Here is a 461,373-nt window from a genome sequence, read left to right as displayed (position 1 = left end):
CGGTCGCGGTCGGTGCGGGCGCGACGCCGATCTCGCGTTCGATCTCCCGCAGACGCGTGAGCATGGCCTTCGCGTCGAGCGGACGGTCGTCGGGTGACTTCTCGGTGGCCCAGAGCACCAGTTCGTCGAGCGGCTCGGGAACTGAGGGGTTGCGCGCGCTCGGCCGCGGCACCTGCTCGGTGGCGTGCTGGAAGGCGATCTGCATCGGCTGCTCGCCCTTGTACGGCTGCTCGCCGACGAGCATCTCGTACAGCATGATGCCGAGGGCGTAGATGTCGCTGCGGGCGTCGGCCGTGCCGCGGGTGACCAGCTCGGGGGCGAGGTAGGCGATGGTGCCGAGCAGCTGGGCGCCGGTGGCGGTGTTCGCCGTCGTCGCCCTCGCCAGTCCGAAGTCGCCGATCTTGATCCGGCCGTCCTCGGCGAGCAGCACGTTCTCGGGCTTCACATCGCGGTGCACGATGCCGGCCGCGTGGGCGGCGGCGAGACCCGACAGGATCGCATCCATGATCGTGATCGTCTGCGTGATCGTGAGCCGCTTCTGCTCTCGCATCAACTCGCGCAGGGTGATTCCGGGGAGGTACTCCATCACCAGGTAGGCGAGCTCGCCGTCCTGGCCCTGGTCGAAGACGTTCACAACGTGCGGATCCGCAAGCCGCGCAGCGGCTCTCGCCTCCTGGATGAAGCGGCTCTGAAACGCCGAGTCGTCGCTGAGATGCGCGTGCATCACCTTGAGCGCGATGCGGCGTTCCAGGCGCATGTCCGTCGCGACGTAGACGGTGGCCATGCCGCCGCGTGCGATCCGTGCGCGAACGCGGTACCTGCCGTCGACAAGCCGCCCGATGAGCGGGTCGGCCTGCGGAGTGTTCACAGGTCGAGTCTATGAAGAACAGGCTGGGTGAACGGGCAACGGCGCACCGCAGACGGGTTTCGATCCGGTGACGATGGGCGCGTCATCGCAGTGCGGCGAGCCACTGGTTCGCCTGCTGCTCCCACATGCCGTAGCGGTCGGGGTACGCCGAGACCTGCACCGCCTGCGCAGCGACCGTGAACGGCATGTCCTGCCAGCCGGGGATGTCGAGCAGTCCTCGGGTCGTGCCGCCGTTGGGGTTCGCTGCCCCGCCGTAGAACGCGCGGATGCTGCGGTCGGCGTCCATGGCCTGCTCAGGTGTGCCCCAGCCCTGGCTCGGGCGCTGCTGGAACAGACCCAGCGAGTCCCGGTCGCCGTGGTCGAGGTTGCGCATCGAGGACTCGACCATCGCGGTGGCCAGCGCGATCGCGATCCCGCGATCGGGAACGCCGAGTTCGCGTCCGATTCGGACGATGTGCGCGGCATGAGCGGTCTGGGTGGCATCCAGCGCTGCCGAGCGCTGCCCGGTCGCCGCCGCCGGTGCAGGCATCGGGGCGGTCAGCCGGAGAGTCTGACCCGGATAGATGATGCTGCCCTCGCCCATGCCGTTCGCCTGCAGCAGGGCGGAGACACTCGTGCCGTGCTTCTCTGCGATCCCGAAGAGGGTGTCACCGGCTGCCACGGTGTGCGAGGCGGGTGCCGCGGCCGGTGGGGCGGTGGGCGCGACGGCGGAGACGGGCGCAGCCACCGGGGCCGCGGTGACGCGCAGCGTCTGCCCGGGGGTGATCATGGCCGAGCCGCCGAGGCCGTTGGTGGTCATGATCGCCGAGACCGTCGTGCCGTACCTCTTCGCGATGGCGAACACGGTGTCGCCGGGGACGACCGTGTGGACGGCGGCCGGGGTGGGAGCCGCCGGAGCCGCCGGGCTCGCCGGTGCGGCCGAGGGTGCGGATGCGGGGGAGAGTCGAAGGGTCTGACCTGGGAAGATCACCGATCGCCAGCCAAGGCCGTTCCACGACAGCAGGTCGGTCGTGGTGACACCGTGACGCGCGGCTATGGACGAGACGGTGTCGCCGGGTCGGATCGTGTACTCGGCGGGCGCAGCGACGGTCGACCCCACGGCGGCGTGCGGGCTGGCGTGCAGGGCGGGACCGCCGCCGGGGAGCGAACGCATGCTCGGCGCGTGAGTCGCGGCGGTCGTCGCGCGGGTCTCCTCCGCGCCGGCCGCGGTCGCAGTCAGCGCTGCCGCCAGAGTGCCGACGACGGCGGCCGGGGCGGTCAGGCGCATCGCCGCACTGCGCTTAGTGGTGGTGTGCATGTCGTCTCTCCCGTTGTCCCCAGGGCGCTCGGTTCCCAGGAGCGCGTCGGTTCACACAAGAAGCTGACACGCGAGTAAACGAATGTCAACAGACGGGAATGATGTGACTGCTGTGATCGATGTGATCGCACCGGCGGTGCCGCGACGCCGACAGGTGCGCGGATGAGATAGTGGAAGGGTGTCTGAGAACGCTGCTGATCCCACTGCCTGGCTGACGATCCCGGAGCTCGCCGAGGCGCTCCACGAGACGCCGGGCCGCGTACGGCGACTGCTCGACGAGCACTACCTGATCGGCTCGCGTCGAAACGGCGCCTTCGCGGTGCCCGCGGTGTTCATCGTCGACGCCCGCCCGCTGCCGTCGCTGCGGGGCACGATCATGGCTCTGCAGGATGCGTCGTTCTCTGACGACGAGATCATCGACTGGCTGCTCGCGGAGGAGGAGACGCTGGGCCGCACGCCGATCGCGGCGCTTCTCGCCGGGCACAAGAGCGAGGTCCGTCGCGTCGCGAGGACACTCGCCTGACGGTCTGACGCGACCGGGCCCGCCGCGGTGCGGATTCAGGCCGAGCGTGCGATCGCGGCCTCGGCCAGCGCCTGCAGCGCCTGAGCCGCCATCTGGTTCAGCTCGGCGTCACGAAGGGCTCGGGCCGCAGTGCCGCTGTAGTCGGCGATCATCTGCTCGACACGCGTCGCGGCCCCGCTCTCGCGGATCAGTCCCTGAAGCTCTGCAACCTCTGCTGCGCTGAGATCGGGGTCGCCGATGCGCTCGTCGAGCAGGGCGCGGGCGTCCGGTGCGAGCGACTCCCGTGCGATCGCGATGAGGGCCGTGCGCTTGCCCTCGCGCAGGTCGTCGCCTGCCGGCTTGCCCGTGACCACGGGGTCGCCGAAGACGCCGAGCATGTCATCGCGCAGCTGGAAGGCCATGCCCACCGGATGCCCGAAGGCCCGCAGCCGTCCGAGCAGCCGTTCGTCAGCACCGCCGAGAGTCGCCCCGAGGAGGATCGGCTGCTCGACGCTGTATCTGGCGGACTTCAGAGCGGCCACGCGCAGCGCGCGTTCGAGAAGGGAGGAGGGCTCGTTGACGCTCCACGCCGACTCCTCGGTCACATCCAGCATCTGACCGACGGTGACATCGCGCCGCATCCGGGCGTACTCGGCGCGCGCGGCGCCGGCGTGCGCGTGCCCGACGAGGCTCTCCTCGAGCAGGTCATCGCTCCAGGCGACGAGAAGGTCGCCGAGAAGCACAGCGGTCGAACGGCCGAAGGCGGCGGCATCGCCGTGCCAGCCGGCATGGCGATGGGCGGCTTCGAGGGCGCGGTGCGATGCCGGGCGGCCACGACGCGTATCGGAGTTGTCGATCAGATCGTCGTGCACGAGCGCCGCCGACTGGAAGATCTCCAGTGCGGCGCCGAGGCCCCAGAGCGCCGGTTCCACCGGCATGCGGTCGCCGGCGGCTGCGAGCCAGCCCGCGTGGGCGAACCGAGCGCGCAGGCGCTTCCCGCCCTGCAGGGTGGCGGCCGCAGCGTTCAGAAACAGCTCGGCATCCGGACCGTACTCCGCGCTTCGCAGGCGCATGCTCTGCACGAAGAGGTCGAGTCTCTCTGCGACGGCGTCGATGACGAGGGAGGATGACACGATTCCCAGCCTAGATGCAGACAATCGGGCGACGCTCGGCTAGCCGACCGCGCCGCGCGCGGGTAGACTTGAGTAACCGAACCGAGGGGGTTGGACATGCCTCTTTCCGAACAAGAGCAGCGCATGCTCGATGAGATGGAACGCCATCTTCTCCAGCACGACGCGGATGTCGTCACGGCGCCGTCCGGCGACCGGGCTCTCAGCTACCGCAATCTGGTCTACGGCGCTCTTCTGCTGCTCGCCGGCATCGGCGGTCTCATCGCCGCCGTCGCAGCGGGGGACAGGCTCGGGGCCGTCGGCAGCATCATCCTCGGTGTCGTCGCCTTCCTGGCGATGCTGGGCGGTGCGATCCTCGCGTTCACACCGGTGCGTCGCACAGCCGCTCCCCACGCACCGTCGAGCCCTCGCAGCGCGAAGACGCGGGACTCCTCCTTCATGGACCGGATGAACGACCGCTGGGATCGGCGCCAGGACGAGCGCTGATCGCCCTCCTCTGAACCACTGAGAGACCCGGATGCCGAGCATCCGGGTTTTTTCATGCCCGCTGGGGCCTCGGGAAGCCGCGGCCCCTCCACCCGTCCTCCACTTCTCCTCCACCCCGCTCCACCCGCGACGTTTCGCGCCATTTCAATGGCTGAGGCCTGAGAACCGTGACGCCTGTTCGGGATCGACCCCGATCTGGCATAGGAAAGTGGAGTGAAGTGGAGTAAAGTGGTGCGCACCTCGAGTTGGCCGGACGCAGAGGGGGTGATGGCCAGTGCTGCTGGGTACCCACACGCCGAAGCTCGACGACAAGGGCCGCGTGATCCTTCCTGCGAAGTTCCGCGAGGACCTCGCCGGCGGCATCGTGGTCACCCGCGGGCAGGAGCGCTGCCTGTACGTCTTCAGCACGGCCGAGTTCGAGGCGAAGCACGAGCGGATCCGCGAAGCGCCCCTCACCGACAAGCAGGCCCGCAGCTTTCTGCGCATGTTCCTCTCCGGCGCCAGCGCCGAGATGCCCGACAGCCAGAACCGCATCACCATCCCCGCCCACCTCAGGCAGTACGCGGGGCTGGAGAAGGAGCTGGTCGTCACCGGCGTCGGCGCCCACGCCGAGATCTGGGACGCCGCAGCCTGGAACGACTACCTCGAGAGCAATGAAGAGTCCTACGCCGATCTGGAACAGGAGGTGATTCCCGGCTTGTTCTGACCACGGCTGTGATGCCTCGCCGCTCCGCCCCGACACACTTCCCCGGTGCCGGGTCGAGCGGAGAGGAATCAGAGCCGGAGGTCACGGGAGAAGATCATGAGCATCCGCGACATCCACACACCCGTGCTGCTGGAGCGCTGCATCGAGCTGCTCGCGCCCGCTCTGCAGCAGGATGGCGCGGTGCTCGTCGACGCCACGCTCGGCATGGGCGGGCACTCCGAGGCGTTCCTCGAGCGCTTCCCCGGCATACGTCTGATCGGACTAGACCGCGACACCGACGCCCTTCGGATCGCGGGCGAGCGGCTGGCGCGCTTCGAAGATCGGGTCACGCTCGTGCACACCGTCTACGACGAGATCGGCCTGCACGCACAGGGCGCCTCGGCGATCCTGTTCGACCTCGGCGTCTCGTCGCTTCAGCTCGATGAGGCCGACCGCGGCTTCGCGTACTCGAAGGATGCGCCGCTCGACATGCGCATGGACCAGACGAGGGGACGCACCGCCGCGACCATCCTCGCCGAGTACAGCGAGGGTCAGCTTCGACGGATCTTCGAGCGGTTCGGCGAGGAGAAGCTCGCCGGACGTTACGCCCGCTTCATCGTCGAGGCGCGCAACGAGCATCCCCTCACCCGATCGGGCGAGCTGGTCGACCTGCTCGTCGCCGCCACGCCGGCCGCGGCGCAGCGCGCCGGCCACCCCGCCAAGCGCGTCTTCCAGGCGCTGCGCATCGAGGTCAACTCCGAGCTGAGCGTGCTCGCCGACGCCATCCCGGCGGCGATGGACGCGCTCACCGTCGGAGGGCGCATCGCGGTCATGGCATACCAGTCGCTCGAGGACCGCCTCGTCAAGCAGGCGTTCTCGGCAGCATCCTCCTCGACCGCGCCCGCCGGTCTTCCCGTCGAGCTTCCCGAGCACGCCCCTCGCTTCCGCACACTCACCAAGGGTGCGGAACTCGCGAGCGACGAAGAGAAGGCGCGCAACCCGCGCGCGATACCCGTGCGGCTGCGCGCCGCTGAGAAGCTGAGGGAGTCGGCATGAGCCTCCAGACCGCGCGCGCCCTGCCGCGCCCCGCACCGGCCCCCCAGGCCGAGCCTCCGCGCCGGCTCGCACCCGTCATCGCACCCGCCCGCAGACGCCGGCCGCGACTCGCGTACGCCGCCCTCGCCGTCGGCGGCGCCCTGGCGATCGGCGCCGCGCAGATGGGCATCTCGCTCGCCACCACGCAGGACGCCTTCGTGCTCGCAGGCCTGAACACCCAGCAGCACGAGCTCGGTCTGCAGAAGCAGGCGCTGCACGAGCAGCTCGTCGGCATCAGCTCGCCTCAGTCGCTGGCGAAGAAGGCGGATGCCTTGGGCCTCGTCGTCGCCGGATCGGCTTCGTACCTGCGCCTGAGCGACGGGCAGGTGCTCGGTGCCGGAGACAGCGCGAGCTGGGCATCCACCGTCAACCCCAACGGGGGGACCGCGGTCGGCAACGCCCTGCTCGCACCCCCGCCGGCACCGCCCGGCTCCGACACCGTGCCGGTGCTGGATGACGGCGCCGACGCCGCAGCCGCCGTTCCGCCCGAGCCCGCCGCCCCTCCGGTCGTCACAGACGGCCTTCCCACCCCCGTCACCCGATAACACACCGCACGGAGACGCGCATGACGACTCGAGCCACTCGTTCACAGCGGCGACGCACAGTCGTCGCCCTCGCGGTGATCCTCACGGTGCTCGGCGCCTTCGTGTTCCGTCTCGTCGACATCCAGGTGGTGCACGCCGACGACCACGTCGCCGACGGCGTGAACACGGGGAACCTCGGCTCGACCCAGGTGATCGCCGGCGCGCGAGGCGACATCACCGACGCCGACGGCACCGTGCTCGCCTCGAGCGTGACGGTGTACGACGCCGAGCTCTCTCCTCAGCTGATCCGGCAGTTCGAAGAGCAGACCGACAAGCGCAAGAAGCCGAAGCTCGCGTGGGACGAGGCCAGTGAGCGCATCGCCCGCATCGCCGGTGTCAGCGCCGATGGTCTGCGCACCAGCCTCGCCGACAAGCTCGCCGAGGATCCGGATTCGCAGTATCTCCCGCTCGCCAGCGGGCTGAGCACCGAGCAGTATCTCGAGCTGCGCTCGCTCAAGGCCGATCAGGGGCTCGCGTACATCGCGATGAAGCCGCGTTCGGTGCGGGTGTACCCGAACGGCGCGGTGGCGGGCAGCGCGCTCGGCTTCCTCGACGGATCGGGTACCGCGCAGTACGGCGTGGAGCGCATCGCAGACCAGTGCCTCACGCCCGAGAACGGCGAGATGACTTACCTCAGCGGTCAGGGCGGCGTGAAGATCCCGGGCAGCGAGCAGATCACCCCCGCCGTCGACGGCGGGACGGTGGAGCTGACCATCGACAGCGACCTGAACTGGTATCTGCAGCAGATGCTCGCCGAAGAGGTGCAGAAGCAGGGCGCGCAGAGCGGCACCGTCACCGTCGTGGAGGTGAAGACCGGCAAGATCCGCGCGATGGCCGAGGCGCCCACCGTGGACCCCAACGACGTCGACGGCGTGCCGTCGAACCTGTGGAAGTCGCAGATCTTCACCCACACCTACGAGCCGGGTTCGACGTTCAAGCCGATCACCGCAGCGACGCTGCTGGAGGAGAAGGCGGTCACGCCCGAGACCACCGTCTCGGCGGAGAGCCGGGAGCGCTTCCCCAACGGCGCCAACGTCGGCGACGCGTTCTCGCACCCGCGATACGACTACACGCTCGCCGGCGCCCTCATCGACTCATCGAACGTGGCGCTGTCGAAGTTCGGCACGATGGTCTCGCCCGAGACGCGCTACGAGTACCTGAAGAAGTTCGGCGTAGGCGAGAAGACCGACATGCGCTGGCCCGCGGAGGAGCCGGGCGGGGTCGCGCCGCCCGAGAACTGGGACAACCAGACCCTGTACACGACGACGTTCGGTCAGGCGTTCACCGTGACGCCGGCCCAGGTGGTGAGCGCATACCAGACCCTCGCGAACAACGGGGAGCGGATCGGCCTGAGCCTGATCGAGTCCTGCACCGACAGCGACGGCACGGTGCACAAGACCCGCACCGAGCGCGAACAGGTCGTCTCGGCCGACACCTCCTCGCAGGTGCGACGCATGCTCGAGAACGTGGCCGTGCAGGGCGGTCTGGCCGATGCGATCGCCGTTCCCGGCTACCGGATCGGCTCCAAGACGGGCACCGCGCAGACTCCGGATGGACACGGCGGGTACAAGGCCGGCGTATACGAGACGAGCATCATCGGAGTGGCTCCGATCGAGGATCCGCAGTACGTCGTGATGGTCACCCTCGACGAGCCGACTAGGATTACATCATCCGCGGCCACCGCGCCTGCTCTGCAGAAGGCGCTCACCCAGGTGCTCAAGACCTACCGCGTCGCTCCCTCTTCGCAGCCCATGGACGAGCTGCTCCCGAAATTCGACTAGCCGGCGTTCCGCCGCGCAAGGAGATGCCACATGATCGCCCTTCCGCTCGGCGAGATCGCCGAGATCCTCCGAGGCGAGCTGCGCCTGCACGCCGACGACACGGCTGACACCGTCGTCGACGGAATCGTCGACACCGACTCCAGGGAGATGGTCCCCGGGGCCGTCTTCGTCGCCAAGCCCGGCGAGACCACCGACGGCCATCGCTTCGTGCCGGCCGCCGCGGATGCCGGCGCCGTGCTCGCCATCGTGGAGCGGCCCGTCGATGCCCCGATCTCGCAGATCGTCGTCGCCGACGCGGTCACCGCCCTCGCCGACCTCGCGCGGGAGGTGGTCGCGCGCGTGCGCGCCGCGGGACGCCTGCGCATCGTGGGCATCACCGGGTCGAACGGCAAGACGACGACGAAGAACTTCCTCGCGCGCATCCTCTCCGACGAGGGCGAGACGGTCGCTCCCGTGCGCTCGTACAACAACGAGGTCGGCGCGCCGCTGACGATGCTGCGAGTGACGCCGGCGACCCGGTACCTGGTCAGCGAGTTCGGCGCCGCAGGCCGCGGCAGCATCGCCCGCCTCGCCGGTCTCGTCGAGCCGGACGTGTCCGTCGTGCTGATGGTCGGCCTCGCCCACGCCGGAGGCTTCGGCGGCATCGAGCAGACCGCGCTCGCGAAGTCGGAGCTGGTGTCCGCGGCGCGCGCCGACGGCACCGCCGTGCTCAACGTCGACGACCCGCGGGTCTGGGCGATGCGCCGCATCGCCGAGGAGCGGGGCATGTCGGTGGTCGGGTTCGGTCAGCATCCGGATGCCGAGGTGCGCGCCGACCGCATCGAGGTGACGCCCGACGGCACGACGGCAGTCATCATCGCCCACGGCGAGGAGACCCCGCTGCGGCTGCAGGTGCTCGGGGCCCACCATGTGCACAACGCGCTGGCCGCGATCTCCGCGGCCAGGGTGCTCGGCGTGCCGGTCAGCGCATCGATCAGCCGTCTGGAGACCGTGCAGATCGCCGAGCGCTGGCGCATGCAGCCGATGGGCTCGGACCGCGTGCGCATCATCAACGACGCCTACAACGCGAGCCCCGATTCGATGGCCGCGGCTCTGCGAACCCTCGCCCAGATCTCCGGCCCCGGCGAGCGGACCGTCGCCGTGCTCGGCGCGATGAGCGAACTCGGCGAGACGGCGGGGGAGGAGCACGATCGCATCGGGCTGCTCGCCGTGCGGCTGAACATCCAGCGCATCGTCGTCGTCGGGCCTGATGCGAGGCGTCTGTATCTCGCCGCAGTCGGCGAGGGCTCGTGGGACGGCGAGGCCGTGCACCTGCCCGATCAGGACGCTGCTTTCGAGTATCTCAAGGGCGAGCTGCGCGACGGGGACCGGGTGCTCGTCAAGTCGTCCAACTCCGCAGGGCTCCGGCACCTCGGCGATCGTCTGGGAGAATCGTTCTCGTGAGGTCTTTGCTGATGGCGACCGCGATATCGCTCGCCTTCTCTCTCTTCCTGACCCCGGTCTTCCTCAAGGTGTTCCGCCGGATCGGCTGGGGCCAGGTCATCCGCACCCCTGAGGACATCGCCAACCCCAGCCACGAGGCCAAGCGGGGCACGCCCACGATGGGCGGCGTGATCTTCATCGTCGGCACGATCGTCGGATACTTCGCCGGCAGCTACTTCGGCGGCACGACGCCCGCTCTGTCGGCCATCCTCGTGCTGTGGCTCATGGTCGGCTTCGGCATCGTCGGCTTCATCGACGACTACATGAAGGTCCGCAGCCAGCGCAGCCTCGGGCTCTCCGGCTGGCGCAAGGTCGTCGGACAGCTGCTCGTGCTCGTGCCGTTCGGCATCGTGGCCCTGAACTTCCCGAACCGCCTGGGCCAGTACCCGGCGAGCGGGTACGTGTCGCTGTTCCGCGACATCCCGTGGCTCAATCTCTTCGCCTTCGGCGCGGTGCTCGGCTGGATCCTCTATCTGATCTGGGTCGCGGTGATCGGAGTCGCCACCTCGAACAGCGTCAACCTCACCGACGGGCTCGACGGCCTGGCGGCCGGTGCCGGCGTCTTCGTCGTGGGCGCGTACAGTCTCATCGCCTTCTGGCAGTTCAAGCAGTCGTGCGTGGGATCCCTGTTGGCCCAGGCCGGATGCTATGAGGTGCGCGAGCCGCTCAACCTGGCGACGGTCGCCGCCGCGTTCGCGGGCGGTCTGGTCGGTTTCCTGTGGTGGAACGCTCCCAAGGCGAAGGTGTTCATGGGCGATGTCGGATCGATGGCCATCGGCGGCGTCGTCACCGCGATGGCGATCCTCACCCGCACCGAACTGCTGCTGTTCATCATCGCCGGCATCTTCGTGCTCTCGTCGGGCTCGGTCATCCTGCAGCGGCTGTACTTCAAGCTCACCCGGGGCAAGCGGCTGTTCCTGATGAGTCCGTTCCACCACCATCTCGAGATGCGCGGCTGGGCGGAGGTGACGATCGTCGTGCGCCTGTGGATCATCGCGGGGCTCCTGGCGGTGTCGGCGGTCGGGCTCTTCTACGTCGACTGGCTGATCCAGGCATGAGCGCCAGACTCGACTCCCTCACCAGCTGGCGCGCCGATTGGTCAGGGCTCCGCGTCGCGGTGCTCGGTCTGTCGATGACCGGTTTCTCGGCCGCCGACACCCTCACGGAGCTCGGCGCCGACGTCCTCGTGCTCTCCGAGAGCGCATCGGAGGAGTACGCCCGGCTCGTGCCCGTGATCGGCGCGCGCCTCGAGCTCGACCCGCTCTCCGAGGTGCCCACGGCGCTCAGCGATTTCGCTCCCGACGTCGTCGTCGCGTCCCCCGGCTTCCCGCCTTCGCATCCGGTCATCCGCTGGGCGCAGCAGAACGACATCGCGCTCTGGGGCGATGTCGAGCTCGCCTGGAGGGTGCGCGACAAGGTGTTGCGAGCAGACGGGACGCCCGCCGAGTGGGTGCTGATCACCGGCACGAACGGCAAGACCACGACCACGCAGCTCACCGCGACGCTGCTGCAGGCCGGCGGGCTGCGTGCTGCGCCCTGCGGCAACATCGGGATTCCCGTGCTCGACGCCGTGCGCGATCCCGGCGGCTTCGACGTGCTGGTCGTCGAGCTGTCCAGCCACCAGCTGTGGTACATCGGTCAGTCCGCAGCAGCCGGACAGCTCGTGCCGCACGCCGCCGTCTGCCTGAACCTCGCCGACGATCACCTCGTCTGGCACGGCAGCGCCGACGCTTATCGCGAGGCGAAGTCGTTCGTCTACCGGCACACGAAAGTGGCCTGCGTCTACAACAAGGCGGATGCCGCGACCATGCGCATGGTCGAGGAGGCGGACGTCACCGAAGGGGCCAGGGCGATCGGCTTCGATCTGGGGACTCCAGGACCGAGCGACCTCGGCATCGTCGACGGGATCCTCGTCGATCGGGCGTTCCATGACGACCGTCGCCACAGCGCCCTCGAGCTGACGACCGTGGCCGAGCTGCGAGCGGTCGGCCTCGACGCGCCGCACATCGTGCAGAACATCCTCGCGGCGGCCGCTCTGGCCCGATCGCTCGGAGTCGCCCCCGCCGACATCCACGACGCCCTGCAGGGCTTCGCGCTCGACGCGCACCGCATTCAGATGGTCGCCGAGCACCGTGGCATCCGCTGGATAGACGACTCGAAGGCGACCAATCCACACGCCGCGGCGTCTTCGCTGCGCGCCTATCCGGGGGCGGTCTGGATCGTCGGCGGCGATCTGAAGGGCGTCGACCTGGCTGACCTCGTCGCCGGCGCAGGCCGCACGGCCGCCGCGGCGATCGTCATCGGCGTCGAGCGCACACCCGTTCTCGCGGCATTCGAGCGACACGCATCCGAGGTGCCCGTCTTCGAGGTCCTCCCCGGCGAGACTGGTGAGGTCATGGATCGCGTCGTGGAACTGGCGACCGGGATCATCGATGGCGAGGGGACGGTGCTGCTGGCCCCCGCCGCGGCGTCCTTCGATCAGTTCTCCAGCTATGCGGACCGAGGAGAGCGCTTCGCACAGGCGGTGCGCGCATGGATCGAGCGATCCGGATCGTAGACGGAGAGGGCGGATGACGCAGACCACCAGCCCTCCGCGCGCAGGCGATCGCGGTCTCGCCGCCCGAGTCTCTCTCGGCAGGCTCTTCACCCCGCCGACGACCGAGTTCGTCCTCATAGCCTCGACGGCGCTCGTGCTGACCGTCTTCGGGTGGGTCATGGTCCTCTCGGCCACCAGCGCGAGGGCCGACCCCTGGGAGGGCGCGTTCAAGCAGGGTGTCTTCGCAGCCCTCGGCATCCCGCTGATGCTGCTCGTCAGCCGGATCCCGGTCGCCTTCCTCGGCCGGATCGCCTGGCCCGCGCTGATCGGCGCCACCGCCCTTCAGCTGCTCGTGTTCGTTCCGGGGCTGCGCGTGTCTTCCTACGGCAACACGAACTGGGTGAACATCGCGGGGTTCCAGCTGCAGCCCTCCGAGTTCCTCAAGCTCGCCCTCGCCCTGTGGATCGCGTTCGTGCTGCTGCGCAAGCGCGCGCGTCTGGGCATCTGGCACCACGTGTTCATCCCGGTGGTGCCCGTGTCGATCATGGCCATCGGCACGGTGATCGGAGGTGAGGACCTCGGCACCGCCATGGTGCTTGTGCTGATCGTGCTCGGCGCCCTGTTCTTCGCCGGGGTCAAGCTGCGGCTGTTCATCCTCCCGCTCGTCGGCGGCATCGTGGCCGTGCTCGGCTACGCCCTCACGAGCGACAACCGGATGAAGCGCATCCTCTCGGCATTCAACCCCGAGTCCTGCGACCCCACCAGGGAGTGCTATCAGGCGGTGCACGGCATGTGGGGGATGGCCAACGGCGGCATCTTCGGCGTGGGCCTCGGCAACTCGCAGGAGAAGTACGGCTGGCTTCCCGCCGCCGAGAACGACTACATCTTCGCGATCGTCGGCGAAGAGCTCGGGCTGATCGGCTGCGTCCTCGTGCTCGCCCTGCTCGCCGTCTTCGCGGTCGGCGTCTTCCGCATCGTGCGCCGCACCACCGATCCCTTCGCGCGAGTCGCCGCAGGCGGGATCGGCGTGTGGATCCTGGGGCAGGCCCTCATCAACATCGGCGTCGTGCTGCGCGTGTTCCCGGTGATGGGCGTGCCGCTGCCGTTCATGTCACAGGGCGGCAGTGCGCTCATCTCGGTGCTCGCGGCGTGCGGTGTGCTGCTGGCCTTCGCCCGAACGCTGCCGCCCACCGTCGCCGGCGACGCCGCTCAGCCTGCTCGCGGAGGTATCGCGACCACTCGGGGTAGGGTCGCGAGGTGACTTCGTACCTCCTCGCCGGCGGCGGCACCGCCGGCCATGTCAATCCGCTGCTCGCCGTCGCCGACATGCTGCGCGATCGCAGAGACGGCGACGTGCTGGTGCTCGGCACGAAGGAGGGACTCGAGGCGCGTCTCGTCCCGGAGCGCGGCTACGAGCTGCTCATCGTCGACAAGGTTCCGTTCCCACGCCGACCCGACGGCGCGGCTGTCGTGTTCCCCGCCCGCTTCCAGCGAGCGGTGTCGCAGGTGCGCCGGCACATCCGCAGCCGCGGCGTGGACGTCGTCGTCGGCTTCGGCGGCTATGCGTCGGCGCCGGCCTACGTCGCCGCCCGGCGCGAGCGGGTCCCCTTCGTGGTGCACGAGGCGAACGCCAGGCCCGGACTGGCGAACGTGCTCGGCGCCCGCACCGCGGCAGCGGTCGGCGTCGCCTTCGAGGGCACGCCGCTGAAGCGCGGCGAAGTGGTCGGGATGCCTCTGCGGCGCGAGATCGTCGACCTCGACCGCCAGGCCACGCGTGCCGAGGCCGCGGCCCACTTCGGTCTCGACGCCGATCGGCCGGTTCTGCTCGTCTTCGGCGGCTCGCTCGGAGCGCTGCGACTGAACGAGGCGATCGCCGGATCGTGGGCGGATGTGCTCGCCACCGGCTGGCAGCTGCTGCACGCGACCGGCGAGCGCAGTGATCTGGTCGACCCGCAGGTGCCCGGCTACACGATGCTCCGGTACATCGACCGGATGGACCTCGCCTTCGCGCTGGCCGACCTGATCGTCTCGCGCTCGGGCTCCGCCACCGTCAGCGAGGTCAGCGCCTTGGGCATCCCCGCGCTGTACGTGCCGTATGCAGTCGGCAACGGCGAGCAGCGACTCAACGCCGCATCCGCCGTCGATGCGGGAGCCGCCGTCCTGCTCGACGACGCGACCTTCGACGGCGACGCCGTGCGCGAGAAGATCATCCCGCTGCTCGGCGACCTCTCGCGCATCGACGCGATGGCGGCGGCAGCCGAGCGCATCGGCTCCCGCACCGGCACTGAAGACCTCATCGCGCTGATCGATCGCGCCCTCGCCGAAAAGTAGACTGGGACCGACATGATCAGACCCGACCTCTCCCTCCCGATCCCCGAGACCATCACCTCCGCCCACTTCATCGGCATCGGCGGTTCCGGTATGAGCGGGCTCGCGAAGATGTTCCTCGACGCGGAGATCCGCGTCTCGGGCAGCGACCGAGCCGACAGCGACAACCTGCGCGCTCTCGCGGCAGCGGGAGCGACCGTGCACGTCGGCCACGACGCCGAGCATCTCGGTGACGCCGACACGGTGATCCACACCGGGGCGATCTGGCCCGAGAATCCTGAGTTCGTCACGGCGAAGCATCGCGGCCTGCACGTGATCCACCGATCGCAGGCGCTGCACTGGCTGATCGGCCGTCGGCGTCTCGTCTCCGTCGCCGGAGCGCACGGCAAGACCAGCTCGACCGGCATGCTGGTCACGGCGCTGCAGGCGCTGGGCGCCGACCCGAGCTTCGTCAACGGCGGCGTGATCGAGCAGCTCGGCGTCTCCAGCGGCACCGGCGCGGACGAGATGTTCGTGATCGAGGCCGACGAGTCGGACGGCACATTCCTGCTGTACGACACGGCGATCGCGCTGATCACCAACGTCGATCCCGATCACCTCGACTTCTTCGGCTCGGAGCAGGCGTTCTACGACGCCTTCGTCCGCTTCGGCGACGAAGCCCGCGAGGCCGTGGTCATCTCGAGCGACGATCCGGGAGCCCAGCGCGTGAGGGCCGGCCTCAGCCACGGCACCGTGGTCAGCTTCGGACGCGCAGCGGACGCCGACCTGCGCATCGAGGACATCGACACGACCGGAGGTGCGTCTGCGACCCTCGTGCACGGTGGCGAGACCGTGCGCATGCAGCTGGCCGTTCCCGGTGCGCACAATGCGATCAACGCCGGCGGCATCGTCGCCGTGCTGCTCACGCTCGGCTACGGCCTGGCCGAGGCGGCACGAGCGGTCGAGGGCTTCGCGGGCACCGTGCGCAGGCTCGAGCTGCACGGCGAGGCGCGCGGCGTGCGGGTGTACGACGACTACTCGCACCATCCGACTGAGGTGCGCGCTGCTCTCGAGGCCATGCGCGGTGTCGCAGGATCGGGCCGCCTGATCGCGATCCAGCAGCCGCACACGTACTCGCGCACGCAGCACATGTTCCGGGAGTTCGCAGCCGTGCTCGAGGAGCTCGCCGATCACACGGTCATGCTCGACGTCTACGGCGCGCGCGAGGACCCCGTGCCCGGCGTCACCGGCGAGCTGGTCAGCGGTGCCTTCGCCGATCAGACCAACGTGCACTACGTGCCGGACTGGCAGGAGGCGGCCGACTACACCGCCCGCATCGCCCGCGACGGCGACTGCGTCGTGACCCTCGGCTGCGGAAACGTCTACCAGATCATCCCGCAGGTGCTCGACGCGCTGCGCCGCCCCGTCGAGGACTGAGATGAGGCGCCCGGCACCGCTTCCCGCATCGCCCGAGGAGCCGACCTCGGGCGACGTCGCGGAGGGCTCCCCGTCCGCGCCTCGCCGTCGCCTGCAGCGCTTCGGCGACGCGGGGAAGCGGTATGCCGGAGGCAGGGACGCCGGGGCGCCGGATGCCGAGGTCGCGGATGCCGGGCATCCGGAGGTGGACGCCGGTCTCGGCGCACACGCGGGCGCCGAGCCGGACGGATACTCCGTCACCGCGGTGATCGCGGAGGAGGATCAGGATGCCGTGCGCTCCGCGATGCGCAGCAGCGAGGTGTGGCGCGCCGCGCGCGCCCGCCGGAAGGCGCTGCGCGCCGAGATCCGGCGCTTCACTCAGCGCTCCCGCCGGAGACGTCTCGTCGTGTGGGGGTCGACGGGTGCTCTCGTCGCTCTCGTGCTCGGCAGCGTGATCGCCGCGTACAGTCCGCTCTTCGCGGTGGAGAAGATCACCGTCGCGGGTGCGACGAGCATCGACCCGGCCGTCGTGCAGCAGTCGCTGGCCGACCAGATCGGCGCACCGCTCGCGCTGGTCGACGCCGGTCGCGTCAAGTCGGCGCTGGCCGAGTTCCCGATCATCGAGTCCTACGCTCTGGAGGTGCGACCACCGCGCGAGCTGCTCGTGCGCATCGTCGAGCGCACGCCGGTGGGAGCGATCCGGGACGGCGACGTGTACTCGGTGGTCGACGCCGCCGGTGTGGTGCTCTCATCGAGCCGGGAGCGACCAGCGGGCGCACCCGAGCTCGACATCACGGATGGTCTCGGCTCGACCGCGTTCCACAGCGCGGGGCTCGTGATGCGCTCGCTTCCGGCCGACCTGCGCGCGACGGTGACGCAGGTGCGGGCGACCTCCGGCGATGATGTGACGCTGATCCTCGCCGATGGCAAGACGGTGGTGTGGGGGAGCGAGAAGGACTCCTCCCGCAAGGCCGCAGTGCTGGTGCGGCTGATCGCCGCAGCGCCGCAGTCGAGCACCTTCGACGTGTCGTCTCCGACCGTTCCGGTCGTGGGCTGAGAGCAGATCACGGCGACACGCCGTGTCGGTGCGCGCGCACGCCGGTGTTGCGCATACCGTCGTTGACGAGAACGCAATACCGGGAAATAGTTTAACCCTCTCGTTGAGGTTTAAGGTTTATCCCTCGTCAGGCTCGAATAACGGAGGCCGGCCATGAGCCAGAACCAGAACTACCTCGCCGTGATCAAGGTCGTCGGCGTCGGCGGTGGCGGCGTCAACGCCGTGAACCGCATGATCGAGCTCGGACTCCGCGGAGTCGAGTTCATCGCCGTCAACACCGACGCGCAGGCGCTGCTGATGAGCGACGCCGACGTCAAGCTCGACGTGGGCCGCGAGCTCACCCGAGGACTCGGCGCCGGGGCCGACCCCGAGGTCGGTCGTCGGGCTGCCGAAGACCACGCCGAAGAGATCGAGCAGGCGCTCACCGGCGCAGACATGGTCTTCGTCACCGCCGGTGAGGGCGGCGGCACCGGAACGGGCGGCGCGCCCGTGGTCGCGCGGATCGCGAAGTCGATCGGCGCGCTGACCATCGGTGTGGTGACCAAGCCGTTCTCGTTCGAGGGCCGTCGCCGCCAGAGCCAGGCCGAGGCAGGCGTCGCGAAGCTGAAGGAAGAGGTCGACACCCTCATCGTGGTGCCGAACGACCGACTCCTCGAGATCAGCGATCGCGGCATCTCCATGATCGAGGCCTTCGCGACGGCCGACCAGGTGCTCCTCGCCGGTGTGCAGGGCATCACCGACCTGATCACCACCCCCGGCCTCATCAACCTCGACTTCGCCGACGTGAAGTCGGTCATGCAGGGGGCTGGCTCCGCGCTCATGGGAATCGGATCGGCCCGCGGCGCCGACCGCGCCATCAAGGCCGCCGAGCTGGCCGTCGAGTCACCGCTGCTCGAGGCGTCCATCGAGGGTGCGCACGGCGTGCTGCTCTCGATCCAGGGTGGCTCGAACCTCGGCATCTTCGAGATCCATGACGCCGCCGACCTCGTCAAGGAGGCCGCGCACCCCGAAGCGAACATCATCTTCGGAACGGTCATCGACGACACCCTCGGCGACGAGGTGCGCGTCACCGTGATCGCCGCGGGCTTCGACGGCGGCGAGCCCGCACCGCGACTGGAGCCGATGATCGTCGAGCGCCCTGCGGCGAACCCTCTGCCGGAGGTGCGCCTGGACGAGAAGGCCGCCGAGGAGCGCCCCGAGCCGGCCAAGCCGGCTGCGGCGCCGGCGCCCGTGGCATCCAGCATCGAGCCGGCCTTCTCGGACGACGACATCGACATCCCCGAGTTCCTCAAGTGACGCTCCGCGCGCGGCTGTCGGCGATAGACGAGCGCATCGCCGACGCCGCGCGCCGGGCGGGCCGGGATCCGGGTGAGATCACCCGGATCGTGGTGACGAAGTTCCACCCGGCCTCCCTGGTGCGCGAGCTGCACGAGCTCGGTGTGACGGATGTCGGTGAGAACCGACAGCAGGAGATGACCGCCAAGCGCGACGCCCTCGACGGGCTCGATGTGCGGTGGCACTTCATCGGCCAGGCCCAGACGAACAAGGCCGCCGCCATCCGGCGGGATGCGGACGTGGTGCACTCCGTCGACCGCGTGAAGCTCGCCGATGCGCTGCATCGGTCAGGTGCCGACGGAGACCGCCTGGATGTGCTCGTGCAGGTCAACCTCACCGAGGACGCCGGGCGCGGCGGCAGCGCTCTCGGCGACGCCGAGGCGCTGACCGAGCACGTGCTCGGCCTCCCGTCCCTCCGGCTGCGCGGCGTCATGGCGGTCGCCCCGCTCGATGAGGAGCCTTCTCGAGCCTTCGCTCGGCTGCGCGACGTCGCCGATCGCGTGCGTGCGCTCGCGCCCGGAGCCGACTGGATCTCAGCCGGGATGACCGGAGACTTCGAAGCAGCGATCGACGCAGGCGCGACACACCTGCGGATCGGTTCCGCAATCACAGGACCGCGCCCCGACCGGGGTTAGCCTTTCAACCAGACCAGCCCGAACGTTCGAACCGGAGGACACGATGGGTAACCCGCTGAAGAAGACCATGGTGTATCTCGGCCTCGCCGACGAGGAAGAGGTCTACGAGGAGGAAGCCACGCCGACGCCGGCGCGAGCCTCCCGCGACAAGCATGAGACGCTCGAGCGCGACGAGACCGCGCCCGCGCCCGTCACGCCCCTGCGTCGTCCGACGGCTGTGCGTCAGCCGGCGGCGGGCACGGTCAACGAGATCCTCACCGTGCACCCCAAGCAGTATCGCGACGCGCAGATCATCGCCGAGAACTTCCGCGAGGGCGTGCCGGTGATCATCAACCTTTCGCAGATGAGCGACGCCGACGCGCGCCGTCTCATCGACTTCGCCAGCGGGCTCTCGCTCGGGCTGTATGGTCGCATCGAGCGGGTCACGAGCAAGGTCTTCCTGCTCTCGCCCGAGAACATCGCCGTGTCCGGTCAGGGTGGCCTCGCGCAGGCGGACTCCGCCTCGTTCGACTCCTGATCCGTGGGAGCGATCCTCAGCATCATCGGCGGCATCGCCGAACTGGTGCTGACGCTGTACGTGCTCGTCCTCATCGTGAGGCTCGTGCTCGAGTACATCCCCATGTTCAACAGGTCGTGGCGGCCGAAGGGTGCCGGCCTGGTCGTCGCCGAGCTCGTCTACACCGTCACCGATCCGCCGATCCGCTTCTTCCGCAGGCTGGTCCCGCCGCTGCGCATCGGCTCGATCGCGCTCGATTTCGGGTTCATGCTGACGATGTTCAGCGTGTTCATCCTGATGGCGATCATCCGTGCGCTGACCTGATCGTCTGAGCGACCGCGCATCGCGTCGCCCAGACTGGGGGACTATGCTTGGCTCCCAGACGCGCGCCCCGGGTACGCGTCGAATGAACCACATCGCCGGCTCTCAGCGACTGGCAACCGAACTCATCGAAAGAGGAGCCACCCATGGCACTTACCCCGGATGACGTCGTCCACAAGGAGTTCCAGCACGTCCGATTCAAGGACGGCTTCGACCCCGAAGAGGTCGACGACTACCTCGACGAGATCGTCGTTGAATGGCGCAAGACCATCGAGGAGAACAACGAGCTGAAGGCCAAGCTCGCCGCGTTCGAGTCCGGCGAGAACGCTCCGGCTCCCGCCGCCGCACCGACCCCGGCTCCGGCCGGTGAGGGCTCGCCCGTCGGCACCTCCGCCGGCATCATCGAGCTCGCACAGCGTCTGCACGACGAGCACGTCGCCGAGGGCGAGGCCAAGCGCAAGCAGCTCATCGAAGAGGCCGAGACCGAGGTCGCGCGCATCCGCACCGAAGCCGAGGCGAAGCAGCGCGAGGAGTCGGCACGACTCGAGCGTGAGCGCAACATGCTCGAGGGTCGCATCACCGAACTGCGCGAGTTCGAGCGCGACTACCGCGGCAAGCTCCGCGCGATGATCGAGGGCCAGCTGCGCGACCTCGACCAGAAGTCCTCGACGGATTCGACGCCCGTCTCCGCCATCGGCCTGTAGGTCACTCTTGGCAGGACGTCGTCCCCTTCGTCGGTCGGCGGCCGGCATGATCGTCGCATCTCTCGCGGCGATCGTGCTGGCCGCCGATCAGTTTGTGAAGCACCTCACCATCGAGAACCTGCCCAAGGCGGAGGCGGTTCCGGTGCTGGGGGAGTTCCTTCAGCTGTACTACATCCGCAATTCCGGAGCCGCGTTCTCGATCGGCTCGAGCATGACGTGGATCTTCACCATCGCCATGGCCGTGGTGGTCGGCGTGATCGTCTGGAAGACGTTCGAGGTGCGCTCACGGCTGTGGGCCGTCGTCCTCGGATGTCTGCTCGGCGGCGTTCTCGGCAACCTCGCAGATCGGCTGCTTCGCGAGCCCGGCTTCGCGGTCGGCCACGTCGTCGACATGATCTCGATGCCGTGGATGCTGCCGGCGATCTTCAACGTGGCCGACATCTTCATCGTCTCTGGCATGATCTCCGTCGCGCTGCTCGTCGTCCTCGGCATGCGCCTCGACGGCACGCGAGAGCGGGATCACGCGAAGAGCGCGCAGGACTCGGCTGCGGACGGCCATGAGGACGCGGCGGCGTCCGCGGGGATCTGACCGTGCAGTCCCGCAGCCTTCCCGTCCCCGACGGGCTCGACGGCCAGCGCGTCGACGCGGCGCTGGCCAAGATGCTCGGGTTCTCGCGCACCTTCGCGGCCGAGGTCGCCGAAGCGGGGGGCGTCAGCCTCGACGGCGTCGCCCTGGGCAAGTCCGACCGACTGCGCGCAGGCGGCTGGCTCGACGTGAGCTGGTCGCCCAAGGAGGAGCCGAGGATAGAGCCGATCCCCGTGCCCGAGCTGGGGATCGTCCACGACGACGACGACATCGTCGTGGTCGACAAGCCGACCGGCGTCGCAGCTCACCCGTCGCTCGGCTGGGAGGGACCGACGGTCGTCGGCGCTCTCGCCGCGGCGGGCTTCCGGGTCGCGACCAGCGGAGCGCCCGAGCGGCAGGGCGTCGTGCACAGGCTGGATGTGGGCACCAGTGGCCTGATGGTCGTGGCGAAGACAGAGAGCGCATACACCGCTCTGAAACGGGCCTTCAAGGAGCGCACGGTCGAGAAGATCTACCACGCCGTCGTGCAGGGCCATCCTGATCCCCTCGCCGGCACGATCGATGCGCCGATCGGACGCCACCCGAATCACAGCTGGAAGTTCGCCGTCGTGCCGGACGGCAAGCCCTCGGTCACCCACTACGAGACCCTCGAGGCGTTCCCGGGCGCCTCCCTGCTCGAGATCCATCTCGAGACGGGCCGCACGCATCAGATCCGCGTGCACATGGCGGCGCACCGGCATCCCTGCGTCGGCGATCCGCTCTACGGCGCCGACCCGACCCTCTCGGCGCGTCTCGGACTGACCAGGCAGTGGCTTCACGCGCATCGACTCGCCTTCTCGCACCCGGCGACCGGTGAGTGGGTGCAGTTCGAGTCGCCCTACCCCGCCGACTTCCGTCATGCCCTCGACGTGCTCGACCCGGGACGCGAATCGGACTGATGCGACTCGGGCTCAGCGCCTGACGCGGCCCCCGCGGAAGGTCGCAGGGTCGTCCTCCGCCATGGCCAGAGCGATCTTGCGCACGTGCGCATCGTCCACATCGCCCATCGCCGCCAGATCGTAGAAGCCCACCTCGGTCAGCTCCCCGTCGGCGGGGTGCGGATCGCCGGACACCCAGGTGCAGCGGAAGACGAGGTCGAGGTAGTCGACCTGGTCGCCGTTGTCGTAGGTCACGCGGGGCATCTGCTGCACGAGCGCGAGCCGGTCGACCGACACCACGACACCCGCCTCCTCCAGGCACTCGCGCGCCGCGGCATCCGCCGGTTCCTCGCCCGGCTCGACGATGCCCGAGACCGCCTGCCACGCGCCGTTGTCGGCGCGCTTTCCCAGCAGCACCTTCTCGTCGCGAAAGACGATCGCCGTGGCGCCGACCAGAGACAGCGGTGCGGTGCCGATGTGCTCGCGCAGAGCGAGGACGAACTCGGGAGTGGCCATACCTCAGCGTACCGAGGGGGCGTCGACGCGGGCGTCCGAGGGGCCTCGTAGACTCGATGCATGGCCTCCGATTCCTTCGTGCACCTGCATGTCCACAGCGAGTACTCCATGCTGGACGGTGCGGCGAAGATCACCTCGATGACGCAGGCGGCGGCCGACTACGGGATGCCGGCGATCGCCGTCACCGACCACGGGAACACCTTCGCCGCGTTCGAGTTCTACAACGCAGCGAACGCCGCCGGAGTCAAGCCGATCATCGGTCTCGAGGCGTACGTGACCCCCGGCACGCACCGAAGCGACAAGTCGCGCGTGGCGTGGGGAACCGCGGATCAGAAGAGCGACGACGTCTCCGGTTCGGGTGCCTACACCCACACCACGCTGTGGAGCGAGACCACCGCCGGCATGCACAATCTGTTCCGGTTGAGCTCGCTCTCGAGCATCGAGGGCTACTACTTCAAGCCCCGCATGGATCGTGAGCTGCTGCAGACCTACGGCAAGGGCCTGATCGCCACCACGGGATGCCCGTCGGGCGAGATCCAGACCCGGCTGCGGCTCGGGCAGTACGACGCGGCGCGCGCTGCGGCCGCGGAGTTCCAGGACATCTTCGGCAAGGAGAACTACTTCGCCGAGATCATGGATCACGGTCTCTCCATCGAGCGGCGCGTGATCAGCGATCTGCTGCGGCTGTCGAAAGACCTGAACATCCCGCTCGTGGCGACGAACGACTCGCACTACACCCATCAGCACGAGGCGGACGCCCACGAAGCGCTGCTCTGCGTGCAGTCCGGGTCGACGATGGACGACCCGAACAGGTTCAAGTTCGACGGCGACGGCTATTACATCAAGACGGCGCAGGAGATGCGCCAGATGTTCCGCGACCACCCCGAGGCGTGCGACAACACGCTGCTGATCGCCGAGCGCTGCCAGGTCGAGTTCGACACCAAGGCGAACTACATGCCACGGTTCCCTGTGCCTGACGGCGAGACCGAGGACAGCTGGCTGGTCAAGGAGGTCGAGAAGGGGCTGCACTACCGCTACCCGAACGGCATCCCGGATCGCGTGCGCAAGCAGGCCGAGTACGAGACCGGCATCATCCTGCAGATGGGGTTCCCCGGCTACTTCCTCGTCGTCGCCGACTTCATCAACTGGGCCAAGGACCACGGCATCCGCGTCGGACCCGGTCGCGGCTCGGGAGCGGGGTCGATGGTCGCGTACGCGATGAAGATCACCGACCTCGACCCGCTCGAGCACGGACTCATCTTCGAGCGCTTCCTCAACCCCGACCGCGTCTCGATGCCCGACTTCGACGTCGACTTCGACGACCGTCGCCGCGGCGAGGTCATCGAGTACGTGACGCAGAAGTACGGCTCGGAGCGAGTGGCGCAGATCGTCACCTACGGCACGATCAAGTCCAAGCAGGCGCTGAAGGACGCCGGGCGCGTGCTCGGCTACCCGTTCAGCATGGGCGACCGTCTCACCAAGGCGATGCCGCCGGCGGTGATGGGCAAGGACATGCCGCTCAGCGGCATGTACGACAGCGCCCACCCGCGCTACAAGGAAGCGAGCGAATTCCGCGCGCTGATCGACACCGACACGGATGCCAAGCGCGTCTTCGACCGCGCGCTGGGGCTGGAGGGGCTGAAGCGGCAGTGGGGCGTGCACGCCGCCGGTGTGATCATGTCGTCGCACCCGCTGCTCGACATCATCCCGATCATGAAGCGCGAGCAGGACGGCCAGATCGTCACGCAGTTCGACTACCCGTCGTGCGAGTCGCTGGGCCTGATCAAGATGGACTTCCTGGGGCTGCGCAACCTCACGATCATCTCGGACGCGCTCGACAACATCCGGATGAACAGGGGAGAGGAGCTCGATCTCGAGCACCTCGGACTCGACGATCGCGCGGTCTACGACCTGCTGGCCCGCGGTGACACGCTCGGCGTCTTCCAGCTCGACAGCCCGCCGCTGCGCTCGCTGATGCGGCTCATGAAGCCCGACAACTTCGGCGACATCTCGGCGCTCATCGCGCTGTACCGCCCGGGCCCGATGGGTGCGAACTCGCACACCAACTACGCTCTGCGCAAGAACGGTCTGCAGGAGATCACGCCGATCCACCCCGAGCTGGAAGAGCCCCTGGCCGACATCCTGCAGGAGTCGTACGGTCTGATCATCTATCAGGAGCAGGTCATGGCCATCGCGCAGAAGGTCGCGGGGTTCAGCCTCGGACAGGCCGACATCCTGCGTCGCGCGATGGGAAAGAAGAAGAAGTCCGAGCTCGACAAGCAGTACGAGGGCTTCTCGGGCGGGATGAAGGAGCGCGGCTTCGGCGAGGGCGCGGTGAAGGCGCTGTGGGACATCCTCCTGCCGTTCTCGGACTACGCCTTCAACAAAGCCCACTCCGCCGCGTACGGGCTGGTCTCCTACTGGACCGCGTACCTCAAGGCTCACTACCCGGCCGAGTACATGGCGGCCCTGCTCACCAGCGTCGGCGACTCCAAAGACAAGATGGCGCTGTACCTCAACGAGTGCCGGCGCATGGGCATCCGGGTGCTGCCGCCGGACGTGTCGGAGTCGATCAACTTCTTCGCGGCCGTCGGCGAAGACATCCGCTTCGGCCTCGGCGCCGTGCGCAACGTCGGCGGCAACGTCGTCGACGGGATCGTCGCATCGCGCACGGAGGGGCCGTTCACCTCGTTCCACGACTTCCTCGGCAAGGTGCCGCTGCACGTGTCGAACAAGCGCACCGTCGAGTCGCTGATCAAGGCCGGTGCGTTCGACTCGATGGGCGACACCCGACGCGCGCTCATGGAGATCCATGAAGACGCCGTCGAGGCCGCCGTCGACCGCAAGCGGAACGAGGCGCAGGGCGCGATCGGCTTCGACTTCGACAGCCTCTACGACGACATGGAGGAGGCCGCTCCCGCGAAGGTCCCCGACCGCCCCGAGTGGGTGAAGAAGGACAAGCTGGCCTTCGAGCGTGAGATGCTCGGTCTGTACGTCTCGGATCACCCGCTCGCCGGACTCGAGGTGCCGCTCGCGAAGCACGCGTCGATCTCGATCAACGACCTGCTCACTTCGGAGGACCTTCAGGACGGCGATCAGGTCACCGTGGCCGGGCTCGTGACGAGTGTGCAGCACCGGGTGGCCAAAGCCAGCGGCAACCCGTACGGAATGATCACCGTCGAGGACTTCAACGGCGAGGTGACGGTCATGTTCATGGGCAAGACCTACACCGAGTTCCAGCACACGCTGCAGCAGGACGCCATCCTCGCCGTGCGCGGACGCGTCTCCCGACGCGACGACGGGCTCAACCTGCACGCGCAGTCGGCGTTCGCCCCCGATGTCGGATCCTTCGACGCCGCGGGACCGCTCTCGCTGCTGGTCGCCGAGCAGCGGGCGACCGAACGCGTCATGAACGACCTGGCCGACGTGCTGCGCCGCCACGCCGGCGAGACCGAGGTGCTGCTGCGCGTGCATCGCGGCGGCGCCGCGAAGGTCTTCGAGGTGCCGATGCCGGTGAAGGTGTCCGCCGACCTGTTCGGCGACCTCAAGTCGCTGCTCGGCCCCGCCTGTCTGGGCTGAGCCCGCAGCCGCGAGACGACGCACCGAACTCCCTGGTGCGGTGAGTATCATCATGACTCGCGTGGCCACCCACCACGAACGAAAGGACCCTCGATGAGCTTCGACAGGCCCAGCAGCGCCCACGACGCGTCGGCGGACGAGCCTCGCCTGCGCGCAGATGCGCGCTCGGAGGTGGGCGTCGACCCCGACGACATCGATTCGGACGACGACGGAGTGCTCTACGAAGACCAGGTGCAGCCCGAGTACGGCATCCTCGGCTTCACGCTCCGCGAGCTCATCATCGTCGGCGCCTGGCTGGTCGGCTTCGTCGCCTCGTTCTTCCCGGTCGGCCCGATCGGAGACACGGTGTGGACGTCGGGCATCCACTGGATCCTGATGATGGGCGTGCCGACCGCGGCGGTGTTCCTCGTCGTGCTTCGACGGCTCTCGCCGGACGGGATCCGCCGCGTCGGATCGCTGGGCATCGACCAGTTCGCCTCCGTCGCAGCGACCGTCGCGGCGGTGTCATGGGCTCAGGTGCTGTGGCAGCAGATCGCCGCCACCGTCGAGACCGGTGTCGTGCTGATCGGCTGGGTGGCCGTGGTGGGGCAGCTGGCGATGCTCGTACTCGTGGCGGCGACGGTGTTCGCCCCCGTGCTGCCGCGGCTGCGTGAGGACTTCCACGGTCGACTGGAGACCCTCGCGCACCGCAATGCGAACCCGGTCCGTCCCGTGATCCCGCGTCCGCGGGCTGAGCGCGAGTCCGTCACGCCGCCGGCGGGTGCAGGCGACATCGCGTCGCAGGCCGAGCCGCGTGACGGAGCGCGTGCCGCGACGGCAGAGCCGCGCGTCGACACCGCGCTGACGACGGTCATCCCGGACGCGGGCGCGGCACCGGATGTCCGGAACCGGGCATCCGCACCGGAGCACCGCTCCGCTCCGGATGTCTGGGATGCCGACCTCGCCCCGACCGAGTCGGCTCCGGGAGAGCAGGCTCTCATCGAGCCGGTCGCGGACGAGTCGCAGCCTGATGCGTCGGAGCCGAACGCATCGAGCGCCGACACGACAGCGTCGGTGCAGTCCGAGCTCGTCTCGCCCGAGCGCGGCGCATCCGTGCCGGTGCCCGAGTCCGAGTCGACCGAGCCCGAGGTCACTCCGCCCGCGCCTGAGTTCTCGTTCGAGTCGGAGCCCGAGCCTGCGCCCGAGTTCTCGTTCGAGTCCGAGCCCGAGCCCGAATCCTCGCCCGCGCCGGAGTTCATCTCGCCCGAGCCCGAGCCCGAGCCCGAGCCCGAGCCCGAGCTCGTTCCCGAGCCCGCACCGGAATCGGGATCTGCGGTGTACGAACCAGCGCCGCACTCTCTGCCCGAACAGGCCGCACCCGAGCCGGAGCCCGTCCCTGACGACCGCGACGACCACCGCGATGACGACACCGTCGACGACACCGAGGTGCTCTACAACACCGCGGCGGTCGAGGCGCTGCAGAGCATCTTCGCCGACGACGCCGCCGACTCGAACCGATCGGTCGAGCACAACACGGCGCCCGACGGTCTGCCCGGCGCCGCCGGGGCCGCCGTCGTCGAAGCCGAGGAGCAGCCGCTGCGGCGCACCCGCGCCGAGCAGGCGGCCGAGACCGATTCCTTCAACCAGCCCGAGCCGTTCTGGATCCTCGCTCCCACCGAGCGCGATGTGCTCGACGAGCGCGGCGAGCCGCTGTTCCGGATCGGCCCGACGGCGTGGGCGCTGGCCATCGAGGACCGCGGCGGCGCGTTCGTCGTGCGACATGAGGACGGCCGCATCGGCTACCTCCACGACATCTTCGACATCACGAAAGGCTGAGCGCGTGCGCACGATCGATCTTCGGGGCAAGACCCTCTCACCCTCCGACATGCTCGCGGCCGTGCCGCGAGCGACGCAGGCGCGTGCCGAAGCGCTCGAAGCCGCCGCAGTGATCGTCGACGCGGTGCGCACGTCGGGCGAGGCCGCGCTGCGCGAGCAGGCTGAGCGCTTCGACCGGGTGAGCGGTCACCCCATCCGCGTTCCCGCCGAGCACGTCGCCGAAGCCGCGGCATCCATCGACCCGGACGTCCGCTCCGCTCTCGAGGCCGCCATCGACCGCGTCCGCCGGGGCTCGGCAGCTCAGGTCCCCAGCGCGCAGACCACCCAGATCGGACCGGGCGCGAAGATCACCCAGCGGTGGCAGCCGGTGACGCGCGCGGGGGTGTACATCCCCGGTGGCAAGGCGCCGCTGGCATCCAGCGTGGTGATGAACGTCGTGCCCGCGCAGGTGGGTGGAGTCACCTCGATCGCTCTGGCGTCCCCGCCGCAGGCCGCGCACGGCGGACGGGTGCACCCGACGATCCTCGCCGCCGCCGACCTGCTCGGGATCGACGAGATCTACGCGATCGGCGGCGCCGGCGCCATCGGCGCCCTCGCTCACGGAGTCGCCGAACTCGGACTCGACCCGGTCGACGTCGTCTCGGGCCCGGGCAACAACTACGTCGCCTCCGCGAAGCGCGTCGTCGCGGGCGTCGTCGGCACGGATTCCGAGGCCGGTGCGACCGAGATCCTCATCGTCGCGGATGCCGAGGCCGACGCCGACCTCATCGCCGCCGACCTGATCAGCCAGGCCGAGCACGACGAGCAGGCGTCCGCTGTGCTGGTGACCGACTCCGTCGAGCTCGCCGAACGCGTCGCCTCGGCGGTGGCGCAGCTCGCATCGGCGACCACCCACGCCGCGCGGGTCGCCGAGGCGCTCGGCGGACCGCAGTCCGCCATCGTCCTCGTGGACGACCGCGCGATGGCCGAGGCGTTCAGCAACGCCTACGCCCCTGAGCACCTCGAACTGCACCTCGCCGACGCCTCTGCCGCAGCCGAGCGCTTCACGAGCGCGGGCGCGGTGTTCGTCGGAGATCAGACGCCGGTCAGCCTCGGGGACTACATGGCCGGCAGCAACCACGTGCTGCCCACCGGCGGTCAGGCCCGTTACGCCGCCGGGCTCGGCGCGTACACGTTCCTGCGTCCGCAGCAGGTCATCGAATACGATCACGCGGCACTCGCCGAGGTGAGGGCGGGAGTCGTCGCTCTCGCGAACGCCGAGATCCTGCCCGCCCACGGAGACGCCGTCGAGGCGCGCTTCGCCCCCGCCTCCCGGTGAGCAGGTGAGCGAGCGAGTAGGCTGACCGATCATGCACTGCCCCTTCTGCCGGCATCCGGACTCCCGCGTCATCGACTCCCGCACCAGCGACGACGGCCTGTCGATCCGCCGCCGTCGACAGTGCCCGGAGTGCGGTGGACGGTTCTCGACGACCGAGACGGCGAGCCTGATGGTCATCAAGCGCTCGGGGGTGATGGAGGCGTTCAGCCGCGACAAGGTGATCTCGGGCGTGCGCAAGGCCTGTCAGGGCCGGCCCGTCACCGAGGCGAATCTGGCGCTGCTCGCGCAGAAGGTCGAGGAGGCGGTGCGGCAGACCGGCGTCTCGCAGCTCGACACTAACGAGATCGGGCTCGCCATCCTCGGCCCCCTTCGTGAACTCGACGAGGTGGCCTACCTGCGCTTCGCGAGCGTGTACCAGGCGTTCGACTCGCTCGACGACTTCGAACGCGCGATCGGCGACCTGCGTGCCGACCACGCGACGGCAGAAGCGGAATCCGACGACCGGTAACCTTGGGCAGTGATGTACTCACTGCTCTTCCGCCACGTCCTCGCGCGCTTCGACCCGGAGTCCGCGCACCACGCCGCGATGGCCGTCATCCGCGTGCTCGGCGTGCGGCCCTTCTCGTGGGTCGCGCGGGCGCTGACGGCGCCGCGCCCCGAGCAGGAGGTGCGCGCGCTCGGCCTCGTGTTCCCCTCGCCGTTCGGGGTCGCCGCGGGGTTCGACAAGAACGCCGTGGGTGTGCGGGGTCTGGACGCGCTCGGCTTCGGGCACGTCGAGATCGGCACGATCACCGCCATCCCGCAGGAGGGCAACCCGAAGCCCCGGTTGTTCCGTCTCATCGCGGACCGCGCAGTGATCAACCGGATGGGCTTCAACAACGAGGGGGCGGATGCCGCGGCGCGCCGGCTCGCCGCGTTGCGCAGGCGCGCGCCGCACGCGGTGATCGGCGCGAACATCGGCAAGAGCCGCGTGGTCGCTGTGGAAGACGCCGTCGGCGACTACGTCACCTCCGCCACCCGGCTCGCGCCGCTCGCCGACTACCTCGCCGTGAACGTCTCGTCGCCGAACACGCCCGGCCTGCGCGGCCTGCAGGCCGTGGAGACGCTCGCCCCGCTGCTGCGCGCGGTGAAGCAGGCGGCGGGACGGACGCCGCTGCTGGTGAAGATCGCGCCGGATCTGCCCGATGACGAGATCGAGGCCATCGCCCGGATGGCGGTGGCGGAGGGGCTGGCCGGGATCATCGCCCACAACACGACCATCTCGCGAGACGGTCTGATCACCGATCCGGAGATCGTCGAGGCGGCGGGCGCCGGCGGGCTCTCCGGCGCGCCGCTGAAGGAGCGCTCGCTCGAGGTCCTCGCCGTCGTGCGGCGCGTGGTGCCGGATGACTTCTGCGTGATCGCGGTCGGGGGAGTGGAGACCGCTGACGACGTGCAGCGCCGCCTCGACGCCGGTGCGACTCTCGTGCAGGGCTACACCGCGTTCCTGTACCGGGGTCCGCTGTGGGCCAGGCAGATCAACAGAGGCCTGCGCCGCTGAGCGGCACAGGCCTCGGAACAGAACCTGGGTCCCTGAGCTCGTCGAAGGGTCAATCGGGGTACTGACCGCGGCTGACCTGCGGCTTCGGCAGACGCATGAAGCGCATCTGCAGCGATCGCATCGCCGCATACCAGCCCAGTCCGCGTTCGCGACGTTCGAGGCCGAACTTGGCGGCGACCTTCTTCTTCACCCGCATGCTCAGCAGCACCATGTCGCCGACGGCGAGCAGCATGTAGCCCCACAGTCCGACCATGGCCCACAGCTGGATCGCGGGGATGTCGATGAGGCTGAGCACGATGACCAGCAGCATCGCGGCCATCAGCCATTCGGAGATGTGCCATCCGGCGTCGACGTAGTCGCGCACCCAGCGCCGCTGCGGACCGCGGTCGCGCGCGGGGAGGTACTTGTCCTCGCCGTTCTCCATGCCGATGCGGGCTCGCTGACGGCGCGCCTGCAGATCGGCCTTCGCCGCCGCGCGAGCCTCCTTCGTGTTCGCGACCAGGGGGCGTCGGTTGGCCGCCTCGCGCTCTGCGCGGGTGGGCGTAGCGCGACCCTTGCCCACGGCGGGCGTCTCGGGGGCGTCGTCGGCGGCGGGGGTGGGGTTGGGCACGTTCGACCTCAGTTCGGAATCGGGTTCGTCTTAAGATTACTCGCATGACATCCCCTGCATCGCCTGCCTCGTCCGCCGCGGAGACCGCGCTGCTCGAGGCGGTGGCCCTCGGCATCCCATCCGCTCTGGCCGACCTGGGTGCGCTGGTGCGCATCCCCGGCATCGCCTGGCCCGCGTTCGACCAGACGCAGCTGGAGCGCTCGGCGGAAGCCGTCGCCGAGCTCGCCAGGGGAACCGGCGTGTTCGACGACGTGCGGGTGCTGCGCGCGCACGTCGACGACACCGACGAACTCGGTCAGCCCGCTGTGCTCGCGACCAGGGCCGCGCGCAACGGTCGTCCGACGATCCTCCTCTACGCGCACCACGACGTGCAGCCGCCGGGGGCCGATGAACTGTGGGATACGCCGCCCTTCGAGCCGACTGTTCGCAACGGACGTCTGTACGGCCGCGGCGCCGCGGATGACAAGGCGGGGATCATGGCGCACATCGCCGCGCTGCGGGCTGTCGCAGAGGTGCTCGGCGACGACCTCGACCTCGGCGTCTCGCTCTTCATCGAAGGCGAGGAGGAGTACGGCTCGCGCTCCTTCGCCCGCTTCCTGCGCGACAACGCCGACGCGCTCCGTGCCGACGCGATCGTCGTGGCGGATTCGGGGAATCTCGATTCCCGCACGCCGGGGCTCACCGTCTCGCTGCGCGGCAACGCCCGGTTCACCCTCACCGTCCGCACTCTCGAGCACGCCTCGCACTCGGGCATGTTCGGGGGAGCGGTTCCGGATGCCATGATGGCCGCCGTCACGCTGCTCGCGACGCTCTGGGATGCCGACGGCGCGGTCGCGGTCGAGGGGATGGCCAGCAGGCGGGCGGAGACGCCCGAGTACGCCGAGCAGACCCTGCGCGACGAGGCTGGCCTCCTCGACGGCGTCAGTCCGATCGGACGCGACGACATCTACGGCCGGATCTGGAACAAGCCGTCGATCACGATCACCGGGATGGACGTCACGAGCGTGGCCGCGGCGTCCAACACTCTGTTGCCCGAGGTGAGTCTCGTGATCAGCGCGCGGGTCGCCCCCGGCCAGAGCGCGACCGACGCCTACGCGGCGCTCGAGCGGCACCTGCGCGAGCACGCGCCGTTCGGTGCGGAGCTGACCTTCTCCGACGTCGACCTCGGCGACGGCTTCCTCGTCGACACCTCGGGATGGGCCGTCGAGCTCACCCGCGCCGCGATGGGTGACGGCTACGGCGTCGACGCCGTGGACCTCGGCGTCGGCGGATCGATCCCGTTCGTGGCAGACCTCGTCCGGGAGTTCCCGGGCGCGCAGATCCTCGTCACCGGCGTCGAGGATCCGCACTCGCGTGCGCACAGCCCGAACGAGTCGCTGCACCTCGACACGTTCCGCAACGCGGTGCGCACCGAGGCGCTGCTGCTCGCCAGGATGAACGAGCGCGCCGCCGGCTCCTGAGCCGCCGCATCGGTGCCCGACGAGGATCGGCCCTGCGGGCACCGGCGGCGGTAGAATCATGCACGAGCAGCGAGACCGCGCTGCCCGTTGCAAGGAGTTGAGATGAGCGACACCACCCTGACCTCAGAGCCCACCGCCGCCCCCGCCCACGGCGTCTCGCTGACCGATGCCGCAGCGCTCAAGGTGAAGAGCCTGCTCGAGCAGGAGGGCCGTGACGACCTGCGCCTGCGCGTGGCCGTGCAGCCCGGCGGATGCTCGGGGCTGATCTACCAGCTGTACTTCGACGAGCGCTACCTGGAAGGTGACGAGACCGTCGACTTCGACGGCGTCGAGGTCATCATCGACAACATGAGCGTGCCCTACCTGGACGGCGCGTCGATCGACTTCAAGGACACCATCTCCGAGCAGGGCTTCACGATCGACAACCCCAACGCCGCCGGCAGCTGCGCCTGCGGTGACAGCTTCCACTGAGGCCGCTACCTGCGTGGTTGGCATGAATCGCGTGTGAGGTTGCCCTAGACTTGAGTCTGCTCCTGTCCGAGATCTGAAAGGTGCATCGTGCCCTCGAAACGCCGCCTTCGTTGGGCCGCGCTCCCGCTGGGAGCAGCGGCAGCTGTGGCCCTGGCGGGATGTACTCCCACCGAACTCAATGGATTCCTTCCGGGCTTCGTCGAAGACGGCACCCCCGCGACCAACCAGACCGAGACGGTCTCCGGTCTGTGGGTCACCTCGTGGGTCGTTCTGCTGGCCGTCGGTGTGATCACGTGGGCCCTGATGGGATGGGCTCTCGTCATGTACCGCCGGCGCACCGGTCAGACCGGTCTTCCGGTCCAGCTGCGCTACAACATGCCGATCGAGATCCTCTACACGGTGATCCCGCTGATCCTCGTGCTCGGAATGTTCTTCTTCACCGCGCGCGACCAGGCCGACATCGAGACGCAGTGGGATGAGCCCGACGTCGAGATCACGGCGATCGCCAAGCAGTGGGCATGGGACTTCCAGTACGGCGGCGAAGACGAAGACGACGCTGTGTGGACCATGGGCGTGCAGGCCGATCCCGACGAGAACGGCGACATCGAGCGCGAGAAGCTCCCGACGCTCGTGCTGCCCGTCGACAAGAAGGTCACGATCGACCTGCAGTCGCGTGATGTGATCCACTCCTTCTGGATCATCGACTTCCTGTACAAGAAGGACATGTACATCGGCAAGGACAACTCCTGGTCCTTCGTCCCCACGCGCGTCGGCGAGTACGACGGCAAGTGCGCCGAGCTCTGCGGTGAGTACCACTCGATGATGCTCTTCAACGTGAAGGTCGTCGAGCAGGACGAGTACGACGCATACCTCGAGACCCTGCGCGAGCAGGGCAACACGGGCGACATCACCGACGCCTACGACCGACTCAGCAATCTCCCCGGCAGCGGCGCGAGCACGCAGTCCGAGGAAGAGGAGTAAGCCATGACCACCACAGCTGAACCCACGACAGCGCCGGGCGCCCGCCCGACCACGCTGCCGCCGCGTCAGGCAGCCCTGCTCACCTCCTCCCGCGTGGAGCAGAAGGGCAACATCATCGTCAAGTGGATGACGTCCACCGACCACAAGACGATCGGGTACATGTACCTGATCGCCTCGGTGCTCTTCTTCCTCCTCGGCGGTGTGATGGCGCTGATCATCCGCGCCGAGCTCTTCGCTCCCGGCATGCAGATCGTGCCCACCAAGGAGCAGTACAACCAGCTGTTCACGATGCACGGCACGATCATGCTGCTGATGTTCGCGACGCCGCTGTTCGCCGGCTTCGCCAACGCGATCCTGCCGCTGCAGATCGGCGCGCCCGACGTGGCGTTCCCGCGTCTGAACGCGTTCGCCTTCTGGCTGTTCACCTTCGGCTCGATCATCGCCATCGCCGGCTTCCTCACCCCGCAGGGCGCGGCCTCGTTCGGATGGTTCGCGTACCAGCCGCTCGCCAACTCGTCGTTCTCGCCGGGCGTGGGCGGCAACCTCTGGATGCTCGGCCTCGGCATGTCCGGTTTCGGCACCATCCTCGGCGCGGTGAACTTCATCACCACGGTCATCACCATGCGCGCACCCGGCATGACCATGTGGCGCATGCCGATCTTCTCGTGGAACACGCTGATCACCAGCCTCCTGATCCTGATGGCGTTCCCGGTGCTCGCCGCGGCGATCCTCGCCGCAGCGGCCGACCGCGTGCTCGGTTCGCACATCTACGACGTCGCGAACGGTGGCGTGCTGCTGTGGCAGCACCTGTTCTGGTTCTTCGGTCACCCCGAGGTGTACATCATCGCGCTGCCGTTCTTCGGCATCGTGTCCGAGATCTTCCCCGTGTTCAGCCGCAAGCCGATCTTCGGCTACAAGACGCTGGTGTACGCGACCATCGCGATCGCCGCCCTCTCGGTGGCCGTGTGGGCTCACCACATGTACGTGACCGGCGGCGTGCTGCTTCCGTTCTTCTCGCTGATGACCATGCTCATCGCGGTGCCGACGGGTGTGAAGATCTTCAACTGGATCGGCACGATGTGGCGAGGCTCGATCACCTTCGAGACGCCGATGGTGTTCGCCCTCGGCTTCCTCGTGTCCTTCGTCTTCGGTGGACTCACCGGCGTGATCCTCGCGGCTCCGCCGCTGGACTTCGCCCTGAGCGACTCGTACTTCGTCGTCGCCCACTTCCACTACGTGGTGTTCGGCACCGTCGTGTTCGCGATGTTCGCCGGCTTCTACTTCTGGTGGCCGAAGTGGACCGGCCGCATGCTCAACGAGCGCCTGGGCTACATCCACTTCTGGATGCTGTTCATCGGCTTCCACATGACCTTCCTCGTGCAGCACTGGCTGGGCGTGGACGGCATGCCCCGTCGTTACGCGGACTACTCCACCTATGACAACTGGGAGTGGGGCAACCAGGTCTCCACGATCGGTGCGATCATTCTCGGCGCCTCGATGCTGCCCTTCTTCCTCAACGTGTGGATCACCGCCCGCAAGGCGCCGAAGGTCACCGTCGACGACCCGTGGGGCTACGGTGCATCGCTGGAGTGGGCCACCTCGTGCCCGCCGCCGCGTCACAACTTCACGTCGATCCCGCGCATCCGCAGTGAGCGTCCGGCGTTCGATCTGAACCACCCCGAGGCCGCAGAGCACCCGGTGGGCGTCGCAGCGGGAGAGGTCAAGTAAGTCATGCGCAGCAATGTCATCCTCTGGTGGATCATCGCGGTCTTCTTCACGATCGCGTCCATCGTCTACACGATCTGGAACCTGGTCGACCCCTTCCACGGCTACGTGGAATGGGTGGGCACGGTGGCGCTCCTGTTCGTCGCCTTCATGGGTGCCATGATCGCCGTCTACCTGCAGCGCACGTACAAGGCGCAGGGTGGAGAGCTTCCCGAAGACGTCCTGACGGCGGACATCGACGACGGTGACCCCGAGCTCGGCGAGTTCTCGCCGTGGTCGTGGTGGCCGCTGGTCCTCGCCGCCTCCGCAGGTGTCTTCTTGCTCGGCCTCGCGGTCGGTCAGTTCCTGCTGCCGATCGGTGTGGCGATCTTCCTCGTCGCGATCGTCGGCTGGGTGTACGAGTACTACCGCGGGCACTTCGCGCGCTGACACTCTCGTCAAGGCCCCCTGGATCCGTCCAGGGGGCCTTCGTCGTCGGCGGGGAGGGGCTTCAGCGGTCAGCGGGAGGCGTCGTCAGGGGAGGCGTGCGCGCACCACTGCACCGGGGTGCGCACGAATCACTGCGGCGAGGTGTGCGTCTGCGCCGCGCGGCATCACGGCCGGGTTCGGATGCGGGGGACGCCGGTCAGGGCGTCGATCGGACGGCGGTGGATGCCGTCGTGGTCCTCGACGGGATATCCCTCGCGAACCCAGTACTCGAAACCGCCGATCATCTCGCGCACCGAGTAGCCCAGAGCCGCGAACTCCAGAGCGCCCTTGGCGCCGGCGTTGCACCCGGGGCTCCAGCAGTAGACGACGACGGAGGCGTCGGACGGGATCTCCACCGGCGCTCGCTCGGCGATCTCCCTGTAATGCATGTGCACGGCCCCGGGAACGCGACCCTGTGCCCACGCCTCGTCGGAGCGCACATCGACGACCACGAGGTGTGTCCCCGCCTTCCGCGCCGCGTGCACGTCGCTCGCATCGGTCTCGTACTGCAGCTTGGCGGCGAAGAACTCGTGTCGGTCGATCATGGTCACAGGGTAGCGCGCCGGTATCGTGCCTGCGCGCTCATGACATCCTGCCGAGGAGCGTGCGAACTCGTCTCGTCGCTTGCCGCACCTGCTCGGACCGCACGGACGGACGCCGAGGGCGACGGAAGGACGCCGAGGGCGACGGACGGACGCCGAGGGCGACGGAGAGCCGTGGAGACGACAGAGGGCCCGTCCGGATTCGGACGGGCCCTCTGTCGTGGGGGAGTGCGGCTTACTCGCCGTCCTCCGACTTCTTCTTCCTGCGCGGCTTGGCCGGGTCCTTCGCGATCACCGAGCTGGGGGTGTTCGGCGTCTCGTCGACGTGCAGATCGGTTGCGGCGATCTGGTCTTCGGAGGTGACACCCGCGCGAGCGTGTGCCCCGGCGATCTCGGCCGCCTCGATCTCCGCGTCGTGCGCCAGCGTGTGCTGCTGATGCGCGTCGGCTGCCGCGATCTCGGCCTGGGTGAGCGGCTGCAGGCGGTCTTCGTAGAACCACCGCGAGATCGAGCTGCGAAGGTTCTCGTGCCACGGGATGCGGCCCTTCGCGTTCGGGCGCACGACGAGAGGCTCGTAGGTGGCGTAGTCGATGAGCTTCCAGCGGTCGTACACGTCGACGGGCTGGTGCACCTCGATGAACTCGCCACCGGGCAGGCGCACGATGCGGCCCGACTCGTAGCCGTGCAGAACGATCTCACGATCCTTCTTCTGCAGCGCGATGCAGATGCGCTTCGTCACGAAGTACCCGAGGATCGGGCCGACGAAGAGCAGGGCCTGCAGGGCGTGAATGACACCCTCCATGGTCAGCATGAAGTGCGTGGCCATGAGGTCGGACGAGGCCGCAGCCCAGAGCACCGCGTAGAAGATCATCCCGGCGACACCGATGGCGGTGCGGGTCGGGGCGTTGCGGGGACGGTCGGCGATGTGGTGCTCGCGCTTGTCGCCCGTGATCCACGCCTCGAGGAACGGGTAGATCGCCACGGCGACGATGAACAGTCCGAGCACCAGCACCGGGATGACGATGCCGAGCGACAGCGTGAAGTTGCCGAGCATGACGTCGAGGTGCGGGGGAGCGAGACGCAGGGCGCCGTCGGCGAAGCCGATGTACCAGTCAGGCTGAGTGCCGGCCGAGATCGGGGACGGGTCGTAGGGACCGTAATCCCAGAACGGCAGGATCTGGAAGAACGAGGCGATCAGGACGATCACACCGAAGACGATGAAGAAGAAGCCGCCCATCTTCGACATGTACACCGGCATCATCGGGTAGCCGACGACGTTGTCGTTCGTGCGGCCGGGGCCGGCGAACTGGGTGTGCTTGTTGATCACCATCAGCATCAGGTGCAGCACGATGAACGCGATCACCAGCAGCGGCAGCAGCAGGATGTGCATCGTGTACAGGCGGCCGACGATGTCGTCGCCGGGGAACTCGCCGCCGAAGATGAGGAACGAGGTCCAGGTGCCGATCAGCGGCAGACCCTTGATCATGCCGTCGATGATGCGCAGACCGTTGCCCGAGAGCAGGTCGTCGGGCAGCGAGTAGCCGGTGAATCCCTCGGCCAGGGCGAGGATGAAGAGCACGAAGCCGATCACCCAGTTGAGCTCGCGCGGCTTGCGGAACGCGCCGGTGAAGAACACGCGCAGCATGTGGATGCCTATGCCGGCGATGAACACGAGTGCCGCCCAGTGGTGGATCTGGCGAACCAGAAGGCCACCGCGGATGTCCCACGAGATGCGCAGCGCCGACTCGAAGGCCGCCGTCATCTCCACGCCGCGCAAGGGCGCGTACGCGCCGGTGTAGTGCGTGGGGGCCATCGAGGCCTGGAAGAAGAACGTCAGGAACGTTCCCGACAGGAACACGGCCACGAACGCCCAGAGCGCGATCTCGCCGAGCATGAACGACCAGTGGTCGGGGAAGATCTTGCGACCGAGCTCCTTGACGAGCCCCGACAGGCTGGTGCGCTCGTCGAGGTAGTTCGCCGTCGCGCCGATGAAGCGTCCGCCCAGGGGCTTCTGCTTGGTGTCCTCTTTAAGAGTTGCGGTGCTCAATGACGCTCCCAGAAGCTCGGACCGACGGGTTCGGTGAAGTCGCTCTGCGCGATGAGGTAGCCCTCATCGTCGACGGCGATGGGCAGCTGCGGCAGCGGTCGCGCTGCCGGGCCGAAGATGACCTTGGCGTGGTCCGTGACGTCGAACTGCGACTGATGGCACGGGCACAGCAGGTGGTGGGTCTGCTGCTCGTACAGCGCGACGGGGCAGCCCACGTGCGTGCAGACCTTGGAGTAGGCGACGATGCCGTCGTAGGACCAGTCCTTGCGGTCCTCGGCCTCGATCAGCTGCTCGGGTCGCAGACGCATGAGGAGCACGATGGCCTTGGCCTTCTCCTCCATGTATCCCTCGCTGTGGCCGAGCTCGGCGAGCGGCTCGGGGATGACGTGGAAGGCCGAACCGAGAGTGACGTCCGCGGCGCGGATCGGGGTGCCCTCGGGGTCACGCGCCAGGCGCATGCCCTCTTCCCACATGGTGTGCTTGAGAAGTGCGACCGGGTCACCGGCGATGGGGTTGCCGTGCGAGTTGTTGTGCGGTGCGAGACCCCGGAACAGCGTGAGGCCGGGCAGGATCGAGGCCACGACCGCGGCGATGAGCGAGTTGCGGATGATCGCGCGGCGCCCGAAGCCCGAGTCCTCGTTGGCCGCGGCGAACGCCTCGACGGCGCCGGCGCGAGTGGCGTCCTTGCCGCGGGTCGGGTGGCGGTGCTCGATGTACTCCTTGTCGGACATCAGCGCCTTCGACCAGTGGATCGCGCCGATGCCGAGCGCCAGCAGCGCGAACGCGATGCCGATGCCGATGTACATGTTGTTGTGGCGGATGTCGATCGCCATGCCGCTCTCGATCGGGAACAGCATGTATGCGGCGACCGCCCAGATGCTGCCGGCGAGCGACAGGTAGAACAGGGTGTAGACCGTGCGGACCGCAGCCTTCTCGGCGCGCGGGTCCTTGTCGGTCATCCGCTCACGGTGTGGCGGCAGTCCCGGGTTCTCCGCAGGATCGCTGACTGCGACGCCCAGCCCCCGCGAGGGCTCGTAGGCCCTGTCGAGAGCCTGCGTGTCGTCGTCGTGTGCCATGGTGCTCCTCGTACGTAACTCTTCGATGAAAGTGCGTCAGTTGGACTTCGCCGTGATCCACACGGTGAGGGCGACCAGCGCGCCGATTCCGAAGATCCAGATGAACAGGCCCTCCGACACGGGACCGAGCGATCCGAGCGTGAAGCCGCCGATCTGCACGGCCTCCTGCTGGTAGACGAGGGCGGCGATGATGTCGCGCTTGTCCTCGGTGCTCAGGTTCATGTCGCCGAAGACCGGCATGTTCTGCGGGCCCGTGACCATGGCCGCGTAGATGTGCAGCGGGCTGGTGGAGGTCAGCGCGGGGGCGTACTTGCCCTCCGTCAGAGCGCCACCGGCGGCGGCGACGTTGTGGCACATCGCGCAGTTGATGCGGAACAGCTCCGCGCCGTTTGCGATGTCGACCTCGTCGCTCGCGTTGTCGGGGTTCTCCTCGCCTGCGGTCACCCACTTGTCGGGGTAGCTCGGGCCGGGAGCGACACTCTGCACGTAGGCGGCCATCGCGCGAATCTGCGCGTCGGTGAACTGCACGGGCTTCTGCGGCGCCTGCGGGCCCTGCATCTGCAGCGGCATGCGGCCGGTCGCCACCTGGAACTCGACGGACAGCTCGCCGACGCCGATGAGGCTCGGTCCTTCGCTCGTGCCCTGCATGTCGATGCCGTGGCAGGTCGCGCAGTTCGCGGTGAACAGCTTCTGGCCGTCCTCGACGGTCAGCTCTGCCGCAGCACTGGTCTGCGTGTCAGCGGTGGATGCCATAGCAGCGGACGCACCGGCGTACACGCCGCCGGTGAGCAGCAGGCCGGCGCCGATCAGCGCGGCAGCGGCGAGGGGACTGCGGCGACCGCGGGAGCGGTGCTTCTTCACTCGTGCCATTTCGGGAAATCGCTCCGCTCTTATTTCAGGAAGTAGATGACGGCGAACAGGGCGACCCAGACGACGTCGACGAAGTGCCAGTAGTACGACACGACGATCGAGGAGGTCGCCTCCTTGTGGCCGAAGTTCTTGACCGCGTATGCGCGGCCGATGACCAGCACGAAGGCGATGAGACCGCCGGTGACGTGCAGAGCGTGGAAGCCGGTCGTGATGTAGAACGCCGAGGCGTACGAGTCGGCGGTGATCGGAAGGCCCTCGGCGACGAGCTGCGCGTACTCCCACACCTGGCCGCTGACGAAGATCGCGCCGAGGATGAAGGTGAGCCAGAACCACTCGACCATGCCCCAGCCGAACAGGCGACGACGGCCGAAGGCGTTCACCTTGCCCTTGTCGATGCGATAGGGCTGCAGGTCTTCGGCGGCGAACACGCCCATCTGGCAGGTGAACGACGACGCCACCAGGATGACGGTGTTGACGAAGGCGTACACCACGTTGAGCAGCTCGGTGCGGTCCGCCCAGAGCTCGGGGGAGGTGCTGCGCAGCGTGAAGTAGATCGCGAAGAGTCCCGCGAAGAACATGACTTCGCTGCCGAGCCACACGATGGTGCCGACAGCGACCGGATTGGGGCGCTTGATGGTTCTTGCCGCCGGGGCATACGTCGCTGAGGTGGTCACCAGACCATTATGGCCGATTCCGCGCGGGGATTCTCGCACCGACGTGGCCTGTCTCGCTGTCCTGCGACTAAGGAAGACCTAAGAAGAGCCTGCGAATATGCTGCTTTTCCGCGCTCAGCGCGGTATGGCATCCGTCCGACGGGCTCCGTCATCTCGAAACGGCATCATCCGCTGCGCGATTAGGATCGCAGTCATGGCTGACACCCTCACCTGGCCCGATTTGCTCTCGACGCTGCTGGATCGTCGTGATCTCAGCGTGTGGGAATCGACCTGGGCGATGCGGCAGGTCATGCGCGGCAAGGTGACGGATGCCCAGCTCGCGGGGTTCCTCGTGGCGCTGCGCGCCAAGGGAGAGACGATCGACGAGATCGTCGGCTTCCGCGACGCGATCCTGGAGGCGGCCGTCCCGCTTCCGGTCTCCTCGGACGTGCTCGACATCGTCGGCACGGGCGGCGACCGCATCGGCACCGTGAACATCTCGACCACTGCGGCGATCGTCATCGGCGCGTCCGGCATCCCGGTGGTCAAGCACGGCAACCGTGCGGCGAGCTCGTCATCCGGATCGTCCGACGTGCTGGCCGCGCTCGGCCTGGACATCTCGCTCGATCCCGACCGCGTGGCCGCGGCTCTCGAGCGCACCGGCATCACGTTCGCGTGGGCGGCGGCGTTCCACCCCGGGTTCAAGCACGCCGGTGTCGCGAGGTCCGAGCTCGCGGTGCCGACGGTGTTCAACATGCTCGGCCCGTTGTGCAACCCCGCGCGCGCCGAGGCGAACGCGGTCGGCGTCGCACAGCTCGACCGCGTGCCGCTGATCACAGGCGTGTTCCGCACCCGGGGTGCGACCGCGCTCGTCTTCCGCGGCGACGACGGACTCGACGAGCTCACCACCACGGGGCACAGCCGCATCTGGGAGGTCACCCGCGGAGACATCCACGAGCACGACCTCGACCCGCGCGACCTCGGCATCCCCCTCGCCGACCTCGACGACCTCGTCGGCGGCTCACCCGAGCACAACGCGTCGGTGCTGCGACGCATCCTGGGGGGCGAGAAGGGGGCGGTGCGCGACATCGTGCTGCTGAACGCCGCCGCCGGCATCGTCTCGTACGAGCTCTCGCACGACTCGACTCTGACCCAGGTTCCCATCGTCGAGCGGCTGCGCGACGCGTACCTGCGCGCCGCCGCAGTGATCGACGACGGCCGCGCAGCCGCGAAGCTCGACCAGTGGGTGCAGGTCACCAGGGAGCCGCTGCCCGCCTGAGCGGAGCGGATGGATCGTGGACGCCGCCGACGCCCTCCTCGAGATCGCCTCGCTGCTCGAGCGCGAGCGCGCCTCCCGCTATCGCGCGAAGGCGTTCCGTCAGGCGGCGGCGGTGGTGGCATCCCTCCCGCCGGACGTGCTGAGCGACCCCACCATGCTGAAAGCGCAGAAGGGCATCGGCGATTCGACTTTCGCGGTGATCCGGCAGGCGCAGGAGGGGCGGGTGCCCGACTACCTCGTCGAACTGCGCGGTGAGGTCGATCCCGAGCGCCGCTCCGCGCTGCGCGGGCGTCTGAAGGGCGACCTGCACAGCCACACCGATTGGTCCGACGGCACCACCCCGATCGAGACCATGACTGCGGCCGCACGCGCGCTCGGCCACGAGTACCTCGCCATCACCGACCACTCGCCCAGGCTGAAGGTCGCGCGCGGTCTGTCGGCGGAGCGGCTGCGCGAGCAGATCCCGCTGGTGCGAGCGCAGTCCGGCGACGGGCTCGCAGTGCTCGCCGGCATCGAGGTGGACATCCTCGAGGACGGTGCGCTGGATCAGGCACCCGAGCTGCTGGACGAGCTCGACATCGTCGTCGCTTCGGTCCATTCGAAACTCCGGATGGATTCCGCCCCGATGACCCGTCGGATGCTGGCCGCGGTGGCCGATCCGCGCGTCAACGTGCTCGGACACTGCACGGGGCGCCTCGTCGAAGGGTCGAGGGGCACGCGTCCGCCCTCGCAGTTCGACGCGAGGGCGGTGTTCGCGGCGTGCGCCGAGAACGGGGTGGCGGTGGAGATCAACTCGCGGCCCGAGCGTCAGGATCCGCCGGACGACCTGATAGCGATCGCGCTCGACGAGGGATGCCTGTTCTCGATCGACTCCGATGCGCATGCGCCCGGACAGCTCTCGCTGCTCGACCACGGTGCCGCGCGCGCCGAGGCGGCAGGGGTGCCGGCGGAGCGCATCGTCACGACGTGGGGGCTCGAGCGCCTGCGCGCCTGGGCGCGCGGCTGAATCAGCCGGCTTCTCGGGCGGATGTCAGGGCGCTGAGCGCCCTCGACATCGATGAGCCCAGGTTCCATCTCTCCGCCAGAGCGCCGGCCGCATCGCGAGCCGCCTCGTCGAGGTCGCCCAGTGCGACGCCGGGCGCGGAGACGTCGAGACCGGTCGCGACCTGCACGACGGTGGGCGCCACGTCGAGGTACTCCGCGGCCTCGGCGAACCGCGCCGCCGCGCTCGCGGTGAGCAGGCCGTCGGCGGCTGCGGCACGGATGCCCGCCAGGTCGCCGTGTGCGCGCAGCAGCGTCGCCGCGGTCTTCTCGCCGATGCCCTTCACGCCGGGGAGGCCGTCGGACGCATCGCCTCGCAGCGTGGCGAAGTCGGCGTACTGCGAGGGGAGCACTCCGTACTTGGCGACGACGGTCTCGTCGGTGACGACCTCCAGGTTGCTCATGCCCCGCGCCGTGTAGATCACGCGCACGTCGCGGCTGTCGTCGACGAGCTGGAACAGGTCGCGGTCGCCCGTCACGATGTCGACGGGCAGAGCCGCTCCGGTGGCGAGCGTGCCGATGACGTCGTCGGCCTCGTGCTCCGCCGCGCCGATGACGGGGATGCCGAGGATGCCGAGCGCCTCGCGGATCAGCGGGATCTGCTGCTGCAGGGCATCCGGAACCTCCTCGACGTCGGGAGCCGCGGCAACCTCCTCGACGACTCGATGCGCCTTGTAGCTCGGGATCAGGTCGACCCGCCACTGCGGACGCCAGTCGTCGTCCCAGCAGGCGATGAGCTGCGACGGCTGATAGAGGGTCACGAGCTTGGCGATGATGTCGAGCAGTCCGCGGGTCGCGTTCACCGACGACCCGCCGGGTGCCTTGACCTTGTCCGGCACGCCGAAGAAGGCCCGGAAGTACAGGCTGGCGGTGTCGAGAAGCATCAGTCGTTCGGTCACGGCTTCAGCTTAGAAGGAGGCGAGCGGCGCGGCGGCGGATCTGATAATCTGAAGCGTCACTCGTGGCAGGCCTGTGCCTGCCCTCGTGGCATCGCAATCAACATCCAACCGCTTCGAGGATCCAACCCGGCGTGCGCGCCGGCCGTCGAAGCCCGATCATCCATTCACAAGGACAACCCACTACATGACTAGCGCAACGACCGCCCCGGCCACCAAGCAGGTCGCGATCAACGACATCGGCTCTGCTGAGGACTTCCTGGCCGCGGTCGAGAAGACCCTGAAGTTCTTCAACGACGGCGACATCATCGAAGGCACGATCGTCAAGATCGACCGCGATGAGGTTCTGCTCGACGTCGGCTACAAGACCGAGGGTGTCATCCCCTCGCGCGAGCTCTCCATCAAGCACGACGTCGACCCCAACGAGGTCGTCGCCGTCGGCGACCAGGTCGAGGCCCTCGTTCTCCAGAAGGAGGACAAGGAAGGCCGTCTGATCCTCTCCAAGAAGCGCGCCCAGTACGAGCGCGCCTGGGGCGACGTCGAGAAGATCAAGGAGAACGACGGGGTCGTCACCGGCACCGTCATCGAGGTCGTCAAGGGTGGCCTCATCGTCGACATCGGCCTGCGTGGCTTCCTGCCCGCGTCGCTCATCGAGCTGCGCCGCGTCCGCGACCTCACCCCGTACCTCGGTCAGGAGCTCGAGGCGAAGATCCTCGAACTCGACAAGAACCGCAACAACGTGGTGCTCAGCCGCCGCGCCCTGCTCGAGCAGACCCAGTCGGAGTCGCGCACCACGTTCCTGAACAACCTGCACAAGGGACAGGTCCGCAAGGGTGTCGTGTCGTCGATCGTCAACTTCGGTGCGTTCGTCGACCTGGGCGGCGTGGACGGTCTCGTGCACGTCTCCGAGCTGTCGTGGAAGCACATCGAGCACGCCTCCGAGGTCGTCGAGGTGGGCCAGGAGGTCACCGTCGAGATCCTCGAGGTCGACCTCGACCGCGAGCGCGTCTCGCTGTCGCTGAAGGCGACCCAGGAGGACCCGTGGCAGGTCTTCGCCCGCACCCACGCGATCGGCCAGATCGCACCGGGCAAGGTCACCAAGCTCGTTCCGTTCGGTGCGTTCGTGCGCGTCGCAGACGGCATCGAGGGCCTCGTGCACATCTCGGAGCTCTCCAGCAAGCACGTCGAGCTGGCTGAGCAGGTCGTCTCGGTCGGCGAAGAGGTCTTCGTCAAGGTCATCGACATCGACCTCGAGCGTCGCCGCATCTCGCTGTCGCTGAAGCAGGCCAACGAGTCTGTCGACCCCAACGGCACCGAGTTCGACCCGGCTCTGTACGGCATGCTCGCCGAGTACGACGAGAACGGCGAGTACAAGTACCCGGAGGGCTTCGACGCCGAGACCGGTGCCTGGAAGGAAGGCTTCGACGCTCAGCGCGAGGCCTGGGAGCAGGAGTACGCCGCCGCGCAGGCTCGCTGGGAGGCGCACAAGGCTCAGGTCGTCAAGGCCGCCGAGGCCGAGGCCGCCGCGGGCGACGACTTCGGCGCTCAGACGTTCTCGACCGACTCGACCGGTGCCGGCACGCTGGCCGACGACGAGGCTCTCGCCGCGCTGCGCGAGAAGCTCTCGGGTGGCAACAGCTGATCACCGATCACCTCTGATGCGGGCCGTCACCTTCGGGTGGCGGCCCGCTTCGCGTCCGCAGCGGGGCGCGAGACGCGTGCCAGGATGGGGGGATGCCGCTCATCGCACTCACCGGGGGCATCGCCTCGGGCAAGTCGACCATCGCCGCGCGTCTCGCCGAGCACGGCGCGACAGTGATCGACGCGGACGCCATCGTGCGGGAGGTCCAGCAGCCGGGCAGCCCGGTGCTCGAGGCGATCGCCGAGGCGTTCGGCGAGAACATGATCGCCGCGGACGGATCCCTCGACCGCGCGTCGCTCGGCGCCCGGGTCTTCGGCGACGACGAGGCGCTGCAGCGGCTGAACGCCATCGTGCATCCGGCGGTGCGAGTCGAGTCGCAGCGCCGTTTCGACGCCGCCTTCTCCGCAGACCCCGCCGCGGTGGTCGTCTACGACGTGCCGCTGCTCGTGGAGGCGCGGGTCGAGGACCCGTGGGATCTCGTGGTGGTGGCGGATGCCCCTGCCGACGTGCGCGTGCAGCGCATGATGCGGCTGCGCGGCATGTCGGAGGACGATGCTCGGCGTCGGATCGGCGCGCAGGTCTCGGATGAGGAGCGTCGAGCGATCGCCGACGTCGTCGTCGACACGTCCGAAACCGTCGAGCACACGCTCGAGCAGGTCGATGCGCTGTGGCGTTCGCTCACCGCGTGAGCCTGATCGTCTGCTGAGGCCCTCGTTCGAGCCCGGTGTCGGAGGGGGCTCGTAGGCTGGACGGATGCAACCCACGCGCAGCGTTCGCCCTTTCGAGGTCGTCAGCGAGTACATGCCGGCCGGCGATCAGCCGCAGGCCATCGCCGAACTCGCGGCGAGGATCAACGCCGGCGAGACGGATGTCGTGCTGCTCGGCGCCACGGGAACCGGCAAGTCGGCGACCACCGCGTGGCTCATCGAGCAGGTGCAGCGGCCGACCCTTGTGATGGCGCACAACAAGACGCTGGCAGCGCAGCTCGCGAACGAGTTCCGCGAGCTCATGCCCAACAACGCGATCGAGTACTTCGTCTCGTACTACGACTACTACCAGCCCGAGGCGTACGTGCCCCAGACGGACACCTTCATCGAGAAGGACTCGTCCGTCAACGCCGAGGTCGAGCGGCTGCGTCACTCGACGACCAACTCCCTGCTCAGCAGGCGTGACGTGGTCGTGGTCTCGACGGTGTCGTGCATCTACGGTCTGGGGGCTCCCGAGGAGTACCTGCGCGCCATGGTCGCCCTGCAGGTGGGGGAGCGCTACGATCGCGACGCGCTGATCCGTCAGTTCATCGCGATGCAGTACAACCGCAACGACGTCGACTTCTCGCGCGGCAACTTCCGTGTGCGCGGTGACACGATCGAGATCATCCCGGTATACGAAGAGCACGCGATCCGCATCGAGCTGTTCGGTGATGAGATCGAGGCGCTGTACTCGCTGCATCCGCTCACAGGCGAGGTCATCGCCAGACTCGACTCCGTGCCGATCTTCCCCGCGTCGCACTATGTCGCGGGCACGGATGTCGTGCAGCGCGCGATCGGCACGATCGAGCACGAACTCGAGGAGCGGCTGGCGGAGCTCGAGCGTCAGGGCAAGCTGCTCGAGGCGCAGCGGCTGCGCATGCGCACGACCTTCGACATCGAGATGCTGCAGCAGCTCGGCTTCTGCTCGGGCATCGAGAACTACTCGCGGCACATGGACGGCCGCATGCCGGGCGAACCGCCGCACACCCTGCTCGACTTCTTCCCCGACGACTTCCTGCTCGTCATCGACGAGTCGCACGTGACCGTGCCGCAGATCGGCGCGATGTACGAGGGTGACGCATCGCGCAAGCGCACGCTCGTCGAGCACGGCTTCCGCCTGCCCAGCGCGATGGACAACCGTCCGCTGCGCTGGGACGAGTTCAAGAACCGGATCGGTCAGACGGTGTATCTCTCGGCGACGCCAGGCAAATACGAGATGGGCATCGCCGACGGCGTGGTCGAGCAGATCATCCGTCCGACCGGCCTCGTCGATCCCGAGATCATCGTGAAGCCGTCGAAGGGTCAGATCGACGATCTCCTCGAGGAGATCCGTCTGCGAGTCGAGCGCGACGAGCGCGTGCTGGTCACGACGCTGACGAAGAAGATGGCGGAAGAGCTCACGGACTTCCTCGGCGAGCACGGCGTGCGCGTGCGATACCTGCACTCCGACGTCGACACGCTGCGACGCGTCGAGCTGCTCAGCGAGCTGCGCGCCGGAGTCTACGACGTGCTCGTCGGCATCAACCTGCTGCGAGAGGGGCTCGATCTGCCCGAGGTGTCTCTGGTCGCCATCCTCGACGCCGACAAGGAGGGCTTCCTGCGCTCGGGGACATCGCTCATCCAGACGATCGGCCGCGCCGCGCGCAACGTCTCGGGCGAGGTGCACATGTACGCCGACAACATGACCGACTCGATGGCCAAGGCCATCGAGGAGACCGAGCGCCGCCGTGAGAAGCAGATCGCGTACAACAAGGAGCACGGCATCGACCCGCAGCCGCTGCGCAAGCGGATCGCCGACATCACCGAGGTGCTCGCTCGCGAGGCGGCCGACACGGCCGACATGCGCTCGGCGCGCAACAAGAGCGGCAAGGGCAAATCGCCGACCCCGAACCTGCGCCGAACGGGCATCGCCGCCGAGGGCGCCGCGCAGCTCGAGGCGACGATCGCCGATCTGTCGGATCAGATGCTCGCCGCCGCCAGCGAGCTCAAGTTCGAGCTGGCCGCGCGCCTTCGCGACGAGGTGCAGGACCTCAAGAAGGAACTGCGCGCGATGGAGCGGGCCGGGCACGCCTGAACCCGGGGCAGCGGCGGACGAGCGGCGTCAGGGGCAGTGCATCAGCGGCTTCGGTCCGCTGCGATCGATGCTGTGCTGATTCATCGGCGCTCCGCACAGCGGGCATGCGCGCTCGGCGCGCTCTGCGGCGCTCGGGGGAAGAGTCGGCTCGTACGGTCCCACCGAAGCCGGTCCGGCGATGCGGATCAGGTTCGTGTTGAACCAGGCGTACAGGCCGCCCGCCTCCCGGATCCGGGTGCGCAGCGGAACGTGGGCGGGGTTGTCGGCCATATCTTTAGTGTACTCAACATCTGTGCACATAGAATCGGGGCATGACGACCGACGATGAGCTGCTGCGGCTCGAGAATCAACTCTGCTTCGCCATGGTCACCGCCGCGCGCAACGTCGTGGCCGTCTATCGGCCGATCCTCGAGCCGCTGGGCCTGACGCACCCGCAGTACCTCGTGATGCTCGCGCTGTGGGAGCGCTCGCCGCGTTCGCTGACCGATCTCTCGGCCGAGCTCGCGCTGGAGCCGGCCAGCGCCTCGCCCCTGGTCAGACGGCTGGAGAAGGACGGCCTGGTCGAGCGGGCCCGCAGCGCCGCAGACGAGCGTCGTCTCGACATCACCCTCACCGAGGCCGGTCGCGCTCTCCGAGAGCGGGCCGTCGACGTGCCGCGGGCCGTCATGGCAGCCGTGGGCACCGGCATCGACGAGGTCGCGTCGCTGCGCGATGCGCTGAAGCCGTTCGCGGGCCGGGCCGCCCCGGATCGGTGAGCGTTACCCGCTCGCGCCCGCACCCGCAGACGATGACCACCGCTCCGTCACCGCCACCGACCGAGCATGTGGAGCCGAACCCGGTCATCATCATCCTGGGCATCGCGCTGCTCGTCTTCATGGTGGGCATGCTCGTCCTCATCCTCGTGCGCGTGGCCCGAGCGGTCTACGCTGCGCTGCGCGATCGATCGCGTGCGCTTCCCGAACCGGCGGGCGCGGCAGTGGAGGCGGCCGTCGAACCAGCCCGGGACGATGGGGTGCACGCGCCGACCAGCCGCCTCATCGCGTTCTCCGCGGCGGCCGGCCGTTCGCCCTCGGCTGATGCGGAGCCCGGTGTCGGTGGCCGCTTCTACACTTGAACGGTGCCCATCGTTCCTGTCGCCTCCCCCGCAAAACTCAGTGTCCGCGGTGCCCGCGTCCACAATCTGAAGAACGTCGACATCGACATCCCGCGCGACTCGCTGGTCGTCTTCACCGGGCTCTCCGGCTCGGGCAAGTCCAGCCTCGCGTTCGACACGATCTTCGCCGAGGGGCAGCGACGCTACGTCGAATCGCTCAGCGCGTACGCGCGCCAGTTCCTCGGTCAAGTCGATCGTCCCGACGTCGACTTCATCGAGGGACTCAGCCCCGCCGTCTCCATCGACCAGAAGTCGACCAACCGCAACCCGCGGTCGACGGTGGGCACCATCACCGAGATCCACGACTACATGCGCCTCCTGTGGGCGCGAATCGGCGTCCCGCACTGTCCGGAGTGCGGCGAGCGGATCCAGCGTCAGACGGTGCAGCAGATCGCCGATCAGCTCGTCGAGCTGCCCGAGCGCACCCGCTACCAGATCGTGGCGCCGGTCGTGACGCAGAAGAAGGGCGAGTTCGTCGACCTCTTCAAGGAGCTCGGTGCGAAGGGCTACTCGCGCGCGATCGTCGACGGAGAGCTGGTGCAGCTCGCCGAGCCGCCGACGCTGAAGAAGAGCTACAAGCACGACATCGCCGTCGTGGTCGACCGGCTCGTGGCATCCGACGACATCCTCAGCCGCGTCACCGACTCGGTCGAGACCGCGCTGGGCCTGGCCGGCGGCATCATGCAGGTGAACTTCGTCGACGAGGAGGGCGACGCCGCCTGGCAGTCGTTCTCCGAGAAGCTCGCCTGCCCGAACGGCCACCCGATCGCGCTGACCGAGATCGAGCCGCGCACGTTCTCGTTCAACGCGCCGTTCGGCGCGTGCCCCGCGTGCGCCGGCCTCGGCACGCGGATGTCGGTCGACGTCGACCTCATGCTGGGCGACGAGGACCTCTCGATCCGCGAGGGCGTCATCCTGCCGTGGACCACTCAGGGCAAGGGCCTGTTCCAGTACTACGAGCGCCTGCTCGAGGGTCTGGCGCGCGACCTCGACTTCTCGCTCGACACGCCCTGGAACCAGCTGCACTCCGACGTGCGCGAAGCGGTGCTGCGCGGTGACAACTACAAGGTCAGCGTCAAGTGGAAGAACCGCTACGGGCGCGAGATGCGCTACACCTCGGGTTTCGAGGGAGTGGTGCCGTACATCGAACGGCAGTACCTGCAGGCCGAGTCCGACACGCAGCGCAGCCGCTGGGGGGAGTACCTGCGCGAAGTGCCGTGCCCGGTGTGCGACGGCGCCCGTCTCAAGCCCGAGGTGCTCGCCGTCAAGGTGCACGGTCACTCGATCGCGGAGGTCTCTAACCTCAGTCTCGCCGACGCGAGCACCTTCATGCACGACCTCGAGCTCACCGAGCGTGAGGCGAAGATCGCCGCGCAGGTGCTGCGTGAGATCCGACTGCGCCTCGAGTTCCTGCTGCAAGTGGGCCTGTCGTACCTGAACCTCGGTCGCTCGGCCGGCTCGCTCTCCGGAGGGGAAGCGCAGCGCATCCGGCTCGCGACCCAGATCGGCTCCGGTCTGACGGGCGTTCTCTACGTGCTGGACGAGCCATCGATCGGGCTGCACCAGCGCGACAACCGCCGCCTCATCGAGACTCTGGTGCGTCTGCGCGATCTCGGCAACACCCTGATCGTGGTCGAGCACGACGAGGAGACCATCGAGGCCGCCGACTGGGTGGTCGACATCGGGCCCGGCGCCGGCGTCGGCGGCGGCGAGGTCGTGCACTCCGGGCCCTACTCGGCGCTGCTGGCCGAGACCGGATCGATGACCGGCGACTATCTCGCCGGCCGCCGCGAGATCGCCGTGCCAGACGAGCGCCGCAAGATCGACCGGAAGCGGATGCTGAGCGTCGTGGGCGCCAAGGCGAACAACCTCAAGAACGTCACCGCCGACTTCCCGCTGGGTGTGCTCACCGCCGTCACCGGCGTGAGCGGATCGGGCAAGTCGTCGCTGGTCAACGACATCCTCTACCAGGTGCTCGCGGGCCGCCTCAACGGCGCCCGCACGGTGCCTGGCAAGCACACGAGGGTGACGGGCCTCGACAACCTCGACAAGGTCGTGCACGTGGATCAGGCGCCGATCGGGCGCACGCCCCGGTCGAATCCCGCAACCTACACGGGTGTGTTCGACCGCATCCGCACCCTGTTCAGCGAGACGCCCGAGGCGAAGGTGCGCGGGTATCAGCCCGGCCGCTTCAGCTTCAACGTCAAGGGCGGCCGGTGCGACGCGTGCTCGGGCGACGGCACGATCAAGATCGAGATGAACTTCCTGCCCGACGTGTACGTCGACTGCGAGGTCTGCCACGGCAAGCGGTACAACCGCGACACGCTCGCCGTGCACTACAAGGGCAAGAACATCGCCGAGGTGCTCGAGATGCCCATCGCCGAGGCGGCGGAGTTCTTCGAACCGATCCAGGCGATCCACCGCTACATGAAGACGCTCGTCGACGTCGGGCTGGGCTACGTGCGACTGGGCCAGGCCGCGACGACGCTCTCGGGCGGTGAGGCACAGCGCGTCAAGCTCGCCACCGAGCTCCAGCGCCGCAGCAACGGACGCAGCATCTACGTGCTCGACGAGCCGACCACCGGTCTGCACTTCGAGGATGTGCGAAAGCTGCTCGAGGTGCTCAACGGACTCGTCGACAAGGGCAACACCGTCATCGTCATCGAGCACAACCTCGACGTCATCAAGTCGGCCGACTGGGTGATCGATCTCGGTCCCGAAGGCGGATCGGGCGGCGGGCAGATCCTCGCGACGGGCACTCCGGAGCGGATCGCCGAGGTGGCGGAGAGCCACACGGGCGCGTTCCTCGCCGAGGTCCTCGGGCAGGAGCGCGACTCACGCAAGGCCGGCTGATGGCGGACGTCCTCCCGTACAAGCCGCGCGCGGGGGAGATCCCCACCGATCCCGGTGTCTATCGCTTCCGCGACGCCGACGGCCGGGTGCTGTACGTGGGCAAGGCGAAGAATCTCCGCCAGCGCCTGTCGAACTACTTCGCTCCGCTGCGCACCCTGCACGAGCGCACGCGACGGATGGTCACGACCGCGTCCTCGGTGGAATGGACCGTCGTCGCGACCGACGTGGACTCGCTGCAGCTCGAGTACATGTGGATCAAGGAGTTCGATCCGCCGTTCAACGTGCGCTATCGCGACGACAAGTCCTATCCGTTCATGGCGATCACCCTCGCGGACGAGGCGCCGCGGGTCATGGTGACACGCAACCGGCGCATCCCCGGTGCCCGGTACTTCGGCCCCTACCCGAAGGTCTGGGCGGTGCACGAGACGATCGACCTGATGGTCAGGGCGTTCCCCATCCGCACGTGCAGCGACTCCAGCTACCGACGTGCCATGCAGACGGGAAGACCGTGCTTCCCCGGGCAGATCGGCAAGTGCGGCGGCCCGTGCTCGATGAAGGTCACGATCGAAGAGCACCGCGCGATGGTCGATGACTTCGTCGCCTTCATGGCCGGCGGTGATGAGCGCTTCACCCGCGACCTCACCAAGCGCATGCAGGCGGCATCGGCCGCGATGGACTACGAGGCCGCTGCGCGGTTCCGTGACAAGCTCACGGCGATCGACGCCGTGCTCGGCAAGAGCGCGCTCGTGCTGCCGTCTGACGAGGACGCCGACCTGTTCGGCGTCGCCGAGGACGAGCTGTCGGCGGCGGTGCATCACTTCGTGATCCGCGGCGGCCGCGTGCGCGGCGTGCGATCGCTCACCGTCGACAAAGAGCTCGACATCAGCCGCGGAGAGCTCGTCGACCAGATCCTGCAGCGCGTCTACGGCGACTCGTCCGACATCCCGCGTCGCGTGCTCGTGCCCACGCTGCCCGACGACGCGGCAGAGCTCGAGGAGTGGCTGCGCGACCGCCGCGGGCGCCGGGTCGAGATCTCCGTCGCCCAGCGCGGGCAGCGCGCCGACCTCATGCGCACCGCCACGCTCAACGCCCAGCAGACGCTGCTGCGGCACAAGACGCGCCGAACCAGCGACTACGTCGCGCGCACGCAGGCTCTGACCGACCTGCAGGAGGCTCTGGGCATGGACGAGGCGCCGTTGCGCATCGAGTGCTTCGACATCTCCCACCTCGGCGGCACGAACGTCGTGGCATCCATGGTCGTCTTCGAAGACGGTCTGCCGCGCAAAGACCAGTACCGCTCGTTCAACATCGCCGAGACCACCGACGACACCGACTCGATGTATCAGGTTCTGATGCGTCGTCTCGCCCGGGTGGATGCGAGTCCTGAGCAGGTCGAGGAGGACGAGGGGGAGGGCAGACGGCGTCCGCGCTTCGCCTACCGGCCGCAGCTGCTGGTCGTCGACGGCGGACAGCCCCAGGTGCAGGCGGCCGCGAGAGCGCTGCGCGACAGCGGGCACACCGAGATCGCGCTGTGCGGCATTGCCAAGCGACTCGAGGAGATCTGGGTGCCGGACGACGACTTCCCGGTCATCCTGCCGCGCACCAGCGAGGCGCTGTACCTGGTGCAGCGACTGCGAGACGAGGCGCACCGCTTCGCGATCACTCACCAGCGCAAGCGGCGTCGTCGCGACATCCAGACCGTGCTGCGGGAGATTCCCGGCCTCGGCGACGCCCGCATCAAGGCGCTGCTCACCCACTTCGGCTCGGTCACGGCGCTGCGCGCCTCGAGTCCCGAGCAGATCAGCGAGGTGGCGGGCATCGGACCGGTGCTCGCGTCCACCATCCACGCCCATCTCGCGGGCGGACAGGCGCCCGCGACTCGGTAGGCTTGTCTCAGCGAAGGGAGCAACGGATGGCGGCCGCAGAAGAGGGCGAGTTCCTCATCGTCACCGGGATGTCGGGAGCAGGTCGCACCACGGCGGCGAACGCTCTCGAGGATCTCGGCTGGTACGTCGTCGACAACCTGCCCCCGCAGATCCTCCGGCCGCTTCTCGAGCTCACCGACATGGGCGCCGGCAACCTTCCGAAGATCGCCGCGGTCGTCGATGTCCGCGGGCGCGGTCTGTTCGACGAGCTGCCGGACGTGTACCGGGCGCTGCGCTCCCGCGGCGGGGTGAAGGTGCTCTACCTCGACGCCTCCGACGACGTCCTCGTGCGGCGTTTCGAGTCGGTGCGCCGTCCGCATCCGCTTCAGGGCGACGGCACCCTGCTCGACGGCATCCGCACCGAGCGCTCGCGGCTCGCCACGATCCGCGAATCGGCCGACCTGCTCATCGACACGTCGACGCTGAACATCCACCAGCTCGCCATGCAGGTCTCGGAGATGTTCTCGGAGGAGGGCGCAGCGCGCCATCGCCTGACCATCCTGAGCTTCGGGTTCAAGTACGGACTGCCGACGGACGTCGACCTGGTCGCAGACATGCGGTTCCTCCCGAACCCGTTCTGGAACGAGGAGCTGCGCGACTTCACCGGACGCGATGAGCCGGTGCGCGACTACGTGCTCGGCCTGCCGGGCTCCGAGCAGTTCCTCGACGCCTACGCCGCGGCGCTGCGCCCCGTGCTGGAGGGGTACCAGCGCGAGAACAAGAGCCACTCGACCGTCGCCATCGGCTGCACCGGCGGCAAGCACCGCTCTGTTGCGATGAGCGAGGAGCTGGCTCGGCGCCTGGCGGACGTGCCCGGCGTCGCGATCAACGTGCGTCACCGCGACCTCGGGCGGGAGTGACCGATCGCCCGGCCGGCATCCGACCGCCGGAGACGACCGATCGGGTCGGTGCGCCGGCCCCGGGCCTTGTAGGCTAGTCCCTTGCGTCGCGATCCGACGCCTGGATCGTGAGGAGTCCCGTGGCACTAACCACCGACGTCAAGGCCGAGCTCGTCAGCGTGCGCAACGCACCCCCGACGGTGCGCGTGGCTGAGGTGACGACCATCCTGCGTTTCGCGGGAGGTCTGCACTCCATCGCCGGTCGTGTCGCGGTTGAGGCCGAGGTGGATGCCGAGCTGCTGGCCCGTCGCGTCAGCCGCGATCTCGCCGAGATCTACGGAGTGCGGCCCGAGATCGCTCAGGTCAAGGCCAGCGCGGCGAACTCGAGCGGCACCGCCGGTGGCGCCCGCTGGGCGGTCCGCGTGATCGCGGCGGGGGAGACCCTGGCCCGCCAGACCGGCCTGCTCGACGCGCGGCGACGCCCGGTGCGGGGCCTGCCCAACCGCCTCACCACCGGCTCTCCTGAGGAGCTCGCCGGTATCTGGCGTGGAGCGTTCCTGGCATCCGGCTCCCTCAGCGAGCCCGGTCGATCGGCCATGCTCGAGATCTCCTGCCCGTCCGGCGAGGCCGCCATGGCGCTCGTCGGCGCCGCGCATCGCCTCGGTGTCGCGGCCAAGGCCCGCGAGGTGCGCGGCCTGCCGCGCGTGGTCGTGCGCGAGGGCGAGGCGATCCGCGCCATCCTCACCGCGATGGGCGCCCGCCGCACGGCGGTCGCCTGGGAGGAGATGCGCCAGCGCCGCGAGGTGCGCGCCGGAGTGAACCGACTGGTCAACTTCGACGACGCCAACCTGCGTCGGTCGGCGCAGGCCGCCGTGGCCGCATGCGCCCGCGTCGAGCGCGCGCTCGAGATCCTGGGTGACGATGTGCCCGAGCACCTGCGCACCGCGGGCAGCCTTCGGCTCGCGCACCGCGACGCGAGCCTCGACGAGCTCGGACACCACGCCGACCCGCCGCTCACGAAGGACGCCGTCGCCGGCCGCATCCGACGTCTGCTCGCGATGGCCGACAAGCGCGCTCAGCAGGAGGGCATCCCCGGCACCGAGGCCGCCGTCCCCGCCGGTCTCGACGGCTGAAGTCGCGCAGGCGAGCGGGATTCGAGCCCGCCGCAGCGCGCATTCGGAACATCCGGTCGCGTGGGGCGTTGTCGTCAGTAGGATGAAAAACGTCTGCTCTGCGAGGCACTTCGGCGTCGCAGAGGATCGGCAAGCGCCGTGGCGCGGCGCGGATTGGATGAAATCGACATGGCGACCTACACGCTCCCCGACCTTCCCTACGATTTCGCGGCACTGGAACCGCACATCAGCGGCAAGATCATGGAACTGCACCATGACAAGCACCACGCCGCATACGTTTCCGGCGCCAACGCGGCACTGGACGGCCTGGCCGAGGCCCGCGAGAGCGGCAACCTCGCCAATGTGAACAAGCTCGAGAAGGACCTCGCGTTCAACCTGGGCGGTCACGTCAACCACTCGATCTTCTGGACCAACCTCTCGCCCGAGGGCGGCGGACAGCCGGAAGGCGAGCTCAAGGCCGCGATCGACGAGTTCTTCGGCTCGTTCGAGAAGTTCCAGGCGCACTTCGCCGCAGCCGCCGCCGGCATCCAGGGCTCCGGCTGGGCTGTGCTCAGCTGGGATCCGATCGGCGCCCGACTGATCATCCAGCAGCTGTTCGACCAGCAGGGCAACACCGCCCAGGGCACCATCCCGCTGTTCCAGCTCGACATGTGGGAGCACGCCTTCTACCTCGACTACCTCAACGTGAAGGCCGACTACATCAAGGCCGCGTGGAACATCGCGAACTGGGAGAACGTGGCGTCACGCTTGGAGATCGCGCGTGAGAAGACCTCCGGTCTGCTGGTACTGTCGTAAAAGACCGGCGTCCTGATGGGCGTTCGGTCCATCAGGACGCCGTTGTCCGCGCATTCCGTAAGAATTACGCATTTCCCCGAGTAAGAACCAGGAGACTTTCGTGTCTGTTAAGATCGGTATCAACGGCTTCGGTCGTATCGGACGTAACTTCCTTCGTGCGGCGCTCGCACAGAACGCTGACATCGAGATCGTCGCGGTCAACGACCTCACCGACAACGCCGCGCTGGCTCATCTCCTCAAGTACGACTCGGTGGGCGGCCCGCTCGGCGTCGAGGTCACCCACCAGGGCGACGTCATCACCGTCGGCGGCAAGGACATCAAGGTGTTCGAGGAGCGCGACCCGGCGGCTCTGCCCTGGGGCGAGCTCGGCGTGGACATCGTCATCGAGTCCACCGGCCGCTTCACCAAGGCGGCCGACGCCTCGAAGCACATCGCCGGCGGTGCGAAGAAGGTCATCATCTCGGCGCCCGGCACCGACGTCGACGGCACCTTCGTCATGGGCGTGAACGAGGACACCTACGACTCGGCCACGATGAACGTCATCTCGAACGCCTCGTGCACCACCAACTGCCTGGCGCCGCTCGCCAAGGTCTTCAACGACAAGTTCGGCATCGAGCGCGGCTTCATGATGACCGCGCACGCCTACACCGCAGACCAGAACCTGCAGGACGGCCCGCACAGCGACCTGCGCCGTGCCCGCGCAGCGGCGATCAACATCGTCCCCGCCTCGACCGGTGCCGCCAAGGCCATCGGCCTCGTGCTTCCCGAGCTCAACGGCAAGCTCAGCGGCTCGTCGTACCGCGTGCCCGTCCCCACCGGCTCGATCGTCGACCTCACCATCATCGCCGAGCGCGACGGCCTGACCGTAGACGAGATCAACGCCGCGTACCGTGAGGCGGCAGCCGAGGGTCGTCTGCAGGGCATCCTGGAGTACACCGAGGACCCGATCGTCTCGAGCGACATCCAGCTCAACCCGCACTCGTCGATCTTCGACTCGGAGCTGACCAACGTCAGCGGCAACCTCGTCAAGGTCTCGAGCTGGTACGACAACGAGTGGGGCTACTCCAACCGTCTCGTCGACCTCACCGAGTACGTCGCCGAGCGTCTCTGAGCCATGGCGCTGCGCACTCTCGAGTCACTGGGTTCCCTGTCGGGCAAGCGGGTCATCGTCCGCTGCGATCTGAACGTCCCGCTGAAGGACGGCGTCATCACCGACGACGGTCGCGTCCGGGCGTCGCTGCCCACGCTCAAGGCCCTCACCGATGCCGGCGCACGCGTGATCGTGTGCTCGCATCTGGGGCGCCCTGACGGCGCTCCCGACCCCCGGTACAGTCTCGAGCCGGTCGCGCAGCGACTGTCCGAGCTGCTCGACGCGTCCGTCGCCTTCGCGACGGACACCGTGGGCGATTCGGCGCACCAGGTCGTGGCCGGTCTCGAGGACGGCGGCATCGCCGTCCTCGAGAACCTGCGGTTCAACCCCGGCGAGACCTCGAAGGACGACGCCACCCGCGCGACGTTCGCCGGTCAGCTCGCCGAGCTGGGCGACGCGCTCGTCTCCGACGGGTTCGGCGTCGTGCACCGCAAGCAGGCCAGCGTCTACGACCTGGCCGAGCTGCTGCCCTCCGCCGGGGGACTGCTGATCGCGGCCGAGCTGGACGTGCTCGATCGTCTGACCGAGAATCCCGAGCGTCCGTACACGGTGGTGCTCGGCGGGTCGAAGGTCAGCGACAAGCTCGGCGTGATCTCGCACCTGCTGCCGCGTGTCGATCGGCTGCTCATCGGCGGCGGGATGCTCTTCACCTTCCTCGCGGCCGAAGGCCACGCCGTTGCCTCCAGCCTGCTCGAGAAGGATCAGCTCGAGACCGTCCGCGGCTACATCGCCGAGGCGAAGGAGCGCGGCGTCGAGCTCGTGCTGCCCACCGACGTCGTCGTCGCCTCCGGATTCGCCGCGGACGCGGATCACGAGACCGTCGCGGCGGATGCCATCGAGCAGAGCTCGTTCGGGGCATCCGGAATCGGCCTCGACATCGGTCCTGACACCGCGAAGGCATTCGCCGACGCCGTGCGCTCGTCTTCGACCGTCTTCTGGAACGGGCCAATGGGCGTGTTCGAGTTCCCGGCCTTCGCGGCGGGGACGAAGGCCGTCGCGCAGGCGCTCACCGAGGTCGACGGACTCGGCGTGGTCGGCGGAGGGGACTCGGCTGCGGCGGTGCGTCAGCTCGGATTCTCGGACGACCAGTTCGGACACATCTCGACGGGCGGAGGCGCCAGCCTCGAGTTCCTCGAGGGCAAGAAGCTACCGGGCCTCACGGCCCTCGGATGGGAGTGAACCCTGTGACCAGCGCGCAGAACCGCCGCACACCGCTCATCGCGGGCAACTGGAAGATGAACCTCGATCACCTCCAGGCCGTCGCGACCGTGCAGAAGCTGCACTGGACGCTGAAGGACGCGGGGCACGAAGGAGACTCCGTCGAGGTGGCGGTGTTCCCGCCGTTCACCGACATCCGCAGCGTGCAGACGCTGATCGACGCCGATAAGATCCCGTTCGCCCTGGGCGCCCAGGATCTGTCGGCACACGACTCCGGCGCGTACACCGGCGAGGTGTCGGGCGCGTTCCTGTCGAAGCTGAACGTCGGCTACGTGATCATCGGTCACTCCGAGCGCCGCGAATACCACCGCGAGGACGACTCGCTCGTGAACGCCAAGGTCAAGGCCGCGCTGAGGCACGGCCTCATCCCGGTGATCTGCGTCGGCGAGACCGCCGAGGATCTCGAGAAGTACGGCGCCAGCGCCGTGCCGGCCGGCCAGCTCGAGAAGGCGCTCGAGGGCGTTCCCGCATCGGCGGACATCGTCGTGGCGTACGAGCCGGTCTGGGCGATCGGCTCGGGTCAGGCGGCGACTCCCGCTCAGGCGCAGGACGTCTGCGCCGCGCTGCGCGGCGTGCTCGCTGAGGTGCTCGACGAGGAAGCGGCTGCTCGCACCCGAGTGCTGTACGGGGGATCGGTCAAGTCGGGCAACATCGCCAGCTTCATGCGCGAGCCGGATGTGGACGGCGCGCTGGTGGGCGGCGCGAGCCTCGTCGTCGACGAGTTCGCGGCGATCGTACGGTTCCAGAAGCACGTCGGCGTGTGAGTCGGGACGGGGCGCGAGAGCGCCTCGTCCTATAATTGACCGCTAGACGGGCATTCCGGCCCCGGCGAAAGGCTTTCCTCGTGCAGGTTCTCGAGTTCGTTCTGCAGGTGCTCACTGGCATCACCAGTGTGCTGCTGACGCTCCTCATTCTTCTTCACAAGGGTCGCGGTGGCGGCCTGTCCGACATGTTCGGCGGTGGGATGTCGGCTGCTGTCGGCTCTTCCGGCCTCGCCGAACGCAACCTCAACCGATTCACGATCGTGCTCGCCCTGATCTGGTTCATCTCGATCGTCGCGCTCGGTCTCATCACGAAGTTCCAGGTGATCTGATGGCTACCGGAGGAAACGCGATCCGCGGCACACGTGTCGGCTCGGGTCCCATGGGCGAGCAGGACCACGGCTACCACGCCGACCGCATCCCCGTGTCGTACTGGGACGGCCTCGGCAACGAGACCGTCCGCTACTTCGCGGCAGGGCTGCCCGAGGAGGAGATCCCCGAGACGATCGACCATCCGCAGAGCGGGCTGCCCGCGGGGCGCGACCGGCAGAACCCGCCGACGCTCGCCAAGCCCGAACCGTACAAGACACATCTCGCGTACGTGAAGGAGCGCCGCACCGACGAAGAGGCCAAGCAGCTTCTCGAGGACGCCCTCACGCAGCTGCGCGAGCGTCGCGGCGGCAACTGAGAGACCACGTGCGGAACCCCTGGAGTCATCGGCTTCGGGGGTTCTTCGCATCCCGCGAGCACCTTCGCATCCGGCGGGCAGACCGGCATCCGGCGAGCAGAGTGCCGGATGGATGCGAAGAAGGCCCCCACCTCGCGGTGGGGGCCTTCTTCATCAGAGGGGATGACGGGAATCGAACCCGCGTCATTAGTTTGGAAGACTAAGGCTTTACCATTAAGCTACATCCCCGGAATTCCGGCGGTGTCTCGCCCTCTCAGGCGCCCGCTGAGCGGAGCACCTCGTAAAGCATAGCGGACGGAGCGACGTGTTCCGTCCGTTAGACTCGTCAGGGCCGTTCCCGTGTGCGGGTTCAAGCCGGGGCGTAGCTCAGCTTGGTAGAGCGCCCGCTTTGGGAGCGGGAGGTCGCAGGTTCAAATCCTGTCGCCCCGACCACGGTCGAAGACTTCACGACCGCGTCGTCAACGCGGAAACCACAAGGAGACACACCAGCATGGCCAACAGCACCGTCGAGAAGCTGTCCCCGACCCGGGTCAAGCTCACCATCACGGTCACCCCTGAGGACCTCAAGCCCAGCATCGCCCACGCCTACGAGCACATCGCCCAGGACGTGCAGATCCCCGGCTTCCGCAAGGGCAAGGTCCCGGCTCCGATCATCGACCAGCGCGTCGGCCGCGGCGCCGTCATCGAGCACGCCGTGAACGAGGCCCTCGACGGCTTCTTCCGGGAGGCTGCCGCCGAGCACAACGTCCGCATGGTCGGCCGTCCCGCTGCCGACATCACGCAGTGGCCGAACGAGAAGGACTTCTCGGGTGACCTGCTCGTCGACATCGAGGTCGACGTGCGCCCCGAGATCGAGCTCCCCGAGCTCTCGGACATCACCCTCACGGTCGATGCCGTCGAGGCCGACGAGGCGGCGATCGACGCCGAGCTCGACAACCTGCGCGCGCGCTTCGGCACCCTGATCCCCGTCGACCGTCCGGCTGCGACCGGTGACTTCGTCGAGCTCGACCTCGTCGCCACCATCGACGGCGCCGAGATCGACCGCGCCGAGGGCGTGTCGTACGAGATCGGCTCGGGCGAGCTGCTCGAGGGCATCGACGAGGCGCTGGACTCGCTCACCGCCGGTGAGGAGACGACGTTCCGCTCGGCTCTCGTGGGCGGCGACCACGCCGGCGAGGAGGCCGAGGTCTCGGTGACGCTCAAGGCCGTCAAGGAGCGCGAGCTGCCCGAGGCCGACGACGACTTCGCTCAGATGGCGTCGGAGTTCGACACCGTCGCAGAGCTGCGCGACAGCCTCGCCGAGCGCGTCGCCCAGCAGGGCGTCTTCACCCAGGGCGCCGCCGCCCGCGACCAGCTCATCGAGAAGCTGCTCGAGCAGGTCGAGATCCCCGTTCCCGCTCAGCTCATCGAGGACGAGGTGCACGCGCACCTCGAGAACGAGAACCGCCTCGAGGACGACGAGCACCGTGCAGAGGTGGCCGAGGCCAGCGAGAAGCAGTTCCGCACGCAGGTGCTGCTCGACACGATCGCCGAGAACGCGAACGTCCAGGTGTCGCAGGAGGAGCTCAGCCAGTACCTCATCCAGTCGGCCGCGCAGTACGGCATGGCGCCGCAGGAGTTCGTCGAGGCGCTGCAGGGTGCCGGCCAGCTGCCCGCCCTCGTCGGCGAAGTCGCCCGCAACAAGGCCCTCGCCGCGACCCTCGGCAAGGTGAACATCGTCGACAGCAACGGCAAGAAGGTCGACCTGTCGGAGTTCATCGGCGATGCCGAGGACGAGGACGCCGCTGACGCCGAGGAGGCTCCTGCCGCTGAGGAGAAGCCCGCCCCGAAGAAGAAGGCTCCGGCGAAGAAGAAGGCCGCAGCCGACGACGACGCCGAGAAGCCCGCCAAGAAGCCTGCCGCGAAGAAGGCTCCGGCCAAGAAGGCAGCTGCGAAGAAGGACGAGGCCGAGAAGGCCGAGTGATCATCGCGTGATCGTACGAGGAAGGCGGATGCTGCACGGCATCCGCCTTCCTCCGTCTGCGGCGCCGCCACGCTGATATGCCGACGGCGAACACGGCCGGGCGCGCGTGCCGCCGCCGGTAGATTCGAACCACCGACACACGGAAACAGGAGCTGACATGGCTGAACCCCTGATGGCGACGAGCGTCTTCGACAGACTGCTCAAGGACCGCATCATCTGGCTGGGCTCTGAGGTGCGCGACGAGAACGCGAACGAGATCTGCGCGAAGATCCTCCTTCTCGCCGCCGAGGACTCGGAGAAGGACATCTACCTCTACATCAACTCTCCCGGCGGGTCGATCACCGCGGGCATGGCGATCTACGACACCATGCAGTTCGTGCCCAACGACATCGTCACCGTGGGCATCGGAATGGCCGCCTCGATGGGTCAGCTGCTGCTGACCAGCGGCACCAAGGGCAAGCGCTACATCACCCCGAACGCCCGCGTTCTTCTGCACCAGCCGCACGGCGGCTTCGGCGGAACGGCCAGCGACATCCAGACCCAGGCTCAGCTGATCCTGTCGATGAAGCGTCGCCTCGCCGAGATCACGGCCGGCCAGACCGGCAAGACGGTCGAGCAGATCAACGCCGACGGCGACCGCGACCGCTGGTTCACCGCCGACGAGGCCCTCGAGTACGGCTTCGTCGACCACATCCGCGAGCACGCCAGCGACGTCACCGGCGGCGGCGGCACCGGCGCAGACCAGTAAGGAAGGAACACACACATGCACACCCCCACCTTCCGCGCTGCCGGAAACCTGCCCTCGAGCCGCTACGTGCTGCCCCAGTTCGAAGAGCGCACGGCCTACGGCTTCAAGCGCCAGGACCCGTACAACAAGCTCTTCGAGGATCGCGTGATCTTCCTCGGCGTGCAGGTCGACGACGCATCGGCCGATGACGTCATGGCGCAGCTGCTCGTGCTCGAGAGCCAGGACGCCGAGCGCGACATCACCATGTACATCAACTCGCCTGGTGGATCGTTCACCGCGATGACGGCGATCTACGACACCATGCAGTACGTCGCGCCGCACATCCAGACGGTCGTGCTCGGACAGGCCGCCTCGGCGGCATCCGTCCTGCTCGCCGCCGGAACCCCGGGCAAGCGACTGGCACTGCCCAACGCCCGCGTGCTCATGCACCAGCCGGCGATGGGCGAAGCAGGTCACGGCCAGGCATCCGACATCGAGATCCAGGCCGCTGAGATCCTGCGCATGCGCACCTGGCTCGAGGAGACGATGGCGCGCCACACCGGCAAGCCCGTGGAGCAGGTGAACCGCGATATCGACCGCGACAAGATCCTGTCGGCGGCCGAGGCGCTCGAGTACGGCATCGTCGATCAGGTGCTCACCTCGCGCAAGCGCGGCTGACCCGCCGAACATGAAAGAGCGGCCCGGACACGCGTCCGGGCCGCTCTTTCGTGCGCGGAAGGCTCATCGAGCCCCGCACGCTGCTCGCGGCGCAATCGGCCCCGAGTACGCTGGAGTTCCCACCCTTTCCGACCTGGAGGCCCACGTGTCCGCATCCCTCGCCCGGCACATCGATCACACGCTGCTCAAGCCCGAGGCGACGCGCGCAGACGTCGCCGCGGCGATCGCGGAGGCCGCCGACCTCGGAACCTACAGCGTGTGCCTGTCGCCGTCCGCTTTGCCCCTCGACCTGCCGGAAGGGCTGAAGCTCGCCGTCGTGATCGGCTTCCCCAGTGGCAAGCACCATTCGTCGATCAAGGCTGCCGAGGCCTCTCTCGCCGTGGCCGAGGGCGCAGACGAACTCGACATGGTCATCGACATCGGCGCGGCCGTCGAAGGGCGCTACGCCGACGTCGAAGCCGACATCCGCGCAGTGCGCGACGCCGCCCCGCGACCCGTCGTCCTCAAGGTGATCATCGAGTCCGCCGCGCTGACCGACGATGCCATCGTCGCCGTCTGCCGCGCTGCCGAGAGCGCCGGGGCCGACTTCGTGAAGACGTCCACCGGCTTCCACCCGGCCGGCGGCGCCAGCGTGCACGCCGTGTCGCTCATGAAGAAGACGGTGGGCGACCGCCTCGAGGTCAAGGCATCCGGCGGCATCCGCACCGCTGCCGACGCGGAGACGATGATCGAGGCGGGCGCGACTCGCCTCGGATTGTCGTCGTCGCGCGCGATCCTCGAGGGCGCGAAGGCGGCCGAGGGGTACTGAACACCACCTGACCGGCTCCAATGCCGTCCTGTGTCGGTGCGTGCGGTTAGGCTCGATTGACGGCATCAGGACCCTGCCTGACCGAATGCTCGAGGAGGACGCGCATGGCACGCATCGGTGAAAGCGCTGACCTGTTCAAATGCTCTTTCTGCGGAAAGAGCCAGAAGCAGGTCCAGCAGCTGATCGCCGGTCCCGGTGTGTACATCTGCGACGAATGCGTCGAGCTGTGCAACGAGATCATCGAGGAGCGCATGGCCGAGGCCGGCGGCGGTCCCGTCGCCGATTTCGAGCTGCCGAAGCCCCGCGAGATCTTCTCGTTCCTCGAGGAGTACGTGGTCGGTCAGGATTCCGCGAAGCGCTCTCTGGCCGTGGCGGTCTACAACCACTACAAGCGTGTGCGTGCCCGCGGCACGATCCAGTCCGCCGAGCAGAAGGCGGAGGAGGTCGAGGTCGCGAAGAGCAACATCCTGATGCTCGGGCCGACCGGCTGCGGCAAGACCTATCTCGCGCAGACCCTCGCCAAGCGGTTGAACGTGCCGTTCGCGGTCGCCGATGCGACGGCTCTCACCGAGGCGGGCTACGTCGGCGAGGACGTCGAGAACATCCTGCTCAAGCTCCTGCAGGCCGCCGACTACGACACGAAGCGCGCCGAGACGGGCATCATCTACATCGACGAGATCGACAAGATCGCCCGCAAGGCCGAGAACCCGTCGATCACGCGCGACGTGTCCGGTGAGGGCGTGCAGCAGGCGCTGCTGAAGATCCTCGAGGGGACGGTCGCCTCGGTACCGCCGCAGGGCGGACGCAAGCACCCGCACCAGGAGTTCCTGCAGATCGACACGACGAACGTGCTGTTCATCGTCGCTGGGGCCTTCGCGGGCCTGGAGGAGATCATCTCGGCCCGCGTCGGCAAGCACGGCGTCGGGTTCGGCGCTCCGCTGCACGACAAGGGCAAGGACCTCGACCTGTTCAGCGAGGTGCTGCCTGAGGATCTGCACAAGTTCGGGCTCATCCCCGAGTTCATCGGCCGACTCCCCGTCGTCACCTCGGTGTCGCCGCTCGATCAGGATGCCCTGATCGACATCCTCACGGGTCCCCGCAACGCCCTGGTCAAGCAGTATCAGCGCATGTTCGAGATCGACGGGGTGCAGCTGGAGTTCGAGGACGACGCACTGCGTTCCATCGCCGACCTCGCCGTGCTGCGCAAGACAGGCGCGCGCGGCCTTCGTGCGATCCTCGAGGACGTGCTGGGGCCGATCATGTTCGAGATCCCGTCGGCCGAGGATGTGTCGAAGGTCGTGGTCACGAAGGCCGCGGTCGAAGAGGGTGCTGCACCCACCGTGGTTCTCGCGCGCAAGCGCAAGAGCGCCTGAGCGGTGTGACAGACGAGCACCCGCAGGCCTGGCGCGTCGCAGACAGCACGCAGATCGTCAAAGATCGCTGGATCGACCTGCGCGCCGACACGTGCGTCGACGGTCGAGGCCGCACCATCGCGCCCTACTACGTCCTGAAACCGGCCGACTGGATCACCGTTCTCGCCGTCGACGAGTCCGATCAGGCGATCGTCGTCGAGGAGTACCGACACGGTGCCGGCATCGTCGCGATCGGACTGGTCGGAGGCGCGGTCGACGAGGGGGAGAGCCCCGGGGATGCCGCGCTGCGCGAACTGCGGGAAGAGACGGGCTACGTCGCCGGCGAGATCATCGACCTCGGCTCGACCTGGGCGAACTGGGGAAACCACGCCAACCGGTCGCACCATTTCCTCGCGCGGGCTGCGGCCGGTTCGCCGCGCAGTCGCTCGACGACAGCGAGATCATCACCGTGCACCTGGAGTCGGTCGACTCCCTCGGCGATCGACTCGAGCAGAGCTACCACCTGCTCACCTGGATGAAGGCGATGCCGCGGCTGCACGCGGCCGCAGCCGACTGAGCAGGGCATCGCCGGGGTCGTGCATGCTTCCGAAGTGCGCCGGAGCCTGAGCCCCAGCCTGAGCCGGCGCCGGGCCCTCAGCCCTCGAGTCCGCGGCGCTTCAGCAGCGGGGCGATCTCGGCATCCCGACCGCGGAAGTCGCGGTAAGCCTCCAGCGGATCCTTCGAGCCGCCCACGCCGAGCAGGCGCGAGCGGAACCGGTCACCGTTCTCGCGCGTGAGTCCGCCGTTCTCGCGGAACCACTCCACGGTGTCTGCATCGAGCACCTCGCTCCAGATGTAGGAGTAGTACCCGGCGCTGTAACCGCCCGAGAAGACGTGCGCGAAGTACGCCGACGAGTAGCGGGTGGGCACGACGGGGTTGAGTAGCCCCACATCGGCCAGCGCCGCGCGTTCGAACTCCGCGACGTCAGCCACTGCTGAGCCGGCACCGACCCGGTGCCAGGCCTGGTCGAGCCAGGCTGCCGCCAGGTACTCGCTGGTCGCGTGGCCCTGGTCGAACGTCTCCGAGGCACGCAGCCGCTCGACGATGCCGGCGTCGAGCGGCTCGCCGGTCTCGTGGTGACGTGCATAGCTGCTCAGCACCTCGTGCCACAGGATCCACATCTCGTTGACCTGACTGGGGAACTCGACGAAGTCGCGGAACACGTTCGTCCCCGAGAAGTGCGGGTAGGTGACGCGAGCGAACAGCCCGTGCAGCGCATGGCCGAACTCGTGGAACAGCGTGGTGACCTCGTCGAGGGTCAGCAGCGTGGGCATCCCGTCGGCGGGGCGTGAGACGTTGAGGTTGTTCGCGACCACCGGCAGGGTGCCGCGCAGAGCCGACTCGCTGACGATCGGGTTCATCCACGCACCGCCGCGCTTGGTGTCGCGGGTGTACAGGTCGAGCACGTAGAGACCGACCGTCGAACCGTCCTCATCGTGCACCTCGAAGACCCGCGCATCCGGATGGTACGACGACAGATCCGAGCGCTCGGTGAAGGTGATGCCGTACAGCTTCGTCGCGGCGAAGAAGACTCCGTCGCTCAGCACCCGCTCGGCCTCGAAGTACTCGCGCAGCTCGGCCGTGTCGACGTCGAAGCGGGCCTGACGCACCTTCTCGGTGTAGAAGGCCCAATCGTGGGCCGCGAGGGGGTACGGCTCGGCCTCGTTCTCGTCGATGATCTGCTGCAGCGCCGCGCCCTCGCGCTGCGCGTTGCGAGCCGCCGGAACGGCCAGCTCCCGCAGCATCCGCTCCACCGCCTCCGGGGTGCCTGCCGTCTCGTCTGCCGTGATGTACGCGGCGTGCGATGGGTATCCCAGCAGCGCGGCCCGCTCGGCGCGGAGCGCGACAATCTCGGTGAGCACCGCGCGGTTGTCGCTCTCGTTCCCCCGCGCGGCACGGGCGAGCGACGCCTGCATGATGCGGCGGCGGCTCTCGCGCACGGTGAGGGATGCCAGGTACGGATGCCCGCTGAACAGCGGCAGCGAGACGAGGTATCTGCCCTCGGATCCGCGCTCGGCAGCGGCGCGGGCGGTGGCGCTGAGCTCACCAGCAGAGAGGCCGTCGAGCTCTGCGGCGTCGTCGAAGATCACCGCGAGATCGTTCGTGTCGCTCAGCAGGTTCTTCTCGAACGTCGTGCTGAGGGTCGACAGGCGCTGGTTCAGCGCGGTCAGCCGCGCCTTCGACTCGGCGTCGAGCGCCGCACCCGCATGCGTCATCTCGCGGAAGTGCCGCTGCACGAGGTAACGCTGCTCGTCGGTGAGGTCGAGCCGGTCGAGCATCGCATGCAGCTGCGCCACCCGCCCGTACAGCGCGCCGTCGAGGCGGATCGCGTCGTCGTGCGCGGCCATCAGCGGGGCGAGCTGCTCATCGATCTGCTGGATCTCGGGCGTCGCATCCGCTGAGCTGACGGTGTAGAAGGCGTGGGCGACCCGATCCAGCGTCTCGCCGCTGCGCTCCAGCGCCTCGATGGTGTTCTCGAAGGTCGGCATCGAGCGCAACACGGTGATGGCCCGCACCTCGGTGAGGTGCTCGTCGAACGCCGCCGCGAATGCCGGCAGGTAGTGCTCGGGCCGGATGGCCGCGTAGTCCGGCATCCCGTAGGGGAGCGTCGACGGGGACAGCAGCGGATTCGAGGCCTGGGTCATGAGGCGAGTCTATGATCACACCATCAGCGGCTGAGCCGGCCCATCACTCGCTGCAGTCCTTCGACGACCAGCCGGACGCTGCGTCGGCGCAGGGTCTCGGGGCGGGACAGCACGTCGATCAGCCGATGCGTGCTCACACCCAGCAGGGGGATCCGCACGATCTCGCTGTCGTCGACGCTGCGGGAGGTGAACCGGGGCAGCAGCCCGACCACGCCGCCCGCGGCGACGGCGGCGGTGACCGCGCCGTAGTCGTTGATGCGGTGCTGCACTCGGGGGGCGATGTTCGCGACGGCGGCGATCGCGCCCAGCACGTCGTCGGGGGAGTAGCCGATCCGGCTCGTCACCCATCGTTCCGCCGCGATGTCCTTCGGCGTGACCGACGAGCGGGCGGCGAGCGGGTGTGTCGTCGCGACCGCGACGTCGAGCGGCTCGCGAACGAGGGTGAGGCTGCGCACACCCTGCGACGGCCACGGCTCGGAGTGCTCCATGCGGTGCGCGAGCACGAGGTCGTAGCGGGCGGTGAGTGCGGGGAATTCGCTCTGCGCGACATCCTCATCGGTCAGCTGCACTGTCGGCGAGGCTTCGCCACGGGCGAGATCGCGCAGCAGCGCGCCGAACAGCGCCTGGCCCGCGCTGTGGAAGCCGCTCACGGTGACCACGCCGGCGGGATCCTGCTCGAACGCGTCCAGCGCACCGCGGGCAGCGGCCATGGCATCCAGCGCCTCGCCTCCCGCCTCGGCGAGCACCCGACCGGCGGCCGTCAGCGTGAGGGTGCGGCCCTGGCGACGAGTGAGCGGCGTGCGCACTCCGCGCTGCAGGGCGGCGAGCTGCTGCGAGACGGCCGACGGGGTGACGTGCAGCGCATCGGCCACCGCTGTGACGCTGCCCAGCGCCCCGAGCTCGCGCAGGATCTGCAGCTGATGGAGTTCCACCAGGTGATCTTACCTTTCAGCGCTACTTAACAGAGGATGCAGAACGACAGCGTTGCTCTACATCATGAAGTGCAGTGAGATCGAAGTATGAAGGCACTGTTCAAGAGCGAACCGCGCGCCGGGTTCGCGCTCGTGGAGCGCCCCGATCCGGTGGCAGGTACCGGCGAGGTCGTCATTCGGGTGCTGCGCACCGGGATCTGCGGCACGGATCTGCATATCCACCGCTGGGACGACTGGGCCGCCTCCGCCATCCGCACACCACTGATCCCAGGGCACGAGTTCTACGGCGAGGTCGTCGAGGTCGGCGACATGGTGCACGACATCTCGATCGGCGACCGTGTGTCGGGCGAGGGGCACATCGTGTGCGGAACGTGTCGCAACTGCCGCGCGGGGCGCCGGCAGATGTGCATCCGCACCGTTGGCCTCGGCCTGCAGCGCGACGGCGCCTTCGCCGAGTACCTCTCCCTTCCCGCCACGAACGTGTGGGTGCACCACGACGACGTGACGCCTGAGCTCGGCGCGATCTTCGATCCGCTCGGCAACGCCGTGCACACAGCACTGATGTACCGCGTGATCGGCGAAGACGTGCTGATCACCGGCTGCGGCCCCATCGGCCTCATGTCGATCGCCGTCGCCCGTCACGCCGGCGCGAGGTTCATCGTCGCGACCGACCTCAGTGCACCTCGACTGGAGATGGCCACGCGGATGGGCGCCGACGCGGTCGTCGACGTCGCGAAGCAGGACATCCGCGACGCCCAGCGCGCTCTCGGCATGCGCGAGGGCTTCGACATCGGCTTCGAGATGAGCGGTGCGCCCTCGGCGCTGCCGGCGATGATCGACAACATGAACCACGGTGGGCAGATCGCCATGCTCGGGCTGCCCACTGCCGGGTTCGACATCGACTGGGGCAAGCTCGTCACACACATGCTCACGATCAAGGGCGTCTACGGCCGCGAGATGTTCGAGACCTGGAACGCCATGGGGGCCATGCTGCAGACCAGCGCTACCTTGCGCGAATCGATCGCTCGCGTGATCGCCGACGTGATCCCCGCGCGCGACTGGGAGCGGGGCTTTGCCGCCGCAGAGTCGGCAGGCACGGGCAAGATCATCCTCGACTGGACCGAGCTGTGAGAACCGAGCTGTAAGGAGCCGTCATGTACGCGACATTCAAGGATCACCTGCGGGCCGAGCTCGCCGGCATCGAAGAGGCGGGACTCACCAAACGCGAGCGCGGCATCAGCGGGCCGCAGAAGGCGGAGATCAGCACGGGTGGGCACGACGTGCTCAACTTCTGCGCCAACAACTACCTGGGCCTCGCCGACGACCCGCGCATCCTCGACGCCGCTCACCGTGGGCTCGACGAGTGGGGCTACGGGCTGGCCAGTGTGCGCTTCATCTGCGGCACGCAGGAGCAGCATCTGGAACTCGAGCGCCGTCTGGCCACCTTCCTCGGCACCGACGACGCGATCCTCTTCTCCTCGTGCTTCGACGCGAACGGCGGCGTCTTCGAGACGCTGTTCACCGCCGCCGACGCGATCATCTCGGACGAGCTGAACCACGCATCCATCATCGACGGCATCCGCCTGTCCAAGGCGCGCCGCCTGCGCTACCGCAATCGCGACATGTCCGATCTCGAGGAGCAGCTGAAGGCGGCGGTGGATGCCCGCTTCCGCGTCATCGTCACCGACGGCGTCTTCTCGATGGACGGCTACATCGCACCTCTCCAGGAGATCTGCGATCTCGCTGAGCGATACGACGCGCTGGTGTTCGTCGACGATTCTCACGCGGTCGGCTTCGTGGGCGAGAACGGCCGGGGGACCCCCGAGCTGTGCGGTGTCGCCGATCGTGTCGACATCTACACCGGCACGTTCGGCAAGGCGCTCGGCGGCGCCTCCGGCGGCTATGTCGCAGCGCACCGCGACATCGTGGCGCTGCTGCGCCAGCGCTCGCGACCGTATCTGTTCTCGAACACCCTCGCCCCGTCGATCGTGGCGGGCACGCTGACCGCGCTCGACCTCGTCGAGGGATCCGCGGACCTGCGTGCGCGACTGACGCGGAACGCCGAGCTGTTCCGCCGGCGCATGACCGAGGAGGGCTTCGAGCTGCTGCCGGGCGAGCATCCGATCGTCCCGGTGATGTTCCACGACGCCGCGCTCACCGCGCGAGTCGCCGACGAGATGCAGCGACAGGGCGTGTACGTGACCGCGTTCAGCTTCCCCGTCGTGCCGCGTGGCGAGGCGCGCATCCGCGTGCAGCTCTCCGCTGCGCACACGAGCGAGCAGGTCGAGCGCTGCGTGGTGGCGTTCGTCGCGGCGCGGGAGGCCGTCAGCTGACGGGCCCCGGCCAGTGCCGGCGCCCGGATGAGCGCCCAGTCATCGCCAGGCAGGTGCGGATACAGCAGCGACGCGCCATGGCAGTACTTGCTGATCGCGTGCGGCCGCACTCCGCGCCACGCCCCCAGGCTCCCGCACCGCACCGGACGCCGCCGCTCGATGAGAGAGTTCTCACCTGCGCGAGACGATGCGCGAAGGTGCAAAGAAATGCTTGCAAATAGTTCTTTGCAAGAGTATCTTTGCGTTTATGGTCACCAACGATTCACAGGGTCGCACGCTCGACGCCGGGGCGCTGAAGGCACTCGCTCATCCGCTGCGCGTGCGCATCTACGACCTGCTCAGCGAGCGGGGGCCGCAGACGGCGAGCAGTCTCGCGTCGCTGATCGGTGAGACATCGGGGGCGACCAGCTACCACCTTCGGGCCCTCGCCGCGCAGGATCTCATCCGCGAGGTGCCGGATCGCGGCACGGCGCGCGAGCGGTGGTGGGAGCGACCCAAGGGTCGCATCAACATGCCGGGTCCGGCGGAGGCGATGTCGCCGTCGAACCGCGCCGCGGCGCAGATCGTGACCACCGAGTTCCTGCGGCTGCGTCATCAGACGCTGATGGATTACATCAATCGCCCCGAATCCGAGCAGCCGGAGGGCTGGGAGGATGCTGGCCTCATCATGACGACGATGCTCGACGTCACCGCCGAGCAGATGGCCGAGCTCAAGCAGGAGCTGACCGCGGTGGTCGACGCCGCGGTCGAGCGCTACCGCGGGCAGGAATCCCTGCCCGGCACTCGGCGCGTGTCGCTGCGCGCCGAGGTCTTCGACCTTCCCGTGGCGAACAGCCGCGGCACGATGAACCAGGAGTGATCATGGTCACTGCAACTCTTCATCTCGTCTCACCCACCCCGTTCGAGCGCGTTCTGCAGCAGATCGCGGCCGCCCTCACCAGTCACGTCGAGCGACGAATCCTCGCCAGGGCGGAGCGCCGCGAACTCGCACTCGACCTGCTTCGCGAGCAGCAGACCAGGCGGCACGACCCGCGCCAGGTCGATCACCTCCTCGCGACCGTCGGACTCCCGCGTCGCTGATCCCGCCGGCGATGGGCGCGGAGGGGCTCAGTCCTCGAAGGGGCGGGCGACGACCTCGCCGGATGCCGTGAGGAAGACCTCCCACCCGGCATCCAGCTCTGCGATCGGGCGGCCCTCCAACCAGGTGAGCGTCCAGTGACCCTTCGACGGGCTCAGGGGCCCGTTCGACAGGCTCAGGGATCCGTCCGGCAGGGATCCGGACAATCGCGACTCGACCTCGGCGATCGCCGGGCGCAGTGCCGCGGGAACGGAGGCCGGCGGCTCCGCGCCGGCCTCCCACCGCGTGCCGAGCTGCATGATCAGCCCTCCGCCGGCGCCAGCTCGATGGCCGTGACCGCGAGCTGGTCTGCTTCGGCGAACGTCAGCTCGGCGATGCGGCCGACCGCACGCAGGTCGTCGGCGGCGGCGCGCAACGCGTCGATCCTCGCGGCAGGAGCGGCGATGGTCGCCGATGCGACCGGGGTCTTCTGCGATGCCTTCGCCTCGGTCTTCGCCCGGCGGATGCCGATCAGGGCCTCGCTGGCGGCGGAAAGCACCGCCGTGTCCCCGTCGATCCCGAGCGGCTCCGGCCAGGCCGCCGTGTGGATCGATCCCTCCTCGAACCATGACCAGGCCTCCTCGGTCGCGAACGACACGATCGGCGCGAGCAGGCGCAGCAGCGTCGACAGCGCGAGGCGCAGAGCGAGGGCGGCCGAGGCCTGGTTCACGTCGGTCTGGTCGTAGGCGCGCTCCTTGACGAGCTCGAGGTAGTCGTCGCAGAACGTCCAGAAGAACGCCTCGGTGATCTCGAGGGCCTTCGCCTGGTCGTAGTTCTCGTATGCCGTGGTCGCCTCGCGCACCACGTGGTCGAGAGCCGTGAGCATCGACGCGTCGAGCGCATGCGTGACGCGCGCGCCCTCCGGCACGGGGAACGACAGCACGAACTTCGCAGCATTGAGGATCTTGATGGCCAGGCGGCGTCCGATCTTCACCTGCGTCGGGTTCTGCGGGTCGAATGCGGCGTCCATGCCCAAGCGGCTGGACGCCGACCAGTAGCGCACCGCATCAGAGCCGTGCGTGGACAGGATGTCGGCCGGGGTGACGACGTTGCCCTTCGACTTCGACATCTTCTTGCGGTCGGGGTCGACGATGAAGCCCGAGATGGCGGCGTTGCGCCACGGCGAGCGCTGGTCCTCGAGCGTCGAGCGCAGCATGGTCGAGAACAGCCAGGTGCGGATGATGTCCTGACCCTGCGGGCGCAGGTCGAACGGCGCCACGGTGTTCCACAGCTCCTCGTCGCGCTGCCAGCCGCCGGCCAGCTGCGGGGTGAGCGAGGAGGTCGCCCAGGTGTCGAAGATGTCCTGCTCGGCGTCGAATCCGCCGGGCACGCCGCGCTGGTCCTCGGTGTAGCCCTCCGGCACGTCCGTGGTCGGATCGATGGGCAGGCTCGCGAGCGAGGGCGTCAGCACGCGGTCGTAGTCGCGCTCGCCGTTCTCGTCGAGGGCGTACCAGACGGGGATCGGCACGCCGAAGAACCGCTGGCGCGAGATGAGCCAGTCGCCGGTGAGCCCGCCGACCCAGTTCTCGTAGCGCACGCGCATGAAATCGGGATGCCAGCTCAGCTCGCGTCCGTTCTCGAGCAGCTGCTCGCGCAGCTGCGGGTCGCGGGCGCCGTTGCGGATGTACCACTGCCGCGTCGAGACGATCTCGAGCGGGCGGTCGCCCTTCTCGAAGAACTTCACGGCGTGGCTGAAGGGCTTGCCGACCTCGAGCAGATCGCCGGACGCCCGCAGCTGCTCGACGATAGCCTTGCGGGCGCTGAAGACGGTCTTGCCGGCGAGCTCGGCGTACGCGGTGCGGCCCGCCTCCGACGTGATCGCCTCGGGGACATCGGCGAGCACGCGGCCGTCCTTGCCGAGGATGGTGCGGTTGGGCAGGTCGAGCTCGCGCCACCAGATGATGTCGGTCACATCGCCGAAGGTGCAGATCATGGCGATGCCCGAGCCCTTGTCCGGCTGGGCGAGGTGGTGGGCGAGCACGGGCACCTCGACGTCGAAGATCGGGGTGCGCACGGTCTTGCCGAAGTAGGGCTGATATCGCTCGTCGTCGGGGTGCGCGACCAGCGCCACGCACGCGGGCAGCAGCTCGGGGCGGGTCGTCTGGATCTCGATGTCGCCCGAGCCGTCGGTCTTGTGGAAGGCGACGCGATGGTAGGCGGCCTGCTGGTCGCGGTCCTCGAGCTCTGCCTGGGCGATCGCCGAACGGAAGTCGATGTCCCACAGGGTCGGCGCCAGCGACTGGTACGCCTCGCCGCGCTCGAGTCCGCGCAGGAACGCCAGCTGGCTCTGCCGGATCGTGTCGTCGGAGATGGTGCGGTACGTCTGGGTCCAGTCGACGCTGAGCCCGAGTTGGCGGAACAGCGCCTCGAACTGCTTCTCGTCCTCGACGGTCAGCTTCTCGCACAGCTCGATGAAGTTGCGGCGGCTGATGGGCTGCTGGTCGGCAGCGCGGGACGACTTGTTGTCACCGCCTTCGAACGGCGGCGTGAAGTCGGGGTCGTAGGGCAGCGTCGGGTCGCAGCGCACGCCGTAGAAGTTCTGCACGCGGCGTTCGGTTGGCAGACCGTTGTCGTCCCAGCCCATCGGGTAGAACACGTGCTTGCCGCGCATGCGCTCGAAGCGCGCCTTGATGTCGGTGTGGGTGTACGAGAACACATGCCCGATGTGCAGGCTGCCGGACGCCGTCGGCGGGGGAGTGTCGATCGAGTAGACGCTGTCGCGTCCGGATGCCGTGGCCTGGGCGCGATCGAAGAGGAAGGTGCCCTGGTCCGACCAGCGCTCACCCCACTTCGCTTCGAGGCCTTCGAGCGCGGGCTTGTCGGGAATGCGTGACATGGAGGACTCCTCGAGCGATGTGTGCGGCACTGTGTGAGCGTGCCTGAGTGTGGTTGTCCGGCGAGTCTACCGGTCGCCGCATGACCGGCCGTAGATCGACTGCGTCCAACAACCGCCGGTAAGATGGAGTGTTCCCCTTCTCCGCATGCATCGAGGTTCCCGAATGCCTTCCTTCCCTGTGCGTCGTCTTCTGCCGCTGGCCGCCCTGGCCGCAGCATCCGCCCTTCTGCTCAGCGCCTGCGCAGGACCGGCCAGCGACGCCGGCGGTTCCGAGGCCGAGCTCGTCTGGGCGATCGAGGGCGCCAACCTCTCGGCCGGACACATGGATCCACAGACCAGCCAGCTCGACGTGTCGGGGATGGTGCAGCGTCAGGTGCTCGACTCCCTGGTCTTCCAGGAGGCCGACGGGTCGTTCTCGCCGTGGCTCGCGAAGAGCTGGCAGGTCTCCGACGACGGGAGAACCTACACCTTCGAACTGCGCGACGACGTCACCTTCTCGGACGGCACCGCTTTCGACGCGGCCGCGGTGAAGGCGAACTTTGACCGGATCGTCGACCCGGCCACCAAGTCGGCGCAGGCGGCGAGCATGCTCGGCGGCGAGCTGTACGCGGGAACCGAGGTCACCGGCGAGCACACCGTCGAAGTCAGCTTCACGCAGCCGTACGCGCCTTTCCTGCAGGCGGCGAGCACCGCGCAGCTGGGTTTCTGGTCGCCGAAGGTGCTCGAGGAGTCCGCCGACCGCCTCGCCGCGGGCGGGCCGGACGTCACCGTCGGCACCGGACCGTTCGTGCTGAGCGAGTACACCGCTGATCAGGAGATCGTCTACACCCGCAACGACGACTACCGCTGGGGACCCGGCGGGGCGAAGGCACCGGCGATCGAGACCCTCCGGGTGGAGCTGCTGCCCGAGGCGTCCGTGCGCGCCGGTGTGCTCGCATCCGGCGAGGCGGACGTCGCGACCCAGCTGCCGCCGAACGTCGTCGCCGACCTCGGCGACGACGTCACGGTCACCGCCAAGGAGTACCCGGGCCTGCCGTACTCGCTGTTCCTCAACGAGAAGCACGGCGTCTTCGCCGACCAGAAGGTGCGTCGGGCGTTCTCACGGGCGATCGACATCGATGCGGCCGTCGACGAGATCTTCTTCGGCGAGTTCCCCCGCGCGTGGAGCATCCTCGGTCCCACGACTCCCGGCTACGACAAGCGACTCGAGGGCAGCTGGGCGTTCGACGCCGATGAGGCGAACGCGCTGCTGGATGAGGCCGGCTGGACAGAGCGCGGCGCCGACGGCATCCGGACGAAGGACGGCAAGCGCCTCTCGGCCCGCTGGATCGCCTGGACCCCGATCTCGGACGACCGCACCGCGCTCGCCAACGCCATTCAGTCCGACCTGAAGGACGTCGGCTTCGAGATCGTCCGGGAGAAGCTCGAACCCGCCGCCTACAACGAGCAGTACGGCCCGAAGACGTACGACATCACCGACTGGGACTTCTCGGGCGTGGATGCCGACCTGCTGCGCAGCCACCTCGGCACCGACGGGTTCCAGAACGCCTCGCAGGTGAGCGACCCCGCCGTCGACGAACTGCTCGAGCGCGGGCTCTCGACGTCGGACACGTCGGAGCGGGCGGAGATCTACACCGAGCTGCAGCAGTGGAACGCCGAGCACGTCGCGATCGTGCCGCTGTACGTGTCATCGCTGATCACCGGATCCGTGAAGGGCGTCGAGGGCCTGGAGTACGACCTGTACGGCCGGCCGCTGTTCTACAGCGCGAGCGTCAGCCGCTGACGTGCGGCGCGCCCTGGTCCGGATCGCCGGGACCGCCGCCTCCGCCGTGCTCGTCCTCTGGGGCGCGGCGACGCTGGCCTTCCTGGCGCTGCGGATCATCCCCGGCGATGCCGTCTCGGTCATGCTTGGCCCGCAGGCGAAGGTGAGCGAGGCGGTGAAGGCGGCGGTCAGGGCCGATCTCGGCCTCGACCGCCCTCCGCTCGAGCAGTACCTCTCGTACATCGGGGGACTCCTGCGTGGTGATCTGGGGACGTCGTATCAGCTCCGGATGCCCGTGACCGAGGTCATAGGCCGTCAGCTCGGGCCCACCGTGCAGCTCACGGCGCTGGCGCTGCTGACCGCGGTTCTCGTCGCGCTCGCCGTGGCGCTGTTCGCGCGACGCGGGCTCGCGAGAACCGTGGTGGTCGCGGGGGAGCTGATCGTGCTCTCGTCGCCGGTGTTCTGGATCGGCATCGTCCTGCTGGCGGTCTTCGCCTTCGGGCTGGGCTGGTTCCCCGTGGCGGGCACGCGCAGCGCTGCCACGGTGGTGCTGCCCGCGCTCACGCTCGCACTTCCGGTCGCGGCGCTGATCGGTCAGGTGCTGCGCGACGGCATCGAGGAGGCCGAGCGACAGCCGTTCGCCGAGACCGTCCGCTCGCGCGGCGCCGGATCGTCCCGCCTCGTGCTGCGGCACTCGCTGCGCCACGGCGCGGCGAGCGCGCTCACCCTCACCGCCTATCTCATCGGCTCGCTGCTCGGCGGTGCGGTGCTCGTCGAGACCGTGTTCGCGCGACCCGGGCTCGGGCGGGTGACGCTGACCGCCATCGTCGACCGCGATCTGCCCGTCGTCGCGGGCGTGATCATGCTCAGCGCCCTCGTGTTCGTCATCGTGAACGTGATCGTCGAGCTGCTGCATCCGATCATCGACCCGCGACTGCGCGCGCGGTCCGCCGCGTTCGAGGCGCCCGCCATCGAGGAGCGCCGATGATGGCCCGACGGGTGGGGCTGGGGTGCTCCGCGGCCTTCCTCGTCGTCGTCGCGCTCGCCGCGGCATTTCCCGACCTGCTCGCCACCCATGACCCGCTGCGCACCGACGTGCGCTCGGCGCTCGAGGCGCCGGGGCCGGCCCACCTGTTCGGCACCGACCAGTCGGGCCGCGACGTGTTCTCGCGGGTCGTGCACGGAGCCGCACGCTCCGTCGGGATCGGACTGCTGGCGACGACGCTCGCGGTGATCGCCGGTCTCGTGCTCGGCTCGCTCTCGGGCGTCGCACCCCGAGCGGTGGATGCCGCGGCGATGCGCGTCACCGACATCCTGCTCGCTTTCCCCGAATTCCTCATCGCGCTGATCGTCGTGGCGGTGCTCGGCCCCGGCGCGCTCAACGTCGCCATCGCGGTGACGATCGCGGCGGTGCCGGTGTACATCCGGCTCGCCCGCACGCAGACCCGCACGCTGCGCATCGCAGAGCACGTGGAGGCGGCCCGCATCCTGGGCGTCGGCGCCGTGCGCACCTTCACCCGGCACGTCGCGCCCGGGGTCCTCGGGACGCTGAGCGTCCTCGCCACCATCGGCATCGGGTCGAGCATCCTCGCCGCCGCCGGCCTCAGCTTCCTCGGCCTCGGCCCCTCGGAGCCGGCTCCGGAATGGGGACTCATGCTCTCGGGCGGACGCAATGTGCTCGGCCGCGCCTGGTGGATCTCGGTCTTCCCGGGTCTTGCCATCACGCTGACCGTGGTCTGCGCCACGGTGCTCGGCCGAGCCCTGCGCGCGCGAGCCGAGGGGAGGCGCTCATGAGCGCGGTGCACGTGCGGGGACTGCGCATCCGCATCGGCGCGCAGGCGGTCGTCGACGGGGTCGATCTCGACATCGCTCCGGGCGAGTGCGTGGCGATCGTCGGCGAATCCGGGGCCGGCAAGTCGCTCACCGCACGTGCGCTGCTCGGGATGCTGCCGGACGGCGCCCGCATGACAGCGGACGAGCTGCGGATCGACGGCATCGACGCCGCCGGGCTCGGCGAGGCCTCGTGGCGTGCCCTGCGCGGCCGGCGCGTCGCGCTCGTCTCGCAGGACGCGCTGGCCGCGCTCGATCCGCTGCGCCGGATCGGCCGCGAGGTCGCCGAGCCGATGGAGATCCACCGCCTGCACCGCAGTGACCGGCAGGCACAGGTCGTGCGGCTGCTGGCTTCCGTATCGCTGCCCGAACCGGAGAGGCGCGCGCGCAGCCGCCCGCACGAGCTGTCGGGCGGGATGCGTCAGCGAGCGCTGATCGCGTCGGCACTCGCCGCCGATCCCGCGGTGCTGGTCGCCGACGAGGCGACGACGGCGCTGGACGCCACGGTCCAGGCGCGCATTCTTGCCCTGTTGCGCTCGATCGCCGACGACGGACGAGCTGTACTGTTCATCAGCCACGACTTCGCGGCGGTCCGGCGGGTGGCCGATCGGGTGCTGGTGATGCGCGCGGGGCGCATCGTGGAGCACGGTGGCGTGGCGGAGGTCATGGCGTCGCCGCGCGAGGAGTACACCCGCGCCCTCGTCGAGGCGAGCGTCCTGCGCCCACGCACCCCGACGCGACCGGCGGGTGAGCTGCTGCTGCAGGTGCGCGACGTGTCGAAGCGGTTCGAGCGGCCCGCGGTCATCGGCGCCTCATTCGCTCTCGTGTCCGGCCGCACGCTCGGCGTCGTCGGGGAGTCCGGGTCAGGCAAGACGACCCTCGCCCGGATGCTGATCGGCGTGGAGCGGCCCGACAGCGGAGTGATCGAGTGGGCGTCGGCGCAGCGGGTGCAGCTGGTGCACCAGAATCCGCTCGGCGCGTTCGACCCGCGGTGGACGATCGGCCGGTCGATCGCCGAGGCGCTGCAGGCCGCCGGCGCCCGTCGTGGCGATCGCTCCGCTGCCGTGGCGGCTCTGCTCGCGGAGGTGGGACTGGATGCGGAGCTCGGACGTCGGCGCCCTCGTCAGCTGTCCGGCGGGCAGCTGCAGCGCGCCGCCATCGCACGGGCGCTCGCCGCCGACCCGCAGGTGCTCGTGCTCGATGAGCCGGTGTCCGCTCTGGACCCCACCGTGCGCGCTCGGGTGCTCGACCTGCTCGCGCGCCTGCAGATCGAACGCGGGCTGACGATGGTCTTCGTCTCGCACGACCTCGCCGTCGTCGCGGCGGTCTGCGACGACGTGCTGGTGATGCGCGACGGTGTGATCGTCGAGCGCGGCCCTGTGGCCGACGTGTTCGCCGCGCCGACGCATCCGTTCACGAGGGAGCTTCTCGCCGCCGGCAGATGAGCGGCGGAGTGGGCACCAGGGCGCGTCGGCTCCCAGCGAAATCCCAGGTTCGCTATGGTGGGGCGCAGCAGCGACGACGAAGCCCTGCCGAAAGGAAGCGCCGCAATGACTCCCGTTCTTCTCATGCTCATCGGATTGGCGATCTTCGCCGTCGGATACCTGTTCTACTCGCGGTACCTGGCCAATCGGGTCTACCGCCTCGACGCGTCGTTCGCGACCCCCGCTCACGAGCTCAACGACGGCGTGGATTACGTGCCGACGAACAAGTTCATCCTCTGGGGGCACCACTTCACCTCGGTCGCCGGCGCGGCGCCCATCGTGGGGCCCGCCATCGCTGTGATCTGGGGATGGGTTCCGGCCTTCCTCTGGGTCACGCTCGGCACGGTGTTCTTCGCCGGCATGCACGACCTCGGAGCGCTGTGGGCCTCGACCCGCAACAAGGGCCGATCGATCGGCGCCCTGTCGGCGCGCTACATCGGCAAGCGCGGCGCGGGCCTGTTCCTCGTCGTGATCTTCCTGCTGCTGCTCATGGTGATCGCCGCCTTCGCGGTCGTCATCAAGAACCTGCTGATCTCCACACCCAGTGCGGTGATCCCCACCTGGGGAGCGATCGGCGTCGCCCTGCTCGTCGGCATCGCCGTGTATCGCCTGCGCTGGCCGCTGCTGCCCGTGACCGTCGTCGGCGTCGCCACACTGTATGGGCTGATCGTGCTCGGCGACCAGATGCCGGTCGTGCTGCCGGACGACTTCCTCGGCATGGGGCCTGCGACCTTCTGGATCCTCGCGCTGTTCGTCTACGGAGCGATCGCCTCGCTGCTGCCGGTGTGGGTGCTGCTTCAGCCGCGCGACTACATCAACGGCGTGCAGCTGTTCGTGGGTCTGATCCTGCTGTTCGGATCGGTGCTCACCGCGACCCTCTTCTCTGGCGCCGCTCCCGAGATCGTCGCGCCGGCGATCAACACGGCCGTTCCCGAGGGGACGCCGAGCATGGTTCCCCTGCTGTTCGTCACCATCGCGTGCGGTGCGATCTCGGGCTTCCACGGCATGGTCTCGTCCGGCACGAGCTCGAAGCAGCTCGACAAGGAGACCGACGCCCGGTTCGTCGGCTACTTCGGCGCGGTCGGCGAGGGGCTGCTGTCGCTCGGCACGATCCTCGCGGTGATCGCGGGCTTCCGCACGGTCGCGGAGTGGAATGAGGTGTACAGCGCGTTCGGTGCGGGCGGCGTCGGAGCCTTCGTGACCGGTGGCGGTGCGCTGATGCAGGCGGGCATCGGTCTGCCGGCCTCGCTCAGCGCCACGGTTCTCGCCACCATGGCGGTGCTGTTCGCGGCGACGACCATGGATACCGGCATGCGCCTGCTGCGCTTCGTCGTGCAGGAGATCGGTGACTCGATGAAGCTGCGGATCACGAAGGTGCCCGCGACGATCGTCGTCGTCGTGGTCGGTCTCGGGCTCACCTTCTCGCAGGGCCTCGGCGGCGACGGCGGGCTGCGGATCTGGCCCCTGTTCGGAACGACGAACCAGCTGATGGCCTCGCTGACGTTGTCGATCATCGCGGTCATGCTCATCCGCAAGCGCCGCAACCCTCTGCCGGCGCTGATCCCGCTGGTGATCGTCTTCGTGCTGTCGTTCTGGGCGGCGATCGAGCAGCTCGCCTCGTTCGCCGATCCCGCGAAGGCGGACTGGCTGCTGTTCGCGCTGGATGTCATCATCATCGCCTCGAGCGTCTGGGTCGCCGTGGAGGCTGTGCTCGCGATGCGTCGGGCCGCGCGGGAGGAACCCGAGCACGAGGATGAGGACGCCCGGCTCGAGGCGGTTCGCGAGGAGGTCTGATCGATGAGTCGCACCGAGGCGGCCCGGCGCCTGCGCCGGCACTGGGCCGCCTTCCGGCGGGGGCTGGCGGAGTACTACGCCGGCCCCTATCGGCAGATGCTCGCCCGCGAGCAGCGCGATGAGGACGACCTGTTCACCCTGATCGTGCTCGGCGAGGCGCTCGGGGTTCCCGACCCGGCGGCGTACTACAGCGTCGAGCTCATGCCCCTCGTCGCCGATGACTTCCACCGCTGGCACCGACGGATGGGCATGCCGCGATCACCCCTGGATCACGTCTCGTGCTGCTAGAGGTGCTGCGGCGCGAACTGCTGTTCGTGGGCGGCAAGGGCGGCGTCGGCAAGACGTCGCTCTCGAGCGCGCTGGCGCTCGCGCGTGCGCGCACCGGGGCACGGGTGCTCGTGGTCTCCACCGATCCGGCGCACAGCCTGGGGCATCTCTGGCGGCGTGCGATAGGTGATCAGACGGTGGAGCTGGCGCGCTTCGACGGCGGTGGCACGCTCGACGGCGTGGAGCTCGATCCCGCGGCGACGGTGGATCGTCACCTCGCGGCGGTGCAGCAGACCATGCTGCGGATGCTGCCCGAATCGCAACACGGCTCGGCGCGCACGCACCTCGAGCGCGCGCGCATCGCACCGGGCAGTCATGAGGCCGCCGTTCTGGAACGGATCGCCGAACTGGCCGAGCTCGGACGCCGTGAGTACGACCTCGTCGTGTTCGACACCGCGCCCTCAGGGCACACCCTGCGACTGCTCGCCCTGCCCGGGCAGCTGGCGGGGTGGACCGACGCTCTGCTGCGCAACCGCGACCGTTCGGAGCGGTACGCGGCCGCGATGCGCGGGCTGACCGGTCGTGGTGACGCGCAGGCCGAATCCGAGGCGGCGCTGCGGCGCACCCTGGAGCTCCGCCGCGCGCGGTTCGAAGCGCTCCGGACCGCGCTCGCCGATCCGGCGCGCACCGGATTCGTCGTCGCGTTCGTCGCCGAGGCGCTGCCGGTCGCTGAGACTCTCGACGTGGTCGGGGTGCTGCACGCCCTGCAGGTCGACGTCGCCGCGCTGATCGCCAATCGACGCTCCCCGGCGGACGCGGGCTCGCTGCTGGGTGCTCGCCGCGCGGTCGAGGACGAGCAGCTTCGGCGGGTGCGCGAGCAGGTGCCGGACGTGCCGATCGTCGAGGTGCCGCTGATCCCGGGCGAGCTCACCGGCCGAGACGCGCTGGAGAGGCTGGCCGATCTGCTGCTGGCGCCCTCGACCTGATCGCGCGCTTCGAACGCACGGGGCAGCGGGCGGCTGATTGAGGCGAGATGAGCATAGTGCTACATTGCTAGCATGCAAGCAAACGAACCCAAGGTGCAGTTCAACGTGTACCTGCCGCGGGACCTGGTGCGTGCGGTGAAACATCGTGCCGTGGATGACGGCTCGAGCCTGTCGGCCCTCGTCGAGCGCGCCCTGCGGGCACATCTGGACGGAGGAGAGTCGTGATGAGTGCAGAGCAGGCCAGTGCAGAGCAGGCCGGTGCTGAGCAGGCCGGCCCGACGGCGAAAGGCACAGCGGTGAGCAGCACCGTGCAGCAGATCGTGTACACCCGCGATGAGCCTCGCTGGCACGCGCTCGCCGCGGCGCTGGGGCTGGCGGCGCCATTCCCGCCCGAAGCCGGCTGGGCCGAGTTCGACGGTGGGGGAGCGCTCGCTGTGCACGCCGAGACGCCCGACCATGCCGACGGCACGTGCGATCTGCACCTGCTCGTCGACGACCTCGATGCTGCCGAGCGGGCACTCGCGGGGCGCGAGGTCGAGCGAACGCATCTGGACGGAGTCGGCGACCTGCTCGTCATCCGCGCAGCATCCGGTGTCGTCATCAGCGCTTCGGCGGGGACGCGCGCGACGGCCGGGGCGGTCTCGGTGCAGCCGATCTGGTTTCAGGACGACGTCGACGAGGCGTGCGAGATCCTCACCGCGCTAGGACTGCGCGCCGACATCGCCGCAGACCGCGGCGGGTGGGTCGAGATGCGTGCCGCCGGCGGCGGCACCGTCGGCGTGCACTCGGCCTCGGGTCGCAGCGAGGGATCCGGCGCGGGCATCGGGCTGAGCTTCCTCGCCGAGGGTGATCTCGACGCGCTCGCCGCGAGGCTGACGGATGCCGGTTTCCCGGCATCCGTCGTCGATGAGTCATACGCGCGAACGATCCGCATCGCGGAGCCGGACGTGTGGATCAACGGCGCGCAGGACGACCTGTATGGATATCACCGGGTGAGCTGACGGCTCTGGCGTAGACTGTACGTACACGCGTTGATCCGGCCATCACCGGGGAGCTCTCGGAAGAACGCTTCGACAGGCTCAGTGACCCAGGGGGTTGCTGAGCAGGGGAGGCTACTAGAACCGAGCGGGGCAGGCCCGTCATCGCCGCAGTGAGAGTGGTTCTCGGCCGAGCGGTCGGGAGCACGTGAGGTGGTACCGCGGTCCGCGCGTCAGCACGGGTCGTCCTCGCAGCAGCATCCGACACGATCACTGCGAGACGAACATGACCTACCCGCGCCCGTCGACAAGCTCAGGGACCCAGTCCGCCTTCGGTCCTGCCGCCGTCACCCCGAGCCCGCGCTTTCCCGAGATCGAGCGCGAGGTGCTCGACTTCTGGAAGACAGACGACACCTTCCGCGCCTCGATCGCGCAGCGGGACGGCGCCGATGAATGGGTCTTCTACGACGGTCCGCCCTTCGCTAACGGCCTGCCACACTACGGTCACCTGCTCACCGGCTACGCGAAAGACGTCTTCCCGCGCTTCCAGACGATGCTCGGCAAGAAGGTCGATCGCGTCTTCGGCTGGGACACGCACGGTCTTCCCGCCGAGCTCGAGGCGATGAAGCAGCTCGGCATCACTGAGAAGAGCGAGATCGAGCAGATGGGCATCGACGTCTTCAACGCGAAGGCGCGCGACTCGGTGCTCACCTACACCCGCGAGTGGCAGGACTACGTGACCCGCCAGGCCCGCTGGGTCGACTTCGAGCGCGGCTACAAGACGCTCGACCTCGGCTACATGGAGAGCGTGCTCTGGGCGTTCAAGACGCTCTACGACAAGGGGCTGGCCTACGAGGGCTACCGCGTGCTGCCGTACTGCTGGCGCGACGAGACCCCGCTGTCGGCGCATGAGCTGCGCATGGACGACGACGTCTACAAAGACCGCCAGGACCCGTCGGTCACCGTGACCTTCCCCCTGGTGGGCGCCAAGGCCGAGACGCTCGGCCTCACCGCCGTCCGCGCCCTCGCGTGGACCACCACCCCGTGGACCCTGCCCACCAACCTCGCCCTCGTCGTCGGCCCCGACATCGAGTACGTGGTGCTGCCGGGCGGGCCGAACGGCGCCGCCGACATCGTGCCCGGCGACGACCCGGCCGAGAGCGACGCGCACCGCTACCTGCTTGCCCGCGATCTGCTCGGCGGCTACGCCAAGGACCTCGGGTACGAGTCCGCAGACGACGCGCTCGCCGCAGTGCAGCAGACCGTGGTCGGCAAGGAGCTCGAGGATGTCGCGTACGACCGGCTGTTCGACTACTACGCGGATGTCGAGACCTGGGGCACCGAGAACGCCTGGCGCATCCTCGTCGACGACTACGTGACCACCACCGACGGCACCGGCATCGTGCACCAGGCGCCGGCCTACGGTGAGGACGACCAGCGGGTGACGAACGCCGCCGGCATCCCGACGATCATCTCGCTCGACGACGGCGGGCGGTTCCTGCCGTCGGTCACCGACGTCGCCGGACAGCTGTGGATGGACGCGAACACGCCGCTCATCCGCCTGCTGCGCGCGGCGGGACGGATGCTGCGCGAGCAGAGCTACGTGCACTCCTACCCGCACTGCTGGCGCTGCCGGAACCCCCTGATCTACAAGGCCGTCTCGAGCTGGTTCATCCGCGTCACCGAGATCAAGGACGATCTGCTCGCGAACAACGAGCAGATCACCTGGGTGCCCGAGAACGTCAAGCACGGCCAGTTCGGCAAGTGGCTCGAGGGCGCCCGCGACTGGTCGATCAGCCGCAACCGCTACTGGGGCTCACCCATCCCGATCTGGAAGAGCGACGACCCCGAGCACCCGCGCGTCGATGCCTACGGATCTCTCGAAGAGCTCGAGCGCGACTTCGGCACGCTGCCGCGAAACCCCGAGGGCGAGGTAGACCTGCACCGCCCGTACATCGACGACCTCACGCGTCCCAACCCGGACGACCCGACCGGGCGCAGCACGATGCGCCGCATCGAGGACGTCTTCGACGTGTGGTTCGACTCGGGATCGATGCCGTACGCGCAGGTGCACTACCCGTTCGAGAACCAGGAGTGGTTCGACTCGCACTCGCCGGCCGACTTCATCGTCGAGTACATCGGGCAGACCCGCGGCTGGTTCTACGTGATGCACGTGCTCTCGACCGCGCTGTTCAACCGCCCGGCGTTCACCGGCGTGAGCTGCCACGGCATCGTGCTCGGCAGCGACGGCTACAAGATGTCGAAGTCGCTGCGCAACTACCCGGACGTCAGCGAGGTGCTCGATCGCGACGGGTCGGATGCCATGCGCTGGTTCCTCATGTCGAGCTCGGTGCTGCGCGGCGGCAACCTCGCCGTCACCGAGGAGGGCATCCGCGCCGGGGTGCGCGAGTTCATCCTGCCGCTGTGGAACTCGTGGTACTTCTTCGCGACCTACGCCAATGCTTCGGGTGACGGTGGATACGAGGCGTCGTGGCGCACCGACTCGACCGACGTGCTCGACCGGTACATCCTCGCCCGTCTCGGCGACCTCGTACGCGAGGTGCGCGCCGACCTCGAGGGGCTCGACTCCACGACGGCATCGGCACGCCTGCGCGACTTCGCCGAGGTGCTCACCAACTGGTACATCCGGCGCTCCCGCGATCGCTTCTGGGAGGGCGCCGGCGACGACCCGAAGAGCCGTGAGGCCTTCGACACGCTCTACACCGTGCTCGAGACGCTGACGCGCGTCGCGGCTCCCCTCGTGCCGCTGATCTGCGAGCGCGTGTGGCAGGGCCTGACCGGCGGGCGCAGCGTGCACCTGACCGACTGGCCGGATGCGGACGCGTTCCCCGCTGCGGATGAGGTGCGTGACGCCATGGACGCGGTCCGCGAGCTCTCCAGTGTCGGCAACGCGCTGCGCAAGAAGGAGAAGCTGCGCGTGCGACTGCCGCTCGCCCGCCTCACGGTCGTGTCGCCGCTCGCGGCGGACCTCGCCCAGTTCGAGGACATCCTGCGAGAAGAGCTGAACGTGAAGTCGGTGGAGCTGGTGCAGCTCGCCGAGACGACGGCATCCGAGTACGGCATCACGCACCGTCTCAGCGTCAACGCCCGCGCCGCGGGACCGCGCCTGGGCAAGGAGGTGCAGAGGGTCATCCGCGCGGCGAAGGACGGCTTCTGGACCGAGGAGGGCGGGGTGGTGACCGTCGACGGCATCGCTCTCGAGCCGCACGAGTACGACCTGGTGCTCGAGACCGCAGGGCGCCCGGAAGGCGAGGCCCTCGCCCTGGTGCCCGGCGGCGGGTTCATGCTGCTCGACACCGTGACCACGCCGGAGCTCGAGGCCGAGGGGATGGCGCGGGATGCGATCCGCGTCGTGCAGGAGGCTCGCAAGAACGCCGGTCTCGACGTGAGCGACCGCATCGTGCTCGCTCTGAACGTCTCCGCGGCGGACGCGGAGGCTCTCCGTCAGCACGCCGACCTGATCGCCGGCGAGACGCTCGCGGTCGGATTCGCGGTGCAGCCCACCGACGAGATCGAGCAGGTGGCCGAGAGCCTGGGCAGTCCCGGTGACGGCGTGTTCCGCACCAGCGCCAAGGCGCTGGGATCGCAGAAGGCGACGATCATCGTCACGATCGATTCGAACGTCGCTCAGGAGGCAGCGCGATGAGCGACGTGCAGAGAGCCGACGTCGTCTACGAGAAGCTGCTCGAGCGGGCGGGGGAGCGGTGGGTTCAGCCGCGCAAGGAGCGGGTCGCCCGCATCCTGACCCTGCTCGACGATCCGCAGCGCACCTACCGCGTCGTGCACATCACCGGCACGAACGGCAAGACCTCGACTGCGCGCATGATCGAGAGCCTGCTGCGCTCGCACGGGCTGCGAACCGGCCTGTTCACCAGCCCGCACCTCAAGCGCTTCACCGAGCGGATCATGATCGACGGCGAGCCGATCGCCGACGGGGCTGTGGCGGACGCCTGGGATGAGATCGAGCCGTTCGTCGACATCGTCGACGCCGAGCTCGAGGCTGCGGGAGACGCGCCGTTGACGTTCTTCGAGCTGCTCACGGTGCTCGCCTTCGTCGCCGCGTCGGACGCGCCGGTCGATGTGCTCGTGCTGGAAGTGGGAATGGGCGGGTCGTGGGACTCGACCAACACCGCCGACGGCGACGTCGCGGTCTTCGCGCCGATCGACATGGATCACGCAGACCGTCTCGGCGCCACGATCGAGGCCATCGCCGAGGTGAAGGCCGGGATCATCAAAGACGGCGCCGCCGTCGTCTCGGCGGAGCAGAAGCCCGAGGTCGCGGCGGTGCTGCGACGCGTCGCAGACGAGAAGGATGCGACGATCGCGTTCGAGGGCGAGGACTTCGGACTCAGCGATCAGAAGCTCGCCGTCGGTGGTCAGCTGATCGGCATCCGCGGACTGGCCGGCGAGTACGTCGACGAGTACCTCCCGCTGTACGGCGCGCACCAGGGGCACAACGCCGCCCTCGCCGTCGCCGCGGTCGAGTCGCTGATCGGCGGAGCATCGCAGCGCATCGTCGGCGACATCCTCGCCGACGGGCTGCAGAACGCGACATCTCCGGGGCGCCTGCAGCTGGTCGGCATCGCGCCGACCGTGGTCGTGGATGCCGCGCACAACCCGCACGGCGCCGCAGCCCTCGCGCGCTCACTCGATGACAGCTTCGACTTCGACGAATGGGGGCTCGTGCTCGGCGTCTTCGCCGATAAGGACGCCGCCGGCATCGTCGATCAGCTGCTCCCGCAGGTCGCCGAGGTGTTCGCGACAGCCCCCGATTCCGATCGCGCCGCGGATGCGGATGCCATCGCCGACCTCGTCGAGGAGCGCGGCCGCCGTGCGAGCGTGCATCCGACCCTCGTCGACGCCGTCGACGCAGCCCGGGAGTGGGCGGCCTCGGCCGAGCGTCGCGCCGTGGTGATCGCAGGCTCGATCGTGCTGGCGGGCGAGGCCCTGCTGCTCTCGGAGGAGGAGGACTGGAAGTCGGGGTGGCGCGCATGAACGCCCGCGCCGGACGACCCGCCCGCGCCGCACGACCCGTCCGCGCGCCCCGCACCCTAGTGCAGAAGCTCGGGGCGATCGTTCTCGGATTCGAGGCGATCGGCGCCCTGCTCGCGGGACTCGTGATCTTCGGGCTCAAGGCCCTGCCCGCGGGCATCCCGCCTTGGTGGGGGATCGTGGCAGGTGCGGTCGTCGCGATCGCGCTCGTCGCGGTCGCCGGCGCCATCGCGAAGCCGTGGGCCGTTCCCGCCGGGTGGGCGCTGCAGGTCGTCATCGCGCTCGGCGCGCTGCTCGTGCCCGCGATCGCGTTCGTCGTGCTGATTTTCGGCGGCATGTGGGCGTATGCGACGATCGGTGGGGCCCGCATCGACCGACAGCGGCCGGCGGGCCCGCCGGCAGCACCTCACACAGAGAGCGAATGACATGGCCACTGAAGAAACCCTCGTCCTCGTCAAGCCCGATGGCGTCGCCCGCGGCCTGACCGGCAGCATCCTCGCCCGCATCGAGGCGAAGGGCTACGCGCTCGTCGACCTGCGCCTGGTCGAGCCCGACCGAGACCGGCTCGCCGCGCACTACGCCGAGCACGAGGGCAAGCCGTTCTACGAGCCCCTTCTCGAGTTCATGATGTCGGGCCCGTCGGTGGCGATCCGCCTCGCCGGGAACCGCGTCATCGAGGGGTTCCGCTCGCTCGCGGGAACCACCGATCCGACCACCGCAGCCCCGGGCACCATCCGCGGCGACTTCGGCCGCGACTGGGGCCTGAAGGTGCAGCAGAACCTCGTGCACGGCTCCGACAGCCCGGAGTCCGCGGCACGCGAGCTCGGCATCTGGTTCGACTGACGTCGACACGGATGAAGGGAGGGGCGCCGGCCGGTGCCCCTCCCTTCATCCGTCGTCAGCGAATCAGGTGGGGTCAGAAGACCATGTCGATGACCTCGCCCAGCAGGTCGAGCCCGGCGAGCTGCGCCATCGCGATGACGATCGCGTAGGCGAGGATCGTCGCCAGCGGCACCCACACCATGAGTCGCCCGGCGCGCTCACGCGCCGCCGCGGATCGACCGAGGGTGCCGTTGCGCACGAGATGCAGCGCGGTCGCGAAGAAGGTCGGGATGGTCACCGCCCAGGTCGCCATGCACCATGGGCACAGGGTGTGCAGGTTGTAGATGCTCTGACCGATCAGCCAGCACACGAAGATGAAGGCGCCGAGCACGCCGACCCCGAACAGACCCCAGAACCAGCGGGGGAACCGCACTCCGGCGAGCACGGCGACACCCATCACGAGCACCGCCATCCATGCGGTGACTCCGATCAGCGGATTGGGGAAGCCGAAGACCGACCCCTGCCACGATCCGAGGTTCTTGTCGCACTGCAGCATGACGCTCACGTAGCAGCTCGTCGTCTCGCCCGGGTTCTCGAGCACGTAGAACTTCTCGATCGTGAGCTGGAAAGCGGCCCACCAGCCGAGTATCGCGGCGACGACGAGCCAGATTCCGTAGCCGACATGGCGGGTGCGCGCGGTGGTCATAGCGCTGATTATCCCAGCGGCGGCTATGCCGCTCGGGTGAATCGCGGCGCGCGAGCCGAATGCGGTTCCGCCGTCGGGGCGCGGTAGTGCGATAATGACTGAGGAAGACGTCGCGCTCACGTGCGACCGAATCGACAAGACTTCGGGGTCATGTGCCCCAGGCGGTCGCGCCGCAGAGCCGACCTCCAGCCGATCGAGTTCGCGGCCGCTGTTTCGCCGCACGAGTTTTCGCGGCGCACGCAGTGCCCGCGCAGGGAGCTAGCCAGAGATGGCCGATGAAAACGATGACAAGAACACCCCCACCCTCGACGAAACGCCGGCGCAGCCGGTAGTCGAGAGCGTCGCGCCCGCGGAGACGGCTCCGTCCGTCGCGGCTGACCAGCCCGGTGCGGCTGAGCAGGACGCCGCCGAGGAGCAGGACGCCGCCGTGGATCGGGATGCCGTGCAGCAGCCGCCCGCTGACCAGCCGAGCGCTGAGCAGCCGAGCGCCGGTTCAGCGAGTGCCGAGTCCGCGAGTGCCGAGTCCGCGAGTGCCGAGTCCGCGAGTGCCGAGCAGCCCGCAGCACCGGCATCCGCGTCCGCCGAGGCCGACGAGCCCGCCGACGCGGACGAGCCGGCCGACGCGGCCGAGCGCGCCCAGCCGGCCGAGCCGGAGGAGCCGAAGCCGGTCACCGCGGTGAGCCTGGGCCTCCTGCCCGAAGTGTTCGTCTCGAAGGTCTCCACCCAGCTGCACTTCTATGCACCCGCGATCGTGCCGCTGCCCGCACGCAGCAGCCGTGACGACGACGAGGGCGACGATCGCGAGAGCGCGTTCCGTCGGGGACGCGGCCGCCGCCGCGGCGACGGCGACGAGAGCCGTGACGAGCCGCGCCAGCGGCAGCGGCACGTCGAGTACATCACCGAGCCGAAGGCGATCAAGGGCTCTACGCGCCTCGAGGCCAAGAAGCAGCGTCGCCGCGACGGCCGCGATGCAGGCCGTCGCCGCCCGGTGGTGACCGAGGCCGAGTTCCTCGCGCGCCGCGAGTCCGTCGACCGCATGATGGTCGTGCGGTCCAAGAACGGCCGCACGCAGATCGGCGTGCTGGAAGACGACGTGCTCGTCGAGCACTACGTGGCCCGCAACCAGGATGCCTCGCTGATCGGCAACGTCTACCTCGGTCGCGTGCAGAACGTGCTGCCCAGCATGGAGGCCGCGTTCGTCGACATCGGCCGCGGCCGCAACGCCGTGCTGTACTCCGGAGAGGTCGACTGGGACGGCGTCGAGACCGGGAATCAGCCCCGTCGCATCGAACTGGCGCTCAAGGCCGGCGACCGGGTGCTCGTGCAGGTCACCAAAGACCCCGTGGGGCACAAGGGCGCCCGTCTGACCAGCCAGATCTCGCTCCCCGGCCGCTACCTCGTGTACGTGCCCGGCGGGTCGATGAACGGCATATCGCGCAAGCTCCCCGACAACGAGCGCGCCCGCCTCAAGCGCATCCTCAAAGAGGTGCTGCCCGAGTCCTCGGGCGTCATCGTCCGCACCGCGGCCGAGGGGGCCACCGAAGAGCAGCTGACCCGCGACGTGCAGCGTCTCACCTCGCAGTGGGAGCACATTCAGAAGCAGGTGCAGACGCAGCAGGCCCCGGCGCTGCTGCACGCCGAGCCCGACCTCCTGGTCAAGATCGTGCGCGACGTCTTCAACGAGGACTTCACCCGCATGACTATCCAGGGCGACGACGCCCAGCGCACCATCCGCGCGTACCTCGAGAGCGTCGCACCCGACCTGCTCGAGCGGGTCGAGACGTACACCGACGATGTCGATCCGTTCGACGCGTACCGGATCACCGAGCAGATCGAGAAGGCGCTCGACCGCAAGGTGTGGCTGCCCTCCGGCGGCTCGCTGGTGATCGACCGCACCGAGGCGATGACGGTCGTCGACGTCAACACCGGCAAGTTCGTCGGCTCGGGCGGCAACCTCGAAGAGACCGTCACCAAGAACAACCTCGAGGCCGCCGAGGAGATCGTCCGGCAGCTGCGTCTGCGCGACATCGGCGGCATCATCGTGGTCGACTTCATCGACATGGTGCTCGAGTCCAACCGCGACCTCGTGCTGCGCCGCCTGGTGGAGTGCCTGAGCCGCGACCGCACGAAGCACCAGGTCGCCGAGGTGACCTCGCTCGGACTCGTCCAGATGACCCGCAAGAAGCTCGGACTGGGCCTGCTCGAGACCTTCAGCGAGGCGTGCGACGTCTGTGCGGGTCGAGGTGTGATCGTGCACCACGATCCCGTCGTCAAGCACCGCAGCAGCAGCAGTGGGTCGAACGGCGGTGGACAGAACCGCCGGTCGCGCGGCGGACAGCAGCAGCACTCCGCTCCCTCGGGGGAGAAGCAGGCGTCCAGCAACGGCGGCACCCACAGCATCACCGAGGTCGCGAAGTCGGCCCTGGCGGCCATCGCCGCGTCGACGATCGTCGTCAACGGCGAAACCGCGCCGGACCAGCCGACGACCGACGAGCAGTCGGCACCGGAGACGCCCGCGCAGAACGAGCGCCCCAAGAAGCGCAAGAAGCGCGGAGGCGAGCGCAAGGGCGGACCGAAGACGCAGACCGAGCAGCTGCTCGACTCCGTGCTCGACGCTCTCCCCGAGCCGAAGGCGCCCGGTCAGGGCCGCAACCGGCGACGTGTCACCACCGCCATGCTGACGCCGAACTCGTCTTCCGAGGGATCAGCGCCGGTCGCGGGCTCGGACCCGCAGTCCTGATCGGATCAGCCGTCTGGTGAGCTCCTTGCCGCCCACGTGCACCGCACCGGCGGCGAGGAGTCTCGGCAGCGCGTCCTCGGGCACGTCGTAGTGGTCGCGGTCGAAGGCACGGGCCGGGATGCCGTGCTGCGCCGCGAACGCGTGCAGCTCTGCGAGGTCCGAGTCGCTGACGAGATGCGCCCACATCCTGCCGTGAGCAGGCCAGATGGCGTCGTCGACGAGAACGGTCATGACGAGATCCTAGACGTGACACGCGACCGGTCCCGCTTTGCGGCATCGGCGATGATCCGGTAAAGTTGTCCTTTGGTGCGAGACCCCTGACGGCTTTGCCGATCGCAGGAGAAGTCTTGCGTCCGCATCCGTCGCCCCGGGCGATGTACGCAAGCAACAGTCTTCCCGTGAGATTCCCGGAGCGATCCGCTCCCCAACGAAACAGGTATGAAGTGGTTTACGCAGTAGTGCGCGCCGGTGGCCGGCAGGAGAAGGTCGAGGTCGGCACGATCGTTCAGCTCGACCGTGTTCAGGCTGCCCAGGGCGAGAACATCGAGCTTCCCGCCGTGCTTCTCGTCGATGGTGCCTCTGTGACCACCGACGCCGACAAGCTGGCGCAGGTCAAGGTCACGGCTGAGGTTCTCGGCAACCTCCGCGGACCGAAGATCGTCATCCAGAAGTACAAGAACAAGACCGGCTACAAGAAGCGCCAGGGCCACCGTCAGGAGCTCACGCGCGTCAAGATCACCGGCATCAAGTAAGCACGGAAGAGGCTCAGGACATGGCACATAAGAAGGGCGCGAGCTCGACCCGCAACGGTCGTGACTCCAACGCACAGCGACTCGGCGTGAAGCGCTTCGGCGGTCAGACCGTCAACGCCGGCGAGATCCTCGTCCGTCAGCGCGGCACGCACTTCCACCCCGGCGCAGGCGTCGGCCGTGGCGGCGACGACACGCTGTTCGCTCTCGAGGCGGGCGCTGTCGAATTCGGCACCAAGGGCGGCCGCAAGGTCGTCAACATCGTCGCAGCCGCTCAGTAAGAGCAGCAGACTTCCTGGACGGGGCGGGCTTCGGCTCGCCCCGTCTTCGTATCCCAGCCCTTCATGGGCTCAGGGACCCAGTTCAAGGAGTGACATGGTCACCTTCGTCGACACCGTCACGCTGCATCTGCGAGCCGGCAGGGGCGGCAACGGCTGCGTCTCGGTGCATCGCGAGAAGTTCAAGCCGCTCGGCGGCCCGGACGGCGGCAAGGGCGGCGACGGAGGCGACATCATCCTCGTCGCCGACCCGCAGGTGACGACGCTGCTGTCGTACCACCATTCGCCGCACCGCACGGGCGGCAACGGCGGCTTCGGCATGGGCGATCACCGCTCCGGGTATGACGGGGAATCCCTCGAACTTCCGGTGCCCGTCGGCACCGTGGTGAAGAGCGTCGACGGCGATGTGCTGCACGACATGATCATCCCCGGCGAGAAGTACGTGGTCGCCGAGGGCGGCCGCGGCGGGCTCGGCAACGCGGCACTCGCCTCGCCCAAGCGCAAGGCGCCCGGTTTCGCGCTGCTCGGCACGCCCGGCCAGGAGTGCTCGGTCGTGCTCGAGCTGAAGACCGTCGCCGATGTGGCGCTCGTCGGCTACCCTTCCGCGGGGAAGTCGAGCCTGATCGCGGCGCTGTCGGCGGCCCGGCCGAAGATCGCCGACTACCCGTTCACCACCCTGCATCCGAACCTCGGCGTCGTGCAGGCCGGCGACAGCCGGTACACGGTCGCCGACGTGCCAGGCCTGATCGAGGGCGCAAGCGAGGGCAAGGGACTGGGACTCGAGTTCCTCCGCCATGTCGAACGGTGCAGCGCGCTGCTGCACGTGCTCGACTGCGCGACGCTCGAGCCGGGACGCGATCCTCTCTCCGACCTCGACGTGATCCTCGCCGAGCTGGCGGCCTACGAGGTGCCGGAGGGCCAGACGCCGCTGCTCGAGCGCCCGCAGCTGGTGGCGCTGAACAAGGTCGACGTGCCCGAGGCGCGTGAGCTCGCCGAGATGGTCCGACCCGACATCGAGGCGCGCGGGTTCCGCGTCTTCGAGATCTCGACGGTGGCCCGTGAGGGGCTGCGCGCGCTGAGCTTCGCCCTGGCCGAGCTCGTCGACCAGCACCGCGCGGAGGTCGCCGTCGAGGTTCCGCGCGAACGTGTCGTCATCCGTCCGAAGGGCGCCAGGGAGGAGTTCTCGATCCGCGTCGAGGGCGGCACCTACGGCAACGTCTACCGGGTGCTCGGCGAGAAGCCCGTGCGCTGGGTGCAGCAGACCGACTTCCAGAACGAGGAGGCGGTCGGCTATCTCGGCGATCGTCTCGAGCGGCTCGGCGTCGAGGACGCCCTGTTCAAGGCCGGCGCCGTCGCCGGCGCGACCGTCATGATCGGCACCGGCGACAACAGCGTCGTGTTCGACTGGGAGCCGTCGATCGCCTCGACCGCCGAGCTGATGTCGCCGCGCGGCACCGACATCCGCATCGGCGGCTCGAACCGGCGCACCACCGCCGAGCGCCGCGAGCAGTACCACGAGATGATGGATGCCAGGGCGGCCGCCCGCGCCGAGCTCGAGGAGCAGCGCCTCGCCTCCCGCGAGGACGAGGAATGACCGCGCGCAGCCGTGACGAGCTCGCGACCGCGAGCCGCATCGTAGTCAAAGTCGGCTCCTCGTCGATCAGCGGCGAATCGTCGTGGCGCATCCCGATGATCGTCCAGGCGCTGTCGTCGGCGCACCGTCGCGGTGCGGAGATCATCCTCGTCTCGTCCGGGGCGATCGCCACGGGCATCCCGTACCTCGCCCTCGACTCGCGCCCGACCGACCTGGCCACGCAGCAGGCTGCTGCGGCCGTGGGGCAGAACGTGCTCGTCTTCCGCTATCAGGAGGCGCTGCGGCCGTTCGGCATCGTCGCCGGCCAGGTGCTGCTGACGACCGGAGACCTCGAGAACCCGACGTCGCGCAGCAACGCGAGCCGGGCGATGGACCGGCTGCTGTCGCTGCGGATCCTGCCGATCGTCAACGAGAACGACACCGTCGCCACGCAGGAGATCCGCTTCGGCGACAACGACCGGCTCGCGGCGCTGGTCGCGCAGCTCGTCGGCGCCGATGCGCTGGTGCTGCTCAGCGACGTGGAGTCGCTGTACACCAAGCCGCCGACGGATCCCCGTGCGGTGCCGATCGAGGAGATCCCGGCGGATGCCGACCTGAGCGGTCTCGAGTTCGGCGCCTCGGTCGTGAACAGCGTCGGCACCGGGGGAGCGGCCACCAAGGTCTCGGCCGCGCGCATGGCCGCGGCCTCGGGGATCGGCGTGCTGGTGACCAGCGCCGATCTGGTCGGCAAGGCTCTGGAGGGCGAGCGGATCGGCACGTGGTTCGCCCCCTCGATCGCCGACTGACGCACCGGTGTCACGGCGGCGCGGGTCGCACCCGGCCGTCGATACACTGACCGGATGAGCACATCCCTCGTCTCCGATGCCCCGGCGGACACCGCACAGGATCGTCTGGTGCGCGCCAAGGAGGCCTCCCGTTCGATCGCGCGGCTGACCAGTGCCGACAAGGCGCGTCTGCTCGAGGCGATCGCCGAGGCCATCGGGTCGAGCACCGCACGGGTCATCGAGGCCAACGCCCTCGACATCGAGCGAGGTCGGGCGGATGCCATCGGCGATGCGCTCATCGACAGGCTGCGCCTGGATGAGCGGCGCGTGGCGGCACTGGCATCGGCGGTCCGCGATGTCGCGACACTGCCCGACCCGATCGGGCAGGTCATCGGCGGTCACCGGATGCCGAACGGCGTCGCGCTCGAGCAGGTGCGGGTTCCCTTCGGGGTCGTCGGCGCGATCTACGAGGCCAGGCCCAACGTCACGGTCGACATCGCGGCACTCGCGCTGCGCGCGGGCAACGCGGTGGTGCTCCGCGGCGGCAGCGCCGCGCGCGAGTCGAACACGGTTCTGGTCGCGGTGATGCGACAGGCCCTGGCGGATCTGGGGCACGATCCCGAGGCGATCCAGAGCGTCGACGACTTCGGTCGCGAGGGCGCGAAGGCGATGATGCATGCCCGCGGCCTGATCGACGTGCTCGTGCCGCGCGGCAGCGCGTCGCTCATCGAGACCGTCGTCACCGAGTCCACGGTGCCGGTGATCGAGACCGGCGCGGGCGTGGTGCACATCGTGATCGACGAGTCGGCGCCGATGGACTGGGCGCGCGACATCGTGCTGAACGCCAAGGTGCAGCGCCCCAGCGTGTGCAACGCCGTCGAGACGGTGCTGGTGCACCGGCAGGCGGCGCCTCAGCTGATCCCCGTCATCGCGAGCGCGCTGCTCAGCGAGGGCGTGGCGATCCACGGAGACGACATGGTCGCAGGGCTCGTGGCGGGAACCATCCCCGCCACCGAGGAGGACTGGGCCGCCGAGTACCTGGGGCTGGAGATCGCGATCAAGGTCGTCGACGACTTCGATGAGGCGCTGGCGCACATCCGCCGGTACAGCACGGGGCACACCGAGTCGATCATCACCACCGATTCGCGCAACGCCGAGCGGTTCCTCGCCGAAGTCGATTCCGCAGTCGTGATGGTGAACGCCTCGACGCGCTTCACCGACGGGGCGGAGTTCGGGTTCGGCGCCGAGGTCGGCATCTCCACCCAGAAGTTGCATGCCCGCGGGCCGATGGGGCTGGGGGAGCTGACGAGCACGAAGTGGCTCGCGCGCGGGTCCGGCCAGACGCGCGGGTGAGGACTAGAATGGACAGGCGTTTGCTTGCCATGTCAGGAACGGAGTCAGGATGAACCTCGTCGCACAGATCGCGATGGCCGCAGCCGAGACGGAGCACCACGGCAACGTGGCGGCTGAGACCTTCATCTTCGGCGTCATCGCCGCGATCGTCTTCGCCGCGATGGGCCTGGTGACCCTGTCGTTCCGCAACGTCGCGAATCGCCACGCGGCCAAGGCCGAGGCGTACGCCCTGAAGCACGGCAAGGACGGCCACGGCCACTAGGACCGCATGCACGATTCCAGCGCTCGGGCACCGCGCATCGGCGTGATGGGTGGCACGTTCGACCCCATCCATCACGGTCACCTGGTCGCGGCGAGCGAGGTGGCGCACTCGTTCGGTCTCGACGAGGTCGTCTTCGTGCCGACGGGGAAGCCCTGGCAGAAGCAGCATGTCTCGCCCAGCGAGCACCGCTATCTGATGACCGTGATCGCGACGGCTTCGAACCCCGATTTCACCGTGAGCCGCGTCGACATCGATCGAGACGGCCCTACTTACACGATCGACACGCTGCGAGACCTGAAGGCGCAGCGGCCCGACGCCGAGCTGTTCTTCATCACGGGCGCCGATGCCGTGGCGCAGATTCTCAGCTGGAGAGACCATCATGAACTGTGGGATCTCGCGCACTTCGTGGCCGTATCGCGGCCGGGGCACGTGCTGAGCACGGACGGACTGCCCACCGACGACGTGAGTCAGCTCGAAGTGCCGGCGCTGTCCATCTCATCGACGAACTGTCGTGAGCGAGTCGCCGACGGCCAGCCGGTCTGGTACCTCGTGCCGGATGGCGTGGTCCAGTACATCGCGAAGCATCATCTGTATCGGAGCAAGGCATGAGCACTGAAGAGGACGGGCACATCCTCACGCGCAAGCAGCTGCGTGAGCTCCGCCTGACCGGCTCGACACCGGTCGTCGGCGGTGAGGAGGCGAACGCCGCTCAGGCGGCGCAGACCGCGAAGTCGCATGGCGGACGCATCGATGCCGCCTCGGCCGACGACGTCGACCGATCCACCGACTCCGCTGCCGATCGATCCGTCGGCGCCGACTCCGCTGAGTCGAACGAGGCAGCGCCGGTCTCTTCGGATGCGACGCCCTCGGCCGCGCCCCTCACGCGCCGCGCGGCTCGCGCACAGGAGCGCGCTCGCACCGGGCCTGTGCCCGTCACCCCGCCTCAGCAGCAGAGCCCCGAGGACGTGCCGGTCGCAGCACCGCAGGCCGTCGAAGAGCCGGTCGTGGACGCGATCGTCGTCGAGGAGCCGGTCGTGGAAGAGCCTGTCGTGGACGCGATCGTCGTCGAGGAGCCCATCTCAGAAGAGCCTGTCGTGGACGCGATCGTCGTCGAGGAGCCGGTCGTGGAAGAGCCGGTCGTCGAGAAGCTGATCGTCGACGTGCCCGTCGCCGATGTACCTGCCGTGGCGGCGCGCGAGGGCGAGGCCGGCTCGGTGTTCGCGCCGCAGGCGGCCCAGACTGATGCCTCGGGTCTCTCCACCCCGTCGCACGCCGACGAGGACGCCGCCGGAGAAGACGCCGCAGCGGCGGATTCCGAGCCCGAGCGCCCGATGGTGGGCGCCGCTTTCGGCATCGGGGTCAAGAGATCTCCCTCCGGCCCTGGCATCCCCACGGCATTCGACGATCTGCTCGAGACCGGCTCGGCCGGCTCGCACAAGACGGCGAGCACACTGATCTTCACGCCGTCACCGGGTGCCGGTTCGCTCTCCGGTCCCGTCGCCGCGACCGGCGAGCTGCTGATCACCGGCACCTACGCGCTGCCGGACGGCATGGGCTCCCAGGGTCACGCGCTCGGCACCACCGACGGCAAGGACATCGACGCCGTGCTCATCGACGGCGAGCTCGCGCCGGCGTCGTCGCCGACGCCGATCGCCGCCAGCTCGGCGATCAGCACCTCCAAGCCCGCCGGAGAGGTCATCCGGCCCCCCGTGCCAGACAAGGGCGGCAAGCTCACTCTCACCCTCGCGATCGTCGCGGGAGGTCTCGCGCTCGCGCTGGCCGCAGCGCTGATCATCGCCTTCACCACAGGAGTCCTCGGTTGATGCAATCCCCTGACACCGCCGCAGAGATGCTGCAGATCGCCGCTCGCGCGGCGGAAGCCAAGGGCGGCGAGGATCTCATCGCCCTGAACGTCTCCGAGCCGCTGCCGCTCGTCGACATCTTCCTTCTGGTGACCGGAAACAGCGAGCGCAACGTGGCCGCCATCGCCGACGAGATCGAGGATCAGCTTCTCGAAGCGGGGCACCGCCGCGTGCGTCGTGAGGGCCGCGCCGAGTCGCGTTGGGTGCTGCTCGACTTCGGAGACCTCGTCGTGCACGTGTTCCACTCCGAGGAGCGGGTCTACTACGGTCTCGAGCGACTCTGGAAGGACTGCCCGGTCGTTCCGATCGACGCGCCGGCGCCCGCCGCGGGGGAGTGACCCCCGCGCCGGCATTCGGCGACTGATCCTCAGTCGACGCGCTCGTCGCCCGCCCAGGCATCGTCCGCGCCTTCCGCGCCGGATGCCAGGCGGTCGGCGTCGATGCTGTCGATCCGGTCCGGATCGGCGTCCGGGTCCAATTCGACCTCGCCGTCGACCTCTCTGGTCGGTGTGCCCTCTTCGTCCTCGAGGTCGGGGTCTTCCGGAAGCATGTTCGGGGTGGGGTTCGACATGATCGCTCCTCTTCGTGATGATGTGGTGTGCGTCGTGTCCGGCGAATGTAGCGTGACCGGGTCGGACGTCGGATCCGGTTGACGGAGCACTCCGAAGAGGCTAGCCCGCCGACACACCCGAGCCGGCGGCGCGATTTGGTGCTGTCCGGGCGGTGCGTAGTATGCTGATCAGGTTGCCGAGTTCGGCAGCGAAGATGGGCCTGTGGCGCAGCTGGTAGCGCACCTGCATGGCATGCAGGGGGTCAGGGGTTCGAGTCCCCTCAGGTCCACCGAAGACGCCAGCCGTGATCGCCGTCGTCCCAGATGACGGCGATCTCTGTTTCGGCATCCCTGCCGGCGCCATGTCTCCGGGCGGGCCGTCACGAACTGCGAGCACCCGCGAAGCCCGCTTCCGCCCACCGGGTACCCCGTGCGATACCGTTGACGGTCCACGCAGGTGATTGGAGCCCCCGTGACAGACGACATGAGCAACCCGAACTCCGCCCGCAAAGTGCGGTTCTTCACTGAGAGCGGCGCCGAACAGGTCGGCGACCAGCAGGGGCAGGACTCCGCGAACGCCTTCTGGGACTTCGTCGCGGCGCAGGAGAAGCGCGGCGATCAGGTCTTCACCTTCGAAGACGTGGTCGACGGGTCGGGCCTGCGGTTCGATCACGATCGCGGCCTCATCGTGCGCTTCAAGCGCTTCCTCGACGATGACGGTTACACCCAGAGTCACGTCTCCGAACAGTTCACTTTCGTCGAAGACGACGAGCGCTCTCGCGCGCTCGTGCTCGCCCAGCTGCACGACGGCTTCAAAGGGACCTACCCGCTCGCCGCGTGGTCAGACGGAGTACCCACCCGGATTCCGGACTACGCCGATGACGATCCGGAGACCCGCGAGTACGTGCTGAGCTGCGACTGCGGTGCGGCACAGCGTCTGCGCATTCGCCACCCTAACGAGACGACCTACGCGCTTCGGGCATTTCTCGTGAGGCACGACGGACACGACGTCTTCATCGAGGATCCGGAGAGCGGCGAGCGTCTCGCACTCATGCGCGGCGACAGCCTCATCGCACGTACTGCGGGCCGTGCTGCTGGTGACAGCGCCACGGGCTCGAGCGGGCGGACGGAGTTCATGAAGGTCGATCTCCCCAACAGGTACGCTCCCGCCGCCAGTCTCTTCTTCGCAGGAGGCTTCGCGGGGCTCGATCGCTTCGGCCGATGGCTCACAGACATCCGAGAGCTTGATCTTTCGGCGGCCGCGCAGGGGCAGCTCCGTGCAGCGTCGCTCGGTTCGACAGCCGAGGTCCTCTCGCAGATCGGACGCATGTGGGCGGACTCCGGTGCGGTCGATCCGTCGGATCGCTACTGGGTGTTCTTCGATTCGAGTTCGCTTGACGAGGACGAGACTGAACGCGCCGAACTGCTCGCGCTGCTCGACAGGCTCGGCCTGAAACCGGCTGAGCGCCCCGCTGAAGCAACCGACGGCGAGGTGTGGGTGCTGCGGGAGGCCCGCCTCGACGCCGAGCTCGACAGATGGTTCTGAACGGCGGCGATCCTGCGGCGAATACCGATGCCGACGCGAAGAGAAGTCCCGCGAGAGTCTCGCGGGACTTCTTCGTTCGAGGGCTCAGCCCGCCAACGCCGCGCAGTCGCCCGTGGCGTTCCTGCCGATCATGTTGCCGTACCCGAAACGTGCCGGACGGCACCGTTCCCTCCGTGCATGTGTGATCCGCGGCCGCGGGTGTCGCGGCCATCGCCGGTGCTGCGCCCCAGAGCAGTGCGCCGGCGAGCACAACCGCGCCCAGGGGGCGCCATCCAGATCTCATCTCCGAACCTCTCCGTTCTTGCGGCCCAGGTGACCGCGGCGAGAGACCATCCCCTCATGTGGTCGGGCATCGTCGTCGACGCCGTACCACGCACGGTATGCCACGACGCCGGCGGCGCGCATCGGGGGTGGACCCCCTTCTCAGAGGAAGGTCGACAGGGCGTAGAGCGCGAAGAGCAGCAGATGCGCGGCGCCCAGCAGCGGGTAGGTCCGCCGTGCGGCGAACGTCGCGAGCGTCAGCAGCAGCGTCAGACCCAGCAGCACGAGGTTCGGTGCGCTCTCCGCGAGCACGACGGACTGCCCGGTGATCAGACCGATGGTCAGCACCGCCGGGATGGTGAGACCGGCCGTCGACACGAGGGCGCCGTGGCACAGGTTGCTGACCCGCTGCATCTCACCCCCGTGAGCCGCGCGCACGGTGGTGATCGTCTCGGGAAGGAACACGATCATCGCGATGAGCAGACCCGAGAGCGCGACCGGGGCACCCAGACGCTCGAGCCCCTCATCGAGCAGCGTGGCCATATCGTGCGAGAGCAGCACGATGGGAAGGGCGAGCGCGAGCAGCACGAGCGTGCGGCCGATGATCTCCGGCCGATGCTCGGCCACGATCCGGCCGATCGGCAGCCGGCGCGCCGCGTCAGCGGCATCCGCCCTGGTGTCCACTTCCTGGAAGTCCGCCTTGCGCGAGCCCAGCTGCCGCAGCAGGAAGACCACGTACAGCAGCACGACGACGACGATCATCGCGATCGCGGCCGACGGCGGGTACGCGCCTCCGTTGCGCAGTGAGGCGGGGAGCGCGAACGCGACGGCGAGCAGCACGACCAGCATGCCGAGGTAGGCGAGCACGCCGGCGCGGTTCGCGCGCCGATCCGGATGCCGGAGGCCTCCGACGATCAGCGCGACGCCGATCACGAGATTCATGATGATCATCGACACGGCCATCACCGAGTCGCGCGCGATGGTGTGGTGCTCTCCGGGCCCGAGCATGACGGCAGAGATCAGAATCACCTCGATCGCGGCGATCGACAGGGTCAGCACGAGCGTGCCGTACGGGTCGCCGAGCCGAAGCGCGAGATGCTCCGCCTCGGTGACGACGCCGAAGGCGCACACGACGATGATCGCGACGATCGCAGCGAGGACGAGCCACAGCACGGGGGCCGGCAGGTCGCCGCCGAGCAGAGGGGCGAGCGCGATGAGCGCGACGAACGAGCCCCAGCCGAGCACGAGGCGAACGATGACGGTGCGCGTCAGAACCGAGCGCAGGAGGGTCGAGCGGGGCACGGTGCGAGCCGAATCTGCGGGGCCGTCCCCACCTGAGATCTCGCCGTCGGGTCGTCCCGCCGGGCGCGTGAGCACCAGGATAGCAACCGGCCTCGAAGCTAGACGCCCGCCCGCACGGCGAGACCGTTCGCACAGCTGACGGTCGGACGCGGGGCGTAGCCTCGACGTCATGCGTGCTCGAGTGATGCGCGGCGCCCTGACTGCCGCCCTGGCGGCGTGCCTTCTCACCGCCTGCGCTCTCAGCGCTCCCAGCAGCTCGCCGTCGGCGACACGCCAGCCCACCTCCAGCGCGTCGTCGCCGACGCCGACCCCGCCACCGGATCCCGCCGTCGACGCGGTCGCCGCGATGAGCGTGACAGAGCAGGCCGCCAGCGTCGTGATGGGGCATATCCCCGGCACCGATCCCGCGACTCTGCGCGCCTACATGCAGTCGGCGCCGCAGGGGGCCCCGCTGGGTGGATTCATCCTGATGGGCGGGAACATCGGTGCCGATGCGGCTCAGGTCAGGGCGCTCAGCGATGCGCTCACCCTCGACCCCGCGCTGCCGCCGCTCATCGCGATCGACGAAGAAGGCGGAGTCGTCCGACGCCTGCCGTGGGACACCCTGCCCGGCGGACAGGGCCTGCACGCCTTCGACCTGACGCAGACCGAGCAGGTGTTCGCGCAGCGGGCCGCGCTCATCGCCGAGACCGGTGCGAACGTCAACTTCGGGATCGTCGCCGACGTGCCCGCCGACGCATCATCCTTCATCTACTCCCGCGCGCTGGGCGCCGACCCCGACTCCGCCTCGTCGCGCGTGACGGCGGCCGTCGACGGAGAGGAGGGCGTCGTGCTCTCGACCCTGAAGCACTTCCCGGGGCACGGCGCAGCGCCGGGCGACTCCCATCACAGCATCCCGACGACGGCGATGACGCTGCAGCAGTGGCAGGCGGGCGATGCGAGGCCGTTCGTCGCGGGCATCGACGCCGGTGCGGAGCTGCTCATGTTCGGTCACCTGGCGTACACGGCCGTCGATGCGGCTCCTGCGTCGCTGTCGGCCCGCTGGCATGAGATCGCACGGGACGAGCTCGGCTTCGACGGCGTGACGATCACCGATGATCTCGGCATGCTGACCGCGTCCGGCGTCCCCGAGCACCAGGACCCCGTGTCGAACGCGGTGGCGGCGCTGCGGGCGGGCAGCGACATGGTGCCGATGGTCGCCGGCTCCACGGCAGAGACCGCACCGCAGATGGTGGCGGGGATCGTCAGCGCCGTCGACGACGGCCGGCTCGGCGCCGATCGACTGCGGGACGCCGCGGAGCGCGTCATGCGCTTGCGGATGCAGGCGGCAGCCGGCCGCTAGTCACGACCGAGCCACGCTGTCAGCAGAGCCTCACGCAGCGCGTTGCCGCGCTCGGCGAACGCTCGCTGCCGGCGCACGTACTCGGCTTTGCCCTCGGCGGTCTCGATCCGCACCGGCCGGACGCCCCACTCCGACAGGTCGTAGGGCGCCGCCTCCATGTCGAGCAGGCGGATGTCGGACGCGAGCTCGAAGGCATCCAGCAGCAGCTCACCCGGCACGAGCGGGCCGAGCTTGAGCGCCCACTTGTAGACGTCCATGCCGGCGTGCAGGCATCCGGGCTGCTCGAGCTCGGGCTGAGTGTCGCGGGTGAGCGGCAGCCGATTGCGCGGCACGGCATCGTCGGTGAAGAAGCGGAACGCGTCGAAGTGCGTGCAACGCAGCTCGGCGGCCTCGACGACGGCATCCGTCCCTGCCGCGCCCAGGCGCAGCGGCACGGCGTGCCGGTGCTCCGCGGTGCGGTACACCATCGCCCACTCGTGCAGACCGAAGCATCCGAACTGCCCGGGCCGGGCGGCCGTGAGCCGCAGCATCCGCTCCACGAGAGAAGCGAGCTGAGGCTTGTCGGCACGGAACGCCTCGGCGTCGGGCGCGTACTCGCCCGGCCCGGGGCCGGGGGAGTACCAGCGCCACCCGGCGCGCTCCCCGGCGTCGTGGAGCGTCACACTCGCACCCGGATGCCACTTGCGCAGCTGCGCGGGCTTGTACGAGTAGTAGGTGAAGAGGAAGTCCTCGACCGGATGCTTCTCACCGCGCTGCTGCCGGGCGCGGTGCGCGGCGGTCAGGGCATCGGCTCGCTCGGCGTGCGCCTGCGCGCGGGACGTCCACTCGGCGCGCGTCAGGGAAGCGCGCGTCGAGGTCGTCATGACCGATCGGCGAGGATGCCGACCTCGGTGAGTCGTTCGCGCAGCCCCGCGCCGTCTTCGGCACTCACCCACGGCACGCTGCCCTCGGCGTGCTCACCCGACGCGCGACCACCGGCGAGGACCGCCTCGGCGGGCAGCAGGCGACGGATCGCGACGGCCGCGACGGAAGACGGATGCTCTTCGAGAAACTGCGAGTAGATCGCCTCGTCGTGCTGGCCGTCGTCGCCGATCAGCAGCCAGCGCACGTTGGGGAACTCCTCGGCGAGCCGCCGCAGGTTGCCGGTCTTGTGCGCCTGACCGCTGCGGAACCAGCGATCGTGCGTCGGACCCCAGTCGGTGAGCAGCATCGAGCCCGCAGGGAAGAGGTGGCGGCTGAGGAAGCGCGTCAGCGTCGGGGCGACGTTCCACGCCCCCGTGGAGAGGTAGATCATGGGCGAGCCCGGGTTGTCACGGCGCAGCTGCTCGAGCAGCACGGCCATGCCCGGCACCGGCGTGCGCGCGTGCTCGTCGACCACGAACGAGTTCCAGGCCGCGATGAACGGCCGCGGCAGCGCGGTGACCATGACGGTGTCGTCGACATCGGAGACCACACCGAAGTCCACGCTCTCATCGACGACGAACGCGGTGGCCTCGACCGGCTTCTGCCCCTCGACCGACATCGAGAAGGTCTGCCAGCCCGGCGGCAGCTCGGCCTCGATGACCGAGTCGATCACCCCGCCGCGATCGGCGACGACGGTGTGAGTGCGCCCGCCGATCTCGACGACGACCGAGGCGAAGCTGACGGGGATGCTGACGAACGAGCGCCAGCCGCGCACACTGCCCTCTCCGCGGGTCTTCTTCAGCGGCGCGGGGACGATGAGGGCGCGACCGACCACGCGCACCCAGCCGGCCGTGCTGCCGTATCCGGGAAACGGGACGGCGGTCGCCGAACGTCCCCGTCGGCGGGCGCGGCGCTCGCGCCAGACGTGGACGCGGTGTTCGAGGCGGGCGAACCAGTGGATCTTGGCCGGTGAGGCAGGAGACATCCGCTCCAGTCTTTCACGCTTCGCCCGCGGCGGTCACTGCCCCGCCTGCCGGCCGCCCTCATCGGATTCGCCGGACCGGCGCATGTGCCGCTCCTCGCGGCGGGCGAGCAGCTTCTTGCCGACGAACAGCACCACGAGCAGCACGACGATGACCCCGACGAACACGTACCCCGCATAGTGCACCCGCTCGGACAGCTCGGGATAGCTGCCCGCAGCGGTGGCGGCCACGCCCACGTACAGCCCCGCCCACAGCACACAGGCCGGCAGCGTCCAGGCGATGAACCGGCGGTAGGCGTACCCGCTCATGCCCACCGTCAGCGGAACGAGGGAATGCAGCACGGGCAGGAAGCGGGAGAGGAAGATCGCCACACCGCCGCGGCGGCGCAGGTACCGTTCCGAGCGTCTCCACTGCTCTTCGCCGATCCGCCGCCCCAGCCACGACGCGCGGATGTAGGGACCCGCCCATGTTCCCAGCCAGAAGCCGATCGACTCGCCGAGCAGCGCGCCGATCACGACGGTCGCCCCGAGCGCGACGCCCTCCGCCCACCCTTCGACGCCGATGGCTGCGACGAGCACGACCGTGTCGCCCGGCACGACGAGACCGATCAGGATGCTCGTCTCGAGCATGATCGCCACACCGGCCAGTACGGTGCGCAGCACCGGATCGACGGACTGAACAGCCTCGATGACCCAGAGCACGAAGTCGTTCACCCCATGAGCGTAAAGCCTGCGGCGGAGCCATACGCTGTGAAGGTGCCCGCACCCGCCACGTTGACCGCCCGTACGGTGATGCCCCGCGCGGATTCGGCGCGCGCCGAGACGGAGTCGCTCTTCGCGCGGCTGTTCGCCGCAGCGGACCACGCCTTCTGGCTGGATGCCGGGATCGACCCGCACGACGGGTGGAGCGTGATCGGCACGGGCGCCCTCGAGCAGGATGTCGACGCGGTGCGCCGCGTCGACCTGACCGCGCCTGCCGAGGCATCCGGGATCCCGTTCCTCGGCGGCTGGGTGGGGTGGCTGCCGTACGAGCACGGCGCCGCGGCGAACGGCGCTCCTGTCGCAGGGAGCGAGGCGATGCCGTCCTGGATCGCCGTCGATCGGGCCGTCGCGCTCGACCACGCCACGGGCGCCGTGCACGCCCTCGCCCCGCAGGCCGACGTCGACGCATGGGCGGCGGAGGTGAACGACGCGCTCGCCGCACCCCCGCTCGATCCTGTGGCCCCGACCGCGTACGCCCAGACCGCCTCGTCACGGCACGACGTCGGCGAGTACACCGCCCTCGTCGAGGAGTGCCGCGCGGCCATCCGGCGCGGAGACGCCTATCAGCTGTGCCTCACCACGCGCTTCACGGCCACACGGCCCGCCGATCCCTTCGCCGTCTACCGGCGTCTGCGCCGGGCGACGCCCGCACATCACGGCGGCTACCTGAGAGTGGGGGAGCAGCATCTGCTCAGCGCCAGTCCCGAGCAGTTCCTCAGCACGGCCGGGGGGCGCGCCTCGACGAGTCCGATCAAGGGCACCCGGCCGCGGGGAACCACGCCGGAGGAAGATGCGCGGCTCGCTGAAGAGCTGCGGACGGATGCCAAGGAGCGCGCCGAGAACGTCATGATCGTCGACCTCATGCGCAACGACCTCTCGCATGTCGGCGTACCCGGCACGGTGCGGGTCGAACGGCTCTGGAAGGTGGAGACGTATCCTGCGGTGCACCAGCTGGTGAGCACGGTCAGTGTGAGGCTGCGCGACGGAGTCACCTTCGGCGATCTGTGCGACGCCGCATTCCCGGCGGGGAGCATGACCGGTGCGCCGAAGCTGTCGGCGATGACGATCCTGCACGGCCTCGAGCGCGCCCCGCGCGGGGTGTACTCCGGATGCTTCGGACACGTCGGCATCGACGGCAGGGTCGACCTCGCGATGGTCATCCGCACGATCATGATCGACGCGGATTCGGCATCCGTCGGCGCCGGCGGCGGGATCACCTGGCTGTCGCAGCCGGACGCCGAGGCTGCGGAGGTCGCGACGAAGGCGCGTGCCCCGCTCGCCGCGCTCGGCGCGGTGCTGCCCGAGCCCTGGCGCGGCCTGCTGCCGGTTTCCTGAGCGCACACCGCTCGCGATACCCTGGAAGGGCCCGATTTCCGGGCCGTTCCGCATCGTCAGATTGGCCGTTCCTTGACCGAGCACGCGTCCCACGCCGAGTCCCCTGAAGTGATGTCCGCACACGACATCCAGCTCAAGTGGCAGGAGTACTGGGCCGAGAACGACACGTTCGCGGCGGGCGGCGACGACGACGATCGGCCGCGCAAGTACATCCTCGGCATGTTCCCGTACCCGTCGGGCGACCTGCACATGGGGCACGCCATCAACTACCTGTATCCCGACATCGTCGCCCGGTACTGGCGGCACCGCGGTCACAACGTGCTGAACCCGATCGGGTGGGACTCGTTCGGCCTTCCCGCCGAGAACGCCGCCATCAAGCGCGGCGCCGACCCGCGCGAGTGGACTTACAAGAACATCGACCAGCACAAGGCCGGCTTCCGCGGTTACGGCATGTCGTACGACTGGTCGCGTGTGCTGCACACCTCCGACCCGGAGTACTACCGGTGGAACCAGTGGCTGTTCCTGAAGCTGTACGAGCGCGGGCTGGCGTACCGCAAGAAGAGCGCAGTCAACTGGTGCCCCAACGACCAGACCGTGCTGGCGAACGAGCAGGTCGTCGACGGCCGCTGCGAGCGCTGCGGCGCCGAGGTCGTGAAGAAGAAGCTCACGCAGTGGTACTTCAAGATCACCGACTACGCCGACCGGCTGCTCGACGACCTCGACACGCTCGAGGGCCACTGGCCGCACAAGGTGCTGCAGATGCAGCGCAACTGGATCGGCCGCTCCACCGGCGCCGACGTCGACTTCGTCATCGAGGGTCGAGACGAGCCCGTCACCGTGTTCACCACGCGCCCCGACACGCTGCACGGAGCGACGTTCTTCGTGATCGCCCCCGACTCCGATCTGGCCGCGGAGCTGGCATCCGGTTCGTCGTCCGAGGTGCGCATGCGCTTCCAGGACTACCTCGAGACGGTGCAGAAGCAGACCGAGATCGAGCGCCAGTCGACCGACCGTCCGAAGACCGGCGTCTTCCTCGAGCGCTATGCGGTCAACCCGGTGAACGGCGAGCGGATGCCCGTCTGGGCCGCAGACTACGTGCTGGCCGACTACGGCCACGGCGCGGTCATGGCCGTGCCCGCGCACGACCAGCGCGACCTCGACTTCGCTCGCGAATTCGACCTTCCGGTGAAGACCGTCGTCGACACGACGGTCGAGGGTGGCGCGAACGAGGGCGGCGACCTGACCGAACTCGACCCCGCTGTGACCGGCATCGCACTGATCGGCAACGGTCGCCTGGTGAACTCGGGCGACCTGAACGGTGTCGACAAGGCCGACGCGATCGCCCGCACCATCGCCCAGCTGGGTGAGGCGGGCACCGGCCGTGCGGCGAAGAACTATCGTCTGCGCGACTGGCTGATCTCACGTCAGCGCTTCTGGGGCACTCCGATCCCCATGCTGCACCTCGACGACGGCAGCGTCGTGCCCGTGCCCGAAGATCGTCTGCCCGTGCGGCTGCCGAGCGTCGACGGGCTCGACCTGCGTCCGAAGGGCTCGTCGCCGCTGGGTGCGGCCGAGTCGTGGGTGCGCACGGTCGATCCCGCGTCGGGCGAGCCGGCGCTCCGCGACGCCGACACCATGGACACGTTCGTCGACAGCTCGTGGTACTTCCTGCGCTTCCTGTCGCCTAACAGCGACCAGTTCGCGTTCGACCCCGAGCAGGCCAGGCGCTGGGCGCCGGTCGACGGGTACTTCGGCGGTGTCGAGCACGCGATTCTGCACCTGCTGTACGCGCGCTTCATCACCAAGGTGCTGTTCGACCTGGGTCTGATCGACTTCGAGGAGCCGTTCTCGAACCTGGTGAACCAGGGCATGGTCATCATGGACGGCGCGAAGATGTCGAAGAGCAAGGGCAACCTCGTCGAGCTGTCCGACCTGCTCGGCCAGTACGGCGCCGACGCTCTGCGCCTGGGCCTCGCATTCGCCGGACCGGTGGAAGACGACAAGGAGTGGAACGGCGTCTCGCTGTCGGGGGCGCAGAAGTTCCTCTCCCGCGCGCTGCGCGTCGCCGACGAGGTGACGAGCGAGCCGGGAATCGCTCCGGATGCCGGTGACGCGGCCCTGCGCCGCATCACCCACCGCCTGCTGGCCGACGCGCCGGCGCTCGTCGAGCAGACGAAGTTCAACGTCGTCGTCGCGCGTCTCATGGAGCTGGTGAACGGCATCCGCAAGACGATCGACACCGGCGCAGGTGCCGGCGACCCCGCCGTGCGAGAGGCGGCCGAGACCGTCGCGATGATCCTCGAGCTCATCTCGCCGCACACGGGTGAGGAGATGTGGGCCCGGCTCGGGCACGAGCCGTCGGTCAGCGCCGTGCAGTGGCCGGATGCCGATCCCGCACTGCTCGTGCAGGACACGGCGACCGTCGCCGTGCAGGTGAACGGCAAGGTGCGCGCGACCCTCGAGGTCGCCGCCGACATCTCCGACGCCGACCTGGAGGCAGCCGCGCGGGCCGACGAGAAAGTGCAGCGGGCGCTGGAGGGCAAGGAGATCGTTCGCGTGATCGTGCGCGCACCGAAGATCGTCAACTTCGCCGTCAAGGGCTGATCGACCGCTCTCGGCGGATGTGCACAGGCCGCGTTCCCGCGCGAGTTGTGCACAGTCGCCGGGATCTGCGGCCGGCGGCCCGTGGCGACGGCCTAGCGTGACAGGGTGTCAGCCGACGAGCCTGCAGAGCCGGATGCACGCGCACGCCCGCGTCTGAGGCTGGGCATCGGCGCCGCGGTGACGCTGGGACTGGTGGTGCTGTCGGCGGCGGTCGGCTGGGGCATCCTGCGCGGTCAGGCGGGTCCCGTCGAGAGCATCGCGCTCGACGGCGCCTCGACGGCGTCGGCCGACACCGTCGATGGTGCCGGGCACGGGTCTGCCGTCGCGCCGGCCGAGGGGCTGTACGTGCACGTGCTGGGCGAGGTCGTCACGCCCGGCCTGTACATCGTCGATCCGGATGCCCGGCTGGTCGACGCCCTGGCGGCCGCGGGCGGCACGCTCGAGTCCGCCGATCTGCAGGCGGTGAACCTCGCCCGCCCGCTGAGCGACGGCGAGCAGATCGTGGTGCCGAAGATCGGCGCGGAGCCGCCGCCCGGTGCAGCGGAGGGCGGCGGAGGCGGCGGCAGCGGCGGCGGAGGCGCCGGGACCGACGGCGTCGTGAACCTCAACACCGCCGACCAGACCGCGCTCGAGACGCTGCCGCGCATCGGCCCGGCGCTGGCGCAGCGGATCATCGAGTGGCGCGACGAGAACGGGCGCTTCCGCTCGGTCGACGATCTGCTGGCCGTGCCCGGAATCGGGGAGAAGCTGCTCGCCGGTGTGCGCGAGAAGGTGCGAGTGTGAAGGATCTGCGCACGACCGTGGTCGCGGTGGTGCTCTGGGGGACGGGCCTGCTGCTCATCCACATGCCGGGACTCGTCGCCGTGGCGATCCCGGTCGTGCTCACCGTGGCGGCGCTGCTCGTGGTCACCCGTCGCCGCCGAGCGGGGCTCATCGTGCTCGTTCTGCTGTGCGGGGCGGGTCTCGCCGCGACCGTCACGGCCGCGCAGCCGGCGCGCGACACCCTCGCGGCGCAGGACGGGCACGTCATCGAGGCGCTCGTCGAAGTCAGCTCCTCGGCATCCGTCGGCAGCGACGGGCGCCTGTGGTTCGATGCGCAGACCGTCGCGATCGGTCCGCCCGGGCACCCGCAGCGCGTCTCCGGCCCGGTGCGGGTCGGCGTCGCGCCGATCGACGGAGCAGACCTCGGTGCCGTGCTCCAGGTGACCGGGCAGGGCAAGCGCACGGATGCCGGCGAGCGGGCCGCCCTTGTGCTCTTCGGCACTCGCGCAGAGGTGACGACGCCGGCATCCGGGATCTTCGCCGTCGCCGCGACCACGCGCGCCGAGTTCATCGAGCGGGCGAGCGGATTGCCCGAGCCGGGTGCCGGGCTGCTCCCGGGACTCGCGGTGGGCGACACGAGAGCGGTGTCGGAAGACGTCAGCGCCGCGATGCTGGCATCCGGACTCAGCCACCTCACGGCCGTCAGCGGGGCCAACTGCGCGATCGTGGTCGCGGCCGTGTTCTGGCTCGTCTCGCTGCTCGGCGGCGGTCGCGGCCTGCGCATCGCATTCTCGCTGCTCGCCCTGGGAGCTTTCGTCGTGCTGGTCACGCCCGAGCCCAGCGTCATCCGCGCCTCGGTGATGGCCGCGCTCGCGATGCTCACCCTGCTGCTCGGCAGGCCGAGCGCGGGACTGGCGATGCTCTCGCTCGCTGTCTGCGGGCTGCTCATCGCCGATCCCTGGCTGGCGGCGACACCGGGCTTCGCGCTGTCGGCAGCTGCGACCGCGGCGCTGCTGGTGCTGTCCCGTCCGCTGCTGCGCGGGCTGGGGCGCTGGATGCCCGTGCCGCTCGCCCTCGCCCTGTCGGTGCCGCTGGCGGCGCAGCTGGTGTGCGGGCCGATCGTCGCGCTGTTCTCTGATACGCAGTCGGTGATCGGAGTCGTCGCCAACCTCCTCGCCGCACCCGCCGCGCCCATCGCGACCGTGATCGGGCTGCTGGCGTGTCTCACCTCTCCCGTGCCCGCGCTGGCGGACCTGCTCGCGGCGACGGCGTGGCTGCCCGCAGCGTGGATCCAGACGACCGCGACCGTGTCGGCGGCGCTGCCCGGAGCCACCGCCGCGGTGCCGGCGGGGCCCGCTGCGGCGGTCGTCGTCGCCGTGCTCAGCGCTGCGGTCACGCTCGTGCTCGTCCGCCCACGTTCGCGTCGGCTGCGGCTGGCGGCCGCGGCCGTCGTCGTCATCGCGCTGGCCGCCTCGATCGCACGGATGCTGTTGAGCGGGCCGCTCGCTTCGATGACGACTCCCGCGTCCTGGTCGATCGCCGCCTGCGACATCGGGCAGGGCGATGCGGTGCTCGTCCGCTCGGGAGAGCAGACCGCCCTCGTCGACGCCGGGCCGGATCCGGACGCCCTCGCCAGGTGTCTGGCGCAGACCGGCACCGACCGCATCGACCTGCTCGTGCTCACGCACTTCGACGTCGACCACGTCGGTGCGGCGACCTCGCTCGCCGGTCGCGTCGGCACGGTGCTGCACGGACCGGTGGCCGAGCCCGCCGATCAGCGAATCCTCGATGAGCTGACGGCGGGCGGCGCCACCCTGCGGCGCGGAGCGGTGGGCACCGGCGGGACGCTCGGATCGGCCCAGTGGCGGGTCGTCTGGCCGCCGCCGGACTCGGCGGCGTTCCCCAGCGGCAACGATGCCAGCGTCGTCGTCGACATCGCCGGCGGCGGAGTGCCCCGGATGCTCATGCTCGGCGATCTCTCGGCTGCTCCGCAGCGTCAGCTGCTCTCGAGCGGCCGGGTGCGTGGCGAGTACGCGGTGGTCAAGGTCGCACACCACGGCAGCCGCGACCAGGAGCCGGCGCTGTACGCGCAGCTCGCCGCGCCGGCGGCGCTGATCAGCGTGGGCGCGGAGAACGACTACGGGCATCCGCGCGAGGAGGCGCTGGCACTTCTCGAGGCGGCGGGCTCGCGCGCGCTGCGCACCGATCGGCGTGGGCTCGTGCTGCTCGGCGAGGCGGAGGGGCGGCTGGTCGTGTGGACCGAGCGCGAGGAGTAGGCGTCACGGGTGAAGGTCGGCACCCGCCGGTAGGCTGTGAGCATGGCAGCTCCCCGTTCTTCGGCACGCAGCACGGCCGCGAAGGGCGCCAAGATCCCGCAGGTGTCATGGCGTGAACCGCGCCCGGCGCCGATCGTTCTCGTCTCCGGGCCCGAAGAGGTACTCGCCGAGCGCGCGATCGCCGGCGTCCGCGACTACCTGCGCGCCGAGGATCCGGCGCTCGAGGTCAGCGACATCCGCGCCGACGACTACGCGGCCGGCACGCTGCTCGCGCTCACCTCGCCCTCGCTGTTCGGCGAACCACGGCTGGTACGCGTGGCTGGCGTCGAGAAATGCACCGATGCCTTCCTGCAGGAGGCTGTGCGCTACGTCGAGGCGCCGCAGGAAGGCGCGACCGTGATCCTCCGCCACACCGGAGCGACGGTGCGCGGAAAGAAGCTGCTCGATGCCGTCCGTGCCGGCATCGGCGGCGGCATCGAGATCCCGTGTGCCGCGGTGAAGCGGGACTCGGACCGCGTCGACTTCGCGGCGGGCGAGTTCAAGGCGGTGAAGAAGCGCATCCAGCCGACCGCGCTGCGCGCGCTCGTCTCGGCCTTCGCCGACGACCTCACCGAGCTCGCAGCCGCCTGTCAGCAGCTCATCGGCGACGTCGAGGGAGACATCACCGACGACGTCATCACCAAGTACTACGGCGGCCGCGTAGAGGTGTCGGCGTTCGTCGTCGCCGACACCGCGATCGCCGGCCGCTACGGCGAGGCCCTCGTCGCGCTGCGCCACGCCCTGGCATCCGGCGCCGATACCGTGCCCATGGTCGCGGCTTTCGCCATGAAGCTGCGCACGATGGCGCGCGTCGCCGGCCGCCGTGAGCCCAGCCGTCAGCTCGCGCAGCAGCTGGGGATGAAGGACTGGCAGGTCGATCGCGCGCGCAAAGACCTCGCCGGGTGGAACGAGCGCTCCCTCGGCATGGCGATCCAAGCGGCGGCCCGCGCCGACGCCGAGGTGAAGGGCGCCGCACGCGACCCGATCTTCGCGCTCGAGCGCATGGTCACGGTCGTCGCCACGCGCGACGCGTTCGCGTCGACTCGCTGACGCGTGCCACCTCGCTGACGCGTTCCGCCCGCACAGCAGAAAGCCCGCCCCGCGAACGGGACGGGCCTTCGAAGCATCCGGGCCTATTCGGACCCTGAGCCTGTCGAAGAGCTCAGAGAGCGGCGACCTTCTTGGCGATGGCCGACTTGCGGTTCTTCGCCTGGTTCTTGTGCACGACGCCCTTGCTGACGGCCTTGTCGAGCTTCACCGACGCGAGCTTGAGGGCGCCCTCTGCGGCCTCCTTGTCGCCGGAGGCGATGGCCTCGCGGGTCTTGCGGACCAGCGTCTTCAGCTCGCTCTTGACGGCGCGGTTGCGCTCCTGAGCCTTCAGGTTGGTCTTGTTGCGCTTGATCTGCGACTTGATGTTTGCCACGTGTGGACACTTTCTGTCTGGATGGGAATCGGATGCTGCCGACGGTAGAGGGACGCCGCACAGCGGTCGTGAGGGACGAACCCACACGCAAGCCAAGAACCAATACTACCAGCAGTGAAGGGCAGGTGCTGAACGGGTCGGTGCCGCGCCTGATCGACAGCGTCCTCAGCTCCCGGCATCCAGCGTGGCCAACGCGAGTCGCAGCACCGCGTTGAATACCGACGGGCGCATCGCCGTGACCAGGTGCGTGGCGCGGGGCACCACGATCAGCTCCGCGTGCGGGGCGAGACGCTGGAAGAGCGCTTCGTTCACCCGCAGCTGGTCGAACTGCCCGTTCACGAACCACAGCGGCTCTCGGATGCGCGCGAGCGCGGTCTCGAGATCGAGCGTCGCGAGGCTGCTCAACGCGGCATCCTGGGCGTCGAACGCGTATCCGCCGGCCGCGAAGTCGCCGCGCGTGTCGACAGGCAGGGTCGCCGCGAGCACCCGATCGGTGAGCCACTGGCCGCGGCCCGGCAGCGAGTTCATCGCACCGGCCAGCACCCGGTACGCCCGCAGCGCCGCGCCGCGTGGGAGCGCGGTGCACGACACCGCGACGGTGCCCGCGAGCGGCGGCGGGTCCTCTCCGCCGGCATAGGCGAGCGAGAGCAGTCCGCCCATCGAATGCCCGACGAGCAGCACGTGCCCGTGCTCGGCCGCAGCCCGCACCGCGGCGTCGATCGTGTGCAGCGCCTCGTGCAGGGTGAAGTCCTCGTGCATCCGCGTGCCGTGCGCGGGAAGGTCGACCGCCGTCGCCGGGATGCCGTTCTCGGCGAGCCAGGAGAGCTGCGAGCGCCACATCGTGGCCGACGTGCGGATGCCGTGCACGAGGACGACCTGAACGCTCACCCTCTCAGCATACGAAGAAAGCGGGGCCGGTGGATGAACCACCGGCCCCGCTCAGATCGTGCTGTGCCTACTTCTCCCAGCCGACGTTCTCAACCGGCTGCACGCCGAAGAGGTCCAGACCCACGTAGGGCTCCGGGGTCAGGTTGGCGAGGCCCGTCTTGGCCGCCGAGATGGACGGTCCGTTGTACAGCGGGATGAGGCCCCAGTCCTGGAAGATCTCGGCCTCGAGCTTCATGGCCGCGGCCGTCTGCTTCTCGGGGTCGTTGATCGACTCGACCTCTTCGTGGATGCGCTCATCCATTTCAGGCGTCTGCACGCCAGAGAGGTTCAGGCCCATGTCCTGGCAGTACAGCTGGCAGAACCATGCCGCGCCGAACGGGTCGGACGAGGTGAAGCGCAGGCTGAAGATGTCCCAGTTCTTGGTGTTGTAGTCCTCGGCGAACTTGTTCGACGGGCGGACGTCCACCTTGACCTCGATGCCGATGGCCTTCTCCTGGGCCTGGATCGACTGCGCGAGGGCCTTCTGCGTCGGGTCGTCGTTGTGGATCGGGTAGGTGACCGAGAGCTTGACGCCGTCCTTCTCGCGGATGCCGTCCGAGCCCTCCTTCCAGCCCGCCTCGTCGAGGAGCTTCTTGGCGCCTTCGACGTCGAACTTGTAGCCGGCTTCCTCGAGCGCGTTGGTGTAGCCCGGCTGGAACGAGAAGAGGGTCAGCGAACCGGCCGGCTCCTCCTCGTATCCGAGGCCGTTCCAGGCGATCTTCTTCTGCTGGTCGATGTCGATGGCCTTGAAGAACGCCTCGCGCACCTTGACGTCCGCGAACTGCGGCTTCTCGGCGTCGACCTCGAGCAGCGTGTTGGCCGTCTGCTGCGCGCGGTAGATCTCGATGTCCTTCATGTCCTTGACCTGCGCGAGGCGGTCCTTGGTGCCCACGCCGACCATGTCGATCTCGCCGTTTTTGAACGCGTTGATCGAGGCCTGCGAGTCCATGCCCTTGAAGGTGACCTCGTCCAGCAGCGGCTTGTCGCCCCACCACTTCTCGTTCGGCTTGAACGAGATGAAGTCCTTGTTCGCGTCGAACTCGTCGACGGTGTAGGGACCGGCGCCCCACTCGGCGTGCGGGTCGTCGATCATCGCGGTGTTGAAGGTGTCGGGGTCGGCCAGGGCCGGGTGGATGATGCCCGTGAGGAACGGCATCTGCGGCCACGCGAACTCGCCCTTGAAGGTGACGATCGCGGTCTTGGGCGTGTCGCCCTGCTCGACCTTCTCGATCTCCTTGTAGCCGTCGGTGGCGTTCGGGACGAAGCCCTCCTCGGTCGAGCGGCTGGCCTTCCAGGTCGCGTCGATCGCGGTCCAGTCCATCGGCGTGCCGTCGTTCCAGGTCGCCTCGTCGGTGAACGTGAAGGTGATCTGGGTCTTGCCGTCGACCGTGTCGATCTTCCACTCGTCGAGGTACGCGTCGTGCTTGTACGGCGTGCCGTCCGGCTTCTGCAGCAGGATCTGGGGCATGTACCACGCGGCGACGCGAGCGGTGTCAGCGCTGCCGTCGCCGTGGAAGGAGTTCAGCTGCTCGGGGATCTCGTTGATCGGGAAGTTGACCGTGCCGCCCTCCTTGAGGTTCTCGCGGGGCTGCGGGTTGTAGTCCGCGGCCGAGGTCTCGGCTGCGCTGCCGTCGTCGCCGCTGCCACCCTTGTTGCCGGTGTCAGAGGCGCACCCGGTGAGGACGAGTGCGAAAGCGCCGGTGAGTGCCAGCGCTCCCATCAGCTTCTGCTGCTTCATGGTGCTCCTTTCGCCTTGCGGCGTGTCATATGGGGAGAATAGTTCGCGCTCGGGGCATGCGGCGGACGCGACAGTGAATGAGGACTAACTGTTATCGGACGGTGATCAGACCGTGGCCGGACGTGTCGACATGGTCTCCGGATCGAACACGACCCTCTGGCGGGTGCGCTCGATGTCGGGGTCGGGCACGGGGATCGCCGACAGCAGCGCCTGCGTGTAGGGGTGCTGGGGGTTGTCGAAGACCTCGTCGACGTCGCCGTGCTCGACGAACTCGCCGAGGTACATGACCGCGACCCGATCCGCGATGTGGCGGATGACGGAGAGGTCGTGGGCGACGAACAGGTACGACAGTCCCAGCTTGACCTTGAGCTCGTCGAGCAGGTTGATCACGCCGGCCTGGATCGATACGTCGAGCGCCGAGACCGGCTCGTCGAGCACGATGATCTTCGGATTGGTCGACAGCGCCCGAGCGATGCCGATGCGCTGGCGCTGGCCGCCCGAGAACGCGCCGGGGAAGCGGTCGCGGTGCGCGGGGTTCAGCCCCACCAGGTCCATCAGCTCGTGCACCCGGCTGTTGACCTCGTCCTTGGCCATTCCGATGGCGCGCATGGGCTCGGCGATGATGTCGGTGACCGTCATGCGCGGGTCGAGCGCGCCCATCGGGTCCTGGAAGACGATCTGGATGTCGCGGCGCAGCCGGCGCTCGAGCTTGCGATCGTGCAGCTCGTTCACACTTGTGCCGGCGATGATGATGTCGCCGTCGGCCTGCTTCTCGAAGTCCATGATCTGCAGCAGGGTCGTGGTCTTGCCCGAACCGGACTCGCCGACGATGGCCATGGTCTCGCCCTCGCGCACATCGAAGCTCACGCCCTTGACCGCGTGCACCTCGCCCACCTTGCGCTTGAGGAACGCGCCCTTGGTCAGCGGGAACGTCTTGACCATGTTGCGCACCTCGAGCGTCACCGGACGCTGCTCGCGGGGCGTGCGGGTGAGGTCGCTCTCGGGGATCGGGGCGACCGGGTACACCGGCAGCCCGCCGATGCGCGCGTCGTCGTCGATCTCGTCGGCACGGATGCACGCCGCCAGGTGCGACTGGCCGCCGCCGGTGACGACCGGCAGCAGCGCAGGCTCGCCCTGCACGCACGCCGGGAGCGCGATCGGGCAGCGCGCGGCGAACGGGCACGCGTCGGGCAAGTCGATCAGCAGCGGCGGGTTGCCCTTGATGGGTGTCAGCGGCTCCTTCTCGACCTTGTCGACGCGGGGGATCGCGCCGAGCAGGCCGATCGAGTACGGCATCCGGGTGCGGTGGAACAACTCGTGCGCCGGGGCGTGCTCGACGGGCTTGCCCGCGTACATCACCATGACGTCATCGGCGGTGCGCGCCACCACGCCCATGTCGTGAGTGATCATGATCACCGCGGCGCCGGTCTCGTCCTGTGCCTTCTCGATGAGGTCGAGGATCTGCGCCTGGATGGTCACATCGAGGGCCGTCGTCGGCTCGTCGCAGATGATCAGGCGCGGGTTGTTCGCCATCGCGATGGCGATGACCACGCGCTGGCGCATCCCGCCGGAGAACTCGTGCGGGAACGACTTCATCCGCTTCTCGGGCTCGGGGATGCCGACCAGGCGCAGCAGCTCGAGCGAGCGCTCCCATGCCTGGGCGCGCGACAGGCTGCGATGCACCGTGAGCGCCTCGATCAGCTGATCGCCGATCGTGAACACCGGCGTGAGCGAGGTGAGCGGGTCCTGGAAGACCATCGCCATGCCGTTGCCGCGGATCACCGACATCTCCTTGTCGGTCTTGCCGAGCAGCTCCTCGCCCTCGAACTGGATGGAGCCGGTGACTCGCGCGTTCTCGTCGAGCAGCCCCATGATGGCCAGCGAGGTGACCGACTTGCCCGAGCCGGACTCGCCGACGATGCCGAGTGTCTTGCCTGCCTCGAGGTCGAACGAGACCCCGCGCACGGCGTCGACGCGGCCGGCCTCCGAGGCGAAACTGACCTTGAGGTCACGGACGGAGAGTACGTTGCTCATGCACGGCCTCCCGCCGCAGAGGTGGGGTCGAGGGCATCGCGAAGTCCGTCGGCGACGAGCGCCATAGACACGGTCAGCAGGGTGAGGGCGAGGGCCGGGAAGTAGAACAGCCATGGTGCGCTGGTGACGCTGGCCGCCCCCTCGCCGATGAGCGAGCCGAGCGAGACGTCGGGGATCTTCACACCGAAGCCGATGAACGACAGGCCGGTCTCGGTCATGACCGCGGCGACCACGCCCAGGGTGAAGTTGATCACCAGCAGCGAGCCGACGTTCGGCAGCAGGTGCCGCAGCACCACGCGCATGCCGGGCACGCCCATGTAGCGCGCCGCGTGCACGTACTCGCGCTCGCGCAGCGAGAGCGCCATGGTCCAGATCACGCGGGCGGGGAAGAACCAGCCTGTGAAGATCAGAGCGAGCGAGATGACCCGCCAGTCGCCGCCGGCGTCGTTCGAGACGAGGGCGAGGATGAGGAAGGTCGGGACCACCATGAAGAAGTGGATGACCAGCAGGGTGACCCGCTCCACCATGCCACCGAAGTAGGCTGCCGCGGTGCCGACGATCGCCGAGATCACCGTCACACCGATGGAGACGACGAGGGCGATCATCAGCGAGCGCTGCAGACCCACGAAGGTCTGCATGAACGTGTCGTTGCCCGAGGCGTTCGTGCCGAACCAGTGGTCGGACGAGGGGCCGGTGGAAAGGTTCAGGAAGTCCATCTCGTTGACCTCCCAGCGCGCGAACAGCGGCACGATGACGGAGGCCAGGGCCAGCAGGACGAAGATCACGATGCCGAACACGGCCGGCTTGTTGCGCATGAAGCGGCGCGTGTACAGCGTCCATTTCGACAGCTGCTTGCTGGGGATCCGCTCGGCGGTGGTGTCGGGGCCGACCGGCGGCTGGACCCCGGAGTCGATCATCTGGTTCGTCATGTCAGCTCACCCTCACTCGCGGGTCGAGGACCACGACGGCGATGTCGGCGAGCACGGCGCCGATCGCGGTCAGCACGGCACCGAAGGCTGCCACGGCGACCACGCCGTGCACATCGTTGCCGTTGATCGTGGTCAGGAAGTAGCGCCCCATGCCCTGCCAGGCGAAGATCGTCTCGGTCAGGATGGCGCCGGTGAAGATCGCCGGGATCGAGAACGCGACCTGCGTGGCCACGGGGATCAGCGATGTGCGCAGGGCGTGGCGCCGGATGGCCTGGGACTTGGTGAGCCCCTTGGCGCGTGCCGTGCGGACGTAGTCGGCGCTGATGTTGTCGAGCAGCAGCGAGCGCTGCAGGAAGTGCGTGCCCGCGTACCCGGTCACGACGAGCGCGATGGTCGGCAGGATCAGATGCTGCAGTGCGTCGACGAGCACCGGGAAGAATCCGGTGACCCCCTCGCTGGACGACCCGGTGACGTAGAAGACGCGCGTGTCGACCCAGTTGTTGAAGTTGATGGCGAGGATCACCACGGCGAGGGCGGCGACGATGATGTTGATGTTCATCGTGATGATCGACACGGCCTGCCAGATGCGATCGCCGAGCTTGTACTGGTGGGATGCCGTGTACACGCCGATCCAGATGCCCAGGACGGTCATGATGATGGTCGCCCCGAGCACCAGCTCGGCGCTGACCCACATGCGGTAGCCGATCTCGTTGTTCACCGAGCCGCCGGTGGGGCTGAGGCCCCAGTCCCACCGGAGCAGGATGCCCGTGAGCCAGGTCCACCACCGCTCGATCAGCGGAGTGCTCTCACTGAGATTTCGCGGTCCGAGCAGACCTTCGATCTGCTCAGGACTCAGGGGCGGTTTGCGGCCGACGTAGTTACTTCGCGGATCGAGGAATGACCAGGCAAGGAAGTAGGTGACATTCGTCGCGACCACGATCATGAGCAGCCAGCCGAGTGTCCGGCGCACGAGATACTTGATCAAGGTGGAGGGTCTTTCTCTTTTACAGCCGTGCGCGGGATCTCCGACGCGACGCTGAGTCGGGATGACGTTATAGGTCATTCCGCTTCCAGCCTACGCCGACACCCGCGGGGAGGCTGTGACGGAGTCGTATAGCCGATGGGACCCAGTCTCGCCGGATCGCCTCGGGCAACTTCGCGAGACTATCACCGGTGCAGCGGAATGGGGATTGCGCCGGGCTGAACGTAGACTTGTCTGAACCCTCTCGGACGCCCCAAGGACCACATGTCACCCCGCGCTCTCACCCCGCTGTCACCGGCAGCGACGCCCGCCACGCAGATCCGCAACTTCTGCATCATCGCCCACATCGATCACGGCAAATCGACCCTGGCCGATCGGATGCTGCAGGTCACCGGCTCGGTGGCGGATCGCGACATGCGCGCTCAGTACCTCGACCGCATGGACATCGAGCGCGAGCGCGGCATCACCATCAAGAGCCAGGCCGTGCGGATGCCCTGGTCGGCCGGCGGCGAGACCTTCGCCCTGAACATGATCGACACGCCCGGTCACGTGGACTTCACTTACGAGGTCTCCCGTTCGCTGGCGGCGTGCGAGGGCGCCATCCTGCTGGTCGACGCGGCGCAGGGCATCGAGGCGCAGACCCTCGCGAACCTGTACCTGGCGCTCGAGAACGACCTGCACATCATCCCCGTGCTGAACAAGATCGATCTTCCTGCGGCCGATCCCGAGAAGTTCGCCAAGGAGCTCGCCGATCTCATCGGCGGCAGGCCCGAGGACGTGCTGCGCGTGTCGGGCAAGACCGGCGTCGGCGTTGAGGAGCTGCTCGACCGCATCGTGCAGGACATCCCGGCCCCGGTCGGCGACCCGGATGCCCCGGCGCGAGCCATGATCTTCGACTCGGTGTACGACTCGTACCGCGGTGTCGTGACCTACGTGCGCATGGTCGACGGCAAGCTGAACCCGCGCGAGCGGATCCAGATGATGTCGACCAAGGCGATGCACGATCTGCTCGAGATCGGGGTCTCCAGCCCCGAGCCGATCCCGTCGAAGGGGCTCGGCGTCGGCGAGGTCGGCTACCTGATCACCGGTGTGAAGGACGTGCGCCAGTCGAAGGTGGGCGACACGGTCACCACCGCCAGGGGAGCCGCCACCGAGGCGCTCGCCGGCTACACCGACCCGAAGCCCATGGTTTTCTCGGGCATATACCCGATCGACGGCAGTGACTACGCCGAGCTGCGCGAGGCGCTCGACAAGCTCAAGCTGTCGGACGCATCTCTGCAGTACGAGCCCGAGACGTCGGTCGCGCTCGGCTTCGGCTTCCGCTGCGGCTTCCTCGGCCTGCTGCACCTCGAGATCATCACCGAGCGACTCTCGCGCGAATTCGGGCTCGACCTCATCACCACCGCGCCGAGTGTGATCTACGAGGTCATCACCGACACCGGCGAGACGGTGATCGTCACCAACCCGAGCGAGTACCCTGACGGGCGCGTCGCCTCCGTCTCCGAGCCGATGGTGAAGACCGCGATCCTGCTGCCCAAGGACTACGTCGGCACGGTCATGGAGCTCTGCCAGTCGCGGCGGGGTGCGCTGCTGGGCATGGAGTACTTCTCGGAGGAGCGGGTCGAGCTGCGTTACCGGATGCCGCTCGGCGAGATCGTGTTCGACTTCTTCGACCAGCTGAAGTCCAAGACGCAGGGCTACGCCAGCCTCGACTACGAGCCCGACGGGCAGCAGGAGGGAGACCTCGTCAAGGTCGACGTACTGCTGCAGGGCGACAAGGTCGACGCGTTCAGCGCGATCGTGCACCGCGACAAGGCGTACGCCTACGGCACGCTGATGACCGAACGGTTGCGCAAGCTCATCCCTCGGCAGAACTTCGAGGTGCCCATCCAGGCCGCCATCGGCGCCCGCATCATCGCCCGCGAGACCATCCGCGCGCTGCGCAAGGACGTGCTCGCCAAGTGCTACGGCGGTGACATCAGCCGCAAGCGCAAGCTGCTCGAGAAGCAGAAGGAGGGCAAGAAGCGCATGAAGATGGTCGGCCGCGTCGAGGTGCCCCAGGAGGCGTTCATCGCCGCGCTGTCGGGTGACGTCGAGGGCAAGGACAAGAAGTAGGACGCTCGGGACGCGGTGTCGTTCGGAGACTGTTCAGACAGGTCGCTTAGGCTGGAGATCATGCGTCGGGGGACTTTCCGTGAAGGCACGGTCGACTATGCCGCAGTGGGTGCGACCCACGCACCGGACCTGATGCAGTATCCGCCCGAACGCAGTATTCCCGCGGAGGCATCGTGGCGTCTCGGCAGCGGTGAGGACCGCTTCCGCACCGCCGGCGAATCGCTTCTGTCGTGGACCGCGCAGCGCGCGGCCGGCCTCGAGCTGCGCGATGTGCGCCCGGCCGCGGGTTCGGCGTACACGGGCGTGAGCTTCGACGCCGAGGGCGCGCCCATCGCGCCGAACCGCACCCAGGTCGAGCAGCGCTTCGCCACCGACGGCACGCCCTTCGTCGCGCCGGGCACGACCCTCAAGCTGCACGGCCGCGTCAAGGGCATGAGAGCGGATGCCGAGCTGCGGGTGATCTCGGTGACCGAGGAGCGGCGCCGCATCGGCTTCGTGCTCGGCACGGTCGGCGGCTCGGTGGTGAGCGGCGAGGAGTCGTTCGACATCGACTGGCGCGAAGACACCGACGAGGTGTGGTTCACGGTGCGGGCGTTCGACGCTCCCGTCGCCCTGCTGTACCGCCTTCCCGGGATGGTGCGGCGGCGTCGTCGCGAGCTGTTCGCCCTCTACCTGCGCGCGATCTCGCCGCTGTACGCCACCCCGATCTGATGGTGCGCGCTCGCTGATGGCACAGGCATTCTGATGGCGCGGACGCTCTGATGGCCGGGCCGCTTCCGCTGGGCGACCCGGCGCCGGCCGACGGCCGTCTGCCCGACGACCTCGCCGTCGACCGCGCGGTGCCGTTCTCGGCCTACCTGCACGTGCCGTTCTGCCGGGTGCGCTGCGGATACTGCGACTTCAACACCTACACCGCGACCGAGCTGCGCGGAGCGAAGCAGGACGAGTACGCCGACACGCTCATCCGGGAGATCGCGCTGGCGGGCGCGGTGCTCGGCGAAGCCGACGGCATCCGCCCGCTCGACACCGTCTTCTTCGGCGGAGGCACTCCGACGCTGCTGCCCGCCGGCGATCTGGCGCGGATGCTCACCGCGGCGACCTCGGCGTTCGGCATCCGCGACGGCGCCGAGGTGACGGTCGAGGCCAACCCCGACACCGTGACGCCCGAGGTGGTGCGGACGCTGCTGGATGCCGGGGTCACCCGCCTCTCGATCGGGATGCAGTCGGCCGTGCCGCACGTGCTGGCGGCACTCGACCGCACGCATCGGCCCGAGAACGTGCGCACGGCCGTCGACGCGGCACGCGATGGCGGGCTCGACGTGAGCGTTGACCTGATCTACGGCGCCCCTGGCGAGTCGCTGGCGGACTGGGAGAGGTCCCTCGATGCGGCCCTCGACCTCGAGCCCGACCACATCTCGGCGTACGCGCTGATCATCGAGGACGGCACCAAGCTCGCCAGGCAGATCAGGCGGGGCGAGGTGCCGGCGCCCGACGACGACCTGCAGGCCGACATGTACGAGGTCGCCGACGAGCGCCTCGGTGCGGCGGGATACGAATGGTACGAGGTCAGCAACTGGGCGCGTCGTTCGTCGGGCGCGGGAACCCCCGAGGGGAGGGACCACCGGTCGCGGCACAACATGGCGTACTGGCGCGGCGCGGACTGGTGGGGCTTCGGGCCCGGCGCCCACAGCCATGTCGCCGGTCTGCGGTGGTGGAATGTCAAGCATCCGGCGGCGTACGCGCAGCGTCTCGCCCTCGACGAGTCGCCCGCCGCAGGCCGCGAGCGGCCCGACCTCGAGGCGCGCACCCTCGAGCGGGTGCTGCTGCAGAGTCGCCTCGCGGAGGGCCTGCCGATCGACGACATCGCCGAAGGCCGCCGCGATCGGGTCGCCGAGCTGATCTCGGACGGACTGGTCGATGCCGCCACGGCTCTGCGGCAGCGTCGCGTGCGCTTGACCCTGCGGGGCCGGCTGCTGGCGGATGCCGTGGTGCGCGCGCTCACCGATTAGCGCGACCCGCACAGCCGACGCGACCCCCACGGCCAGTGCGACCCGCACAGCCGGCGCGAGCCTGAGGGGGAGCCCGAGCAGGTAGGATTGGCACTCGGAACGTTCGAGTGCCAGCGGGAGGGATGATGGTCACACAGCGAGGCCTTGAGGTCCTCCGTGCGATCGTGCAGGACTACGTCGCCACGCACGAACCGGTCGGCAGCAGATCGATCGTCGAACGCCATGCGTTCGGCGTCTCGGCCGCGACGATCCGAAACGACATGGCCCAGCTGGAAGATGAAGAGCTGATCACCGCTCCGCACACCTCCTCGGGGCGGGTGCCGACCGACAAGGGATACCGGGTCTTCGTCAACCACCTCGCCCAGGTGCGCCCGCTGTCGGCGCCGCAGCGCACCGCGATCGAGTCGTTCCTCGCCGCGCCCAGCGACCTCGACGACCTGATGGCCCGCACGGTGCGGGTGCTCACCCAGCTCACCGGTCAGGTCGCTCTCGCCCAGTACCCGTCGTTCGCGCGCGCGAGCATCACCCACGTCGAACTCGTCGCCCTGGCGCCCAACCGCGTGCTGGTGGTGCTGGTCACCGACGCGGGCGGGGTGTCGCAGCGGATCTCGCCGCTGCCGATCGACATCGACGACGCAGACCTCGCAGTGCTGCGCGCCCAGCTCGCGGCGCTCATCACCGGCCGTGCCGTCGGTGAGGCGTCCGAGCGCATCGCATCGGCGCGCGAACCGCAGACCGGCTCGCGCCTCGCGCCCGCGCTGTCGTCGCTGGCGGCGGTGATCGCCGAGGAGCTGGCCGAATTCCGTCAGGAGCGGCTGGTGATGGCGGGGGCTGCCACGCTTGCGCGGCGCGAGCAGGACTTCCGCGGCAGCATCCATCCTCTGCTCGAGGCGATCGAGGAGCAGGTGACCCTGCTGCGGCTGATGAGCGAGATGGTGACCGACGAGCACGGTCTCGCCACGAGCATCGGCACCGAGAACGCCCCGTTCGGCCTCGGTGAGGCGTCGATCGTGGCGAGCAACTACGCCGCGCCAGGCAGCACGGCGCGCGTCGGCGTGATGGGGCCGACCCGCATGGACTACCCGAGCAACCTCGCCGCAGCACGGGCCGTCGCCCGCTATCTGTCGCGGATGCTCGAAGAAGACGAGGCCGCCCGCTGATCCGGGCGACCGAATACACGAACGCACACGAAGAAAGGTGACCGTGGCGGATCACTACGAGGTCCTCGGGGTGTCGAAGGACGCTTCCCAGGACGAGATCAAGAAGGCCTATCGCAAGCTCGCCAGGCAGCTGCACCCGGACGTGAATCCGGGGGAGGACGCGGCTGAGCGGTTCAAGCTCGTCACGCACGCCTACGACGTGCTCAGCGACGAGGACTCCCGGCGCCGCTATGACATGGGCGGCGACCAGAACGGCGGATTCGGCGGCGGGTTCGGCGGATTCGGCGACATCTTCGAGACGTTCTTCGGTGCCGCGGGCGGCGCCCGTTCCGCGCGTCCGCGGTCGCGTCGCGAACGGGGTCAGGATGCGCTCGTGCGCATCAACCTCGAGCTCGGCGACGTCGTGTTCGGCGTGCACCGGGACATCGAGGTCGACACCGCGGTGCTCTGCGAGACCTGCCACGGCAGCTGCTGCCAGCCCGGCACGTCTCCGGTCACCTGCGACGTCTGCGGCGGCAGCGGCCACGTGCAGCGCCAGGTGCGCAGCCTGCTCGGCAACGTCGTGACCACCCAGCAGTGCGGCACCTGCGAGGGCTACGGCACCGTCATCCCCAACCCCTGCGGGTCGTGCGCCGGTCAGGGCCGCGTGCGCTCGCGGCGCACGGTCGCCCTCGACATCCCGGCCGGCGTCGAGACCGGTCTGCGCCTGCAGCTGCCAGGCTCGGGCGAGGTCGGTCGCGCGGGAGGCCCGAACGGCGACCTGTACGTCGAGGTCGCCGTCGCACCGCATCCGGTCTTCAGCCGGGACGGCGACGATCTGCTCGCCACGCTCGAGGTGTCGATGACGGATGCCATCCTCGGCACCTCCGCGACCATCGAGGGCCTCGACGGCACGGTCGATCTGGAGCTGCGGGCCGGCGTCCAGTCGGGTGACGTGCTCACGATCGACGGCAGGGGCATCACTCCGTTGCGCGGATCTCAGCGCGGCGACCTGCGCGTGGGCGTGCAGGTTCTCACGCCGACGCGGCTCGACGGGGCGCAGCGCAAGCTCATCGAGGACTTCGCCAAGAAGGCGAAGGCTCCGGAGCCCAAGCTCGCCCAGTTCCAGCAGGGGCTGTTCTCGAAGCTGCGCGACCGCTTCCGCAGCCACTGACCGACTTCCGCACCACAGCCGATCGGAGCCCCATGGCCCTGCACTTCGTCGTACCCGACTGCACCGACGCCACCATCGGCGAACTCGTCCGGCTCACCGGATCAGAGGCGAAGCACGCCTCGGTGGTGCGCCGGGTGCGCGTCGGCGAGACCGTGACGATCGGCGACGGCAGGGGTGTCTGGCTCGAGGGCGCGGCGGAAGACGTCACCGCATCTCAGGTGAGTGTGCGAATCACCGGCCGCCGCGTGCAGGACGGACCCGAGACGCGCATCGTGCTCGCGCAGGCGCTCGCGAAGGGCGACCGAGACGAGCTGGCCGTGCAGGCCGCATGCGAGCTCGGCGTCGACGAGATCGTGCCGTGGCAGGCAGCGCGCAGCGTCTCACGCTGGGAGGGCCCGAAGGCGGCGAAGGGTCGCGAGCGCTGGGCGACGATCGTCCGCGAGGCGGCCAAGCAGGCGCACCGGGCCTGGGTCCCCGAGGTGACCGCCGTGCAGTCCACCGCGCAGCTGGCCGAGCGGGCGGCGGATGCCAGGCTTCTCGTGCTCGACCCGTGGACGCAGACGCCGCTCACCAGCGTCCGTCCCGACGGTCGTGACCTCGTGCTCGTGGTCGGGCCGGAGGGTGGCATCGCGCCCGACGAGCTGGAGCGGCTCGAGGCGGCAGGCGCCGAGCGCGTCCGCCTCGGCGACACGGTGCTGCGCACCTCGACTGCAGGCCCCGCGGCGATCGCGGTACTCTCGGCCACCCTGGGCCGCTGGTGACCCTTCACTTCGTCTCGCCGGCGCTCGCTCCGACAGGCGACAGGCGACAGGCTCAGGCGACAGGCGACAAGCTCAGGGACCCAGATGTACTCAGGGATCCAGGGCGACACGCCTAGGGACCCGGATAAGCTGAAAGCATGAGCGAACCCTCGATCTTCACCCGCATCCTGAACGGGGAGATCCCCGGCGAGATCCTCGCCGAAACCGACCGCGTGTTCGCGATCCGCGACATCAATCCGCAGGCGCCGCTGCACGCACTCGTGATCCCCAAGACCGAGCAGTACCGCGACGTCACCGAACTGGCCGCCGGCGACCCAGGCCTGATGGCCGCCATGGTGGCCGTGGCCAAGCAGATCGCCTCCGAGCACGCCAACGGCGAGTACCGCCTGATCTTCAACAACGGCGCCAGCGCTGCGCAGTCGGTCTTCCACGTCCACGCGCACGTGCTCGGAGACATCGAGGAGGGCAAGCTCGTTGGCTTCTGACGACAGCGCACACAACGACAGCGCACCCCCGCGTTTCCCTGCCCAGCCCGAGCGCACCGAGCGCATCTTCGCCGACGGCATCGCCATGGTGCAGCTGCTCGGCCCGCAGGACCGGCTGCTGCGGATGCTCGAGAAGCAGCATCCGAACGTGCAGGTGATGGTGCGCGGCAACGAGATCACCCTGGGCGGATCGTCTGAGGACGTCGCCGCGGCGAAGCGACTCGTCGACGAGCTGATCGAGATGACCCGCTCGGGGCACGATCTCGCGCCGAGCGACGTCGAGCACTCCGCACGGATCCTGCGGCGCGACGACGGACCCCGCCCCAGTGAGGTGCTCGGCGAGGCGATCCTGTCGACCCGGGGACGGGTGATCCGCCCGAAGACACTGGGACAGAAGGAGTACGTCGACGCGATCGAGCAGAACACCATCGTGTTCGGCATCGGTCCCGCGGGTACGGGCAAGACCTATCTCGCGATGGCGAAGGCCGTGCAGGCCCTGCAGCGCAAAGAGGTGCAGCGCATCATCCTCACCCGGCCGGCCGTGGAAGCAGGGGAGAGGCTCGGGTTCCTGCCCGGATCGCTGACCGACAAGATCGACCCCTACCTGCGCCCGCTGTACGATGCGCTCAACGAGATGATGGACCCCGAGGTCGTGCCGCGCCTGATGGCGACCGGCACCATCGAGGTCGCCCCGCTCGCCTACATGCGAGGTCGCACGCTGAATGATTCGTTCGTCGTGCTCGATGAGGCGCAGAACACCACGCCCGAGCAGATGAAGATGTTCCTCACCCGCCTGGGCTTCGGCACGAAGATGGTCGTCACCGGCGACATCACGCAGATCGACCTGCCGCAGGGCGCCTCGGGACTGCGCCTGGTCACCCGGGTGCTCGGCGACATCGACGACATCCACTTCTCGCGGCTGACCAGCGACGACGTGGTGCGGCACTCCCTGGTGGGCCGCATCGTCGACGCGTACAGCGAGTACGACGAGCAGCGCACGGCGGCGCGCGTCGAGCGCGAGCAGGCGCACCAGTTCGCGAACCGTGCGGAGCGTCGCGGCGGAGCACCGCAGAAACCCCGAGACCGCATGCCGAAGCGAGGCCTGAAGTGATCGAGATCAACAACGAGTCGGCCATCGCGGTCGACGAGACCGTGCTGCAGCGACTCACCGACTTCAACCTCGCGCAGCTGCACGTCAGCCCGGACGCCGAGGTCGCGATCGTGCTCGTCGACGAGGGCGCCATGGAGTCGCTGCACGTGCAGTGGATGGACGAGCCCGGGCCCACCGACGTGCTGAGCTTCCCGATGGACGAACTGCGCCCCGGCAGCCCGGAGAACCCGACGGCGCCCGGTCTGCTGGGCGACATCGTGCTCTGCCCGCAGGTCGCCGAGGCGCAGGCGCAGACCGCCGGTCACTCGCTGATGGACGAGCTGATCTTGCTGACCACGCACGGCCTGCTGCACCTGCTCGGCTTCGACCACGCGGAACCCGACGAGGAGCGTGAGATGTTCGGGCTGCAGAAGTCGCTGATCGAGGGCTTCGCGCGCGTCGAACGCGGTCGATGACCCCCGCGATACTCCTCGCAGCCGCGGTGCTGATGGTCGCCTTCGGCGGCCTGATGGCCGCCGTCGACGCGGCCTTCTCGGTCAGCTCGAACACCGACCTCGAGAACATGTCGGCCGACGGTCGCAACGCCGAGGCGCTCGCGCGCATCGCCGCTGATCCTGCGCCGCACGTGAACGCCGTCGCCTTCATGCGCGTGCTCTCGGAGACCACCGCCGCGGTGTTCGTGACCGTGGCTCTCGACGCCCTGCTGCCGAGCATCTGGTGGGCGATGCTGGCGGCCGCCGTGCTGATGACGGGCATCACGTTCGTGCTCGTCGGATCGAGCCCGCGCTCGTTCGGCCGGCTGCATGCGACCTCGATGCTGCGCACCTGGGCGCCGGTCGTGCGCGGCGTGCGCATCCTGCTCGGTCCGCTCGCGCAGGCGCTCGTCTCGGCGGGTCAGCGGGTGACGCCCGGAACGGGACGCAGCAGCTTCGCCTCTGAGGAGCAGCTGCTCAGCATGGTCGACGAAGCGGCGTCGAACCTGCTCATCGAAGAGGACGACCGCGATCTGATCCATTCGGTGTTCGACTTCACCGATCAGTTCGTGCGCGCCGTGATGGTGCCGCGCACCGAGATGATGACGGTGGGGGCTGAGGCGACCACCACCGAGGCGATGGAGCTGTTCCTGCGCACCGGAGTCTCGCGCATGCCGGTGGTCGACGACGACGCGGACGACGTCGTCGGCGTTCTCTACCTGAAGGATCTCGTGCAGTTCGCGTACCGCGACGAGAGCGCGTGGCGCGGGCGGCCCGTGCGGCCGATCGCGCGACCGGCGGTGTACGTGCCCGAGTCGATGCGCGCCGAGACTCTGCTGCAGCAGATGAAGCGCGACGCCGTGCACGTGTGCATCGTCATCGACGAGCACGGCGGCATCTCGGGGCTGGTGACGCTCGAGGATCTCATCGAGGAGCTGGTGGGCGAGATCGCCGACGAGTACGACAGGGGACCCGCCGAGGTCGTGGAGCTGGCCGACGGCCGATACCGCGTCAACTCGCGTCTCGGCCTCGAGGACGTGGGCGATCTGTTCGGGGTCGAGCTCGAAGACGAGGACGTCGACTCGATCGGCGGCCTGCTGGCCAAGGAGCTGGGCCGGATCCCGCAGCCGGGCGCGACCGTGACCGTGCACGGCCTCGTCCTCACCGGCGGGGCATCGCGCGGCCGGGGGCGCGGGATCGCCACGGTGTTCGTCGAGCGGGCGCCGCAGGGCTGGGACGAGGAACGCGAGGGAGGACAGGGCGATGACTGAGCAGAGCGGACAGCCTGGGCAGGCCGGACAGGCCGGGCAGGCAGAGCAGACCGGACAGGCCGGGCAGGCAGGGCACGCCGGACAGGCCGGGCAGGCCGGACAGGCAGGGCAGGCAGAGCAGATCGGACAGGCAGGGCCAGCAGGGCAGTCTGGACGACCAGGGTCGGATGAGACCCGCAGCGGATTCGTGACCTTCGTCGGGCGGCCGAACGTCGGCAAGTCGACGCTGACGAACGCGCTGGTGGGCGAGAAGATCGCGATCACGAGCGAGAAGCCGCAGACCACCCGGCGGGCCATCCGCGGCATCCTGAACCGTCCTGACGGACAGCTCGTGATCGTCGACACCCCCGGCATCCACAAGCCGCGCACGCTGCTCGGCGAGCGGCTCAACGATCTCGTCGAGCAGGTGCTCGGCGACGTCGACGTGATCGGCTTCTGCGTCCCCGCCACCGAGAAGACCGGCCCGGGTGACCGTCGCATCGCCGCATCGCTCGACGGCTATCCGCGTGCGAAGAAGGTCGCGATCGTGACCAAGACCGACGCCGCCGACCGCGACGACATCGTGGAGCGACTCATGGAGGTCGACTCGCTGCGCGAGGACTGGGCCGCCGTCATCCCGCTCTCGGCGCTCACCCGAGAGCAGCTCGACGTGCTGGCCGACGAGATGCTGCAGCTGATGCCCCTCGGCCCGCGCCTGTACGAGGACGGCATCGTCACCGATGAGTCGGATGAGGACCGCATCGCCGAGATCATCCGCGAGGCGTCCCTCGAGGGGGTGCGCGACGAGCTGCCGCACTCGATCGCAGTCGTCGTCGACGATGTCGCGCCCCGGGAAGACAGCGATCTCACCGACGTGTACGCGTCGATCGTCGTGGAGCGCGACAGCCAGAAGGCGATCATCATCGGCCGCAAGGGTGCGCGGCTGCGCGACGTCGGCGCGGTGGCCCGCGAGGGGATCGAGGAGCTGCTCGGAACGCGCGTGTTCCTGAAGCTGCACGTGAAGGTCGCCAAGGAGTGGCAGCGCGATCCGAAGCAGCTCGGACGACTCGGGTTCTGAGATGGCCGAGCACTGGGTCGCCCGCGAATGGGGCTCGCCGGACGGATGGCGTCTCGAGCAGTACGAGGTGGCCGCACCGGATGCCGGTCAGGTGACGATCCGCGTGCACGCCGCCGGCGTGAATCCGGCCGACGCCAAGCACGTGGCATCCGCCAGGAGGTGTGGAGCTGCCAGTGCCGATCGGCTACGAGGTCTCCGGCGTCGTGACGGCTGTCGGCCCCGGCACCGAGATCGTGTCCGGTCCTGTCGCCGTGGGCGACGAGGTGATCGCATTCCGCATTCACGGCGGCTACGCGACCGAGGTGACCGTGCCCGCGCAGAAGGTGCTGCGAAAGCCCGCGACGCTCACCCACTCCGAGGCTGCCAATCTGCTGCTCGCCGGCAGCACGGCGTCCGCCATGCTGCACGCGGTCGACGCGCAGCCCGGCGAGACCCTTCTGCTGCACGCCGCGTCCGGAGCGGTCGGGGTGAGCGTTCTGCAGCAGGCGGCGCAGCGCGGCATCCGGATCATCGGCACCGCCGGCCGAGCGCGACTCGAAGAGGTGCGCCGCTTCGGCGGCATCCCGGTCGAGTACGGTGACGGCCTGCTGTCGCGCATCCGCGCCGCCATGGCGGATGCCGGGGTCAGCGCTCTCGATGCGGCGCTGGACGCCGCCGGCACGACCGAGGCGACGCAGACGTCGCTCGCGCTCGTACCCGATCGCCGGCGGATCGTCACGATCGTCGACCCGCGCGCCGCTGCCGAGCACGGCTTCCTGATGAGCGCCGGCTCGGATCCCGAGACTGCGCGGTACCGCGATGCGGTGCGCATCGGCCTCGTCGAGGCGGCCGAGAGGGGCGATCTCGTCGTGCCCGTCTCGCGGGAGTTTCCGCTCGATCAGGCGCCGCAGGCGCTCGCTTTTCTGGCCGACGGGCATCCGGGCGGAAAGCTGGCGTTGATCCCCTGAATCGCGTCGCGGGTGAGCATCCTGCCAAGCGGGGTGTTAGCATCGATGCATGCCTCTGGGCGGTCTGCTTCTTCTTAGCTGCCGCGGCGAGTCCTGACAATCGGGCCTTCCTCGTCGCGGCGCTTGTGTTGGCCTGAGCACGTTATCTGACGAAGAGAAGCAGCCCCATCATGAAGAACAACCAGAAGCCCACCTCGATGCCGGTGCACAAGTACCGTCCGTTCCACGAGCAGATCCGCATCGATCTCGAAGATCGCACCTGGCCGTCCAAGCGCATCACCGAGGCTCCCCGCTGGTGTGCCGTCGACCTCCGCGACGGCAACCAGGCTCTGATCGATCCGATGTCTCCCGAGCGCAAGCGCGTGATGTTCGAGCTGCTCGTGAGCATGGGATACAAGGAGATCGAGGTCGGCTTCCCGTCGGCCAGCCAGACCGACTTCGACTTCGTGCGTCAGCTGATCGAAGAGGACCTCATTCCCGACGACGTCACCATCCAGGTGCTGACGCAGTGCCGTGAGCACCTGATCGAGCGCACCTATGAGTCGATCGTGGGCGCCAAGCAGGCGATCGTGCACTTCTACAACTCGACCAGTGTGCTGCAGCGCGAGGTCGTGTTCCGCTCCGACCGCGAGGGCGTCAAGCAGATCGCGCTGGAGGGTGCGCGCCTGTGCCGCCAGTTCGAGAAGCGCATCCCCGACACGCAGGTGTACTACGAGTACTCGCCCGAGAGCTACACCGGCACCGAGCTGGAGTACGCCGTCGAGGTGTGCAACGCCGTGCTCGACGTGCTCGAGCCGACGCCCGACCGCAAGGTGATCATCAACCTGCCGGCGACGGTCGAGATGGCGTCGCCCAACGTGTACGCCGATTCGATCGAGTGGATGAACCGCCACCTGGCGCACCGCGAGAACGTGATCCTCTCGCTGCACCCGCACAACGACCGGGGCACGGCGATCGCCGCCGCCGAGCTGGGTTATCTGGCCGGCGCAGACCGCATCGAGGGATGCCTGTTCGGCAACGGCGAGCGCACGGGCAATGTCGATCTGGTGGCGCTGGGCATCAACCTGTTCACGCAGGGCATCGACCCGCAGATCGACTTCAGTGACATCGACCAGGTCAAGCGCACCGTGGAGTACTGCAACCAGCTGCCGGTGCCCGAGCGCAGCCCTTGGGCCGGGGATCTGGTCTTCACGGCGTTCAGCGGATCGCACCAGGACGCGATCAAAAAGGGCTTCGAGGCGATGGCCGCGAAGGCTGCGGAGCAGGGTGTCTCGGTCGACGAGATCGAATGGGGCGTGCCCTATCTGCCGGTCGACCCGAAGGACCTCGGCCGTTCGTACGAGGCCGTGATCCGGGTCAACTCCCAGTCGGGCAAGGGGGGAGTGGCGTACCTGCTGAAGACGGACCACTCCCTCGACCTGCCGCGCAAGCTGCAGATCGAGTTCTCGGGTGTGGTGCAGGCGAAGACGGATGCCGAGGGCGGCGAGGTCACCAGCGAGCAGATCTGGTCGATCTTCCACGACGAGTACCTGCCGGCCGATGACGACACCGCCAAGTGGGGCCGGTTCGAGCTGCTCGGCACGCAGACCCGAAGCGATATGTCGGGCGAGGTCTCCCTCGACGTCGTGCTGCGCGACGGCGAGAGCAGCGAGAAGGCATCCGGACGCGGGAACGGACCCATCGCGGCGTTCATCGAGGTGCTGCGCGAACGCGGCTTCGACATCTCGCTGTACGACTACGTCGAGCACACGCTCTCGACCGGGGGCGACGCGCAGGCGGCCGCGTACGTCGAGCTGCAGGTCGACGATCAGCGCCTGTGGGGCGTCGGCATCGACGGGGACATCTCGACGGCGTCGCTGAAGGCGATCGTGTCGTGCGTGAACCGCTCGATCCGCACGCGCGAGGCCCAGCTCGTCGCTGTTTGAGCGCGGATGATCCCGATCAGGGCTTGATGATCGGGATCATGCCCGTCTCGGTGGCGACCTTGCGGCGGTAGAGGCGGCGCTGCTCGGGCAGTGACACGTCGAACACCACGGCCAGCACCCGGATGACGGCCGTCACGACGATGCCGAGCACTGCGGCGAAGGTGATGGACACGTCGAACGCATGCAGGACGACGATCGCCGTGCATCCCGCCCCGGCGGCGACCGCGTAGAGCGAGCCGACGTGCATGATCGCGACGGGCAGGCCCATCAGCACATCGCGCAGCACGCCGCCGCCGACGGCGGCGCATACGCCGATGAAGACGGCGGGCACGGGCGGGATGCCGAACGCGATCGCCTTGCTCACGCCGAACGCGCCGAACATGCCGATGACAGCGGCGTCGAGCACGACGATGAGGGTGTTTATCCGATTGAAGACGCCGGCGAGCAGCATCCCTGACAGCGCCGCGCCGGCGGCGGTGATGAGATACCAGTCGTTCTGCAGCGTTGCCGGCGGCTGTCCGATGAGCAGGTCGCGGATGAGGCCGCCACCCATGCCGATCATGATCCCGATGATCGCGACGCCGAGCCAATCGAGCCGGCGCTGACCCTGGAAGCCGGAGGCGAACATCGCCCCCTGGATGCCGCCGAGGCCGACGCCGAGCAGATCCGCCCAGAGCGGGATGGTGAAGAGCGGTTCGGTCACCCGTCCATTCTCTCGCGCGCGGGAGATAATCGATGGATGCCCACCTACCGAGACGAAGCGGTGATCCTGCGCACCCACAAGCTGGGTGAAGCCGATCGCATCGTCACGATGCTGTCGCGGCGCAACGGCAAGATCCGGGCCGTCGCCAAGGGCGTGCGGCGCACATCGTCGAAGTTCGGCTCGCGACTCGAGCCGTTCATGGTCGCCGACGTGCAGATGTACAAGGGCCGCTCACTCGACATCGTGCAGCAGGCCGACTCGCTCGGTGCCTACGGCGCCGACATCGCCGTCGACTACGAGCGCTTCACGGCGGCCAGTGCCATGGTCGAGACCGCCGATCGGCTCAACGAGGCCGAGGCGACCGCCGAGCAGTACCTGCTGCTCGTGGGCGGGCTGCGCTCTCTCTCCCGCGGCGAGCATGCCGCCCGAAGCATCCTCGATTCCTACCTGCTTCGTGTCATGGCGCTTTCGGGGTGGGCGCCGGCCCTCGACGACTGCGCCCGGTGCGGAGCACCCGGGCCGCACCGCCATTTCGGTGCACAGCTGGGCGGGGCGGTGTGCGACGCGTGCGCCCCTGCGGGCAGCCCGCGGATCTCGTCGTCTTCCCTGGCGCTGCTGCGGGCGCTGATGGGCGGCGACTGGACGATGGTGGATGCCGCATCACCGCCGGACATGGCGGCGGCCTCCGGCACGATCGCGGCCTACGCCCAATGGCATCTCGAGCGCGGTATCCGCTCGCTCGAGCACGTCACAAATCCGTCGAGCATGGGAGCCCTGTGACACCGAAGCCGTACACGCACAAGGACGCGGTGCCGTTCCGCCCGCTCGACTGGACAGGTGAGCACCCGCCGGCGTTCCCCGCCGTGCCGGAGCACGTCGCGATCGTGATGGACGGCAACGGACGCTGGGCGAACCGTCGCGGCCTGAACCGGGTCGAGGGTCACAAGGCTGGCGAGGAGGTGCTGCTGGATGTCGTCGCGGGCGCGATTCAGGCGGGGGTCAAGCACCTTTCGGTCTACGCGTTCTCCACCGAGAACTGGGCGCGTTCGCCGGAGGAGGTGCGCTTCCTCATGGGCTACAACCGCGACGTGCTGCATCGTCGACGCGATCAGCTCAACGAGTGGGGAGTGCGCGTGCGGTGGGCCGGACGCAAGCCTCGGCTGTGGGGATCGGTCATCAAAGAGCTGCAATTCGCCGAGCAGCTCACCAGGGACAACGACGTGCTCACCCTGACCATGTGCGTGAACTACGGCGGCCGAGTCGAACTCGTCGACGCCATGCGGGCGATGGCGGAGGAGGTCAAAGCGGGCAGAATGCGCCCCAGCGCAATCACCGAGAAACAGATCCGCAAGCACCTGTACGTTCCGGACATGCCCGACGTCGATCTCTTCCTGCGCAGCTCGGGGGAGCAGCGCACGTCGAACTTCCTGCTCTGGCAGGCCGCCTACGCCGAGATGGTCTTCCTCGACACGCTCTGGCCCGACTTCTCCCGTGCCGAGCTCTGGCGAGCCATCGAGATCTACCTGTCGCGCGATCGTCGCTTCGGCGGTGCGGTCGACACGCCCGACGCCTCGATCTGAGGGTCCTGTCTGGCACCTCCCTCTAGCGCTTCCGTCGGCGTTCGCTTGTGGCGTTCCCGTCGGCGCTCGAGGGTGGCGATCCTCTCAGCGCTCGCTTCTGGTGATTCCGTCAGAGTTCGCTTGTGCCGTCAGCGCTCGCTTCTGGTGATTCCGTCAGAGTTCGCTTGTGCCGTCAGCGCTCGCTCCTGGCCATCCCGTCAGCGCTCCGTCTGAAGCGGGTGCCCTCAGGACGGCCGCTTCACGTGTCAGTCGCCTCCCAGGGCGGGGTGTCGTTCTGCACGGGCCACTCGCTGTGCGCGCCCGAACGGCCGGGCGGGCCAGGGGCGCGTTGCGCGTCTTCGCCGGCCTGCTCGTGCTCCGCTTCGGGTGGCCAAGGCCCGCTGGGCACGAACATGACGCGACGCGGCGGGGTATCGCGGTGCGTGCGTCCGGCGGGGCTGGTCCACTCGAGCGACCAGTCGGGCAGCTGCCGGGCGGTCCAGCGGAACTGCGCCGGTATGTCCGGGTGCTTCAGCGCATGGTGAGTGAGGCAGAGATGGGCGAGGTTGTCGGTGCGAGTGGGGCCGCCGAGGGCCCAGTCGATGGTGTGGTCGGATTCGCAGCGATGGACGGGCATGCGACAGCCGGGGAAACGGCAGTGCTGATCGCGGGCGCGCAGGAACCGACGCATCGGCTCGGTCGGGGTGTAGGTGTCGGTCTCGGTGACGAGTCCGGTCGGGTCGAGGAACAACCGCGTCCATCCGGTGGAGCTTCCGGCGAGTCGGCGGGCGATGTCGGGGTGCAGGCTGCCGTGCCCGTCGAGTTGGGCGGGGCGATCGTCTGCGCCGGTGAGGGTGGTCGCAGCGACTGTGACCTGAATGCGGGCGTGGATGTTGTCGAGCCCCGTGCCCATGATCTCGCTCGGGGTGGCACTGAGCAGCAGGTCGCAGAGCAGTTCGGTGCGGATCTCGTCCAACCCTCGGCCGTCGATCGGGATCTGGATCACGACCGGGCCTGCGGCGATGATGCGCTCCATCGCGTCGTCGTACGCCTCCCACGCTCCGGGAACATCGAACGGGTCGAACGGGTCGAACGGGTCGAACGGGTCGAACGGGTCGAACGGGTCGAACGGGTCTGCCGATCCGGCCGTGCAGATGTCGCCGGTGGTGGAGATCGCCCGGGCGGGAACAGAGGCCCTCGCGGCCTCGGCTTCGGCTTCGGCTTCGGCGCGAGCGGCTTCGAACTCGAGGTCGGCGTCGAGGTCGGCGGGGAGGGTGGGGATGCGGTTCTCGGGGTGCTGTCTCTGCGCGCGGGCCATCGTGGTGAGACGGTCGAGGATGGCGACGGCCTTGTAGGTGGGCATGATGGCCTGCAGCAGCGACATCTCGTCATCCAGCTCGCGCACGCTGACGACCTGATCCGCAGTCGTCGCGCGGTGCCGCTCGGTGACCGTCTGCGGCACCAGCGCCGCGACAAGCTCGCGCACGTGAGCCCGGGTTCGGGCGGGTGCCTCGGTCTCGGCGAACTCCAGAGCTGCCGCCTCGTACAGCGGCCACTGCGCCTCAGCCATCGCGCCGGCGCTGCGCGCCTGGATCAGTGGGCCTGCCGCACGAAGGATCTCCCGCACGTGCGCGGCGCCGATCCGCCCTGCGGCGTACGAGGCGCGCAGGTTCGGGAAGTCATCGCACAGGGCGCGGGCATCCGTGAATGCCTGCTCGACGGTGCCCTTCGCCATCCGCCCGGCCGCGGAGTACTCCGCCACCATGGATCGGCGGATCGCCTCTCGATGCATCGGGGCCGCCGCGACATCGGCATCCATCACCTCCACGCGCTGCGCCAGCAGCGTCGCCGCCCGGGCTTCGAGACGATTGATCTCCGCGCGCACGTCGAGCCACTCGTCCAGCAGCTCGCGCTGCCGGACGAACGGATCAACAGGTGCGGTGGCCATACAAGAACATTAGAACGTATCTCCGACATTCCCTCCGGGCGCATCGCATCCATTGAGGAAAGGCGGTGCTGACCGGTCGCATCGGCGATCGATGCGACCGATCTCGCGAACCCGCGCTCAGGAACCGGCTGCGGCGACCCGCGCGAGCCAGCGCTGGGTCTCACGGGGATGCCCGAAACGCACGACGGTCAGATGCGGATGCCGCACCTCGACGTCCGGCATCCGCTCCGCCCACTTGTGCAGGGTTCTCGTCTGCCACAGCAGGATGTTGTCCGTCGCATCGCGGCGGAACATGTTCGTGATTCCGCGCTCGCGGTTGCCGTTCCACAGCTCGGTCCGCAGCAGCTGACGAGCGACCGTGCGACGCACGAGGCGCGCACGGACGACCCGGTAGGGGTAGTCGAGCCAGAGCACGAGTTCTGCACGCGGGGCGAGGATCGCCTCGGTGCCCCTGCTCGTGTACTGCGACTCGGTGACCCAGCGCTGCTCCGCGGCGAAGGCGCGCACGTCGCCTGTGAACTCCGGGCGGGGTGTCCAGCCGGGCCCGTGGAAGAGGGCGTCGATCTCTACGTGACGCAGGTTCCAGATCTCGGCGAGGCGCTTGGCGAGAGTGGTCTTTCCCGCACCCGTCACGCCGGCGATCAGCACCCGCGAGCGGTGCAGAGCAGGGGCATCGTCGGCGGTGAACACCAGTGAAGGCTATCCGATCGGGAATATGCGTACAGGGGCATGCGGTTGTCCACTCATGTGAGCGAACCCATCTCCATCGACATCTGGTCCGACATCGCGTGCCCGTGGTGCTATATCGGCAAGCGCAATCTCGAGAAGGGGCTCGCCGCAACAGCAGGCGATGACGACGCACCGCAGGTGCGAGTCACCTTCCACTCTTTCGAGCTCTCGCCCGACACCCCTGTCGACTTCGACGGCGACGAGATCGACTTCCTCGCCGGACACAAGGGCATGCCCCGCGAGCAGGTCGAGCAGATGCTCGGACATGTGACGACCGTGGCCGCGGGAGCGGGGCTCGAGTACCGCTTCGACCTGCTGCAGCACACGAACACCGTCAAGGCGCACGAGCTGCTGCACTTCGCGAAGGAGAAGGGCCTGCAGCACGAGATGGAGGAGAGGCTCATGTCGGCCTACTTCACCGAAGGCAGGCATGTGGGCCGGATCGACGATCTGGCCGCCCTTGCCGAGGAGGTGGGGCTGGATGCCGGAGAGGCGCGCTCAGCGCTGGAATCGGATGCCTACCTCGACGCCGTCCGCGCCGATCAGGCACAGGCTCGCGCCTACGGCATCAACGGCGTGCCCTTTTTCGTCATCGACGGACAGTACGGCGTGAGCGGCGCTCAGCCGCCCGAGGCGTTCGAGAACGTCATCCGCGACGTGTGGGCGCAGAAGAGCGCCGCGAGCTGATCGCGCGTCGGACTCCCGAGGCGTGATCAGCGCCGCGCCGAGTCGAGAGCGTTCTCGATCGCCGCGACGATCTCCGGCGAATCGGGCGTCTGACGCGGACGGAAACGCTGAACGCTGCCGTCGGCTCCGACGAGGAACTTCTCGAAGTTCCACTCCACCCGGCCGGCCCTGCCGCCGGCATCCGGAGTGTCCTTGAGCACCTTATAGAGGTCGTGCGCGTTGCGTCCGTTGACCTTGACCTTGTCGTTGATCGGGAAGGTGACCCCGTAGCTCGTCGAGCAGAACTCGAGGATCTTCTCGATCGACCCCGGCTCCTGGCCGAAGAACTGGTTGCACGGGAAGCCGACCACGCTGAAGCCACGATCGGCGAAGCGTCGCTGCAGCTCTTCGAGCTGCGTGTACTGCGGCGTCAGCCCGCACTTCGAGGCGACGTTGACCACCAGCAGCACGTCGGCGCCGATGTCGTCGAGGGTCTTCTCGGCACCCCCGGCGTCGGTGAACGGGATCTGTCGAAGGGTCGTATCGGCCATCTCCACAGCCTAAGCGCGCTGTGCCCGCACCAGGCCGTCGTCTGGGAGAATGGAGAGGACATGACTATCGCCGCTGACCTTCGACCCGCTCAGGGACCCACTGTCGCTTCGGCCCCCGCAACCGCTTCGGCTCCGGCGCTGCGCATCGGCCCGATCGCGCTCGACACCCCGGTGGTGCTGGCGCCAATGGCGGGGATCACCAACACCGCCTTTCGCCGCCTCTGCCGCGAGTACGGGGCGGGTCTGTACGTCAGCGAGATGATCACCTCGCGCGCGCTCGTCGAGCGCAACGCCATCACGATGCGGCTCATCCAGCACCACGAGAGCGAGACGCCGCGATCGATCCAGCTGTACGGCGTCGATCCGGCGACGATCGCCGAGGCGGTGCGGATCATCGTCGCCGAAGACCGGGCGGACCACATCGACCTGAACTTCGGCTGCCCGGTGCCGAAGGTCACCCGAAAGGGCGGCGGCGCCGCCCTGCCGTGGAAGATCGGGCTCTTCTCCGACATTGTGCAGCGGGCCGTGAAGGCGGCGGGCGACGTGCCGCTCACCGTCAAGATGCGCAAGGGCATCAACAAGGATCACCTGACCTTCCTCGACGCCGGCCGCGCGGCGGAGGATGCCGGTGCCGCCGCCGTCGCCCTGCACGCGCGCACCGCGTCGGAGTACTACTCGGGCCACGCCGATTGGAGCGCCATCGGAGAGCTCAAGCAGGCGGTGACCAGCATTCCCGTGCTGGGCAACGGCGACATCTGGTCGGCCGCCGACGCGGTGCGGATGATGGACGAGACCGGCTGTGACGGCGTGGTCGTGGGACGAGGATGCCTGGGCCGGCCGTGGCTGTTCGGCGAGCTCGCGGCGGCGCTCGGCCCTTCGGCGGGCTCAGGGGCCCAGGAGGCAGGCTCAGGGACCCAGGCGACGGGCTCACGACGCGAGCAGGCTCCGGTCGTCGATGCGACGCTGGGCTTCGTCAAAGACGCCTTCCGCCGGCACGCCGAACTGCTGGTGGAGTTCTTCGAGGACGAGGATCGCGGCTGCAAGGACATCCGCAAGCACGTCGCTTGGTACTTCAAGGGGTATCCCGTGGGCGGCGAGCTGCGCGCCGCGCTGGCACGGGCATCCACCCTGCAGGAGATCGACGACCTGCTCGGCACGATCGGCGACGCCCCCTACCCCGGCATCGGCGCGGAGGGGCAGCGGGGCCGCGCCGGGTCGCCGAAGCGCACCGCCCTGCCCGAGGGGTGGCTCGACTCGCGCGAGATCGGCGAGGGCGTCGGCGACATGATGCGCGGAGCGGAGACCGAGAACGATGGCGGCTGACGTCGTACGCGGCTACGGCGCGCACGACGCCGAGCGCTTCTACTCGGAGACCCATCGGTCTGAGCGCGACGACTTCTCCCGCGATCGCGCACGCGTGCTGCACTCCGCGGCGCTGCGGCGTCTTGCGGCGAAGACTCAGGTGCTCAGCCCCGCCAGCACCGCCGACTTCGCCCGCAACCGGCTCACGCACTCCCTCGAGGTCGCGCAGGTCGGCCGCGAGCTGGCGAGCGCCCTGGGCGTCTCCGCCGACGTGGTCGACACGGCCTGCCTGAGCCACGACCTCGGGCATCCGCCTTTCGGACACAACGGCGAGCGGGCCCTGAACGAGTGGGCGGAGGACATCGGCGGGTTCGAGGGCAACGCCCAGTCGCTGCGCATCCTGACACGCCTCGAGGCGAAGGTGCTCGACGACGGCGATCACTCCGTCGGACTCAACCTCACCCGAGCCAGCCTCGACGCGACCTGCAAGTACCCGTGGACCGTCGACGAGCCCGTTCCCGACCCGGGTGGCCGGCTCAAGTTCGGCGTGTACCCCGAGGACGAGCCGGTCTTCCGCTGGATGCGCGAGGGCGCCACAGGGCGGGAACGCTGCATCGAAGCCGAGATCATGGACCTCTCCGATGACATCGCCTACTCGGTGCACGACTTCGAAGATGCGATCGTGAACGGCTATGTCGACGTGGCGCAGCTGTCGGATCCGATCGAGCATCACCCGCTCATCGGCCGCATCCAGCAGTGGGTCGGGTACGACTACACCCGCGACGAGCTGGCCGACGCCCTGTACCGGCTCACCCGGGAGACGATGTGGATGCGGTCGTTCGATCGCTCGCGTCGCGATCTCGCTCGGTTGAAGAACCTCACCAGCGACATGATCGGCCGCTTCGCGCGTGGCTCGGTGGCGGCGACGAGGGCCGCCTACTCCGGCGAGACCCTCGCGCGGTACAGCGCGCACGTCGTGATCCCCCGCGAGGTCGAGACCGAGATCGCGGTGCTCAAGGGCATCATGGGCCAGGCGATCGTCACCATCGATGCCCGAAAGGGCGTGTACAAAGAACAGCGTCGCGTGCTGCATCGCCTCGCGGATGCACTGTGGTCGACGGATGCGCTGTGGTCGGCGGGCGCCGATGTGCTGGAGCCTGCGTTCTCGGCCGACTTCCTCGCCGCCGACACCGATGCGCAGCGCGCACGCGTGGTGGTCGACCAGATCGCGAGCCTGACCGACCAGACCGCCGTCGACTGGCACAACCGCCTGGTCGGCGAGATCGATCCCGGCGAGGTGGGGATCTGGTCGCCGCGGCACGCACGCCCCGGCGTGCACCGTCGCGCCGAATCCCGGGTGGTCGTCGAAGGGGCCGTCTGATGCCGCGCATCCTGCAGGCCGACGTCGAGGAGGTGAAGACCCGCACGAACATCGCCGACATCGTCGGCGAGCGGGTCGCCCTCAAATCGGCAGGCGTGGGTTCGCTCAAGGGGCTCTGCCCGTTCCACGACGAGAAGAGTCCGAGCTTCCACGTGCGCCCGCAGGTCGGGTACTACCACTGCTTCGGCTGCGGCGCCTCGGGCGATGTGTACTCGTTCCTGCGCGAGATGGATCACGTCAGCTTCACAGAGGCCGTCGAGCGGCTCGCCGCCCGGGTCGGCTACTCGCTGCACTACGAAGACGGCGGTGCGGCGCCGGAGACCAGCGGGCGCAGCCGGCTGTACGCCGCCAACACGGCCGCGGGGGAGTACTTCCGCTCGCAGCTGCTGAGCCCCGAGGCCGAGAGCGCCCGGCGCTTTCTCGGCGAGCGGGGGTTCGATGCGGGCGCTGCAGCCCATTTCGGGGTCGGCTACGCGCCCCGCGGCTGGGACAACATGCTGAAGGCGCTGAGTGCGAAGGGCTTCACCCGCGACGAGCTCACCTCCGCCGGGCTCGTCTCGGCCGGGCAGCGCGGCGTCTACGACCGCTTCAGGGGTCGGGTCGTCTGGCCGATTCGAGACGTCACCGGACAGACCATCGGGTTCGGCGCACGCAAGCTCTACGACGACGACCAGGGGCCGAAGTACCTGAACACCCCCGAGACGCCGATCTACAAGAAGGCGCAGGTGCTCTACGGGCTCGACCTGGCCAAACGCGACATCAGCAGGGGGGACCCGCGCCGCGTGGTCGTCGTCGAGGGCTACACCGACGTCATGGCCTGCCACCTCGCAGGCGTCACGACCGCGATCGCGACCTGTGGCACCGCGTTCGGCGCGGAGCACATCAAGGTGCTGCGCCGGGTGATGGGCGACGATTCGGCGGCGGGCGAGGTCGTGTTCACATTCGATGGCGATGAGGCGGGCCAGAAGGCGGCGCTGCGCGCCTTCAGCGAGGACTCGCGTTTCACGGCGCAGACCTTCGTCGCCGTCGCGCCCGACGGTCTCGATCCCTGCGACATGCGTCTGCAGCGGGGGGATGCCGCGGTGCGCGGGCTGATGGACGCCAAGGTTCCCATGTTCGAGTTCGCGATCGATCGCAAGCTCGCCGGATACGATCTCGCCACCGTCGAGGGGCAGGTCGGCGCGCTGCGGGCAGCGGCCCCGATCGTCGCCGAGATCCGCGATGAGCTGCTGCGCCCCGGATACGAGCGGGTGCTGGCTCGCCGACTCGGGATGGATCCCACGGCTGTGCACCAGCAGGTGCAGCGGGCCGCGCGCGGGGAACGCGAGCAGCCGGTCCCGCGACAGCAGGCGCCGGGCGGTGACAGTGCCGAGGGCGTTACGCGCGTTCGATTGGTCGATCTGCCGCGCACGCCGGAGGTCGCGCTCGAGCGCGATGCGCTCATGGGCGTGCTGCAGTACGGTCACCGGCTCGACCAGCAGACTCTCGCCCGCGCGCTGAGCGAGCCCTTCCGGCATCCGGCGCTGGAAGCGGTGCGCGACGCCGTGGCATCCGTCGCCGACCGCACCAGGGTCGGCTGGGCGACGGCAGCGGCGGATGCCGTGCGCGAGCCGTACCGCAGCCTCGCAGGCGAGCTGCTGATGATGCCGTTCCCCGCCCGCGACGACGAGGGAGCACTGGCGTCTTCGGCCGACCTGTGCCGGCGGCTGATCCTGCGCGCCATCGAGCGCGAGAAGCAGGAGCTGCTGGGTGCGGTGCAGCGGGTGCCCGCCGACTCGGACGGGGGACGCGCGCTTCGCATGCGACTTCGCGACGTGGATGCCGAGCGACTGAGGTTCGCCGAGTCCTGAGCGCTTTCGGCCGCTGAACCCGGCAGGATGGACGGTATGCCTGCCGACAGCGAGTTCGCGATCGACTGCCACGATCTGGTCATCGACCGAATCGGGCACGGTGGAACGACGCGTGCCGTCGACGGCGTGACCTTCTCGCTCAGACCCGGTGAGCTGATGTGCATCGGCGGTGCGACCGGCGCGGGGAAGTCGAGCCTGGTGACCGCGCTCGCGGGGGTGGGTGATGCATCGCTGAAGGTCGCCGGCGGTCGCGCCACGGTCTGCGGCGTGGACATTCGGGGGCGCGGGCGCAGACGCCGTACCCTCACCGCTCTCAGCGGCCACCTCGCTCAGGCGGCGGGCGCGTCGCTGCCGCCCCGGCTGACCGTCGGCGAGGCGATCTCCGAGCCGATCACCTCGCGCGAGAAGAAGGTCAACGGCAGAGCGCTGGCGATACGGGTGGCATCGCTGCTCGACGAGCTGCACCTGCCGCTCGGCCTCGCCTCGAAGTTCCCCTATGAGCTCAGCGCCGGCATGCGTCAGCGCGTCGCCATCGCCCGCGCGCTGATGCTCGAACCGCATGTGCTCATCGCCGACGAGCCGCTCGCGAATCTCGACCTCGAGGTGCGACCGGTCGTCTTCGATGCGATCACCCGCCGCCGGGCCGAGCGGGCCATGGCTGCTCTGCTGGTGACGAACGACGCAGCATTCATCCGTGAGCTGGGTGCCGAGGCGCTGCTGCTCAGAGCGGGCCATGTCGTCGCGAGGGGCGTCGGGTCGAACCTCATCTGGGCTCCGAACGCCGAGGCCGACGTCGGTCAGTGATCCCGCCACGCCCGGGGTGTCGCCCGTGTTCAGCGGGGCCTGCGGAGTTTGCTAAGCTGGGGGAGTTGCCCGCCCAGCGGGTGACAACCGAATGATCCTCGGTAGCTCAATTGGCAGAGCAGCCGGCTGTTAACCGGCAGGTTCTTGGTTCGAGTCCAAGCCGGGGAGCCATAGAAGCCCCGATCCAGTGTCCCTGGGTCGGGGCTTCTCCCGTCTCGGCAGCACTTCTGCGACGCGTGATCAGAGGCCGAGGGTGGGGAATCACAGAGCGGATGCCGGGCATCCGGCGTGTCGGCGCGGATCTGCGCGCAGACCCGCGCACTGCGCACCAGATCATCTGAGACTGCCGACACCCCGGGTCGGCTCAGAGCCGCCCCGAGGGGCGTCAGAGCAGCTCGGCGCGGAGCCGCTCGGGTGACTTGGGTGAGAGCAGACCGGGTGCGATGTCGAACGGCGTCTTCGCGCCGTGATCCCCGGATACGGAGAGCCGCGCAGCGGCGCGCGCGTAGGCCACCAGCACACTCGCGGTGAACTCGGGGTTCGACTCCAGCGCCAGCTGGAACTCCACGGTCTGCGCGACGCCCTCCGAGGTGGTCGCGCTGCGGATGACGAAACCGCCGTGCGGCACGCCCGCGTGATCACGTGCGAGCTCCTCGGCCGACACGATGTGCACCGTCGTGTCGTACGGCTCGAAGTAGTCGGGCATCGTCACGATCGCCTCACGCACGGCATCCTGATCCGCGCCGTCCTCCAGCACCACGAAGCACTCCCGCGTGTGCTTGTCGCGGGTGCTCAGCGCGGGGCGGTCGCCGGCGCGCACGCGGGCCATGGCGTCGTCGGAGGGGATCGTGTACTGCACCCCGGCGGCGACGCCGGGCACCCGACGGATGGCGTCCGAGTGGCCCTGGCTGAGCCCGCGCCCCCAGAACGTGTAGGTCTCGCCCTGCGGCAGGATCGCCTCGCCGTACAGGCGCTGCAGAGAGAACAGGCCGGGGTCCCACCCGGTCGAGATCACCGCGGTCGTTTCCGCAGCTCGCGCGGCGGCGTCGACGGCGGCGAAGTGCTCGGGGATGCGGGTGTGCGTGTCGAAGCTGTCGACGACCGAGAAGCGCGCTGCCAGCGCGGGAGTCTGCTCGGGCAGATCGCTCTTCGAGCCGCCGCACAGGATGAGCACGTCGATCTCGTCCTGCAGCGTGTCGAGCTCCTCGATGCGTCGAACCGACACTGTCGGGTCGATTGTGCTGACCGATCCGGGGTCGCGGCGGGTGAAGACGCCGACCAGGGTCATGTCGGGGTTCATGGCCAGTGATCGCTCGACGCCTTGGCCGAGATTGCCGTAGCCGACGATTCCGATGCGCAGCTGTGCGTCCATGTTGCTCTTTCCTGTGCGGAGAAGGTGTGGTCCGGCGTTCGTACCGCCTCAGCCTTCGAGGTCGTCGACCCCGGGCATCCAGCTGTGCGAACCTCGGCTCCAGCCGCGCTTGCGCGCGATCTTCTGCACGGTCTTCCGATCGGAGTCGTCGAGGCGGTCGACGTACAGGATGCCGTCGAGGTGATCGAACTCGTGCTGCATGATGCGCGCCCGCCAGCCGTCGACTTCGATGCGCACGTCGCGGCCCTTGAGGTCGGTGCCCGTCACGAGCACGCGGTCCGAGCGGCGCAGTGCGAAGCGCTCGCCCGGGAACGACAAGCATCCCTCGGACTCCTCGTCGGGGTCGGGGGAGCCGGGCTCCGGAGGCGTCATCAAGAGCACCGGGTTGATGATCTCGCCGCGCCACGGGTTCTCGTCGTCGTCGACGTACGAGTAGACGTAGATCCGCAGGCCCACGCCCACCTGGGGAGCCGCCAGTCCCACGCCGGGAGCGGCATCCATGGTCTCGTACATGTCGGCGACGAGCGTGCGGATCTCGTCGGTCACCTGGCCGACCTCGCTCGCGGGTGCGTGCAGAACAGGATCGCCCATGATGCGAATCGGAAGAACAGCCACGCCACAACCCTAACGGGCGGGAAGCGGCAGGTAGGGTGAGACGGTGCATCATGGGGCGGACTTCGCAGGGAACGTGAGCGATCAGCTTGTCGGGGTGTTTCAGAACCCCGCTCTGCTGCTCGGCATTCCTCTGGCCCTGGCCGGAGCCGTCTTCATGTCGCTCGGCGCGCAGTATCAGCATCGCGGAGTCGAGAAGGTCGAGCGGCTCAGCGGCACGCAGGGAGCGACCGGCCTCAGCGGCGCACAGCTCAGGGCGCTGCTGACGCGCCCGTCGTGGATCATCGGCACCCTGATGCTCGGACTCGCGATCGCCTGCCAGCTCAGCGCCATCGCCATCGCGCCGCTCATCGTCGTGCAGCCGCTCGGCGCGATCGCGCTGGTCGTGACCACGCTGCTGAACGCCCGGATCTCAGGACACACGCCCACCAGGCAGTCGCTGATCGCGATCAGCGCGTGTCTGGGCGGCATCTTCCTGTTCGTCGTCTTCGCCGCGCTGTATGCGACCGAGCGCCCGATCAGCAACGACGACCTGTTCATGATCCTCACGATCCTGCTGGTGGTGATCATCGCGCTCGGCGCATGCTGGCTGATCCTGCGGCGCCGCATGCGCGCGCTGTTCTACGTCACCGGCGCTGGGATCCTCTACGGCTTCGTCGCCACCCTCGCCAAGGCGGTCATCAGCCGCATCCAGGCGGGGAACTTCGAGTGGCTCACGGTGGTGTGCGTGATCGCGCTCATCGCCGCCGCAGCGGTCGGCGCGTACTTCGTGCAGACCGCGTACAGCTCGGGGCCGCCCGACCTGGTCATCGCGGGCCTCACGGTGATCGACCCGATCGTCGCAGTGCTCATCGGCGCGCTCGTTCTCGGCGAGGCCGCGGCGGCGCCGCTGTGGGTCGTCGTGCTGTTCGTCGTCGCCGGGGCGATCGCCATCTGGGGTGTGTTCAGCCTCGCCCGGTACCACCCGCAGGTGCTCAGCGACAGCCAGGAGCTGGGCCTTCGCCGCGGCAGCGACCCTTCGGAGGGCTCAGGGCCCCAGCAGGGCTGAGCCGGCTCAGTAGTCGCGATCGATGAGCTCGGGGGATACCTCGGCGGCCGCGGCCTCGTCGACGAAGAACACCGTGCGGCGGCGTCCCTTCGCTCCCGCGGCGGGCACACTGGCATAGCTCGCGCCCGCGAGCGCGAGACCGAGAGCGGACGCCTTGTCGGCACCGGTCAACACCAGCCAGACGCGCTTGGCGGAGTTCAGCACCGGACGGGTCAGCGTGACACGCTCGGGCGGGGGCTTGGGGGAGTCGCGCACGGGCAGTGCCGCGGCATCCGTCACCGTCACCTCGGGGCGATCCGGGAAGAGCGATGCGATGTGCCCGTCGGGCCCGACGCCGAGGAAGCACACGGCGAACGACGGCCACTCACCGTGCGCGCTCGGGAACCTGGCGAGCTCGGCGGCGTACGCCGCCGCCGCCTGATCCAGGGTCAGACCGTCGCTCGGAGCCGCCACCTCGTGCACGTTCTCGACGGGCACGGGGATGCGATCGATCAGCGCCCGCCGCGACTGCAGCGAGTTGCGGTCGGGGTCGTCGCGCTCGACGAAGCGCTCGTCCCCCCACCAGAAATGCACCAGCGACCAGTCGATGTCCGCCGAGCGGGGGTCGTCGGCCGCGGCCGCGAGCACGGCCCCGCCCATCGAACCGCCCGTCAGACACACGTGCGCGATGCGACCGTTACGGGTGCGGGCCTGCAGACGGGTGAGGAAGCGATCAGCCACGCGCGCCGCGAGATCGGCGGGAGTGGGCTCGACGACCACAGACTTCGTCGTTCCCTGGACCTTCATCCGATCATGCCTCCTGCTCGGGCGGGCCGAGGTGCGACCAGCCCTCGGTGATGACCCGACCATAGAGCAGATCCGCATCCAGCCGGCGCAGCTCCTCGGCGAGGCACTCCCGCAGCGTGCGCCGCGGCAGGTGCAGCTCGTGGTCGGGCTGGCCGGGCTGGGTCAGCACGGCGACGCTCGGTGAGGGGCGCTCGAGCAGGATGTCGCCGCTGGCGCGGGTGAGGCGCACCGACTTGATGCCCTCCTCCCACTCGCTCGGATCCTCGTACGACCAGGTCACCGGCACCTCGAGCGCCATCTGCAGCCATGCGGCGAGCAGGGCGGTCGACGGCGACGCCGCAGCGCCGCGCACCTCGGCGCTGGTCACGTCTTCGAACGGCGGCTGGTCGAGCACGGCGGCGAGCTGCTCACGCCAGTGCGTCAGACGGGTCCAGGCGAGGTCCGTGTCTCCGGGGGCGTGCGTGCGGCCCAGCAGGCTGAGGCGATCGCGCACGTCCGAGCTCGTGGCAGCGTCCGTGATGCGCCGCTGCGCGATCCGGCCCAGGGGCGAGTCGGCCGCATCCAGAGGTGCCTCGTCCGGCCACCACGCGACGACCGGGGCATCCGGAAGCAGCAGCCCGGTGACCAGGCTCTCGGCGTTGCTCGCGGCATCGCCGAAGGCGCGCAGCACCACCACCTCGCTCGCGCCGGCGTCGCCGCCCACGCGGATCTGCGCGTCGAGACGGGCGTCGCCGTCGCCGACCGTGAGCACGATGACGCGCATCGGGTGCTCGCGGGATGCGTCGTTGGCCGCCTCGATCGCCTCTTCGGCCACGCCGTTGCGGGCGGCGATGATCAGGGTCAGCACGCGGCCGAGGGCGACCGCGCCGCCCTCCTCGCGCACCTTGACGAGCTGTTTGGCGACCTGGCTGATCGTGGTGTCGGGGATGTCGATGATCACGGGCGTCTCCAGACTCGTCCGTCGCGGGCAAGGAGGTCGTCGGCCGAGGCGGGGCCCCACGATCCGGGAGCGTACTGCTCGGGCTGCTCATCGAGCGAAGCCCAGTACTGCTCGATCGGGTCGAGGATCTTCCACGACAGCTCGACCTCCTCGTGCCGCGGGAAGAGCGGGGGGTCTCCCAGCAGCACGTCGAGGATGAGGCGCTCGTACGCCTCGGGGCTCGCCTCGGTGAAGGCGTGTCCGTAGCCGAAGTCCATCGTCACGTCGCGCACCTGGGTGCCGGCGCCTGGGACCTTCGAGCCGAAGCGGATCGTGACGCCCTCGTTCGGCTGCACGCGGATGACCAGGGCGTTCTGACCGATCTCGGAGGCGCGGCCCATCAGGTGGTGCGGTGCGCGCTTGAAGACGACGGCGATCTCGGTGACCCGGCGACCGAGGCGCTTCCCGGTGCGGAGGTAGAAGGGCACGCCTGCCCAGCGGCGGGTCGCGATCTCGAGCTTGAGGGCTGCGTAGGTCTCGGTGGTCGACTGCGGGTTCATCCCCTCCTCTTCGAGGAAGCCGTTGACCTTCTCGCCGCCCTGCCAGCCGCCGGCGTACTGGCCGCGGGCGGCAGCCAGCGACAGGTCGTCGGGCAGCTGCACCGCCGCGAGGACCTTCTCCTTCTCGGCGCGCAGGTGCTCGGCCGACAGACTGATCGGCTCCTCCATCGCTGTGAGGGCGAGAAGCTGCAGCAGGTGGTTCTGGATGACGTCGCGCGCGGCGCCGATGCCGTCGTAGTATCCCGCACGTCCGCCCACGCCGATGTCCTCGGCCATGGTGATCTGCACGTGGTCGATGTGGTTGCGGTTCCAGATCGGCTCGTACAGCTCGTTCGCGAAGCGCAGCGCGAGGATGTTCTGCACCGTCTCCTTGCCGAGGTAGTGGTCGATGCGGAAGATCGAGTCGGCGGGGAATGCGACCTCGAGCGCGCTGTTCAGCGCGCGAGCGGACTCGAGGTCATCGCCGAACGGCTTCTCGATCACGACGCGGCGCCAGCAGGTGTCGTCGTCGCTGTGCTCGCCGACCAGCCCCGATTCCTTCAGCTGGCGTGCCACCGTGGGGAAGTCCTTCGGCGGGATCGACAGATAGAAGGCGTGGTTGCCCATGGTGCCGCGCTCGACGTCGAGCGTCTCGACGGTCTCGCGCAGGCGTGCGAACGACTGCGGGTCGTCGAACGTGCCCTGCACGAACCGGATGCCCTGCAGCAGCTGCTGCCACGTCTCCTCGCGGAACTCGGTGCGGGAGTGCTCCTTCACGGCGTCGTACACGACCTTCGCGAAGTCCTGGTCCTCCCAATCGCGCCGGGCGAAGCCGACGAGGGCGAAGCCGGGCGGGAGCAGGCCGCGGTTGGCGAGGTCGTAGACCGCGGGCATGAGCTTCTTGCGCGACAGGTCGCCGGTCACGCCGAAGATCACCAGGGCGCTCGGGCCTGCGATGCGGTTCAGGCGCCGATCATCGGGATCGCGGAGGGGATTGTGTCCGCGGGAGACGGTGGCAGTCATCGGTGGGGGATATCTCCAAGTCGTGAGGATGGTCTCACTGGGCGGCTTCGAAGAGCGCCAGCACGTCATCCACGGCGTCTGTGATGGTCAGGGTGACGACGGGGCGACCGAGTCCGTCGAGCACGGCCGCGTCGCCGGCGGCCTGGGCTTCGATCAGCTGTCCGAAGGTGAACGGGCGCCCGGGGATCTCGAGATCGACGTCGGTGCGCTCGGTGATCTGCAGGAACACGCCCTGGGCGGGGCCGCCCTTGTGATACTGGCCGGTCGAGTGCAGGAAGCGCGGCCCCCACCCGAACGTCGTCGGGCGTCCGGAGTCGGCGGCCACCATCTCGCGCAGCCCCTGGAGCTGCGGCATGTCGGTGCGGTCGACGTACGCCTGGATCGCCACGTACCCGTCAGACCCGAGGCGAGCCCACAGGGCATCGAGCACGCCGGCGAGCGTGCCGGAGCCGAGCAGCGCCGGGTCGGAAGCGCGAACCTCGATCCCGCTCTCGATGAATGCGGCCGCGGTCGCTTCCGGCCTGGCCTCCAGGAGTCCGCGCGCGGCGCTCTTGGCGGCTTCGACGTCGGGCTGATCGAACGGATCGATGCCGAGCAGTCGACCGGCGATCGCGGTCGCGTACTCCCAGAGCAGGAACTGGGCTCCGAGCGTTCCGCTGACGAGGATCTCGCCCTGGTGCCGCAGATGCAGCTCGCCTGCGTCGTCGACGAGCCGCACGATCTGCAGATCGTGCGGGAAGGACTCGACCTCGGGGGAGACGGGCAGCAGCACCACCGGGAGGATGCCGGTACCGCCCTTCCCGGTGGACTCGGCGATCAGCTGCTCGATCCAGTCGGGCAGCCCCTCGATGTGGGTGCCGTCGCTGATCAGCCCGAGCTTGTCGCGACGCGGCTCGGTGCCCACGATCGCGGCAGCCAGGCGGAGCGCCGGATTCTCTGGCGAGTCGACGGCGAACTGCAGCAGTGAGGCCTCGGCCTCGTCGAGCAGCTCGGCGATGTCGGCGCCCGCGAGCCCTGAGGGGACCAGGCCGAACGCCGTGAGTGCGGAGTACCTCCCGCCGACGTTCGGATCGGCGGTGAAGACGCGGTATCCGGCATCCCGTGCCGACGCCTCCAGCGGCGATCCCGGGTCGGTGACGACGATGATCCGCTCGGCGGGATCGATTCCGAGGTCGCTGAAGGCGGCCTCGAAGGCGCGCCGCTGCGAGTCGGTCTCGATCGTCGAGCCGGACTTCGACGAGACGACCAGCGCCGTGCGCGCCAGGCCGTCGTCGATCGCCCGCAGCACCTGGGCGGGTGCCGTGCTGTCGAGGATGGTCAGCGGCACGCCGGCGGTGTTCGCGATGACCTCGGGGGCGAGCGACGAGCCGCCCATGCCCGCCAGCACGACGCGGTCGATGCCGCGTGCGCGGAGATCGTCGCGCAGGGCGACGATCTCCGCGACGAGCGGACGGGAATTCGAGACGGCGTCGACCCAGCCCAGGCGCACGGATGCCTCGGCGGAGGCATCCGCACCCCACAGATCGCTGTCGGCCGCGGTGACACGTGACGCGACGAGGTCGTCGACCAGCACGCGCACGAGCTGGTCGACAGCGGCCTCAGCCGCTTGCGACACGTGCACCGAGACGGTCATCGTGCCGCTTCCAGGACCTTCGCGACGCTGTCGAGCAGGCCGTGCCAGGAGTCGATGAACTTCGCCACGCCCTCCTCCTCGAGCACCCGGGTGACGTCGTCGAAGTCGACGCCGACGGCCTCGAGGCTGGCCATCACCTCGTGCGACTCGGCGTAGGTCGAGGTGATGGTGTCACCGGTGACCTCGCCGTGGTCGAAGGTCGCCTCGAGGGTCTTCTCGGGCATGGTGTTCACCACGCCGGGGGCGACGAGCTGGGTAACGTACAGGGTGTCGGGCAGGTTTGGGTCCTTCACGCCGGTGGACGCCCACAGCGGACGCTGCAGGTTGGCTCCGGCCTCGATGAGATCCTGTGCGCGCTTCTCGGCGAACTTCTTCTCGAAGAGCTCGTAGGCCAGGCGCGCGTTGGCGAGCCCCGCCTTGCTCTTCAGCGCCAGCGCCTCGTCGGTGCCGATCTGCTCGAGACGCTTGTCGGTCTCCGTGTCGACGCGCGAGACGAAGAACGACGCGACCGAGTGGATGCTCGACAGGTCGAGGCCCGCAGCCTTCGCGCCTTCCAGACCCGCGAGGTAGGCGTCGATGACATCGTTGTAGCGCTCCAGGCTGAAGATCAGGGTGACGTTCACGCTGATGCCCGCGGCGATGGCCTCGGTGATCGCGGGAAGGCCGGCCTTGGTGGCGGGGATCTTCACCAGCAGGTTGGGGCGGTCGATCTTCTGCCACAGCTCCTTGGCTGAAGCGACCGTGCCCTCGGTGTCGTGGGCGAGATCGGGGGAGACCTCGATCGAGACGCGGCCGTCGACGTGGTTCGTCGCCTCCCACACCGGGCGGAACACGTCGAGCGCATCGGCCACGTCCTGCGTGGTGGCGGCGAAGACCGCCTCGGATGCACTGGCTCCCGCGACGGCGAGCTGGTGGGTCTGCTCGTCGTAGGACGTGTCGTTCTCATCCATCAGCGCCGTCGCGAAGATCGTCGGGTTCGTGGTGACGCCGACGACGTTGCGGGTGTCGATCAGGTGCTTGAGGTTTCCGGAGCTGATGCGCGTGCGCGACAGGTCGTCGAGCCAGATGCTGACGCCGGCCTGGGAGAGATTGTGCGTGGGGGTGCTCATGTCTGTCGTCCTCCTTCTGCGGCGCTCAGCGCGCCGCGTCGGCGATGGTCTCGCGTGCGGCCGCGACGACCGCCTCGGCGGTGACGCCGAACTTCTCGAACAGGGTCTTGTAGTCGGCGGATGCGCCGAAGTGGTCGATGCCGATCGAGCGACCGCGGTCGCCGACGATGCCGCGCCAGCTGGCGACGGAACCGGCCTCGACCGAGACGCGTGCGGTGACGGATGCCGGCAGCACCGACTCGCGGTAGGCCTCGTCCTGCTCGGCGAACCATTCCAGAGACGGCGCGGACACCACGCGGGCGTTCACGCCCTCGGCTGCGAGCGTCTCGCGTGCGGCGACCGCCAGCTGCACCTCGGAGCCGGTGGCGATGAGGATCACATCGGGCGTGCCGCTCGGCGCCTCGGCGAGGACGTAGGCGCCCTTGGCGGTAGCGGCCGCCGAGGCGAACGTGTCGCCCGAGGCGTCGCCGTCGCCGCGCTCGAACACGGCGATGTTCTGCCGCGTCAGCGCGATGCCGGCCGGTCCGCCGTGACGGCGCAGCAGCTCGAGCCACGCGGCGGCGGTCTCGTTGGCGTCGGCGGGGCGCACGACGGTGAAGTTGGGGATCAGGCGCAGCGACGCGAGCTGCTCGATCGGCTGGTGCGTCGGGCCGTCCTCGCCCAGTGCCACCGAGTCGTGGGTCCAGACGAAGATGCTCGGAACGTTCATCAGCGCGGCCAGACGCACCGCGGGGCGCATGTAGTCGCTGAAGATGAGGAAGGTGCCGCCGAACGCGCGCGTCGGGCCGTGCAGCACGATGCCGTTGATGATCGCGCCCATCGCGTGCTCGCGGATGCCGAAGTGCAGCACCCGGCCGTAGGGGTTGCCCTTCCACTCGTGGGTCGACCACTCGGTCGGGATGAACGACGGGGCATCCTTGATGGTCGTGAGGTTCGACTCGGCCAGGTCGGCCGAGCCGCCCCACAGCTCGGGCAGCTGCGCCGCCAGCGCGTTGATGACCTGACCGGATGCTGCGCGGGTCGAGACGTCCTTGCCTGCTTCGAAGACCGGCAGAGCGTCGACGATGCCCTCGGGCAGCTCGGGCGCCTCGAGGCGGTCGAGCAGGGCCTTGCGCTCGGGGTTCGCCTCTGCCCACGCGTCGAACGACTTCTGCCACTCCGCACGCGCGTCAGCGGCCCGCTGCCCGAGGGCGCGGGTGTGTGCGATGACGTCGTCGGCGACGACGAAGTGCTGCTCGGGGTCGAAGCCGAGCACCTTCTTCGTGGCGGCGAGCTCGTCGGCGCCCAGCGCCGATCCGTGGATCTTGCCGGTGTTCTGCTTGCCGGGCGAGGGCCAGCCGATGATGGTCTTCAGGATGATCAGCGAGGGCTTGGACTGCTCGCCCTGTGCGGCGGTGATCGCGGCGTGCAGCTCGGCGACGTCCTCGACGTACTCGCCCGTCTTCTTCCAGTCGACCGTCTGCACGTGCCAGCCGTAGGCTTCGTAGCGTGCGGCGACGTCTTCGGTGAATGCGACGTCGGTGTCGTCCTCGATGGAGATCTGGTTCGAGTCGTAGATCGCGATGAGGTTGCCCAGCTGCTGGTGGCCCGCGAGCGACGACGCCTCGCTGGTCACGCCCTCCTGCAGGTCGCCGTCGCCCGCGACCACGTAGACGAAGTGGTCGAACGGGCTGGTGCCGGCGGCGGCATCCGGGTCGAACAGTCCCCGCTCGTACCGGGCGGCGTATGCGAAGCCGACCGCCGACGCGAGGCCCTGGCCGAGCGGGCCGGTGGTGATCTCGACGCCCTTGGTGTGCCCGTACTCGGGATGGCCGGGTGTCTTGGATCCCCAGGTGCGCAGCGACTCGAGGTCTTCGAGCTCGAGGCCGAAGCCGCCGAGGTACAGCTGCACGTACTGCGTCAGCGAGGAGTGGCCGACCGAGAGGACGAAGCGGTCGCGGCCGAGCCAGTCGGTGTCGGTTGGATCGTGACGCATCACGCGCTGGTAGAGGAGGTACGCCGCGGGAGCGAGGCTCATCGCCGTGCCGGGGTGACCGTTGCCCACCTTCTCGACGGCGTCCGCCGCAAGCACTCGGGCGGTGTCCACCGCACGTCGATCGATCTCATCCCAGTGCAGTTCTGCCACAGCCATACTCCTTAAGACGCTTGGGGACGCTCCCGCATTCCTGCGCCTTCCGCGTCTTCACGGAGTGGATCTGCACAGCAGCGGGTGCGCGAGTGGGTTTCAGCATAGCGGGGGGCACAGGACGGTCCGGAGAGTGTTGCATCCGGCTTCTAGAGGGCGGATAATCGCCCGCTCGCGACTTCGCGCAGCGCCTCGCGCCGTCCGTGCGCCGGCCGGGCACGACACGCCGGGTGGCGTAGGATGGAAGGACGTTCGCCATGTATAAGGAGGGGATCGCGATCTCGACGACATCGCAGGCCGCCGCGACTCATCACTCGGTCGGCCAGAGGATCCGCGGATACATCGCCCTCACCAAGCCTCGTGTGCTCGAGCTTCTGCTCGTCTCCACCGTTCCGGTGATGTTCCTCGCCGAGCGGGGGATGCCCGACATCTGGCTCGTCGTCGCGACGGTCATCGGCGGAGCGATGAGCGCATCGTCGGCGGCATCGTTCAACATGTACCTCGATCGCGACATCGACGTGCACATGAAGCGCACCGAGAACCGACCTCTGGTCACGGGCGAGGTCTCGCCGCGCGGCGCCCTGGTGTTCTCGTGGGTGCTCGCCGTGGCATCCACCGTCTGGCTGCTGCTGACGACCAACTGGCTGACCGCGACGCTCTCCGTCGTCGCCATCTTCTTCTACGTCGTGATCTACACGATGATCCTGAAGCGTCGCACCGAACAGAACATCGTCTGGGGCGGCATCGCAGGATGCTTCCCGGTGCTCATCGGGTGGAGCGCTGTCACCGGCTCGCTGGACTGGCCGCCGTTCGTGCTGTTCACGCTCGTCTTCCTGTGGACGCCGCCGCACTACTGGCCGCTGTCGATGAAGTACAAGGACGACTACGACGACGTCGACGTGCCGATGCTCGGCGTCACGCGCTCAGCGTCGCAGGTCGGCCTGCAGGTCATCCTTTACGCGTGGGCGACGGTGGCCTGCTCCCTGCTGCTCGTGCCCGTCGCGCACATGGGGCTCGTCTACACCGTCTCCGCGCTCGTCTTCGGCGGCTGGTTCATCTACGAGTCGCACCGCCTCTACAACCGCGCCGTGCACGGCGGTGAGGCGCGCCCGATGCGGGTGTTCCACGCGTCGATCACCTACCTCACGCTGATCTTCCTCGCGGTCGCGGTCGACCCGCTGCTGCCGTTCTGACCGCCGGTCGACCGCGCAGCCAGAGGCCCCCACCGGAATAGATCCGGTGGGGGCCTCTGGCGTTGCGCGATCAGTCGACGGGTCTCTTCAGCTTGGTGACCACCACCATGTAGATGGCGGCCGACAGCGCGGCGAGAACCATGTGCGCGCCGACGAGGATCGGCGGCAGCCCCGTGCGGGCCTGCAGCACGCCGACACCCACCTGCACGGCGATCGCCGCGGTCAGCGCGAGCAGCCAGGTGCGCGGACGCAGGCGCATCGTCCAGCTCGCGATGAGCAGCGTGAGCACGAGCGCGGCGAGGATGTAGCCGGGCCACGAATGCACGTGGGCGAGCACGGTCGCGTCGAAGCCCTGCCGCTTGATCGCTTCGTCGCCCGAGTGCGGCCCCGATCCGGTCGTCAGCACGCCGACGACGATCGTGGTGGCCAGAGCGAGGCCGGTGACGTGGGTCAGCACCGAGAACCACGTCGGCACCGCCGCCACGCGCGGAGCGTCGGGGGTGCCGAGTCGGACGAGGAAGAGCGCCGTCACGCAGACGAGGGCGAGCGAGACCGTGTAGTGGAAGCCGACGATGAAGGCGTTCAGACTGCTGATCACCGCGAACCCGCCGACCACGGCCTGGGCCATGACACCGATGAGCACGACCCAGGCGAGCACCGCGAGGTCTTTGCGCGGCATCGGCTGGCGAAGCGAATCGCTGGCGCCGACGAGCACCGCCAGCAGCAGCGCCGCCGACATGAACGCCGCCGCGATCACCGCCGTCGTCCGCTCGTCTGCTCCGGGCAGGCCCACCAGAACGGTGCCGATGTAGACCAGGACGCCGAGCACGATGCCGCCGAGAGCGAACCAGAGCGCGCGCACCACCAGGCGGCGGCCGCTGAGGACGTGCAGGGTGAGCATCAGCACGGCGAGCGCGAGCAGGCCGACGACGCCGGTCATGACGCGGTTGCCGAACTCGATCGCGCCGTGCAGGCCCTGCACCTCGAGGATCGGCACGAGCGACTCAGGGGTGCACAGCGGCCACTCCGAGCACCCGAGCCCGGAGCCGGTCAGACGCACCGCCCCGCCGGTGCCGATGATGATCACCTCGGCGAGGAACGACAGCCAGGCGAACACCCGCAGTCGTCGGCCGATCGTCGTCGGCAGCCACCCGAAGGAATCGCTGCGGGCGCGCCTGCGCGGGAGGGTGTCCGGAGCGGCGTTGTGGTTCATGGTGCCTCCGGTTCGCGGAATCGACAGGCGGGCGCGGCCCGCTCGCGAGGCGGAACCTGTAGAATCGGGATTGTGATGAGGGGCGCTTCCAGCGCGGATTCCCTCACCGACAGTTTAGGCGCGAGTCCTGCGCCGAAGATGAGGGCCTATGAGCGGCATCCTTTCCCCGAAGACTCGACGGGGAACCGGTGTGCCGGGGCGGATGACACCGTCTGGGCCGGATTGAGGAGAGTGTGTCATGTCGGATGTGCTGATCGACCGCCCGGAACTCGATGGGCTGGGGGTGTACGAGTTCGGCTGGCACGACGCTGACGCAGCCGGAGCCAGCGCGCGCCGCGGCCTCTCCGAGGATGTCGTGCGCGACATCTCGGCTCTCAAGAGCGAACCGGAGTGGATGCTCAAGACCCGCCTCAAGGGGCTGTCGCTGTTCGACCGCAAGCCGATGCCCACCTGGGGAGCGGATCTCAGCGAGATCGACTTCGACAACATCAAGTACTTCGTCCGCTCCACCGAGAAGCAGGCGCAGAGCTGGGAAGACCTTCCCGACGACATCAAGAACACCTACGAGCGGCTCGGCATCCCCGAGGCGGAGCGCCAGCGGCTCGTGGCCGGCGTCGCCGCGCAGTACGAGTCCGAGGTCGTGTACCACCAGATCCGCGAGGATCTGGAGGCGCAGGGCGTCATCTTCATGGACACCGACACGGCGCTGCGCGAGCACCCCGAGTTCTTCGAGGAGTACTTCGGCACCGTCATCCCCACCGGCGACAACAAGTTCGCCGCGCTGAACACGGCCGTGTGGTCGGGCGGTTCGTTCGTGTACGTGCCCAAGGGCGTGCACGTCGAGATCCCGCTGCAGGCGTACTTCCGCATCAACACCGAGAACATGGGTCAGTTCGAGCGCACCCTGATCATCGCCGACGAAGACAGCTACGTCCACTACATCGAGGGCTGCACCGCTCCGATCTACAAGTCGGACTCGCTGCACTCGGCGGTCGTCGAGATCATCGTGAAGAAGAACGCCCGCGTGCGTTACACGACGATCCAGAACTGGTCGAGCAACGTGTACAACCTCGTCACCAAGCGCGCGGTCGCCCACGAGGGCGCCACCATGGAATGGGTCGACGGCAACATCGGCTCCAAGGTGACGATGAAGTACCCGTCGATCTACCTGATGGGCGAGCATGCCAAGGGCGAGACCCTCTCGGTCGCCTTCGCCGGTCCCGGCCAGCACCAGGACGCCGGCGCGAAGATGGTGCACATGGCGCCGTACACGCAGTCGTCGATCGTCTCGAAGTCGATCGCTCGCGGCGGCGGACGCGCCGGCTACCGCGGTGAGGTCCGCGTCGACGCCGCCGCACACCACTCCGCCAACTCGGTGGTCTGCGACGCCCTGCTCGTCGACACGCAGTCGCGCTCCGACACCTACCCGGCGATCGACATCCGCGTCGACGACGTGCAGCTCGGGCACGAGGCCACGGTCTCGAAGGTCAGCGAGGAGCAGCTGTTCTACCTGCAGTCGCGCGGCATCGAGGAGACCGAGGCCATGGCGATGATCGTGCGCGGGTTCATCGAGCCCATCGCACGAGAGCTGCCCATGGAGTACGCGATGGAACTGAACAAGCTCATCGAGATGGGCATGGAAGGATCGGTCGGCTGATGACGGCCCCCACCCAGGCGCCCGAGCTGGCGCCGCAGACGAACGCGCACATCGACCCGGCCGCCCAGGTCGCGAACGCAGGCTTCGTGCCGGTGCAGACCCGCTCCGAGCGGCCCCGGTCGTTCGACCCCGCGGACTTCGGCGTGCCCACCGGGCGCGAGGTCAACTGGAAGCACACGCCCGTCGCGCAGCTGAAGACGCTGTTCGATGCGGCAGGCGCGAGCGACGCCGTCACGTACACCTTCAGCCACGAGCAGTACGTGAGCGCCCCGCTCGCGCACGGAGCGTCCCCGCGCGGCGAGTTCTTCGTGCCGGAGGACGTCGTCTCGGCCGTGGCGTGGCAGGGTGCGACTGAGGCCCTGCACCTCAGCATCCCCGCCGACGAAGAGGTGGCCGAGCCGATCATCGTCACGATCGACGGCCGCGGCGGCCGTGCCGACTCGCACATCGTGGTCGAGGCCGGGCGCCACAGCGCCGCGACCGTGGTGCTGCAGCACCGCGGCACAGCCGAGTACGCGCAGAACGTCGAGATCGTCGTGCGCGACGGCGCGAAGCTGAAGCTGGTCACCGTGCAGCGCTGGGAGGACGACGCGGTGCACGCGGCCGCCCACCAGGCGCGCGTCGACCGCGACGCAGAGCTCACGCACATCGTCGTCAGCCTCGGCGGCGGCGTCGTTCGGGTGAACCCCAACGTCGAGCTGGCCGGCACCGGATCGCATGGATACCTGTACGGTCTGTCGTTCGCCGACTCGGGGCAGCATCTCGAGAGCCAGGTGTACCTGCATCACAAGGGTGCGCACACGACCGGCGATGTGCTCTACAAGGGGGCCCTGCACGGCGAGAGCGCGCACAGTGTGTGGATCGGCGATGTGCTGATCGGACCCGACGCGACCGGCACCGACTCCTACGAGGCGAACCGCAACCTGGTGCTCACCGAGGGCGCCCGCGCCGACTCGATCCCGAACCTCGAGATCCAGACCGGCGACATCGCCGGCGCCGGCCACGCCAGCGCCACGGGTCGCTTCGACGACGAGCAGCTGTTCTACCTGCAGGCGCGCGGCATCTCGGAGGAGGAGGCCCGTCGCCTCGTCGTGTTCGGCTTCCTCACCGAGGTCGTGCAGCGCATCGGCATCCCGTCGCTGCAGGACGAGCTGACCGCAGCCCTCGAGGCCGAGCTCGAGGCGGTGAGCAAGTGAGCGCACAGCGCGCCTGCAGCGTCAGCGAGCTCGAGCAGGACACGCCCCTGCGCGTCGAGCTCGACGGCATCGCGATCTCGATCGTGAAGGACGGCGACGACCAGATCCACGCGATCGGCGACCGCTGCACGCACGGCGACATCTCGCTGTCCGAGGGGTTCGTGGAAGGCAAGACGCTGGAGTGCTGGGCCCACGGCTCGGCGTTCTCGCTCGAGACCGGCCGCCCCCTCAACCTCCCCGCTTACGAGCCCGTCCCCGTCTTCGTCGTAGAGATCGACGGCGACGACGTGCTCATCGACCCCTCTGTCACTAAGGAAGTCTGAATGTCTGTTCTCGAGATCCGCGACCTGCACGTAACGGTCGAGACCGACCAGGGCGAGACGCCGATCCTCAACGGGATCGACCTCACCATCAAGACCGGTGAGACGCACGCCATCATGGGCCCCAACGGCTCGGGCAAGTCGACCCTCGCCTACACGATCGCCGGTCACCCCAAGTACACCGTCACCCAGGGCACCATCACGTTCGACGGGGAGGATGTGCTCGAGATGAGCGTCGACGAGCGCGCCCGCGCCGGACTGTTCCTCGCGATGCAGTACCCGGTCGAGATCCCCGGTGTCACCGTGACGAACTTCCTGCGCACCGCCAAGACCGCGATCGATGGCGAGGCGCCTTCGATCCGCCAGTGGACGAAAGACGTCAAGGAGGCCATGGGCAACCTGCGCATGGACCCCAAGTTCGCGCAGCGCAACGTCAACGAGGGCTTCTCGGGCGGCGAGAAGAAGCGTCACGAGATCATGCAGCTCGAGGTGCTCAAGCCGAAGTTCGCCGTGCTGGACGAGACCGACTCCGGTCTGGACGTCGACGCGCTGAAGATCGTCTCGGAGGGCGTCAATCGCGCCAAGGAGGCGACCAACCTCGGTGTGCTGCTGATCACGCACTACACGCGCATCCTGCGCTACATCCGGCCGGACTTCGTGCACGTCATCGTCAAGGGCCGGATCGTCGAAGAGGGCGGCTCCGAGCTCGCCGACCGTCTCGAGGAAGAGGGCTACGACCGCTTCCTCGACCCCGCCGAGCCCATCGAAGCGTAGGCTGAGAGCATGACCGCGACGCTCACTCCCGAGAAGTTCGACGAGGTCACCGAGGCTCTGAAGGACGTCATGGACCCGGAGCTCGGGATCAACGTCGTCGACCTCGGCTTGATCTACGATCTGTCCTGGGACGACGAGAACGACGCGCTGGTCATCCACATGACGCTGACCAGCGCCGGATGCCCGCTGACCGACGTTCTCGAGGAGCAGACCGCCCAGGCGCTGGACTCGGTGGTCGACCAGTTCCGGATCAACTGGGTCTGGATGCCGCCGTGGGGTCCGGAGCGGATCACCGACGACGGCCGCGACATGATGCGTGCCCTCGGGTTCGCGATCTGACATGACGGCGGACGTCGTCGCTCTTCCCCTGGCGGAGCTGCGGCAGCGCACGAGCGAGAAGTGGCGGGAGTACCCGGAAGGGGTGCTCCCGCTCTTCGTCGCCGAGACCGACTTCGCGCTCGCCCCCGAGATCACCAAGGCGCTCGAACGCGCCGTGCGGGTGGGGGACACCGGCTACATCGCCTCCAGGACGCCGCTCGCGACGGCCTACTCGGCGTTCGCCGAGCGACGCTTCGGCTGGGCACCCGATCCGGCAGGCATGCGCAGCACCGCCGACGTGAGCATGGGCATCGTCGAGATCCTCCGTCGGACCATCGCTCCCGGCGAGAGGGTGATCGTCAACCCGCCGGTGTACCCGCCGTTCTTCGAGCTCGTCGAAGAGGCCGGTGGCGTCGTCGAGCGCGTGCCTCTGCGCGACACCGGCGAGGCATGGCAGATCGATCTCGACGCGATCGAAGGGGCGCTGGCAGCCGGGGCGAAGGCGGTGCTGCTGTGCAACCCGCACAACCCGACCGGGACGGTGCACTCCGCCACGACCCTGCGCGCCCTCGCCGAGATCGCGGCCGCGCACGGCGCGACGGTGGTGTCGGACGAGATCCATGCGCCACTCGCACAGCCTGATGCCGGATACATGCCGTTCCTCGCCGCAGGAGACGCGGCGAGGGAAGTAGGGTACGCCGTGGTCAGTGCCAGCAAGGCGTTCAATCTGGCCGGATTGAAGTGCGCGCTGATGGTCGCCGCGAGTGACAGGACCCGACGCGTGCTCCGGGAGATGCCGGTCGAGGTCGAGTGGCGCACCGGTCAGTTCGGTCTGATAGCGGCCGTCGCCGCATTCGCCCCCGAGAGCGACGCCTGGCTTGACGCGCTGCTGCGCACGCTCGACGAGAACCGACGTCTGCTCGGCGCGCTGCTGGCCGAGCAGCTGCCCGGCGCGCGCTACCGGATGCCGGATGCCGGCTACCTCGCCTGGATCGACCTCACCGACCTGGGGTGGGGGCCGAACCCCGCTCGACGCATCCTGCGCGAGGCGGAGGTCGCGCTGCACTTCGGACCGGCGTTCGGTGCGGAGGGGGCAGGGCACGTCCGGCTCAACTTCGGCACGAGCCCGGAGATCATCACCGAGGCCGTCGCGCGGATGGGCGCGCTCCGCGTCGGCTCGCTGACGGGGCATCCCACCTCAGAGGCGGAGGCGTGACCGAGAGAGCTCCGGCCGCGACGATCTGGGATGCCACCCGCCTCGGGATCACGATCGGCTCGGTCGTGCTCATCTTCCTCGCCGCGATCGAGGCACTCGCCGTCACCACGGTGATGCCGGTGGTGAGCGTCGACCTGCACGGCGAGGCGCTCTACGCGGTCGCGTTCTCGGGCACGCTCGCCACGAGCGTCATCGGCATGGTGGCCGCCGGAACCTGGAGTGACCGCGCGGGGCCACGCGGCGCGCTATACACGGCGGTCGCGCTGTTCCTGGCCGGGCTGATCGTCTCCGGCATCGCCCCCGACATGCACACCTTCCTCGTCGGCCGTCTCATCCAGGGGCTCGGCGCGGGCGGTCAGACGGTCGCGCTGTACGTCGTGGTCGCGCGGGTGTATCCACCGCACCTGCATGGGCGGATCTTCGCCGCCTATGCCGCAGCCTGGGTCGTCCCATCGATGATCGGGCCGTTCCTGGCTGGGCTCGTCACCGAGCTGCTGCACTGGCGCTGGACCTTCCTCGGGGTCGCGGTGCTCACCGCAGCGGCATTCGTGCTCGTCGCGCGGCGCCTGCGCGACGTATCGCTGGAGGCCGACGCGGTGGAGACGGGCGACCCTGACGCGGTGCCGGATGCCCGTGTGGCCGAGACCGCGAACGCGGCACCCGCGCCGGGTTCGTTCGCAGCGCGCATGCTGCTGGCCGTCGTCGTGGCGGTGTGCGCGGTGGGGGTCGGGTTCACCGTGGAGCTGCCGTTCCCGATCGGAGGGCCACTGGCCCTGGTCGGCATCATCGTGATCGGCATCGCCCTGCTGCCGCTGCTGCCAGGGCGCACTCTGCGTGCGGCACCGGGCCTGCCGAGCGTCGTGCTGACCCGCGGACTCATCGCTGGGGCGTTCTTCGCGGCCGAGGCGTACATCCCGAAGCTGCTGATGGATGAGCATGACTTCTCGCCGTCCATCGCCGGCCTGGCACTGACACTGGCGGCTCTCGGCTGGTCAGGCGCATCCGCGGTGCAGGGCCGGTGGGGAGACCGGCTCGGCAGCCGGCGCATCATGCTCATCACGTTCACCCTCCTCATCTCGGCACTCGTCGGCATCCTGTCCGTCGTGCTCGTCTGGCCTGCGCCCTGGATCGTCGTGGTCGGGTGGGGCCTCGCGGGGGCGGGGATGGGCCTGCTCTATCCCCGGCTGACGGTGCTCACCCTGGCCCACTCGACGACTCGCGACGAGGGGTTCAATTCGTCGGCGCTGTCGATCTCGGATGCCACCGGATCCGCCCTCGCGGTGGCCGTCGCCGGTCTTGGCTTCGTCGCCCTTCCGCTGTTCGGCAGCGGCTTCGCGAGCGTGTACGCGTTCGCTGCTGCCTGCACCGTGGCCGCTCTGCTGCCCGGTCTGCGAATGGGCGATCCGGTGCGCTGACGGTCGTCTGTCCGACAAGATCCGCGCCCGCACACTGTAGGTGTCGTCCAGGGCCGACAGCGATGTGCTCAATACTGTGGGAATCGACAACACGAATGCTGTTTCGTGCACATAATCCACGACCATCGGAGGATCGATGACTCCTGACCGCCGTCCACTCAGCGCTGATCTCGCGCGTATCGCCGTCTTCGCCGCTCTGGTGATCGTGCTCGGCACGGTCATGGTGCCGCTGCCGAGCGGAGTTCCGATCACAGGCCAGACGCTGGGTGTCATGCTCGCCGGACTCGTGCTGGGCGCGCGACGCGCCCCGCTCTCGATCCTGCTCGTGCTGGCGCTCGCGGCGATCGGACTGCCGGTGCTCGCCGGGGGCCGCGGAGGCCTGGGCGCCTTCGTAGGACCGACCGCCGGGTACATGCTGGGCTGGGTGGCGGGGGCGATGCTGATCGGCCTGATCGCGCACAGCGGGCGCTTCACCTGGTGGCGTGCGGCCGGCGGCGCCCTCATCGGCGGCATCCTCGTCGTCTACCTTTTCGGCGTTCCGGTGCAGGCCGCGGTCACCGGGGTGCCGCTGGATGTGACGGCACTGTCGACCATCGCCTTCCTGCCCGGCGATCTGCTCAAGGCGGCGCTCGCGACTGTGCTCGCCGTCGCCCTGCACCGCGCCTATCCGCGCGCCTTTCCGGTCAGCGCGGGCGCGCACGGCCGCGCGGTCCGGACCGGTGCCGTGCCGGCGCAGTGACCCGCGCCCACGTCGCGTTCGACGACGTGTCCTACGAGGTCGACGGTGTTCCGATCCTGACGGGTGTCACGACGGCACTGGCCGCCCGGCGCACAGCGGTGATCGGCGCGAACGGCTCAGGCAAGTCGACCTTCGCCCGCATGATCAACGGACTGCGTCAGCCCACGTCGGGGGCCGTGCGCGTTCTGGGGCTCGACCCTGCCGCCGAGGCGACGCGCGTGCGCTCGCGCGTCGGCTTCGTGTTCACCAACCCCGAGGCGCAGATCCTCATGCCGACGCCCGCCGAGGATCTGGCGCTCTCCCTCGCGTCCGTGCCGCGTGCGATGCGCGCGGCACGGGTCGAGCGGATCCTCGACGAGTACGGGCTCGCGGGTCGCGGCGATCAGCCGGTGTCCGAGCTCTCCGGCGGCCAGCGACAGCTGTTGGCGCTGGCGGCGGTGCTGTGCACAGAGCCGCAGCTCGTCGTCGCCGATGAGCCGACGACGCTGCTCGATCTGCGCAACGCCCGCCGGATCGCCGATCTGCTTCTGACCCTCGCGGTGCCCGTCGTGATCGTCACGCACGACCTCGAGCTGGCAGCGCGCTGTGACGAAGCAGTGCTCTTCGACGGAGGGCGGCTCGTCGCCGAGGGGGAGCCCAGGGGCGTGATCGAGACCTACCGCCGGGTCAGCTCGTGATCTCGCTGTACCGGCCCGGCGACAGCATCCTGCATCGGGTCTCTGCCGGGTGGAAGCTGCTGGGTCTTGCGACCAGCGCTCTGGCCATCTCGATCGCGCGCCCGGGGACGACCTGCACGCTGGTGCTGCTCGGGGCAGCCTCGCTGGTGCTGCTCGCCGCCGGTGCGAAGGTGCCGGATCTGCTCCTCGTGTGGTGGCGTCTGCGCTGGCTCATCATCGTGCTGGGCGGCGCACTCGTCGTCTTCGTCAGCGTCGCCGCGGCCGTGCAGAACACCGGACGCGTGGTGGCGCTGCTGCTGCTCGCCGAGGCTCTGACGAGAACCACGAAGACGAGCGATCTGCTCGACGTGCTGCGCACGCTGTTCCGGCCGCTGCGTGTGTTCGGCATCGATCCCGACACACCGGCCCTGGCGGTCTCGCTGACGATCGCGATGGTGCCGGTGCTCGCGGGCCTTCTCGAGCAGGTGCGTGACGCGCAGCGCGCCAGGGGAGTGCGGCTCGCAGCGCGAGCAGCCGTGCCGCTGCTCGTGCTCGCGATGAAGCACGCGGATGACGTCGGCGATGCGCTCACGGCTCGGGGGCTCGGCCGCTGACATCGCCGACGCCGCCGTCGACGTCGTGCTCACCCTGAAAGGGCCCCGAGCCGCCCGCGAACTATACTGGGAGGCTGGCCCTTCGGCCGCCTCCCCCCAACGAACGGATACCGCTGTGCTCGCCGTGCATGACCTCGAGATCCGCGTCGGAGCACGCGTGCTCATGTCGGACGTGTCGTTCCGGGTCGCCGCGGGCGACAAGATCGGCCTCGTCGGACGCAACGGCGCCGGCAAGACCACGCTCACCAAGGTGCTCGCCGGTGACGTCCTCGCCTCCGAGGGCAAGGTCACGCGCTCGGGTGAGATCGGCTACCTCCCGCAGGATCCGCGCATCGGCGACCCCGAGATGCTCGCCAGGACGCGCATCCTGGATGCGCGTGGGCTCGGGACCATCCAATTGGGCATCGCCACGGCCTCGCACGACATGGCATCCGACGACCCCAAGATCGCCGAGCGCGCCATGCGGAAGTTCGCCAATCTGACCGAGCGCTTCGAGGCGCTGGGTGGTTACGCGGCCGAGGCCGAGGCGGCATCCATCGCGAACAACCTCTCGCTGCCCGACCGCATCCTCGACCAGCCGCTGAGCACCCTCTCGGGTGGGCAGCGGCGCCGGATCGAGCTCGCGCGCATCCTGTTCTCCGACGCCGACACCATGATCCTCGACGAGCCGACCAACCACCTCGACGCCGACAGCGTCGTCTGGCTGCGCGAGTTCCTGAAGAACTACAAGGGCGGGCTCATCGTGATCAGTCACGACGTGGAGCTCGTCGGCGAGACGGTCAACCGGGTGTTCTACCTCGACGCGAACCGTCAGGTCATCGACATCTACAACATGAACTGGAAGAACTACCTGCGCCAGCGGGTGGCCGATGAGGAGCGCCGGAAGAAGGAGCGCGCGAACGCCGAGAAGAAGGCGACCCAGCTGCAGCTTCAGGCGGCGCGATTCGGCGCCAAGGCGTCGAAGGCGGCCGCCGCGCACCAGATGGTGGCGCGAGCCGAGAAGCTGCTGTCCGGCCTCGACGAGGTGCGCCAGGTCGATCGAGTCGCCAAGCTGCGATTCCCCAAGCCCGCACCGTGCGGGAAGACCCCGCTGATGGCATCCGGCCTGTCTAAGTCGTACGGCTCGCTCGAGATCTTCACCGACGTCGATCTCGCGATCGACCGGGGCTCGAAGGTCGTCGTGCTCGGGCTCAACGGCGCGGGCAAGACGACGCTGCTGCGTCTGCTCGCCGGGGTCGACCAGCCCGACACCGGTCAGCTCGAGCCCGGCCACGGACTGAAGATCGGCTACTACGCCCAGGAGCACGAGAACCTCGACGTGAAGCGGTCGGTGCTCGAGAACATGATCTCCGCCGCTCCTGATCTGAACGAGACCGAGGCGCGCAAGGTGCTTGGTTCGTTCCTCTTCACCGGCGATGACGTGCACAAGCCCGCCGGCGTTCTCTCCGGCGGCGAGAAGACGCGTCTGTCGCTGGCGACGCTCGTCGTCTCGGCGGCCAACATGCTGCTTCTCGACGAGCCGACGAACAACCTCGACCCCGCCTCCCGCGAGGAGATCCTGGGGGCCCTGGCTCACTACGAGGGTGCTGTCGTGCTCGTCTCGCACGACCCGGGAGCGGTCGCATCGCTCAACCCCGAGCGGGTGCTGATCCTGCCCGACGGCGTCGAGGACATCTGGAGCAAGGAGTATCAGGACCTCATCGAGCTCGCCTGAGCCCTGATGATCACCGGTCTCAGCGCGCCGCGGAGTCCAGCAGTGCGTCCTCGTCGGCGGCGTCCCGATCGCGGCGGCGAGGCCGGCGGGACGGCAGTTCGCCGGCATCCTCCTTCGCCTTCACGATCTCGATGCGGATGACGTAGCCGATGAACGCGAACCCCATCACGGCGAACAGGATCCACTGGATCGCGTACGACAGGTGCGGGCCCGGATCGTCGGTGGGGGAGGCGAATCCACCCAAGGCGGAAGCCGCGGCAGGATCCTCCGAGACGAGCTGCCCGTAGGCGCTCGTAACCAGCGACGCATCCACTCGGTCGGCGATCGTCGGCAGGTGGATCGTGGGCACCTGTCCTTCCGGTGCGCTGCGACCCGACGACGGAAGCCGCTCACCGGCGCGCAGGCGCACCACCACAGTGCTCTCTCCCTCGGGGGGCGCGGGCACCGTCTTGGGCACAGTGTCCTCGCCGGGCGAGATCCAGCCGCGATCCACCAGCAGCACCACACCGCTCTCGTCACGGAAGGGCACGAGCACCTCGAACGCGCTCGTGCCGCCGTGCGGTCGGTTCCTCACGAGCAGCTGCTCGTCGGCGAGGTACTCACCGACGAGCAGCACCGGATGCCATTCGTCGGCCGGCGCGAGCGCCCGCCCGTCGCCGAGCAGGTCCGCGACGGGCACGGGCTGCGCGTCGTAGTTCCGCTCGACCAGTGCGATCTGCGCGGCGCGCGACTCGTTGCGGTCGAACTGCCACTGCGACAGGAAAGCGCACGCGATCGCGAAGCCGATCGCGACGAGCAGGTACACGCCCCAGCGCATCAGTCGGCTCACGCCGGAACCCCCTCGTGCACCGTGACGGGGAAGTCCCGTGCCCTGAGGTAGTCGCTCAGGAACCCCACGTGCGCATCGCAGGCAAGCCAGATCTTGCGCCGATCCTCGGCGTGGATGCGGGGATTGCGCCAGACGATGTGATGCGTGGCGGGTTGACGGCACGCGGCGCGCGCGCATTCCAGCTCAGCTCTCATCGGTCGTCCGCCCCGCCGTCGTCGCGGCGCTCGATGATCGTGATCACGTCCGGCTCCGCCCCGGTCGGGGACGGTGCGGAACCGCGGGGCGCTTCGAGCTGCGCGACCGGCGACTCCACGCTGCGTGGAGTGCTGTCGCTGCCCGCGTTGGCATAGACCACGGCGATGTACGGAAGGAAGATCGCGGCGACGGCGAACGCCCATGTCCACCAGCCGAGCGGCTGCACCACCACCATGAGCAGGAAGCACACCGTGCGGATGATCATCGTCAGCGCGTAACGGCGCACGCGGTGATCGGCCTCGACCTGCGGCGACTGCGGCAGGGAGGTGACGGCGGCGGCGGGGCGCTTCTCTTTCACGGTGCTTCAAGCCTACGCCGCGCCCGGCCCACGGGACGCCGTCCCGCGAGGCCGCGCTCGGTAGGATGGCGTGCGATCCGATCCCCAGTCAGGAGCCCCACATGAGCGCTGAGCGCGTCGTCCTCGTCACCGGCGGAAACCGCGGCATCGGCCGCGCCATCGCCGAACGCTTCGTCCGCGACGGATACCGCGTGGCGGTCACGGCACGCAGCGGCGAAGGACCCGAGGGCACGCTGACCGTCCGTGCCGACGTCACCGACGCCGCGGCGATCGACGCGGCGTTCACCGAGGTCGAGCAGCAGCTCGGGCCGGTGGAGATCGTGGTCGCCAACGCCGGGATCACCAAGGACACCCTTCTGATGCGCATGAGCGAGGACGACTTCGACAGCGTCGTCGCGACGAATCTCGGCGGCACCTTCCGCGTCGTCAAGCGCGCGTCGAAGGGCATGCTGCGGGCGCGCTTCGGCCGCGTCATCCTCATCTCCAGCGTCGTCGGCCTGTACGGCTCTGCAGGGCAGGTCAACTACTCCGCGTCGAAGAGCGCCCTGGTCGGCTTCGCCCGCTCGCTCACCCGCGAGCTGGGCGGGCGCGGGATCACCGCCAACGTGGTGGCTCCCGGCTTCATCGAGACCGACATGACCGCTCAGCTGCCCGAGGAGACGCAGAAGCAGTACAAGGCGAGTATTCCCGCCAGCCGCTTCGCCACCCCGGACGAGGTCGCCGGAGCCGTCGTGTGGCTGGCCGGTGATGATGCCGCCTACATCTCGGGTGCCGTCATCCCCGTCGACGGCGGCCTCGGGATGGGGCACTGACACCGATTCCGTCCGGCGACGACGTCAGCGGTCGACGGCGGCCACCAGCAGTTCGGACAGCCGGTCCGGCACGGTGAACTGCGGCCAGTGGCCGGAGCCGATCCTGACGACCTCGGCGTTCGCGATGGCGCGATATTCCTCGCCGTACGCGCCCCATTCGCCGGATTCGGCATCGACCTTCGCCTGGTCGTACGAGCCCATCAGCATCGTCACGGGCACGCCGTGCCGGCTGTCGCGGGTCAGCTGTATGGCATCGCCGGGCACGCGAGCGGGGACGGTGCGCGTGAGGGGGAGCGTTCGCGCGCGTGTCTCGTCGTCGATGTCGTACACATCCTCTTCTGGGAAGAAGTCCCAGCCCGGGAACGGCACGACGCCGTCGACGAGCGGGAAGTCGCTGATCTCCCGGCCCGGCGCTGGTGGGATCGTGTCGACGAACACGACCCGTCGCACGCGTTCGGGCCTGGCATCCGCCGCGCCCCACACGACGTTGCCGCCGCCGGAGTGCCCGACGAGCACGACCGGCTGCTCGGCCTCGTCGATCCGCCGCACGACCGCGTCGATCCAGTCCGCCATGCCGATGTCGGACGAGGCCGCAGCGGGCTCGCCGACACCCGGCATCGTCAGAGCGAGCGGTCGATGGCCGGCCACGCGGAGCGCATGCACCACCGGATCCCACGAAGAGGCGTCGAGCCAGAGACCGGGAACGAGGATGATGTCCATGCGCAGACGCTACGCGCAGGCACCGTCATCGTCCAGCGTCGGTCGACCCGGAGCATCACGAGTCAGGGCAGCAGCGGGATGATCTCGGAGAGATCCTGCGGCCCGACGACCAGCGACGCCGCGGCGCGCACGGCCGGCTTGGCGTTGAAGGCGATGCCCAGTCCGGCGACGGCCATCATCGTCAGGTCGTTCGCGCCGTCGCCGATCGCGATGGTCGCGTGCGGTGCCACACCCAGGTCGGCAGCCCAGGTCTGCAGCGATGCCGCTTTCGCGTCGGCATCGACGATCTCGCCGTCGACCGACCCGGCGAGCGAGTCTCCGTCGAGCAGCAGCCGGTTCGCGCGCCAGCGATCGACGCCCAGCTGCGGCGCGATGTGGTCGAGGATCTCGTGGAATCCGCCCGAGACGACGCCGACGATCCCGCCGCGCTCATGCACCGCGGCGGTGAGCTCGTGCACGCCCGGAGTCGGCTCGATGCGCTCGCGCACGCGCTCGAAGGCGGCCGTCGGCACCCCGCGCAGCGCGGCCACGCGTGAGCGAAGGCTGGTCGCGAAGTCGACCTCGCCTCGCATCGCCGCCTCGGTCGCCGCCTGCACCTCGGCACGGCGACCCGCCTCGTCGGCGAGCAGCTCGATCACCTCATCGCGGATGAGGGTGGAATCGGCATCGAGGACGACGAGGAAACGCGCGGCGGTCACCCGTCGAGCGTAGCGGTCAGCGCGTGATCCGAACGCCCTTGCCCACGACGGTGATGCCCGAGTCGGTCACGGTGAAGCCACGCTCCAGGTCGCGCTCGCGATCCACCCCGACCGTCGCGCCGTCCTCGAGGACGACGTTCTTGTCGAGCACCGCGCGGCGCACCCGAGATCCGAGACCCATCTGCACGTTGTCGAGCAGCACCGAGTCGGTGATCGTGGATCCGCCCAGCGCCACACCGCCGAGCCCGATGACGCTGCGCTCGATGTGCGTGCCCGACAGCACCGACCCGGCCGCGACGACCGAATCGATCGCGTTGCCGATCCGGCCCACCGCATCGCGGACGAACTTCGCCGGCGGCATATTGACGTTCTGCGTGCGGATCGGCCAGTCGGTGTTGTACAGGTTGAAGATCGGCAGCGTCGAGATCAGATCCATGTGCGCGTCGAAATACGAGTCGATGGTGCCGACGTCCCGCCAGTACGACCGGTCGCGCGGCGACGACCCCGGAACGTCGTTCTGCTTCATGTCGTAATACCCCGCCTCGCCGCGCTGGACGAAGTAGGGGATGATGTCGCCGCCCATGTCGTGTCCGGATGAGGCGGATTCGCCGTCCGCCTCGACCGCGGCGACGAGAGCATCGGCGTCGAAGACGTAGTTGCCCATCGAGACGAGCACCTCGTCGGGGGAGTCGGCAAGGCCCACCGGGTCGGCGGGCTTCTCGAGGAAGTCCCGGATGCGTCCCGTGTCGGGATCGGCGTCGATCACCCCGAACTGAGAGGCCAGAGCGATCGGCTGACGGATGCCGGCGACCGTCGCCGGTGCGCCGGAGGCGATGTGCGCGTCGATCATCTGCTGGAAGTCCATCCGGTAGACGTGATCGGCTCCGATCACGACGACGATGTCGGGCTTCTCGTCGTTGATGAGGTTGAGGCTCTGCAGGATGGCGTCGGCCGACCCCGAGAACCAGCGCTTACCGAGCCGCTGCTGGGCCGGGACCGAGGTGACGTAGGAGTCGAGCAGCGCCGACATACGCCAGTTCTGCGAGACGTGCCGGTCGAGGCTGTGCGACTTGTACTGGGTAAGCACGACGACCTGTCTGAGCCCTGAGTTGATCAGGTTCGATATCGCGAAGTCGATCAGCCGGTACTGGCCGCCGAAGGGCACCGCCGGTTTGGCTCTGTCTGCGGTGAGGGGCATGAGGCGCTTGCCCTCACCGCCGGCGAGGATGATCCCGAAAACCTTCTTTGGAGCCGACATGCGTCCACCATAGAGCGCCCGGCGACCGATGTACTACCGTGCAGACATGCGAGTCGACATCATCACGAAGGAATATCCGCCGGAGATCTACGGCGGTGCCGGCGTGCATGTCGCAGAGCTCGTGGCGGCGCTGCGCGGCAGCATCGATGTGCAGGTGCGCGCCTTCGGCGCCGAGCGCGCCGAACCGGGAACCACGGCATACCGCACACCCTCCGAGCTGGCGGGAGCGAACCCGGCCCTGCAGACCCTCGGCACCGATCTGGTCATGGTGGGCGACGTCGCCGGTGCCGACCTCGTGCACAGCCACACCTGGTACGCGAACTTCGCCGGGCATCTGGCATCCCAGCTGCACGGCATCCCGCACGTCCTCACCGCCCACAGCCTCGAGCCGCTGCGGCCGTGGAAGGCCGAGCAGCTCGGCGGCGGCTACGCCGTCTCCAGCGGGATCGAGCGGCTCGCGTACGAGAACGCGGCCGCCATCGTCGCCGTCAGCGACGGGATGCGCCAGGACATCCTGCGCAGCTACCCCCAGGTCGACCCGCAGCGCGTGCGGGTCATCCACAACGGCATCGACGTCGAGCGCTGGCGCCCGGTCGAGAACCCCGCTCTGCTGGCGAGCATCGGCATGGACCCCTCGCGTCCGTCGGTGGTCTTCGTCGGACGCATCACCCGGCAGAAGGGCCTGCCGTACCTGCTGAGGGCCGCGCAGCGGCTGCCGAAGGACGTGCAGCTCGTGCTCTGCGCCGGTGCCCCCGATACGCCGGAGATCATGGCGGAGGTGCAGGAGGGCGTCCGTCTGCTGCAGCAGACGCGGGACGGGGTGATCTGGATCGAGCGGATGCTGCCTCGTGACGAGCTCTCGGCGATTCTCGCCGCCGCGACGACGTTCGTATGCCCCTCGGTGTACGAGCCTCTCGGCATCGTGAACCTCGAGGCCATGGCGTGCGGCGCGGCGGTCGTCGGCACCGCCACCGGCGGCATCCCCGAGGTCGTCGACGACGGCGTGACCGGCCGGCTGGTGCCGATCGAGCAGCTGCAGGACGGTACTGGCACGCCTGTCGATCCCGACCGATACGTGTCAGACCTCGCGGCCGTGCTCACCGAGGTCACCGGCGATCCGGCGCTTTCACGGCAGTACGGCGAAGCGGGACGGGAGCGCGCGCGCAGTCAGTTCAGCTGGGGTGCGATCGCCGACACCACGCGCGCGCTCTACGAGGAGCTGACCGCCTGAGCCGATAGGCTGGCGTCATGTCGAGCGCTCTGGATCTCACCGATGTCGTCGTGCGTCGCGAAGGCCGCAACATCGTCGATCGGGTGACCTGGTCGGTGTCCGAGGATCAGCGCTGGGTGGTGCTCGGGCCGAACGGCGCCGGCAAGACGACGCTGCTGCAGCTCGCGGACACGCTCATGCACCCGACGTCGGGAACGGTGAGCGTGCTCGGCGAGACCCTGGGGCGCACGGATGTGTTCGAGCTGCGCCCGCGGATCGGCTTCGCCTCGTCGGCGATGGCTCGCCGCATCCCGCGCGATGAGACCGTGCTGAACACGGTCATGACCGCGGCGTACTCGGTGACGGGCCGATGGCGCGAGGACTACGAGACCATCGATGAGCGTCGCGCCAGGCGAGTGCTCGCCGACTGGCACCTGGAGCACCTCGCCGAACGCCTGTTCGGCACGCTCAGTGACGGGGAGCAGAAGCGCGTGCAAATCGCGCGAGCGGTCATGACCGACCCCGAGCTGCTGCTGCTCGACGAGCCGACCGCGAGTCTCGATCTCGGCGCACGAGAAGAACTGCTGCAGCTGCTCGGCGGGTACGCCGCGTCGCCGACCACGCCGGCGATGGTCATGGTCACGCATCACGTCGAGGAGATCCCGCTCGGCTTCACCCACGTGCTGCTGCTGCGCGACGGCGGTGTCGTGGCGGCGGGTCCCATCGCCGAGACACTGACCGCGCAGACTCTCACCGAAGCGTTCGGCATGCCGATCACCCTCACGCAGGATGCCGGTCGGTACGCGGCACGCGCCGCCTGAGTGGTGTAAAGTAGACCCTCGGTGCGATCGCACCGCAGACTTCCCTCGTCTCTGGCAGAATCCAGGGCACCACGTAAGGAATCCCATGAAGACTGACATCCACCCCGAGTACCAGGCCGTCGTGTTCCGCGACCTCGGCTCGGGCGAGACCTTCCTCACCCGCTCCACCGTCACGAGCGACAAGACGATCGAGCTGGACGGTGTGGAGTACCCCGTCATCGACGTCGAGATCTCGTCGGCCTCGCACCCGTTCTACACGGGCAAGCAGCGCATCATGGACTCGGCCGGTCGCGTCGAGAAGTTCAACCAGCGCTTCAAGAACTTCGGCGGCTCCAAGTAAGCAGCCCCAGCGAAGGCCCCGCTCCGGCGGGGCCTTCGTCATATCCGGAAGACGTTCGCCGAGCGCCCGATCTCACCGGGAACGCCGTCAGCCGCGGACGACTCGTCCGCGGCCGGCGTCACCCGCGGACGGGCCATGTCCCGTCTAGAGGCTGCTCCGGCGTGATCCGGCCGATTCCGATGAAGTACTCGGTCAGGCTCGCGGCCTGATCCCGCGCCCAGCCGATCTGTCTCGTGTGCAGCTCCGCCGCCGAGCGTGGCAGTGCGAACTCGCGGGCGAGCGCGAGCGCCACTCGACCTGCGGCCACGGCATCCGCCGACGCCTGGTGCGCGTCGTCCAGCGGAACCGCGTAGTGGTCGGCGACGACGGTCAGCGTGCGCTTGCCGGGGCGGTACCTGTCGACCGCCTTGTCGATCACGAGCGGGTCGATCACGGGCGACGGGGTGGCCAGCTCGGCAATCCCGTGCCGGCGCGCCTCGTGCGCGAGGAGCGAGAAGTCGTACGAGGCGTTGTACGCGACGATCGGCAGCCCCTGGGCGAAGAGCACGCGGAGTGCGTGCACGATCTCGGCGACCACCTCGCACGCGGGTCGACCGTGCGCCCTGGCGTGCTCGGTGCTGATCCCGTGCACGGCCGCCGCGCCGTCGGGGATGGGCACTCCGGGGTCGGCCAGCCAGTCGCGCGCGGCGAGCTCTCTGCCGTGCCGATCGAGCACGCCGACGTGCGCGGTGACGATGCGATCCTGCGCCACATCGACGCCGGTCGTCTCGAGGTCGAACACGCCCACACGGGTGAGCCAGGCCGGGGCATCAGGCGGGAAGGTCATGGCCACACCGTAGGTGCGGGTGCCGACATCGCGCGATTGGGTGCCGCACGCGCCCGATCACTACGCTGTGCTGGTGACCTGGACCGTGTGGCTCTCGCTTCTCGCGGCGTGCGTGGTGATCAGCTTCACGCCCGGTGCCGGCGCGATCAACACCATGAGCAACGCGCTCGTGCAGGGCTGGCGTCGCTCACTGTGGGGAGTGCTCGGACAGCAGGCCGCGCTCATCGTGCACGTGGTCATCGTCGCCGCCGGCGTCGGTCTGATCGTCTCCCGTTCGCCGGTGCTGTTCGAGATCATCCGCTACGCGGGCGCCGCGTACCTGGTGTACCTCGGGGTCCGGCTGATCCTCGCCGCCCCCGAGGTGCAGAGCCTCGATCAGTCCGCTCGCGTGCGCGAGGGCGCTTGGTCGATCTTCCGACGCGGATTCTGGGTAAACCTCCTCAACCCCAAGGCGATCGTGTTCTTCCTGGCCTTCGTGCCGCAGTTCGTCCGGCTGGACCGCGATCCGCTGCCCCAGTACCTCGTGCTGGTCGGGACCGTGATCGTCGTCGACATCCTGGTGATGTGGTTCTTCTTCGCCGCGGCGGCGAAGTCGTTCCGGCGCTTCACCAGGAATGCTCGGGGTCAGCGCGTCCTGAACGCCGTGTTCGGCGCGCTGTTCATCGCCGTGGCCGCTCTTCTGCTGTTCCTGCACTGACGACCGCTCCGGACAACCGGTGTTCCTGCACTGATCGCGGCGCCGTCGACTTGTCCACCGTCGTCGGGAAATCGGCTCCGCACGTCCGACGCCGGCGTGCACTCTGGTCGGACCCGGGCTGGTCCCGGCAACGAAGGAGCACGCTATGAGCATCACCAACGACGTCCTGACCATCGCCGGGAACATCGGCAACGACCCCATCTCCAACGAGACCCGCAGCGGCAAGGCGGTGATCAACTTCCGCGTGGCCACGTCGTCGGGCTACTTCGACCAGCGCACGGGTGCGTGGGTCGACGGAGTGACGAACTGGTACGCGGTGTCGGCGTTCGGCAGGCTCGCCGAGCACGCCAGGGCATCGCTTCATCGCGGCGACCCCGTCATCGTCGTCGGGCGCCTCCGTCAGAAGGAATGGGAGGCGAACGGCAAGAAGGGCATCGATGTCGAGCTCACCGCCGACTCGATCGGCCACGACCTGCGTCGGGGCACGAGCGCGTTCGCGCGTCGGCCGCGCACCGAGCAGTCCGGCGCCGCGCCCGCAGAAGACGCCGCACCGGTCTTCGACCGGCCCAGTGCCGCCGATCAGGATGCGTGGAGCGGTGCAGGTCTGCACCTGACGGGGGAGGCGGACGGCGGTGACGTGTCGGGCGAACCTCGGGATGACGCTCTGACCGTCGTGTGAGAGCCGGCGCGTCGGGGACGGGTATCCGAGCGCCTAGACTCGAGGCGTGCGCCACAGGTTCCCCGTCTCCGTCAGGCGGCGCGCGCGCTGCTCTCGGCTGCTGGTGGGAGCGGGCGCGATCATGCTCGCGCTGACGGCCTGCAGCCCGGCGGCGACTCCTGACGCGCCGTCCGCCACGCCATCACCGGGGCCCGCGGCGCCCGAGGCCTCTGACGCAGCGGACGAGTCGGACGCCGCGCTCGCGTCGTTCACCGAGATCACCGCTCGCGTGTGGGCGTCCGACTCGCGCGGGCAGGGTCGCGCCTACGTCGACGCGCTCGTCGAGGCCGGGTTCCAGAAGGACGCGATGCAGGTCACGGCCGACCGGAGCACGGTCGGCAACGCCGCGGAGAGCCTGCAGTTCTCGGTCGCCGTGAACGACACGCAGTGCCTGGTGGGTCAGGTCGGTCCGTCGACCGGCGAGCCGGTCACCGCGCGGCTTCCGCGACTCGCGGACGGGGCGTGCCTCGTGGGCGGCACCCGGCCCATCGACTGGTGAGCCGGCGTCGCAACGGCCTCCACGGCGCCTGAGCGCTGTTGCACGCGCCGACCGGTAGGCTAGGGAGCCGGGCCGACAGAAGGGGGCAGCACCCCGCGATCGGCCGCACACACTTCGCGCATCCGGTCCCCGGCATGCGCTGCGCCGGATCACGGGCGCTGAGACAGGTCTTCCAGAGGAGCGGTGAAGGTATGGCTGAGTACATCTATTCCATGGTGCGAGCCCGCAAGGCGGTCGGCGACAAGCTCATCCTCGACGACGTGACGATGGCGTTCCTGCCGGGCGCCAAGATCGGCATGGTCGGCCCGAACGGCGCCGGAAAGTCGACGATCCTGAAGATCATGGCGGGTCTGGACACCCCGTCGAACGGCGAGGCGAAGCTCACCCCGGGTTTCAGCGTCGGCATCCTGATGCAGGAGCCCGAGCTCGACGAGACCAAGACCGTTCTCGAGAACATCCAGGACGGTGTGGCCATCAAGCCGAAGCTGGACCGGTTCAACGAGATCTCGGCGCTGATGGCCGATCCCGACGCCGACTTCGACTCGCTGCTCGCCGAGATGGGCGTGCTGCAGGAGGAGATCGACGCGGCCGACGGCTGGGATCTCGACTCGCAGCTGGAGCAGGCGATGGATGCCCTTCGCACGCCGCCGGCCGATGCCGAGATCGGCCCTCTCTCGGGCGGTGAGAAGCGCCGCGTCGCTCTCGCCAAGCTGCTGCTGCAGAAGCCCGACCTGCTGCTGCTCGACGAGCCCACCAACCACCTCGACGCCGAGAGCGTGCTCTGGCTCGAGCAGCACCTCAAGGACTACAAGGGCGCCGTCATCGCGATCACGCACGACCGGTACTTCCTCGACAACGTCGCGGAATGGATCGCCGAGGTCGACCGCGGTCGCCTGATCGGCTACGAGGGCAACTACTCGACCTATCTCGAGAAGAAGGCCGAGCGACTCGACATCCAGGGCAAGAAGGATGCCAAGCTCGCCAAGCGACTGAAGGATGAGCTCGACTGGGTGCGATCCAGCGCCAAGGGCCGCCAGACGAAGTCCAAGGCGCGTCTGGCGCGCTACGAGGAGATGGCTGCCGAGGCCGAGCGCACCCGCAAGCTCGACTTCGAGGAGATCCAGATCCCCGCCGGTCCGCGCCTGGGCAATGTCGTCATCGAGGCGAAGAAGCTGCACAAGGCGTTCGGCGACCGGGTGCTGATCGACGGCCTGAGCTTCAGCCTGCCCCCGAACGGCATCGTCGGCGTCATCGGCCCGAACGGCGTGGGCAAGACCACCCTGTTCAAGACCATCGTCGGCCTCGAACCGCTCGACGGCGGCGAGCTGAAGATCGGCGAGACCGTCAAGATCAGCTACGTCGACCAGTCCCGCGCGAACATCGACCCGAACAAGACGCTGTGGGAGGTCGTCTCGGACGGACTCGACTTCATCACGGTCGGCAAGACCGAGATCCCCTCACGCGCATACGTCTCCAAGTTCGGGTTCAAGGGACCCGACCAGCAGAAGAAGGCCGGCGTGCTCTCCGGTGGTGAGCGCAACCGTCTCAACCTCGCGCTGACGCTCAAGGAGGGCGGCAACCTGCTGCTCCTCGACGAGCCGACGAACGACCTCGACGTCGAGACGCTGAGCTCGCTCGAGAACGCGCTGCTCGAGTTCCCCGGCTGCGCGGTGGTCATCACGCACGACCGTTGGTTCCTCGACCGCATCGCGACCCACATCCTCGCCTACGAGGGCACAGACGAGAATCCGGCGCAGTGGCACTGGTTCGAGGGCAACTTCGAGGCGTACGAGAAGAACAAGATCGAGCGCATGGGGCCGGAGGCGGCGCGTCCGCACCGCACCACGCACCGCAAGCTCACCCGCGACTGATCCCCACGCCCCACTCCGAACATCGCTTCGCGCTGTCCGGCGCCTCCGGGGCGGGGCCGCATGTCGATAGGAACCTGACGGAAGTCATGACCAGCAACACTCCCCGCCTGCACATCCCCATCCACCTGCGGTGGGGCGACCTCGACGCGTTCAACCACGTCAACAACACCTCGATGCTCAAACTGCTCGAGGAGGCCCGCGTGCGCGCCTTCTGGAAGCCCGAGGCGGGGGAGCAGGCGCCCGACACGGCGATCCTCGAGTCGGGCATCGATCAGGGAGTACTCACCCTGATCGCCCGGCAGGAGATCGAGTACCTGGCGCCGGTGCCGTACCAGCGTCGTCCCCTCGAGGTGCAGATGTGGTTCGGCAAGCTCGGCGGGTCGAGCCTCGAGGTCTGCTACGAGGTGCACAACGACCCGGCGAGCACCGACCGCATCCTGTACGCGCGCTCGACCGCCGTGATTGTTCTCGTCGATGCGGCCACCGGTCGGCCCGTGCGGATCAGTCCCGAGATGCGCGAGGCGTGGGAGCCGTACGTGGGCGAGCCGATCAGCTACGCGCGCCGCTGACGATCAGGCTTCGGGCTGCGGCACCCGCACCATGACCTCCTGCGCCACGCTGGCGAGCAGCGTGCCCGCACGATCGTAGATGCGGCCCGTCGAGAGTCCGCGGCCGCCGCGCGCATTGGGCGACTCCTGCACGTACACCACCCACTCGTCCGCGCGGCCGAAGCGGTGCCACCACATGGCGTGATCGAGGCTGGCGACCTTGAGCCCCGGCGTGCTCCACGTCACGCCGTGACGGCGCAGAATCGGCTCCTGGATGGTCATGTCGCTGAGGTACGCGAGGGCCGCCCGGTGCAGGCGCGGATCGTCGGGCAGCGCCGCGCGCATCCGCATCCACACCGCCTGGTGGGCGACCTGCTCACCCGCGACGTCGACGAACAGCGGGCCCTCGACGTGACGCACGTCGGCGGGACGCTCGGCGAGCATCTTCCTCGTCAGCGGATGCACGTCGCCCACGAGCTCCTCGTCGGGGCGCAGCCGCTCGGGGTCGGGGATGCCGTCGGGCATCGGCTGTGCGTGATCGGCGCCCGGATCCTCGTCCTGGAACGACGCGATCATCGAGAAGATCGGCACACCGCCCTGGAAGGCCTGGCAGCGGCGCGTCGAGAACGAGCGGCCGTCGTGGATGCGGTCGACCGAGAAGGTGATCCTGCTCGTGGTGTCTCCCGGGCGTAGGAAGTAGCCGTGCATCGAGTGCACCACCCGGTCTTCGGGCAGCGTCCGCTCGGCGGCCACCAGCGACTGCGCCAGCACCTGCCCGCCGTACACCCGGCCGGTGGGCATGAAGTGCGAGCGACCGGTGAAGATGTCCTCGGTGGTCCTCGCCTCCGACTCCGCCAGATCCAGGACGTCGAGAAGGGCGTCGACGGATCGGCGGGCATCGTGCTCAGCGGTCATCCGACCAGTCTAGGTCGACCGACCGGTCGCGCTCGGCCCGGGGTCGTCGGGCTAACGTAGAGGAGTGACCCGACCGCTCGTGCTCGCCGACGCCCAGACCGCACGCGACGTGCTGACCTTCGCCGGACGTGCCGCGCAGGCCGGCGCCGACGGGGTGCGACTGCAGGCGGCCGACGGCGTGCTCGCCCTCACCTCCGCGGCGCTCGCGCCGCAGAGCCTGTTCGATCAGACGCCCACGGTGCTCGCGATGCGCATCGTGCGCGCCGACCGCGAGCTGCGCTGCGACATCGTCGTCGACGAGCTCGCCGAAGGCGAGAACCCTCACGAGCTCACCCTTCCCGACACCGGACGCGCACCGGCGTGGGCCGGTGTCGCGCCCCCGCGCGGGGAATGGATGCACGTGGGCGATCTCACCGCGCAGACCGTCGCGGAGCGCGCGCAGTGGGGCATCTCGGCGGTCGCGCACGGCACCGCACCGGGCTCGGGGGAGGAGGCCGTGCGTGCGCTGCGCGCACGCATCTGGGGTGAGCCGGACGACGCCCTGTCCGGTCTGCCGCGCGGCATGGCGTTCGCCGCGCACGCCTTCGGATTCATCAGCGGCGCCGAGGATGTGCGGGTGACCCGTTCGGGGCGCTGGACACGGCTCGCCTTCGCCCGCGGGCACGTGCTCAGCCGAGGACCCGCCGTGACCGGACTCACTGCGGTGCGGGGGACGGGCCCATCGGCAGGCTCAGGGGCGCAGTAGCAGGACAGGGGATCCGGTCAGCGGGCCGCCGCCTGCCCCGCCTGACGGCCGGAGAACAGGCATCCGCCGAGGAAGGTGCCCTCCAGCGCACGATAGCCGTGCATCCCGCCGCCGCCGAAGCCGCTCGCCTCGCCAGCCGCGAAGAGTCCGGGGATCGCGTTGCCCGCGACGTCGAGTGCGCGGCCGTTCAGGTCGGTGTGGATGCCGCCGAGCGACTTGCGCGTGAGGACGTGCAGCTTGACGGCGACCAGAGGACCGGCAGCCGGATCCTGCAGACGGTGCGGTGCTGCGGTGCGGATCAGTCGGTCGCCTCGATAGTTGCGCATCGAGCGCAGCATCGCGATCTGCGCATCCTTCGTGAACTCGTTGTCGATCTCGCGGTCACGCGCCACCACCTCCTCGCGGACTCGGTCCGTGTCCAGGACGTCGCCGCCGGGCATGGAGCGCATGCCGGCGAGCAGCGATTCCAGGTCGTCCTCCACGACGAAGTCCGCGCCCTCGTCCAGGAACGCGCGCACCGGCCCGGTCGGCCCCTTCGCGAGGCGCGATCGCAGCAGCAGTCCCACGTCGCGCCCCGTCAGGTCGGGGTTCTGCTCGCTGCCAGATAGGGCGAACTCCTTCTCGACGATCTTCAGCGTCGTCACGAACCAGGAGTGGTCGTGTCCGGTGCCGCGCAGATGCGCCAGCGTGCCCAGCGTGTCGAAACCCGGATACAGCGGCACGGGCAGGCGAGTGCCGGTGGCATCCAGCCACAGCGACGAGGGCCCGGGCAGGATCCGGATGCCGTGCCCCGGCCACACCGGGTCCCAGTTCTCGATGCCCTCCACGTAGTGCCACATGCGGTCGGTGTTGATCAGATCGGCTCCCGCCGCGCGGGCCACCGCGTGCATGGAGCCGTCGACGTACGCCGGAACTCCCGTCAGCATGTGCTCGGGTGCCGTGCCCAGGCGCTCCGGCCAGAAGGCGCGGACGAGCTCGTGGTCGCCGCCGATGCCGCCGGAGGCGACGATCACGGCATCCGCTCTGATCTCGAAGTCGGCCACCGACTCGCGCGACGTCGGCACGCCACGGGGCGCGAGCGTGTCAGCGAGGACAGTGCCACGAGCTCCGACGACGGCACCGGACTCGACGACGAGGTTCGCGACGCGGTGGCGCGAGAGGATGACGGCGCGGCCGTCGGCCTCGGCCTGCTCGACGGCGGCGACGAAGGGCGTCAGGATGCCAGGTCCCGTGCCCCAGGTGATATGGAAGCGGGGCACGGAGTTGCCCGGTCCGATCGCGCCCGCGCCGCCGCGCTCCGCCCAGCCGACGACGGGGAAGAAGCCGACACCGCGTTCACGCAGCCACACCCTCTTCTCACCCGCGGCGAACTGCAGATACTCCTCAGCCCACCGCTTCGGCCAGGAGTCCTCCGGTCGGTCGAAACCGGCACCGCCGAACCAGTCCTGCCGAGCGAGCTCGAGCGAGTCGCGGATGCCCATCCTGCGCTGCTCGGGGGAGTCGACGAGGAACAGCCCGCCGAACGACCACCACGCCTGCCCGCCGAGGTTCTGCCGGGGCTCCTGGTCGATGATCGTGACCCGCCGACCGGCGGCGAGCGCTTCAGCGGCGGCCACCAGCCCCGCCAGCCCCCAGCCGATCACGAGGACATCGGTCGCGGGCGTGCGGGGCAGGGCTGTCATGTGGTCTCCGTCGACTCCGGGGCTGCGCGGTGCTCGAGCGTCGGGCGCCCCTGGGGGCCGGCGCCGATGCCCGAGGGCTCGAATGTGTTCACCATGGCATATGCGGCGCGTTCGAGGTAGTCCCACAGGGTCGCCTCGTGCAGGGGCGAGAGCTGCACCTCGTCGAGCGCGGTGCGCATGTGACGCAGCCAGCGGTCGCGCGCGTCGGGGTCGATGTGGAAGGGCACGTGCCGCATCCGCAGTCTCGGGTGACCGCGCTGCTCGCCGTACGTGCTCGGTCCGCCCCAGTACTGGGCGAGGAACCACGTGAGACGCTCGGCGGCGGGTCCCAGATCCTCTTCGGGGTACATCGGCTTGAGCACCGGGTCGAGCGCGACCTCGCGATAGAACACCGCCACCAGGCGCTCGAAGGTGGGCTGTCCGCCGACCTCGTCGTAGAACGTCACTGTGTGCCGCCTTCCTCATCGGTCGTCTTCTTGCGTCGCCAGATGCCGCGATCGACGATGCGCGGCACGCCCGTCACCGGGTTCGGCTTGGTGACGGGCGGGTTGGCGCCGCGCACCCGCCGCGCGCCCTCCAGGCCGGTCAGCGTCACTGCGGCAAGGCGCGGCACGTCGATCTCCTTCTCGGCCAGCGCGGCGCGCAGCCGGCGACGCAGCTCCTGCGAGACGTCGTCCATCGCGTTGGCACGCGTCTTCATGACCACCCGCACCACGAGCGCGTCGCCGTCGATGCTCTCCAGCCCCCAGATCTCGGGCTTCGCGATGATCCGCGTGCGCCACTTCGGGTCCTTCGCCAGGGTCTGCGCGGTCTCCATCATCGACTTCTCGACGAGTTCGAGATCGGCATCCGGCGCGACCCCGAGGTCGACGATGGCGCGCGCCCAGCCCTGCGACATGTTCCCGATGCGGGTGACCTCGCCGTTGCGCACGTACCAGAGCGTGCCGTTCACATCGCGCACCTGCGTGATGCGCACGCTGACGTACTCGACGACACCGGATGCCAGGCCGAGATCGACCACGTCGCCGATCCCGATCTGATCCTCGGCCACGAGGAAGATGCCGTTCAGCACGTCCTTCACGATGTTCTGCGCACCGAAGCCGAGCCCGGCGCCGACCGCGGCGGTGAGCAGGGTCAGCGAGCCGAGCAGGCTGGGGAGGACGGCGTTCACGATGAGGACCAGCGCGATCACCACGAGCATCACGTTGACGATGTTCTGCAGGATCGAGCCGAGCGTGCGGGTGCGCTGGACGAGGCGCATGTCGGCGAGCGGTGATCGCTCGAGGGCCTGGGTGTCGTCGACGCGCGCCTTCGACTTCGCGCTGTTCACGATGCGCTGCACGACGCGGCGGATGACCAGGCGCAGGATGAACCCGATCAGCACGCAGCTCGCGATGATGATGACGACAGCGAGCGCCCGGCCGCCGATCGTCACCAGGATGTCGAGCATGCCGCTCCACCACCCCGGATCGGCGGGATCGGGGGCGGGCGTCTCGGCGGCGAAGCGGATGTCCATCACCTCGATTTTACCGATCAGGCCTCAGCGCATTCTGCGTGCGCTGAGGCCCTCCGGCTCAAGGCGTCGCGTCCCGATCCGCGCCGGGAAACGAGTGGGCCGTGACTGTCAGTCCTCCGCGTCGCGGGACTGCGCCGCGAGAGCCCGTTCCACGTCGGCGAGGTTCTCGTGCACCAGCCGGCGCAGCGCAGGAGCGGCGTCCTGGTTCTCGGCGAGCCAGGTGCGCGTCGCATCGCGCAGCTCGACGCTCGCGAGCGAGCGCGGGTAGAGCCCGACGACCAGGTAATCCGCGATCTGGTAGGTGCGCTCCTCCCAGATCGGCAGCAGCATCTCGAAGTACTTCGGGATGAACGCCCCGAGCACGTCGACACCGGACGGGTGCACGAAGCCGAGGGCGGCCGAGCGCACGATCGTGTTCGGCAGGTCGCTGTTGTCGATCAGCGACGACCAGGCGGCCTGCTTGGCTTCCGCTGTCGGGAGCGCGGCGCGCGCCTGAGCGGCGAACTCCGCACCCTTGGACGTGTTGTCGGCGGCGAGCGCGGCGTCGATGGCGGCGGCGTCGGTCGCACCCGCAGCGGCGAGACCGGCGAGGAGCAGCCACGACAGGTCGGCGTCGATCTCGAGTCCGGGCAGCGTCTCCTCGCCCGCGCGCAGCCGGCCGACGATGCCCGCCTGCTCGGGCGTGGCGATCGAGTTGGCGAACGCGGTCACCAGCTGCAGCTGGCTGTCGCTTCCCGGCTCGGCCTGGTGAGCGAGGGCCCACAGGCCGTCGGCGATCTTCTCGCGCGCGGCAGCGCGGGTCTCGGGTGCGACGTAGATGTTCGCCGCGAGCTGCAGCTGCGCGAGCGTCGTGCGCACCGTGGTCGACTCGGTCTCTTGGCCGATGTTGCCGAGCACGAGGTCGATGTAGTCGGATGCGGCGGTCTCGGCATCCCGGGTCTGGTCCCACGCCGCGCCCCACACGAGCGACCGCGCGAGCGGGTCGGAGATGTCGGACAGGTGCTCGATGGCCGTGGCGAGAGAGCGCTCGTCGAGGCGGATCTTCGCGTAGGCGAGGTCGTTGTCGTTGAGCAGCACCATGTCGGGACGCTCGAGACCCTGCAGCTCCGGGATCTCGGTGCGGTCGCCGTCGACATCGACCTCGACGTAGTGCGTGCGCACGAGCTCGGAACGCCCGGCGCTCGAATCGGCGAGGTTGTAGAAGCCGATGCCGAGCCGATGCGGACGGATGGTCGGGTAATCGGCCGGAGCCGTCTGGGTGACCGCGAAGCGGGTGATGACGCCGGCTGCATCGTCGACGATGACCGGGGCGAGCGTGTTCACCCCGGCGGTTTCGAGCCACTTCTTCGCCCAGGTGGTGAGGTCGCGCCCGCTGGTCGCCTCGAGCTCGGTGAGCAGGTCGCTCAGCTCGGTGTTGCCCCAGGCGTGCTTCTGGAAGTACTGGCCGACGCCGGCGAAGAAGGCGTCGATGCCGACCCAGGCGGTCAGCTGCTTGAGCACAGACCCGCCCTTGGCGTATGTGATGCCGTCGAAGTTGACCATGACGTCTTCGAGGTCGTTGATCTCGGCGACGATCGGGTGCGTCGAGGGCAGCTGGTCCTGGCGGTAGGCCCAGGTCTTCTCCATTGCGTTGAAGGTCGTCCAGGCGGCCTTCCACTCGGTCGCCTCAGCTGTGGCGATGGTGGATGCCCACTCCGCGAACGACTCGTTCAGCCACAGGTCGTTCCACCACTTCATGGTGACGAGGTCGCCGAACCACATGTGCGCGAGCTCGTGCAGGATCGTGACGACCCGGCGCTCCTTGACGGCGTCGGTCACCTTGCTGCGGAACACGTACGTCTCGGTGAAGGTCACCGCTCCTGCGTTCTCCATGGCGCCCGCGTTGAACTCGGGCACGAACAGCTGGTCGTACTTCTCGAACGGGTACGGCACGCCGAACTTCGCCTCGAAGTACTCGAAGCCCTGTCGGGTCTTGTCGAAGATGTAGTCGGCGTCGAGGTGCTGCCACAGGCTCTTGCGACCGTAGACGCCGAGGGGGACGACCTTGCCCGACGCGCTGGTGAGCTCGGAGAAGGTGGCCTCGTACGGACCTGCGACGAGTGCGGTGATGTACGAGGAGATCCGCGGTGTGGGCGCGAAGCCCCAGGTGGCCACGCCCTCGGAGCCCGACGACGAGTCGTGCACGATCGGCTCGGGCGTGGGGGAGTTCGAGACGACCTTCCACGCCGAGGGCGCGGTGACGGTGAACTGGAACGTCGCCTTGAGATCGGGCTGCTCGAACACCGCGAACACGCGGCGGGAATCGGGCACCTCGAACTGCGAATACAGGTAGACCTCGCCGTCGACGGGGTCGACGAATCGGTGCAGGCCCTCGCCGGTGTTGGTGTAGAGGCAGTCGGCGTCGACGATGAGCACGTTCTCGGCCTGCAGGTCCTCGAGGGCGATGCGCGAGTCGCCGAAGGCGGCACTCGGGTCGACCTGCTCGCCGTTGAGGGTGATCTCGCGCACCTCGCGTGCGATGAGGTCTATGAACGTCGACGCCCCTGGCGTCGCGGTGAAGCGGACCACGCTGCGCGAGCCGAACACCTCCGCACCCTTGGTCAGGTCGAGTGAGATCGCGTACGACTGCGTGTCGATGACGGCACGGCGCTCCTGCGCTTCGATACGTGTGAGGTTTTCTCCAGGCACAGCTGATTTCTCCCGTTGGTGAAGGGGATGTCTAGGTGCGTCGACGCTGCTGGCGCCGACGGCAACCATGACAGCCTACGCCAGGCCCGCGCGCAGGTGCAGACGTCATGCCGGCTCGTTCCTGTCAGGGTGGGCTGGCTCATAGAGAGTCGGTGCCAGGATGTATCCCGTGAGCTACTCAGAGAAGATCGTCGTCCCGCACGCCTCGCCGGCCGCATCGACCGGCTCGGCACACGTCGAGGTCCCCGTCGCCTACGACGGCCTGCTGCTCGCCGGATTCGGCGGCCCTGAAGGCCAGGACGACGTGATCCCGTTCCTCCGCAACGTCACGCGCGGTCGCGGCATCCCCGACGAGCGTCTCGAAGACGTCTCGCATCATTACCGTCACTTCGGCGGGGTCAGCCCGATCAACGCCCAGAACCGCGCGCTGAAGGCGGCGCTGGAGGCCGAGCTCGCCGCGCGATCGATCGACCTGCCCGTGTACTGGGGCAACCGTAACTGGGCTCCCTACCTCGAGGACGCCGTGGCCGAGGCGGTCGCCGATGACCACACCACCCTGCTCGCCTTCGCCACCAGCGCGTACAGCTCGTTCTCGAGCTGCCGGCAGTACCGCGAGGACTTCGCGCGCGTCCTCGACGGCACCGAGTACGACGGTCTCGTCACCATCGACAAGATCCGTCCGTTCTTCGATCACCCCGGCTTCGTGCAGGCGTTCGTCGAAGGAGTGCACGACGCCGTGCGCCAGCGTCTCGAGGAGGGGTTCACCGCGGATGAGATCCAGGTGCTCTTCTCGACCCACAGCATTCCGATGGACGACGCCGTGCGCTCGGGCCCGCGCGACATCGACTGGGGCGAGGGCGGGGCGTACGCCGTGCAGCACGAGGCGGTCAGCGCGTGGGTGATGGCCCGCGTCGCCGAACTGACACCGGCCGCCGCAGACGTGCCCTGGGAGCTCGTGTACCAGTCGCGGTCAGGCCCGGCGTCGCAGCCGTGGCTCGAGCCCGACGTCTGCGACGTCATCGGCGAGCTGCCGGAGCGCGGTCGCCGCGCGGTCATCGTCGTCCCGGTCGGGTTCATGAGCGACCACATGGAGGTGCTCTGGGACCTCGACACCGAGGCGAAGGAAGCGGCGGAGGAGGCCGGCCTCGCCTTCACCCGCACACCCACCCCTGGTGTCTCGCCGGCGTTCGTCTCGGGCATCGTCGACCTGGTGCAGGAGCGTCTCGAAGGCCGCCCCGCCGCCGATCGTGCTCACGTGACCGACCTCGGCCCGTGGTACGACGTCTGCCGTCCGGGCTGCTGCGAGAACATCCGCGCCGGCTTCAAGCCGGCCGCGGCGGGCATCGCTCCCTGATCCCCACGCTCCACTCAAGACATCGCTTCGTGCTGTCTTGAGCCTCGGGGCGCGTGGCTCCCTCGCCACGTGCCCTTCACGTCGAAATAGGATGGCGGTATGCGCATCCACATCGCCACCGACCACGCCGGACTCGACTTCTCGACCCGCCTGCAGCAGCATCTGAGCGACGCGGGCCATGAAGTCGTCGATCACGGCCCCGTGGAGTACGACGCGCTCGACGACTATCCCGCGTTCTGCATCCGTGCGGCGCAGGCGGTCGTCGCCGACCAGCGCGCCGGCGTGGAGGCGCTCGGCGTCGTCTTCGGGGGATCGGGCAACGGCGAGCAGATCGCAGCGAACAAGGTCGAGGGGATCCGCGCGGCTCTGGTGTGGAACCTGTCGACGGCAGAGCTCGCCCGCGAGCACAACGACGCGAACGTGATCTCGATCGGCGCGCGCCAGCACGGCTTCGCCGAGGTGATCTCGTTCATCGATCGCTTCATCGCGACCCCGTTCTCGAATGAAGAGCGGCACGTGCGCCGGATCGCGCAGATCGCCGACTTCGAGCGGGACGGCTCACTGCTTCCCGACCCGCGTCAGGAGGGTGTCGGCACCGCCGACGGGCGCGCCTGAGATGCCCGAGGGTCACTCCGTCCACCGCATCGCCCGACAGTTCGCGCGGAACTTCGTCGGCCGGCCGGTCAGCGCGTCGAGTCCGCAGGGGCGCTTCGCCGAGGGGGCGGCAGTGCTCGACGGGCGCGAGATGCTGCAGGCGATGGCGGTCGGCAAGCAGATGTTCCTCGAGTTCGAGGAGGCCGTCTGGCTGCGCGTGCACCTCGGTCTGTACGGTGCGTGGGACTTCGCGGGAGAGATCGTGGCGGACGCGACCATCGCATCCGCCAACGGCCGCATGGGGCAGACCAACCAGCGCGGCACCCATCTCGATGACGCGGACGAGGAGGCGATCTTCGACGACGCCGGGGAGAACTCGCTGACCTCGATCGGCGCACCGCGCAGGTCACGGGTGCACGTGCGGATGTCGGAGCAGACCAGCGGCCTAGCCGACGAGGGCGACGAATGGCCCCCGCCGGTGGTGGGCCAGGTGCGCCTGAGGCTGCTGAACGACACCACCTGCGCCGACCTGCGCGGTCCGACGGCCTGCGCGCTGCAGAGCACCGACGAGATGCTCGCCACGGTCGCCAAGCTGGGCCCCGACCCCCTCGTCGGCGACCTCGCCGAAGGCGAGGAGCGCTTCGTGAGCATCGTGCGCCGCAAGCCCACGCCGATCGCACTGCTGCTGATGGATCAGTCGGTGGTGAGCGGCATCGGCAACGTCTACCGCGCAGAGATGCTGTTCCGGGCGCGGCTCGAGCCGCACACGCCCGGACGCGATGTTCCTGAGGAGGTCGTGCGCGAACTCTGGCGCGACTGGGTGCGCCTGCTGTCGATCGGTGTCGAGACCGGGCAGATGATGACGATGGATGGCCTCACGGGCGATGCGTACCGCGCCGCCATAGCCAGCCGCGACGATCGTCACTGGGTGTACCACCGCGCGGGGCTGCCGTGCCGGGTCTGCGGCACGGAGATCGCCCTGGAGGAGATCGGCGCCCGCAAGCTGTACTGGTGCCCGTTCTGCCAGCGCTGATCCCGACCCGCGGCGGATGAGCGAACCTGAGTGCGCGCTGTGAATAGGATGGCGGAGTCCGTCCGCAACGTCGCACGACAGGAGATTCCATGGACCTTTCCGGCCTGCAGGCCGTGCTCGAGAACATCAGCTCGTGGATCTGGGGGCCGTGGGTCCTGATCCCGCTGCTGCTCGGCACCGGCCTCTACCTCACCATCCGCCTGGGCGGAATCCAGTTCCTCCGACTCGGCGCAGCGCTGCGCCTCGGCCTGTTCACCCGCAAGGATCCCGGCTCCGACGGAGATATCTCGCAGTTCCAGGCGCTGACCACCGCTCTCGCAGCCACGGTGGGAACCGGCAACATCGTCGGCGTCGCCACGGCCATCGGCATCGGCGGCCCCGGTGCGCTGTTCTGGATGTGGGTGACCGGGCTGCTCGGCATGGCGTCGAAGTACTCGGAGGCGTTCCTCGGCGTGCGCTTCCGCACCACCGACGCAGCGGGCGAGAAGTCCGGTGGGCCGCAGTACTACCTCGAGCGGGGCATCCCGGGCGGGTTCGGCAGGTTCCTCGCCATCTTCTTCGCGATCGCCGCCGTCATCGCCTGCTTCGGAATCGGCAACATGACGCAGGGCAACTCGATCTCGGCCAACCTCGAGAACAGCTTCAACGTGCCCACCTGGGTCACCGGCATCGTGCTCACGGTGTTCGCGCTGCTCGTGCTCGTCGGCGGGATCAAGTCGATCGGTCGCGTCACTGCCGGTCTCGTACCCGTGATGATCATCTTTTACGTGCTCGGCGCCATCTACATCCTCATCGCGAACATCGGCGGCGTCCCGGCCGCGTTCGCGCAGATCTTCACCGAGGCCTTCACCGGCACGAGCGCGATCGGCGGCTTCGCCGGCTCCGCCATCATCATCGCCGTGCAGATGGGTGTCGCCCGAGGCATCTTCTCGAACGAGTCGGGAATGGGCTCCGCGGCGATCGCGGCCGCGGCCGCCAAGACCAGCCACCCGGTGCGACAGGGCCTGGTGTCGATGACGCAGACCTTCATCGACACGATCATCGTGGTCACCTGCACGGGACTGGTGATCATCACCACCGGCGTGTGGAACATGACCGATCCCGAGACGGGCGAGCAGATCAGCGCGGCGCTGATGACGGGCGAGGCGTTCTCGCACGGCCTGCCCGGCGAATGGGGCCACTACATCGTGACGATCGGCCTGGTGCTGTTCGCCGGCTCCACCATCCTCGGCTGGTCGTACTACGGCGAGCGCAGCATCGAGCGGCTGATCGGCCGCAAGGCCGTGATGCCGTTCCGCATCCTGTTCTCGCTCGTCGTCTTCATCGGCTGCACGGTGCAGCTGGGCGTGGTGTGGGCGTTCTCGGACGTGATGAACGGCCTCATGGCGCTGCCGAACCTCATCGGTCTGCTCATCCTCTCCGGCCTCGTCGCGCGCGAGACGAAGAAGTACCTCGACAACGACCCGAAGCTGAGGGCGACCCCCGCCGAGGTCCACGCGTTCATGTCGGGTGACCAGGCGTTCGAGGACTGGAAGACCCAGGCGATCCCGGTGGTCAAGACCTCCCGGTGAGGCGTGGTGCGGCCGGGTCGGCCATAGGCTTGCAGGGTGCGTCAGAACCCCAGCTTCGCCATGGCAGACCCGGCCGAACTGCGCCGGATCATCGAGCTCAACCCGTGGGCCACCCTCATCAGCGACGCGGATGACGGGCTCGTCGCCTCGCACTACGTCGTGCTGCTCGACGAGGAGCGCGACGATCTCACGGTGGTGGGTCATGTGGGGCGTCCGGACGATCTCATCCACGGCCTGGGCGAGCGCGAAGTTCTCATCGCCTTCCAGGGTCCGCACGGCTACATCTCGCCCGGATGGTACGGCGATGTGCCGGCGGTGCCTACATGGAACCACGTGTCGGTGCACCTCAGCGGCGTCCCCGAGATCCTCTCCGAGGCCGAGAACCTGCGAGTGCTCGAGCGGATGGTCGACGTCTTCGAGAACCGGATGCCGAGTCCTCGCGGCATGTGGCAGCTGCCCAACGACGAGACGTTCGTGCATCGCCTCGCCGCGGGGACGGTCGGCTTCCGGCTCACGCCGGCGAAGGTCGTCGCGAAGCGCAAGCTGAGCCAGAACAAGCCATCCGAGACCATCGACAAGGTGGTCGCGGCGCTCGAGGGCGACGGCCCTCAGTCCAACCGGGCATTGGCCGCCGAGATGCGCCGCGCCCGCGACGCGCGCCGAGGGGATCGATCGTGACCGCGCGCGGCGATCATGTCGACCTCGTGCGCGCGGTGCGGCTGAGCGGACCGCTGGCGCTCACCTTCGGCGATGAGCCCGTCGACCTCGTGATCCGTGACGGACGCCTCGCCGACGCGGCACCGACGGGTGTGCTGCCGCCGAGCGGGCTGGTGCTCGACGGCGAGGGGCGCCGGGTGGTCGCGGGACTGTGGGACCACCATGTGCACACCGTGCAGTGGGCGCTGAACGCCGACCGCGTGCAGCTGGGCGAGGTGCACAGCGCCGCGGAGGCGGCACGGGTCATGGGCGATGCTGACGCTCTCGCGGATGGTCGACGCGTGGGCGCCGGGATGCGGGACGCTCTCTGGGCGGATGCGCCGTCCCTCACCCTGCTCGATGAGCGCACCGGGGGCCGACCGACGTACCTGATCAACGCCGACGTGCACAGTGTGTGGCTGAACTCGGCTGCGTTCCAGCGCGAGGGGTTCGCTCCGACTGAGGACGGGATGCTCAGGGAGGAGGACGCCTTCGAGATCTCGCGGCGCCTGAACGCGGCGGACGATCTCACGGCCGACGCGGCGGTCCTGCGCGCGGGCGAGCGGGCCGCCGCTCGCGGGATCACCGGCCTCGTCGATTTCGACATGGCGTGGAACGCGCAGGCGTGGCGGCGCCGTGCGGATGCCGGGTTCGCCGCGCACCGGGTCGAGTTCGCCTTCTATGCGGCGGACCTGCCGCGGGCGATCGCGGAGGGGCTCCGCACGGGCGAGGAGCTGCCCGGCACGAACGGGCTCGTGCACGTCGGCCCCCTCAAGCTCATCACCGATGGCTCGCTCGGCACGCGCACAGCCGCGTGCTCGCACGCGTACGACGATGACGTGACCAACTTCGGCGTGCTCACGATCGACCCCGACCGCCTCCGCGATCTGCTCACGCAGGCGACAGCGTCAGGGATCGATGCGGCCGTGCACGCCATCGGCGACCGCGCCGTGGCATCAGCCCTTGACGCGTTCACCTATACCCAGGCGCGGGGCACGATCGAGCACGCACAGCTGGTGCGGCACGCCGACCTCGCCCGCTTCGCCCGCCTGGGCGTCGTGGCCAGCGTGCAGCCCGAGCACGCCGTCGACGATCGCGACATGGTCGGCAGCCTGTGGCAGCACCAGCGGGCACTGAGTCACCCGCTCGCATCGCTGTTCGCGGCCGGCATCCCGGTGCGGTTCGGATCGGACGCCCCGGTGGCGCCCCTCGACCCGTGGACGACGATCGCGGCGGCCGTGCACCGCACCGCAGACGAACGCGAGCCGTGGCAGCCGGCGGAACGGGTGGGAGTCGCATCCGCGCTGCGAGCGAGCAGCCGTCACGGCGACACCGATCTCGAGATCGGCGGCGCCGCGGACCTCGTGCTGTGCGGCGCCGATCCGCTGACCGCCGATCGCGCCGAGCTGAGCCGGATGCCCGTCGCGGCGACGCTTCTGCGCGGCAGCCTCACGCACGTGGAGTGAGCGCACCGGACGCGGAGCGCGAGAAGGGCGCCGCAGCGATGCTGCAGCGCCCCTCCCGGTCACGCGGGGTCAGGTCCCGCGGTCAGGCTCCGCCATGTGTCAGGCCGCGATGTGCGAGATGAGGAACCAGCGGTCCTTCTCCAGCCCTCGCTGGATCTCGATGGCCACGTCCTGACTGGTCAGGTCGACCTCGTCGAGACCGTCGACGGCGGCCTTCACGTCGACGAGGATCGCGTCGATGTCGCCGATCACCGCGCGGATGAGCTCATCCGACTGCTCGAAGCCGGCGGGGACGGCGGTGCGGCCGGCGCGCTCTGCGACGGTCTGCACGCGGGCGTCGATCGGCAGGCCGAGGGCGACGATGCGCTCTGCGGCCGTGTCGGCGAAGTCGCCGGCGTGCTCGACGATCGTGTCGAGCAGCTCGTGGACGCCGACGAAGTTCGCACCGCGCACGTGCCAGTGCGCCTGCTTGCCGTTGACGGTGAGAGCCTGCAGGCCGAGCACCACGGGCGAGAGGAACTGCGCGGCGGCGGCGGCCACGGTCGGGTCGACGGCGATGCTGGGAACGGTCTGGGCCTTGCTCATGTGAACCTCCGAGTGTGTTCTGCCACGTCTTCTGAGTACAACGCTACTCAGCGCCGACCATTCCGCAAGCAAGCGTAGGCAACGCTTACCGGCCCTGATTTCCGCGGAATCACGCGGAAGTGAGGGTAGTCTCACCTTCATGAGCATCGCCGAGAACGCTTCTGTCATCGCCCTCGGATCGCGGGTTCCCCGGATCGGCGCCGAAGCCTTCGTCGCCGACGGCGCACGCATCATCGGAGACGTCGTGCTGGGTGAGTCCGCGAGCGTGTGGTACAACGCGGTGCTGCGCGCGGACTCGGCGGCCATCGCCGTCGGTGCGCGCAGCAACGTACAGGACAACGTCTCGGTGCATGTCGACAGCGCGCATCCGGTCGTCATCGGAGAGGACGTCTCGATCGGGCACAACGCCGTCGTGCACGGGTGCACGATCGGCGACGGCTCGCTCGTCGGCATGGGGGCCGTAGTGCTGAGCGGTGCGGTGCTCGGCGCCGGATGCCTGATCGCCGGTGGCGCCGTGGTGCTGGGCGGCACGCAGGTGCCGGACGGCTCGCTGGTCGCGGGCGTTCCCGCGAAGGTGCGCAGGCCGCTCACCGATGACGAGCGCCGCGGACTCATCGAGAACGCCGCGATCTACCTCGAGCACACCCGCACGCACGCGGCCGCGCAGACACGATAGCCGGCCGAGCGGGCGGTAGGCTGGTGCTCTACGGGGCGGTGGCCAAGCTGGTTAAGGCAGTGGGCTCATAACCCAACGATCGTCGGTTCAAGTCCGACCCGCCCTACTCTCATGGTCTCGCGCGTTCGGTCTTGCGCGCTCAGTCGTCGGTGCGGAAGCCTGATGTCTTGTGCGCGCCGTCGCAGAACGGCTTGATCGACGACAGCCCGCACCGGCACAGCGCGATCGTCCGGCGGTGACGTTCAATCGGCCGCCCCGCCGCGGACTGCAGGTCGACGTCGCCCCGAACGAGCAGCGGCCCGTCCGTACACGCGGTGATCGTCGGCGCCTCGGTTCTCGCTGTCATGTGCCCTCCTCGTCGCGGTGGAATGCGAGTCTTCCGTCCGCGGGGCTCCCTGGGCAGGGTCTTGACTGCAGGCCGTGGGGGTGTCAAGGGCTGTCATCGTGTCGCCGGGCCCGCCTAGGGTGGGCGCACACGGACGGATCCGGTCGGATCCCCGCCTGACAAAGGAGCCCCATGACGCTCAGCCTCTCCTCCGACGCGACGGCCGTCGCCCTCACACCGCGCGGCCCTCTCAGCGCCGAGCTGCTCGAGGTGCTCGCCGATCGCGCGCCCGAGCAGGCGGAACATCTGCCGCAGCTGGCCCGCGACGCCGTCCTGGTCGAAGATCCGATCACCGACGACGACGTGCAGCTCTCGCTCTTCCTGCTGTATTCCGTTGCATACGGGTCGCTGCCGCAGTTCGGCGCCCACTGGGAATGGGATGTCTCACTTCTCACCACTCGTGCCGTTCTCGAGCGTGCTTTCGAGGATGCCGTGCGCGCCGCGGTGCCGCTGCCCGAGCCGCCGGAGCCCACCCGCGAGGCCGTCGCCGCGGCACTCTTCGCCCTGGCCGCTCCGCAGCCCGGGCCGAGCCTGTCGCACTTCGTGAGCCGCAGGGCCGACGTCGAGCAGGCGCGCGAGCTGCTGATGCAGCGCAGCATCTACACGCTCCGCGAGGCCGACGCGCATTCGTGGGCGATCCCTCGACTGACCGGCCGAGCCAAGGCGGCGCTGATCGAGATCCAGGCCGACGAGTACGGCGGGGGTCGGGTGGAGCGCATGCACCAGGTGATGTTCGCCGACGCGATGCGCGGCGCCGGACTCGACGACACCTACGGCGGGTACATCGACGCCGTGCCGGCGATCACATTCGCCTCGTTCAATCTGATGACGATGTTCGCGCTGAACCGCCGACTGCAGGGCGCCGTGGTGGGTCACCTGGCAGCCTTCGAGATGACCTCCTCGCTGCCGAGTCGGGCGATAGCCGAGGGGCTGAGGCGGCTCGGCTTCGGGGACGACGTGGCGGCGTACTACGACGAGCACGTCGAGGCCGATGCGGTGCACGAGCAGATCGCGGCGCGCGACCTGGCCGGCTCGTTGGCCGAGGACTCGCCGGAGCTCCTCGACGACATCCTCTTCGGAGCCGCGGCCTGCCTCACCGTCGACGGATGGGCGGGCGAGCACATCCTGCATGCGTGGGAGGCAGGCCGCAGCTCGCTGCGCGACGAGCGTCAGCCCGCCTGATCTCCGTCCGAGGCAGGTGCGGACCGCTGATCGGCGGTGTCGCTCTGGGGTCCGCCGATGACGCCGATCCCCACCGCGTCGTGGTCGGGTTCGGGGTCTTCGGGATGCTCGACCTTGGGCTCCTCGCCCGGCTCCTTCTCGGTGCTCGGCTCGTCGAGCTCCTCCGTGGAGGGCTCCTCGTCGGGCTGCTCGTGGATGTTCGACATGTCTGCTCCTTTCCGCTTCCACCGTGGCCGGAGTGAGCCGGGCAGGCAACGGGGTTGACCGGCGCGCGCCGCGCGGTAGCATCGCGGTCGGACCGGACGCAAGGCGGATGCCCGGGTCGCCGGAATCCGGCATCCTGAACCCATGGCGTCAGATGCGCGGGATCCCGAAGTGCAGCGTGACGGCGAGCGTCGGCAGGCGATGGCGCTGATCGTCCGGCGCGTGGCGCGAGGATTCTTCCGCACCTACTGCCCGGATGCGGCGGCCGGGCTGACGTTCTACGCGATCCTCGCGATGTTCCCCGCCCTGATCGCCGCGTTCTCGGTCATCGGCGTGTTCGGTGAGAAGCGCGGCGCGGCCGATGCCGTGCTCGACCTGCTGCGCGAGGTCGCCCCGAAGGACATCGTGCAGGCGCTGCGGCAGCCGCTGGAGCAGGTCGCCTCCACCGCGGGGGCGGGGTGGCTGATCGTGCTGGCGCTCGTGTTCGCGCTGTGGTCGGTCGCCAGATACGTCACGGCACTCGGCCGCGCCATGAACCGCATCTACGGCGTGCCGGAGGGGCGGATGTTCTGGCGGGCGAAGCCGGCCCATCTGCTCGTCACGTTCGCCGTGTTCGTGCTCGTCACCATCGCCTGCGCCTTTGCTGCTCTCAGCTGGCCCCTCGCGCAGGCGCTCGGGCGATCGCTGGGCGCCGGCGAGGTCGCCTTGACGCTCTGGCGCATCGCCCGCTGGCCGGCCGTCGCCCTTGTCGTCTGCCTGATCGTGGCGATCCTGTACTATTTCGCGCCGAACGTCGATCACCCGAAGTTCCGGCTGATGAGTGTGGGGGCACTGGTCGCGATCGCCGCGTTCGCATTGGCATCCCTCGGATTCGGGTTCTACGTCAGCCATCTCGCCGATTACGACCGGATCTACGGGTCGTTCGCCGGTGTGGTGATATTCCTGCTCTGGCTGTGGATCGGCAACATCGCGCTGCTCGTCGGCGCGCTTTTCGACGCCGAACTGGAGCGGGTGCGCGAGCTGCGTCGTGGCGAGCCGGCCGAGCGCGAGCTGCAGCTGTCGCTGCGCGATACGACACGGCTCGAGAAGACCGCCGAGAACGACGTGGCCGACGAGCGGCTGGCACGTCGGCTGCGCCGCACGCGACGCTGACCGATCAGCGCCCGGCCGGCTGCTCGCCGACCAGCCGCGCGAGCGCCACCGCGTCATGCGGCGCATGCCCGCGCGCGTCGTTGTCGAAGTAGACGAAGACGTCGCGGCCCTCGCCCTGTGCCGCCCAGCCGGTGCACCGCTCGGCCCACTCGTGCAGCTCCCGATCGGTGTATCCGCTCGCGTACAGCTCGGACGCGCCGTGCAGTCGCACGTAGACCAGACCCGCGTCACCGGGGTCGAACCGCGGCCATCTGCCGGCGGTGTCCGCGACGGTGAGGGCCACGCCGTGGCGATTCAGGATGTCCGCCGCGCGAGGATCGTCGAAGGTGTCGGAGCGCGGCTCGAGTGCGTAGCGCAGCGGACGATCCTCGACATCCTCCAACCAGGTGCGTCCGTTCATGCGCTCGTCGTGCTGCCGCCCGAGCGCCCTCGCTTCGGCCGTGGTGCGCGGCAGCGCGGCGAGGAACGCTTCGAGGACGCCGGATTCGAACTCCTGCCGCTCCGGCAGCTGCCACAGGATCGGGCCGAGGGTCGGACCGAGCGCGAGCACGCCCGACGCGAAGAAGTTGGCCAGTGCCGCGGTGGTGTCGCGCAGTCGCAGCATGTGCGAGATGTACCGCGATCCCTTGACGGCGAATGTGAAGCCCTCGGGCACCGCGTCGCGCCAGCGCAGGTAGCTCTGCGGGCGCTGCAGCGAGTAGAACGATCCGTTCAGCTCCACGGTCGAGAGGTGCTCGCCGATGTACGCCAGCTCGGCCCGCTGCACCAGGCCCGCCGGGTAGAAGTCGCCGCGCCATGAGCGGTAGCGCCAGCCGGACGTCCCGACGCGGATGCGCGGCACGGCGGCGGGGGAGGGAGGGAGCGAGGTCATCCCGAGCACCATAGGCGTTCGCACCGTCGGCCGCCACGGCCTTGACGTGCGACGAGAGCGCGGTCACGCTGGGAGCCACCGAGGAGGAGGAAGACGAGATGAGTGGTCAGCACGACGGTCGGAGCCCTGACGATCGGAGCACGGAGATTCCCGAGGCGGATGCACTGGAGCAGGGGCGCGATGCCGTCGAGCAGCCGGAGGACCCGGAGCGGACGATCACCGAGCCCCTGCCGGAGGGCGTCGAGGCCGATCCGGCAGACGTCATCGATCAGAGCATCGACGTGCCGGTCGACGACGACGATCGGGAAGAAGAGGCCTGACCGGCGCCCGGTCAGCGCACGCGACGGTCGTGCGCGAGATCGATCAGACGGGGAAGCACAGCGCCGGCGCGCAGCCCGTTGTGCTCGTGCTCACTGGTCACCCAGGTGCGCACACCGGGCAGCAGGCGCGCGGTCTCCATCGAGAACTCGAAGGGCACGTACACGTCGTTCACGTAGACGGCGGCAGCGCCGACCGCTCCGGACGCCTGCACGGCGGCCGCATCGTAGATCCTCGGCCACTCGTGCTCGGCAAGGGCGAGCGCGACATCTCGCCAGGGGCGGAAGGCGGGAACGGTGTCCACCCAGTCACGACGGATGTGCTCGCCGGTGAAGAGCGTCGGATCGGCGGCGAAGTCCGCAGGCTCGACACGCTCCGCCGACCAGCGGGTGGCGTGGCCGGAGGCGTAGCTCGACTCGTGGAACACGAAGTACAGCGGGTTGCGCCCGCCGTACGGCATCGCCGCCGCGAGGTCGTGCCGGAACGCGTTCGAGGCGGGATCGAGCTCGAGCAGCGACCAGAGCGTCTGCCAGCCGTCGTCGGTGCCCAGCGCGGAGCCTGCCGAGCGCAGCCGCGACAGCGAGACCACCTCGCCGTCGGGAAGCGTGAGATCGCCGGCGAGCGCGAGGTCGGCGAGCCGGCGCATCCGATCGCGGTGCGCGGGGAAGCGGTGGTAGTACCGCTCGGACGCGTCGCGCATCTTGTCGTAGCAGAGCGCGTACACCTCGTCGGGCGAGCGGTAGAGCGTGCTCAGACCGCCGGTGATGTAGACCCGGTCGAGCGACGACGCATCGGTGGACAGATAGGCCAGGGTCGTGAATCCGCCGAACGACTGCCCGAGCACATTCCAGCGCTCGGCGCCGAGGTGCTCGCGCAGCGCCTCGCAGTCGCGCACGATGGCATCCGCGCGCAGATGCGAGAGGTGCTCGGCGACCGCCTCAGCGCCTCGGCTCAGGTCGCCGTCGCCCACCGGCGTCGAGCGGCCGGTGCCGCGCTGGTCGAGCAGCACGACGCGGTACTCGGTGAGGGCCGCATCCAGCCACGACGGGGCGGAGGGGGAGCGGAACGGGCGAGGCGCCTCGTGGCCGGGGCCGCCCTGCAGGAACACCAGGTAGGGCAGGTTCTCGCCGCCGGAACGGCTGACGACGGCCGCGAACACGTCGATCGTGCGGGTGTCGGCGTCGTCGCCCCAGACGAGCGGGAGGGTGAGCGTGTGCTCTTCGACCGTGATGTCCTGCATGTGGCGAACAGCGGTCCTGGCGGCGCCGATGGTGGCGGTCATCACATCACGTTCCCTATGTAGGAGTACTTCACGAACACCTCGGAGGCGATGCCGGACTGCTCCAGCACACCCTGCAGCGCCGTCATCATGTAGTGCGAGTCCCATCCCATGTAGAGGAAGTGCGACTCGTCGAACTCGTCCCACTGGCCCTTCCAGGCCATCTCGTCGTAGAGCGGACCGCCGTGCTCAGCGCTGTAGGCGAGGGCGGCGGCGCGGTCATCTGTCCATGCACGACGGAAGATGCGGTTGAACAGAGCGCGGACGTCCTTGATCTCCCAGTGCTCGCCGCGGTACTCGCAGTAGTCGAACTCGCGCTCCCACCCGGCGGGCCACCCGCGGCGGCGCACGGCGTCGAGCACGGGCGTGAGCCCGTCGTCATCGATCTCCCCGACGTCCGGTCGGGGCCAGATCCTCAACAGCTGCGCGGTCAGACGCACGGTTCGGGCGGCGATCGCCGCCGTGTTCCACGCCGGGACGTCCGCCAGTTCTCGGGTGGCCGAGATCGAGCTGCGCGCATACGCGCGATCGCGCTTCTCGGGGAACGAGGCACCGAACACGCGCAGGGTGAGCGAGTCCTCGAGCAGGGTGAGGTTGCCGAGAGTCGGCGTCAGCGCCCGGTGCGCATTCTGCTCGTCTTCGGTGTACTCGTTCCACGGTCGTGAGCCATCGCCGCTCCACGACGTGGCGGGAACGGGCGGGACGATGGTCTCGACGTCGTAGTCCGACAGGTCCTCGACGCCCTCGATCCGCCCGAGCACGTACGCGGGGTGGGGGAGTTCGCCGTACTTGAGCACCGCGCTGATCCGCTCATCCGACGGAGTGATGCGGCCGATGGCGCGCATCAGCGCATCATGCCCCTCGGTGCGGGCGCGGCACAGCCGGGCGATGAGACGATCGGTCGGCAGGCCGACGATCGCGCGGCGCAGGAACAGCGCCTGCACCCACTCCAGCACGTCGATCAGCTGCTCTCGCGGAATGCTGCCGCGACGGTGATCGGCGTAGGCGCTCATCACCAGCGGATACGAGGTGCGCCCGAAGGTGTTCAGCAGGTTCAGCTGAAGGCGGAGTCCCGCGTCCGACTCGCGGGACGGGTCGAGGAGGATGCCGTAGATCTCGGCGTACTCACGCCATACCGACGCATCCGATCGCAGGTGCTCGACGTCGAGTCGGGGGAACGACCCGCGGAACGCCGCGTAGACGCCGTGCTCCCCGGCCGCGTCGATCTCGCGCCCGGTCGTCATGACGAGGTAGTGCCGCCAGAACGCGCCGATCGTCTCGCCGGTGTGCTGTTCGATCGGCAGCCAGAAATCCCGCTCGATGCGCTGCTGCTCGGCGTGGGAGAGACCCATCAGGATGTAGTTGTGAATGAGCTCGTGGTCGCGCAGCGGCTGCCCGGTCGAGTTCAGGCTCTCAAAGATCTGCTGAGCGCTGGCCTGTGGTCCCAGAGTGATCGACACATGCTCGAGGCGCTGCAGACCGCGCCAGATGGCGGGCGCCTCGTCGGCGTGCACCTGACTGCGGAAGAAGGCGTAGTTGTCGTCGAAGCGCGATTCGCGATCGCCGTCGTCGCGCCGGTCGAGCACCACCGATTCGTACAGGCCGGCCCACGCATCGTGAGGGCGCAGCTTCGTGCGCGCGGGATCGTCTGCGCGCACCAGCACCCGCTGCAGCTCAGCTGCGAGCGCCGGGTCGCTGTCCCGGACGGTGTGGTGCAGCGCGGCGATGAGCAGCATGATCGTGGTGATCCGCTGCTGCCCGTCGATGAGGATCAGATCGTCGTGCTCCGCACCCCCGCTTGCATGACCCGATGCGGAATCGCGGCCCGACAGGATCGAGCCGATGAAATGGCGGTGACCGTCGTCCTCACCGGCGACCGCACGGATGTCGGAGAGCAGCTTCTCGCACCCCCCGATGTCCCATCGGTACTGGCGCTGATAGACCGGGACGACGATGTTGGTCGCGGGAGCGGAGAGCCACTCGATCGTTCCCGTCGCGTGTGCCTCGACATTGGTCGCCGTTGCCATGACTGCGTGATTCCTCCGGACGGCGGGGTGACGAGCCGCCGGATCGAGTCTAGTCCGGGGCGATTTTCCCCGGCCGAGCCGCCGGGGCGCGTCCAGGAGCCCGAGGTAGGCTTGCCTAAGTAGGGCCTGTTAAAACGTGCTGGCCCATTACGAAAGGACATGACTCAGATCATGGGATACATCAAGTCCGCAGCCCTCGAAGACAAGGGATTCGTCATCCTCGACAGCTACGGCGGGGAGATGGACCCGAAGGAATGGCTCGACATCGAGTATGTCGACTGGAAGTCTTCGGGCGACACCCGCTTCTCACCTCTCGCCAGCGCGAAGGGCGAGATCGAGTGCAACGGCTTCTGGAACCACAAGCCGCCGCGCACCGACAAGGACGGCGTCTGGATCGACTCGCAGACCGCGATCGCTCCGACCCTGACCGCTCGCGCCAAGGAGCCGGGTGCCAACGTCGGTCGCTGCCGTGTCATCGAGCTGCAGCCCACGCCGTACGGCGAGTGCCTCTACAACCTGCACCAGGACGACAACAACCGTCTCAACCCCGACGGCACCGGCTGGGTCGTGCGCGGGTTCTTCAACCTCACCGACGACAAGGACAGCTACTTCGTCCTGCGTGAGAACCGCACCGACCCGAGCATCGAGTACCGCATCGCGCTTCCCGCCGGCGCTCAGCTCATCGTCGACACCCAGCGTCTGTGGCACGCCACCACCCACAACGGCACCGAGCCGCGCTACTGCCTGATCACCTCGTGGGAGTCGGGCCCCGAGCTCGATGCCTACATCGAGAAGTACCACGGCACCGACCAGCACGAGCAGGTCGAGGTGCCGCAGGACGTGCTCGAGGCCGGCTACGCGGAGCAGGCTCGTCGCGATGCCGCTCGCGCCGCCTACTACGCAGCCAAAGGGCAGCAGGCCAAGCTCGCGATGAGCGAGGCGTAACCCTTCTGTCTACTACGATGGCGGCCTCGGTCATCACGACCGGGGCCGCCGTCGCATGCGGAATGACAATCTTGTGATTCGCGCTGTTCTGGGCGATAATCGCCGTACAACCGCATAGTTCGCCGCATCTTCGGATCAGGTCGTAGGGGAAGACGTACCTGATGAAACGGAGAGATCATGGCGACGGGATACGCACGCGGAGTGGTGTTCGTCCACTCCGCTCCACGCGCGCTCTGCCCGCACCTCGAATGGGCGGTAGGACGCGCCATCGGTCGTGCCGTCAACTTTGAGTGGAGCGATCAGCCGGTGCAGCAGGGCACCCGCCGCGCGGAATTCTACTGGGACGCGCCCGCCGGGACGGGCGCTGCCCTCGCGACGGCGATCCGCGGCTGGGAGCACCTGCGCTTCGAGGTCTCGGAGGATCCGACGCCGGGCAGCGAGGGCGGCCGCTGGCTGCACACGCCCGATCTCGGCATCCACTACGCCCAGACCGACTCCGCGGGCAACATCGTGATCGGCGAGGACCGGATCCGCTATGCGATGGAGATCGCGGCGGGCAATGCGTCCGAGCTGCAGCGCGAGCTGGATGTCGCGCTCGGCTCGGCATGGGACGAGGAGCTCGAGCCGTTCCGGCACGCGGGCGACGACACGCACGTCGTCTGGCTGCACAAGGTGGGTTGACTCGGGCGCAGACGTGCGGGAGAGGCGCGAGTAGCGGGATCCGGTGGGGGCACCCGGAGACCGGGGAAGCGAATCTCCCGCATCAGACGAAGCCCCCGCCGGAAAGGCGGGGGCTTCGTGATGTCCGCAGCGAGTCGCCCGGCGTCAGGCGCTGCGGAAGGCGACGACGGCGTTGTGTCCGCCGAAGCCGAACGAGTTGCTGATCGCGAGCAGGTCGCCGTCGCCGAGCGGCTGCGGCTCGGTGGAGAGCTTGAAGGGCACGGCGGGGTCGGGCTCGGTCATGTTGATCGTCGGGGGAGCGATGCGGTCGCGCAGCGCGAGGATGGTGAACACGGCCTCGAGCGCCCCCGTGCCGCCGAGCAGGTGGCCCGTCGACGCCTTGGTCGCCGAGACGGGGATCTCGTCGATGCGGTCTCCGAAGACGCGCTTGAGGGCCTCGTACTCGTTCGGGTCGCCGACCGGGGTGGAGGTGGCGTGAGCGTTGATGTGCGCGACCTCGTCCGGCGACGCGCCCGCCTGCGCGAGAGCCGCCTCGACCGCGCGTGCAGCGCCGGCGCCCTCCGGGTCGTTCCCGGTGATGTGGTACGAGTCGGCGGTTACTCCGCCGCCCACCACGTATGCGTAGATCTTCGCGCCCCGGGCCTTGGCGTGCTCCTCGGTCTCGAGGACGAGTGCGGCTCCGCCTTCACCCATCACGAAGCCGTCGCGGTCGATCGCGCCGGGGCGGGATGCCGTCGCCGGGTCGTCGTTGCGCCGGGAAAGCGCCTGGGCGGAAGCGAACGACGCCATGGTGATCGGGTGGATCGCCGACTCGGCGCCACCGGCGATCACGACATCGGCGAGGCCGTCCTGCAGGTGCTCGTACGCGTTCGCGATCGACTCGGTGCTCGACGCGCAGGCGCTGACGACAGTGCGGGCGAAGGCCTTCGCATTGAAGTGGAGGGAGAGGTTGCCGGCGCCGGCGTTCGGCATGAGCATGGGGACGGTCAGCGGCATGACGCGCCGCGGTCCCTTCTCGCGAAGAGTGTCCCAGGCGTCGAGTAGCGTCCAGACACCGCCGATGCCGGTCGCCCAGTCGACGCCCAGTCGCTCGGGGGCGACGTCGGGTGCACCGGCGTCCTCCCACGCCTCGCGGGCCGCGATCATCGCGAACTGGGTCGACGGGTCGAGGCGCTTCGCCTCATGCCGGGGCAGCACCTCCTCGGGACGGACGATGGCCTCCGCGGCGAAGTGCACGGGGATCTGATACTTCTCGATCCAGTCGTGCGGCAGCGTGCGGGTGCCGGACCGGCCGGCGAGCAGGTTCGCCCAGTTCTCGGGAGCCGTGCCGCCCAGAGCGGACGTGGCGCCGATGCCGGTGACGACGATGCGCTTGGTCATGGGGGTCCTTCGTGAGGAGGAGGGATCGGTGCAGGAGGATGCCACGCCCCGCGGTCCGCGGGGGTGGCATCCGCGGGTGTTACTCCTGGCCGGCGACGATGAAGTTGACGGCGTCGGCGACGGTCTTGAGGTTCTTGACCTCGTCGTCGGGGATCGTGACGCCGAACTTCTCCTCGGCGTTGACGACGATCGTCATCATCGAGATCGAGTCGATGTCGAGGTCGTCGGTGAACGACTTCTCCATCGTGACCTCGGACGCGTCGATGCCCGTCTCGTCGGTGACCAGCTCAGCAAGGCCGGCGAGGACCTCGTCGTTGGTGAGAGCCATGGTGTTTCCTACTTTCTCGGAATGGGTTGAACCGGTGAACAGTCTAGGGAAGGCGCGCACCCGATCAGGGGAGCACGACAACCTGCGCGCCGAAGACCAGGCCGGCGCCGAATCCGATCTGCAGCGCCAGGCCGCCGCTCAGCTCCGGGTGCTCCTCGAGCAGACGGTGCGTCGCAAGCGGGATCGAGGCGGCCGAGGTGTTGCCGGTGGTCTCGATGTCGCGCGCGATGACGGTGCTCTCGGGCAGCTTCAGCTGCTTGGCGAACTCCTCGATGATTCGCATGTTCGCCTGGTGGGGGATGAATGCGGCGAGGTCGGATGCCTCGATGCCGGCTCGCTCGAGCGCTTCGCGAGCGACCTTGGCCATCTCCCACACGGCCCAGCGGAACACGCTCGGTCCCTCCTGGCGGAGAGTCGGCCAGGGTGCCTTCCCGTCGCGGAAGTCGGTGAGGGTGTGGTTCATGCCCACGAGGTCGGACTTCGAGCCGTCCGAGCCCCAGATGGTCGCGGAGATGCCCGGTGTCTCGCTCGGACCGATCACCACGGCTCCGGCTCCGTCACCGAGCAGGAAGGAGATGCTGCGGTCGGTGGGGTCGACGACGTCGGAGAGCTTCTCGGCGCCGATGACGACGGCGTGTCGGGCGGCTCCGGCGCGGATGAGCGCGTCCGCCTGCGCGATGGCGTAGGCGTACCCGGCGCAGGCGGCGTTCATGTCGTACGCCGCCGCGGGGGTCGCACCGATGCGGTCGGCCACGATGGCGGCCACCGAGGGGGTCTGCTTCGGGTTGCTGATCGTCGCGACGATCACGAGGTCGATCTCGGCCGGATCGACGCCCGAGCGCTCGACGGCCTCCTTCGCCGCGGCGGTGGACAGCTCGATCACGCTCGTCTCGGGGACGGCGCGGGTGCGGGTGATGATGCCCGTGCGCTGCCGGATCCATTCGTCGCTGGAGTCGATCGGCCCGACCAGGTCGTCGTTGGGCACGGCGTTCTCGCCGCGCGCTGCGCCGACCGAGTAGATGCGCGTGTGGGCGGGGCCGGTGGCCTGCTTGAGAGTGCTCACGAGACTGCTCCGTTCTGCGATGCCCCGGCGAGCAGCTCAGCCGCCGCGTCGAGGTCGTCGGGGGTCTTCACTGCGACATTCGGCACGCCTCGCAGGCCGCGCTTGGCCAGGCCGGAGAGCGCGCCGGCCGGCGCGACCTCGATGAAGCCGGTGATGCCCGCGTCGGTGAACGACGCCATGCACAGGTCCCAGCGCACCGGGGACGACACCTGGGTCACGATGCGTTCGAGTGCGTCGCGCCCTGAGTCGACGACGGCGCCGTCTCGATTCGACCACAGGGTGAGGGTCGGCTCGCCCGCCGGGACGTCCGACACGGCGGCGCGCAGCGTGTCGACGGCGGAGGACATGTACGAGGTGTGGAATGCGCCCGCGACCTGCAGCGGCATCACACGCACGCCGCGCGGAGCCCGTTCGGCCAGCTGTGCGAGCGCGGGCAGCGCGCCTGCGGCGACGATCTGGCCGGCCACGTTGTAGTTCGCGGGAGTGAGCTCGAGCTCTTCGAGCAGCGCGAGGACGTCGTCGGCGTCTCCGCCGAGCACGGCGCTCATCCCGGTCGGGGTCTGCGCCGCGGCATCCGCCATCGCGCGTCCGCGGATGCCGACCAGCCGCATCGCGTCGTCGGCGGTCAGCACCTCGGCGCCGGCCAGGGCGGCGAGCTCGCCCACCGAGTGACCGGCCACTCCGTCCGGCCGACGGCCGGCGCGCCGGGACAGCTGGTCTGCCGCGACCAGCGAGGCCGCGACGATGAGCGGCTGTGCGATGCGGGTGTCGCGGATGGTCTCGGCGTCTGATTCGGTGCCGTGCGCGATCAGGTCGACCTCGGCGGCCTCCGAGTAAGCGGCCAGCTGGTCGGCGACTCCGTCGAGCTCGAGCCAGGGGGCGAGGAAGCCAGGGGTCTGAGAGCCCTGTCCGGGCGATGCGACGACGATCACCAGTCCAGTCTGCCAACGATCAGGCGCGGGTGGTGGATGAAACATCACAACAATCGGCAGATCGATTGTGCGTGGCGCACATGTCCCGCGCTGCGGGGAACGTTCGGATCAGCGGCGTCGCGCCACGGCGCGCCGTCGTGACGGCTCGGCGCTGCCGATCGACCCGAGGATCAGCGCCGTCTGCAGGATCAGCGCCTCGCGCGGACCGGTTGCGTCCCAGCCGATCACCTCGGTGACGCGCTTGAGTCGATAGCGCACCGTGTTCGGGTGCACGAACAGCTCGCGCGCCGTCGCCTCGAGCGATCGGCCGTTGTCGAGGTAGCTCCACAGCGTCGTGACCAGATCGGTGGAATGCGCCTGCAGGGGCCGGAAGATCCGCTCGATGAGCGTCTGCTTCGCCAGCGTGTCGCCGGCCAGCGCGCGCTCGGGCAGCAGGTCGTCGGCCTCGACCGGGCGGGGTGCTCCGCGCCAGGCGCGTGCGACGGCGAAGCCGGCGAGGGCGGCACGGGCGCTCTGCCCGGCGTCGACGAGGGCGCTCACCGGGGGGCCGAGCACCACATACCCGGGGCCGAACGAAGGCTCCAGGCGCTGCGCGATCTCGCTGAACGGCAGCTCCTCGCCCTCGTCCTCCTTGCCGGCGACACGGGCGCGACCGATGACGAGCACGAGGCGCGAACCCTGCACGCCGATCAGCACATCGACCGACATGCGCCGCGCGGTGCGCCGCACGAGGTCGACGTCGAACTGCGGGGGAGTCGTGCCGACGATGACGCTGACCTCGCCATGGCCGTGCCAGCCGAGGGCGGCGATGCGGCTGGGCAGCTCCTCGTCGGCCTCGCCGGTGAGGATCGAGTCGACTACGAGGGCCTCGAGCCGCGCATCCCACAGCCCCCGGGCCTCGGCGGCGCGGGCGTACACGTCAGCCGAGGCGAACGCGACGTCGCGCGAGTACAGCAGGATCGCCTCGCGCAGATCCTCCCCGCGTCCCGCGACTCGCTCCTCAGTGACCTCGACCGTGACGCGGATCAGCTGCAGGGTCTGCTGCAGGCTGACGCTGCGCAGCAGCTCACGGGGAGCCGCGGCGAAGATGTCGGCGGCAATCCAGGGCGTGGACGTCGGATCCTCGTACCACTGGATGAACGAGGTGATGCCGGCCTGTGCCACCAGCCCGACGGCGGAGCGTCGGGCCGGTGGCATGTCGGCGTACCACGGCAGGGTGTCCTCGAGCCGCTTGATCGTCACCGTGGCGATGTCGCCGGAGATCCGGCGCAGCCAGGCGAGAGTCGCGGCCTTGTCCATGGCCTGCTGGGAGGTACTGCTCACAGGTTCAGCTCTCGCCGCCCGCGTTCCCGCTGGTGCCGGCGTTCACATCGAACAGGCGGTACTTCTCGATCGCCTGACCGATGACCGAGCGGTCGACCTTGCCCTCGTCGGCCAGCGCCTGCAGGGTGCGGACCACCATGGACGGGCCGTCGATCTTGAAGAAGCGACGAGCCGCGGCACGGGTGTCCGAGAAGCCGAAGCCGTCTGCGCCCAGTGTGTAGTACGGGTTGGGCACCCACGGACGGATCTGGTCCTGCACGGCGTGCATGAAGTCGCTGACCGCGACGACCGGGCCCTCTGCGCCCTGCAGCTTCTGGGTGAGGTACGCCGTCTGGGGCTCCTCCTCCGGGTGCAGGAAGTTATGTTCGTCGACGGCGAGACCGTCGTGGCGCAGTTCGCTCCATGAGGTGACCGACCACACATCTGCGCTGACGCCCCAGTCCTGCTGCAGCAGCTCCTGGGCCTCCAGTGCCCACGGCACGCCGACGCCCGAGGCGAACAGCTGGGCCTTGTGGCCCTCGCCCGTACCCGGCTTGACGCGGTGGATGCCGCGGATGATGCCGTCGATGTCCGCATCCTCCGGCTCAGCGGGCTGCACGAGCGGCTCGTTGTACACCGTGATGTAGTACATGACGTCGGGGTCGGGGTGCGAGCCGCCGTACATCCGCTCGAGGCCCGAGCGCACGATGTGCGCGATCTCGTAGCCGTATGCGGGGTCGTACGAGACGGTGGCCGGGTTGGTGGATGCCAGCAGCGGGGAGTGCCCGTCGGCGTGCTGCAGGCCCTCGCCGGTCAGCGTCGTGCGCCCTGCCGTGGCGCCGATGATGAAGCCACGCGCCATCTGGTCGCCGGCCGCCCACATCGCATCTCCGGTGCGCTGGTAGCCGAACATCGAGTAGAAGATGTAGATCGGGATCAGCGGCTCGCCCTGCGTGGAGTACGACGTGCCGGCGGCGGTGAAGGCCGCCATGGCGCCGGCCTCGTTGATGCCGACGTGCACGATCTGACCCTGCGGGCTCTCCTTGTACGCGAGCAGCAGCTGCCGGTCGACGGACGTGTAGTGCTGACCGTTCGGGTTGTAGATCTTCGCGGTCGGGAAGTACGCGTCGATGCCGAAGGTGCGCGCCTCGTCGGGGATGATCGGCACGATGCGGTTGCCGAAGTCCTTCGCCCGCAGCAGATCCTTCAGCAGACGGACGAACGCCATGGTCGTGGCGATCTCCTGCGTGCCGGAACCCTTGCGCGGAAGGGCGTAGGTCGACTCCTCGGGCAGCGTGATCGACGTGTGCGCGGTGCGGCGCTCGGGGATCATGCCGCCGAGGCTGCGGCGACGCTCGAGCATGTACTGGATCGTCTCGTCGTCCTTGCCCGGGTGGTAGTACGGGGGCAGGTACGGGTTCTCTTCCAGCTGCGCGTCCGTGATCGGGACCTGCATGGTGTCGCGGAACGTCTTGAGGTTGTCCAGCGTCATCTTCTTCATCTGGTGGGTCGCGTTGCGGCCCTCGAAGTGCGGTCCGAGGCCGTAGCCCTTGACGGTCTTGGCGAGGATGACGGTGGGCTGGCCCTTGTGCTCCATCGCCGACTTGTAGGCCGCGTACACCTTGCGGTAGTCGTGACCACCGCGGCGGAGGTGCCAGATCTCGTCGTCGGAGAGGTCCTTGACCAGGGCGGCGGCGCGCTCGTCACGACCGAAGAAGTTCTCGCGGATGTACGCGCCCGACTCTGCCTTGTACGTCTGGTAGTCGCCGTCGGGGGTGGCGTTCATGATGTTCAGCAGAGCGCCGTCGGTGTCCCGGGCGAGCAGGTCGTCCCACTCGCGGCCCCAGATGACCTTGATGACGTTCCAGCCGGCGCCCCGGAAGAACGACTCGAGCTCCTGGATGATCTTGCCGTTGCCTCGCACGGGACCGTCGAGACGCTGCAGGTTGCAGTTGATCACGAAGGTGAGGTTGTCGAGGCCCTCGTTCGCCGCCACCTGCAGCTGACCGCGGCTCTCGACCTCGTCCATCTCGCCGTCGCCGAGGAAGGCCCAGACGTGCTGGTCGCCGGTGTCCTTGATGCCGCGGTTGGTGAGGTACTTGTTCGCCTGCGCCTGGTAGATCGCGTTGATCGGACCCAGACCCATCGACACGGTGGGGAACTGCCAGTACTCGGGCATCGACCGCGGGTGCGGGTACGAGGGGAGAGCGTGACCGGCGTGCGACTTCTCCTGACGGAAGCCGTCCATGTCGGCCTCGCTCAGGCGTCCCTCGAGGAACGAGCGGGCGTAGATGCCGGGGGACGCGTGACCCTGGATGAAGATCTGGTCGCCACCGCTGGGGTGGTCCTGGCCGCGGAAGAAGTGGTTGAAGCCGACCTCGTACAGCGAGGCAGCACCGGCGTAGGTGGAGATGTGCCCGCCGACGCCGATGCCGGGGCGCTGCGCGCGGTGCACCGTGATGGCCGCGTTCCAGCGGATCCAGTGGCGGTAGCGGCGCTCGATCTCCTCGTCGCCCGGGAACTCCGGCTCGTTCGACGCGGCGATCGTGTTGATGTAGTCGGTGGTCGGCACCATCGGCACGCCGAGATGACGCTCCTTCGAGCGCTTCAGGAGGCTGAGCATGATCTCCCGGCCGCGGCCGGGACCCTTCGCATCCACCAGCTCGTCGAGCGACTGCTGCCACTCGCCGGTCTCCTCTGGGTCGCTGTCCAGAGGTGCCTGGGAGTACGGATCCTGATCGTGGACGGTCACGTGGAGCCTTTCGTCAAGCTGGCAGGTCGTGCCAAGGAAACGGGATGAGCCGCGGCCGGGCCTTGTCGGCACCGCACAACGCGCGCTGTGCTCAGCCTATATCCGTTCGCAAGGACCGGTTCCGCGAATTCCGCACCGTAGAATGGGGGTACCAGGGCCTTTAGCTCAGCTGGTAGAGCGCCACGTTTACACCGTGGATGTCGTCGGTTCGATCCCGGCAGGGCCCACCGTACTCCAGCCGACCGGCGTCACATCTCCTCGTGCGTGGCCGGATCGGCGTCGAACAGGCGACCGTCCGCACGACCCAGCCCGGTGATCGCCTCGACCTCGGCGGCGTCGAGCACGACGGACGCCGCCTCGAGGTTGGTGCGCTGATGCTCGGGTGAAGAGGCCTTCGGAATCGACACGGTGCCCCGGGCGACATGCCAGGCGATGATCGCCTGCACGGGGGAGATGCCATGCCGCTCGGCGATCTCGACGACGACCGGCTCATCGAGCACCTGCGCCGCGCGGCCGAGCGGAGACCAGGCCTCGGTGAGGATGCCGCGCTCGGCATGGAAGGCGAGTGCCTCCTCCTGCGGGAAGTAGGGGTGCACCTCGATCTGGTTCACGACGGGCCGCACTCCCGTTGCCGCCTCGATGCGCTCGAGGTGCTCGGGAAGGAAGTTGGACACGCCGATCTGGCGGACGGTGCCGCGCTGCTGCGCGTCGACGAGACCCTGCCAGGCCTGCTCGTACCGCCCGGTGGTCGGGTTGGGCCAGTGGATGAGGTGCAGGTCGATGGCATCCAGTCCGAGACGGAATCGGCTCTCCTCGATGCTGGTCCGCGCCTTGGTGGTCTCGTGGTGCCGGCCCGGCAGCTTCGTGGTGACGATGATCTCGGAGCGGTCGACTCCGGATGCGCGCACTCCGGCGCCCACGGCGCCCTCGTTCTCGTAGTTGAAGGCCGAGTCGATCAGACGGTAGCCGAGGCCGATCGCCGAGGCGACCGACTGCGCACCGGCCTCGCCGTTCAACCGGTACGTGCCCAGCCCCACTGAGGGCAGCTGGAATCCGTTGTGGGCGGTGAAGACGGGAACAGTGGTCATAGTGGTGGTCCTCCGGGGCGTCGGTCACGCCCAGCCTAGGCGGGGCCAGGGCGTGCCCGCGTGTCAGCATGGAGGCATGTCGATGCCCGCGAGCGATCAGCGATGCCCCTGCACCAGCGGAGACGTGTTCGGCTCGTGCTGCGGCCCGGTGCTGGCATCCGGGTCCGCGCCGACCGCCGTGCGGCTCATGCGCTCCCGGTTCACGGCGTTCGCGATCGGCGACGCCGGGCATCTGCTGCGCACCTGGCACCCTTCGACGCGTCCTGACCTGCTCGATCTCGACCCCGGCATCCGCTGGCAGCGCCTGGACATCCTCGATCGGGAGGACGGCGGTCCGTTCGACGACCGAGGCGTCGTCGAGTTCGAGGCCTTCTACCGTGACCATCAAGGGCGGGGCACGCTGCACGAACGCAGCCGCTTCGTGCGCGAGAACAAGGTCTGGCTGTACGTCGACGGTGTCACCCGCAGCGGCCGGGATGCCTGAGGACCGGCTCGGGCTCTACGTCGACGGTGTCACCCGCAGCGGATAGATTTGAGGGGTGAAAGCCAGCCCCGAGCATCAGCGCCGCCTCCTCGACATCGCCGACCTGGATCGCAGGATCGCGCAGGCCGAGCGCGCCCGCACCTCACCCGCGCAGGGTGCCCGCATCAACGAGCTGGCCGCTCTGCGCCAGCAGCAGCTGGGCGAGCTGACCGCACTCACCGGTGTGCTCGACGACGCGAAGGCCGAGCTGACGCGGCTGGAGTCGGACGTCGCCCTCGCCGCGCAGCGGCGTGACAAGGATGCCGAGCGGCTGGCCGTCGCCACCGACCCGAAGCAGGCCCAGGCGCTCGAGAACGAGATCGAGAGCCTCGGGCGGCGCATCACCATGCTCGAGGACTCCGAGCTCGACGTGATGGCGCGCGTGGAGGAGGCGCAGGCGGCCGTCGACGCGCAGCAGGCGCTGATCGACCAGACCCAGGCCGAGGGCGCTCAGCTGACCGCAGCGGCGAAGGCCGACATGGCAGCGGCTGCCGCCGAGGGGGAGCACCTCGTCCGCGATCGTGCTGCCCTCGCCGAGAGCGTGCCGGCCGAGCTGCTCGCCGAGTACACCCGACGAGCCGCACGCGGCGGCATCGGCGTGGGCCTGCTGCGCCGGCGGATCTGCGAGGGGTGCCAGATGGTGCTCGCCGGCAGCGAGCTGGGCGCCGTGCGCGCCGCAGCGGACGACGACGTGGTGTCGTGCCCGGAGTGCGGCGGGATCCTCGTGCGCACCGACGAGTCGGGTCTGTGACGACCGACCGTCGCTCCGGCGGCGGTGTCGGACGCGACTGATGGACCGGATGCTGTGACCCCCGCCGCTGAGCCGTCGCATGCCGTGGTGGCGCGGTCGACGAGCGGCGGGTGGGTCATCGCTCTGCACGCCGGTGTCGATGCCGTCCCCGAGATCATCGACGTGCCGCACGACGAGCTCGTCTCGCGGGTGCACGAGCTCGAGCAGCGACGATCACCGCGGTGGACGGTGCGGAGCCTGCGCACGTTCTACCCGCCGCTGCTGGCAGCCGGGGTGCGTCTGCGCCGGGCGCACGATCTGCTGCTCTGCCACGCGATCCTGCGCGACACCGCGTCGCTGGCGCGTCCGCTCGCGCCATCGCGCCGCTGGCTGCGCGTCGACGACGACGTCGACGGTGCACCCGGGCAGCCGGGGCTGTTCGATGTCGGCGATGCGGCGGCCGAACGAGACGATGGCGTCGACGAGGTGCGCGAGCAGTGGCGCGCGCAGCTGGCGGCACTGGCCTCGGCACCCGATTCGCGCCTCGCGCTGCTGTGCGCGGCGGAGTCGGCCGGCGCCCTCATCGCGGAGGAGATGACTGCGGCCGGTCTGCCGTGGAGCACGCGCGTGCATCAGGGCATCCTCGAGCAGCAGCTGGGTGCGCGCCCCCTGCGCGGCGCACGGCCGGCCCGGATGGCGGCTCTCGCCGATCAGATCGGCCGGTGCCTTGACGATCCGGGCCTGAACCCCGACAGTCCACCCCGTCTGCTGCGCGCGCTGCACCGGGCGGGCGTGTTCGTCGACTCGACGTCGCGATGGGAGCTCTCGCGCGTCGAGCATCCGGTGGTCGGTCCGCTGCTGGAGTACAAGAAGCTCGCCAGGCTGTTCGCCGCGAACGGCTGGGCGTGGCTCGACGACTGGGTGCACGAGGAGCGGTTCCGTCCGGTCTATCTCACCGGGGGCGTGGTGACCGGACGCTGGGCGTCGTCCGGCGGCGGGGCGCTGCAGATACCCCGTCAGCTGCGCACCGCCGTGCGGGCCGACCCCGGGTGGACCCTCGTCGACGCGGATGTCGCCCAGCTCGAGCCGCGTGTGCTGGCTGCCATGTCGCGCGACAGCGCGATGGTCGACGCCGCGCGCGGGCGCGATCTGTACGAGGGCGTGGTCCGCTCGGGCGCGGTCACGACGCGCGACGAGGCGAAGTACGCGGTGCTCGGAGCCATGTACGGCGCCACCACGGGCAAGAGCGGGCAGCTCGTGCCGAGGCTGCGCAGCGTGTATCCCCGAGCCATGGCGCTCGTCGACGCCGCCGCGCGCACGGGTGAGCAGGGCGGCGTCGTGAGCACGCTGCTCGGTCGCAGCTCGCCCAGGCCCGACGACGCGTGGCGCCTCGCCCAATCGCAGGCGGGCGGGCCCGACGCCGCGGGCGCCGACGAGAGCCGGGCGCGCAGCAGCGCGCGAGATCGCGGACGCTTCACCCGCAACTTCATCGTGCAGGGCACTGCCGCCGAGTGGGCGCTGCTGTGGCTCGCCGAGATCCGCCACCGCCTGATGGCGCTGCCGCCGACATCGATGCCGGCACCGGCGTCGGGTCCGGTCTTCCGCGACCGAGCGCATCTGGCCTTCTTCCTGCACGACGAGGTGATCGTGCACGCCCCGGCTGAGCAGGCCGATGCCGTCGCGGGCATCCTGCGGGAGGCCGCGGATGCGGCCACCGCACGCCTGTTCCCCGGTTTCGCGATCGACGTCCCACTGGACGTGCACATCGCGGAGGACGCCGCGAAGGGCGCGTAGAATCGACGGGCGAGTGGGTCGGCCGGACGGCCGCGTGGCGCATGAGCGCACCGAGGAACGTCCGGGCTCCACAGGGCAGGGCGGTGGGTAACACCCACCCGGAGTGATCCGCGAGACAGTGCCACAGAGAGAAGACCGCCCGTTCGACCCGGAAGGGCCGGAGGGGTAAGGGTGAAAGGGTGGTGTAAGAGACCACCGGGGAGCGCGGTGACGCGCTCCGCCAGGTAAACCTCGCCCGGAGCAAGACCAGACAGAGGACGTTGACGCGGCTCGCCGAGTCCTCGGGTAGGTCGCTGGAACGACACGGCAACGTGTCGTCGAGAGAGATGGCCGTCAAGGGAGCGAAGAACTCCTGAACAGAACCCGGCGTACAGGCCGGCCCACTCGCCCCGAACATACAGGAAGGCCCGGTCGATGACCGGGCCTTCCTGCTGTACGCCGATCAGTCGGCGGCGAGAGCCGCCGCGCCGATGATGCCGGAGGCGTTGCGGTGCACGGCCGACACGATCGGCGTCCGCAGGTCGAGCAGCGGCAGGAACTTCTCGGGGTGCTTGGAGACGCCGCCGCCGACGACGAACAGATCGGGGCTGAAGAGGAACTCGACGTGCGAGTAGAACTCCTGCAGCCGGGCCGACCACTCCTCCCACGACAGGCTCTCGCGCTCCATCGCCGAGTACGCCGTCCACCGCTCGATCGACTCGCCGTCACGCTTGAGGTGCCCGAGCTCGGTGTTCGGCACGAGCACGCCGTTGTACATGAAGGCCGAGCCGATGCCCGTGCCGAGCGTCGTCATGATGGTCAGGCCCCGTGCGTCGCGTGCCGCACCGTGGCGGGCCTCTGCGACGCCAGCCGCGTCGGCGTCGTTGACGAACGTGATGCTGCGGTTCAGGCCGCTCTCGAAGAATTTCTCGGCCTCGAAGTCGATCCACTCCTTCGAGATGTTCGCCGCGGAGAGCGTGCGCCCGTACTTGACGATCGCGGGGAACGCCACGCCCAGCGGCAGCGTGGACTCGGCGACTCCCAGGGTGTCGAGAACCTCGCGCACGGTGTCGACCACGTCCGCGGGGTGGGCGCCCTCGGGCGTGGGCACGCGCACGCGATCCGAATCCAGAGTGCCAGTGGAGAGGTCGACGATGCCCGCTTTGATGCCCGTTCCGCCGATGTCGACGCCGATTGCTTGTGCCATGGCGAATAGCCTAGCGATGCACGAGCCAGCGATTAGGATCGTGACGAGATCCCGACGAAGGAGCTGACATGTCCGACGGCGACGAGAAGTACTGGTACAACCTCAGCACCGGGGAGGTCGAGTTCGGCATGCAGTCCGCATCGGTCGACCGGGTCGGTCCGTTCGACACCCGCGAGGATGCCGCCCGCGCCCCCGAGACCCTGCGTGAGCGCTCTCGCGCGTGGGCCGAGGAGGACGCGGCCGACGACTCGTGGGGCTCCAGCTCTCTCGAGTCCGGGCAGTGAGGGTGGACAAGCAGCGCGACTTCGTGCTGCGCACCATCGAGGAGCGCGGCGTCAAGTTCGTCCGGCTCTGGTTCACCGACGTCATCGGCACCTTGAAGTCGGTCGCCATCGCCCCCGCTGAGGTCGAGGGCGCGTTCGCGGAGGGGATCGGCTTCGACGGCTCGGCGATCGAGGGTCTGACGCGCACCTACGAGTCCGATCTGCTCGCACAGCCCGACCCCACGACGTTCCAGATCCTGCCCTGGCGCGGCGAGATCGACCCGACCGCGCGCATGTTCTGCGACCTGACCACGCCCGACGGCCGCCCGGCGGTCTCCGACCCGCGCAACGTGCTGCGGCGGGCACTGGCGAAGGCGGCGGATGCCGGATTCACCTTCTACACGCATCCGGAGATCGAGTTCTACCTGCTGAAGTCCTCGCAGCTGGGCCCCGAGGGCCCCGTCCCCGCCGACAGCGCGGGCTACTTCGACAACGTTCCCGGCGGCACCGCGCACGACTTCCGCCGCAGCGCCGTGCGGATGCTCGAGGACCTGGGCATCTCGGTGGAGTACAGCCACCACGAGGGCGGCCCGGGGCAGAACGAGATCGATCTGCGCTACGCCGACGCGCTCACGACGGCCGACAACATCATGACCTTCCGCACGGTGGTCAAGGAGGTCGCGATCGAGCAGGGCGTATACGCGACGTTCATGCCGAAGCCGCTGAACGACCACCCCGGCAGCGGCATGCACACGCACATGTCGCTGTTCGAGGGCGACGTGAACGCGTTCTACGAGGCCGGGGCCGAGTACCAGCTCTCGCTCACCGGACGCCGGTTCATCGCGGGCCTGCTGCGGCACGCCAACGAGATCGCCGCAGTCACGAACCAGTTCGTCAACTCCTACAAGCGCCTCTGGGGCGGCGACGAGGCGCCGAGCTTCGTCACCTGGGGGCATGCGAACCGCTCTGCGCTGATCCGCGTGCCGATGTACAAGCCCAACAAGGGGCAGTCGACCCGGATCGAGTACCGCGCGCTGGATTCGGCGGCGAACCCGTATCTCTCGTACGCGCTGATGCTCGCCGCCGGACTCAAGGGCATCGAGGAGGAGTACGAGCTGCCGCCCGAGGCCGAGGACAACGTGTGGTCGCTCAGCGATTCCGAGCGCCGCGCGCTCGGCTACGCGCCGCTGCCGGCGAGTCTCGACCACGCCCTCGAGTACATGCGCGACTCGGAACTCGTCGCGGAGACGCTCGGTGAGCAGGTCTTCAACTACGTGCTGCTGAACAAGCAGAAGGAGTGGGAGGCATACCGCGGCCAGGTGACGCCGTTCGAGCTCAAGAACAACCTCGGGCTGCTCTGAGGCGGCGATGGCGCGTCCTGATGCGTCCATTTCCCTGTCCGCGCTGGCACGGCTCGGCTTCGTCGAGCTGACCTCGGCGTCAGCCGACCTCACCGAGCTGTCGGAGCTGAGCGGTCTCGACCGCGTGCAGCTCGCCGACGGGATGGTCGCCGCCGACCCGGATGCCGCTGTGCGGGGGCTCGTCGCCGTCGCACGCCGTGATGCCGCCCAGGTCACGGCTGTGCTCACCGACCCCGCGGCGAGGGAAGCCGCATGGCGGCTGTTCGGGGCGTCCCGTGCACTCGGGTCGTTCTTCGAGCGGCATCCCTCGCGCCTGCGCGCCGATGCGCTGCTGCGCGCAGACCTGCCCGACGCCGCCGAGCTGACCGACCGGATGCTCGCAGCGGTCGACGCCGATGAGGGCTTCGCACGTGCCGCGGACGCGATCACGGCCCTGCGAGTCGAGTACCGCAGCTGCCTGAGTGAGATCGCGGCTGCCGACCTGTCGTCGGAATCCGCGACGGTCGCGATCGCCGGCGTCTCTGCCGCCCTCGCCGATGCTGCGGCCGCGGCTCTGGAAGCCGGGCTCGCCATCGCCCGCACAGCGGTCGCGGGATCGGGTCGCGTCGGCACGCGCGACGAGATCGCCGCGACGAGGCTAGCGATCATCGGCATGGGAAAGGCGGGCGCTCGCGAGCTGAACTATCTGAGCGACGTCGACGTGATCTTCGTCGCAGGAACGGCCGACGACGGCGTCGTCAGCGAGGCCAGAGCGATCGACATCGCCACGCGCCTGGCGCGCGAGACCATGACCGCTCTCAGCGGGGTGGAGATCGAGCCGCCGCTGTGGGAGGTCGATGCCGCCCTGCGTCCGGAGGGCAAGCAGGGCGCGCTGGTGCGCTCGCTGGCATCTCATCTCGCCTACTACGACCGCTGGGCGAAGAGCTGGGAATTCCAGGCGCTGCTCAAGGCGCGCCCGCTGGCGGGCGACGCCGACCTCGGCGCCGACTACATCGACGCCGTGCAGCCCAAGGTGTGGACGAGCGCCGAGCGGTCGGACTTCGTCGAGAGCGTGCAGCGGATGCGCGAGCGGGTCACCGACCACATCCCGGCCGACGACGTGCCGTACCAGATCAAGCTCGGTCCGGGTGGTCTGCGCGACATCGAGTTCACCGTGCAGCTGCTGCAGCTCGTGCACGGGCTCAGCGACGAGGGGATCCGCACCCGGGGCACACTGGAGTCGCTCGACGCGCTCGTCGAGGGCGGCTACATCGGGCGGGCCGAGGCGAGCGCCTTCGGCGAGCAGTACCGCATCCTGCGCCTGCTCGAGCATCGGCTGCAGCTGCACGACCTCACCCGCACGCACCTCATGCCGAGAGACGACGAGGGCATGCGGCGCCTTGCGAGAGCGACTGCGCTGGCCGACAGCGCAACGGGCCTGCAGGAGATCTGGGACGACGTGCGCCGTGCGGTGCGCGACCAGCACACGCGCCTGTTCTACCGTCCGCTGCTTTCGGCCGTCGCGGCGCTGCCGGCCGAGGAGCGCACACTTTCCACCGCACAGGCCGGCTCGCGTCTCGCCGCGATCGGGTTCCGCGACCCGGCAGGAGCACTGCGCCACATCGCGGCGCTCACGTCGGGTCTGAGTCGCAAGGCCACCATCCAGAAGCACCTCATGCCGGTGATGCTGCGCTGGTTCGCCGACGGCACAGACCCCGACTACGGGCTCATCGCCTTCCGGCGGATCAGCGAGCGACTCGGCGACACGCACTGGTTCCTGCGGATGCTGCGCGACTCGTCCGGGGCGGCGGAGAGGTTGACGCGTCTGCTCTCGAGCTCCCGCTACGTAGGCGAGCTGATGGAGTGGATCCCCGAGTCGGTCGCCTGGCTCGACACACCTGCCGCACTGCGGCCGCGCGGGGGTGCCGCCCTCGACGAGGAGGCCAGGGCCATCCAGACCCGGCACTCGACCATCAAGGATGCGCTGCGGGCGGTGCGCGCGCTGCGCCGGCGTGAGCTGCTGCGCACGGCGATGGGTGCGGTGCTCGACCAGGTCGGCGTCGACGAGATGGCGAGGGCACTGACCGAGATCACCGAGGTGACGATCCAGGCGGCGCTGCGTGCGGTGCGACGCGAGATCGTGCCGCCCGAAGACGATGCGATGGATTTCTCGATCATCGCCATGGGCCGCTTCGGCGGCGCCGAACTCGGCTTCGGCTCGGACGCCGATGTGCTGTTCATCTACGACCCGAACGGCATCGATCCGCAGCGCGCACAGCAGCACGCCGCGAAGATCGTCGCGGGCCTGCGCGAGCACCTGACCGATCAGCGTGTGCCGCTGGAACTCGACGCCGACCTGCGCCCGGAGGGCAGGAACGGACCGATCGTGCGCACCATCGAGGCGTACACGCAGTACTACCGCCGCTGGTCGCTGTCGTGGGAGGCGCAGGCGCTGCTGCGCGCGCGCGGGATCGCGGGCAGCGTCAAACTGATCGCCCGGTTCACCGAGCTCGCCGACAGCATCCGCTACCCGGAGAGTGTGTCTCTGCAGGGCGTGCGCGAGATCAAGCGGATCAAGGCGAGGGTCGAAGGCGAGCGGCTGCCGCAGGGAGTCGATCCTCGACGGCACCTGAAGCTCGGCCCCGGAACCTTGAGCGACGTCGAGTGGATGGTGCAGGTGCTGCAGCTTCAGCACGGTCACCGCGTGCCCGACCTGCGCACGACGTCCACCCTGCAGGCGCTCGACGCGGCGGTCCTCGCCGATCTCATGCCCGCCGACGACGCCGAGCGCCTGCGAGAGGCGTGGGTGCTCGCCAGCCGGCTGCGCTCGGCGATGACGCTGCTGACCGGCCAGACGAAGGACGTGCTGCCGAGCGAGATCCGCGAGCTCGACGGGGTCGGGCGTCTTCTGGGATATCCTGACCGCGCCGCCACCGTGCTCGAAGAGGATTACCTCCGTGTCACGCGCCGGGCGCGGCGAGTCTTCGAGAAGCAGTTCTACGGCTGAGATCCAGCCGTGATGAAGGGGGAGCAGATGGCGCAGCGCTTCGGGATCATCTGGAATCCGACCAAGATCGACGGCGAGGAGCTTCGGGGTGTCGTGACGACGGCCGTCCCGGCCGACACCGAGCTCATGTGGTGGGAGACCTCTGCCGACGATCCCGGTCGGGCGATGACAGCCGAAGCGGTGCACGCGGACTGTGACGTGGTCATCGCGGTGGGCGGTGACGGCACGGTGCGCACGGTCGCCGAGGTGCTCGCGTCGGCGGGGGAGAAGGCGCCGGCGTTAGGCATCGTCCCGCAGGGCACCGGCAACCTGCTCGCGCGCAACCTCGGAATCCCGATCGGCAGCATCCCCAAGGCGCTGGATGTCATCGTCGCAGGCGAGGAGCGTCGCATCGACATGGGCTGGACCCGCACCGACGATGCGGAGGTCGAGACCGGATTCCTGGTCATGGTCGGATTCGGTCTCGACGCGCACATGCTCGCCGAGACCGACGACGATCTGAAGGGCAAGGCGGGATGGCTCGCCTACGTCGCGGCGATGGGGCGTGCGGTCACCGCTTCCGAGACGGTCGACTTCCACATCACTCTCGACGACGGAGAACAGCAGACCTTCAGCGGCCACACGCTGCTGATCGGCAACTGCGGTGACATCCAGGGCGGGTTCACGCTGCTGCCCGACGCCGTGGTCGATGACGGGCGTCTGGATCTGCTGCTGATCAGCGCCGAGAACGTCACGCAGTGGCTGCAGACCCTGCGCACGGTGGTCTGGGACAACGGCATCCGCCGCCTTCTCGGAGGGGACGACGAGACGGTCAGCAACGATTTCACGCAGCACCTGACAGGCGAGGCTATCGCCGTCGCCCTGCCGGGTCCGGTGCCCTTCGAGATCGACGGCGAAGAGGCGGGCGACATCTCCAAGCTCGCCGTGCGCGTGCAGCCGGGTGCGCTGCGGGTGCGCTGCTGAGTGCGAGGTCATGCCGTCTTCCGTCGTCCCCTAAACTCAGTGGGAAAGGACGGTGCATGACCACCCTCGACTCAACGCTTCCCCCCGCACGGATCGTGATTCCCTGGCGCCCTGCGCCGTCGCGGATCGACGCCTTCGAACGCGTGGTCGCCTGGTACCGCGAGACGCTGCCGCAGATCCCCCTGCAGACCGTCGACACCGGCGATACGCCGTTCGTCCTCGCTGCATGCCGCAACGCCGCGATGCGCAACGCCGCCGCGGACGAGGTCGTCGTCGTGGGCGATGCCGACACCATTCCGGAGCGCGAGCCGCTGATCGCGGCGATCCGCGCCGCCGCCGACAGCCCGTTCGTGCACCTGCCGTACGACGAGTACCGCTGGCTCGGGCGCACCGGCTCCGCCGATCACGCCGCGGGGGTGCCCCTCGCGGACTGCACCGTCGAGCAGTACGTCGACGGTGCCTGCTCGGGCGTGTACGTGGCGACGCCGCGCGCCTGGGACAGTCACGGCGGTCAGGACGAGGGATTCCGTGGGTGGGGCTTCGAAGACGCGGCATGGTTCCTCGCGCACTCGACGATCCTCGGGGCACCGCCTGTGCGCCACCCCGGCCGCGTGTACGCACTGCACCACGTCGGCGAGGTGCGCGCGGGTGCCGCGTACGACGCGAACGCCGCGCGCATGGAGAGCTATCGTGCGGCGGCGGGCGACCCTGCGGCGATGGCGGCGCTGGTGGGGGCCGTGCGCCTGCCCGACGCGGTCGTCTGACCGCCCCGCTCACCCCGCCGGGGAGACGCGCGTCGGCGCAGCAGAGCCCGACACCGTCGCGTAAGCGATCGACGGACCCGGGCGCACCGCCTGCGCGGCAGCCGCCTCATCCAGCAGCGAGCGTCCGGAGAAGGCGGGATCGACGATGTCACGAAGGGCCGCGGCGAGCTCGTCGACCGACGCCGCGTTCGGATCGAGCGCGCGACCCGTCCCCGTGCGCTCGATCGCGGCAGCGCCCGTGAACTGGTCGGTGGAGAAGGGCAGCACGAGCAGCGGAACTGCGTGCCCCACGGCTTCGGTGACGGAGTTGTTGCCCCCGTGCGTCACGGCAGCGGTCGCTGAGGCGAGCAGGCGCACCTGCGGCAGGTACTCCGCGACCAGCCAGTCGTCGGGGATCGGTCCGAGAGCTGCGGCGTCCGTCGTGCCCGTGGCGATCGCCGCGCGCAGCCCGGCCTGGCGCAGCGCCGCCGCGACGCGGGCGAGCACATCGCCGCGCACCGACAGGAAGCTGCCGAAGCTCACGTACACGTAGGGGGTCCCCTCGGCGATCCATCCCTCGACGTCGGATGCGGCGGGCTCGTCGCGCAGCGTCGATCCGAGAAAGCGGTGCGGCGGCAGCTCTCTCCCGTCGCCGGAGGCGAGCTCCGCAGGGTAGTTGTAGAGGACGGTGTCGCCGTGCAACGCGAACGCATCGGCGACGTGTCGGGCATGCGGGTCGAGAACCACGGCCGCGTCGTTCCACTGGGCCGTGAAGCGCCGCGACACCTCCTCGCACAGCGTGCGCAGATCGCTCAGCTCGCCTTCCCCGGGCGTGAAGGCCGTCGGCCACGCGGGCGGGTAGCCGTAGACCTCGCCCGCGATCGGCAGCGCGCTCGGGTGGCCGAGAACGACGTCGCCGTAAGGGATTCCGCGGGTGTGCAGAGCCAGGCGCGCGCTGTAGGCCAGGTGATCGACGAGAATAGCATCGGGTGCGACCTCGTCGATCACCTGCAGGGTCGCTCGCGCCCGGTCGACCGGCTGCCACATGAGGTCGGTGAGGCGCTCGCGCGCCTGATAGGCGAGCGTGGGGACCATGCCCACGCGGGTCGCCGCGAAGAATCCCTCGAGTGACGCCGCCTCCTCGGCCTGCTGCTCCGAACTGCGGATGACGCCGGCATTCGCACCGCGACCGAGGGGCAGATCGACGCGGCGGTACCCGAAGTCGGCGACGATGCCCGCCGTCGCCGGTCCCGTCGCCACCACCACGTCCTCGCCCGCATCCCGCCAGGCTGTGCCGAGCGCGGCGAGCGGCAGCAGGTGCGAGGCGTAGTCGGGACTGATGATCAGCAGAGTCATACCAGCAGCTCCGCGGCTCGCTGCAGTTCGGCTTCGCTGCGGGCGACGGATTCGTACACCGGCGCGAGCTTCGCGGCCATGCCCTGGATCGTGAAGCGCTCCGCCACGAGATCGCGAGCGCGGGAAGCCGCTCGTGCATCTCCGCGCGCCGCGCGCTCGAGCGCGCGCTCGGCGGTCGCGATGAGCTCGGCGGGGTTCGCCGTCTCGGTGAGGAAGCCGGTCACATCGTCTTCGACATAGGTGGCCGGTCCGCCGCTGTCGGGTGCGACCACGAGCAGACCGGTGGCCATCGCCTCGAGGATCGCCAGACCGAACTCCTCCTTGAGGCTCGCGCAGACGTACACCCCACCGGGTGCGGCTCGATCGGGGAGCCCGAAGCGCGCCGCGGCGAGCCAGTCCGCCGCGACGTCGTTGGAGCGGTGGCCGGTCAGCAGCAGGCCGCGGGCCGCGCGCTCGGCCGCAGGGACAGCGGTGTCGATGCGGTCGAGCTGCTCGCGCTCGTCGACAGAGGGATGCTCGAGATCGCCGCCGACCACGAGCAGGTTGGCGGCGTCGGCGAGCGGTCCCTCCGCCCAGGCGCGCACGAGGGTGGCCATGCCCTTGATGCGGTGCATCCGCCCGACGGTGACGAGCAGGGGCAGGCGCCGACGCTGTTCCGGCAGCTCGTCGAGCAGTGCGCCGAGCTCGGCGAGCGCTGCGTCGGGCTCGGCACCCTCCGCGACCCGACGGGCGTGCGCGACGGCGCGATCGACGACCTCGAGGTCGACTCCCTCTGCGACTACCGTGTGGCGTTCGGGGTGCGAGGACATGTCGATGCCGATCAGCGCATGCATGTCGCGCTCGAGCTCGGGCCGTGGGAAGAACACCGAATGCGCGGCCGACGCGGCGAGACTCTGCACCAGGTGCGTGCGGAACCAGAAGTGCTCCGCCAGGTCGGCACGACCGAAGTCCTTCCTGGTGAGTGTGCCGGAGCGCTCGAGCGACGCGATGACGCTGTGCGGGTCGGGTGCGACCGTGAACACGGTGGGAATCCCCAGTTCGCGCGCCACATCGGCGGCCGCCAGGCTGCCGACGTCCGCCATCCGCAGATGCAGCACGTCCACCCGTCCCGCAGCACGCAGCAGGCGCCGGATGCCTCGTCGCACGCTCACCCGCAGCGGCCATGCCGCGGCCGAGCTGACCGGCGGGGGACTGAGCGGGATGTGTCCGTAGACATGACCGGTCTCGCCGCCCGCGACGCGCAGCAGATCGGGCCCGGCCTGGGCGGCCGTGCCCCGCGACAGGGTCAGTACACGATGCACGGCGGCCGGCTCGGCGACGAGAGCGTCGCCAAGGCGCACGAGAAGTGTGGCGATGCCGCCGTTGTCACCGGATCCGGCCGAAGACAGCGAGGGATCGATGTCCGCGTGCAGGAACAGCTGGGCGACGGTGAGTCCTTCGCCATCGGCGCGGTCGCTCGGAACGGGCTCCGCGTCGATCAGGGCGAGGCGGGCGAGGTCTCCGATCACACCGCCCTCGACGACGATGTCCTCCAGCGCGGCGATCGCGGCCGGCTCGCGGCGCTGACCGAGCGCGGCGACGGCGGCCTCCCGAACCGCGGACGCGGCCGCCGCGTCGGTCGCCCAGGCCCGCAGCGGTCGGACGGCGAGCGGATGGCGCACGAGCCCCATCGTCTCGACGAGCCGGGCGCGGGCGTCGTCGGAGAGAGCGCCGGTGCACGCGGTCTCCAGCGCCACAGCCATCAGCTCGGCCGCGCCCGTCGACCACTTCTCGAGCGTGTGCTGAGCGAGCATGCCGGCGAACCCGCCGTCGGCGACGAGCCGCACGAGACGACCGACGGCTTCCGGCCGCGCCGGTCTGCGTCCGAGCGCGTCAGCAGCGTGCTCGACGATGTACGGCCGTGGCGACGACAGCAGACTCGAGAGCAGCCGTGCGGCCTCTTCGTCGTTCATCTCCGCCAGAGCGTGCACGGCCGCGATCGCGGCGAGATCGTCATCGGCCGACAGAGCGGCCGACAGCACGCGCAGTGTGCGCACTCCGGGGTCGCGTCCTGCTTCGAACGCGAGGTCGTCGGCGGCGCGCATAGCCTCGATGATCGATGCGGATTCGGTGATGCGGTCCATCGCCGTCTGAATACCCATGCTGCCCTCCGGACGGGCGCCGACTGAGGCACCGATTCGAATCGTACTGCGGCGAGCGGATCGGGGTTTACGGTTGACAAGGCGCCGATCGTCGGCTCCGGATTCCCAGCGAAGGACAGGCGTGAGCGTTCTCACCATCGGCGACATCGGCGTGCTCTCCGACATGATCCACATCGGCGACGAGGCCATGTTCGAAGCCGCGCGCGACGAGCTCGCCGCCCGCGGTCTCGACGTCGTCGGCATCTCATCGGCGCCGGGGGAGTCCGCTGCCCGCTACGGCGTGCCCAGCGTGCCTCGCCTCGGGTTCGTCGGGCTCGACCGCGCTGCCGCCGCGCGCCGCTCGTCGCTTCTCGTGCACGTCGCGGAGGGACGCGCCGCGCTCGAGGCGGGCGATCCGGCCACGGCGGCTCTCGACGCCCTCGGCGAGGCGTCGGGCGTGCTCATCGCCGGAGGCGGCAACCTCGCCTCACGCTGGCCGGTGCATGTCTACGAGCGCACGACGCTCGCCGCGATGGCGCGGGCGCGCGATCTGCCTGTCGTGGTGTCCGGGCAGACCTTCGGGCCCGATCTCGATGACACCGACGCGGAGCGGGTCGCCGCCATGGCGCGTGCTGCCGCGCTGACCGGCGTGCGCGAGCACGCGTCGGCGCAGCTGGCCCGCCGATGGGGCGCACAGGTGCATGCCGGTGTCGACGACGCGTCGTTCCTCGGCGGTGGACCGACCGAGCTCGACGGGCCGCGTGCATCCGACCGCGTGCTGGTGAGCCTGTCGGGGTGGTTCGCCGGCCGTCCCGTCGACGAGGTCGAGCAGGGGATCGCGGCGCTGCTCGATCACGCCGCCGACACCGTGGGATCCGTCGTCTTCCATGCCCACTTCGGCCCCGAGTCGGCGGGCGCAGCGCCTGCCGGCGATGCTGCGCTGCACGAGCGGGTGCGCGCCCGGATGCGGCGCCCGAGCGAGGTCGTCCCGAGCGGCGACTCGCCGACCGCCGCGCGACTGGCCCGCACGGCGCGACTGCTCGTCACCAGTCGCTACCACCCGGCCGTGTTCGCCGCGCCGGCGGGGGTGCCGATCCTCGCTCTCGCCGCCGACGAGTACACGCGCATCAAGCTCACGGGCGCGCTCGCCCACTGGGGACAGGACGGCGTCCTCGACCTCGATGATCTGACGGATGCTCCCCGGCGACTCTCCGCGATCGCCGCAACCGCGGCGTCCACGACGGGCTCGGCTGCCGAGCGCATTCATCGGCACCGCACTGACGCCGCCCGGTGGTGGGACACGGTCGCAGACGCGCTGCGCTGACCAGCCCACGCGCTGCATCGCCCCGGAACGCGAGAAACCACTTCCGGCGTGAGCCACTCGCTCACGCGTTGTGCCTCAGGCAGGAAGTGGTTTCTCGGTGGGTGGGTACTCAGCAGCCGTAGTAGAGCTCGGCTTGAGGATCTGAGATTCGGAGGGTGTTCCACAGGATCGGACTCCCTTGCAAACTCAAGGAAGTGCGATGTTGAGCAGGGGGTGGGTCGCTGATGCGGCCGTCCGAGAACCTGTCCGTTTTGCCGGAGCTTGGCCGCCCTACGGGGCTTCCTGGGGGTCTACGGGAGGTGCCGCCTACCTCCTTGGTATGAGCGCCGACCGTGCTCGTCTCTGGACTCCCCAGGAGCTCGCCGACTATACGGGCATCCCCATCAGGACACTCGCTGACTGGCGGACGGAGCGCGCGCGCTGCCGAGGTCTCGGATTGCCGTTCGTCGCACTCTCGGCGCACAACGTCCGCTACCGCGATGAGGATATCGAAGCGTTCATCGCAGGGCGGATCGTCGCCCCGATGGACGGGGCGGTCGACTGATGGCGCGGCCGAAGCGCGCGCTCGGCGAACTCGGCAAGGTGACCTACACCCTCGAGCCGAGCGGTCTCGTCATCGCGCGAGGACGGGTCTACGACGGCAACGGGCGCGAGCGTCGTCCGAGCGGCAGGGGCGCGACCGAAGCTGAGGCGCTGGCCGCATTGCAGGAAGCGGCCGATGTTGCCGTCGGTCGAGTCTCGACACGACGCACGCAGTTCATGACCGTCGCGGAGTTGGCGACGGCGTGGCTCAAGACGGCGTATCACGACGACGACCCGCGGGTGCTGCGCCAACGCCGCGAACAGACCGTCGATGGTTACGCATCGGTGGTCCGAGCGCATGTCACCCCTCGCGCCGGAGCCATCCCTATAGCCGACATCACCTCTGATCGCGCTGACGGGCTGATCATGGACATCGCACGGGAGAAGTCGGTGACGACCGCGAACAAGGTTCGTAACGTGATGTCGCTCATGTTCGATTGGGCGATCCAGCAGGGACACTTCTCGGCTGCCGGGTCGATCCAGCAGACACGGTATGGAGCGGTCGTCGTGGCGAACCCCATCCGTGCGACCCGGCGAGCGGATGAGCCGGACACGATGTACTTCGAACTCGACGCGGTGCAGGTCAAGTACATCCTCCACCTCATCCGCAACGTGTGGCCGGAGCGACACCGAGTTCGGTATCCCGTGGGCCGGCGGCCCAACTACAAGCTGCTCGCCGATTACATCCTCATCACGCTCGGCACCTCCCAGAGGACCGCGGAGCCGATTGCGATCCGATTCCAGGACGTGCGGTTCGAGGCGGTGGAGCAGCCGGACGGAAGCCTCACGATGGAGGCGCTCGTCTGGGTCGGGGGACGATGGTTCGTACGAAGTCCCGCGGCCTGTTCCGTCAGGACTCGCCCAAGGCGGAGCGGCAGAAGCGTTGGGTTCCCGTTCCGAAGTTCGCGGCCAAGGTGCTGAGCGAACTCGTGGCCAGCCACGTTCCTGATCCCGAACGGAATCCCGACGACGCGGTGTTCATCACCGAGCGCGGCCGTCCGCGCGACCCCAGCGCAGTCGGCGAGCTGCTACGGATGTTCCGCCGCGAGTTCGACCCGGAGCTCTCGGCTATCGGCGTCGACGCAGAGCACCTCACCTTCCGCAGCCTTCGCAAGGCCGTCGCCGCGGCGGTATTGGACACGGCCGGCGTCGAAGTCGCACGCGATCTGCTCGGACACAGTGACGCGGCGATCACCGAAAGCCACTACGCGAAGCGCCCCGACCTCATTGTCGAAGTCGCGGCCGACGCGCTCGACGAGGTGTTCGCGAGCATTGACGCAGGAAAGGCCGCGAAGAGGGAGACCTGACAACGCACGATTGTGAGCAACTACGAGCCCCTGCTGCGCACGTTCGTCGCCGACAACGCTGCGGCGCTCACCGCCTGGGATGTCGATGTGGACGACTTCACGACACTCGTGTATCGACGCACGACGGCGACATTCGTCGAGCGCCCCGCTGGAATCACACTCGCTTCGCGACTGCTCGGCCACGCGAACGAGCAGATCACGCGCGCGAGCTACGTCGTCTGCGCCGTCGAGGTCGACCTGAGCAGCATCGACATCCTCGACGAAGTTCTCGGATCCTGACAGGCAGGGAAGGTGCAACATGCGAACAGGGCGACCGCCGCTCGTACTCGGCACACACGGCACGATCACCACCCGCTCCGTCGGCAATGGGCGCACACGCGCCATCGCACGATTGCGGCTGTGGGATGGAGAACTCCATCGAGTCACAGCCACCGCAGACACCGCGACAGACGCCCGCGCACGGCTGGAACTCCGAATCGCGGAGCGACTCCGGCTGTCGGAGCTGGATGCCTGGCGTTATCTCACGCCCGACGACCCCTTCGACGAACTCGCCTACGTGTGGCTCGGCGACCTCGCCTGGCTCTCCGATGTGAGCGAGGCTACGTACCCGCGGTGTGAACGCGTGGTTCGAACGCAGCTCACGCCGGCGTTCGGCGACTTGACGATCGGCGAGATCACCGCGGACCGGATCGAACATCACCTGGCTGCTCAACTGGCCGCATCAGAGGACGCCGCCTCCTCACGCGACGCGATCCAGTTGCTCCTCGGCTTTGCGGTCGGCGAGGGCGTGATCCTCTCGAACCCGATGGAGGTTGCGGCGGCATGGAGCGCCTAGACGTCGCGGCGATCTGAGCGTCTACAGGGAGCTTGTTCGTGGACGCATAGGACTGCGCCGCGACGAGCGTCGGCGCGATGTGGGACATGACCGCTGACGGAGCTCGTCGCGGAAGGAGCGGCTTCTTCAATTCGGGCGCGCGCCGACCTCGGCGATGAAGCGCCAGCCGCTCCTTTAGCGCAGCACGAGATTCGAACCGGCATCAAGGGGTCGCAGGTTCAAATCCTGCCCGCCCGACCGGAGACCGTTAGAATCTCACGGGTTCGCGGAGCCTGACTCGCCCCGGCATGTTCGGAGAGCCGTTTGCTGGTGTCAGCCGGCTCTCTCAACCGGTTCGTTGCGAGCGTAGTCGAGTTGCTCGACCTCGAGGGGTGTGAGGTCGTCGATGGAGCCATGGGTGCGTTCGGTGTTGAACCAGAGCACCCGGGATGCGGTCGCCGCCTCGACCTGATCGACGTCTCAGTCGCCGGGCGGCTGATCGTGGTGTTCAGGACGATGCGGGACAGCGTTCTCGCGGGCGGCGACGTCGAGCAACGAAGGTCATGCGGAAGGGGATCAGTTCGCGCAAATAAACGCTCGTCTGCGTTCTACTGATTCCCGGGCACAACCGGACCGCTTCCGTCACGCGATAGAGGTCGTCTGCGTCAACGGCGACCACCCTCATCAGAAGATCCTTCTCGCCCGCCGGTGCATAGCAGTCGAGTACTTCTGGCACCTTTTCGAGCGCAGCGATCGCATCCATCAGACGACGCTGGTCAACTTCTGCCTCAAGGAGTGCGATGACGCTGCGGCCGAGGGCTGCCGGTCGTAGCCGGGCGCTGTTCGGGAGTAACGCGTCCGTGCGCTCCAGCTTGGCGAGCCGGGCGTAGACCGTCCCGCGGGCCAGGCCCAAACGCTGCGCGAGCAGCGCGACCGGCAGTCGCGGATCGGTGTCGAGCTCCCGCAGGATCCGGCGATCGGTCTCGTCGATGTTGTGAGACATGGTCACCGTCCTGTCAGGTCGACGGAGAGACGAGGCAATTTTAGTACCCACAGGTGCGAAGCTGTGTACTATTTGTCCCACCAAGTGTTCTGCCAGGCGCACAGGCATCCGATCGCGAGAGGCCATCAGTGGAAGTCATCATCGTCCCCACGCCGACCGATGTGGGCCGAGTCGCCGCCGCCAAGATCGCGGATGTCGTCGCCAGACGCGCGAGCCCAGTCATCGGGTTCGCGACCGGGTCGAGCCCGCAGCACCTCTACGCGGATCTTCACCGCCGCGTCGAGGCCGGGGTGATCTCGTTCGCGACTGCGCGCGGGTTCGCGCTGGATGAGTACGCCGGCATCCCACCGGCCCACCCGCAGTCGTACGCGAGCGTCATCGCCAGAGACGTCGTGAGCCCCCTCGGCTTCGACCCGGCGCGTGTTCACGTTCCCGACGGGCGCGCAACCGACCTCCGGGGCGCCGCCGCGGACTACGAGGCGGCGATCGACGCCGCAGGCGGCATCGACATCCAGATCCTGGGAATCGGATCGAACGGGCACATCGGCTTCAACGAGCCGACCTCATCGCTCGCGTCACGAACCCGCATCAAGACCCTCGCGCAGCGCACCCGCGAGGACAACGCGCGCTTCTTCGATTCACCGGCCGACGTTCCTCGCCACTGCATCACCCAAGGCTTGGGCACCATCCTCGACGCCCGGGAGCTGCTCCTCGTCGCGCAGGGCGAGGCAAAGGCCGACGCGATCGCCGCGACGGTTGAAGGCCCGTTGGGCGCGATGGTTCCTGGGACGGCGCTACAACTTCACCCGCACGCCACGGTCGTCGTGGACGAGGCGGCAGCGTCGAAGCTCCGACTGTCGGACTACTACCGGTACACCTACTCCCACAAGCCCGCGTGGCAGCGTTTCGAGTGACGCGGACCCCGAGACCAGACTCGACTGTTGGCTGATCGAAGAAGACCATGACCGCAACGCATTCTGCCCACACCATCCCGTCGACGATCGCTGACGCCGTCGCCGAGGCATCCCGCATCCGCACCCGCGCGATCGATCGCGCCGCGTACGCCGGCGACGCCTCGCATTACCTGCTGACCCCCGAAGCAGTCGTGATCGCCGACACCGCCGAGGAGGTGGCGCGCATCCTTGCGGCGGCGTCCCGCAGCGGCTCGGCCCTTACCTTCCGTTCCGGGGGGACGAGCCTGTCCGGTCAGGCGTCGGGGGCGGGCATCCTCGTCGACGTCCGCCAACGCTTCCGCCGCATCGATGTGCTCGACGACGGGAGACGGGTGCGTGTGCAGCCCGGAGCGACCGTCGCACAGGTGAACGCCCGCCTCATGAAGCTGGGATACCGGCTCGGTCCCGACCCGGCGAGCGAGACCGCCTGCACAATCGGCGGCGTGGTGGCGAACAACTCAAGCGGCATGGCGTGCGGCATCGACGAGAACACGTATCGCACCCTCGAGTCGATGGTGTTCGTCCTGCCGTCAGGTACGACGATCGACACCGCGGCGCCCGATGCCGATCATCGCCTCCGTGCGCAGGAACCGGACCTGTTCGACGGGCTGGAACGGCTGCGCCGTCGGGTGACCGAGAATCCGACGTCGGTCGCCGCGATCCGGCGACAGTTCTCCCTCAAGAACACGATGGGCTACGGGGTCAACGCCTTCGTCGACTTCACCTCACCCGTCGACGTGCTGCAGCATCTCATCATCGGGTCGGAAGGAACGCTGGCTTTCGTCGCCGAGGCGACATTCCGCACCGTGCCGGTCCTGCGGATGGTCTCAACCGCACTCGCCGTGTTCCCGACCCTCGACAGTGCGACACGCGCCCTGCCGGCACTCGTCTCGTCCGGCGCGGCCACGCTCGAGCTCATGGATTCCACTTCGATCGCCGTCGGGCAGCGGTTGCCGGGCGCGCCCGACGAGATCCAGGGATTTACCCCGGGCGATCATGCCGCGCTGCTCGTGGAGTACCGCTCGAACGATGCCGACGAACTCGCGGCTGCTGCATCGGCGGGGGAGCGGCTGCTGGCGGGGCTCGAACTCCATGCCCCGGCGGCGTTCGGGACGGATGCCGCGGTCCGTGCTCGGGCGTGGGCGCTGCGCAAGGGGCTCTACGCCACCGTCGCGGGCGCGCGGCCCAGCGGCACCACTGCGCTGCTCGAAGACATCGTCGTGCCCACACCCGCGCTCGCCGACACCTGCGCCGGGCTTCAGCGACTGTTCGAGCAACATAGCTACCGCGACTCCGTGATCTTTGGGCACGCCAAAGACGGCAACATCCACTTCATGCTCACCGACCGGTTCGAGGGCGAGGATGCGCTCGCGCGATACCTCGACTTCACCGAAAACATGGTCGATCTCGTCCTCGACGCCGGCGGAGCCCTCAAGGCGGAACACGGCACCGGGCGCGCCATGGCGCCCTACGTGCGCCGCCAGTACGGCGATGAACTGTACGACGTGATGCGGGAATTAAAGCGGCTGTGCGATCCCGCCGGCATCATGAACCCAGGTGTGCTGCTCGACGAGGATCCCGACGCTCACATCCGCGACATCAAACTGCAGCCGACCGTTGAAGAAGAGGTCGACCGGTGCGTGGAATGCGGCTACTGCGAGCCGGTGTGCCCCAGCCGCGACCTCACCCTCACCCCGCGTCAGCGCATCGTGCTGCGGCGGGCGTCCGAGACCGCGCGGGCCCGGGGCGATGTCGAGCTGGCCGCCGAGCTGGACGACGACTACGAGTACGCCGGCGTGCAGACGTGCGCCGTCGACGGCATGTGCCAGACGGCGTGCCCGGTGTTAATCGACACCGGCAGCCTCGTCAAGCGACTGCGGCGCGAGGACGCGAATCCTGTCGCCGCCACCGGGTGGCGCGCGGCCGCCGGAGCGTGGGGACCGGTCACCCGCATCGGCTCGGTGGCGCTGACCGCCGCGAACGCGATGCCGGTCCCGATCGTGCGGGCCGCGACAGACGTCGGCCGAGCCGTGCTGGGTGCGGAGACCGTGCCGCGCTACTCGGCGGAGCTGCCAAGAGGCGGCCCGTCACGCGGGCGGTGGGGACGGATCGTGGGATCCGGCGACGCGGAACCGATCGGCGTGTACGTGCCCGCCTGCGTGAACAGCATGTTCGGGGCGGCGGGGACGGGAGACGGGGTGACGAGCGCCTTCGTCCGGCTCCTTGAACGGGCCAGGGTGCGGATGATCGTGCCGGACGGCGTCGAGAGCATCTGCTGCGGCACCCCGTGGGCGTCCAAGGGATTCGCCGCGGGCGCGCGTGTCAACGAGGAGCGCACGATCGCACGTATCCGTGCTGCCGTCGCGGACTCCGCCCTCCCCGTGGTGAGCGACGCGTCGAGCTGCACGGAGGGCTTCGCCAAGATGCTCGAAACGGCTGGGGTGGTCGTGGAGGACGCCGTTGCCTTCGCAGCGCGGGAGATCCTTCCCCGGGTCGAGGTGGGCGAGCGCATCGGTGACCTCGTATTGCACCCCACTTGCTCGTCTCGACAGATGGGGCTGGATCCGGACCTGCTGCGGGTCGGTGAGGCCGTGGCAGATCGCGTGCACGTCCCCGACGACTGGGGGTGCTGCGCATTCGCCGGCGACCGCGGGATGCTGCATCCCGAGCTCACGGCATCGGCCACCGCAGCGGAGGCGGCGCAGGTGCGTGCGCTCGGCGCGGACGCGCATGCCTCATGCAACCGGACGTGTGAGCTCGGAATGACCCGCGCGACCGGCGCCGCCTACCGTCATGTGCTGGAGTTGCTGGCGCACGCCGCGGGACCGCGCGACTGACCCGTCAGGCGCGTCGCGCCCGATCCGGAACGCGTAGCGCCACCAGAACCGCGGCCAGCCACCCGGCACAAAGGACGGCTCCGATCACGAAGGTGGACGGGTCGCCAGGCACGGATCCGGTCGCGAGGACCGCCAGTGGGACGAGTGCTCCGCCGGCGGCACCGCATGCCACCAGCGAACCGGTGACCGCGACCGCCCGCGCAGCGCCGGTCCGTTCAAGAGCGAGCCCGAGCACCTGCCCGTAGGTCGGGGCGAGGAGTACGACCGTCGCCGCGACCGCCGAGACCGACAGGACGGGGTACGCGGCGGCCGTCAACGCTGCGATGACCAGCATTGCTGCGGACCCGGCTCCCGCGACGGTGAGAATGTCGCGGGAGGAGGCACCACGGCGCGCGGCCGTCAACGCTCCCGCGCGTCCCAGCGCCATGCACGCCCAGAACGCGCTTGTGCCCAGCGCCGCCCATGCCGGGTCGGCTGACAGCAGCGCGAACGGGATCGCCGACGACCAGCCGGCCAGCAGAGACTCGATACCGACATACAGCGCGAGTGCGATCGCGAAACCGGCCCATGCGGCGCCGAAGCGCGCGTGCGTGGCAGTTCCACGCCTTGCAGGTTGCTCGTCGAAGGCGCGGCCTGCGGTGGCCGCAGCGACGCAGGCTGCGGCGTTCACGGTCGCGAACACCACGAGCACGGCACCCGTCGCCCCGACCTGCGCTCCGCCCAGCACGAGCAGCGGAGCCAGCGCGGCGGCGGCGGCGACCGACGTCGTCAAGCCGGTCAGTGCGTGCGCGGCGTTGCGGCTGACGGTGCGTGCACTCGCGCTCCCGGCCGCCTCGGTGATCCCGAACCCCACGCCGCTGATCGCGGCCGCGGCGACGAAGAGGCCTGCGGTCGCCGCCGCGGTTGCGGCGAGCAGTCCCGCGGCCTGCAGCGCGGCGCCGAGCGCCAGCGTCCGCGCGAGTCGTCCCGACCGTGCCAGCAGCCCGGACAGCAGCACACCGACGAGCAGGCCGGCGAACAGCGTGCCCGGTGCGGCGAGGGCCGCGTCGCCATGGGCGACCACCGCGGTCGGCAGGATCGCCGGGAACGCAGCCGCGGTGACCCCGAGACCAGCGAAGGCGAGGTGGAGGCGCAGCGCCGGCTTCACGAAGACTGCTGGGCGCGCCGTGAGTGCACGGCGGAGTAGGTGTCCCGCAGCGCCGCCATCGACTCGTCGTAGGTCGACTTCGCGACGGCGATGAACAAGCAGTCCACGACCATGAGTTGTGCGATACGGCTTCCCAGCGCGCCGGAGCGGAAGCCGGTCTCTCGCGCGGCCGTGGTGAGGACGATGTCGGACACTTCGGCGATCTGTGATCCGGCGTGATTGGTGATCGCGATGGTTGTGGCACCAGCAGAGCGGGCGATCGACAAGAAATCGACCGTGTCGATGGTGTTGCCGGAATGGGAGATAGCAATCGCGACGTTCCCGGGTCGCAGCGTTGCCGCCGAGGTCCAGGCTGCATGCGGGTCCGACCAGCTGAGCGCGACCCGACCGATGCGGGTCAGCTTCTGCTGCAGATCCAATCCCACGAACGCGCTCGCGCCGACACCGAAGATGTCGACGCGGGGGGCCTCGCCGACAGCGTCTGCCGCGCGGGCAAGCTCCGCGATGGGCAGTGCCTTCGCCGTGTCGGCGATGGACAGCGTCTCGGCGAGCGACACCTTCGCCACGACATGCTCGAGCGAATCGTCGCGTGCGATGTCGCCTGACACATCGGGGAGCGCTGCAGTCTCGTAGCTCTCACGGGCGACATCATGCAGCACCTCGATACGCAGATCCTTCAGGTGCGCGAACCCCATCCGTTTGCAGAACCGGATCACCGTGGTCGTCGACGTGTCGCCGCGCTCGGCTAACTCCGCAACGCCGAGTGCCGCGGTCTCTCCGGGCGCGTCGAGGAAGAGCTGGGCGATGCGCTGCTCGCTTGGCCGCAACTCGGGGTAGATCGAGCGCATGCGGATCAAGGCAGGCAAGTTGACGGTGTCCGTCCCAGGTTCTGAGTCCACGGCGGGATCCTCTCGTGTTAGCACGACAATACGAAATGTAACGGTCTGGGAAACTCTTGTACATAGCTCATCGATGTGCTGTACTTTTCTGACAACCCGATCCGTCGGCATCCACAGCTGTTTCGCCTACGGAGTCGACCATTCGCAAAGGAGCCTCATGAAGGTTGTATCCCGCGGCCGCCGTGCCGCACTCGCCGCCACGGGCCTCGCGGCCGCGGCGGCGCTGCTGATCACCGGCTGCTCGGCCGGTGGCGCGTCTCCCGAGACCACCAGTACCGCAGCCGCCGGCGGAGACCTCGTCGTCGGCATCACCGCGGATCCCGACAACCTGTTTCCCTGGAAGGCGACCCAGTTCCAGTCCGTGAACGTGCTGCAGAACATCTACGGCACGCTCACCGAGTTCGACGCCGACCTCAACGTGGTGCCCGGGCTCGCCGAGTCGTGGGATGTCTCCGAGGATGGACTGACCGTCACCTTCACGCTGCGCGAGGGTGTCACCTTCGCCGACGGCAGCGCGTTCGACTCGGCTGACGTGAAGTACTCGCTCGATGCGATCAAGGACGAGGCCACCGCCGCCGTCTCCCGCACCTCGCTCGCCTCGGTGACCGACGTCGCCGCCCCTGACGCGAGCACCGTCGTGCTCACCCTGAGCGCTCCCGACGCGGCTCTGCCGTCGAACCTCGCCGTCATCAACATGGCGATGCTGTCGTCAGATGACACCGAGCAGGAGCTGACCACCACGCCCAACGGTACCGGCCCGTTCACGTTCGACGAGCGCGTTGCGAACCAGTCGATCACCCTCGTCCGCAACGACGACTACTGGGGTGACGCCGCGCTGCTGGACTCGGTGGAGTTCCGAATCATCCCCGACGAGTCGTCCATCGTGTCCGCGATGCAGTCCGGCAACGTCCAGTTCGCTGTCCTGAACGACCCCATCGTCGCTCAGACCGCCGAGTCCGCCACGATCACGGTCGAATCGACCCCTCAGCTCAGCTACCACGCGCTGCAGCTCAACGCGCAGCGGGGGGATCTCGCCGACGTCAACGTGCGCCTGGCCATCCAGTGCGCGATCGACCGCCAGGAGGTCCTCGACACCGCAGCGTTCAGCGAGGGTGAGGTGACCGGGCCCATCACCTCGCCGGCGTTCAAGTCCGACCCCGACGCACGCCCGTGCCCCGAGCGCGACCTCGACAAGGCTGAGGAGTACCTCAAGAAGTCGGGCAAGAGCGATGTCACGATCAACGCGATCGTGAACCAGGGTGGCTACTCCACATCGGTCGCCGAAGCGCAGAACCTGAAGTCGCAGCTGGCCGACGCCGGCATCACGCTCGAGCTCGAGGTCCTCGAGTCCGGTGCGTACGTCGATCGCTGGGTGGCCGGCGACTTCGACGCCGCGGTAGCCCTCAACGGTGGCCGTCCCGACCCGGACGGCATGTACGGCCGCTACTTCACCAGCACCGGCAACCTCAACAAGGTCGCCGGGTACAGCTCTCCTGAACTGGACGCGCTGTTCGCGGAGGGTCGCGCTACCAGCGACCAGGACGAGCGCAAAACGATCTACGACGAGATCTCGCAGAACCTCGAGGACAACGCCCCGTGGATCTGGCTCTTCACGAGCTACACCTACACCGCGACCGACGGCGTCGAGGGCTTCGTCCCGATGGCGAACGGCTCCCTGCAGTACCTGCGCACCGCTTCGCTGCAGTGACGCTGAGCGACGGTGCGGGCGCGTCCTGCCCGCACCGTCGCCCCCTTCGACCCTGAGAGACCCATGCTTCGACAATTGACCAGAAACCGTCCGTTGCGCCGCGTCCTCGCCGCGCTCGCGACCCTCTTCGGCGTCGCGGTGGTCGTGTTCATCATGCTTCGCGCGATCCCCGGCGACCAGATCACCGCGGGACTCGGCACCGAGGCCGCCGCGCTCACGCCCGCGCAGCGGGCGGCGCTGGAGGCGTACTACGGCCTCGACCAGCCGCTCATCGTCCAATTCTTCACCTGGCTCGGCAACGTGCTGACCGGCAACCTCGGATACTCCTCACGCTCCCAGGAGAGCGTGCTCGCACTCACGGCAGCGTCGCTGCCCGTGACCCTCGAGCTGGCGGTGCTGTCGATCGCGCTCGCACTCGTGATCGGCGTGCCCCTCGGCCTGCTCGCCGCGTCCAAGCCGGATGCGCCGCGGGACGGCTTCGCGCAGACCGTGGGTCTGGCCGGGCTCTCCATCCCCGCGTTCCTGCTGGCGACCTCGCTGCTCACGCTGATGTCGGCGTCGTTCGGCTTCAACCCCAACGGCGAGGCATACGCGTACTTCTTCCAGGACCCGTGGTTGAACCTGCAGCAGATGCTGCTGCCATCGATCGTCCTCGGATTCGGAATCGCGGCACCGATCATGCGCACAACACGCACCGCGGTGCTCGAGGTCCGCTCCAACGACTTCATCCGGACCGCCCGCGCCAAAGGCGTCCCGCCACGTCGCCTGCAGGTCAAGCACGTACTGCGCAACGCGCTGCTTCCCATCGTCACGATGACCGGTCTGCAGTTCGGCTACCTGCTGGGCGGCGCGGTCGTGGTCGAGCAGATATTCTCGCTGCCCGGGATCGGCCGTCAGGTCCTGCTCGGCATCCAGCAGAAGGAGTACGCACTGGTGCAGAGCACGGTGCTGATCATCGCGCTGCTGTTCGTCCTCGTGAATCTCCTCACCGATGCGCTCTACCGCATCATCGATCCCCGGGTGCGTGCCGCATGACCGACATCACACAGACCGCCGAAGTCGCACCCGCCGGAGGACGCACCTTCGAGCGCGTGAGGCTCCTTCTCAGCAGCCGCAGCGGCCTCATCGGCCTGATCATCGTCGTGGCCATGACCCTGCTCAGCCTGGCCTCGGCGTTCGGACTGCTCCCGTACGACCCGATCGCGCAGGATCCGCCCGCGCGTCTGCTGCCGCCGTCGACCGAGCACTGGTTCGGCACCGACCAGTTCGGTCGCGACGTGTTCTCGCGCGTGGCTGCCGGCCTGGCCAACTCGCTGCTGATCTCCGTCGTGGCCGTCGCCTTCGCGACCGTCATCGGCACCTTCGCCGGCAGCGTCGCGGGCTTCTACCGCGGCGTGTCCGACGGTGTGATTTCGGGCGTCACCAACGTGCTGTTCGCGTTCCCGCCGCTGCTGCTCGCGCTCTCACTTGCATCGGTGTTTCAGCGCAACTGGTTCACGATCGCGATCGCGATCGCGATCGTCTACGTCCCGATCTTCATCCGCGTCACCCGCGGACCGGTGCTCTCGCTCCGCGAGATCGAGTTCGTGAAGGCCGCGACCAGCTCCGGTCAGCGCCGCTCGGCGATCCTCACCCGGCACGTATTGCCGAACATCACGTCGATCATCATCGTGCAGATCACACTCTCGCTCTCATGGGCGGTGCTCACCGAGGCATCCCTGAGCTTCCTCGGTCTCGGCACACCGCCGCCGGCGCCGTCGCTCGGCTCGATGATCTACGACGCCCGCACGCTCGTGACCATCGCCCCCTGGACGATGATCGCCCCCGGTGTGGTGATGGTGCTTCTCGTCGTCGGGCTGAACCTGTTCGGCGACGGGCTCCGCGACGCGCTCGACCCCAAGAACAGAGGCAAGAAGAAGTGACCGATCCAGACACGCTCGGAACCCTGGCGACCGAGGGCAGCGACCCTCGATTCGCGCGCAACGACGAGCTGCCCGTCGCGGAGCTCGCGGCCATGATGAACGAGGTCGACCACACCGTCCCGGCCGCCGTCGGCGCGGCGCTGCCACAGATCGTCTCGGCGATCGAGGCCACCGCGGAGCGGATGGCCCAGGGCGGCCGGCTCATCTATATCGGCGCCGGCACACCGGGCCGCATCGGCGTGCTGGACGCGTCAGAGTGCCCTCCCACCTTCGGCACCCCACCGGAGCTGGTGTTCGCGATCATGGCCGGCGGCGCGGACGCGCTCGTCACCCCGACCGAGGGTGCCGAGGACGACGGTCCGGCGGGCGCTGACGCGATCGATGCGGCTCGAATCGGACCGCTCGACAGTGTGATCGGGATCGCCTCCAGCGGTCGCACGCCGTACGTGGTCGCCGCGATCCAGCGGGCACGTGCCCGCGGGGCGCTGACGGTCGGGCTGTCGTGCAACCGTGACACCGCACTCAGCGCCGCGGCCGAACACGCGATCGAAGTCGAGGTCGGCCCGGAGTTCGTCACGGGATCGACGAGACTCAAAGCCGGCACCGCCCAGAAGCTCGTGCTCAACATGTTCTCCACGATCTCGATGATCCGGCTGGGCAAGACGTACGGCAGCCTCATGGTCGACCTCAAGGCGACCAACCACAAGCTGCGCGAGCGTGCGATCCGCATGGTTTCCGAGATCGCCCGCACCGACCGCGACGGAGCGACAGCCGCGCTGGAGGCCGCCGACTTCGACGTGAAGACGGCGTCCGTGATGGTCGAGTGCGGCGTGGATCGAGAGGCGGCGGAGACGCGGCTTACTGCTGCGAACGGCCGCCTGCGGGTCGCGCTGGGGCGGCAGCCGTGAAGGTCGCCGGCCTGATCTCGGGAACCTCCCACGACGGCATCGACGTCGCGGTGGTCGAGTTCGCCCACACCGACGGGGTCCTGCGCGGCACCGTCGTCTACGGCGACAGCGTGCCGTACGCGCCGGAGCTGCGTGCCCGCCTGGTAGCCGCGCTCCCGCCGCAGCAGACCACGATCGACGAGGTGTGCGCCCTTGACACCCTTATCGGCCAGGCGTTCGCGGACGTGGCGGCCGGGGCAGCCGACGCGGCCGGGGGAGTGGACGCGGTCGCCTCGCACGGGCAGACGGTGTTCCACTGGGTCGACGGTGGCCATGCCCTCGGCACACTGCAGATCGGCCAGCCAGCGTGGATCGCCGAACGTGTGGGAGCGCCGGTCGTCTCCGACATCCGCGTCCGGGACATCACCGTAGGCGGACACGGCGCACCGCTGGTGTCCTACCTCGATGACCTCCTCTTGCGCGGACGCGAGGGTGTCGCCGCCGCGCTGAATCTCGGCGGCATCTCCAACATCACTGTTGTTGGCAGCGGTCTCAGCGCCTACGACATCGGCCCGGCGAACGCCCTGATCGATGCGGTGATCGTGGAGCGCCAGCTGAACCCGCTCGGCTACGACGACGACGCGCGCATCGCGCGATCCGGCGTCGTCGACCTAGGGCTGCTCGAAAGCCTGCTGGCCGATCCGTACTATGCGCTGCCGGCGCCCAAGAGCACCGGCAAGGAGCACTTCCACCTTGCCTACGTCGAGCGGCATCTCGCCGCCCTGGGCTGCGATGTCCGTCCCGCTGATCTGGTCGCCACGCTCACCGAGCTGACGGTGCGGACGGTCGCCGACGCGGTCCGCCGCGAGCGGGTTGCCTTCCTCGCCGTGTCGGGCGGAGGATGCCGCAACCCGCTGATCATGTCGGGGCTGCGCGCCGCGCTTCCCGGCGTCGAGATCGTCCTCACCGACGACCTGGGCGCACCCGCGGACACGAAGGAGGCGATCCTCGTCGCCCTCATCGGCTGGTGCACGCTGCATGGCGTCCCGGCGATCGTGCCGGGCGGCACCGGCGCGCGGGAGCCCCGGATCCTCGGGACGATCACACCCGGGCGTGGCCCGCTCCGCCTGCCGGAGCCGGTGGGCGGCGTCGAGTCGCTGCGCCTGATCGACGGGACCGCGAGATGACCTGGCTCGAGGATCCGATGGGCGCGGCTCTGGCCGCGCCGGTCGCCGAACTGCGCGTGCACCGTGTGCCCGCGCGGCTGGTGCGCCCGTTCGTGACCGCGGTCCGACGCGCGGACACCATCGACCTCACCCTCATCGAGGTGATCGATGCCAACGGGCGATCGGGGTGGGGTGAGGCGGCAGTCAGCTGGCGGGTCACCGGCGAGAGCCCGGAGAGCGTGACCGCGGTGGTCGCCGGGCCGATTGCTAACGCCGTGATCGGCCGCCCGCCCCACGAGATCGTGGGCACCGGGACACTCGCGGGCAGCGTCTGGGGCAACGCCGCCGCCCGGTCCGCGGTGGACTGGGCTCTCGCCGACCTCGCCGCCGGCCAGCACGGCGCCCCGCTCGTCGACGCGCTAGCGCGTGAGCTGAGCATCCCCGCGCCGAGGCGCAGGGTCCGCACCGACATGACCCTGTCGGCCGGCGAACCCGTTGCTGTGGCCGACGCCGCCGCCGAACACGCCGCCGCAGGATTCGGCACCCTCAAGATCAAGGCGCAGGCGGGCACCCGGCTGCGCGACGTGCTCGTCGCCGTGCGCGCCGCGGTCGGTGGCGAGGTCGTGCTGCGAATAGACGCGAACCAGGCGTGGACTGTGGCGGACGCGATCCGCGAGATCCGGGCCTGCGAGGACGCCGGCGTGGGGATCGAGCTCGTCGAGCAGCCCGTCCAGGCGGACGACCTCGAAGGGATGGCCGCCGTGCGCGCCGCCGTCACCGCCCCGATCCTCGCCGACGAGTCCGCCCGCACCGCCCGAGACGTGCAGCGCATCGCCGAGCTCGGGGCCGCGGACTTCGTCAATGTGAAGCTCGCCAAGACCGGCGGCGTAGGCGAGACGCTGGCCACCGTCGACGCTGCGCGCACGGCCGGACTCGGTGTGATCGTCGGCTGCATGCTGGAGGGCCCCGTCGGGGTCTCGTCGGCAGCCACGCTGGCGGCAGCGATCGCGCCCGACCTCGTGCACGACCTCGACGGCGGCCTGTGGCTGCGCGACGCGGTCGTCGCTGGCGGCGCCGCCTACGAGCAGGACAACATCGTGCTTCCGGAGTCCGCCGGGCTCGGCATCCGTCATCTCGTGGGGATTGCCGCATGAACGCCGCCCGCGCCGCAGAGGCCCTGATCACCCGCGATGACGCGCCACGCGGCGCCGTCGTCGGCATCTCGCGCGGCGGGGCGAACGACATCGCTGCAGCGGGGGTCGCGAACTCGTCGGGTCGACCGCTGACGAGCGAGACCCTGTTCGACCTGGCTTCGGTGACGAAGGTGGCCGGCACGACGAGCGCGCTGCACCGGCTCGCCGCGCGCGGCGAGCTGTCGTTCGACGATCCCGTGAGCCGCTACCTCGACACGTCGCCGTGCACCCCCGACACCACGGTGCGGACGCTGCTGCAGCACCGCGCCGGGCTGTGGGAGTGGCAGCCGCTGTACTTCACCGCGGAGCCCGCGGGCGCGATCGACGAGCTCCCGCTGCGCTACCCGGCCCACACTGCCCGGCGGTACTCCGATCTGGGCTTCATGCTGCTCGGGCGCATCGTGAGCGTCGCCGCCGGACTTCCGCTCGAGGAAGCCGTCCGCGAACTCGTCCACGTGCCGCTCGGGATGACCCGCACCGGCTACCGTCCGGACCCGGCCGAAGATGTCGCCGCGTCGTCCCACGGCGACGCCGCCGAGCGGCGCATGGTGCGGACCGGCGAGCCGTATCCCATCCTGTTCGCCGACCCCGGCTTCGCATGGCGCGAGCACGAACTGGTCGGCGAAGCCAACGACGGCAACTGCCACCACGCGTTCGGCGGGGTGTCCGGACACGCCGGGCTCTTCTCGACCGCGGCCGATCTCCTCGCCCTCGGCGCCTCGCTCGCCACCGCGGAACACCACGAGTTTTGGGGCACGGAGGTATCCGCCGACGTATTTCGCGACGGCCCCGACACCGGACAGGCGCTCGGCTGGCGGAGCCTGCCGGTGCAGATCGATGGACGCCTCGAACGGATGCTGTGGCACGGCGGCTACGTGGGCACCGGTCTGGGTTTCATCCCCGGCCGCGAGATCGCCGTCGTGATGCTCACCAACCGCCTCTTCGCCGACCCGGTCCCCGCCGTCGAGGACTTGTGGGCCACGACTCTCGCGGCCCTTCCCGAATTCTCCCCATCCACCGTCACAGAGGATCACGCATGATCACCACCGACGTCGCCCCCGTGCTGCGCATCAGCGGGCTGTCCATCTCGTTCCGCAGCGGAGGCAGCCTCGTCTCCGCCGTCAACGACGTCTCCATCGAGGTCGCCGCGGGCGAGACTGTCGCCGTCGTCGGCGAGTCCGGCTCCGGCAAGTCGACCACCGCAGCAGCCATCAACCGGCTGCTGCCCGAGAACGGCGTCATCACCGCCGGGACCGTCTCGTTCGACGGCCGGGAGCTCACCGCCGTCTCCGAGACCGAGATGATCCGGCTCCGCGGCGCGGGCATCGGCCTCGTTCCTCAGGACCCGATGTCGAACCTCAACCCGCTGATGCGGGTCGGCGACCAGATCGGGGAGGCGCTCGAGGTCCACGGCCGCACACAAGGAAAGGAGACCGAGCAGCGCGTCATCGAACTGCTCGAGGTGGTCGGCATCCCCAACGCCCCGCAGCGTGCGCGGCAGTACCCGCACGAGTTCTCCGGTGGCATGCGTCAGCGCGCCCTCATCGCCATGGGTCTCGCGTGCCGGCCTCGGCTGCTGATCGCCGACGAGCCGACCTCGGCGCTGGATGTCACCGTGCAGCGGCGCATCCTCGACCAGCTCGACGAGCTGACCGACGAGCTGGGCACGGCGGTGTTCCTGATCACGCATGACCTCGGCCTCGCTGCCGAGCGCGCAGACCGGATCGTGGTGATGTTCCGTGGCTCGATCGTCGAGCAGGGGCCGGCGATGGAGGTGCTGCGCAACCCGCAGCACGAGTACACCCGACGACTCATCGCTGCGGCGCCGAGCCTGTCGTCACGACGCGAGGACGAACAGCTGCATCGTGCCGCGGACGCGGCACACGCGACCCCGCTGGTCGAGGTAACCGACCTGCGCAAGGTTTTCCCGCTGCGTAACGCGAAGGCGGGGGAGCCCGACTCGTTCACGGCGGTGGACGGCGTGAGCTTCACGATCGGCCGAGGCACAACCGTGTCAATCGTGGGCGAGTCGGGGTCCGGCAAGTCGACGACCGCGAACCTCATCCTCGGGCTCGAGGACATCACCTCCGGGACCATCTCGTTCGACGGCGTGGACATGGCAGGGCTCAAGAGCCGCGACCTGTTCGCGTTCCGGCGTCGCGTGCAGCCGGTGTTCCAGAACCCGTACGCATCGCTGGACCCGCGGTACACCATCGAGGAATCCATCGTCGAGCCGATGCGGGTACACCGCATCGGCTCAAAGGCGAGTCGCCGGCAGCGGGCCGCGCACCTTCTCGACCAGGTCGCCCTGCCGCAGGCGATGGCCCAGCGGCTGCCCCACGAGCTGTCCGGCGGTCAGCGGCAACGTGTCGCGATCGCCCGTGCGCTCGCGCTGGAGCCGGAGCTGGTCGTCCTCGACGAGGCGGTGTCGGCGCTCGACGTGCTCGTGCAGGCACAGATCCTCGAGTTGCTCGCGGGTCTGCAGGACGAACTCGGCCTCAGCTATCTGTTCATCAGCCACGACCTCGCCGTGGTACGGATGATCTCCGATCAGGTGCACGTGATGCAGCGCGGCCGCATCGTCGAGAGCGGCACGCCCGAGCGCATCTTCGATGATCCGCAGGACCCGTACACGCGCGAGCTGCTCGCAGCGATCCCTGGAGGAGAACTGCAACTCTGACCCGCCGTTCCACAGCAGCCGGGGTGCCATCGTGCACCCCGGCTGCTTCGCATTTCCGGCAAGTAAAGGCGCCCCGGCTTCCCGGACGGTCGGGTCGGGTGGTTGTGATGTCGCTGCGTTCTCGTCGAGAGGGTCAGCAGACTCGATCAGGGTCGATTGGGATGAGACGCGAAGGCGGTCAGGTCAGGGCGGCCGAAGCCGGCCGGCGGGGTAGGGTCGGACACGTCGAGGTCTTTCGGATGGATGGCTTAGGAACCTCCATCGTCGGGAGATCTCGACGTCTATCTGCGGACCGACGCGCCCGGCCAACCCACACCCTCATCTGGGAAGAGCCAGGAAAGAGGCCGACGTGTCTACAAGCATCGATGTCTATCCGTCGTCGACGCGAGTGCCGACGTTTGGTGAGCTTGCCGATGCCGTCCAGCAGGTCCTTGTTTCTCGGGGCTCTGATCGGTACTTCGCACGTCACGTGGGCGACTTGTCCGTTGACGATGCACCCCTTCATCGAACGCGTGATTGTAACGCCAGATCGTCTCGGCGTGCGACGGTTCGATGCTGCGCCACCGGCAACGATCGTGACGTTCTGGTGCGTCGGTCGCCCGCGAGCTCTTCGGTCACGTGCTGGCCGTGCCCAGTCGCGGCACGCGCCCCGCTGAACGTCGCGAGGCGCTGTGGCTCAAGCTCGAGGAGACGGGGGAGTAGTCCCTACCTGACGGCTCGGCAGCGTCGCGATTCGTCCCGTCCGAAAACCCGTCCGTTCACTGCCCGAAAACGTCCGTAAACGTCCGTAATCACTGAGCCCCAGACGGCGACTGCCGTCTGGGGCTCAGTGATTCACTGGGCTCGCAGGCTGGGAGAGAGTTTCTCAGAGCCCCACGAAATCAGACTCCGTAGTACAGCTCGAACTCGTACGGGTGCGGGCGCTGGGCCATCGGCAGGATCTCGTTGTCGTACTTGTACGAGATCCAGGTGTCGATGAGCTCCTGTGTGAACACGCCGCCCTCGAGGAGGAAGTCGTGGTCACGGCGCAGCGCCTCGAGCGAGTCGAGCAGCGAGTTCGGCACCTGCGGGATGTTCGCCGCCTCCTCGGGGGGAAGCTCGTACAGGTCCTTGTCGATGGGCTCCATCGGCTCGATGCGGTTCTTGATGCCGTCCAGGCCCGCCATCAGCTGCGCGGCGAAGGCGAGGTAGGGGTTCGACGAGGCATCCGGAACGCGGAACTCGATGCGCTTCGCCTTCGGGTTGGAACCGGTGAGGGGGATGCGGATCGCCGCCGAGCGGTTGCCGGCGGAGTAGGCGAGGTTCACGGGTGCTTCGAAGTGCTTCACCAGGCGGTGGTAGCTGTTCAGCGTCGGGTTGGTGAACGCGAGCACGGCGTGGGCGTGCTTGAGCAGACCGCCGATGTACCAGCGTGCGATGTCGCTGAGCTGGCCGTAGCCGGCTTCGTCGAAGAACAGCGGCTTGCCGTCGAGCCAGAGCGACTGGTGCGTGTGCATGCCGGAGCCGTTGTCGCCGAAGAGCGGCTTGGGCATGAACGTGACCGTCTTGCCCCATTCCTCGGCGGTGTTCTTGACGATGTACTTGAACTTCAGGATGTCGTCGGCCGCGCTGACCATCGTGTCGAAGCGGTAGTTGATCTCCTGCTGGCCGGCCGTGCCGACCTCGTGGTGCGAGCGCTCGAGATGGAAGCCCGAGTCGATCAGGCGCAGGGTTATGTCATCGCGCAGATCGGCGGTCTTGTCGACCGGGGCGACGGGGAAGTAGCCGCCCTTGAACGGCGTCTTGTTGGCGAGATTGCCGCCCTCCTCCTCACGACCCGAATTCCACGCGGCCTCCTCGGAGTCGATCTTGTAGAAGCTGTCGCCGGCGGTCACCGAGTAGCGCACGTCGTCGAAGATGTAGAACTCCGCCTCGGGGGCGAAGAACGCGGTGTCGGCGATGCCGGTCGATGCGAGATACTTCTCAGCCTTCTTGGCGACCTGGCGCGGGTCCTTGCTGTAGATCTCGCCTGTGCGCGGGTTGTAGATGTCGAAGATCATCACCAGGGTCTTCGCCGCACGGAACGGGTCGATGTACGCGGTGGTGACGTCGGGGATCAGCTGCATGTCCGACTCGTGGATGCTCGCGAAGCCGCGGATCGACGAGCCGTCGAAGAGCTGCCCGTCGCGGAAGAAGTCGTCATCGACCGTCGACGCGGGGATGTTGAAGTGCTGCTGGACCCCGGGAAGGTCGGTGAATCGGATGTCGAGGAACTTGACGTCGTTCTCCTCGATGTAGCGGACGACCTCGGCGGGCTCTGTGAACATGTACGACTCCTGATCGGGTATCGGTTGCATCAACCTTACGCAGGTTATGCGCATGGAGTTTCTCAGTCGTGTCCGCTGTGTTTCAGGCATGTTACAGCCGCTCGGTAGGCTGAGAGAGTGAGTGACTACCCCGGCGAACGCCTCGGAATGCCCATCTCCGGACCGGGGAGCATCGCCCGACCCGGCCGCCGGATCGCCGCCCTGGCGATCGACTACTTCGCGGCCACGATCATCGCGATCGGCTTCCTCGGCTACGACCCGCTCGAGCTGCCGGCCGAGGCCGGGTGGCGCCAGTTCGCGCCGATGATGGTCTTCGCCCTGCTGCAGATCGTGTTCCTGCCGACGGCCAACGGCAGCCCCGGTCACCGAATGCTCGGCATGCGCGTGCTGCGTCTGGACGGCGCGTGGGTGGGGCTGTGGCGTCCGATCGTGCGGACGCTGCTGCTGGTGTTCGTCATCCCCGCGGTGATCTGGGATGCCGATCAGCGCGGCCTGCACGACAAGCTCGCCGGCACGTTGCTGACCCGCGGCTGACATGCGGGACCGCGTCCTGCAACTGGGTCGCTGAGCCTGTCGAAGCGTCAGCGGCCGCGGTTGCGGTTGCGCATCTCGCGCGGGGCACGACCGCCGAGGTACGAGCGGGCGGGGTCGACGAGGAACCCCTGACGCAGCGCCTCGCGGCCGATCAGCATCCGGAAGCCCATCTCGTCCCGGTTGGTGAGGGTGACCTCGGCATCCACCTCCCTGCCCACCAGCCGCAGCCGCATGGTGACGACGATGCGGTGCTCGGTGTGCCCCGATGAACTGCGCACGGCCCGTCGGTCATGCACGCGCGTCTCGTGCACCACCGCATCGGCGGTGCTCTCCTGCCAGGGGTGCACGGTGAAGCGCACCCAGTCCTCGCCGTCGCGCTCGAACTCGCTCACGTCGAAGGCGTGCAGTGACGATGTGCGAGCGCCCGTGTCGATCTTGGCCTTGAGCCAGTCGATGCCCAGGTCCGGCAGTCCGACCCACTCCCGCCAACCCGTGGACGTGTTTGAATGAGAGGACCGTGTCACCTCTACATCCTGGCAGGAAACCTCTGTGAAGATCGCTGTTCTCTCGCGCGCCCCGCACTCGTACTCGACGCAGCGTCTTCGGGCCGCCGCGCAGCAGCGCGGGCACAACGTGAAGGTGCTGAACACGCTGCGGTTCGCGATCGATCTCACCGCCGACGCGCCCGATCTCTTCTTCCGCGGCAAGCAACTCAGCGAGTACGACGCGATCCTGCCTCGCATCGGCAATTCGATCACCTACTTCGGCACCGCCGTGGTGCGTCAGTTCGAGCAGATGGACGTCTATACGCCGAACACGGCCAACGGCATCTCGAGCGCGCGCGACAAGCTCCGCGCCAACCAGATCCTGTCCCGGCACAACATCGCGATGCCGCCGACCGCGTTCGTGCGCAACCGTGCGGATGTCCGCCCGGCGATCGAACGGGTGGGCGGTGCTCCCGTCGTGATCAAGCTGCTGGAGGGCACTCAGGGGATCGGCGTGATCCTCGCCCCGCAGGTCAAGGTCGCGGAGGCGATCATCGAGACGCTGCACTCGACGAAGCAGAACGTGCTCATCCAGAAGTTCATCGCCGAGAGCCGCGGGCGCGACATCCGGGCTCTCGTGGTCGGCGATCGCGTCGTCGCCGCGATGCGCCGCGTCGCCGACGGCGACGAGTTCCGCTCGAACGTGCATCGCGGCGGACGCGTGGAGCCGGTGACCCTCGACCCGGTGTACGAGCAGACGGCGGTGCGCTCGGCCCAGATCATGGGTCTGCGCGTCGCGGGGGTCGACATGCTCGAGAGCGACGACGGCCCGCTGGTCATGGAGGTCAACTCGTCTCCGGGGCTGCAGGGCATCGAGACGGCGACGAAGCTCGACGTCGCCGGCGCCATCATCGACTACATCGCGAACCAGGTCGCGTTCCCCGACATCGACGTGCGTCAGCGGCTGAGCGTCTCGACGGGTTACGGGGTGGCGGAGCTGCTCATCCATTCCGGCGCCGAGCAGGTGGGCATGAAGCTCGGCGATCTCGGCCTGTGGGATCGTGACATCACGGTCCTGACGCTGCACCGCGGCGTGAGCGTGATTCCCAACCCGCGTAAGCACGTCGAGCTCGAGGCCGAGGACCGGCTGCTGTGCTTCGGCAAGCTCGAGGAGATGCGCTCGATGATTCCCGAGAAGCGACGCCGCCGTCCGCGCGTGCGGCGACTGCCGAAGGAGCCCCTGGGCGAGTGAGACATGCGGAACGGCCCCTCTCGAGCGAGAGGGGCCGTTCTGCATGTCTCGGGGCCGGCGGGCTCAGCGCGGACGCTGCGAGCGCACGCGCGTCGGGTCGATGCCCTTCGGGATCGGCAGCGACGACAGCGACTGCGAAACCGACTCGATGCGGCGGATCACCGCGGCCATGGTGGCCTTGTCGATCGCCTTCGGCAGCTTCTTGATCGTCTTGGACAGGTCGGCGATGGCGACATCGTCATCGCCGTGTCCGACGTAGAGAACCGTGACCGGCACACCGTGCGCGACGCGCTGCGCCTTCTGACGCTCTTCGTTGATCAGCCGGGTGAGACGACCGCGAGCGCCTTCGCCGACGATCACGATGCCACCGCGGCCGACCACGCGGTACACCGCCTCCTGGGTCTTCGGGTTGATGCCGACGGGGATGTCGGAGGCCGACCAGCTTCGACCCAGGCTGGTGCTGAGCACGTGGCCGCTCGCGCCGGGCATCCCGTCGATCTTGGCGTACATCGCTGTGGTGGACAGGCGTGTCATGAGGAACATCGCGCCCAGGACTCCGAACAGCAGGCCGGTGAAGCCCCACAGGATCAGCCCGAGCACAGAGGTGCCGCTGATGAGGAATCCGATGATCAGACCGATCAGCACACCCGCGATGAGGATGGCGATCTGTGCCCACGGCAGCCAGCCGTACACGTCCCGCGTGAAACGGAACAGGGAACGGATCTGCGAGAAGAAGCCGGGCCGCTTCTCGGTGACGGGAGCACTCTTTGCCATGCGTACAGCCTACCGATTCCGCGATGTCCGTTCCTCCTGCACAGCCGGCGAGATCGGCTCGATCGTCCCCAGGTCGGCTCCTTCCGGCGCGCACGGACGATGACGCGCGCTGAGATGGTCGGATGGATGAGAGGGCAGTGCTGACGTCGGAGGCGCACCGCGCGATCCGGATGCTGGATGCGCACGAATCCGCGTACGCCGGCGAGCTGATCACCGACGGCGAGCGACGTGCTGTGCGGGTGGACGCCGAAGCCGTGGCCGAGCAGCTGTGGGAGCTGGCCGGTGCCGAGCACGTCGCCGGCGTGCGCGATGTGCTGCGCAGGGCGGACGGTCACGACGCGGTGCTGCCGTGGTGTGCGGAACGGGTGGAGGTGTTCGTCGGGCGCCGTGCTGCGGCGCAGAGCGCTCTCTCGGCGGGCGAGACGGTGACGCTGGTCGGCAGCCTGCTGCGCGGGATCGTCGAGGTCGCCGATCGCGGAGTCACAGGGCAGTGGTGGCTGACCGACGAGGCGCGCCCCGTGTTCGCGCCGGGCGAGGGGATGGGGTGCGCCGCGTCCGCGGTCGCGCTCATCGTACGGCTGCGGGAGGGCTGCACGGATCGCGCGCTGACCAGGGTGCTCGACGAGATCGGTGCGGCGGCAGGAGATCAGCGCATCGTCCGCCGGGAGATCGAGCGATTCGAGCGCGAGCTGACGGAGCTGGCGGCACCTCGCGCGCTGGTTCGTGACGTCCTCGCCCCCGAACGCGTGGTGACGATCGGCGTGCACAGGGCGCATCTGCGCGAGGAGTCGGACCTGCTGGCCGCGGAGCCGAGCGCACTGCACCGCGTGCGGGACCGGCTGGCGGCGACAGCACAGCACGTGGGGCATCTGCTGCGGTCCGCAGTCGGACGCCACGGAAGACGCGCCGTGCGAGAAGCCGGGCGCCGCCGGGAGCCGGTCGCGTCGGAGGTCGGGGCGGCCCGGCGGACAGCTCGCGCCCCGCGAGCGCGCGTGCTGGTCGTCGGCGGTGCGGCGGCCGCGCTGGTTCTGGTCGGCGGCTTGATGTGGCCGACGGCGGATGAGGACTCTGCGGCGATCGAAGGGGCTGCTGAGGCGACAGGTGCGCTGGCGCCGACGGGCGCGGCCGATCACGCCGCGGAGCCACCGGCGGGGTCGGCGCCGGCGCCGGATCCCGGTGATGCGGCACGGGCGCCCACCGATGCGGCGGACGAGCGGCAGCCGGCGACCGTGCCCGCGCCGGATGCCGTGCTGGACGGCTCTGCGCAGCAGCATGCTGCTGCGCTGCTGACAGCCGTGCTGGCGTGCGCGGACAGGGGGGACCGGGAGTGCGCCGACGCGATCGTCGATGGCGCAGGCGGCGCGGTGCTGGAGAGGCTGACCGGAACGGACGCGACGCGCACGATCTCGGCTGTGGAGGACTACGGCGATGTGAGCGTGCTGCGCCTCGGCTCGTCAGGTGAGCTCGGTGAGCAGATGCTGGTGCTCGTCATGCAGAAAGACCGATGGCTGGTCCGAGACGTCTACGACGTCGCGGACCAGCCATCAGGTCAGGGCTGAGCGCGCTCAGATCCCGAGGTTCGCGGTGAACTCCGCCGACTCGAGGCGGGTCTTGATCGCGCCGAGGAAGCGGGCAGCGTCGGCGCCGTCGATCGTGCGGTGATCGTAGGAGATCGCCAGGTAGACGTACGAGCGGACGGCGATGGCGTCCACGCCGTCGACCGTGACCACGCCGGGGCGCTTGAACACGACGCCGGTGCCCAGAATCGCCGACTGGGGCAGGAACACCAGGGGCGTGTCGAACAGCGCGCCGCGCGAGCCCGTGTTGGTCACCGTGAAGGTGCCGCCGGCGAGCTCGTCGGGCTTCAGCTTGTTGTCACGCGTGCGGGCCGCCAGGTCGGCGATCTCCTGCGCGAGCTGGGCGATGTTCTTCGTTCCCGCATCACGGACGACCGGGGTGAGCAGGCCGCGCTCGGTGTCGACCGCGATCGAGATGTTCTCGCTCGCCGGGTACACGATCGAGTCGCCGTCGACGGTCGAGTTGATGATCGGGAAGGCCTGCAGCGCTTCCGCGGCGGCGAGCGTGAAGAACGGCAGGAACGAGAGCTTCGCGCCGGTCTTCTGGTTGAACTCGTCCTTCTTCGCGTTGCGGAAAGCCGCGAGCTTGGTGACATCGACCTCGACGAAGGTGGTCAGCTGCGCGGTCTGCTGCATCGACGCCACAGCACGCTCGGCCACGACCTTGCGCAGACGCGACATCTTCTGCGTCGTGCCGCGCAGCGGGGAGACCTCGAGTGCGGGAGCTGCCGGAGCGGCCGCCTCGGCGGCCGGTGCCTGCGTGGCCGTCTCGGCGGCCTTGAGGACGTCCTCCTTGCGGATGCGTCCTCCGACGCCGGTGCCGGTGACCTTCGTCAGGTCGACGCCCTGCTGGCTGGCCAGGCGGCGCACCAGCGGAGTCACGTAGAGCGAGTCGGAGTCGGAGTCGCTGGAAGCGGGTGCCTGCTGAGCCGGTGCCTGCTGCTGGGCCGGTGCCTGCTGCTGGGCCGGTGCCTGCTGCTGGGCCGGTGCCTGCTGCTGAGCCGGTGCCTGCTGCTGGGCCGGTGCCTGCTGCTGGGCCGGTGCCTGCTGCTGGGCCGGTGCCTGCTGCTGGGCCGGTGCCTCCTGCTGAGCGGGCGCCTGCTGGGCCGGTGCCTCCTGGGCCGCGGGTGCGCCGGAGCCGATGCGGGCGAGGACCGCGCCGACCTCGACGGTCTCGTCTTCACCGGCCAGGATCTCCTGGAGGGTTCCGGCGACGGGCGACGGGATCTCGGTGTCGACCTTGTCGGTCGAGATCTCGAGCAGTGCCTCGTCGACCGCGACGTCGTCGCCCACCTGCTTCAGCCAGCGTGTGACGGTGCCCTCGGTGACGCTTTCGCCGAGTTCCGGCAGAACCACGTCCGTGGCGTCGCCCGATGCCACAGGCGCGGACGGTCCGCTCTGGGCGGACTGCTGAGCGGCCTCGACCTCATTCTCTGCCGGGGCTGCCGGCGACTGGGCCTGCTCGGCGGGTGCCTGCTGCTGCTCGGCCGGTGCTTCGGCGGCCGGGGCGTCGCCGCCCGACGATGCACCGCTGCCGTCGCCGATGCGCGCGAGAAGCGCGCCGACCTCGACGGTCTCATCCTCTGCGACGAGGATCTCCTCGATCACACCGCTGACGGGGGACGGGATCTCGGTGTCGACCTTGTCGGTCGAGATCTCCAGCAGGCCTTCATCAGCCTGAACGGTGTCGCCGACCTGCTTCAGCCAGCGAGTGACCGTGCCCTCGGTGACGCTCTCCCCGAGTGCGGGAAGGACCACGGCTGTGCTCATGTCGAGTCTCCTTCGGAAAATTGTGATGCCCCAAGCTTAGTGACCTGGGAGTCTATGGATATTGGTGCGTTCCTACAGCGCGTGCAGCGGTTTTCCGGCGAGTGCGAGGAAAGCCTCGCCGAGCGCTTCGCTCTGCGTGGGGTGCGCGTGGATGAGCGGCGCGATGTCTTCGGGATGCGCCTCCCAGGCCACGGCGAGCTGGCCTTCGGTGATGAGCTCCCCCACGCGGTCACCGAGCAGGTGCACACCGAGAACCGGGCCGTCCTTGCGGCGTACGACCTTGACCGTGCCGCTCGTGCCGATGATCTCGCTCTTGCCGTTGCCGGCGAGGTTGTACTCGTACGACACGATGCCATCGGCACCGTGCGCGGCGACGGCGGCCTCCTCAGTGATGCCGACCGACGCCACTTCGGGACTGCTGTAGGTCACGCGAGGGATCTGCGACTCGGGGGGAGTCGGCACGTCCATTCCCGCGATCCGCTCGGCCACCGCGATTCCCTGCTGGAAGCTCCGGTGTGCGAGCTGCAGACCCGGCACGATGTCGCCGACCGCCCAGACGCCGGGTACGGCGGTGCGCAGCTGCTCGTCGACCGTCACGAAGCCGCGCTCGAGGCTCACGCCCGCCTCCTCGAACCCGAGGCCTTCGGTCACCGGTCCGCGACCGACCGCGACGAGGAGGTAGTCGGCGGTGAAGCTCTTGCCGTCCTCGAGCGTCACGGTCACCTGCGCGTCGTCCTGCTCTGCCTTCGCGAAGCGCGTGCCGAGCGAGTAGCGGATGCCGCGGCGCCGGAAGGCACGCTCGAGCCCCTTGCTCATCGCGATGTCCTCGTTGGGGACGAGATGCGGCAGCGCTTCGACGATCGTGACCTCTGCGCCGAACGACTTCCAGACACTGGCGAACTCGACGCCGATGACGCCGCCACCCAGGATGATCACGCTGCCGGGCACCTCGTCGAGCGCCAGGGCGTGCTCGCTGGTGAGGATGCGCCCGCCGATCTCGAGACCGGGCAGCGACCGGCTGTACGAGCCGGTGGCGAGGACGACGTCCGTGCCCACGTAGCGGTCGTCGCCCACGACGACCGAGCGGTCGGCGTCGAGCCGGCCCTCTCCGGAGACCGTGGTGATGCCGCGCGCCTTGATGAGTCCCTCGAGGCCCTTGAACTTCTTGGCGACGATGCCCTCGCGGTACGAGCGAACTCCGACCACGTCGACCGTCTCGAGGGTCGCCGTCACGCCGACGGATGCCGCCGAGCGGACGTGGTCGGCCACCTCGGCGGCGTGCAGCAGGGCCTTGGTGGGTATGCAGCCCCGGTGCAGGCAGGTTCCGCCGACCTTGTCCTTCTCGATCAGGGCGACCTTCTTGCCCAGCTCGCTGGCGCGCAGCGCGGCCGCATAGCCGCCGCTGCCACCGCCGAGGACGACGAGATCGAACTCGTGCGTTGCCATCAGGACTCCTTCGCCGATGCCAGGGCGAAGGCGATGAGCGAGCGAACCGCGGCGCCGGTGGGGCCCTTCTCCGTGAACCCGTATGGCGCGCCCTTGTGCTCACCCGAGCCGGCGATGTCGAGGTGCACCCACGGGATGCGCGGCGCGTCCTCGGCATCCGATGTGCGGCCGATGAAGCGGCGCAGGAACAGACCGGCGAAGAGCGACCCGCCCGAGCGGTCGGCCATGTTCGCGTTCACCATGTCGGCGATCTGCGAGTCGAGGCTCTCCTCCATGAAATCGGGAAGCGGAAGCGGCCAGGCGTCCTCACCGACGGACTCGGCGGCGGCGAGGTACTCCGCGACCGCGTCGTCGTCTCCCATCACGCCCGTGTGGCGCATCCCGAGCGCCACGATGATCGCGCCGGTGAGCGTCGCGACGTCGATGATCACGTCGGGGTTCTCCCTGCTGGCGGCGACGAGCCCGTCGGCCATGACCAGGCGACCCTCGGCGTCGGTGTTCATCACCTCGACGGTCTGCCCGTCGAGCATCCGCAGCACGTCGCCGGGACGGGTGGCGCGGCCGGACGGCATGTTGTCGGCGATGCACAGGAACGCGGTGACCCGCACCGGCAGTCCGAGGGCGGCCACGGCTCGGACGGCGGCCAGCGAGGTGGCAGCGCCCGCCATGTCGAACTTCATCCCGACCATGCTGGCGGCGGGCTTGAGCGAGAGGCCACCGGTGTCGAAGGTGATGCCCTTGCCGACCAGCGCGATGTGGCGCGTCGCATCGGCAGGAGAGTACGACAGGCGCACCAGACGCGGGGGACGGTCCGATCCGCGCCCCACGCCGAGGATGCCGCCGTAGCCCTGCTCCTCGAGCTGACTCTCGTCGAGCACCTCGACCTCGATCGGCAGATCGGCGACCGCCTTCACAGCCTCGTCGGCGAGCTGAGCAGGGCTCTGCCACTCCGCGGGCACCGAGACGAGGTCCTTGACCAGGGCGACGGCCTCCGCGGCGGCGCGAGCATGCTCGAGCGCGCCCTCGCCGATCGTGGCGGCGTGCAGCACGATGGTATCGGCGCGCGAGGGCTTCTTCTCGGAGCGGTAGTCGTCGAAGCGGTAACCGCCGAGCAGCGCGCCCTCCGCCGCCGCATCGGCGTACTGCTCGAGGTCGCCGGCGAAGCCCAGCGACACCGTCGCGAAGCCCGTCAGCGAGCGCACCGCGGTCGCGACGGCGTCGCGCACGGCCGCGGCATCCGGGGTCTTCCCCGCGCTGACGACGGCAAGCGGCAGCGACGTCACTGTCGGCAGGTGCACGCGGGCGTAAGCGGAGGCCGTTCCCTTGAATCCGATGCCTGCCAGGGTGTCGGCAAGCCCCTCGTATCCGCTCAGCGCGTCGGCGGCGGAGGAGGGATCGGGGATGACGAGCACAGCGGCGTCTGCGGTGCCTCCGGGGAACGGATCGGTCGTGTGGGTGATCACGGGAAGCGTCATGCCCCCATCCTATGGACGGCCTCCCACGGCCGGGCCGAGGCGCCCCGGCCGTGTTCGCTGTGAGCATGCACGGCGCCGCCCGAGCCGGGGACGCGACTCGTAGCATGGAGATATGCCGTCACCTGCTGACCTCTTCGAGTCGGTTCCCGGGGCACCCGATGTGCCGACCGGCCTGCCCCTGGTCATCCTGCTCACCGGCTTCACCGACGCCGGCAGCGCCGTCGCCGGCCTCATCGAGCACCTCGACGCGACGACCGACCCGAAGCCGCTCGCCGTGTTCGACAACGACGACCTGCTCGACTATCGCGCACGCCGCCCGATCGTGGTCTTCGACCAGGACCACCTGACCGAGTACCGCCCGGCGCGGCTCGAGCTCTCGCTGGCGCACGACGCGCTCGGCCAGTCGTTCCTCCTCCTCTCCGGTTACGAGCCCGACTTCGCGTGGAACGCGTTCGCGCGAGCCGTCGTCGACTTCGTGGAGGCGTTCCAGGTCTCGACCGTCACGTGGGTGCACTCGATCGCCATGCCCGTTCCGCACACCCGCCCGCTGGGCGTCACTGTCAGCGGCAACCGACGCGACCTCACCGCCGTGCACTCGGTGTGGCGCCCGCGCACCCAGGTTCCGGCGACCGCCGCGCACCTGCTCGAGTTCCGCCTGGCGGAGAACGACGTGCGCGTGGCCGGCTTCGTCCTGCTCGTGCCGCACTACCTCGCCGACACCGAGTATCCCGACACGGTCGTGGCCGCGGCCGACAAGCTCATGGCGGGCACCGGGCTGGTCCTGAGGATGGATGCCGTCCACGAGCGCAGCGAGGAGTTCCACGCCCGCGTCGCGGAGCAGGTGCAGGGCAGCGAGGAGCTGGTGCAGATGCTGCGCGGGCTCGAGCAGCGCTACGACGCGTACATGGCAGGCAGGGACGACACCGGTGACGAGGGCGGTTTCGACGAGCGCGACCTGCCCAGCGCCGACGAGCTGGCCGCGGAACTCGAGCGGTATCTGGCCACGCGTCGTCCGGGAGACGACGACAAGCAGCGCTGAGACGCGCGCGGATTCGGCGAATCGGAGAAAGCGGACGCGGTCGTGTGTGATAATGGATGCTCGACCCGTTGTCAACAGATTCCTCGCGGATGGACTTGACAAGGGTCTTACTAGTGTCCGAAACGGCTCGGAGCGCGCGCACCGCTCCGTGAAAGGCGAAACGTGACTCCTGCCACGAGCAAGAACCCCCGGACGAAGAAGACCGCTGCCGAGACCGAGGCCGTCGAGGCGGAGGTGACCGACGTCGCCGAGGCGACGCCCAAGAAGGCGACGAAGACCGCTGCGAAGGCTCCGGCCAAGAAGACCCCCGCCCGTCGCACGGCGAAGAAGAAGGACGACGAGACCCCGGTCGATGACGAGGGCGTCGAGACCGAGGACGGCGACGACGAGGAGGGCGACAAGAAGCCCGCCTTCACCGAGCCGCTGCCCACCGGCGCGATCGTCCTGACATCCAAGGACGAGGACGACGTTCCCGTCTACTCGACGCAGATCACCGGTGCGACCGCCGACCCGGTGAAGGACTACCTGAAGCAGATCGGAAAGGTCGCCCTGCTGAACGCGGCCGAAGAGGTCGAGCTCGCGATGCGGATCGAGGCCGGTCTGTTCGCCGAGGAGAAGCTGTCGACGATGTCGGCTGCCGAGAAGTCGAGCCAGCTCGGGCTCGACCTGCAGTGGGTGGCGCGCGACGGTCAGCGGGCCAAGAGCCACCTGCTCGGCGCGAACCTGCGCCTCGTCGTCTCGCTCGCCAAGCGCTACACCGGTCGCGGCATGCAGTTCCTGGATCTGATCCAGGAGGGCAACCTCGGACTCATCCGCGCGGTCGAGAAGTTCGACTACACCAAGGGCTTCAAGTTCTCGACGTACGCGACGTGGTGGATTCGTCAGGCGATCACCCGCGCCATGGCCGACCAGGCCCGCACCATCCGCATTCCGGTGCACATGGTCGAGGTCATCAACAAGCTCGCCCGCGTGCAGCGTCAGATGCTGCAGGACCTGGGCCGCGAGCCCACGCCCGAAGAGCTCTCGCGTGAGCTCGACATGACCCCCGAGAAGGTCGTGGAGGTGCAGAAGTACGGTCGTGAGCCGATCTCGCTGCACACCCCGCTCGGCGAGGACGGCGACAGCGAGTTCGGCGACCTCATCGAGGACACCGAGGCGGTCGTGCCGGCGGATGCCGTCGGGTTCACGATGCTCCAGCGTCAGCTCGAGCAGCTGCTGGACTCGCTGTCCGAGCGCGAGGCCGGTGTGATCCGGATGCGCTTCGGCCTCGGCGACGGACAGCCCAAGACCCTCGACCAGATCGGTGACACCTTCGGCGTGACGCGCGAGCGCATCCGTCAGATCGAGTCGAAGACGATGGCCAAGCTGCGTCACCCGAGCCGGTCGCAGTCGCTGCGGGACTACCTCGAATGATGCAGGCGACACCTCAGGCGCGCTCAGCCGGCCTGCGGTACGTCTTCCCCGTGCTGGCGGGCAAGCTCGCGCGTTTCGCGACCCGTCTGCGCGGGGGAGGGTCCGCATTCCCCGGCTACCTCACCAACCGTCTCGCCCCGACGCTGCTGCCGACGCTGGCCGACCAGTTCCGCTACGGCGTCGTCTTCGTGCTGGGCTCGAACGGCAAGACCACGACGACGCACATGATCAGCGAGGTGCTGCGCGCGCACGGGCTGAGGGTGTTCACCAACCCGACGGGGGCCAACCTGCCGCAGGGGGTCACCAGCGCGCTGCTCGCCGACGCGACCCTCACCGGTCGCATCCGCGCCGACGTCGCTGTGCTCGAGATCGATGAGGGCTTCGCCGCCGACCTCGCCGATCGCCTCTCGCCGTCGGTGATCCTGTCACTGAACGTGCAGGTCGATCAGCTGTACCGGTTCTACGAGACCGAGCGGGTCGCGGACATGATGCTGGAGGCCTCGAAGCGCGCCTCCGCGCACGTCGTCGTCAACCGCGACGACCCCTACCTGTCGAAGATCGACGTCGACGCGATGCGCGCACCCGTGACCTTCTTCGGAGTCGCGTCCGACATCGTCGCGTCCTCCGCGCACGGTCTGGCCAACGCGGTCGACACCCGCAGCGGCACGGCCGGCATCATCGACCGCGAGGCGTTCTCGGAGGTCCGCGAAGTCTCCGGTCGTGAGGTGGTCGTGAATGTCGGGGGAGCGGATGCCCGCATCACCCTGCCCGCACGAGGACTGCACTACGCGGCCGACGCTGCGGCCGCCCTGGCGGTCGCATCCGGCGTGCTCGGCGCCGATTTCGACGCATCGCGCGCCGCCGCCGGTTTCGCGAACATGGCTCCCGCCTACGGCCGCGGCGAGGTCATCCCGCTGCGTCGCGACCGCAACGGCGAGCAGGTCGAGTTCGTCATGTTCAAGAACGCTCCCAGCATTCAGATGAACCTGGACGCGCTCGACGGAACGCCCGAGCGCGCCTTGATCGCGATCGACGAGGGGACCCCCGACGTCTCTTGGCTGTACGACGTCGACTTCGCGGCGCTGCCGCGTGTGGACGTGGTCACCGGAGACAAGGCACATCAGCTGGCTCTGGCACTGGCTTACGCCGGCGTCGAGATCGGCGCCGTCGAGCCCGATATGGAGAAGGCGGTCGAGATCATGCGCTCGTTCCCCGAGACCGCGGCCGGCAAGCAGACATGGTTCGTCAACTACGAGCTGATGATGATCGGTCGCCGCATCCTCGGGTACGGCGATCAGGAGGTGGCGCGCCGATGACGCAGATCAGCATCGTCCAGCTGTATCCCGCCGAGCTGGGCATCACCGGCGACCGCGGCAACGTGCGCACCCTCGAGGAGCGGCTTCGCGCGCGGGGCATCGAGTCGACCACCACCCTCGTCGGCGTCGGCGAGCGGCTGCCGGACGATGTGGACATCGTCGTCATCGGCAACGGACCGCTCTCGGCGCTGCGAGGCGTGCACGCGGACTTCCTCGCGCGCGCGGATGAGCTGCGCGCGCTGATCGCCGATGACCGCGCGCTGTTCGCGGTCGGCGGCTCGGCCGAGATGCTCGGCGAGCGCATCGACCTCACCGACGGCGACAGCGTGACGGGCCTGGGCGTCATGCCGTACCGCGTCGCACGCACCCGCGACCGCCGCGTCGGGTACATCACCGTCCGCACGCAGGATGCCGCGGTCGTCGGCTTCGAGGACCACGCCTCCGAGTGGACGCTGACCGATGAGGCCGCCGCGTACGGCACGGTGGTCGCCGGGCGCGGAAGCTACGCGCGCGGGACTGCCCGCGGAGAGTTCGTGCGCCATCGCAACGCCGTCACCGGCAACGTGCAGGGCCCGGTGCTGCCGCTCAACCCCGCCCTGGCCGATGTGCTCGTCGGCGCAGTGGCCACCCGTCGCGGCCTGGAGCTTCCGGCCGCGGCCGCGAGCTCGTTCGACGAGTACGCGAAGGGCGCACGCGATGCCATCGAGCGCTTCATCCACGACAAGGGCTTCAAGACCATCCAGCTCTGAGAGCGGGAGATCGTCATGACTGTCAGCAGTGCGCTGCCACGGGTGCTCCTCTCCCGAGGGGCGCTCGATCGAGCGGCGCGCGCTCTGGTCGCGCCGGGCGCGCGTGTCGACCTCCGGCACGACGGCTTCGGGCACGGAGCAGCTGACGTGCTCGCGGTGCTCGCCGAGGCGGGGGTCACGGATGTGATCGTCGACCCGGCCGACGTCGCTGCGGCATCCGCCCATGCCGATCTGAACGTGCAGACAGACGGAGAGGCCGATGTCGACCCGGCCGCGCTCTTCGGGATCCCGGATGCCTCAGTCCAGGCGCCTCGCGAACCGGTGATGAGCCTGCAGGGCAGAGTGCTCTCGACCAAGTCGCTTCGCGCCGGCGAGGCGGTCTCGTACGGCTACACCCACCGGGCTGCCGATGACACGCGCGTCGCGCTGGTGACCGGCGGCTACGCCCAGGGCATCCCTCGGATCCTCGGCAATCGGGTGCGCGTCGGGATCGGCGATCGGATGCTCCCCATCGTGGGACGGATCGCCATGGACGTGTGCGTGGTCGACCTGGAGGGCGGCGAGGTCGACGACGGCGCGCCCGTCGTGTACTTCGGCGGTCGCGGGGGCGCTCGAGACGGGCTGGCAGGTTGGTCGACGGTGAGCGGACTCACCCCGCTCGAGATGGCCGTGGTGATAGGGCTGCACGGACAGAAGGAGTGGACCGCATGAGCGGACCTCTGCTCGAGATCTCGCGGAGCGCGTTCCGACACAACGTCACGGCGGTGCGACGACGCCTGGCGCCGTCCGAGCTGCTGCTCGTCATGAAGGACGACGCGTACGGTCTCGGCATAGACTGGGCTGTCGCCGAGGCGTCCGCGGTCGGGGTGCACTGGTTCGGGGGCTATGACATCCCGACGGCGCTGCGCATTCGCGCTCTGACCGACCGGCGGGTGTACGCCTGGGCCACATCACCGCGTACGGAGATCGCGCAGGCGATCGCCGCGGACATCGACCTCGGTGTGGGATCGGCCGCCTATCTCGACGATGTGATCGCGGAGGCCGAAGCCGCGGGCGCACGGGTGCGCGTGCATCTCAAGATCGACACGGGCCTGCATCGCAACGGCTTCCGTCCCGAGCAGTGGCACGACGCGGTCTGCACCGCACGAACCGCCGAGCGACGCGGCAGCATCAGCATCTCGGGTGTGTGGAGCCACCTCTCCGAGGCAAGCGACGCCGACGACGACGCATCCCAGCGGGTGTTCCTCGATGCGGTGGAGCAGCTCGTCGCCGCCGGTGGCGAGCCCGAGGTGCTGCACCTCACCGCGTCCGCTGCTGCGTGGTGGCGCCCCGAGCTGCGAGGCTCGCTGAGTCGCGTCGGCGCGTTCTGCTACGGCATCCGATCGGCGGACGGACCGCCGCTGGACGGTCTCAGGCTGATCGCCCGGCTCAGCGCCCCGGTGGAAGAGATCGCAGCCGATGCCGTCCGCGTCGGGATCGGAGCCTTTCACGGCCTGCCGTCCATCCTGCGCGGAGCGGAGGTCGCGACGCCCGGCGGATCGCGTCGCATCATCGACATCGGCGGCGACGCCCTCACGGTCGAGCCGTGGGAAGGCGCGAGCGCGGGTCAGCGTGTTGTGCTGTTCGGCCCCGGCACGCAGGGCGAGCCGGATGCGACAGCCCTCGCCGAGCGTGTGGACACGGTCGGCGAGGAGATCATCACCAGGCTCACCCCCGCGGTGCGACGACTCGTGGTCGACTGAGCCGCTCAGGCCTCGATGAGGCGGGCGGTCTCGTCGTGCCACGAGGTGGCGACGGCGCGCAGCTTCTCTTCGTACTTGCGTCCGTGGTGCGCGCAGAACAGCATCTCGGTGCCGTTCACCTCGGCGGCGATGTACGCCTGCGCCCCACAGGAGTCGCAGCGGTCCATCGCGGTGAGGCGGTACTCGACGGTCTCGCGCTCAGTCGTGGCGTTCATCTCGGTGCCTCCTCAGCGGTTCAGATCCTTGCGATCGTGCTCAATACAACCACGCGCGTGCTGTGTGCATGCCCGGATCGACGCGTGTTTCGCTCTGCGCGTACGCGCGGCCGACTGCCTTGCCGCGCGGGGAGTGTCGCGGTCCTGCCCGTGCCCGCGCGGAAATAGAATCGATGACTGTGACTGCCGAGTACTCCGCCCACCATCTTCAGGTTCTCGAGGGCCTCGAGGCCGTGCGCAAGCGTCCCGGCATGTACATCGGCTCGAACGGGTCGCCGGGTCTCATGCACTGCCTGTGGGAGATCATCGACAACTCGGTCGACGAGGCCGTCGCCGGTAACGGCACGAAGATCGAGATCACGCTGCACGACGACGGAAGTGTCGAGGTGGCCGATCGTGGCCGCGGCGTCCCTGTCGACGTCGAACCGCGCACCGGACTCACCGGCGTCGAGGTCGTCTACACCAAGCTGCATGCGGGTGGGAAGTTCGGCGGCGGCTCGTACGCCGCGTCGGGCGGCCTGCACGGTGTCGGTGCGTCGGTCGTGAACGCTCTCTCGGAGCGCCTCGACGTCGAGGTCGACCGCGGGGGCAAGACCTATGCGATGTCGTTCCATCGCGGCGAGCCTGGTATCTTCGCCGATGACGGCGAGCCTCGCCCCGACGCGCCGTTCACGCCGTTCGAGCAGCAGAGCGAGCTGCGCGTGATCGGCAAGGTCGCCAAGGGCGTCACCGGCACCAGGGTGAGGTACTGGGCCGACCGGCAGATCTTCACGAAGGACGCCGCCTTCCAGCTTCCCGAGCTCGAGACCCGGGCGCGTCAGACGGCCTTCCTCGTGCCGGGCCTCGAGATCGAGATCCGCGACGCCCGCCCGCTTGCCACCCCGGCGGCGGAAGGGAATGCGTCTGCGGAGCCGCGCGTGACCTCGTACCTGTACGAGGGCGGCATATCCGAGTTCGTCGAATTCCTCGCATCCGACGCGCCTGTGACCGACACGTGGCGCATCCAGGGCAGCGGGCGCTTCACCGAGACCGTGCCGGTGCTGCAGTCCGACGGGCACATGAAGGCCACCGAGGTCGAGCGCGAGTGCGAGGTCGATCTCGCGTTGCGCTGGGGCACCGGGTACGACACCACGATCCGCTCGTTCGTGAACATCATCGCCACGCCCAAGGGCGGCACGCATCAGCAGGGCTTCGAGCAGGAGCTGCTGAAGACCCTGCGCGGGCAGGTGGAGCAGAACGCCCGACGCCTCAAGGTCGGTAACGACAAGCTCGAGAAGGACGACGTGCTGGCCGGCCTCACGGCGGTGCTCACCGTCACCGTCCCCGAGCCGCAGTTCGAGGGGCAGACGAAAGAGGTGCTCGGCACGCCCGCCGTGCGCACGATCGTCGCGCAGGTGGTGCGCAAGCAGCTCGCCGAGCGCTTCGCCTCGACCAAGCGCGACGACAAGAGCCAGGCGTCGATGCTGCTCGACAAGATCGTCTCGGAGATGAAGGCTCGTCTGTCGGCCCGCGCTCACAAGGAGACGCAGCGGCGCAAGACGGCGCTGGAGTCGTCGTCGCTGCCCGCGAAGCTCGTCGACTGCCGCTCGAAGGACTTCGAGCAGAGCGAGCTGTTCATCGTCGAGGGAGACTCCGCGCTCGGCACCGCCCGGCACGCACGCAACAGCGAGTTCCAGGCGCTGCTGCCGATCCGCGGCAAGATCCTCAATGTGCAGAAGGCGTCGATCAGCGACATGCTCGGCAACGCCGAGTGCGCGGCGATCATCACGACGATCGGCGCAGGCTCCGGCCGCTCCTTCGACCTCAGCGCCGCTCGCTACGGCAAGGTGATCCTGATGAGCGACGCCGACGTCGACGGCGCGCACATCCGCACGCTGCTGCTCACCCTCTTCTTCCGCTACATGCGACCGCTCGTCGAGGCGGGTCGCGTGTACTCGGCCGTTCCGCCGCTGCATCGGGTGATCGTCATGAACCCGGGCTCGAAGCCGAACGAGACCATCTACACGTATTCCGAGGCCGAGTTGCACGCGCTGCTCACGAAGCTGCAGAAGGCCGGCAAGCGCTGGCAGGATCCGATCCAGCGCTACAAGGGCCTGGGCGAGATGGATGCCGATCAGCTGGCCAATACGACCATGGAGAAGTCCGGTCGTCTGCTGCGGCGCGTGACGATCGACGACGCCGAGTCGGCTGACGCCGCGGTGCGCACCTTCGAGCTGCTGATGGGCAGCGAGGTCGCCCCGCGCCGGGAGTTCATCATGACCTCGAGCGACCGTCTCAGCCGCGAGGCCATCGACGCCTGAGCCCCCGCAGCTCCCAGCCCCATTGGGTCCCTGAGCCCAGTGGGGTCCCTGACCTGCCGAAGGGGCCTCAGTGAACTGGGTCCCTGAGCCCGCCGAAGGGCCTCAGCCAACTGGGCCCTGACCGCGCCGAAGGGTCAGCCGATCGCGGTGCCGACCGACCCGATCACGGCGTCCAGCGGCTGGCCCGAGCCATCGCGCTTCGCGCCGGAGGCGGGCAGGACGCGAGCTGCGCCGTCGGTCCCCACTGCGCGCGGGTCGACGCCGGCCCAGGCCAGGCGGAGCCCGTCCTCGCCCTTGAGGAGCGCGTGCGCCCGCACCCCTCCGGTGGCCCGGCCCTTGGCGGGGAACTCGGCGAACGACGAGACCTTGGCGCGGCCGGCGTCAGCGCCGGCGAGCGTGCCCTCGGAACCCGAGACCGTCACCACCACGGCCTCATCGGCCGAGTCGATCACCGTGAACGAGATGACCTGACTCTTCGGCCCGAGCTTCATGCCGGCCATTCCGCCGGCGGGTGCCCCCTGCGGGCGCACGTTCGACGCCGAGAAGTGCAGCAGCTGAGCATCCGAGGTGATGAAGACGAGCTCTGCGTGGTCGGGGGCGGGTGCCGCACCCACGACGACGTCCTTCGGCTTCAGCCCGATGACCTCCAGCTCGGGGCGCACCGCCAGGGTCGACGGCACGACGCGCTTCACGACGCCGTCCCTGGTGCCGAGAGCGAGGGGCGTGTCGTCGTCGAACCGGATGAGAGCGATGACCCGCTCACTGCGATCGGTCAGTCCGAGATAGTCGGAGATGCGCACACCGGCGCCCAGACCGACCGACGAGGCGGGGACGGCGGGGATGTCGACAGGGGTGAATCGCACGACGCGCCCGGCCGTCGTGACCGCGCCGATCTCGCTGCGCGTGGTCGTCTCAAGTCGCGCCTGGATGGCATCGTGCTTGCTGCGACGCGGGGGCGTCGTGATGACACCGCCGGGCTCGAGGTCGATGCGCACGGCGCGGCCCGTGGTCGACAGCAGCAACGTGGTCGGCGCGTCGGCGATCTGCAGCTCCGCCGCCGACTTCGTCGTGCGCGCCTTGGGTGGGGCAGCGTTCAGCAGCAGGGTGCGCCGGTGCGTGCCGAACTGCTCGGCCACGGCATCCAGCTCGCGTGCGACCTGCGCCCGCAGCAGCGCGGGATCGGCGAGCAGGGTCTCGAGCTCGGCGATCTCGGCGAGCAGCTTGTCGCGCTCGGCCTCGAGCTCGAGACGCGAGAACTTGGTGAGGCGGCGCAGCCGCAGCTCGAGGATGTACTCGGCCTGCACCTCGTCGAGCTCGAACACCTGCTGCAGGCGCGAGCGAGCAGCCTCCGAGTCGTCGGACGAGCGGATGACCTGGATGACCTCCTCGATGTCGAGGATGGCCACCAGCAGGCCGCGCACGAGATGCAGTCGCTCGTTGCGTCGCGCCAGACGGTAGCGGCTGCGCCGGGTCACGACCTCGATGCGGTGCTGCAGGTAGACCCGCAGCAGCTCTTTCAGGCCCAGCGTGCGCGGCTGGCCGTCGACGAGCGCGACGTTGTTGATCGAGAAGGACTCCTCGAGGGGCGTGAAGCGGAACAGCTGCTCGAGCACCGCCGCCGGGTCGAATCCGGTCTTGACGGTGATCACCAGACGGAGGCCGTTCTTGCGGTCGGTCAGATCCTGCACATCGCTGATGCCCTGCAGCTTCTTGGCGGTGACCGCATCCTTGAGCTTCTCGATGACGCGCTCGGGCCCGACCTGGTACGGCAGCTCGGTGATGACGATGCCGGTCTTGCGCGGCCCGAGCGGTTCGATCGAGGTCTTCGCCCGCAGGCGGAAGGCGCCGCGTCCCGTTTCGTACGCGTCTCTGACCCCGTCGAGACCCATGAGGATGCCGCCGGAGGGGAAGTCGGGACCCGGCACGAACTCCATCAGCTCGGCGGTGGTCGCCTCGGGGTTCTCGAGCAGGTGGGTGGCGGCCGCGACCACCTCGATGAGGTTGTGCGGCGCCATGTTCGTGGCCATGCCGACGGCGATGCCGCTGGCGCCGTTGACGAGCAGGTTGGGGAATGCGGCCGAGAGCACGGCCGGCTGCTGGAACTGCCCGTCGTAGTTGGGCACGAAGTCGACGACGTCCTCGTCGAGGCTCTCGGTCATCGCCAGAGCGGATGCCGCAAGACGCGCCTCGGTGTACCTCGACGCCGCCGGGCCGTCATCCAGCGAGCCGAAGTTGCCGTGCCCGTCGACCAGGGGCACGCGCAGCGCGAAGTCCTGCGCGAGCCGCACGAGGGCGTCGTAGATGGCGGAGTCGCCGTGCGGATGCAGCTTGCCCATCACCTCGCCGACGACGCGCGCGCTCTTGACGTGGCCGCGATCGGGGCGCAGGCCCATCTCGGCCATCTGGTACAGGATGCGCCGCTGCACCGGCTTCAGCCCGTCGCGCGCGTCGGGCAGCGCGCGCGAGTAGATCACCGAGTAGGCGTACTCGAGGAACGAGCCCTGCATCTCCTGCGAGAGGTCGATGTCCTGGATGCGCTCATGAACGGGCTCGGATGACGAGGGCTTTGGCATGGACTTCCTGCTGGTCGCTCGGTGCGGACTCGCAACAACGCTCGGGCGCGGTGCGTCGGGCCACCTGTGCGAGACTGACCCGGATGCCTCTCATCCTACCGACCAGCCTTGATTCGACGCGGAACATCAGCGGGGTGGCGCCGCAGCTGCTCGCCTCGCTGCGCGGCGGATCCGCCGACCTCCCCGCCGTGCGGTCGACCGTGCTGGTGGTCGTGGACGGGCTGGGCGCCCTGTCGCTGCGCGCGCACGCGGGGCACGCACGCACGCTGTCATCGGCGATGGCGAAGAAGGACGTCGCGGGGGCCGTGTTCCCGACGACGACGGCAGCCGCACTGACCAGTCTGCTCACGGGAGCGGCTCCCGGTGCGCACGGTCTGGTCGGCTACCGCGTGCGCGAGCCGGAGTCCGACGCGCTGGTGAACCTGCTCAGCGGGTGGGAGGCGGGAGGCATCGACCCGCTGCAGTGGCAGACCACTCCGACCGTGTTCGAGCAGGCCGCAGCGGCCGGGCATCCGGTCTTCGCTCTCGGGATCCCGGCCTACGCCGGCAGCGGATTCTCGGCCGCGACGCTGCGCGGCGCGGAATTCCGCTCGGCGCGCAGTGCGGCCGAGCGAGTGGAGCTGGCCTGGCAGCTGGCGGATGCCCACGACGGGGCCCTCGTGTACTGCTACCTGCCGGAGGTCGACAAGGCGGGTCATCGGCACGGCGTCGATTCAGCCGAGTGGGTCGCCGCTCTCGAGGACATCGACGCCGCGCTGGCGCGGCCGGTGCCCGACGGGGTGGGCGTGCTGGTCACCGCCGATCACGGGATGATCGATGTGCCGCAGCACCGTCATCTCGTTCTGGATGCCGCAGGCGGCTGGCATGACGGCATCCGGCACATCGGAGGCGAGCCGCGGATGCTGCACGTCTACGCCGAGCCGGATGTCGACCACGCGGCCCTGCTGGCGCGCTGGCGACGCGATCTGGAGGGGACGGCGGACGTGGTGGGGCGCGTCGAGGCGATCGACGCCGGCCTGTTCGGCCCGGTGGTCTCGGATGCCGTGCGCCAGCGCATCGGCGACCTGCTCGTCATCGCCCGTGGCAATGTCGCCCTCTACGACGCCGAGGCCGAGGACCAGCGCGGGCGCGGCATGGTCGGGCAGCACGGTGCGCTGACGCCGGAGGAATGGCGTGTGCCGTTCATCAGGCTCGGCGCCTTCGGGCGCTGACGCGGTTGAGTCCCTGAGCCTGTCGAGGGGTCACTCGTCTGTGCGCGCTCCGAACACGATCTCGTCCCAGGAGGGCATGGCGTTGCGCCGCTTGCGGCGCCCGCTCGGCTGCTCGGCGGCGGGCTCTGCAGCCGGCTTCGCCGCGGTCGATTCCTCTTCGGACTCGTCCAGCGCGTCGAAGAGCGCCAGCGGCGACGCGTCCTCCTCCTCGCTCTCTTCGAACAGCGGGGCGGACTCGCGCTGTCCACGGCGGCGACGCAGCGCCTCGAGCAGGTCCGCGGTCTCGGAGCTCGTGCGGTGCTCGTCCGGGGCGCGGCGGGCCGCGGCATCCTGAACGGCCGCGCTCGAGTGCTCTGCGGCAGGGGAGTCCTCACCCTCCTCAGGCGGCGGAAGCAGGCGCGGTCCGAATGCCCCCGAGTCGAAGCGGCTGTCGTCCTTGTAGGGCGAAACGCGCTCCGCCTCGACGGCCCGGAGGCGGGGGATGAGCCCTTCGGGAAGGGAGCCCTGCCGGGAGAGCTGCGCGGCATCGGCGTTGATCGGCGACAGCGTGCTGCGGCGGGGGTCGAACGTCCATCGCGCGTCGTGTGCGACCTCGTTCGCCGTGAACTCGAGCTTGACCGTCCAGCCGGCCTCGTCCTTCCAGCTCGCCCAGCGCTCGTCCGATGCCGCCAGGTCAGCCAGCTTCTCGCGCACGGCCGAGCCGAAGGTCGGCTGCGCATCGGGCTCGACCTCGCTGCCGATCAGCACCGGCACAGCGAGCGCCTGGTTGACGATGTGCTCTCGCTCGGCGAGGACGGGGCCCTCGAAGCGCGCCACATCCGCCTCGCTCACGCCGAGCAGCGCCGCGACCTCGGCGGCGGTCAGACCTGCGCGGATCTGCGCCTGGATGTCGCGCGGGCTCGCGGCCAGACGAGCCGGAGCGGGCTCCGACTCGCGGGTCGCTCGACGCACCTCGCGATGCAGGACGTCGTCGATGGGCAGCGCGAAGCGCTGACCGGACTCGGTGGCGAGGACGAGGACTCCCGCTTCCGTTCCGACGATGGTGACGTTTTCCATGCTGATGCCCCTCTGGTGGGTGTGCGTTCATGGTGTCACGCGCACCGTGATCGGGCGGGGAATACCGTGGGCGTGCCGCGAGTTTCCCCGACCGGGCCTGAAGGCATTTGCTAATTGGTGCTCAGTCGTGCAAACTATGGCCCGCCGATCACCCGAAATCGGATCCCCCCACCCCCACGATCACCGCACCACGGAAGTGGAGAATCACCGCATGGCAACCGATTACGACGCCCCTCGCAAGAGCGAAGACGACTCAGAGTCGATCGAAGCCCTCAAGGAGCGCGTGCCGAGCACCCAGTCCGGTGCCGGCGATGTCGAGGACTCCGACAACCCCACCGGGTTCGAGCTCCCCGGCGCCGACCTCTCCGACATGGAGCTCGATGTCGTCGTGCTGCCCGCGCAGCAGGACGAGTTCACCTGCATGAGCTGCTTCCTCGTGAAGCACCGCTCGCAGCTCGACCACGACGGCGCCGACGGCCCGATCTGCAAGGAATGCGCCGCCTGATCACCGACACGCACGCGCCCCGGCCTGTTGGCTCGGGGCGCGTTCTGTGTCTCGGGTCCGGCCGTGGTCAGCGGCATCAGCCGCGCTGAGCTCGTGCCGCCCTGATCGCGGCGGCCAGGCGGTCGGGTGTCCGCGAGGAGATCGTCCAGCTGTTCACGGGGTCGTCGGGATCGGTGACGGGCACGACGACCACGCCGTCGATCCCGCCGCGGAGGAGGTTCCACCCGTCCCTGGCGATCTGATGCGTGCGCCGCGCCCTGGCATCCTCACCGGAGAAGTCGGCGGGCTCGCCCAGCCAGACGGCATCGATGTGCGCGCGGCCCGCGTGCAGCACGCCGTCGATCACTCGGACAGTGGGAGAGAGCACGATGCTCAGCGTCACCAGCACGAGCGAGACGCCCCCGCCGACCAGCAGCGCCAGGCTCGCATCCAGCGGCGTCAGCACGAGCGAGACCATCGGTCCCGCGAGGGCGATGGTGACCAGCAGCCACAGGCCGGGGGACAGTCGTTCGCGGTAGGTCTCACGCGTGTCGGGGTGGGTGTTCTGCATTAGCCTCATGGGGTGACTCATTCCGTTGCCGTCCCCATTATCTCGGCGAACGCGCCGTTCTACGCGCACCCCGGAGACGCCGGGGCGGATCTGGTGTCGGCCGAGGCCGTCCGGCTCGAGCCGGGCGAGCGCGCGCTGATCGGCACCGGCGTGCGCATCGCGCTACCCGAGGGCTACGCGGCATTCGTCGTGCCGCGCAGCGGCCTCGCCGCCAAGCACGGCATCACCGTGGTGAACTCGCCCGGCACCGTCGATGCGGGCTACCGGGGCGAGATCAGAGTCAGCCTGCTCAACACCGACAGCAGGGAAGCGTACGATGTGGCGGTCGGCGACCGCATCGCGCAGCTCATCGTGATGCCCGTCGTGCAGGCGCATTTCGAGCCCGTCGACGAGCTGCCCGAGAGTGCGCGCGGTGACGGCGGATTCGGGTCGACCGGCTATACCCAGGGAAAGAGCGAATGACTGAAGAGATCGAACCCACGCTGAAGTCCACACCGGCCGATCGCGCGACCGCCGGCCCGTTCGACGACAGCGAGGCGAACCCCGTTCGTCCGTACATCGACCTCGGCGGCATCAAGGTGCTGCCCCGCGAGGGCCTGAACCTGCGCCTCGAGGTCGAGGAGCAGAGCAAGAGGATCGTGGCAGTGGGGCTCGACTATGCCGGCTCGTCGCTGCAGGTGCAGCCTTTCGCCGCGCCGCGCTCGCGCGGCCTGTGGGATGAGACGCGGGTGCAGCTGCGCGAACAGATCCGCACGCAGGGCGGGCGGGTCGAGGAGCGCGAGGGCACCCTGGGCAGGGAGCTTCTCGCCGAGGTGCCCGCGACGGCCGCGGAGGGGTCAGGCATGCGGCTGGCGCGCTTCGTCGGCGTAGACGGTCCGCGGTGGTTCCTGCGCGGAGTCATCGGCGGCGATGCGGCCTCCGATCCGTCCGCCGCCGAGCAGGTCGAGGACCTGTTCCGCTCGATCGTCGTCGTGCGAGGCGCGACGCCGATGCCGCCGCGCGATCTGATCCCCCTGAAGATGCCCTCCACGCCGGGATCGGCGTGACGCAGGCGGACGACCGGGGCGAGTCGCGCGCTCCCGCGCGTCCCTCGCCCGTGCCCGCGGGATCGCCCGAGCCCGCCGGATCACCCGAGCCCGCCGGATCACCCGAGCCGTCGGCGGCCGACGTCATCGGCGCCGCTCTCGGCGGCGCCGCCCGCCGTGCCGGGTTGAGCTCGGAGACCGACGAGAGCGCCCACCGGGTCGTGTGGAGTGCGATGGGCGGATGGCGCGGGATCGTGGAGTCGGTGCTGCCCAGTCTCGCGTTCGTGATCCTGTTCACCCTCCGGCCCGACCCGCTGCTGCTGTCGCTCGGCGTGTCGGTCGGGATCGCCGCCGTGTTCACGATCGTCCGGCTCGTGCAGAAGTCACCACCGGCTGCGGCGTTCGGCGGTCTGGTCGCCGCAGCTGCGGCTGCCGGGCTGGCGCTGTGGACGGGACGCGGCGCCGACAACTTCATCCCCGGTCTGATCACGAACGCGCTCTACGGCACGGTGATGGTCGTCGCCGCCCTGATCGGCTGGTCGATCATCGGCCTCGCCGTCGGATTCCTGATGGGGGAGGGCACCGCGTGGCGCGACGACCGGCGCAAGCGCCGCGCCTTCTTCTGGCTCGGACTCGCCTGGGGCGCGCTGTTCCTGTTGCGCCTGGCGGTGCAGCTGCCGCTGTACCTCACGGATCAGGTCACCCTGCTCGGCACCCTCAAGCTGGTCATGGGTCTGCCGCTGTTCGCACCCATGGTCGCCGTGACGTGGCTGGTCGTCCGAGCGCTCTACCGGCGCGTCGAGTAGCCGCCGAGCGGCGTCTCTTCTGCTAGATTTATCTCGACGTCAAGATAAATTGCTCATTCCGCCGAGCGGTCGTCCGGCGCAGACTGGTAAGGCAGGCCTTGCTAGCCCTGGTGCTCACTCGGCGAGCAAGATGGAAGCGCCTGTCGCTCCCATCCGATCAGAAGGAGACGGATTCGTGTCCACGGTGAACAGCTTCGGTGCCAAGAGCACCCTGACAGTCGGCAGCACCGACTACGAGATCTTCCGCATCGATTCGGTCCCCGGCAGCGAGAAGCTCCCCTTCGCTCTGAAGGTGCTCCTCGAGAACCAGCTGCGCACCGAGGACGGCGCGAACGTGACGAAGGCGCAGATCGAGGCGCTCGGATCGTGGGACCCCACTGCGGAGCCTGACACCGAGATCCAGTTCACGCCGGCGCGCGTGGTCATGCAGGACTTCACCGGCGTGCCCTGCATCGTCGACCTCGCCACCATGCGCGAGGCCGTCACGGCGCTCGGCGGCGACCCGAACCGCATCAACCCGCTCTCTCCCGCCGAGATGGTGATCGACCATTCCGTCATCGCCGACCTGTTCGGTCGACCTGACGCGATCGAGCGCAACGTCGAGATCGAGTACCAGCGCAACGGCGAGCGCTACCAGTTCCTGCGCTGGGGCCAGACCGCGTTCGACGACTTCAAGGTCGTGCCCCCCGGCACCGGCATCGTGCACCAGGTGAACATCGAGCACCTCGCCAAGGTCATCTACGACCGCACCGTCGACGGCGTGCTGCGCGCATACCCCGACACGTGCGTCGGCACCGACTCGCACACCACGATGGTCAACGGACTCGGCGTGCTCGGCTGGGGCGTCGGCGGCATCGAGGCCGAGGCGGCGATGCTCGGTCAGCCGGTGTCGATGCTCATCCCGCGCGTGGTCGGCTTCAAGCTCACCGGCGAGATCCCCGCAGGCGTCACCGCCACCGACGTCGTGCTCACAATCACCGACATGCTGCGTCAGCACGGCGTGGTCGGAAAGTTCGTCGAGTTCTACGGCGCCGGTGTGGCATCCGTCCCCCTCGCGAACCGCGCGACCATCGGCAACATGTCGCCGGAGTTCGGGTCGACTGCGGCGATGTTCCCCATCGACGACGTGACCATCGACTACCTGCGCCTCACCGGCCGTGACGAGCACGCTGTCGAGCTCGTCGAGCAGTACGCCAAGGCGCAGGGCCTCTGGCACGACGCCGACAAGGAGCCCTCGTACTCCGAGTACATGGAGCTCGACCTGTCGACGGTCGTCCCCTCGATCGCCGGACCCAAGCGCCCGCAGGACCGCATCCTGCTCGCCGAGGCGAAGAGTCAGTTCGAGAAGGACATCCTGAACTACACCTCCGCGAACGAGGCCTCGGTCGAGGTCGAGGGCACGTTCCCGGCATCCGACCCCGGCAACGCGCCGGGTGTCGAGCGCGAGCACGTGTCGGAGGAGGGCGTCTCGTACCAGCACGAGAGCGCGCACCAGCACTCCATGCTCGCCTCGAGCGGCGACCACGGCGCATCCAACCCGGTCAAGGTGACGACCCCCGAGGGTCAGGACTACATCCTCGACAACGGCGCGGTGACCCTGGCCGCCATCACCTCGTGCACCAACACGTCGAACCCGTCTGTGATGATCGCAGCCGGCCTTCTCGCCCGCAAGGCGCGTGAGAAGGGCCTCAAGCAGAAGCCGTGGGTGAAGACCACGCTCGGCCCCGGCTCGAAGGTCGTAACCGACTACTACGAGAAGTCCGGCCTCGACAAGGATCTCGAGGGTCTCGGCTTCTACACGGTCGGCTACGGCTGCACGATCTGCATCGGCAACTCCGGCCCGCTGATCGAAGAGGTCTCGGCGGCGATCAACGAGCACGACCTCGCGGTCACGGCGGTGCTCTCGGGCAACCGCAACTTCGAGGGACGCATCAGCCCCGATGTGAAGATGAACTACCTGGCCAGCCCGCCGCTCGTGGTCGCGTACGCCCTCGCCGGCTCGATGCACTTCGACTTCGAGACCGACCCGCTCGGTCAGGACGAGGCCGGCAACGATGTCTTCCTGAAGGACATCTGGCCCGCCGCCGACGAGGTGCAGGAGATCATCGACTCGTCGATCTCGCGCGACCAGTTCATCAAGCAGTACGCCACCGTCTTCGACGGCGACGAGCGCTGGAAGAACCTGCCCACGCCGACCGGTCCGATCTTCGAGTGGGACGAAGCCTCGACGTACGTGCGCAAGGCGCCCTACTTCGACGGCATGGAGCTCACCCCCGCGCCCGTCACCGACATCACCGGTGCTCGCGTGCTGGCCACGCTGGGCGACTCGGTCACCACCGACCACATCTCGCCCGCCGGCAACATCAAGGCCGGCACGCCGGCCGCGCAGTACCTCACCGAGCACGGCGTCGAGCAGCGCGACTTCAACTCCTACGGATCGCGTCGAGGCAACCACGAGGTGATGATCCGCGGCACGTTCGCGAACATCCGCCTGAAGAACGCCCTGGTCAAGGCCGTCAACGACGGTCAGCAGATCGAGGGCGGCTTCACCCGCGACTTCACCCAGGAGGGCGGTCCGCAGGCGTACATCTACGACGCGTCGCAGAACTACCAGGATCAGGGCATCCCGCTGGTGATCTTCGGCGGCAAGGAGTACGGCTCTGGCTCGTCGCGCGACTGGGCGGCCAAGGGCACCAACCTGCTCGGCGTCAAGGCGGTCATCACCGAGAGCTTCGAGCGCATCCACCGCTCCAACCTCATCGGCATGGGCGTCGTCCCGCTGCAGTTCCCCGCGGGAGAGACCTGGGAGTCGCTCGGCCTCGACGGTACCGAGGTCATCTCGATCGAGGGTCTGACCGCCCTCAACGAGGGCACCACGCCGAAGACGGTCAAGGTCACGGCCACCCCGAGCGAGTTCTCGGCAGAGGGTCGCGAGCCCATCACCTTCGATGCGGTCGTCCGCATCGACACCCCCGGTGAGGCGGACTACTACCGCAACGGCGGCATCCTGCAGTACGTGCTGCGTTCGCTGGTCTGACGCGAGCAGACGAGGGCCCGGATGCCTCGGCATCCGGGCCCTCGTCGTATCGCGCGGTAGAATATCCGGATGCGCGCGCCGTCTCCGGCGTGCGGTCAACGTCGCGGAAGGACGTCCATGCCGATCCTGCCGAGCATCACCGGCCCCCGAGATCTCGATCGACTCTCCAACGGGGAAATGGTCGAGCTGGCGGCTGAGATCCGAGCATTCCTGGTCGAGAACGTCGCTCGCACCGGCGGGCACCTCGGGCCGAACCTCGGCGTCGTCGAGCTCACGATCGCCCTGCATCGGGTGTTCTCCTCACCCGACGATCCGATCATCTTCGACACCGGGCACCAGTCGTACGTGCACAAGCTGCTCACCGGTCGCCAGGACTTCTCGAACCTCCGCTCGCGGGGCGGGCTCGCCGGCTACCCGCAGCGCTCCGAGAGCGTGCACGACGTCGTCGAGTCGTCGCACGCGTCGAGCTCGCTGAGCTGGGCCGACGGCATCTCACGGGCGCTGACCGCGACCGGTCGCGCTGATCGGCACGTCGTCGCGGTCGTCGGCGACGGCGCGCTGACCGGAGGGATGACCTGGGAGGCGCTGAACAACATCAGCGACGACAACGAGCGCAATCTGGTCATCGTCGTCAACGACAACGGCCGCTCCTACGCTCCGACGATCGGCGGCATGTCGCGCTATCTCAATCGCGTGCGCACCGCGGGCATGTACCGCGAGATGCACCGGAAGTCCGATCGTCTGTTCCGCGCGTTCGGCCCGCTCGGCCGCGCGGTGTTCCGCGGCGTGCGCGGTGGCACGCACGGATTCCTCTCGCGCTTCGCGAACAACGTCGCGCTGTACTCCAACCTCGACATCAAGTACCTCGGCCCGGTCGACGGCCACGACGTCGAGGCGCTCATCGAGACGCTGCGATACGCGAAGGACTACGGCGCCCCTGTCATCGTGCACGCCATCACCGAGAAGGGGCGCGGCTACCAGCCGGCGCTCGACGATGTGGCCGACCAGTTCCACGCCGTGGGTCGCATCGATCCGAAGACGGGCGGCGCTCTGTCGTCGTCGTCCGGCACGTCGTGGACCTCGGTCTTCTCCGACGCGCTCGTCGAGATAGGCAGCCGTGATGACAAGGTCATCGCGATGACCGCCGCGATGCTGCGCCCGACCGGCCTCGCCGCCTTCGCCGAGCGCTTCCCCGACCGGGTGTACGACGTCGGGATCGCCGAGCAGCACGCCGTCGCGTCCGCCGCCGGGCTCGCCTTCGGCGGTCTGCATCCCGTCGTGGCGATCTACGCCACTTTCATGAACCGTGCGTTCGATCAGGTGCTGATGGATGTCGCGCTGCACCGCGCCGGCGTGACGTTCGTGCTCGATCGGGCCGGCGTGACCGGTCCGGACGGGCCGAGCCACAACGGGGTGTGGGATCTCGCGATGCTGCAGATGGTGCCCGGCGTCCGCATCGCCGCCCCACGAGACGCCGTGCGGCTGAGCGAGTGCCTCTCCGAAGCCGTCGCGGTCGACGACGCGCCGACCGTGGTCCGCTACCCGAAGGGCGACGTGCCCGACCCGATCACCGCCGTCGAGCGCCTCGCCGACGGCACCGACGTGCTGGCACGCGGAGACGAGGAGGACGTGCTGATCGTCGCGATCGGCTCGTTCGCCGAGGTGGCCGTCGACATCGCCGCGCGACTGGATGCGCGTGGCATCGGCGCGACGGTGATCGATCCGAGGTGGGCGGTTCCCGTGCAGCCGTCGGTCGTATCCCTGGCGGCGCGGCATCGTCTCGTGATCACGCTGGAGGACGGCATCCGCGCGGGCGGCATCGGCACGCGCGTGCGTCAGGTGCTCCGCGAGGCGGGGATCGACACCGGCGTCGATGAGCTGGGCGTGCAGGACGAGTTCCTGCAGCACGCCTCGCGCGAGCAGATCCTCGAGGACGCCGGGCTCACGGCCGAGAAGATCACGGCCGACATCGTCGCACAGGTGGGAGGCACCAGGATCCCGGTGGCGAAGGCGGCCGGACAGACCGGCGCCATCGACCTCTCACTCACTCAGAAGCACTGAGCTCGTCGAGCGTCCGGTCGACGAGCCGGGTGACCGGCGCGAGCAGAGCTGCGCGCCGCGCGGGCACCACGTCCGCTCGCAGCCGACGATCCAGCACGTCATCGACATCGAGAGCGCCCTCCTGGCGCACGGCGTTCACGACGTCCTGCTCGGTCGCCGCAGCACCGTCGACGAGCGGCGCCTGCGGGATCCGCTCGGGCAGCGCCACCAGCCGCAGGGAGGCCGTGGTGCACGCAGCCGCCTCGAGTCGGCCGAGTTCGACGGCGACGTCGACGGCGTCCTGCGCCATGCGACGGTACGTCGTGAGCTTTCCCCCCAGCACGCCCACGACACCGGCGTCGGACACCGTCACGAGGTGACGACGCGACACGTCGGCCGAGGTGGCATCGCCGCTGTCGACCAGCGGACGAAGGCCGGCGAACGCCCCGAGCACCCGCTCCCGCGGCAGGGGACGAGCGAGCACCCGATTCAGCGAGTCGAGCAGGAACACGATCTCGCCTTCGGTCGGCTCGGCGACATCGGGCACCGGGCCGGGCGCGTCCTCATCGGTCAGTCCCACGTAGACGAGCCCGTCGGGCTGCGGGAGGGCGAAGACGTAGCGGCTGATCGAGCCGGAGTGCGGGATGGTGAGCGCGGCGGTGGGATGCCCGAGGTCGGCGCCGTCGAGCACGATGTGCGTGCCGCGGCTGGGTCGAACCCGGATCGCTCCGTCGAGTGATCCCGCCCAGACGCCGGTGGCGTTGATGACGGTGCGAGCGCGCAGCTGCAGTCTCTCGCCGCTGAGCTCGTCCTCGGCGTCCACCGCATTCGCATGCAGGGCGCGGGCGCGCACGCGAGTGAGGATCTTCGCGCCGAGCGCCGCCGCGGTGCGCGCGACCGTGACGACGAGACGCGCGTCGTCGTCGAGCTGGCCGTCGTACGCGACCATGCCGCCGTGCAGCCCCTCGCGTGCCAGCGCGGGCACGAGACGGCGCGCGCGGCGGCCTGACACCGGGTGCGGCGCCGGCAGCACGCGACGCGGCGTGCGCGCCTGCCAGCGCAGCGCATCTCCGATCACCATGCCCGCAGCGCCCGCGCCGCGTTGGCGGACGTCGATGCCGGGAGAGAACGGCAGCAGCTGGGCAAGTGGATGGGTGAGGTGCGGGGCGATGGCGGTCATCAGCAGATGGCGCTCCCTGGCACTCTCCCTGGCGGTCGCGACATCACCGGTGGCCAGGTACCGCAGCCCGCCGTGCACGAGCTTCGAGCTGAACCGGCTGGTGCCGAACGCGAGATCGTGCGCTTCGATCAGCACGACGCTCAATCCTCGGGCGGCGGCATCGAGCGCCGCGCCCGTTCCGGTGATGCCTCCGCCGACGATCAGGACGTCGGCGACGGTCTCCGCAGCCCGTGCGAGCTCGATCCCGCGCCGCGATGCGTTCAGGGCCGCAGAGCTGTTCCTGGACGCAGAGCCCTTCCTGGACGCAGAGCCCTTCCTGGACGCAGAGCTGTTCATGGCCGCAGCATCCCGTCGACGGCGGCATGCAGCTCGTGCTCCCAGGCGTCGTCGCTGATCAGATCCGACACGGTGCCGTGGGACAGGATCGCGGACTGGGTCATGATCAGCAGCATCACGGCGATGTGCGCGGGGTCTCCGGTGCGCACCGATCCGCCCGTCTGTCCGGCGGCGACGGATGCCGAGAGCCAGCGCAGGATGGCGCGCTGGCTGGCGCCGAACCTGTGCAGGGTGTAGCGCGTGAAGATCTCGGGCTCACGCTTGAGCAGCGCCGCGTAGAGCGGATCCGCCTGGAAGGCGCGGGTGAAATCGTGCACCGCGGTGACCAGGGCGGGGCGATCCGCCGCCACCGGGATCCCGTCGAGCAGTCGCAGCATGCGCCGCAGCAGAGTGGTGCGCACCACCTCGTCGGCGCTCGCCCAGCTGCGATACACGGTAGGGCGGCTGACCTCGGCGGTGCGAGCGAGCTCGGCGATCGCGAGTCCGCGCACGCCGCGCTGCGCGATGAGCAGCTCGGCGGCGTCGAGGATGCGATGCTGCATGGCCTCCCAGCGCCCGGGGAGCGCGCCGTCGAAGGCCATGGCATCGGTCAGCGGTTGACGATCTTCCATGATCTGTCACACTGTAATGCATGACGTCCTCGAGCGACACCGCCGTCGAGCCGCCGGAGATGCGATGGAACGGCTGGGGAGATCCGGACCGCGCCGTCGAGCTGCCCCGCGCGGTCCGGGCGCTGCTGCCGCTGCTGCTGGGCAGAGTGCCGCGGCCGGCGCCCTCGGTGCATCTGGACGACGTGCAGGTCGCGCCGTCCCGACTCTCCGGCGCCGACATCGACGCTCTGCGGGCCGTCGTCGGCGACAGTGAGGTCCGCATCGACGTCGAGTCCAGAGTGCGGCGGTCCGGCGGCAGATCCACCCCCGATCTGCTTCGCCGACGCGAACCACGACAGCGAGCCGCCGACGCGGTGGTGCGTCCATCGACCCATGACGAGGTCGCGGCGGTGCTGGCGGTCGCCGGCGAGCACGGGATCGCGGTCGTGCCGGTCGGCGGCGGCACGAGCGTGGTGGGCGGAGTCGCCCCCGACGCCGGCCGTCACCGAGCGGTGATCGCTCTCGACCTCGCCCGGCTGAGCGGGCTGGTCGGACTCGACGCGGTCAGCGGCGAGGCGGTGCTGCTCGCCGGCACGCGCGGTCCGGAGGCGGAGCGCCTGCTCGCCGAGCACGGCTTCGAGCTCGGGCACTATCCGCAGAGCTTCCGGTATGCCAGCATCGGCGGGTTCGCGGCCGCGCGCTCCTCCGGCCAGAATTCCGCCGGCTACGGGCGGTTCGATGCGATGGTCACCGGGCTGCGCGCGGCGACGCCGACCGGTGATCTCGATCTCGGCGGTGCCCCCGGATCGGCGGCGGGTCCGGACCTCACCCGACTGCTGCTCGGTTCGGAGGGGATCTTCGGGGTGATCACCGAAGTGCGCGTTCGCGTCCATCGGATGCCGCAGACCCGCATCGTCGAATCATGGAGCTTCCCGGATTTCACCACCGGAGCCGACGCCTTGCGCGAGGTCGTCCAGCGTGGCGGCACACCCACCGTCATCCGTCTCTCCGACGAGGCCGAGACCGGTGTGAGCCTGGCGCAGGTCGGCCGCATCGGCAAGGTGCTCGCGAAGGGCGCCAGCGCGGTGACCGTCTTCGAGGGCGAGGATGCCGAGCAGAGGCGTTCACGCACGGCGGAGCTGATCGCCGCCGCCGGCGGGACCAGCACCGGGCAGGGCGCAGCCGAGGATTGGGCCAGAACGCGGTTCGACGGACCGTACCTTCGTGACGCGCTGCTCGATGCGGGCGTCTTCTGCGAGACGCTGGAGACCGCGACCACCTGGTCGAACCTGCAGCGGTTGCGGGCCGCGGTGACCTCCGCGCTCAAGGACGGGTTCGCCGCGGCCGGCGCGCGGAGCTTCGTGATGTGCCACATCTCGCATCTCTACCCCACGGGCGCCTCGCTGTACTTCACCGTCCTCGCCGGGGTCAGGAACGATCAGCTGCAGACGTGGGACGCCGTGAAGAGCCGGGTGGGGGATGCGATCGTGGCATCCGGCGGCACCATCACCCACCATCACGCGATCGGCCGCGACCACGCGCAGTGGCTGCCTCAGGAGGTCGGCGAGACGGGCATCCGCATCCTCCGTGCGGTCAAGCGCGAACTCGACCCGCGGGGGATCATGAACCCGAACGCGCTGGTCGGCGGAGAACCGCACCGTGAATGAGGTCGTGCGCCTCGCCCTCATCGTCAACCCGCAGGCGGGCAGGGGGCACGCCGCTCGCGCCGGAGCCGAGGCGGACAGCGCGCTGCGAACGGCCGGCGCGGTGGTGACGCTGCTGGAGGGAAGCTCGGCCGAGCAGACCCGATCGCTCGCTCAGCGGGCGGTGCGCGACGAACCCGACGGGATCGTCGTCGTGGGCGGAGACGGGACGCTCACCGGGATCGTCGACCTGCTGGCGGAGAGCGGGCTTCCCATCACCCTCGTTCCGGCGGGCACCGGGAACGATCTCGCGAGAGCGCTCGGCATCCCGACGGCAGACCCGCAGCGGGCCGCCCTCGCCGCCCTGGGCGGTTCCGCACGGACGATCGACCTCGGCACGATCTCGTCGCAGGGGTCGGAACGGGTCTTCCTCACCGTGGCCGCCCTCGGCTTCGACGCGAAGGTGAGCGAGCGCACGAACACGCTGCGGCACCCGAGCGGTCGGCTGCGCTACTACCTCGCGCTCGTCGTCGAGCTCGCCCGACTTCGTCCGACGGCGTTCCGGATCTCGGTCGACGGCGAAGTCGAACACGAGCAGCCGGGCACGCTGCTGGCCGTGGGCAACACCGGCAGCTACGGTGGCGGCATGCCGATCTGCCCCGACGCCCGAGCCGACGACGGGCGGCTCGACGTTGTGCACGTCGCACCGCTCACCCGACTGCGGCTGCTCCGGCTGTTCCCGCTGCTGCTGCGCGGAACCCACCTGCGTCGTCCGGAGGTGCAGCGCCGGCGGGCCGGCTCGGTGCGGGTGTCGGCACCTGACCTGGTCGTGTACGCCGACGGCGAGCGCGTCGGCGCGGGGGAGTGCTCGATCGGGGTCCGCCCGGCCGCCGTGACGATGATGATCCCGAGGGAGTGAGCGCATGCCTTACGACGAGGACGTCGTGATCGTGGGATCGGGCTTCGGCGGATCCGTCGCCGCGCTGCGCCTGTCCGAGAAGGGGTACCGCGTCCGCGTGTTCGAGGCGGGTCGGCGCTTCGAGGACCACGACTTCGCGAAGACGTCATGGGACGTGCGTCGCTACCTGTGGGCACCGAGACTCGGGTGCTTCGGTGTGCAGCGCATCCACCGCCTGCCGCATGTCATGATCCTCGCCGGTGCGGGCGTGGGCGGCGGATCTCTGAACTACGCGAACACCCTCTACGAGCCGCCGCCGACGTTCTTCGCCGATCGCAACTGGCCTGCCGGCGTGGACTGGCAGGGCGAGCTCGCCCCGCACTACGCCACGGCGACGCGCATGCTCGGTGTCGTCGGCGAGTACCCGCACACCGGCCCTGTCGAGCGGATCATGGCCGGCGCCGCACAGGACCTCGGCGTGGGAGACACCTTCCGACGCGCTCCGGTCGGGGTCTTCCTGGGCATGCCGGCGGTGCGGGTGCCGGATCCGTTCTTCGACGGGGAGGGACCGGATCGCACCGGATGCACCCTGTGCGGCAACTGCATGATCGGCTGCCGGGTCGGAGCGAAGAACACGCTCGTGAAGAACTACCTCGCCCTCGCCGAGCGACGCGGTGCGCGGATCGAAGAGATGCGCACCGTCGTCGACGTCCGTGAGGATCCGCGGGGCGGATTCCTCGTCACGACCGAGCGCTCGGGCGCCTGGCTGCGCCGCAGAAGGCAGACTGTCCGGGCCGAGCAGGTGGTCCTGGCGGCAGGCACATGGGGTACGCAGCAGCTGCTGCACCGCATGCGTGCATCGGGCGCGCTGCCGCGCATCTCGGATGCCGTGGGCCGGATCACCCGCACCAACTCGGAGGCGCTGGACGGTGCTGTGGCGACGAGGGTGCCGGATGCCGCGGGCTACGCGCACGGTGTGGCCATCACCACCTCGTTCCACGTCGACGAGCGCACGCACGTCGAGAACGTGCGCTACGGCCCCGGCTCGAATCTGATGGGCGCCCTCGCCACCGTCCTCGTCCCCGGAGACCGGTCGCTGGCCGGACGGCTCGTCTCGCTGGTCGGCGCGCTCGCCAGGCATCCGCTCCGCCAGCTGCGCCTCGCCGGGCTGCACCGCTGGAGCGAGCGCAGCATCATCGCACTGGTGATGCAGACCTCGGACAACTCGCTCACGCTCTCGCTGCGCCGGCGGTTCGGCCGTGACGTGCTCACGAGCCGGCAGGGGCACGGCGAGCCCAACCCCTCGCACCTGCCCGAGGCGCATCGAGCAGTCGCGGCGATCGCACGCCGGATGCAGCAGGAGACCGGTGTGCGCACCGAACCCCGCGGATCGTGGCCCGAGGTTTTCGGCATCCCGCTGACCGCGCACTTCCTGGGCGGTGCGGTGATCAGCGAGTCACCCGACCGCGGTGTCGTCGACCCGTGGAACCGGGTGTGGGGGCATCCCGGGATCCACGTCGTCGACGGAGCGGCCGTGCCGGCGAACCCGGGGGTGAACCCCTCGCTCACCATCACCGCTCTCGCAGAGCGCGCCTTCGCCCACTGGCCGCGCCGCGGCCACGAGGACCGCCGGCCCCCTCAGATGGGGTGAGCACGGGCCTGGAACGGCAGACAGGGGCCGCACCCGCAGGTGCGACCCCTGTCTGAGCCGGCATCGGCTCGCGAGAGTCAGCTGTTCGCGATCCCGCGGATCGGCGGGCTGTGGAACGTGCTGCCGAACACGCGCTCCGAGGCGCCCTCGCGATCGAGGTACGGCGAGGCGCCGCCGTCGATGAACGGCCAGCCGGCGCCGAGGATCAGGCAGAGGTCGATGTCCTCGACCTCGGGCACGACACCCTCATCGAGCATGAGCCGGATCTCCTGCGCCAGGCCGTCCTGCACGCGCTGCAGGATGGTCTCGGCGGATGCCGGCGAGCTGCCGACATGGCCCTTGAGCACCTTCTCGGCGCCCTTGGTCCAGCCGGTCACGCGCCCGCCCTTGTCCTTCTCGACCACGGCATCCAACTCGGCGAGCGCGTGGAAGTTCTCGTTCGCGTAGAAGCGGTCGGGGAAGTGACGCACCATCGTGTCCTGCACGTGAGCCGCCACCTTCCAGCCGACCAGATCGATCAGCTGGAACGGCCCCATCGGCAGCCCGAGCGGCCCGAAGGCCTTCTCGACGTCTGCGATGGGAGTGCCCTCGTACACGGCCCGAGCCGCCTCGCCCATGACCTTCGCGAGCAGACGGTTCACGACGAAGCCGGGAGCATCGGCCGTGAGCACGGCGTTCTTTCCCAGGCCCTTCGCGACCACGAAGGCCGTCGACAGGGCTGCCTCCGAAGTCTGCGGCGTCTTCACGATCTCGATCAGCGGCATGACCGCGACCGGGTTGAAGAAGTGGAAGCCGACCAGGCGCTCGGGGTGGGCGAGCTGGGAGCCGATCTCCTCGACCGACAGCGACGAGGTGTTCGTGGCGAGGATCGCGTCCTCGGCGACGATCTTCTCGATCTCGCCGAACACCTGCTGCTTGACGCCGACCTCCTCGAACACGGCTTCGATGACGAAGTCGCAGTCGGCGTACTGGCTCTTGTCGGTCGTGCCGGTGACGAGCGAGCGCAGCTTGTTGGCGGTATCGCCGTCCAGGCGGCCCTTCTGCTCGAGCTTGCCGATCTCGTCGTGGATGTACGCCACGCCCTTGTCGACGCGCGCCTGGTCGAGGTCGGTGATCAGCACCGGGACCTGGAGCCTGCGCACGAACAGCAGGGCGAACTGGCTGGCCATCAGACCCGCGCCGATGATGCCGACCTTGGTGACCTTCTTCGCGAGCGCCTTGTCCGGTGCCCCGACGGGGCGCTTGGCGCGCTTCTGAACGAGGTCGAAGGCGTACATCGACGCGGCGAACTGATCGCCGGTGACGAGCTCGGCGAGAGCTTCGTCCTCACGGGCGAAGCCTTCGGCCTTCGTGCCGCTCTTCGCCTTCTCGAGCAGGTCGAGGGCGACGTAGGGCGAGCGGGGCACGGTGCCGATCTTCGACTCCAGCATGCCGCGGGCCATCTTGATCGCGATCGGCCACTTGACGGTGCGCTCGATCTTGCCCGGCTCGTTCCTGCGCTCGACCTTCTTCCCGCCGAGCACCGCGTCTGCCCATGCCAGCGAGCTCTCCAGGAAGGTGGATGCCGGGAAGATGGCGTCCATCAGCCCGAGCTCGAACGCCTGCTGCGGCTTGAGCATGCGGTTCTGCTTGAGCGGGTTGGAGACGACGACCTCGAGAGCGTTCTCGATGCCGATGAGGTTCGGCACCAGGTAGGCGCCGCCCCAGCCGGGGATGATGCCGAGGAAGACCTCCGGCAGGGCGAGAGCCGCAGCGGATGCGTCGACCGTGCGATAGGTCGAGTTCAGCGCGATCTCCATTCCGCCGCCGAGCGCGAGTCCGTTGACGAACGCGAACGACGGCACTCCCAGCTCGGACAGCGAGCCGAGCACCTTGTGTCCGAGCTGCGCGATCAGGCGGGCGTTGTCCTTCGAGCCCACCCGGCTGATGTCGGAGAGGTCGGCGCCGGCGGCGAGGATGTACTGCTTGCCGGTGATGCCCACCGCCTGGATCTCGCCCGCGGCCGCGCGAGCTCGGAGCGAGTCGAGCGTCTCGCCGAGCTCGGTGAGTGTTGCGGGGCCCAGCGTGTTCGGCCTGGTGTGGTCGCGACCGTTGTCGAGCGTGATGAGTGCGAGCACCTTGCCCGATGCGAGGCGGATGTCGCGCACGGGGGAGTGCGTGACGACCTCGTCGTCGGAGAGGGCGGAGAGCGGCGTGAAGTCGACGCCGACGTACTGGTTCCTGATCGTCTCGGCCATCGCGGTCACTTCCTCTTCTTGCCGTCGTAGAACGGGTTCTCCCAGATGACCGAGCCGCCCTGGCCGAGGCCGACGCACATGGCGGTCAGGCCGTAGCGCACGTCGGGACGCTCGGCGAACTGCGCCGCCAGCTGGATCATCAGCCGGACTCCGGATGCCGCGAGCGGGTGTCCCAGCGCGATCGCGCCGCCCCACTGGTTGACGCGCGGGTCGTCGTCGGCGATCCCGAAGTGGTCGAGCAGGGAGATCACCTGGATGGCGAAGGCCTCGTTCAGCTCGAACAGCCCGATGTCGGAGATGTCGAGGCCCGCCTTCTTCAGCGCCTTCTCGGTCGACGGGATGGGGCCGATGCCCATGATCTCGGGCTGCACCCCCGCGAAGGCGAACGAGACCATCTTCATCTTCGGGGTCAGCCCGAACTCCTTCACCGCGCCGCCGCCGGCCAGCAGCGACATGGTCGCGCCGTCGGTGAGGGGCGAGGAGGTGCCGGCGGTCACGCGCCCGTGCGGACGGAACGGCGTCTTCAGCGCGGCGAGATCCTCCATCGTGGTCTGCGGGCGACGCCCCTCGTCCTCGGTGGCCAGACCCCAGGCGCCGTCGGCGCCCTTGATCGCGACCGGCACGAGGTCGGGCTGGATCTTGCCCGCGTCGTACGCGGCCTGCACCTTGTGCTGGCTGAGCATGCCGAAGCGGTCGGAGCGCTCCTTGGTGAGGTGCGGGAAGCGGTCGAAGATGCGCTCTGCGGTGACGCCCATGTTGAGTGCGCCGGGGTCGACCATCTTCTCGGCGACGAAACGCGGGTTCGGGTCGGCGTTGCCGCCGATGGGGTGGTGGCCCATGTGCTCCACGCCGCCGGCGAGGGCGAAGTCGTACATGCCGACACCGATCGACGCCGCCATCGTGGTGACGCTGGTCATCGCGCCTGCGCACATGCGCTCGACGGCGAGGCCCGGCACGGTCTGCGGGAGGCCCGCGAGGATGGCGACCGACCGGCCGAGCGTGAGGCCCTGGTCGCCGGTCTGCGAGGTCGCCGCGATCGCGACGTCGTCGATGCGGTCGGCCGGCACGGCGGCGTTGCGCTCCATCAGGCCGATGGTCGCCTTGACGGCGAGGTCATCAGCGCGGGTGTTCCAGTACATGCCCTTTTCGCCGGCGCGCCCGAAGGGGGTGCGCACTCCATCGACGAAGTAGACGTCCGAGATCTCGGCCACTCTGCCTCCATAGGTTGGGGTTCTCGTCCAGCCTAGGAGCGCGGTATGACCGCCTGGAATCGGTTGGATCGAACCTACGAAGCGGTCGGGAACCCCTCGACGGCTGTTTGCGGCCCCTCTACAAACGCATCCACGATCTTCTGTGCGGTATGCGCAACCTGCCATGGCCGAGCGCCGAGGTCGATGAGCGCGGCCGAGATCGACTCCGCCGTGAGGTCGGCCGGCGGCTGCCAGGCGACACGGCGCAGGTGCTCGGGGGTGAGCAGGTTCTCGGTCGGCATGTGCAGCTCTTCAGCGAGGGCCTCGACCACGGGCCGGGCGGCCTTGAGCCGCAGATCGGCATCGGGGTTGCGATCGGCCCACGCGCGAGGCGGCGGGAGGGCATCGCTCGGCACGCGCTCGCGCGGAAGATCCTCCGTGGTGCGACCGCGCTCGATCGCCGCCCACCAGCGGTCGATCTGGGTGCGGCTCGCGCGCCCGTTGAACTCCTTGAGCCCGGCGAGCTCCTGCTTCGACCGCGGCGCGGCCAGCAGGGCCGCGAGCAGCGAGCGGTCGGGAACGAGACGGCCGGGGGAGACATCCATCTGCTCGGCGTACTGCTCACGCGCGGTCCACAGCTCGCGAGCCACGGCCAGCTGCCGGGCCCCGCGCACCTTGTGCAGCCCGCTCAGTCGGCGCCACGGCTCCTCACGCGGCGGCTTGGGCAGGCGGTGCAGCGTCGCATTGAACTCCTCCGCGGCGATCTCCGACTTGCCGGCGGCGTCGAGCTCGTCGACGAGAGCGTCTCGCACATCGACGAGGTGGAGCACGTCGAGGGCCGCGTACTCCAGCCACGGATCGGGAAGCGGCCTGGTCGACCAGTCGGCGGCCGAATGCGCCTTGGCGAGAGTGATGCCCAGCGTGTGCTCGACGACCGCAGCGAGCCCGAAGCCGTCACTGCCGAGAAGACGTGAGGCGAGCTCGGTGTCGAAGATGCGGCCGGGTTCGAGGCCGAGCTCGCGCAGAGAGGGCAGATCCTGGCTGGCGGCGTGGAACACCCATTCGGCGTCGCCGATGGCATCCTGAAGCGGCCGGAAGTCGCCGATCGCTGGTGGATCGAACAGGAAGACACCCGTTCCGCGGCGGAACACCTGCACGAGATAGGCGCGCTGCGAATAGCGGAATCCGGATGCCCGCTCCACATCGACGGCCACCGGACCCGATCCCTCGGCGAGCATCTGCGCCGCCCGCTCGAACTCCGCACGGTCGTCGATCACGGAGTACTCAGCCACGTGCGCCCTTTCTCGCGCCGAACACGGCGACGTCCTCTGATCCGGGCGGGAGCCCCGCGAGCATCCCGACCAGCTCTGCCCATGCTTCCACATGCGGGCGCAGCGGGGCATCCGGAGTCCACGATGCGCGAAGCTCGATCTGGGCTCCGTCCCCTTCGGCCGCGAGCGCGCCGAACCCCTTCGAGAGCATCTTGGTGGAGGTGCCGGAGGCCGAATGGTAGACGGCACCACGCGAATCGAGCGCGTCGACCAGCCACGACCAGGCGACGTCCGCGAGCAGCGGGTCGGTGCCGATCTCGGGCTCGAGGGGAGCCTGCGCGAACCCGACGATGCGCCAGGCGCCGCCCCAGGCATCCGGCTCGTCGGGATCGTGCAGCAGCACGAAGCGGCCGGTGCCGTACACCGAGTCGCCATGATCGTCGGGGCGCACATCGGCCGCGAGCGCCAGGGCGAAGGGCGCGAGCCCCGCGGGTGACGGGATCTCCCGCACCACGATGTCGGCGCGGAACGCCGTCTCACGAAGCTCTGCCGCCGCTGCGTCGAACAGCGTCGCGGCATCCGGGTGTGCGCTCACCTGGACAGGCTAGAGTCGGGAGGCGATGAAGAGTCTCAGGCACGCCGTAGCCTTCGCCGTCCCCGCTGTCATCGCCGCGGGGGCCGCGGCCGGGGCAGCCGCCGTGCTCGCCACGGCCCGCCGCGTGGTCATGCCCTCGGTGCGCCGCAATGACACGCAGATCCTCGCCGTCGACACGGGCGCGCAGACCATCGAGCTCAGCCGCACGCCCGACACCGAGCTGCCTGGGCGCTACGGGCTGTTCACCACCGGCACATACGGCTACGTCAAGCTCGGGGCGGTGCTCGGCGCCGATGCCGCGAGCGTGCGCCGCAAGCTGCTCACGCAGATCGAGCCGGGAGCGCGGGTCGACCGCGACGCCGCTTTCAGCGGCTGGTACCACGTGTCGCCGAGCGAGCTGCACCTGCCTTGGGAAAGCGTGCTGATCGGTTCGCCCGCAGGCCCCTGCCCCGCCTGGCTGTTCCCCGCCGACTCGTCGACGTGGGTGATCCAGGTGCACGGTCGCGGCACGCTGCGCTCCGAGTGCCTGCGCGCCGTCCCCGTCATGAACGCGCTCGGTCTGCCGACCCTGGTCGCGTCGTACCGTAACGACGGCGAGGCGCCGCGCACGCGCGGGGGCAGCTACGCCCTGGGCGCCTCGGAATGGCGCGATGTCGACGCGGCGATCGGCTATGCGCTGCGTCACGGCGCGCAGCGCGTGGTGCTGATGGGATGGTCGATGGGCGGCGCCATCGCCCTGCAGACCGCGGTCTCGTCCGAGCATCGGGATGCCATCGCCGGCGTCATCCTCGACTCGCCCGTCGTCGACTGGCGAACGGTGCTGCGCTTCCAGGCACGCGAGTCGGGGCTGCGCGAACCGCTGCCGGGGCTCGCGATGGGAGCGCTGGGCAACACGTTCCTCGCCCGGCTCAGCGGAGCCGAGGAGGCGATCCCGTTCGACAGGCTCGACATGGTCGCCCGCGCCTCAGAGCTCGACGCCCCGATCCTGATCCTGCACAGCGACGACGACGGGTTCGTGCCGGCCGATGCGTCGCACGCGCTGGCCGAGGCGCGACCCGATCTCGTGACGATGCCGGAGTTCCACGGTGCGCGTCACACCAAGATCTGGAACTACGACGAGCAGGGCTGGTCGGGGGCGATCACCGACTGGCTGACCGGCCAGGGCCTGGTCTGACGGCGAGCCGCGGCCGTCGCCGGCCGCTCAGCGCTTGGCTTCGACCTGACGCTTCGCGCGCATCAGCATCCCCGTCATGCCGCCGATCCGAAGCGGCGAGACGAGCCGCGTCAGACCGAGGCTCTGGGGATAGTCGTTCGGCACCGCGAGCACCTCGTCGGCGGTGAGGCCCGTCAGGCCCTGCGCGAGGATGCTCGCGAATCCGCGGGTCGTCGGGGCCTCCGGCGGCGCCGTCGCGTGCATCGTGATGACGCCGTCGGTGACCTCGATGTAGATGTAGACGGGGGACTGGCACTCTGCCACCCGCTCGGCCATCTCGGGATGGGCCGCGATCTCATCGGAGACGGGAGGAAGCGCGTTCGCGAACTCGAGCAGCAGCTCGAGACGATCGGGCTCGGGCAGCTCGAGGAACTCGTCGCGGAACTCGGCGAGGACGGCGGGGACGTGCGTGTCAGTCATCCCTGCCATCATCCCATCCCGCCGGGGCTGCGAGGTCAGAGCGTGCCGGGCTCGCTGCCGCTGACGATGGGCACGCGCACGGCGCTGCCCCACTCGGTCCACGAGCCGTCGTAGTTGCGCACCTTCTCGATGCCGAGCAGGTGCTTCAGCACGAACCAGGTGTGGCTGGAGCGCTCACCGATGCGGCAGTAGGCGATGACGTCGTCGGAGTCGTCGATGCCGGCCTCGTCGCGGTAGATCGCCTCGAGCTCGGCTCGTGGCCTGAAACCGCCGTCCTCGGCGACCGCCCTGCCCCATGGCACGCTCTGCGCGGTGGGGATGTGCCCGGCGCGCAGGCTGCCCTCTTCGGGATAGGCCGGCGCCGTGGTCCGCTCGCCGTTGTACTCCTCGGGCGAGCGCACGTCGATCAGCGGCCCCTTGCCGATGAAGGCGAGCACGTCCTCCTTGTAGGCACGCAGCTGCGAGTCGTCGCGCTCGACCACGGGGTACTCGGTGGCCGGGCGCACCGTCTTGTCGGTGGTGATCTCGCGCCCCTCACTGATCCAGCGGTCACGTCCGCCGTCGAGCAGGCGCACGTCCTCGTGTCCGAACAGCGAGAAGACCCACAGCGCGTAAGCGGCCCACCAGTTGTTCTTGTCGCCGTAGATGACCACGGTGTCGTCGCGGGCGATGCCCTTGCGGCTCAGCAGCTCGGCGAAGCCCTCGCCGTCGACGTAGTCGCGCACGACGGGGTCGTTGAGCTCGGTGTGCCAGTCGATCTTCACCGCACCGGGGATGTGCCCGGTCTCGTAGAGCAGCACGTCCTCATCGGATTCCACCACCACGAGGCCGGGGGTGCCGAGGCGGGCGGCGAGCCACTCGGTTGTCACGAGGCGGCCGGGTTCGGCGTACTCGGCGAACTTGGGGGATGACGTGTCGCGATCGACGGCCACGGATGCTCCTCAGGGGTCGGGCTCGGGTGGGCATGCGACGGCGTAAAGTTGAGCCGTCCCCTATGACGATAGATCCCCTGGCGCGCACCCGCATCCGGATCGTAAGACTATGACCTCAGGAACGTGATGACCCAGCAGATCAGCACGGGCGTCGTGCACCTCACCGAGCGCACGCCCGTCGTGACCGGAACCGAGATGCTGGCGAGCCTCGTCCCGCCTCCCCAGTTCGACGAAGCGACCTTCGACAGCTATCGCTCGGACGAGCGCTATCCGTCGCAGGAGGCCACCAAGCAGCTGCTGCAGCGCTTCGCCGGCGCGGCCGGAGGCACGCCGGTGAAGAAGGCGGGCCTGTTCCGCCGCGCGCCGAAGGAGACCCCGATGAAGCCGGGGGTCTACCTCGACGGCGGCTTCGGTGTCGGCAAGACCCACCTCCTGGCCTCGGTCTATCACGCTCTTCCCGCCCGCCGGAAGTACTTCGGCTCGTTCATCGAGTACACCGCCCTGGTCGGCGCGCTCGGCTACAAGAACACGGTCGATCTGCTGCGCGGCGCGGATCTGCTCTGCATCGACGAGTTCGAGCTCGACGACCCCGGCGACACCATGGTGATGACGCGCCTGCTCGGCGAGCTGGTGGCGTCGGGCACGAAGCTCGCCGCCACCTCGAACACCCCGCCCAACGCGCTGGGTGAGGGCCGGTTCGCCGCGCAGGACTTCCTGCGCGAGATCCACGCGATGTCCGAGAGCTTCGAGACCCTGCGCATCGACGGCGTCGACTACCGGCAGCGCGCGATCGACGGCAGCTCGGTGGTGTCCGACGCCACCCGCTACGCGCGGGCGATCGAACAGGCGGCGGCCTCGGGCGAGGCATCCGACGACGCGTTCGCCGATCTCATCCAGCACCTGGCGCGGGTGCATCCGTCCCGCTACATCCGCCTCATCGACGGGCTGTCGCTAGTCGGCCTGCGCGACGTGCACACCCTGACCGACCAGTCCGAGGCGCTGCGCTTCGTCGCGTTCGTCGACCGGGTGTACGACGCCCAGCTGCCGATCGTCGCCACCGGGGTCGCCCTCGACCAGGTGTTCGCCGACGAGATGCTCGCCGGGGGATACCGCAAGAAGTACCTGCGCGCGATCTCGCGCCTGAACGCGCTGACCCACTCCGCAGCCGAGTAACACGATCGTCACACCGCGCGCCGCGGCGTAACGTGCCGGAAACACGATGCGTGCCCGCCGGAAACATCAGGAGCCCAGACTGACCTCGTTCGTTCAACGGAGGAGGTTTCGACATGGATGCCACAGGCAATGTCTCGTGGGTGGTCACCGCGACGGCGCTCGTGCTGCTGATGACGCCCGGGGTGGCGTTCTTCTATGGTGGTCTGGTCAGGGCGAAGAGCGTCATCAGCATGATGATGATGAGCTTCGGCGCGATCGGTCTGATCGCTGTGCTCTGGGTTCTCTACGGCTACTCGATGAGCAGCGTCACGTCTCCGTCGCACTTCGCCGGCGACCCGTTCGCCGATCTCGGCCTGGCGGCGGCATCGGCGGGACCGGACGCCAACGTCGCCCTGCTCGGAGTCGCGTACGGCGCCACCTTCGCGATCATCACCGTCGCGCTCATCTCGGGTGCGATCGCCGATCGGGCGCGCTTCGGCCCCTGGCTCATCTTCGTGGGCATCTTCGGCACGATCGGCTACTTCCCGATCGCCGCGTGGGTGTGGGGCGGCGGCTGGATCATGAACCTCGGCACGGAGCTGTTCGGGGAGGACAGCGGAGTGGCGGTCATCGACTACGCCGGCGGCACCGCCGTGCACATCAACGCAGGCGCCGCAGCCCTCGCGCTGGCTCTCGTACTGGGCAAGCGCATCGGCTTCGGGCGCGAGCTCAACAAGCCGCACAACGTGCCGCTGACGCTGTTGGGCGCGGCGCTGCTGTGGTTCGGATGGTTCGGGTTCAACGCCGGGGCCGAATGGCTCTCGGACGACATGGGCGGTGTGGGTCTGATCGCGATCAACACGTTGGGCGCCGCTGCCGCAGGAATCCTCGGCTGGGTGCTCGTCGAGAAGCTGCGGGTCGGGAAGCCGACCTCGGTCGGAGCGGTCTCGGGCCTGGTCGCGGGTCTCGTCGCGATCACTCCCGCCTGCGCCGACCTGACGCCGGGATGGGCGCTGCTGCTGGGAGCGCTGTCGGGGGTCGCGTGCGCACTGGCGGTGGATCTGAAGTTCCGGCTCGGGTTCGACGACTCGCTCGACGTCGTGGGCCTGCACCTCGTCGGCGGGCTGCTCGGAACCGTGTACCTCGGCTTCTTCGCCACCGGGCAGGGCCTGTTCACCGGAGGTGATCTGCGGCTGCTCGCCGTGCAGGTGATCGCGGCCGGGGGAGTGATGGTCTACTCGTTCGTAGTCGCCTACGCGATCGGCTTCGCGATCGAGAAGACGATCGGCTTCCGCGTCACCGGCGAGGATGAGCTCGCCGGTGTCGACCTGGCCGTGCACGGCGAGGAGGGCTACGCGCTCGCGCCGTCACCCGCCGCTATGGTGGGCGGGTGAGCTCGGGCAGCAGGATCCTCTCGGTCATCGTCGACCTTCTCGGCAGGGCGCTGTCGGGGCGCAGCGGGGGCGGGCAGCAGGCCCGCCCCCGCCGGCGTGCCACCCTGCGACCGGACCGCAGCCGATCGACACCCGAGGGGGACTCCTCGGCCGGCAGGATGCCCGGGGCCGAGACCGTGCAGGTCGACCCCGAGCGAGTCGGCGGTGTGAGCGTCGGCTACTCGCCCTCGCGCAATCACCTGCCCGACTCCGGGGAGATCATCTGGACCTGGGTGCCCTACGCGGAGAACGACGGACGGGGCAAGGACCGGCCGGTGCTGGTAATCGGGCGGCACGGCTCCGACCGCGTCTACGCGGTGCGGATGACGAGCAGAGCCCATGAGCGCGATCGGGACTTCATCTCGATCGGGTCCGGCGCCTGGGACGCGCAGGGGCGCGAGTCGTGGGTCGACATCGAGCAGCTGTACAGCGTGCACCACGACGGCATGCGCAGAGAGGCGGCGGTGCTCGATGTCGCCCGCTATGGTCGCATCGCCCGCGCGCTCGTCGACCGGTACGGGTGGGCTCGGGACTGAGGCGCAGCGTCGGGCATGCAATCCGATCGGACCGGAGTGACGAACACCCTCCGAGCCGCCGTCCGCGGCTCGACCGATCAAGGAGGAATCATGCGCTTCATTCCCACGAAAGTCCACGGCGTTCTCGACTACCTGGTGGGAGCCGCGCTCATCGTCGCTCCCTGGCTCTTCGGCTTCGCGGGAATGGGCGGACCCGCCGTCGTGATCCCCATCGTCCTGGGGGTCGGCCTCATCGTCTACAGCCTCTTCACCAGCTACGAGTGGGGACCGTTCAAGCTGATCCCGATGCCGGTGCACCTCGTCTTCGACGTGGTCGCCAGCCTCTTCCTGGCGCTGTCGCCGCTGCTGTTCGGCTTCATCTCCGCTGCCCCCAACGCGTGGGTGCCCCACGTGGTGGTGGGTATCACCGTGATCATCGTGGTGATCTTCTCGGAGCCGCAGCCCGCTCGCGCCGCCGTGGCACGGGCTCGGGCCTGAGCACCCTTCGCTAGCACCCCTGTGGGGCGACGGCAAGGCACGTACGTGTCTTATGCCGGCGCCCCACAGTGGTGTCATGAGAACCACAGCGAGGGGATGGACGGAACCTGCTCCTGGCGTGCACCGGCTGGATGTCGCGCACGTCAACTGCTATCTGATCGAGGCGGAGGGTGGGCTGACTCTCGTCGACGCCGGTCTGCCGCGCTCCAGTCGGCTGCTCGGAGCGCTGCTGAAGCGGATCGGCGCGGGCGTGCGTGACATCGATGCCGTGCTGCTGACTCACGGTCACTTCGATCACGTCGGAATGGCGCGCCCGCTCGCCGAACGCGGTGTCGCCTCTCTGGTGCATCCGGACGATGAGCGCCTGGCACGACATCCCTACCGCTACGCGCACGAGGCGCCGATCTGGTCGTACCCGCTCCGCCACCCGCGCATCCTGCCGACGGTGGTGTCGATGGTGAGTGCGGGCGCGCTGCGCGTGAAGGGCGTGACGGCGGCCCCTGGAGTGGCCGACGGCCAGGTGATCGACGTGCCGGGGCATCCCCGCGCGATCTGGACGCCAGGCCACACGGACGGCCACTGCGGGTACATGTTCGAGAAGGCCGGCGTGCTGCTGTGCGGCGATGCGCTGGTCACGCTCGACCCCTACACCGGCCGGCGCGGTCCGCAGATCGTGGCCGGGGCGGCCACAGCCGACAGCAGCCTCGCGCTGGAATCGCTGGATGCGCTGCGCGCTGTCGACGCGGCCCTCGTGCTCCCCGGGCACGGCGAGCCGTGGACGCGGGGGATCGGGTCGGCCGTCGATGCGGCACTGCACGCGGGGGCGCACTGACGCCCGTGCGCCCCAGCCCGACCTGACGCCCTCCCGGCGCCGGTGCCCGCCCGATGCCGGTGCCCGTCGTCGACGCTGGTGGTCGCTCAGTCGAGCGCGGCGGCGAGAGCCTCCGGCGCGGTGGGATGCCGGAATGCGAACCCGCCGCGGGTCAGCGCCTCGGGCACGGCATCTGCGTCGGCCAGCAGCAGGGAGTCTGCGGCGGCGCGTCCGAGACCCAGACGCAGCGCCCAGGCGGGCGCCGGGATGAGGTACGGCCGATGCAGCAGGGAAGCCAGGGTGCGACCGATCCCGCCCGCGGTCGCCCGATGCGGTCCGGTGAGGTTGACCGGACCGTGCAGGTCGGAGTCGATGATGTGCCGGATCGCTCGAACCTCGTCTTCCAGGGAGATCCAGGGCCACACCTGCCGCCCTGATCCGAGCGGGCCGCCGAGCCCGAGGCGGGTGAGGGTGATCATCGGCTTCAGCACGGCATCCGGATGCAGGATCGGCGCGGTGCGCAGCAGCGCGACGCGCGTCGCTGCGGCAGCCCGCATCGCCTCCCGCTCCCACTCGACGCAGAGGCCGGCGAGGAAGGTCTCACCGGATGCCGCACTCTCGTCCAGACGGATGCCGGGCTGATCGCCGTAATATCCCACCGCCGACGCCGACAGCAGGGGCGGGGCATCGGCCTTCAGGAAGAGCAGAGCGTCAGCGAGAACCGAGGTGGGCCGCAGTCGCGACTCGCGCAGCGTGCGCCGGTAGCCGGCGCCCCAGGGCAGCCGGCCGATGCTGGCGCCGTTGAGGTTCACGACGGCGGCAGCGCCCGCGAGCGCGTCGGGGTCGAGCCGGCCGCCGGTGAGCCACTCGATCTCGTCGCCGTTGCGGGCGGGACGCCGAACCAGGTGCACGACGCGCACGCCGTCCCCGCGAAGCGACCGCGTGAGCGCCCCGCCGATCAGACCGCTCGCACCGGATACGACGATGCGTGAGTCGTTCATGTGCGCCACCGTTCTGCCCGCGGCAGCGTTCGCGTGCCGGTGAAGCCGATCATAGGGCGCCGTCGCCGGCGGGCGCGTGCGCCGGCTGTGTGGCGCCAGGGCTCAGCACGACCTTGATGCAGCCGTCCTCCTTGCGCTGGAACGTGCGGTACAGATCGGGTGCGTCGTCGAGGGGAGCCCGGTGGGTGACGAGGTCCATCACGCCGAGCGGATCGGTGTCGTCCTCCACGAGGGGCAGGATCTCATCGGTCCAGCGCTTGACGTTGCACTGGCCCATCCGCATAGCGATCTGCTTGTCGAACATCGTCTTCATCGGCAGGATGTCGGCGTCGCCCGCATACACACCGCTCAGCGAGACCGTGCCGCCGCGACGCACCAGGTCGATGGCGGCGTGCAGCGCGGCGAGCCGGTCGACGCCGGCGTGCTCGAGCATGGGTCGCGACAGCGGATCGGGCAGCAGCCCCACCGCCTGCTGCACGAGGGAGGTCGCCGGACTGCCGTGCGCTTCGAGCCCGACCGCGTCGATCACCGAGTCGGCGCCGCGGCCGGCCGTCAGGTCGCGAAGATGCGCGACGGTGTCGTCGTCGAGGTCGAACACCTCGATGTCGTGCCGGGCGGCCATGGCGCGGCGCTCGGGAACAGGGTCTACGGCCAGCACGCGGTGCCCGCGGAAGCGGGCGATACGGGCGGCGAACTGGCCGACCGGACCGAGCCCGAGCACGACGACGGTGCCGTCGGCGGGGATGTGGGCGTACTCGACCCCCTGCCATGCCGTGGGCAGGATGTCGCTGAGGAACAGGTAGCGATCGTCGGGCAGGGCGCCGCCGACCTTCACGTGGTTGTAGTCCGCCAGCGGCACGCGCAGGTACTCCGCCTGCCCACCTGGCACCTGCCCGTACAGCTTCGTGTACCCGAACAGGGCGGCGCCGCTGCCGTACTCGCGCACCTGGGTCGTCTCGCACTGCGACTGCAGACCCCGCCGGCAGAACCAGCACGTGCCGCACGAGATGTTGAACGGGATGACGACGCGGTCGCCGGGGGTCAGATTCTCGATCGCGGAACCGACCTCGACGACCTCGCCCATCGTCTCGTGGCCGAGGATGTCTCCCCGGTCGATGAACGGGCCGAGCAGCTCGTAGAGATGCAGATCGGAACCGCAGATCGCCGTGGAGGTGACGCGGATGATCGCGTCGGTCGGCTCGAGGATGCCCGGGTCGGGCACCTGCTCGATGCGGACGTCGCGCTTGCCGTGCCAGGTCAGTGCCTTCATGAGATGCTCCTCTGCTCGTCGTGCTCGTCTTCGTGCTCGTGCTCGTGGTCTCGGTCGTCGTCTCGGTCGGTGTCTGCGCGCTGCGCGGCCGCCGCGTGCACGCAGCCGCCGGATGCCGGCATCGTGGGCAGCCGGCGTCGATCGACGTCGAGGCCCTCGTGATCGATCCGCAGGCGTGGGTCGCTGAGAGCGGCGATGGCGGCGGAGAGGCCGGCGATCGCGAGCTTCTCGCCCGGGCAGCGGTGGCCCGTGGCGACGTCGGCGCCACCGTGCGGGATGAACGCCGGGATCGCCTCGTAATCGGGGCGGTGGGTGAAACGCTGCGGCTGGAACTCGCTCGCATCGTCCCACGATGCGTCGTCGACGTTCGTGCCGAGGATGTCGATGACGACGCGCCCACCCGCCGGAACGTGCTGCCCGTCGAAGTCGATGTCGGTGATCGCCCGCCCCGGCAGCATCGGAACGAACGGCGACGTCCGGCGGATCTCCTGGGCGAACGCCACAGCGAGCTGCCCGCCCACGAGTCGCCCGCTGCGCGCCGTCTCGGCATGGATGCGCAGGCGCCAGTCGGGGTTCTCGAGGAGCTGCTTCGCCGCGTAGGCGACGAAGCGTGCGACGGCGATGAGCGGACGGATGCTGTTCTGCAGCTCCACCCCGGCCAGCCGCTCGGGGAGAAGCCTTCCATCCGCTCCGCGATGCCACGCCCACTCGTGCAGCGCCGTCCCCTCGGGCGGGGTGAGGGTGCCGGCGCGCACATCGCGGATGAGTCGCGCCGCACGTCGGTCGGACCAGAGGCGGTTGAACAGCGCCTCGGCGAAGGCGGGGGAGAGGGGGCGGCCGAAGCCGTCGACGATCTGCGCGAGCCGCCCCGCCCATCTGGTGCGCGCGTCGTCGGAGCCGGGAAGGCCCGCCCACCGCATGCCGGCGCGACCGAAGGCCCCGACGGCGGCGTCGTACGCCGTGCGGTCGCCGCCCGCGATCCACTGGTCGAGCTCGCCCTGCCACTCGCGCTCGAGCTCCGGCTCCAGGCGACGCACCTGCTCGTCCTCGTAGGCGACGTCGACGAAGGTGGCCTTGCGATGACGGTGATCCGCGCCGTCGAGGCTGTGCACCGATCCGTGCCCGAACAGGGTCTCTTGGACGAAGCGCGGCATGGCGCCGTGCCGGGCGACGCGGGTCTCGTCGTAGAACAGGCTCACGCCCTCCGCGCCGCGCACGAACACCGCGCGATGGCCGAGCAGCCGCATCGGGGCGCCGCGCGCACCGTCACGCACTCGTGACCAGATGCGGGCGCCGAGGTCGTAGCCGTGCACGAGAAGAAGGGGGGCGTCGTCTGCGATCCGGTGAAGCATGCGTTCAGCCTGATCGCCGCGCGCGGATGTGTGAACGGGGGCGCGATTCGCGTCCGTCTGTGCTACGGGGCGTGCCCCGATGCGCCCGTCACAGACAACGAGGCCCCCGGCAGATCACTGACGGGGGCCTCGGGCTGGTGGGCGATGCCGGACTCGAACCGACGACCTCTTCCGTGTGAAGGAAGCGCGCTACCAACTGCGCCAATCGCCCCTGTGGAGTTGTGTCGTGCACGGTGGCACAGTCAGAAAGCATACCCGATCCGCGCTTGCGTCCTGACACCGTGCGGCCGGCCGGGCGTGGCGGCTCGAGGGGCGGGTGAAGACACGCCCGGCGGCGTGGAGCGGTTTGGTGATGCGCTGATCCTGGGCTAATGTATTTCAAGTGCCCGGGACGCCGGAAACGAAAACAGAATATGCGGATGTAGCGCAGTTGGTAGCGCATCACCTTGCCAAGGTGAGGGTCGCGAGTTCGAGTCTCGTCATCCGCTCGAGTGCAGGAGCCCCCTTCAGGGGGTTTCGGCATGTGGGTTCGAATCCACCTCGCGGTGGCGTGGCCGAGAGGCTAGGCACCGGCCTGCAAAGCCGTTTACACGGGTTCGAATCCCGTCGCCACCTCTCTGACAACTGAACAGCCTTCTAGGCGCGATTGGCGCAGCGGTAGCGCGCTTCCCTGACACGGAAGAGGTCACTGGTTCGATCCCAGTATCGCGCACAGACAGAGACCCCCGGACGAGTCCGGGGGTTTTCTCGTCTTCCGGGCCCGCGCGCACATCGTGAATGTTGCTGGCGGATGCGCCGAGCGCAACCCCCTCCTGCAAGTCGGCCAGCGTGATTACGGTCGCAGGCATGACCACAGGGCAGATGCAGCACGCGATCATCGTGAACGACGACGACGACAGCATGCCCCTTGGGCACGACGAGGACATCGGTGATCTGAAGGTGCGCATCGAGGAAGCCGCCGCCCACAGTCGGTTCGTGGATTTCCGCACCGCCGAGGGGGCGGAGGTCTCCGTCCTGCTCTCACCGCACAGTCGCGTGCGGATCGCCGTGCTGCCGCCGCGCCTCGAAGTGCTCGACATCGTGCAGGCGGGTGGGTTCGATGACCTGCCGGCCGATCTGCTCTAGCGTCCTCGACAGCGCGCGGGTCAGCGCGACCGGCGCATCTGCTCGTACGCGTCGAGTGCGGCCTTGCGTGTCTCGCCGAGATCGACGATGGGCTCCGCCGGGGCATCCCGAGCCCACTGGCTGACGTACAGGCCGTCGCGGTCGAACTTCTTCGCCTGCAGCTCGGGGTTGAACACGCGGAAGTACGGTGCGGCATCGGCGCCGGAACCGGCGACCCACTGCCAGTTGAACGGGTTGGAGGCGTCGTCGGCGTCGACCAGGGTGTCCCAGAACCACTCCTCCCCGCGTCGCCAGTCGACGAGCAGGTTCTTGATCAGGAACGACGCCGTCACCATCCGGATCCGGTTGTGCATGAAGCCGGTGTGCCAGAGCTCGCGCATCCCGGCATCCACCAGAGGGATGCCCGTCTCGCCGCGCTGCCATGCGGCCAGACGGGTCGGCTTGAGGCGGGGCCAGGGGAACGCGTCGAACTCGGCGCGGAGGTTGCGGGTGGCGAGCTGCGGGAAGTGGAAGAGCGTGTGCCACGCGAACTCCCGCCAGCCGATCTCGGAGAGGAATCGTCCTGAGCCCTCGTGCGCGGTCGCCGCGTGCCAGACGGTGAACGGGCTCAGCTCGCCCCACCGCAGCCGGGGCGACAGCAGCGACGTGACCCCGGCCGCCGGCTCGTCGCGGGCGGTGTCGTACTGCGCCAGGTCGTCGCGGAGGAACTCGCGCAGTCGTGCGCGCGCTGCCGGCTCGCCCGGCTCCCACATCTCCCGCAGACCGCCGGCCCAGTCCGGTGCGGTGGGCAGCAGCGACCAGTCGTCGAGATCATCGGATGCCGGCGCGCGCGACGGCCCTTCGAGCTCGTGTGGCTCCGGTAGGGGAGCGCGCGGCGCGGGGAGGGCGAGGCAGGCGCGCCAGAACGGGGTGAACACGGAGAAGTGCGTGCCGCTCCCGGTGCGCACCGTCCACGGTTCGAAGAGGAGGGATGCGGCGAACGAGCGCACCTCGACGCCTTCCTCGCGGAGATCCGTCTTGATCTGCGTGTCGATCTCCCGCTGCGCACCGCCGTACCGGCGGTTCCAGAACACCGCACGGGCGCCCGTCTGCGTCACCAGCTCGGCGATGACGCGGGCAGCGGCGCCACGGCGCAGCACGAGCGAACCCCCGCACTCCTCGATCCGCTCGCGCAGCGACACGAGAGAGTGGTGCAGCCACCAGCGCGCGGCGCCACCGAGCATCCGGAGCCCGGGCGACTCCTCGTCGAGGACGTACACGGCGATGATCGGCTCACCGCGGTCGATCGCCGCCCGCAGTGCGGGATTGTCGGCGAGGCGGAGGTCGTCGCGGAACCACACGATCGAGGGGGAGCTCATGCGCACAGCTTCTCAGACGTCGGCACGCCGACGGCACGCGTCGCACGGTTCGAGTCGGGGAGTCAACCCCCTACGACCACGGCGAGCCATCGCCGTACTGTCGTCGTATCGGAGCTCGAGTGAGCTCCAGAACGGAAAGGAGCGGTCATGAATCCTCTTCTCATCATCATCGCGGTGATCGCGATCATCCTGGCGATCACGGGTGGGCTCGTGCAGTCCCTGAACTTCCTGCTGTGGGTCGGACTGGTCCTTCTTGCGCTCGCGGTCATCGCGTGGCTCATCAGGGCGGTCTCGGGTCGTAACACGAGCGTGTGACCTCCGACCCCGCGTCGATCGTCAACGGGTAAACGATCGACGCCCGGCCCCGGTGCGCAGAGCGGGCGCTCTCGCACCGGGGCTTTCCTGTGTCTGCACGCCCCCGGATGCGGGCCGCCGGGAGCCGGCGGCGTAGACTTCAGCACATGGAATCCGCGTCGACCGCTCTCGTGACCTCTGTCACCGGTGTCGTCGCGCGAACTACGGACGCCTGAGCGGGCAGGGCGCGTTCGCGCCTGCAGCTGAGTCGTCCACTTCCATCGTCTATCTGGAGAAACCCGTGTCAGACATCGCCCAGCCCCGTGCCGACCAGCGCGACGGCTTCGCCCTCTTCACCGATCGTGCCGTCATCGCCATGCGTGTGAACGGCGAGCTGAAGGATCTCGCCAGCACCGTCGCAGACGACGACGTCGTCGAGCCGGTCACCGTCGACAGCCCTGACGGGCTCGCCATTCTGCGCCACTCCACCGCGCACGTCCTGGCCCAGGCTGTGCAGCGCATCCGCCCGCAGTCGAACCTCGGGATCGGCCCGCCCATCACCGACGGCTTCTACTACGACTTCGGCGTCGACGAGCCCTTCACCCCGGAGGACCTCAAGGCCATCTCGAAGGAGATGCAGCGCATCATCCGCGAAGGGCAGCGCTTCACCCGCCGCGTCGTCACCGAGGACGAGGCCCGGGCCGAGATGGCCGATGAGCCGTTCAAGCTCGAGCTCATCGACCTCGCCGGTGGCCCCGGTTCGGGCGCTGACGCGGCTGAGGGGGCATCGGCCGAGATCGGCGCAGGCGAGCTGACGATCTACGACAACGTCACCAGAGACGGCGAGGTCGCCTGGAAGGATCTCTGCCGCGGTCCGCACGTGCCCAGCACGCGCATGGTCGGCAACGGCTGGGACCTCACTCGCGTCGCCGCCGCGTACTGGCGCGGCAGTGAGAAGAACCCGCAGCTGCAACGCATCTACGGCACGGCCTGGCCGTCGAAGGACGAGCTGCGCGCATATCAGGAGCGTCTGGCCGAGGCCGAGCGCCGCGATCACCGCAAGCTCGGTGTCGAGATGGACCTGTTCTCATTCCCCGATGAGATCGGCTCGGGGCTCGCGGTGTTCCACCCCAAGGGCGGCATCATCCGCTACGAGATCGAGGAGAACCTGCGTCGACACCTGCTGCGCAACGGCTACGAGGTGGTGAACAGTCCGCACATCACCAAGAAGGATCTGTTCATGACCTCCGGTCACCTGCAGACCTACGCCGACGGCATGTTCCCCCCGATGCATCTGGACGAGGCGCGCGACGAAGAGGGGAACATCACCCGGCAGGGCCAGGACTACTACCTGAAGCCGATGAACTGCCCGTTCCACAACCTGATCTTCCGTTCGCGCGGGCGCAGCTATCGCGAGCTCCCGCTGCGCATGGCGGAGTTCGGCACCGTGTACCGCTACGAGAAGAGCGGCACGCTCTCGGGCCTCACCCGCGTGCGAGGGCTCACGCAGGACGACGCGCACATCTACGTCAGGCAGGACCAGGTGCGCGACGAGCTCGCGACCAATCTGAACCTCGTGCTCACCCTGCTGCGTGACTACGGTCTGAACGACTTCTACCTCGAGCTGTCGACGAACGAAGAGGGCAACGACAAGTTCCTCGGTGAGCCCGAGCAGTGGACGACCGCGATCGACACCCTGCGCGAGGTCGCCCTCGAGTCGGGCCTCGAGCTCGTCGCCGACCCCGGGGGAGCGGCGTTCTACGGCCCGAAGATCTCGGTGCAGGCGCGCGATGCGATCGGGCGCACCTGGCAGATGTCGACCATCCAGCTCGACTTCAATCAGCCCGAGCGGTTCGAGCTCGAGTACACCGGTCCCGATGGGCAGAAGCACCGGCCGGTGATGATCCACCGCGCACTGCTCGGCTCCGTCGAGCGGTTCTTCGCCATCCTGCTCGAGCACTACGCCGGAGACTTCCCGCTGTGGCTGGCTCCTGTGCAGGTGATGGGCGTGCCCGTCGCCGACCAGTACGCCGAGTACCTGGACGGCGTGATCGGTCAGCTTCGCGATGCCGGCGTGCGCGCCGACGTCGACCACTCCGACGACCGCATGCAGAAGAAGATCCGCAACCACACCACGGCGAAGGTGCCCGTGATCCTCATCGCGGGTGAGCAGGACCGCGCCGCAGGCACGGTCTCGTTCCGCTTCCGCGACGGAACGCAGGAGAACGGCGTGCCGATCGCGGATGCCGTGTCGCGCATCCGCTCGGCGATCGCCGGCCACGCGCGCGTGATGACCTCTGAGGATCTGGTGTGACCGATCCCGAAGACGGCAGCCGGCTGGTCGGGGTGCCCGATGAGTTCCAGCGGCTATGGACTCCGCACCGGATGGCCTACATCCAGGCGGGGCCCCAGCCGCTGCGCGACGAGTGCCCGTTCTGTGAGGCGCCGAAGCATCCGGACGAGGAGCGGCTGATCGTCGCTCGCGGCGAGACCGCGTTCGTCGTGCTGAACCTGTTCCCGTACAACTCGGGTCACCTGCTCGTCTGCCCGTACCGTCACATCGGCACATACGACCAGGCCACCGCCGAAGAGGTCGCCGAGATCGGTGCGCTCACGCAGACCGGCATGCGGGTGCTGCGCGAGGTCTCGCGCTGCGACGGGTTCAATCTGGGCATGAACCAGGGGGAGGTCGCCGGGGCGGGCGTCGCCGCCCACCTGCACCAGCACATCGTGCCTCGGTGGGCGACCGACGCCAACTTCTTCCCGATCATCGCGAAGACGAAAGCGCTGCCGCAGCTGCTCGACGAGATCCGCGAGGCCGTCGCGAACGCCTGGCCGCACTGAGCCCGCCGAGGCGCTGAGCCCGCTCAGGCGTTGAGCCTGCCGAGCGTCAGCGCACCTGGCGTGCGGTGAACTGCATGCGCGGGTTGGCGTAGGCCTCCTGCGACTCGACGAGACGCAGCTCCCGGTCTCCCGAGTCGAGCGTGTTCTGCAGCAGGTCGAACACGCTCGACACCGTGCGCTCCAGAGCGAGCTTCGCGTCGCCGGTAGACGTGTAATGCGCGGTGAACAGCGCCGCGGTCACATCGCCGGAGCCGTTGGCCTTCATCGGCAGATGCGGGGTGGCGACCAGCCACGCTCCGGTGGCGTCGGCGACGAGCATCTCGATCGTGCCCTGCTCGCGGTCGGGCCGCTCGACGGAGGTCACGAGCACGGTCGACGGCCCCATCGCCATCGCGGCGTCGACCGACGCGAGCGTTGACTCGAGGTCCGACGGCTCGGTGCCGGTGAGGAAGCCCAGCTCGAACTGGTTCGGCGTGATGATGTCGGCGACCGGCACGACCCTGTCACGCAGCAGCACGGGGATCGCCGGCGCGACGAAGCATCCCGACTTCGCGTTTCCCATCACGGGGTCGCAGGCGTACACGGCATCCGGATTGGCTGCCTTCACCCTGGCGACGGCGTCGATGATGACGTCCGCGATGCCCTCGCCGCCCTGATAGCCGCTGAGCACCGCGTCGATCTGACCGAATACGCCGCGCTCCTCGATGCCGGTGACGACCTCGCGCACGTCGGACGGATCGATCATCGGTCCGCGCCACGCTCCGTAGCCGGTGTGGTTCGAGAAGTTCACCGTGTACACCGGCAGCACGTCGACGCCGAGTCGCTGCAGCGGGAAGACGGCGGCGGAGTTTCCGACGTGGCCGTGCGCGACGGCCGACTGGATCGAGAGGATCTTCATCCTGTCATCCTCTCACTGCCGCCGCGGTGAGATCGTCGACGAGGCGGGCCGCCTCGGCATCCGACAGATCGTGCACGGTGAGGCGCAGGTGCCGCGACGGACCTGCCGTCTCGTCGAGCAGGAACTCGTCGCCGGGGCGGGCGAGCCAGCCGCGGCGCATCAGGCTCTCGGCGGCCGCGCGCGCTGTCGTCTCGAGCTGCACCCACAGGCTGAGCCCGTCGGTCGACACAGTCGGGATGCCGCGCGCCTCGAGCGCCGCGGCGAAGGAGGCGTTGCGGTCGGCGTAGTGCTCGGCGGCGCCGGCGATCTGCGCTCGGACGCCGTCGTCGGTGAGCTGGGCGTGCGCGAGCCGCTGGAGGAGGTGACTCACCCAGGTCGTGCCGGGGCTGAGACGCATCGCGAGTCGTTCGGCGGTGGTGGGATCCGTGCCGGCGAGGGCGAGGCACATGTCTGGCCCGAGGAACTTCGACACCGAGCGGATGAGCGCGTACCGACGATGCGTCGTCGAGATCAGCGAGGCGTACGGGTGCGGTGAGAGCAGCGAGAAGTGGTCGTCTTCGATGATCAGCACGTAGGGATGATCGGCGAGCACCTCGCGCAGGGCCGCAGCGCGTTCGGGGGAGAGGCTCACCCCGGTCGGATTCTGCGCGCGGGGCGTGCTGATCACCGCGCGCACGCCGGCGTCGAGAGCAGCCCGCAGCCCGTCGACCGTCATGCCCTGATCGTCGACGGCGACCGGCACGGCGCGATAGCCGCCGAGACGCACGGTGTGGATGCTGGAGAGGAAGCACGGGTCCTCCAGCGCCACAGCGTCATCGCGCGTGAGCGCCTGGGCGAGCAGCCGTTCGACAGCGTCGACGGCGCCGCTGGTGACGACGACATGCAGGTCGTCGCGGGGCAGGTCGGCCAGCATCCACTCCCGCGTCCACTGCTCGAGACCGGCGTCGATCACGGGCTCGCCGTACAGCACGGGGCGGCCGACGATGCGTCCCAGCGCGGGGGTGGGATCCGGGATGAGCGCGGGATCAGGGTTTCCGGATGCCACGTCGCGCAGCACCGTGTCGGCCACGCCCTCCTGAGCGACGGGCGCGCCGCCGGCGATCACGGTGCCCGCGCGACCGCGCGAGACGACGAGCCCGGCCTGCGCGAGCTGGCGGTAGGCGGACACGGCGGTGTTGCGGTTCACCCCCAGGGTTGTCGCCAGTTCGCGCACCGGCGGCAGGGGATCGCCCGCCCGCAGCGTGCCGCGCTCGCGCAGAGCGCGCACGCTGTCGGCTATCTCGGCCGCCGAGGTGCCGGTGATCATCGCGTCCATCGTCCCGATTCTATGGTGCTATCGTTTGGCATAGGCCAAAGTGCGGATTGTCACAACAAGGAGTGATCATGGCAGCCACCGACCAGACCCCCACCACCGGATCGCAGCGCGTCAAGCGCGGTCTCGCCGAGATGCTGAAGGGCGGGGTCATCATGGACGTGGTCACCGCCGAGCAGGCGAAGATCGCCGAAGACGCCGGGGCCGTCGCCGTCATGGCGCTCGAGCGGGTGCCCGCCGACATCCGGGCGCAGGGTGGCGTGTCGCGGATGAGCGATCCCGACATGATCGACAGCATCATCGACGCCGTCTCGATCCCCGTCATGGCGAAGGCGCGCATCGGCCACTTCGTCGAGGCGCAGGTGCTGCAGGAGCTCGGCGTCGACTACATCGACGAGTCCGAGGTGCTCTCTCCCGCCGACTACGTGAACCACATCGACAAGTGGCCGTTCACCGTGCCGTTCGTCTGCGGTGCCACTCACCTCGGCGAAGCGCTGCGCCGGATCACCGAGGGGGCGGCGATGATCCGCTCGAAGGGCGAGGCGGGCACCGGCGACGTCTCCGAGGCGATGAAGCACATCCGCAAGATCCGCGGTGAGATCGCCGCGCTGGGCGCGCTGTCAAAGGACGAGCTGTACGTCGCCGCGAAGGAGCTGCAGGCACCCTACGAGCTGGTCGCCGAGATCGCTGAGACCGGTCAGCTGCCGGTCGTGCTCTTCGTCGCGGGCGGCGTCGCCACTCCGGCGGACGCCGCCATGATGATGCAGCTGGGCGCTGACGGCGTGTTCGTCGGATCGGGCATCTTCAAGTCGGGTGACCCCGTCGCCCGCGCGAAGGCGATCGTGAAGGCCACCGCGTTCTACGACGACCCGAAGGTGATCGCCGAGGCGTCGCGCGGCCTCGGCGAGGCCATGGTCGGCATCAACGTCTCCGACCTTCCGGCACCGCACCGCCTCGCCGAGCGCGGCTGGTGACGATGCCTCGCGTCGGGGTGCTCGCACTGCAGGGCGACGTGCGCGAGCACGCCGCCCTGCTCGAGCGCCTCGGCGCGGACGTGGTGCGGGTGCGCCGACCCGCGGAGTTCGCCTCCGTCGCCGGACTCGTGATCCCCGGCGGCGAGTCGAGCGTCATCGACAAGCTCGCCCGCATGTTCGGCCTCGCCGACCCGATCCGTACGGCGATCCGCGAGGGCATGCCGGTGCTCGGCACCTGCGCGGGACTGATCATGCTGGCTGATCGACTGGTCGATGCGATCGACGGACAGCAGACCTTCGGCGGCCTCGATGTGACGGTGCGGCGCAACGCCTTCGGGCGGCAGGTCGACTCGTTCGAGGGGTCGGTCCGAGTGCCGGCACTGGGGGCCGAGCCGGTGCACGCGGCCTTCATCCGCGGGCCGGTCGTCGAGACGGTGGGACCGGATGCCACCGTGCTGGCGTCACTCGACGACGGCACCGTCGTCGCCGTCGAGCAGGGGAACCTGCTGGGAATCAGCTTCCACCCCGAGATCTCGGGCGAGACGCGGTTTCATGAGCGCTTCCTGAACCACGTCGCGGCGCGGGCCTGACACGCGACGACCCGCGTAGCCAGGTCACCGGACGTCGCCTTGATAGCGTGACGGGATGAGACTGCCGCTCGGAAGCACCAGCGTCAGCGCGAGCGGCGGCACGGTCGAACTCGTCGGCCGCAGGGGGCTCGCCTGGACGACGCTCGCCGCTCGAGGGGGCTCTCTCGACGACGCGATCGGCCTTCTCGAGCATCCGCTGCACGACGGAGCGCACGCGGATGACGCTCTGCTGTCTGCTGTGCCGTCCGCCGACGAGACCGCCCCGCGCTTCGCACCCGGTCAGATCATTCTGTGGAGATACGGTCGCACCATCGAGGCGGCCCGTGTCGTGCGGGATGATCCGCGTGGTCTGGTCACGTGGATCCCGACCGGATCGGCGCGCCTCGATCCGGTGCCCGTCGCGGGGGAGCACGTGAGAGACGTGCCGCTCGAAGAGCGGTTCCGCTCGCCGTGGCGGATCCGGGAGTCGGCGTGGACGGGCCCCGGGCTGCTGCGCGCAGCCCCGACCGGACGGCCGTGGTCGGTGTGGTTCTTCCGCACCCCCGACGGGGCGCCCGCCGGCACCTACATCAACCTCGAGCTGCCGCACCGACGGCTCGGAGGCGATGTCGCGCAGGTGTTCACGCGCGACCTCGTGCTGGACCTCTGGGTGGATGCCGAGCATCCGGGAGCCGAGGACATCTGGCTGAAGGACGCCGACGAACTCGCCGCGAGCGTCGCACAGGGGAGGTTCACCTCAGCGCAGGCCGATGCGGTGCGCCGGATCGCCGATCTCGCCGCGGAGGAGCTGCTGGCGGAAGGGTCGTGGCCGCTCGGCGAGGACTGGACGCGATGGACGGCGGATCAGGCGATGGACGAGCCGGTCACGCTGCCCGAATCCGCGACCATCGCGGCGCACCGGCGTCGGTCGGGCGACACGAGCCTGGCGCTCTGACGCACCCGGCAGGTGCCGCCGACCGTGCGGCCGCGTCGTGGGAGCGCACCATGCCACCGCGGCGCACGCTGACCGAAGGGCACGGGTTCGATAGAATGGACGACGCCCTGGAGGCGACTCCGGGCGCAGACGACGAGCGGAGACATATGTCCGGGCATTCCAAGTGGGCCACGACCAAGCACAAGAAGGCCGTCATCGACGCGCGTCGTGCCAAGTCTTGGGCGAAGCTCATCAAGAACATCGAGGTCGCCGCGAAGCTCGGCGGAGCCGACCAGGCGGGCAACCCGACGCTCTTCGACGCCGTGCTCAAGGCGAAGAAGATGTCTGTCCCGAAAGACAACATCGACCGTGCGGTCAAGCGCGGCGCCGGCATCGGCGGTGAGGCCGTCGAGTACACCTCGATCATGTACGAGGGCTACGGACCCAACGGCGTCGCCCTGATGATCGAGTGTCTGACCGACAACAAGAACCGTGCTGCCGCCGAGGTGCGCACGGCTCTCACGCGCAACGGCGGAACGCTCGCCGATCCCGGATCGGTCGCCTACAACTTCACCCGCAAGGGCGTCATCGTGGTAGGCGGAGAGGGAACCACCGAGGACGACGTCATGTTGGCGGCGCTCGAGGCGGGCGCCGAGGAGGTCGAGCCCCACGCCGAGGGCTTCCAGGTGATCGCCGAGGCGACCGACCTGGTCGCGGTGCGCACCGGTCTGCAGGAGGCAGGCATCGACTACGACTCCGCTGACGTCGAGTTCGTTCCCAACCTCAAGGTCGAGATCGATGCCGACACGGCACGGAAGGTCTTCCGCCTCATCGACGCGCTCGAAGACAGCGATGACGTGCAGAACGTGTTCGCGAACTTCGACCTGACCCCTGAGGTGCAGGCCGAGCTCGAGAACGACGACGAGGAGTAATCCTTCGACAGGGTCAGAGACCCAGGCCGAAGGCCCCGGGCGCGCCTGCGCTCGGGGCCTTCCGCGTACTCCTAGCCTGGGGGAGTGAGCTCCCTGCGCGTCCTCGGCATCGATCCCGGCCTCACCCGGTGCGGCATCGGCATCGTCGACGTCGACCGATCGCGCCGGGCTTCGCTCGTGCACGTCGGGGTGGTGCGCACTCCCGTCGACGCCGATCTGTCGACGCGGCTGGCCGCCGTGGCCGCAGGCATCCGCGCCGTGATCGATGAGCACCGGCCCGAGGCGGTAGCCGTCGAGCGGGTCTTCGCCCAGCACAACGTCCAGACGGTGATGGCCACGGCCCAGGCATCCGGCGTCGCCCTGCTCATCGCCGCGGAGGCGGGTCTGCCCGCCGCGACCCACACCCCCAGCGAGGTGAAGGCCGCAGTCACCGGCTACGGCTCGGCCGACAAGCGCCAGGTGCAGTCGATGATCGCGCGGATCCTGCGGCTGGATGCCCCGCCGCAGCCGGCCGATGCCGCTGACGCCCTCGCCATCGCCCTGTGTCATGCATGGCGCGGGGGCGCCGCGGTGGCGGCTGCGGGCCGAGGGCTCACTCCCGCGCAGCAGGCGTGGGTCGACGCCGAGCGCGGAACCCGCGGACGCTCGATGCCGCCGCGTGCCCGTGTCGGTCGAACGGATGTACGACCTGCTCGATAGGCTGACCGCATGATCTCGTCTCTGCGCGGCACCGTGCTGCACGCCGAATCGACCCATGTCGTCATCGAGACGGGCGGAGTCGGTTTCTCGGTCTTCGTGCCTGCGGACGTGGCGCACACCGCGGTGATCGGGGATCAGCTTCAGCTGCACACCAGCCTGATCGTGCGCGAAGACGCACTGACCCTCTTCGGCTTCAGCGACCGAGACGAGCTCGAGATCTTCGGTCAGCTGCTCAGCGTCACCGGCGTCGGGCCGAAGTCTGGGCTGGGCGTGCTGTCCCACCTCACCGTCGACCAGATCGCCGAGGCCGTGACTGCTGAAGACGACGCCCCGTTCCGGCGGGTCTCGGGCATCGGGCCCAAGACCGCGAAGCTCATCGTCGTGCAGCTGGCCGGCAAGGTCCAGCCGCGCGTGGCATCGGCCCCCGCCGGCGCACCCGCGACCGCCACCGTCGAGCAGGTCGCCGCGGCACTGGTCGGACTGGGCTGGTCGGAGAAGGTCGCCGCCGAATCCGCCGCACAGTCGGCGGAGGATGCCACCGACGCAGAGCGCGAGTCGGTTCCGGCGCTGCTGCGTCGCACGCTCGCCGCCATGGGCCCTGGGGCCAAGCGTGGCTGACGACGCGCGCGACGCAGGCGAGGCGCTCGACGACACGGAGCTCGCGATCGAGGGCGCGCTGCGTCCGAGCAGCCTCGACGAGTTCGTCGGGCAGCCGAAGGTGCGCGGTCAGCTGCAGCTGCTGCTCGAAGCCGCGCGAATCCAGGAGCGCCCGGCCGACCACATCCTGCTCGCGGGCCCGCCGGGGCTCGGCAAGACCACCCTCGCGATGATCGTCGCCCACGAGAGCGGCCGCCCGCTGCGCCTGTCGAGCGGCCCGGCCATTCAGCACGCCGGCGATCTCGCAGCCCTGCTGTCGAGTCTCACGCCGGGCGAGGTGCTGTTCATCGACGAGATCCACCGCATGGCGCGCTCCGCGGAGGAGATGCTGTACCTGGCGATGGAGGATTTCCGCATCGACATCATGGTCGGCAAGGGCGCCGGCGCCACCAGCATCCCTCTGGACCTCGCCCCCTTCACCCTCGTCGGGGCGACGACCCGCTCTGGTCTGCTGCCCAATCCGCTGCGCGACCGCTTCGGCTTCACCGGGCATCTGGAGTTCTACGACGACGACGATCTGGAGCGCGTGATCGCGCGTTCGGCGAACGTGCTCGGGGTGCGGCTGCCCGACGACTCGCTCAGCGAGATCGCGCGGCGATCCCGCGGAACGCCCCGCATCGCGAACCGGCTGCTGCGTCGCGTGCGCGACTACGCGCTGGTGCACGGCGGCGGTTCCGCGGCATCCGTCTCCGATGTGCGGGCGGCCCTCGACCTGTACGACGTCGATGCCATCGGCCTCGACCGGCTCGACCGCGCCGTGCTCGACGCGCTGGTGCGCCGTTTCCGCGGCGGACCGGTGGGCCTGAGCACTCTCGCCGTCGCGGTCGGCGAGGAGGCGGAGACCGTCGAGAGCGTCGTCGAGCCGTACCTGGTGCGCATCGGATTCCTCGGTCGCACACCGCGTGGACGCATCGCGATGCCGGAGGCGTACCGGCATCTCGGCATCAGCCACCCCGACGGCGTGGCATTGTTCGATGACCTATAATCGCTGAAGCTTCCCTGAACCCCTTGTGCGCTCATCGGCGTGCGCTCTTCGAAAGGCCCATCCCCATGGAAATCATCCTCTTCGGTCTTCTCGGCGTGATGCTCGTGTTCATGTTCGTGAACACCCGCAAGCGTCAGAAGCAGATGAAGGAGCAGCAGGAGGAGAAGGCCACCAAGACGGTTCCCGGCGTCAAGGTGCTGCTGCAGGGCGGCCTGTACGGCACCGTCGTCTCGTACGACCCGGTCGACCTCGACAAGCCGGCTCAGATCGAGATCGCCCCCGGCGTGGTCATCGAGGTGCACAGCCAGGCCATCCTCCGTCTCGTCGAGGAGACGCCCGAGGGTGACGTGATCGTCGACGCCCCCGAGAGCGACGTCATCGTCGACGCGCCGGCGACGGACGTCGACGCGGCGCCCGCCCGGGAGCGCACCGACGACATCGAGTCGATCAAGGTCGAGACCCCGGAAGAGACCAAGGCGCGCCTCGAGCGCAACGACGAGAACTGACGCTCAGGCTCCGGCACCTCACTCGAAAGCGGAACTCAGTGGCATCATCATCCCCGACTCGCCACGCGTGGCGAGTCCTCCTCGGCCTGCTCATCGTCACCGCGGTGCTGTTCGGCATCAACGCGCTCGGCGTCTACGTCTTCAAGACGGATGCCGGTGAGCCGGCCAGCTCCTGGGCCCCGGAGCTCGCCCTCGACCTGCAGGGTGGCACGCAGATCATCCTCGGCGCCGAGTCGCCCGATGGTGCCGCCCCCACCGAGGACCAGCTCAACCAGGCCGCTGCGATCATCCGCCAGCGCGTCGACGCGTCCGGCGTGGCCGAGGCGGACATCACGACCGAGGGCGGCCGCAACATCGTCGTCCAGATCCCCGGCGCCGCCGACCAGGCGACGCGCGATCGGATCCAGGCCAGCGCGAAGCTCGAGCTGCGTCCGGTGATCCTCGCGACCGACCCCGCGACCTCGTTCGTCGGCGAGGACGGGCAGGAGACGCCTTATCCGACCCCGGACGACTCGGTGAACGCGACGCCTACGGCGGAGCCGACCGATGCATCCGACCCGAACTGGGCGACCGACCGGCGAATGGCTGAGCTGCAGGCATACGACTGCTCTGCCGAAGTCGCCTCCAACGCTCCCGAGGACGAGCCGCTGATCGCCTGCGAGGAGAACGGCAGCGCCAAGTATCTTCTCGGACCCGTCGAGCTCGACGGCACCGTGATCGACGACGCCACCGCCGGACGCGAGCAGCAGAGCGGCCGCTGGACGGTCAACCTGGTCTTCGACGCCAAAGGCACCGAGACCTTCGGCAAGGTCAGCCAGCGCCTGAACGCCAACCGTCTTGCGCAGCAGTCGCCGCGCGACCAGTTCGCGTTCGTGCTCGACGGCAAGGTGCTCTCCGCGCCGACCATGCAGGCGGTCATCCTCAACGGCAAGCCGAGCATCTCCGGCAACTTCACGCAGGAGAGCGCGAAGGCCCTCGCCGACCAGCTGCGCTACGGCGCGCTGCCGCTGAGCTTCACCGTCGAGAGCTCCGACACCATCTCGGCCACCCTCGGCTCGCAGCAGCTCGAGATCGGCCTGATCACCGGCCTCATCGGCCTGGGGCTCGTGGCGCTCTACTCGTTGATCACCTATCGCGCTCTCGGCTGGGTGATCATGGCATCCATCGGCGTGATGGGGGTTCTGACCTACATCGTCATCGCCATCCTCGCCTGGCGGATGGGCTTCCGGCTCTCGCTCGCGGGAGTCGCGGGTCTGATCGTGTCGATCGGATTCACGGCGGACTCGTTCATCGTGTACTTCGAGCGCATCCGTGATGAGCTGCGAGACGGGAAGTCGATCGTCGCCGCCGTCGAAGACGGCTGGGGGCGCGCGAAGCGCACCATCTACATCTCGAAGTCCATCAACGTCCTCGCCGCCGTCGTGCTGTACTTGCTGGCCGACGCGACGGTGAAGGGCTTCGCGTTCACCCTGGGGCTCACGACGCTCATCGACGTGTTCATCTTCGTGATCTTCACCCATCCGGTCATGCAGCTGCTCGCGCGGACCCGCTTCTTCGGCGGGGGGCACAAGCTGTCGGGCCTCGACCCGGATGCCCTCGGCGCGGTCTACCGCGGTCGCGCGCAGTTCCGTGACGTGCGCACCGGCTCGTCGGGGCGCGCCGCGCGCAACAAGGGCGCACGCGGCGAGGCCGAGAGACGGCAGACCATCGCCGAGCGCAAGCGCGCTGAGGCTCTCGCGGGATCCAAGGATGCCGGAAAGGACTCCGACGCCTGATGTTCTCCATGAATGAGTTCGGCAACAACCTCTACTCGGGCAAGACCTCGTTCCCGTTCGTCGGGAAGCGGCGCCTGTGGTTCGTCATCGCAATCCTGCTGGTCGTCGGCTCGGCCCTCGTGCCGCTCGTGCGCCCCGTGCAGTTCTCGATCGAGTTCACCGGCGGATCGCAGTTCGTCGTGTCGGCGCCCGCGTCGACAGATCAGGCGCTGGCGACCGACGCCGTGCGCTCGGTCGTCCCGAACGCGGCCGCCAAGGTCGTCACGGTCAACAACCGCGACGTGCGCGTGCAGACCGACCAGATGACGCCGAACGAGACGCAGGAGGTCAAAGCGGCGCTCGCTGACGCGTACGACGTGAAGGCCGATGAGATCACCGACTCGTTCATCGGACCGGCCTGGGGTGAGAACGTCACCCGTCAGTCGCTGTGGGGCCTGGCGATCTTCCTCGCGCTGACCTTCCTCATCCTCGCGATCTACTTCCGCACGTGGAAGATGTCGGCGGCCGCCATCATCGGTCTGCTCGACGTGCTGCTCATCACGGTGGGCGTGTACGCCCTCGCCGGGTTCGAGATCTCGCCCGCGGCGGTGATCGGCTTCCTCACGATCCTCGCGTACTCGCTGTACGACACCACGGTCGTGTTCGACAAGATCCGCGAGAACACGACGGAAGACGTCAATCAGACGACGCGCACGTTCGGGGAGTCGGTGAACCTGGCGGTGAACCAGACGCTGATCCGCTCGATCAACACCTCGGTCGTCGCCGCTCTGCCGGTCGGTGCGATCCTGTTCATCGGGTCGCTGTGGTTCGGCGCCGAGACCCTCACCGACATCTCGCTGTCGATCTTCGTCGGCATCATCGTGGCCACCTACTCGACGCTCTTCGTCGCTGCGCCTCTCTACTCGCTGTTCCGCGAGAAGGAGCCCGAGATCGTCGCGCACGATGCCAAGGTGCACGAGGCGCGCGAGCGCGCCGTCGCCACGGTGTGATCCCGCCGCGCGGTCGGGGAGGACCCCGGCCGCGCGTAGGATGATCTGATCGGGAACGGGAGCAGAAGATGGCGGATCCTCAGGCGACTACGCAGGTGTCGAGCCTGCGCCGGCTGGTGCCGCGCATCTTCTCCCGAGCCCCCAGGGTCAACGACCTCGACAACCTCATCCGCACCGTCCGCGCGAACCATCCGCGCGGCGACCTGCCCGTCATCGAGCGTGCCTATCGGGTCGCCAAGGAGAAGCACGAGGGCCAGTTCCGCCAGAGCGGCGAGCCGTACATCACGCATCCGCTCGCCGTGGCGCAGATCCTGGCCGAGCTCGGCCTCGGTCCGCGCGCCATCGCCGCAGCCCTGCTGCACGACACGGTCGAGGACACCGGCTATGCGCTCACCGAGCTGACGGCAGAGTTCGGCGACGAGGTAGCCATGCTGGTCGACGGCGTCACCAAGCTCGACAAGGTCAAGTACGGCGAGAGCGCGCAGGCCGAGACTGTCCGCAAGATGATCGTGGCGATGTCGAAAGACATCCGGGTGCTGCTGATCAAGCTCACCGACCGGCTGCACAACGCGCGCACCTGGGGCTTCGTGCCGCCCGAGAAGTCGGCGCGCAAGGCCAAGGAGACGCTCGAGATCTACGCGCCGCTCGCGCATCGGCTCGGCATCCAGACCATCAAGTCCGAACTCGAGGATCTCTCGTTCGCGGTGCTGCACCCGAAGATCTACGCCGAGATCAACAGCCTGATCGCGCAGCGCACCCCGCAGCGCGAGAAGTACCTGCAGAGCGTCGTCGAGTCGATCAACGAGGACCTTCGCGAACTGCGCATCCGCGGCAAGGTGGTCGGCCGCCCCAAGCAGCTGTACTCGGTGTACCAGAAGATGGTCGTGCGGGGCCGCGAGTTCGACGACATCTACGACCTGATCGGCATCCGCGTGCTGGTGAGCTCGGTACGCGACTGCTACGCGGTGCTCGGAGCGATCCACGCCAGGTGGACACCGCTGCCCGGCCGGTTCAAGGACTACATCGCGACACCGAAGTTCAACCTGTACCAGTCGCTGCACACGACCGTCATCGGCCCGTCCGGCCGCACGGTGGAGATCCAGATCCGCACGCACGAGATGCACCAGCAGGCCGAGTTCGGCGTCGCGGCGCACTGGATGTACAAGGAGCGGATGAACGGCGGCAAGGTGGATGCCCGCGCCGCCGACGCCGACATGGCCTGGCTCGCGCACATCTCCGACTGGCAGGCCGAGACGGCCGACCCCAGCGAGTTCCTCGACTCGCTGCGCTTCGAGATCGGCGCGAAGGAGGTCTACGTCTTCACCCCGAAGGGGCGCGTCATCGGGCTGCCCACCGGGGCGACGACCGTCGACTTCGCGTACGCGGTGCACACCGAGATCGGGCACCGCACGATGGGCGCCAAGGTCAACGGACGGCTCGTGCCGCTGGAGACCGAGCTGAAGAGCGGCGACGTCGTCGAGGTCTTCACCTCGAAGAACCCCGATGCCGGCCCGAGCCAGGACTGGCTGAGCTTCGTCAAGAGCACTCGCGCGCGCAACAAGATCCGGGGATGGTTCACGAAGGAGCGCCGCGAAGAGGCGATCGAGCAGGGCAAGGAGTCGATCGCCAGGGCGATGCGCAAGCAGAACCTGCCCCTGCAGCGGCTCATGAACCAGGAGTCGTTCGCCGAGGTCGCCCGGCAGCTGCGCTACGAGGACGTCTCCGGCCTGTACGCCGCGGTGGGCGAAGGGCATGTCTCCACGCAGTCGGTGCTCGAGAAGGTCACCGCTCTCGTCGCAGCCGATGAGGACACCAGCACGGGCGCCATCGAGCTGCCCGGTCGCGCCGCAGCGCGCGAGCCGCGCACGAGCGACTCCGGCGTGCTGGTACGCGGCGCGTCGGACATCCTCGTCAAGCTGGCACGCTGCTGCACGCCGGTTCCGGGCGATCCCATCGTCGGGTTCGTCACCCGCGGCAGCGGCGTCTCGGTGCACCGGCAGGACTGCGTCAACGTCAAGGCCCTCGGATCGGACCCCGAGCGCTTCATCGACGTCGAGTGGGCGCCGACGACCAAGAGCGTGTTCCGCGTGCAGATCCAGGTCGAGGCGCTCGACCGCTCGGGACTGCTCTCGGACGTCACGCGCGTGCTCAGCGAGCACCACGTGAACATCCTCTCGGCGACCGTCTCGACCACAGACGAGCGTCTCGCGCTCAGCAGATTCGTCTTCGAGATGGGCGACTCGGTGCACCTGGACCGCGTGCTCAACGCGGTGCGACGCATCGACGCGGTCTACGACGTGTACCGCGTCACGACATCCTGACTCGCCAGCTCTCGAGTATGCGTCTGGCGTGGGCGGCGCCGGGGCGCCTGCCCAGTGGCAGCACACGTTCACGAACCGCGTCGGCCAGGCCCGGGCGCAGGCGGATCAGCGCATGCAGCCAGCGCTCGTCCTCCGGCGAGCGCGCCGAGCTGAACAGCAGCGCCACAGCGGCCGCCTCCGGCGTCTGCACCCAGACACCCCCGACCACCTCCACCTCATCGGCGGCCAGACGTCTCTCGTGGTGCACCACGCGTGTCGACGGACTCACGCGCTGACGGCTGGCACTGATCCGCGACACGTGATGCACGCGCGGGGGAGCGTCGCCGGCTCCGTGCACCCAGGCCGCGCTCGCCCCGCTCACCGCGGTTCCCGCGGGGACGAGGGGCGACAGACTCAGTGCCCGCGCGCCGGCTCCCTCGATCGTGTCCGCAGGCATGTACCCCTCGCCGACCTCGACGACATCGCCATCGAGTCGTGCGGCGCTCAGCTCGGGCAGGGTCAGCCGATCACCCGGACGGTAGAACAGAGCGCGATGCACGCTGAACAGTATGAGCCGCGGCGCCCGTCAGAGGGGCGCCGCGGCTCATACTGTGGATAACGGCCGACTCCGGGTCGGCTGCGCGGTTCAGCCGCCCAGTGCGCTCAGCCAGGAGCGACGCGCGGCGAGCGCCTCGGTGGCCTCCTTGACGGCCCGCTTGTCGCCGGACTCCTCCGCGGCTGCGAGCTCCGCCTCGAGTTTCTCGATGGCCTCGAGCAGCTGCGAGCTCATGTCGTTCGCGCGGGCCTTCGTCTCGGGGTTGTTCTTCTTCCAGTCGACGTCCTCACGCGACTTGAGCGCCTGCTCGATAGACCGCATGCGGTCATCGAGCGCCCGCTCCTTCTCGCGCGGGAAGATGCGACCGACCTCGTCCCACTGCCGCTGGATGCGGGTGAGCAGGGCGCGAGCGCGCTTGAGGTTCGGCTCGTCGGCGACGGCCTTCGCCTCTTCGAGCAGCGCCTCGCGGGCCTCGATCTTCGGCGCGGAGTCGGCCTCCTCGGCGGCGGCCTGCTCGGCACGTGCCGAGTACAGTGCGTCACCTGCCGCCTTGAACCGCGCCCACAGCGCGTCATCGGCCTTGCGGCCCGCCCGCCCCGATGCCTTCCAGGCGTCGAGGAGGTCGCGGTACGCGGGGATGCCGTCGACGCCACGCGGGGCGAGAGCCTCGGCCCGCTCGACGAGACGGGTCTTGGCGTCACGAGCGGTGCGGTGCGCGTCGTCGAGCTCGGAGAAGAACGCGCGGCGCGCCTTGTCGACCGTCGTGCGCGCGTCGCGGAAGCGCTTCCAGAGCTGCTGCGCGACGCCCTTCGGCAGGCGGGGCGCATTCTGCTGGTGCGCCTGCCAGGCGTCGAAGAGCTCGGTCATCTCCGCGGTGACCTGCTTCCACTGCACCTTCGACAGGTCGCGACCGGCGACCGCCTCGGCCTTCTCGACGATCGCGGTGCGCTCGGCGATGGCGGCGTCCAGTGCCTCCTTGGCGGCCGCGGCCTCGCGTGCCGCCGCATCGGCGAGCGAGGCGAGCAGCGTCTCGATGCGCTCGCGGAGCGACACCAGATCGCCCACGGCGGCGGCGTCGGTGGCCTCGCCCTTGAGGTGCGTGGCCTGCTTGGTCAGGTCGGATGCCGATGCGCCGCCGCTCTGTGCGCGGGTCTCGAGCGTGCCGAGCTTGACGGCGAGATCATCGTACTTACGGGCGTAGTAAGCCAGCGCCTCCTCAGCGGTGCCGTCCGGGTACTGACCGACAGCACGCCAGGCGTCTCCTTCCCGCACCTCGACCGTGCCGTCCTCGGTGACGCGACCCCATTCGGCGGCGTCGGAGGCGACCGGCGCGACGGCGGGGGCGGCTGCTGAAGCCGGTGCCGCGGCGGGCATCGGTTTGCGCGGCGGTGCCGGAACGGGCGGGCCGGGAACAGGAGGGGTGGGCGTGGGGGCGTCGTTGTCAGACACGATGTTCTCCTTGCGCGGTCGCTCCGCGGGAGGGGGAAAGGACGTTGCTCAGCCTAGTTCACTCGCCCGACGTCTGCGTCGGCTCGGCGCTGGGCGTCGCGTCCGGTGAGGCGCTGTCGGACGGTGCCGGAGAAGGAGTCTGGACGGGAGTCGACGTGTCGGTCGGAGTGGGCTCTGGCGCAGCGGTCTGAGCATGCACGGCCTGGCTCACGACGGCACCCGCGACGATCAGCGAGCCGACGACGGTGGCCACGATCGTGTCGCGGCGGCGGCGCCGGATGGTCTTGGCGTTCCAGGCGCTGCGCGCCGCGTACAGCCGAGCGCGCTCCGCCTCGGTGCGGGTGCGCTGAGGGGTGCGGGATCCGCGTGCTGCCATGGGTGTCCTCCTGGTCCGGTCGTGAGCGAGCCTACCCGGGCACGGCCTCGTGTGCGCCCCCCCCGACTAGCCTGGATCCATGACCTCCGCGCCCCTCCTGTCGGGACAGACCCCCCTCGCCGTGCGCATGCGACCGGTCTCCCTCGACGAGGTCGCAGGGCAGCAGCATCTGCTGCGTGCAGGATCGCCGATCGTCGCCCTCGCCGATCCGGATGCCAAGGCACCCGGGGCGGTGTCGATCATCCTGTGGGGGCCGCCTGGCACGGGCAAGACGACCCTGGCGCAGGCGATCGCCCGCTCGTCGCGCCGCCGGTTCGTCGAGCTGTCGGCGATCACGGCCGGCGTGAAGGATGTGCGCGAGGTCATGCAGGAGGCGGTCACGCAGCGCGACCTGTACGGGCAGACGACGATCCTCTTCCTCGACGAGATCCACCGCTTCACCAAGGCGCAGCAGGATGCGCTGCTGCCCGGCGTCGAGAACGGCTGGGTCATCCTGATCGCCGCGACGACCGAGAATCCCTCCTTCTCGGTGATCTCCCCGCTGCTGTCGAGATCCCTCCTGCTGACGCTCAAGCCGCTCACCGACGACGACATCGGCGTGCTGCTCGACAGGGCGGTCGGCGACGCGCGCGGCCTGGCAGGAGCTGTCTCTGTCTCCGATGACGCGCGCGCGGCGCTGATCCGGCTCGCCTCGGGAGACGCCCGTCGCGCCCTCACGGGGCTCGAGGCGGCGGCGGCTGTCGCGCTGTCGAAGCGGGAGGACGGCGCGGTCGTCGTCTCGGACGAGGACGTCGCGCAGGCGGTCGATCGCGCGCTGCTGCGGTACGACCGGCAGGGCGACGAGCACTACGACGTGATCAGCGCCTTCATCAAGTCGATCCGGGGCTCCGATCCCGACGCCGCGGTGCACTATCTGGCGCGCATGATCGAGGCGGGGGAGGACCCGCGGTTCATCGCCCGCCGCCTGGTCATCTCCGCCGCCGAGGACATCGGTCTCGCCGACCCGCAGGCGCTGAGCATCGCGACGGCTGCCGCCGACGCCGTCGCCTTCATCGGGATGCCCGAGGGCCGCATCCCCCTGGCCGAGGCGACCATCTACCTCGCGACCACCGCCAAATCGAATGCGGCCTACACCGCGATAAACCAGGCGATCGCCGATGTGCGCTCTGGTGGGTTCGGGCGCGTTCCGATTCATCTGCGTGACGCGCACTACGCCGGTGCGAAACGCCTCGGTCACGGCAAGGGGTACCGATACCCGCACGACAGCGATGCGGGCATCCTTCCTCAGCAGTACCTTCCCGACGAGCTCGTGGGACGCCGGTACTACGAGCCGAAGAACCTCGGCGCCGAACGCGACATCGCGCCACGCCTGGAGCGGATCCGCAGGATCCTCGACGATCACTGAGGCGCCCAGCCCGATCTGTTAGCATTGAGCGGCTCGAAACCGAGTTTTCGGGCATCCCTCTCTCCTGCACCACTTCCTGTCGCGCCCCGGCGTGCGCGTCGCGAAGGAGGAAGCGAGGCGATACGCCCGTGAGGCGCGAAAGACGCGTCCACGTCACGGAAGGAACACTTCGTGGTCACGAAGTCCCAGGACCGCCGCAAGGTCCGTCTCAGCCGTGCGCTGGGAATCCCGCTCACCCCGAAGGCCGCCCGCTACCTCGAGAAGCGTCCCTACGCTCCCGGCGAGCACGGCCGCACCAAGCGCAAGGCCGACAGCGACTACGCCGTCCGTCTGCGTGAGAAGCAGCGTCTGCGCGAGCAGTACGGCATCCGCGAGAAGCAGCTGCGCATCGCGTTCAACGAGGCCCGCCGCAAGGACGGCCTGACCGGTGAGAACCTGGTCGAGCTGCTCGAGATGCGTCTCGACGCCCTCGTGCTGCGTGCCGGCTTCGCCCGCACCACCGCGCAGGCTCGCCAGCTGGTCGTGCACCGTCACATCCTGGTCGACGGTCAGCTCGTCGACCGCCCGTCGTTCCGCGTGAAGCCGGGTCAGCTCATCCACGTCAAGGCCAAGTCCGAGGCTCTCGAGCCTTTCCAGGTCGCAGCAGCCGGCGGCCACGCCGAGGTCCTGCCCCCGGTCCCGGGCTACCTCGAGGTCGAGCTCGACAAGCTGCAGGCCCGCCTGGTCCGTCGTCCGAAGCGCGCCGAGGTCCCCGTGACCTGTGAAGTGCAGCTCGTCGTCGAGTACTACGCAGCCCGCTGATATCAGCATCCACACGAGAGGCGTCGGGGATTCCCCGGCGCCTCTCGTCGTAGGATGGAGCGATGAAGAGACTGTCCTGGTTCCTGCTCGGCGTGATCGGCGGTTTCGTCGCCGCTCACTTCATGAACAAGGACCCTCGCGGACAGGAGATCTTCGCCGACCTCGACGCCCGTCTGTCGCAGGTCACCGCCGTCATCGGCGACGCGTATCGGCAGCAGGAAGCCCGCCTGTCCGACCCCGCAGACGACTGAACCCGATTCCCACCCGCCGCGCGCACCGACGCGGCGCTCCCACGCAAGGAATGCCACGAGCTCTATGAAAACTGCGGAGATCGCGCAGCGTTACCTCGACTACTTCGAGAAGAACGACCACCTCATCGTCCCCTCGGCATCCCTGGTCAGCGACGACCCGTCGCTGCTCTTCACCGTCGCGGGCATGGTGCCGATGATCCCGTACCTCACGGGTGTCGTACCCGCTCCGCATCCGCGCATCGCCGACGTGCAGAAGTGCATCCGCACCAACGACATCGAAGAGGTCGGGCGCACCGCGCGCCACGGCACGTTCTTCCAGATGCTCGGCAACTGGTCGTTCGGGGACTACTTCAAGGAAGGCGCGATCCGCTATGCCTGGGAGCTGCTCACCTCCTCCGAGGCCGACGGCGGGCTCGGCTTCGACGAGAAGGACCTATGGGTCACCGTCTACGAGACCGACGACGAGGCCGAGGCCATCTGGCGCGACATCATCGGCTTGAAGCCCGAGCGCATCCAGCGACTTGGCCGCGCAGACAACTACTGGAACACGGGTCAGCCCGGCCCCGGCGGCCCCGACTCGGAGATCTTCTTCGACCGCGGGCCCGCCTACGGCAAGGACGGCGGACCAGCCGTAGACGATTCGCGGTTCCTCGAGATCTGGAATCTCGTGTTCATGCAGGAGTTCGTCGAGAACGTCCGCAGCAAGACCGAGTTCGACATCGTCGGCGAGCTGCCGATGAAGAACATCGACACGGGCATGGGTCTCGAGCGCGTCGCCTTCCTGAAGCAGGGCGTCGAGAACATGTACGAGACCGATCAGGTGCGACCGGTCCTCGATCGCGCCGTCGAGCTCTCCGGCAGGAAGTACGGCGCCGTCCACGAAGACGATGTGCGGTTCCGCGTGATCGCCGACCACGTGCGCTCGTCGCTCATGCTGCTCTCCGATGGCGTGCGCCCATCCAACGAGGGTCGCGGGTACATCCTGCGCCGCCTGATGCGTCGCACGGTGCGATCGATGCGCCTGCTGGGCGTGGACGCACCATCATTCCCCGAGCTCTTCGCGGCCTCGAGGGATGCCATGAAGTCGGCCTACCCCGTGCTCGAGACGGAGTGGTCGACGCTCTCGTCGGCCGCGTTCGCCGAGGAGGAGACCTTCCGCCGCACGCTTGCGCAGGGCTCGACGATCCTCGATCTCGCCCTGGACGACACGAAGCAGAAGGGCGGGGCCACCCTCAGCGGCTCCGAGGCCTTCCTGCTGCACGACACCTACGGCTTCCCGATCGACCTCACCCTCGAGGTCGCCGAGGAGGCAGGGCTCGCCGTCGATCGCCCCGCGTTCGACGCGCTCATGAAGGAGCAGCGCGACCGCGCCAAGGCCGACGCACGCAACCGCAAGCGTCAGCTCGCCGACGTCTCGGTGTACCGGCAGTTCCGTGCGCTGGGCGAGACGGGCTTCGCCGGCTACACCGACCTGCAGACCGAATCCCGTGTGCTCGGACTGATCGTCGACGGTGCCCCCGCGCAGAGCGCCACCGAGGGCCAGATCGCCGAGGTCATCCTCGCCGAGACGACCCTGTACGCCGAGTCGGGCGGACAGGTCGCCGACAAGGGCACGATCGTGGGCGCCGGGTTCGAGCTTGACGTGCTCGACGTGCAGCGTCCGGTTCCCGGTCTCATCAGCCACACCGTGCATGTGGCGACCGGCACGATCTCGGTGGAGGATCGCGCGACCACGGTGGTCGACGCAGCCAACCGGCGTGCGGCTCGGCAGGCCCACTCGGCCACGCACCTCGTGCACGCAGCTCTGCGCGACACGCTCGGCAAGACCGCGACCCAGGCCGGCTCGCTCAACCGTGCGGGCTACATGCGCTTCGATTTCTCGTGGTCGCAGCCCCTGTCGCTCGAGACCCGCTCCGAGATCGAGGAGATCACCAACCGCGCGGTGAACGACGCCCTCGAGGTCACCACCCGCATCGTCTCACTCGATGAGGCCAAGGAGGCCGGCGCGATGGCGCTGTTCGGCGAGAAGTACGGCGACGTGGTCCGGATGGTCGACATCGGCGGTCCCTGGTCGCGCGAGCTGTGCGCAGGCACGCACGTGACCACGAGCTCGGAGATCGGCTTGGTGAGCCTGGTCGGCGAGTCGTCCGTGGGTGCGTCCAACCGACGCATCGAGGCTCTCGTCGGGCAGGACGCCTTCCGCGAGCTGGCCGCCGAGCGCACGGTCGTATCGCAGCTGACCTCGGCGCTGAAGGCACCACGCGACCAGCTCGGCGCCCGTATCGAGGAGCTGCAGGCGAATCTGAAGGCAGCCGAGAAGCGCATCGCGCAGTTCGAGGCGAAGGAGCGCGAAGGGCGCGTCCCGGCTCTCGTCGAGGCAGCCGTGCAGGTCGGCGGCTACCGCGTGGCATCCGCGTCGCTCGGCGAGGTCGGCTCCGCCGACGACATCCGCACGCTCGCTCTGAGCGTTCGCGAGCGTCTCGGCTCCGACGCTGCCGTCGTGGCGTTCGGAGGCATCGTCGGCGGTCGCCCGATCGTCGTGGTTGCGACGAACGATGCCGCCCGCGCAGCCGGCGCCAAGGCCGGTGCACTCGTGCGCATCGCCGCCGGCATGCTCGGCGGCGGCGGGGGTGGGAAAGACGACGTCGCTCAGGGCGGGGGGACGGATGCCTCGGCTCTGGACGCCGCGCTCTCGGCGATCGTCTCGGAGCTCGGAGGAGCGTGAGCGGCTTCCGCCGCGGAACCCGCATCGGCATCGATGTGGGCAAGGCGCGCGTCGGCGTGGCGCGCTGCGATCCCGACGGCATGCTGGCCGTGCCGGTGGAGACGGTGCCGCGGTCGGAGGCGTCGATCGATCGCATCCTCGAGCTCATCGCCGAGTGGGAGCCGCTGGAGGTCGTGGTGGGTCTGCCCGTGAACATGCGCGGCGAGGAGACGCTGTCGACCGCAGACGCTCGTGACTTCGCCGAAGAGCTGCAGCGCCGCTGCGGCCTCGACATCCGGATGGTCGATGAGCGACTCAGCACCGTCAGCGCGCACACGGCACTGCGCGCGTCAGGGCGAACGCAGAAGAAGTCTCGTAGCATTGTCGATCAAGTAGCCGCAGTGGTGCTGCTGCAGCATGCCGTGGACACCGAGAAGAGCACTGGAAAGCCCGCCGGTGCGTTGATCCCCTCTGCCCAGGAGCCCCCGCGCGATGTCTGACCCGAACGATCGCAGATCCGACTCACTCGGCGACTTCTTCGACAACGTGCCCACCGCGTCGACGCCGTCGCCCGGACGAGAGGTGCGTGACGAGCCAGCGCCCGGCTCACGCCGGGCACTGCGCGAAGCCGCCGCCCGCGGAGCCTCGGAGCAGCGTCCGTCGGACCAGCGCCCGTCGGGTCAGCCGATCTCGGAGCAGCGGACGTCGGATCAGCGGACGTCGGATCAGCCGATGTCCGGGGACCAGGTGACCGAGCCGCAGGCGCAAGCCGAGCGCGCTGCCGCAGCGCCGGAGGCCGGCATCGCGAGCGGGCCGGAGGAGTCGGAGCAGCAGTCGCTCGACGCGCTGTTCGCCCCCGAGGCGGCGACGCACGCGCCCCGCCGGCGTCGGGGTCGGGGCTGCCTGATCGCTCTGATCGTGCTGCTGGTGATCGGCGGCGTCATCGCGGGTGCGGGGGTCTGGGTCTACAACACGTATCAGACCCAGATCGACGACATCATGGGCTGGGGTGAGCCGAAGGACTACGAATCGGGCATCGCCACGGGCGAGGCGTTCGTGACCATCAAGAAGGGCGACACCGGCGCTCCGGTGTCCACGGCGCTGTTCCAGGCGAAGGTCACCAAGACCGACCGGGTGTTCTACGACTACCTGATCGAGAACGATCCCGATGTCACCTTCTATCCCGGCGTGTACAAGCTGCAGCAGAAGATGACCGCTGCGGCGGCGCTGAAGGCGCTCAGCAACCCCGAGAACCGCATGGCCAACACCGTGCGCATCACCGAGGGCAGCACCGTCGTGTCGTCGCTGCCTCGAATCGCCGAAGGCGTGGGGATACCTCTCGAGGAGCTGCAGGCCGCCGTTCAGGATCCGTCCGTCTACGGCGTCTCGGCACAGAACCTCGAAGGATGGCTGTTCCCCGCCATCTACACGTTCGATCCCGGCGCCACCGCGCAGGACGCGATCGCCGCGATGGTCGATCGCACCAGACAGTCGCTGGCGAAGGCCGGCGTCCCTGCCGAAGACGCGCAGCGCGTGCTCACCATCGCTTCGATCATCGAACGTGAGGCGCGCACCGCCGATTTCGCCAAGGTATCGCGCGTCATCGCGAACCGCGTCGCCGACGGCATGATGCTGCAGATGGACTCGACCGCGCAGTACGGCTACGGCGAACTGCACGCCGGCAAGGCGAGCACCTCCGAGGCCGCGCAGCACGATGACAACCCGTGGAACACGTACGTGATCACCGGCCTGCCGGCGACGCCGATCGCGAACCCGGGCGACGCCGCCATCGATGCGGCCATGCACCCCGCAGACGGCCCGTGGCTGTACTTCGTCACGATCGACATGTCCACCGGTGAGACCCAGTTCTCCGAGACGTACGAGGAGCACCAGCAGGGCATCAAGAAGATGCGCGCGTGGTGCGCGGCGAACCCCGACTACACGGGCTGCTGACATGTCCGGGCGCACTCGCCTCGCCGTCTGGGGCGATCCCATCGAGCACAGCCGTTCGCCGCAGCTGCACACCGCCGCCTACCGCCATCTCGGCCTCGAGTGGACATACGAGCGGCGGCAGGTCGACAAGGCGGGCTTCCTTCCCGCTCTGTCGTCGCTCGACGACTCGTGGCGGGGGCTGTCGCTGACCATGCCGCTGAAGGAGGTCGCGCACGATGCGGCCGACGAGCTCGACCGGCATGCGGCGCTCACGGGCGCGGTGAACACGCTGCTTCTCGGCGAGACGGTGCGCGGCTTCAACACCGACGTGGGCGGCATCGTCGACGCCTTCGCGCACGCCGGTGTCATCGGTGTTCGTCGCGCCCGCATCCTCGGTTCGGGGGCGACCGCCGCATCCGCGCTGGTCGCGCTGAGCGACCTCGGTGCGACCGAGATCGAGTTCCGCGCGCGGCGCCCTGAGGCGGTCGACCGGCTGCGCCCGACCGCCGAGGCCCTCGGGGTGCAGCTGAACACCGCCGACTTCGCGGCGCCGGCATCCGACGTCGATGCGACGGTCGCGACGCTGCCGAGCGGTACGGTGCTCGACGCCGACATCGCGATGCCGCTCGCGGCCGTCGGCGGCACCCTCTTCGAAGCCGCCTATGCGCCGTGGCCGTCGGCTCTCGCAGCCCTCTGGCCGTCGTCCAACGTGATCTCCGGCTTCGAGATGCTGCTGTTCCAGGCCGTCCGCCAGATCCGCATCTTCCGCGACAGCGATCCGCAGCGGCAGCTGCCCGATGAGGCCGTCACAGTCGGCATCATGCGGTCGGCCGTCGTGGGAGACTAGAGCAATGCTCCGCGTGCTCACTGCCGGCGAATCGCACGGCCCCGAACTCATCGCCATCGTCGAGGGCCTGCCCTCCGGTGTGACGGTCACGGCCGAGGCGATCCAGACCGACCTCCAGCGTCGCAAGCTCGGCTACGGCCGTGGATCGCGCATGAAGTTCGAGCAGGACGAGCTCACCATCTCCAGCGGCGTCCGCCACGGTCTCACCCTCGGCAGCCCGATCGCGCTGCGCATCGGCAACACCGAGTGGCCGAAGTGGACCGAGGTGATGAATCCCGCACCCACCGAGCTGACTGAGAAGTCCCGCGGACGGGGAGCGGCGCTCACCCGCCCGCGTCCCGGTCACGCCGACCTCGTCGGCATGCAGAAGTACGACTTCGACGAGGCGCGGCCGATCCTCGAGCGGGCCAGCGCACGCGAGACCGCGGCCCGTGTCGCCCTCGGCGCCGTGGCTCGCTCGTTCCTCGCGGATCTCGGCATCCGTCTGGTCAGCCACACGCTCTCGATCGGCCCGGTGCAGGCTCCGGCCGATGCCGCGCTGCCGACTCCGGACGACGTCGACGCTCTCGACGCCGATCCGCTGCGCTGCTTCGACGCGCAGACCTCCGCACGCATGGTCGAGGAGGTGGACTCCGCCCGCAAGGACGGCGACACGCTCGGGGGCATCGTCGAGGTGCTCGCCTACGGTCTTCCGCCAGGGATCGGCTCGCACGTGCACTGGGATCGACGGCTCGACGGCCGGCTCGCGCAGGCGCTGATGAGCATCCAGGCGATCAAGGGCGTCGAGGTCGGCGACGGGTTCGAGACGACGCGCCGCCGCGGTTCGGCTGCACACGACGAGCTGTTCGCCGCAGCTGACGGCATCACCCGGGCATCCGATCGGGCCGGCGGCATCGAGGGCGGAATGAGCACCGGCACGGTGCTGCGCATCCGCGCCGGGATGAAGCCGATCGCCACGGTTCCACGCGCGCTGCGCACCGTAGACGTCGCATCCGGCGAGACTGCGACCGCGCATCACCAGCGCTCTGACGTCTGCGCCGTGCCCGCCGCAGGGGTGGTCGCCGAGGCGATGGTCGCCATCGAGCTCGCGAACTCGCTGCTCGAGAAGTTCGGCGGCGACAGCATCCGCGAGACCCGCCGCAACCTCGACTCGTACGTGGCGGCGATCCCCGAGTCGCTGCGCACCGCGCCCGCATCCGAGGCGGCGCTGCTCGCCCATGATGAGCTCGTCTGAGCATCCGCTGACGCTCGTGCTGGTCGGCCCGATGGCCGCAGGCAAGACCAGTGTGGGCCGCAAGGTCGCGCGGATGCTCGATGTTCCGTTCATCGACACCGACAAGCGGATCGCGGCGGAGCACGGGCCGATCCCCGAGATCTTCGCCGAACACGGGGAAGCACGCTTCCGCGAGCTCGAGCGCGAGGCCGTCGCGACGGCCGTCGCGGAGGGCGGTGTGGTCTCGCTGGGCGGGGGAGCGGTGACGGATGCCGATACCCGCGCCCTCCTTCACCGGCACCCCGTCGTCTTCCTCACCGTCACCGCCGAGGCGGTCGAACGCCGCATCACCGGAGCGGGGCGCCCCCTGCTCGCCGGTGACGACCCCGTCGCCCGGTGGCGCACCATCTTCGACCAGCGACGGCACTGGTACGAGGACGTCTCCGACCTCACCGTCGACACATCACGCAGACCCATGCGGGCACTGGCGGAGGAGATCGCCGCCTGGAGGAGGAAGCAGCCATGACCACGACTACGATCAGCGTCTCGGGAAGCACGCCGTACGACATCACCGTCGGGCGCGGCATCCTCGACGGTGTGCGCGCGGCTCTCGATCCCGCCGTGCGCAAGGTGCTCGTCGTGCATCCGCCGACGCTCGGCAAGCGCGCGGCCGAGCTGCGCGAGCGACTCATGTCGGACGGCGCCCTCGAGGTGCTGCTCGCCGAGATCCCGGATGCCGAGGCGGGCAAGCGCATCGAAGTCGCAGCGTTCTGCTGGCAGGTGATGGGTCAGGCCGACTTCACGCGCACCGACGCTGTGATCGGCTACGGCGGAGGTTCGGTGACGGATGTCGCTGGCTTCGTCGCCGCGACCTGGCTTCGCGGCGTGCAGGTCGTGCAGGTGCCGACGACCGTTCTCGGCCTGGTCGACGCCGCCGTCGGCGGCAAGACCGGGGTGAACACCGCCGAGGGCAAGAACATGGTCGGTGCGTTCTGGGCGCCGCGCGCCGTGATCGGCGATCTCGACGAGCTGCAGAGCCTCAGCGCCAACGAGGCGACCGCGGGATACGCGGAGGTCGTGAAGGCGGGGTTCATCTGGGCGCCCGAGATCCTCGACATCATCGAGGCCTCGCCCGAGCGGGCGGTCGACCCGACGACCGACGAGTTCCGTCGCACGGTCGAACTCGCGATCGACATGAAGGCGAAGGTCGTCTCGGATGATTTCCGTGAGGCGGGCCTGCGTGAGATCCTCAACTACGGGCACACCCTGGGGCATGCGATCGAGCACGCCGAGCGCTATCAGTGGCGACACGGAGCGGCGATCTCGATCGGCATGATGTACGCCGCCGAGCTGTCGCGACTGGCCGGCAGGCTTTCGGACGCCGGAGCCGATCGGCACCGTTCGGTGCTCGAGTCGCTCGGGCTGCCGACGACATACCGCGGGGGAGCGTGGCAGCAGCTGCTGGCCACGATGCAGCGCGACAAGAAGGCGCGGGGCGGGATGCTGCGGTTCATCCTGCTCGACGACATCGCAAAGCCCACTGTCGTGCAGGCGCCGGACGAGTCGCTCATGTTCGCCGCCTACCAGGAGGTGGCGGGATGACCGATGCCCGTCGGCTGATGCTGCTGAACGGTCCGAACCTCAATCTGCTCGGCACTCGCGAGCCCGATGTGTACGGCAGCGCGACGCTGGCGGCTGTCGAGCAGCTCACGGCGGCCGCGGCGGCCGAGGCCGGGTACGAGCTGCGGGCGCTGCAGAGCAACCACGAGGGCGTGCTGATCGATGCGATCCACGCGGCCCGAGAGGACTGCGCGGCCATTATCATCAACCCGGGAGGGCTCACGCACACGTCGGTGTCGCTGCGCGACGCACTGACCGGCGTCGCCCTGCCGTTCGCCGAGGTGCACATCTCGGACGTGTACGCCCGGGAGAAGTTCCGGCACTTCTCCTACCTTCACGACGTGGCCGCCGTGCGCGTCGTCGGCGAAGGCATCGACGGGTACGCGCGGGCCGTGCGGGAGCTGGCTGCGCTGCTCTGACCTCAGTCGGCCCAGAAGGGACGGGCTCGCGTGCTCAGCTCCGACACCGCGCCGACGTCGAGGCGCACGCGCGTCTCGCCGATGCCGAGAGTCGGCCACTGCATGACCACGTCGATGGATCCGTCGGGCGGCAGCGGCCACAGCCAGAGATGATCGGCCGTCGAGTAGGCATGCGCATCGCCGCCACCGCCCTGCTCACGCCGGCTGAGCATGTACTCGTCTGGTTCGGCCATCGGATCACCGCCGCCGAAGAAGGGGGAGGCGTCGGTCACCTTCGTTCCGTCGGCAAGCACCAAGCCGACGCGGAAGCGCCCGCCCGGGTCGGTCGAGCCGTAGGGCATGTGCTCCATGAAAGCGCCCGTCAGCTCGTTCCACTCCCTGAGGGCGAGGCCATTGCGGCGCAGACGCCGCTCTATACGGAGCTCGATGCCGTCCGAGTACACGGCGACGCCGGCGACTGCGACGGCTACATGCTCGGTGGCGGCCAGGATCTCGGGCGCGGCGACGAGGATCGGCAGCTCGGTCTCCGGAGCCTGCCACCAGCGCGGCTGAGGCGACTCGTCGTCATCCTGCTCGGGCATCGGGGGATCAGGCGGGAAGAAGCTCACGCGGCCAGTCCACCACGCGACGCCTGCTGCTGTACAGGGGCCGATGCAGAACCCGCGCTCCCGGCCCGTGTCGGGCTGCTAGCGTCGACGCATGCCCCTCGCGCTGGTCACCGGAGCCGCTCGTTCGAACAGCATCGGTGCCGGCATCGTTCCTCGGCTCCGCGCCGACGGGTGGGAGGTGGTGACCAGCGATCTCGATGCCGGAGACTATCCATGCGACCTCTCGGATGCCCAGGCGCCGGCCGCTCTCATCGAGACGATCGCGCACGAGCGCGGAACCATCTCGGCTCTGGTGCTCAGCCACGCCCACGATGTGGAGTCGGGCATCCTCGACACCACCGCCGAGAGTTTCGACCAGCACGTGGCGGTGAACGCTCGCGCATCTCTGCTCCTGATCGCCGCCTTCGCGCGCCAGGCCGGTGAAACCGGGGGAGCGATCGTCGCATTCACGAGCGATCACGTGACGGGCAACCTGCCGTACGGGGCGTCGAAGGGTGCGCTTGATCGCATCGTGATCTCCGCCGCGCGAGAGCTGGGGCCGCGCGGGATATCTGCGAACGTTGTGAATCCCGGGCCGATCGACACGGGCTGGATGGACGATGAGACTCGCCGCGCCCTGACCGCGCAGCATCCGCTCGGTCGCTCGGGCACGCCGCGGGACATCGCAGGGATCACCTCGTTCCTGCTGTCGGACGAGGGCCGCTGGATAAGCGGCCAGCTGCTGCATACCGACGGCGCGTTCTCGGCGCGATTCTGAGGCCCCCGCCCGGCAAGTCGGCGCGCCCTGATCATTCCGGGCCGAGGAGCTCATGCAGCACGCGACGGGCGAAGTCCGACTCGCCGGGGGTGACGCTGGTGAGCATGATCAGGCCCTTCCACAAAGCCCATCCGGCACCCCGCGCCCACACGCCCTCGTCGAGAGGGAGGCTCTCGCGGAACGATCGGCGCGCCGGTCCTCGGAACTGCGTCCAGTGGATCACCGTGTCGCACGCCGGGTCACCGACCGCGGAGCATCCGAAATCGAGAACGGCCGACAGCGCGCCGCGATCATCGACCAGCAGATTGCCGATCGCGACATCGCCGTGCACCCACACGCCCCGGCCGTGATCGGGTGACATGACCGCGTCACGCCACAGCCCGACCGCACGGTCACGCTGCCGAGAAGGGAGCAGTGCGAAGCGACTGCGCACCTGATCATCCCAGTGCGAGACGGCGGTGCCGCGCCAGACGCTGTGCTGCCCCGGTGTCGGGCCGTCGGCTGCGTCAACGCGCTGCAGCTCGGTCAGGAACGCGCCGAGATCGGCGGCTGCCGCCGCATCGTCGCGGAGCCGCGCGGCTTCGGGTCGATGCCCGTCGATCCAGCCGTAGATCGACCACGGTGCTGGAAAGAGCTCGCACGGGATTCCAGGCGCGACGACCCGCGGCACGCGCAGCGGGAGCGCGGCGGCCAGTCGGGGCAGCCACTGCTGCTCCTTCGCGACCTGCGGAACGTAGGCGGGGCGCGCGGGCAGACGGACCGTCATGACCGGCCCCAGCCGGAACATCCGGTGGTCGTTTCCAGATTCGGCGACCGGGCGGACGGGCAGATCGGCCCACTGCGGGAACTGCTCGCGAAGGAGCCCGCGGACCAGATGCTCGTCGATTGCAGCACGCGTGGGAAATGATTCAGTCATCGAGAGGTTCGCAGCCCAGTTGACAGCAGGCGCGCGCAGCGTGCTCTGACCTGCGGGTCGGAGGGCATCCCGGGTACGTACGGCTCTCTGCTCGGGTCGCGGTATCGCGGGATCACGTGGATGTGGAAATGGAACACGGTCTGCCAACCTCCCTCGCCACAGCAATTCAGCAGATCGACACCCTCCGCGCCCAACTCCGCGTACACAGCCCGTGCTATTCGGCGCGCGACCAGCATGGTGGCGGTCAGATCGCCATCCGGCACCTCGAGCAAGTCCCTGCTGTGCCGTTCGGGCACCACCAGCAGGTGCCCCTCGGTGCCAGGATCGGTGTCCATGAAGGCGAGTGTCGTCTCGTCTTCGTGAACGCGCTCACTCGGGATACGACCGGCGACGATATCGCAGAACACACAAGGGGCATCGGAGTCGTCGTTCCCGGTGGTCATGGCGGCGAGCCTAGCGGTGGCGTCGACTACAACAGGCGTTCGACGGAGCGCAGTGGGCCGTGGTCCGCACGTCGCCGCCACGGCCGAAAGCGCTGACGAAACGAGCAACTTCGGCGGGCCGCGCTTCGAGATAGCCTCTGACAATGTGCGAGCGCAACCGCCTCGATACGGAAGGACCTGTCTTGCCCAGAGCCGTCACCCTAATCCGGTCCGCCCGACTGTCTGATGCAGCCGAGTACGCACATGCCGCGACTGTCGCCGCTGACGCCCGCCTGATCTTCCTCGCCGGCTCGTGTCCGCTGAACGAAGACGGATCGACCGCCGGCGTGGGCGACTTCGCCGCCCAGGCTGCCAAATGCATCGAGAACATGAACATCGCGCTTGCTGAGGCCGGTGCGGACATCGACGACGTCGTCAGCACCCGCGTGATGGTCGCGTCCACCGAGCAGTCTGACCTCGTCGCAGCCTGGGAAGTCGTGCGCGATTCCTTCGGTGAGCACGCCGTCCCGAGCACGCTGCTCGGGGTCACCGTGCTGGGTTACGACAACCAGCTCGTGGAGATCGACGCAGTCGCGGCGGTTCGAGATCATTCAACTGACTCAGCGGTCGAACTCGGCGCGAATCTCGGCGATGCCGTGCAGCTCGGTACGCAGCTGCCGGACGAGTGAGCGCCCAGTCGCCAGCCATTGCTCCTCGTCCGCGACTGGAGCATCTTCGGGCCTGTTCTGCCAGTGTGCGTTCCATTCCGCAAGCGCGTCGAGAAGCGCATCCGAGATCGGGAACATGCCACGCTCGACCAGATAATGGTCGGTGAAGCTCTCCCACAGCGGAAGCTCGGTGCCCCACTCCGGGAAGACACGGATCAGGCGCCGCCCGTCGGGGAGCCGGGGTGGCCTGGTCGACTGCAGATGCCGGTCTTGCGCAGGCCACAGAGTGCGAGGCGTGCGACACGTGCCAGTCGGATCCGGCGACGGTTCTTCCATGCGCTCACCGTAGCCGGTGTCTGAGCGTGTCAGAAGGGCGGCGGTGCGGTGCTGACGTAACCGGTGGGGGAGACGATCTGCACCGTGCGGTCGGGCCGTGTGCGATAGCGGACGCGGGTGCGATATCGCATGGTGTGGTCGCGCGGGCAGAGCGGCCGGAGCTGGGTGAGGTCAGTGGTGCCGCCCCAGCCCAGGGACGGTCGTGATCGAGATCGGCGTCGACGGCGAGGTGGGTGCACCCGTCGCGGGAGCAGGTGCCGTGGTGGAGTGTCAGCCATTGGCGTTGCGCTCGGGTAGGGCGGTAGGCGCGGCGGTCCATGTCGACGACCACGCGCTTGACGTGGTCGGTGATCACGCGGCGGAACCCTTGGGCGTCGAGGAACATCTGCTTGTCGGTGAGTGGGTCGATGGTGTCGCCGCCCACGATCGACGCCTGCTCGACGGGGACGGGTTCGCCGGCGCGGAGCTGGACGGGCACGGTGACGAAGACCTTCGTCTTCACCGTGGTCGGCGTGCCGACACCGCGCAGCCATTCGCTGAACAGGTCGGCGCGGATCTGATCCCGCGTGCGTCCGTCGCGCGCTCAGCTCGGACACCGCGCCGACGCACCTCGGGACTAGCTAGAACAGCGAGTTCATCGCGGCGTAATCCACAGCGGGAGCCAGAGAAGCGTGCGTGCCCGTGGTCAGCAGTTCAGCGGCGGCCCGATGCGCGACGGCGTAAGACGCCTGGGCCACGCCGGATCCGGCGCTCACGCGGGCGACGCCGAGCCGAGACAGGGCCGCCGCGGTGGGCGCGCCCGGTCCCACCATGACGTTGACGGGGCCGTCGACCTCCTGCACGAGCACCCTGATCGTGTCGACATCGACCACGCCCGGAACGAACACGCCATCCGCTCCGGCGTCGAGATAGCGGCGCGCGCGCCGCAGCGTCTCTGCCAAGCGCTCCGCGGGAGCGGCGACGCCCCCGAGAAAGACGTCGGTGCGGGCGTTGATGAACAGCGGCACACCCGAGCGGGCCGCGGCGCGCCGAGCGGCGCTGATCCGGTCGGCCATGTCCCCGGGGTGCAGGAGTCCATCCTCGATGTTGATCCCGACCGCACCGCTCTCCACGACATCCGCCACCGTACGCTCGACGCCGGCTGCGCTGTCCGCGTATCCGGCTTCGACGTCGACGGTGACCGGCACCGTGACGGCGGCCACGATACGAGCCGCCGCGGCGATCGCTTCCTCGCGAGCGAGGACGTTACCGTCTGCGCAGCCCAGTGACCATGCCACCCCCGCACTGGTCGTCGCGATCGCCGGAGCGCCGGCGCTCTCGATGAGCCGCGCGCTGGCAGCGTCCCACGCGTTGGCGAGGAGAAGTGGCTGTCCTGGGTTGAAGTGCAGAGCACGGAAGGTGATCGCCTGGGCATGTCTGTGTCTGTTGTCCATCTGCTCAGTCCATCGCGGTCGGATGCCGAATGCTGGCGGGTTTCGGACGACGCAGTGCGGTGCCGCAGCCGATTCGACCGGAGGTCGGTGGGGGAGTGGTCCGGTCGCGAGAGGTGGAGACGTGAAGTGCGCCGCGGATCTGATCGCCCGATCCGGGGCATCCGATAGAATCGCTTCTCGGCCACCTCATTGCGCGCAACCGCGCCCGGCCTTCGAAGCTTCTGAATGAACGGACCCCCATCACCATGGCATCCACCGCAGACATCAAGAACGGCGTCGTCATCAAGATCGACGGACAGCTCTGGAGCGTCGTGGAGTTCCAGCACGTCAAGCCCGGCAAGGGTGGCGCCTTCGTCCGCACCAAGCTGAAGAACGTCGTCACGGGCAAGTCGGTCGACAAGACCTACAACGCCGGCACCAAGATCGAGATCGAGAACGTCGACCGTCGCGACTTCACCTACCTGTACACCGACGGAGACAGCTTCGTCTTCATGGACCAGGAGGACTACGACCAGATCAACGTCCCCGCGGCCACCGTCGGCGACGCCAAGAACTACATGCTCGAGAACCAGCAGGTGCAGATCGCCCTGAACAACGGCAACCCGCTTTACATCGAGCTGCCGGCCTCGGTCGTGCTCGAGGTCACCTACACCGAGCCGGGCCTGCAGGGCGACCGATCGTCGGCCGGCACCAAGCCCGCCACCCTCGAGACGGGTTACGAGATCCAGGTTCCGCTGTTCCTCGAGTCCGGCACCAAGGTCAAGGTCGACACCCGCACGGGCGACTACCTCGGCCGGGTCAACGACTGACCTTGAGCGCTCGCACCAAGGCGCGCAAGCGCGCCCTCGACATCCTCTTCTCGGCCGACGTGCGCGGCGAGGAGCTCTCGGTCGTGCTCGCCGCAGCCGCCAAGCGCGCGGCCAGCGAGCCCGCGCGCGAGGCGTCGTGGCTGTACGCCCGTGACATCGTCGACGGCATCATCGACAACCGCGATGAGATCGACGAGCACATCACCACGCACAGCAACGACTGGAAGCTCGACCGGATGCCCGCCGTCGACCGCGCCCTGCTGCGCATCGGCACCTGGGAGATCGTCTACAACGACGAGGTGCCCACGGCCGTCGCGATCGACGAGGCAGTGGAGCTGGCCAAGGAGCTGTCGACCGAGGACTCCGGCGCCTTCGTGCACGGCGTGCTCGCGCGCATCGCACGTTCCATCTGAATCGCAGGCGGCGCTGACCGAGTGTCGGTGGTGACGGGGAGGATGCTGTCATGAGCTCTCCCCGTCCCTCCGCAGCGGCGCTGCGCGATCTGGCGGGAGACGGCGGCTACGAGCGCGGGCTCGACTACGCCCGCCGCGGTCGCGTCGTCGATGCGCGGTGGGATGCCGCAGCGCAGACGCTCACCGCCGAGGTGCTCGGAAGCGAAGCCGCCCCCTATCGCTGCCGGGTGCGATTCGACGGGCAGCGGATCATGACGACCAGCTGCACGTGCCCGGTCGCATCGGCCTGCAAGCACGCGATCGCAGCCGTCGTCATCGGCGCCGTCTCCGATGAAAGGCTGCGCGCAGAGCCGCCGTCACAAGCGATGACGATGCCTGCGCCGCCGCCTCCCCGAGAGCCGTGGGAGCAGTTCGGTGCCTTCGCGAGGCCGGCGCCGCCGCCCGCATGGCGTGCGCTGCTGAGCGCTGCGCCCGCGCCGACCGCGCTTCCCCTCGCGCTGGGAATCGAACTGCGCACGCGGCCCCGCCACTCGTTCGATCGGTGGGGCCCGGCTGCCCTGCAGACCGCGACACCCCGAGATCTCGCGGGCGATCACGGTGAGATCCTGCTCTGCGTCCGCCCGCTCATGCGCAGCGCGTCGACGGGCCGGTGGATTCACGGCGATGTCTCATGGGACTCCGTGCGGCGCTCGTCGGCGCGCTTCGATGCCGACCAGGCGCGCTGGTTCACCGACTTCCTCAACATCGCGCGCGACTCGCTGCTCTCCGGCACAGCGGGTGACTGGATCGCCCTCGACAGGGTCGAGACGCCGCTGCTCTGGCAGCACGTCGATGCTCTGGCGGGCCTCGGCATCCCGATCATCCCGACGCAGAAGCACACCGCCGTCCGCTTCGCCGAAGGGGCGGCGATCGGTCTTCGCATCGACCCCGCCGACGGCGGGGGATTCGCCGTCGGCGTCGACGCGGTGCTCGACGGGCAGGCGGCGCCGGCGGCGCACCTGCGCCCGATCGGCCGCATCGGACTGTACCGGTGGGAACTCGTGGGTTCGGGTCTCGAGGTGACCATCGCGCCCATCGGGCTCGCGCCGGCGGTTCTCAATGCCATCAACGCGCCCGCTCCGATCGATGTACCGGCGCAGGATAAGGAACGGTTCCTCGCCGAGGCCTATCCCGCTCTCGCCAGGCAGACCGTCGTAACGGCGCCGGAGGGCCTCGCCCTGCCCTCCCTCGCCGTTCCCGCGCCGGTGCTGCGCGTGACCTTCCGCTCGGGCCACCGCATCGCATACCGCTTCGAGTGGGAGTACGCAGGTCAGGGCTCCGTCGCATTCACGGGCGGCTCGGAGCCTTTTCGCGATCCGGATGCCGAGCAGCGGCGCTCCCGCGACATCGAGGCGATCTGGGCAGCTGCCGCCCACGATGCGTTCCGCGATCGCGCGGAACTCGAACAGCTCGCTGCCGCGGAGTGGGCGGCGCACGTGCTGCCGGCTTTCGAGACGTCCGAGGTGAAGGTCGTGGTCACCGGGCGCCGAACCCGATACCGAGAACTGACCGGCACGCCCGAGATCTCGGTATCGACCGTCGAATCGACCGACGCCGACTGGTTCGACCTCGGCGTGCTGGTGAAGATCGATGGACACTCGATTCCGTTCACGCCGCTGTTCACCGCGCTGAGCATGCGGCGCACGAAACTCATGCTCGTCGACGGCACGTACTTCTCGCTCGCGCATCCCGCACTCCAGCAGCTGCGCGAGCTCATCGACGAGGCCGGCGCGCTCACTGAATGGGAGACCGGCCCGCGGATCAGCCGCTATCAGACCGCGCTCTGGGAGGATTTCGAGGATCTCGCCGACGAATCCGAGCAGGCGGTCGGCTGGCGAGCTGTGGCCGAGGGCCTGCGTGGCATCGATCGGGTGCCGCACACCCCGCCGCCCGGCGGGCTTCGCGCTCACCTGCGTCCGTATCAGCAGCAGGGACTCGACTGGCTGGCGTTCCTCTGGCGGCATCGGCTCGGAGGCATCCTCGCCGACGACATGGGTCTCGGGAAGACCCTTCAGCTGCTGTCGCTCATCGCGCACGCCGTAGAGGTGGGAGAGAAGCGTCCCTTCCTCGTCATCGCGCCCACCTCGGTGCTCGGGACCTGGCGCAGCGAGGCGAGCCGGTTCACGCCCGACCTGCGGGTGAGCGTCGTCGAAGGCACCGGATCGCGGCGGGCCGACGAGATCGGCGCGATGGCCGCCGGCGCCGACATCCTCGTCACCTCGTACACGCTGCTTCGGCTCGATGCCGAGGAGTATCAGGGCATCGACTGGGCGGGGGTGATCATCGACGAGGCGCAGTTCGCGAAGAACCCCGCCACGAAGGTGCACCAGGCGATCGGGCAGTTGCGATCGGTCGTCACGATCGCCGTCACGGGCACGCCGCTCGAGAACAGCCTGACTGACCTGTGGGCGCTGTTCGCGCTGACCGCGCCGGGACTGTTCCCGTCGAAGCGGCGGTTCCGCGACGAGTACGTGCAGCCGATCGAGCGGGGCAAGGTGCCCGAGAACGAGGAGGGCGCCCCGTACCGGCAGCGGCGACTCGAGCGGCTGCGCCACCGCATCCGGCCTCTCATGCTGCGACGCACCAAAGAGCTGGTCGCGAGCGATCTGCCTGAGAAGCAGGTGCAGGAGCTGTTCGTCGACCTGAGCCCTGCGCACCGGGCCCTCTACGACACCGTCCTGCAGCGGGAGCGCCAGAAGGTTCTCGGCCTGCTGGCCGATCTCGATCGCAACAGATTCATCGTGTTCCGCTCTCTCACGATGCTGCGGATGCTCGCGCTGTCGCCACGGCTGATCGACCCGGATGCCGAGGATGCGTCGTCGGCGAAGCTGGACGTCCTGCTCGAGCACGTGCGGGAGCTGCGGGCTGAGGGGCACCGCGCCCTCGTCTTCAGCCAGTTCACCTCGTACCTCGAGCTGGCGGCCGAGCGGCTGCAGTCCGCGGGTATCGCCTACGAATACCTCGACGGGTCCACTCGACGACGGGACGACGTCATCGCGGCATTCCGCTCCGGTGACGCCCCGGTGTTCCTGATCAGCTTGAAGGCCGGGGGGTTCGGGCTCACCCTCACCGAGGCGGACTACGTGCTGCTGCTCGACCCGTGGTGGAATCCCGCGGCCGAGGCACAGGCGATAGACCGGACGCACCGGATCGGACAGACGCAGCCGGTGATCGTGTACCGCCTGATCGCCGCGGGAACGATCGAGGAGAAGGTCCTGGCGCTTCAGCAGCGCAAAGCCCGCCTGTTCACCGCGGTCATGGACGACGAGGCGCTGTTCTCGCAGGCGCTCACGGCCGACGACATCCGCGGGCTGCTGGAGTCGTGAACGCCGCGTCACTGCCATCCGGATAACCACGGCCGGTCACCGGGCCCGCTCAGCGAGCGCTCGGTAGAATCGACGTCGTCCAACCCTGAGGAGAGACATGCGGATCACGGGACTCGGCCACGCCGGGATGTTCATCGAGACGGTCGGCGGAAACATCATCTGCGACCCCGTGCTCGGTCCATCGTTCTACGGCTCGTGGTTCCCGTTCCCCGACAACCGCGGCCTGGACTGGGAGCGACTCGGACGCGAGGCGGACTTCCTCTACATCTCGCACCGTCACCGCGACCACTTCGACCCCAACCTGCTCGAGAAGTACATCTCGAAGGACATCGAGGTGCTGCTGCCCGAGTACGTCACCGACGACCTCGAGGTCGACATCCGCAGGCTCGGGTACGACAACATCACCTACGCACCGGCAGGCCAGGTGATCGAGCGCGGCGACCTGAAGATCATGATCACGCCGCTGCGCGCGCCCAGTGACGGACCGATCGGCGACTCCTCGCTGAGCGTCGATGACGGCACGGCATCCATCCTCAACCAGAACGACTCGCATCCGCTGGATCTGGAGGCGCTGCTGTCGTTCGGCAAGCCCGAGGCGTACTTCACCCAGGTATCGGGAGCGATCTGGTGGCCCATGGTCTACGACCTGCCGCAGGACGCGAAGCAGAAGTTCGCCGCACTCAAGCGCGAGGCGCAGAACAAGCGCGCCATGTACTACATCGAGAAGGTCGACGCACCGCACGTGTTCCCGATGGCCGGGCCCCCGATGTTCCTGCGCGACGAGCTGTTCCGGTTCAACGGGAAGGGCCAGGACGACGACTCGATCTTCACGGATCAGAAGGAGTTCCTCGCGCACATGAAGGAGCTGGCCCCGAAGTACGACGGCCACCTCTTCATCCCGGGCACGGTCGTCGAGATGAACCACGGGGACATGACCGTCTCGCAGAGCCTGTACTCCGAAGACGAGATCACCCACATCTTCGACGAGAAGTGGGATTACCTCGAAGAGCAGCGCGCATCGCGCCAGCAGGAGATCATCGATGAGGAGGCCACCCGGGCCGAGATCATCCCGCCGGCCGAGATGCTGGCGGCGATCAAGGAGTGGTGGGAGCCGCTGCTGAAGAAGTCGCGCACCATCCGCCTCGGCGTGGGCGGCAACGTGCGCTTCCGCATCGGCGAGCTGGACATGGTCGTCGACTTCCCCAAGGCGAAGGTGCGCGAGTACGCGGGGGAGGAGTGCATCTACTGGTACACGATCCCCGCCGATCTCGTCTCGACGAACATCCGCGACCACGAGATCGACTGGTCGAACTCCATCTTCCTGTCGATGCAGTTCTCGGTCGGCCGCAGCGGCAAGTTCAACGAGTTCCTCACCACGTTCCTGAAGTGCCTCTCGGTCGATCGCATCGAGTACGTCGAGAACTGGTACCAGGAGCAGACCGATCAGACCGAGGACGCCGAGATCGACGACTGGGTCGTGCAGCGCCGCTGCCCGCACCTGCGCGCCGACCTGACCCGTACGGGCAAGATCGAGGACGGCGTCCTGACCTGCTCGATGCACGACTGGAAGTGGGACCTCGAGACGGGCAAGTGCCTGACGACGACCGGGCACCCGATCCGCGCGTCGCGGGTCATCAAGACCGGCTCACGTTCCGAAGAGGAGCGCGAGCCCGCCGCCGCACGGGGCTGACGTCACACGTCATCGCGTCCCACCGGTCTGTCATAGACTGGAGGCATCACCGAACCTTTAACACCGTCCTGTGAGGCGGAGAAGGGAAGTGGCCGTTGTCTGCACGCACAGTGCTGCATGAAGCCGATATCGCGCGCGCTCTGACGCGCATCGCCCACGAGATCCTCGAGTCGAACCGAGGCGCCGACGGGCTCGTGCTCCTCGGCATCCCGACCAGGGGAGTGACGCTCGCCGAACGGCTCGGCACGATCATCTCCGGCATCGCCGGCACCGACATCGCGGTGGGCTCGCTCGACATCACCCTGTTCCGCGACGACCTGTCGAAGCACCCGACCCGTGCGCCCAAGCGCACCGAGATCCCCGCCGGCGGCATCGACGGCAGGACCGTCGTGCTCGTCGACGACGTGCTGTTCTCGGGGCGCAGCATCCGCGCAGCGCTGGATGCCCTTCAGTCGATCGGTCGCCCCGCTGCAGTGCGTCTGGCGATCCTGGTGGATCGCGGCCACCGCGAGCTGCCCATCCGTCCCGACTTCGTCGGCAAGAACATCCCGTCCTCCCGCGCGGAACGAGTGAACCTGCGCCTTCGCGAGCTCGACGGAGCCGATGAGGTGACGATCGAATCATGAGGCACCTGCTCGACATCCGCACCCTCGATCGCGAGCAGGCCCTGCGCATCCTCGACGTCGCCGAGGACATGGCAGACACGCAGTCGCGCGAGGTCAAGAAGCTTCCCACGCTCCTCGGCAAGACCGTCGTCAACCTCTTCTTCGAGGACTCCACCCGCACCCGCATCTCATTCGAAGCGGCGGCGAAGCGACTCTCCGCCGACGTGATCAACTTCGCGGCGAAGGGCTCCAGCGTGTCGAAGGGCGAGAGCCTGAAGGACACCGCCCAGACCCTGCAGGCGATGGGGGCGGATGCCGTGGTCGTGCGCCACTCGGCGTCCGGAGCACCCCGCACGCTGGCGACGAGCGGCTGGATCTCGGCCGGCGTGGTCAATGCGGGCGACGGCACGCACGAGCACCCGACCCAGGCTCTTCTCGACGCATTCACGATCCGCAAGCGCCGCTACGGCAGCGAGAGCCGTGGCCGCGACCTGTCTGGCCTGCGCGTCGTCATCGTCGGCGACGTGCTGCACTCCCGGGTGGCTCGCTCCAACGTGTGGCTGCTGTCGCTGCTCGGTGCCTATGTCACACTGGTCACCCCGCCGACGCTCGTACCGCAGAACGTGTCGCAGTGGCCCGTGCGAGTGATCTACGACCTCGACGCCGCACTGGCCGAGGGGCCGGACGCCGTCATGATGCTGCGCATCCAGGCGGAGCGGATGCACGCCGCGTATTTCCCCACTGAGCGGGAGTATTCCCGGCTATGGGGGCTCGACGCCGTGCGCGCGGCGAGCCTGCCGGACGATAGCATTGTGATGCACCCGGGGCCCATGAACCGCGGGCTGGAGATCTCATCCGAAGCCGCGGATTCGCCCCGCTCCACCGTGCTGGAGCAGGTCACGAACGGAGTCTCCGTGCGCATGGCCGTGCTCTATCTGCTGCTGGCAGGCGAGCGCAACGACGAAGAGGGGAAGTGAAGTGAGCGAGACCCTCGTCATCGAAGGCGTCCGGTTGCTCGGGCGCGACAGCGCAGACATCGTGATCGAGAACGGTGCCATCGCCGAGATCGGCTCAGGGCTCACCCGAGCGGGCGCGCGCGTCATCGACGCCGCGGGCCTGGTCGCGCTGCCCGGCCTCGTCGACCTGCACACGCACCTGCGTGAACCAGGGTTCGAAGCCTCCGAGACCGTGCTGACCGGCACGCAGGCAGCGGCGGCCGGCGGGTTCACGGCGGTCTTCGCGATGCCGAACACCCAGCCCGTCGCAGACACCGCGGGAGTCGTCGAGCAGGAGCTCGCCCTCGGCGAGGCCGCAGGCTATGCGACGGTGCAGCCGATCGGCGCCGTGACCGTCGGACAGAAGGGTGAGCGTCTCGCCGAACTGGGTGCCATGGCGGGATCCCGCGCCCGCGTGCGCGTCTTCAGCGATGACGGCTTCTGCGTGTGGGATCCGCTGATCATGCGGCGCGCGCTGGAGTACGTGAAGTCGTTCGACGGCGTCATCGCGCAGCACGCGCAGGACCCGCGTCTGACCGAGGGCGCGCAGATGAACGAGGGCGTCGTGTCGGCCGAGCTGGGCCTCGCGGGCTGGCCCGCCGTCGCCGAGGAGTCGATCATCGCCCGCGATGTGCTCCTCGCCGAGCACGTCGGCTCGCGTCTGCACGTGTGCCACCTCTCGACCGCCGGCTCCGTAGACATCATCCGGTGGGCGAAGAAGCGCGGCATCCGGGTGACGGCGGAGGTCACTCCCCACCACCTGCTGCTGACCGACGACCTCGTGCGCGACTACGACGCCCGCTACAAGGTGAACCCGCCCCTGCGCACCGCCGAGGACGTGATGGCCGTGCGCGACGGCCTCGCCGACGGCACGATCGACATCGTCGCGACCGACCACGCCCCGCACCCGGCCGAGAACAAGGCGTGCGAATGGCAGGCCGCCGCGAACGGCATGGTCGGGCTCGAGAGCGCGCTGCGCGTCGTGCATCAGGCGATGGTCGGGACCGGCCAGCTCGACTGGGCGGACGTCGCTCGCGTGATGAGCGCCGCTCCCGCCCGCATCGGGCGCCTCGACGGCTTCGGCGCCCTCGAAGTCGGGCGGCCCGCGCACGTCACGCTGTACGACCCGAGCGTGCCCGGGGTGTTCACCGAAGCCGACCTGCACGGACGCAGCCACAACTCCCCGTACCTGGGACGCGAGCTGCCAGGCCGCGTGCAGTGGACCATCCACGGCGGCGTCGTGACCGTCGACGGCGGAGCCCTCGTCGCGGAGCTCGGCGCGGGCGATGTGCTGAGCGAGCGGAGCGAGACGAAGTGACTCGCGAGCTCGCGGGGCTGATCATCGCCCTCGTCGCCGCGCTGATCCTGCTCTCGATGTTCATCGCCTGGCGCAGGCGCCTGCGCCGCGACGCCGGCCTGACCGCTCCGCTCGGCGTGCCCGAGCACGCCGACGTGACCGGCCGGTACGAGGTGCTCTATGTCGCCACGACCGCGCACGACCAGCCGCTCGAGCGGCTCGCGGTCAGTCCGCTGACCTACCGCGCTCGGGGAGAGCTCGTGCTCACCGACCGAGGCGTCGCGCTGAGCCTCGACGGCGCACCGACGGTGTTCCTGCCGTCCGCGCGACTGGTCGCGGCAGACCGCGCCACCGTCGCCATCGACCGCGTCGTGGAGCGCGACGGTCTCATCCGCCTCGTGTGGCGGGTGGCCGACGACGTCCACGTCGATTCCTTCATCCGGCCCACCTCAGGCGGGCCCTCAGAGATCGTGCCGCAGCTCGAGCGCCTCTGCGCCGGCGCGGAGAACGGAGAGAACTCGTGACATCCCCCGACCAGACCGCCCAGGGCCCCTCGACGGGCTCAGGGGCCCAGAACGCCGCTGTGCTCGTTCTCGAGGACGGCACCCGCTTCGAAGGCCGCGCATACGGCGCGCGAGGCACCACGCTCGGCGAGGTCGTCTTCGCCACCGGCATGTCCGGCTACCAAGAGACGCTGACCGATCCCTCGTACGCCGGTCAGATCGTGCTGCAGACCGCGCCGCACATCGGCAACACCGGCATGAACCGCGAGGACCAGGAGTCCTCGCGCATCTGGGTCGCGGGATACATCGTGCGCGACCCCGCCCGCCGGGTGTCGAACTGGCGCTCCGAGGAGTCGCTCGACGACGCGCTCGTGCGCGAGGGGATCGTGGGGATCAGCGGCATCGACACGCGCGCCCTCACCCGTCGCATCCGCGACACGGGGTCGATGCGCGGCGGAATCTTCTCGGGCGACGCCGCCGGGCTGGACGCCGACGAGCAGCTGCGTCAGGTGACCGCCGCTCCCGAGATGGCGGGTCAGAACCTGTCGGCGACGGTGTCGGTCACCGAGCCCCTCGTCGTCGCCGCGACCACCGAGCGCATCGGGAACGTCGCCGTGATCGACCTGGGCATCAAGCAGTCCACCGTCGACAACCTCGCAGCGCTCGGCTTCGACGTGCACGTGCTGCCGCAGTCCGCCGGTTTCGACGACATCGCCGCGACATCTCCCGACGCGGTGTTCTACTCGAACGGCCCCGGCGATCCCTCGGCATCCGACGAGCAGGTGGCCGTGCTGCGCCAGGTGCTCGACGCGCGCATCCCGTACTTCGGCATCTGCTTCGGCAACCAGCTGTTCGGACGCGCGCTCGGGCTCGACACCTACAAGCTCACCTTCGGCCATCGCGGCATCAACCAGCCCGTCATCGACAAGGCCACCGGCCGGGTCGAGATCACGGCCCACAACCACGGCTTCGCCGTGCAGGCCCCGCTCGAGGGCGCATTCGACAGCCCGCACGGCTACGGGAAGGTCGAGGTGAGCCACGTCGGCCTGAACGACCAGGTCGTCGAGGGCCTCCGCGCCCTCGACATCCCGGCCTTCTCCGTGCAGTACCACCCCGAGGCGGCGGCGGGGCCGCACGACGCCCACTATCTCTTCACCCGATTCCGCGAGCTCGTCCTCGCCAGCAAGAAGGGCGCCAACTGATGCCGAAGCGCGAAGACATCAACTCCGTCCTGGTCATCGGCTCCGGCCCGATCGTCATCGGTCAGGCCTGCGAGTTCGACTACTCGGGAACCCAGGCCTGCCGGGTGCTGCGCGAGGAGGGCGTGCGCGTCATCCTGGTCAACTCCAACCCGGCGACGATCATGACCGATCCCGACTTCGCCGATGCGACCTACATCGAGCCGATCACGCCCGAGGTCATCGAGACCATCATCGCCAAGGAGAAGCCGGATGCCATCCTGCCGACCCTCGGCGGTCAGACCGCTCTGAACGCCGCCATGGCGCTGCACGAGCGCGGCATCCTCGACAAGTACGGCGTCGAGCTCATCGGGGCCAAGGTCGACGCGATCCGTCGCGGCGAGGACCGCCAGGTGTTCAAGGAGCTCGTGATCGAGGCGGGCGCCGACGTCGCGAAGTCGGTCATCTGCCACACCATGGACGAGCTCATCGCCGGCGCCGCAGAGCTCGGCTACCCGCTCGTCGTGCGGCCCTCGTTCACGATGGGCGGCCTGGGCTCGGGCTTCGCCTACGACGAGACCGACCTCCGCCGCATCGGCGGCGCCGGCCTGCACGACTCGCCGACCAACGAGGTGCTGCTCGAGGAGTCGATCCTCGGGTGGAAGGAGTACGAGCTCGAGCTCATGCGCGACACCGCCGACAACACGGTCGTCGTCTGCTCGATCGAGAACGTCGACCCCGTCGGCGTGCACACCGGCGACTCGATCACCGTCGCGCCGGCGCTCACGCTCACCGACCGCGAATATCAGAAGATGCGCGACATCTCGATCGACATCATCCGCTCGGTCGGCGTCGACACGGGCGGCTGCAACATCCAGTTCGCCGTCGATCCGACCAACGGGCGCATCATCGTCATCGAGATGAACCCGCGTGTCTCGCGCTCGTCTGCCCTCGCCTCCAAGGCGACCGGATTCCCGATCGCGAAGCTCGCCGCCAAGCTCGCCCTCGGCTACCGCCTCGACGAGATCCCGAACGACATCACCGGCGTCACCCCGGCGAGCTTCGAGCCGACCCTCGACTACGTCGTGGTCAAGGCGCCCCGCTTCGCGTTCGAGAAGTTCCCGGCGGCCGACGCCACCCTCACCACCACCATGAAGTCGGTGGGCGAGGCGATGGCCATCGGGCGCAACTACACGACCGCGCTGCAGAAGGCGCTGCGCTCCCTCGAGAAGCGCGGCTCCAGCTTCCACTGGGGTGACGAGAGCCGTTCGGTCGAGGAGCTGCTCGAGATCGCGAAGACCCCGACCGACGGCCGCATCGTCGTGCTGCAGCAGGCGCTGCGCAAGGGCGCGACCATCGAGCAGGCCTTCGATGCGACGGCGATGGACCCGTGGTTCCTCGACCAGATCGTGCTGATCAACGAGGTCGCAGACAGCGTCGCCAGCGCCGACGAGCTCGATCGCGTCACCCTGCGTCTCGCCAAGGAGCACGGCTTCAGCGACGCGCAGATCGCGCAGCTGCGCGGCCTCGACGAAGCCGAGGTGCGCTCGATCCGTCACGGCCTCGACGTGCGTCCGGTGTTCAAGACCGTCGACACCTGCGCGGGGGAGTTCCCGGCCCTGACGCCGTACCACTACTCGAGCTACGACTTCGAGACCGAAGTCGCGCCGAGCGAGCGCACCAAGATCGTCATCATCGGCTCGGGCCCCAACCGCATCGGCCAGGGCGTCGAGTTCGACTACTCGTGCGTGCACGCGTCGTTCGCGCTCTCGGATGCCGGGTACGAGACCGTCATGGTCAACTGCAACCCCGAGACCGTGTCGACCGACTACGACACCTCCGACCGGCTGTACTTCGAGCCGCTGACCCTCGAGGACGTCCTCGAGGTGCTCGATGCCGAGGCCCGCAGCGGCACCATCCTCGGCGTCGTCTGCCAGCTCGGCGGACAGACGCCGCTGGGTCTGGCGAAGGGCATCGAGGCGGCGGGCTACACGGTGCTCGGCACCAGCCCCGCAGCGATCGACCTGGCCGAGGAGCGCGAGCTGTTCGCGCGCCTGCTCGATGACGCCGGTCTGGTCGCCCCGCGAAACGGCACGGCGATCGACGTAGACGGCGCGGTGCGCATCGCCGAGGACATCGGATACCCCGTGCTCGTGCGGCCGAGCTTCGTGCTCGGCGGCCGCGGCATGGAGATCGTCTACGACACCCCGTCGCTGCGCGACTACTTCGTGCGCACCGCGGGCGAGGTGGTCATCGAGGAGGGCAAGCCCCTGCTCGTGGACCGCTTCCTCGACGATGCGATCGAGCTCGACGTCGACGCCCTGTACGACGGCACCGATCTGTACATCGGCGGGGTCATGGAGCACCTCGAAGAGGCCGGCATCCACTCCGGCGACTCGAGCTGCACGCTGCCGCCCGTCTCGCTCGGCCGCACCGACATCGACCGCGTGCGCACGGCGACGCTCGCCATCGCGGAGGGCGTGGGCGTCCGGGGTCTGCTGAACGTGCAGTTCGCGATCAGCGCCGGTGTGCTCTACGTGATCGAGGCGAACCCCCGCGCGAGCCGCACCGTCCCGTTCGTGTCGAAGGCGCTGGGCATCCCGATGGCGAAGGCCGCGAGCCGCCTCATGGCGGGTGCGACGATCGCCGAGCTGATCGACGAGGGCATGCTGCCCGCGCAGGACGGATCCCGCGTGCCGCTGGGCGCTCCGGTCGCCGTGAAGGAGGCGGTGCTGCCGTTCAAGCGCTTCCGCACCCACGACGGCAAGGTCGTCGACTCGGTGCTCGGGCCCGAGATGCGCTCGACCGGCGAGGTCATGGGCATCGACCGCGACTTCCCGACCGCGTTCGCGAAGAGCCAGTCCGCCGCGTACGGCGGGATGCCGACGGCGGGCACCGTGTTCATCTCGGTCGCGGATGCCGATAAGCGCGAGGTCATCCTGCCGGCCCACCGCCTGCAGCAGCTCGGCTTCACCCTCGTCGCGACGGAGGGCACGGCCGAGATCCTCAGCCGGAACGGCATCGACGCGCAGGTCGTGGCGAAGTACAGCGAGACGCAGGAGAACGGCGAGCAGAACATCGTCGACCTGATCAACGACGGGGAGATCGACATCGTCGTGAACACCCCGTCCGGCGGCGCGGCCCGCGCCGACGGGTACGAGATCCGTGCCGCGGCGGTCGCCGCCGACAAGGCGCTGTTCACCACCATGGCCGTGCTCGGCGCCGCCGTGACCGGCATGGACGCCACCCAGTCCGGCTTCCACGTGCGCAGCCTTCAGGAGTACGCCTCCGACCGTGAGGCCGCTCGATGACCCAGCCGTTCGGAGCGCGTCTGCGCACGGCGATCGACCGTCTCGGTCCGCTGTGCGTCGGCATCGACCCGCACGCGGCCCTGCTCGACCAGTGGGGTCTGGCGCAGGACGCCGAGGGCCTGCGCTCGTTCGGTCTGGCCGTGGTCGAGGCCGCGGCCGGCCGAGCGGCGGTCGTGAAGCCGCAGGTCGCGTTCTTCGAGCGCTTCGGCTCGAAGGGCTTCGCCGCACTGGAGGACGTCATGGCCGCCGCGCGGGATGCCGGGCTGATCGTGCTCGCCGACGCCAAGCGCGGCGACATCGGGTCGACCATGGCCGGTTACGCCGCGGCATGGCTCGAGGCCGGATCGCCCCTCGAAGCAGATGCGGTGACGATCAGCCCGTACCTCGGGCCGGAGTCGCTGCGCGACACCCTCACCGGAGCGGTGCGTGCAGGCAAGGGCGTGTTCGTGCTCGCTGCGACGAGCAACCCCGAGGCCGCCGCGCTGCAGACCGCGCACACGGTCGACGTGGCAGGCGGCGAGGAGCAGACGGTCGCGGCCCGGGTCGTCCGGGATGTCACCTGGGTCAACAGCTCGCCGGCCTTCGATGGCGCGCTCGGACCGATCGGCGTCGTGATCGGCGCCACGGTCGATCGCGCCGTGGTCGGCATCGACGACGAGATCCTGACCGGCACGCCCGTGCTCGCGCCGGGCTTCGGAGCACAGGGCGCCACTGCGGCCGACCTCACCGCCCGGTTCGGGGTGGTCGCGTCGAACGTGCTCGCCAGCGAGAGCCGCAGCATCCTCGCTGCGGGCCCTGGCGGCATGGCCGAGGTGATCAGCGCCCGCAACGCGCGATACCAGGAGGTACTCCGTGGCTGAACGACCCGCAGTCCCCGACGTCGACCGCGTCGCCGCCTCCCGCCGGGCGCTCGAGCGACGTCGAGCGCGCGCCGCGCTCAAGCGCGACCTGAGCACGCGGGTCGTCGCACCCCAGGCGGTGCTGCGCCAGGCGACGGAGGAAGCCGATTCCGACGCCGCCACGATGCGTGTCACCGACTTCCTGATGGCTCTGCCCGCCATCGGCGCCGGCAAGCGCGACCGTGTCCTCGAGGATCTGCACATCGCTCCGGTGAAGCGACTCGGCGGACTCGGCGTGCGCCAGCGCACCGCACTGCGGGCGTGGCTCGACGAGCGCTTTCCCCCGCACCGCCCGCGCCCGGCCCGCAGCCGGCTGCTCGTGCTCGCCGGCCCCACGGCCGTGGGCAAGGGCACGGTCGCTGCCCGCATCCGGGAGACCCATCCCGAGATCCACCTCTCGGTGTCGGCGACGACGCGCGCCCCACGCCCCGGCGAGGTCGACGGAGTGCACTACTACTTCGTCGACGACACCGAGTTCGATCGCCTCATCGCCGACCGGCAGCTTCTCGAATACGCCGTGGTGCACAACAAGCACCGCTACGGCACACCGCGCGGTCCGGTGGACACCGCACTGGCCGAAGGCAGGACAGTGCTGCTCGAGATCGATCTGCAGGGAGCCAGGCAGGTGCGGGCCGCCGAGCCGTCGGCATCCCTCGTCTTCCTGCTGCCGCCGAGCTGGGACGAACTCGTCCAGCGTCTCGTCGGCCGCGGCACCGAGGACGCCGAGGAGCGCGCCCGCCGACTGCGCACTGCGCGGGTGGAGCTGGCCGCGCAGAACGAGTTCGATTACCTCGTCGTGAACGCCGACGTCGCCACCGCGGCCGAAGAGGTCGTAGAATTGTCCACAGACTCTGCGCGTCGCCCGGCTCCCTGAGCCCTCGGACCGCGCGCCGCATCGATTTCGCGACAGCTCGTCACCCCGACGCCACCGTCGCCTGACCAGGAGGTCCACCATGGCCGGACACAACAACGGCATCATCGACCCGCCCATCGACAACCTTCTCGAGCGCGTCGAGTCGAAGTACGAGCTCGTGATCTACGCGTCGAAGCGCGCACGGCAGATCAACGACTACTACTCCGACCTGCACGAGGGGAACCTCTTCGACAACGTCGGTCCGCTCGTCGACTCCTCGGTCGAGGACAAGCCCCTCACGATCGCCCTGCACGAGATCAACGAGGACAAGCTGCGCATCCGTCACGCTGAGTGATCGCCTTCGCAATGTGAGCCGCCGACGTCCTCCCGAGGATGTCGGCGGCTTCATGCACACTGGCGTCGAGCCGTCACCGGCTCCGCCCCACGACCCCGCTTTGGAGCCCCGATGAGCGCGCTGCGCCTGTTCACGTCCGAGTCCGTCACCGAAGGACACCCCGACAAGATCTGCGACCAGATCTCCGACAGCATCCTCGACGGACTTCTCGCGGTCGATCGGGACTCGCGCGTGGCCGTCGAGACGCTCGTCACGACCGGTCTGGTGCACGTCGCCGGTGAGATCCGCACCGAGGGCTACGTCGACATCCCGACCATCGTGCGCGACGTCGTGAACGGCATCGGGTACACCTCGAGCGACACCGGCTTCGACGGCTCGTCGTGCGGGGTCAGCATCTCGGTCGGCGAGCAGTCCACCGACATCGCCAACGGCGTGGATCAGGCGCAGGAGCAGCGCGACGGAGGATCGACCGACCCTCGCGACCTGCTCGGCGCCGGCGATCAGGGCATCATGTTCGGCTTCGCCACGAATGAGACGCCTCAGCTGATGCCGATGGCCGCGTGGACGGCGCACCGCATCGCCGAGCGCCTCACGGAGGTGCGCCGCTCCGGCGAACTGGCCTTCCTGCGCCCCGATGGCAAGACGCAGGTGACGCTCGGCTACGACGGCTTCACGCCGAAGACGGTCGACGCCGTGGTGCTGTCGACTCAGCACCACCCGGACATCTCGCAGGACGAGCTGAAGCAGCTCGTACGCGACGTCGTGATCGACCCGGTGCTCGAGCAGACCGGTCTTGATCTCGCCGACGACCTGAAGTACTACATCAACCCGGCAGGCCCCTTCGTCACGGGCGGGCCGAAGGGCGACGCCGGTCTCACCGGCCGCAAGATCATCATCGACACCTACGGCGGAGCCGCACGCCACGGCGGCGGCGCGTTCAGCGGCAAGGACCCCTCGAAGGTCGACCGCTCGGGCGCCTACGCGATGCGGTGGGTCGCGAAGAACGTGGTCGCCGCCGGCCTCGCCGACCGTGCCGAGGTGCAGGTCGCCTATGCCATCGGCGTCGCTCGCCCGGTGGGGCTCTACGTCGAGACCTTCGGCACGGGTCGGGTGTCTGAAGAGACGATCACCGACGCCATCTCGCAGGTGTTCGATCTGCGACCTCAGGCGATCATCGAAGAGCTCGACCTGCTTCGCCCGATCTACGCGCAGACCGCCGCCTACGGCCATTTCGGCCGTGAGCTGCCCGACTTCACCTGGGAGCGCACCGACCGCGCCGACGACCTGCGTCGCGCAGCCGGCCTCTGAGGCCGCCGTGTCCGACCCTCGACCCGAGCGGGCGGCATCCGGCCCGGGGGAGGGGCGCCGCATCGCGCGCGTGCTGATCGACTCGCCGCTGCCGCAGCTGGACAGGCTGTTCGACTACGCGCTGCCCGCCGAGCTCGGCGACGTACAGCCGGGGGTGCGCATCAAGGCGCCGCTGCGCACCGCCGGTCGCGTCGTCGACGGCTACATCGTCGAGATCGACGTCGAGCCGGACGCCACTCGCACGCTCTCCGAGGTCGAGAGCGTCGTGTCGCCCACGATCGTGATGCCCGAGCGGCTGTACCGGCTCGCTCGGCGCGCCGCGGATCGCGCCGCAGGATCGGCCTCCGACGTTCTGCGTCTGGCCATCCCGAAGCGGCAGGTGCGCGTCGAGAAGGCATGGACGCCGTCCGATGAGAAGGTCGAGGTGGATCCGGATGCCGTGAGCCGCGCGCGAGAGATCGTCGCCCGGTACGACGGTCTCGCCGCGGTGATCGCCGAATCGGGCCGCGCTGCGGTCGAGGCGATCCCCGTGCAGAGCGGGTCCGAGCCGGGCTGGGCGACCCTGCTGGCCGCCGCCGCCGCCTCGCAGCTGGCGGAGGGCCGCTCGAGCATCCTCGTCGTTCCCGATTACCGCGACCAGGGACTGCTGCTCACCGCGCTGGAGCGCCTCGTACCGGCGGACGCGATCGCTCGCCACGACGCCAGGCAGGCGAACCCGGATCGGTACCGCGCGTTCCTGCGGACCCTGGACGACGAGCCGTGCATCGTCGTCGGCAACCGCTCCGCGATCTACTCGCCGGCTCGGGCGGCGCTTGTCGCCATCTGGGACGACTCCGACCCGCTGCTCGCCGAGCCGCTCGCACCTTACGTGCATGCCAGGGACGCGGCACTGATCCGCCAGGAGCAAGAGGGCAGCGCGCTGCTTCTGGTCGCGCACACCCGCTCGACCGACGTCGAGCGTCTCGTGCAGCACGCGTGGCTGCGAGACGTCACCGCCGCGCGGCGCATCATCCCGAATGTGCGACTGAGCACGCCGCAGGAACTCGAGCGGTCGATCGGCCAGCGGGTGCCCTCCAGTGCCTTCGCCACCGCGCGCGCCGCAGCGGCAGAGGGGCCGGTGCTCGTGCAGGTCGCTCGCCCCGGCTTCGCCCCGACGCTCGTCTGCGCCTCCTGCCGCCATCCGGCGCGGTGCCGGCAGTGCGGCGGCCCCCTCGGCGCTCGTCGACGCGGCGCGGTGCCGGTCTGCGGGTGGTGCGGCCGCTCGGCGCACTCGTGGCGATGCACGGAATGCTCCTCGGATCAGGTGCGGCTGGCGTCATCCGGCACAGAACGCACCGCAGACGAACTCGGCCGCGCATTCCCCGGGGTGCGGGTGATCGTCTCGGACGGCGCGCACCCCGTACAGCACGTCGACGATCGCCCCGCGCTCGTCGTCGCGACGCGCGGCGCCGAGCCGATCGCCGACGGCGGCTACCGGGCGGTCATCCTGCTCGACGGCGCGCGCATGCTGCAGGCGCCTGAGCTGCGCATCGGCGAGTCGTGCCTGCGCTGGTGGTCGAACGCCGCCGCCCTCGCTGTCCCCGGGGCGCCCGTCCATCTCGTGGGCGTCGACGGCCCCGTGGCCCGGGCGCTGGCGACCTGGTCGGCTGCGGCCTATGCGCGCTCCGAGCTCGAGGCGCGGATGCCGCTGCACATGCCACCCACGGCGCGATTCGCCCAGCTCGAGGGGCTGCCGGCCTCGGTGCGTGCGGCGCTCGACGCACTGTCGGACATCGGCATCCCGACGGATGCCGTGCTGGGGCCCGTCCCGCTCGACGACGACGGCCGCGTGCGCGCTCTCGTGCGCTTCCCGTACGCCGCAGGCCAGGACGTCGCCGACACGCTGCGCGCCAGCGTGGTCGCCGACGCGGCGCAGAGCCGCCGCGGCCGGGGACGGCAGCGGATCCCCCTCTCGGTGCACCTCGATATCCTCGAACCCGACATCTGATCACCCGAACACCGCTCGACCGACCGGAGAACCTTCCATGCGCCTCGTCTTCGCAGGCACCCCCGCCGTCGCCGTCCCCACTCTGCGCGCCCTGGCAGCAGAGCACGAGATCGCGGCGGTGATCACCCGCCCCGACGCGCCGCTCGGGCGCAAGCGCGTGCTGACCGAATCACCCGTCGCCGCGGCGGCCGAGCAGCTGGGCCTGCCCGTCATCAAGGCAGCACGTCTCGATGACGCCGTGACGGAGCAGGTGCGGGCCCTGGGCGCCGCACTGGGCGTGATCGTCGCCTACGGCGGGATCGTGCGCGAGCCGCTGCTGTCGACCCCGGCGAAGGGCTGGATCAATCTGCACTTCTCGCTGCTGCCGCGTTGGCGCGGGGCCGCGCCCGTGCAGCGTGCACTGATCGCGGGCGACGCGGAGCTGGGCGTCGCCGTGTTCCAGCTCGTAGCGGCACTCGACGCGGGTGACGTCTTCGCGATGCGCCCGGTCGCCGTGCCGGACGACGCCACGGCGGACGTCGCTCTCGAGGTGCTCGCGAAGGACGGCGCCTCGCTCACCCTCGACGTCGTCGCCGACATCGCCGACGGCACCGCCCTTGCCCGGCCGCAGGAAGGCGATCCGACCCTCGCCCCGAAGCTCACGCTCGACGACGGCGCGATCGACTGGAACGCGCCCTTCGAGCAGGTGTACGCCCGCTACCGCGGAGTCACCCCCGAGCCGGGCGCGCACACGACCCTCGGCGGCGCCCGGCTGAAGATCCTGCACGCCGCGCCCGCCCCCGCCGACTCCCCGCAGCTCGATCCCGGCACGATGCACGGCGCGAAGGCGGCCGTGCTCATCGGCACCGGCACGACGCCGCTCGCGGTCACCCGTGTGCAGCCGGCGGGCAAGGGGCCGATGGGCGCCGCCGACTGGTGGCGGGGCCTGCGTGACGGCGGCTCGGTGAGGGCCGGATCGTGAGCGCCCCCAAGATACAGGCCGCCCGTTGGGTCGCCTACGACGTGCTGCGTGCCGTCTCGGACGACGACGCGTATGCCAACCTGCTGCTGCCGAAGCTGATCGGCGACGCGAACCTGAACCCGCAGGACGCGGGACTCGCCACCGAGCTCGCCTACGGCACCCTGCGCCGCCGTGGCACGTACGACGCGATCATCGCCGAGGCGGCCAGCCGGCCCGCGGAGCAGATCGATCCGGTGGTGCTGGACGCCCTGCGTCTCGGTGCCCACCAGCTGCTCTCCACCCGCGTCGCTGCGCACGCGGCGGTGAACGAATCGGTCTCGCTGGTCGCCGCTGAGGCGGGACGCGGCGCGTCCGGATTCGCGAACGCGGTGCTGCGCCGGATCGGCCGGGACGACGCCGACACGTGGCAGCAGCGAATCGAAGCGGGTGCCCGTTCGGACGACGAGCGTCTCGCGCTGCGGACCGCCCATCCCGTCTGGGTGATCCGCGCGCTCCGACGCGCCCTCGCCGCGGAGGGGCGAGGAGACGAGCTCGATGCCCTGCTGGCATCCGACAACGACGCGCCCGAGGTCACGCTGGCTGCGCTTCCCGGGCTGGCCGAGCCCGGATCCCCGCGGCGGCCGTACGCGCCCACCGCGTTCGGATCGCCCGGCGGAGACCCGCGCCGGGTCATCGCCGACGCGAACGGCACCATCCGCGTGCAGGACGAGGGCTCTCAGCTCGTCGCGCTCGCGCTGGCCGCCGCAGCGCCGGTGCGGGCGGGAGAGCGGTGGCTCGACCTGTGCGCAGGGCCCGGGGGGAAGACCGCGATGCTCGCCGCACTCGCGCGTGAAGCCGGGGCGGACCTCGAAGCGAACGAGGTCGTCCCCGCGAGAGCCGGACTCGTGCGCCATGCCGTGCGCCCGCTGCCGGTCGAAGTGCCCGTGCACGAGGAGGACGGACGCCTGCTGGCGGCGCAGCATCCGGCCTCCTTCGATCGCATCCTCGTCGACGCGCCCTGCACCGGTCTCGGCGCGCTGCGCCGGCGCCCGGAGGCGCGGTGGCGCAAGTCCCCGGAGGACGTCGCCGAGCTCGTGGAGCTGCAGACGCAGCTGCTCGACGCCGCGATCGACGCGCTGGTGCCAGGGGGCATCGTCGGCTACGCCACCTGCTCGCCTCATCTGACCGAGACGACCGGGGTCGTCACCGAGATCCTGCGACGCCGGGACGACATCGTCGAGCTCGACGCCCGTGCGGTCATGACGGGCGTGTCGCGATCGCCCATCGACCTCGCGCCGCGCACGGCTGAGGGGCCAGGCAGCGGCAGCGTGCAGCTGTGGCCGCACCGCCACGGCACCGACGCCATGTTCCTCGCACTGCTGCAGCGCACCGACCAGGAAAGGACCGCATCGTGACCCTCCCCACCGCACCGCGCATCAACCCGAGCATCCTCGCCGCCGATTTCGCGAACATGCAGGCCGAGCTCGGCCGCATCGCATCGGCCGACTTCGCCCACGTCGACGTGATGGACAACCACTTCGTGCCGAACCTCACCTTCGGCCCGCAGATGGTCGAGCGAATCCAGGCGACCAGCCCGATCCCGCTCGACGTGCACCTGATGATCACCGACCCCGATCGGTGGGCACCGGGCTACGCCGAGCTCGGCGCGGCCAGCGTCACCTTCCATCTCGAGGCCGCCGCCGACCCCGTCGCGCTCGCCAGGCGCCTACGCGGGAGGGGGGCACGCGCCGGCGTCGCGATCAAGCCCGGCACAGCGGGGGAGGCGCTCTACGACATCATCGACGAGTTCGACCAGATCCTGGTGATGACCGTCGAGCCCGGCTTCGGAGGCCAGGGTTTCATGCCGGAGACCATGCCGAAGCTGCGGGCGCTGCACGACGAGGCGCGCAGGCGCGGATCGGATGTCTGGCTGCAGGTCGACGGCGGGATCTCGTCCGACACGATCGCGCAGGCCGCCGCGGCGGGCGCCGACACGTTCGTCGCAGGCTCGGCGGTGTACGGCGCAGCCGACATCGAGGCGGCGGTCATCGGTCTTCGTGAGCGCGCGCGAGCGGCTAGCCTGGAATCGTGAAGACTTTCGACGAACTGTTCGCCGAGCTCAGCGCCACCGCGCAGGAGCGCCCCGAGGGATCGGGCACCGTCGCACAGCTGGATCGCGGAGTGCATGCGATCGGCAAGAAGATCGTCGAGGAGGCGGCCGAGGTGTGGATGGCCGCCGAGTACCAGTCGGACGATGAGGCCGCCGAGGAGATCTCCCAGCTGCTGTACCACCTGCAGGTGATGATGCTCGCGAAGGGGCTGACGCTGGAGGACGTTTACCGACATCTGTGAGCGAGGCTCAGACCACCGTTCACATCAGACGAAAGACATCCATGCTGCGCATCGCCGTTCCGAACAAGGGCTCGCTCTCCGAGACAGCCGCCGAGATGCTCGCGGAGGCCGGATACACCGGTCGACGCGACCCCAAGACCCTGCACGTCATAGATGCCGACAGCGACGTGGAGTTCTTCTACCTGCGTCCCCGTGACATCGCCACCTATGTGGCATCCGGAGCCCTCGACGTCGGCATCACCGGACGCGACCTGCTGCGCGACGTGCGCCAGGACGACGCCCGCGAGATCGAGCAGCTGGGCTTCGCCCGGTCGACGTTCCGATTCGCGGCGCCGCCCGGGCGCTACTCGTCGATCGACGACCTCGACGGCGTGCGCGTGGCCTCCGCCTACCCTGGCCTGGTCGACGACTTCCTCCGCGAGAACGGCGTGACCGCTCGGCTCGTCCCGCTGGACGGCGCGGTCGAATCGGCCGTGCGTCTCGGCGTCGCCGATGTGATCGCCGATGTGGTCGAGACGGGCACGACGCTGCGTCAGGCGGGTCTGGAGATCTTCGGCCCCGTCATCATCCAGTCCGAGGCGGTGCTGATCAGCCGGCCGGGTGACGTGCCCGGTACCGACCGGCTGCTGCGTCGTCTGCGCGGCGTCATGGTCGCGCGGCAGTACGTGCTGCTCGACTACGACCTCCCCGCTCACCTCGTCGACCAGGCCGTCGAGATCGCCGGAGGTCGGGAATCGCCGACCATCTCGCCGCTGCGCGACCCCGAGTGGGTCGCCGTGCGAGTCATGGTTCCGCGCAAGGGCGTGAACCAGGTGATGGACGACCTGTACGCGCTGGGCGCCCGGGCGATCCTCGTCACCGCGATCGACGCGGCGAGGCTCTGATGACCCTCGCCGCGCGGGTGATCCCATGTCTGGATGTCGCCGCCGGACGCGTGGTGAAGGGCGTCAACTTCCAGAATCTGCGCGACATGGGAGACCCCGTCGAGCTCGCCTCGCACTATGCGGCCCAGGGCGCGGATGAGATCACGTTCCTCGACGTGACCGCCACGGTGGATGCGAGGGCGACGACCTACGACGTCGTGCAGCGCACCGCCGAGAACGTGTTCGTGCCGCTCACCGTGGGTGGCGGCGTGCGCAGCGTCGACGACGTGGCCCGTCTGCTGTCGGTCGGCGCAGACAAGGTGGGAGTCAATTCCGCCGCCATCGCCCGGCCCGCGCTCATCGGCGAGATCGCCGATCGGTTCGGCGCCCAGGTGCTCGTTCTCTCGCTCGACGTCAAGCGCGCGACGACGACGCCCTCGGGTTTCGCCGTCACGACCCACGGCGGGCGAACCGAGACGACCCTCGACGCGCTCGACTGGGCGCGCGAGGCCATCGAGCGCGGCGCCGGAGAGCTGCTGGTCAACTCGATCGACGCCGACGGCACTAAAGACGGCTTCGACCTCGAGCTGGTGCGCGTGATGCGCGAGGCGTCGGCCGTGCCGGTCATCGCCTCTGGAGGCGCCGGCGACGTCGGCGATTTCGCACCGGCCATCGAGGCGGGGGCGGATGCCGTGCTCGCGGCCAGCGTGTTCCACAGCGGGCAGCTCACGATCGGCGAGGTCAAGGAGGCCCTGCGGGCCGAAGGGGTGGTGGTGCGCTGATGAGCGACGACGTCGCGCAGATCGCCTGGAACGACGCCGGCCTCGCTCCTGTGATCGTGCAGCAGCACGACACGCGCGAGGTGCTCATGCTGGCGTGGATGGATGCCGAGGCGCTGCGCCGCACCCTGACCGGCGGTCGCGCCGTGTACTGGTCGCGATCGCGCCGGGAGTACTGGCGCAAGGGCGACACCTCGGGCAACACGCAGCGGGTGATCAGCGTCGCCGTCGACTGCGATGCCGACACGATCCTGCTGCAGGTCGACCAGCAGGGACCCGCCTGCCACACCGGAACGCGAACCTGCTTCGACGGGCGCGAACTGTCTTCGAGCGGAGTGTCCTGACGTGCTGCGCCGCGCCCGCATGCTCGGTGTCCTGGCATTCCTGCTCGCCGGGGGGATCGGGATCATCTCCTCGACCCAGGTGTGGGCGACGGTGCAGCGCGCCGATGCGGGGGAGACCCTCACCGTCACCGGGGCCGTGATCTACCCGCTGCTCGCGCCGCTGTCGCTGGCGGTGCTCGCCCTGGGAGCCGCGCTGTCGATCGCCGGTCCCGTGCTTCGCCACATTCTCGCCGTGCTCGGCGTGGGTGCGGCCTTCACCCTGATCCTCGGCACCGCGCCCCTGATCGGGTCGGCGCCGATCGCCGCCGTGGCTCCGGCGGTCACCGAGGTCACCGGCCTGGGCGGCGAGGAATCTGTGCGTGAGGTCGTGGCCGCCGTCACCGCGACGCCGTGGCCGGTGATCGCTCTGCTGTGCTGGGTGGTGCTCGGCCTGGCGTCCCTGTTCGTGCTCGTCACCGCACGCCGCTGGCCGGCTGGCGGCCGGCGCTACCGATCCACGACCGGGAGCGCGCACCGCAGCTCGGGGCCGCTCGACGCCGTCGATTCCTGGGACGAGCTGTCGCACGGCACCGATCCGACGGACTCGGCCCGGTAGACTGTCAGCATCGCCTAGCCACCCGGAGGAGAACATGACCAACCCGATCGCCGATCCCGGCCACGGACACTCGCCTGCTGCCTGGACCGCCGTCGTGATCATGCTCGTCGGCTTCACCGCCGGTACGGTGTTCTTCTGCCTGAACCAGCCCATCGCGGTCTGGGTCTGCGCCGCGGTCATCGTGATCGGCGCGATCGTCGGCTGGGTGATGGCGAAGGCCGGCTGGGGTGTGAAGGGCCCGAAGTACGCGCCGAAGGCGCACTGATGGTGCTCGCCGACCTTACGGCCGGCGCCGTGGAGGATGCCGAGCGGCGCGCGATCTCGCGTCCGCTCGCCGTGGTCGAGCGCGACACCGCCGCTCGACCCGCAGCTCGTGATGTGCTCGCAGCACTCGCCCCCGCCGACCGCGTGAAGATCATCGCCGAGGTCAAGCGTGCCAGCCCGTCCCGCGGTGCCCTCGCCGAGATCCCAGATCCCGCGCTGCAGGCCTCGCTGTACGAGCAGGGCGGCGCCTCGGCGATCAGCGTGCTGACCGAAGAACGCCGCTTCGGCGGCAGCCTCGTCGACCTCGAGGCGGTCACCGAGCGCGTCTCGGTGCCGGTTCTGCGCAAGGACTTCATCGCCACCCCGTACCAGGTGCTCGAAGCGCGCGCCGCCGGAGCAGACCTCGTGCTGCTCATCGTCGCCGGTCTGTCTCGCACGGTGCTCACCGAGCTGCACGGACTCATCATCGAGCTCGGGATGACCCCGCTGGTCGAGACGCACTCCGCCGAGGAGCTCGAGGTCGCGATCGACCTCGGCGCCGACCTGATCGGCGTGAACGCGCGCAACCTGCACACCCTCGAGCTCGACCGCGACCTGTTCGCGCGGCTCTCCGACCGCATCCCCGATTCATCGATCCGCATCGCGGAGTCGGCCGTGCTGCAGCCAGACGACGTCGCGCGGTACCGGGACGCCGGTGCGGATGTCGTCCTCATCGGCGAAGCGCTCGTCACCGGCGATCCGGTGGCCACGCTGAACACTTTCCTGGCGGCCGGCGACCGCCCGATCCGAGACATCGAGAGGCGCTCATGAGCCTGCGCGCGCAGCACGGTCCGTTCTTCGGCGACTTCGGCGGCAGGTACATGCCCGAGTCGCTCGTGGCCGCCATCGACGAGCTCGCCGCAGCCTACGAGGACGCGATCGCCGACCCCGCGTTCCGCTCCGAGCTGGCGACGCTCCTGCACTCCTACGCCGGGCGTCCCTCGCCGATCACCGAGGTGACGCGCTTCGCCGAGCACGCGGGCGGAGCGCGCGTGTTCCTCAAGCGGGAAGACCTCAATCACACCGGCTCGCACAAGATCAACAACGTGCTCGGCCAGGCGCTGCTCACCAAGCGCCTCGGCAAGACCCGCGTGATCGCCGAGACCGGAGCTGGCCAGCACGGCGTGGCGACGGCGACGGCGGCAGCCCTGTTCGGCCTGGACTGCACGATCTACATGGGCGAGGTCGACACCGAGCGCCAGGCGCTCAACGTCGCCCGCATGCGCCTGCTCGGCGCCGAGGTGGTCGCGGTGACCACAGGCTCCCGCACGCTGAAGGACGCCATCAACGACGCGTACCGTGACTGGGTCGCCAGCGTCGAGACCACCAATTACATCTTCGGAACGGCGGCGGGCCCGCATCCGTTCCCCGCCATGGTGCGCGACTTCCAGAAGATCATCGGCGAGGAGGCCCGCGAGCAGCTGCTCGCAGAGGCCGGCCGGCTGCCGGATGCCGTCGTCGCCTGCGTCGGCGGCGGATCGAACGCCATCGGCATGTTCGACGCGTTCCTCGATGACCAGAATGTGAAGCTGTATGGCGTCGAGGCGGCCGGTGACGGCGTCGACACGCCGCGGCACGCGGCGTCGATCGGGCGCGGCCGACCGGGTGTGCTGCACGGGGCGAAGACGTACGTCCTCCAGGACGAGGACGGGCAGACCGTCGAGTCGCACTCCATCTCCGCCGGTCTCGACTACCCCGGGGTCGGACCGGAGCACTCCTGGCTCAGCGCGATCGGCCGAGCCGAATACATCCCCGCCACCGACGACGAGGCCATGCAGGCTCTCCGGCTGCTCAGCAGGACGGAGGGGATCATCCCCGCGATCGAGTCGGCGCACGCCCTGGCCGGCGCGCTGCGCATCGGCCGCGAGCTCGGCCCCGAGGGCCTCATCGCGATCTGCCTCTCGGGCCGCGGCGACAAGGACATGGACACCGCCGCCCGGTACTTCGAGCTGTACGACGCGGCAGCCGGCGACGCTGAGGGGAGCGCGGAGTGAGCCGCGTCGAGGATGCCATCCGCAGAGCGCACGAGGCGGGACGGGGCGCGTTCATCGGCTACCTGCCCGTGGGCTTCCCCGATCTCGATACGAGCATCCAGGCCGCGCTGACGCTCGCCCGCAACGGCGTCGACATCATCGAGCTGGGCCCGCCCTACTCCGACCCGGTGATGGACGGCGCGGTCATCCAGGAGGCGACGCAACACGCGCTCGCGAACGGCTTCCGGATGCGCGATCTGTTCACCGCCGTCAAGGCGATCACCGACGAGACCGACGTGCCCGTCGTCGTCATGACGTACTGGAACCCGGTGATGCAGTACGGCGTCGACCGCTATGCCGACGACCTGCTCGCCGCCGGCGGGGCAGGACTCATCACTCCCGATATCACGCCGGAGTCGGCGGGGGAGTGGATCGAAGCCAGCAGGCGCACGGGCCTCGACCGGATCTTCCTCGCCGCGCCCACGTCGAGCGACGAGCGACTCGATCTGGTCATCTCGTCATCGACGGGCTTCGTCTACACGGTGTCGACCATGGGGATCACGGGCGAGCGCGCTGCGCTCGACCTGGCCGCCCGCACGCTCGTCGAGCGGATGCGCTCGCGCGGCGAGGTGCACGCCTGCGTCGGCATCGGCATCTCGAACGCCGAGCAGGTCGCGGGCGTGGTCGAGTACGCCGACGGCGCAATCGTCGGCACCGCGCTCGTCAAGGCGCTCCGCGACGGCGGGATCGATGCTCTCGCCGAAACCACCAGAACCCTCGCCGGCGGTACGCCGACGACGCGATACTAGGATCTCTCTCATGCCCTTCGCGCCCTTCAGCAGCCTTTCCGTCGTGCCTGCGAGCATCCCGAGCCCGCCGGAGAGCAGCTTCCAGATCGGCCCGCTGACGATCCACTACTACGCGCTGTGCATCATCGCCGGCATCATCGCCGCGGTGCTGCTGACGAACCACCGGCTCTCCAGGCGCGGCGCGGAGAAGTGGGTCGTGATCGACATCGCGATCATCGCCGTGCCGCTCGGCATCATCGGCGCCCGGATCTTCCACGTCCTCACCCACCCGAACTTCTACTTCGGGCCGGGCAGGAACACGTGGAACCCGTTCGAGTACGGCTCGGTGTGGGCGATCTGGGAGGGTGGCATCGCCATCTTCGGCGCCCTGCTCGGCGGTGCGGTCGGCGCGTGGCTCGGCTGCAAGTGGACGGGCATCCGGTTCTGGACCTTCGCCGATGCCCTCGCACCCGGCATCCTGCTCGCGCAGGCGTTGGGCCGATTCGGCAACTGGTTCAACCACGAGCTCTTCGGCCTGCCGACCGACGTGCCCTGGGGCCTCGAGATCGAGTCCACCAACCCGTCCTTCCCTCCGGGACTCGCCGAGGGCACGCTGTTCCACCCCACCTTCCTCTACGAGGTCGTCTGGAACGGCCTCGGCGTGCTCGTGCTGCTGTGGGCGGGACACCGTTTCCGCCTGCAGTGGGGCAAGCTCTTCGCCCTGTACCTCATCTGGTACAGCGCGGGCCGCATCGTCTGGGAGTCCATCCGGATCGACCCGAGCGAGGTCCTCTTCGGACTGCGCAGCAACGTATGGGCCGCGATCATCGGCGTCATCGTCGGCATCGTCATCTTCATCGTGCAGACCCGTCGTCACCCCGGTGTCGAGCCGTCGCCCTACGTGCGCGGTCGAGAGCCGGAGATCGCCGATGTAGAATCACAGGACAATTCCTCCGACTTCGTCGACGTGAGCGAGCCTCCCGTCACGGTCGAAGCCAACTAGGAGCCACCGCCACAAGCACCGCTCCCGTCACGAGGGTCCGCCCGGGCCCTCCTTCCGCGCGAGAGATCGCACTGAACGCACGGGCCGATGATGTCCCCGGGTTCACTTGAAATCTGAGGACGGTGACTGGTGTACTTCCAGCCTCCCTACGGCGCCTCCGGCGCCTACCCCCCGAAGCAGGGCCTGTACAACCCCGCCCACGAGAAGGATGCCTGCGGCCTGGCCATGGTCGCGACGCTCCGCGGGGAACCCGGCCATGACATCATCGCGCTGGCGCTCGAAGCGCTGCGCAACCTGGAACACCGCGGTGCAATCGGCTCCGATGCCGGCACCGGCGATGGCGCCGGCATCCTCACCCAGATGCCGGACGCGTTCCTCCGCCAGGTCGTCTCCTTCGACCTTCCCCCCGCAGGCGAGTACGCCGCGGGACTCGCGTTCCTCCCACGGGAGTCGAGCGCCCGCCGCGAGCAGAAGGCCGGCATCGAGCGCATCGCCGCCGCCGAGGGCCTTGAGGTGCTCGGTTGGCGGGTCGTCCCCACCGCGAACGAGAACCTCGGCTCGCTGGCCGACGAGGCCCGCCCGGCCTTCGAGCAGCTGTTCGTCAGCATCCCCGGCACGAGCGCCGGCTCGCAGCTGACCCTCGACCGGTTCGCATACCGGCTGCGCAAGCGCGCCGAGCACGAGCTGGGCGCCTACTTCGTCTCGCTGTCGTGCCGCACGCTCGGCTACAAAGGCATGCTCACCACGCTCCAGCTCGAGCCCTTCTATCCCGACCTGCAGGACGAGCGATTCGCCTCGGAGCTGGCCGTGGTGCACTCGCGCTACTCGACCAACACGTTCCCGTCCTGGCCGCTCGCGCAGCCGCTGCGGATGCTGGCGCACAACGGTGAGATCAACACCGTCGGCGGCAACCGCAACTGGATGCGCGCCCGCCAGTCGCAGCTGCGCTCCGACCTGCTCGGAGACATCCGACCGCTGCTGCCGATCTGCAGCGACAGCGCCAGCGATTCGGCATCCTTCGACGAGGTTCTCGAGCTGCTCACCCTGACCGGCCGCAGCCTGCCGCACGCGATCATGATGATGGTTCCGGAGGCCTGGGAGAAGCAGGCCGACATCGACCCCGACCTGCGCGCGTTCTACGAGTTCCACGACATCCAGATGGAGCCGTGGGACGGCCCCGCGGCGCTCATCTTCACCGACGGCACTCAGGTCGGGGCGACGCTCGATCGCAACGGTCTGCGCCCCGGCCGATGGACAGAGACGGTCGACGGCCTTGTCGTCATCGGCAGCGAGACCGGCGTGCTCGAGTTCGAGCCCGAACGGATCAGACGGCGCGGCCGACTGCGCCCCGGTCACCTCTTCCTCGTCGACACCGCGCAGCGGCGGATCATCGAAGACGCCGAGATCAAGAAGGACCTCGCCACCCTGCATCCCTGGCGGGAATGGCTCGATGCCGGCGCCGTGCGTCTGGCGGATCTGCCCGAGCGCGAGCACATCGTGCATCCTGCGGCCTCCATCACCCGCCGTCAGCGCACCTTCGGCTACACCGAGGAGGAGGTGAGGGTGCTGCTCACCCCGATGGGGCAGACCGGCGCCGAGCCTCTCGGCGCGATGGGCAGCGACACGCCGATCGCGGTGCTCAGCGAGCGACCGCGGCTGCTGTTCGACTACTTCGTGCAGCAGTTCGCCCAGGTCACCAACCCGCCGCTCGACGCGATCCGCGAAGAGGTCGTCACGAGTCTGCGGCTCGGCCTCGGCCCGCAGCTCAACCTGCTGGAGTGGGGGCCGGAGCACGCCAGGACGGTGAGCCTGGACTTCCCGGTCATCGACAACGACGAGCTCGCGAAGATCAAGCACGCTGGTCGTGCGCTGCCCGGCCGCACGAGCGCCACCCTCAGCGGGCTGTACCACTTCGACGCCGGGCCCCAGTCCCTGCCCGAGCGGCTCGCCGAGATGTGCGCGGAAGCCGATGCCGCGATCGAGCGCGGCGCGGAGTTCCTCATCCTCTCCGACCGCGACTCCGACAAGGACCGCGTGCCGATTCCGTCGCTGCTGATGCTCTCGGCCGTGCACCATCACCTGATCCGCAAGGAGACGCGCATGCGGGTGGGCCTGATCGTCGAGGCGGGGGATGTGCGCGAGGTGCACCACGTCGCCACGCTGATCGGGTACGGCGCAGCCGCGGTCAACCCGTACCTGGCGATGGAGACGGTGGAGCATCTTGTGCGCACCGGCTTCATCACCGGCATCGCCCCAGACGAGGCGGTGCACAACCTGATCCACGCGCTCGGCAAGGGCGTGCTTAAGATCATGTCGAAGATGGGCATCTCGACGGTGTCCTCCTATGCCGGTGCGCAGGTGTTCGAGGCCATCGGCTTGAGCCAGGAGTTCGTCGACCGGTACTTCACGGGCACGGAGACGAAGCTGGGCGGCATCGGAATCGACGACGTCTACGCCGAGAACCAGAAGCGTCACGACCACGCCTATCCGCAGGACGCGGCGCCCCGCGCGCACGAGCGCCTGTGGACCGGCGGCGAATACCAGTGGCGCCGCGACGGGTCACCTCACCTGTTCAACCCCGAGACGGTGTTCCGGCTTCAGCACGCCACCCGCACCCGCCGCTACGACATCTTCCGGGAGTACACCCGGCTGGTCGACGACCAGGCTCGCGAGCTGAAGACGCTGCGCGGCCTGTTCGAGCTGCGCACCGGCGAGCGCCCGCCGATTCCCCTCGACGAGGTCGAGCCGGTCAGCGCGATCGTCAAGAGGTTCTCGACCGGCGCGATGAGCTACGGCTCGATCTCGCAGGAGGCTCACGAGACCCTCGCGATCGCGATGAACCGCCTGGGTGCGAAGTCGAACACCGGAGAGGGCGGCGAAGACCCGGAGCGCCTCATCGATCCCGAGCGCCGCAGTGCGATCAAGCAGGTCGCCTCCGGCCGGTTCGGCGTGACGAGCCAGTACCTGACCGAGGCCGACGACCTGCAGATCAAGCTCGCGCAGGGCGCCAAGCCCGGCGAGGGCGGGCAGCTGCCGCCGCAGAAGGTGTACCCGTGGGTGGCGCGCACGCGGCACGCGACCCCGGGGGTGGGGCTCATCTCCCCGCCGCCGCACCACGACATCTACTCGATCGAAGACCTCAAGCAGCTGATCTTCGACCTCAAGCGCGCCAACCCGAAGGCCCGCATCCACACCAAGCTGGTCAGCCAGTCCGGCATCGGTGCGGTCGCCGCCGGCGTGGCCAAAGCGCTCAGCGACGTCGTGCTCGTCTCGGGTCATGACGGCGGCACGGGCGCGAGCCCGCTGAACTCGCTCAAGCACGCGGGCACGCCGTGGGAGCTGGGTCTGGCGGAGGTGCAGCAGACGCTCATGCTCAACGGCATGCGCGATCGCGTGGTGGTGCAGGTCGACGGCCAGCTGAAGACCGGGCGCGATGTGATCATCGGCGCGCTGCTGGGCGCCGAGGAGTTCGGCTTCGCCACGGCGCCGCTGGTCGTCAGCGGCTGCATCCTGATGCGGGTGTGCCATCTCGACACGTGCCCGGTCGGCGTGGCGACCCAGAACCCGCTGCTGCGAAAGCGTTTCACCGGCAAGCCGGAGTTCGTGGTGAACTTCATGGAGTTCATCGCCGAGGAGGTGCGCGAGCTGCTCGCCGCACTCGGGTTCCGCTCGATCGACGAGATCATCGGCCGGCACGACCTGCTGCGCACCGACCCGGCCGTGAGGCACTGGAAGACGGACGGCCTCGATCTCGCGCCGATCCTCGAAGGGCCGGCATTCCCCGCCGGCGAGCCGCGGAGAAGCGCTCGGGCGCAGGATCACGAGCTCGAGAAGCACTTCGACGCGGCGCTGCTGGCGCATGCGACCGAAGCCATCGACAGCGCGCTGCCGGTCGTCATCGAGCTGCCGATCCGCAACACCGAGCGCGCCGTCGGCACGATGCTCGGTCATCACGTGACGGCCCGGCACGGGGCGGCGGGGCTTCCGCGCGGAACGATCGACATCACCCTGCACGGCACCGCGGGGCAATCCCTCGGCGCCTTCCTGCCGCCGGGCATCGTGCTGCGACTCGAGGGCGACGCGAACGACTACGTCGGCAAGGGCCTCTCGGGCGGAGACGTCACCATCCGTCCGGCCCGGGATGCCCGGTTCGAGCCGCATCGCAACGTGATCGCGGGCAACGTGATCGGCTACGGCGCGACCAGCGGCAGCATGTACATCTCCGGGGTGGTGGGGGAGCGGTTCCTGGTCCGCAACTCCGGGGCGACCGCGGTCGTCGAAGGCGTCGGGGATCACGCTCTGGAGTACATGACGGGCGGCGTCGCGGTCATCCTCGGCGACACCGGCCGCAACCTCGGCGCGGGGATGTCGGGCGGCGTCGCGTACGTGCGGGGCCTGAGCGCGACGAGCGTGAACAGCCAGGCGCTGCAGAGCGGCGAGCTGCTGCTCACCGCGCTCGAGCGCGACGATGCGGAGGTGCTGCGCGAGCTGCTCGTCGAGCACGTCGAGCGGACGGCCTCACCGCTGGCATCCGCTCTCCTGGACGACTTCGAGAGCGTCATCAACGAATTCACGAAGGTGCTGCCGCGGGATTACGCGGCTGTGCGCACCATGCGCCAGGAGGCGGAGGCCGCGGGGATCGACCCCGACGGCGACGTCGTCTGGGACCGGATCCTGGAGGTGACCGGTGGCTGACCCCAAGGGCTTTCTGAAGACGACCGAACGCGAGCTGCCGCCCCGGCGGCCGGTGCCGGTGCGGATCATGGACTGGAAAGAGGTCTACGAGCCGGGCGACCGGGCCGTGCTGAAGCGTCAGGCGAGCAGGTGCATGGACTGCGGTGTGCCGTTCTGCCACTCCGGATGCCCGCTGGGCAACCTCATCCCGGAATGGAACGACCTCACCTGGCGCGGCGCCGACCGCGCGGCGATCGAGCGTCTGCATGCGACGAACAACTTCCCGGAGTTCACCGGGCGGCTGTGCCCCGCGCCGTGCGAGAGCGCGTGCGTGCTCGGCATCAACCAGCCGGCGGTCACGATCAAGCAGATCGAGGTGTCGATCATCGACCAGGCGTTCGAGAACGGATGGGTCGAGCCGCAGCCGCCGCAGCGGCTCACCGGCCGCACGGTCGCCGTCGTCGGATCGGGCCCCGCCGGACTCGCCGCGGCTCAGCAGCTGACCCGCGCGGGCCACACCGTCGTCGTGTTCGAGCGCGACGACCGCATCGGCGGGCTGCTGCGCTACGGCATCCCCGACTTCAAGATGGAGAAGCGGCACCTCGATGCGCGCCTACGGCAGATGGAGGAGGAGGGCACGCGCTTCCGCGCCGGCGTGGAGATCGGCCGTGATCTGTCATGGGACGAGCTCCGCGGCCGCTATGACGCCGTGCTGATCGCCACGGGGGCCACGGTGCCTCGCGACCTGCCGATCCCCGGAAGAGACCTCGACGGCGTGCATTTCGCGATGGACTACCTCGTGCCGGCGAACCGCGTCGGCGCAGGCGACGAGGTCGCCGGTCAGATCACCGCCGCGGGCAAGCACGTCGTCGTCATCGGCGGCGGCGACACCGGCGCGGACTGCATCGGCACAGCGCACCGTCACGGCGCGCGCAGCGTGACCAACCTCGCGATCGGAAAGCAGCCCGCAACGGTGCGATCCGAAGACCAGCCCTGGCCGACCATGCCCACGCTGTTCGAGGTGCAGTCCGCGCACGAGGAGGGCGGTGAGCGCACGTACCTGGCCTCCACCGTGGAGTTCCTGGGCGACTCGGAGGGACGTGTGCGTGCCGTGCGCGTCGCGGAGACCGAGTACGTGGGCGGCCGTCGCGTGCCGCGCAGCGGCACCGAGCGGGAGATCCCGGCCGAGCTCGTGCTCATCGCCATGGGGTTCACCGGCCCCGAGACGGCGTCGTACGGCGGAGACACCGTGCCCGTGGTGACCGACCGCGGCAGCCTGCAACGCGACGGCGAGTACGCCACCGCCGTGCCCGGCGTGTTCGTGGCCGGAGACGCCGGACGCGGGCAGTCCCTCATCGTGTGGGCGATCGCCGAAGGCCGCTCGGCGGCCGCGGCGATCGACAGACACCTGATGGGCGCCACGGTGCTGCCCGCCCCGGTCGCGGTCACAGATGTCGCGTTGAGCGTTCAGCCCGCGTAGGCTGAGCGCGGCAACGTCGCCATGTTGATTTCTGTCCTCTTACCCTGGAGATGATGTTGAGACGCGCGAAGATCGTCGCCACACTCGGCCCTGCAACCTCGACCTATGAGAAGGTCCGTGCCCTTATCGACGCCGGTGTGGACGTCGCCCGCCTGAACCTCAGTCACGGGGACTACTCGGTGCACGAGGCCAACTACTCGAACGTGCGCCGGGCGGCCGAGGACTCGGGGCGCGCGGTCGCCATCCTGGTCGATCTGCAGGGGCCGAAGATCCGACTGGGCCGCTTCGAGGACGGTCCGTACGAGCTCGAGGTCGGTGACATCTTCAAGATCACCACCGAGGACATCATCGGCAACCGCGAGATCTGCGGCACGACGTTCAAGGGTCTGCCGCAGGACGTCAAGCCCGGCGACTTCCTTCTCATCGACGATGGCAAGGTGCGTGTCGAGGTCGTCGAGACCGACGGCACTGTCGTCACGACCAAGGTCATCGTGGCTGGCGCCGTGTCGAACAACAAGGGCATCAACCTGCCCGGTGTCGCCGTCAACGTGCCTGCGCTCAGCGAGAAGGACGAGGACGATCTGCGGTGGGGTCTGCGCATCGGCGCCGACGTCATCGCCCTGTCGTTCGTGCGCAACGCCACGGACGTCGAGCGCGTTCACGAGATCATGGCGGAGGAGGGTGTGCGCATCCCGGTCATCGCCAAGATCGAGAAGCCGCAGGCCGTCGACGCCCTCGAGGAGATCGTCGACGCGTTCGACGGCATCATGGTGGCCCGCGGAGACCTGGGTGTCGAGCTGCCTCTCGAGGCCGTCCCGATCGTGCAGAAGCGCGCCGTCGAGCTCGCCCGCCGCAACGCGAAGCCGGTCATCGTGGCGACGCAGATGCTCGAGTCGATGATCTCGAGCCCCGTGCCGACGCGCGCCGAGACCTCCGACGTCGCCAACGCCGTTCTCGACGGTGCGGATGCGGTCATGCTCTCGGGCGAGACGAGCGTCGGCGACTACCCGATCGTCGTGGTCGAAACCATGGCGCGGATCATCGAGTCGACCGAGGAGCACGGCCTCGAGCGCATCTCGCCGCTGAACACGAAGCCGCGCACGCAGGGTGGCGCGATCACTCTGGCGGCGCTCGAGGTGGCGGAGTTCGTCGGAGCGAAGTATCTCTGCGTCTTCACGCAGTCGGGTGACTCCGCTCGCCGCCTGTCGCGTCTGCGCGCGCGCATCCCGATGATCGCGTTCACCCCAGAGCCCGGCATCCGTCGTCGCATGGCCATGACCTGGGGAATCCGATCGACCCTCGTCGAGATGGTGCAGCACACCGACTCGATGTACCGGCAGGCTGACGAGTACCTTCTGGGCAGCGGTCTGGCCCAGGAGGGCGATGTGATCGTCGTCATCTCCGGATCCCCTCCCGGGATCATCGGCTCGACCAACGACATCCGCGTCCACAAGGTCGGGGATGCCGTCGGCGGAGCCGCTCCCGTCTACAAGACCGGAGTCTGAGAAGCATCCGAGCGCCGAGGGGCGGGCCCGCGAGGGTCCGCCCCTCGGCGCTCTTGCGCATGGGACGCGATACGGTGCTGGGATGAGTCCGGAGACGCAGCAGACGCACCGCATCGGACGGCTCTACTTCCGCACGCTCGCATCGCCGTCGTCCTCCGGCCCGGTCTTCGTGCTCGTGCACGGCATCGGGATGTCGCATCGCTACCTGGCGCGGCTGCACCGCTCGCTGACCGCGAGCGGGAGCGTGATATCGGTCGATCTGCCCGGATTCGGAGGGCTGCCGAAGCCCGGGCGCGACGTCGACATCGAAGAGATGGCGGATGGCCTCGCCGCTCTGCTCGACCGCATCGGCGCCGGAACCGCCGCGACCGGGCCGGTCGTGCTCGTCGGACAGTCGATGGGCACCCAATGGGTGGTGGAGCTCGCGGCGCGTCGGCCCGAACTCGCGCAGGCGGTCGTGCTGATCGGCCCGGTCGCCGATGAGCGTCGGCGCACCGTGCTGCAGCAGGCGGGGCGGCTCGCGCTGGACACGGTGCGGGAGACGCCGGGGGCGAACGCACTCGTGTTCGCCGACTACCTGCGGTGCGGCCCGCTCTGGTATCTCGCGCAGCTGCGGCACATGCTGGGGTACCGGATCGAGGACCGGATCGTCGGGGTGGAGGCGCCCGTGCTGGTCGTGCGCGGCTCGCGAGACCCCATCGCATCACTCAGCTGGTCCCGGCACCTGACGGCCGCAGCGCAGCGCGCAGCGCTGGTCGAGATCCCCGGGCGAGCGCACAACGCCCAGCACACGGCTCCCGGCGCTGTCGCGTCCGCCGTCCGGCACTTCTGCGCTACGGACCTGGCGATTCGAACGCGGGAGGGTGAAGGGTGAGCGATCTGCTGCGCAGGGCGCTCTGGTGGGCGCAGGATTACGCCTACGCTGCCGTCTGGCAGGTGCGAGCCTTCGGCGGTCGCAACCGGCCGGAGGCGTACACCAGCGGCGCCGGCGTGCCGATCGTCGTGCTGCCGGGCATCTACGAGAGCTGGCGGTTCCTGCGCCCTCTGATCGAGCGGGCGCACCGCGACGGGCATCCCGTGCACGTGGTCGAGCCGCTCGAGCGCAACCTCAGCCCCATAGCCGACATGGCCGACCGAGTCGGGGCGTATCTCGCCGCACGCGACCTGCATGACGTCGTGCTGCTGGCGCACAGCAAGGGCGGCCTGGCCGGCAAGCTCGTGATGCTCGGCCCCCAGGGCTCGCGGGTGCGCGGGATGCTCGCCGTCGCGACCCCGTTCGGCGGGTCGCGATACGCCCGCCTGATGCTCACCCGCAGCCTGCGCGCTCTCTCGCCGCGGCATCCGTCGATCGCCGCACTCTCCGCCCAGCATGAAGCGGATGCGCGGATCGTGTCGGTCTACGCCCGGTTCGACCCGCACATCCCGGAAGGCAGTGAACTCCCCGGCGCGAAGAACGTGCCGCTCGACACGGGAGGGCACTTCCGCGTGCTCGCGCACCCCCGCGTGATGGCCGAACTCGCGGCGCTGGCCGCGTGATGCAGGAGGGCCGCCCCTCCGGGACGGCCCTCCTGCGCATGTGCCGGCGGTGGGACTCGAACCCACACGCCCTCTCGGACAGAGCATTTTGAGTGCTCCGCGTCTGCCATTCCGCCACGCCGGCCGGCACACTGCGCATACGACTGTAGCGCAGCCGGTGCACCGTGCCGCGCGCGCATCCGCCGCCCGGTCGCAGTTCGACTAGGATGGACGGGTGACTGAGCAAGAGCAGCCCGAGCAGCCCACGGCATCCGCCCCGCGTCGCGTCGTCGTCGCTGAGGATGAGTCGCTGATCCGCCTTGACATCGTCGAGATCCTGCGCGACAACGGATTCGACGTCGTCGGGGAAGCCGGCGACGGGGAGACCGCCGTGCAGCTTGCCACCGAGCTGCGACCCGATCTCGTCGTCATGGACGTGAAGATGCCCCAGCTCGACGGCATCAGCGCCGCCGAGAAGCTGCACAAGGCGAATATCGCCCCCGTCGTGCTGCTCACGGCGTTCAGCCAGAAGGAGCTCGTCGAGCGCGCGAGCGAGGCGGGAGCCCTCGCCTACGTCGTCAAGCCCTTCACCCCAAACGATCTGCTGCCCGCGATCGAGATCGCACTGGCCCGCCACGAGCAGATCATCACGCTCGAGGCCGAGGTCGCCGACATGGTCGAGCGCTTCGAGACCCGCAAGCTCGTCGACCGCGCCAAGGGCCTGCTCAACGAGAAGATGGGCCTGTCCGAGCCCGAGGCGTTCCGCTGGATCCAGAAGGCGTCGATGGATCGCCGTCTCACCATGCAGGATGTCGCGAAGGCGATCATCGAGCAGCTCGCGCCCAAGAAATGACCTCTGTGTGAGCCGCACCGGCCCACACATCGAAACGGCCCCCGGCGTCATGCCGGGGGCCGTTTCGCATTCCTCCGTCAGGATTCGACGGTCTTGATCAGGTTCGTGATGCGGATGGTCGAGCAGCGCCGACCCTGCTCATCGGACACGGCGATCTCATGCACGGTCATGCTGCGCCCGAGATGCACCGGCGTGCAGACGCCCGTGACGAAGCCCGAGGTCGCCGAGCGCGTGTGGGTCGCGTTGATGTCGATTCCGACGGCCAAGCGGCCGGGGCCGGCGTGCAGGTTCGCTGCCATCGATCCGAGAGACTCGCCCAGGACGACGTAGGCGCCGCCGTGCAGCAGGCCGACGGGCTGGGTGTTGCCTTCGACCGGCATCGTCGCGACGGCGCGCTCGACGGTGAACTCGGTGAACTCGATGCCCATCTTCTCGGCCAGCGCGCCCATGCCGCGGTGCGTGGCCCACTCGAGGCCGGTCATCTCGGTCTGCTCGGTCAATGCTCCTCCTCAGCGCGTGTCCGTCGCCCTCGTTAGGCTTGCAGGGTGACCGACTCCGCAAAGCCTACCCTCATGGTCGTCGACGGCCATTCACTCGCGTACCGGGCCTTCTTCGCCCTTCCGGTCGAGAACTTCACCACGAAGGACAACCAGCACACGAACGCCATCTACGGCTTCCTGTCGATGCTTGTGAATCTCATCAAGGCCGAGAAGCCGACCCACATGGCGATCGCCTTCGACACGTCACGCCACTCGTTCCGTACCGAGGAGTACCCCGAGTACAAGGCGACCCGCTCCGAGACGCCGGGGGAGTTCAAGGGCCAGATCCCGCTGCTGCAGGACTGCCTGGCCGCGATGTCGATCCCGGTGCTGACGCAGGAGGGGATCGAGGCCGACGACATCCTCGCCACTCTCGCCAAGCAGGGCTCGGAGCAGGGGTACGACGTGCTGGTCGTATCGGGCGATCGCGACACCATCCAGCTCGTCAACGACGACGTCACACTGCTGTATCCGTCGGTGCAGGGCGTCTCGCAGCTCAAGCGCTACGACCCCACCACCGTGCACGAGCGCTACGGCGTGCGACCCGAGCAGTATCCCGACATCGCCGCGCTGGTCGGCGAGACCAGCGACAACCTGCCCGGCGTGCCGAAGGTGGGCGAGAAGACCGCCGTGAAGTGGCTGACCCAGTTCGGCAGCCTCGACGAGCTGCTCGACCGCGCCGGGGAGATCAAGGGCGTCGTCGGGGGCAACCTGCGCGAGCACATCGAGGACGTGCGCCGCAACCGCAGGCTCAACCGACTGCTCGACGACGTCGAGCTGCCCGTGACGCCGACCGAGCTCGCCGTCAAGCCGATCGATGCCCAGGCCGTGCGCGACATCTTCGCCCGCCTCGAGTTCCGCACGCTCCTGCCTCGGGTCTTCGAGGCCGCCGGCGCGCCCGACGAGCCGGTTCACGACGAATCCGCCGTCGAGGTGCCGGCGCCCACGGAGTCATCCGCCGCCGAAATCGCCGCGTGGCTTGATGAGCAGCAGGGCGAGGTGGGGATGCTGCTCACCCTGGTCGGTGGCGCGATCACCCGCGTCGGCGTGGCCACCGAGACCGAGCTGCACGAGTGCGGCTGGAGCCCCGAAAGCGCCCAGGCACTCACGGCTTGGCTGGAGTCCGACGCACCGAAGGTGCTCAACGACGCCAAGCCGCAGGTCAAGGCGCTGCTGCGCGACGGCATCCGGCTCGGCGGACTCGTCCACGACACCCTGCTCGCGGGCTGGCTCATGCGCCCGAGCTTCCCCGACAAGACGCTCGCGCATCTCGTCGGCCGCTACCTCGACGAGAAGCTGCCCGAGGCGGATCCCACCCAGCTGGTGCCCGAAACCGACGGCGCCACCCCATCGCAGGAGGCGTGGTTCACCCTGCGCACCGCGGTCGCCATCCGCGAGGCGATGCCCGCGCCGGTCGCCGGGGTGCTCACCGAGATCGAGCTGCCCGCCGTGATCGCCCTGGCCGACATGGAATCGGCTGGGGTATCCGTCTCGCACGACGTGCTCTCCACCTTCTCGGGCGAGCTGCTCGCCCGCACCGACGTGCTCGCCGCCGAGGCATTCGCACTCGTCGGGCGGGAGTTCAACCTCGGCTCGCCGAAGCAGCTGCAGGAGGTGCTGTTCGAAGACCTGCAGTTGCCCAAGACCCGCAAGACCAAGACGGGGTACTCGACTGATGCCGCGGTGCTCGCGGATCTGCAGGAGACGAACCCGCACCCGTTCCTCGCCCTGCTGCTGCAGCACCGCGAGGCGACCAAGCTGCGCCAGATCATCGAGACCCTCGACACGGCGATCCGGGACGATCACCGCATTCACACCACCTATGTGCAGACCGGAAGCCAGACCGGGCGACTCTCGAGCACCGACCCGAACCTGCAGAACATCCCGGTGCGCACCGAGGAGTCCCGCCGCATCCGCAGCGCGTTCCAGGTCGGTGAGGGTTACGAGACCCTGCTGACCGCCGACTACTCGCAGATCGAGATGCGCATCATGGCGCATCTGTCGGGCGATCCCGGGCTGATCGAGGCATTCAACTCGGGCGAGGACCTGCACCGGTTCGTGGGCGCCCGGGTGTTCGGAGTCCAGCCCGAAGAGGTCACTTCGGCCATGCGCACCAAGGTCAAGGCCATGTCGTACGGTCTCGTATACGGCCTCAGTGCGTTCGGCCTGTCGAAGCAGCTTCGCATCGAGCAGTCCGAGGCCAAGCAGCTCATGCTCGAGTACTTCGCCCGCTTCGGCGCGGTGCGCGACTACCTGCGCGCCTCCGTGATGCAGGCGAAGGAAGACGGCTACACCGAGACCATCTTCGGCCGTCGCCGGCCGTTCCCCGATCTGACAAGCCCCAACCGGGTGCTGCGCGAGAACGCTGAGCGCGCCGCCCTGAACGCGCCCATCCAGGGCAGCGCCGCGGACATCATGAAGATCGCACTGAACCGCATCCACGACGATCTGCGTGATCGCGGGCTCGCCTCCCGCGCCCTGCTGCAGATCCACGACGAACTCGTCGTCGAGGTCGCCGCGGGGGAGTGGGACGAGGTCGAGGGCATCGTTCGCGAGCGCATGGCCGGTGCCGCCGAGCTGACCGTGCCGCTGGACGTGCAGGTCGGCCGCGGCCGCGATTGGAACGAAGCCGCGCACTGATCCGCTGCGCGGCGGGGGTGCGAGGCTAGGCTCGAGACCATGAGTTCAGAGCCTCGCACCCCCTCTGCCATCGACCGGATCGCCGAGAAGTGGGTCGACACCCTGGTCGACCTCTCGCCCATCCTCGCCACCTACATCGGACGCAACGAGGCAGGCGCCCGCCTCGACGATGTGAGCCCGGAAGGGCATGAGCGCGCTGTCGCCGCGGCACGTGAGACCCTCGCCGCGCTCGATGCCTCGACGCCCGTCGACAGCATCGACGAGGTCACCAAGACCGACCTGTCAGCAGAGCTGCGCCTGCAGCTCGAGCTGCACGACGCGCAGTGGCACCTGCGTGACCTGAATGTCATCGCCTCGGCACCGCAGGACTTCCGGCAGGCGTTCGACCTCATGCCGACCGACACCGTCGACGACTGGAGCATCGTCTGCCAGCGGCTCGCCGCTGTCCCGAATGCTCTGAAGGGCTACGTCGAGACGCTGCGCGAGGGCATCCGGCATGGTGTCGTGCCCGCTCGTCGTCAGGTCACCGAAGTCGCCACGCAGATCGCCCGATACAGCGACGATCAGGGTTTCTTCGCATCGTTCGCCGCGACAGCGGGGCCCCGTGACGGCCAGCTGCCGGCGTCCCTCGCCCGCGACATCGCCGATCACGCCGGCGCCGCGCGGGTCGCCTACGATGACCTCCGCCGCTTCCTGATCAGCGAGTTGGCACCGGTCGCCGGCGAGCAGGACGCCGTCGGCCGCGACCTCTACGCCCTCAACTCGCGTCGGTTCCTCGGCGCGAGCATCGACCTCGACGAGACCTACGAGTGGGGCCGCGAAGAGCTGCGGCGGATGATCGCCGAGCAGGAGGCGATCGCGGACGAGATCCTTCCCGGCGCGAGCGTCGAAGAGGCCGTCGCGCACCTCGAGGCCGATCCCAGCCGCAAGCTGCACGGCACCGACGCGCTGCAGAAGTGGATGCAGGAGACCAGCGACCGGGCGATCGCCGACCTCGGTGCCAGCCATTTCGACATCCCCGAGCAGATCCGCGAGCTCGAGTGCATGATCGCACCCACCCAGGAGGGCGGCATCTACTACACCGGCCCCACCGACGACTTCTCGCGACCGGGCCGCATGTGGTGGTCGGTGCCGGAGGGCGTCACCGAGTTCGACACCTGGCGCGAGCTGACCACGGTCTACCACGAGGGCGTCCCCGGCCATCACCTGCAGATCGCGCAGGCGACGTACAACCGCGCCGAGCTGAACACCTGGCGGCGGGTTCTCGCCGGCACCTCCGGCCATGCCGAGGGGTGGGCGCTGTACGCCGAGCGGCTCATGGAGCAGCTCGGCTACCTCGATGACCCGGCCGATCGCCTGGGCATGCTGGACGGGCAGCGGATGCGCGCGCTACGCGTGGTGCTCGACATCGGCGTGCACCTCGGCAAGCCGCGCCTGTCGGGCGACGGCGTCTGGGATCACGACTACGCGCTGGAGCAGATGCGGCGCAACGTGAACATGCCCGACGAGTTCCGCCGGTTCGAGGTCAATCGCTATCTCGGCTGGCCGGGCCAGGCGCCGTCGTACAAGGTCGGGCAGCGCATCTGGGAGCAGGTGCGCGACGCGGCGCAGCAGAGGCAGGGCGACGCGTTCTCGTTCAAGGACTTCCACAAGCGCGCACTCGACATCGGCGGCGTCGGTCTCGACACGCTCCGCACCGCCGTCATCGGCTGAGTGCCGGTGTGCGGCGCCCCTACGATGAGAGGATGCCGCACACCGAGCTTCCGAGCCGTGCATCCATCGCGTCCCGACTCGACGCGCTGCCCTTCGCCCGCCCGCATCTGCGCGTGCTCACCGGGTCGGGGCTCGGCTGGGCGCTGGATGCGATGGATGTGGGGCTCATCTCGTTCATCATCGCGGTGCTCGCACAGCAGTGGCAGCTGACCCCCGGGCAGACCGGGTGGATCGCGTCCATCGGCTTCATCGGCATGGCGATCGGCGCGAGCGTCGGCGGTCTGCTCGCGGATCGGCTGGGTCGGCGGCAGGTGTTCGCGATCACGCTACTGATCTACGGTCTGGCCACCGGGGCCAGCGCTCTGGTCGGCGGCATCGCGATGCTGCTGGTGCTGCGCTTCTTCGTGGGGCTCGGCCTCGGTGCCGAGCTGCCAGTGGCATCCACCTATGTCAGCGAGTTCGCCCCGGCGGCGATCCGCGGCCGCCTCATCGTGATCCTCGAGGCGTTCTGGGCGATCGGATGGACGGCATCCGCCCTCATCGGCTACTTCGTGATCCCGGCATCAGACGAGGGCTGGCGGTGGGCCTTCGCGCTCGGCGCGATCCCCGCGGCGTACGCACTCGTAGTGCGCTGGGGCCTGCCGGAATCGCCGCGCTGGCTGGCATCGCGGGGACGGATGCCAGAGGCCGAGCGGATCGTGTCGAGCTTCGAGACGGCCGCCGACGGACGCGCGACAGCCGGGTCGCCCGTGTCGGACGAGCCGGCATCGGCGACGGGCGCCGCGCCGACCGTCGCGGTGAACGCCGGGCAGCGCATGCGCGCGCTGTGGTCCACCGAGTTCCGCATGCGCACCCTGTGCATCTGGCTCGTCTGGTTCTGCGTGAACTTCGCGTACTACGGTGCGTTCATCTGGATCCCCAGCATCCTGGTGCAGGCAGGATACGACCTCGTGCGCTCGTTCGGATTCACCCTCCTGATCACTCTCGCCCAGCTGCCCGGCTACGCCGTGGCCGCGTGGCTGATCGAGCGATGGGGTCGCCGGGCGACGCTGTCGGTGTTCCTCGCAGGCTCCGCGGTCTCTGCGGTGCTGTTCGGCACCGCCGCCACCGACGGCGCCATCATCGCCTCGGGGATGGCTCTGTCGTTCTTCAATCTCGGCGCGTGGGGTGCGCTGTACGCCGTCACCCCCGAGTTGTATCCGACATCGCTGCGCGCGACCGGCTCGGGGTGGGCGGCGGGGGTGGGTCGTCTGGCGTCGATCATCGCGCCGCTGCTCGTTCCCGCGCTGCTCGCGTCCGGCGGGGCCGGGCTGGCCTTCTCGGTGTTCGCCGGCTTCTTCGTCGTGGCGACGATCGCGGCCTGGGGGCTCGCTGATCTGCGCGGCCGCGCGCTCGACGAGCGCTGGTCGCGTCACCCGACCTCGTCCGGGCCGCCGCCGCAATAGGCTGAGACCATGGCGGCTGTGCGGTTCGTGGCGATCGGAGACTCCTTCACCGAGGGTGTGGGCGACGAGCTGCCAGGCGGCGGCGTGCGCGGCTGGGCCGACCTTGCCGCGCAAGGATGGGCGGATGCCCTGGACGAGCCGATCCAGTACGCCAACCTCGCCATCCGCGGTCGTCTGATCTGGCCCATCGTCGAGGAGCAGCTCGAGCCGGCGCTCGCGCTGCGGCCGACGCATCTGTCGTTCAACGGCGGGGGCAACGACATCCTCCGGCCGAACGCCGACATCGAGCACATCGCCGACGCCTTCTCGCGCGTGCTGCGGCGCTGCGACGAGGAGGGGGTGACCCTGATCCTGCTCTCCGGCGCGAACCCGAGCGCGCAGCTGCCGATGGGTCCCGTCTTCCAGCGTCGCGGCGACGCGCTGTCGGCCGCGGTGCTGCGGCGCGTCGAGGATCGCCCCGACGTGATCCGCGCGCTGAACTGGCCCGACGCCGAGCTCTCCCGACCGCGATACTGGTCGCAGGATCGTCTGCACATGAACGCCAACGGGCACCATCGGGTCGCCGCCCGCGTGCTCCACGCGGTCGGGCTGGAGCCCCCGGAGGAGTGGTGGGCGCTGAGCACCGACCATCCGGCAGGCCCGGTCGGTCTCGCCTACTACCGGCAGTTCGTCGGGCCCTGGGTGAAGCGACGGGTGACGCGCACATCATCAGGCGATGGACGAGTCGCGAAGTTCCCCGCCTGGGCCGAGATGGTGCCGAGATGATCACCGCCCGCGGCAGGCGGATCCCGCGACGCATCATCCAGCTGCTCGTCGGAGTGTTCCTGTACGGCATCGGCATCGCCTTCCTCGTGCGCAGCGCGCTCGGCGCCGCACCGTGGGACGTGCTGACCCAGGGCATCACCCGGCACGTGCCCCTGAGCTTCGGTGTCGTGACGACGATCGTCAGCGGGATCGTCCTGCTGCTGTGGATCCCGATCCGGCAGCGACCGGGCGCCGGCACGGTCGTGAACGCTCTGCTCGTCGGTCCCTCCGCCGACGTCGGGTTCCTGGTCATCCCTATGGGCGAGCACCTGTGGCAGCAGGTGCTGCTGTTCGCCATCGGCCTGATCGTGCTGGCGGCCGCCACGGGCCTGTACATCGGCGCGCACTTCGGGCCCGGTCCTCGGGACGGGCTGATGACCGGGCTGCACGTGCGCCTGGGACGGCCCATCTGGCTGGTGCGCACATGCCTGGAGGTGACGGTCGTGCTCATCGGATGGGCGCTGGGCGGGATCGTCGGCATCGGCACCGTGCTCTTCGCCGTGCTCGTCGGGCCGCTGTGCCAGTTCTTCCTGAGGGTGTTCGCGGTTCCGCTCGAGAGGCGGACGACCCCAAGCACCGGCACCGTGTCTGTGCAGGGCTGAACGTGGATCTGTGGGAGATGCGCGCCCTGTCCGGCGGCGCCGTGACACTGCACGACGCGCGTCGCAAGGAGCATCGGCCCGTCGCGCTCGAGCCGTTCGAGATCGGCGTGTTCGCCGTCACCGAGGGGCAGCTCGCCGAAGTGCTGGGCATCGCCGCTCAGCACCCGCGACGCCCCGCACGCGATCTCAGCTGGTTCCGGGCGATCAGGTTCTGCAATGCGGCGTCGGAGTGGGAGGGACTCGACCCGGCCTACTCCTTCGACGGCGAGGACGTCACCTGGCACGTCGACAGCGACGGATACCGCCTGCCCACCGAGGCGGAGTGGGAGTACGCCTGCCGCGCCGGATCGGTCGGGCCGCAGTACGGTCCGCTGGACGAGATCGCCTGGACGTCACTCGACGGTGTCGGAGCGCCCCAGGACGTCGGCATGAAGCTACCGAATCTGCACGGCCTCTTCGACACCCTCGGCAACGTCTGGGAGTGGTGCTGGGACTTCCTCGACCCCGAGCGCTACGACGACTACCGCGTGTTCCGCGGCGGCGGCTTCGCCGATGACACGTGGAGCGTCCGGGCATCCGTCCGCCGCGGAGGCGCTCCGCGCATGCATCACGACGACGTCGGCATGCGGCTCGCGCGCGGCGGCTTCGACGGACCGGACGCGGCGCAGGGCTGGTCCACGCGCGGCGATGTCGAGCGCGGCGGGCGCGGGGGAGTGCGACCGCTCGGCTGGACCCCGCGCCGCTGACCCGCGCTGCCCCAAGCCCACCGCGCGCAACCCACACCGACCAGAAGGAGCACCATGGCCAGGCCCATCGAGCTGATCATCTCGCAGGGACGCGTCGGCGACCGCACCGGCGGAGCCCTCCCCGGCGCGCTGAAGACGGGGCGGGCGCTGTCGCGGATGCTCGGCGTCGACGCGCGAGTGGTCGGCACGCCCGCCGCGGCGAAGGACGACGACTGGTCGGAGTGCCTGCCGGCGGCGACTGCGACACTGCACGCGCTTCGAGACGCCGTCCGCGACGCGTTCGCACGCGACGCGACCCCGGTGCTGGCGACCAACACCTGCGGGGCGAGCATCGGCACGCTGCCCACCGTCGCCGAGCACCATCCCGACGCCGTCGTGCTGTGGATCGACGCACACGGCGACTTCAACACACCCGACACCACGGAGTCGGGCTATCTCGGCGGGATGGTGGTGGCGGCCGCGTGCGGACTGTGGGACAGCGGGCACGGGGCCGGACTGAACCCGGCGCAGGTGGTGATCGTCGGCGGACGCGACATCGACCCGGCGGAGCGGCTGCTGCTGGATCAGCACGGTGTGACGGTGCTCACGCCGGCGGAGAGCTCACCGAACCGCGTCAGCGAGATCGTCGCCGGTCGGGATGTCTGGATCCACATCGACTGGGACGTGCTGGAGCCCGGGTACATCCCCGCCGCGTACCGCGTGGACGCGGGCATGCTGCCGCATGAGGTCGCCGCGATCTTCGCCGCGATCGACCCCGCACGAGTGCTCGGCGTGGAGCTGGCGGAGTTCGAGGAGGGCGACCAGGGCATCCCGTCGCATCTCAGCGTCGCGCTGATCCTGCAGACCTTCCAGGCACTGCGTCTCGGCCGCTGACGCCGCGATCAGCGGCGACGTCTGCGCTCGGGGTCGAGGCCCATCCGGATGCGGGTGCTCTTGCGCTCCCGAATGATGAAGGACGCGCCGAGCAGCCAGAGCGGGATCTGGGCGGCGAACGCCAACCGGAACGCATCGAGCGAGTAGGTGTCGGGCGTGCCGGCGCCCTGCAGGTCGAGCGTGAGCCCGATGAAGAAGATCGCGATGAGCGCGGCGAGGAATCCGCCGGAGTTGGTCACGCCGGTGGCGGTGCTGAGACGGTGGGCCGGATTGTGCGTTCGGGCGTGGTCGAACGCGATCATGGATGCCGGTCCGCCCGCGGCCAGGCACACCACCAGCACGATGAGCAGCCAGATCGGCGCGGGTCCCTGCCAGAGGATCACCGTGGTCCACGCGGCGAGCTGGATGGCGATGCTCGGCAGCACGAGCGCGAGCGACCGGCGGGTGGGGATGCGTCGTGACAGCGTGCCCAGCACAGGGCTCAGCGCCATGCTGACGAGCACGTTGACCGACAGCACGGTGGCTGCGGCGGCGGGGGAGAGGCCCTGCCCTGCCGTGAGGAACGGCATGCCCCACAGCAGCAGGAACGCCGTGCTGGCGAACGGCGTGGTGAAGTGAGACCAGAACGCCAGCCGGGTGCCGGGATGCGCCCACGCCGCGCGGATGCCGACGCCGGTGTCGATCGCCGAGGTGATCACCTGCACGACGCCCGTCTCGGTGTTGACCGTGACGTCGGCGCTGCGCTCGGGGGGATGATTGCGCACCAGCATCCAGACGAGGATGGCGAAGAGCAGGCCGAGTCCCGCGACGCTGCCGAACGTGATGGTCCAGTTCGTGGAGTGCAGCAGCACGGCCAGAGGCGTAAGTGCGATGAGCTGACCGGTCTGGCCGACGAGACCCGTCAGCTGTCCCATCACCGGTCCGCGCTGAGCGGGGAACCAGGTCGCGACCAGACGCAGCACGGCAGGGAAGACCGCTGCGTCCCCGGCGCCGAGCAGGACGCGCGCGACGAGGGCGATGCCGATGCTCGGCGACACCGCCATCACGAACTGTCCCAGCGCCATGAGCAGCATGCCGATCACCATGATCGGACGCGAACCGTATCTGTCGAGCAGCACCCCGATGGGGATCTGCAGGCCGCCGTACACGGCGAGCTGCACCACCGCGAACAGGGAGAGCGTCGCCGCATCGGCCTGGAAGCGCTCGGCGGCATCCACGCCCACTGCGCTGAGCGAGCTGCGGTTGGTGATCGCGAGGACGTACGCGGCGACGGCCACGCCCCACACCACCCAGGCTCGCCATCCGGGAGAGGTGCGGGGGAGGGGAGTAGCGCTCACTCGTCAAGGCTAGTCCTGGTGAGCGCCGGCATGGCGCAGCTGTCAAGTCCATCGGGCTGCGCATCATGTCGGCCTAGAGTGGTCTCGTCGCTGGGCCGAACAGGCGACGGGAGGACTCGATGACCGACGACGATTCGCAGCCCACCCACGGGCTGATCGACGCACGCTACGAGATCCTCGAATGCGTCGGGCAGGGCGGGATGGCGCGGGTGTACCGCGCGAAGGATACGCTTCTCGGACGCATCGTGGCGATCAAGCTGCTTCGCGCCGAGCTGGAGGGCGATGATGCGGCGGCCGGTCGGGCCAGGGGCGAGATGTCGGCGCTCGCCTCGCTCAACCATCCGGGTCTCGTCACCCTCTACGACGCCCAGCTCGAACCGGGGCGCCCCGAGTACCTGGTCATGGAGTATGTCGAAGGACCCACCCTCGCCGACCGGATCGGGCAGGGTGCCCTCGCTCCCGCCGACGTCGCCGCGCTGACGGCCGACCTGGCGGAGGCGCTGCACGTCGTGCACAGCGCGGGCATCGTGCACCGCGACATCAAACCGTCGAATGTGCTCATCTCGCAGGCACCGTTTCCCGCCAGCCGATCGGGCGCGAAACTCGCCGACTTCGGCATCTCCGCTCTGGTGGATGCCGCGCGACTCACCTCGCCCGGCATCGTGATCGGGACCGCCGCGTACATCGCACCCGAGCAGCTTCAGGGCGCGATGCCCGCGCCGCCGGCTGACATCTACTCGCTCGGGCTGGTGATGCTCGAGGCACTCACCGGCACCCGCGCGTTTCCTCAGCCCGAGGGCATCGGCGCCGCTATGGCGAGGTTGACGGCGAGACCCGAGGTGCCGACGGAGTTCGGCTCGGGCTGGTCGGATCTGCTGACGGCGATGACGTCGACAGACCCCGCCGATCGTCCGACCGCCTCGGACGTCTTCGCCGCGGCATCCGATCTCGCCGCGGGCCGGCCGCCGCGGCCCACCGTGCCCGCCGCTGTTGCCGCCGGCGCCGTGCCGCCCGCGGCAGCCTCGACGCCGGACGCGGAGTCGCCGACCGCCGCGATGACGACGCCGACACGCATGCTTCCTGCCGAGACGTCCGCTGCGCGGGCGACCGGTGCATCGTCTCCGACACCCCCGCAGGCAGGACGCGGCTCGAGCCGCCCCAGGCGGCGTGTCGGTGTGATCGGCGCGGTGGCGGCTGCGGCGGTCGCCGCATCCGTTCTCGCCGGCGTATGGATGAACGGCAGCGCCGCCCCCGAACCGGTGGCGACCACCCCGGCCGACATCGGCCCCTCCGCCCCCGCGACGCCGGCCGTGCCGGCCATCGCACCCGACGATGAGGCGGACGAGCCGCAGACCGACCAGCGCTCGGACCAGGACCGCAAGGCGCAGGAGAAGGCGGCGAAGGAGGCCGAGAAGGCGGCGCAAGAGCAGCGCAAGGCCGCGGAGAAGGCAGCCGAAGAGCAGCGCAAGGCTGCCGAGAAGGCAGCCGAAAAGGCTCGCAAGGATGCCGAGAAGGCGCGGGAGGAAGCGGAGGAGGCGCGGGAGGAAGCGGAGGAGGCGGAGGAGAATCAAGAGGACGAGGCGGAGCCGACACCCGAGGGCGGAGCCGGTGGGGCGACGGAGGGCGTGACGCTGTCGACCCCGCAGCCGTCGGCGTCGCCTACCGCGTGAGCAGAGGCGCTGCGACCCCGTACACCGACGGCAGCGGCCACATCGGCTCGTTCCTCGTTCCCCGTCCGGCGCGAGCCGAGAGCTTCCGATCGCGGAGGATCCGGCGTGCACCGATCAGCCGCGCGACCAGTACGGCATCCAGAAGGCGCGCATCGCCGACCCGCTCAAGCGGGAGACCACAGACGGGGGACTGATCACCACCTCACTGCACCCCGGCCATATCGTGGGTCCCGGCTGGCAGCCGATCGGGCCGGTCGGCAATCTGGACGAGACACTGTGGACGGCGCTGTCATCGGGTCGGACGATCGACGTGCCCGGCAGCGGCACCGAGACGCTGCATCATGTGCACGCGGACGATGTCGCTCAGGCGTTCGAGCGAGCGGTCGAGAACCGGGATGCGGCAGCGGGGGAGGACTTCAACATCGTCGCGCCGACCGCACTGAGCGTGCGGGGGTACATCGACATCGGCTCGGGATGGTTCGGCGGCGTCTCGGCGATGCGCAGCGTGAGCCGGACTCACTTCCGGGAGCAGACGACCGCCGAGCATGCCGACGTCAGCCGCAGTCATCTCGAGCGCAGTCAGGTGTTCAGCATCGACAAGGCACGGGCGCGTCTCGGCTACGCCCCGCACTGCGAACCGGAAAGCGGCGATCCTCGAGTCGGTGCGCTGGCTCATCGAGCATGACCGGCTGCCCGTCCGAGCGCCGCTGGTCTGATCCCGAGACGCTGTACTTGACGGTGCTGTTCACGACGGTGCTGTTCGCCACCGGGCTGTCGGGGACTACTCTCAGACCATGAAGGGGCTCTCTCATCCGATCATCGCCCTGCGGCGCGTGCGCATCCTGCCGCGCTGGGTGCGGCACATAGACGCGCGCGCATCGCACGCCGTCAACCACCATCGTCATGTGCCTCAGCTCGACCGCAGGCTGGCCCGGCTGTCGCACCGGGCGGACCGCGGCCGTCTGTGGTTGGAGATCGCCGCGGCGCTCTACGTGCTCGGCGGCAAGCCGCGCCGCGGCGCGGTGCGCGGGATCGCATCGCTGATCGTCGGCAGTGCGCTGGCGAACCTCGTCGGCAAGCAGATCTTCGGCGGTGACCGGCCGCTGCTCAAGGACGTCCCGGTGCCGCGACGCCTCACGCGGACGCCGACGTCCGGCTCGTTCCCCTCGGGTCACTCGGCATCGGCGGCGGCCTTCGTCACCGGCGTCGGCCTCGAGTCCGGCCGCTCGGGCGCCGTGCTGGCACCGCTCGGCGCCGCGGTGGCGTACTCGCGTCTGCACACCGGTGCGCACTGGCTCTCGGACGTGATCGGGGGAGCAGCGCTGGGCGCCGCCGTCGCGGTCTTGGGTCGGACACTGGTGCCGGCGCCCGCACGCATGGAGCCCGCGCACCTCGGTCCGGCGATCGCCCTCCCGGCGCTGCCGGAGGGCGAAGGCGCACTGATCTTCGTGAACGTCGCTTCGGGCATCGACCCGCTGCGCCCGGAGCCCCGCGGCTTCATCTCGCGAGAGCTTCCGCACGCCCGCATCCACGTTCTCGCGGAGGGTGAGCGCATCGCGGAACTGGTGAGCGATGCTCTGTCCGGAGCCGACGCGCCCCGCGTCATCGGCGTCTGGGGCGGGGACGGCACCGTCGCCGCCGCCGCCGACGCCGCACGCGGGGCTCGCCTTCCGCTGCTGATCTTCCCGGGTGGGACGTTCAACCACTTCGCGCGCACGGCAGGCGCCGAGACGATCGACGATGCGGTGCAGGCGGTGCGCGACGGTGCGGGCCGGCGCGTGGACGTCGCCGAGCTGACGATCGACGACGGGCGGCCGGTGACCGTGATGAACGCGGCCTCGATCGGCGTGTATCCCGGCTTCGTCGCGCAACGCGAAGAGATGGAGTCGGCGCTGGGCAAACCGGTCGCCGCGCTGATCGCAGCGGTGCGGGTGCTGGCGCGGGCGCACACGCTGAACGTGCGCGTCGACGGGCGCGCGGCGCGCGTCTGGTCGGTCGCGGTCGCCGCAGGGCAGAACTCATCGGCGTCGATGGTGCCGCTGCAGCGACGTCGCCTCGACGACGGCGTTCTGGATGTGCGGGTGCTCCATGCGCGGGGCCGGATGCCGCGGCTGCGCGGACTCGTCGCGCTGGCGTTCGGCGTGCGGGCATCAGGGCTTCTCGATCGGGTGCCCGGGCGCGCCGCGCTCGCGACGATAGAGGCGTTCACCGCCGAGCAGGTGCGGATCGAGGCGCGCTCGTCGACGGGCGCGGCGGTGAACGTTGCGCACGACGGGGAGGTCTCCGTCCTCGAGCAGGGCAGCACGGTGGCGACGGTGCGGATCGTTCCCGGTGGATTGGACGTCTACGGGGCGCCTGCTACCGAGAGTGAATAGCAGAGGTTAGGTGATCTCGGAAAATGCCGTTGACCTGGCGATACTCGACCGGTCAATGTCGGTGGCCCGGTGTTCAATGGAGGTATGGAAACCACCGCAGCCGTGTTCGATGGCAGGCCGACGCAGTTCTGGCGGACACGGGGAGGGGTGTTTCGGACGGGGTCTCGGATGCCACGCCACCGGCAATCGCTGAGAATCTGAAGGTGCTCGCGCAGGATTGCGATGCGGCTGGATCCGGATGGTTCCTCCGAGATCCAACGCGTCCTCACCGACGAGGGCCGCATCGCCGGGATTGTGGTGAGCGACCGGGTGTTCACCGCCTACCAGCGGCGGGTCCGGAGCGACGATGGCGCACTCCAAGGCTCAGTGTCGAGCGCACTCTGCAGCGAGAGTGACCCTGTCGGTTCGCCGCTCGCGGGCGAGGTGTGGAATCAGACGTACTGACATAATGTGCATTATCGGTTATCGCTGCACCGTGCGCTGAGGCGAATCGTGAGCGGGCGACCTCTGTGGTGCCGTGTCCGTCTCGGATATGCTCGCCTGCGTGAACGGGAGCAACGTCAGCATCGATTGGGAATCCGCGCGGCGAGCCAATCACGACAACTGGAACGACCGCGTGCCGCTGCATGAAGCCGCGTACGGACTCGACAGATACGACGATCCGTCCCACCTGAGCGATGTCGTCCGCGACGACCTGCCGGTGCTCGAGCGCTTCCTGCCTCAGCAGCGTCTGGCAGGTCTGGATCTCTGCCATCTGCAGTGCCACATCGGCACGGACACCGTATCGCTGGCGCGGGCCGGTGCGAATGTGACCGGAGTCGACTTCTCCGGGCCGGCGCTGAGGGTGGCCGCCGGCCTCGCTGCGCGTGCGGGCGTGCAGGCGCGCTGGGTCGAGACCGATGTGCTGGATGCACGTCGCGCCGTCGACAGAGAGTTCGACGTCGTCTACACCAGCATCGGAACGATCACCTGGCTCGAAGACCTGAACCGCTGGGCCGAGCAGATCCACGGGCTGCTGCGACCCGGTGGCATCTTCTACATCCGCGATGGACATCCTGCTCTGTACGCGCTCGACGAGGAGGCACCCGAGCTGACGACGAGATACCCGTACTTCGGCGACGGTCGCGCGCAGCTGTGGGACGACCCCTCGACGTACATCGGTGACGGCACGGTCGAGCACTCGCGCACCTACGAGTGGCCGCACCCGCTCTCGGAAATCATCGGCGTGCTGCTGGCGAACGGGATGCGTCTGCTGCACTTCGATGAGGGCCGCACGCTCCCCTGGCAGTTCAGCCCTCGCATGGTCGAGGTCGCGGGCGGCTACGCGTGGGCGGAATCCGAGCGCGACCTCATCCCCTGCACGTATACGATCGTCGCCCAGCGCGACTCATGACCGAACGCGCGCGACCGCGATGAGGTGCGCGCTCATGTCGCGCACACCGGGAACAGAAGCCGCAGCGCGGGCGACCGTCAGCGCTGCCTGCACGAGCTCCTCCCCTGCACCCTCCAGCGACTCCAGCAGTGAACCGGCGGGACCCTCCACGCCCAGCACCGCCTCGACCTCCAGTCCGGATGAGCGCGCCTCCTCGTCAAGCTCTTCGGCAGTGTGGAAGTGGCCGGCGGGGAACCGCATCCCGGCAGCGGGCTCTCCCCTGGCTGCCACCGCGACCCACTCATCGGGATATGGGTCGGGGATGCCGCGGGCCAGAGTCGTCTTCCCGAATGCGATGAATCGCGAGAGCCCCGCCGCGAAGATCAGACCATCGGGGCGCACGACGCGCGCCGCCTCGCGCAGCGCGAGCTGGCGGTCTTCACGAGCGGCGAGGTGGTACAGGGGCCCAAGCACGAGCGCCGTGTCGAACTCGGCATCCTGGAACGGCAGAGCGCGGGCGTCGCCGATCCGGGCGCTCAGGCCGGCGGCCCGAGCCTGACCGACGTGCCGCGGCACGGGGTCGATCACCTCCACCTCGAAGCCGGCGGACTGCAATGCCCGCGCGTGCACACCGGCGCCGCCGCCGATGTCCAGCACGCGCCCGGCGGAGACGCGCTCGAGGATGATCTCCTGCGTGCGCGCGAACTCGACAGGGCCCTGCGCAGACCGGGTCGTAACGCGCGCCCCTTCATCGAACAGCTCGCCGTAGTAGCTCAGGATGCGAGCGTCGATGGATTCCTGCGCCGTCATCCGACGTACTCCGCCAGATGCTCGCCGGTGAGCGTCGATCGCGAGGCGACGAGGTTCGCCGGCGTCCCCTCGAAGACCACACGTCCGCCGTCGTGTCCGGCTCCCGGTCCGATGTCGATGATCCAGTCGGCGTGCGCCATCACCGCCTGATGATGCTCGATGACGATGACGGTCTTGCCCGCGTCGACCAGGCGGTCGAGCAGACCCAGCAGGTTCTCGACGTCTGCGAGGTGCAGGCCGGTGGTCGGCTCGTCGAGCACGTACACGTCGGCCTTCTCCCCCATCTGAATCGCCAGCTTGAGTCGCTGGCGTTCTCCGCCGGACAGAGTGGACAGCGGCTGTCCGAGGGTCAGATATCCCAGCCCGACGTCCTCGAGTCGGCTCAGCACCGAGACCACGGCGGGGATCTTCGTCTCGGACGCCGAGAAGAACGCGCGTGCCTCGGCGACGGGAAGGTCGAGGACCTCGGTGATGTCGAGTCCGCCCAGCTTGTAGTCGAGCACACCCAACTGGAACCGCTTGCCCCCGCAGTCCTCGCACGGCGTCTCGATCGTGTCCATGAATCCGAGCTCGGTGACGATCACACCCGATCCCTTGCAGCTCGGGCAGGCGCCTTCGCTGTTCGCGCTGAACAGCGCCGGCTTCACGCCGTTGGCCTTGGCGAACGCCTTGCGGATCGGCTCCAGCATCCCCGTGTAGGTGGCCGGGTTGCTGCGGCGCGAGCCCTTGATCGCCGTCTGATCGATCGCGACCACGCCGTCCATCGGCGCTATCGATCCGTGAACGAGCGAGCTCTTCCCCGAGCCGGCGACGCCCGTGACGACCGTGAGCACCCCGGTGGGCACGTCTACGTCGACGTCCTTGAGGTTGTTCGCGTCCGCGCCGCGCACCTCGATGACGCCGCTGCGCTCTCGCACGGCATCCTTCAGCGACGCACGATCGTGCAGATGACGCCCGGTGAGCGTGCCGCTCTGCGACAGCTCGGCGACGGTGCCCTCGAAGCAGACCTCTCCCCCGGCGCTGCCCGCTCCTGGGCCCAGGTCGACGACGCGATCCGCGATCGCGATCGTCTCGGGCTTGTGCTCGACGACGAGCACGGTGTTGCCCTTGTCGCGCAGCCTCAGCAGCAGCGTGTTCATCCGCTCGATATCGTGCGGATGCAGCCCGATGGTCGGCTCGTCGAAGACGTAGGTGACGTCTGTGAGGGAAGATCCGAGGTGGCGCAGCAGTTTGATGCGCTGCGCCTCTCCCCCGCTCAGCGTTCCCGAGGGTCGTTCCAGGCTCAGGTAGCCGAGCCCCAGGGTGACGAACGCATCGAGGTTCGCACGCAGCGCATCCAGCAGAGGACCCGCCCCACTCAGCGACAGGCCGCGCACCCACGCCGCAACATCAGTGATCTGCATCCGGCATGCGTCCGCGATGCTGGCGCCGTCGATCTTCGACGATCGCGCTCCCTCGGTGAGGCGCGTGCCGTCGCACTCGGGGCAGGTCTTGAACGTCGCCACCCGCTCGACGAACGCGCGGATGTGCGGCTGCAGTGCGTCGATGTCCTTCGAGAGCATCGACTTAGTGATCTTCGGGATCAGCCCCTCATACGTCATGTTGATCCCCGAGATCTTGACCTTGGTGACCTCGCCGTACAGGAAGAGCTGCCGCTGCTTGTCGGTGAACGACGAGATCGGCTTGTCGGCGGGATAGAACCCCGACTCCGAGAAGCCCTTCACCATCCACCCGTCGGCGGTGTAGCCGGGCACCATGATCGCGCCCTCGTTCAGCGACTTCGACTCGTCCACCACCTGGGCGAGGTCGATGTCCGACACCGCTCCCCTGCCCTCGCAGCGGGGGCACATGCCGCCGAGGTACACGGCGTCTTTGACGATCTTCTTCTCGCCTTTCGGCCCGGTCATCACGCCACTAGCCTTCTGCGTGGGAATGTTGAACGAGAACGCCGTCGGTCCCCCGATGTACGGCTCGCCGAACCTCGAGAAGAGGATGCGGAGCATCGCGTTCGCGTCGGTCACCGTGCCGACGGTCGAGCGCGGATTCGCGCCGAGACGTTCCTGGTCGACGATGATCGCCGTAGTCAGGCCCTCGAGCACGTCGACGTCGGGCCGAGGCGCCGACGGCATGAACCCCTGCACGAAGGCGCTGTACGTCTCGTCGATCATGCGGCGCGATTCGGCGGCGATGGTGTCGAACACCAGTGAGCTCTTGCCCGAGCCCGAGACACCGGTGAACACAGTCAGACGTCGCTTCGGCAGGCTGACCGAGACATCCTTGAGATTGTTCTCGCGTGCACCCTCGACGCGGATGACGTCGTGGCTGTCGGCGGGGTGGTCCTGTGGCACGGTGCTTCCTTCGATGGGATGGATTCGGATGCCGGGCGGCGCACGCGTCAGGCGATGAACTGATTGATACGGACGAAATTACCGGCAGGATCGCGGAACGCGCAGTCGCGCACGCCGTACGGCTGGTCGATCGGCTCCTGCACGACATCCGCGCCCTTCGCCTCGATCTCGGCGAACGCCGCGTCGACGTCGTCGGCGGTGAGCACGACCCCTGCGTAGCTGCCCTTCGCCATGAGTTCGAGGATGGTGCGACGCTCATCGTCGCTGATGCCGGGGTCGACGGCAGGAGGGGTGAGCACGATCGACGTGTCGGGCTGCCCGGCCGGTCCCACGGTGATCCACCGCATGTCCCCGTATCCGACGTCCTTGCGGACCTCGAATCCGAGGACGTCGCGGTAGAACGCGAGGGATGCCTCCGGGGCGATGTGCGGGAGGAAGCTGACGCTGATGGTGATGTTGTTCATGGCGTTGACGCTACTCACGCCCGTGCGATGTCGCTTCTCGATTCCTGATCGGTCTGGTGGCCTGCTTCTCGACCCACTACGGGATGCCCGGGCCCAGTCCCGGATCCCGCCGGTAGGCGCTCGGAGAGACGCCGACCAGTTCGCTGAAGCGGGTGCTGAACGTTCCGAGCGATGAGAAGCCGACGGCAAAACACGCCTCAGTCACCCCCACGTCTCCGCGGCGCAGCAGCGCCATGGCCCGCTCGATGCGGCGCGTCATCAGATACGAGTACGGGGACTCACCGAACACCTGACGAAATCTGCGGCTGAGGTGACCGGCCGACATGTGCTCCCCTCGCGCGAGCGTCTCGACGTCCAGCGGGCGAGCGTACTCGCGATCGATCCGGTCGCGCACCCGACGCAGTCTGGTCAGCTCGGCGAGTCGATACGAGTCCTCAGCACTCTGTCCCACATCCCGATCCTGGCATCCGATAGCGTGTGCGCGAAGGGTCCGCTCCACGAAAGGATCATCATGACCGCTCTCCGCTTCACCGACCCGGGGTTCCTGCGCTCCGTGCGGATCTTCCTCGGCATCGCCGGCGCGATCACGCTGATCGCCGGCATCGTGCTTCTCATCTGGCCTGCCAAGTCGGCGGTGATCGTCACCGGGATCTTCGCCAGCTACCTCATCGTCAGCGGACTCGTCTACCTCGGCCTGGGAGTCTTCTCAGGCAGGGGCGGTGGGTGGGTGCGGGCGGGCCACATCGTGCTCGGTCTTCTCTTCATCGCCACGGGCGTCATCGCGTTCGCCAATCTCGGTGCCGCGACCGTCACGCTCGCGATCGTCGTCGCGATCTTCATCGGCGTCAGCTGGATCGCCGACGGCGTCGTGGCGCTGAGCCTGATGGGGCACGATGCGTCGAAGGTGTGGACGCTGCTCTACGCGCTGCTCGGCATCGTCGCCGGCATCGTGGTGCTGCTGTCGCCGCTGTATGCGGCGACCGTGCTCTGGATCATCCTCGGCATCTCTCTGGTCGCGCTGGGCGTCGTGCAGCTGGTTCGAGCCTTCGCGCTCAAGGACGTCGGCACCGCGCCGGTCGCCGACCCCGCGATCTGACACCGGACGGTGACGGAGGAGGCGACCCGCGCGGGTCGCCTCCTCCGTCACGCCGTGATCATTCGGCGACGAAGTCCGACGTGTCCCCCACCAGCCGGGTGTTGTCGGCCGGCACCGGATCCACAGCTGCCCTGGCCACCTCAGCGGCGAACTCCGAGACGTTGTAGAGCTTGCCGGCCGACTCGCGGCGGCCTGCGATCGCGCCCGGATTGGCGCGCTCGAGCAGAGTGGCCGTGATGGTGCCCTCAATCATGTCGCCCGAGACGACGGTGAATCCGATCCCCTTCTCCGCGAGGCCGGGGATGAGCTCGCGCAGGGCGTCCTCGCCCGCCCGCTTCGAGCGGGCGACCGGCTCGTACTCGGGCATGGTCGGGGTCGTGCGGATGAAGTGCGCCTGGTGGCTGGTGACGAAGACCACCCTGGCCTCGTCGCTCAGCAGCGGCTCAGCGGTCTGCAGCACGTTCACCTGCGCGTCGCGGTTGAGCTTCAGGGCGTAGTCCTCGGCCATGCCCGACTCCATGCCGCCGGAGGCGTTGAGCACGAGAACATCGAGGCGCCCGAACTCATCGCGCACCCGATCGAACATCGCCGACACCGAGTCGGGGTCGGTGAGATCGGCGCCGACGACCAGAGCGCGTCGGCCGAGGGCGCGCAGCTCGTTCGCGAGCTTCTCGGCGCGGGGTGCCTTGTTGCGGAAGTTGATGACGACATCGGCGCCCGCTTCAGCGAGGTAGCGGACAGTGTCGGCGCCGATGCCTCGCGACGATCCGGTGACGAGGGCCACCTTGCCGTCGAGGGATCCGGCGGGAAGGACCTGGGTCATCTCTGCTCCTCGGGATGCGCGCGATCGCCCGGATGGCGACATTCCACCCTACAACGGCGGCCCGTCAGGACCCGGGCCTTGGCCCCGTGGTAGGTTGACGCTCAGGAGGGCGCATGGACGGTCTGGCGACATTCTTAGCCGACATCGGGCAGTGGGCGTGGATCGCCTGGCTGGTGCTCATCGCTCTGTTCCTGGTGATCGAGATGCTCACCCTCGACTTCACCTTCCTCATGCTGTCGTTCGGCGGTCTGCTCGGTCTGGTGGCCGGGCTCCTGGGCCTGCCGTGGTGGGCGCAGCTGATCGTCGCCGCCGTCGCGGCGGCGATGTTCATCTTCTTCCTCCGCCCTCCCCTGCTGCACCGCCTGCGGCGCGGCGAGGATCCGGCGAAGTCGAATGTCGACGCACTCAAGGGCCTGCACGGCACCGCGCTGCTCGACGTCACCCAGATCACCGGTCAGGTCAAGCTCAGCAACGGCGACATCTGGACCGCGCGCAGCGCCGACGGCTCACCCATCATCACCGGCACGCGCATCGCGGTGGTCGACATCAGCGGCGCAACCGCCATCGTCCGTCCCGTCATCGAATAGGAGCATGATGAACGACGTCTCGTTCATTCCGACCGCCATCGCGTGGATCCTCGCCATCGCCGTCATCATCTTCGTGCTGGTCACGATCGCCCGCGCGATCCGGATCATCCCGCAGGCGACGGCCGGCGTGGTCGAGCGCCTCGGCCGGTACCACAAGACCCTGCAGCCGGGACTGAATCTCCTCGTGCCGTTCATCGACCGGCTCCGTCCGCTCATCGACATGCGCGAGCAGGTCGTCTCGTTCCCGCCGCAGCCGGTCATCACCGAAGACAACCTGGTGGTGTCGATCGACACCGTCGTCTATTTCCAGGTGACGGATGCCCGCGCTGCGACCTACGAGATCGCGAACTACCTCGGCGCGGTCGAGCAGCTGACGACGACGACTCTGCGAAACGTCGTCGGCGGTCTGAACCTCGAGGAGGCGCTCACCAGCCGCGACGAGATCAACGGCCAGCTGCGGGTCGTGCTCGACGAGGCGACCGGGAAGTGGGGCATCCGTGTCTCGCGCGTCGAGCTGAAGGCGATCGACCCGCCCGTCTCGATCCAGGACTCGATGGAGAAGCAGATGCGCGCCGAGCGCGACCGGCGTGCCGCGATCCTCACCGCCGAGGGATCGAAGCAATCGCAGATCCTCGAGGCCGAGGGGCAGCGGCAGGCCGCGATCCTCAAGGCCGAGGGCGACAAGCAGGCCGCCGTGCTGCGCGCCCAGGGTGAGGCCGAGGCGATCCAGAACGTGTTCGGCGCGATCCACCAGGGGCGGCCGGACGACAAGCTGCTCGCGTATCAGTACCTGCAGATGCTTCCGAAGATCAGCGAGAGCGAGTCGAGCAAGCTCTGGATCATCCCGAGCGAGCTGACCGAGGCCCTCAAGGGCATCGGATCGGCGTTCACCCCACGCGGCGACGGCACCGGCGAGCCACCGCGCAGCGCGTGACGCATCCGTTCCTCTCCGGCAGCAGGCGTCCGCGGATCTTCGCCCATCGAGGGCTCGTGGTCTCCGAGGGCGGCCAGACGACGGTCTGGGAGAACACGGCTGCGGCTTTCGCCGCAGCGCACGCGGCCGGTGCGGAGTACATCGAGACCGACTGCCGAGTCACGGCAGACGGCGACGTCGTGCTGTTCCACGACGAGACGCTGCAGCGCGTCGCGGGCGATCCTCGCGCCGTGAGCTCGGTGCGCACGAGAGAGCTGGAGCGGCTGTTCTCCGGGCACGGCGGACTGCTCGCGGTGGCGGACGCCCTCGACGCCTTCCCCGACACCCGGTTCAACATCGACGTGAAGACGGCTGAGGCATCCGTGCCGCTCGGCGCCGTGCTCGCGCCGCACGCGGATCGCGTGCTGGTGACCAGCTTCTCCGATCGCAACCGTCTCGCCGCGCTGCGTGCGACCGTGGACGCCGGGGCGGAGATCAGACCCGCCACGTCGGGTGGCCGCTCGGTGATCGCCCGACTGCGCGCGCTCTCGGCCGCTCGCCTCTCCCCCGCTCGGGCGCTCCGAGACGTCGACGCCGTGCAGATCCCGGAGGCTCATCGCGGCATCCGCCTCTTCACTCCCTCTCTGCTGCGGGCCGCGCGCAGACACGGAGTCGAGGTGCACGTCTGGACGATCAACGACCCGAACGACATGATGCGACTGGTCGCCGACGGCGCCGACGGGATCGTGACCGATCGTGCCGACGTCGCGGTGGACGCCCTCTCCTGATCGATCCTGCCTCGCGTACGCCCTGGGATTCCGCTGTGAGTTCCCACGCGTTTTCGCCGCTGTGGATGAAGCGCACAGGCGCGAGCGTTATACCTGACAGCGACGAGAGGACCACACAATGGCAGATCGCAGCCTTCGCGGCATCCGGCTGGGTGCCCAGAGCCTTCAGAGCGAGGAGGGCGTCGTCTTCATGGAGCGACGCGCCACCGCGTACAAGTGCGACACGTGCGGCCAGGAGACCACCCTGATGTTCGCCGCCGACGCTGAGGCACCGCAGACCTGGGAGTGCCGACACTGCGGCGCCGAAGCGGTGCTGCAGGTCGACGGTGCGCCCGTCAAGATCGAGGAGAACGACGAGAAGGTGGCACGTACCCACTGGGACATGCTGCTCGAGCGCCGCACCCGCGATGAGCTCGAAGAGCTCCTCGCAGAGCGGCTCGCCTACATCCGTGCCCGCCGCGGCGCGGGAGACGACCCCAACCGCCACCGCATCGGCGCCTGATTCAGCGTCGACGTCGGGCCAGCAGCCCGGCGACGATCAGCACGGCCGGCGAGATCAGCATCCCCAGCTGAACCCACGGCCCCAGCACGACCCCAGCCGTGAGGCCGGAGCGCAGCTCGACATCCTCGAGCAGCGCCCCGGCCTCATCGGCGTCCAGGGTCGAGACGGTCGATCCGTCGGACCGGATGATCTGGCTGGTGCCCACGGTCGACACGTTCACCACGCTGCGGCCGGTCTCGATGGCCCGCATGCGAGCGAACGCGAGCTGCTGCAGGTTCTCGTCCGTTCCGCGGAAGTCGGCGTTGTTCGTCTGGAAGACCAGCACCTCTGCGCCCTGCGTCACGCTCTCACGGATGACCTCGTCGTAGATGACGTCGAAGCAGATCGCGAGCCCGACTCCCGTTCCGTCCACGCGCACGAGCGGCGGGTTGCTGCCGGGGGTGTACTCGCGGCCGATCAGCCCGATGAGATCAGGGGCCAGTGCGTAGTAGAAGTCGCGATCCGGGACGTACTCCCCGAAGGGCACCGGATGCCGCTTGTCGTGCAGCTGCGTGGCATCGCCGTCCTGCGTCCAGAGGAACGACGTGTTGAAGATCCGCTCACCGCGCTCGGTGGCGGTGTTCGCAAGCAATGGCGCATCGAACTCGTTCACCAGACGGGTGAGCCGTCTCGCGGTCGTCTCGTCCTGGAACGGGTCGTAGTCGACGCCGCCCTCCGGCCAGACGAGCAGATCGACGTCCTCGTCGCCGATCGACCTCGTGGCGTCCGTCTGCGCGGTGATCACCCCGTACGGCTCGCGTTCGTCGAAGTACCCCGTGGTGCCGTTGCCCTGCGCTGCGGCGATGCGCATCTCTCCGGACGCAGCGGTCGGGAACAGCGGGGTCAGCAGCAGCACGAGCAGGGTCACAGCAGGGGCGATCAGGCGCGTCGGACGTCGCCATCCCCGCATCCGGATCAGCTCGATCAGCAGCGCGACGAACGCGACCATCAGGAACGTCAGGCCACTCACGCCCAGCCAGGAGGCGACCGGCGCGAACGGCCCTTGGGCCTGCGTCATGCCGAGGCGCGCCCAGGGGAACCCGCCGTAGGGCCAGTTGCCGAGGAACAGCTCGTGCGTCGTCCAGAGACCTGCGACGACGAAGGGCAGCACGACAGCCCGACTGCGGGGCCAGGCTGCGGGCAGCCAGTGATAGGCGAGACTGATCGGCACGAGCGCCACAGCCGTCAGCACGCCCTCCACGACCGTCAGAGCGATCCAGGGCACCGGACCGAGGTAGCGCGCCGTGAACGAGACCTGCAGCGCGAAGAACACCAGTCCGTAGCCGAGGCCGACCAGCAGAGCCCCGCCCACCCGTCTTCCACGCAAGGCGGGCAGCAGCACGGCGAGCGAGACGAACACGAGCGGCCAGATCGCCGCGGCAGGAAAAGCGAGCGCCATGAGCACACCGGCTATCGCCGCCATCGCGACGGCGGCCCACAGCGGCAGCGCTGGGCGCGCCGAAGGCGTCGTGCGCGAATCGCTCATCCGGTCACACCGCGGTGTACACGACGATGCCGCGCCGCACGCCGTCGAGTGCTCGGCGAGCGGTACGGGCCAGCTCGTCGTCCTCCGCGACCATCGAGAGCTGATCGAGCAGATCGATCGTCTGCTTGGCCCAGCGCACGAAGTCGCCGGCCGCCATGTCGGCGTCGATCAGCACCCGATCGAGCGAGCCGCCGCGCGCCCACGCGTGCATGGCCGCGGCGAGGCCCGGTGCCAGCGGCTCGGTGCGCGGCAGCGAGTAGTCGTGCTCGAGATCGTCGAGTTCCGCCCACAGCCTCGTCGTGGCGTCGTAGGCGATGCGGAACGCGCCGCGGGGCAGACCCCGCTCCCCCATGTTCTGCTCGTCGCGACGCGGTTCGTAGACCAGGCAGCTGGCCATCGCCGCGAGCGACGGCGCGTCGAGCGCGCGCCACAGCCCTTGACGCAGGGACTCGGCGACGAGCAGATCGCGCTCGCCGTAGATGCGCCGCATGGTGCGGCCGGCGTCGGTCAACGACAGGCGATCGCCCTCGCCGTCGAGGTAGCCGACCACCTGCAGCACGTCGATCACCCGGTCGAAGATGCGCGCGACCGTGCCGGTGCGCGTCTCGATCTGACGTCGGATGCGATCGGTGTCGCGCTTGAGCGAGAAGTACCGCTCGGCCCAGCGAGCGTGCGCTTCGCGGTCGGGACAGTTGTGGCAGGCGTGCCGCCGCATCCGGTTGCGCAGCCCCTGGATCTTCTTCAGGCGCTTGTCGCGCACCGCTCGGCCGCCGGCATCCCGTCTGTCCTTCTTCTCGAGATCGCTGAGCTCGCGCCGCATCGCGGCGTACTCGAGGAAGTCGCCGTGCTCGCACGTCATCGCCTCGCGATAGCCGGCGAGCGAGTCCTCGGCCTCGCGGACCTTGCGCGCGAGCCCCACCACCGAGCGGTCGGCCTGGAACTGCGCGAACGACGATTCGAGGATCTCGCGCGCCCTGGCCCTGCCGAACCGGTCGATGAGATTGACCGCCATGTTGTACGTCGGCCGGAAACTGGAGTTGAGCGGATAGGTGCGGCGGGATGCCAGGGCCGCGACGGCTTGAGGATCCATGCCCTCCGTCCACTGCACCACCGCGTGCCCCTCGATGTCGATTCCGCGGCGCCCCGCACGACCCGTGAGCTGCGTGTACTCCCCCGACGTGATCGCGACCCTGGCCTCGCCGTTGAACTTCTCCATCTTCTCGAGCACCACCGTGCGCGCCGGCATGTTGATGCCCAGGGCGAGCGTCTCGGTCGCGAAGACCGCCTTGACGAGCTTGCGCTGGAAGAGCTCTTCGACGACCTCCTTGAACGCGGGCAGCATCCCCGCGTGGTGCGCCGCGACACCGCGCTCGAGGTCGTCGCGCCACTGCCAGAAGCCCAGCACGTCGAGATCCTCGTCCTGCAGGGCGCGTGTGCGGTCGGTGACGATCTCGCGGATCAGTGTGCGCTCCTCCTGGGTGGTGAGACGCACGCCCGAGCGGCGCACCTGCTGCACGGCCGCATCGCAGCCGACCCGGCTGAAGATGAAGAAGATCGCCGGCAGCAGGTTGGCCCGCTCGAGCAGCCGCACCACCTCGGGGCGGTCCATCCGCTCGATCCGACGCACGTTCGACGCGCGCACGGGGCGCTTCCCGCCGCGCGGCGGACGATGCGCCTCACGGCCGGCGTGCTTGCTGCTGCGATACTCCTGCGCGCGACGGTTGCTCTCGTGGCGTGACCCGGTGAACGAGCGGATGCGCAGCAGCTCCTGGTTCACCTGCGCGGTCGCGATGCCTGCGCGCTCGTCGAAGAGCGGCAGCAGGTCGTCGCGCACGAGGACGTGCTGTTCGAGGGGCACCGGGCGGATCTCGGACACGATCACGTCGGTGTCGCCGCGGACGGTGTCGAGCCAGTCGCCGAACTCCTCGGCGTTCGACACGGTCGCGCTCAGCGAGACGAGCCGCACATGCTCGGGCAGGTGCAGGATGACCTCTTCCCATACCGGCCCGCGGAACCGGTCGGCGAGGTAGTGCACCTCGTCCATCACGACGTACCGCAGCCCGCGCAGCGCGTCGGAGTCGGCGTACAGCATGTTGCGCAGCACCTCGGTGGTCATCACGACGATGCGCGCGTTGCCGTTGATGTTCGTGTCGCCGGTCAGCAGCCCGACCTGGTCTGCTCCGTACACGTCGACCAGTTCGCGGAACTTCTGATTCGACAGCGCCTTCATCGGCGTCGTGTAGAAGGCCTTGTCGCCCGCCGTCTGCATCGCGAGATGAATGGCGAACTCGCCGACGATCGTCTTGCCCGCCCCCGTGGGAGCGGCCACCAGCACGCTGCGACCGCGCTCGAGCGCATAGCAGGCATCGATCTGGAACGGGTCGAGCGCGAAACGCTGACGCTCTGCGAAGGCCTGCGTGTGCGGGTGCTCGGCCGCTGCACGGGCGGCAGCGTAGCGCTCGGCCGGTGAACTCATGCTGCGGGCAGATCCGGTTCGAGGCCCTCGGCGATCCGCCGCTTGCGGCGGCGCTTGTCCAGCAGGACGGTGAGACCGGCGGCGGCGAAGTAGAGCACGACGAGCATGCCCGCGAGGAGAAGCATGCTCACGACGTCGGCGGCGGGAGTCGCGAGAGCTGCGAAGGTCGTGGCGATGAGCACGGCCACCCGCCAGCCCTTGAGGATTGCCGCACCTGAGAGGATGCCGGCGAAGTTCAGGGCCACGAGGAAGACCGGGAGCACGAAGGCGACGCCGATGACGAGCATCATCTTGAAGACGAAGTCGTAGTACATCTTCGCCGCGTAAAGGTTGTTCGCCCCATCCGGCGTGAACGTCGCCATGAGCTCGATGATGTGCGGCACGATGAGCGTGCCGACGTAGCAACCCGCGAAGAACAGCGGCAGCGCTGCCGCGATGAACCCGACGGTGTACCTGATCTCCTTGCGGGTCAGGCCTGGCATGATGAAAGCCCAGATCTGCCACATCCAGATCGGCGCCGAGAGGAAGATGCCGATCGAGAACGCCATGCGCATCCGCAGATCGAAGGGCTCGGTCACCGAAGAGAACGTGAGCCCGACGAGTCCGTCGCGCGTCTTCGCCACCTCGTTGACCGGTGCGACGATGAACGCGATGATCGGATCGGTCACCAGGAACGCGACGATCATGCCGACCAGCAGGCCGGCGGCCGAGAGCATCAGGCGCTTGCGGAACTCGAGAAGATGAGCCCCCAGCGACATGCGCCGTTCGCCGCGTGGTTGGCTGTCCTTCGCGGCGCGGGCGTCTACCGCAGCCACGGTGATCAGACGGTGCGATCAGGACCAGCGGGCGCGTCGGGGTCGACGTCGCTCACGGCATCCTTCTTCTTGGTGGTGTCGGCGGCGTCTTCCTCGCGCATGGCCTTCATCTCGCCCTTGAAGACGCGGGCCGACTGGCCCATGCTCTTGGCCAGCGCCGGCAGCTTCGCCGCGCCGAAGAGGAGAAGGATGACGACGAGGAGAATAACCAGGTGCCATCCGTTGAGGCCAGCAAACATGTGGGACTCCTAAATCGTGGGTTCGATCAGTCTACCCGGGCGGGTGGTCGCTCAAGTGTCTTGTAGAGGTCGAGTCCCGCCGCCGCCCAGTCGTGCGTGGTGGTGCGAGCGAGCGGCGGATCGAGGACTTCGAGCGCGCCGCCGAAGCGGGCGGCGACGCGCTTGATGCCTCGCGGGTCGGCCATGCGGATGCGGAGAGTGACGAGCCCGCCCCCGCGTCCGACCTCCTCCTGCGGGAACGACCCGATCAGCGGCACGAGACGCTCAGGGATCTGCACGGTCACCTCGCCCTCCGGCCCGTCTCCGGCGCCGAACACCGCCGGCACCGCGGCATCGGCGTGAGTGATCGGGATGTCTGTGAGGCGGGCGTCGCTGACCCGGTCGAGGTGGAACGTGCGCATGGCCGTGCGCAGATGGCACCAGCCCTGCAGATACCACTGGCCGTTGTCGATGCGGATCTGAGCCGGATCGACGGTGCGCGTGGTGGGCTGTGCGTCCGGGGCCTGATAGCGGAACGACACGGCGACACCGTCGTGCAGCGCCTGCGACACCACGCGCTGCACCTCGGTGACCGCTGCGGGAGCGACGACGAGGTCGGGCGGGGCATCCGCCGATCCGTGCGCCAGCTTGGTCATGAGACCGGTCACCAGGCCCGAGTCCGCTACAGCCGGCACGGAGGCGACCATCTGCAGACCCGCGAGAAGCGCGGCCGCCTCACGCGCGGTCAGGCGCGGCACCCGCCGCAGCGCGACGTCGTTCGTGATCTCGATGATGTCGTGCTCGTCGAGCAGATCCCAGTCGATGTCGAACATCTCCTGGGGCAGCTGCCAGTAGCCGGAGTCACCGGGCAGACCGATCACCGTCAGCTTCTCGACCATGCCGCGCATGGCCTCACGGGTCACGCCGAAGTCGGCTGCAGCCTCGTCGAGTGTGACCTGCCCGCGCTCGAGCAGATACGGCACGAGCGTGAGGTAGAGCCGCACGCGATCGGCGGCGAGAAGCGGGGCGCCCGACGTGCTCATGAGTCCTCCCGATCGCCGCCGTGATCGGCGGCCGCATGCTGCTCGGCGATGGCCTGAAGGCGCTGGATCACCGCGTCGCGCAGATCATCCGGACCCACCACCCGCACCTCGGGCCCGTACGACGCCAGCTCGTCGGCGAAGATGTGCCGATCGACGTACCCGACCGCGATGCCCTGGGCGCGCGGCGTGGCACGTCGGCCGAGCCGCAGTGCCGCCTCGGTGCCGGGCGTGACCTCGAGCAGCGCGCTCTGCGCGGCCGCGAACTCCTCGAGCCCGGCCAGCGCGCGAGCCGCCGCGCCCTCGCGCAGAGCGACGTCGAATGTCTGCCCCGTCACCTTCACATCGCTGACGATGCGGCTCAGCAGGAACGTGCGCTCCGCGTCGGCGTCGACGTCGATCCCGAACAGGTGCCAGCGCGCCTCGTACTCCACCTGCGCCAGCGGGCGCACCCGTCGTCGGGTCGGTGCCTTATCGCCGGGCTTGAGGTACTCGAAGACGACGACCCGGTTGCGCTCGATCCCCTCCTGCAGAGCGGGGAAAGCCGCGTCACGGGCGGCGATGCGCGGTGCGAAACCGATGATCGGCTCGTCGCCGTCTATTCCGAGCGCGCGGATCTTGCGCACGCCGGAACGGGCATCCATCGACACCGACTCGGTGCTCCACACGCTTCCCGCCAGCCGCAGCACGGCGAGCTCCGCCGGAGTGAACTCGATGTCGGCCGGCAGATCGTACTCGGCCTGGGGAATGCGGTAGCGCGCCTCGCGCAGGTCGTGCGGGTCGGCGGGGTCGCCGATCGTCTCGATCGGGACGCCGAGCGAGCGCAGCTCGTCCTTATCGCGCTCGAACATCTTTCCCAGCGCATCGGTCTTGGCCCCCGCCTCGACGCGCTGCCGGTAACCGGAGACGTTCTCGATGATCTGCTGCTTGGTGAGCCCGATCTCCGTGGCCATGAGCGCCACGACGAGATTCGTCAGGCGCTCCTCTGCGGGGATCCGGGCGGGCGTCACCGGCCCATCAGCTCCTCGGGGATCACGCCCAACACGTCCACGACGTGCACGGTCGCGTCGTCGCCGGACTGCGTCGGCACGATGACCATCAGCTGCGAGCCGACACGCGCCTTCGAGACCGCCTCGGCGACCTCGGCAGGCAGCCCGTCGGTGCCGGTCACAGAACCGTCCCAGGTGGTCTGACCGACGCTGCGGCTCGTCCAGCCGACCGAGGTCGAGCGGATCAGGGCGGTGCCGTCGCCGACCTTCTCGTGCTCGCCCCGCAGCAGCGTCTCGGTGATCGCCTTCTTCGGCGCCGCGGTGTCGGGGATGATCACGCCGGGGCGCCCGTCCGGTGCGCGCACCACAGAGGGAAGACCGGGGGCGTCGTTGAAGACGGCGGAGCCGTCGGCTTTCGCGAGCGCCGTATAGCGCACGTCATAGACGGCGACGAGGCTGTCGGTCGCGTCGAGTCCGATCTGCTGCGCAGCCCCCTCGGGCAGGTCGGATGCCGGGATCGATGCGACGATACGGCTGCCTTCCGTCGCGCACTCGAGCGCCTCGTCGACGCCCGCGAGCTCGGCGCCGGCGGACTCGGGGCTCCACAGCTTCAGCTGTGCGTCGAGCGTCTGACCGGTCGTGCCGTTCACCAGCACCCGGGCGAGGATCGCCTCCTGACGGCTGTCGGTGATCGCCCTGCCGTCGCCGGTGATGATGTCGGCGTACGCGGGCTCGCCGGTGTGCACGGGCAGATCGATCTCGACCCGCGGCGCACCGAAATCGCCGGTCACGGTCACCGACCTCTTCAGCGCCGCCGAGCCGTCCCGGTCGCACGCCGCTCCCTCGAATGTCGGCGCCGCGGCCGAGCATCCGGTCAGGACGATGGTGGAGAGGGCGAGGGCCGAGAGGGCAGCGGTCGATTTACGCACGCGCCCCAGTCTATTCGGATGCCTGCTCGCCCTCGCGCGACGCCGCGGCGACCCGCGCGCCGCCGGCGGCCTTCTGCGCCTCGCGCACGCGCTTGCGCAGGTTCTTGTCGGTGATCTGCCGGTCGCCGACCGCGCCCGGTGTCCACAGCTCGACGTCCTCGTCGCCGTAGCTCGACTTCGATGCGCGGCGACGAACCTCGGGAGGCACGGCCCCCGGCGCGAGCCGACGAGCGGTGAGCAGGAAGCCGGTGTGAGCGACCATGCGATGATCCGGGCGCACGGCGAGCCCCTCGACGTGCCAGCCGCGCACCATCGTCTCGGACGCATCCGGGTCGGTGAACAGACCGGTGCCCCGGATGTACTCCGCGACCCTCGACAGCTGCGTGGCCGTGGCGATGTAGCAGATCACCACGCCGCCGGGGGCGAGCGCATCGGCGACGACATCGATGCACTCCCACGGCGCGAGCATGTCGAGCACCACTCGGTCGACAGTGCCTGGCTGATGCCGCTGGCCCAGCTGCTCGGCCAGATCGCCGACCACGACATCCCACGTCTCGGGTGTCTCGCCGAAGAAGGTCTCGACGTTCGCCTTCGCCACCTCGGCGAAGTCCTCGCGGCGCTCGAACGACGTGAGCGTGCCCTCGGACCCGATCGCGCGCAGCAGCGCGAGCGAGAGGGCGCCCGAGCCGACACCCGCCTCGACGACCACGGCGCCGGGGAAGACGTCTGCCTGCATGACGATCTGCGCGGCATCCTTCGGGTACACGATGGCCGCACCGCGCGGCATCGACATCGCGAAGTCCCGCAGCAGCGGACGCAGCGCCAGGTAGTCGTGGCCTGAGCTGTTCGTCGCCACGGATCCGTCCGGCTGGCCGATCAGATCCGCGTGCCGCAGCACTCCGTGATGCGTGTGCAGCTCGCCGTCGGCGCGCAGCGTGATGGTGTGCATGCGACCCTTCGGGCCGGTGAGCTGGACGCGGTCACCCTCCCGGAAGGGACCGCTGGGACGTGCGGCGCTCATCGGGCGCCCTCCTTCGCGAAGCGGGTGTGCAGGTCGGCGAGATCGGCGGTCGTGCGGCCTGCCAGGGTGGGCCACAGCTCGTCGGCGCCGCAGCCGTCGAGCGGCACGATGTGCGGCACGCCGAGCGTGACTGCACCGGATGCCGCGCCGGAGGCGACGCCGGTCGGCGAGTCCTCGATCACGACGGCGTCGGCGATGTCGATGCCGAGCTGGGCAGCGGCGGCGAGGTACGGGTCGGGGAACGGCTTGGGGCGTTCGACCTCGTCGCCCGCGACGATGAGGTCGAAGGCTGCGAAGTCGATCTGGTCGACGACGTCGAGGGCCATACGGCGCAGCGACATGGTCACCAGGGCGGTCGGGATGCCCTCGGCGCGGAGGTCCGCGAGCAGCTCGCGCGCCCCTGGCCGGAACGGCACTCCCTGCGTGCGCAGCCGCTCGGCGACGCGATCGGTCATCAGCTCGACGATCTGCTCTGGTTCGAGGTCGACCCCCGCCTGCTGCAGCACCCTTCCGCTCTCGAGCAGACCGTTGCCGACCAGCTGCATCGCGTCGTCGTGCGTCCAGGTGCCGCCGTACGACTCGACCAGCTCCGTCTCGACGGACATCCAGTAGGGCTCGGTGTTGACGACGGTTCCGTCCATGTCCCACAGGACGGCGGCGGGCTTTCTGCTCATTGCACCCATGGTAGCCGGGTCGCCGCCCCCGGCCAGGCGGTGAGGTCTAGCCTGGAGGGGATCGACTCGACTCCAGGAAGGAGAGGGATGGACGTCCTCGGCTCTCGCATCATCGTCGCCGCGTTCGACGGCTGGAACGACGCCGGCGAGGCGGCGAGCGGTGCCATCGGCGCCCTTCGCGCCGCCGGCGAGTACGAGCAGGTGCACGCGGTGGATCCCGAGCTGTACTTCGACTACCAGTACACCCGCCCCTCGACGCGGATGAACGCCGACGGAGGGCGCGAGCTGCAGTGGCCGGAGGCCTCGCTGTGGCGCCCCACCCGCCCTGCAGAGAGCGGGCCCGAGCTCTGGCTGCTGACCGGCTCGGAGCCGGCGCGCGCATGGCAGGCGTTCGTGAACGAGTTCCTGGATGTCGCCCTCCGCGACGACATCACCGGCCTGGTCACGATCGGGGCGATGCTCTCGGACGTTCCGCACACCCGGCCGATCTCGGTCTTCGCCTCGAGTCACGATGAGCGCGTGCGTGAGGTGCATGGGCTCGACAGATCCAGCTACGAGGGCCCCGTCGGCATCCTCAGCGTGTTCGACCAGTTCTTCAGTCAGGTCGAGATCCCCTCGGCCAGCCTGTGGGCCAGCGTGCCCCACTACGTCGCCACAGCCTCCCCGTCGCCCAAGGCGACGCTGGCGCTGCTCGACCGCCTCGAGGAGCTGACCGGCGTGGGTCCTGCCCGCGAGCACCTGCGCACCGAGGCGGCAGCCTGGGAGGCGTCGATCGACGCGGCGGCCGCCGAGGACGAGGACATGGCCGAGTACATCCGGCAGCTCGAGCGCACCAGGGACACGTGGGATTCACCCGATGCGTCGGGGGATGCCATCGCTCAGGCGTTCGAGCGCTATCTGCGCCGCCGCGGCGACGGCTTCGACAAGCGCTGAGCGATCAGACGGCGGGAACGACGCCGGTCGCGAGCAGCACGATGATCACGACGCCGAGCAGCACCCGGTAGATCACGAAGGGCAGGAAGCTGCGCTTCGAGATCCAGTTCATGAAGAACGCGATCACCCCGAGCGCGACGACGAACGCGATGCCGGTGGCGGCGAAGGTCTCACCGAGCCCGAAGTGCTGGTTCGGGTCTCCTCCGTGCTTGAACAGCTGGTAGAAGCCGCTGCCGAAGACCGCAGGGATCGCGAGCAGGAACGCGTACCGGGCGGCCGCCGCACGCTCGTAGCCGAGGAAGAGACCCATCGTGATCGTGCCGCCCGACCGGGAGACGCCGGGCACGAGGGCGAGCGCCTGCGCGAATCCGAACGCGGCGCCGTGCCCGTAGGTGAGCTCACCGAGTCGACGTCGCTTCGCCCCCACGTGGTCGGCGATGCCGAGCAGCACGCCGAAGACGATGAGCATGATCGCGACGATCCACAGCGAGCGGAACACCGTCTCGATCGAGTCCTGGAACAGCAGCCCGAGCACCACGATCGGGATGCTGCCGAGGATGATCAGCCAGCCCATGCGCGCGTCCGGATCGTTGCGCGGTGCCTTGCCGGTGAGTGAGCGGAACCACTGCGCGATGATGCGCACGATGTCGCGCCAGAAGAACACGACGACCGCTGCTTCGGTGCCGATCTGGGTGATCGCGGTGAACGCGGCGCCCGGATCCTCGCCGGACGGCAGGAAAGTGCCGACGATGCGCAGGTGGGCGCTGGAGGAGATGGGCAGGAACTCCGTGAGTCCCTGCACGATGCCGAGGATGAGCGCTTCGAGCAGGTTCATGCGTCGCTTTCTGACAGGGCGTGGTGAGGTCGGCGAGCGAGGCTGATCAGCAGCTGCGCAGCAGATCGGCCAGTACGCGCTGGCCGAAGACAAGCGATTCTACGGGCACGCGCTCGTCGACTCCGTGGAACATCCCGGTGAAGTCCAGATCGGCGGGCAGCCGCAGCGGCGCGAACCCGTACCCGGTGATGCCCAGCGACGCGAGCGCCTTGTTGTCGGTTCCCGCACCGAGAAGGTACGGGATCACCGGCACGCCGGGATCATGGCGCCCGAGCGCGGATACCATCGCCTCGACCAGGTCGCCCTCGAACGCGGTCTCCATTCCGATGTCCCGCACGACCGTCTGGATCTCGATGTCGTCGCCGGCGATCCGCTGCAGCTCCGCGAGCACGTCGTCCTCGGTGCCGGGGATGACACGGACGTCGATGAGCGCCTCGGCCGTCTCGGGGATCACGTTGTGCTTGTATCCCGCCGTCAGGGCCGTCGGGTTGGTCGTGGTGCGGAACGTCGAGCGCAGGAACGCCTCCGCGGGACCGGCGGCTGCGGCCAGCGCATCCGGGTCGTCGCTGGAACGGCCGGTGACGTCGCTCAGTCCGTCGAGCAGCGCGCGGGTGGTCGGGGTGAGCCGGATCGGCCAGCGGGTGCGCCCGATCGCCGCCACGGCCTCGGCGAGCCGCGTCACCGCGTTGTCGTCGTGGTAGCGGCTGCCGTGCCCGGCGCGGCCCTTGGCGACGAGGCGCAGCCAGAGCATGGCCTTCTCGCCCACCTGCAGCAGGTAGACGCGGCGGTCGTCGACCGTGATCGAGTAGCCGCCCACCTCGCTGATCGCCTCCGTGGCACCGGCGAACCAGTCCGGTCGGTCCTTGACGACCAGGGCCGAGCCCTCGACGCCGCCGTTCTCCTCGTCGGCGAAGAAGGTGAGGATGAGGTCGCGCTCCGGCTGCTCCCCCGCGCGCAGCATGTCGCCGACGGCGGTCAGGATCATCGCGTTCATGTTCTTCATGTCGACTGCGCCGCGCCCCCACAGCATCCCGTCGCGCACCACGCCCTCGAACGGGTCGACGCTCCAGTCGGCGGCGACAGCCGGGACGACATCGAGATGCCCGTGCACGACGAGGGCAGGGCGCTCGGGGTCGCGCCCCGGCACCCGCGCCATCACGTTGGTGCGTCGCTCGATGGGCTCGTAGTACTCCGGCTCGAGGCCGAGCTCCTGCAGGTAGGCGCCGACGTACTCGGCCGCCTCGCGCTCGCCGTTGGCCCTGCCGCCGCCGAAGTTCGACGTGTCGATGCGGATCAGGTCGCGGGCGATGCGGACGACCTCGGGCAGCTCAGTATCGGGCATGAGCCCAGGCTACCCAACCGCGATGCCACGCCCGGGCGTCGCGCTGGTTCGAACAGCCCCGCGGGCCGTGCTAGAGTCGATCTTCGTTCGGCAACGAACATTCATCACCTGCGCGGGTGGCGGAATAGGTAGACGCGCTAGCTTGAGGTGCTAGTGCCCGCATAGGGCGTGGGGGTTCAAGTCCCCCCTCGCGCACAGAGCGAAGAAGGCCCGGATCCGGTGGATCCGGGCCTTCTTCGTCTCAGTTCCGCACCCGCAGTCGCCGCCACCGGTACGGCGGGAAATCCTCGGGCCAGTGCAGCCGGACGGTGCGGGTGCCCCGTCTCATCCGGCGGCCGAAGGCGCGCCCAGGCCACAGCGGTCGCATGGAGATCCCCATCCGCTGCCCCGGCATCCACCCGATGCGGCCGAGCGAGCCGAGGTGGAACGACAGGTCCAGGTCGTCGTGGGTCTCGGCGTCGTGCCGATGCACCTGCTCGCGCACTGCGTGCCAGGCATCCGCCCGCATCGCCATGTTCGAGCCGAAGAGCGGCCGATGACCGAGCGCGGTTCTCGTGGTGACCTCGTACGCACCGAGATAGATCAACGCGGTCCAGCGCAGTGCCCGCGGCCCGTCGATGAATCGTGCACCGCCCGTCGCCGCGATGCACTCCGGTGAGCGCGCGAACCACGCCATGGCATCCTGCACCCAGGTCGGCGGCGGGACGCAGTCGGCGTCGAGTCGCAGGATGAGATCCCCGGCCGCCGCGTCGTATCCGGCCGCCGCGGCGGCGGGGATGCCGATCTCCGGGCAGAACACCACCCGTGCCCCTGCGGACGCGGCGATCGCCGCCGACGCATCCGAGGATGCGTTGTCGACGACGATCACCTCGTCGGCCGGTCGCGTCTGCTCGCGCAATGCGGCGAGGCAGCACGTCAGCAGCTCTGCGTCATCCCGCACCGGGATGACGACCGATACGCGCAACGACGCTCAGGCGTCGACGTCGCCGCGCCACGCACCGGTCTCGCCGCCGCGCCCCTCGATGAACTTCTTGAAGTTGTCGAGATCCTTCTTCACGGCGTGGGAGCCCGCGCCCACCAGCGCTCCCACCTTCTCGAGCAGACCCTGCGGGTCCCAGTCGATCTGAGCCGTGACGCGCGTCGTGTTCTCATCGAGCTTGTGGAACGTGACGACGCCGGCGTGCTCGGTCTCGCCGCCCATGCTCTTCCAGGCGACCCGCTCGTCGGGGTGCTGCTCGGTGATCTCGGCGTCGAACTCGCGCTCCGCTCCCCCGACGTTGACGACCCAGTGGTTGTGCGTGTCGTCGATCTGCGTGATCGACACGACCTCGTCGAGGAAGTGCGGGAAGCTCTCGAACTGCGTCCACTGGTTGTAGGCGACGCTCACGGGGACGTTCACGTCGACGGTCTCGATGATCTGGGGCATCTTCAACTCCTCGCTTCTGGGATGGAGATCCCAGTCAGCCCGAACACGGCGCTTCGCGCGAGGGGGTTGACGACGGGACTCGGAGAGGTCGAGTCAGACCGCGCCGACGCCGAACGCCAGACCGAGCCCGTAGGTGATCGCGGCGGCGCCCACGCCGATCGCGAGCTGACGGAGGGCTCTCTTCAGCGGCGGACCGCCGGACAGGATGCCCACCATCGCCCCCGTGGCCAGCAGCGCGATTCCCACCAGCACGAGGGCGACGAGGATCGCCGCGGTGCCGCTGAGTCCGAAGATCCACGGCAGCACGGGGATGATCGCGCCGGAGGAGAACAGCAGGAAGCTGGAGATCGCCGCAGCCCAGTCGCTGCCGATCACCTCGTGGTCGGCGTGGATTCCGATCGGCCCTGTCGCGTCGCGCCGGATGCCCGCCTGCGCCGCCTCGACGACGCGCTGCGCGCGTACCAGCGACTCGTCCTGCGCCATGCCGCGCGCGCGGTACACGAGTGCCAGCTCATTGGCATCGATGTCGAGGTCGCCCGCTGTGGCGTCGGCATCGCTGTTCTCCTCCGTGGATGCCAGCAGCTCGCGCTGGGAGCGCACCGACACGAATTCGCCCGCCCCCATCGAGAGGGCGCCGGCCAGCAGTCCGGCGATGCCGCTGAAGAGCACGAAGCCGCCGCTCACGCCCGTGGCTCCGATTCCCAGCACGAGTGCGAGGTTGGAGACGAGACCGTCGTTCGCGCCGAACACCGCAGCGCGGAACGAGCCCGACAGCCGGCGGCGCCCGCGCGCGGCGAGGCCGCGGACGACTTCGTGGTGCACCTTCTCGTCGGCGCGCATCGCGGCAGTCGCGAACTTCTCGGTGTCGTAGGGCGATCGCGCCTCGGCGCTCTGTGCGAGCGCGAGAACGAAGATCGATCCGAAGCGAGAGGCCATCCAGCCCAGCATCCGCGAGCGCAGACCCGCCCTGGGCAGCCTCGACGGCTCTCCGCCCAGAAGGTCGAGCCAGTGCTGCTCGTGTCGGCGCTCGGCCTCGGCGAGCGAGAGCAGGATCTCGCGCTCCTCGCCCTCGCGGCGTGCCGCCAGGTTCGCGTAGACCGCGCCCTCGGCGCGCTCCTCGACGAGATAGCGAGCCCACTGCCGGCGATCGGCTGGGGTGGGCTGTGCGGGCGCGTTCATGCATCCTCCGTGCTGTGGGGAACAGTCAACGGTATCGACGGCGGTGCCCAGAGACCGCGTCAGCACAGCGATTGACAGGATTTCGGATGCCCGAAGCGCGCCGCTCAGGAGCGCACGCGTTTGCGCAGCACGTCGATCCGGGACTGCAGCTGCGCGACCGTCGCCTGCGGGACGGCGGGACCACCGCACACGCGACGCAGTTCGGCGTGCACCGCGCCGTGCGGCTCGCCGCTCTGGCGGGCGTACAGCCCCACCAGGCTGTTGAGCAGCTGCCGCTGCTCGCGCAGCGTGCGGTGCAGCGGTGCGGGCAGGGTCGACTCCTGCTCGGGAGGAGCCGCGGCCTCACGCGCCTGACGCAGCTTGCTCTGCTTGGCCTGACGCTGCATGAGGAGGTCGTGCACGTGCTCGGGCTCGAGCAGACCGGGAAGCCCGATGAACTCCTCCTCCTCCGGCGTGCCGGGCTCGGCGAGCTGACCGAAGTCCTTGCCGTCGAACACGACCCTGTCGAAGTGGGCGAGCGACGAGATCGCCTGGTAGGTGAACTCCTGGGTCAGGGCATCCGATGCGTCGTCTTCGCGGTTGGCGCTCTCGAGAAGAGAATCCTCGAGGCCGTCGTCATCCTTCGTCTGACGGTCGAGTGCATGATCGCGCTGCTTCTCCATCTCGTTCGCGAGAGTCATCAGCACAGGCACGTTGGGCAGGAACACGCTGGCCGCCTCGCCACGGCGGCGGGCGCGCACGAAGCGCCCGATCGCCTGCGCGAAGAAGAGCGGCGTCGACGAAGAGGTGGCGTACACGCCGACGGCGAGGCGCGGCACGTCGACGCCCTCCGACACCATCCGCACCGCGACCATCCAGCGCCGGTCGTCGGCGCTGAACCGCTCGATCCGCTCCGACGCCGAAGCGTCGTCGCTCAGCACCACGGTGGGCTGCTGCCCGGTGATGCTGTGCAGGATCTTCGCGTAAGCGCGCGCGACGGTCTGGTCGGTGGCGAGCACGAGTCCGCCGGCGTCGGGCACGTGGTGGCGGATCTCGGAGAGGCGCCGGTCGGCGGCGCGCAGCACGGCGGGCATCCACTCCCCCTCCGGGTCCAGAGCCGTCCGCCAGGCCTGCGAGGTGACGTCCTTGGTGTTGTCCTGGCCGAGGTGCGCCTCGAGCTCGTCGCCGGCGCTCGTGCGCCAGCGCATCTTGCCGGAGTACATGTGGAAGAGCACCGGCCGCACGACGCCGTCTTCGAGGGCCCGGCCGTAGCCGTAGGCGTAGTCGGTGCTCGACACCCGCGCGCCCGACTCGTCTGGCAGGTACTCGACAAACGGGATGGGCGCCGTGTCGCTGCGGAACGGCGTTCCCGAGAGCAGCAGGCGGCGCTTGGCCGGACCGTACGCGTCGCGGATCGCATCGCCCCAGCTCAGCGCGTCACCGCCGTGGTGCACCTCGTCGAGGATCACCAGCGTGTTCGCGTCCTCGGTCAGATGCCGATGCACGGACGACTTCGCGGCGACCTGCGCGTAGGTCACGACGACGCCGTGGTACTGCCGTGACGGAGCCCAGTGGCTGTTGCGGAAGCGGGGGTCGAGACGGATGTGCACGCGCGCTGCGGCGTCGGCCCACTGCGTCTTGAGGTGCTCGGTCGGCGCGACGACGATGACCCGGTTCACCTCGCCCATCCGCAGCAGCTCGACCGCCAGCGTCAGAGCGAAGGTGGTCTTGCCCGCGCCAGGGGTCGCTGCGACGAGAAAGTCGCGCTGATCGGCCTGGAAGTACTGCTCGAGCGCCTCGCGCTGCCATGCCCTCAGCTTGTCGGCGGTACCCCACGGGGCGCGCTGAGGGAAGGACGGAGAGAGCATCGCATCTACGATAATCCAGGCCGCCGACAGTTCGGTTCGGGGCCGGGGGTAGGCTCGGATGCTGTGCTGCCGGCACCCGCAGCAGTTCCTGTCGAAGGAGAGACGATGGTCGATCAGGATTCCTCGCGCACCCCCTACGTCGCCAACGAGGGTTCGCACCCGTGGCGTCGATTCGTGGCGGTCGGCGACTCGTTCACCGAGGGCATCGGCGACCCCGACCCGGCTGCTCCCGGAGGGCACCGCGGATGGGCCGACCGCGTCGCCGAGGTGCTGTCGCAGGACGTCGATGACTTCGCGTACGCCAACCTCGCCGTGCGGGGAAAGCTGATCGCCCAGATCGCCGCTGAACAGATCGAGCCGGCGGTCGCTCTGAATCCTGATCTGGTCTCGATCTGCGCGGGAGGCAACGACGTGATCCGTCCGCGCACCGATCCCGACGACATCGCCGCGCAGCTCGAGCGCGCCGTCGCACGCCTGGCGTCGACGGGAGCTGCGGTCGTGCTCTTCACCGGCATCGACACGCACTTCACCCCGGTCTTCCGTGCGTTCCGCGGCAAGGTCGCGATCTACAACGAGAACGTGCGCGCGATCGCCGACAGGCACGACTGCATCGTGGCCGACCAGTGGGCGCTGAAGGTCATCCAGGACACGCGGTTCTTCGCCGATGATCGGCTGCACCTGAACGCGCTCGGCCATCATGAGGTCGCGCGCATGGTGCTGCGCGCGCTGAACGTGCCGAACACGCTGCAGCCCATGCAGCCCGATCCCATGCCGGTGCGCACGTGGCGCGAGGCGCGCACCGAAGACATCGGCTGGGCGCGCGAGCACCTCGTGCCCTGGGTGCTGCGGCGTCTGCGTCACCAGTCCTCGGGCGACACGATCTCCGCGAAGCGCCCGGATGCGATGCCGTTCCTGCGCGGCGACGTCGGCTGATCCGATCGCCGGCCGCGCTCAGCGCGTCGCGTAGAACGCCACCGCGGACGCGGCGGCGACGTTGAGGGAATCCACCCCGGCCATCATCGGGATGGTCACCCGACGATCGAGCAGCCGGTCGGTCTCGGGCCGGATGCCGTCGCCCTCGGTGCCGAAGATCAGCGCGAGACGCTGCGGCGACTCCGCGACGAGATCGTCGAGCGTGATCGCGCCGCTTCCGAGCGACATGCCGGCGACGAGGTACCCGGCCGAGCGCAGCTCGTCGATGCCCGCCGGCCAGGTGTCGATGCGGGTCCACGGCACCTGGAACACCGTGCCCATCGACACGCGCACCGAACGGCGGTAAAGCGGGTCGGCGCAGGTGGGGCTGACGAGAACCGCGTCGACGCCGAGCGCCGCCGCCGATCGGAAGATCGCTCCGACGTTGGTGTGGTCGGTGAGTCCCTCCAGCACGGCGAGCCGCGGGCGTGCGCTGTCGATCCGCGCGAGCAGATCGGCCACGGGCGCCGGCTCCGGGCGGTGCATGGCCGCCATCGCTCCGCGATGCACGGCGAAACCGGTGAGCTGCTCGGCTGCCTCATCCGTCACGACGTAGACGGGCACGTCGCGTTCGCCGAGCAGCTCCGCGACGGCATCCGCCCACTTCTGCTGGATGAGCACCGAACGCGGACGGTGACCCGCCTGCAGAGCGCGCTCGATGACCTTCGCCGACTCGGCGATGTACAGCCCGCCTTCCGGCTCCCGCACCCGGCGCAGAGCCGTATCGGTGAGCGAGCGGTAGTCGTCGAGCACCGGGTCGTGCGGGTCGCGAATGTGGTGCAGCTGCATCCGTCCATGCTTGCAGGTCGAAACGGCCCCGCAGCCGCGCCCTCCCGAATAGACTTCCGAGGTGCAGTCGCTCGAGCTCTCGGACACCGTCGCCGACGCCGTCGAGCGCACGGCCGGGCTGCTGAGCGGCCTTCCCTTCGCCGTGCTCACCGGAGCGGGCATCTCGACCGATTCGGGCATTCCGGCCTACCGCGGCGCAGGCGCACCGCCGCGCTCGAAGCCGATGACCATCCAGACCTATCTCTCCGATGAGGCCGCACGTCGGCGGTACTGGCTCGGCGGTCATCTCGGCTACCGGGCGTTCACGGCGCCGGATCCGAACGGCGGGCATCTCGCGCTGGCGGCGCTGGAGCGCGCGGGTGCAGCGACCGGCGTGGTCACCCAGAACGTCGACGGGCTGCACCTGCGCGCCGGCAGCCGGCGCGTCGTCGAGCTGCACGGCACGATGCACCGCACGCTCTGTCTGCACTGCGGGCAGGTGTACGACCGCAGGGCGATCGCCGAGCGCATCGAGCAGCTGAACCCGTGGATCCTCGTGCCGGAGAACATCGTGCTCAACCCCGACGGAGACGTCTCGCCGGAGAGCACGGCGGGCTTCGTCATCCCGACATGCGAGATCTGCGGCGGGATGCTGAAGCCCGACGTCGTGTACTTCGGCGAGTTCGTGCCGATCCGTCGGTTCGCGCTCGCGGAGTCCCTCGTGCACGCCTCGTCGGCACTCGTCGTCGCGGGCACGTCTCTCACCGTGAACTCCGGTATCCGGGTGATCGAGCGGGCGCGCAGGCGCGACATGCCGATCGTGATCGTCAATCACGAGCCGACCAGGGCGGATGCCTGGGCCGACGAGGTCATCGAGGGCGGGACGACCGAGGTCCTCTCCGCGCTGGCGACCCGCCTCGGAGCTCTCTGAGCGGGGCGCACCGGAGCCTCCCGTAGGCTCGAGGGGTGACCCTGCTGACACTCGTACGCCACGGACAGACCGACTGGAACCTCGCCCGTCGCATCCAGGGCACCACCGACATCCCGCTCAACGACACCGGGCGAGACGACGCCCGCAGGGCCGCCGCCGCGCTCGCCGGTGAGCAGTACGACGCGATCTACGCGAGCCCGCTGGTGCGCGCGCAGCAGACGGCGCAGATCATCGCGGACGAACTCGGCCTCGGGGCGCCTGCGCTCACCCGCGGGCTGCGCGAGCGCACCTTCGGCGACGGCGAGGGAATGCTCGTCGAGGACTACCTGAAGACCTGGGGCGATTGGACCTCGGCGGTGCCTGGCGCGGAGACCCTCGACGAGGTGCGCGATCGTGCGATGGACTCCCTCGAGCGGATCGCGCGCGCCTCGCGTCGACGGTCGGCGCCGCGAGCGGAGTCGATCATCGTCGTCAGCCACGGCGGGGTCATCCGCTCGCTGCTCATGCACGTCTCGGGCGGCTCGCTGCCGAGGGTGGGTGACTCGCTGCACAACGGCTCGGTCCATCGCTTCGTCGCCGAGCGGGGCACGCTGCGCCTGCTCGAGGCGATCCCGATCTGACCCTTCGACGGGCTCAGGGGCCTTCGACAGGCTCAGGGACCCACCACATGGGATGCCGAGCCTGCTGAAGCACAGCTCAGCTCCTTTCGAGCACGGCACGGGCGTGGCGCAGCACCGGCTCGTCGATCATCCGCCCCTCGAAGCGGAACACGCCGCGCTCCCCCTCGGCGGCCGCCAGCACCGCCTGAGCCCACGTGATCGTCGACTCGTCTGGTCGGTAGGCGTCCCGGATCACCGCGACCTGCTTCGGATGGATGCATGCGGTCGCGCCGAATCCGGATGCCACCGCATCCGCGGCCTCGGCGGCGAGACCGTCTGCATCATCGATGTCGAGGTGCACCGCGTCGATGGCCGTCCGGCCGTGCGCTCCGGCCGCGAGCAGGACCAGGGACCGCGCCGAACGGGCCACGTCTCGGTACCGCCCGTCCGGGAAGCGGCTCGACATCCCGCCGAGAGACGCCACGAGATCCTCCGCGCCCCACATCAGTCCGACGGCGCGCTCGTGAGCGGCGAGCTCTCCCGCCCGGTGCACGCCGCGCGCGGTCTCGCACAGGGCGATCAGTCCGAACTCGGTGCCGAACGCGTCGAATGCCGCCGGATCCTCGCTCTTCGCCACCATCACCGTGCGGAACGGGGTGCGCTGCAGCGCATCGACGTCGCGGGCGAACTCCGCGGTCTCCGGCGCGTTCACGCGGACGATCACACGGTCGGGGTCCATGTCAGCGGCGATGATGTTCTCGCGCGCCTGCGCTCTGGCATCCGGAAGCACAGCGTCTTCGAGATCGAGGATCACGGCATCTGCTTTCTGCATCGCCCCCGCGAAGCGCTCGGGCCGGTCGGCGGGGCAGAACAGCAGCGCGGGGCCCATGCCGAGGGTCACCGTTCGCCCTCCGGCAGGCAGCGCATCAGGGCGGTGCGGGTGGCCTTCGCCACGATAACGCCGTCCTGATTGCGTCCGGTGTGCTCGATCGTGCAGATGCCCTGGCCGGGGCGGGATGCCGAGAGCCGCTTGTCGACGATCACGCTCTCGGTGTACAGCGTGTCGCCGTGGAACAGCGGATGCGGGAACGAGATGTCACCGAGCCCCAGCTGCGCGACCAGGGTGCCCTGGGTGAGCTGCGTCACCGACGCGCCCACCATCGTCGACAGCGTCCACATCGAGTTCATCAGCCGCTGGCCGAACGGCTCCTGCCCATCGGCGAAGGCGGCGTCGAGGTGAAGCGCCTGCGTGTTCATGGTGAGCGTCGTGAAGAGCACGTTGTCGGCCTCGGTCGCGGTGCGCCCGGGCCGGTGCAGGTAGCGGGCGCCGACCTCGAGCTCCTCGAAGTACAGTCCGCGCTGAACGATGTCGGTCATGCTCGCACGCTATCCGACCAGGCCCAGCGACCGGGCGATGACGAGCAGCTGCACCTCGGTGGTGCCCTCGCCGATCTCGAGGATCTTCGAGTCCCGGTAGTGCCGCGCCACGGGGTACTCGTTCATGAAGCCGTTGCCGCCGAAGATCTGCGTCGCGTCGCGCGCGTTGTCCATCGCCGCCTCGCCCGAGACGAGTTTGGCGATCGCCGCCTCCTCGGCGAACGGGCGACCCGCGTCACGCAGCCGTGCGGCGTGCTGCCACGCGAGGCGCGCGGTGTGCACGCGGGCGCGCATGCGGGCCAGCGTGAACTGCGCGTTCTGCCTCGTGCTCAGCGCGGCGCCGAAGACCGTGCGCTTGCGGGCGTAGTCGACGGCCGCCTCCAGGCATCCTTCCGCGGCGCCCGTCGCGAGAGCGGCGATCGCGATCCGGCCCTCGTCGAGGATGCTGAGGAAGCTGCGGAACCCCTGGCCGCGCTCGCCGAGCAGGTTCTCCTCCGGCACGCGGACGTCGTTCAGGGTGAGCGGGTGCGTGTCGGAGGCGTTCCAGCCGACCTTGTCGTACGCCGGCTCGACGGTGAAGCCCGGGGTGCCGTTCGGGACGATGATGGTGGAGATCTCCTTCCGCTCCCCGCCGTCGGGGCGCCGCGTCGTGCCGGTGACGGCAGTCATGGTCACGAAGCGCGTGATGGCGGTGCCGGAGTTGGTGATGAACTGCTTGCTGCCGTTCAGCACCCACTCCCCGCCCTCCAGGCGCGCGGTCGTGCGCGTGGCGCCCGCATCGCTGCCGGCCTCCGGCTCGGTGAGACCGAAGCCCGCCAGCGCGTGGCCTGCGAGCAGGGCGGGCAGATGCTCCCGCTTCTGCTCCTCGGTGCCGAAGCGGTAGATCGGCATGGCGCCGAGGCTGACTCCGGCCTCGAGGGTGATCGCGAGCGACTGGTCGACTTGGGCGATGCCCTCGATCGCCAGCCCGAGAGCCAGGTAGTCCCCGCCCTGCCCGCCGTACTCCTCCGAGAACGGCAGACCGAACAGGCCCATCTCCCCCATCTGCCGCACGACGTCGAGATTCAGCGTGTGCGTGCGGTCGGCCTCGTACGCCTGCGGCGCGACGACCTCTTCGGCGAACTCCCGCACCATCGCGGCGAGTTCGCGCTGCTCTTCGTTCAGGTCGACACCGGTCAGTTCGGTCTGGGCGCTCATGCTGTCTCCTCTTCGCGGACTCGTGCGACGGGCTGGTCCCGTCGCACCTGGTCGCCGAGAGCGACCAGCAGGTGCACCGTGCCGTCGTGGGGCGCGAGCACCGGATGCTCCATCTTCATCGCCTCGATCGAGACGAGGGGGTCTCCCGCGTGCACCAGGTCGCCGTCGGCGACATGGACGGCCACGATGCTGCCCGGCATGGGGGCGCGTCCCTCGGGATGGCGAGGACGCGACGCGCGCTTCTGCTCGGCCAGACGGCGGTGCAGGCGCTCGCGGCGCGAGAGTGGCCGCAGCCGCGCTGTCATGCCGTCGGCGAAGACCCACACGGCTCCTTCGTCGTCGGTCGCCGCCGGGATGCCCGGCGCGTAGGCGTCGGGGGCCTCGAGAACGGCGCCGTCGTCGGCGAGCAGCTTCGTGCGCGGCAGCACCGCGGGTCGGCCGATGCGCCAGCCGGCGAGCTCGTGCCAGATGTCCGCGGCAGCGGAGGCGCCGCCGACGTGCACCGCCTGCGCGGCCGTCGCCAGCATGGCGGGTGTCGGCTGGGGCGCGACGAACGGCAGCATCGTCTCGATCAGACCGGTGTCGAGGTCACCGCGCCGCACTCGCTCGTCGCGGATCAGCGCGCGGAGGAAGGCGATGTTCGTCTCGACTCCCAGCACGACGGTGCGGGCGAGCGCGGAGTCCAAGCGGCGGAGGGCTGTCGCCCGGTCGGGGCCGTACGCGACGACCTTCGCGATCATCGGGTCGTAGAACCCGCTGATCTCCGAGCCGGTCTCGATCGCGGCATCCACCCGCACGTCGCGCGGCGGGTCGAACAGCAGCACCCACCCGGTGGAGGGCAGGAACCCCCGCTCGGGCGATTCGGCGTACACGCGTGCCTCGACCGCGTGACCGCGGACGATGGGAGGCTCGCCGATCGCCCCTCCCGCGGCGATGTGCAGCTGCAGGGCGACGAGATCGAGGCCGGTCACCTCCTCGGTCACCGGATGCTCGACCTGCAGACGGGTGTTCATCTCGATGAAGAACACGTCGTCGACGGCATCCGCCTCGACGAGGAACTCCACCGTCCCGGCGCCGACGTAGTCGACGCTCTTGGCCGCCGCGACCGCAGCGTCGAGCAGTCGCCGGCGCACCGGATCGGGAAGATGGGCGGCCGGCGCCTCTTCGATGACCTTCTGGTGACGACGCTGCAGCGTGCACTCGCGCTCGCCGAGCGCGATCACGGTGCCGTGCGCGTCGCCGAAGACCTGCACCTCGATGTGCCGAGGGCGCTGCACGAGGCGCTCGAGCACCATCGCGTCGTCGCCGAAGGCCGCAGCAGCCACGCGTCGCGCCGTCGCGAGCGCACCGGCGAGCTCGTCGCCCGAGCGGACGATCTCCATCCCCTTGCCGCCGCCACCTGCGCTGGGCTTGACCAGCAGCGGGTAGCCGATCTCGTCGGCGCGGGCCCGGATCTGGCCGTCGTCGAGGCCCGCCGCGGTGAAGCCGGGCACCACGGGCACGCTGTGCCGTGCGACGTGGTCGCGCGCCGTGGCCTTGTCTCCCATGATCTCGAGCGCCCGCTCACCAGGGCCGATGAAGGCCACGCCGGCGCTCGCGCACGCGCGCGCCAGCTGGACGCTCTCGGAGAGGAAGCCGTAACCCGGGTGGATGGCCTGTGCGCCTGATGCCGCGGCTGCCGCCATGATGGCCTGCACGTTCAGATACGAGTCCGATGCAGCGGACCCGCCGATGTGGACGGCCTGGTCGGCTTCGCGCACGTGCGGGGCGTGTGCGTCGGCGTCGCTGTACACGGCGACGCTGCGCATGCCGAGCTCGCGCAGGGTGCGGATGATGCGGCGGGCGATCTCGCCGCGATTGGCGACGAGCACGGTGTCGATGGTCATGGCGATCACATCCGGAAGAGGCCGAAGCGGGGTTCTGGCAGCGATGTCCGCGAGACGACGTCGAGGGCGAGTCCGAGCAGATCGCGGGTCTGCTCCGGGTCGATGATCCCGTCGTCCCACAGCCGCGCTGTGGCGTAATAGGGCTCGCCCTGTGCCTCGTACTGGCTGCGGACGGGCGCTTCGAAGTCGGCGCGCTGCTCGGGCGTCCACGGCGTTCCGGAAGCGGTGAGCTGATCCTCTTTCACGGTCGCGAGGACGGACGCCGCCTGAGCGCCGCCCATGACCGAGATGCGGCTGGCGGGCCAGCTCCACAGGAACCGCGGCGAGTACGCCCGACCGCACATCGAGTAGTTGCCCGCGCCGAACGAGCCGCCGATGATGACGGTCAGCTTCGGCACGCGGGTGGTGGCCACGGCGGTCACCATCTTCGCGCCGTCCTTGGCGATGCCGCCCGCCTCGGCGTCGGTGCCGACCATGAACCCGGTGATGTTCTGCAGGAACAGCAGCGGGATGCCGCGCTGGTCGCAGAGCTCGATGAAGTGCGCGCCCTTCTGGGCGGATTCGCTGAACAGCACGCCGTTGTTGGCGACGATCCCGACCGGGTGTCCGTGCAGCCGGGCGAACGCGGTGACGAGCGTCGTGCCGTACTCGGGCTTGAACTCGCTGACGCTGTCGGCGTCGACGAGCCGGTCGATCACCTCGTGCACGTCGTACGCGGCGTTGACGTCGACGGGCACGACATCGTAGAGGCTTCCGGACTCGCGGGGTGCGATGCTCGGCGCGACGTGCCACGCCGGCTGGGCGGGCTGCGGCAGAGTCGCGACGATGTCGCGGAGAATCTCGAGTGCGTGCTCGTCGTCGTCGGCCAGGTGATCGACGACGCCCGAGCGTCGGGCGTGCAGCTCTCCCCCACCCAGCTCCTCGGCGGTGACGACCTCGCCGATCGCCGCTTTCACCAGCGGCGGACCGCCGAGGAAGATCGTGCCCTGGCCGCGCACGATCACGGTCTGATCGCTCATCGCCGGCACGTACGCTCCGCCCGCGGTGCACGAGCCGAGCACTGCCGCCAGCTGCGGGACGCCCTCGGCCGACATGCGCGCCTGATTGAAGAAGATGCGGCCGAAATGGTCGCGGTCGGGGAACACCTCGTCCTGCTTGGGCAGGAACGCGCCCCCGGAGTCGACGAGGTAGAGGCAGGGCAGGTGATTCTCGAGCGCGATCTCCTGCGCGCGCAGGTGTTTCTTCACCGTCATCGGGAAGTAGGTGCCGCCCTTGACCGTCGGATCATTGCAGACGACCATCACGTGCCGCCCGTGCACCAGCCCGATGCCCGCGATCACCCCCGCGCCCGGCGCCTCATCGCCGTAGAGCCCGTTCGCTGCCAGAGGCGCGATCTCGATGAACGGGCTGCCCTCGTCGAGCAGCCGGTCGACCCGGTCGCGCGGCAGCATCTTGCCGCGGGCGACATGCCGTTCACGGGAGCGCTCGGGACCTCCGAGCGCCGCGGTGGAGAGGCGCTCGCGCAACTCCTCGGCGAGAGCCTGCTGGGTGACCGGCATCGCGGGTCCTCCTTGACCATTGCGGAAAAACACACCAGAAGGGTTAGTGTTCACTAACCCCGGTAATTCAGGTTAGCGAGGATTAACCGAAATGACAACGACCGTCACGGCACGCAACCGCGCGAAGGCGCAGCGGACCGATGCGATCCTCGTCGCGGCCGCCGAGCTCTTCGGCGCCCGCGGCTATTCGAGCGTGAGCCTGGAGGACATCGGAGCGGCCGTCGGCATCTCCGGCCCGGCCGTCTACCGGCACTTCGCGGGAAAGCAGGCCCTGCTCGGCGCGCTGCTCATCGGCGTGAGCGAAGACCTCGTCGCCGGTGGCACGGCGGTCGTGCAAGGCACCGCCGACGAACGCACCCGAATGGCGATGCTCGTCGACTTCCACGTCGACTTCGCTCTGCGCAACTCCGACGTCATCCGGGTTCAGGATCGCGATCTCGCACACCTCGCGGAGGAGTCGCGCTCCGACGTGCGACGCCTGCAGCGTGCGTACGTCGGCCTGTGGATCGACGCGCTCAGCGCCCTCGTCGCCGCGGATCGAGACGAGCTGCGACTTCGCGTGCAGGCGTGCTTCGGGCTGCTGAACTCCACTCCGCACAGCACCTCTGCAGCCCTCCGCACCCGCGCCGACACGTCACGCGTGCTCGCGGCGATGGCGCTCGCGGCGCTGACCGCCCCTCACGGGTGACCCGCTGTCCTGAGGTCTCGACCGAGACCGGCCGCCGACGATCCCCACGTCGGCGGCCGACCCGCATCGATGGCGCGCAGCTCAGTACAGCAGCGCCCGGCCGGGCTGCTCGAGGATGTCGGCGACGTCCTTGAGGAAGCGCGCACCCTCAGCTCCGTCGACCAGGCGGTGGTCGAAAGACAGGCTCAGCGTCATCATCTGACGCAGCGCGATCTCGCCGCGGTGCTCCCACGGCTGGCGCCGCACAGCTCCGACGGCGAGAATGCCGGACTGCCCGGGCGGGAGGATCGGGGTGCCCGCATCGATGCCGAAGACCCCGATGTTCGTGATCGAGAAGGTGCCTCCCGCCAGCTCCGCCGGGCTGGTCCTGCCGGCGCGGGCGGTTTGCGTCAGCTCGCTGAGCGCGTCGGCGATCCCGGTCAGCGAGAGGCGCTCGGCATCCCGGATGATCGGCACGATCAGACCGCGCTCGGTCGCCGCCGCGATTCCCAGATCGACGAAGTGGTTGTGCACGATCTCGCCCGCCGGCTCATCCCATGTCGCGTTGAGCGACGGATTGCGGCCGAGTGCGAGAGCCACCGCCTTCGCGACCACCGCGAGTGGGCCGATGCGGTGCTCGGAGAGCGTCCGGTCGGCCTTGAGCTGATCGATCAGCTCCATGGTCGCCGTGACGTCGACGGTGTGGAACGTGGTGACGTGCGGAGCGGTGAATGCGCTTCGCACCATCGCTTGAGCGGTGTGCTTCCGCACGCCCTTGACCGGGATGCGGGTCTGCGCCCGCTCCCCCGACGGCATCGCAGGCGGCGCGGACGACGGCATCGGCGCCGGTTCCGTCGCCGGCGCGCTCGCGGCGCCGGCCGCCCCGGTGCGCTCGGCGTAGGCATCCACGTCCTCGCGGGTGATCACCCGGTCGCCGACGTCGGCTGCGACCAGCGCGAGATCGACACCGAGGCGTTTCGCGTGGGCGCGCACGGGCGGGGTCGAGCGGGGCCGCTCTCCCACCGCGGGCTCGGCAACGCTCGGCGGCAGTGCATCGTGCGGAGCCGCCACGAGGACCTCGGCGTCCGCCGCCGACGCGGGGGCGGCACCGCCTCGTCTGGCGCGTCGGGCCGGACGACCGGCGGATGCGGGAGCGGCGCCGTATCCGACGAGATTGGGCTGCGTCTTCTCCTCCTGCTCGGCTCCGGCGGGTGCCGACGGCGCATCGGTCTCTTCTCCGACGACGTCGAACGCGATCAGCGGCGCCCCGACGGCCACCGTCTCCCCCGCATCGGCGTGCAGCGACGCGACGGTCCCCTCGTAGGGGGAGGGCAGTTCGACCACGGCTTTGGCCGTCTCGACCTCGGCGAGAGTCTGGTTCAGCGCTACGGCGTCACCCGGCTGCACCAGCCACTGGACGACCTCGGCTTCGGTCAGCCCCTCGCCGAGGTCGGGCAGGCGGAATTCGGCGATCACCGCTCGTCTCCCTTCGCGTTCGCCGCACTCAGGCTGTGCGGACGATCGAGCACCCGATCGACGGCATCGAGGATGCGGTCGAGATCGGGAAGGTGGAACTTCTCGAGTTTCGCGGGCGGATAGGGGATGTCGTGTCCGGTCACGCGCACGGGCGCGGCCTCCAGGTACTCGAAGCAGTATTCCGTGATGCTCGCGATCACCTCGGCGGCCACTCCCGCCTCCCGGGAGGCCTCGTGCACGACGACCACGCGCCCCGTGCGACGCACCGAGGCCGAGACCGTCTCGTAGTCGACGGGAGAGAGCGAGCGCAGATCGATGACCTCGAGCGACACACCCTCGTCCTCCGCCGCCGCTGCCGCGTCGAGCGCCGTGCTCACCATGGCGCCGTATGTGATGATCGTCGCATCCGCGCCCTGACGCACGACGCGGGCGAGGCCCATCGGAGGGGCGTCGGCGAGGGGTGCCGACAGGTCGACCTCGCCCTTGTGGTGGTACAGGCGCTTGGGTTCGAAGAACAGCACGGGATCGTCGCACGCGATGGCCTGGCGCAGGCAGCGGTACGCGTCCTGCGGGTCGGAGACGGCGATCACGCGCAGCCCGGCGGTGTGCACGAAGTACGCCTCGGGCGATTCGGAGTGGTGCTCGGCCGCGCCGATGCCGCCCGCCCAGGGCACGCGGATCGTGATCGGCATCTTGACCCGGCCCTGCGTGCGGTAGTGCAGCTTGGCGACCTGCGAGACGATCTGGTCGAACGCGGGGTAGATGAAGCCGTCGAACTGGATCTCGACGACCGGGCGGTAGCCGCGGAATGCGAGACCGACCGCCGTGCCGACGATGCCGGACTCGGCGAGCGGAGTGTCGATCACGCGCTTCGCGCCGAACTCGTCCTTGAGACCGTCGGTGATGCGGAACACACCGCCGAGCGTGCCGATGTCCTCCCCCATGAGGACGACCTTCTCATCGTCGAGCATGGCCTGGCGAAGCCCCGCATTCAGCGCCTTACCCATCGTCATCATCGTCATCTCAGGCCTCCTCGAACGACGCGAGGTACGCGGCGTACTCGTCGCGCTGGCGCTCGAGTCCGGAGTGCGGCTCGGCGTAGACGCGGTCGAAGACGGCGAGAGCGGGCCGCGTCTTCATGTCGATGCACGCGGCGCGCATGTCACGGGCGACGTCGTCGGCGGCGGTGCGGACGGCTTCGAGGTGATCGTCGCTGAGTTCGCCGGCGGCGCGCAAGTGCGCCTCGAGGCGGGCGATCGGGTCTCGCTCGCGCCACAGCGCGAGCTCTGCATCATCGCGGTAGCGCTTCGGGTCGTCGGCTGTGGTGTGCGGGCCCATGCGGTAGGTCACCGCCTCGAGGTAGGCCGGCCCCTTGCCCGAGCGCGCGTGGTCGAGCGCCCAGCGCATCGCCGCCATGCAGGCGAGCACGTCGTTGCCGTCGACGCGCAGGCTGGGGATGCCGAAACCGGGCGCACGGCCGGCGAGCGGGTACTGGGACTGCAGACCGACCGGCTCGGAGATCGCCCAGTGGTTGTTCTGGCAGACGAACACGACGGGCGCGCGATAGGACGACGCGAAGATCATCGCCTCGTTCACGTCGCCCTGGCTCGTCGCGCCGTCGCCGAAGTAGGTGACCGCGACCTCATCGGCTCCATCATGCAGGATGCCCATGCCGTACCCGACCGCGTGCAGGGTCTGCGCCCCGATGATGATCTGCAGCGGAGCGATGCCGAGTCGCGCGGGGTCGTACGCCGCACCCTCCTCGCCGCGCCACATGCGCACGTAGTCGCCCGGTTCGGCACCGCGGGTGTACATCACCCCGGTCTCGCGATAGCTAGGGAAGACGAAGTCGTTCGCCGCCAGTGCGCGGCCGGTTCCGATCTGCGCGGCCTCCTGGCCGTTGCACGGCGCCCAGAGGCCCAGCTGGCCCTGTCGCTGCAGCGCGACGCCCTCGGTGTCGATGCGCCGCAGCACCACCATGTCGCGGTGCAGCGCGCGCATCGCCGCGTAGTCGATGTCGCCTATCCAGCGGTCGAGCAGCTGGTTGCGCACTCGGGTGCCGTCGGGAGCGAGGATGCGCTCCGTGAGTTCGAGATCGTTCTGCGCGTCGACGATCGGGCTGGTGTTCGGTGACATCGGCGTCCTCCTGACGTGGCGGCCTTCGTGGGGCATGCACGGCTTCCCGACTGCTGCGTCGGGCCTGCTCGAATGCTACGTCGGGCTGACACCTCGCTCAAGCATGTCTCCGGTTGCTGAGCATGTTGCACAATGCGCGGTTCCGGTGCCCTGCTATCGTGTGGCACTATGCCCGTCCTGGATCGCACAGACCTCGAACTGCTCACCGCCCTGGCGGAGGATCCGCGCACGACCGTGGTCAAGCTCGCCGATCGGCTCCGTCTGTCTCGCAACACCATCCAGGCCCGGATGGCCCGGCTCGAGCAGACGGGCGTCTTCGAGTCGTACGAACGCTCGTTCTCGACCGAGGTGCTGGGGTTCCCGCTGCAGGCGTTCATCAGCATCGGCGTGCGTCAGACCGAGCTGCCGCGCATCATCGCCGAGCTGTCACGGGTTCCCGAGATCGTGCAGGCGCATGGGCTGAGCGGATCGATCGATCTGCTCGCTCGAGTCGCATGCCGCGACGCGCGTCACCTGTTCGACACCGACGCAAGGATCCTGTCTATCGAGGGGGTCGAGCGCACCGAGACCTCGCTCGCGATGGGCGAGGTCATCCCGTTCCGGGTCGCGGGACTCATCGGACTAGCGCGGCGGGAAGCCTGAGGAAGCGCCGGATCGCCCCTGCCGCCTCCGCCGGCGTCTCGTAGTGGATGAGGTGTCCGACCTCGGCGATCTCGACGAGCTCGGCCTGGGGGAACATCATGGCGAGGCGCCGCTCGGCCTCGATCGGCGTGATGTCGTCGCGCTGAGCCGCGATCAGCAGCGTCGGCACGTCGATCACGCCGGCGAACGCGCGCACATCGTGCGAGGCGCTGGTCACGAAGGCGTCGTGCAGCACCTCACGATCGGCGAAGCGCGAGAAGTAGGTGTCGTGCTGATCGTGGATGAACCTGCGCAGCGCCCGGTCGCGGGTCTTGGCCATGGCCATGCTCATCGCCCGCACCGTGAGCGGATGCCGCAGCAGCGCCGTGCCCCATCGCTCGGGCAGCCTGGCGCCGAGCGCGTAGTAGAGCACGGCGATCCGGGTGAGCACGCCCTTCGGGCCCTCCAGTGCGGGTGCCCCGATGGGGTTGATCAGGATGAGGCGAGGCGTCTCGAGGCCGCCCGCCACGGCAGCGGCTGAGACGATCGACCCGAACGAGTGCCCGAGGATGATCGCCCCCGGGGCGACAGCGCGGGCGAATTCGCACAGCCAGCCCGTGAAGAGGCCGAGGTCGTGCTCGCGATCCGGGATCGGCGGCGTCTCGCCGAAGCCGGGCAGATCCGGCGAGATGATCCGGATGCCCGGCAGGTACGCCACGATCGGCTCGAGACCGTGATGCTCGCCTCGGAAGCCGTGCACCGCGACGATGGTCGGCGCATCCTCCGCCGCCTCGCCGTAGACCCAGTACGCCGTGGTCGCCCCCAGCACCTGCACCTCGCGTCGTTCTACCGGGATCTCGGCGAGACGAGCGGCGTACGGAGAGGTCACGGGCATGCGGCCGAGTCTACGGGACGGAATGTCGGTGGCCGTCCATATGTTCGAATCACGAAAGGAGACAGCATGACTTCGCTGACCGACACACAGCCCGCTCTTCTGTGGGAGACACCGTTCCTGCGCACGCGGGCCGAGCACCTCGACAGAGCAGGAGACCACCTCTGGCGCGTCGTCGACGCCCGTGGCACGATCCGCGGGCATCTGCGCGTGATCGCCGACCCGCTCGGCATCCGGTTCCGCGCGGAGCGCCTGCACCTGGCATCCGGAGGCTTCCGCCTGGTGGGCGAGTTCTGGGATGCCGATGATGCGGTGGCCGCCCTGCGCGGGTGAAGCTGTGCCCCCTGCAGGATTCGAACCTGCGACCAACGGATTAGAAAGCCGATGCTCTTCCTCTGAGCTAAGGAGGCGTACCGGGTCCAGATTACCGTGTCGGGCCCCGTCGCTAGGATCGAACCATGGTTTCTGCGACTGAGAACGACCGGCTCGTCTGGATCGACTGCGAGATGACGGGCCTCGACCTCTCGGTCGACGAACTCGTCGAGATCGCGGTCGTGGTCACCGACTTCGAGCTGAACCTGCTCGATCCCGGCTTTCAGATCGTCATCAAGCCGAGCGATGCCGCGCTCGCGAACATGAACGACTTCGTCACCGACATGCACCGTGCATCGGGTCTCATCGACGAGATCCCGGACGGCGTCAACCTCGCGGATGCCGAGGAGCAGACCCTCGCATACATCAAGCGCTTCGTCCCGCTCGAGCGCCGGGCTCCGCTGGCCGGCAACACGATCGGCACCGATCGGATGTTCCTGGCCACCTACATGCAGAACATCGATCAGTACCTGCACTACCGCAACGTCGACGTCTCGAGCATCAAAGAGCTCGCCCGCCGCTGGTATCCGCGCGTGTTCTTCCAGGCTCCCGAGAAGCACGGCGGCCACCGAGCCCTGGCCGACATCCTCGAGTCGATCCGCGAGCTTCGCTACTACCGCGCCGCGGTGTTCACCGACGCGCCAGGACCCTCGTCAGAGCAGGCCCGCGACATCGCCGCCCGCACCGTGTCAGAGTTCACTCCGAACATGTAATAGACTTATCGAGTTGCCCGCTCCGGCAGGCACATGGTGGGTATAGCTCAGCTGGTAGAGCACCGCGTTGTGGTCGCGGGGGTCGCGGGTTCAAGCCCCGTTACTCACCCCAGAGAAGCCCCCGGGTTCGTCATGAACCCGGGGGCTTCGTCGTGTCAGCCGCGCTCGGCGAGCGGCAGGGTCGTGATGCAGGTCGGGTCGTCGTCGTTCACGGTGGAGATCACGGCTCTCGCCTCGCTGTCGGCGACGACGATCACGACCTCCGCGTCGATGCCCCGCGGCAGCCATGCACCGACGAAGCCGTTGTCGAACGTCTGCGTCTTCTCGTCGACATGCGTCTCCCCCGTCGCGAGATCGGTGATGGTCAGCTGCAGCTCGGTGTTGCGCAGCTCCCCGACGCACGAACTCGGCGCATGGAAGGTGCAGTCGTGGGTCTGCGTGCGATACGGGGCGAAGGAGATGTAGGTGAGGCCGTCCGGCATCGCCAGCTCCACCTGGGATCCATCGACGTCGCTGAGCACGACACGGTCGGTGCGGATCGATGCCGCCACCGCATCATCCCGCTCATCGAGCGGCGCGCGATCGAGCCGGTCGATCACCGTGCGCACGTCGGTGCGCGAGAGCTCTTCCAGTTCTGCCGAGCCGTCGGGTGCCGTCGCCGCCGCACCGCCGCGCTCCGCGGGCGCCTGCTCGGCGGGTGAGCAGGCGGTCAGCAGCAGAGCGCCTGCGAGGGCGAGGACGACGGTCGGGGTGATCGGGCGGATGCGCATGTCGAATCGTGTTCCTCATCGTCTCGGCGGGTCTGTCGCGGGGAGTACTGCGCGTGGCCCGTTCTCCCCGTCGCACCGTACCGATCGAGGCTATGAGCCGTCGGCAGAGTCGCCCGGGGTCGAGTGCGCCCGGCTAGCATCGAAGCATGTCCTCCTCACTCGACTCCGACGCGCAGGCTCTGCCCGACGGCGGCATCGAGATGACCGTCGAGGCCTTCGAGTCGCTGGTCGTCGAGGAACTCGACCGGCTGCCGGACGACATGATCGACGGACTCGACAACGTCGTCTTCGTCGTCGAGGACGAACCAGACGACGGCAGCGACCTCTTCGGCCTGTACGAGGGATTCGCGCTCACCGAACGAGCACAGTATGGCATGGGCGAGCTGCCCGACCGCATCATCGTCTACCGCCGCGCGCACCTCGCAGCGTGCTCCGACGAGGACGAGCTGCGCGACGAGGTCCACACGACACTCGTGCACGAGATCGCGCACTTCTACGGCATCGATGACGAGCAGCTGCACGAACTGGGCTGGGCATGAGCATCCCGGTATCCACTCCTCTGCTCGACGAGCAGCTCACGGTCGCGCCGCTCGTGCCGTGGCAGCTGGTCGTCTGGGACGATCCCGTCAACCTCATGAGCTACGTGGTGCGCGTGTTCCGCCGCTACTTCGGATACGCCGAGGAGCACGCGACGGCTCTCATGCTCGCGGTGCACAACGAAGGACACGCCGTCGTCGCCACCGGGCCGCGGGAGACGATGGAGGTGCACGCTCAGGCGATGCACGACTTCGGCCTGTGGGCCACCATCCGACGGGTTCCGCAGTGAACCCGTCGATATCGATCACCTGGGTCGAAGCACGCAATCTGCTGCACCTGATCGATGAGTTCCTCGAGCTCATCGGCGGCCCGCGTCCGGACTCCGACCCCGCCCTGGCGCGGCTGACCCCGGTCGCCTATCCCGATGACGACATCGCCGCCGCGGAATTCCGCCGCGGCACGCGAGACGAGCTGTTCGACCGCCGCCGTGACGACGCCCGCGTGATGCGCGCGGATCTCAGCGACTTCGACACCGACGACGACGATCGGGACGTGCTCGGCATGCACGCCATCGGCATCCCCGTCGCCCACGTCGATGCGTGGATGCGCACGCTCGCCGCGATCCGGCTCGTCGTCGCGTCGCGCCTGGGCGTCGATCTCGAAGACCGCCACGACGCAGACGACGCACGGTTCCACGTGTACGACTGGCTCGGGTATCGGCTGGACGACCTCATTCAGCGCGCCGACGAGGCGGATGCCGCTACGGCGTAGCCACGGTGATGCTCGCGAGCTTGTGCGGCTCGTGCCGCGTCATGTGCGCCTCCTCCTGGACTGCCCACATGTCCCAGTGACGGCGGAATCCGTCGCCGTCGCGCTCGAGCGCGCGGCGTCGCCGTGAGTCGCGGGGTCCGTCGACCCAGACGGCGACATCCGCGAGCGCGGCCGACGCGGGGGTCAGCGCACCGCAGCCCTCGACGATCAGGCCGAGAGCCGGATCGACGGCATGAGCCTCGGCTTCTTCCTCCCGCTCCCAGTCCCAGCGCCGCCAGATGCCGATCAGACCGCGCCCGTGCGGGCGCAGCACCTGCTCGCGGGCGATCTCCGCGCCGCGCTCGAGTCCGCCCCAGCCGGGATAGACGGAGTCGAGTGCGAGCAGCTGCACTGGCGTGTGCAGCGGCCAGGCTCGCGCGACGCGAGCCGCGAGGCTGCTCTTGCCCGCACCGCTGCGACCGTCGATGATGACGACCGGATTCGATGCCGACACCGCGGTGACGGCATCGCAGATGCGGGCCGTGGCCGCGCTCAGACGCTCGCCGAAGAGATCAGGGGAAGAGGCTGGCGGCATGGCATCCACGCTATCGAACGACGCCATAGCTCACTCGCGGCCGAACGGCCGCGGCTCTATTTCCCCGCCCGCGCGCCGGTCCGCTGCTCCGACGTGCCGTGCGCGGGTGATCATGCCGACCCCGAATCGTGCGCGCGCGTCGTCGAGCGTGCCTTCGAGGCGGCGCTGATCCTCATCGTCATCCCACAGCGCGATGGCCGAGCTCCCCGCCGGCCTCAATCTCTCGGCGCGCACGCCCACCAGCCGCACCGGGTCCCTGCGCTCGATCTGCGCGAATAGTGCGATCGCCGTCTCGCCGATGCGCTGCCCGACATCCGTCGGCTCGGACAGCGAGACGGTACGGCTGACCGTGGTGAAGTCCGCGAACCGGATCTTGATCGCGACCGCTCCGGCATGCCACCCCGAGGTGCGCAGGCGCGCCCCGACGCGATCTGCGAGGCGCAGGAGCTCTGAGCGCAGCAGGTCACGATCGTCGATGTCGCGGTCGAAGGTCTCTTCATGCCCGACGCTCTTCTCCGCCCGCTCCGTCTGGACGGAACGCGCGTCGAGACCGCGGGCGAGAGCCTGCATCCGCTGGCCGAGGGCAGGTCCGACGGCGCGCTCGAGTGCTTCGGCGGGTGCCTCACGCACGTCACGGATCAGCCGGATGCCCCGGCGCTGCAGCGCTTCGGCGGCCTTCGGCCCGACTCCCCACATGGCGCCGACCGGTCGCGGATCGAGGAACTCCTGCGTGCGCGAGGCGGGAACCACGAGCATCCCGTCGGGCTTGGACACGGTGGATGCCATCTTCGCAACGTGCTTCGTCGCCGCGACGCCGACGCTGCACGTGATGCCGACCTCGTCTCGCACGCGTCGTCTGATGAGGGCCGCGATCTCGCCGGGGCTGCCCCACAGGCGGCGCACTCCGCGCACGTCGAGGAACGCCTCATCGATCGAGAGCTGCTCCACCAGCGGGGTGATGCTCTGGAAGATCTCCATCACCTGCGCCGAGACGGCCCGGTAGCGGGTGAAGTCCGGCGGAACGACCCGCGCCGTCGGGCACAGTCGCAGCGCCTGCCCGACGGGCATGGCGCTGCGCACGCCGAACCGACGCGCCTCGTATGACGCGCTGGAGACCACCGAGCGTCCGTCGCGTCCTCCGATGATCAACGGCAGTCCGCGCAGAGACGGGTCGTAGAGCACCTCGACCGCCGCGTAGAAGGCATCCATGTCGACATGCAGGATGCCTGTGCCGCTGTCGTCCGCACCCTCGGGCGAGACGATGCGGCCCGATCCATCACCGCGTCCCATGCATCCATCCTGACCGGTGCCACCGACATCGCGTCGGTGGCACCCGGTGGTCACTGCGCAGCGCGCTCGAGGATCAGCTCGCGCACGCGCGCGGCGTCGGCCTGGCCCTTCATCGCCTTCATCACGGCGCCGATGACAGCCCCGGCGGCCTGCACCTTGCCATCCTTGATCTTCGCCAGCACGTCCGGCTGCGCGGCGAATGCGTCGTCGATCGCGGCGATCAGCGCGCTGTCGTCCGAGACGACCGCCAGTCCGCGCGAGTCCACGACCTCCTGAGGCGATCCCTCTCCGGCGATCACTCCTTCGAGAACCTGGCGGGCCAGCTTGTCGGTCAGCGTGCCGGCATCCACCAGTGCCTGGAGGGCGGCGACGTCGGCCGGCGAGACGAGCCCGGCCGCATCCCGCTCCTGCGCATTGGCGACGCGGGTGATCTCGCCCGTCCACCACTTGCGGGCGGCCGCCGGAGCGGCACCGGCCGCGATCGTGGCCTCGACCTCGTCGATCAGTCCGCCGTTGCGCACGTCCTGGAACTCGAGGTCGGTAAAGCCCCACTCGGCCTTCAGCCGGCGACGACGCGCCACCGGCTGCTCGGGCAGCGCGGCACGCAGCTCCTCCACGAGCTCGCGCGACGGCTGCACAGGCAGCAGGTCGGGCTCGGGGAAGTAGCGGTAGTCATCGGCGTCCGACTTCGGGCGACCCGGCGACGTCGTACCGGTGTCCTCGTGCCAGTGCCGCGTCTCCTGGGTGATCGTGCCGCCGTCGGCGAGGATCGCGGCCTGACGCTGGATCTCGTAGCGCACGGCCCGCTCGACCGAGCGCATCGAGTTGACGTTCTTCGTCTCGGTGCGGGTGCCGAGCTTCTCCTGGCCACGGGGACGCAGCGACACGTTCGCGTCGCAGCGGAGGTTGCCGCGCTCGAGACGCGCCTCCGAGATGCCGAGGCCGCGCACGATGTCGCGGATCGCGGCGATGTACGCCTTGGCGTAATCGGGCGCGCGGTGCTCGGCGCCGAAGATCGGCTTGGTGACGATCTCGACGAGCGGCACTCCGGCACGGTTGTAGTCCACCAGCGAATACTCCGCGCCCTGGATGCGGCCGGTCGCCCCGCCCATGTGGGTGAGCTTGCCGGCGTCCTCCTCCATGTGCGCGCGCTCGACGGGGATCGTCACGAGCGTGCCGTCCTCGAGCTCGACCTCGACCGATCCCTCGAACGCGATCGGCTCGTCGTACTGCGAGATCTGATAGTTCTTGCCCAGGTCGGGGTAGAAGTAGTTCTTCCGCGCGAACCGGCTGGACTCCGCGATCGAGCAGCCGAGTGCGAGACCGAGGCTGATCGACGAGCGCACGGCCGTCGCGTTGACCACGGGCAGCGACCCCGGCAGACCGAGATCGACCGGCGCGATGAGCGTGTTCGGCTCGGCGCCGTGGAACTCGTCGTTCGCGGGGTTCGGAGCGTCGGAGAACATCTTCGTGCGAGTGTTCAGCTCGACGTGCACCTCGAAGCCGAGCACAGGCTCGAACATCTCGAGAGCCTTGTCGAAGTCCATGAGCTTGGCGGTGGCCATCAGCGGGCTCCCCCTTCCTTGGGTCCCTGAGCCTGTCGACTGGATCCCTGGGCCTGTCGAAGGGCAGGCGCCTTCGACAGCAGCGGCGCGCCCCACGAGTCCACGAGCGCAGCCTCGAGAGCCGCGCCGACGCGGTACAGACGAGCATCCTCGTGTGCGGGCGCGAGGAACTGGATGCCGACGGGCAGACCGTCTTCGGCCGCGATGCCCGAGGGGATCGAGATGCCGGGAACGCCGGCGAGGTTCGCCGGGATCGTCGTCAGGTCGTTCAGATACATCTGCAGCGGATCATCGATCTTCTCGCCGATCCGGAACGCAGTGGTCGGTGCCGACGGCGTCGCGATGACGTCGACCTGCGCGAACGCCCGGTCGAAGTCCTGCTGGATGAGCGTGCGGACCTTCTGGGCGCTGCCGTAGTAGGCGTCGTAGTAGCCGGCCGACAGCGCATACGTGCCCAGAATGATGCGGCGCTTGACCTCGGGCCCGAAGCCGGCGTCACGGGTCGCCGACATGACGTCCTCGACCGTGGGGTTGCCTTCGGGCGTGACGCGCAGGCCGAAGCGCACCGAGTCGAACTTGGCGAGGTTGCTCGAGGCCTCGGCGGGAAGAATCAGGTAGTACGCCGCGACGCCGTACTCGAAGTGCGGTGCCGAGATCTCGACGATCTCGGCGCCCTGCGCCTCCATCAGCGCGAGCGAGGCGCGGAAGGATGCGGCGACGCCGGCCTGGAAGCCGGAGTCGGGCAGCTCGGTGATGACGCCGACCTTCAGTCCCTTGAGCACCTGACCGGTCGCGCCTTCGCGCGCGGCGGCCGCGAACGACGGCCACTCCTGCGGGAGGGAGGTCGAGTCCTTCGGGTCGTGCCCGCCGATCACATCGTGCAGCAGGCCCGCGTCGAGCACGGTGCGGGTCACGGGGCCGACCTGGTCGAGACTGGATGCCAGCGCGATCGCACCGTAGCGGCTGACGCCGCCGTAGGTCGGCTTGATGCCGACGGTGCCGGTGACGTGCGCGGGCTGGCGGATCGAGCCGCCGGTGTCGGAGCCGAGGGCGAGCGGCGCCTCGAAGGCGGCGACGGCCGCGGCCGAGCCGCCGCCGGAGCCGCCGGGGATGCGGTCGAGGTCCCACGGGTTGCGGGTCGGACCGTAGGCGGAGAACTCCGTCGACGAGCCCATCGCGAACTCGTCCATGTTCGTCTTGCCGAGCGGCACGAGGCCTGCGGCGCGGGAGCGCGACACGACGGTGGCGTCGAACGGCGACATGTAGCCCTCGAGGATCTTCGAGCCGCTCGTGGAGGGCATGTCGGTCGTGACGAGCACGTCCTTGACCGCGAGCGGCACACCGGCGATCGGGCCGAGCTGCTCGCCCGCGGCACGGCGCGCGTCGACCTCGGCGGCCGCCGCGAGGGCGTGCTCGTTGACGTGCAGGAAAGCGTGCACGTCACCGTCGACCGCGGCGATGCGGTCGAGGTGGGCCTGCGTCGCCTCGACGCTGGAGATCTCGCCGGCGGAGATCTTCTCGCCGAGTTCCGCGGCGGTCAGCCGGATGATGTCGCTCACTGCTCTTCTCCCAGGATCGCGGTCACACGGAAGCGGCCATCGGCGGCATCCGGGGCGTTCTTCAGCGTCTGCTCGAGGGTGAGCGTCTCGCCGACCTCGTCGGGACGGAAGACGTTGCTCATCGCGATCGGGTGGCTGGTGGCGACGACGTCTGGCGTGGCCACCTCCGACACCTTCGCGATGTTGTCGACGATGGCGTCGAGCTGACCGGTCAGCTGAGTCACCTCGTCGTCGGAGAGCTGGATGCGCGCGAGCACGCCGAGATGGCGTACGAGATCAGGGGTGATTTCAGACACCACCCCAGTCTACGAGAGCGCGAGGTGCGCACACGTAAGCTGGAACTCGTGACCGAGTTCGTTCCCCCGCGCCCATGGACCGCAAGCTACGCCGAAGGTGTCCCGCAGGACCTGCCGCCGGTGACCGGTTCGCTGATCGACATCGTCGAGGCGTCGGTGCGCGACTATCCGGATGCCCCGGCGCTGCAGTTCTTCGGGCGCGAGACGACCTACCGCGAGATGCAGGATGCCATCGAGCGGGCAGCCGCCGGCCTGCGCGACCTCGGTGTCGGCCCGGGCGATCCGGTGGCGATCGTGCTGCCGAACTGCCCGCAGCACATCATCGCGTTCTACGCCGTGCTGCGTCTCGGCGCCGTGGCGATCGAGCACAACCCGCTGTACACCCCGCGTGAGCTGCGCAAGCAGTTCGAAGACCACGGCGCCCGCCACGCGATCGTGTGGAGCAAGGTGGTCGAGACCGTGCAGGAGTTCCCCGCCGATCTCGCGGTCGCGAGCCTGGTCTCGGTCGACGTGACGACGGCGATGCCGCGCAGGATGCAGCTGATGCTGAAGCTGCCGATCGCGAAGGCCCGCGAGTCGCGTGCGGCGCTCACCTCGAAGGTGCGCGGCGCGATCAGCTGGGACTCGCTGGTGCAGTCCGCACCGCTCCCGGCCACGCACCCGCGTCCCGCAACCGACGACCTCGCGATCATCCAGTACACCTCAGGCACCACGGGCACGCCCAAGGGTGCGGCCCTCACCCACCGCAACCTGCTCGCCAACGCGGCGCAGGCTCAGGCGTGGGTGCCGTCGATCACGCGCGGCGACGGCTGCGTCGTCTACGCGGTGCTGCCCATGTTCCACGCGTACGGGCTCACGCTGTGCCTCACCTTCGCGATGTCGATGGGCGCGCGGCTCGTGCTGTTCCCGAAGTTCGAGCCCGACCTCGTGCTGCAGGTGACGAAGAAGCATCCGGCCACCTTCCTGCCGCTCGTGCCGCCGATCGCCGAACGGCTGCTGGCCGCGGCGAAGGAGAAGGGCGTGTCGCTCGCCGGCACCGAGATCGCGATCTCGGGGGCGATGGCGCTGTCTCACGATCTCGTCGTGCCGTTTGAAGAGGCCAGCGACGGCTATCTCGTCGAGGGCTACGGGCTGAGCGAGTGCTCGCCCGTGCTGATGGCCAACCCCGTCGCCGAGAACCGGGTGGCCGGAACCGTCGGCCTGCCGCTTCCCGGTACCGAGTGCCGCGTGGTCGACCCCGAGAATCCGACCGTCGACGTGCCGGCAGGCTCTGCCGGCGAGCTGATCGTGCGCGGTCCGCAGGTGTTCTCCGGCTACTACGGCAAGCCCGAGGAGACCGAGGCGGTGTTCGTCGACGGCTGGTTCCGCACCGGCGACATCGTCACGATCGACGAGGCCGGCTTCGTGCGCATCGTCGACCGCATCAAGGAGCTCATCATCACGGGCGGCTTCAACGTGGCGCCCACCGAGGTCGAGGTGGCCCTGCGCCAGCATCCGGATGTCGTCGACGCGGCCGTCGTGGGACTGCCGAGCGACCGCTCCGGCGAGGAGGTCGTCGCCGCGATCGTCGTGGAGGATGGCAAGGACGTCGATGTCGAGGCCATCCGCGCGTTCGCGCGCAGCATCCTGACCCCGTATAAGGTGCCGCGTCGCGTCTTCGTCGTCGACGAGCTGCCGAAGTCGCTGATCGGCAAGGTGCTGCGCCGGCAGGTGAAGGAGCGCCTGCTGGCGCTGACCTCGGGCAGCTGAACGGCCAGCACTCTCCCATCCGCACCCACTATCGTTGACAGGTGACTGCCGACGACATCGCCCCTGCCCCTGACGCGCCCGAGACCCCTGACGAGGGCGCGACCGCTCCCGGATTCGAGGAGCTGGGCATCACCGGCTCGCTGCTCAGGGCGATCAAGGATCTCGGCTACGAGACCCCGTCGCCCATCCAGGCGGCGACGATCCCCCTGCTGCTGCAGGGGCGCGACGTTCTCGGAACGGCGCAGACCGGCACCGGCAAGACCGCGGCTTTCGCGCTGCCCGTGCTCGAGAACCTCGATCTCGGTCAGAAGACGCCGCAGGTGCTCGTGCTCGCCCCCACACGCGAGCTCGCCCTGCAGGTGTGCGAGGCGTTCGAGGCGTACTCCGCCCGTATGAAGGACGTGCGCGTGCTTCCCGTGTACGGCGGCCAGGCGTACGGCGTGCAGCTGTCGGCGCTGCGCCGTGGCGTGCACATCGTCGTCGGGACGCCGGGCCGCATCATGGATCACCAGGCGAAGGGCACGCTCGACCTCTCGGAGCTGAAGTATCTCGTGCTGGATGAGGCCGACGAGATGCTGAAGATGGGCTTCGCCGAGGACGTCGAGCAGATCCTCGCGCAGACGCCCGAGGACAAGCAGGTCGCGCTGTTCTCGGCGACGATGCCCGCGACGATCCGCCGCCTCGCTCAGCAGTACCTGAACGAGCCCGAAGAGGTCGCCATCAAAGGCAAGACGACCACCAACCAGAACATCACCCAGCGCTACCTCGTCGTCTCGTACGCGCAGAAGGTGGATGCCCTGACCCGCATCCTCGAGATCGAGAACTTCGACGGGATGATCATCTTCGTCCGCACGAAGAACGAGACCGAGACTCTCGCCGAGAAGCTGCGCGCCCGCGGCTACTCCGCGGCTGCGATCAACGGCGATGTGCCGCAGGTCCAGCGCGAGCGCAGCGTGAATCAGCTCAAGGACGGCAAGCTCGACATCCTCGTCGCCACCGACGTCGCCGCCCGCGGCCTCGACGTCGAGCGGATCAGCCACGTGGTGAACTTCGACATCCCCACCGACACCGAGTCGTACGTGCACCGGATCGGGCGCACGGGCCGTGCAGGCCGAACCGGTGATGCCATCAGCTTCATCACGCCGCGCGAGCGCTACCTGCTGAAGCACATCGAGAAGGCGACCCGCCAGCAGCCGACGCAGATGCAGCTGCCCACGACCGAGGACGTCAACACCACGCGTCTCGCGCGCTTCGACGACGCGATCACCGCAGCTCTGGAGGAGACGCGCCGCATCGAGGCGTTCCGCGACATCATCGCGCATTACGTGCGCAACCACGACGTGCCCGAGGCGGACGTCGCCGCGGCGCTCGCTGTGGTCGCACAGGGCGAGACGCCACTGCTGCTCGACCCCGAGAACGACGAGCTCTCGCGCGCGGTGGAGCGCGACAACCGTCCACCGCGCGAGCGCGGCGACCGCGCATCCGACCGCAGCGACCGCGGCCCTCGCGAGCGCCGCGGCCGCGGCGACTACGCGCCGTACCGCATCGAGGTCGGCCGTCGCCACCGCGTCGAGCCGCGCCAGATCGTGGGTGCGCTCGCCAATGAAGGCGGACTCGGACGCGACGATTTCGGCGCGATCGCCATCAAGCCCGACTTCTCGATCGTCGAGCTGCCGGTCAACATGGACCCGTCCGTGCTCGACAGGCTGCGCGACACCCGTATCTCGGGCAAACTCATCGAGATCCGCCCCGACCGGGGTGCGCCGAACCGCCGCGCACCGCGCGATCGCGACGAGCGCGGCGGGTACGACCGAGGCCGTGACGACCGCAGCGGACGTGGATACTCGCGCGACGATCGCGGCGGGTACTCGCGCGACGACCGTCCCGCGCGCAAGCCGCGGCACAGGAGCTGAGGCGCTCCGCTCGTCCCCGCGTGCATCGGCCGCGAGGACGAGCGGCTCGTGCGCGTCAGGCGTCGAGGAAGTCCGGCCCCTGGGTGACGAGGACGTGGAACTGGGCCGCGTCGAGAATGCGGATGCCCAGCGCTTCGGCCTTCGCGAGCTTCGACCCGGCGCCGGGACCCGCCGCCACGAAGTCGGTCTTCTTCGACACGGATGAGGCCGCCTTGCCGCCGGCCTTCATGATGGCCTCCTGAGCGCCCTCGCGCGAGTAGCCCTCCAGGCTCCCGGTGGCGACCACGGTGAGGCCGTCGAGCACTCCGCCCTCGACGACCGCTGCACCCGGCCCCGGGTGTCCTGGGGTGGCCCACTGCACACCGGCATCCGCCCACTTCTGCACGATGTCCTGGTGCCAGTCGACGTCGAACCAGCTCAGCAGCGAATCCGCGATGATCCCGCCGACGCCTTCGACGGCGGCCAGTTCATCGCGGCTCGCGGCGCGGATGGCGTCGAGCGACCCGAACCACTGGGCGAGGGCACGAGCGGCGACCGGGCCGACGTGGCGGATGTTCAGGGAGACGAGCAGCCTCCAGAGCTCTTTGGTCTTCGCCTTCTCGAGCTCGGCGAGCAGCTTCACCGCCTGCGATGACGGCTGCGGCCCCTCGAGTCCCTGCTTCTTCTCTGCCGCGGTGGGGTTGCGCCGGAAGGGCGCACGGGTCTTGACGACGCCGTCGTCGTCTTCCTTGGGCAGTCCGGTCTCGGAATCGCGCACCACCACCTCGATGGGCACGATCTGCTCGAGGGTGAGGTCGAAGAGTCCTGCCTCGGTCTCGAGCGGCGGCTCCGCGGGGCGGGTCGGCTGGGTCAGTGCCGCGGCGGTCACCTCGCCGAGTGCCTCCACATCGAGGGCTCCGCGCGACCCGATGTGCTCCACCCGGCCGCGCACCTGGGCGGGGCAGGAGCGAGCGTTCGGGCAGCGCAGATCGATGTCGCCCTCCTTCATGGGGCGCAGCGGCGTTCCGCATTCGGGGCATCCCTCGGGCATGACGAACTCGCGTTCGCTGCCGTCGCGCCGGTCGACCACCGGCCCGAGCACCTCCGGGATCACGTCACCGGCCTTGCGGAGCACGACGGTGTCGCCGATCAGCACGCCCTTCGCCTTCACGACGTCCTTGTTGTGCAGGGTGGCCTGGCGCACCACCGATCCGGCGACGTGCGCAGGCTCCATGACGGCGAACGGGGTGGCTCGCCCGGTGCGACCGACAGAGACGACGATGTCGAGCAGCCGGGTCTGCACCTCCTCCGGCGGGTACTTGTAGGCGATCGCCCAGCGGGGGGCGCGGCTGGTGGTGCCCAGCTCGTCGTGCAGCGCGAGCTCGTCGACCTTGACGACGATGCCGTCGAGCTCGTGTTCGATGTCGTGGCGGTGCTCGCCGAAGTAGGCCACGAACTCCTCCACCTCGTCGATGCTGTGGCAGACCCTGGTGTGCGGGCTGGTCGGCAGCCCCCACTCCGCCAGCAGCTCGTACACCTCGCTCTGTGCCGCGACGGGCGGATTCGTCCACGCGCCGATGCCGTGCACATACAGCGACAGGGACTCGATGCGCAGCAGACCGGCCTCGAGTTCGAGCCCGCTCTTCTTATCGATCTGCTGCCGAAGTCCTCCGCTCGCGGCGTTGCGCGGATTCGCGAAGGCGGGGAACCGGCGCGCCGCAGCCGTTCGCGCCTTCTCGTCGTCGAACGGCCTCTTCGCGGCGGGACGAGCCTCCCATCTGTCCCGCGCTTCGGCGTAGACCCGGTCCCGGAACGATGCCTGCGCGGCATTGAGCCGCTCGAACGCGGCCACCGGGATGAACACCTCTCCGCGCACCTCGACGATCTCAGGGTGCCCGTGCCCGACCAGGCGCTCCGGGATGTCGGCCAGACGCAGGGCGTTCTCGGTGACGATCTCGCCCACCCGCCCGTCGCCGCGGGTGGCGGCCGAGGTGAGCACGCCGTTCTCGTACCGCAGGTTGATCGCCAGTCCATCGATCTTCAGCTCGGTCAGCCAGGCGATCTCCCGCCCGGCGGATGCCTTCGTCTTGGCTGCCCATTCGCGCAGCTCGTCGAGCGAGAACACGTTGTCGAGGCTGAGCATCCGCTCGGCATGCTCGATCGTCGCGAGTCCGGTCGCCTCTGCCGCGCCCACCATCTGCGTCGGCGAATCCTGCCCCTGCAGCTCTGGATGCAGACGCTCGAGCTCTTCGAGCCGCCGCATCCACCCGTCGTAGGTCGCGTCATCGACGAGCGACGTGTCACGCCCGTAATAGGCGTCCTTGGCCTCGAGGATGCGAGTCGTGAGCTCTTCGGCTTCGGCACGGGCGTCGGTCAGCGAGATGTTCTCAGGCACCCGGCAAGTCTATGAGCGAGCACCGACAGACAGCGGGGCTTGACGCCGGACCCGTCGTGCGTCAGACCCGTGCGCTCAGGCGCCGACGGGTACGGCGGAGACCGTCGTGTCGATCGTGAACTGCCCGAGCACGCGCGTGCCGACATAGATGACCGCGCTCTGGCCCGGCGCCACCCCGTCGAGCGGCACCTCGGGCACGACGCGCACACCGCCGTCGGTGACGTGCACGCGAGCGGGAACGGGCTCGGCGTGCGCTCGGATCTGCACCTCGCAGGCGAAGTCGGCCGACTCGGGTGCAGCACCCGCCCACGAGAAGCGCTCCCCTGCGATCTCGGCGATCGCGAGGGCCTCCTTCGGACCGACGACCACCGTGTTCGACACCGGCCGCACCTCGAGCACGAAGCGCGGCTTGCCGTCGGGAGCCGGCACACCGAGGCGCAGTCCCCGACGCTGGCCGACGGTGAAGGCGTGGGCGCCGTCGTGACTGCCCACCACCTCACCGCTGCGGTCGACGATCTCGCCGGCCGCGGTGCCGACCTTCTCCGCCAGCCAGCCGCGCGTGTCGCCGTCGGGGATGAAGCAGATGTCGTGGCTGTCGGGCTTCTGCGCGACGGTGATCCCCCGGGCCGCGGCCTCCGCTCGCACAAGCGCCTTCGACGGTGTGTCGCCGAGGGGGAAGTAGGTGTGCGCGAGCTGCTCGGCGTTCAGCACGCCGAGCACGTACGACTGGTCCTTCGCGGAATCCGACGCGCGATGCAGCTCCAGTCCTGCGGACCCGTCGACGAGCGTCGCGTAGTGACCGGTGCAGACCGCATCGAAGCCGAGCTCGATCGCCCGCTCCAGCAGGGCGGCGAACTTGATCTTCTCGTTGCAGCGCAGGCAGGGGTTGGGGGTGCGACCTGCCTTGTACTCGGAGATGAAGTCGTCGATGACGTCGTCGCGGAAGCGCTCCGAGAAGTCCCACACGTAGAACGGGATTCCGAGCAGGTCGGCCACGCGCCGGGCATCCAGCGCGTCCTCGACTGTGCAGCAGCCGCGGCTGCCCGTTCGCAGCGTTCCGCCGGCGCGGGACAGCGCCAGGTGCACGCCGACGACCTCGTGGCCCGCGTCGACGGCGCGAGCCGCCGCCACGGCCGAATCGACACCGCCGCTCATCGCCGCAAGAACTCGCATGGTCTCCAGTCTACGAGTGCTCGCCTGGGCGGCTCCCGTCAGCGTGAGGCTCGCGCGACGGCATCCGGGATCGTGGCGAGCACCGCCTCGACATCCGCCGCAGTGGAAGTCGAGCCCAGTGTGAACCGCAGCACGCTTCGAGCGTCCTGCTCGCTGCGACCCATCGCCATCACCACGTGCGAGGGCTCGGCGACGCCGGCCTGGCATGCCGAGCCGGTGGATGCCGAGATGTCGGCCATGTCGAGCAGGAACAGCAGGCTCTCCCCCACC

General features: G+C 69.2%; 428 protein-coding genes, 14 tRNA genes, 1 other RNA gene and 2 pseudogenes (2 of these 445 only partly in view). 296 read left to right on the top strand and 149 right to left on the bottom strand.

The window, feature by feature from the left end:
* Together pknB and V2S05_RS05215 are read right to left on the bottom strand one after the other, a co-directional pair.
* Positions 1-868, bottom strand: partial view of a Stk1 family PASTA domain-containing Ser/Thr kinase gene (gene pknB, locus V2S05_RS05220; protein WP_413634260.1) — the 5' end (the start) only. Its footprint begins 1,082 nt before the window's first position; only the first 868 of its 1,950 coding nucleotides appear in the window; the start codon lies at positions 866-868; its stop codon lies beyond the left edge, outside the window.
* An 82-nt stretch (positions 869-950) separates the two neighbouring features.
* Positions 951-2,165: a LysM peptidoglycan-binding domain-containing protein gene (locus tag V2S05_RS05215; protein WP_413634259.1), complete on the bottom strand. Its 1,215-nt coding sequence runs from the start codon at positions 2,163-2,165 to the stop codon at positions 951-953.
* Positions 2,166-2,343: 178 nt separating this feature from the next.
* Here V2S05_RS05215 and V2S05_RS05210 point away from each other — a divergent pair, with 178 nt between their 5' ends.
* Positions 2,344-2,688 (top strand): Rv2175c family DNA-binding protein, encoded by a 345-nt coding sequence (locus tag V2S05_RS05210; protein ID WP_271637327.1) that lies wholly within the window; start codon positions 2,344-2,346, stop codon positions 2,686-2,688.
* Positions 2,689-2,723: 35 nt separating this feature from the next.
* Here V2S05_RS05210 and V2S05_RS05205 read toward each other — a convergent pair whose 3' ends face one another.
* Positions 2,724-3,800: a polyprenyl synthetase family protein gene (locus tag V2S05_RS05205; protein ID WP_413634257.1), complete on the bottom strand. Its 1,077-nt coding sequence runs from the start codon at positions 3,798-3,800 to the stop codon at positions 2,724-2,726.
* A 96-nt stretch (positions 3,801-3,896) separates the two neighbouring features.
* Here V2S05_RS05205 and V2S05_RS05200 point away from each other — a divergent pair, with 96 nt between their 5' ends.
* The 19 genes from V2S05_RS05200 to V2S05_RS05110 all read left to right on the top strand — a co-directional run bounded on the left by V2S05_RS05200 (position 3,897) and on the right by V2S05_RS05110 (position 22,241).
* Positions 3,897-4,283 (top strand): DUF3040 domain-containing protein, encoded by a 387-nt coding sequence (locus V2S05_RS05200; protein WP_413634256.1) that lies wholly within the window; start codon positions 3,897-3,899, stop codon positions 4,281-4,283.
* A 274-nt stretch (positions 4,284-4,557) separates the two neighbouring features.
* The gene (gene mraZ, locus V2S05_RS05195; RefSeq protein WP_271637329.1) at positions 4,558-4,989 is read left to right on the top strand and encodes a division/cell wall cluster transcriptional repressor MraZ; all 432 of its coding nucleotides are present in this window, start codon (positions 4,558-4,560) and stop codon (positions 4,987-4,989) included.
* Positions 4,990-5,085: 96 nt separating this feature from the next.
* Positions 5,086-6,024, top strand: a complete 939-nt coding sequence (gene rsmH / locus V2S05_RS05190) for a 16S rRNA (cytosine(1402)-N(4))-methyltransferase RsmH (protein ID WP_413634255.1) — start codon at positions 5,086-5,088, stop codon at positions 6,022-6,024.
* A complete protein-coding gene (locus tag V2S05_RS05185) occupies positions 6,021-6,608 on the top strand; it encodes a hypothetical protein (protein ID WP_413634253.1) in 588 nt (195 codons plus the stop codon). Before rsmH ends, V2S05_RS05185 begins: the two co-directional genes overlap by 4 nt.
* 20 nt (positions 6,609-6,628) lie before the next feature.
* Positions 6,629-8,428, top strand: a complete 1,800-nt coding sequence (locus V2S05_RS05180) for a peptidoglycan D,D-transpeptidase FtsI family protein (protein WP_413634251.1) — start codon at positions 6,629-6,631, stop codon at positions 8,426-8,428.
* A gap of 30 nt (positions 8,429-8,458) precedes the next feature.
* Positions 8,459-9,871, top strand: a complete 1,413-nt coding sequence (locus V2S05_RS05175; protein ID WP_413634249.1) for a UDP-N-acetylmuramoyl-tripeptide--D-alanyl-D-alanine ligase — start codon at positions 8,459-8,461, stop codon at positions 9,869-9,871.
* Positions 9,868-10,968, top strand: coding sequence for a phospho-N-acetylmuramoyl-pentapeptide-transferase (gene mraY, locus V2S05_RS05170; protein WP_413634248.1), 1,101 nt, complete (start codon positions 9,868-9,870; stop codon positions 10,966-10,968). Before V2S05_RS05175 ends, mraY begins: the two co-directional genes overlap by 4 nt.
* Positions 10,965-12,467: a UDP-N-acetylmuramoyl-L-alanine--D-glutamate ligase gene (gene murD / locus V2S05_RS05165; protein ID WP_413634247.1), complete on the top strand. Its 1,503-nt coding sequence runs from the start codon at positions 10,965-10,967 to the stop codon at positions 12,465-12,467. The genes mraY and murD overlap by 4 nt, the downstream gene beginning before the upstream one ends.
* A gap of 13 nt (positions 12,468-12,480) precedes the next feature.
* Positions 12,481-13,707 carry a putative peptidoglycan glycosyltransferase FtsW gene (locus tag V2S05_RS05160; RefSeq protein WP_413634245.1) on the top strand — a complete coding sequence of 409 codons (1,227 nt, stop codon included), beginning with the start codon at positions 12,481-12,483 and terminating at the stop codon, positions 13,705-13,707.
* Complete coding sequence (locus V2S05_RS05155) at positions 13,704-14,777, top strand: UDP-N-acetylglucosamine--N-acetylmuramyl-(pentapeptide) pyrophosphoryl-undecaprenol N-acetylglucosamine transferase (RefSeq protein WP_413634243.1); 1,074 nt, start codon at positions 13,704-13,706, stop codon at positions 14,775-14,777. Before V2S05_RS05160 ends, V2S05_RS05155 begins: the two co-directional genes overlap by 4 nt.
* 12 nt (positions 14,778-14,789) lie before the next feature.
* Positions 14,790-16,190, top strand: a complete 1,401-nt coding sequence (murC, locus tag V2S05_RS05150) for a UDP-N-acetylmuramate--L-alanine ligase (protein ID WP_413634242.1) — start codon at positions 14,790-14,792, stop codon at positions 16,188-16,190.
* Position 16,191: 1 nt separating this feature from the next.
* Positions 16,192-17,226, top strand: a complete 1,035-nt coding sequence (locus V2S05_RS05145) for an FtsQ-type POTRA domain-containing protein (protein WP_413634240.1) — start codon at positions 16,192-16,194, stop codon at positions 17,224-17,226.
* A 153-nt stretch (positions 17,227-17,379) separates the two neighbouring features.
* Positions 17,380-18,522, top strand: a complete 1,143-nt coding sequence (ftsZ, locus tag V2S05_RS05140) for a cell division protein FtsZ (protein ID WP_413634239.1) — start codon at positions 17,380-17,382, stop codon at positions 18,520-18,522.
* On the top strand, positions 18,519-19,196 hold the full coding sequence (locus V2S05_RS05135) for a YggS family pyridoxal phosphate-dependent enzyme (RefSeq protein ID WP_413634238.1): 678 nt from the start codon (positions 18,519-18,521) through the stop codon (positions 19,194-19,196). The genes ftsZ and V2S05_RS05135 overlap by 4 nt, the downstream gene beginning before the upstream one ends.
* Positions 19,197-19,239: 43 nt before the next feature.
* Positions 19,240-19,713, top strand: a complete 474-nt coding sequence (locus tag V2S05_RS05130; RefSeq protein WP_413634236.1) for a cell division protein SepF — start codon at positions 19,240-19,242, stop codon at positions 19,711-19,713.
* A 3-nt stretch (positions 19,714-19,716) separates the two neighbouring features.
* Positions 19,717-20,016 carry a YggT family protein gene (locus tag V2S05_RS05125; RefSeq protein ID WP_271637343.1) on the top strand — a complete coding sequence of 100 codons (300 nt, stop codon included), beginning with the start codon at positions 19,717-19,719 and terminating at the stop codon, positions 20,014-20,016.
* Positions 20,017-20,159: 143 nt separating this feature from the next.
* On the top strand, positions 20,160-20,717 hold the full coding sequence (locus V2S05_RS05120) for a DivIVA domain-containing protein (protein WP_271637344.1): 558 nt from the start codon (positions 20,160-20,162) through the stop codon (positions 20,715-20,717).
* A gap of 46 nt (positions 20,718-20,763) precedes the next feature.
* Positions 20,764-21,306 carry a signal peptidase II gene (gene lspA, locus V2S05_RS05115; RefSeq protein WP_413634235.1) on the top strand — a complete coding sequence of 181 codons (543 nt, stop codon included), beginning with the start codon at positions 20,764-20,766 and terminating at the stop codon, positions 21,304-21,306.
* Positions 21,307-21,308: 2 nt separating this feature from the next.
* The gene (locus tag V2S05_RS05110; RefSeq protein ID WP_413634233.1) at positions 21,309-22,241 is read left to right on the top strand and encodes an RluA family pseudouridine synthase; all 933 of its coding nucleotides are present in this window, start codon (positions 21,309-21,311) and stop codon (positions 22,239-22,241) included.
* A 12-nt stretch (positions 22,242-22,253) separates the two neighbouring features.
* Here V2S05_RS05110 and V2S05_RS05105 read toward each other — a convergent pair whose 3' ends face one another.
* Positions 22,254-22,736 (bottom strand): NUDIX hydrolase, encoded by a 483-nt coding sequence (locus V2S05_RS05105; RefSeq protein ID WP_413634232.1) that lies wholly within the window; start codon positions 22,734-22,736, stop codon positions 22,254-22,256.
* Between the two features lie 60 nt (positions 22,737-22,796).
* Here V2S05_RS05105 and dnaE point away from each other — a divergent pair, with 60 nt between their 5' ends.
* From dnaE to V2S05_RS05080, 5 genes are all read left to right on the top strand, one after another.
* A complete protein-coding gene (gene dnaE / locus V2S05_RS05100; protein WP_271637348.1) occupies positions 22,797-26,315 on the top strand; it encodes a DNA polymerase III subunit alpha in 3,519 nt (1,172 codons plus the stop codon).
* 93 nt (positions 26,316-26,408) lie between these two features.
* Positions 26,409-28,130: a hypothetical protein gene (locus V2S05_RS05095; protein ID WP_413634231.1), complete on the top strand. Its 1,722-nt coding sequence runs from the start codon at positions 26,409-26,411 to the stop codon at positions 28,128-28,130.
* Between the two features lie 4 nt (positions 28,131-28,134).
* Complete coding sequence (gene hisD / locus V2S05_RS05090; protein WP_413634229.1) at positions 28,135-29,448, top strand: histidinol dehydrogenase; 1,314 nt, start codon at positions 28,135-28,137, stop codon at positions 29,446-29,448.
* A gap of 31 nt (positions 29,449-29,479) precedes the next feature.
* Positions 29,480-29,956, top strand: coding sequence for a transcriptional regulator NrdR (gene nrdR, locus V2S05_RS05085; RefSeq protein ID WP_271637351.1), 477 nt, complete (start codon positions 29,480-29,482; stop codon positions 29,954-29,956).
* Positions 29,957-29,968: 12 nt separating this feature from the next.
* Complete coding sequence (locus tag V2S05_RS05080; RefSeq protein WP_413635242.1) at positions 29,969-30,988, top strand: quinone-dependent dihydroorotate dehydrogenase; 1,020 nt, start codon at positions 29,969-29,971, stop codon at positions 30,986-30,988.
* A gap of 49 nt (positions 30,989-31,037) precedes the next feature.
* Here the strand turns inward: V2S05_RS05080 and V2S05_RS05075 are convergent, their stop codons facing one another.
* A complete protein-coding gene (locus tag V2S05_RS05075; protein WP_413634227.1) occupies positions 31,038-31,598 on the bottom strand; it encodes a DUF3043 domain-containing protein in 561 nt (186 codons plus the stop codon).
* Positions 31,599-31,642: 44 nt separating this feature from the next.
* Here V2S05_RS05075 and V2S05_RS05070 point away from each other — a divergent pair, with 44 nt between their 5' ends.
* The 5 genes from V2S05_RS05070 (at position 31,643) to V2S05_RS05050 (ending at position 36,664) form a co-directional block, all read left to right on the top strand.
* The gene (locus V2S05_RS05070; protein ID WP_413634226.1) at positions 31,643-33,058 is read left to right on the top strand and encodes a dipeptidase; all 1,416 of its coding nucleotides are present in this window, start codon (positions 31,643-31,645) and stop codon (positions 33,056-33,058) included.
* Positions 33,059-33,160: 102 nt separating this feature from the next.
* Positions 33,161-33,529 carry an iron-sulfur cluster insertion protein ErpA gene (gene erpA, locus V2S05_RS05065; protein ID WP_071643050.1) on the top strand — a complete coding sequence of 123 codons (369 nt, stop codon included), beginning with the start codon at positions 33,161-33,163 and terminating at the stop codon, positions 33,527-33,529.
* Between the two features lie 87 nt (positions 33,530-33,616).
* Positions 33,617-34,510 carry a cytochrome c oxidase subunit II gene (gene coxB, locus V2S05_RS05060; RefSeq protein ID WP_413634225.1) on the top strand — a complete coding sequence of 298 codons (894 nt, stop codon included), beginning with the start codon at positions 33,617-33,619 and terminating at the stop codon, positions 34,508-34,510.
* Between the two features lie 3 nt (positions 34,511-34,513).
* Positions 34,514-36,238, top strand: a complete 1,725-nt coding sequence (gene ctaD / locus V2S05_RS05055) for a cytochrome c oxidase subunit I (RefSeq protein ID WP_271637355.1) — start codon at positions 34,514-34,516, stop codon at positions 36,236-36,238.
* Positions 36,239-36,241: 3 nt separating this feature from the next.
* The gene (locus V2S05_RS05050) at positions 36,242-36,664 is read left to right on the top strand and encodes a cytochrome c oxidase subunit 4 (RefSeq protein ID WP_071643056.1); all 423 of its coding nucleotides are present in this window, start codon (positions 36,242-36,244) and stop codon (positions 36,662-36,664) included.
* A 164-nt stretch (positions 36,665-36,828) separates the two neighbouring features.
* Here the strand turns inward: V2S05_RS05050 and V2S05_RS05045 are convergent, their stop codons facing one another.
* The 5 genes from V2S05_RS05045 to V2S05_RS05025 all read right to left on the bottom strand — a co-directional run bounded on the left by V2S05_RS05045 (position 36,829) and on the right by V2S05_RS05025 (position 41,915).
* Positions 36,829-37,248, bottom strand: a complete 420-nt coding sequence (locus tag V2S05_RS05045; protein ID WP_413634224.1) for a rhodanese-like domain-containing protein — start codon at positions 37,246-37,248, stop codon at positions 36,829-36,831.
* A 232-nt stretch (positions 37,249-37,480) separates the two neighbouring features.
* Positions 37,481-39,292 carry a cytochrome b gene (locus tag V2S05_RS05040; protein ID WP_071643058.1) on the bottom strand — a complete coding sequence of 604 codons (1,812 nt, stop codon included), beginning with the start codon at positions 39,290-39,292 and terminating at the stop codon, positions 37,481-37,483.
* Entirely contained in the window at positions 39,289-40,368 is a 1,080-nt protein-coding gene (locus V2S05_RS05035) for a ubiquinol-cytochrome c reductase iron-sulfur subunit (RefSeq protein ID WP_191713278.1), read from the bottom strand. The genes V2S05_RS05040 and V2S05_RS05035 overlap by 4 nt, the downstream gene beginning before the upstream one ends.
* A 36-nt stretch (positions 40,369-40,404) precedes the next feature.
* Positions 40,405-41,238 carry a c-type cytochrome gene (locus V2S05_RS05030; protein ID WP_271637358.1) on the bottom strand — a complete coding sequence of 278 codons (834 nt, stop codon included), beginning with the start codon at positions 41,236-41,238 and terminating at the stop codon, positions 40,405-40,407.
* 20 nt (positions 41,239-41,258) lie between these two features.
* Complete coding sequence (locus tag V2S05_RS05025; protein WP_191713428.1) at positions 41,259-41,915, bottom strand: heme-copper oxidase subunit III; 657 nt, start codon at positions 41,913-41,915, stop codon at positions 41,259-41,261.
* Between the two features lie 190 nt (positions 41,916-42,105).
* Here V2S05_RS05025 and trpD point away from each other — a divergent pair, with 190 nt between their 5' ends.
* Complete coding sequence (gene trpD, locus V2S05_RS05020; RefSeq protein WP_271637359.1) at positions 42,106-43,170, top strand: anthranilate phosphoribosyltransferase; 1,065 nt, start codon at positions 42,106-42,108, stop codon at positions 43,168-43,170.
* Between the two features lie 16 nt (positions 43,171-43,186).
* The gene (locus V2S05_RS05015; RefSeq protein ID WP_413634222.1) at positions 43,187-44,176 is read left to right on the top strand and encodes a PHP domain-containing protein; all 990 of its coding nucleotides are present in this window, start codon (positions 43,187-43,189) and stop codon (positions 44,174-44,176) included.
* A gap of 1 nt (position 44,177) precedes the next feature.
* Here the strand turns inward: V2S05_RS05015 and V2S05_RS05010 are convergent, their stop codons facing one another.
* Complete coding sequence (locus V2S05_RS05010; protein ID WP_413634221.1) at positions 44,178-45,110, bottom strand: 5'-3' exonuclease; 933 nt, start codon at positions 45,108-45,110, stop codon at positions 44,178-44,180.
* A 184-nt stretch (positions 45,111-45,294) separates the two neighbouring features.
* Here V2S05_RS05010 and rpsA point away from each other — a divergent pair, with 184 nt between their 5' ends.
* The 3 genes from rpsA (at position 45,295) to uvrB (ending at position 49,572) form a co-directional block, all read left to right on the top strand.
* Positions 45,295-46,749, top strand: a complete 1,455-nt coding sequence (gene rpsA, locus V2S05_RS05005; RefSeq protein ID WP_071643070.1) for a 30S ribosomal protein S1 — start codon at positions 45,295-45,297, stop codon at positions 46,747-46,749.
* Between the two features lie 92 nt (positions 46,750-46,841).
* Complete coding sequence (coaE, locus tag V2S05_RS05000) at positions 46,842-47,438, top strand: dephospho-CoA kinase (RefSeq protein ID WP_413634220.1); 597 nt, start codon at positions 46,842-46,844, stop codon at positions 47,436-47,438.
* 64 nt (positions 47,439-47,502) lie between these two features.
* A complete protein-coding gene (uvrB, locus tag V2S05_RS04995; protein WP_413634218.1) occupies positions 47,503-49,572 on the top strand; it encodes an excinuclease ABC subunit UvrB in 2,070 nt (689 codons plus the stop codon).
* 27 nt (positions 49,573-49,599) lie between these two features.
* Here uvrB and V2S05_RS04990 read toward each other — a convergent pair whose 3' ends face one another.
* Complete coding sequence (locus V2S05_RS04990) at positions 49,600-49,842, bottom strand: hypothetical protein (RefSeq protein ID WP_413634217.1); 243 nt, start codon at positions 49,840-49,842, stop codon at positions 49,600-49,602.
* A gap of 41 nt (positions 49,843-49,883) precedes the next feature.
* Between V2S05_RS04990 and V2S05_RS04985 the strand changes: the two genes are divergently transcribed.
* The 12 genes from V2S05_RS04985 to V2S05_RS04930 all read left to right on the top strand — a co-directional run bounded on the left by V2S05_RS04985 (position 49,884) and on the right by V2S05_RS04930 (position 62,087).
* On the top strand, positions 49,884-50,327 hold the full coding sequence (locus V2S05_RS04985) for a MarR family winged helix-turn-helix transcriptional regulator (RefSeq protein WP_413634215.1): 444 nt from the start codon (positions 49,884-49,886) through the stop codon (positions 50,325-50,327).
* Positions 50,328-50,359: 32 nt separating this feature from the next.
* On the top strand, positions 50,360-50,686 hold the full coding sequence (locus V2S05_RS04980; RefSeq protein ID WP_413634214.1) for a hypothetical protein: 327 nt from the start codon (positions 50,360-50,362) through the stop codon (positions 50,684-50,686).
* A gap of 3 nt (positions 50,687-50,689) precedes the next feature.
* Complete coding sequence (uvrA, locus tag V2S05_RS04975) at positions 50,690-53,578, top strand: excinuclease ABC subunit UvrA (RefSeq protein ID WP_413634212.1); 2,889 nt, start codon at positions 50,690-50,692, stop codon at positions 53,576-53,578.
* On the top strand, positions 53,578-55,464 hold the full coding sequence (uvrC, locus tag V2S05_RS04970) for an excinuclease ABC subunit UvrC (protein ID WP_413634211.1): 1,887 nt from the start codon (positions 53,578-53,580) through the stop codon (positions 55,462-55,464). The genes uvrA and uvrC overlap by 1 nt, the downstream gene beginning before the upstream one ends.
* Positions 55,465-55,490: 26 nt before the next feature.
* A complete protein-coding gene (gene rapZ, locus V2S05_RS04965; protein ID WP_271637374.1) occupies positions 55,491-56,363 on the top strand; it encodes an RNase adapter RapZ in 873 nt (290 codons plus the stop codon).
* Positions 56,364-56,482: 119 nt separating this feature from the next.
* Positions 56,483-57,475: a DNA-binding protein WhiA gene (gene whiA / locus V2S05_RS04960; RefSeq protein ID WP_271637375.1), complete on the top strand. Its 993-nt coding sequence runs from the start codon at positions 56,483-56,485 to the stop codon at positions 57,473-57,475.
* Positions 57,476-57,643: 168 nt separating this feature from the next.
* Entirely contained in the window at positions 57,644-58,270 is a 627-nt protein-coding gene (locus V2S05_RS04955) for a superoxide dismutase (protein WP_413634210.1), read from the top strand.
* A 100-nt stretch (positions 58,271-58,370) separates the two neighbouring features.
* Positions 58,371-59,381, top strand: coding sequence for a type I glyceraldehyde-3-phosphate dehydrogenase (gap, locus tag V2S05_RS04950; protein WP_413634209.1), 1,011 nt, complete (start codon positions 58,371-58,373; stop codon positions 59,379-59,381).
* 3 nt (positions 59,382-59,384) lie between these two features.
* Positions 59,385-60,599: a phosphoglycerate kinase gene (locus V2S05_RS04945; RefSeq protein ID WP_413634208.1), complete on the top strand. Its 1,215-nt coding sequence runs from the start codon at positions 59,385-59,387 to the stop codon at positions 60,597-60,599.
* A complete protein-coding gene (tpiA, locus tag V2S05_RS04940; protein ID WP_413634207.1) occupies positions 60,590-61,402 on the top strand; it encodes a triose-phosphate isomerase in 813 nt (270 codons plus the stop codon). Before V2S05_RS04945 ends, tpiA begins: the two co-directional genes overlap by 10 nt.
* A gap of 80 nt (positions 61,403-61,482) precedes the next feature.
* Positions 61,483-61,731, top strand: coding sequence for a preprotein translocase subunit SecG (secG, locus tag V2S05_RS04935; RefSeq protein ID WP_101186835.1), 249 nt, complete (start codon positions 61,483-61,485; stop codon positions 61,729-61,731).
* The gene (locus V2S05_RS04930; RefSeq protein WP_413634206.1) at positions 61,731-62,087 is read left to right on the top strand and encodes an RNA polymerase-binding protein RbpA; all 357 of its coding nucleotides are present in this window, start codon (positions 61,731-61,733) and stop codon (positions 62,085-62,087) included. Before secG ends, V2S05_RS04930 begins: the two co-directional genes overlap by 1 nt.
* A gap of 157 nt (positions 62,088-62,244) precedes the next feature.
* On the opposite strand, the gene V2S05_RS04925 is transcribed toward V2S05_RS04930, so the two are convergent.
* Positions 62,245-62,315, bottom strand: a tRNA-Gly gene (locus V2S05_RS04925).
* Between the two features lie 127 nt (positions 62,316-62,442).
* Here V2S05_RS04925 and V2S05_RS04920 point away from each other — a divergent pair.
* From V2S05_RS04920 to V2S05_RS04890, 7 genes are all read left to right on the top strand, one after another.
* Positions 62,443-62,519 (top strand) — tRNA-Pro (locus V2S05_RS04920).
* 58 nt (positions 62,520-62,577) lie between these two features.
* On the top strand, positions 62,578-64,050 hold the full coding sequence (tig, locus tag V2S05_RS04915; protein WP_413634204.1) for a trigger factor: 1,473 nt from the start codon (positions 62,578-62,580) through the stop codon (positions 64,048-64,050).
* 106 nt (positions 64,051-64,156) lie between these two features.
* Positions 64,157-64,798 (top strand): ATP-dependent Clp protease proteolytic subunit, encoded by a 642-nt coding sequence (locus V2S05_RS04910; protein ID WP_413634203.1) that lies wholly within the window; start codon positions 64,157-64,159, stop codon positions 64,796-64,798.
* Positions 64,799-64,813: 15 nt separating this feature from the next.
* Entirely contained in the window at positions 64,814-65,455 is a 642-nt protein-coding gene (locus tag V2S05_RS04905; protein WP_413634202.1) for an ATP-dependent Clp protease proteolytic subunit, read from the top strand.
* 145 nt (positions 65,456-65,600) lie between these two features.
* Entirely contained in the window at positions 65,601-66,263 is a 663-nt protein-coding gene (deoC, locus tag V2S05_RS04900) for a deoxyribose-phosphate aldolase (RefSeq protein WP_413634200.1), read from the top strand.
* 104 nt (positions 66,264-66,367) lie between these two features.
* Positions 66,368-67,636 carry an ATP-dependent Clp protease ATP-binding subunit ClpX gene (gene clpX / locus V2S05_RS04895; protein ID WP_271637382.1) on the top strand — a complete coding sequence of 423 codons (1,269 nt, stop codon included), beginning with the start codon at positions 66,368-66,370 and terminating at the stop codon, positions 67,634-67,636.
* 5 nt (positions 67,637-67,641) lie between these two features.
* Positions 67,642-68,154 (top strand): NUDIX hydrolase, encoded by a 513-nt coding sequence (locus V2S05_RS04890; protein WP_413634198.1) that lies wholly within the window; start codon positions 67,642-67,644, stop codon positions 68,152-68,154.
* Positions 68,155-68,269: 115 nt separating this feature from the next.
* Here V2S05_RS04890 and V2S05_RS04885 read toward each other — a convergent pair whose 3' ends face one another.
* Positions 68,270-70,321 (bottom strand): M3 family metallopeptidase, encoded by a 2,052-nt coding sequence (locus tag V2S05_RS04885; RefSeq protein WP_413634196.1) that lies wholly within the window; start codon positions 70,319-70,321, stop codon positions 68,270-68,272.
* A 23-nt stretch (positions 70,322-70,344) separates the two neighbouring features.
* Complete coding sequence (locus V2S05_RS04880; RefSeq protein WP_413634195.1) at positions 70,345-71,253, bottom strand: LysR family transcriptional regulator; 909 nt, start codon at positions 71,251-71,253, stop codon at positions 70,345-70,347.
* 87 nt (positions 71,254-71,340) lie between these two features.
* Here V2S05_RS04880 and tdh point away from each other — a divergent pair, with 87 nt between their 5' ends.
* From tdh to V2S05_RS04860, 4 genes are all read left to right on the top strand, one after another.
* Positions 71,341-72,384 (top strand): L-threonine 3-dehydrogenase, encoded by a 1,044-nt coding sequence (gene tdh / locus V2S05_RS04875; RefSeq protein ID WP_413634193.1) that lies wholly within the window; start codon positions 71,341-71,343, stop codon positions 72,382-72,384.
* A 23-nt stretch (positions 72,385-72,407) separates the two neighbouring features.
* The gene (locus V2S05_RS04870) at positions 72,408-73,586 is read left to right on the top strand and encodes a glycine C-acetyltransferase (protein ID WP_413634192.1); all 1,179 of its coding nucleotides are present in this window, start codon (positions 72,408-72,410) and stop codon (positions 73,584-73,586) included.
* A 247-nt stretch (positions 73,587-73,833) separates the two neighbouring features.
* A complete protein-coding gene (locus V2S05_RS04865) occupies positions 73,834-74,445 on the top strand; it encodes a helix-turn-helix domain-containing protein (RefSeq protein ID WP_413634190.1) in 612 nt (203 codons plus the stop codon).
* Between the two features lie 2 nt (positions 74,446-74,447).
* Positions 74,448-74,666: a hypothetical protein gene (locus tag V2S05_RS04860; protein ID WP_413634188.1), complete on the top strand. Its 219-nt coding sequence runs from the start codon at positions 74,448-74,450 to the stop codon at positions 74,664-74,666.
* A gap of 27 nt (positions 74,667-74,693) precedes the next feature.
* On the opposite strand, the gene V2S05_RS04855 is transcribed toward V2S05_RS04860, so the two are convergent.
* Positions 74,694-74,963: a hypothetical protein gene (locus V2S05_RS04855; protein WP_413634186.1), complete on the bottom strand. Its 270-nt coding sequence runs from the start codon at positions 74,961-74,963 to the stop codon at positions 74,694-74,696.
* Between the two features lie 2 nt (positions 74,964-74,965).
* Positions 74,966-77,539 (bottom strand): valine--tRNA ligase, encoded by a 2,574-nt coding sequence (valS, locus tag V2S05_RS04850; protein WP_413634184.1) that lies wholly within the window; start codon positions 77,537-77,539, stop codon positions 74,966-74,968.
* Positions 77,540-77,702: 163 nt separating this feature from the next.
* On the opposite strand from valS, the gene V2S05_RS04845 reads away from it, so the two are divergent.
* The 13 genes from V2S05_RS04845 (at position 77,703) to ndk (ending at position 92,495) form a co-directional block, all read left to right on the top strand.
* Positions 77,703-79,322, top strand: coding sequence for an ABC transporter substrate-binding protein (locus V2S05_RS04845; RefSeq protein ID WP_413634182.1), 1,620 nt, complete (start codon positions 77,703-77,705; stop codon positions 79,320-79,322).
* 1 nt (position 79,323) lies between these two features.
* Complete coding sequence (locus V2S05_RS04840; protein ID WP_413634181.1) at positions 79,324-80,289, top strand: ABC transporter permease; 966 nt, start codon at positions 79,324-79,326, stop codon at positions 80,287-80,289.
* Positions 80,286-81,095, top strand: a complete 810-nt coding sequence (locus V2S05_RS04835) for an ABC transporter permease (RefSeq protein WP_413634179.1) — start codon at positions 80,286-80,288, stop codon at positions 81,093-81,095. Before V2S05_RS04840 ends, V2S05_RS04835 begins: the two co-directional genes overlap by 4 nt.
* On the top strand, positions 81,092-82,576 hold the full coding sequence (locus V2S05_RS04830; protein WP_413634178.1) for an ATP-binding cassette domain-containing protein: 1,485 nt from the start codon (positions 81,092-81,094) through the stop codon (positions 82,574-82,576). Before V2S05_RS04835 ends, V2S05_RS04830 begins: the two co-directional genes overlap by 4 nt.
* 105 nt (positions 82,577-82,681) lie before the next feature.
* Positions 82,682-84,409 carry a carbon starvation protein A gene (locus tag V2S05_RS04825; RefSeq protein ID WP_413634177.1) on the top strand — a complete coding sequence of 576 codons (1,728 nt, stop codon included), beginning with the start codon at positions 82,682-82,684 and terminating at the stop codon, positions 84,407-84,409.
* Between the two features lie 3 nt (positions 84,410-84,412).
* Positions 84,413-84,697 (top strand): cory-CC-star protein, encoded by a 285-nt coding sequence (locus V2S05_RS04820; RefSeq protein ID WP_413634176.1) that lies wholly within the window; start codon positions 84,413-84,415, stop codon positions 84,695-84,697.
* Complete coding sequence (locus tag V2S05_RS04815) at positions 84,688-85,662, top strand: ArsA family ATPase (protein WP_413634175.1); 975 nt, start codon at positions 84,688-84,690, stop codon at positions 85,660-85,662. Before V2S05_RS04820 ends, V2S05_RS04815 begins: the two co-directional genes overlap by 10 nt.
* 72 nt (positions 85,663-85,734) lie before the next feature.
* Complete coding sequence (locus tag V2S05_RS04810) at positions 85,735-85,887, top strand: CopG family transcriptional regulator (RefSeq protein ID WP_413634174.1); 153 nt, start codon at positions 85,735-85,737, stop codon at positions 85,885-85,887.
* On the top strand, positions 85,887-86,663 hold the full coding sequence (locus V2S05_RS04805) for a hypothetical protein (protein WP_413634173.1): 777 nt from the start codon (positions 85,887-85,889) through the stop codon (positions 86,661-86,663). Before V2S05_RS04810 ends, V2S05_RS04805 begins: the two co-directional genes overlap by 1 nt.
* A gap of 262 nt (positions 86,664-86,925) precedes the next feature.
* Entirely contained in the window at positions 86,926-90,306 is a 3,381-nt protein-coding gene (ileS, locus tag V2S05_RS04800; protein WP_413634172.1) for an isoleucine--tRNA ligase, read from the top strand.
* A complete protein-coding gene (locus V2S05_RS04795; RefSeq protein WP_413634171.1) occupies positions 90,303-91,655 on the top strand; it encodes a bifunctional folylpolyglutamate synthase/dihydrofolate synthase in 1,353 nt (450 codons plus the stop codon). Before ileS ends, V2S05_RS04795 begins: the two co-directional genes overlap by 4 nt.
* Positions 91,652-92,077, top strand: a complete 426-nt coding sequence (locus V2S05_RS04790) for a DUF4233 domain-containing protein (RefSeq protein WP_413634169.1) — start codon at positions 91,652-91,654, stop codon at positions 92,075-92,077. The genes V2S05_RS04795 and V2S05_RS04790 overlap by 4 nt, the downstream gene beginning before the upstream one ends.
* Position 92,078: 1 nt before the next feature.
* Positions 92,079-92,495, top strand: a complete 417-nt coding sequence (gene ndk, locus V2S05_RS04785; protein WP_071643142.1) for a nucleoside-diphosphate kinase — start codon at positions 92,079-92,081, stop codon at positions 92,493-92,495.
* Positions 92,496-92,568: 73 nt separating this feature from the next.
* On the opposite strand, the gene V2S05_RS04780 is transcribed toward ndk, so the two are convergent.
* Positions 92,569-93,180, bottom strand: coding sequence for a vitamin K epoxide reductase family protein (locus V2S05_RS04780; protein ID WP_413634167.1), 612 nt, complete (start codon positions 93,178-93,180; stop codon positions 92,569-92,571).
* Positions 93,181-93,448: 268 nt separating this feature from the next.
* On the opposite strand from V2S05_RS04780, the gene V2S05_RS04775 reads away from it, so the two are divergent.
* The gene (locus tag V2S05_RS04775; RefSeq protein ID WP_413634166.1) at positions 93,449-95,920 is read left to right on the top strand and encodes an Rne/Rng family ribonuclease; all 2,472 of its coding nucleotides are present in this window, start codon (positions 93,449-93,451) and stop codon (positions 95,918-95,920) included.
* On the opposite strand, the gene V2S05_RS04770 is transcribed toward V2S05_RS04775, so the two are convergent.
* Positions 95,885-96,151: a DUF4031 domain-containing protein gene (locus V2S05_RS04770; RefSeq protein WP_271637406.1), complete on the bottom strand. Its 267-nt coding sequence runs from the start codon at positions 96,149-96,151 to the stop codon at positions 95,885-95,887. The genes V2S05_RS04775 and V2S05_RS04770 overlap by 36 nt on opposite strands.
* Before the next feature lie 212 nt (positions 96,152-96,363).
* Here V2S05_RS04770 and rplU point away from each other — a divergent pair, with 212 nt between their 5' ends.
* The 9 genes from rplU (at position 96,364) to rsfS (ending at position 103,120) form a co-directional block, all read left to right on the top strand.
* Positions 96,364-96,672 (top strand): 50S ribosomal protein L21, encoded by a 309-nt coding sequence (gene rplU / locus V2S05_RS04765; protein ID WP_271637407.1) that lies wholly within the window; start codon positions 96,364-96,366, stop codon positions 96,670-96,672.
* 20 nt (positions 96,673-96,692) lie between these two features.
* On the top strand, positions 96,693-96,950 hold the full coding sequence (rpmA, locus tag V2S05_RS04760) for a 50S ribosomal protein L27 (RefSeq protein ID WP_099196843.1): 258 nt from the start codon (positions 96,693-96,695) through the stop codon (positions 96,948-96,950).
* A 94-nt stretch (positions 96,951-97,044) separates the two neighbouring features.
* Entirely contained in the window at positions 97,045-98,541 is a 1,497-nt protein-coding gene (obgE, locus tag V2S05_RS04755) for a GTPase ObgE (RefSeq protein WP_271637408.1), read from the top strand.
* A complete protein-coding gene (gene proB / locus V2S05_RS04750) occupies positions 98,538-99,326 on the top strand; it encodes a glutamate 5-kinase (RefSeq protein WP_413634165.1) in 789 nt (262 codons plus the stop codon). The genes obgE and proB overlap by 4 nt, the downstream gene beginning before the upstream one ends.
* 54 nt (positions 99,327-99,380) lie before the next feature.
* Entirely contained in the window at positions 99,381-100,658 is a 1,278-nt protein-coding gene (locus tag V2S05_RS04745; RefSeq protein WP_413634164.1) for a glutamate-5-semialdehyde dehydrogenase, read from the top strand.
* A 49-nt stretch (positions 100,659-100,707) separates the two neighbouring features.
* Complete coding sequence (locus V2S05_RS04740; protein WP_413634162.1) at positions 100,708-100,920, top strand: hypothetical protein; 213 nt, start codon at positions 100,708-100,710, stop codon at positions 100,918-100,920.
* Positions 100,921-100,926: 6 nt separating this feature from the next.
* Positions 100,927-101,529, top strand: a complete 603-nt coding sequence (gene nadD / locus V2S05_RS04735) for a nicotinate-nucleotide adenylyltransferase (protein ID WP_413634160.1) — start codon at positions 100,927-100,929, stop codon at positions 101,527-101,529.
* Positions 101,526-102,743 (top strand): hypothetical protein, encoded by a 1,218-nt coding sequence (locus V2S05_RS04730; protein ID WP_413634158.1) that lies wholly within the window; start codon positions 101,526-101,528, stop codon positions 102,741-102,743. Before nadD ends, V2S05_RS04730 begins: the two co-directional genes overlap by 4 nt.
* A complete protein-coding gene (rsfS, locus tag V2S05_RS04725) occupies positions 102,743-103,120 on the top strand; it encodes a ribosome silencing factor (protein ID WP_271637414.1) in 378 nt (125 codons plus the stop codon). Before V2S05_RS04730 ends, rsfS begins: the two co-directional genes overlap by 1 nt.
* A 29-nt stretch (positions 103,121-103,149) precedes the next feature.
* On the opposite strand, the gene V2S05_RS04720 is transcribed toward rsfS, so the two are convergent.
* Positions 103,150-103,353, bottom strand: coding sequence for a hypothetical protein (locus tag V2S05_RS04720; protein WP_413634156.1), 204 nt, complete (start codon positions 103,351-103,353; stop codon positions 103,150-103,152).
* A 196-nt stretch (positions 103,354-103,549) separates the two neighbouring features.
* On the opposite strand from V2S05_RS04720, the gene V2S05_RS04715 reads away from it, so the two are divergent.
* A tRNA-Ala gene (locus V2S05_RS04715) sits at positions 103,550-103,622 on the top strand.
* A 182-nt stretch (positions 103,623-103,804) separates the two neighbouring features.
* Positions 103,805-104,878, top strand: coding sequence for a DUF6357 family protein (locus V2S05_RS04710; protein ID WP_413634155.1), 1,074 nt, complete (start codon positions 103,805-103,807; stop codon positions 104,876-104,878).
* Positions 104,879-105,301: 423 nt separating this feature from the next.
* On the opposite strand, the gene V2S05_RS04705 is transcribed toward V2S05_RS04710, so the two are convergent.
* Positions 105,302-106,441 (bottom strand): calcium:proton antiporter, encoded by a 1,140-nt coding sequence (locus V2S05_RS04705; RefSeq protein ID WP_413634154.1) that lies wholly within the window; start codon positions 106,439-106,441, stop codon positions 105,302-105,304.
* Positions 106,442-106,610: 169 nt separating this feature from the next.
* Here V2S05_RS04705 and V2S05_RS04700 point away from each other — a divergent pair, with 169 nt between their 5' ends.
* On the top strand, positions 106,611-107,783 hold the full coding sequence (locus V2S05_RS04700; RefSeq protein WP_413634153.1) for a glycoside hydrolase family 3 N-terminal domain-containing protein: 1,173 nt from the start codon (positions 106,611-106,613) through the stop codon (positions 107,781-107,783).
* Here the strand turns inward: V2S05_RS04700 and V2S05_RS04695 are convergent.
* Genes V2S05_RS04695 through V2S05_RS04685 form a run of 3 tightly spaced genes read right to left on the bottom strand, consistent with a single transcriptional unit; the run spans position 107,780 to position 110,382 of the window.
* Complete coding sequence (locus V2S05_RS04695) at positions 107,780-108,646, bottom strand: 3-methyladenine DNA glycosylase (RefSeq protein WP_413634152.1); 867 nt, start codon at positions 108,644-108,646, stop codon at positions 107,780-107,782. The genes V2S05_RS04700 and V2S05_RS04695 overlap by 4 nt on opposite strands.
* Complete coding sequence (locus tag V2S05_RS04690) at positions 108,643-109,671, bottom strand: App1 family protein (protein WP_413634151.1); 1,029 nt, start codon at positions 109,669-109,671, stop codon at positions 108,643-108,645. The genes V2S05_RS04695 and V2S05_RS04690 overlap by 4 nt, the downstream gene beginning before the upstream one ends.
* Positions 109,672-109,704: 33 nt before the next feature.
* Positions 109,705-110,382, bottom strand: a complete 678-nt coding sequence (locus tag V2S05_RS04685; protein ID WP_413634148.1) for a DedA family protein — start codon at positions 110,380-110,382, stop codon at positions 109,705-109,707.
* 78 nt (positions 110,383-110,460) lie between these two features.
* Between V2S05_RS04685 and pabB the strand changes: the two genes are divergently transcribed.
* The 5 genes from pabB (at position 110,461) to holA (ending at position 118,496) form a co-directional block, all read left to right on the top strand.
* Complete coding sequence (gene pabB / locus V2S05_RS04680; protein ID WP_413635240.1) at positions 110,461-111,765, top strand: aminodeoxychorismate synthase component I; 1,305 nt, start codon at positions 110,461-110,463, stop codon at positions 111,763-111,765.
* Between the two features lie 111 nt (positions 111,766-111,876).
* Complete coding sequence (leuS, locus tag V2S05_RS04675) at positions 111,877-114,369, top strand: leucine--tRNA ligase (RefSeq protein WP_413634146.1); 2,493 nt, start codon at positions 111,877-111,879, stop codon at positions 114,367-114,369.
* Between the two features lie 105 nt (positions 114,370-114,474).
* Entirely contained in the window at positions 114,475-115,152 is a 678-nt protein-coding gene (locus V2S05_RS04670) for a helix-hairpin-helix domain-containing protein (RefSeq protein WP_413634144.1), read from the top strand.
* Positions 115,149-117,407: a ComEC/Rec2 family competence protein gene (locus V2S05_RS04665; RefSeq protein ID WP_413634142.1), complete on the top strand. Its 2,259-nt coding sequence runs from the start codon at positions 115,149-115,151 to the stop codon at positions 117,405-117,407. The genes V2S05_RS04670 and V2S05_RS04665 overlap by 4 nt, the downstream gene beginning before the upstream one ends.
* 42 nt (positions 117,408-117,449) lie before the next feature.
* Entirely contained in the window at positions 117,450-118,496 is a 1,047-nt protein-coding gene (gene holA / locus V2S05_RS04660) for a DNA polymerase III subunit delta (protein ID WP_413634140.1), read from the top strand.
* Between the two features lie 112 nt (positions 118,497-118,608).
* Here the strand turns inward: holA and rpsT are convergent, their stop codons facing one another.
* The 6 genes from rpsT to V2S05_RS04630 all read right to left on the bottom strand — a co-directional run bounded on the left by rpsT (position 118,609) and on the right by V2S05_RS04630 (position 125,482).
* Positions 118,609-118,869: a 30S ribosomal protein S20 gene (gene rpsT, locus V2S05_RS04655; protein ID WP_099194666.1), complete on the bottom strand. Its 261-nt coding sequence runs from the start codon at positions 118,867-118,869 to the stop codon at positions 118,609-118,611.
* 165 nt (positions 118,870-119,034) lie between these two features.
* Positions 119,035-119,757, bottom strand: coding sequence for an alpha/beta fold hydrolase (locus V2S05_RS04650; protein ID WP_413634138.1), 723 nt, complete (start codon positions 119,755-119,757; stop codon positions 119,035-119,037).
* Positions 119,758-119,824: 67 nt separating this feature from the next.
* Positions 119,825-121,534, bottom strand: coding sequence for an ABC transporter family substrate-binding protein (locus V2S05_RS04645; RefSeq protein ID WP_413634136.1), 1,710 nt, complete (start codon positions 121,532-121,534; stop codon positions 119,825-119,827).
* 105 nt (positions 121,535-121,639) lie between these two features.
* A complete protein-coding gene (locus V2S05_RS04640; protein WP_413634134.1) occupies positions 121,640-123,568 on the bottom strand; it encodes a dipeptide ABC transporter ATP-binding protein in 1,929 nt (642 codons plus the stop codon).
* The gene (locus tag V2S05_RS04635) at positions 123,565-124,497 is read right to left on the bottom strand and encodes an ABC transporter permease (protein WP_271637431.1); all 933 of its coding nucleotides are present in this window, start codon (positions 124,495-124,497) and stop codon (positions 123,565-123,567) included. Before V2S05_RS04635 ends, V2S05_RS04640 begins: the two co-directional genes overlap by 4 nt.
* Before the next feature lies 1 nt (position 124,498).
* On the bottom strand, positions 124,499-125,482 hold the full coding sequence (locus V2S05_RS04630; RefSeq protein WP_413634132.1) for an ABC transporter permease: 984 nt from the start codon (positions 125,480-125,482) through the stop codon (positions 124,499-124,501).
* A 261-nt stretch (positions 125,483-125,743) separates the two neighbouring features.
* Here V2S05_RS04630 and lepA point away from each other — a divergent pair, with 261 nt between their 5' ends.
* The 13 genes from lepA to leuA all read left to right on the top strand — a co-directional run bounded on the left by lepA (position 125,744) and on the right by leuA (position 139,946).
* Positions 125,744-127,594, top strand: a complete 1,851-nt coding sequence (gene lepA / locus V2S05_RS04625) for a translation elongation factor 4 (protein WP_413634130.1) — start codon at positions 125,744-125,746, stop codon at positions 127,592-127,594.
* Between the two features lie 60 nt (positions 127,595-127,654).
* A complete protein-coding gene (locus V2S05_RS04620) occupies positions 127,655-128,305 on the top strand; it encodes a DUF1990 family protein (protein ID WP_271637434.1) in 651 nt (216 codons plus the stop codon).
* 50 nt (positions 128,306-128,355) lie between these two features.
* On the top strand, positions 128,356-129,603 hold the full coding sequence (hemW, locus tag V2S05_RS04615; protein ID WP_413634129.1) for a radical SAM family heme chaperone HemW: 1,248 nt from the start codon (positions 128,356-128,358) through the stop codon (positions 129,601-129,603).
* A gap of 125 nt (positions 129,604-129,728) precedes the next feature.
* Entirely contained in the window at positions 129,729-130,763 is a 1,035-nt protein-coding gene (hrcA, locus tag V2S05_RS04610) for a heat-inducible transcriptional repressor HrcA (protein ID WP_271637436.1), read from the top strand.
* Positions 130,764-130,806: 43 nt separating this feature from the next.
* The gene (dnaJ, locus tag V2S05_RS04605) at positions 130,807-131,916 is read left to right on the top strand and encodes a molecular chaperone DnaJ (protein WP_413635239.1); all 1,110 of its coding nucleotides are present in this window, start codon (positions 130,807-130,809) and stop codon (positions 131,914-131,916) included.
* 32 nt (positions 131,917-131,948) lie between these two features.
* Complete coding sequence (locus tag V2S05_RS04600; RefSeq protein WP_413634128.1) at positions 131,949-132,677, top strand: 16S rRNA (uracil(1498)-N(3))-methyltransferase; 729 nt, start codon at positions 131,949-131,951, stop codon at positions 132,675-132,677.
* A gap of 137 nt (positions 132,678-132,814) precedes the next feature.
* The gene (locus V2S05_RS04595) at positions 132,815-133,162 is read left to right on the top strand and encodes an HIT domain-containing protein (protein WP_413634126.1); all 348 of its coding nucleotides are present in this window, start codon (positions 132,815-132,817) and stop codon (positions 133,160-133,162) included.
* Positions 133,163-133,247: 85 nt separating this feature from the next.
* Positions 133,248-134,273 carry a PhoH family protein gene (locus V2S05_RS04590; protein WP_271639634.1) on the top strand — a complete coding sequence of 342 codons (1,026 nt, stop codon included), beginning with the start codon at positions 133,248-133,250 and terminating at the stop codon, positions 134,271-134,273.
* Entirely contained in the window at positions 134,270-134,728 is a 459-nt protein-coding gene (gene ybeY, locus V2S05_RS04585) for an rRNA maturation RNase YbeY (protein WP_313357364.1), read from the top strand. Before V2S05_RS04590 ends, ybeY begins: the two co-directional genes overlap by 4 nt.
* Complete coding sequence (locus V2S05_RS04580) at positions 134,725-136,017, top strand: hemolysin family protein (RefSeq protein WP_413634125.1); 1,293 nt, start codon at positions 134,725-134,727, stop codon at positions 136,015-136,017. Before ybeY ends, V2S05_RS04580 begins: the two co-directional genes overlap by 4 nt.
* Complete coding sequence (gene era, locus V2S05_RS04575; protein ID WP_413634123.1) at positions 136,010-137,074, top strand: GTPase Era; 1,065 nt, start codon at positions 136,010-136,012, stop codon at positions 137,072-137,074. Before V2S05_RS04580 ends, era begins: the two co-directional genes overlap by 8 nt.
* Before the next feature lie 161 nt (positions 137,075-137,235).
* Positions 137,236-138,021: a zinc-binding dehydrogenase gene (locus V2S05_RS04570; protein WP_413634121.1), complete on the top strand. Its 786-nt coding sequence runs from the start codon at positions 137,236-137,238 to the stop codon at positions 138,019-138,021.
* 170 nt (positions 138,022-138,191) lie between these two features.
* A complete protein-coding gene (gene leuA / locus V2S05_RS04565) occupies positions 138,192-139,946 on the top strand; it encodes a 2-isopropylmalate synthase (protein WP_413634119.1) in 1,755 nt (584 codons plus the stop codon).
* Between the two features lie 16 nt (positions 139,947-139,962).
* On the opposite strand, the gene V2S05_RS04560 is transcribed toward leuA, so the two are convergent.
* Entirely contained in the window at positions 139,963-140,649 is a 687-nt protein-coding gene (locus V2S05_RS04560; RefSeq protein ID WP_413634117.1) for a trimeric intracellular cation channel family protein, read from the bottom strand.
* 36 nt (positions 140,650-140,685) lie between these two features.
* Between V2S05_RS04560 and recO the strand changes: the two genes are divergently transcribed.
* Entirely contained in the window at positions 140,686-141,429 is a 744-nt protein-coding gene (gene recO, locus V2S05_RS04555; RefSeq protein WP_413634116.1) for a DNA repair protein RecO, read from the top strand.
* The gene (locus V2S05_RS04550; protein WP_413634115.1) at positions 141,426-142,229 is read left to right on the top strand and encodes an isoprenyl transferase; all 804 of its coding nucleotides are present in this window, start codon (positions 141,426-141,428) and stop codon (positions 142,227-142,229) included. Before recO ends, V2S05_RS04550 begins: the two co-directional genes overlap by 4 nt.
* 238 nt (positions 142,230-142,467) lie before the next feature.
* Here V2S05_RS04550 and V2S05_RS04545 read toward each other — a convergent pair whose 3' ends face one another.
* Positions 142,468-144,156 carry an HNH endonuclease gene (locus V2S05_RS04545; protein WP_413634114.1) on the bottom strand — a complete coding sequence of 563 codons (1,689 nt, stop codon included), beginning with the start codon at positions 144,154-144,156 and terminating at the stop codon, positions 142,468-142,470.
* A gap of 117 nt (positions 144,157-144,273) precedes the next feature.
* Positions 144,274-144,846, bottom strand: coding sequence for an AAA family ATPase (locus V2S05_RS04540; RefSeq protein ID WP_413634112.1), 573 nt, complete (start codon positions 144,844-144,846; stop codon positions 144,274-144,276).
* A gap of 57 nt (positions 144,847-144,903) precedes the next feature.
* On the opposite strand from V2S05_RS04540, the gene V2S05_RS04535 reads away from it, so the two are divergent.
* Positions 144,904-145,572 (top strand): DsbA family protein, encoded by a 669-nt coding sequence (locus tag V2S05_RS04535; RefSeq protein WP_413634110.1) that lies wholly within the window; start codon positions 144,904-144,906, stop codon positions 145,570-145,572.
* 26 nt (positions 145,573-145,598) lie between these two features.
* Here the strand turns inward: V2S05_RS04535 and V2S05_RS04530 are convergent, their stop codons facing one another.
* Positions 145,599-146,102, bottom strand: coding sequence for a glutathione peroxidase (locus V2S05_RS04530; RefSeq protein WP_413634108.1), 504 nt, complete (start codon positions 146,100-146,102; stop codon positions 145,599-145,601).
* 60 nt (positions 146,103-146,162) lie between these two features.
* Here V2S05_RS04530 and dusB point away from each other — a divergent pair, with 60 nt between their 5' ends.
* From dusB to V2S05_RS04505, 5 genes are all read left to right on the top strand, one after another.
* Entirely contained in the window at positions 146,163-147,425 is a 1,263-nt protein-coding gene (dusB, locus tag V2S05_RS04525; RefSeq protein ID WP_413634107.1) for a tRNA dihydrouridine synthase DusB, read from the top strand.
* The gene (locus V2S05_RS04520) at positions 147,415-148,785 is read left to right on the top strand and encodes a deoxyguanosinetriphosphate triphosphohydrolase (RefSeq protein WP_413634106.1); all 1,371 of its coding nucleotides are present in this window, start codon (positions 147,415-147,417) and stop codon (positions 148,783-148,785) included. The genes dusB and V2S05_RS04520 overlap by 11 nt, the downstream gene beginning before the upstream one ends.
* On the top strand, positions 148,785-150,635 hold the full coding sequence (gene dnaG, locus V2S05_RS04515; protein ID WP_413634105.1) for a DNA primase: 1,851 nt from the start codon (positions 148,785-148,787) through the stop codon (positions 150,633-150,635). Before V2S05_RS04520 ends, dnaG begins: the two co-directional genes overlap by 1 nt.
* Before the next feature lie 36 nt (positions 150,636-150,671).
* Positions 150,672-151,439 carry an ATP-binding cassette domain-containing protein gene (locus V2S05_RS04510; protein ID WP_333909423.1) on the top strand — a complete coding sequence of 256 codons (768 nt, stop codon included), beginning with the start codon at positions 150,672-150,674 and terminating at the stop codon, positions 151,437-151,439.
* A gap of 95 nt (positions 151,440-151,534) precedes the next feature.
* Positions 151,535-151,610: transfer RNA gene (locus V2S05_RS04505), tRNA-Asn, on the top strand.
* Between the two features lie 214 nt (positions 151,611-151,824).
* Here the strand turns inward: V2S05_RS04505 and V2S05_RS04500 are convergent.
* Both V2S05_RS04500 and def read right to left on the bottom strand, forming a co-directional pair.
* The gene (locus V2S05_RS04500) at positions 151,825-152,811 is read right to left on the bottom strand and encodes a diaminopimelate dehydrogenase (protein ID WP_413634103.1); all 987 of its coding nucleotides are present in this window, start codon (positions 152,809-152,811) and stop codon (positions 151,825-151,827) included.
* A gap of 48 nt (positions 152,812-152,859) precedes the next feature.
* Positions 152,860-153,426, bottom strand: a complete 567-nt coding sequence (def, locus tag V2S05_RS04495; protein ID WP_413634102.1) for a peptide deformylase — start codon at positions 153,424-153,426, stop codon at positions 152,860-152,862.
* Positions 153,427-153,520: 94 nt separating this feature from the next.
* On the opposite strand from def, the gene V2S05_RS04490 reads away from it, so the two are divergent.
* Positions 153,521-154,471, top strand: coding sequence for a DMT family transporter (locus V2S05_RS04490; protein WP_413634100.1), 951 nt, complete (start codon positions 153,521-153,523; stop codon positions 154,469-154,471).
* Between the two features lie 6 nt (positions 154,472-154,477).
* On the opposite strand, the gene pgl is transcribed toward V2S05_RS04490, so the two are convergent.
* The 6 genes from pgl to tkt are packed head-to-tail and all read right to left on the bottom strand — an operon-like array spanning position 154,478 to position 162,605.
* Positions 154,478-155,257: a 6-phosphogluconolactonase gene (gene pgl, locus V2S05_RS04485; RefSeq protein ID WP_413634099.1), complete on the bottom strand. Its 780-nt coding sequence runs from the start codon at positions 155,255-155,257 to the stop codon at positions 154,478-154,480.
* A 4-nt stretch (positions 155,258-155,261) separates the two neighbouring features.
* Entirely contained in the window at positions 155,262-156,197 is a 936-nt protein-coding gene (locus V2S05_RS04480) for a glucose-6-phosphate dehydrogenase assembly protein OpcA (protein WP_271637460.1), read from the bottom strand.
* Positions 156,194-157,738, bottom strand: a complete 1,545-nt coding sequence (zwf, locus tag V2S05_RS04475) for a glucose-6-phosphate dehydrogenase (protein ID WP_413634098.1) — start codon at positions 157,736-157,738, stop codon at positions 156,194-156,196. Before zwf ends, V2S05_RS04480 begins: the two co-directional genes overlap by 4 nt.
* A gap of 34 nt (positions 157,739-157,772) precedes the next feature.
* Entirely contained in the window at positions 157,773-159,371 is a 1,599-nt protein-coding gene (locus V2S05_RS04470) for a glucose-6-phosphate isomerase (protein WP_413634097.1), read from the bottom strand.
* Positions 159,368-160,480, bottom strand: coding sequence for a transaldolase (gene tal, locus V2S05_RS04465; protein WP_413634096.1), 1,113 nt, complete (start codon positions 160,478-160,480; stop codon positions 159,368-159,370). Before tal ends, V2S05_RS04470 begins: the two co-directional genes overlap by 4 nt.
* Positions 160,481-160,505: 25 nt before the next feature.
* Complete coding sequence (gene tkt / locus V2S05_RS04460; RefSeq protein ID WP_413634095.1) at positions 160,506-162,605, bottom strand: transketolase; 2,100 nt, start codon at positions 162,603-162,605, stop codon at positions 160,506-160,508.
* Between the two features lie 257 nt (positions 162,606-162,862).
* Between tkt and V2S05_RS04455 the strand changes: the two genes are divergently transcribed.
* Complete coding sequence (locus V2S05_RS04455; protein WP_413634094.1) at positions 162,863-163,798, top strand: heme o synthase; 936 nt, start codon at positions 162,863-162,865, stop codon at positions 163,796-163,798.
* Between the two features lie 70 nt (positions 163,799-163,868).
* Here V2S05_RS04455 and V2S05_RS04450 read toward each other — a convergent pair whose 3' ends face one another.
* A complete protein-coding gene (locus V2S05_RS04450; RefSeq protein ID WP_413634093.1) occupies positions 163,869-165,011 on the bottom strand; it encodes a COX15/CtaA family protein in 1,143 nt (380 codons plus the stop codon).
* Positions 165,012-165,249: 238 nt separating this feature from the next.
* Between V2S05_RS04450 and sufB the strand changes: the two genes are divergently transcribed.
* The 11 genes from sufB to V2S05_RS04395 all read left to right on the top strand — a co-directional run bounded on the left by sufB (position 165,250) and on the right by V2S05_RS04395 (position 175,630).
* Positions 165,250-166,668 carry a Fe-S cluster assembly protein SufB gene (sufB, locus tag V2S05_RS04445; protein WP_271637467.1) on the top strand — a complete coding sequence of 473 codons (1,419 nt, stop codon included), beginning with the start codon at positions 165,250-165,252 and terminating at the stop codon, positions 166,666-166,668.
* Positions 166,668-167,864: a Fe-S cluster assembly protein SufD gene (gene sufD, locus V2S05_RS04440; RefSeq protein ID WP_413634091.1), complete on the top strand. Its 1,197-nt coding sequence runs from the start codon at positions 166,668-166,670 to the stop codon at positions 167,862-167,864. The genes sufB and sufD overlap by 1 nt, the downstream gene beginning before the upstream one ends.
* Positions 167,861-168,187, top strand: a complete 327-nt coding sequence (locus V2S05_RS04435) for a non-heme iron oxygenase ferredoxin subunit (protein ID WP_271637469.1) — start codon at positions 167,861-167,863, stop codon at positions 168,185-168,187. Before sufD ends, V2S05_RS04435 begins: the two co-directional genes overlap by 4 nt.
* Positions 168,188-168,958 carry a Fe-S cluster assembly ATPase SufC gene (gene sufC / locus V2S05_RS04430; RefSeq protein ID WP_413634090.1) on the top strand — a complete coding sequence of 257 codons (771 nt, stop codon included), beginning with the start codon at positions 168,188-168,190 and terminating at the stop codon, positions 168,956-168,958.
* 9 nt (positions 168,959-168,967) lie between these two features.
* Complete coding sequence (locus V2S05_RS04425) at positions 168,968-169,297, top strand: metal-sulfur cluster assembly factor (RefSeq protein WP_271637471.1); 330 nt, start codon at positions 168,968-168,970, stop codon at positions 169,295-169,297.
* A gap of 1 nt (position 169,298) precedes the next feature.
* Positions 169,299-170,492, top strand: a complete 1,194-nt coding sequence (locus tag V2S05_RS04420; RefSeq protein ID WP_413634089.1) for a MalY/PatB family protein — start codon at positions 169,299-169,301, stop codon at positions 170,490-170,492.
* Positions 170,489-171,907 (top strand): MFS transporter, encoded by a 1,419-nt coding sequence (locus V2S05_RS04415; RefSeq protein ID WP_413634088.1) that lies wholly within the window; start codon positions 170,489-170,491, stop codon positions 171,905-171,907. The genes V2S05_RS04420 and V2S05_RS04415 overlap by 4 nt, the downstream gene beginning before the upstream one ends.
* A 136-nt stretch (positions 171,908-172,043) precedes the next feature.
* Positions 172,044-172,646, top strand: coding sequence for a biotin transporter BioY (locus tag V2S05_RS04410; RefSeq protein WP_271637474.1), 603 nt, complete (start codon positions 172,044-172,046; stop codon positions 172,644-172,646).
* On the top strand, positions 172,643-173,323 hold the full coding sequence (locus V2S05_RS04405; RefSeq protein WP_413634086.1) for an energy-coupling factor ABC transporter ATP-binding protein: 681 nt from the start codon (positions 172,643-172,645) through the stop codon (positions 173,321-173,323). Before V2S05_RS04410 ends, V2S05_RS04405 begins: the two co-directional genes overlap by 4 nt.
* A complete protein-coding gene (locus V2S05_RS04400; RefSeq protein ID WP_413634085.1) occupies positions 173,320-173,916 on the top strand; it encodes an energy-coupling factor transporter transmembrane component T family protein in 597 nt (198 codons plus the stop codon). Before V2S05_RS04405 ends, V2S05_RS04400 begins: the two co-directional genes overlap by 4 nt.
* Before the next feature lie 115 nt (positions 173,917-174,031).
* Positions 174,032-175,630: an ABC-F family ATP-binding cassette domain-containing protein gene (locus V2S05_RS04395; protein WP_271637477.1), complete on the top strand. Its 1,599-nt coding sequence runs from the start codon at positions 174,032-174,034 to the stop codon at positions 175,628-175,630.
* 19 nt (positions 175,631-175,649) lie between these two features.
* Here the strand turns inward: V2S05_RS04395 and V2S05_RS04390 are convergent, their stop codons facing one another.
* Both V2S05_RS04390 and V2S05_RS04385 read right to left on the bottom strand, forming a co-directional pair.
* Positions 175,650-176,447 carry an SURF1 family protein gene (locus V2S05_RS04390; protein ID WP_413635238.1) on the bottom strand — a complete coding sequence of 266 codons (798 nt, stop codon included), beginning with the start codon at positions 176,445-176,447 and terminating at the stop codon, positions 175,650-175,652.
* A 202-nt stretch (positions 176,448-176,649) separates the two neighbouring features.
* A complete protein-coding gene (locus tag V2S05_RS04385; RefSeq protein WP_413634084.1) occupies positions 176,650-177,012 on the bottom strand; it encodes a DUF3099 domain-containing protein in 363 nt (120 codons plus the stop codon).
* Positions 177,013-177,113: 101 nt separating this feature from the next.
* On the opposite strand from V2S05_RS04385, the gene V2S05_RS04380 reads away from it, so the two are divergent.
* Positions 177,114-177,824 (top strand): beta-ketoacyl-ACP reductase, encoded by a 711-nt coding sequence (locus tag V2S05_RS04380; protein WP_413634082.1) that lies wholly within the window; start codon positions 177,114-177,116, stop codon positions 177,822-177,824.
* Positions 177,825-177,848: 24 nt separating this feature from the next.
* Here the strand turns inward: V2S05_RS04380 and V2S05_RS04375 are convergent, their stop codons facing one another.
* The 3 genes from V2S05_RS04375 to glgC form a co-directional block, all read right to left on the bottom strand.
* Positions 177,849-178,544 (bottom strand): alpha/beta fold hydrolase, encoded by a 696-nt coding sequence (locus tag V2S05_RS04375; RefSeq protein WP_413634081.1) that lies wholly within the window; start codon positions 178,542-178,544, stop codon positions 177,849-177,851.
* A gap of 62 nt (positions 178,545-178,606) precedes the next feature.
* On the bottom strand, positions 178,607-179,242 hold the full coding sequence (gene serB, locus V2S05_RS04370) for a phosphoserine phosphatase SerB (protein WP_413634079.1): 636 nt from the start codon (positions 179,240-179,242) through the stop codon (positions 178,607-178,609).
* A 16-nt stretch (positions 179,243-179,258) separates the two neighbouring features.
* Positions 179,259-180,500 carry a glucose-1-phosphate adenylyltransferase gene (gene glgC, locus V2S05_RS04365; RefSeq protein WP_413634078.1) on the bottom strand — a complete coding sequence of 414 codons (1,242 nt, stop codon included), beginning with the start codon at positions 180,498-180,500 and terminating at the stop codon, positions 179,259-179,261.
* Positions 180,501-180,546: 46 nt separating this feature from the next.
* On the opposite strand from glgC, the gene glgA reads away from it, so the two are divergent.
* The 3 genes from glgA (at position 180,547) to V2S05_RS04350 (ending at position 182,871) form a co-directional block, all read left to right on the top strand.
* Entirely contained in the window at positions 180,547-181,731 is a 1,185-nt protein-coding gene (gene glgA / locus V2S05_RS04360; protein ID WP_413634077.1) for a glycogen synthase, read from the top strand.
* A gap of 17 nt (positions 181,732-181,748) precedes the next feature.
* Positions 181,749-182,531, top strand: a complete 783-nt coding sequence (locus tag V2S05_RS04355) for an ABC transporter ATP-binding protein (protein ID WP_413634076.1) — start codon at positions 181,749-181,751, stop codon at positions 182,529-182,531.
* An 85-nt stretch (positions 182,532-182,616) separates the two neighbouring features.
* A complete protein-coding gene (locus V2S05_RS04350; protein ID WP_271637486.1) occupies positions 182,617-182,871 on the top strand; it encodes a type B 50S ribosomal protein L31 in 255 nt (84 codons plus the stop codon).
* A 118-nt stretch (positions 182,872-182,989) separates the two neighbouring features.
* Here the strand turns inward: V2S05_RS04350 and V2S05_RS04345 are convergent, their stop codons facing one another.
* Positions 182,990-183,697 carry a 3'-5' exonuclease gene (locus V2S05_RS04345; protein ID WP_413634074.1) on the bottom strand — a complete coding sequence of 236 codons (708 nt, stop codon included), beginning with the start codon at positions 183,695-183,697 and terminating at the stop codon, positions 182,990-182,992.
* 73 nt (positions 183,698-183,770) lie between these two features.
* On the opposite strand from V2S05_RS04345, the gene V2S05_RS04340 reads away from it, so the two are divergent.
* The 5 genes from V2S05_RS04340 (at position 183,771) to V2S05_RS04320 (ending at position 188,051) form a co-directional block, all read left to right on the top strand.
* Entirely contained in the window at positions 183,771-184,394 is a 624-nt protein-coding gene (locus V2S05_RS04340) for a LysE family translocator (RefSeq protein ID WP_271637488.1), read from the top strand.
* Positions 184,395-184,539: 145 nt separating this feature from the next.
* Positions 184,540-185,073, top strand: coding sequence for a single-stranded DNA-binding protein (locus V2S05_RS04335; RefSeq protein WP_413634072.1), 534 nt, complete (start codon positions 184,540-184,542; stop codon positions 185,071-185,073).
* Positions 185,074-185,119: 46 nt separating this feature from the next.
* A complete protein-coding gene (locus tag V2S05_RS04330) occupies positions 185,120-185,611 on the top strand; it encodes a DUF6993 domain-containing protein (protein WP_413634071.1) in 492 nt (163 codons plus the stop codon).
* A gap of 191 nt (positions 185,612-185,802) precedes the next feature.
* Complete coding sequence (ettA, locus tag V2S05_RS04325; protein ID WP_271637491.1) at positions 185,803-187,482, top strand: energy-dependent translational throttle protein EttA; 1,680 nt, start codon at positions 185,803-185,805, stop codon at positions 187,480-187,482.
* An 86-nt stretch (positions 187,483-187,568) separates the two neighbouring features.
* On the top strand, positions 187,569-188,051 hold the full coding sequence (locus tag V2S05_RS04320; RefSeq protein WP_271637492.1) for an acyl-CoA thioesterase: 483 nt from the start codon (positions 187,569-187,571) through the stop codon (positions 188,049-188,051).
* A gap of 3 nt (positions 188,052-188,054) precedes the next feature.
* Here the strand turns inward: V2S05_RS04320 and V2S05_RS04315 are convergent, their stop codons facing one another.
* Positions 188,055-188,945, bottom strand: a complete 891-nt coding sequence (locus tag V2S05_RS04315) for an acyl-CoA thioesterase (RefSeq protein WP_413634069.1) — start codon at positions 188,943-188,945, stop codon at positions 188,055-188,057.
* Positions 188,946-189,009: 64 nt separating this feature from the next.
* Here V2S05_RS04315 and V2S05_RS04310 point away from each other — a divergent pair, with 64 nt between their 5' ends.
* Positions 189,010-189,690 carry a hypothetical protein gene (locus tag V2S05_RS04310; protein ID WP_413634068.1) on the top strand — a complete coding sequence of 227 codons (681 nt, stop codon included), beginning with the start codon at positions 189,010-189,012 and terminating at the stop codon, positions 189,688-189,690.
* A 17-nt stretch (positions 189,691-189,707) separates the two neighbouring features.
* Here V2S05_RS04310 and V2S05_RS04305 read toward each other — a convergent pair whose 3' ends face one another.
* The 4 genes from V2S05_RS04305 to pepN form a co-directional block, all read right to left on the bottom strand.
* Positions 189,708-191,372: an FAD-binding dehydrogenase gene (locus tag V2S05_RS04305; RefSeq protein ID WP_413634066.1), complete on the bottom strand. Its 1,665-nt coding sequence runs from the start codon at positions 191,370-191,372 to the stop codon at positions 189,708-189,710.
* Entirely contained in the window at positions 191,369-191,818 is a 450-nt protein-coding gene (locus V2S05_RS04300) for a globin (protein WP_413634065.1), read from the bottom strand. Before V2S05_RS04300 ends, V2S05_RS04305 begins: the two co-directional genes overlap by 4 nt.
* Entirely contained in the window at positions 191,815-192,888 is a 1,074-nt protein-coding gene (locus V2S05_RS04295) for a mechanosensitive ion channel family protein (protein ID WP_413634063.1), read from the bottom strand. Before V2S05_RS04295 ends, V2S05_RS04300 begins: the two co-directional genes overlap by 4 nt.
* 108 nt (positions 192,889-192,996) lie before the next feature.
* Positions 192,997-195,576 carry an aminopeptidase N gene (gene pepN / locus V2S05_RS04290; RefSeq protein ID WP_413634062.1) on the bottom strand — a complete coding sequence of 860 codons (2,580 nt, stop codon included), beginning with the start codon at positions 195,574-195,576 and terminating at the stop codon, positions 192,997-192,999.
* Between the two features lie 169 nt (positions 195,577-195,745).
* On the opposite strand from pepN, the gene V2S05_RS04285 reads away from it, so the two are divergent.
* From V2S05_RS04285 to V2S05_RS04260, 6 genes are all read left to right on the top strand, one after another.
* Positions 195,746-196,930 (top strand): ferrochelatase, encoded by a 1,185-nt coding sequence (locus V2S05_RS04285; RefSeq protein ID WP_413634061.1) that lies wholly within the window; start codon positions 195,746-195,748, stop codon positions 196,928-196,930.
* Between the two features lie 99 nt (positions 196,931-197,029).
* On the top strand, positions 197,030-197,545 hold the full coding sequence (locus V2S05_RS04280; protein ID WP_271637499.1) for a ribose-5-phosphate isomerase: 516 nt from the start codon (positions 197,030-197,032) through the stop codon (positions 197,543-197,545).
* A gap of 1 nt (position 197,546) precedes the next feature.
* Positions 197,547-198,557: an Fpg/Nei family DNA glycosylase gene (locus V2S05_RS04275; protein ID WP_413634060.1), complete on the top strand. Its 1,011-nt coding sequence runs from the start codon at positions 197,547-197,549 to the stop codon at positions 198,555-198,557.
* Between the two features lie 89 nt (positions 198,558-198,646).
* A complete protein-coding gene (locus V2S05_RS04270) occupies positions 198,647-200,128 on the top strand; it encodes an alanine/glycine:cation symporter family protein (protein ID WP_271637501.1) in 1,482 nt (493 codons plus the stop codon).
* A gap of 36 nt (positions 200,129-200,164) precedes the next feature.
* On the top strand, positions 200,165-200,806 hold the full coding sequence (locus V2S05_RS04265) for an FMN-binding negative transcriptional regulator (RefSeq protein ID WP_413634059.1): 642 nt from the start codon (positions 200,165-200,167) through the stop codon (positions 200,804-200,806).
* Complete coding sequence (locus tag V2S05_RS04260) at positions 200,800-202,290, top strand: amidohydrolase (RefSeq protein WP_413635236.1); 1,491 nt, start codon at positions 200,800-200,802, stop codon at positions 202,288-202,290. The genes V2S05_RS04265 and V2S05_RS04260 overlap by 7 nt, the downstream gene beginning before the upstream one ends.
* A gap of 99 nt (positions 202,291-202,389) precedes the next feature.
* Here V2S05_RS04260 and V2S05_RS04255 read toward each other — a convergent pair whose 3' ends face one another.
* Entirely contained in the window at positions 202,390-202,875 is a 486-nt protein-coding gene (locus tag V2S05_RS04255; protein ID WP_271637503.1) for a Dps family protein, read from the bottom strand.
* A gap of 139 nt (positions 202,876-203,014) precedes the next feature.
* On the opposite strand from V2S05_RS04255, the gene V2S05_RS04250 reads away from it, so the two are divergent.
* Together V2S05_RS04250 and V2S05_RS04245 are read left to right on the top strand one after the other, a co-directional pair.
* Complete coding sequence (locus tag V2S05_RS04250) at positions 203,015-203,551, top strand: gamma carbonic anhydrase family protein (protein ID WP_271637504.1); 537 nt, start codon at positions 203,015-203,017, stop codon at positions 203,549-203,551.
* 32 nt (positions 203,552-203,583) lie between these two features.
* Positions 203,584-203,657: transfer RNA gene (locus V2S05_RS04245), tRNA-Ile, on the top strand.
* Between the two features lie 33 nt (positions 203,658-203,690).
* Here the strand turns inward: V2S05_RS04245 and V2S05_RS04240 are convergent.
* On the bottom strand, positions 203,691-203,897 hold the full coding sequence (locus V2S05_RS04240; protein ID WP_101186704.1) for a CDGSH iron-sulfur domain-containing protein: 207 nt from the start codon (positions 203,895-203,897) through the stop codon (positions 203,691-203,693).
* Positions 203,898-204,068: 171 nt separating this feature from the next.
* On the opposite strand from V2S05_RS04240, the gene V2S05_RS04235 reads away from it, so the two are divergent.
* The gene (locus tag V2S05_RS04235) at positions 204,069-205,118 is read left to right on the top strand and encodes an iron-containing redox enzyme family protein (protein ID WP_413634057.1); all 1,050 of its coding nucleotides are present in this window, start codon (positions 204,069-204,071) and stop codon (positions 205,116-205,118) included.
* Here V2S05_RS04235 and V2S05_RS04230 read toward each other — a convergent pair.
* Entirely contained in the window at positions 205,106-205,324 is a 219-nt protein-coding gene (locus tag V2S05_RS04230; RefSeq protein WP_413634056.1) for a hypothetical protein, read from the bottom strand. The two genes, V2S05_RS04235 and V2S05_RS04230, sit on opposite strands and share 13 nt — an antisense overlap.
* Before the next feature lie 142 nt (positions 205,325-205,466).
* On the opposite strand from V2S05_RS04230, the gene V2S05_RS04225 reads away from it, so the two are divergent.
* Positions 205,467-206,474 carry a YihY/virulence factor BrkB family protein gene (locus tag V2S05_RS04225; protein ID WP_413634054.1) on the top strand — a complete coding sequence of 336 codons (1,008 nt, stop codon included), beginning with the start codon at positions 205,467-205,469 and terminating at the stop codon, positions 206,472-206,474.
* Between the two features lie 4 nt (positions 206,475-206,478).
* On the opposite strand, the gene V2S05_RS04220 is transcribed toward V2S05_RS04225, so the two are convergent.
* The gene (locus V2S05_RS04220; RefSeq protein ID WP_413634053.1) at positions 206,479-207,345 is read right to left on the bottom strand and encodes a DUF72 domain-containing protein; all 867 of its coding nucleotides are present in this window, start codon (positions 207,343-207,345) and stop codon (positions 206,479-206,481) included.
* Positions 207,346-207,443: 98 nt separating this feature from the next.
* Between V2S05_RS04220 and V2S05_RS04215 the strand changes: the two genes are divergently transcribed.
* Positions 207,444-207,665, top strand: coding sequence for a hypothetical protein (locus V2S05_RS04215; protein WP_413634051.1), 222 nt, complete (start codon positions 207,444-207,446; stop codon positions 207,663-207,665).
* An 11-nt stretch (positions 207,666-207,676) separates the two neighbouring features.
* Here the strand turns inward: V2S05_RS04215 and V2S05_RS04210 are convergent, their stop codons facing one another.
* Both V2S05_RS04210 and V2S05_RS04205 read right to left on the bottom strand, forming a co-directional pair.
* Positions 207,677-208,945 carry an alpha/beta fold hydrolase gene (locus V2S05_RS04210; protein WP_413634050.1) on the bottom strand — a complete coding sequence of 423 codons (1,269 nt, stop codon included), beginning with the start codon at positions 208,943-208,945 and terminating at the stop codon, positions 207,677-207,679.
* On the bottom strand, positions 208,945-210,969 hold the full coding sequence (locus V2S05_RS04205) for a DUF262 domain-containing protein (protein ID WP_413634049.1): 2,025 nt from the start codon (positions 210,967-210,969) through the stop codon (positions 208,945-208,947). The genes V2S05_RS04210 and V2S05_RS04205 overlap by 1 nt, the downstream gene beginning before the upstream one ends.
* Before the next feature lie 171 nt (positions 210,970-211,140).
* On the opposite strand from V2S05_RS04205, the gene V2S05_RS04200 reads away from it, so the two are divergent.
* Positions 211,141-211,914, top strand: coding sequence for a hypothetical protein (locus V2S05_RS04200; RefSeq protein ID WP_333909441.1), 774 nt, complete (start codon positions 211,141-211,143; stop codon positions 211,912-211,914).
* Between the two features lie 177 nt (positions 211,915-212,091).
* Positions 212,092-212,595 (top strand): DUF3145 domain-containing protein, encoded by a 504-nt coding sequence (locus V2S05_RS04195; RefSeq protein WP_413634048.1) that lies wholly within the window; start codon positions 212,092-212,094, stop codon positions 212,593-212,595.
* A 144-nt stretch (positions 212,596-212,739) separates the two neighbouring features.
* On the opposite strand, the gene V2S05_RS04190 is transcribed toward V2S05_RS04195, so the two are convergent.
* The 6 genes from V2S05_RS04190 to aceE all read right to left on the bottom strand — a co-directional run bounded on the left by V2S05_RS04190 (position 212,740) and on the right by aceE (position 220,352).
* Positions 212,740-213,975, bottom strand: coding sequence for a beta-ketoacyl-[acyl-carrier-protein] synthase family protein (locus tag V2S05_RS04190; protein ID WP_413634046.1), 1,236 nt, complete (start codon positions 213,973-213,975; stop codon positions 212,740-212,742).
* A 79-nt stretch (positions 213,976-214,054) separates the two neighbouring features.
* Positions 214,055-214,303 (bottom strand): acyl carrier protein, encoded by a 249-nt coding sequence (locus V2S05_RS04185; protein ID WP_071641880.1) that lies wholly within the window; start codon positions 214,301-214,303, stop codon positions 214,055-214,057.
* A 64-nt stretch (positions 214,304-214,367) separates the two neighbouring features.
* A complete protein-coding gene (locus V2S05_RS04180; protein ID WP_413634045.1) occupies positions 214,368-215,366 on the bottom strand; it encodes a beta-ketoacyl-ACP synthase III in 999 nt (332 codons plus the stop codon).
* Positions 215,363-216,298, bottom strand: coding sequence for an ACP S-malonyltransferase (locus V2S05_RS04175; RefSeq protein ID WP_413634044.1), 936 nt, complete (start codon positions 216,296-216,298; stop codon positions 215,363-215,365). The genes V2S05_RS04180 and V2S05_RS04175 overlap by 4 nt, the downstream gene beginning before the upstream one ends.
* A 108-nt stretch (positions 216,299-216,406) precedes the next feature.
* Complete coding sequence (locus V2S05_RS04170; protein ID WP_413635234.1) at positions 216,407-217,597, bottom strand: PucR family transcriptional regulator; 1,191 nt, start codon at positions 217,595-217,597, stop codon at positions 216,407-216,409.
* 28 nt (positions 217,598-217,625) lie between these two features.
* The gene (gene aceE, locus V2S05_RS04165) at positions 217,626-220,352 is read right to left on the bottom strand and encodes a pyruvate dehydrogenase (acetyl-transferring), homodimeric type (RefSeq protein ID WP_413634043.1); all 2,727 of its coding nucleotides are present in this window, start codon (positions 220,350-220,352) and stop codon (positions 217,626-217,628) included.
* Between the two features lie 154 nt (positions 220,353-220,506).
* On the opposite strand from aceE, the gene V2S05_RS04160 reads away from it, so the two are divergent.
* Positions 220,507-220,579 (top strand) — tRNA-Val (locus V2S05_RS04160).
* Positions 220,580-220,600: 21 nt separating this feature from the next.
* Here V2S05_RS04160 and V2S05_RS04155 read toward each other — a convergent pair.
* Complete coding sequence (locus tag V2S05_RS04155; protein WP_413634042.1) at positions 220,601-221,440, bottom strand: aldo/keto reductase; 840 nt, start codon at positions 221,438-221,440, stop codon at positions 220,601-220,603.
* Positions 221,441-221,522: 82 nt separating this feature from the next.
* Here V2S05_RS04155 and V2S05_RS04150 point away from each other — a divergent pair, with 82 nt between their 5' ends.
* From V2S05_RS04150 to rnpB, 4 genes are all read left to right on the top strand, one after another.
* Positions 221,523-221,924 (top strand): YchJ family protein, encoded by a 402-nt coding sequence (locus tag V2S05_RS04150; protein ID WP_271639638.1) that lies wholly within the window; start codon positions 221,523-221,525, stop codon positions 221,922-221,924.
* 55 nt (positions 221,925-221,979) lie between these two features.
* Complete coding sequence (locus tag V2S05_RS04145) at positions 221,980-222,714, top strand: zinc ribbon domain-containing protein (RefSeq protein ID WP_413634041.1); 735 nt, start codon at positions 221,980-221,982, stop codon at positions 222,712-222,714.
* 54 nt (positions 222,715-222,768) lie between these two features.
* Positions 222,769-224,487, top strand: a complete 1,719-nt coding sequence (locus V2S05_RS04140) for a bifunctional 3'-5' exonuclease/DNA polymerase (protein ID WP_413634039.1) — start codon at positions 222,769-222,771, stop codon at positions 224,485-224,487.
* A 14-nt stretch (positions 224,488-224,501) separates the two neighbouring features.
* An RNA gene (rnpB, locus tag V2S05_RS04135) (RNase P RNA component class A) lies at positions 224,502-224,874 on the top strand.
* A gap of 55 nt (positions 224,875-224,929) precedes the next feature.
* On the opposite strand, the gene ppgK is transcribed toward rnpB, so the two are convergent.
* A complete protein-coding gene (gene ppgK, locus V2S05_RS04130) occupies positions 224,930-225,673 on the bottom strand; it encodes a polyphosphate--glucose phosphotransferase (RefSeq protein WP_271637524.1) in 744 nt (247 codons plus the stop codon).
* 68 nt (positions 225,674-225,741) lie between these two features.
* On the opposite strand from ppgK, the gene V2S05_RS04125 reads away from it, so the two are divergent.
* The 5 genes from V2S05_RS04125 to V2S05_RS04105 are packed head-to-tail and all read left to right on the top strand — an operon-like array spanning position 225,742 to position 232,010.
* Positions 225,742-225,957, top strand: a complete 216-nt coding sequence (locus V2S05_RS04125; protein WP_413634037.1) for an SPOR domain-containing protein — start codon at positions 225,742-225,744, stop codon at positions 225,955-225,957.
* A 2-nt stretch (positions 225,958-225,959) separates the two neighbouring features.
* Entirely contained in the window at positions 225,960-227,297 is a 1,338-nt protein-coding gene (locus V2S05_RS04120) for a glutamine synthetase family protein (RefSeq protein WP_413635231.1), read from the top strand.
* A 7-nt stretch (positions 227,298-227,304) separates the two neighbouring features.
* Positions 227,305-230,283, top strand: coding sequence for a bifunctional [glutamine synthetase] adenylyltransferase/[glutamine synthetase]-adenylyl-L-tyrosine phosphorylase (locus V2S05_RS04115; RefSeq protein ID WP_413634036.1), 2,979 nt, complete (start codon positions 227,305-227,307; stop codon positions 230,281-230,283).
* 12 nt (positions 230,284-230,295) lie between these two features.
* Entirely contained in the window at positions 230,296-231,246 is a 951-nt protein-coding gene (locus V2S05_RS04110) for a diacylglycerol/lipid kinase family protein (protein ID WP_413634035.1), read from the top strand.
* A gap of 56 nt (positions 231,247-231,302) precedes the next feature.
* Positions 231,303-232,010 carry a hypothetical protein gene (locus V2S05_RS04105; RefSeq protein WP_413634034.1) on the top strand — a complete coding sequence of 236 codons (708 nt, stop codon included), beginning with the start codon at positions 231,303-231,305 and terminating at the stop codon, positions 232,008-232,010.
* Positions 232,011-232,019: 9 nt separating this feature from the next.
* Here V2S05_RS04105 and V2S05_RS04100 read toward each other — a convergent pair whose 3' ends face one another.
* Entirely contained in the window at positions 232,020-233,345 is a 1,326-nt protein-coding gene (locus tag V2S05_RS04100; protein ID WP_413634032.1) for a glycosyltransferase, read from the bottom strand.
* Positions 233,342-235,486 carry a glycosyltransferase gene (locus tag V2S05_RS04095; RefSeq protein ID WP_413634031.1) on the bottom strand — a complete coding sequence of 715 codons (2,145 nt, stop codon included), beginning with the start codon at positions 235,484-235,486 and terminating at the stop codon, positions 233,342-233,344. The genes V2S05_RS04100 and V2S05_RS04095 overlap by 4 nt, the downstream gene beginning before the upstream one ends.
* 121 nt (positions 235,487-235,607) lie before the next feature.
* On the opposite strand from V2S05_RS04095, the gene V2S05_RS04090 reads away from it, so the two are divergent.
* The 6 genes from V2S05_RS04090 to V2S05_RS04065 all read left to right on the top strand — a co-directional run bounded on the left by V2S05_RS04090 (position 235,608) and on the right by V2S05_RS04065 (position 239,513).
* On the top strand, positions 235,608-236,789 hold the full coding sequence (locus tag V2S05_RS04090) for a polysaccharide pyruvyl transferase family protein (protein ID WP_413634030.1): 1,182 nt from the start codon (positions 235,608-235,610) through the stop codon (positions 236,787-236,789).
* 319 nt (positions 236,790-237,108) lie between these two features.
* Positions 237,109-237,333, top strand: coding sequence for a helix-turn-helix transcriptional regulator (locus V2S05_RS04085; RefSeq protein WP_413634029.1), 225 nt, complete (start codon positions 237,109-237,111; stop codon positions 237,331-237,333).
* Between the two features lie 215 nt (positions 237,334-237,548).
* Positions 237,549-238,292 carry a phage integrase central domain-containing protein gene (locus V2S05_RS04080; protein WP_413634027.1) on the top strand — a complete coding sequence of 248 codons (744 nt, stop codon included), beginning with the start codon at positions 237,549-237,551 and terminating at the stop codon, positions 238,290-238,292.
* A complete protein-coding gene (locus tag V2S05_RS04075; RefSeq protein WP_413634026.1) occupies positions 238,286-238,678 on the top strand; it encodes a tyrosine-type recombinase/integrase in 393 nt (130 codons plus the stop codon). Before V2S05_RS04080 ends, V2S05_RS04075 begins: the two co-directional genes overlap by 7 nt.
* 12 nt (positions 238,679-238,690) lie before the next feature.
* Positions 238,691-238,957 (top strand): hypothetical protein, encoded by a 267-nt coding sequence (locus tag V2S05_RS04070; protein ID WP_413634025.1) that lies wholly within the window; start codon positions 238,691-238,693, stop codon positions 238,955-238,957.
* Between the two features lie 112 nt (positions 238,958-239,069).
* The gene (locus tag V2S05_RS04065; protein ID WP_413634023.1) at positions 239,070-239,513 is read left to right on the top strand and encodes a hypothetical protein; all 444 of its coding nucleotides are present in this window, start codon (positions 239,070-239,072) and stop codon (positions 239,511-239,513) included.
* Between the two features lie 487 nt (positions 239,514-240,000).
* Here V2S05_RS04065 and V2S05_RS04060 read toward each other — a convergent pair whose 3' ends face one another.
* Complete coding sequence (locus tag V2S05_RS04060; protein ID WP_413634022.1) at positions 240,001-240,495, bottom strand: Lrp/AsnC family transcriptional regulator; 495 nt, start codon at positions 240,493-240,495, stop codon at positions 240,001-240,003.
* Between the two features lie 128 nt (positions 240,496-240,623).
* On the opposite strand from V2S05_RS04060, the gene nagB reads away from it, so the two are divergent.
* Both nagB and V2S05_RS04050 read left to right on the top strand, forming a co-directional pair.
* Entirely contained in the window at positions 240,624-241,409 is a 786-nt protein-coding gene (nagB, locus tag V2S05_RS04055) for a glucosamine-6-phosphate deaminase (RefSeq protein ID WP_413634020.1), read from the top strand.
* Positions 241,410-241,456: 47 nt separating this feature from the next.
* A complete protein-coding gene (locus tag V2S05_RS04050; RefSeq protein WP_413634019.1) occupies positions 241,457-244,285 on the top strand; it encodes an FAD-binding and (Fe-S)-binding domain-containing protein in 2,829 nt (942 codons plus the stop codon).
* 4 nt (positions 244,286-244,289) lie between these two features.
* Here the strand turns inward: V2S05_RS04050 and V2S05_RS04045 are convergent, their stop codons facing one another.
* Positions 244,290-245,432: a hypothetical protein gene (locus V2S05_RS04045; RefSeq protein ID WP_413634017.1), complete on the bottom strand. Its 1,143-nt coding sequence runs from the start codon at positions 245,430-245,432 to the stop codon at positions 244,290-244,292.
* On the bottom strand, positions 245,429-246,442 hold the full coding sequence (locus tag V2S05_RS04040) for a MurR/RpiR family transcriptional regulator (RefSeq protein WP_413634016.1): 1,014 nt from the start codon (positions 246,440-246,442) through the stop codon (positions 245,429-245,431). Before V2S05_RS04040 ends, V2S05_RS04045 begins: the two co-directional genes overlap by 4 nt.
* Before the next feature lie 46 nt (positions 246,443-246,488).
* On the opposite strand from V2S05_RS04040, the gene V2S05_RS04035 reads away from it, so the two are divergent.
* The 8 genes from V2S05_RS04035 to V2S05_RS04000 all read left to right on the top strand — a co-directional run bounded on the left by V2S05_RS04035 (position 246,489) and on the right by V2S05_RS04000 (position 255,887).
* Entirely contained in the window at positions 246,489-248,039 is a 1,551-nt protein-coding gene (locus V2S05_RS04035; RefSeq protein ID WP_413634015.1) for an ABC transporter substrate-binding protein, read from the top strand.
* Between the two features lie 75 nt (positions 248,040-248,114).
* A complete protein-coding gene (locus V2S05_RS04030) occupies positions 248,115-249,074 on the top strand; it encodes an ABC transporter permease (protein WP_413634014.1) in 960 nt (319 codons plus the stop codon).
* Positions 249,071-249,961, top strand: coding sequence for an ABC transporter permease (locus V2S05_RS04025; protein WP_413634013.1), 891 nt, complete (start codon positions 249,071-249,073; stop codon positions 249,959-249,961). Before V2S05_RS04030 ends, V2S05_RS04025 begins: the two co-directional genes overlap by 4 nt.
* Entirely contained in the window at positions 249,958-250,869 is a 912-nt protein-coding gene (murQ, locus tag V2S05_RS04020) for an N-acetylmuramic acid 6-phosphate etherase (RefSeq protein ID WP_413634011.1), read from the top strand. The genes V2S05_RS04025 and murQ overlap by 4 nt, the downstream gene beginning before the upstream one ends.
* Positions 250,866-252,035: an anhydro-N-acetylmuramic acid kinase gene (locus V2S05_RS04015; RefSeq protein ID WP_413634010.1), complete on the top strand. Its 1,170-nt coding sequence runs from the start codon at positions 250,866-250,868 to the stop codon at positions 252,033-252,035. Before murQ ends, V2S05_RS04015 begins: the two co-directional genes overlap by 4 nt.
* Positions 252,032-253,168 (top strand): mandelate racemase/muconate lactonizing enzyme family protein, encoded by a 1,137-nt coding sequence (locus V2S05_RS04010; RefSeq protein WP_413634009.1) that lies wholly within the window; start codon positions 252,032-252,034, stop codon positions 253,166-253,168. The genes V2S05_RS04015 and V2S05_RS04010 overlap by 4 nt, the downstream gene beginning before the upstream one ends.
* Positions 253,165-254,247, top strand: a complete 1,083-nt coding sequence (locus tag V2S05_RS04005; RefSeq protein ID WP_413634008.1) for a serine hydrolase domain-containing protein — start codon at positions 253,165-253,167, stop codon at positions 254,245-254,247. Before V2S05_RS04010 ends, V2S05_RS04005 begins: the two co-directional genes overlap by 4 nt.
* On the top strand, positions 254,244-255,887 hold the full coding sequence (locus V2S05_RS04000; RefSeq protein ID WP_413634007.1) for an ABC transporter ATP-binding protein: 1,644 nt from the start codon (positions 254,244-254,246) through the stop codon (positions 255,885-255,887). Before V2S05_RS04005 ends, V2S05_RS04000 begins: the two co-directional genes overlap by 4 nt.
* A gap of 881 nt (positions 255,888-256,768) precedes the next feature.
* On the opposite strand, the gene glnA is transcribed toward V2S05_RS04000, so the two are convergent.
* A complete protein-coding gene (gene glnA, locus V2S05_RS03995) occupies positions 256,769-258,193 on the bottom strand; it encodes a type I glutamate--ammonia ligase (protein ID WP_413634006.1) in 1,425 nt (474 codons plus the stop codon).
* Between the two features lie 147 nt (positions 258,194-258,340).
* Here glnA and V2S05_RS03990 point away from each other — a divergent pair, with 147 nt between their 5' ends.
* Entirely contained in the window at positions 258,341-258,727 is a 387-nt protein-coding gene (locus V2S05_RS03990) for an RDD family protein (protein WP_413635229.1), read from the top strand.
* 47 nt (positions 258,728-258,774) lie between these two features.
* Here the strand turns inward: V2S05_RS03990 and V2S05_RS03985 are convergent, their stop codons facing one another.
* Positions 258,775-259,251: an ATP-dependent zinc protease gene (locus tag V2S05_RS03985; RefSeq protein ID WP_413634004.1), complete on the bottom strand. Its 477-nt coding sequence runs from the start codon at positions 259,249-259,251 to the stop codon at positions 258,775-258,777.
* A 25-nt stretch (positions 259,252-259,276) separates the two neighbouring features.
* Between V2S05_RS03985 and V2S05_RS03980 the strand changes: the two genes are divergently transcribed.
* Positions 259,277-260,464 carry a RimK family alpha-L-glutamate ligase gene (locus V2S05_RS03980; protein WP_101186677.1) on the top strand — a complete coding sequence of 396 codons (1,188 nt, stop codon included), beginning with the start codon at positions 259,277-259,279 and terminating at the stop codon, positions 260,462-260,464.
* 63 nt (positions 260,465-260,527) lie between these two features.
* Here V2S05_RS03980 and V2S05_RS03975 read toward each other — a convergent pair whose 3' ends face one another.
* The gene (locus V2S05_RS03975; RefSeq protein ID WP_413634003.1) at positions 260,528-261,238 is read right to left on the bottom strand and encodes a DUF4191 domain-containing protein; all 711 of its coding nucleotides are present in this window, start codon (positions 261,236-261,238) and stop codon (positions 260,528-260,530) included.
* Between the two features lie 122 nt (positions 261,239-261,360).
* On the opposite strand from V2S05_RS03975, the gene V2S05_RS03970 reads away from it, so the two are divergent.
* Entirely contained in the window at positions 261,361-262,797 is a 1,437-nt protein-coding gene (locus V2S05_RS03970) for a hypothetical protein (RefSeq protein ID WP_413634001.1), read from the top strand.
* A 6-nt stretch (positions 262,798-262,803) separates the two neighbouring features.
* Here V2S05_RS03970 and sucB read toward each other — a convergent pair whose 3' ends face one another.
* From sucB to V2S05_RS03955, 3 genes are all read right to left on the bottom strand, one after another.
* Entirely contained in the window at positions 262,804-264,585 is a 1,782-nt protein-coding gene (gene sucB, locus V2S05_RS03965; RefSeq protein WP_413634000.1) for a 2-oxoglutarate dehydrogenase, E2 component, dihydrolipoamide succinyltransferase, read from the bottom strand.
* A 72-nt stretch (positions 264,586-264,657) separates the two neighbouring features.
* Positions 264,658-266,031: a dihydrolipoyl dehydrogenase gene (lpdA, locus tag V2S05_RS03960; RefSeq protein WP_413633998.1), complete on the bottom strand. Its 1,374-nt coding sequence runs from the start codon at positions 266,029-266,031 to the stop codon at positions 264,658-264,660.
* Positions 266,031-267,506 carry a leucyl aminopeptidase gene (locus V2S05_RS03955; RefSeq protein WP_413633996.1) on the bottom strand — a complete coding sequence of 492 codons (1,476 nt, stop codon included), beginning with the start codon at positions 267,504-267,506 and terminating at the stop codon, positions 266,031-266,033. The genes lpdA and V2S05_RS03955 overlap by 1 nt, the downstream gene beginning before the upstream one ends.
* A 112-nt stretch (positions 267,507-267,618) precedes the next feature.
* Here V2S05_RS03955 and V2S05_RS03950 point away from each other — a divergent pair, with 112 nt between their 5' ends.
* The 6 genes from V2S05_RS03950 (at position 267,619) to V2S05_RS03925 (ending at position 273,765) form a co-directional block, all read left to right on the top strand.
* Positions 267,619-268,545: a proteasome assembly chaperone family protein gene (locus V2S05_RS03950; RefSeq protein ID WP_271637539.1), complete on the top strand. Its 927-nt coding sequence runs from the start codon at positions 267,619-267,621 to the stop codon at positions 268,543-268,545.
* 162 nt (positions 268,546-268,707) lie between these two features.
* Entirely contained in the window at positions 268,708-269,958 is a 1,251-nt protein-coding gene (locus V2S05_RS03945; protein WP_271637541.1) for an RNA polymerase sigma factor, read from the top strand.
* Positions 269,958-271,274 (top strand): MurT ligase domain-containing protein, encoded by a 1,317-nt coding sequence (locus V2S05_RS03940; RefSeq protein ID WP_413633995.1) that lies wholly within the window; start codon positions 269,958-269,960, stop codon positions 271,272-271,274. Before V2S05_RS03945 ends, V2S05_RS03940 begins: the two co-directional genes overlap by 1 nt.
* A complete protein-coding gene (locus tag V2S05_RS03935; RefSeq protein ID WP_413633994.1) occupies positions 271,271-272,023 on the top strand; it encodes a glutamine amidotransferase in 753 nt (250 codons plus the stop codon). The genes V2S05_RS03940 and V2S05_RS03935 overlap by 4 nt, the downstream gene beginning before the upstream one ends.
* A 15-nt stretch (positions 272,024-272,038) precedes the next feature.
* Positions 272,039-272,734, top strand: a complete 696-nt coding sequence (locus V2S05_RS03930; RefSeq protein WP_413633992.1) for an alanine racemase — start codon at positions 272,039-272,041, stop codon at positions 272,732-272,734.
* On the top strand, positions 272,731-273,765 hold the full coding sequence (locus V2S05_RS03925; RefSeq protein WP_413633991.1) for an alanine racemase: 1,035 nt from the start codon (positions 272,731-272,733) through the stop codon (positions 273,763-273,765). The genes V2S05_RS03930 and V2S05_RS03925 overlap by 4 nt, the downstream gene beginning before the upstream one ends.
* A gap of 5 nt (positions 273,766-273,770) precedes the next feature.
* On the opposite strand, the gene V2S05_RS03920 is transcribed toward V2S05_RS03925, so the two are convergent.
* On the bottom strand, positions 273,771-273,980 hold the full coding sequence (locus V2S05_RS03920; protein WP_099196012.1) for a hypothetical protein: 210 nt from the start codon (positions 273,978-273,980) through the stop codon (positions 273,771-273,773).
* A 173-nt stretch (positions 273,981-274,153) separates the two neighbouring features.
* Between V2S05_RS03920 and V2S05_RS03915 the strand changes: the two genes are divergently transcribed.
* On the top strand, positions 274,154-276,280 hold the full coding sequence (locus V2S05_RS03915) for a DNA gyrase/topoisomerase IV subunit B (RefSeq protein WP_413633989.1): 2,127 nt from the start codon (positions 274,154-274,156) through the stop codon (positions 276,278-276,280).
* 134 nt (positions 276,281-276,414) lie between these two features.
* On the opposite strand, the gene V2S05_RS03910 is transcribed toward V2S05_RS03915, so the two are convergent.
* The gene (locus V2S05_RS03910; protein WP_413633988.1) at positions 276,415-278,853 is read right to left on the bottom strand and encodes a DNA gyrase/topoisomerase IV subunit A; all 2,439 of its coding nucleotides are present in this window, start codon (positions 278,851-278,853) and stop codon (positions 276,415-276,417) included.
* A gap of 83 nt (positions 278,854-278,936) precedes the next feature.
* Here V2S05_RS03910 and V2S05_RS03905 point away from each other — a divergent pair, with 83 nt between their 5' ends.
* Complete coding sequence (locus V2S05_RS03905) at positions 278,937-280,064, top strand: alkaline phosphatase family protein (RefSeq protein ID WP_413633987.1); 1,128 nt, start codon at positions 278,937-278,939, stop codon at positions 280,062-280,064.
* 30 nt (positions 280,065-280,094) lie between these two features.
* On the opposite strand, the gene sepH is transcribed toward V2S05_RS03905, so the two are convergent.
* Positions 280,095-281,120, bottom strand: coding sequence for a septation protein SepH (gene sepH, locus V2S05_RS03900; RefSeq protein WP_413633986.1), 1,026 nt, complete (start codon positions 281,118-281,120; stop codon positions 280,095-280,097).
* A 211-nt stretch (positions 281,121-281,331) separates the two neighbouring features.
* On the opposite strand from sepH, the gene V2S05_RS03895 reads away from it, so the two are divergent.
* Positions 281,332-281,625 (top strand): DUF4193 domain-containing protein, encoded by a 294-nt coding sequence (locus V2S05_RS03895; RefSeq protein ID WP_071640407.1) that lies wholly within the window; start codon positions 281,332-281,334, stop codon positions 281,623-281,625.
* A gap of 76 nt (positions 281,626-281,701) precedes the next feature.
* On the opposite strand, the gene V2S05_RS03890 is transcribed toward V2S05_RS03895, so the two are convergent.
* Entirely contained in the window at positions 281,702-282,184 is a 483-nt protein-coding gene (locus V2S05_RS03890; RefSeq protein ID WP_413633985.1) for a DUF3093 family protein, read from the bottom strand.
* A 3-nt stretch (positions 282,185-282,187) separates the two neighbouring features.
* Here V2S05_RS03890 and dut point away from each other — a divergent pair, with 3 nt between their 5' ends.
* The 5 genes from dut to dxs all read left to right on the top strand — a co-directional run bounded on the left by dut (position 282,188) and on the right by dxs (position 289,104).
* Positions 282,188-282,637 (top strand): dUTP diphosphatase, encoded by a 450-nt coding sequence (gene dut / locus V2S05_RS03885; RefSeq protein WP_413633984.1) that lies wholly within the window; start codon positions 282,188-282,190, stop codon positions 282,635-282,637.
* On the top strand, positions 282,634-283,221 hold the full coding sequence (locus V2S05_RS03880; protein WP_413633983.1) for a DUF3710 domain-containing protein: 588 nt from the start codon (positions 282,634-282,636) through the stop codon (positions 283,219-283,221). The genes dut and V2S05_RS03880 overlap by 4 nt, the downstream gene beginning before the upstream one ends.
* Positions 283,222-283,271: 50 nt before the next feature.
* A complete protein-coding gene (locus V2S05_RS03875; protein ID WP_271639641.1) occupies positions 283,272-284,006 on the top strand; it encodes a DUF3159 domain-containing protein in 735 nt (244 codons plus the stop codon).
* Positions 284,007-284,136: 130 nt separating this feature from the next.
* Positions 284,137-287,043, top strand: coding sequence for an aconitate hydratase (locus tag V2S05_RS03870; RefSeq protein ID WP_413633981.1), 2,907 nt, complete (start codon positions 284,137-284,139; stop codon positions 287,041-287,043).
* Between the two features lie 117 nt (positions 287,044-287,160).
* Complete coding sequence (dxs, locus tag V2S05_RS03865; protein ID WP_413633980.1) at positions 287,161-289,104, top strand: 1-deoxy-D-xylulose-5-phosphate synthase; 1,944 nt, start codon at positions 287,161-287,163, stop codon at positions 289,102-289,104.
* Here the strand turns inward: dxs and V2S05_RS03860 are convergent.
* Both V2S05_RS03860 and V2S05_RS03855 read right to left on the bottom strand, forming a co-directional pair.
* The gene (locus V2S05_RS03860) at positions 289,088-290,599 is read right to left on the bottom strand and encodes a glycerol-3-phosphate dehydrogenase/oxidase (protein WP_413633979.1); all 1,512 of its coding nucleotides are present in this window, start codon (positions 290,597-290,599) and stop codon (positions 289,088-289,090) included. The genes dxs and V2S05_RS03860 overlap by 17 nt on opposite strands.
* Positions 290,596-291,210, bottom strand: a complete 615-nt coding sequence (locus V2S05_RS03855; RefSeq protein WP_413633977.1) for a TetR/AcrR family transcriptional regulator — start codon at positions 291,208-291,210, stop codon at positions 290,596-290,598. The genes V2S05_RS03860 and V2S05_RS03855 overlap by 4 nt, the downstream gene beginning before the upstream one ends.
* 20 nt (positions 291,211-291,230) lie before the next feature.
* Between V2S05_RS03855 and V2S05_RS03850 the strand changes: the two genes are divergently transcribed.
* From V2S05_RS03850 to V2S05_RS03840, 3 genes are read left to right on the top strand one after another with little or no spacing between them, the layout of a single operon-like run.
* Positions 291,231-292,856, top strand: coding sequence for an FAD-binding oxidoreductase (locus V2S05_RS03850; RefSeq protein ID WP_413633975.1), 1,626 nt, complete (start codon positions 291,231-291,233; stop codon positions 292,854-292,856).
* Positions 292,849-293,751: a diacylglycerol/lipid kinase family protein gene (locus V2S05_RS03845; RefSeq protein ID WP_413633974.1), complete on the top strand. Its 903-nt coding sequence runs from the start codon at positions 292,849-292,851 to the stop codon at positions 293,749-293,751. Before V2S05_RS03850 ends, V2S05_RS03845 begins: the two co-directional genes overlap by 8 nt.
* A gap of 4 nt (positions 293,752-293,755) precedes the next feature.
* Positions 293,756-295,381, top strand: a complete 1,626-nt coding sequence (locus V2S05_RS03840) for a GMC oxidoreductase (protein WP_413633973.1) — start codon at positions 293,756-293,758, stop codon at positions 295,379-295,381.
* A 77-nt stretch (positions 295,382-295,458) separates the two neighbouring features.
* Here V2S05_RS03840 and V2S05_RS03835 read toward each other — a convergent pair whose 3' ends face one another.
* The 4 genes from V2S05_RS03835 to V2S05_RS03820 all read right to left on the bottom strand — a co-directional run bounded on the left by V2S05_RS03835 (position 295,459) and on the right by V2S05_RS03820 (position 300,674).
* Positions 295,459-297,618 (bottom strand): 3-hydroxyacyl-CoA dehydrogenase NAD-binding domain-containing protein, encoded by a 2,160-nt coding sequence (locus tag V2S05_RS03835; RefSeq protein WP_413635227.1) that lies wholly within the window; start codon positions 297,616-297,618, stop codon positions 295,459-295,461.
* Positions 297,619-297,623: 5 nt separating this feature from the next.
* Positions 297,624-298,829, bottom strand: coding sequence for a thiolase family protein (locus V2S05_RS03830; protein ID WP_271637560.1), 1,206 nt, complete (start codon positions 298,827-298,829; stop codon positions 297,624-297,626).
* A gap of 74 nt (positions 298,830-298,903) precedes the next feature.
* Positions 298,904-300,100 carry a ribonuclease D gene (locus tag V2S05_RS03825; RefSeq protein WP_413633972.1) on the bottom strand — a complete coding sequence of 399 codons (1,197 nt, stop codon included), beginning with the start codon at positions 300,098-300,100 and terminating at the stop codon, positions 298,904-298,906.
* A complete protein-coding gene (locus V2S05_RS03820) occupies positions 300,093-300,674 on the bottom strand; it encodes a DUF3000 family protein (protein ID WP_413633971.1) in 582 nt (193 codons plus the stop codon). The genes V2S05_RS03825 and V2S05_RS03820 overlap by 8 nt, the downstream gene beginning before the upstream one ends.
* Before the next feature lie 25 nt (positions 300,675-300,699).
* Here V2S05_RS03820 and V2S05_RS03815 point away from each other — a divergent pair, with 25 nt between their 5' ends.
* Positions 300,700-301,848 carry an alpha/beta hydrolase family protein gene (locus V2S05_RS03815; protein WP_271637563.1) on the top strand — a complete coding sequence of 383 codons (1,149 nt, stop codon included), beginning with the start codon at positions 300,700-300,702 and terminating at the stop codon, positions 301,846-301,848.
* A gap of 27 nt (positions 301,849-301,875) precedes the next feature.
* On the opposite strand, the gene V2S05_RS03810 is transcribed toward V2S05_RS03815, so the two are convergent.
* Positions 301,876-302,307 (bottom strand): SufE family protein, encoded by a 432-nt coding sequence (locus tag V2S05_RS03810; RefSeq protein ID WP_413633969.1) that lies wholly within the window; start codon positions 302,305-302,307, stop codon positions 301,876-301,878.
* A 35-nt stretch (positions 302,308-302,342) separates the two neighbouring features.
* Positions 302,343-303,239 carry a sulfurtransferase gene (locus tag V2S05_RS03805; RefSeq protein WP_271637565.1) on the bottom strand — a complete coding sequence of 299 codons (897 nt, stop codon included), beginning with the start codon at positions 303,237-303,239 and terminating at the stop codon, positions 302,343-302,345.
* Positions 303,240-303,365: 126 nt separating this feature from the next.
* Between V2S05_RS03805 and zapE the strand changes: the two genes are divergently transcribed.
* The 5 genes from zapE to V2S05_RS03780 all read left to right on the top strand — a co-directional run bounded on the left by zapE (position 303,366) and on the right by V2S05_RS03780 (position 307,669).
* Positions 303,366-304,412 (top strand): cell division protein ZapE, encoded by a 1,047-nt coding sequence (gene zapE, locus V2S05_RS03800; RefSeq protein ID WP_271637566.1) that lies wholly within the window; start codon positions 303,366-303,368, stop codon positions 304,410-304,412.
* Between the two features lie 113 nt (positions 304,413-304,525).
* On the top strand, positions 304,526-305,785 hold the full coding sequence (locus tag V2S05_RS03795; protein WP_340086580.1) for an ammonium transporter: 1,260 nt from the start codon (positions 304,526-304,528) through the stop codon (positions 305,783-305,785).
* Positions 305,782-306,360, top strand: a complete 579-nt coding sequence (locus V2S05_RS03790) for a type II toxin-antitoxin system PemK/MazF family toxin (protein ID WP_413633967.1) — start codon at positions 305,782-305,784, stop codon at positions 306,358-306,360. The genes V2S05_RS03795 and V2S05_RS03790 overlap by 4 nt, the downstream gene beginning before the upstream one ends.
* Before the next feature lie 90 nt (positions 306,361-306,450).
* A complete protein-coding gene (locus tag V2S05_RS03785) occupies positions 306,451-306,837 on the top strand; it encodes a hypothetical protein (RefSeq protein ID WP_271637569.1) in 387 nt (128 codons plus the stop codon).
* Between the two features lie 76 nt (positions 306,838-306,913).
* On the top strand, positions 306,914-307,669 hold the full coding sequence (locus V2S05_RS03780) for an MBL fold metallo-hydrolase (protein ID WP_413633966.1): 756 nt from the start codon (positions 306,914-306,916) through the stop codon (positions 307,667-307,669).
* A gap of 86 nt (positions 307,670-307,755) precedes the next feature.
* Here V2S05_RS03780 and V2S05_RS03775 read toward each other — a convergent pair whose 3' ends face one another.
* The 4 genes from V2S05_RS03775 to V2S05_RS03760 form a co-directional block, all read right to left on the bottom strand.
* Positions 307,756-308,649: a TIGR01777 family oxidoreductase gene (locus V2S05_RS03775; protein WP_413633965.1), complete on the bottom strand. Its 894-nt coding sequence runs from the start codon at positions 308,647-308,649 to the stop codon at positions 307,756-307,758.
* Between the two features lie 49 nt (positions 308,650-308,698).
* Positions 308,699-309,919, bottom strand: a complete 1,221-nt coding sequence (locus V2S05_RS03770) for a zinc-dependent alcohol dehydrogenase (protein ID WP_413633964.1) — start codon at positions 309,917-309,919, stop codon at positions 308,699-308,701.
* A complete protein-coding gene (locus V2S05_RS03765) occupies positions 309,916-311,271 on the bottom strand; it encodes a cytochrome P450 (protein WP_413633962.1) in 1,356 nt (451 codons plus the stop codon). Before V2S05_RS03765 ends, V2S05_RS03770 begins: the two co-directional genes overlap by 4 nt.
* 135 nt (positions 311,272-311,406) lie before the next feature.
* Positions 311,407-311,482, bottom strand: a tRNA-Val gene (locus V2S05_RS03760).
* Between the two features lie 204 nt (positions 311,483-311,686).
* On the opposite strand from V2S05_RS03760, the gene V2S05_RS03755 reads away from it, so the two are divergent.
* The 4 genes from V2S05_RS03755 (at position 311,687) to V2S05_RS03740 (ending at position 312,396) form a co-directional block, all read left to right on the top strand.
* Positions 311,687-311,759: transfer RNA gene (locus V2S05_RS03755), tRNA-Gly, on the top strand.
* 56 nt (positions 311,760-311,815) lie between these two features.
* Positions 311,816-311,886: transfer RNA gene (locus V2S05_RS03750), tRNA-Cys, on the top strand.
* 25 nt (positions 311,887-311,911) lie between these two features.
* Positions 311,912-311,983 (top strand) — tRNA-Val (locus V2S05_RS03745).
* A 134-nt stretch (positions 311,984-312,117) separates the two neighbouring features.
* Positions 312,118-312,396: a hypothetical protein gene (locus V2S05_RS03740; RefSeq protein ID WP_413633960.1), complete on the top strand. Its 279-nt coding sequence runs from the start codon at positions 312,118-312,120 to the stop codon at positions 312,394-312,396.
* A 20-nt stretch (positions 312,397-312,416) separates the two neighbouring features.
* On the opposite strand, the gene V2S05_RS03735 is transcribed toward V2S05_RS03740, so the two are convergent.
* Positions 312,417-313,754 (bottom strand): cryptochrome/photolyase family protein, encoded by a 1,338-nt coding sequence (locus tag V2S05_RS03735; RefSeq protein ID WP_413633958.1) that lies wholly within the window; start codon positions 313,752-313,754, stop codon positions 312,417-312,419.
* Between the two features lie 147 nt (positions 313,755-313,901).
* On the opposite strand from V2S05_RS03735, the gene V2S05_RS03730 reads away from it, so the two are divergent.
* From V2S05_RS03730 to V2S05_RS03720, 3 genes are all read left to right on the top strand, one after another.
* Positions 313,902-314,069: a hypothetical protein gene (locus V2S05_RS03730; RefSeq protein ID WP_177243763.1), complete on the top strand. Its 168-nt coding sequence runs from the start codon at positions 313,902-313,904 to the stop codon at positions 314,067-314,069.
* Positions 314,070-314,424: 355 nt separating this feature from the next.
* On the top strand, positions 314,425-316,362 hold the full coding sequence (thrS, locus tag V2S05_RS03725) for a threonine--tRNA ligase (protein WP_413635225.1): 1,938 nt from the start codon (positions 314,425-314,427) through the stop codon (positions 316,360-316,362).
* Complete coding sequence (locus V2S05_RS03720; RefSeq protein ID WP_413633956.1) at positions 316,359-316,892, top strand: HIT family protein; 534 nt, start codon at positions 316,359-316,361, stop codon at positions 316,890-316,892. The genes thrS and V2S05_RS03720 overlap by 4 nt, the downstream gene beginning before the upstream one ends.
* Positions 316,893-316,938: 46 nt before the next feature.
* Here V2S05_RS03720 and pdxY read toward each other — a convergent pair whose 3' ends face one another.
* Together pdxY and V2S05_RS03710 are read right to left on the bottom strand one after the other, a co-directional pair.
* Positions 316,939-317,790: a pyridoxal kinase PdxY gene (gene pdxY, locus V2S05_RS03715; protein ID WP_413633954.1), complete on the bottom strand. Its 852-nt coding sequence runs from the start codon at positions 317,788-317,790 to the stop codon at positions 316,939-316,941.
* Positions 317,791-317,794: 4 nt separating this feature from the next.
* A complete protein-coding gene (locus V2S05_RS03710; protein ID WP_413633953.1) occupies positions 317,795-319,105 on the bottom strand; it encodes an aminotransferase class I/II-fold pyridoxal phosphate-dependent enzyme in 1,311 nt (436 codons plus the stop codon).
* A 68-nt stretch (positions 319,106-319,173) separates the two neighbouring features.
* Here V2S05_RS03710 and pdxS point away from each other — a divergent pair, with 68 nt between their 5' ends.
* The 11 genes from pdxS (at position 319,174) to V2S05_RS03655 (ending at position 330,443) form a co-directional block, all read left to right on the top strand.
* Positions 319,174-320,076 (top strand): pyridoxal 5'-phosphate synthase lyase subunit PdxS, encoded by a 903-nt coding sequence (gene pdxS / locus V2S05_RS03705; RefSeq protein WP_413633952.1) that lies wholly within the window; start codon positions 319,174-319,176, stop codon positions 320,074-320,076.
* A 2-nt stretch (positions 320,077-320,078) separates the two neighbouring features.
* On the top strand, positions 320,079-320,666 hold the full coding sequence (gene pdxT, locus V2S05_RS03700; protein WP_413635224.1) for a pyridoxal 5'-phosphate synthase glutaminase subunit PdxT: 588 nt from the start codon (positions 320,079-320,081) through the stop codon (positions 320,664-320,666).
* A 55-nt stretch (positions 320,667-320,721) separates the two neighbouring features.
* Positions 320,722-321,600, top strand: a complete 879-nt coding sequence (locus V2S05_RS03695; protein ID WP_413633951.1) for a DUF402 domain-containing protein — start codon at positions 320,722-320,724, stop codon at positions 321,598-321,600.
* A 146-nt stretch (positions 321,601-321,746) separates the two neighbouring features.
* Entirely contained in the window at positions 321,747-322,511 is a 765-nt protein-coding gene (locus tag V2S05_RS03690) for a YebC/PmpR family DNA-binding transcriptional regulator (protein WP_413633950.1), read from the top strand.
* Between the two features lie 84 nt (positions 322,512-322,595).
* Positions 322,596-323,210 (top strand): crossover junction endodeoxyribonuclease RuvC, encoded by a 615-nt coding sequence (ruvC, locus tag V2S05_RS03685; protein ID WP_413633949.1) that lies wholly within the window; start codon positions 322,596-322,598, stop codon positions 323,208-323,210.
* Between the two features lie 9 nt (positions 323,211-323,219).
* Positions 323,220-323,828, top strand: a complete 609-nt coding sequence (ruvA, locus tag V2S05_RS03680; protein WP_413633947.1) for a Holliday junction branch migration protein RuvA — start codon at positions 323,220-323,222, stop codon at positions 323,826-323,828.
* Positions 323,821-324,852 carry a Holliday junction branch migration DNA helicase RuvB gene (gene ruvB / locus V2S05_RS03675; protein ID WP_413633945.1) on the top strand — a complete coding sequence of 344 codons (1,032 nt, stop codon included), beginning with the start codon at positions 323,821-323,823 and terminating at the stop codon, positions 324,850-324,852. The genes ruvA and ruvB overlap by 8 nt, the downstream gene beginning before the upstream one ends.
* A gap of 65 nt (positions 324,853-324,917) precedes the next feature.
* Positions 324,918-325,358: a preprotein translocase subunit YajC gene (locus tag V2S05_RS03670; RefSeq protein ID WP_413633943.1), complete on the top strand. Its 441-nt coding sequence runs from the start codon at positions 324,918-324,920 to the stop codon at positions 325,356-325,358.
* Between the two features lie 38 nt (positions 325,359-325,396).
* Positions 325,397-327,133, top strand: coding sequence for a protein translocase subunit SecD (gene secD, locus V2S05_RS03665; RefSeq protein ID WP_413633942.1), 1,737 nt, complete (start codon positions 325,397-325,399; stop codon positions 327,131-327,133).
* Entirely contained in the window at positions 327,133-328,122 is a 990-nt protein-coding gene (gene secF, locus V2S05_RS03660) for a protein translocase subunit SecF (protein ID WP_413633941.1), read from the top strand. Before secD ends, secF begins: the two co-directional genes overlap by 1 nt.
* A 68-nt stretch (positions 328,123-328,190) precedes the next feature.
* A complete protein-coding gene (locus V2S05_RS03655) occupies positions 328,191-330,443 on the top strand; it encodes a RelA/SpoT family protein (RefSeq protein WP_413633940.1) in 2,253 nt (750 codons plus the stop codon).
* Here the strand turns inward: V2S05_RS03655 and V2S05_RS03650 are convergent.
* The 3 genes from V2S05_RS03650 to V2S05_RS03640 all read right to left on the bottom strand — a co-directional run bounded on the left by V2S05_RS03650 (position 330,430) and on the right by V2S05_RS03640 (position 332,803).
* Positions 330,430-330,981 carry an SAM-dependent methyltransferase gene (locus V2S05_RS03650; RefSeq protein WP_413633939.1) on the bottom strand — a complete coding sequence of 184 codons (552 nt, stop codon included), beginning with the start codon at positions 330,979-330,981 and terminating at the stop codon, positions 330,430-330,432. The genes V2S05_RS03655 and V2S05_RS03650 overlap by 14 nt on opposite strands.
* 87 nt (positions 330,982-331,068) lie before the next feature.
* Positions 331,069-332,352: a DUF349 domain-containing protein gene (locus tag V2S05_RS03645; protein ID WP_413635223.1), complete on the bottom strand. Its 1,284-nt coding sequence runs from the start codon at positions 332,350-332,352 to the stop codon at positions 331,069-331,071.
* A gap of 133 nt (positions 332,353-332,485) precedes the next feature.
* Positions 332,486-332,803, bottom strand: a complete 318-nt coding sequence (locus V2S05_RS03640; protein ID WP_413633937.1) for a hypothetical protein — start codon at positions 332,801-332,803, stop codon at positions 332,486-332,488.
* Between the two features lie 79 nt (positions 332,804-332,882).
* On the opposite strand from V2S05_RS03640, the gene V2S05_RS03635 reads away from it, so the two are divergent.
* The 11 genes from V2S05_RS03635 to V2S05_RS03585 all read left to right on the top strand — a co-directional run bounded on the left by V2S05_RS03635 (position 332,883) and on the right by V2S05_RS03585 (position 343,995).
* A complete protein-coding gene (locus V2S05_RS03635; protein WP_413633936.1) occupies positions 332,883-334,208 on the top strand; it encodes a replication-associated recombination protein A in 1,326 nt (441 codons plus the stop codon).
* 171 nt (positions 334,209-334,379) lie between these two features.
* Positions 334,380-335,009 carry a 30S ribosomal protein S4 gene (rpsD, locus tag V2S05_RS03630; protein ID WP_099196950.1) on the top strand — a complete coding sequence of 210 codons (630 nt, stop codon included), beginning with the start codon at positions 334,380-334,382 and terminating at the stop codon, positions 335,007-335,009.
* A gap of 62 nt (positions 335,010-335,071) precedes the next feature.
* Positions 335,072-335,260 (top strand): hypothetical protein, encoded by a 189-nt coding sequence (locus tag V2S05_RS03625; RefSeq protein WP_271637594.1) that lies wholly within the window; start codon positions 335,072-335,074, stop codon positions 335,258-335,260.
* 64 nt (positions 335,261-335,324) lie between these two features.
* Positions 335,325-337,985 (top strand): alanine--tRNA ligase, encoded by a 2,661-nt coding sequence (gene alaS / locus V2S05_RS03620; protein WP_413633934.1) that lies wholly within the window; start codon positions 335,325-335,327, stop codon positions 337,983-337,985.
* Positions 337,982-338,464 (top strand): Holliday junction resolvase RuvX, encoded by a 483-nt coding sequence (gene ruvX, locus V2S05_RS03615; protein ID WP_413633932.1) that lies wholly within the window; start codon positions 337,982-337,984, stop codon positions 338,462-338,464. Before alaS ends, ruvX begins: the two co-directional genes overlap by 4 nt.
* Positions 338,457-339,917 (top strand): endolytic transglycosylase MltG, encoded by a 1,461-nt coding sequence (gene mltG, locus V2S05_RS03610; RefSeq protein ID WP_413633931.1) that lies wholly within the window; start codon positions 338,457-338,459, stop codon positions 339,915-339,917. The genes ruvX and mltG overlap by 8 nt, the downstream gene beginning before the upstream one ends.
* A 1-nt stretch (position 339,918) precedes the next feature.
* Entirely contained in the window at positions 339,919-340,743 is an 825-nt protein-coding gene (locus V2S05_RS03605) for a shikimate dehydrogenase family protein (RefSeq protein WP_413633929.1), read from the top strand.
* A gap of 4 nt (positions 340,744-340,747) precedes the next feature.
* Positions 340,748-341,977: a chorismate synthase gene (gene aroC / locus V2S05_RS03600; protein WP_413633928.1), complete on the top strand. Its 1,230-nt coding sequence runs from the start codon at positions 340,748-340,750 to the stop codon at positions 341,975-341,977.
* On the top strand, positions 341,964-342,482 hold the full coding sequence (locus V2S05_RS03595) for a shikimate kinase (protein WP_413635221.1): 519 nt from the start codon (positions 341,964-341,966) through the stop codon (positions 342,480-342,482). Before aroC ends, V2S05_RS03595 begins: the two co-directional genes overlap by 14 nt.
* Positions 342,479-343,558: a 3-dehydroquinate synthase gene (gene aroB / locus V2S05_RS03590; RefSeq protein ID WP_413633926.1), complete on the top strand. Its 1,080-nt coding sequence runs from the start codon at positions 342,479-342,481 to the stop codon at positions 343,556-343,558. Before V2S05_RS03595 ends, aroB begins: the two co-directional genes overlap by 4 nt.
* Positions 343,555-343,995 carry a type II 3-dehydroquinate dehydratase gene (locus tag V2S05_RS03585; protein WP_413633925.1) on the top strand — a complete coding sequence of 147 codons (441 nt, stop codon included), beginning with the start codon at positions 343,555-343,557 and terminating at the stop codon, positions 343,993-343,995. The genes aroB and V2S05_RS03585 overlap by 4 nt, the downstream gene beginning before the upstream one ends.
* Before the next feature lie 2 nt (positions 343,996-343,997).
* On the opposite strand, the gene V2S05_RS03580 is transcribed toward V2S05_RS03585, so the two are convergent.
* Positions 343,998-344,603 (bottom strand): hypothetical protein, encoded by a 606-nt coding sequence (locus V2S05_RS03580; RefSeq protein ID WP_413633924.1) that lies wholly within the window; start codon positions 344,601-344,603, stop codon positions 343,998-344,000.
* Positions 344,604-344,694: 91 nt separating this feature from the next.
* On the opposite strand from V2S05_RS03580, the gene V2S05_RS03575 reads away from it, so the two are divergent.
* Positions 344,695-345,360 carry an SDR family oxidoreductase gene (locus V2S05_RS03575; RefSeq protein WP_413633923.1) on the top strand — a complete coding sequence of 222 codons (666 nt, stop codon included), beginning with the start codon at positions 344,695-344,697 and terminating at the stop codon, positions 345,358-345,360.
* 31 nt (positions 345,361-345,391) lie between these two features.
* Here the strand turns inward: V2S05_RS03575 and V2S05_RS03570 are convergent, their stop codons facing one another.
* Together V2S05_RS03570 and V2S05_RS03565 are read right to left on the bottom strand one after the other, a co-directional pair.
* On the bottom strand, positions 345,392-346,276 hold the full coding sequence (locus tag V2S05_RS03570; RefSeq protein ID WP_413633922.1) for an aminoglycoside phosphotransferase family protein: 885 nt from the start codon (positions 346,274-346,276) through the stop codon (positions 345,392-345,394).
* Complete coding sequence (locus V2S05_RS03565; RefSeq protein WP_413633921.1) at positions 346,273-346,719, bottom strand: HIT family protein; 447 nt, start codon at positions 346,717-346,719, stop codon at positions 346,273-346,275. The genes V2S05_RS03570 and V2S05_RS03565 overlap by 4 nt, the downstream gene beginning before the upstream one ends.
* 182 nt (positions 346,720-346,901) lie before the next feature.
* On the opposite strand from V2S05_RS03565, the pseudogene V2S05_RS03560 reads away from it, so the two are divergent.
* Positions 346,902-347,306 (top strand): annotated as a pseudogene (locus tag V2S05_RS03560) (RidA family protein); the annotation flags it as partial.
* Positions 347,307-347,318: 12 nt separating this feature from the next.
* Here the strand turns inward: V2S05_RS03560 and V2S05_RS03555 are convergent.
* Positions 347,319-347,702, bottom strand: coding sequence for a hypothetical protein (locus V2S05_RS03555; protein WP_413633920.1), 384 nt, complete (start codon positions 347,700-347,702; stop codon positions 347,319-347,321).
* A gap of 407 nt (positions 347,703-348,109) precedes the next feature.
* Here V2S05_RS03555 and V2S05_RS03550 point away from each other — a divergent pair, with 407 nt between their 5' ends.
* The gene (locus V2S05_RS03550; protein WP_413633919.1) at positions 348,110-348,262 is read left to right on the top strand and encodes a hypothetical protein; all 153 of its coding nucleotides are present in this window, start codon (positions 348,110-348,112) and stop codon (positions 348,260-348,262) included.
* A gap of 60 nt (positions 348,263-348,322) precedes the next feature.
* Here V2S05_RS03550 and V2S05_RS03545 read toward each other — a convergent pair whose 3' ends face one another.
* Positions 348,323-349,135 (bottom strand): isocitrate lyase/PEP mutase family protein, encoded by an 813-nt coding sequence (locus V2S05_RS03545; RefSeq protein ID WP_271637602.1) that lies wholly within the window; start codon positions 349,133-349,135, stop codon positions 348,323-348,325.
* 245 nt (positions 349,136-349,380) lie between these two features.
* Here V2S05_RS03545 and efp point away from each other — a divergent pair, with 245 nt between their 5' ends.
* From efp to V2S05_RS03380, 33 genes are all read left to right on the top strand, one after another.
* A complete protein-coding gene (gene efp / locus V2S05_RS03540; protein ID WP_413633917.1) occupies positions 349,381-349,944 on the top strand; it encodes an elongation factor P in 564 nt (187 codons plus the stop codon).
* A gap of 2 nt (positions 349,945-349,946) precedes the next feature.
* Positions 349,947-350,357 carry a transcription antitermination factor NusB gene (gene nusB / locus V2S05_RS03535; RefSeq protein WP_099195950.1) on the top strand — a complete coding sequence of 137 codons (411 nt, stop codon included), beginning with the start codon at positions 349,947-349,949 and terminating at the stop codon, positions 350,355-350,357.
* Between the two features lie 50 nt (positions 350,358-350,407).
* Entirely contained in the window at positions 350,408-353,722 is a 3,315-nt protein-coding gene (locus V2S05_RS03530) for an SNF2-related protein (RefSeq protein WP_413633915.1), read from the top strand.
* A 97-nt stretch (positions 353,723-353,819) separates the two neighbouring features.
* Complete coding sequence (locus tag V2S05_RS03525) at positions 353,820-355,412, top strand: Rieske 2Fe-2S domain-containing protein (protein WP_413633911.1); 1,593 nt, start codon at positions 353,820-353,822, stop codon at positions 355,410-355,412.
* Between the two features lie 95 nt (positions 355,413-355,507).
* Complete coding sequence (gene pyrR / locus V2S05_RS03520) at positions 355,508-356,038, top strand: bifunctional pyr operon transcriptional regulator/uracil phosphoribosyltransferase PyrR (RefSeq protein ID WP_271637605.1); 531 nt, start codon at positions 355,508-355,510, stop codon at positions 356,036-356,038.
* Positions 356,035-356,994 (top strand): aspartate carbamoyltransferase catalytic subunit, encoded by a 960-nt coding sequence (locus V2S05_RS03515; RefSeq protein ID WP_413633909.1) that lies wholly within the window; start codon positions 356,035-356,037, stop codon positions 356,992-356,994. Before pyrR ends, V2S05_RS03515 begins: the two co-directional genes overlap by 4 nt.
* A 1-nt stretch (position 356,995) precedes the next feature.
* On the top strand, positions 356,996-358,330 hold the full coding sequence (locus V2S05_RS03510; protein WP_413633907.1) for a dihydroorotase: 1,335 nt from the start codon (positions 356,996-356,998) through the stop codon (positions 358,328-358,330).
* Positions 358,327-358,833, top strand: coding sequence for a hypothetical protein (locus V2S05_RS03505; protein WP_413633906.1), 507 nt, complete (start codon positions 358,327-358,329; stop codon positions 358,831-358,833). The genes V2S05_RS03510 and V2S05_RS03505 overlap by 4 nt, the downstream gene beginning before the upstream one ends.
* Complete coding sequence (gene carA / locus V2S05_RS03500; protein WP_413633905.1) at positions 358,830-360,014, top strand: glutamine-hydrolyzing carbamoyl-phosphate synthase small subunit; 1,185 nt, start codon at positions 358,830-358,832, stop codon at positions 360,012-360,014. The genes V2S05_RS03505 and carA overlap by 4 nt, the downstream gene beginning before the upstream one ends.
* Entirely contained in the window at positions 360,014-363,301 is a 3,288-nt protein-coding gene (gene carB / locus V2S05_RS03495; protein WP_413633903.1) for a carbamoyl-phosphate synthase large subunit, read from the top strand. Before carA ends, carB begins: the two co-directional genes overlap by 1 nt.
* On the top strand, positions 363,298-364,161 hold the full coding sequence (gene pyrF, locus V2S05_RS03490; protein ID WP_413633901.1) for an orotidine-5'-phosphate decarboxylase: 864 nt from the start codon (positions 363,298-363,300) through the stop codon (positions 364,159-364,161). The genes carB and pyrF overlap by 4 nt, the downstream gene beginning before the upstream one ends.
* Positions 364,154-365,074 (top strand): guanylate kinase, encoded by a 921-nt coding sequence (gene gmk / locus V2S05_RS03485; protein ID WP_413633900.1) that lies wholly within the window; start codon positions 364,154-364,156, stop codon positions 365,072-365,074. The genes pyrF and gmk overlap by 8 nt, the downstream gene beginning before the upstream one ends.
* Positions 365,075-365,153: 79 nt before the next feature.
* Positions 365,154-365,408, top strand: a complete 255-nt coding sequence (rpoZ, locus tag V2S05_RS03480) for a DNA-directed RNA polymerase subunit omega (protein ID WP_099195959.1) — start codon at positions 365,154-365,156, stop codon at positions 365,406-365,408.
* Positions 365,409-365,519: 111 nt separating this feature from the next.
* The gene (gene metK / locus V2S05_RS03475; protein ID WP_413633899.1) at positions 365,520-366,716 is read left to right on the top strand and encodes a methionine adenosyltransferase; all 1,197 of its coding nucleotides are present in this window, start codon (positions 365,520-365,522) and stop codon (positions 366,714-366,716) included.
* A 7-nt stretch (positions 366,717-366,723) separates the two neighbouring features.
* Positions 366,724-368,703: a primosomal protein N' gene (locus V2S05_RS03470; protein WP_413633897.1), complete on the top strand. Its 1,980-nt coding sequence runs from the start codon at positions 366,724-366,726 to the stop codon at positions 368,701-368,703.
* 37 nt (positions 368,704-368,740) lie between these two features.
* On the top strand, positions 368,741-369,664 hold the full coding sequence (gene fmt, locus V2S05_RS03465) for a methionyl-tRNA formyltransferase (protein WP_413633896.1): 924 nt from the start codon (positions 368,741-368,743) through the stop codon (positions 369,662-369,664).
* Positions 369,661-371,058 (top strand): RsmB/NOP family class I SAM-dependent RNA methyltransferase, encoded by a 1,398-nt coding sequence (locus V2S05_RS03460; protein ID WP_413633895.1) that lies wholly within the window; start codon positions 369,661-369,663, stop codon positions 371,056-371,058. The genes fmt and V2S05_RS03460 overlap by 4 nt, the downstream gene beginning before the upstream one ends.
* Positions 371,055-371,735, top strand: coding sequence for a ribulose-phosphate 3-epimerase (gene rpe, locus V2S05_RS03455; protein ID WP_413633894.1), 681 nt, complete (start codon positions 371,055-371,057; stop codon positions 371,733-371,735). The genes V2S05_RS03460 and rpe overlap by 4 nt, the downstream gene beginning before the upstream one ends.
* Positions 371,732-371,995, top strand: a complete 264-nt coding sequence (locus tag V2S05_RS03450) for a phosphoribosyl-ATP diphosphatase (RefSeq protein ID WP_271637618.1) — start codon at positions 371,732-371,734, stop codon at positions 371,993-371,995. The genes rpe and V2S05_RS03450 overlap by 4 nt, the downstream gene beginning before the upstream one ends.
* Before the next feature lie 41 nt (positions 371,996-372,036).
* Positions 372,037-372,879 carry an ATP phosphoribosyltransferase gene (gene hisG / locus V2S05_RS03445; RefSeq protein ID WP_271637619.1) on the top strand — a complete coding sequence of 281 codons (843 nt, stop codon included), beginning with the start codon at positions 372,037-372,039 and terminating at the stop codon, positions 372,877-372,879.
* On the top strand, positions 372,879-373,640 hold the full coding sequence (hisF, locus tag V2S05_RS03440; protein WP_413633891.1) for an imidazole glycerol phosphate synthase subunit HisF: 762 nt from the start codon (positions 372,879-372,881) through the stop codon (positions 373,638-373,640). Before hisG ends, hisF begins: the two co-directional genes overlap by 1 nt.
* Entirely contained in the window at positions 373,640-373,981 is a 342-nt protein-coding gene (hisI, locus tag V2S05_RS03435; protein WP_413633890.1) for a phosphoribosyl-AMP cyclohydrolase, read from the top strand. Before hisF ends, hisI begins: the two co-directional genes overlap by 1 nt.
* Position 373,982: 1 nt before the next feature.
* On the top strand, positions 373,983-374,576 hold the full coding sequence (locus tag V2S05_RS03430) for a Trp biosynthesis-associated membrane protein (protein ID WP_413633888.1): 594 nt from the start codon (positions 373,983-373,985) through the stop codon (positions 374,574-374,576).
* A gap of 34 nt (positions 374,577-374,610) precedes the next feature.
* The gene (locus tag V2S05_RS03425) at positions 374,611-374,841 is read left to right on the top strand and encodes an HGxxPAAW family protein (protein WP_271637624.1); all 231 of its coding nucleotides are present in this window, start codon (positions 374,611-374,613) and stop codon (positions 374,839-374,841) included.
* Positions 374,842-374,843: 2 nt separating this feature from the next.
* The gene (trpC, locus tag V2S05_RS03420; RefSeq protein WP_413635220.1) at positions 374,844-375,650 is read left to right on the top strand and encodes an indole-3-glycerol phosphate synthase TrpC; all 807 of its coding nucleotides are present in this window, start codon (positions 374,844-374,846) and stop codon (positions 375,648-375,650) included.
* Positions 375,647-376,873: a tryptophan synthase subunit beta gene (trpB, locus tag V2S05_RS03415; protein WP_413633887.1), complete on the top strand. Its 1,227-nt coding sequence runs from the start codon at positions 375,647-375,649 to the stop codon at positions 376,871-376,873. Before trpC ends, trpB begins: the two co-directional genes overlap by 4 nt.
* Positions 376,870-377,661 (top strand): tryptophan synthase subunit alpha, encoded by a 792-nt coding sequence (trpA, locus tag V2S05_RS03410; protein WP_413633886.1) that lies wholly within the window; start codon positions 376,870-376,872, stop codon positions 377,659-377,661. Before trpB ends, trpA begins: the two co-directional genes overlap by 4 nt.
* 10 nt (positions 377,662-377,671) lie before the next feature.
* Positions 377,672-378,643 (top strand): prolipoprotein diacylglyceryl transferase, encoded by a 972-nt coding sequence (gene lgt, locus V2S05_RS03405; protein ID WP_413633885.1) that lies wholly within the window; start codon positions 377,672-377,674, stop codon positions 378,641-378,643.
* A 129-nt stretch (positions 378,644-378,772) separates the two neighbouring features.
* Entirely contained in the window at positions 378,773-383,338 is a 4,566-nt protein-coding gene (gltB, locus tag V2S05_RS03400) for a glutamate synthase large subunit (protein ID WP_413633883.1), read from the top strand.
* Complete coding sequence (locus tag V2S05_RS03395) at positions 383,331-384,797, top strand: glutamate synthase subunit beta (RefSeq protein ID WP_413633882.1); 1,467 nt, start codon at positions 383,331-383,333, stop codon at positions 384,795-384,797. The genes gltB and V2S05_RS03395 overlap by 8 nt, the downstream gene beginning before the upstream one ends.
* Positions 384,798-384,853: 56 nt before the next feature.
* Positions 384,854-386,302, top strand: a complete 1,449-nt coding sequence (pyk, locus tag V2S05_RS03390) for a pyruvate kinase (RefSeq protein WP_271639650.1) — start codon at positions 384,854-384,856, stop codon at positions 386,300-386,302.
* Between the two features lie 82 nt (positions 386,303-386,384).
* A complete protein-coding gene (locus V2S05_RS03385) occupies positions 386,385-387,176 on the top strand; it encodes an alpha/beta fold hydrolase (RefSeq protein ID WP_271637629.1) in 792 nt (263 codons plus the stop codon).
* On the top strand, positions 387,173-387,838 hold the full coding sequence (locus V2S05_RS03380; RefSeq protein WP_271637630.1) for an esterase/lipase family protein: 666 nt from the start codon (positions 387,173-387,175) through the stop codon (positions 387,836-387,838). The genes V2S05_RS03385 and V2S05_RS03380 overlap by 4 nt, the downstream gene beginning before the upstream one ends.
* Before the next feature lie 41 nt (positions 387,839-387,879).
* On the opposite strand, the gene V2S05_RS03375 is transcribed toward V2S05_RS03380, so the two are convergent.
* Positions 387,880-387,962: transfer RNA gene (locus V2S05_RS03375), tRNA-Leu, on the bottom strand.
* A gap of 90 nt (positions 387,963-388,052) precedes the next feature.
* On the opposite strand from V2S05_RS03375, the gene V2S05_RS03370 reads away from it, so the two are divergent.
* Positions 388,053-388,670, top strand: coding sequence for an ANTAR domain-containing response regulator (locus V2S05_RS03370; RefSeq protein ID WP_071644465.1), 618 nt, complete (start codon positions 388,053-388,055; stop codon positions 388,668-388,670).
* Positions 388,671-388,747: 77 nt separating this feature from the next.
* Here V2S05_RS03370 and V2S05_RS03365 read toward each other — a convergent pair whose 3' ends face one another.
* Complete coding sequence (locus tag V2S05_RS03365; RefSeq protein ID WP_413635219.1) at positions 388,748-389,152, bottom strand: hotdog fold thioesterase; 405 nt, start codon at positions 389,150-389,152, stop codon at positions 388,748-388,750.
* 63 nt (positions 389,153-389,215) lie between these two features.
* Between V2S05_RS03365 and polA the strand changes: the two genes are divergently transcribed.
* From polA to V2S05_RS03330, 7 genes are read left to right on the top strand one after another with little or no spacing between them, the layout of a single operon-like run.
* Complete coding sequence (polA, locus tag V2S05_RS03360) at positions 389,216-391,849, top strand: DNA polymerase I (RefSeq protein WP_413633880.1); 2,634 nt, start codon at positions 389,216-389,218, stop codon at positions 391,847-391,849.
* Between the two features lie 39 nt (positions 391,850-391,888).
* Entirely contained in the window at positions 391,889-393,562 is a 1,674-nt protein-coding gene (locus V2S05_RS03355) for a DUF885 domain-containing protein (protein WP_271637633.1), read from the top strand.
* 32 nt (positions 393,563-393,594) lie between these two features.
* A complete protein-coding gene (locus V2S05_RS03350) occupies positions 393,595-395,007 on the top strand; it encodes an MFS transporter (protein ID WP_413633878.1) in 1,413 nt (470 codons plus the stop codon).
* A 9-nt stretch (positions 395,008-395,016) separates the two neighbouring features.
* Complete coding sequence (locus V2S05_RS03345; RefSeq protein ID WP_413633876.1) at positions 395,017-395,772, top strand: SGNH/GDSL hydrolase family protein; 756 nt, start codon at positions 395,017-395,019, stop codon at positions 395,770-395,772.
* Complete coding sequence (locus V2S05_RS03340; RefSeq protein WP_413633875.1) at positions 395,769-396,413, top strand: YczE/YyaS/YitT family protein; 645 nt, start codon at positions 395,769-395,771, stop codon at positions 396,411-396,413. The genes V2S05_RS03345 and V2S05_RS03340 overlap by 4 nt, the downstream gene beginning before the upstream one ends.
* 17 nt (positions 396,414-396,430) lie before the next feature.
* A complete protein-coding gene (locus V2S05_RS03335; protein WP_413635217.1) occupies positions 396,431-397,159 on the top strand; it encodes a formylglycine-generating enzyme family protein in 729 nt (242 codons plus the stop codon).
* Between the two features lie 54 nt (positions 397,160-397,213).
* On the top strand, positions 397,214-398,032 hold the full coding sequence (locus V2S05_RS03330; RefSeq protein ID WP_413633874.1) for an arginase family protein: 819 nt from the start codon (positions 397,214-397,216) through the stop codon (positions 398,030-398,032).
* 8 nt (positions 398,033-398,040) lie between these two features.
* On the opposite strand, the gene V2S05_RS03325 is transcribed toward V2S05_RS03330, so the two are convergent.
* The gene (locus V2S05_RS03325; RefSeq protein ID WP_413633873.1) at positions 398,041-399,369 is read right to left on the bottom strand and encodes an MFS transporter; all 1,329 of its coding nucleotides are present in this window, start codon (positions 399,367-399,369) and stop codon (positions 398,041-398,043) included.
* Positions 399,370-399,488: 119 nt separating this feature from the next.
* Between V2S05_RS03325 and V2S05_RS03320 the strand changes: the two genes are divergently transcribed.
* The 5 genes from V2S05_RS03320 to V2S05_RS03300 all read left to right on the top strand — a co-directional run bounded on the left by V2S05_RS03320 (position 399,489) and on the right by V2S05_RS03300 (position 404,807).
* Positions 399,489-401,039 (top strand): serine/threonine-protein kinase, encoded by a 1,551-nt coding sequence (locus tag V2S05_RS03320; RefSeq protein WP_413633872.1) that lies wholly within the window; start codon positions 399,489-399,491, stop codon positions 401,037-401,039.
* Between the two features lie 88 nt (positions 401,040-401,127).
* Positions 401,128-401,724, top strand: a complete 597-nt coding sequence (locus V2S05_RS03315; RefSeq protein ID WP_413635215.1) for an NAD-dependent epimerase/dehydratase family protein — start codon at positions 401,128-401,130, stop codon at positions 401,722-401,724.
* A 109-nt stretch (positions 401,725-401,833) separates the two neighbouring features.
* On the top strand, positions 401,834-403,414 hold the full coding sequence (locus V2S05_RS03310) for a bifunctional phosphatase PAP2/diacylglycerol kinase family protein (RefSeq protein WP_413633870.1): 1,581 nt from the start codon (positions 401,834-401,836) through the stop codon (positions 403,412-403,414).
* A 222-nt stretch (positions 403,415-403,636) separates the two neighbouring features.
* Entirely contained in the window at positions 403,637-403,858 is a 222-nt protein-coding gene (locus tag V2S05_RS03305; protein ID WP_413633869.1) for a hypothetical protein, read from the top strand.
* A gap of 100 nt (positions 403,859-403,958) precedes the next feature.
* Positions 403,959-404,807: a class I SAM-dependent methyltransferase gene (locus V2S05_RS03300; RefSeq protein ID WP_413633868.1), complete on the top strand. Its 849-nt coding sequence runs from the start codon at positions 403,959-403,961 to the stop codon at positions 404,805-404,807.
* Here the strand turns inward: V2S05_RS03300 and V2S05_RS03295 are convergent.
* From V2S05_RS03295 to V2S05_RS03280, 4 genes and pseudogenes are all read right to left on the bottom strand, one after another.
* The gene (locus V2S05_RS03295; protein WP_413633867.1) at positions 404,802-405,596 is read right to left on the bottom strand and encodes a class I SAM-dependent methyltransferase; all 795 of its coding nucleotides are present in this window, start codon (positions 405,594-405,596) and stop codon (positions 404,802-404,804) included. The genes V2S05_RS03300 and V2S05_RS03295 overlap by 6 nt on opposite strands.
* Positions 405,593-407,944, bottom strand: coding sequence for an ATP-binding cassette domain-containing protein (locus V2S05_RS03290; RefSeq protein WP_413633866.1), 2,352 nt, complete (start codon positions 407,942-407,944; stop codon positions 405,593-405,595). The genes V2S05_RS03295 and V2S05_RS03290 overlap by 4 nt, the downstream gene beginning before the upstream one ends.
* A gap of 47 nt (positions 407,945-407,991) precedes the next feature.
* On the bottom strand, positions 407,992-408,408 hold the full coding sequence (locus V2S05_RS03285) for a VOC family protein (protein WP_413633865.1): 417 nt from the start codon (positions 408,406-408,408) through the stop codon (positions 407,992-407,994).
* Positions 408,409-408,487: 79 nt separating this feature from the next.
* A pseudogene (locus V2S05_RS03280) lies at positions 408,488-408,859 on the bottom strand (helix-turn-helix transcriptional regulator); the annotation flags it as partial.
* Positions 408,860-408,919: 60 nt separating this feature from the next.
* Between V2S05_RS03280 and V2S05_RS03275 the strand changes: the two are divergent.
* The gene (locus tag V2S05_RS03275) at positions 408,920-409,504 is read left to right on the top strand and encodes an HdeD family acid-resistance protein (RefSeq protein ID WP_413633863.1); all 585 of its coding nucleotides are present in this window, start codon (positions 408,920-408,922) and stop codon (positions 409,502-409,504) included.
* Positions 409,505-409,562: 58 nt separating this feature from the next.
* On the opposite strand, the gene V2S05_RS03270 is transcribed toward V2S05_RS03275, so the two are convergent.
* Positions 409,563-410,327, bottom strand: coding sequence for an SDR family oxidoreductase (locus V2S05_RS03270; RefSeq protein WP_413633861.1), 765 nt, complete (start codon positions 410,325-410,327; stop codon positions 409,563-409,565).
* Between the two features lie 113 nt (positions 410,328-410,440).
* Here V2S05_RS03270 and V2S05_RS03265 point away from each other — a divergent pair, with 113 nt between their 5' ends.
* From V2S05_RS03265 to V2S05_RS03250, 4 genes are all read left to right on the top strand, one after another.
* Entirely contained in the window at positions 410,441-410,914 is a 474-nt protein-coding gene (locus V2S05_RS03265) for an NfeD family protein (RefSeq protein ID WP_413633859.1), read from the top strand.
* Positions 410,915-410,921: 7 nt separating this feature from the next.
* Complete coding sequence (locus V2S05_RS03260; RefSeq protein ID WP_271639651.1) at positions 410,922-411,848, top strand: SPFH domain-containing protein; 927 nt, start codon at positions 410,922-410,924, stop codon at positions 411,846-411,848.
* Positions 411,845-412,615, top strand: coding sequence for a glycerophosphodiester phosphodiesterase family protein (locus V2S05_RS03255; protein ID WP_413633858.1), 771 nt, complete (start codon positions 411,845-411,847; stop codon positions 412,613-412,615). The genes V2S05_RS03260 and V2S05_RS03255 overlap by 4 nt, the downstream gene beginning before the upstream one ends.
* Before the next feature lie 118 nt (positions 412,616-412,733).
* Positions 412,734-413,117, top strand: a complete 384-nt coding sequence (locus V2S05_RS03250) for an RNA polymerase-binding protein RbpA (RefSeq protein ID WP_271637654.1) — start codon at positions 412,734-412,736, stop codon at positions 413,115-413,117.
* A gap of 1 nt (position 413,118) precedes the next feature.
* On the opposite strand, the gene lnt is transcribed toward V2S05_RS03250, so the two are convergent.
* From lnt to V2S05_RS03205, 9 genes are all read right to left on the bottom strand, one after another.
* Positions 413,119-414,642: an apolipoprotein N-acyltransferase gene (gene lnt, locus V2S05_RS03245; RefSeq protein ID WP_413633856.1), complete on the bottom strand. Its 1,524-nt coding sequence runs from the start codon at positions 414,640-414,642 to the stop codon at positions 413,119-413,121.
* 4 nt (positions 414,643-414,646) lie between these two features.
* Complete coding sequence (locus V2S05_RS03240; RefSeq protein ID WP_413633855.1) at positions 414,647-417,118, bottom strand: DEAD/DEAH box helicase; 2,472 nt, start codon at positions 417,116-417,118, stop codon at positions 414,647-414,649.
* The gene (gene tatC, locus V2S05_RS03235; RefSeq protein ID WP_271639652.1) at positions 417,115-417,876 is read right to left on the bottom strand and encodes a twin-arginine translocase subunit TatC; all 762 of its coding nucleotides are present in this window, start codon (positions 417,874-417,876) and stop codon (positions 417,115-417,117) included. Before tatC ends, V2S05_RS03240 begins: the two co-directional genes overlap by 4 nt.
* Before the next feature lie 62 nt (positions 417,877-417,938).
* Positions 417,939-418,172, bottom strand: coding sequence for a Sec-independent protein translocase subunit TatA (gene tatA, locus V2S05_RS03230; protein WP_099195615.1), 234 nt, complete (start codon positions 418,170-418,172; stop codon positions 417,939-417,941).
* Positions 418,173-418,198: 26 nt separating this feature from the next.
* Positions 418,199-419,194, bottom strand: a complete 996-nt coding sequence (locus V2S05_RS03225) for a helix-turn-helix transcriptional regulator (RefSeq protein ID WP_413633853.1) — start codon at positions 419,192-419,194, stop codon at positions 418,199-418,201.
* Positions 419,191-420,144, bottom strand: a complete 954-nt coding sequence (locus V2S05_RS03220) for a helix-turn-helix transcriptional regulator (protein ID WP_413635213.1) — start codon at positions 420,142-420,144, stop codon at positions 419,191-419,193. Before V2S05_RS03220 ends, V2S05_RS03225 begins: the two co-directional genes overlap by 4 nt.
* A gap of 53 nt (positions 420,145-420,197) precedes the next feature.
* A complete protein-coding gene (locus V2S05_RS03215) occupies positions 420,198-421,109 on the bottom strand; it encodes a hypothetical protein (protein WP_413633852.1) in 912 nt (303 codons plus the stop codon).
* 10 nt (positions 421,110-421,119) lie between these two features.
* Positions 421,120-422,130 carry a tRNA (adenine-N1)-methyltransferase gene (locus tag V2S05_RS03210; RefSeq protein ID WP_413633851.1) on the bottom strand — a complete coding sequence of 337 codons (1,011 nt, stop codon included), beginning with the start codon at positions 422,128-422,130 and terminating at the stop codon, positions 421,120-421,122.
* Entirely contained in the window at positions 422,127-422,804 is a 678-nt protein-coding gene (locus V2S05_RS03205) for an HAD family hydrolase (protein ID WP_271637662.1), read from the bottom strand. The genes V2S05_RS03210 and V2S05_RS03205 overlap by 4 nt, the downstream gene beginning before the upstream one ends.
* Before the next feature lie 87 nt (positions 422,805-422,891).
* Between V2S05_RS03205 and V2S05_RS03200 the strand changes: the two genes are divergently transcribed.
* Positions 422,892-423,737 carry a PAC2 family protein gene (locus tag V2S05_RS03200; RefSeq protein WP_413633849.1) on the top strand — a complete coding sequence of 282 codons (846 nt, stop codon included), beginning with the start codon at positions 422,892-422,894 and terminating at the stop codon, positions 423,735-423,737.
* Positions 423,738-423,741: 4 nt separating this feature from the next.
* Here the strand turns inward: V2S05_RS03200 and V2S05_RS03195 are convergent, their stop codons facing one another.
* Both V2S05_RS03195 and V2S05_RS03190 read right to left on the bottom strand, forming a co-directional pair.
* Entirely contained in the window at positions 423,742-424,572 is an 831-nt protein-coding gene (locus V2S05_RS03195; RefSeq protein ID WP_271637664.1) for an undecaprenyl-diphosphate phosphatase, read from the bottom strand.
* Positions 424,573-424,618: 46 nt separating this feature from the next.
* On the bottom strand, positions 424,619-425,914 hold the full coding sequence (locus tag V2S05_RS03190) for a M20/M25/M40 family metallo-hydrolase (RefSeq protein WP_413633848.1): 1,296 nt from the start codon (positions 425,912-425,914) through the stop codon (positions 424,619-424,621).
* Positions 425,915-426,024: 110 nt separating this feature from the next.
* On the opposite strand from V2S05_RS03190, the gene V2S05_RS03185 reads away from it, so the two are divergent.
* Positions 426,025-426,109 (top strand) — tRNA-Leu (locus V2S05_RS03185).
* A 46-nt stretch (positions 426,110-426,155) separates the two neighbouring features.
* On the opposite strand, the gene V2S05_RS03180 is transcribed toward V2S05_RS03185, so the two are convergent.
* The 4 genes from V2S05_RS03180 to V2S05_RS03165 form a co-directional block, all read right to left on the bottom strand.
* Positions 426,156-426,878 carry a glycosyltransferase family A protein gene (locus V2S05_RS03180; protein WP_413633846.1) on the bottom strand — a complete coding sequence of 241 codons (723 nt, stop codon included), beginning with the start codon at positions 426,876-426,878 and terminating at the stop codon, positions 426,156-426,158.
* A 6-nt stretch (positions 426,879-426,884) separates the two neighbouring features.
* Positions 426,885-427,340: an SRPBCC family protein gene (locus V2S05_RS03175; protein ID WP_271637667.1), complete on the bottom strand. Its 456-nt coding sequence runs from the start codon at positions 427,338-427,340 to the stop codon at positions 426,885-426,887.
* A gap of 93 nt (positions 427,341-427,433) precedes the next feature.
* Positions 427,434-428,519: a VIT1/CCC1 transporter family protein gene (locus V2S05_RS03170; protein ID WP_413633845.1), complete on the bottom strand. Its 1,086-nt coding sequence runs from the start codon at positions 428,517-428,519 to the stop codon at positions 427,434-427,436.
* Between the two features lie 104 nt (positions 428,520-428,623).
* Positions 428,624-430,366, bottom strand: a complete 1,743-nt coding sequence (locus tag V2S05_RS03165) for a DEAD/DEAH box helicase (RefSeq protein WP_413633844.1) — start codon at positions 430,364-430,366, stop codon at positions 428,624-428,626.
* A 105-nt stretch (positions 430,367-430,471) separates the two neighbouring features.
* Between V2S05_RS03165 and V2S05_RS03160 the strand changes: the two genes are divergently transcribed.
* The gene (locus tag V2S05_RS03160; protein WP_413633843.1) at positions 430,472-431,299 is read left to right on the top strand and encodes an SGNH/GDSL hydrolase family protein; all 828 of its coding nucleotides are present in this window, start codon (positions 430,472-430,474) and stop codon (positions 431,297-431,299) included.
* A gap of 18 nt (positions 431,300-431,317) precedes the next feature.
* Here the strand turns inward: V2S05_RS03160 and V2S05_RS03155 are convergent, their stop codons facing one another.
* Positions 431,318-432,127, bottom strand: coding sequence for a TrmH family RNA methyltransferase (locus tag V2S05_RS03155; protein ID WP_413633842.1), 810 nt, complete (start codon positions 432,125-432,127; stop codon positions 431,318-431,320).
* A gap of 61 nt (positions 432,128-432,188) precedes the next feature.
* Here V2S05_RS03155 and V2S05_RS03150 point away from each other — a divergent pair, with 61 nt between their 5' ends.
* Together V2S05_RS03150 and V2S05_RS03145 are read left to right on the top strand one after the other, a co-directional pair.
* Positions 432,189-433,037 carry a Sir2 family NAD-dependent protein deacetylase gene (locus V2S05_RS03150; protein WP_413633841.1) on the top strand — a complete coding sequence of 283 codons (849 nt, stop codon included), beginning with the start codon at positions 432,189-432,191 and terminating at the stop codon, positions 433,035-433,037.
* A 35-nt stretch (positions 433,038-433,072) separates the two neighbouring features.
* Positions 433,073-433,657 carry a histidine phosphatase family protein gene (locus V2S05_RS03145; RefSeq protein WP_271637675.1) on the top strand — a complete coding sequence of 195 codons (585 nt, stop codon included), beginning with the start codon at positions 433,073-433,075 and terminating at the stop codon, positions 433,655-433,657.
* Positions 433,658-433,733: 76 nt separating this feature from the next.
* Here V2S05_RS03145 and V2S05_RS03140 read toward each other — a convergent pair whose 3' ends face one another.
* The 5 genes from V2S05_RS03140 to V2S05_RS03120 are packed head-to-tail and all read right to left on the bottom strand — an operon-like array spanning position 433,734 to position 439,655.
* Positions 433,734-434,537, bottom strand: a complete 804-nt coding sequence (locus V2S05_RS03140; RefSeq protein ID WP_413633840.1) for an HpcH/HpaI aldolase/citrate lyase family protein — start codon at positions 434,535-434,537, stop codon at positions 433,734-433,736.
* Positions 434,534-435,013: a MaoC family dehydratase gene (locus tag V2S05_RS03135; protein ID WP_271637677.1), complete on the bottom strand. Its 480-nt coding sequence runs from the start codon at positions 435,011-435,013 to the stop codon at positions 434,534-434,536. Before V2S05_RS03135 ends, V2S05_RS03140 begins: the two co-directional genes overlap by 4 nt.
* Positions 435,014-435,022: 9 nt before the next feature.
* Complete coding sequence (locus V2S05_RS03130; RefSeq protein ID WP_413633839.1) at positions 435,023-436,210, bottom strand: acyl-CoA dehydrogenase family protein; 1,188 nt, start codon at positions 436,208-436,210, stop codon at positions 435,023-435,025.
* Positions 436,207-438,096 (bottom strand): acetyl/propionyl/methylcrotonyl-CoA carboxylase subunit alpha, encoded by a 1,890-nt coding sequence (locus V2S05_RS03125; protein WP_413633838.1) that lies wholly within the window; start codon positions 438,094-438,096, stop codon positions 436,207-436,209. Before V2S05_RS03125 ends, V2S05_RS03130 begins: the two co-directional genes overlap by 4 nt.
* Positions 438,097-438,101: 5 nt before the next feature.
* Positions 438,102-439,655, bottom strand: a complete 1,554-nt coding sequence (locus V2S05_RS03120; protein WP_413633836.1) for a carboxyl transferase domain-containing protein — start codon at positions 439,653-439,655, stop codon at positions 438,102-438,104.
* Positions 439,656-439,746: 91 nt separating this feature from the next.
* On the opposite strand from V2S05_RS03120, the gene V2S05_RS03115 reads away from it, so the two are divergent.
* On the top strand, positions 439,747-440,343 hold the full coding sequence (locus tag V2S05_RS03115) for a TetR/AcrR family transcriptional regulator (protein ID WP_413633835.1): 597 nt from the start codon (positions 439,747-439,749) through the stop codon (positions 440,341-440,343).
* A gap of 81 nt (positions 440,344-440,424) precedes the next feature.
* Here V2S05_RS03115 and V2S05_RS03110 read toward each other — a convergent pair whose 3' ends face one another.
* From V2S05_RS03110 to V2S05_RS03100, 3 genes are read right to left on the bottom strand one after another with little or no spacing between them, the layout of a single operon-like run.
* Positions 440,425-441,798: a dihydrolipoamide acetyltransferase family protein gene (locus tag V2S05_RS03110; RefSeq protein ID WP_413633833.1), complete on the bottom strand. Its 1,374-nt coding sequence runs from the start codon at positions 441,796-441,798 to the stop codon at positions 440,425-440,427.
* Positions 441,795-442,820, bottom strand: a complete 1,026-nt coding sequence (locus tag V2S05_RS03105; RefSeq protein ID WP_413633831.1) for an alpha-ketoacid dehydrogenase subunit beta — start codon at positions 442,818-442,820, stop codon at positions 441,795-441,797. The genes V2S05_RS03110 and V2S05_RS03105 overlap by 4 nt, the downstream gene beginning before the upstream one ends.
* Before the next feature lies 1 nt (position 442,821).
* Positions 442,822-443,934, bottom strand: coding sequence for a thiamine pyrophosphate-dependent dehydrogenase E1 component subunit alpha (locus V2S05_RS03100; RefSeq protein WP_413633829.1), 1,113 nt, complete (start codon positions 443,932-443,934; stop codon positions 442,822-442,824).
* A 168-nt stretch (positions 443,935-444,102) separates the two neighbouring features.
* Between V2S05_RS03100 and V2S05_RS03095 the strand changes: the two genes are divergently transcribed.
* Positions 444,103-444,576, top strand: coding sequence for an Lrp/AsnC family transcriptional regulator (locus V2S05_RS03095; protein ID WP_413633827.1), 474 nt, complete (start codon positions 444,103-444,105; stop codon positions 444,574-444,576).
* Here V2S05_RS03095 and V2S05_RS03090 read toward each other — a convergent pair.
* Positions 444,548-445,450, bottom strand: coding sequence for an alpha/beta fold hydrolase (locus tag V2S05_RS03090; protein ID WP_413633825.1), 903 nt, complete (start codon positions 445,448-445,450; stop codon positions 444,548-444,550). The genes V2S05_RS03095 and V2S05_RS03090 overlap by 29 nt on opposite strands.
* A gap of 66 nt (positions 445,451-445,516) precedes the next feature.
* Between V2S05_RS03090 and V2S05_RS03085 the strand changes: the two genes are divergently transcribed.
* Positions 445,517-445,780: a hypothetical protein gene (locus V2S05_RS03085; RefSeq protein ID WP_271637689.1), complete on the top strand. Its 264-nt coding sequence runs from the start codon at positions 445,517-445,519 to the stop codon at positions 445,778-445,780.
* A gap of 5 nt (positions 445,781-445,785) precedes the next feature.
* On the opposite strand, the gene V2S05_RS03080 is transcribed toward V2S05_RS03085, so the two are convergent.
* Positions 445,786-445,857 (bottom strand) — tRNA-Arg (locus tag V2S05_RS03080).
* 48 nt (positions 445,858-445,905) lie between these two features.
* Between V2S05_RS03080 and orn the strand changes: the two genes are divergently transcribed.
* Positions 445,906-446,532, top strand: a complete 627-nt coding sequence (gene orn, locus V2S05_RS03075; RefSeq protein WP_413633824.1) for an oligoribonuclease — start codon at positions 445,906-445,908, stop codon at positions 446,530-446,532.
* A gap of 36 nt (positions 446,533-446,568) precedes the next feature.
* Positions 446,569-446,644: transfer RNA gene (locus V2S05_RS03070), tRNA-His, on the top strand.
* Between the two features lie 43 nt (positions 446,645-446,687).
* On the opposite strand, the gene V2S05_RS03065 is transcribed toward V2S05_RS03070, so the two are convergent.
* Positions 446,688-447,302, bottom strand: coding sequence for a CueP family metal-binding protein (locus V2S05_RS03065; RefSeq protein ID WP_413633823.1), 615 nt, complete (start codon positions 447,300-447,302; stop codon positions 446,688-446,690).
* Positions 447,303-447,502: 200 nt separating this feature from the next.
* Between V2S05_RS03065 and V2S05_RS03060 the strand changes: the two genes are divergently transcribed.
* The 3 genes from V2S05_RS03060 to V2S05_RS03050 are packed head-to-tail and all read left to right on the top strand — an operon-like array spanning position 447,503 to position 448,610.
* Positions 447,503-447,841 carry a metallopeptidase family protein gene (locus tag V2S05_RS03060; protein ID WP_413635212.1) on the top strand — a complete coding sequence of 113 codons (339 nt, stop codon included), beginning with the start codon at positions 447,503-447,505 and terminating at the stop codon, positions 447,839-447,841.
* Positions 447,838-448,128 carry an ATP-dependent Clp protease adapter ClpS gene (gene clpS, locus V2S05_RS03055; RefSeq protein ID WP_271637693.1) on the top strand — a complete coding sequence of 97 codons (291 nt, stop codon included), beginning with the start codon at positions 447,838-447,840 and terminating at the stop codon, positions 448,126-448,128. Before V2S05_RS03060 ends, clpS begins: the two co-directional genes overlap by 4 nt.
* Entirely contained in the window at positions 448,125-448,610 is a 486-nt protein-coding gene (locus V2S05_RS03050; RefSeq protein ID WP_413633821.1) for a DUF2017 family protein, read from the top strand. The genes clpS and V2S05_RS03050 overlap by 4 nt, the downstream gene beginning before the upstream one ends.
* On the opposite strand, the gene V2S05_RS03045 is transcribed toward V2S05_RS03050, so the two are convergent.
* Genes V2S05_RS03045 through gatC form a run of 5 tightly spaced genes read right to left on the bottom strand, consistent with a single transcriptional unit; the run spans position 448,600 to position 453,894 of the window.
* On the bottom strand, positions 448,600-449,184 hold the full coding sequence (locus V2S05_RS03045) for a hypothetical protein (RefSeq protein WP_413633819.1): 585 nt from the start codon (positions 449,182-449,184) through the stop codon (positions 448,600-448,602). The genes V2S05_RS03050 and V2S05_RS03045 overlap by 11 nt on opposite strands.
* A gap of 30 nt (positions 449,185-449,214) precedes the next feature.
* Complete coding sequence (dinB, locus tag V2S05_RS03040) at positions 449,215-450,474, bottom strand: DNA polymerase IV (protein WP_413633818.1); 1,260 nt, start codon at positions 450,472-450,474, stop codon at positions 449,215-449,217.
* A gap of 50 nt (positions 450,475-450,524) precedes the next feature.
* Positions 450,525-452,039 carry an Asp-tRNA(Asn)/Glu-tRNA(Gln) amidotransferase subunit GatB gene (gene gatB, locus V2S05_RS03035; protein ID WP_413633817.1) on the bottom strand — a complete coding sequence of 505 codons (1,515 nt, stop codon included), beginning with the start codon at positions 452,037-452,039 and terminating at the stop codon, positions 450,525-450,527.
* Positions 452,039-453,598: an Asp-tRNA(Asn)/Glu-tRNA(Gln) amidotransferase subunit GatA gene (gatA, locus tag V2S05_RS03030; RefSeq protein ID WP_413633816.1), complete on the bottom strand. Its 1,560-nt coding sequence runs from the start codon at positions 453,596-453,598 to the stop codon at positions 452,039-452,041. Before gatA ends, gatB begins: the two co-directional genes overlap by 1 nt.
* The gene (gatC, locus tag V2S05_RS03025; protein ID WP_071644104.1) at positions 453,595-453,894 is read right to left on the bottom strand and encodes an Asp-tRNA(Asn)/Glu-tRNA(Gln) amidotransferase subunit GatC; all 300 of its coding nucleotides are present in this window, start codon (positions 453,892-453,894) and stop codon (positions 453,595-453,597) included. Before gatC ends, gatA begins: the two co-directional genes overlap by 4 nt.
* A gap of 48 nt (positions 453,895-453,942) precedes the next feature.
* Between gatC and V2S05_RS03020 the strand changes: the two genes are divergently transcribed.
* Positions 453,943-455,643 carry a long-chain-fatty-acid--CoA ligase gene (locus V2S05_RS03020; protein WP_413633815.1) on the top strand — a complete coding sequence of 567 codons (1,701 nt, stop codon included), beginning with the start codon at positions 453,943-453,945 and terminating at the stop codon, positions 455,641-455,643.
* A 41-nt stretch (positions 455,644-455,684) separates the two neighbouring features.
* Entirely contained in the window at positions 455,685-457,556 is a 1,872-nt protein-coding gene (locus tag V2S05_RS03015; protein ID WP_413633814.1) for a DEAD/DEAH box helicase, read from the top strand.
* Positions 457,557-457,611: 55 nt separating this feature from the next.
* Here V2S05_RS03015 and ligA read toward each other — a convergent pair whose 3' ends face one another.
* From ligA to V2S05_RS03000, 3 genes are all read right to left on the bottom strand, one after another.
* Entirely contained in the window at positions 457,612-459,930 is a 2,319-nt protein-coding gene (gene ligA / locus V2S05_RS03010) for an NAD-dependent DNA ligase LigA (RefSeq protein ID WP_413633813.1), read from the bottom strand.
* A 75-nt stretch (positions 459,931-460,005) separates the two neighbouring features.
* Entirely contained in the window at positions 460,006-461,103 is a 1,098-nt protein-coding gene (gene mnmA, locus V2S05_RS03005; RefSeq protein WP_271637701.1) for a tRNA 2-thiouridine(34) synthase MnmA, read from the bottom strand.
* Between the two features lie 38 nt (positions 461,104-461,141).
* A protein-coding gene (locus V2S05_RS03000; protein WP_413633812.1) for a cysteine desulfurase family protein crosses the window boundary here: on the bottom strand, positions 461,142-461,373 show its end. 923 nt of this gene lie beyond the right edge of the window; 232 of the gene's 1,155 nt are visible here — the last part of the coding sequence; its start codon lies beyond the right edge, outside the window; the stop codon is at positions 461,142-461,144.

Origin of the sequence: Microbacterium sp. OR16, assembly GCF_047306725.1 — a bacterium.
Taxonomy (GTDB): domain Bacteria; phylum Actinomycetota; class Actinomycetes; order Actinomycetales; family Microbacteriaceae; genus Microbacterium.
Note: the sequence above shows the minus strand (reverse complement) of the source record. Positions and strands in the feature narration are given on the sequence as shown.

Coding starts and splice junctions, on each gene's coding strand:
- V2S05_RS04185 (WP_071641880.1), bottom strand. CDS start 214,303: ATGGCTCTCACCAACGACGAGGTCCTCGCCGGCCTTGCTGAGCTGGTC.
- V2S05_RS03100 (WP_413633829.1), bottom strand. CDS start 443,934: ATGTCACCGAACACCAGCCCGATCGTCGACGCGCAGAACGATCTCGAA.
- V2S05_RS04315 (WP_413634069.1), bottom strand. CDS start 188,945: ATGACCGCTGAGCACGATGCCCGCCGATCCGTCGACGCCCTTCTCGAC.
- pyrF (WP_413633901.1), top strand. CDS start 363,298: ATGACCCAGCCGTTCGGAGCGCGTCTGCGCACGGCGATCGACCGTCTC.
- V2S05_RS03640 (WP_413633937.1), bottom strand. CDS start 332,803: ATGGCAGCACGCGGATCCCGCACCCCTCAGCGCACCCGCACCGAGGCG.
- tatC (WP_271639652.1), bottom strand. CDS start 417,876: ATGTCGCTGGGGGCTCATCTTCTCGAGTTCCGCAAGCGCCTGATGCTC.
- fmt (WP_413633896.1), top strand. CDS start 368,741: ATGCGCCTCGTCTTCGCAGGCACCCCCGCCGTCGCCGTCCCCACTCTG.
- V2S05_RS05035 (WP_191713278.1), bottom strand. CDS start 40,368: ATGGCACACGACGACGACACGCAGGCTCTCGACAGGGCCTACGAGCCC.
- V2S05_RS04980 (WP_413634214.1), top strand. CDS start 50,360: ATGACCACCGCTCCGTCACCGCCACCGACCGAGCATGTGGAGCCGAAC.
- V2S05_RS04860 (WP_413634188.1), top strand. CDS start 74,448: ATGGTCACTGCAACTCTTCATCTCGTCTCACCCACCCCGTTCGAGCGC.
- V2S05_RS05030 (WP_271637358.1), bottom strand. CDS start 41,238: ATGGCACGAGTGAAGAAGCACCGCTCCCGCGGTCGCCGCAGTCCCCTC.
- V2S05_RS04590 (WP_271639634.1), top strand. CDS start 133,248: ATGGTGCAGCTGCTCGGCCCGCAGGACCGGCTGCTGCGGATGCTCGAG.
- V2S05_RS03695 (WP_413633951.1), top strand. CDS start 320,722: ATGAGACTGCCGCTCGGAAGCACCAGCGTCAGCGCGAGCGGCGGCACG.
- V2S05_RS03060 (WP_413635212.1), top strand. CDS start 447,503: ATGACCGTCGAGGCCTTCGAGTCGCTGGTCGTCGAGGAACTCGACCGG.
- gatB (WP_413633817.1), bottom strand. CDS start 452,039: ATGGCCACCGCCAAGCTCATGGACTTCGACAAGGCTCTCGAGATGTTC.
- V2S05_RS04295 (WP_413634063.1), bottom strand. CDS start 192,888: ATGGACATCCGCTTCGCCGCCGAGACGCCCGCCCCCGATCCCGCCGAT.
- sufD (WP_413634091.1), top strand. CDS start 166,668: ATGACGGCCCCCACCCAGGCGCCCGAGCTGGCGCCGCAGACGAACGCG.
- V2S05_RS05070 (WP_413634226.1), top strand. CDS start 31,643: ATGACATCCCCTGCATCGCCTGCCTCGTCCGCCGCGGAGACCGCGCTG.
- V2S05_RS03295 (WP_413633867.1), bottom strand. CDS start 405,596: ATGACGGCGCAGGAATCCATCGACGCTCGCATCCTGAGCTACTACGGC.
- leuS (WP_413634146.1), top strand. CDS start 111,877: ATGTCCGCACACGACATCCAGCTCAAGTGGCAGGAGTACTGGGCCGAG.
- V2S05_RS04200 (WP_333909441.1), top strand. CDS start 211,141: ATGGGATACATCAAGTCCGCAGCCCTCGAAGACAAGGGATTCGTCATC.
- glgC (WP_413634078.1), bottom strand. CDS start 180,500: ATGTCGGCTCCAAAGAAGGTTTTCGGGATCATCCTCGCCGGCGGTGAG.
- V2S05_RS03585 (WP_413633925.1), top strand. CDS start 343,555: ATGACCGATGCCCGTCGGCTGATGCTGCTGAACGGTCCGAACCTCAAT.
- lnt (WP_413633856.1), bottom strand. CDS start 414,642: ATGAGCGATTCGCGCACGACGCCTTCGGCGCGCCCAGCGCTGCCGCTG.
- thrS (WP_413635225.1), top strand. CDS start 314,425: ATGCGTGTGAACGGCGAGCTGAAGGATCTCGCCAGCACCGTCGCAGAC.
- era (WP_413634123.1), top strand. CDS start 136,010: ATGACTGAGCAGAGCGGACAGCCTGGGCAGGCCGGACAGGCCGGGCAG.
- V2S05_RS03785 (WP_271637569.1), top strand. CDS start 306,451: ATGCGCTTCATTCCCACGAAAGTCCACGGCGTTCTCGACTACCTGGTG.
- trpB (WP_413633887.1), top strand. CDS start 375,647: ATGAGCCTGCGCGCGCAGCACGGTCCGTTCTTCGGCGACTTCGGCGGC.
- ettA (WP_271637491.1), top strand. CDS start 185,803: ATGGCTGAGTACATCTATTCCATGGTGCGAGCCCGCAAGGCGGTCGGC.
- V2S05_RS03165 (WP_413633844.1), bottom strand. CDS start 430,366: ATGCTCTCTCCGTCCTTCCCTCAGCGCGCCCCGTGGGGTACCGCCGAC.
- V2S05_RS03915 (WP_413633989.1), top strand. CDS start 274,154: ATGACTGTGACTGCCGAGTACTCCGCCCACCATCTTCAGGTTCTCGAG.
- V2S05_RS04510 (WP_333909423.1), top strand. CDS start 150,672: ATGCCTGCCGACAGCGAGTTCGCGATCGACTGCCACGATCTGGTCATC.
- V2S05_RS03530 (WP_413633915.1), top strand. CDS start 350,408: ATGAGCTCTCCCCGTCCCTCCGCAGCGGCGCTGCGCGATCTGGCGGGA.
- V2S05_RS04085 (WP_413634029.1), top strand. CDS start 237,109: ATGAGCGCCGACCGTGCTCGTCTCTGGACTCCCCAGGAGCTCGCCGAC.
- V2S05_RS04580 (WP_413634125.1), top strand. CDS start 134,725: ATGACCCCCGCGATACTCCTCGCAGCCGCGGTGCTGATGGTCGCCTTC.
- V2S05_RS03310 (WP_413633870.1), top strand. CDS start 401,834: ATGAAGGGGCTCTCTCATCCGATCATCGCCCTGCGGCGCGTGCGCATC.
- V2S05_RS03555 (WP_413633920.1), bottom strand. CDS start 347,702: ATGGAAGAACCGTCGCCGGATCCGACTGGCACGTGTCGCACGCCTCGC.
- V2S05_RS04335 (WP_413634072.1), top strand. CDS start 184,540: ATGAGCATCACCAACGACGTCCTGACCATCGCCGGGAACATCGGCAAC.
- ctaD (WP_271637355.1), top strand. CDS start 34,514: ATGACCACCACAGCTGAACCCACGACAGCGCCGGGCGCCCGCCCGACC.
- V2S05_RS03770 (WP_413633964.1), bottom strand. CDS start 309,919: ATGAAGGCACTGACCTGGCACGGCAAGCGCGACGTCCGCATCGAGCAG.
- V2S05_RS03775 (WP_413633965.1), bottom strand. CDS start 308,649: ATGAACGACTCACGCATCGTCGTATCCGGTGCGAGCGGTCTGATCGGC.
- rsmH (WP_413634255.1), top strand. CDS start 5,086: ATGAGCATCCGCGACATCCACACACCCGTGCTGCTGGAGCGCTGCATC.
- V2S05_RS03085 (WP_271637689.1), top strand. CDS start 445,517: ATGACTTCGCTGACCGACACACAGCCCGCTCTTCTGTGGGAGACACCG.
- V2S05_RS04210 (WP_413634050.1), bottom strand. CDS start 208,945: ATGACCGCCACCATCGGCGCCGCCAGGACCGCTGTTCGCCACATGCAG.
- V2S05_RS03240 (WP_413633855.1), bottom strand. CDS start 417,118: ATGAGTTCACCGGCCGAGCGCTACGCTGCCGCCCGTGCAGCGGCCGAG.
- V2S05_RS05050 (WP_071643056.1), top strand. CDS start 36,242: ATGCGCAGCAATGTCATCCTCTGGTGGATCATCGCGGTCTTCTTCACG.
- V2S05_RS03275 (WP_413633863.1), top strand. CDS start 408,920: ATGACCGCTCTCCGCTTCACCGACCCGGGGTTCCTGCGCTCCGTGCGG.
- efp (WP_413633917.1), top strand. CDS start 349,381: ATGGCATCCACCGCAGACATCAAGAACGGCGTCGTCATCAAGATCGAC.
- V2S05_RS04005 (WP_413634008.1), top strand. CDS start 253,165: ATGAACGCCGCCCGCGCCGCAGAGGCCCTGATCACCCGCGATGACGCG.
- V2S05_RS03550 (WP_413633919.1), top strand. CDS start 348,110: ATGGTGTCGCCGCCCACGATCGACGCCTGCTCGACGGGGACGGGTTCG.
- V2S05_RS03850 (WP_413633975.1), top strand. CDS start 291,231: ATGACGTCCTCGAGCGACACCGCCGTCGAGCCGCCGGAGATGCGATGG.
- V2S05_RS03115 (WP_413633835.1), top strand. CDS start 439,747: ATGACAACGACCGTCACGGCACGCAACCGCGCGAAGGCGCAGCGGACC.
- V2S05_RS04205 (WP_413634049.1), bottom strand. CDS start 210,969: ATGGCAACGGCGACCAATGTCGAGGCACACGCGACGGGAACGATCGAG.
- V2S05_RS04080 (WP_413634027.1), top strand. CDS start 237,549: ATGACCGTCGCGGAGTTGGCGACGGCGTGGCTCAAGACGGCGTATCAC.
- murD (WP_413634247.1), top strand. CDS start 10,965: ATGAGCGCCAGACTCGACTCCCTCACCAGCTGGCGCGCCGATTGGTCA.
- V2S05_RS03175 (WP_271637667.1), bottom strand. CDS start 427,340: ATGCCCCAGATCATCGAGACCGTCGACGTGAACGTCCCCGTGAGCGTC.
- tig (WP_413634204.1), top strand. CDS start 62,578: ATGGCCAACAGCACCGTCGAGAAGCTGTCCCCGACCCGGGTCAAGCTC.
- tal (WP_413634096.1), bottom strand. CDS start 160,480: ATGAGCACCCCCACGCACAATCTCTCCCAGGCCGGCGTCAGCATCTGG.
- ppgK (WP_271637524.1), bottom strand. CDS start 225,673: ATGGCACAAGCAATCGGCGTCGACATCGGCGGAACGGGCATCAAAGCG.
- V2S05_RS03920 (WP_099196012.1), bottom strand. CDS start 273,980: ATGAACGCCACGACTGAGCGCGAGACCGTCGAGTACCGCCTCACCGCG.
- V2S05_RS03515 (WP_413633909.1), top strand. CDS start 356,035: ATGAGGCACCTGCTCGACATCCGCACCCTCGATCGCGAGCAGGCCCTG.
- V2S05_RS03220 (WP_413635213.1), bottom strand. CDS start 420,144: ATGGCCACGGAGATCGGGCTCACCAAGCAGCAGATCATCGAGAACGTC.
- V2S05_RS04305 (WP_413634066.1), bottom strand. CDS start 191,372: ATGACAGCCCTGCCCCGCACGCCCGCGACCGATGTCCTCGTGATCGGC.
- V2S05_RS04420 (WP_413634089.1), top strand. CDS start 169,299: ATGACGGCGGACGTCGTCGCTCTTCCCCTGGCGGAGCTGCGGCAGCGC.
- V2S05_RS03160 (WP_413633843.1), top strand. CDS start 430,472: ATGGTCGATCAGGATTCCTCGCGCACCCCCTACGTCGCCAACGAGGGT.
- V2S05_RS04450 (WP_413634093.1), bottom strand. CDS start 165,011: ATGAACCACAACGCCGCTCCGGACACCCTCCCGCGCAGGCGCGCCCGC.
- pdxS (WP_413633952.1), top strand. CDS start 319,174: ATGGCAGCCACCGACCAGACCCCCACCACCGGATCGCAGCGCGTCAAG.
- V2S05_RS04905 (WP_413634202.1), top strand. CDS start 64,814: ATGCACACCCCCACCTTCCGCGCTGCCGGAAACCTGCCCTCGAGCCGC.
- V2S05_RS03200 (WP_413633849.1), top strand. CDS start 422,892: ATGGACGTCCTCGGCTCTCGCATCATCGTCGCCGCGTTCGACGGCTGG.
- ruvA (WP_413633947.1), top strand. CDS start 323,220: ATGATCTCGTCTCTGCGCGGCACCGTGCTGCACGCCGAATCGACCCAT.
- V2S05_RS03795 (WP_340086580.1), top strand. CDS start 304,526: ATGGATGCCACAGGCAATGTCTCGTGGGTGGTCACCGCGACGGCGCTC.
- V2S05_RS04375 (WP_413634081.1), bottom strand. CDS start 178,544: ATGGACATCATCCTCGTTCCCGGTCTCTGGCTCGACGCCTCTTCGTGG.
- V2S05_RS04780 (WP_413634167.1), bottom strand. CDS start 93,180: ATGACCACCGCGCGCACCCGCCATGTCGGCTACGGAATCTGGCTCGTC.
- V2S05_RS03095 (WP_413633827.1), top strand. CDS start 444,103: ATGCCCGTCCTGGATCGCACAGACCTCGAACTGCTCACCGCCCTGGCG.
- V2S05_RS04410 (WP_271637474.1), top strand. CDS start 172,044: ATGACTCCTGACCGCCGTCCACTCAGCGCTGATCTCGCGCGTATCGCC.
- V2S05_RS04220 (WP_413634053.1), bottom strand. CDS start 207,345: ATGACCTCGCTCCCTCCCTCCCCCGCCGCCGTGCCGCGCATCCGCGTC.
- V2S05_RS04855 (WP_413634186.1), bottom strand. CDS start 74,963: ATGCAGCTCGGCACGCGGTGGGAGGCCGGCGCGGAGCCGCCGGCCTCC.
- rpmA (WP_099196843.1), top strand. CDS start 96,693: ATGGCACATAAGAAGGGCGCGAGCTCGACCCGCAACGGTCGTGACTCC.
- V2S05_RS03330 (WP_413633874.1), top strand. CDS start 397,214: ATGGCCAGGCCCATCGAGCTGATCATCTCGCAGGGACGCGTCGGCGAC.
- V2S05_RS05080 (WP_413635242.1), top strand. CDS start 29,969: ATGTACTCACTGCTCTTCCGCCACGTCCTCGCGCGCTTCGACCCGGAG.
- tpiA (WP_413634207.1), top strand. CDS start 60,590: ATGGGAGTGAACCCTGTGACCAGCGCGCAGAACCGCCGCACACCGCTC.
- trpD (WP_271637359.1), top strand. CDS start 42,106: ATGGCTGACACCCTCACCTGGCCCGATTTGCTCTCGACGCTGCTGGAT.
- V2S05_RS03305 (WP_413633869.1), top strand. CDS start 403,637: ATGCGGCTGGATCCGGATGGTTCCTCCGAGATCCAACGCGTCCTCACC.
- glnA (WP_413634006.1), bottom strand. CDS start 258,193: ATGTTCACAGAGCCCGCCGAGGTCGTCCGCTACATCGAGGAGAACGAC.
- hisF (WP_413633891.1), top strand. CDS start 372,879: ATGACCCTCGCCGCGCGGGTGATCCCATGTCTGGATGTCGCCGCCGGA.
- V2S05_RS04520 (WP_413634106.1), top strand. CDS start 147,415: ATGGCGGCTGACGTCGTACGCGGCTACGGCGCGCACGACGCCGAGCGC.
- clpS (WP_271637693.1), top strand. CDS start 447,838: ATGAGCATCCCGGTATCCACTCCTCTGCTCGACGAGCAGCTCACGGTC.
- recO (WP_413634116.1), top strand. CDS start 140,686: ATGCCCACCTACCGAGACGAAGCGGTGATCCTGCGCACCCACAAGCTG.
- V2S05_RS04805 (WP_413634173.1), top strand. CDS start 85,887: ATGAGTGCAGAGCAGGCCAGTGCAGAGCAGGCCGGTGCTGAGCAGGCC.
- V2S05_RS04930 (WP_413634206.1), top strand. CDS start 61,731: ATGGCTACCGGAGGAAACGCGATCCGCGGCACACGTGTCGGCTCGGGT.
- V2S05_RS03605 (WP_413633929.1), top strand. CDS start 339,919: ATGTCCGGGCGCACTCGCCTCGCCGTCTGGGGCGATCCCATCGAGCAC.
- hrcA (WP_271637436.1), top strand. CDS start 129,729: ATGGTCACACAGCGAGGCCTTGAGGTCCTCCGTGCGATCGTGCAGGAC.
- orn (WP_413633824.1), top strand. CDS start 445,906: ATGGTTTCTGCGACTGAGAACGACCGGCTCGTCTGGATCGACTGCGAG.
- V2S05_RS05120 (WP_271637344.1), top strand. CDS start 20,160: ATGGCACTTACCCCGGATGACGTCGTCCACAAGGAGTTCCAGCACGTC.
- nrdR (WP_271637351.1), top strand. CDS start 29,480: ATGCACTGCCCCTTCTGCCGGCATCCGGACTCCCGCGTCATCGACTCC.
- V2S05_RS03340 (WP_413633875.1), top strand. CDS start 395,769: ATGATCACCGCCCGCGGCAGGCGGATCCCGCGACGCATCATCCAGCTG.
- V2S05_RS04635 (WP_271637431.1), bottom strand. CDS start 124,497: ATGACGAACCAGATGATCGACTCCGGGGTCCAGCCGCCGGTCGGCCCC.
- V2S05_RS03730 (WP_177243763.1), top strand. CDS start 313,902: ATGAATCCTCTTCTCATCATCATCGCGGTGATCGCGATCATCCTGGCG.
- V2S05_RS04740 (WP_413634162.1), top strand. CDS start 100,708: ATGAACCTCGTCGCACAGATCGCGATGGCCGCAGCCGAGACGGAGCAC.
- V2S05_RS03970 (WP_413634001.1), top strand. CDS start 261,361: ATGGATGAGAGGGCAGTGCTGACGTCGGAGGCGCACCGCGCGATCCGG.
- V2S05_RS04195 (WP_413634048.1), top strand. CDS start 212,092: ATGGCGACGGGATACGCACGCGGAGTGGTGTTCGTCCACTCCGCTCCA.
- V2S05_RS03710 (WP_413633953.1), bottom strand. CDS start 319,105: ATGGACGCGATGATCACCGGCACCTCGGCGGCCGAGATAGCCGACAGC.
- sepH (WP_413633986.1), bottom strand. CDS start 281,120: ATGGAAAACGTCACCATCGTCGGAACGGAAGCGGGAGTCCTCGTCCTC.
- V2S05_RS03130 (WP_413633839.1), bottom strand. CDS start 436,210: ATGAGCGCCCAGACCGAACTGACCGGTGTCGACCTGAACGAAGAGCAG.
- ndk (WP_071643142.1), top strand. CDS start 92,079: ATGGCCACTGAAGAAACCCTCGTCCTCGTCAAGCCCGATGGCGTCGCC.
- V2S05_RS05175 (WP_413634249.1), top strand. CDS start 8,459: ATGATCGCCCTTCCGCTCGGCGAGATCGCCGAGATCCTCCGAGGCGAG.
- V2S05_RS03905 (WP_413633987.1), top strand. CDS start 278,937: ATGCCTCTCATCCTACCGACCAGCCTTGATTCGACGCGGAACATCAGC.
- V2S05_RS04700 (WP_413634153.1), top strand. CDS start 106,611: ATGCGTGCTCGAGTGATGCGCGGCGCCCTGACTGCCGCCCTGGCGGCG.
- V2S05_RS04095 (WP_413634031.1), bottom strand. CDS start 235,486: ATGGGTATTCAGACGGCGATGGACCGCATCACCGAATCCGCATCGATC.
- V2S05_RS04280 (WP_271637499.1), top strand. CDS start 197,030: ATGCGCATCCACATCGCCACCGACCACGCCGGACTCGACTTCTCGACC.
- V2S05_RS03955 (WP_413633996.1), bottom strand. CDS start 267,506: ATGACGCTTCCCGTGATCACCCACACGACCGATCCGTTCCCCGGAGGC.
- V2S05_RS04050 (WP_413634019.1), top strand. CDS start 241,457: ATGACCGCAACGCATTCTGCCCACACCATCCCGTCGACGATCGCTGAC.
- V2S05_RS04745 (WP_413634164.1), top strand. CDS start 99,381: ATGAGCACATCCCTCGTCTCCGATGCCCCGGCGGACACCGCACAGGAT.
- V2S05_RS04380 (WP_413634082.1), top strand. CDS start 177,114: ATGAGCGCTGAGCGCGTCGTCCTCGTCACCGGCGGAAACCGCGGCATC.
- hisG (WP_271637619.1), top strand. CDS start 372,037: ATGCTGCGCATCGCCGTTCCGAACAAGGGCTCGCTCTCCGAGACAGCC.
- V2S05_RS04695 (WP_413634152.1), bottom strand. CDS start 108,646: ATGACGACCTCGACGCGCGCTTCCCTGACGCGCGCCGAGTGGACGTCC.
- V2S05_RS03190 (WP_413633848.1), bottom strand. CDS start 425,914: ATGCCCGATACTGAGCTGCCCGAGGTCGTCCGCATCGCCCGCGACCTG.
- V2S05_RS04230 (WP_413634056.1), bottom strand. CDS start 205,324: ATGTCGAACATCCACGAGCAGCCCGACGAGGAGCCCTCCACGGAGGAG.
- V2S05_RS03780 (WP_413633966.1), top strand. CDS start 306,914: ATGAGAACCACAGCGAGGGGATGGACGGAACCTGCTCCTGGCGTGCAC.
- V2S05_RS04275 (WP_413634060.1), top strand. CDS start 197,547: ATGCCCGAGGGTCACTCCGTCCACCGCATCGCCCGACAGTTCGCGCGG.
- sufC (WP_413634090.1), top strand. CDS start 168,188: ATGTCTGTTCTCGAGATCCGCGACCTGCACGTAACGGTCGAGACCGAC.
- proB (WP_413634165.1), top strand. CDS start 98,538: ATGACCGCGCGCAGCCGTGACGAGCTCGCGACCGCGAGCCGCATCGTA.
- V2S05_RS03895 (WP_071640407.1), top strand. CDS start 281,332: ATGGCAACCGATTACGACGCCCCTCGCAAGAGCGAAGACGACTCAGAG.
- V2S05_RS04250 (WP_271637504.1), top strand. CDS start 203,015: ATGAGCATCGCCGAGAACGCTTCTGTCATCGCCCTCGGATCGCGGGTT.
- V2S05_RS03225 (WP_413633853.1), bottom strand. CDS start 419,194: ATGAGCACGTCGGGCGCCCCGCTTCTCGCCGCCGATCGCGTGCGGCTC.
- V2S05_RS03105 (WP_413633831.1), bottom strand. CDS start 442,820: ATGACGATGATGACGATGGGTAAGGCGCTGAATGCGGGGCTTCGCCAG.
- V2S05_RS04620 (WP_271637434.1), top strand. CDS start 127,655: ATGCGTCGGGGGACTTTCCGTGAAGGCACGGTCGACTATGCCGCAGTG.
- V2S05_RS05185 (WP_413634253.1), top strand. CDS start 6,021: ATGAGCCTCCAGACCGCGCGCGCCCTGCCGCGCCCCGCACCGGCCCCC.
- V2S05_RS04795 (WP_413634171.1), top strand. CDS start 90,303: ATGAGCGACGTGCAGAGAGCCGACGTCGTCTACGAGAAGCTGCTCGAG.
- leuA (WP_413634119.1), top strand. CDS start 138,192: ATGAAGAACAACCAGAAGCCCACCTCGATGCCGGTGCACAAGTACCGT.
- secF (WP_413633941.1), top strand. CDS start 327,133: ATGTTCTCCATGAATGAGTTCGGCAACAACCTCTACTCGGGCAAGACC.
- V2S05_RS04190 (WP_413634046.1), bottom strand. CDS start 213,975: ATGACCAAGCGCATCGTCGTCACCGGCATCGGCGCCACGTCCGCTCTG.
- V2S05_RS04390 (WP_413635238.1), bottom strand. CDS start 176,447: ATGCGCTGGGGCGTGTACCTGCTCGTCGCGATCGGCTTCGCGATCGCG.
- V2S05_RS04010 (WP_413634009.1), top strand. CDS start 252,032: ATGACCTGGCTCGAGGATCCGATGGGCGCGGCTCTGGCCGCGCCGGTC.
- V2S05_RS04820 (WP_413634176.1), top strand. CDS start 84,413: ATGAGTCGCACCGAGGCGGCCCGGCGCCTGCGCCGGCACTGGGCCGCC.
- V2S05_RS05130 (WP_413634236.1), top strand. CDS start 19,240: ATGGGTAACCCGCTGAAGAAGACCATGGTGTATCTCGGCCTCGCCGAC.
- V2S05_RS04790 (WP_413634169.1), top strand. CDS start 91,652: ATGAACGCCCGCGCCGGACGACCCGCCCGCGCCGCACGACCCGTCCGC.
- V2S05_RS03635 (WP_413633936.1), top strand. CDS start 332,883: ATGACCTCCGCGCCCCTCCTGTCGGGACAGACCCCCCTCGCCGTGCGC.
- V2S05_RS04350 (WP_271637486.1), top strand. CDS start 182,617: ATGAAGACTGACATCCACCCCGAGTACCAGGCCGTCGTGTTCCGCGAC.
- V2S05_RS04810 (WP_413634174.1), top strand. CDS start 85,735: ATGCAAGCAAACGAACCCAAGGTGCAGTTCAACGTGTACCTGCCGCGG.
- sucB (WP_413634000.1), bottom strand. CDS start 264,585: ATGAGCACAGCCGTGGTCCTTCCCGCACTCGGGGAGAGCGTCACCGAG.
- V2S05_RS04600 (WP_413634128.1), top strand. CDS start 131,949: ATGGCCCTGCACTTCGTCGTACCCGACTGCACCGACGCCACCATCGGC.
- V2S05_RS03120 (WP_413633836.1), bottom strand. CDS start 439,655: ATGCCGGTCACCCAGCAGGCTCTCGCCGAGGAGTTGCGCGAGCGCCTC.
- V2S05_RS03815 (WP_271637563.1), top strand. CDS start 300,700: ATGAAGAGTCTCAGGCACGCCGTAGCCTTCGCCGTCCCCGCTGTCATC.
- V2S05_RS04025 (WP_413634013.1), top strand. CDS start 249,071: ATGACCGACATCACACAGACCGCCGAAGTCGCACCCGCCGGAGGACGC.
- V2S05_RS03765 (WP_413633962.1), bottom strand. CDS start 311,271: ATGCTTCACCGGATCGCAGACGACGCCCCCCTTCTTCTCGTGCACGGC.
- V2S05_RS03385 (WP_271637629.1), top strand. CDS start 386,385: ATGAGTCCGGAGACGCAGCAGACGCACCGCATCGGACGGCTCTACTTC.
- V2S05_RS03975 (WP_413634003.1), bottom strand. CDS start 261,238: ATGGCAAAGAGTGCTCCCGTCACCGAGAAGCGGCCCGGCTTCTTCTCG.
- mltG (WP_413633931.1), top strand. CDS start 338,457: ATGTCTGACCCGAACGATCGCAGATCCGACTCACTCGGCGACTTCTTC.
- V2S05_RS04825 (WP_413634177.1), top strand. CDS start 82,682: ATGACTCCCGTTCTTCTCATGCTCATCGGATTGGCGATCTTCGCCGTC.
- V2S05_RS05180 (WP_413634251.1), top strand. CDS start 6,629: ATGACGACTCGAGCCACTCGTTCACAGCGGCGACGCACAGTCGTCGCC.
- V2S05_RS03990 (WP_413635229.1), top strand. CDS start 258,341: ATGCCCATCTCCGGACCGGGGAGCATCGCCCGACCCGGCCGCCGGATC.
- V2S05_RS04270 (WP_271637501.1), top strand. CDS start 198,647: ATGGACCTTTCCGGCCTGCAGGCCGTGCTCGAGAACATCAGCTCGTGG.
- V2S05_RS04985 (WP_413634215.1), top strand. CDS start 49,884: ATGACGACCGACGATGAGCTGCTGCGGCTCGAGAATCAACTCTGCTTC.
- V2S05_RS03260 (WP_271639651.1), top strand. CDS start 410,922: ATGAACGACGTCTCGTTCATTCCGACCGCCATCGCGTGGATCCTCGCC.
- lspA (WP_413634235.1), top strand. CDS start 20,764: ATGATCGTCGCATCTCTCGCGGCGATCGTGCTGGCCGCCGATCAGTTT.
- V2S05_RS03335 (WP_413635217.1), top strand. CDS start 396,431: ATGCGCGCCCTGTCCGGCGGCGCCGTGACACTGCACGACGCGCGTCGC.
- V2S05_RS04835 (WP_413634179.1), top strand. CDS start 80,286: ATGATGGCCCGACGGGTGGGGCTGGGGTGCTCCGCGGCCTTCCTCGTC.
- V2S05_RS04125 (WP_413634037.1), top strand. CDS start 225,742: ATGTCCGACGGCGACGAGAAGTACTGGTACAACCTCAGCACCGGGGAG.
- V2S05_RS03890 (WP_413633985.1), bottom strand. CDS start 282,184: ATGAGGCTAATGCAGAACACCCACCCCGACACGCGTGAGACCTACCGC.
- tatA (WP_099195615.1), bottom strand. CDS start 418,172: ATGTTTGCTGGCCTCAACGGATGGCACCTGGTTATTCTCCTCGTCGTC.
- carB (WP_413633903.1), top strand. CDS start 360,014: ATGCCGAAGCGCGAAGACATCAACTCCGTCCTGGTCATCGGCTCCGGC.
- dxs (WP_413633980.1), top strand. CDS start 287,161: ATGCCGATCCTGCCGAGCATCACCGGCCCCCGAGATCTCGATCGACTC.
- zapE (WP_271637566.1), top strand. CDS start 303,366: ATGACCCAGCAGATCAGCACGGGCGTCGTGCACCTCACCGAGCGCACG.
- V2S05_RS04545 (WP_413634114.1), bottom strand. CDS start 144,156: ATGGCCACCGCACCTGTTGATCCGTTCGTCCGGCAGCGCGAGCTGCTG.
- V2S05_RS03365 (WP_413635219.1), bottom strand. CDS start 389,152: ATGACCGGCCTCGAGTGGGCCACGCACCGCGGCATGGGCGCGCTGGCC.
- V2S05_RS04170 (WP_413635234.1), bottom strand. CDS start 217,597: ATGGACAAGGCCGCGACTCTCGCCTGGCTGCGCCGGATCTCCGGCGAC.
- V2S05_RS04320 (WP_271637492.1), top strand. CDS start 187,569: ATGACCAGCAACACTCCCCGCCTGCACATCCCCATCCACCTGCGGTGG.
- V2S05_RS03565 (WP_413633921.1), bottom strand. CDS start 346,719: ATGACCACCGGGAACGACGACTCCGATGCCCCTTGTGTGTTCTGCGAT.
- V2S05_RS03670 (WP_413633943.1), top strand. CDS start 324,918: ATGGAAATCATCCTCTTCGGTCTTCTCGGCGTGATGCTCGTGTTCATG.
- V2S05_RS04990 (WP_413634217.1), bottom strand. CDS start 49,842: ATGGCCGACAACCCCGCCCACGTTCCGCTGCGCACCCGGATCCGGGAG.
- lpdA (WP_413633998.1), bottom strand. CDS start 266,031: ATGGCAACGCACGAGTTCGATCTCGTCGTCCTCGGCGGTGGCAGCGGC.
- V2S05_RS04870 (WP_413634192.1), top strand. CDS start 72,408: ATGTACGCGACATTCAAGGATCACCTGCGGGCCGAGCTCGCCGGCATC.
- hisI (WP_413633890.1), top strand. CDS start 373,640: ATGAGCGACGACGTCGCGCAGATCGCCTGGAACGACGCCGGCCTCGCT.
- V2S05_RS04240 (WP_101186704.1), bottom strand. CDS start 203,897: ATGACAGCGAGAACCGAGGCGCCGACGATCACCGCGTGTACGGACGGG.
- V2S05_RS04040 (WP_413634016.1), bottom strand. CDS start 246,442: ATGCCGACGGATCGGGTTGTCAGAAAAGTACAGCACATCGATGAGCTA.
- V2S05_RS03065 (WP_413633823.1), bottom strand. CDS start 447,302: ATGCGCATCCGCCCGATCACCCCGACCGTCGTCCTCGCCCTCGCAGGC.
- V2S05_RS04955 (WP_413634210.1), top strand. CDS start 57,644: ATGGCGACCTACACGCTCCCCGACCTTCCCTACGATTTCGCGGCACTG.
- ftsZ (WP_413634239.1), top strand. CDS start 17,380: ATGAGCCAGAACCAGAACTACCTCGCCGTGATCAAGGTCGTCGGCGTC.
- V2S05_RS03940 (WP_413633995.1), top strand. CDS start 269,958: ATGCAGGCGACACCTCAGGCGCGCTCAGCCGGCCTGCGGTACGTCTTC.
- erpA (WP_071643050.1), top strand. CDS start 33,161: ATGAGCGACACCACCCTGACCTCAGAGCCCACCGCCGCCCCCGCCCAC.
- dnaG (WP_413634105.1), top strand. CDS start 148,785: ATGCCGCGCATCCTGCAGGCCGACGTCGAGGAGGTGAAGACCCGCACG.
- mnmA (WP_271637701.1), bottom strand. CDS start 461,103: ATGCGAGTTCTTGCGGCGATGAGCGGCGGTGTCGATTCGGCCGTGGCG.
- V2S05_RS04530 (WP_413634108.1), bottom strand. CDS start 146,102: ATGGCCGATACGACCCTTCGACAGATCCCGTTCACCGACGCCGGGGGT.
- aroB (WP_413633926.1), top strand. CDS start 342,479: ATGACCACGACTACGATCAGCGTCTCGGGAAGCACGCCGTACGACATC.
- V2S05_RS03090 (WP_413633825.1), bottom strand. CDS start 445,450: ATGCCCGTGACCTCTCCGTACGCCGCTCGTCTCGCCGAGATCCCGGTA.
- ileS (WP_413634172.1), top strand. CDS start 86,926: ATGACCTACCCGCGCCCGTCGACAAGCTCAGGGACCCAGTCCGCCTTC.
- V2S05_RS03735 (WP_413633958.1), bottom strand. CDS start 313,754: ATGAGCTCCCCCTCGATCGTGTGGTTCCGCGACGACCTCCGCCTCGCC.
- hemW (WP_413634129.1), top strand. CDS start 128,356: ATGGCCGGGCCGCTTCCGCTGGGCGACCCGGCGCCGGCCGACGGCCGT.
- metK (WP_413633899.1), top strand. CDS start 365,520: ATGAGCGCGCTGCGCCTGTTCACGTCCGAGTCCGTCACCGAAGGACAC.
- pgl (WP_413634099.1), bottom strand. CDS start 155,257: ATGAAGGTCCAGGGAACGACGAAGTCTGTGGTCGTCGAGCCCACTCCC.
- V2S05_RS03155 (WP_413633842.1), bottom strand. CDS start 432,127: ATGCAGCTGCACCACATTCGCGACCCGCACGACCCGGTGCTCGACGAC.
- zwf (WP_413634098.1), bottom strand. CDS start 157,738: ATGACTGCCACCGTCTCCCGCGGACACAATCCCCTCCGCGATCCCGAT.
- coaE (WP_413634220.1), top strand. CDS start 46,842: ATGCCGCTCATCGCACTCACCGGGGGCATCGCCTCGGGCAAGTCGACC.
- pdxT (WP_413635224.1), top strand. CDS start 320,079: ATGCCTCGCGTCGGGGTGCTCGCACTGCAGGGCGACGTGCGCGAGCAC.
- V2S05_RS03250 (WP_271637654.1), top strand. CDS start 412,734: ATGGCAGATCGCAGCCTTCGCGGCATCCGGCTGGGTGCCCAGAGCCTT.
- murC (WP_413634242.1), top strand. CDS start 14,790: ATGATCAGACCCGACCTCTCCCTCCCGATCCCCGAGACCATCACCTCC.
- sufB (WP_271637467.1), top strand. CDS start 165,250: ATGTCGGATGTGCTGATCGACCGCCCGGAACTCGATGGGCTGGGGGTG.
- V2S05_RS04865 (WP_413634190.1), top strand. CDS start 73,834: ATGGTCACCAACGATTCACAGGGTCGCACGCTCGACGCCGGGGCGCTG.
- glgA (WP_413634077.1), top strand. CDS start 180,547: ATGCGAGTCGACATCATCACGAAGGAATATCCGCCGGAGATCTACGGC.
- V2S05_RS03195 (WP_271637664.1), bottom strand. CDS start 424,572: ATGAACCTGCTCGAAGCGCTCATCCTCGGCATCGTGCAGGGACTCACG.
- V2S05_RS03840 (WP_413633973.1), top strand. CDS start 293,756: ATGCCTTACGACGAGGACGTCGTGATCGTGGGATCGGGCTTCGGCGGA.
- V2S05_RS03210 (WP_413633851.1), bottom strand. CDS start 422,130: ATGAGCGCCGCACGTCCCAGCGGTCCCTTCCGGGAGGGTGACCGCGTC.
- V2S05_RS04640 (WP_413634134.1), bottom strand. CDS start 123,568: ATGAGCAACGTACTCTCCGTCCGTGACCTCAAGGTCAGTTTCGCCTCG.
- pdxY (WP_413633954.1), bottom strand. CDS start 317,790: ATGAAGATCCTCTCGATCCAGTCGGCCGTCGCGCACGGCCACGTCGGA.
- uvrB (WP_413634218.1), top strand. CDS start 47,503: ATGCAACCCACGCGCAGCGTTCGCCCTTTCGAGGTCGTCAGCGAGTAC.
- V2S05_RS04775 (WP_413634166.1), top strand. CDS start 93,449: ATGGCCGATGAAAACGATGACAAGAACACCCCCACCCTCGACGAAACG.
- V2S05_RS04885 (WP_413634196.1), bottom strand. CDS start 70,321: ATGACCCAGGCCTCGAATCCGCTGCTGTCCCCGTCGACGCTCCCCTAC.
- V2S05_RS04470 (WP_413634097.1), bottom strand. CDS start 159,371: ATGACCGTCTCGGTGCACGTGTCGCAAGCGGCTGAGGCCGCTGTCGAC.
- lgt (WP_413633885.1), top strand. CDS start 377,672: ATGCCCTTCGCGCCCTTCAGCAGCCTTTCCGTCGTGCCTGCGAGCATC.
- V2S05_RS05105 (WP_413634232.1), bottom strand. CDS start 22,736: ATGGCCACTCCCGAGTTCGTCCTCGCTCTGCGCGAGCACATCGGCACC.
- V2S05_RS03205 (WP_271637662.1), bottom strand. CDS start 422,804: ATGAGCAGAAAGCCCGCCGCCGTCCTGTGGGACATGGACGGAACCGTC.
- V2S05_RS03860 (WP_413633979.1), bottom strand. CDS start 290,599: ATGAACAGCTCTGCGTCCAGGAAGGGCTCTGCGTCCAGGAAGGGCTCT.
- V2S05_RS04110 (WP_413634035.1), top strand. CDS start 230,296: ATGAAGGGGGAGCAGATGGCGCAGCGCTTCGGGATCATCTGGAATCCG.
- V2S05_RS04355 (WP_413634076.1), top strand. CDS start 181,749: ATGTCGAGCGCTCTGGATCTCACCGATGTCGTCGTGCGTCGCGAAGGC.
- V2S05_RS03135 (WP_271637677.1), bottom strand. CDS start 435,013: ATGACCGACATCGTTCAGCGCGGACTGTACTTCGAGGAGCTCGAGGTC.
- V2S05_RS04455 (WP_413634094.1), top strand. CDS start 162,863: ATGTATAAGGAGGGGATCGCGATCTCGACGACATCGCAGGCCGCCGCG.
- V2S05_RS03740 (WP_413633960.1), top strand. CDS start 312,118: ATGACCACAGGGCAGATGCAGCACGCGATCATCGTGAACGACGACGAC.
- V2S05_RS03930 (WP_413633992.1), top strand. CDS start 272,039: ATGACTGTCAGCAGTGCGCTGCCACGGGTGCTCCTCTCCCGAGGGGCG.
- V2S05_RS03925 (WP_413633991.1), top strand. CDS start 272,731: ATGAGCGGACCTCTGCTCGAGATCTCGCGGAGCGCGTTCCGACACAAC.
- rsfS (WP_271637414.1), top strand. CDS start 102,743: ATGCAATCCCCTGACACCGCCGCAGAGATGCTGCAGATCGCCGCTCGC.
- V2S05_RS03575 (WP_413633923.1), top strand. CDS start 344,695: ATGCCCCTCGCGCTGGTCACCGGAGCCGCTCGTTCGAACAGCATCGGT.
- V2S05_RS03835 (WP_413635227.1), bottom strand. CDS start 297,618: ATGGCCGAGACGATCAGGAACCAGTACGTCGGCGTCGACTTCACGCCG.
- V2S05_RS03270 (WP_413633861.1), bottom strand. CDS start 410,327: ATGACCCAGGTCCTTCCCGCCGGATCCCTCGACGGCAAGGTGGCCCTC.
- V2S05_RS05095 (WP_413634231.1), top strand. CDS start 26,409: ATGAGCTTCGACAGGCCCAGCAGCGCCCACGACGCGTCGGCGGACGAG.
- V2S05_RS03425 (WP_271637624.1), top strand. CDS start 374,611: ATGACCAACCCGATCGCCGATCCCGGCCACGGACACTCGCCTGCTGCC.
- V2S05_RS04215 (WP_413634051.1), top strand. CDS start 207,444: ATGAGTGGTCAGCACGACGGTCGGAGCCCTGACGATCGGAGCACGGAG.
- clpX (WP_271637382.1), top strand. CDS start 66,368: ATGGCACGCATCGGTGAAAGCGCTGACCTGTTCAAATGCTCTTTCTGC.
- alaS (WP_413633934.1), top strand. CDS start 335,325: ATGAAAACTGCGGAGATCGCGCAGCGTTACCTCGACTACTTCGAGAAG.
- V2S05_RS03355 (WP_271637633.1), top strand. CDS start 391,889: ATGAGTTCAGAGCCTCGCACCCCCTCTGCCATCGACCGGATCGCCGAG.
- dusB (WP_413634107.1), top strand. CDS start 146,163: ATGACTATCGCCGCTGACCTTCGACCCGCTCAGGGACCCACTGTCGCT.
- V2S05_RS03170 (WP_413633845.1), bottom strand. CDS start 428,519: ATGAACGCGCCCGCACAGCCCACCCCAGCCGATCGCCGGCAGTGGGCT.
- lepA (WP_413634130.1), top strand. CDS start 125,744: ATGTCACCCCGCGCTCTCACCCCGCTGTCACCGGCAGCGACGCCCGCC.
- V2S05_RS04255 (WP_271637503.1), bottom strand. CDS start 202,875: ATGAGCAAGGCCCAGACCGTTCCCAGCATCGCCGTCGACCCGACCGTG.
- V2S05_RS04100 (WP_413634032.1), bottom strand. CDS start 233,345: ATGACTCTGCTGATCATCAGTCCCGACTACGCCTCGCACCTGCTGCCG.
- rpsA (WP_071643070.1), top strand. CDS start 45,295: ATGACTAGCGCAACGACCGCCCCGGCCACCAAGCAGGTCGCGATCAAC.
- V2S05_RS04235 (WP_413634057.1), top strand. CDS start 204,069: ATGACGCTCAGCCTCTCCTCCGACGCGACGGCCGTCGCCCTCACACCG.
- V2S05_RS03285 (WP_413633865.1), bottom strand. CDS start 408,408: ATGAACAACATCACCATCAGCGTCAGCTTCCTCCCGCACATCGCCCCG.
- V2S05_RS03320 (WP_413633872.1), top strand. CDS start 399,489: ATGACCGACGACGATTCGCAGCCCACCCACGGGCTGATCGACGCACGC.
- obgE (WP_271637408.1), top strand. CDS start 97,045: ATGGTCACCTTCGTCGACACCGTCACGCTGCATCTGCGAGCCGGCAGG.
- pabB (WP_413635240.1), top strand. CDS start 110,461: ATGCCCCGCGCGGATTCGGCGCGCGCCGAGACGGAGTCGCTCTTCGCG.
- V2S05_RS03655 (WP_413633940.1), top strand. CDS start 328,191: ATGGCGGATCCTCAGGCGACTACGCAGGTGTCGAGCCTGCGCCGGCTG.
- V2S05_RS03350 (WP_413633878.1), top strand. CDS start 393,595: ATGCCGCACACCGAGCTTCCGAGCCGTGCATCCATCGCGTCCCGACTC.
- V2S05_RS04155 (WP_413634042.1), bottom strand. CDS start 221,440: ATGACCACTGTTCCCGTCTTCACCGCCCACAACGGATTCCAGCTGCCC.
- V2S05_RS03870 (WP_413633981.1), top strand. CDS start 284,137: ATGGAAGCGCCTGTCGCTCCCATCCGATCAGAAGGAGACGGATTCGTG.
- V2S05_RS05145 (WP_413634240.1), top strand. CDS start 16,192: ATGAGGCGCCCGGCACCGCTTCCCGCATCGCCCGAGGAGCCGACCTCG.
- V2S05_RS04945 (WP_413634208.1), top strand. CDS start 59,385: ATGGCGCTGCGCACTCTCGAGTCACTGGGTTCCCTGTCGGGCAAGCGG.
- V2S05_RS05215 (WP_413634259.1), bottom strand. CDS start 2,165: ATGCACACCACCACTAAGCGCAGTGCGGCGATGCGCCTGACCGCCCCG.
- V2S05_RS03345 (WP_413633876.1), top strand. CDS start 395,017: ATGGCGGCTGTGCGGTTCGTGGCGATCGGAGACTCCTTCACCGAGGGT.
- V2S05_RS04690 (WP_413634151.1), bottom strand. CDS start 109,671: ATGTCTCCTGCCTCACCGGCCAAGATCCACTGGTTCGCCCGCCTCGAA.
- aroC (WP_413633928.1), top strand. CDS start 340,748: ATGCTCCGCGTGCTCACTGCCGGCGAATCGCACGGCCCCGAACTCATC.
- V2S05_RS04500 (WP_413634103.1), bottom strand. CDS start 152,811: ATGGACGCACAGCTGCGCATCGGAATCGTCGGCTACGGCAATCTCGGC.
- V2S05_RS03950 (WP_271637539.1), top strand. CDS start 267,619: ATGCCGTCACCTGCTGACCTCTTCGAGTCGGTTCCCGGGGCACCCGAT.
- V2S05_RS03935 (WP_413633994.1), top strand. CDS start 271,271: ATGACGCAGATCAGCATCGTCCAGCTGTATCCCGCCGAGCTGGGCATC.
- V2S05_RS03595 (WP_413635221.1), top strand. CDS start 341,964: ATGAGCTCGTCTGAGCATCCGCTGACGCTCGTGCTGGTCGGCCCGATG.
- rapZ (WP_271637374.1), top strand. CDS start 55,491: ATGGCGGCCGCAGAAGAGGGCGAGTTCCTCATCGTCACCGGGATGTCG.
- V2S05_RS05160 (WP_413634245.1), top strand. CDS start 12,481: ATGACGCAGACCACCAGCCCTCCGCGCGCAGGCGATCGCGGTCTCGCC.
- V2S05_RS03265 (WP_413633859.1), top strand. CDS start 410,441: ATGGACGGTCTGGCGACATTCTTAGCCGACATCGGGCAGTGGGCGTGG.
- V2S05_RS03045 (WP_413633819.1), bottom strand. CDS start 449,184: ATGCCGCCAGCCTCTTCCCCTGATCTCTTCGGCGAGCGTCTGAGCGCG.
- V2S05_RS04060 (WP_413634022.1), bottom strand. CDS start 240,495: ATGTCTCACAACATCGACGAGACCGATCGCCGGATCCTGCGGGAGCTC.
- rpoZ (WP_099195959.1), top strand. CDS start 365,154: ATGGCCGGACACAACAACGGCATCATCGACCCGCCCATCGACAACCTT.
- V2S05_RS04105 (WP_413634034.1), top strand. CDS start 231,303: ATGACCACCCTCGACTCAACGCTTCCCCCCGCACGGATCGTGATTCCC.
- V2S05_RS03810 (WP_413633969.1), bottom strand. CDS start 302,307: ATGACTGACACGCACGTCCCCGCCGTCCTCGCCGAGTTCCGCGACGAG.
- V2S05_RS03525 (WP_413633911.1), top strand. CDS start 353,820: ATGCGGATCACGGGACTCGGCCACGCCGGGATGTTCATCGAGACGGTC.
- V2S05_RS04150 (WP_271639638.1), top strand. CDS start 221,523: ATGCCCGCGAGCGATCAGCGATGCCCCTGCACCAGCGGAGACGTGTTC.
- V2S05_RS03625 (WP_271637594.1), top strand. CDS start 335,072: ATGAAGAGACTGTCCTGGTTCCTGCTCGGCGTGATCGGCGGTTTCGTC.
- V2S05_RS04115 (WP_413634036.1), top strand. CDS start 227,305: ATGGCGCGTCCTGATGCGTCCATTTCCCTGTCCGCGCTGGCACGGCTC.
- V2S05_RS04225 (WP_413634054.1), top strand. CDS start 205,467: ATGGCGTCAGATGCGCGGGATCCCGAAGTGCAGCGTGACGGCGAGCGT.
- nadD (WP_413634160.1), top strand. CDS start 100,927: ATGCACGATTCCAGCGCTCGGGCACCGCGCATCGGCGTGATGGGTGGC.
- V2S05_RS03125 (WP_413633838.1), bottom strand. CDS start 438,096: ATGACCATCGACACCGTGCTCGTCGCCAATCGCGGCGAGATCGCCCGC.
- V2S05_RS04035 (WP_413634015.1), top strand. CDS start 246,489: ATGAAGGTTGTATCCCGCGGCCGCCGTGCCGCACTCGCCGCCACGGGC.
- V2S05_RS04345 (WP_413634074.1), bottom strand. CDS start 183,697: ATGACCTTCCCGCCTGATGCCCCGGCCTGGCTCACCCGTGTGGGCGTG.
- V2S05_RS04425 (WP_271637471.1), top strand. CDS start 168,968: ATGACCGCGACGCTCACTCCCGAGAAGTTCGACGAGGTCACCGAGGCT.
- V2S05_RS04645 (WP_413634136.1), bottom strand. CDS start 121,534: ATGAAGCAGCAGAAGCTGATGGGAGCGCTGGCACTCACCGGCGCTTTC.
- V2S05_RS03645 (WP_413635223.1), bottom strand. CDS start 332,352: ATGCCCGCCGCGGCACCGGCTTCAGCAGCCGCCCCCGCCGTCGCGCCG.
- tdh (WP_413634193.1), top strand. CDS start 71,341: ATGAAGGCACTGTTCAAGAGCGAACCGCGCGCCGGGTTCGCGCTCGTG.
- V2S05_RS04770 (WP_271637406.1), bottom strand. CDS start 96,151: ATGACCGTTCTCGTCGACGACGCCATCTGGCCTGCTCACGGCAGGATG.
- V2S05_RS05200 (WP_413634256.1), top strand. CDS start 3,897: ATGCCTCTTTCCGAACAAGAGCAGCGCATGCTCGATGAGATGGAACGC.
- V2S05_RS04595 (WP_413634126.1), top strand. CDS start 132,815: ATGAGCGAACCCTCGATCTTCACCCGCATCCTGAACGGGGAGATCCCC.
- V2S05_RS04845 (WP_413634182.1), top strand. CDS start 77,703: ATGCCTTCCTTCCCTGTGCGTCGTCTTCTGCCGCTGGCCGCCCTGGCC.
- V2S05_RS04830 (WP_413634178.1), top strand. CDS start 81,092: ATGAGCGCGGTGCACGTGCGGGGACTGCGCATCCGCATCGGCGCGCAG.
- V2S05_RS04730 (WP_413634158.1), top strand. CDS start 101,526: ATGAGCACTGAAGAGGACGGGCACATCCTCACGCGCAAGCAGCTGCGT.
- uvrC (WP_413634211.1), top strand. CDS start 53,578: ATGGCGGACGTCCTCCCGTACAAGCCGCGCGCGGGGGAGATCCCCACC.
- V2S05_RS03880 (WP_413633983.1), top strand. CDS start 282,634: ATGACTGAAGAGATCGAACCCACGCTGAAGTCCACACCGGCCGATCGC.
- valS (WP_413634184.1), bottom strand. CDS start 77,539: ATGTCACGCATTCCCGACAAGCCCGCGCTCGAAGGCCTCGAAGCGAAG.
- V2S05_RS03855 (WP_413633977.1), bottom strand. CDS start 291,210: ATGGAAGATCGTCAACCGCTGACCGATGCCATGGCCTTCGACGGCGCG.
- dinB (WP_413633818.1), bottom strand. CDS start 450,474: ATGGGACGCGGTGATGGATCGGGCCGCATCGTCTCGCCCGAGGGTGCG.
- V2S05_RS04000 (WP_413634007.1), top strand. CDS start 254,244: ATGATCACCACCGACGTCGCCCCCGTGCTGCGCATCAGCGGGCTGTCC.
- V2S05_RS03910 (WP_413633988.1), bottom strand. CDS start 278,853: ATGCCAAAGCCCTCGTCATCCGAGCCCGTTCATGAGCGCATCCAGGAC.
- dnaE (WP_271637348.1), top strand. CDS start 22,797: ATGGCCTCCGATTCCTTCGTGCACCTGCATGTCCACAGCGAGTACTCC.
- V2S05_RS05045 (WP_413634224.1), bottom strand. CDS start 37,248: ATGATCGACCGACACGAGTTCTTCGCCGCCAAGCTGCAGTACGAGACC.
- V2S05_RS03545 (WP_271637602.1), bottom strand. CDS start 349,135: ATGGACAACAGACACAGACATGCCCAGGCGATCACCTTCCGTGCTCTG.
- V2S05_RS03570 (WP_413633922.1), bottom strand. CDS start 346,276: ATGACTGAATCATTTCCCACGCGTGCTGCAATCGACGAGCATCTGGTC.
- holA (WP_413634140.1), top strand. CDS start 117,450: ATGGCAGCTCCCCGTTCTTCGGCACGCAGCACGGCCGCGAAGGGCGCC.
- V2S05_RS04720 (WP_413634156.1), bottom strand. CDS start 103,353: ATGTCGAACCCCACCCCGAACATGCTTCCGGAAGACCCCGACCTCGAG.
- V2S05_RS03690 (WP_413633950.1), top strand. CDS start 321,747: ATGTCCGGGCATTCCAAGTGGGCCACGACCAAGCACAAGAAGGCCGTC.